This is a genomic window from Nonomuraea sp. NPDC049684 (assembly GCF_044465345.1).
Classification (GTDB): domain Bacteria; phylum Actinomycetota; class Actinomycetes; order Streptosporangiales; family Streptosporangiaceae; genus Nonomuraea.
On sequence record NZ_JBITLO010000002.1, the window covers coordinates 560,498 to 1,010,687 of the forward strand.

Genomic DNA, 450,190 nt, shown 5'->3' on the forward strand with positions numbered 1-450,190 from the left:
AGCACCGCCCGGTTCCAGTAGCCGGCGTCGCCGAGCTTCATGTCGGCGGCCACCACGGCCTGGGCGCCGAGCAGGCCGACGGCCGTCTCGGAGACGTGCTGGGCGTGCGAGGTGGACAGCAGCTTCCGTACGGACGCGTCGGCGCCCGGCTCGTTCCCGGCGAGCTGCTTGAGCGTGACCCGCAGCGACAGCGCGTTGATCGAGTGCCCCTCGCACACGACCCCGGCCACCTCCTGCTCCTCGGCCGGCGTGAGCTCGCGCCCGAGCCGGCCGATCAGCCCGAGCAGGTCGGGCACGGACGCGCCGGTGCCGCCCGATCCGGACGACAGCGAGACGCGCTCGTTGGACAGCGTGTTGCGGGCGACCTTCCAGCCGTCGCCGACCTCGCCCACGACCAGGTCGTCCGGGACGAAGACGTCGTCGAGGAAGACCTCGTTGAACAGGTTCTCGCCGGTCATCTCGGTGAGCGGCCGGACCGTGACGCCGGGCGCCTTCATGTCCACCAGGAAGTACGTGATGCCCTCGTGCTTGGTGCCCTCGGAGCTGTTACGGGCGATGCAGATGCCCCATTCGGCCACGTGGGCGACCGACGTCCAGATCTTCTGGCCGTTGAGCCGCCAGCCGCCCTCGACCTTCTCCGCCTTCATCTGCAGCGAGGCCAGGTCGGACCCGGCGCCGGGCTCGGAGAAGAGCTGGCACCAGATCATCTCGCCGCTGAGCGTCTTGGGCAGGAAGCGTTCCTGCTGCTCGGGCGTGCCGTACACGGCGATGGACGGCACCACCCAGGCGCCGATGATCATCGCGGGCAGCCTGACCTTGGCGGCCTTGAGCTCCTGGGCGATGAGCACCTGCTCCAGCGGCTTGGCCGCGCGGCCCCACGGCCGGGGCAGGTGGGGCATGACGAACCCGCGGTCGGCGAGCGCCCGCTTCTGCTCCTGGCCCTCAAGGGCGGCGATCTCGGCGATCTCCGCACGAATGCCCTCGCGCAGCTCCTCGGCGCCCTCGGGCAGGTCGATCTCCATCTCCCGGCCGACGCCCTGCAGGGCGAGCGCGGTCACCGAGGCGGCCCACTCGGCCGACGAGCCGAGCAGGGCGCGCAGGGTGAGGGCGCGCCGGTAGTACAGGTGCACGTCGTGCTCGAAGGTGTAGCCGATGCCGCCGAACGTCTGGATCGCGTCCTTGGCGCACTGGACGGCCGCGTCGGGGGCCATCACCCCGGCGACGGCGGCGGCGTACTCCAGCTCGCGGCCCTCGGCCCTGGTGGCGTCCCAGACGGTGGCGCGGGCCTGCTCAAGGGCGACGAGCATCCGGGAGATCTTGTGCTTGATGCCCTGGAACTGGCCGATCGGGCGGCCGAACTGCTCACGCACCTTGGCGTAGGCGGCGGCGGACGTGACGCACCACGACGCCAGCCCGGCGGCCTCGGCGCCGAGCAGGATCGCGGCCAGGTTGAGCACGTCGGGGCTCTCCACGCCGTCGAGCACGCGCTCGGCGGGCACCCGCGCCTCCGCCAGCTCCACCTTGGCCACCGGCCGGGTCAGGTCCAGCGACCGGACCGGCGTGACGGTGGCGGCCGAGGCGTCGACGGCGATCCACTCCTCGCCCTCGGACGTGGTCACCGGCAGCACCAGCACGTCGGCCAGCGAGCCGGCCAGCACCGGGTCGGCCGTGCCGGAGACGACCAGCGAGCCGTCGTCGGCGCGGGAGCCGGTGAGCGAGCCGGACAGCGCGACGGCGCCCGTCAGCGTGCCGTCGGCGAGGGCTTCGAGCAGGTCGTGCCGCTTGGAGGCGTGGATGACCGCACTGGCCAGCACGGTCGGCACGTACGGGCCGGGGGCGAGCTTCTCGGCCAGCGCCTCGACGGCGACGGCGGCCTCCAGCAGCCCGTAGCCCGAGCCGCCGGACTCCTCGGGCAGGTGCAGGCCGAGCAGCCCCTGCTCGGCCAGGCCCGGCCAGAAGGGCGGACGTTCGTCCGACCCGGATCGCAGCAGCTCCGAGGGGATGTTCCGCTCGGCCCAGCCGCTCACCGAGTCGCGGAGCGCCTCGTGCTCCTCGCTCAATCCGATCGCCATTGCTCATCCTCCAGCCAGGTCAAAGACAGTGCCCGATGCCCAGAACCATATTCTAGAGCATGCTTCTGGCCTAGAGGGGCCGCACCTGCTGGACGAGTGTCTTCAAATCAGCCCATCGCGCCTTGTTCTTCTCCGGAATGGAGGCCAGCAGCATCGCCGGCTTGGTCTTGCCCACCTCGACGACCGTCACCACGGCCTGGGCGGTCTCGGTCTTGCCGCCCGAGACGTAGGTGACCTGGTAACCCAGCGACCAGCCCTTGCCGACCGGCACCTTCCCGGACCCCGTCCAGGCGGTCAGCTGGGCGCCCGCCGGATACTGCGTCCGCAGCGCCCAGCGGGCCGCGCGGACGGCCATCTCGCGGTAGTCGGCGTCCTTGGCGGGCTTCTTCTCCGGGGCGTCGCCGGGGAACATGGCCGAGGCGATCACGGTGTGCGGCACCGCCACCTTTCCGATGCGCTGGGCGATCGTGAACGGCGCGAACGACTTGGCGTCCCAGGGCGCGGCCAGGCGCGGGTAGCTGATGCCGCTCGCCTTGTCGGAGATGATCCCGCTCACCACGGACGCCTTGCCCGGCAGCGTGGGGAACGCCTTGCTCGCCGGCACCGAGGGGAGCGCGACCGGCGTCTCGCTGGGGGTCGGGGAGGCGGTCGGGGTGGCGGTCGCGGCCGGCACGGGGGCGACGGAGACGGTCGTCCCGGCGGGGTCGCCGGTCGTGGGCACGTCGCCGGAGAACACGACGAAGATCAGCAGGACCGCCGTGACGGTGACGAGAATGGCGCCCGCCAGGTAGATCGTGCGGATGGGGATGTCCCCGACGCCGCGCTTGTGCGGCTTGGTGACAACCGGCGTCACAGAACCGGCCGCACCCGGCTGCGGCTGGGGGTGGGCCTGAGCCTGAGGCGACCTGGCCGTCCCCGGCGGCCACACCTGCACAGGCTGATGCTGCGCCCCCCTCCCCGGCCCCGCCCCTTGCGCGTGGCCTTGCCCCGGCCCTGGCACGAGCCCCGGCCCCGCGCCTTGCGCAGGACCTTGCCCCGCTCCGGGTGCGAGCCCTTGCGCGACACCCTGGCCCACCCCTTGTGCAGGCCCTGCCCCCGCGCCTTGCGCGAGCCCTTGCCTCGCTCCTTGCGCGTGGCCGTGGCCGGCCCCCTGCGCCTGTCCCGGGCCCTGCCGGCCGCCGCCTTGGAGCTGCCGGTTCCCGCCCGGAGGCTGCGGCGGGTGCGGCGGCCGTCCCTGCGGGCCGGACGGCGGCTGGGGGCGCACCTGCGGACCCGACGGCGGCCCGGCGTACGGACGCGGCTGCGGACCGGACGACGGCTGCGGACCGGACGACGACTGCGGACCCGACGGCAACCGAGGGCCGGACGAGGGCTGAGGGCCCGAGGGCGGCTGCGGGGAGGGGCGCACCGGCTGGGACGCGCCCGGCCGCGGCGGACGCGGGATCTTGACCGTCTGCTCGGCGGGCGGCACGACCGGCTCGGCAGGCGGCACGACGACCTTGCGAAAAGGTTGGGTGTCCTGTGCTGATCTCTCGTCGCCGACGTCCGCCATGGCCTTGAGGTTACGTCACCGAAGAGCGGGATAATTCCTCTATTCCCCCAGCAGAATCTAATTCTGTATGGTCTGCGGACATGAGGGGTTTCTACGAGATCGCAGCCGCCGACCCGGACCGTCCCGCCCTGCTCGGCGACGACGGCGCGACCTACGGCGAGCTGCTCGCCCGCGCCAACAGGACCTCCCACGGCCTGGTCGCGCGCGGCGTCCGGCCGGGCGGCGCCGTGGTGACCGTGCTGAAGAACGGGCTCGACGCCCTCACCATGATGCTGGCCACCTACCAGATCGGCGCCTACCTGGTGCCGGTCAACTGGCACTACACGGCCGATGAGATCGACTACATCGTCGCCGACTGCGGCGCAGACGTCGTCGTCCGCCCCGGCGCGCTCACGGTCGCCGACCTGGCCGACGGCCGGCCGGACACCGCGCCCGAGCACCGCCGGGCCGGCTCGATGATGCTCTACACCTCCGGCACCACGGGACGCCCCAAGGGCGTGCGCCGCCGGCTGCTCGACCTCACGCCCGAGGACCTCTACCCCATCCTGATGCGCAAGAGCTGGCGGCACTTCGGCCTGCCGTCCGACGGGGTGCACCTGGTGTGCTCGCAGCTCTACCACTCGGCCCCCTACGGCCAGGCGATGATGGCGCTGCAGTTCGGCCACTCGATCGTGGCTCCGGAACGCTTCGACGCCGCCGAGGCGCTGGCGCTGATCGAGCGGCACCGGGTGACGAACGCGTTCATGGTGCCCACGATGTTCCACCGGCTGCTCGCCGTGCCGGATCGGAAGAGCTACGACCTGTCCTCCCTCACCCACCTCTACCACGGCGCCGCCCCCTGCCCGCCCGCCACCAAGCAGGCGATGATCGACTGGCTCGGTCCCGTCCTGTGGGAGTACTACGGCTCGACGGAGGCGGCGGTGGCGACGATGGTGTCGTCCCAGGAGTGGCTGGAGCGGCCGGGGACGGTCGGCAGGGCCCTCGACGGCATGGCCTTCACGATCATCGGCGACGACGGCCACGAGGCGGCCCCCGGCGAGCCCGGGACGGTCTACATCGGCGGCATCAACCGCTTCGAGTACCACCGCGACCCCGGCAAGACCGCCTCGGCCATGCGCGGCGCCGCCTACACCCCCGGCGACATCGGCTACCTCGACGCCGACGGCTACCTGTTCCTGCTGGACCGCAGAACCGACCTGATCATCTCGGGCGGCGTCAACATCTACCCCGCCGAGATCGAGGCCGCGCTGCTCGAACATCCGTCGGTGGCCGACGTCGCGGTGATCGGCGTGCCCGACCCCGAGTGGGGGCACCGGGTCGTGGCGCTGGTCCAGCCGGTGGCGGGCGTGACGGGCGGCGCGGAGCTGACCGCGGAGCTGCTGCGGCACTGCGAGCCCCGGCTGGCCCGGATGAAACACCCCCGGGTGATCGAGTACCGCGAGTCGCTGCCGCGCACCCCCACCGGCAAACTCAGCAGACGGGACGTCCGGGAGGCGTATCTTTCCCGCTGAGCTGGGCAGAGACCTCCCCATGAGGGAGATCGTCGCCGGACTGGCAGCCGTCGTACTGCTCACCGCGTGTGGGCGGTCGCCGTCCGCCCCGACGTACACCTCGACTGCCACCGCGAGCCCGGCCACGACCACGCCGGGCTCGCCGACCGCCGGCGAACAGGCGCCCGGGAGCGCGCCGCAGTCGCTGGAGAGCGCGTACGAGCGGGTCATCACGGACGTCCTGCCGTCGATCGTGCAGATCAACACCAAGGTGGGCCTCGGCTCCGGCATCGTCTACGACACGGCGGGTCACATCGTCACCAACGCGCACGTGGTCGGCGAGGCGACCGAGATGAACGTCACGATCGCCACCGGCGGCGCGCCGCGCCCGGCCAAGCTGGTCAAGGCCTTCGGCGCCGGCGACCTGGCAGTGATCAAGGTCGACCGGCCCGACGGGCTGCGTCCGGCCAGGTTCGGCGACTCGGGCAAGCTACGGGTGGGCCAGATCGTCCTGGCGATGGGCAACCCGCTGGGCCTGTCGGGCAGCGTCACGAACGGGATCGTCTCGGCGCTCGGCCGTACCGTCAGCGAGCCCCAGAGCCCCGAGTCGCCGGGGGCCACCATCAGCGGCGCGATCCAGACCTCAGCCGCGATCAACCCCGGCAACAGCGGCGGCGCGCTGGTGAACCTGGCCGGCGAGGTCATCGGCATCCCGACCCTCGCCGCCACCGACCCGCAGCTCGGCGGCGGGGCCGCGCCCGGCATCGGGTTCGCGATCCCGAGCAACACGGCCACCGACATCGCGGCCCAGATCGTGAAGAACGGCAAGGTCACCAACAGCCACCGGGCCGCGCTCGGCATCCGCGGCAGCACGGTCATCGGCGCCACCGGGCAGCCGAGCGGCGTGGGCGTGGCGAGCGTGGAGAAGGGCGGGGGCGCGGAGAAGGCCGGGATCCGGGCCGGTGACGTCATCCTCTCGATCAACGGCAAGAAGACCACGACCATGGCCGCGCTGTCGGAGGAGATCACCGCCTTCAAGCCCGGCGACCAGGTCAAGGTGGAGATCCTGCGCCCCGACGGCGGCACCCAGACCGTCACCGTCACCCTGGGCGAGCTCAAGGCCGAGTGACGACCCGGCCGGGCCGCTGCCCGGCCGATCCCCTCACTGCCCGGCCCATCCCCCGTTACCGGGGCCGACCGCTCACTGCCGGGCCGTGAAGACGACCTCCACGCGCCGGTTCTTCGCCCGGTTCCGCTCCACCGGCTTGCCCTCGACCAGGTTGGGCAGCTTGGGCCGCGTCTCGCCGTGTCCGGCGGCCCGGAGGGTCACGTTCCCGCCGCCGAGCAGGCCCTCCAGGGCCGCGCGCACGGCCTGCGCCCGCCGCCGCGACAGCCCCAGGTTGTACGCGTCGCTCCCCTGGTCGTCGGTGTGCCCCTCGATCCTGACGACGCCGCCCGCGCCCTCCGCCTCGACCTTCGCGGCCACGCCCGCCAGCCGTTTGCGGGCCTTGGGCGTGAGCCGCCACTTGTCCAGCGCGAACAGCACGTCGCTGGTCAGCGCGACCGTCACCGTGCGGCCCTGCCTGGTCTCGCTCTGCGCGCCGTCCATGGACTCGACCTCGCCGACGATGTCCTCGACCGGCAGCACCAGGTCCTCCACCGGGCCTGTGGCGCCCGGCGGCACCGGGGCGGGCGTGGGCGCCAGGACGAGGGCCAGCGCCAGGCTAAGCGAGCGGAACATCGGTGAGCACGCCCAGCATCGGCATCTCGACGTTGACCTTCGCGACCTCCGGCGGCGGGGCGGCGAAGACCGCGTACAGCGTGCTGGCCTGCCCCGCCTCCAGGAACTGGCCCTGCGTGCCGGAGCACACGCACGTGGCGTCGGCGGCGGTGCCGTTGCGGGCGACGCGGTAGCGCTTGGCGTTCACCGGGTCGATCAGGGAGACGTTGGAGACCGTGTAGTCCAAGCTGCCGCCGCCCAGGCCGTTGTGCACGTTGACCTTGCCCTCGACGGCGGTGATCGTCCAGTTGAGGGTGACGGTCCTGCCCTGGCGGGTCAGGGCGGTGATCTCGACGCGGGCCCTGCCGTACTGGCCGCCGGAGCCGACCTTGGCCTCACGGGTGGCGATGACCGCGTCCGCCTGCGGGGCGGGCGTCTGCTGAGGCGCGGTCCGCGGCGGCGCGGGAGCGGTGGTGGCCGCCTCCTCGGCGGCGGTCTGCGGCTGCCCGCCGGGCGACAGGCCACACCCTGACAGGACGACGGCCGCCCCGATGAGAACGATCGTCTTACGCATCTGCTGATCACCTTAATGCTCAGAAAAGTCTCAAGTCAGACACCCTAGCCCGGATCCTCCATTTCGGGCGGGACAAATGACGATCAGCCGGACGCGGACGACTGGGTCAGCCGGTAACGGGAGGGCGGGATGCCGTACCGGTCCACGAACGCCTGGCGCAGCGTCTCGGCCGTCCCGAACCCGCAGCGCACGGCGATCGCGGACATGGGCAACGAGGTCGAGGCCAGCAGCTGAGCCGCCCCCTCGGTACGGGCCCGCCGCACGAACCGGCCCGGCGTCTGCCCCAGATGCCTGAGGAACAGCCGGGTGAGATGGCGTTCGCTGACGCCCGCCGCGGCGGCCAGCGTGGCCGCGCTGAGGTCGGCGGCCAGGTTCGCGCCGATGTGCTCGACGATCCGCCTGACCAGGCCGTCGGCGGGCGCCGGAGGGCTGACGAACATGCTCATCTGGGCCTGGTTGCCCGGCCGTTGCAGGTAGGTGACCATGCCGCGGGCCACCGTCCTGGCCAGTTCGGCGTCGTTGTCCTCCTCGACCAGGGCGAGCGTCAGGTCGAGCGCGGCGGTCACCCCCGCGGACGTGGCCACCTCGCCGTCGCGGACGAAGATCGGGGCCGGGTCCACGGTGACGCGCGGGTAGCGGGCGGCCATGTCGGCCGCCTCCCGCCAGTGGGTGGTGGCGCGCCTGCCGTCGAGCAGCCCCGCGGCGGCCAGCACGTACGCGCCGGTGCACACGGACGCCACCCGCCTGCTCTCCCGCGCCAGCCTGCGGACATGGCCGACGACCAGCGGGTTCGCCGCGGCGTCCACGTGGCCGGTGCCGCCGGAGACGATGATCGTGTCGAGCGGCCCGGTGATCCGCTCCAGCGCGAGCTGGCCGTGCAGCACCAGCGCGCCGGCGGTGGTCACGGGGTGACCGCCGGGGGTGGCCAGCCGTACCTGGTAGTACGGTGAGGCGCCGTGCCAGTTCGCGTTCTCCAGCGTCGAGGTGACGCACGCGATGTCGAGCAGCTCGGCCGCCTCGTAGGCGACGACCACGACCCGCCGGTACTCCATGGCACGACTGTAGGTCCGGCAGACAAAGAACCCAAGTTTCCGGACATATGCGGCTTCGCCCCCTCCTCCCGTCCCCCCTGCCCGGCCACAGTCGGAGCCATGACACCGACGCCTCCCGCACCCGCGGCCCCCTCTGCGGCCGGCCGCCGCTGGTCGAAGTTCGCCCTCCACTACGTGGAGATGATCGTCGCCATGTTCGTCGGCATGTTCGCGCTCGGCGCCCTGCTGTCGGCCGTCGGCCTCTCCGTCTCCCACGACGAGTCGCCCGAGCTCGCGTACCTGATCATGGCCGTCGACATGTCGGTGGGCATGGCCGTGTGGATGCGCTTCCGCGGCCACCGCTGGGCGCCGACGCTGGAGATGTGCGCGGCGATGTTCGTCCCGATCGTGCCGCTCTATCCGCTGCTCTGGCTCGGCGTCATCGACGGCGGCGTCCTGATGGTCGTCGCGCACGTCGCGATGTTCCCGCTCATGCTGGCCGCCATGTTCCGGCGTCTCGACGAGTACGCCGGCTGCGCCCACTAGCCCGGCCCCCTCGGCCGCGCGCCCGCAAGGGTCCCTAAGATGCCGCTATGGCGCGTTTCGAGACCGTGACCCTGGTCTTCGCTCCCCCGGACGTGCTCTTCGACACGTCGCTGTCGGTCGAGACCCACACCGCGTCCATGGCCGGCTCGTCGGAACGCGCCGTCGCGGGCGTCACCACGGGCCTGCTCGGCCCCGGCGACCAGGTCACCTGGCAGGCCAGGCACTTCGGCCTCACCTGGCGGATGACCTCCACGATCAGCGCCTGGGACCGGCCCGGGTACTTCGTGGACGAGCAGGTGTCCGGGCCGTTCCGCCACTGGCGGCACGAACACCGCTTCGAGGCGGCTCCGCACGCGGGCGCCACCCTCATGACCGACGTCGTCGACTTCTCCGCCCCCGCCGGTCCGCTGGGCCGCCTGGCCGAGCTGCTGGTCCTGCGCCGCCACATGACCCACCTCATCACCATGCGCAACCGGCACATCAAGACGATCCTCGAACCGTCCCGTTGACCGAACCCGAGCCTCCCGGCGGTCGTCCGAGCGAGCGGCGAAGGCCGCCGCGCGGTACGCGGACCGGGATGCCCACGTCGGAACCGCTGCTGGTCCTGGCCCAGCTCACCGCCGCCTGGGCGGCCGGGTCGGTCTTCCTGCCGACGGCGTGGCTGGTCCTGCTGGCCGTGCTGTTCGCCGGCGACGAGGCGGTGGCCCTCGCCGCCGCCGCACTGGTCGTGGCGGCCCTGCTCGGCTACCTGGTGATCGTGATCAGGGCCACCCGCGGCGCGTCCGTGCTCGGCGCGACCCGCGGCGGCCGGCTCCTGTGGGCGCTGCTGGTGCTGGGCCTGGGAACCGCCGGCTGGGCCCTCGGCTGGGCGGTGACCGACGTCGCCGGCCTCGGGGTGAGCCGCGACATGCTCCTGGCGGCCGTGCTCGGCGGGGTTCCGTACGCCCTCGTGGCCGGGACGCTGCTGCGCGGGTGGCGTCACAGGGGCGTCGCGCTCGGGCTGGGCGTGGCGCTCCTGGGGGCGGGCGTGGCGGTGCTGCGCCAGGAGCCGCCGGACGACCTGGAGGCGCGCCTGACGGCCGGCGACCTCCACCGGGAGACCGCGTACGTGGTCGCCGTCCCCGGCTACCGGCCCGACGACCGGGACTACGGCGGCGGGCTGGGCGGCTCCGGCTTCACCCCGGCGGACCCGGCCGCCATCCCGCCCGACCGGTACGTCCGGATCGTCGCCCACGACCGGCTCCTGCCGGGCGCCGCCGTGTGCGGCCAGCCCACCGCGCAGGACGCCGATCTGCCGACCGGCTCCTGCACGGCCGAGCCCGGCGGCCTGGTCCACCGGCAGGGCCCGGTCGAGCACGGCTACCAGGTGCGGGTGGGCCGCAGGTACGTCACGGTGGTCGGGAGCGCCGCCGTCCCCCGCGACCTGCTCCGGTCGGCCGCCCGGACCCTGCGCCCGGCCACCGCCCGCGAACTGGGCGACCAGGAACAGACCGGCGACTACTACGCGGCCCGCATCCCGGGCTACACCCCACAGCTCATGGGCATCCCGGCGGGCCTGGTCTACACGCCCTCCGACCACACGGGCAACGGCGCCCAGAGCGTCCGCATCACGTTGTCCGTCAGCCAGGCCGGCGACGTCTGCCACCTCGCCGAGAAGTGCACCCCGGCCGGCTCCGGCCTCACCTACGTCCGCCGCGAGGACACGCACGGTTACGCGGTGCGCCGCGGCGCGGTTACCGTCCAGGTGCTCGGCGGCCTGCGGGTGGACGCGGAACCGCTGCGCCGGGCCGCGCTCGACGTCCGCCCGGCCACCGACGACGAGCTGCGCCGCCTGCTGCCCCCGCGGGAGCCGCGCACCCCCCTGGACCGCCTCCGCCGCTGGCTGCGCACGTTCTGAGCTCGGACGCGCACGCCTTCCGGACAGCGAAAAGCCTCCGACCCGCCGAGTAATCGGCAGGTCGGAGGCTTTTTGATCACGTGGAGGTGGCGGGAATCGAACCCGCGTCCTTCAACCCCAAGTCAGGGCTTCTCCGGGCGCAGCCTGCTGTGCTTTTCTCAGCCCCGGCGATCACGCAGGCGAGTCGCCGACGGGCTCAGCCACTGTTTGATTTCCCGATCTCCCCCGTGGCCGGGTCGATCGGTTGAGCCTTCTAACGATGCCAGACACCGGGCCGAAGGCACTCCCGGGCTGACAGAGGTTTCGCTACTTAGGCAGCGAGGGCCAGGGAACCCTGGCCGACCTCAGTGCGCTTGGAATTGGCACTTATTGTTTTGCGGTCACAGGATTAACGAGGTTATGTCCGCAGTCCTCGGCCCGCTTCACCTGGCTTGCAAGATCGAAGTCGAAGCCAGTCACCCCCTGTGCAGTTGTCAACACGCCTTCACGCTGATCACGCAGAGGCGAGCAACACTGAATCTACAGGGGACAACGCCCCCAACGCCAACTTAATTCCAGCATGGCGAAACCCCCGGGAGCGTGGCACAGCAGCACGCGCTCCCGGGGGCCGACCGGCAGGGTCGAGCCGGTCCGGACGGCAGGACTTCCCCCGAGATGAAGTCCTGATCTCATCACGGCGACTGAGTCCGCAACCCCCCGAGCGGGCCCAGTCATTCAGTAAGACGCAGCCACGACCCGCAACGGTTGCTCGCCGTCACAAGATTTTCACGCAGAGTCATGAAGGCCCGAGAAGAAGCTGCCCGCGACGGCCGCCGCATCGTAGTTCTTGGCCAGGACGGCGATCGCCACGTCCCCCTGCCAGCCGACGAACCAGGTCATGGGCTTGTCCTGGGTGCCCGCCGTCGCGCGCACGCCGTAGACCCTGCCCCGGCCCGCCTGCGCGGGGCTGCCGATCGCCCCGGCCCGCATCATCGCGGTCAGCGCGGTGCGCACCTTCGGATCCACCGGGATGGCGTCCGGCTGCTTGGCCGGGACGACCTCCGCCGCCGGATCGGGCGACGCGGGCGAGGTCACGAGCACCGGCGGCCGCCAGGTGCCCGACCCCACGGCCGCCGCGACCAGCGCCATCGACAGCGGGCTGACCTCGACGGTCTGGCCCGCGATGGCCCTGGCCTTGTCGGCGTCGCTGGACAGTTCGGGCATCGCCCCGCTGAACGACTTCAGCGGCAGCCGCCACGGCTGGCCGATGCCGAACGCCTTGGCGCTCGCGGCCAGGCCGCCGGCGCTGGCCCGGCGGGCCAGCGAGGCCAGCGCGGTCACGCAGCCCTTGGCGAAGTTGTCCTGGAACGTGGCCGACGACGTGACCCCGGCGGTCTGGCTGGTGTGCACGAACTTGGCGCCGCCCACCGTGCGCTCGGCCGGGCAGGCCAGCCGCTGCTTGGTGCTGACGCCGCTCTTGATCAGCGCGTCGGCCGCCACGATCGAGAAGGCCGTGCCCGCGGGGAACCTGCCCGCCAGCGCGTCCTTCTCCTGGTTGAGCCCGCTGGTGCCGACCGCGAGGATCTCGCCGGTGTCACGCTGGACGGCCACCAGCGCGCTGGTGGCCGTCTCGGCCACCGCCCGCTCGGCCGCCGCCTGGGCGCGGCTGTCGATCGTGGTCTTGACCGAGACGTTCTGGCGGCCCAGCCACTCCTTCAGTTTGGCCACCTGCCGGCCGGTCTTGAGATCGAGGGTGATCACCTTGGTCTCGGTGGAGCCGGTCAGATAGTCCTGGTACGCCTGCTGCAGGCCGCTCTGGCCGATCGAGTCGCCGGCCCGCTGGGGGCCGCCGAGCTTCTGCTCGTCCTCGGGGGTGAGCGCGCTGACCTTGCCGACGATCTGCTTGGGGGCGGCCGGGTCGATGGGCTGCGGCTGCGGGTCGGTCTGGATGCCGGAGATGCCGGCCAGCTTCGACTTCATCGACAGGTAACGCGAGCGCCCGAACGTGACCAGCGGCACGAACTTGTCGGGCGGCGAGGACCTGATCCGGCTCAGCAGCCGGTCCTGGGCGTAGCCGGTGATCGCCGACAGCTTGGCCACGACGTCCTCGGCCCGGTCGCCCAGCGCGGACGGCACCACGCCCACGACGTAGACGTAGAGCTCGTTCTGCAGGGGGTCGTCGGCCCGGTCGACCACCGGCTGGCGCGGCTTGGGGTTGGTCTCGACCGCGAACCGCTGGCCCTCCTTGAGCTGCGGATGCAGCACCGACGGCGACCAGCGCACCTTCCACCTGCCGTCGACCAGGTGCAGCGGCAGCGAGCCGTCGTACGCCCAGAGCGGGGTGTTCTCCCCCAGGTCGACCTCGGCGCGGAAGTCGGCCTTGGACTCCTCGCCGGTCACGCTCACGCTTTTGATCTTGAAGCGGAACGAGGCCGCGTCGAGCTCCAGCTTGGCGTTGGCCAGGGCCTTGCCCACCTTGGCGGGGTCGCCGTCGGTGCGGCCCGCGGCCAGGGCGTAGTCCTCGGACTGCCAGCCCACGAGGAAGTCGCGCACCGCGTCGTGCGGCGAGGACTCCTCGAAGCAGCCGGTCAGCGTCATGCTCGCGACCGCCAGGGTGACGGTCGCGGCAAGGGTGCGGCGCGCGCGTGTCATCGGTTAGAGTGCCGCCGCTCTCATCGGTTGCGGTGCCGCAGGGCCCGCGCCATCTCCCGCTTGGCCTGCTGCTCGGCCAGCGACTGCCGCTTGTCCCAGTCCTTCTTGCCCCGGGCGACGGCGATCTCGACCTTGGCCCGGCCGTCCTGGAAGTACAGGACCGTGGGGACGATCGTGAGGCCGCCCTCCTTGGTCATGGCGGCCAGCTTGTCGATCTCCTTGCGGTGCAGCAGCAACTTGCGCTTGCGCTTGGCGGCGTGGTTGGTCCACGTGCCCTGCATGTATTCGGGGATGTGCACGTTGAGCAGCCACGCTTCGCCGTCGTCGATGCTGGCGTAGCCGTCGACGAGCGAGGCGCGGCCCTCGCGGAGCGACTTCACCTCCGTGCCCTGGAGCACGAGCCCCGCCTCGAAGGTGTCCTCAAGGTGGTAGTCGTGCCGGGCCCGCTTGTTCTGGGCGATGACCTTCCGCCCGGTCTCACGTGGCATGCTTCGACCTTACCGGCGATTCCTCACACCCTGAGGTATCGGCGAAGCGTCACGAACGAGGCCAGCACACAGATCACGACGCCGATGGCCATGGTGAGCGTGATGGTCTGGGCCACCGCGTCCCAGCCGAGCTGGGCCATGCCGCTGCCGAAGTAGCCGGCGATCTCCTCGAACAGCAGGACCTTCGTCACGATCAGGATGATGGCCGCGAAGACGCCGCCGATCAGACCGGCGATCACGCCTTCCATGACGAACGGCAGCTGGATGTAGAGGTTCGAGGCGCCCACCAGGCGCATGATCCCCGTCTCCCGGCGCCGGTTGAAGGCCGACAATCGCACCGTGTTGCCGATCAGCAACGCCGCGGCCAGCACCAGCACGATGGCGACGGCCAGCGCGTAGAAGGACAGCTTGTCGAGCAGGTCGAAGAACTTGCCGATGAGCTGCTTGTGGTCCATCACCTGGGACACGCCCGGCTGGCCCTTCACGGCGTCGATCACCGGCTGGTAGTTGTCGGGGTCGACCAGCTTCACGCGGAACGACTGCGGCATGTCCTCGACCCTGGTGGCCTGGACGAGCGTCGGGCTGGCCTGGTAGGCCGTCTTGAAGTTCTCGTACGCCGTGCTCTGGTCCTCGTAGAAGACCTCCTTGACGCCCTGGAGGCTCTCCAGGCGGGTCTTCAACGCCTTGGTCTGGGCCGGCGTGACGGCCTTGCCGTTGCACTCGGGGATCGCGGTGCCCTTGGTGCACAGGAAGACCGAGATCTCGACCTTGTCGAACCAGAAGGTCTTGAGCATGGAGACCTGGGCGTTGATCATCAGGCCGACGCCCAGCATCGCCATGCCGACTGCCACGGTGATGACGACCGCGATCGTCATGGTCAGGTTGCGACGGAGGCCGATCCAGACCTCGGAGAAGATGAAGTTCGCCCGCATGTTCTGTCTGCCGCTCCCTGTCAGTACGCCTGGCCGTACACGCCACGCGACTGGTCACGGACGATCTTCCCGTCCTCCAGCTCGACGACGCGTTTGCGCATGGAGTCCACGATGGCCGCGTCGTGCGTGGCCATGACGACCGTGGTGCCAGTTCGGTTGATGCGGTCGAGCACCTTCATGATGCCGATGCTCGTCGCGGGGTCGATGTTGCCCGTGGGCTCGTCGGCCAGCAGGATCATCGGCCGGTTGACGAACGCGCGCGCCATGGCGACACGCTGCTGCTCGCCGCCGGACAGCTCGTCGGGCATGCGATGGGCCTTGCCCTCCAGGCCGACCAGCTCGATGACCTCGGGCACGACCTTGCGGATGAACCGCCGGGGCTTGCCGATCACCTCTAGGGCGAACGCCACGTTCTCGTAGACGTTCTTGTTCGGGAGCAACCTGAAGTCCTGGAAGACGCAGCCGATGCGGCGGCGCAGGTGGGGCACCTTGAAGTTGGAGAGGCGGGCCAGATCCTTGCCGGCGACGTGGATCGCCCCGGAGTTGGGCCGCTCCTCCTTCAGGACCAGACGCAGGAACGTGGACTTGCCTGACCCCGAAGGGCCGACGAGGAACACGAACTCGCCCTTGTCCACGTCGACGGAGACGTGGTCGAGAGCGGGCCGGTTCTGGTTCGCGTAGACCTTGGTGACATTATCGAAATGGATCACGAGAGCATCACGGCATGCCAGTCTAGGGGTCAGGACGGAAGCGAGGGTGGCACATGCCCATTTCCCGCCGCCGGCCGATCGGGGGCGCCGTCTTTACTGATGATCGACGTTCCGATTGGCCAGACGACAGTCTAGGGGGAAGACTGGCATGGAACGTCCATAACGGAAACAAAACGATTGTGCGGCTAGACTTGGGGCTGTCATGAGTTGTGAACACCTCGTATGCGCGCAGTGCGCCCACCCCGTGATCGAGGGCCGCTGCCCCCTCTGCCGAGCCAACAGGGAGCGGATGCACAATCACGGCTTCGCCGGACTGTCACCCGCCCTCGTCGTCGTCCTGCTCCTGGTGCTGCTCTTCGCGACGCTGGTGCTCAGGCACCTAGTCGGTGCCTGACTCCGCCCTGCGCATCCAGCGGATCTCCGACTCGATGAACCCGTCGAGGTCGCCGTCGAGCACCGCCGACGGGTTGCCCGCCTCGGTGCCCGTGCGCAGGTCCTTCACGATCTGGTACGGGTGCAGCACGTAGTTGCGGATCTGCGTGCCCCATGACGTGGTGGTCGCGCCACGCAGCTCCGACATCTTCTCCGCCTCCTCCTGCCGCTTGCGCTCCAGCAGCTTGGCCTGGAGCACGTTCATGGCCGAGGCGCGGTTCTGGAGCTGGGAGCGCTCGTTCTGGCAGGAGACCACGATGCCGGTGGGCAGGTGGGTGATGCGCACCGCCGAGTCGGTGGTGTTGACGCCCTGGCCGCCGGGGCCCGAGGACCGGTAGACGTCGACCCGCAGGTCGTCTTCGTTGATGTCGATGTGGTCGGTCTGCTCGACGACCGGCACGATGTCGACGCCCGCGAACGAGGTCTGGCGGCGGCCCTGGTTGTCGAACGGGCTGATGCGGACCAGCCGGTGGGTGCCGTGCTCGCCGCGCAGCGTGCCGTAGGCGTAGGGGGCCTTGATGGTGAACGTGGCCGACTTGATGCCGGCCTCCTCCGCGTAGGAGGTGTCGTAGACCTCGGTGGAGTAGCCCTTGCGCTCGGCCCACCGCAGGTACATGCGCAGCAGCATCTCGGCCCAGTCGGCGGCGTCGACGCCACCGGCCTGGGAGTTGATGGTGACGAGCGCCTCGCGGGCGTCGTACTCGCCCGACAGGAGCGTGCGCACCTCAAGGGCGCCGATGTCGGTCTTGAGCGACTCCAGCTCCTTGTCGGCCTCAAGGCGCGTGTCGTCGTCGCCTTCCTCGGCCGCGAGCTCGTAGAGCACCTTCAGGTCGTCGAGACGGCGTGCGACGCCCTCGACGCGGTTGAGCTCGCCCTGAAGGTGGGAGAGCTTGCTGGTGACCTTCTGCGCCTGATCAGGGTCGTCCCACAGGTCTGGGGCGGCAACCTGCTGCTCCAGCTCCTCGATCTGCTTGCGCATCGCGTCGAGGTCGAGCACGTCCTGGATGCTGCGGAGCGTGTTCGCGAGCTCGTTGATCTCTTCTGCCGGATCGATGCCTGCCACGTCTCCCTAGGGTACGCGACCCTCGCGTGCACGAATAACATGGCGAGGTGCGTGCATACGGTCGGGGGAAGTTGCTGGCGCTCGCCGTCGGCGTGCTGGCCGCGGCTACCGCGTGCACAGGCCCTGCTCAGACGTCCCCGGCGGTGACCCAGGGAAAGGCGGGCGCCACGGGCGCGGCGAGCCCCTCGCCCAGCGCGCCGCCGCCCGCCGTCACGCGTCAGGAGGCGGCCGAGGCGGTCGCCGAGATCCTGCCCACCGACGACGTGCTGCGCGTGGAGAGCCCCGTGACGGGCCGGCTGCTCCTCGGCACCGACCTGGTCCGCGACGGGCAGCTTGCGCTCACGCAGGCCGCCTTCGAGTCCACCGGCGACCGCCCGCCGCGCTACGCCTGGGGCTCGCCCACCCTCTACGTGCCCAGGTTCGCCCAGGGCGAGCGGGCGCCCTGGTTCAGCGCGCTGGCGACGCGCAACGGGCAGCCGACGCTGCTGACGTTCGCCAAGAGCGGCGACGACTGGCTGCTCAGCTCGGCCGCGCAGCTGCTGCCGGGCCAGGAGCTGCCGCGGGTGCGGCTCGACGCCGACGGCTACGCCACGGCCCTGACGCCCGACGACAAGACCGTCACGATCAGCCCCCAGTACATGGGCCCGGTGCACGCCAGCGTGGCCGAGACCGGGTCGGCCGGGGTGACGGCGGGCCTGCTCGCCGACGGGCCGTACACGACGGACGTGGCCAGGCAGATCGCCACCGACCGCGAGACGGCCAAGAAGGACGGGTTCAGCTACGACTCGATCTTCAGCGCCGACAACTGGCCGGTCTACGCGCTGCGCACGGCCGACGGCGGCGCGCTGATCCAGTACTCGCTGTCGCGCAACACCTCGACCCGCACCGTCGCCAACAACACCTACATCATCCCGGTGCCGCCGGAGGCGAGCTGGGCCATCTCGACCTCGTCGGTGCGCCGCAGCCTCAAGCTGACCGAGGTCCACCAGTACGCCACGGCGGTGCCCCCGCTGTCGGCCCCGGCCGCCGCCCGGGTCGCCGCCCACGACGGAGCCCTCACCCGCGCCAGCGGCGAGTGAGGGCCCCTTCGGGCGGCTGCTACGCCTCCGTGTGAGGCAGGTTGCTGGCGGCCACCAGCGTGCGGATCGCGCGCAGGGCCACCGAGAGCGTCGCCAGGTCGAAGTGGTCGCTCTCCCAGATCTCCGACAGCGTCTGGCGGGCGCGTCCCACGGCGGCGGCGTTGCCGTCGGTCCACCGGGCCAGCCGCTCCTCGGGCGGCAGGCCGGACGTGCTGTGGGCCAGCACGTCACGGGTCAGCGACGCGTGCGCGGCGTACAGGTCGTCGCGCAGCGCCGAGCGGGCGATGGAATTCCACCGGTTGTCCCTGGGCAGGGCGATGACGCGCTCGCGCAGGCGGGCCAGTTGCAGGCGGTCGGCCAGGTCGAAGTAGACCTCCGCCACCTCGTTCACCGGACGGCCCGTCAGGGACGCCACCTCGACCAGGTCCAGCGTCGAGTAGGCCGGCACCATCGCCGCCACCCGCTCGGCCAGCTCCTGCGGGACCCCGCGGGCCACGAAGGAGTCGCGGCGCTCCTCGTACGCGGCCAGGTCGGGCCCGGTGAGCAGCTTGGGGATGTGCGCGGACAGCCCGTTGACGCCCTTGAGGAAGAAGGCGACCGACCCGGCCAGGTCGAGCGGCGGACGCCGGTTGACCAGCAGCCAGCGGGTGCCGCGCTCGACCAGCTTGCGGCCCTCCAGCAGCATGGCGATCTGGGTGGCGGTGTCGACCTCGTTGTCCAGCGCCTCCACGGCCCGGTAGAAGCTCGGCAGGTCGAAGACCTCCCGCGCCACCAGGTACGCCCGCACGATGTCGGACGTGGAGGCGCCGGTCTCCTCCGCGAAGCGGAACATGAACGTGGTGCCCATGGCGTTGACCAGCTCGTTCACCACGCAGGTCGTGATGATCTCGCGCCGCAGCGGATGGGCGTCCATGTACGTCCGGAACCGCTCGCGCAGGTCCGACGGGAAGTACGACACCAGGCACGAGGCCAGGTACGGGTCGTCGGGCAGCTCGGAGCCCAGCACCTCGGCGTCGGCCACCAGCTTGGTGTAGGCCAGCAGGACCGAGAACTCCGGCGCGGTCAGCCCGAGCCTGGCCTGCCGCCGCTCGGCCAGCGTCTTGTCCGAGGGCAGGAACTCCAGCTCCCGGTTGACCAGGCCGTCGCGTTCGAGCTTGCGCAGGTAGCGGGCGTGGATGTGGAGCATCTCGACCGCCTGGGCGCGGGCCGCGTCGAGCACCACGTTCTGGGCGTGGTTGTCGCGCAGCACCAGGTCGGCGACCTCGGCGGTCATCGACGTGAAGACCTGGTTGCGCTGCTTGTCGGTCAGCTCGCCGTCGCGCACGACCTGGTCGAGCAGGATCTTGATGTTCACCTCGTGGTCGGAGGTGTCCACGCCGGCCGAGTTGTCGATGAAGTCGGTGTTGACCAGGCCGCCGTTCAGGGCGAACTCGATGCGGGCGAGCTGGGTGAAGCCCAGGTTGCCGCCCTCGCCGATGACCTTGCAGCGCAGGTCGCCGGCGTCCACCCGGAGCATGTCGTTGGCCTTGTCGCCGACGTCGGCGTGGGACTCCGAGCCGGCCTTGACGTAGGTGCCGATGCCGCCGTTCCACAGCAGGTCGACGGGGGCCCGCAGGATGGCGCTGATCAGGTCGTTGGGGGCCAGCGAGTTGACGCCCGCCTCGATGCCCAGCGCCTCGCGCATCTGCGGGGTGATCTGGATCGACTTGGCGGTACGTGGGAACACGCCGCCGCCCGCGGAGATCAGCGAGGGGTCGTAGTCGTCCCAGGAACTGCGCGGCAGGTCGAACAGGCGTTGCCGCTCGGCGAACGACCGGGCCGCGTCGGGCGTCGGGTCGATGAAGACGTGCCGGTGGTCGAAGGCGGCCACCAGCCGGATGTGCTGGGACAGCAGCATGCCGTTGCCGAACACGTCGCCGGACATGTCGCCGATGCCGGCCACGGTGAAGTCGGTGGTCTGCACGTCCACGCCCATGGTGCGGAAGTGGTACTTGACCGACTCCCAGGCGCCGCGGGCGGTGATGCCCATGGCCTTGTGGTCGTAGCCGACCGAGCCGCCGGAGGCGAAGGCGTCGCCGAGCCAGAAGCCGTACTCCTTGGCCACGCTGTTGGCGATGTCGGAGAAGGTGGCGGTGCCCTTGTCGGCGGCGACGACGAGGTAGGTGTCGTCGCCGTCGTGCCTGACCACGTCGGCCGGCGGCACGACCTTGCCGTCGACCAGGTTGTCGGTGATGTCGAGCAGGCCGGAGATGAACATCCGGTAGCAGGCCACGCCCTCGGCCAGCACGTCCTCGCGGGCGCCGGAGGCGGGCGGCTGCTTGACCACGAACCCGCCCTTGGACCCGGTGGGCACGATGACGGTGTTCTTCACCATCTGCGCCTTGACCAGGCCGAGGATCTCCGTCCGGAAGTCCTCCATGCGGTCGGACCAGCGCAGGCCGCCGCGGGCGACCTTGCCGAAGCGCAGGTGCACGCCCTCGACGCGGGGCGAGTAGACGAAGATCTCGTACTTCGGCCGCGGCAGCGGCAGCACGCTGATCGCCTGCGGGTCGACCTTGAGCGAGATGTACGGCTTGCGCTGCCCGTCGACCGTCTGGAAGTAGTTGGTGCGCAGGGTCGCCTGGATCATCTCCAGGTAGGCCCGCAGGATGCGGTCCTCGTCGAGGGAGGCCACCTCGTCGAGGGCGCCCAGGATCTCCTCGTTGAGCGCCTCCACGAGGTCGACCCGCACGTCGTCGCCGCGCCTCGGGTCGAGCTTGGCCTCGAACAGGCGGACCAGCAGCCGGGCCAGCCGCACGTTGCCCAGCAGCACGCGTTCCATGTAGAGCTGCGAGAACGTGCTGCCGGCCTGCCGCAGGTACTTGGCGTAGACCCGCAGAATCTCGACCTGCTCCCAGGTCAGGCCCGCCCGCAGGATGAGGGCGTTGAAGTTGTCGGCCTGGACGCGGCCCTGCCACAGGGCGCTCAGGCCGTCCTGGAAGAGCCGCTTGAAGTCGTTCCTGTCCACCTCGACGGAGGGGGTGTAGCGCAGGCCGAAGTCGTAGATCCAGGCGTTCTTGGTGCTCGCGTCGCCGTCCCGGTCGACCTCGTACGGCCGCTCGTCCACGACCTCGACGCCGAGCCGCTGGATCAGGGGCAGCGCCTCCGACAGGGAGATCGGCGAGCCGACCTTGTAGATCTTCAGTCGCCGCTCGCCCTCGGCGGCGTCGTACGGCTCGTAGAGATTGATCGCCACCTCTTCGCCGTCGGCGACGAGCTGCTCCAGGCGGCGCAGGTCGACCACGGCGACCTTGGGCGGGAAGTCGGCCTTGTACCCCTCGGGGAAGGCGGAGACGTACCTCCTGGCCAGCGCGGGGGCCTCCTCCTCGGAGGTCATCTCGTCGAGGGCGGTGGCCAGGTCGTCCTCCCAGGAGCGGGTGAGCGCGGCCAGGCGCGCCTCCAGCTCCTCCACGTCGACGGAGGGCGCGGGGAGCTGCTTGCCGCGCTCGCCGCGCACGACCACGTGCAGCCGGGCCAGCACGGACTCGCCGATCATCGCGCTGTAGTCGAGCGACCTGCCGCCGAGCGCCTTGAGCAGCACCTCCTGCATCTTCAGCCGCACCTTGGTGGTGTAGCGGTCGCGGGGCAGGTAGATCAGGCAGGAGATGTAGCGGCCGTAGTCGTCGCGCCGCAGGAACAGCTTGACCTGCTTGCGCTCGCGCAGCCGCAGCACGCCGAGCGCGATCGGCAGGAGCTGGGCGACCGAGGTCTGGAACAGCTCGTCGCGCGGGAACGTCTCCAGGATCTCGATCAGGTCCTTGCCGTCGTGGCTGTCGGGCGCGTGGCCGGCGGCGTTGAGCACCTCGGCCAGCTTGCGCCGCAGCACGGGGATCCTGGAGATCGACTCGTTGTAGGCCACGTGCGTGAACAGGCCGAGGAAGCGGCGCTCCCCGATCACCTCGCCCTCGGGCGAGAACAGCTTGACCCCGATGTAGTCGAGGTAGGTGGCGCGGTGGACGGTGGCCCGGCTGTTGGCCTTGGTGATGATCAGGAGCTGCTTCTCGCGGGCCTTGGCGCGCACCTCCGCCGGCAGCGCGGAGAAGCTGTCGGAGCCGACCTTGTCGTCGCGCAGGATGCCGAGCGCGGCCCCGGGCAGGGCCTTCAGCATCTCGCCCTGGTCGGTGTGCTCCAGCCGGTACTCGCGGTAGCCGAGGAAGGTGAAGTGCCCGTCGGCGAGCCAGCGCAGCAGGTCGAGGCTGTCCTCGACCTCGGCGGGCTCCAGCGGCGGCGGGTTCATGCTCAGGTCTTCCGCCGTCTGGACGGCCAGGGCCCGCATCTTCCTGAAGTCCTCGACCGCGTACCGCACGTCGGCGAGCACCCGCTGCAGGTCGGCCTCGACGCGCCGGAGCACCGCGGGGTCGGCCTGGCGGTCGATCTCGATGTGGATCCACGACTCGACCAGCATCTGGCCGGTGACGTCCTCCTGGCCGCGGCCGAGCATCCGGCCCGTCATGTCGCGGCGCACCCGCATCTGGGGGTGGACCACGAGGTGGATGCCGATGTCCTGCCGGTCGAGCTCCATGGTGACCGAGTCGACCAGGAACGGCATGTCGTCGGTGACCACCTCGACCACCGAGTGTCCCGGGTCCCAGCCGTTCTCCTCCAGCGTGGGGGTGTAGGCGCGGACCACCGCCCGGCCCTGGGGGCGTACCTCGGCGAGCTGTCGCTGGGACATCGCCGGGCCGTACACGTCGACGGGGTTGCGGTCGAGCAGGTCCTCGGGTGCGACATGGCGGTAGTAGAACCGCAGGAAGGAGAGGGCCTCCTCCGCGCTCATGTGCTCGCTGCCGACCGCGCAACTTTCCGCGGCTCTTTGCAGCAGCTCATCCTTGGCCTCGTCGAGCGGCATTTCGCTCTCACTCCTTTGTGAGGGTTTGCCATGACTGTTCATAGCCAGGCTCTTAGTTCCCATAGCGAGGGGAAGTAGTGCAGACGTGTACGTCCGCGGAGTCGGGCGACAGTCGGTCGCCCTCCTCGCCGGACCGCCGACGCGGGGAGAACGGGCGCATCACCGTCGATGCCCACCGAACACCTCCCCCTGAACGCCCGGCCCTGATTCCGGGCGTGTGCCTCGCCGTACCGATATCACCCGAAAAGGGCATAGACGTCAACGTGACATCGACATGGGGGGATCGTCACCGGAGGCCGAGGGGGCAGTCCTGAGGTCGTCGAGCCGGTCGGGAAGCTCGGCCAGCTCGATGAGCTCGGCCTGGCACCGCTCGCACGCGTCGAGGTGGCGTTCGAACGCCTCGTGCTCCTCATCGTCGAGGACGCCGAGGACGTAGGCGGCCACCCCGTCGTGCATCAGCCGGCTACCCCCTTGTCCCGCAGCTGTTCGCGGAGAGCCCGGATCCCGTAGTAGAGCCGGGACTTCACCGTGCCCGGCGGAATCCCCAGAATCTCCGCCGCTTCACTTATCGTACGGTCTCGGAGGTAGGTCTGCTCAATGACTTCGCGGTGTTCGGCGGACAGGCTGCGCAGCGCGTCCGCGACGACGATCGCCGACAGCGCGCGCTCGGAGCCGTCCGGCACCGACATCTGGTCGACTTCGGGCGGCTCGACCTCGTGAGGCCGGGCGCTCTTCCGTCGGCGTCCGTCGATGACGATGCGGCGGGCCACTGTCAGCAGCCACGCCCATAAAAGGCTCGGTTCCCATTGCAGTCTTGCCGAGTTTCGCCAGGCCCTGACCAGCGTCTCCTGTACGACGTCCTCGGCCCATTGCAGATCGTTACCGGTCGATTTGCGTACGTGGCGCAGCAGAGGGCCGCCGAACTCCTGGTAGAGCACCGCGATGCGATGTTCCGCCTCGGCATCCGCACTCTCGAACCTGCCGTCGAGGTGACCTAGCACGGGGCACATCTTTACACCTTCGTTATTGGTCCGGCAGCCACTCCGATAACTCCAGTTATTTCTAACTATCTCCGGTCATGGGTGAACCTGATGGTGTAAGCCCGCGTACCTCCCACCATGCAACGGCTGACAACCATGAGAACCGGGCGCATGGCCGCGGCCATGACCGCTCTTGCCGTGGCGGCGGGCGGCCTGGTGTCCGCCGCCGTCATCGGCGTGGCGCCGGCGCGGGCCGACCACTGCGACCCCGCCCAGGCGAGCCAGGACGACGCCCGCCGCCAGGGCGACCGCGCCCCCGACCAACAGGCACCGGACCAACAGGCACCCGACCAGCAGGCTCCTGACCAGCAAGCGCCGGACCAGCAGGTCCCGGATCAGCAAGTTCCGGATCAGCAGGTCCCGGACCAGCAGGCCCCGGACCAGCAGGTGCAGGGCGGCGGGATCGTGCTGCGCGACCCGGCGCAGTCGCCGGAGCCGGAGAACGCCGGCGACGGCTTCTTCCGCCGCGACCGCTCCCGCCGCACCCCCACGGCCGCGCCGCAGGACCCCCAGGACCCCCAGAACCCGCAGGATCCCCAGAACCCGCAGGATCCCCAGAACCCGCAGGATCCCCAGAACCCGCAGGATCCCCAGAACCCCCAGAACCCGCAGGACCCCGGTGACCAGTCGCAGGACCGGCGTGGCCGGCCGACCCGGACCGCCTCCCCCTCCCCCACGGCCTCCCAGGACGACGACTGCAAGGACCTCGGCCCGTTCGTCACCGACTTCGTGGACATCCGCCAGGTCCAACCCCTGAGGCTCGACGCGGGCATAGGCAGGAACGGCTCACGCGGCACTTTCGTCGCTCAATGCGGCACCAACCGCAATGGTCACAACAACCCCGACAATTTCATCGTGGCACCCGGAGTCAGCAACGGCGCCCACCATCTCCACGACTATGTCGGCAACCTGTCCACGGACGGCTTCTCCACCGACGAGAGCCTGGCCGCCGCCGGAACCACCTGCCGCCTAGGGGATAAATCCACTTACTTCTGGCCAGTTCTACGCGACCGCAAAGTGGACGCGAACGTCCAGGACCCCGACGGCAACGTGGGCCGGGTGATCCGCGCCGGCACGGTCAGCCTGCAGTTCCGGGGCAACGCGACCTCCAGGGTCGTCGCGATGCCGAGGTTCCTGCGGCTGATCACCGGCGACGCCAAGGCCGGGACGAACGGCGCCGCGAACGCCCGCGCCCGCTGGAGCTGCACAGGATTCACAAATCGCATAAGTCCCGATAAATATCCGCTTTGCCCGCGCGGAAGTCAGGTTCTTCGTATTCTGGATTTCCCCAGCTGCTGGGACGGTCAGAACACCGACAGCGCCAATCACCGCACGCACGTGGTCTTCCCCGGGCAGAACGGCGCTTGTCCGCAAGGCACCAAGGCGATTCCGCAACTGCGCATGCTCCTCGCCTACACGGTTCCACAGGGTCCGTCGTTCGCCGTGGACGCGTTCCCTGAACAGAAGCACAACCCGGTCACCGACCACGCGGACTTCGCCAACGTCATGCCCGAACGGCTGATGCAGTTCGTCGTCTCGTGCATCAACCGGGGTCGCCGCTGCTGACACGTCCCCATCAGCCTTCCGAGTCGTACCCTCACCCGACCTTGGAGGGAAATAGATGCTCCACAGACGACACCCCCGGCACGCCCCCACCAAGCTGGACACAAGGAATGTCCGGCTGGGGGCGAGCGCCTCGTTGACGGCCGTCCTGTTGTCGGTGTTCGCGCTGGCCAGGACAGAACGCGGCGTCGCGCTGCTCGGCCGAGGAGTGAGTTTCCTAGAGTTCTACGCGGGCGTGTTCGCCCTGGTGCTGCTGACCGCGACGGTCGCGCTCGGCCTGCTCACCACCGAACGCGTGTTCCTGTCCCCGCCCAACCGGGTCAGGGCCCAGCTCGCGCACCGCGCCACCGCCCTCATCGGGCTCGCCTACCTGGTCACGCACATCGTCCTCATGGTCAGCCTGGGACACGCGCCGCCGGGCGCCGCGATCGTGCCGGTCGCCGGGATCTACGTGGGGTTCGGCGCGCTCGCCTTCGACCTGATGGTCGTGGCGGTGGCCACGGGGATGCTCAGGGGCCGCTTCGCCGTCCGGGGCACGCCGTGGCTGTGGCGGCTGCTGCACTCGGCCGCCTACCTGGCCTGGCCCATCGCCATCATGCACGGGCTGACGGCGGGCCGGTCGCCGGCCGGCTGGGTGGCCTGGTCGTACGTGGCGTGCCTGGCCGCGGTCGGGTCCGCGCTGATCGTGCGGGTGCTGGCCACGCTGCGCAGGCCGCCCGTCGTACCGGAGAGGGTCGAGGCGCCCGCCGTGACGGCCGGGGTGGCGGCGGACGTGCCCGTCGAGCGGCCACGGGCGACGGCCGCGGCGACAGCGGCGGCGACAGCGGCGGCGACGGCCGACGCGCCGGTGAGCCTGGCCGACGCGCGGCGCAGGTACCGGGAGGCCGGATGAGCCCGCGCCGCGCGACCCCGGGGAGCCGGTCGTGATCCCGCACCGGGTGCCGCGCGTGCTGCGGATGGGCCCGGCCCGGCTGACCGCCGGGCTCGACCACTGCCGGCGGCTCGACCTGCCCGCGCACCGGACGCTGCACGGCGAGCCGCGGCCGCGCGAGCTGGCCGAGCTCATCTCCATGGTGAACGAGGTCGACATGCGCGGACGGGGCGGCGCCGCCTTCCCGTTCGCCCGCAAGCTGCGGGCCGTGGCCGACGCGGCGGGCGCCGGCGAGAGCGTGGTGCTGGTCAACGGCGCCGAGGGCGAGCCGGCCAGCTCCAAGGACGCCATGCTGCTCACCCGCAACCCCCACCTCGTGCTGGACGGCGCCATCCTGGCGGCGGAGGCGCTGGGCGCCCGCGAGGTGGTCGTGGCCACGGTCGAGGGCGAGGTGGCCGAGTCGTCCGTGGCGGCGGCCGTGGCCGAACGCCGGGCCGCGAACGTGTCGGGCGGTTCGGAGAGCCGCATCCCGATCCGGGTGGTCGGGCTGGCGGAGAGGTTCATCAGCGGGGAGGGCGGTGCGCTCGTCCGCGGCGTGAACGGCGAGGAGGCCATCCCGCCGGGAAGGAAGCGGCGGGCCGCGACGAGCGGCGTGGACGGGCTGCCGACCCTGCTGTCCAACACCGAGACCTACGCCCAGTTCGCGCTGCTGGCCGAGTACGGCCCGCAGAAGTACGCCGAGGTGGGCACCAGCAAGGAGCCCGGCACGATCCTGCTCACGGTGAGCGGCGGCGCGGCCAACGGCGCGGTGATCGAGGCGCCGACCGGCGTCCTGCTGGCCGACGTGCTCGCGCTGTGCGAGGCCGAGGCCGGGGACGGCGTGCTGGTCGGCGGCTACCACGGCGCGTGGCTGTCGGCCGAGGTGGCCGGGTCGGCGGTGATCTCGCGGGAGGGCATGAAGCTGGCCGGCGCCACGCTGGGCGCGGGGATCATCGTGCCGCTCGGTGACGGCACCTGCCCGCTGGGCGAGGCGGCCAGGGTGGCCTCGTACCTGGCCGCCGAGTCGGCCGGGCAGTGCGGGCCCTGCCGTCTGGGGCTGCCCGACGTGGCGCGGGCCCTGTGCGCGATCGCCGAGGGCACGGGCTCCGTGGACGCCGTGCGCCGGTGCGTGCGGGCCGTCGAGCGGCGCGGCGCGTGTTTCCATCCCGACGGCACGGCCAAGTTCGTGCTCTCGGCGCTGGACGCGTTCGAGAGCGAGATCGCGCTGCACCTGGAGCACGGCTCGTGCGGCCGGCCGGTGCGCGGCGTGCTGCCGATGCCCGAGCCGGAGGTGGAGCCCGAGTACCGGCTGGAGGTGGACTGGACCCGCTGCCAGGGGCACGGCCTGTGCGCGCACCTGCTGCCGGAGTTCGTGGACCTGGACGACTACGGGTTCCCGTCGTTCCGGAACGTGCCGGGGTGGATGGTCAAGGACGCGCGGCGGGCGGTCGAGATGTGCCCGGCGCTGGCCCTGCGGATCGTCCAGACGAGCGGTGAGGCGCCGAAGCCGCCCGCGTCGCCGCTGCGGCTGGTCAAGGACGGCGTGCTGCGGAAGGCTCCCGGGCTGACGCGGGTGGGGGTCAATGGCAACATCTTCGGCTTTGGCGGGACAGCGGGGTGATGTCGGTAGTGATGTAGTTGTGACGAACTTGTCCGGAGGGCCAGGCGTCTCATCGATCGGTTCGACACGACCGACGGGGGACGCCCATGGACCGCCGCGACTTTCTCCACCTCACCGCGCTCGCGCCGCTGGCCCTGGCCGCCGACGCGAGGCCGCCCGCCGCGCCGGCTCCCGGCGCCCGGCCGTACGGCCCGGGTCCCCATAGCCCGGGTCTTCACGGCACAGGTCTTCACGGGCAGGGTCCGCGCGGCGCGGAGCTGGTCGGCGCGCGCGGCGCCGGGCGGTCGGCGCCGCCGCCGGACTGGGCGCGGCTGCGCGGACGGCTCGCCGGCACGCTGGTGCTGCCCGGCGACTCCGGGTACGACGCCGCCCGCCGCCTGGTCAACCCGGCCTACGACCGGATCAGGCCGGGCGGGGTGGCCTACTGCGCGAGCCCGGCGGACGTCTCGGCGTGCCTGGCCTTCGCGCGCGCGAGCGGCGTCGCGGTCACCCCCCGCTCCGGCGGCCACTCCTACGCGGGCTGGTCCACCGGCACCGGCCTGGTCATCGACGTGTCCCGGATGAACACGGTCTCCTACGCCGCCGGACGGGCCACGATCGGGGCGGGCGCCAAGCTGGTCGACGTCTACGACGGGCTGGCCCGGCACGGCGTGAGCATCCCCGCGGGCTCGTGCCCCACGGTCGGGATCGCCGGGCTGGCGCTGGGCGGCGGCATCGGGGTGGTGTCCAGGAAGTACGGCCTGACCTGCGACACCCTGGAGTCCGTCCGCGTGGTCACGGCCGACGGCCGGCTGCTGACGGCGGACGCCACCCACCACTCCGGCCTCTACTGGGCCTGCCGCGGCGGTGGCGGCGGCAACGTCGGCGTCGCGGTCTCCTTCACCTTCCGCACCCACGCCACGCGCGACCTGACCGTGTTCTTCCTGCACTGGCCGTGGTCGAAGGCCGGGGCCGCGGTGCGCGCCTGGCAGTCGTGGGCGCCGTCCGCGCCGGACGAGCTGTGGTCCTCGCTGCACCTGGCGCGCGAGGAACGCGACCTGGACGTACTCCTCGTCGGCACGTACGTGGGCCCGAAGGCGTCGCTCGACCGGCTGCTCGCCCCGCTGGTCGCCCGGGTCGGCGCGCCGTCGTCGAGGTCGGTGCGGACGACGTCGTACCGGGAGGCCATGATGATCATGGCGGGATGCGCGTCACAGCCGGTGGCGCAGTGCCGCCGGCCGCGGCGGGAGACGTTCGCCGCCAAGTCGCACCTGGCCTACGCCGAGCTCCCCGCGGGCGGCGTGCGCCGCCTGGTGGACGGGGTGGCGCGCGGCGGACGGCACGCCGTGCTGCTGGACGCGCTCGGCGGCGCGGTGGGCCGGGTCAAGCCGGCGGCCACGGCGTTCCCGCACCGGGCCGCGCTCTACAGCGTGCAGTACTACGCGAAGGGCACGGACCGGACGTGGCTGCGCCGGCTGCACGGCGAGATGACCCCCCACTTCGGCGAGCACGCCTACGTGAACTACGTCGACCCCGACCTGACCGGCTGGCGCGGCGCCTACTACGGCCCCAACGCCGCCCGCCTGGCCGAGGTGAAGTCCACCTACGACCCCGACCGGCTGTTCCGCCTGCCGCAAGGCGTCTGACCTACTTCTCCCGCACATAGACCGGCTCGCCGATCTTCACCATGTCGAACAGCCGCTTCGAGGTGGGCAGCGGCAGGCGGACGCAGCCGTGCGAGGCGGGCCGCAGCGGCACCTTCGACGAGCCGTGCATGGCGATGCCCCCGACGAAGTAGAGCGAGTCGTACATCGTGCCGAGCGGGCCTTCGGTCCAGCCGGGCGCGCGGCTGGTGACGTGGAAGTCGCCGGTCGGGGTGATCGCGTTGCCGCAGTGGCCGTTCTCGCAGTAGTTCACCCGCGCGCCCGTCGAGACGTGCGAGATGAGCGCCGGGCGGCGGTGGCGGTAGACGATGAGGAGCTGGTAGCGCAGGTTGATCTCGACCCGGTCCGCCTCGCCGCGCGGGACCAGCGGTTTCATCCGCACCGGACGGTCGAAGGCCCGCCACACCTCCGGCCCGACCGCGCCCTGGGGACGCAGGTGCCGGTGCTTCTGGAAGGCCCACACGCCGAACTTGGTCTGCTCGTCGTAGACGCCGTTGAGCCTGCCGTAGTAGTAGCCGTTGCGGTGCAGCCGCTCCTGGAGGCGTCTGACGGTCTCGCCGCGGTCGCCCGGCCGCAGCACGATCTCCGCGCCGGGCACCGCCTTGCCCGTCTTGCCCGCCCGGTCCACCCGGTCCGTCCTGTCCGTCCGGACCACCCGGTCCGTCCGGTCAGTCCTGTCTGCCTGGTAGGCCCTGTCTTCTACGTCGACCGCGTCCGCCGCGTCCGCCGTGTGCGCCCTGTCCGCCTTGTCCGGCGTGTCCGCCACGGCGGGCGTACCGGCCAGGAAGGGAAGCCCGCCACACCCTAGAGCGGCGAAAACAACCGCTCTCCGAACCTTTGTGATCATAGGTCAACGCCTACCCAGATCGCCGACAATTCACGACACTGGCAAATACCACTAAAAGCAGGCATATCGCTTTTATGCGACGGCACAGTCAAAGCTTTAGCAAGTGTGGACCCAGGCGAGACACGCGCGAACTCGGCGGAACGAAGAAAAGGCGGATGCGCCATGGACGCATCCGCCTTTTCTCCAGAGGCCGGGGAGCGAGCTGCGCGTTCACCCGCCCGGGCCTCTGTCCACCCCTCCGAACAGCCCCAACCTTAACCAAGGCACGACCCGCAACGCACACCGTTCCGCAAAACCTTTCCAGGAATCCTCGGGCGCGGGCAAAAAACGAGTCGCACCCGCGGGGGTACGCCTGGAAGTATGCCGGAATATGCGTAACTGGCCGCTCTTTGAGCTCTCCATCACCACGCCACGGCTGGAACTACGGCACCCCACCCTCGACGACCTCGACGAACTGGCCGACCGGGCGGCCGAGGGCGTCCACGAGGCCGATTTCATGCCGTTCTTCGTCCCGTGGACCGAGGCGCCCCCGGCCGAGCGGGCCCGCCGTACGGTCCAGTACCACTTCCGCAGCTGGGCCGGGTTCACCGCCGACGACTGGTCGCTGGAGCTGGTCGTGGTGCACGAGGGCCAGGTCGTCGGCACCCAGGGCCTCGCCGCGACCAGCTTCCCCGTCGCCCGCGAGGTCAGGACGGGCTCCTGGCTGGGCCGGCGGTTCCAGGGCCGCGGCATCGGCACGGAGATGCGCGGGGCCGTCCTGCACCTCGCCTTCGCCGGCCTCGGCGCGCGGCACGCCGTGACGGAGGCGTTCGAGGACAACCACGCCTCGCTGGCGGTGACCAGGAAGCTCGGCTACCGCGAGGACGGCGTCACCGTCCACGCGCGCCAGGGCGAGCCGGTCGTCACCCGGCGCTTCCGCATGGCCCGCGAGGACTGGTCGCCGTCCCCCGACGTCGAGATCCGCAACCTCGACGCCTGCCTGCCGCTGTTCGGCCTGGAGTCCTGAAGCGCGGCCGTCACGACGGCCTGAAGTGCCGCAGCACCTCCGGGTTGGCCATGGCGTCGGGGTTGGCCGCCTCCTCGACTGGCGTGCCGAGCAGGATCTTGCGCACCGGCACCTCCAGCTTCTTGCCGGACAGCGTCCGAGGGATGCCGGGCACGACGCGGATCTCGTTCGGCACGTGCCGGGGCGACAGCTCCTGGCGCAGGGCCGCGCACAGGGCGCGTTCGAGCCGCTCGCCGAACTCGGCGCCCTCGGCGAGGGTGACGTAGAGCAGCAGGCTGCCCTCCTGGCCGAGCTGCCCGGTGTCGATCACGAGGCTGTCGGCGATCTCGTCGAACCGCTCCACGACCCGGTAGAACTCGCTGGTGCCCATGCGCACGCCGCCGCGGTTGAGCGTCGAGTCGGAGCGGCCGTAGATGACGCAGCTGCCGTCCTCGTTGATCTTGATCCAGTCGCCGTGCCGCCACACGCCCGGATAGACGTCGAAGTAGCTGTCGAAGTAGCGCCGCCCGTCGGGGTCGTTCCAGAACATCACCGGCATCGAGGGCATCGGCCGGGTCAGCACCAGCTCGCCCACCTCGCCGATCACCGGCTCGCCCTTGGGGTCGTACGACTCCACCTTGGCCCCCAGCGACCGGCACGGGATGATGCCCGCCCTGATCGGGTGGAGCATCGTGGCCCCGACGAACCCCGTGCACACGTCGGTGCCGCCGGAGAACGACCCGATCGGCGTGCCGGGCAGCTCGGCGGCGACCCAGGCGAAGCCCTCGGGCGGCAGCGGCGAGCCGGTCGAGCCGATGCCGCGCAGCCGCTCCAGCCCGTCCGGACGCAGCCCGGCCTTCAGCGAGGCCATGATGTACGGCGCCCCCACCCCGAAGTACGTCACCTTCTCCGAGGCGGCGATGCGCCACAGCGCGGCGGGCGAGGGATGCGTGGCCGAGCCGTCGTAGAGCACCGGCGTGGCCCCCACCAGCAGGGCGCCGACGAGGTAGTTCCACATCATCCAGCCCGTGGTGGTGTACCAGAAGAACACATCGCCCTCACCCAGGTCCTGGTGGAAGGCGAGCGACTTGAGGTGTTCCAGCAGCACGCCGCCGTGCCCGTGGACGATCGGCTTGGGCAGCCCGGTCGTGCCGCTGGAGTAGAGGATCCACAGCGGATGGCCGAACGGCACCCGCTCGAACTCCAGCGGCCCCGCCTCGGCCCGCAGCCCCTCCCAGCCGATGACCTCGCCGTGCGGCGCCGAACGGGCGTGCGCGGCGGCCGGCTCGGCCTCCTGGGGGGCGCGGCCCTCGCCGGCCGCCGACAGGTAGGGGATCCAGACCGTGGCGCGCAGCGTGGGCAGCTCGGCGGCGATCTCGTTCACGGCCTCGGAACGGTCGTAGGTCTTGCCGTTGTAGTGGTAGCCGTCGACCGCGATGAGCACCTTGGGCTCGATCTGCCGGAACCGGTCGACGATGCTCGGCACCCCGAAGTCCGGCGACCCGGCCGACCAGACGGCCCCGAGCGAGGCCGTGGCGAGGAAGGCGATCAGGGCCTGCGGGATGTTCGGCAGGTAGCCGGCCACGCGGTCGCCCCTGGTGACGCCGAGCCTGGCCAGGCCGGCGCGGACGCGGGCCACCTCGTCGCGCAGCTCGGCGTGGGTCAGCTCCTGGCGGGCGCCGTCCTCGGAGACGAAGACCAGGGCGGTGCCCTCGGTGCGCCGCAACGCGTTCTCGGCGTAGTTGACCTCGGCGCCCGCGAACCAGGTCGCGCCCGGCATCTCCCCCGACAACACCGGCCCGTCGCCGCGCTCCCCGATGACGTCGAAGTAGTCCCAGACCGACGTCCAGAACTCCTCAGGACGGTCGACGGACCACTGCCACACCTCCTCGTAGCTCGCGCCGGACCGTCCCAGCCACTCCAGGTAGCGGGTCAGCTTGGCGGCGGACACGACCTCGCCGGTCGGTTCCCAGAGAAGCGCACCTTCAGCAACCATGTGCCCCATCCTGTCGCCCGTCAGGTGGAAAGTCATACCTGACCTCCCCCATAACTTGCTACCTCCGTAGGTGGTCCACCGCCATACGGGCGGCGGTGCCGATCACCGCGTCCGCGCGCGGCTGGATGACCGCCGTGCTGAACGAGCGGGTGAACACCGCCACCGCGTACCGGCCGCCGTCGGGGTACTCGACCACGCCGACCTCGGTGCGCAGCGTCGGCAGCGACCCGGTCTTGCCGCCGACCTCGACGTCGTCGTACGGGAAGCCCGAGGCCAGCCGGTGCGGCCACACCTGCATGTTGAGCACGCCGCGCATCCAGGAGCACGACTGCGGCGAGGCGGCCTCGTCCCGCCAGATCATGGACAGCAGGCGGGTCAGCTCGCGCGGGGTGCTGCGGTTGGTGTGCGCGGGGTCGAGCGCCCGCATGCGGGAGATGTCGTCGGGATCCAGGTACGGCCACCCGTGGCCGGTGTCCAGCTCCATGGTCTCGTACAGGTCGCGGCCGCTCTGCCGCAGCCGGGTGCCGTCGAGGCCGAAGGCGTCCAGCATGGCGTTGACGTTGTCCATGCCCACCCGGTCGAGCAGCACGTCGGCGGAGGTGTTGTCGCTCACCGCCATCATCAGGTACGCCAGGTCGCGCAGCGACATCGTCACGTCGTCGAGCATGGCCGACAGCCCCGTGGGCCCGGAGACCCGCTGGCCGGACGTCACGGTCGTCGGAGCGGTCGCGTCCAGCCGACCGGCGTCGGCCTGCCGGCAGAACTCGACCAGCAGCGGCAGCTTGTACACCGACGCCAGGGGCATCGGCTCGTCGGCGCCGTGGCCGGACTCCCGTCCTGAGTCGATGTCGCAGGCGTGCAGCCAGCCCGTCACCCCGGCCATCCGGAACAGCGCCGCGTAGTCGGGACCGCTCATGCCAGCATCCCCGGCCTCCGGCTGATCCGCCGCGCGGGCGCGGCGCCCTCGTCGGTCATCCCGGCGCTCTCCTTCAACGTGCGTACGGCGACGTCCGAGAACTCGGCGACCCAGTGCTGTTTCGGGCCCGTCGCCGCGCGCCAGGCCGTGGAGACCCGGCACGCGATCGGCGAGCCTAGCAGCGGCCGCCAGGCCAGCCCAGGGACGTCCGCCCTGGGCCCGAACGCCACCGCCTGACCGGCCAGCACCAGGCCGAGCCCGGCGCCCTGGTGCACCTGGCCGGGCGCGTACCCGTGCCGGCGGCACTCGGCCAGCGTCTCGGCGTGCCAGCCCGGCTCGCCCTCCTTGGGCGGCATCAGCAGCTCGCGCCCGGCCAGGTCGGTCAGGTGCACCTCGCCGGTCCCGGCCAGCGGGTCGTCCACGGCCAGCAGCACGCCGAGGGGCTGCACGAGCACCTGGCCGAAGTCCAGGCCGGGGGCGGCGACCGGATGGCGGACGAGCCCGACGTCGATCGCGCCCCCGGCCAGGGCGGACACCTGGTCGGACGTCCAGGTCTCGACGGGGACGAGCCGTACGTCCGGATTGACCGCCCGGAAGCCCGCGACCAGGGCGGCGATCACCGAGGCGGCCAGGTCGGGCGGCACCCCGATCTTGAGCACGCCGCCGTCGCCGCGGCGGGCCAGCTCGCGCAGCCGCTCGACCCGGGAGACGATCTCGCGGGACTCGGCGAGCAGCAGCCGTCCGGCCTCGGTCAGGCGTACCTGCCGGGCGGAGCGGTCGAAGAGCTGCACGCCGAGCTCCTCCTCCAGACGTTTGATGCGCTGGCTGAGCGGCGGCTGCGCCATGCCGAGGCGGATCGCGGCGTTCCCGAAGTGCAGTTCCTCCGCCACGACGACGAAGTAGCGGAGATGCCGGACCAAGTCCATGACCAGCCACTATATCCAGATTTATATCCATATTGCCGTCATATCAATATTGGACGGGACTCCTCCGTCTCTGGTGTCCTCGGGCCATGGCATCACAAACGGGGACACTGTACGGGCGCGCTCGGCCGGGGGGACCGCGTCGCGGACGGCGGCGCAGGTGGCCGCTGGTCCTGACCGTCCTGGTCGTGCTGGTCGTGGCGGCGGGGGCAGCGGTGTGGCTGTTGCGCACGAAGGGCTCACCCGAGCAGACGACCGACGAATACCTCTCGGCCTGGTCCGTCCAGGATTATGCGAAGATGCGCGGGCTCGTCGCCGACCCGCCCACCGACTTCGAGGTCTGGCACCGGCGTTTCCGCACCGACCTCAAGGTCGACCAGGCCACCTTCGCCCGCCCCCGCTCGACCGGCCCCTTCGCCGACGACGGCCCGGACGACGACGGCTACCTGGGCTTCTCCGCCAGCCTGCAAGGCCGGCGGGACTGGACGTACAGCGGCCGGCTCAAGCTGGTCGAGCGGGACGGCGCCTGGAAGGTCGCCTGGACCCCCGCGGCCATCCACCCCAAGCTCAGGAAGGGCCTCTCGCTGCGCCTGGTCGCCCAGAAGCGCGACTCCACCCGCGTCCTGGCCGCCGACGGCACCGAGATCGGCGGGGCGGACGCCCCCGGCTCGGTGCAGCAGCTCGTCGAGGGCATCAAGCAGACCTACCCTGACTGGTTCAATCTGGGGGGCGACTCGATCATCGGCCTCTACAAGGGCGACGAGCTGGTCGAGACGCTGGCCGAGCCGGGCGGCACCGAGCCGGTCAGCACCACGATCGACCTGAAGGTGCACGCGGCGGGGGCCGCGGCGCTGGACGGCGTCACCAAGCCGGCCTCGCTGGTGGCGCTGCGCGCCTCGACCGCCGAGATCCTGGCCGTGGTCAACAAGCCCGGCGGCTTCAACCGGGCGCTGCTCGGCAAGTACCCGCCCGGCTCGACGTTCAAGGTCGTGACGGCCTCGGCGCTGGTCGCGGACGGGGTCGAGCCCGGCAGGACGGTCACCTGCCCGGCCGAGAAGAACATCGGCGGCTTCCCCTTCCACAACGCCGGCTTCAAGGACTACGGCACGCTCTCCTTCCAGGACGCCTTCGCGCACTCGTGCAACACGACGTTCGGCGAGATGAGCGTGGCCGAGCTGAACGGCGGCAGGCTGGCCGAGGTGGCCAGGAGCTTCGGCTTCGGCGTCCCGATCAAGCCGGGCGTGCCCGCCGTGCGGGCCGAGTTCCCCGACCCCAAGGACGACACCGACCTCGCCTCGGCCTCCATCGGCCAGGGCCGGGTGCTGGCCAGCCCGCTCAACATGGCCTCGGTCGCCGCCGCCATCGCCTCGGGCGCCTGGATCCCGCCGCGGATCGTGTCCAAGGAGGTGGCCGCCGACGACCGTCCGCGCCCGCTGGAGCGGGGCGTGGTGTCGGCCCTGCGCAAGCTCATGCCCGCCGTCGTCACGGACGGCACCGCCAAGGGCGCGCACTTCCCGGCGGGCACCGCGGGCAAGACCGGGACGGCCGAGTACGGCTCGGGCGAGGAGCCGCCCGCGCACTCGTGGTTCATCGGCTACAAGGGTGACGTGGCGTTCGCGGTGATCGTGGAGGGCGGCGGCGCCGGCTCTGCCGTGGCGGCCCCCGTCGCGGCCCGCTTCCTCAACGCCCTGCCCTGACGCAGGGAGGGGGCGGCGCCGGGCGAGGTCAGCCGGCCTTGCGGTCCAGCGGGGAGGTCAGGCCGGCCACCGCGGCCACCACCTCCGAGGCGTCCGACAGGTCGGGCAGCACCAGGTCGGCGCCCGCCTCGCGCAGTTCGGCGGCCGTCGACCGCCCCGAGGCGACCCCGATCACGGCGGCCCCGCCGATCCTGGCGGCCTGCACGTCGCGCGTGGAGTCGCCGATCACCACCGTGTTGGCCGCCGTGAACGGCGTGCCCAGCCGCTGCTTGGCCCTGCCCTGCGCGACCTGCAGCAGCGTCGCCTTGGGGTAGACCTCCTCGCCGTAGCCGCCGAGCTCGAAGTCGACGTACCTGTCCAGCCCGAACGCCTTGAGCTTGTGCACGGCGTTGCCCTTGATCGTGCCGGTCAGCACCGACTGCACGACGCCGTCGAGCCGGGCCACCGACTTCAGCGCGTCCTTGGCTCCCGGCATCATCCGGCCCTCCTTGGCCAGCCGGCCGCGCCGGTCGGCGAAGGCGAGGGCCAGGGCGGCCAGGAATCTGGGCAGGTGGTCGTCCTGCGCCGGGATGCCGTTGACGGCCAGCGTCTCGAAGACGATCTCGGAGTCGGGACGGCCGAGCGGCGGCACGAGCTTGACCAGCGGCCGGCCGGTCACGGCGCGGAACGCCTCGGCGTAGGCGTCCCGGGTCACGATGGCGACGTCGACCAGGGTGAGATCGACGTTCCAGAGCACAAGGCGGTTGATGGCGACCTCCTGAGGGGTTCCCGGCAAGGGTACGGCCCCGGCCCGGCCGGGGGCTGCCCCCGGCGGATCCGGCATATCCCCCTCAGGCGTACTGAAGCGCCTGGGCGAGCGTGTCCACCACGGGCAGGCCGGTGCCCTCCAGCTCGGCCCGCGTGGTCATGCCGCCGGTGTAGAGCACCGCCCGCGCCCCCACGTGCCGCGCGGCGAGCCCGTCGTCGACGCTGTCGCCGATCACCAGGACCTCGCCTGGGTCGAGGTCGAGGGCCTGGATGTGGGCGGTCATGTGCACGGCCTTCTCGCCGCCCGTGACGCCGACCAGCCCGTCGATCCGGGTGAAGTGCCGGGTGATGCCGAAGGACTCGACGATCGGCACGAGATGGGCGTGGGGGGCCATCGAGCACAGCGACTGGGTGCCGGCCCAGCCGCCGAGCACCACCTCGGCGTCGGGGGCCAGCCCGCAGGCGGCGCTGAGCCTGAAGTAGTGCTCGTGGAACCCGTCGTCCAGCAGCTCCCACTCCCCCTCGGCCAGCGGCCTGCCGAGCAGCCGCTCGTAGGCGACCCAGATGGGGCGGGTGTAGACCGCGCGGAACCCGTCGGCGGTCAGCTCAGGCAGCGCGTACGGCTTGAACAGGGCGTTGGTGGCGCCGACGACGGCCTCGACGTCGTGGAAGAGCGTCCCGTTCCAATCCCAGATGATGTGTTTTGTCATGTCCCATCAAGCTTATTCGACAGGTGTGACGATCCTATGACCCGAGCAGGTCCGGGATCTCCTGGGTGGCGTACCACATGAGCTCGTGGGCCTCGGCGCCGTCGACCGTGAAGCGGGCGTCGTCGTCGCCGTCGTCGGCGGCGGGCAGCGCCTCGACGGCGGCCTCGATGTCGCCGACGGCGTCGTGGTCGTCGACGTGCACCGCGGCCACCTTCGCCATCGGGACGGCCGCGGCCAGGCGCACGCGGGCCCGCTCCTCCAGGTCGACGCCGGCCGAGACCGACCCGTCGGGCACCTCGGCGGCCACCACCACCCGCCGGTGCGCGGCGGCCACGCCGTCGGCGCGGTCGGCGGCCAGCATGCGCAGCGAGGCGCGGGCCGCCTCGGTCAGCGCGACGTACTCCAGTTCCTCGGTGTCGCCCGAGGCGTACCACTCGGTCAGCGCGGGGGTCACCGCGTAACCGGTCAGGGGGGCCGGACCCAGCTCCCCCGCCTCGACCGCGCGGGCGAGGGCGGGGAGGGTGCACGGCAGATAGACGCGCATCACGAACCTTTCCGAAATCGCAAGGGCACCATCATGCCCGGCGCAGCGTGAGCCGGAGTACGGTCTCCAGCTCTGTGAGGGTCGTGTCGGCGTCGCGGTGGTGGATGCCGGTGATGCCGAGCGCGCGGGCGGCCACGATGTTGGCCTCGATGTCGTCGATGAAGACGCACTGCTCGCCGGGCAGCCCGACCTGGTCGAGGGCGTGGCGGAAGATGCGCTCCTCGGGCTTGCGCATGCCGACCTCGCCGGAGATCACGACCGCGTCGAAGAGGCCGTCCCATTCGTGGCGGGGGTAGGTGTTAGACCAGGAGTTAGACAACAAACACGTCTTAACACCATTTTTCCGTACGTCGCGGAGCATGTCGTACATGGCGTCAACCCGTTCGAAGCCCGCGAACATGCGCTCCAGCAGCCCCTCGGCCACCGGCGGCACGCCGTCCAGGGTGAGCAGCCGCGCGGCCAGGTCGCGCTCGAAGGCCGGGCCGTCGAGCTCGCCGCGTTCGAGCGCGTGCACGACGTTCTGTCCCTCGCCGCCCCGGTAGGCGTGGTCGACCAGCTCGCGCATCACCGAACGGTAGTGCTCGGCGTCGATCCGGTCGGCCGCGAGCCACCGGGCGATGGAGTCGGTCAGGCTGGTCGTGAGCACGCCACCCCAGTCGATGAGCACCCCTGCGACCACGACCGCCTCCTCGCTCGAATCCGGTTCTAGGATAGAACCCCGCGAATCGGCTTTCGCGCCTACCCCGCGGCCCGCACCTTGGCGGCCAGCCTGCGGTGCTCGGGCGAGCGCAGCACGCCGGCCGCCTGCTGCGCGGACGCGACGGGCGCCGCCGGCAGCAGGCCCCTCTTCTGCTTGAGCCTGAGCAGCCGGACGACCGACTGGTCGAGGCGGTCCTCGGAGATGCGTCCCGATTTCACCGCCGCCAGCACCGCCTGGTACGCCTTGCCCAGGTCGTACGGCATGAGCAGCAGGTCGGCCCCGGCCAGCACGGCGCGCACCGCCACCTCGCCGTCGCCGTACTTCTTGCGCACGCCCTCCATGTTGAGCGCGTCGGTGGAGATCACGCCCTTGAAGCCGAGCTTCTGCCGCAGCAGGCCGGTCAGGATGGGCTTGGACAGCGTCGCCGGGTCGCCCGACGGGTCGAGCTTGGGGAAGACGATGTGGGCGCTCATCACGGCATCGACCCCGGCGCCGACGGCGGCCCTGAACGGCGGCGCGTCGATCCTCTCCCACTGGGCCATGGTGTGCTTGATCACCGGCAGGCCGGTGTGGCTGTCGACGGAGGTGTCGCCGTGGCCCGGGAAGTGTTTGGCCGTGGCCGCCACCTTGGCGTCGCCGAAGCCCTTGACCGCCGCCGCGACCATCTTCGCCACCGCGGACGGGTCGTCGCCGTAGGCCCGCCTGCCGATGACCGGGTTCCGCGGGTTGACGTTGACGTCGGCGACGGGCGCGAAGTCGAGGTTGACCCCGAGCGCCCGCAGCTCCTCGCCGGTCGCCCTGGCCACGGCCCTGGAGTTCGCCGGGTCCTTCGTGGCGCCGATCTCGGCCGCGCCGGGGAAGTCGGTCATCAGCGCGGACATGCGGGAGACCAGGCCGTTCTCCTGGTCGGTGCCGACCAGCAGCGGGACCTTCTTCGACGCCTCCTGCAGGCCGTTGGTGAGCCGGACCACCTGGGCCGTCGACTTGACGTTCGCCGGGAAGAGGATCACGCCGCCCAGGTGGTAGCGGGCGATCACCTTGGCCGGGGTCTGGGCGCCGTAGCGGGCCTGGTTCTCGCCGGAGACGGTGTCGGCCGCGGTGCCGTACAGGACGGGCATGAAGAGCTGGCCGACCTTCTCCTCCACCGTCAGCCGCCGCAGCGCCCGCAGCACCGGGTCGGACTCGGCCTGGGGCGGGCTCTGGGGCGTCGTGCCGGCCGTGGCGGTGGCGGGGGTGGCGGGGGTGGCCCCGTCGCCCGCCGGGGCCGCGCTCGCCGGGGCGCCGGCGCCGCCGCCGCACGCGGTGAGCGCCAACACCAGGAGCCCTGCCGGGCCGATCCGTCTGAACATGCCTTCCAAGGTATCCATGCCGCGGCCCGGACGAGTCCCGCGACCCGGAAAAGGCCCGCTCACACCCCCAGCGCCGCGAGCCCCGGCAGGTGGGTGCGCGCGACCGCGCGCGCGTTCGCCGCCGTGACCTGGGCCCGCGCGTTGCGCGCCGCCAGGGTGCACTGCTCCAGCGTGTGCGCGGCCAGCGCCGCCCGTACGGCCGCCAGCGCCCCCGCCCCCATCGACAGGGTCGTCGCCCCCAGCCCGACCAGCACGCACGCCAGAGCCGGGTCGGCGGCGGCCTCACCGCAGATGCCCACCGGCTTGCCGTGTCCGCAGGACATGGCGATCAGGTCGAGCAGCGCCGGCTGCCACGGGTCCTGGAGCCCGCTCACCGTGCCGAGCTGGCGGTCGGCGGCGAAGGCGTACTGGGCCAGATCGTTCGTGCCGAGCGAGACGAAGTCCACCACCCCGGCGAGCTGCCCGGCCCGCAGCGCCGCCGACGGGATCTCGATCATGACGCCCACCTTGGACAGCCCGCGCGCCCGGCAGGCGTCGGCGAACCACCTGGCCTCCTCGGCCGTGGCCACCATGGGCGCCATCACCAGCAGCTCGGCCGGCGCGCCCTCGGCCGCCGCCGCCAGCGCGCGCAACTGCGCGTCCATCACCTCGGGGAAGCGCCTGAACAGGCGCAGCCCGCGCTCCCCCAGCGCCGGGTTCGGCTCGGCGGGTGCGGGCAGGAACCGCAGCGGCTTGTCGGCGCCCGCGTCGAGCGTGCGCACGACCACGGTGGCGCCGGGCACGGCCTCCAGCGCCGCCCGGTAGGCGCGCTGCTGCTCCTCGACGGCGGGGGCCTCGGCCCGGTCGAGGAAGAGGAACTCGGTGCGGTAGAGCCCGACGCCCTCCGCCCCGGCGGCCAGCGCCTCCTCCAGCTCGGCGGGCCCGGCGACGTTGGCCAGCAGCGGCACCGCGTGGCCGTCGGCGGTCCGGCCCGGCCCCTTGGCCGCGCCGATCGCCGCCTGCTTCGCCGCCGCCGCGTCCCGCGCCCCGGCCACGTGGTCGTCGGACGGCTCCACGCTCACCTCGCCCGTCGTGCCGTCCACCAGGACGGGGACGCCGGCGGGGATGCCGGTCGCCCCCGGGCAGGCGACCACGGCGGGCACGCCCATCGCCCGCGCCATGATCGCGGTGTGGCTCGTGGGCCCGCCCTGCTCGGTGACGAACCCGGCCACGTCCCGCTTGGACAGCAGGGCCGTGTCGGCGGGCGCCAGGTCGGTCGCGACCAGCACGTACGGCACCTCCGGCGCGGCCGGCAGGCCCGGCAGGGAGTGCCCGGTCAGCAGGGCGATCACCCGGTCCCTGATGTCGTCGAGGTCGGCGGCCCGCTCGCCCAGGTAGCCGCCGGCCCCGCTGAGCACGTCCCGGTACTTCGTGAACGCCTCGAAGACCGCACGGGGAGCGGCGAGGCCCCGGTCGATGAGGGTCCTGACCTTCACCACCAGACCGGGGTCCTCGGCCATCAGCGCCTGGGCCTTGAGGATCTCGCCGGCCTCGCCGCCCGCCTGGTTGCCGCGGGACTCGAGCTCGCCCGCGACCTGTGAGAGCGCGGCCGAGGCCCGCTCCTTCTCCTGCTCCGCCTCACCGGTGTAGGTGCTGCCCTCGGGGGGTTCGGGCACAGAGGCGGTCAGAACGTACGCGGGGCCGTGCCCGATTCCCGGGCTGACCCCAACCCCCCGCAGGTTCATGGCGCTCCGGCGATCGTGGCCAGTTCGTCCAGGATCTCCTCGGAGCCGTCGCCCTCCGCCGTGATCACGACGGTCTCGCCCTGCCGGACGTCGAGCGCCATGATGGCGAGGATGCTCTTGCCGTTGACCGGGGCCCCGCCGCCGCTGGCCTTGGCGACGCTGATGTCCATCGGGGCCAGCTGGGCCCGTTTCACGAACGTCGCCGCGGGACGGGCGTGCAGACCCACCTCCGCCGCGACCGTGACCTTGCGCTCACCCATGAGCCTCTCCTTCTGTACCCGGTCCAGACCAGCTGGACCCTTGCGTGAACGGCGGCCGGCCGCTCGCGGTCGGGCCGGGCGCCGACATGGCTGGGGGCATGCCTATTGTGACGTCTTCTGCCGGTACGACCGTGCCGCTGAGGCGTCGCACGCCGGTCTCGGGGACCGCGCCGACGCTGTCTACCTCCATGTGAACAGCTCGTCCCCCACGCGCACCGCCCCCTGGACGATGCCGGTCACCGACTCCGAGAGGGCGTCCAGGGCCACGACGGGGCAGACCGGGGACCGTCCGCCGGCCTCGACGACGGACGGGTCCCACGCCACCACGGGCTGCCCCGCGCTGACCCTGTCGCCCTCGGCCGCCAGCAGCTGGAACCCCTTCCCCTTGAGCTGGACCGTGTCGATGCCCAGGTGCACCAGCACGCCCCTGCCGTCGTCCCCCACGATGACGTAGGCATGCGGATGCAGTTTCATAATTTTTCCCGCTATGGGGGCTACGGCCTTGCCGGGCCCCCGCAGCGGGTCGATCGCCGTTCCCGGTCCCACCATGCCCGCGGAGAAAACCGGATCGGGCACGGCGGCCAACCCCACAGCCGCCCCCTCGACCGGGGCGAGAACAGTCGTCATGGTCTCGCCCTTAGCCGATGATGTCCTCGATGTCGCTGGCGATCGTGTCCGCCTCGGGCCCCACGACGACCTGGACCACGTTCCCCGCGGCCATCACGCCGTGCGCCCCCGCCGCCTTGAGCGCGGCCTGGTCGACCTTGGACGCGTCGTGCACTTCGGTGCGCAACCGGGTGATGCAGGGCTCGATCTCGATGATGTTGTCGGCACCGCCGAGACCGGCGATGATCGCATTCACATCCGCCGCCATCCGGTCCTCCCTCGTTCCAACTCCGTGACCAGGCTAAACGAGGCGCCTCGCTCAGTCCGTCTGCGTGACCTTGTTGAGGCCGCGCGGCGAGTCGGGGTCGATGCCGAGGCGCCGGGCCAGCGCCTCGGTGAGAAGCTGGCCGGGGATGATCAGGCCCATCGGCGCCACCCATTCGGGCAGGTCGGGGCCGTTCAGCGCGGCCGTGCCGGCCTGCGCGAGCGCGTCGCCGCCGCCGATCGTGTACGCCGCCGCGCCCGCCGCCACGACCCGCTCGGCCAGGGCCACCGTGCCGGACAGCGTGGGGCTGTTCTCGGCGGCCACCAGCAGCGCCGGCGTGTCGGCGTCGACCACGGCGATCGGGCCGTGCAGCAGGTCGGCGTAGGACAGGCCCATGGCGTGCAGGTAGCAGGCCTCCTTGAGCTTGAGCGCGGTCTCCAGGGCCGTGGAGAAGGCGAGCCCGCGTCCGGACACGACCACGCCCGGCTTGTCCAGCAGCCCCTCGACGACCGCGTCCAGGTCGCCCGGCTCGGCGATCAGCTTCTCGACCGCGTCGGGCACCCGGCGCAGGTCCTCGGCGTCCACGTCGGCGCCCAGGCCCAGCGCGAGCACGGCCAGCGCGGCGAGCTGCGTGGTGTAGGTCTTGGTCGCCGGGACGGCCTTCTCCTCGCCGGCCAGCGTGCACAGCGCGACGTCGGCCGCCTGGGCGAGCGGGCTGTCCTCGCCGCCGTTGGTGATGCCGACCGTCTTCGCGCCGCAGTCCTTGGCCCAGGCCAGGGTCTCGACGATCTCCTCCGTACGGCCCGACTGGGAGATCGCGACGGCCAGCACGCCGTCGAGGTCGAGCTTGCGCCGGTAGGTCGTCGCGATGGACGGCGCCGCCAGCGCGCCCATCCGGCCCGCGTGGGACTCGACCAGGTAGCGGCCGTAGACTGCGGCGTTGTCGGAGGTTCCACGCGCGATGAACAGCAGCTGGCGAGTCTGCTCGCCCACCGCCTTCACCTCGCCCACCCTGGGGAGCAGGGCGTCGAGCGTGGCCCGCAGCGCTTCCGGCTGCTCGGCGATCTCACTGCGCATCTTGGTGGTCATCCTGAGCTCATCCCTCGATTCATACGGTGTCGGACTTGACCGTCTTTCGCGACATGTGGTCTAGTCCGGACTAGACCAGTACGAACCATAGCCCATGGCCACCAAACAAGAAATCTGCCCATAGACTGCCGCACCACCAGATCCAGATTTCTTCTTTGCCGATCGAGGGGAGGATCCGTGGCGCACATCGATCCGGATAGCCCGGTGCCCAAGTACTTCCAGCTTCGCGAGATCCTGCTGGACCTCATTGACAGCAACGAGCTCAGCATCGGCGCGGCCATCCCGTCCGAGCGCGAGCTCTGCCAGCGCTTCGGCCTGTCCAGGATGACCGTACGGCAGGCCGTCGACCACCTGGTCTCCGAGGGCCGCCTGCACCGCGTGCCGGGCAAGGGCACGTTCGTGGCCAGGCCCAAGATCGAGCTGGCGTTGCAGCTCACGTCGTTCACCGACGACATGAGGGCGCGCGGGATGATCCCGGGCTCGCGCGACCTCGACCGCCGCATCGTGCGGGCCAGCGCTCACCTGGCCAAGGAGCTGGGGATCCAGCCGGGTGAGGAAGTGCACTTCATCGAACGCCTGCGCACGGCCGACGGCGAGCCGCTGTCCATCGAACGGGCACACATCCCGGTCAAGCTCGCCCCCGACCTGGCCGACTATGACCTGTCGGACAAATCGCTGTACGAGCTGCTGGAGAGCCGCTACGGGCTGGTCATGGACGCCGGCGAGCTCACCATTGACGGCGGCATCGCCGACCCGAGCGACGCCGACCTGCTGAAGCTGCCGCGCGGCGGCGCCGTGCTGCTGCTCCAGCGCAGGTCCTTCTCCGGCGGCGTCTGCGCGGAGCTCGGCGTGTCCACCTACCGCGCTGACCGCTATCAGCTGCGGACCATCCTCGAAATGCCCGTTAGACGGGGCTAGGGCCACTCCGCCGGGCCCGGACGGCCTGCCCGGCGGACGCCTGACTCCCACCCCCCGGAGGAACGCCCGGTGAACGAGACCACCGCCGCCGCCCGGCCTTCGCCGTTCGCACGCGTGATGAACGTGCTCCAGCGGCTGGGCCGCTCGCTGATGCTGCCCATCGCGGCCCTGCCCGCGGCCGCGCTGCTCTTCCGGTTCGGGCAGCCCGACATGCTGGGCTCCAACGGCCCGGCCCCCGGCGGCCTGGCCGACGTGCCCGGGTTCGCGTGGATGAGCCAGGTCGCCGAGGTGCTGGCCGCCGCCGGGGACGCGCTGTTCCAGAACCTGCCGCTGCTGTTCGCGGTGGGCGTGGCCATCGGCTTCGCCCGCAAGGCCGACGGCACCACGGCGCTGGCGGCCGTCGTCGGCTACCTGGTGTTCGACCGGGTGACCAAGGTGATGTTCTTCGGCTCCGACATCCGCGACACCGTGGCCATCCGCCAGGTCCAGGACCAGGGCATCAAAGAGGTCATCAACTACGGCATGCAGAACCCCACCAAGGTGCTCGGCGGCATCGTGATGGGCCTGGTCACCGCCCTGCTGTGGCAGCGCTTCCACCGCATCAAGCTGCCGCCGTGGCTGGCCTTCTTCGGCGGACGCCGGTTCGTCCCGATCATCACCTCCATCGTCGCGCTGCTCCTCGGCGTGCTGTTCGGCTGGCTCTGGCCGGTGCTCGGCGAGTGGATCCGGCACGCCGGCGAGGCCCTGGCCGCCATCGGCCCGATCGGCACCGGCATCTACGGCCTGATCAACCGGCTGCTCATCCCGCTCGGCCTGCACCACTTCGTGAACTCGGTCGTCTGGTACGTCGTGCCGCAGTGCGAGGTGGGCGGTCACGTGCTGGGCGGCGACTGGAACTGCTACTTCGGCGGCGCCCCGCACTCCGGCCAGTTCATGGCCGGCTTCTTCCCCGTCATGATGTTCGCCCTGCCCGCCGCCGCCTTGGCCATGTGGCGGGCCGCGCCGCCGCACCGCCGGGCCACGGTGGGCGGCATCATGCTCTCGGCCGGGCTGGCCTCGTTCGTCACCGGCATCACCGAGCCGATCGAGTTCGCGTTCATCTTCGTCGCGCCCGCGCTGCTGGTCGCGCACGCCGTCCTGACCGGCCTGGCGATGGCGCTCACCACGCTCATCGGCGGGCAGCTCGGCTTCGGCTTCTCCGCGGGCCTGCTCGACATGCTGCTGAACGCCAGCAAGTCCAACACCCAGAACCTGCCCGGCATCCTGCTGCTCGGCCTGATCTACGGCGTGGTGTACTACGTCGTCTTCACCTTCCTCATCCGCAGGTTCGACATCATGACGCCGGGCCGGGAACCCGAGCCCGACCTCGACTCCGGCGAGACCTAGCGGCCGTTTTCCGCCACGCCCGCCGTGGTAGGAACCTGGCATTCCCCCGCTGACGGACCACCGAGCGGGGGTGAGGACCATGGGCGCGTCGCCCTGGTCGGCGACGTTCGCGGTGCTGCAGCGTATCGGCCGCTCGCTCATGATGCCCATCGCCGTGCTGCCCGCCGCCGGCCTGCTCTTCCGCTTCGGCCAGGACGACCTGCTCGGCAAGGACGGCCTCGGCGGCCTCCTGCCCTGGATGCTGCCCGTCGCCAACGTCCTGGCGGCGGCCGGCGGCGCCCTGTTCGACAACCTGCCCGTCCTGTTCGCGATCGGCGTCGCGATCGGGTTCGCGCGCAAGTCCGACGGCTCCACCGCCCTCGCCGCCCTGGTCGGCTACCTGGTGTTCGACCGCGTCAGCCGCACGCTCTTCTACGACGCGGGCCACGGCGCGGTCTACGACAAGGTCGTCGTCACCACGCCGCAGGGGCCGATGCTCAACCTGGGGGCCCAGAACCCCACCGGCGTGCTCGGCGGCATCGTGATCGGCATCACCGCGGCCCTGCTCTGGCAGCGTTTCTACCGGCTGAAGCCGCCGCCGTGGCTGGCCTTCTTCGGCGGGCGCCGCTCGGTCCCGATCATCACCGCCGTCGCCGCCCTGCTGCTCGGCGTCGTGTTCGGGCTGGCCTGGCGGCCGGTGGGCGACTGGCTGTCCGGCGTCGGCGACTGGCTCTCGGCCCACGGCACCGCGGGCACCGGCATCTACGGCGTGGCCAACCGGCTGCTGATCCCCGTCGGCCTGCACCACTTCCTCAACACCATCGTCTGGTTCACCCTGCCCGAATGCCACGCCGGCGTGAACGGCGCCACCCGGAACGCCGCCGGCGACCTGAACTGCTACTTCGCCGGCGAGCAGGGCGCCGGCATCTTCATGACCGGCTTCTTCCCCGTCATGATGTTCGGGCTGCTCGGGGCCGCCATCGCCATGTGGCGGGCGGCTCCGCCGGAACGCCGCAAGTCCGTGGGCGGCATCATGCTGTCGGCCGGGCTGACGGCATTCATCACCGGCATAACCGAGCCGCTGGAATTCGCCTTCATTTTCGTCGCGCCGGTGCTTTTCGTGGTGCACGCCCTGCTGACCGGGCTGTCGATGGCCCTCATGGCGGAATCGGGCGCGCGGCTCGGCTTCACCTTCTCCGGCGGGGCCATAGACATGCTGCTGAACGCCAGCAAATCGAACACCCACCGGCTCGGGCTGATCATCGGCTTCGGGCTGCTGTATTTCGTTCTCTATTATCTGATCTTCGCGTTCCTGATCCGCCGCCTGAACATCCCCACCCCCGGCCACGAACCCCCCGCCCCGCCGCCGCCCTAGCCGCCCCCACGCGCACGACGAAACCCCCGCGTGAACGACGAAGCCCCCGTCCTCCCTGCTCGCGCAGGGGGGACGGGGGCCCGCTCAGACCCGCCTCAGCGGGTCAGACGGCGTTCTTCGGGTCGCCGTGGCAGCGCTTGTACTTCTTGCCCGACCCGCAGGGGCAGGGCGCGTTGCGCTCGACGTTCCCGTACGCGGCCCGCTCGGCCGACGTGGTGCGCACCCGCGTGTGCTCGACGTCGCCCTGCTCGCCGGGGGCGGAGTATTCGAGCTCGGCCGGGCGCTGCGGCGCGCGCAGGGCGGTGGAGATGATCGACCGCGTTTCGGTGACCGCGGCGTCCTCCTCCTCGACGATCGGGTTCTCCTGCACCTCGACCTCGAGGTTGAACAGGAAGCCGACGGAGTCCTCCTTGATGCCCTCCAGCATCGCGGAGAACATCTCGAAGCCCTCGCGCTGGTACTCGATCTGCGGGTCCTTCTGCGCGTAGGCCCGCATGCCGATGCCCTCGCGCAGGTAGTCCATCTCGTAGAGGTGCTCGCGCCACTTGCGGTCGAGCACCGACAGGATGACCTGACGCTCGAAGTTGCGCGTGGCCTCGGCCCCGAGCTGCTCCTCGCGCCTGGCGTACGCCTCCAGGGCGTCGGCCTTGATCTTCTCGGAGATGAACTCGGCGGTCAGCTCCTCGCGGCTGCCGGCCTCCTCGACGAGGTTGTCGATGGTGACCGTGACCGGGTAGAGCTCGCCGAACGCCTTCCACAGCCGGTCGAGGTCCCACTCCTCGGCGAAGCCCTCGGAGGTGGCGCCCGCGACGTAGCCGTTGATCACGTCGCCGATGAAGCCGCGCACCTGCTCGTGCAGGTCGGCGCCCTCCAGCACGCGGCGGCGCTCGGAGTAGATCACCTTGCGCTGCCGGTTCATGACCTCGTCGTACTTCAGAACTTCCTTGCGGATCTCGAAGTTCTGCTGCTCGACCTGGTGCTGGGCGGAGGCGATGGCCTTGGAGACGATGCCCGACTCGATCGGCTGGTCGTCGGGGATGCTCAGCCTGTTCATGATCAGCTCGACCCTGGCCGCGTTGAACAGGCGCATGAGGTCGTCGCCGAGCGAGAGGTAGAAGCGCGACTCGCCGGGGTCGCCCTGACGGCCGGAACGGCCGCGGAGCTGGTTGTCGATGCGGCGCGACTCGTGCCGCTCGGTGCCCAGCACGTAGAGGCCGCCGAGCTGGGTGACCTCGTCGTGCTCGGCCTTGACGGCCGCCCTGGCCTTCTCCAGCGCCTCGGGGTAGGCCTTCTCGTACTCCTCCGGCGTCTCGACCGGGTCGAGGCCGCGCTGGCGCAGCTCCAGGTCGGCGCGGAACTCGGAGTTGCCGCCGAGCATGATGTCGGTGCCTCGACCGGCCATGTTCGTGGCGACGGTGACGGCGCCCTTGCGGCCCGCCTCGGCGATGATCGACGCCTCACGCGCGTGGTTCTTCGCGTTGAGCACCTCGTGCGGCACGCCGCGCCGCTTGAGCGCCTTGGACAGCCGCTCGGACTTCTCCACCGACGTGGTGCCCACGAGGACCGGCTGGCCGGCCTCGTAACGCTCCTTGATGTCCTCGACGACCGCGTTGAACTTGGCGTCCTCGGTCTTGTAGACGACGTCCGGCTGGTCCTTGCGGACCATCGGCCGGTTGGTCGGGATCGGGACGACGCCCAGCTTGTACGTCTGGTGGAACTCGTTGGCCTCGGTGGCGGCCGTGCCGGTCATGCCGGACAGCTTGGCGTAGAGGCGGAAGTAGTTCTGGAGGGTGACCGTGGCGAGAGTCTGGTTCTCGTCCTTGATCTTCACGCCTTCCTTGGCCTCGATGGCCTGGTGCATGCCCTCGTTGTAGCGCCGGCCGTGCAGCACGCGGCCGGTGAACTCGTCGACGATGAGCACCTCGCCGTCGGCGACGATGTAGTCCTTGTCCTTCTTGAACAGCTCTTTCGCCTTGAGCGCGTTGTTCAGGAAGCCGACCAGGTGGGTGTGCTCGGGCTTGTAGAGGTTGTCGATGCCGAGCCAGTCCTCGACCTTCTCGACGCCGGCCTCCAGGATGCCGACCGTGCGCTTCTTCTCGTCGACGATGTAGTCGCCGGTGCTCTCCTCGCCCGGGTTCTTCGCCTCGACGCCCTTGCGCAGCCGCGGAACGATCTTGGCGAACTCGCTGTACCACTTGCCCGACTGCTCGCCGGGGCCGGAGATGATCAGCGGGGTGCGGGCCTCGTCGATGAGGATCGAGTCGACCTCGTCGACGACGGCGAAGTTGTGGCCGCGCTGGACGCACTCCTCCAGCGACCACGCCATGTTGTCGCGGAGGTAGTCGAAGCCGAACTCGTTGTTGGTGCCGTATGTGATGTCGGCCTCGTACTGCTTGCGACGCTCGTCGGGCGCCTGCCCGGAGACGATGCAGCCGACCTCCAGCCCGAGGAAGCGGTGCACGCGGCCCATGGTCTCGGCGTCGCGCTTGGCCAGGTAGTCGTTGACCGTGACCACGTGGACGCCCTTGCCGGACAGGGCGTTGAGATAGGCGGGCAACGTACAGGTCAGGGTCTTGCCCTCACCGGTGCGCATCTCGGAGATGTTGCCGAGGTGGAGGTTGGCGCCGCCCATGATCTGCACGTCGAAGTGCCGCTGGCCGAGCACGCGGCGGGCCGCCTCGCGGACGGTCGCGAACGCCTCGGGAAGCAGGTCGTCGAGGCTCTCGCCGTCGGCGTAACGCTGCTTGAACTCGTCGGTCAGCGCGCGCAACTCCGCGTCGGACAGGCTCGTGAAGTCGTCCTCGATGGAGTTGACCTGATCGGCGATCCGCTTGAGCTTGCGCAGAGTCTTGCCTTCGCCGGCACGTAGGATCTTGTCGAGAATGGCTGCCACTTTATGTAAAGCTCCTCGCAGGTCTACCCCGGCGGCGCCGCCAGGAGGAGAGGCCGAGACAAACTTCCCCGGTTGCCATCGTAGGCGGTTCCGCAACCAGACACAGCCACCGTGACGACGAGGGCGCCGGACACGTCTGGGAGAATGGGGCCAAGGCAGAGGGTATGCCGGTTGAGCGCCGGTTCGCACCAATAGCGGGATATCCGGCAAAGGAAGGATTAGTCATGGTTGAGGGGAAGAAGTCCGAGCACACGGAGAATCTCGGCAGCCACGGCGGGCGCGCCTCCTCGTGGCTGGCCGTGACTGTCATGGTGGTGGGCACCATCGTGGCCGGCTTCGGGCTGACGGCCGACAACTGGACGCTGGTCTGGGTCGGCGCCGGTGTGTTCGTCGTCGGCGGCATCCTCGCCCTCGTCTTCGACATCTTCACGGACGTGGTGATCGACGCGCCGCGCGTCGGCATGCGCGCCGAAGACCACCGCTGACCCACCCGGCGCACGGCGGGCCCCGACGGATCGGGCGCCCGCCGTTCCCATGCCCGGCCCCCTCCGGGACTCTTTGTTCTCGGCATCCAATTCCCCAACCCCGGTACATCGGCGTGTCGCCCCCGGCCCGCTCACCCCGGCCCCGGACCTCCTGTCCGTAGCCCCGGCCCGGACGTCCTGTCCGTAGCCCCGGCCCGGACGTCCTGTCCGTAGCCCCGGCCCAGACGTCCTGTCCGTAGCCCCGGCCCGGCCTGCGCGCGTGCCCGCCTGCCCGTGCCCCTCGCTCCGCCCGGCCTGCCCCTCGCTGCCGCCGCCTGCACCGCCGCGCCGCGTGCCCCGCTCCGCCGCGTGCCCCGCTCCGCCTGCGGACGTACCGGGCGGGCCGATTCTGTCGGTGGGCGCCGCTAAATTCCTCGCATGGATAGCTCTACCGTCCCCCAACGCCGCCCGGGGTTCGCCGCATGACGAACGTGACCGACCTGACCGCCGACGAGGCGCGCCGGGTCATCCTGCGCGCCCAGGGGCTCATCGGCGCCGACGCGCGCAAGGGCGGGGTGCGCGGCATGCTTCGCCGGCTCGGCGCCGTACAGCTCGACACGATCTCCGTCCTGGCCCGCTCCCACGAGCTGGTCGCCTACGCGCGCCTGGGCGCGGTGGGCAGGCCCACGGTCGAGCGCGCCTACTGGCACGATCCCGCCCAGAGCTTCGAATACTGGTGTCACGCCGCCTGCATCCTGCCCATCGAGCACTGGCCGCTCTACGCCTTCCGGCGCCGCGCCTACCGCGACCGCCGCTACCGCTGGCACGAGGTGCCCGACAGCGTCGACAAGCTGCTGCAGCAGGTGCGCGACTCGGGCCCGCTCACCACGTCCGACGTCGGCGGCGCCAAGAACGGCGGCCCGTGGTGGGACTGGTCCGACTCCAAGATCGGGCTGGAGTGGCTGCTCGACATCGGCGAGATCACCTGCGTGCGCCGCGTCGGCTGGCGCCGCGTCTACGACCTGACCGAGCGCGTCGTGCCCGCCGACCTGCTGGCCGACGACCTGCCTGACGAGGAGTGCGTCGTCCTGCTGGCCGCCATCGCGGGCCGGTCGCTCGGGGTGGCCAACCGTACCGACCTGCTCGACTTCCTGCGGCTCAAGGGCAAGTACGCGGCGATGCTCGACCAGGCCCTGCTCAGCGGCGCCGCCGGGCTGGTGCCGGTCCAGGTGGCGGGCTGGCCGGCGAAGAGGGGCCAGGCCAACGCGTGGGCCGATCCGCAGGCGCTGGAGTCCGAGCCGCGCGGCCGCCACCGCACGACGCTGCTGTCGCCGTTCGACTCCCTGATCTGGCACCGCGGCCGCACCGAGCGCGTCTTCGGCTTCAAGTACCAGCTTGAGCTCTACGTGCCCAAGGAGAAGCGCGTCCACGGCTACTTCACGATGCCGGTGCTGGCCGGGGGCCGTCTGATCGGCCGGGTCGACCCGGCCCGTGAGGGCACCACCCTGGTCGCCCGTCAGGTCCATCTGGAGCCCGGCCTGTCCCCGGCCAAGTGGGCCGACGCCCTGCGCGACGCCCTGTGGTCGGCCGCCGACTGGGTGGGCTGCGACGCCGTCCGCGTCGAACGCACCGACCCTCCGGAGCTCGCCCACCTCCTGACCGGGCCCCGGCCGTAGCCCCAGGCGGGCCGGCACCACGGCCGCGCCCGCCACCGCCAGATATGGGGAACAGGGGACGAGGGACGGCGATCACGCCGAGCCACCGTTCCTGAAAGCCCCGAGGAACCCGAGGAACCTGAAGGGCGGGTTCAGGCGCGCGACCGGCAAGCTCTGCACGAGCCCGCGCCACAGTCACGTGATCGCGCGACCGGCGGCGCCGTCACGCGGTCAGGAGGCGCGGCCGGCGGCGCCGTCACGGGATCAGGGGGCGCGACCGGCGGCGGCGTCACGGGACCAGGAGGCGCGGCCGGCGGTCTCCGCACGGGACCGCGCCAGGGTCATGTGATCTCCAGCATGCGTTCGCGTACCGCGTAGACCACCGCTTCCATCCGCGAGTGGAGCTGAAGCTTGTCGAGGATGTTGCGGACGTGGTTCTTCACCGTGTTCTCGGAGATGAACAGCTGCTTGGCGATCTCGCGGTTGTTCATGCCCTTGGCGACCAGGCGCAGGACCTCCATCTCGCGGTCGGTCAGCCGGGGCACGGGGAGCTGCGGCGGGCGTTCGGCCTCCTTGCGGCTCATGTTCGCGAACTCGCTGATGAGCTTGGCGGCCATCGCCGGGTTGATTAAGGACTGGCCCTCGTGCACGCCCCGCACCGCGGCGGGCACGTCGTTGATCTGCACGTCCTTCAGCAGGTAACCGGTGGCGCCGGCCTTGATGGCCTCGAAGAGGTCCTCCTCCTCGTCGCTCACCGTCAGCATGATGATGCGGGTGCTCGGGACGGAGGCCCTGATGCTCTTGGTCGCCTCGATCCCGTCCTGCCGGGGCATGCGCACGTCCATCAGCGCGACGTCGGGCATGAGGCGATCGGCCAGTTCGACCGCCTCCTGCCCGTCGCTCGCCTCACCGACCACCTCGATGTCGGGCTCCGCGGCCAGCGTCAACGCCAGGCTTCGCCGGATCAGCTCGTGATCGTCAACGATCAGCACGCGGATCGGCTCGCTGTCTGCCGTGCGGACCTCGCCGGACTCGGTCACGAGCCCTCCTCGGTCCGACTTGCGCCTGCCTTGCTCACGGGGAACCTGCTCATCGGACGGCCGCTCCGCTGTCACGCCCGGTCGGGGCCGTAGCGGCGGTCCGCGTGGCGGTTGTCCCGTCAGTACCCTCGCTTCGCTCGCTCATCTGAACCTGACTGAGCTCGCTCACGTCTCCTCCTCGTCGGGGGGCCAGAGCCGTCGGACCGCCATGATGGCACGTATGGCACGGTCCTCGGGTGGTCGAGAAGATCTTCCGGTGTGCGATCAGGGCTCTACGAGCCGCAACACGCCGTAGTTGTACCCGCGCCGGTTGTAGACCACGCTCGGCAGGCCGCTCTCCTTGTCGCGGAACAGGTAGAAGTCGTGCCCGACCAGTTCCATCTCGAGCATGGCCTGGTCGATGGTCATGGGTTCCGCTCTGTGGAACTTCTCCCGCACGACGAGCGGACCGTCGCCTTCCATCTCGATCGGGACGATGTCGTCGTCGAGCTTCTCCTCCTGCACCGGCAGGTCCTCGTAGGACTCGGCCGGCTCGGGGACGGGCTTGGTTCCCGGGGACGGCGGGCCGGCGATGTCAGGGAGCGTCGCGGTGAACTCCGCCACCGAGGGCGGGCAGTGGTTGCCGTGATGGACCTTGCGCCGGTCGGCCAGCCTGCGCAGGCGGCCTTCCAGCTTGTCAAGGGCTAGGTCGAGGGCTACGAACCGGTCGTCGGCCGAGGCTTCGGCGCGGATGGCCGGGCCTTTCGAATGGATGGTGAGTTCGACGCGCTCGCGCTGGTCGGCGAGGCGAGGGTTGCGTTCTTTGGACACCTCCACATCGACTCGGATGAGTTTGTTGTCCAGACGTTCGATCCTGGCCAGCTTGGTCGTCACCTGGTCTCGGAACCGGTCACTCACTCCTGTGTGCCGACCCTTGACGATGATGTCCATGCAACAGCCCCCCTTCGTCTAACGACTGAGCAAGAGCGCCCGACGATGTGCGTACCGGACGGGGTTTCCTGTCCGCCTCTCTGTCACCGCTACCCTCTTCCGCCACGACGTCACCGGGTTCTCGGGTGGCACCCGTCCGGCCGACCTGGTCTTCGACCCCACATTCGCCTGCTGAGGATTTCGCAGCTCTGTTGCCACTACTGCCCTTCTCTTCTGACGAGGGACATCTGGACCCTCGGGAAGGCAGGACTTACCCCTAAGCCGCACCGTGATCGGTCGACAAAGAGTCGCCTTACGTGGACCGTTTTGCCTGCGGCTGGCCTCGGCTAGCAGAGCCGGGGACACCGGCTCTGCGCAACCACGGACCCGGACGGGTGCCATGTCAGAACGCTATCCGCATCCTGGGCGAATGTCAGCCGGAGCCTCGGCCAAAGGATCACTTTCCGTGATTTTCCCGGGGTTCCGGACGCCCGAATGACCCCGGCGCCGGCGCTCGCCAAGCCCTGCGGCCACGCGCCTTCCGGCCGTCTGAGCTGTGCCACCTCTTGTTCCCCCCAAGAGACATCCCCCCTTCAAGACGCCCCCAAGAATTGGATCTTTCTTTACCGACAGTGATGCCAGGCGTTTCAAGATCTTCGGCGTGTCGCGGCGACGGTGGCCGCCAACGGCACCCGCAGCCCGGCGGCGCGCAGTGCCCGCGCGGCTTCGGTGAGCGAGGCGCCGGTGGTCACGACGTCGTCCAGCAGCACCGCAGACGGCCCTGGAGGGCCTTTCGGACGCCCGGCCACACAGAGGGACCCGGCGAGGTTGGCGGCGCGCTGTGTGGAGCTCAGGCCCGCCTGGTCGGACACCCGGCGAGTCTGCCGCAGCGCCGCCCACGGCTCGGCCGGCACGCCGGACGCGACCAGATGACGGGCGACGAGCACCGCCACCCGGCCCATGGGATCGTGCCCGCGGACCCGCAGCGCCCTCCTCGCGCTCGGCACCGGCACGACGGCGAGCGGCCCCCGAGCCCATCCGGCTCCGGCCCCCGCCGCCGCGCCCAGCGCCGTGAGCACGGTGAAGGCCAGCACCTGCGCCAGCACGCCGGCCAGCCCCACCGCCCCCCGCTCCTTGTAGGCCAGGATCGCCGCGCGGGCCGCGCCCTCGTACGGCGTGGCCGACCAGCACTCGGGCAGGCCGGGCGGGCCCGGCTCAGGCCCGCGCCTGGCGGGCGCGACCGCCATCCCGGCCGCGCACCCGGCGCAACACCGCGCCCCGGCACGCCCGCAGCCCACGCAGGACTGCGGCAGAAACACATCGAGCACCCCCGCCAACACGCCGCCCAGCATGCCCGCCCCCACCGACAGTTCCAGGACACACGCCTCCCAGCCCGGCCGGGAACCCCGGTCAGCGAGACGAGGTGGAAGGCGGCGCCGAGGGCGGCCTCAGCCCGGGCGAAGAAGGGAACGCCCCACGCGGAAAGCGGCGCCAAAGACGAGCCTCACCCCGGGTGAAAGACGGAACGCCCCTGCGGATGCGGTCCCGGGGACGGGTTCAGCCCAGGGGGAAGAACGGGTTCTTGGCGTTGGGTTCGATCTTGCTGGTCCAGCCCTGACGGTCCTGGTTGAGCTCGATGATCTTGGGGCCCTTCTCGGTGCTGGCCTCCGCGAGCACCCGCCCGTTCAGCGCCGTCACCCTCGCCAGCCGGTCCTTCAGCGGGATCCCGATGGTCTCGCCGTCGCCGATGTCGATCTCGTTCAGGATCTGCCCGGCCTTGCTCTGGATGAGGACGAGCAGGTGCTCGTCGTCCTCCCAGGCGATGTCCTCGATCTTGTACTCGACCTCCGTCGAGGTCAGCGTCTGGAGGTTGCCGAGCATGGGCCCGTTGAGCCCCTCGCTCAGCGCCCCGAGCTGCACGGTGTTCTTGCCGGTGCGCAGGGCCACCCGCACGCCGTCCCTGGCGATCCGGAACGCGGTGACGTCGAGGCCGTCGAGCCCGGGGGCGGAGACGCGCTCGGGGCCGCGCCCGCCGTTGGGGTCGTACCGCAGGACCACCTTGTTGTGCTGGTCGAACGTCCACAGGGAGCCGTCGCGGCGCCAGGTGGGGTCGGTGAGGTCGGCGCCCTCGATGACCTGCTGCCAGCGGCCCTCGGGGGTGAGCCCGGCGATCGAGATGCCCGTGGAGGTGCGCGCCGCGACGATCGCGCCGGTCTGCTGGGTGGACAGCGCGAACGCCTTGAAGTCGGTGTTCCCCTCCCCCGCCGGCCCGGACACCGCGACGCCCGAGCTCTCGTTGCTCATGACGTGCACGGACCCCTTGCTGGTGTAGTACGGCGTGCTGCCGCCGTTCTCCAGCCAGTGGGCCTCCAGGTTGGGCGGCTCGGTCCAGTACTGCTCGCCGTCGACCTGCACCTCGATGGTGCGGCTGTTGGCGACCTTGTTGCTGGTCAGGCTGTACTTGAGCTGCGCCACCAGGGCGGCCTTCTCGCCCAGGTCGAGCGGCAGCAGCGGGCCCGAGAAGTTGATCAGGACGCGGTCGTCGCCGGTGCCGACCGACTCGACCTGCGTGCCCTCGGGGAACACGGTGCCCACGGCGCCGCGCAGCGCGCTGCTCGGCCCCTTGAGCAGCCGCTTGACGATGGTCTGGGCGAAGGTCTCGGTCGGCTTGAGCCGCAGGCACACCCGGTCGACGACCAGGCGCTCGCGGGCGCTGTTGAGGTAGTACAGGTTGGTCAGCCGGTACGCCCGCGCCACGTCGGACTTGGTGAGCAGCAGCCCGTCCGGCAGGTCGTCGACCCGGTAGACGCCGCGGGCGTCCTTCTTCAGCACGAACAGCCGCTCGGGCGCGTTCCCCGACAGCGGCACGTACGCGTCGTCGGGGTCGATGCGGGCGACCTGCTTGCCCTTGAGCCCGTACGTCTCCGCCTCGTCGCCCTCGCCCGGATCCACCTCGTAGACGTCCTCGATCACCGTCACCGGGCCGGACGCCTTCCACTTGGCCTGGGCCTTGGGCGTCAGGTACCTGGCCAGCACGGTGGGGTCGTCGGGGTAGGCCGCCATGGCCGCCTGGAGGCCCTTGATGAGCAGCTCGGGGTCCCAGTCGTCGCGCGGCGGGACGGCGATCATGCGCTGGAACGGCTTGTTCAGCGGATCGCCGCCCCCGGTGTCGCTCACCGTGTACGGCCCGCTCACCGGGATCACGGTGCATCCCGAGCCCGCGCACGCCACGGCCGCGGCGAGGGCGACCGCCGCGCCCACCCGTCTAGTCCTCCTCATGGCCGCCTCCGTCCCCCGAGGCCGGGAGCAGCACCGGCGTCATGTGGCTGCGCCAGGTGCGCCGCATCTCGATCTCGGGCGGCACCAGCGACAGCGGCGAGCCCTTCAGGTCGGCCCCGGCCAGCCTGGGCAGCGTGAGGCGGAACTGCGAGCCCTCGCCCGGCTGCCCCCACGCCTGGAGCCAGCCGCCGTGCAGCGTGGCGTCCTCGCGGGAGATGGCCAGGCCGAGCCCGGTGCCGCCGATCGTCCTGGCCCTGGACGGGTCGGCCCGCCAGAACCGGTCGAACACCATGGTCTCCTCGCCCGGCTTGAGCCCGATCCCGTGGTCGCGCACGGCGACGGCGACGGCGTCCCGATCGGCCCCCACGGTCACCACGATCTCCCTGCCCTCGCCGTGCTCGATGGCGTTGAACAGCAGGTTGCGCAGGATGCGCTCGACGCGGCGGTTGTCGACCTCGACCATGCACGGCTCGTGCGGCAGGCGGATGTCGAAGCGGGTGGAGTGGCGCTCGGCCAGCGCCTCAGAGTCGGCGATGGCCCGGTGGACGACGTCGCGCATGTCCACGGAGTCGACGTCGAGCGTGGCGGCGCCGGCGTCGTAGCGGCTGATCTCCAGCAGGTCGGCCAGCATCGACTCGAACCGTTCGAGCTGGGCCTGCATCAGCTCGGCCGAGCGGGCGGCCATGGGGTCGAAGTCCTCGCGGGCGTCGTACAGCAGGTCGGCGGCCATGCGGACGGTGGTCAGCGGCGTGCGCAGCTCGTGGGAGACGTCGGAGACGAACTGGCGCTGGACCTGCGACAGCTCCTCAAGCTGGTGGATCTTGAGCGCCAGGTTGGCGGCCATCTCGTTGAACGAGTTCGCCAGGCGGGCCAGGTCGTCCTCGCCGCGCACCTTGAGGCGTTCGTCCAGCTTGCCGGCGGCCAGGCGCTCGGCGGCCTGGCGGGCCAGCCGCACGGGCGTGACGACCTGCCGCGCGACCAGGTACGCGATGGCGGCCAGCAGCAGCACGAGCCCGAGCCCCACCACGACGATGGCCAGCCGCACGTTGGACAGCAGCTCCTCTTCCTCGCTGAACGGGAAGAAGTGGTAGACCTGGTAGTCCTCGCCGGTCTGGGGCTCGTGCACGACGCCGCCGACCACGTACGTCAACGTGGCCTGGCTCTGCCCGGAAAACCTGATCGACTCGATCTGGGCCTCGGTCTTGCCGTACTCGGCCCGGTTCATGTTCTTCTGCAGGCGCTGCCGGAGCGAGGGGGGCACGTCGGCCTGCACCACCCGGCCCGAGGCCCGCGACAAGCCTGGCTTGGCCTCGTTGAGTATGAGGACGTCGTAGCGCTTCTTGGAGCCGTCCTCGCCCGACCCGGTGACGGTGTCCATGACCTCGTCGAGCGGGTTGACCTTCTGGTCGGTGTCGGGGGCCTTGGCGCCGTCGTCGGAGGGCGGGATCAGCGCGTCGGCGATCTGCAGCCGGTCGGCGTACGCCTCGTTGAGCGACGACTGCTGGCTGCTCGCGACCACGGACCTGTTGATCTCGTCGGACAGGAACGTGCCGAGGACGACCACGACGGTCACGGAGATCACCAGCGTGCTGGTGACCACCTGGAGCTGGAGCGAGCGCCGCCACACGCTGCGCACCCGGCCCGCCGCACGGCGCACCCTCCGGCGGACGCCGCCGAGAATCTGGCGGATCGTCCGTCGGCGAGCTTTTCTGGTCGGGGGCATGGCGGGGCGGGGCGAAGGCTAGGCGGGGCCGGCTTTGTAGCCCACGCCGCGGACCGTCACGACGATCTCGGGGTGCTCGGGGTCCTTCTCGATCTTGGCGCGGAGTCGCTGCACGTGCACGTTCACCAGCCGGGTGTCGGCGGCGTGCCGGTAGCCCCAGACCTGCTCGAGCAGGACCTCGCGGGTGAAGACCTGGCGCGGCTTGCGGGCCAGGGCGACGAGCAGGTCGAACTCCAGCGGCGTGAGGTTGATCGTCTCCTCGCCGCGCTTGACCGAGTGGCCGGCCACGTCGATGGTGATGTCGCCGATCTGCAGGATCTCGGGCGTCGGCTCGTCGGTGCGGCGCAGCCGCGCCCGCACCCGCGCCACGAGCTCCTTGGGCTTGAACGGCTTGACGATGTAGTCGTCGGCGCCGGACTCCAGCCCGAGCACCACGTCGATCGTGTCGCTCTTGGCGGTGAGCATCACGATCGGCACCCCCGACTCCGCCCTGATCCTGCGCGCCACGTCGATGCCGTCGGCGCCCGGCAGCATCAGATCGAGCAGGACAAGGTCCGGGCGTGTATCCCGGAACGCGTCGAGGGCCTTGTCGCCGTCGGAGACGAAGGACGGCTCGAAGCCTTCTCCGCGCAACACGATGCCGAGCATCTCGGCGAGAGCGGCGTCGTCGTCGACGACCAGCACGCGACCTTTCATGGCCCCTCATTCGTTCTACGCATTGTGGGACATACCCGCACGATCGCTGAAGGTTACCCTTGGTCGGCCCATGTGTGGGACATGAGCCCTACGAAAGGCGAATTTCAGGTTCCCCCCGCAACCACAAACCCAGTCTGCGGTAACGGAGCGACTTTCGGCCATCCCCGGCTGCCTTCCTTGCCCCGTTTCGCCGATAAATGCGGGCAAGATGAGCCGGCGAATCACCTCGGTGACACCAGCCACCCGCCCAGCGTGCCAGGATTGGGATATGTCAGACGGTCACGGACGCACGCCCGAGACGCCCCCAGGCTGGTCTGCCGAACAGCCCCCGCCCTACAGCGCCCCGCAGGCTTCACCGTGGACCGCGCCGGGATCGCCCACGCAGACGCCGTACGGCCAACCGTACGAGCCGCAGGGCGAAGCCCCCCAGCCGCCGCCCTACGGCCCGCCGGGGCCTCAGCCACCCTACCCCCAGCCGGGCCACCCGCAGTCCGGTCCTCAGCAACCGGGCCACCCTCAGCCCGGATACCAGCACCCCGGACATCAGCAAGCCGGATACCAGCAGCCCGGCTACGGCTACATGCCGCCGCCCGCGCTGCGGCCCGGCATCATCCCGCTGCGGCCGCTGGGGCTCGGCGACATCCTCGACGGCACGATCAAGCTGATCAGGTCCAACCCCAAGGCCGTGCTCGGCCTGTCCGCCGTCGCCGCCCTGCTCGGCGCGGTGCCGCTGGCCGTGGGGCAGGCGGTCATGTTCGGCTCTATGGGCGACGTCTTCGCCGACCCGGAGGCCGCCTCCGCCGGTCTCGACAGCTTCTACGGCCTCGTCGCCCAGTACGGCGGCATGCTGGTCTCGTACGCGATCCAGTTCGTCGTGGTCACGGTGCTGACCGGCGTGCTGACGCGCATCCTCGGCCGGGCCGTCTTCGGCGGCAACATCACCGCCGCCGAGGCCTGGCACCTGAGCAAGGGCCGGCTCCCGGCGCTGTTCGGGGTCGTCGGGCTGATGGCCCTCATGATGATCGTGCCCCTGATCGTCCTCACGCTGGTCGTGGTGGCGCTGGCGATGAACGTCTCCTCCTCCGACGGCGTCGGGCTGATCCTCGGCGTGATGCTGCTGTTCGTCCTGCTGTTCATCCCGTACTACCTGTTCATCACCACGCGCTTCGCGTTCGCCGCGCCCGCCGTGGTGCTGGAGGGCAGGGGGCCGATCGACGCGATGCGGCGCTCGTGGCACCTGGTGACCGGTGACTTCTGGCGGGTGCTCGGCATCCTGCTGCTGACGTCGCTGCTGGTCGGGCTGGTGTCGGGGGTGCTGTCGGTGCCGTTCTCGTTCGGCGGGACGCTGATCGGCATGCTCGGCGCCGGATCGCCGGGCTCTGCCGTGGTCGCGGCGGTGTTCATCGCCATGGGCGCGACGCTGAGCGCGATGTTCTCCTACCCGTTCCAGGCCGGCGTCTCCGGCCTGCTCTACGCCGACCGGCGCATGCGCGGCGAGGCGTTCGACCTCGTGCTTCAGACGGCGGCGATCGAGCAGCAGCGCCAGGGATGGGTGCACGCCTCGGCCGACGACCTCTGGCACCCGTCCAACTCAGCCAGGTCGTGAGCCCGGTCGGCCGGGAGGAGGCGGCGCGCAAGGCGGCCGAGGAGCTCCTCAAGCCCGGATACGAGAAGGAATCCCTGTTCGACCAGCTCTACCGGCGTCTCGTCCAGTTCATCGGCGACCTGACCGACGCCGCGACGGGCGGCGGCCCGGCCGGCGGGATCATCGCGGCCGTCCTGATCACGCTCATCATCCTGGGCGTGATCCTGCTGGTCGCCTGGCGGCTGCGCAGAACCGCCCGCAGGAACGCCATGGCCGTCGGCGGGCTCTACGGCGAGCGCGTGCTCAACGCCGCCGAGCACCGCAGGGCCGCCGAACGCCTGGCCGCCGAGGGCGACTGGACGCAGGCCATCCGCGAACGCCTCCGCGCCATCGCCCGCGACCTGGAGGAACGCGCGCTGGTGGACGGCATGCCGGGCCGCACGGCCGACGAGCTGGCCGCCGAGGCGGGCAGGGCGCTGCCCGGCTTCGCCGCCGAGCTGGCCGCCGCCGCGCGCTCGTTCGACGACGTCAGCTACGGCGGCGTGCCCGGCACGCAGGCCGCGTACCAGGCGATGAGCGACCTGGACGAGCGGCTGCGCCAGGCGCGGCCCGTCCCGCTCGCCGTGGGAGGCGGGCCGTCGTGAGCGTCACCGCCTCCGCGCCGGGGCCCGCCGGGTCCTCGGCCTCCGCCGCCGCGCCGGGGGCCGCCGGGCCCTCCGCCTCCACCTCCCCCACCGCCCGCTCCACCTGGCGGGCGAGCCGCATGATCGTCGTGCTGGGCCTGGTCGTCGTCCTGGTCGCGGTGGCCGCGGTGCTGCTCGGCCCTGAGCGGGGCCCCTCCCGTTTCCTCGACCCCGCCGACACCTCGCTCGACGGGTCGAAGGCGCTGGCGGAGCTGCTGCGGGCGCGGGGCGTCCAGGTGGACCGGGTCGACTCGGTCGAGGCGGCCGCCGCCAAGGCCGCGGGCGGCGGCCGGCTGCTGCTGGTCACCGACCTGACCTACCTCGACGAGCACCGGCTCGCCGAGATCCCCGGCGACCGGCTGATCGTCGGCGACCTGCGCGGCCTCGACGTGCTGGCCCCCGGCACGAGCACCGAGCGCGAGCCGTCACGGGTGCGTTCCCGCGAGCCCGGCTGCGCGCTGCCCGCCGCCACGCGGGCCGGCAGCGCGTACGTCGGCGGCCTGGTGCTGAACGGCCCGCCCGGCGCCGCCGCCTGCTACCCGGCGGGCGAGGGCCACTCCCTGGTCAGCTACCGCACCCCCGACGGCGCCGTCATCACGGTCGTCGGCGACGGCGCGTTCATGACCAACCTGCGCCTGCCCGAGGACGGCAACGCGGCCCTCGCGCTCAACCTCGTCGGCACCGGCAGGCCGGTCACCTGGCTGGTCCGTCCGGACAATCCGCCCCCGCTCGACCTGCCCGGCTCCGAAGGCAGGTCGATGTACGAGCTGATGCCCCCGAGCGTGCCGTGGGCGATCCTGATGACCTGCCTGACCGTGGCGCTCGTCGCGTTCTGGCGGGGACGCCGCCTCGGGCCGGTGGTGACCGAGAGGCTGCCCGTCGTCGTGCGGGCCGCCGAGACGGTCGAGGGCCGCGGCCGGCTCTACCGCGCCAGGAGGGCCAGGCAGCGGGCCGCCGACTCGCTGCGCGCCGGCACCGTCGACCGGCTCACGCCCCGCCTGGGCCTGGCCCCGGGCGCCGGGCCGCACGAGCTGGTCGCGGCCCTGGCGGCGCGGATCGCCGACGACCCGCAGGTGGTCGGCGCCGCACTGTACGGCCCGCCGCCGGCCGACGACGCCGGGCTCGTCGCGCTGGCCGGGTACTTGGACTCCATCGAAAGGCAGGTCAGTGAACTCTGAGGAGACTTTCCGCGTGGCCCCCTCGGGCGAGGCGGCCAGGGAGGCGCTCGGCGCGCTGCGGGCCGAGGTGTCCAAGGCCGTGGTCGGCCAGGACGCCGTGGTCACCGGGCTCGTCATCGCCCTGCTGTGCCGGGGGCACGTGCTGCTCGAAGGCGTGCCCGGCGTGGCCAAGACGTTGATGGTGCGCACTCTCTCAGCGGCCCTGTCGCTCGACTTCAAGCGCGTGCAGTTCACGCCCGACCTGATGCCGGGCGACGTGACCGGCTCGCTGATCTACGACGCGAAGACCAGCGAGTTCGAGTTCAGGGAGGGGCCGGTCTTCACGAACCTGCTGCTCGCCGACGAGATCAACCGCACCCCGCCCAAGACGCAGGCGGCGCTGCTGGAGGCCATGGAGGAGCGGCAGGTGAGCGTGGAGGGCGCGGCCCGTCCGCTGCCCGACCCGTTCGTGGTCTGCGCGACCCAGAACCCGGTCGAGTACGAGGGCACCTACCAGCTCCCCGAGGCCCAGCTCGACCGGTTCCTGCTCAAGCTGACCGTGCCGCTGCCGCCGCGCGACCACGAGATCTCGGTGCTCGAACGGCACGCGCGCGGCTTCGACCCGCGCGACCTGTCCGACGTCAAGGCCGTGGCCACGGCCGAGGACCTGGCGGCCGGCCGCGAGGCGGTCTCCCAGGTGCACGTGGCCCCCGAGGTGCTCGGCTACATCGTCGACGTGGCCCGCGCGACCAGGAGCTCGGCGTCGCTGCAGCTCGGCGTCTCGCCGCGCGGCGCGACCGCGCTGCTGGCCGCCTCCAGGGCGTGGGCGTGGCTGTCCGGGCGCCCCTACGTGACGCCCGACGACGTGAAGGCGCTGGCCAGGCCGGCGCTGCGGCACCGCGTCCAGCTCCGGCCCGAGGCCGAGCTGGAGGGCGCGACCGCCGACGGCCTGCTCGACGGCATCCTGGCCTCGGTCCCGGTCCCGCGCTGATGGCCCGCTCCGAGGCACGCGAGAGGTCCGCGGCGGGCTCGGCCGGGAGACGCCGATGGCTCTGACGGGACGCACCGGGCTGCTCGCCGCGGCCGGGATCGTGGTCGTGCTGCTCGCGCCGCAGCCCGGCGCCGCGCTGGCCGGGGTCTGCCTGCTGCTGGCCGCCGCGATCATCGTGGACCTGGTGTTCGCGGGCGCCGTGCGGCCCCTGCGGTTCCACCGTTCGGGCGACACGCTCGTCCGGCTGGGGCAGACGGCCACGGTCGAGCTGATCGTGGAGAACCCGGGCCGCCGGCGGGTGCGCGGGCGGATCAGGGACGCCTGGCCGCCCTCGGCCGGGGCCGTCCCCCGGGTGGCCGGGCTCGACGTGCCGGGCGGCGAGCGGCGCAGGATCGTGGTCACGCTCAACCCGACCAGGCGCGGCGACCGGTCGTCGGTGGCGGTGACCGTGCGCTCGGTCGGGCCGCTCGGCCTGGCCGCCCGCCAGGGGAGCCACCGTTCGCCCTGGTCGGTGCGGGTGCTGCCGCCGTTCCTGTCGCGCAAGCACCTGCCGTCCAGGCTGGCCCGGCTGCGCGAGCTCGACGGCCGGCACCCGGCGCTGGTGCGCGGGCAGGGCACCGAGTTCGACTCGCTGCGCGAGTACGTGGTGGGCGACGACGTGCGGTCCATCGACTGGCGGGCCACGGCGCGCCGCAACGACGTGGTCGTGCGCACGTGGCGGCCGGAGCGCGACCGGCGCGTGCTGATCGTGCTCGACACCGGCCGCACGTCGGCGGGCCGGGTGGGCGACGCGCCGCTGCCCCTGGCCGGGGCCGCCGCGCAGGGGTCTGGGCTGCTGGTACGTCCCGACCCGCGGCCCGCCCCCGGCTGGCCGCGGCTCGACTGGTCGATGGACGCGGCCCTGCTGCTGGCCGCGCTCGCCGCCAGGGCCGGCGACCAGGTCGACTTCCTGGCCTACGACCGGGCGGTGCGCGCGTGGGTGAGCGGCGCGTCCCGTACCGAGCTGCTGTCGTCGCTGGTCAACGTGATGGCGCCGATCGAGGCCGAGCTGGTCGAGGCCGACGGGCAGGGCATGGTGGCCGCCGTCCTGTCCCGGGCCAAGCGGCGCTGCCTGGTCGTGCTGCTCACCGACCTCAACGCGGCGGCGCTCGACGAGGGCCTGATGCCGGTGTTGCCGCAGCTGTCCTCGCGGCACCTGGTGCTGGTCGCGGGCGTGTCCGACCCGCGGGTGGCGGCCATGGCGGCCAGGCGCGGCAGCACCGAGGAGGTCTACGACGCGGCGGCGGCCGAGCAGGCCCAGCTCGCGCGCAGGCGCATCACGGCCAGGCTGCGCCGGCACGGCGTCGAGGTCGTGGACGCGCCGCCCGAGGACATCGCGCCCGCGCTGGCGGACGCCTACCTGGCGCTGAAGGCCGCGGGCCGGCTCTGAGACGTGGGCTCCTAGGCCGTGGGGGCGACGTCGGGGGCGCGTTCGACGTCGCCGGTCTCGTTCTCGCGCAGGGCTCTGCGGCCGAAGACGATCACGTACGCCAGGAAGGCCGCCTCGGCGAGCACGCCGATGCCCACGCGCACGGCCGTGGGCAGCCCGGACGGCGTCACGAACGCCTCGATCAGGCCCGACACGAACAGCACCACGACCAGCCCGAGCGCCACGCTCATCACCGCCCGGCCCTGCTCGGCCAGCGCCTCCAGCCGCCTGCGCGGCCCGGGATCGATCACCGTCCAGCCCAGGCGCAGGCCGACGGCGGCGGCCAGGAAGACGCCGGTCAGCTCCAGCAGGCCGTGCGGCGTGATCAGGCCGAAGAAGATGTCCAGCTTGCCCCTGGAGGCCATCAGCCCGGCCGAGACGCCGACGTTCTCGGCGTTGCTGTAGAGGATGAACGGGATGGGGATGCCGAGCAGGATGGCGTAGATGATGACCTGGGCCGACACCCAGGCGTTGTTGACCCACACGTGGCTGGCGAAGGAGGCGGCGGGGTGCTCGGAGTAGTAGTCGGCGAAGTCGTGGTCGACGAGCTGGGCGATCTCGTCCGGCGAGGCGATCGACGCCTGCACGTCGGGGTTGGCGGCCACCCACGCCCCCAGCACCCACGCGACCGCGATGCTGGCCAGCGCCGCGGCCAGCCACCACCACCGCGCCCGGTAGGCCACCACGGGGAAGGTGACGGTGAAGAAGCGGGCCAGCTCCCGCCAGGCGGGCGTGTGCGCGCCGGTCACCGCCGACCTGGCCCTGGCGACCAGCGCCGACAGCCGTCCGGCCAGCACCGCGTCGCGGGAGGAGGAGCGCACGATGGACAGGTGCGTGGACACCCGCTGATAGAGGTCGACCAGTTCGTCCACTTCCGCGCCGGTCAGCGAGGAGCGGTTCTTGACCAGGTGGTCGAGCCGGTCCCAGACGGGGCGGTGTGCTGTGACGAACGCGTCGATGTCCACCCGACCATTGTGGCCGCTCGTTCAGTGCGGCATTGCCGTTAGGCTCCACATATGTCAGAGGTTGTGACCGGGGACGCCGTCGTCGTCGAGGTGCGGGTGGCCCAGATGCCCTCGCGCGCGCTGGCGTTCGTCATCGACATGACGGTGCAGCTCGTCGTGCTGATCGGCGCGTACATGCTTCTGGGCGCGTTCGCGGTCGTCACGGACGACGCCATGCTCGGCGCGGCCATGATCGTACTGCTGGTGCTGGTCATGATCGGCTACCCGGTGCTCTTCGAGACGCTCAGCAGGGGGCGCAGCCTCGGCAAGCTGGCCCTCGGCCTGCGGGTGGTCGCCGACGACGGCAGCCCGGAACGCTTCCGGCAGGCGCTGTTCCGCGGGCTGGCCGGGCTGGTGGAGTTCTGGATGTTCTCCGGCGCGCCCGCGCTGATCTCCTCGCTGGTCTCCCAGCGCGGCAAGCGGCTCGGCGACATCTTCGCCGGGACCATCGTGATCTCCGACCGGGGGCCGCGCGAGAGCGGGCAGGCCATCCTCATGCCGCCGCCGCTGGCCGCGTGGGCCGCCACGCTGGAGCTCTCCCAGCTTCCCGAGGAGGTGGCGCAGGCCGCCCGCCAGTACCTGATGCGCTGGCACGACCTCACGCCGCAGGTCCAGCACGACATGGGGGTGCGCATCGCGACGCAGACCGCGGCCTTCGTGTCGCCGGCCGCGCCCGCGGGGGTGCCGCCGCACGCGTACCTGAGCGCGGTGCTGGCCGAGCGCCGGCGGCGGGAGGAGGCCCGCTTCGCCCGCCAGGCCGCCCTGGCAGCCGGCGGCGCGCCGCGGCCCACGCCGTACGCGCCGTACCCGCAGCCGGGACCGTACGCGCAGTCTGGACCGTATGCGCCGCAGGGGCCGTACCAGCAGCAGGGGCCGCAGCCGCAGATGCCCGCTCCGGGGCAGATGCCTCACCGGCCTCAGCCGGGGCCCGCGCCGGAGCCGCCGAAGGCGACTCCGGGCGGGTTCGCGCCGCCGCAGTGAGCCGGCGGCGCGGATCGTTCGGCGGGGTCAGTTGCCGCCGGGGACGCCGCGCCCGTGCTCGGGGTACGAGCCCTGGGTCTGCGCGTTCAGCAGGCCCATCTTGACGCTGTTGGCCTGGTTCGTCCGCGGGTCGTTGAGCTTGAGCACGTCCAGGCCCAGGTTGAAGTCCGAGCCGTAGATGTAGCCGTTGTAGTAGTACGCCGACCAGAAGCCGCCGTCGAGCGGCGGAGCGGTCTCGTCCGGCCCGCGCTCGAAGTAGGCGATCTCCTGCGGGTGGGCGGAGTCGGTGAAGTCCACCACCGAGATGCCGCCCTGGTACCACGCCTGGACCATGACGTCGCGGCCCTTGACCGGGATCAGCGAGCCGTTGTGCGCGACGCAGTTCTCGGTGTCGGCCTGGTGACGGGCGATCTTGAAGTAGCCCTTGAACACGAGCTGCCCGCCGACGATGTCGTAGTAGGCGTTGGCGCCCTTGTTCGGGCCGATGGCCGCGTTGCAGGTGGCCCGGCTGCCGCCGCCCAGCTCGTCGGTGAAGACGACCTTCGTGCCCTCGTTGTTGAACGTGGCCGAGTGCCAGAACGCGAAGTTCACGTCATCGCGCACCTTCGCGGTGACCTTGGGCTGCTCGGGGTCGGAGATGTCGAGCAGGATGCCCTCGCCCATGCAGGCGCCCGCCGCGATGCCCTTCTCGGGGTAGGCGGTGATGTCGTGGCAGCCGGTGGTGGCCGACTTGCCGTTCGGGTACGGCAGCGGCAGGCCGGGGTTGCCGCCGTCGGGGAACAGGTTCGGCGTCGCGACGACGGCCGCGGCGGCCGGGTTGTCCAGCGGGACCTTGATGATCGAGATCAGGTCGTGCGGGGGCTTGCAGTCCGGGTAGTTCGCGTTGGGGCCGTAGGAGGAGACGTAGATGTAGACGTTCTTGCCGTCGCGGCCGGGCACCAGCGTGTTGGTGTGCGAGCCGCAGTTGGTCTCGACCGACTTGACGTACTTGGGGTTGGACTTGTCGCTCACGTCGAAGATGCGCATGCCCTCCCACGACTCCTTGACGGAGGCGCTCTGGGAGGTGCTGCTGCACGAGTCGTCGTTGCGCGAGGAGTCGACGGACCCGAACAGCAGGTTGCCGTAGACGGACATGTCCATCTGGCCGCCGGGGCACACGACCGAGCTCACCAGCGACGTCTTCTTCGGCTGCTTGATGTCGTAGATCGAGAAGCCGTAGTAGTTGCCGACGAAGGCGTAGTCGCCCTGGAAGGCCATGTCGGTGTGGATGTCGGACAGCGCCTGTGGCTTGGGCACGTTCGTGACGTGCGTGATGTTCGAGCTCATGACGATCTCGCCGGGAGCCGGGATGTCCGCAGCCTGGGCGGGCAGTGTGGCGCCCGTTGCCGCCACGAGGGCGGCGACCAGGATGAGGGCCCTGCGGGGGGTGAACACTCCGTGGTCCTCCTATAAAGGGGGCATAAATCTCCGTCATCGTCGCTCACGCCGCCACGACCTGGCCAGTGTCCAATGTGTCAAATCTTGTTCCGTTTCAACCTCTTTCGCTTGAGCGATACATGGCCTAGAGTCCGCATTCTCGTCCCGAGCCAGTCAGGAGGCCGAGTGCGCGGCGCGCTCATCGTCATCGCGGGCACGCTGATTGCCCTGTCCGGCTGCTCCTCCGGCGCGTCCTCCGCGCCGCGGGCCGACTCCACCGCGCCGGTGCTCGCCCCCGGCCGGCCGGGCGAGCAGGCCCGCACGCTGGCCCCGGGCGAGGCGGCCACCGCCGTCCCCGGGCCCACGGCCAACGCCGCCGACATCACGTACGTGCAGGACATGATCGTCCATCACCGACAGGCCCTCGACATGGCGATCCTGGCTCCCACCAGGGCGGACTCCGTCAAGCTCAAGGGCCTGGCCGACCGGATCAAGACGGCCCAGGGCCCGGAGATCCAGTACATGACCACCTGGCTCAAGGAGCAGGACCAGAAGGTGCCCGACCACCACGCCGCGCACGGCGACATGCCCGGCATGGCCACGCCCGAGCAGATGGCGGCGCTGAAGGCGGCCACGGGCAAGGACTTCGACCGGCTGTTCCTGGAGCTGATGATCAAACACCATTTGGGCGCCCTGGAGATGTCCGAGCGGGTCCTGACCGCGGGCTCGCACATCAAGATCGAGGAGCTGGCCACGGACGTCAGCGTCACCCAGACGGCCGAGATCGGCCGCATGCAGGAGATGCAGGCGGCGCCCTAGCCTCCTAGGAGCCGACCCGCCAGGAGTGGAGGTAGTCCTCCTGCTCCGGGGTCAGCGTGTCGATCCCGATGCCGGCGGCGGCCAGCTTGAGCTTGGCCACCTCGTGGTCGATCTCCTCCGGCACGTCGTACACGCCGGGCGCCAGGCCCGCCCGCTGCCCCGCCAGCCAGGCCACGGCCAGCGCCTGCGCGGAGAACGACATGTCCATGACGGCCGCCGGATGGCCCTCGGCGGCGGTCAGGTTGACCAGGCGGCCCTCGGCCAGCAGCAGCAGGCGGTTGCCGTCGGGCATGACGTACTCGTCGGTGTTCGGGCGCACCCCGCGGTGCACCTCGCGGGCCATCTCGTCGAGGGCCCGCACGTCGATCTCGACGTCGAAGTGCCCGGCGTTGGCCAGGATCGCGCCGTCCCTCATCACGGACAGGTGCTCGGCCCTGATGACGTCCCGGTTGCCCGTCACGGTGATGAACAGGTCGCCGACCATCGCCGCCTGGGCCATGGGACGCACCTCGTAGCCCTGAAGGGTGGCGTCGAGGGCCTTGACGGCGTCGATCTCGGTGACGACGACCCGCGCGCCGAGCCCCTTGGCCCGCTCGGCCACGCCGCGCCCGCAGAACCCGAACCCGGCCACCACGACCGTGCGGCCCGCCAGCATGGTGTTGGTGGCGCGCATGATCCCGTCGAGGGTGGACTGGCCGGTGCCGTACCGGTTGTCGAACATGCGCTTCGTACGGGTGTCGTTGACCGCCACGACCGGGAAGCGCAACGCCTGCTCGGCCGCCATCTGCCGCAGCCGGATGATGCCGGTCGTGGTCTCCTCGCACCCTCCGCTCACGCCTTCGAGCAGGTCGGTGCGCTCGGTGTGCAGGATGTTCACCAGGTCGCAGCCGTCGTCGAGCACGAGGTCGGGGCCGAGGTCGAGGGCCTGGTGGATGTGCAGGTAGTAGGTGGCGCGATCGACCCCGGCGCGGGCGTGCACGGCGATCCCGTACGCGCGCAGGGCCTCGGCCACGTCGTCCTGGGTGGACAGCGGGTTGGAGGCGGCCAGCGCGATCTCGGCGCCGCCCGCCTTCAACGCGCCCATGAGCACGGCCGTCTCGGCGGTGACGTGCAGGCAGGCCGCGATCTTGAGCCCGTCGAGCGGGCGTTCGAGCGCGAACCGCTCGCCGATGGCGGTCAGCACCGGCATCGAGCGCGCGGCCCAGGAGATCTGCCGCTCGCCGCTTTCCCAGAGATCCATGCCCAGCCCCTCGCGAAAAGGAACGGCTCCGGGAGGGACTTCCCTCCCGGAGCCGCCCGGCCGATCAGTAGCGGTAGTGGTCGGACTTGTACGGGCCCTCGACGTGCACGCCGATGTAGGACGCCTGCTCCTTGGTCAGCTCGGTGAGCTTGACGCCGAGCGCGTCGAGGTGGAGGCGGGCGACCTTCTCGTCGAGGTGCTTGGGCAGCGTGTAGACGCCGATCGGGTATTCGGCCGTCTTGGTGAACAGCTCGATCTGCGCGATCACCTGGTTGGTGAAGGAGTTGGACATGACGAAGCTGGGGTGGCCGGTGGCGCAGCCCAGGTTCATCAGGCGGCCCTCGGCCAGCACGATGATGGAGTGGCCGTCGGCGAAGACCCACTCGTCGACCTGCGGCTTGATGGTGATGCGCTCGATGCCGGGCAGCTTGGCCAGGCCGGCCATGTCGATCTCGTTGTCGAAGTGGCCGATGTTGGAGACGATCGCCTGGTGCTTCATCTTCGCCATGTGCTCGGCGGTGATGATGTTGAAGTTGCCGGTGGCGGTCACGAAGATGTCGGCGATGCCGACGACGTCCTCCAGCGTGGTGACCTGGAAGCCGTCCATGGCCGCCTGGAGGGCGCAGATCGGGTCGATCTCGGTGACGATGACCCGGGCGCCCTGGCCGCGCAGCGCGTCGGCGCAGCCCTTGCCGACGTCGCCGTAGCCGCAGACCACGGCCACCTTGCCGCCGATGAGCACGTCGGTGGCGCGGTTGAGGCCGTCGATGACGGAGTGGCGGCAGCCGTACTTGTTGTCGAACTTGGACTTGGTGACCGAGTCGTTGACGTTGATCGCCGGGAAGAGGAGCTGGCCGTTCTTGTGCATCTCGTAGAGACGGTGCACGCCGGTGGTGGTCTCCTCGGTCACGCCCTTGATGCTCTCGGCGATGCGCGTCCAGCGCTTGTCCTCGCCGACCGTGCGGGTGAGCAGGTCGATGATGACGTGCCACTCCTCCGGGTCGTCGGCGCCGGCGGGGGGCACGGCCCCGGCCTTCTCGTACTCGGCGCCCTTGTGCACGAGGAGCGTGGCGTCGCCGCCGTCGTCGAGGATCATGTTGGGGGCGTCACCGCCGGGCCAGGTGAGTGCCTGCTCGGTGCACCACCAGTACTCCTCCAGCGTCTCGCCCTTCCAGGCGAACACGGGGACGCCCTTCGGCTCTTCGACGGTGCCCTCGGGGCCGACGACGACCGCGGCGGCGGCGTGGTCCTGGGTGGAGAAGATGTTGCAGCTGACCCAGCGGACCTCGGCGCCGAGCGCGACCAGCGTCTCGATGAGCACGGCCGTCTGGATCGTCATGTGCAGCGAGCCCATGATCTTCGCGCCGCGGAGGGGCTGGGAGGCCGCGTATTCCTTGCGGATCGCCATGAGGCCGGGCATCTCGTGCTCGGCGAGCCGGATCTCCTTACGGCCGAAGTCGGCAAGTGAAAGGTCGGCGACCTTGAAGTCCATCGGGATTCCCCTCGCGTCACGATTGCTGTCGCGGACGAGTTTAGGCGGCGCTCGGGCGGCCCCGCATCTCCGAGACAGCGAAACTGACGTAAGAATGTAAGGATGCGCATCACGGAAGCGGCCAAGCGGCTCGGCATGTCCCCACGAATGCTCCGATACCGGGAGGCGCTGGGCCTGCTGCCGCCGGTCCGGGAGCGGGGTGCGCACCGCAGGTTCGGGCCGGAGGAGCTGGCCGCCGTGGCGCAGGGCGTGGAGCTGGAGAAACGGTTCGACGTCTCGCCCGCCGAGCTGGCCTTCGCGTTGCGCGTGCTGAGCGAGCCGCAGGTCGCCGCGGCCGTGCGCGACCTGGGCGTGCGCATCGGCCGCATCCAGGTGCCGCGCCGCGCCCTGGACTTCGAGAAGGAGAAGGCCCTGAGGCTCCTACGCCCCCAGGGCTGAGCGTCAGCCGGCCGTCGTGCGCGGCCGGCTCCAGGATTGGGCGTGAGCCGGCCGTCGTGCGGGCCGGCTCCAGGATCGAGCGTCGGCCGGCCGTCGTGCGCGGCCGGCCTTCGGGACGGGCGTCAGCTCGTCGTCGTGCGCAGGCGGTCGAGGTCGGGTTCGAGGTAGATCACCCGCGCGATCGGCACGGCGTCGCGGATGCGCCGCTCGGCCTCGTCGATGCCGCGGGCCACCTCGCCGGCCGTGTCGTCGTGCTCGACCGCGATCTTGGCGGCCACCAGCAGCTCCTCGGGGCCGAGGTGCAGCGTGCGCATGTGGATGATCCTGGCCACCTCGGGCGAACCCTCCAGCGCGACCCGGATCTGCTCCTCGACCTCGGGCGAGGCGCCCTCACCGAGCAGCAACGACTTGGTCTCGACGGCCAGCACGACCGCGATGACCGCCAGCAGCACGCCGATCATGAGGGTGCCGATGCCGTCCCAGACGCCGTCGCCGGTGATGACGGCCATCGTCACGCCGAACAGCGCGAAGATCAGGCCGAGCAGCGCGCCCAGGTCCTCCAGCAGGATGACGGGCAGCTCGGGCGACTTCGACCGGCGGATGAAGGCGAACCACGACTGCTTGCCGCGCAGCGGGTTGGACTCCTTGATCGCCGTACGGAAGGAGAAGCCCTCGGCGATGATCGCGAAGATCAGCACCGCGAACGCCCAGATGGGCGACTCGACCTTGGCCGGCTCGACGATCTTGTGCCAGCCCTCGTAGAGGGAGAAGACCGCGCCGATCGTGAACAGCACGACGGCGACCACGAACGCGTAGAAGTACCGCTCGCGCCCGTAGCCGAAGGGGTGTGTCTTGTCGCTGGCCCGCTGGGCCCGTTTCCCGCCGATCAGCAGCAGGAGCTGGTTGCCCGAGTCGGCGACCGAGTGGATGCCCTCGGCCAGCATCGAGGACGACCCGGTGAAGAACGCCGCCACGAACTTCGACACCGCGATCGCCAGGTTGGCGCTCAGCGCCGCAATGATTGCCTTCGTGCCACCACTCGCGCTCACCGGACGTCTCCGCTCATAAAGATCACCTAAAAAAGACCCTGACATGGGATCCTATTGCGAAATCCTGGCCCGAAGCTCAGTGATCGTGGCCACAGGCGTCGGATCGACCCCGTGGCCGATGGCCAGGTAGGTGGCGGCGTAGTCGGCCGGGCCGACGAGCGTGGCCAGCCGTTCGAGCGGATGCACGCCCTCCGCGGTCAGCTCGGTGACCGGCACGTCACGGTCGTGCGCGAGCCGCAGCGACGCCTCGCGCTGCCGCGTGACCTGCGGATGTTCCTCGACGTCGCGCAGCATGACGAGCCTGACCGTCGGCCCGGCCTCGTCGGCGAAGATGTCCCGCTCGGCCAGCGGCCCCTCCAGGGCCGCCACCTGGTTGTATCCGGCCTCCGGCAGCTGGCCGAAGACCGCGGGGTACTTGCCGGTCTCGTTGAGCTGGCAGGCCAGCCGGTACGCCGCCGCGCAGGCCACCGGCGAGGAACCCCAGATCATCGGGATGCCCTCGGCCAGGTCAGCGGCGAGGGACTTGCCCGGATTGACGAAGGACTCGCTGGAGGGACGGCAGCGGTTGGCGATGTCCTCCAGGATCGCGGCCACCCGCTCGAACACCTCGGGCTCGGCCGTGACCAGCCCGAGCGCGGACGCGGCCACGATCACCGGGACCGTCATCAGCCACAGCCCGGACCTCGGCTGCCCCTCGACCCGCACCGGGACGTGGATCGCCGACGCCTGCACGGCCACGGCCTCCAGCGGCGAGCCCGGCGGGCACACGGCCAGCAGCCCGCACCCCCGCCGGACGGCCTGGACGGCGACGGAGACCGTCTCGTCGTCGTCGCCGGTGGCGGAGACGGCGATGACCAGGTCGGTCGCGCCGACCCAGCCCGGAAGCTGGTAGGACCGCAACGTCACGATCGGCAGCGGCACGCCGTTGCCGCACACCGCCGCGAGGATGTCGCCGGTCAGGCCCGCCGTGCCCATGCCCGCGACCACGACGGCCCGCGGGCGGCCCTGGACGGACAGCCGGTCGACGCCGGCCTCCACCGCGGCACGGTGACCCGTGCGCACCTGGGCGGCCGAGGCCGCGACCGCGAGCAGCATGCCGCCCGGATCGGCCGCGGTGAGGTGTTGCTGGTCATCGAGCCGCCCGGGCTCCCAGGTCACGGCTTCCTTGCCTCATCGACCAGCAGGACGGGGATGTCGTCGCGCACGGGGTAGATCAGACCGCAGTCCGTGCAGACCAGCTCCTCGGTCTCGGCCTCGGCGCGCAGGGGCGCCTTGCAGGCCGGGCAGGCCAGGATCTCCAGCAGCCAGTCGTCGATCTTCACAGTGACACCCTTCCCACGATGGCGAGGACCTCGTCCTTGATCGCCTTCATCTTGCTCTCGTCGGCCGCCTCGGCGTTCAGCCTGAGGAGCGGCTCGGTGTTGGACGCGCGCAGGTTGAACCACCAGTCGGGGCCGGTGATCGTCAGGCCGTCGAGCTCGTCGACCTCGCCGCGGCCCGCGAAGGCCGCGCGGACGAGCGCCAGCGCCTCATCCTGGTCGGCGACCGCGCTGTTGAGCTCGCCGGAGGCGTGGTAGCGCGAGTAGGCCGCCACCACCTGGGACAACGGGCGGTCCTGCTCGCCGAGCGCGGCCAGCACGTGCATCGCGGCGAGCAGGCCCGAGTCGGCGAACCAGAAGTCGCGGAAGTAGTAGTGGGCGGAGTGCTCGCCGCCGAAGATCGCGCCGGTGCGGGCCATCTCCGCCTTGATGAAGGAGTGGCCGACACGCGTGCGCACAGGCGTGCCGCCGTGCTCGCGGACGATCTCCGGCACGCCGAGCGAGGTGATCACGTTGTGGATGATCGTGCCGCCGGGGTCTTTGGCCAGCTCGCGGGTGGCGACCAGGGCGGTGACCGCCGACGGCGAGACGGACGCGCCCCGCTCGTCGACCACCCAGCAGCGGTCGGCGTCGCCGTCGAAGGCGAGGCCCAGGTCGGCGCCGTTCTCGACGACGGCCCGCTGCACGTCGAGGAGGTTCTGCGGCTCCAGCGGGTTGGCCTCGTGGTTGGGGAAGCTGCCGTCGAGCTCGAAGTAGAGCGGGACCAGCTCCAGCGGCAGGCCCTCGAACACGGCCGGGACGGTGTGGCCGGCCATGCCGTTGCCGGCGTCGGCGACGACCTTGAGCGGCCGGATCGCCGACAGGTCGACCAGCCCGCGCAGGTGGGCGGCATAGCCGGACAGCAGGTCCTTCTCGATCAGCGACCCGGTCGGGGCGGCGGGGGCGCCCAGCAGCTCGGCCGCGCGGTCGCGGATCTCGGTCAGGCCGGTCTCGCCGCCGATCGGCACCGCGCCGCCGCGGCACATCTTCATCCCGTTGTAGCGGGCCGGGTTGTGGCTGGCGGTGAACATTACGCCGGGCAGGCCCAGGCTGCCGCTGGCGTAGTAGAGCAGGTCGGTGGAGCCGAGCCCGGCGAACACGACGTCGGCCCCGCGCGAGCGGGCGCCCGCGACGAACGCCTCGGCCAGCGGCACGGAGGACTCTCGCATGTCATGGGCGACCACGACGGACGCGGCTCCGGTCACCTCGACGAACGCCGCACCCACGGCCTCGGCGATCGGCTCGTCGAGCTCGTCGGGAACCACCCCGCGAACGTCGTACGCTTTGAAGATCTTGGCGAGGTCGCCCACTCTCCAGCTCCGCCCCTAGGTCGTCTGTCGTGTGAAACGAGCCTACCGGTCGCGGTGCTGCTGGGCCGACCGAAGAACGCGCAGGTGGCCCCTGCGCCCGACCTCGACCCCTTGGCCGACCGGCTCGCCGCTGCCGGACGGGGTGGGCCTGGCGGCTTCCCTGACCGCGTTGGCCAGCGCCTCCAGGTCGTCTGAGCTGGGGGAGTTGCCGTCGGTGGGGAGCCGGACGACCTCCCAGCCGCGGGGAGCGGTCAGCCGCTCGGCGTGTTCGGCGCACAGGTCGTAACAGTGTGGCTCGGCGTACGTCGCCAGAGGGCCGAGAACTGCGGTCGAGTCGGCGTATACGTACGTGAGCGTGAAGACGGCAGGCTGGCTGCAAGCGGTGCGGGAACAGCGGCGGACGGGGCTCACGGAGGGACCGTATCTGGTAAGAGTGCGAGGCGCCACTATCTGAGCGCTCTTAACGAGCGTGTCGCCACAATTCGGACACCTGTCGCAGGCTTTCCACCCACATGCGCCGTTGCGCGCGCCTGAGGGACAACCTTGCCCTCTCACCGTCGACGCCACACCGGCCGCGCCGTACTTTCCGAGCCGTTCGGCCTCACGCTGCCGGCGGCGCTCCTTCCCGCTCTCGCTCCCTGACGGCGGCGACGCGGGCGGGGGTTCCGGGGGTTCGCCGGCACGTGCCCTTACACTTGGTCGGTGACTCCAAAGCGCGGTCCCAGACGGCGCGATCGCCACGGTCGTGGCCTGCGCGGCCCCCTCGCCCCCTCCCACGTCCCCATGGCCCGTTCCCGCAGCGAGCGCTTCGACGACCTCGTCCTCGACGCCGTCGACCGGCTGCGGCCGCGGTGGGACAAGCAGCTGTCCGCCGTGGAGTTCGCGGTCGAGGAGGTGCCGCCGCTCAACGAGCTGGGCGACGGCCCGAGCATGGGCACCGAGCCGATCCCGTTCGGCCGGGCCGACGCGGCCAGCGGCCAGTCACCGGCCGCGGTGGTGATCTACCGCCGTCCGCTGGAGGCGCGCGCCCGCGACCGCGACACGCTGGGCGCGATGGTGCACGACACGGTGGTCGAGCAGGTCGCCACGCTGCTCGGCCTCGCCCCCGAGACCGTCGACCCGGGCTACGACGACCGCCGCTGACCCCGCCGCCGACCCCGCCGCCGACCTAGCGGCTCAGCCGGGGCTCAGCCGGGCAGCACCACGCGGGCGCTGTCGGTCAGCGCGGGCAGCACGGTCCACACGCGCGCGGGCGCGAGCGGCTGGGCGGTGAGGAGCAGGCCGTCCTTCTCCCGCTCCTCGATGACCCGGCCGCCGTAGACCCGGCCCGAGACGGGTGTGACGACCACGGCGAACTCGCCCTTGCCGCGCAGCCGCACCTCCTTGGTCCGCCCGGCCGGCACCGCCACGTCGTACGGCCTGCCCGCCGCGCCCTTGGCCGGCACCTCCTGCACCCTGACCTCGCCGGGCCCGTCCGGCGCGGTGAACAGCAGCCGCGCGCCCGGCCCGTTGCCCGCGACCGCGCTGCCCAGGTCGAGCGGGGGCGTGCCCGCGGTGAACGCCACGTCCAGCCGCTGCCCGGTGCCGGTGGCGACCAGCCCGGCCACGATCGGCGCGGGCGCGGTGAGCACGAGCGCGGCCGGCTCGCCGCCGATCCCGGTGGTCACGTCCAGCGCGACCACGCTGCCGGCGGGCACGTCGACGCTCTCGCGGCCCCTCATCGCGTACGCGGCGTCCTCGCTGACCGCCTTGACCTGCACGGACACGTCGTTCTCGCCGGGGGCGGCGACCAGCAGCTCGCGCCGCCCGCCGCCGCCGGGGATGCCGGGCACCACCACGCGGGTGGCCGGGGGCGCGGCGAGCGGCAGCCAGTCCACGCCGCCGCCGCGCATCGACGCCCTGGCCGCGACCGCGAGCCGGCCGAAGACGGTGGTCACGCCGACCGCCATGACGTCGGCCGAGGGCGCGAGCGTCCTGAGGTCGATCTCCTTGTGCTCGCCGGGCGCGATCTCCAGGCCGCGGCCCGCGTCGCCGGAGACCAGGCCCTCGGCCGCGTACACCTCGACGTCGGCCTGGGCCGGGGCCTTGTCGGCGTTGGTCAGGTGCAGGATCACGTCGGCCGCCGCGGGGCCGGGGCCGGTCAGCCAGGCCGACTGCGCCGGCTCGGTGCAGCGCACCCCGGACAGCCCGCGGCCCGCGCCCGAGGTCACCCGGGTGGTGTATCCGGCTTCCAGGGCTCCCGGGCCGTTCGTCACGTACGGCTCGGCGTTCTTCATGACCTCGTGGGACAGGCGTCCGGGCAGGTAGACGTTCATGCGCGCGCCCCTGGCGCCGGGGCAGACGGCGGTCACCGACTCGACGGCGACCTTCCGCGCCCCCTCGGCCCTGGCCGGTACGGGCGCCGGGCGGGTGACGAGGGCGACGCCGTACAGGGCGGACAGGGCCACCACGACCAGCGCCAGCAGGCCGAACCTGTTCTCCACGAACGCCTTCATCGTGCCCCCACCGGTACGGGGACGGCCGCCTCGACGCCCTCGACCGCGCCGCTTCCCCGGCGTCCCGGCGTGGCCAGGACCAGCACGACCAGGGCCAACGCGCCCTGGGTCCACAACCAGGGCGCGTGCAGGACGTCCGCCGGCTCGGCGGGCACGCGGGTGAACGGCTCGGTCAGCCGCCACAGGCCGCCCGCCTCCGACAGGCTCATGCGTTCCAGCGACGGCTGGGAGTCCAGCGACCTGGCGAGCTGCGGCGGCACCGGCGCGGCCACGGCCAGCATGGCGATCCCGTGCCGGGCCAGCGTGGCGGCGTCGGTTCCGCCACGCCCGCCGACCAGGCCGCGCGCCGCGTCCGCCACCTTCGCCCGTCCCTCGGACGCGACCGGCAGCTCCGCCTCGCCGATCAGCGGGGTACGGCCGTGCAGCACGGTGAAGGCGTCCCCCTTGACGACCAGCGTGCGCTCGCCGTGCCGGGTGCTCCAGGCGGCCAGCGCGGGCAGCACGTCGGGCGCGTGGCCGGTCAGCGGGCCGCGCACCCCGTACGCCACCCAGTGGACGGCGGCCAGGATCGGCGTGCTCACGGCCGCGGCCACCACCAGGGACGCGCCGATCCTGCGCAGCCCGCCGCCGGCCCGCAGCTCGGCCAGCCGGTGCGCGGTCAGGCCGACGAGCACCAGCAGCCCGGTCCCCGCGAACGCCAGCGGCACGCCGGGCCAGGCCCGCGCCCCTTCGACGCTGATCCGGCTGACCAGGACGGCCGCCAGCACGCCGTACAGCGTGACGCCCCAGCCGATCGCGACGATCAGCCGCTGGCGGCGCATGAGCAGCGCGGCCAGCGCGGTCACCATCAGCCCGGCCGTCACCCAGAACGGCGGCAGCCCCGGCCCTCCCGGGCTGAGCGCGAGCAGCGACTCCGGCGCGAGTCCCGCCGCCACCAGGGCCGGATCGTGCAGGCCCGCCTCCAGAAGGATCCGGCCCGGGTCGGCGACCAGCCCGGCCAGCCACGGGAGCAGCAGCGCGACGGGCACCGCGAGCGCGATCACCATGGAGGTCGCCACGCCGCGCCGCACGCCGCCGTACGCGACCGCGGCCAGCACGCCGAGCACCGCGAAGAGCGGGTACACCAGCGGGACGAACGCCGTCCCCACGGCCAGCAGCAGCCCGAGCGCCCAGGCCGCGCGCCGCGCGCGGCGGCGTTCGGCGGACAGCAGCGTGGTGCCGAGCGCGGCGTACATCGGGACCAGCACGAACACCACCGCCGTGCCGAGCCGTCCGGACGCGATCGCGCCGGTCGCGACGGGCAGCAGCGCGTACGTGCCCGCCGCCCACGCCCGCGCGGGCACCGCCGGGATGACGTGCCTGGTCGCCAGGTACGCCGACGCCCCGGCCAGCGGCACCGAGCCGAGCAGCAGCACGGACACCGCGAGCCACGTCTTGCCGAGCGCGAGCGTCGAGGCCAGCGCCAGCAGCGCCACGTACGGCGGCGCCCAGGCGGTGGTGCCGAGCCCGATGTCGTGGAAGCCCTCGGTGTAGAACCGCCACAGGTCCCCCGCGCCGCCCGTGACCGGCACCAGCGCGCCGCCGCCCAGCCGGTCGCCGCCGAGCAGCGACCGTTCGGCGGCCAGCGAGATCACTGCCAAGGCGATCATGAGGACGACGCCGGGCCGCCGGAGGAAGCCCTTGACCGCGCCGGTGTCGGCGGGCGCGGTGACCTCGTCGTCCTCCTCGGGGGTGGAGTGGTGGTGGCGGCCGGCGGATTCGACGGGGCCCGCGCCGGCGAGGAAGCTCTGCACCATGTCGGTCAGCCGCCGGTAGGCCGCCCCCGGCGGCGTCAACAACCGCTTTATACGGATAAATCCCTTTTTACGGCCTTCGCGGCGGGCCTTGCGGGCCTTCAGCAGCCGGGCCGGATGCGCCAGGATCGACCCCAGCGCCACCATCTCGTCCAGCGCGTTCGCCGGCTGCTTGCCCACCAGGAACAGCAGCGTGCGCAGGGCCGACCCGGCCAGGTTCCGCAGCAGCGCCCACACCATCACGCCGAACGGCAGGTTCGCCATGACGACGAACATCGCGTTGCGCCGGTCGAGCCTGCGCGGATGGTCGCCGCTGACCGTGATCCGCCGCCGCCTGCGGGCCGCCGCCTCGGCGTGCCAGGCCACCGCCGAGGTGACGGCCAGCACCCTGTGACCGGCGTTGCGCACCCGCCAGCACAGGTCGAGGTCGTCGCGGAAGAGCGGGAACAGCGGGTCGAGGCCGCCGAGCCGCTCCCAGACGTCGCGGCGGACCAGCATGCCCGCCGTGGAGACCGAGAGCACCTCCCGGGTGCCGTCGTGCTGCCCCTGGTCGAACTCGCGCGGCTCCAGCCCGGTGTCCCTGCGCCCGGTCAGGCCGACGGTCACGCCCAGTTCGAGCAGGCGCCTGCGGTCGAGCCAGTCGCGCAGCTTCGGGCCGAGCACCGCCGCCTTGGGATCCTGCTCGGCCGCCATGAGCAGGGCCTCCAGCGCCCGCCGGTCGGGGGCGCAGTCGTCGTGCAGCAGCCAGAGCCACTCGTCCTGGCCGCACGGCGGCAGCCGGTCCAGCACCTCCGCCACCGCGTCGCCGAAGGAGGCCGAGCGCGGGAGCGTGAGCACGTTGGACGCGCCGAGCGTCGGCGCGAGCAGGTCGGCCGAGCCGTCCCTGCTGCCGTTGTCGACCCCGGCGACGCGCTCCGGCCTGCGGCTCTGACCCGCCAGCGCGCGCAGGGTCTCCCCCAGCCAGCGACCGCCGTCATGGGCGACGACGATCGCGGTGACGAGGGGGCGTGACATGGGCGGGCGACTCCAGCATTGATCAGGCGCGCCCACCCTACAGGTGACATCACACGCGAAAAAGGGCCACGCGGGCTACCGCGTGACCCTTTCGCTCATATCCCCTAAACGGCCTGGCGCTTGATCCGTCTGCGCTCCCGCTCCGACAACCCACCCCAGATGCCGAAGCGCTCATCGTGTTCGAGCGCGTACTCCAAGCACTCGGCACGGACCTCGCACGATCGACAAACCTTCTTGGCTTCTCGGGTGGAGCCGCCTTTTTCCGGGAAGAACGCCTCCGGATCGGTCTGCGCGCACAACGCACGCTCCTGCCATCCGAGTTCTTCAGCGTCAAGCTGATCCTGTGCGATGACCGGATCGGTCACTGCACACCTCCCTGCCGCCCGCCCGCAATGGAGCCCCCCATGGACGCCTTCCTCCTACCCACCCACGGGAAGGCGTAACAACATGGTTGTAATTACACGCGCGTGCCGTACGTGACGTCAAGCGGCATGACGGTATCCGGGGAAAGACCGACTCTCGCCCCGGTGTGCTCGGCATGTGGTGTTCGCACCGGGCCGAGACCCCCTGCACAGCAAGGCTTCGACCCGGTTCGTTCAACGCTGTCAGCGGTCGGAACCGTACCAGGGCGGGGTAGACGCCCGCCCTTTGGGCCACCTTCTCTCTAGCCGTCGTTTGCCGGTCCGTTACCTGCGTGGCTCGTTGGGCGTGTATATGGCCGTTGGGTCGATTGGGTCGTCACCCGGGCGGTTCTGGGCGCCCAGGGCGTCCCCGAACTGCGAGGGGTCGAGCCGCATCGTCGACTCGCCCTGCGCCTCGCTCCACCCGGCCGCCGGGGCCTGGTGGGTGGGGCGGTAGGTCTGGGGCTGCTCGTACTGGCCCTGCTGGGGTTCGTACGCGTTCTGCTGCTGCTGGTACGGCTGGGCCTGCTGCGGGTGGCCGAACGGGTCGTCGTACGGCCTGGGCGGCTGGCCGGCGTAGTCGGGCACCCGCAGGTCGGGCTGGGTGCCGGAGGCGGCCGTCGAGCTCTGGTAGGTCTCGGCCTGCTGGTAGGCGTCCAGGAGCTGCTGGGAGCGCGGGTCCACGGGCGGGTCCGGCTCCTGGAAGGCGGGGGTGGCGTACTCGTGGCCGGAGTAGCCGGTGAACGGCTGGCCGCCCTGCTGGTCGAACGCGCTCTGCCGGTCCTGGTACGGCTGCTGCTGCTCCGTCTGCGGGTACGGGACGCTCGGGCTGGTCTCGCCGCTCGGGTACGCCTGCTCGGCGAAGGCGTTCGGGGAGCTGTTGCTCGGGGCGTACGGGTTCTCGGGGGTGGGGTAGCCGGACTGGCCGTACGCGCTGGGCTGGCTGTCGGCCGGGACGTACGGCGCGGGGGTGTACTCGCCGGCCGGCGGCTGGTAGCCGGAGTCGGGAAGCGTCTCGGACGGGGTGTAGGCGGGCGGGGCGTACCCCTGGTCCTGGCCGAAGCCCTGCGGCGGGAAGCCCGGGTCCGGCTGCGCGAACGGCTGACCGGCCGGTCCCTGGGGGTGACCGAAGGGCTGGTCGCCGGACGCGGCGGGAAGCGCGGCCCTGGCCGGCTGGTGGGGCTGCTGCTGGTACGGCTCCGACTGCTGCCCGTGGGGGGGCTGCCCGAAGGGAGCCTGGTCCGGCTGCTGACCGAACGGCGACTGGTCGGGCTGCTGGCCGTGCGAGGGCTGGCCGAAGGGGGCCTGATCGGGCTGCTGACCGAACGGCGACTGGTCAGGCTGCTGGCCCGGGGCGGGCTGGCCGAACGGGGGCTGCTCGGGCTGGCCGTAGGCGGGCTGCTGGCCGTGTCCCTGTCCCTGTCCCTGTCCCTGTCCCTGGCCGTAGGCGGGCTGGGCGTCGGGGGTCTGGGGGGCGTAGGGGGACTGCGTGTCTGCCGCGTGTGGGACGGGGGTCTCCTGCTGGTGGCCGTAGCCGGGGGCGTCGGACTGGCCGAAGCCGGGTGCGGAGGGCGCGGGCTGGCCGTAACCGGCGGGGTCGGGCTGGCCGAAGGCGGGGGCGGGCTGGCCGTAGCCGGGGGTGGACGGCTCGGGCTGGCCGTAACCGGAGGTGGAGGGGTCGGGGTGGCCGCCGTGGCTCGGGGGCTGCTGGCCGTAGCCTGGCTGCGCGCCGGGGCTCGGCGCCTGTCCGCCGCCGTAACCCGGCTGCTGCCCGAAGGCGGCCTGCTGGTCCTGCTGGCCATACGGGGCCTGCTGGTCCTGCTGGCCGAAGGAAGCCTGGGAGTCCTGCTGGCCGTACGGAGCCTGCGGGTTCTGCTGGCCGAAGGCGACGGTGGCGTGCTGGCCGGACGGGGGCTGGGGGGCGTACCCGGCGGAGGCCGGCTGAGGCTCGTAGCCGGAGGACGGCGGCTGGGGCGCGTAGGCCGGGGACTGCTGGCCCGACGGCGGCTGAGGGGTGTAGCCCGGCGACTGCTGACCCGACGGGGGCTGGGGGGTGTAGCCCGAGGCTGGGGGGATCTGGCCCGACGGCGGTTGCGGGGCGTAGCCGGAGGAGGCGGGCCGGCCGTCGGAGGCCGGGGGCTGCGCGTCCTGACCAGGGGGGAGCTGGGCGAGCGCGGCCTGCTGGCCGTAGGGGGTCGGCGCCGCGTGCGGCTGCGCGTACGCGGGCTGGGGCGCGGCGTCGGGCCGGCCCTGGGAAGCGCCCTGGGACGGGCCCTGGGCAGGCTGGTCTGACTGGCCGTAGGCGGGCTGGTCCTGCTGGCCGAACTGCTGGGGGCGGCCGTACGGGGGCTGGTCCTGCTGGCCGAACTGCTGGGGCTGGCCGTAGTGGGTGGTCGGGCGGCCGTATCCGTCGAGGGTGGGGATGGGGGCCCGGCCGGGCATGACCTCGGGGAGCAGGTAGGCCAGCCCGACGGCGGTCAGCGCGAGCAAGGGCACGCCCGTGAGCACGTACTCCACCACGCCGCGGAAGCCGCCACCGGCGAACAGCCCGACGATCAGCGCCAGCGCGCCGAACACCGCGGCGAGCAGCAGGCCGGCGGCCGAGCCGTAGGCGATGAGCCGGGCCTTGGACGAGCGCTCGCCCGTCCTGGTGACGAGCAGCACGGCGCCCACGAGCAGCGCGGTCACGACCGGGCTGGTCAGGCCGGTCAGGTTCGCGGCGGCCCGGGTCGCGAACCCGCCGCCGAGCGGGCTGCCCGAGCCGATCAGGATGTGGCCGATCGTCAGGACGACGTCCACCAGCCCGGTGACGAGCATGATCCAGGCAGCCGGCTCCCGTAGTCGGGCGGCATTGAGTTTGCTCATGAGTAACCCCCATCGGACCCTTTGGCCCGAAGGGAGTTTGCCACATTGCCGACTTTCGCGGCGGGTGTCCCAAGAACCTCTTCCATCCCATTTACCCCTATACCTGGAGCTTCATTGCTCTGAAGTGGGGCAGAACCACTCCCCCCACGGGGATGTCGGACGCCGATGGAAGACTGGGACGCATGCACATCGTGTCACTCGCCGGCGGCATCGGCGGCGCCCGTTTCCTGCGCGGCCTGCGCGCCACCGCACCCGACGCCTCGATCACCGTCATCGGCAACACGGGCGACGACATCACCCTGTTCGGCCTGCGTGTCTGCCCCGACCTCGACACCGTCATGTACACCCTGGGCGGCGGCATCGACGAGGAGCAGGGCTGGGGCCGGGCCAAGGAGTCCCACGTCGTCAAGGAGGAGCTGGCCGCCTACGGGGTCGAGCCGCAGTGGTTCGGGCTCGGCGACCGCGACTTCGCCACCCACATCGTCCGCTCGCAGATGCTGGAGGCCGGCTATCCGCTCTCGCAGATCACCGAGGCCCTGTGCGTGCGCTGGCAGCCGGGCGTGCGGCTGCTGCCGATGACCGACGACCGCTGCGAGACGCACGTCGTGATCTCCGACGAGCGCGGCAGGCGGGCCGTGCACTTCCAGGAGTGGTGGGTGCGCCTGCGCGCCTCGGTCCCGGCCGAGTCGTTCGCGCTGGTGGGGGTCGAGACCGCCAAGCCCGCGCCGGGCGTGCTGGAGGCGATCGAGCAGGCCGACGTGGTCATCCTGCCGCCGTCCAACCCGGTGGTGAGCATCGGCACGATCCTGCAGGTCCCCGGCATCCGCGAGGCGGTCGCGGCCAAGACCGTGGTCGGCGTCTCCCCCATCATCGGCGGCGCGCCCGTGCGCGGCATGGCCGACGCCTGCCTGACGGCCATCGGGGTGGAGACCACGGCACAGGCCGTGCTCGACCTCTACGGCGCCGGCCTGGTCGACGGCTGGCTGGTGGCCGAGGAGGACTCCGGGGTGGCGCTCGACGGCGTGCGCGTGGTGTCCCGTCCGATCCTCATGCACGACGCCGAGGCGGCCGCCGACATCGCCCGCACGGCGCTCGACCTGGCGCTGGAGCTGGCCCGATGAGCTCGCGACGGGTCGAGGTGATCGCCGTCACCGGCATCGGCGAGGTCCGGCCGGGCGACGACGTGGCCGCCCTGCTCAAGGACGCCGACCTGCGCGACGGCGACATCGTGGTGGTCACCTCCAAGATCGTCAGTAAGGCCGAGGGGCGCCTGCGCCGGGCGCCTGACCGTGCGAGCGCGATCGAGGAGGAGACCGAGCGGGTCGTCGCCAGGCGCGGCGACACGGTGATCGTCCAGACCCGCCACGGATTCGTCATGGCCGCGGCCGGGGTCGACGCCTCCAACACCGAGCCGGGCACCGTCCTGCTGCTGCCCGAGGACCCCGACGCCTCGGCGGCGCGGATCAGGGCCGGGCTGGGCGCGCGGGTGGGGGTGATCGTCTCCGACACGTTCGGGCGTCCGTGGCGCAACGGGCTGACCGACGTGGCGATCGGCGCCGCCGGGGTGCGCCCGCTCGACGACTTCCGCGGTTCCTCCGACCCCTACGGCAACGCGCTCGGCGCCACCGTCACCGCGCTGGCCGACGAGATCGCGAGCGCGGCCGAGCTGGTCAAGGGCAAGCTCGACGGCGTGCCCGCGGCGATCGTGCGCGGCCTGGCCCACCTGGTGACCGACGACGACGGGCCGGGGGTCAGGCCGCTCGTCCGGCCGGCCGACGAGGACATGTTCCGCTTCGGCGCCCGCGACGTCGTGTTCGCCCGCCGTACGATCAGGGAGTTCTCCGACCGGCCGGTCGACGGCGAGGCGGTGCGCAGGGCGGTGGCCGCGGGCATCGCGGCGCCGGCGCCGCACCACACGACCCCGTGGCGGTTCGTGCTGGTCGAGTCGGCGCAGGCGCGCACCGAGCTGCTCGACGCCATGCGCGCGGCGTGGATCGACGACCTGCGCGGCGACGGGTTCACCGAGGAGTCGATCGCCAAGCGGGTCAGACGCGGCGACGTCCTGCGCAACGCCCCCTACCTGGTCGTGCCGTGCCTGGTGATGGAGGGCTCGCACACCTACCGCGACGACCGGCGCAACGCCTCCGAGCGGGAGATGTTCGTCGTGGCGACGGGCGCCGGCGTGGAGAACTTCCTGATCCAGCTCGCGGTCGAGGGGCTTGGCTCGGCGTGGGTGTCCTCCACGATGTTCTGCCGGCCGGTGGTCCGGCGGGTGCTCGACCTGCCGGAGTCATGGGACCCGATGGGCTGCGTGGCGATCGGGCACGCCGCCGCGCCGCCGCGCGACCGCGCCCCCCGTGACCCGCGCGATTTCATCGTGACGCGCTGAGCCTCTGACGAGAGTCTGGAAATCTGGTAAGCCAACCGTTTACCGTTAGGAAACTTTCCTTTACATTTGGACTATCCCCCCATGTAAAGGAGCCACTTCAATGCGAAGGACTCTCACGTTAGTCGCCGTGGCGGTGATCACCATCGCCACGGCGGTGTTCAACACCTCTCCCGCGTTCGCCCACGGTTATGTGAACTCGCCGCCCAGCAGGCAGGCGTTCTGCGCCCAGGGCAAGGTGCCCGACTGCGGCCAGATCGTCTACGAGCCACAGAGCGTGGAGGGCCCGAAGGGCCTGCGGAGCTGCAACGCCGGTCTTGGACAGTTCGCCCAGCTCGCCGACGAGAGCAAGCCCTGGCCGGCCACCTCGGTGGGCAACTCGGTGACCTTCACCTGGACGTTCACCGCCAGGCACGCCACGCTCAACTACGAGTACTACATCGGCGGCACCCGGGTCGCGGTCTTCAACGGCAACGGCCAGCAGCCGCCGTCGACGATCTCCCACACCGTCAACCTCTCCGGTTACTCCGGCCGCCAGAAGGTCCTGGCGATCTGGAACATCTCCGACACCTCCAACGCCTTCTACTCCTGCATCGACCTGCAGATCGGCGGCGGCGGCCAGCCGACCCCCACCGCCACCCCCACTGTGACCCCGACCCAGACCGCGACCCCGACGCCGACCACGACGGCCTCGGGCACCTGGAAGGCCGGCACGGCCTACACCACGGGCAGCACGGTCACCTACAACGGCGTCTCCTACCGGTGCCTGCAGCCCCACACGGCCATCGCGGGCTGGGAGCCGCCGAACGTCCCGGCGCTCTGGCAGCGGATCTGACGGTCTGGACAGACCGATGACCAAGCTTCGTGACGCCGCGCTGTCGCTGTTCCGCATCGTGGTGGGCCTGCTGTTCGCCTGCCACGGGGCCGCCACTCTGTTCGGCGTACTCGGCGGCCCGTACGGCGGAACGACCCCGTCCGTAGGCCAATGGCCCGACTGGTGGGCGGGGGTGATCGAGCTCGGCGCGGGCGGCCTCGTCCTCATAGGGCTCGCCACCCGCGTCGCCGCACTGATCTGCTCGGGCACGATGGCCTACGCCTACTTCACCGTCCACCTGCCCAAGGGCCTGTTCCCGTTGCAGAACGGGGGCGAGGCCGCGGCCATGTTCTCGTGGTCGTTCCTGATGCTGGCGCTGCTCGGCAGCGGCGCGTGGTCGCTGGACAAGCTGGTGTCCCGCCTCCACCACCGCGGCGAGAACGCCACCGTGCACCAGATGTAGCAACCCGTCGCAGGGCGAGGGGGTGCCGGGCGACCGGCATCCCCTCAGGCGGCCGGCTTGCAGGTGGGATGGCAGAGCCGGCGGGCCAGCGCGCCGAGGAAGACGTCGATGATCTCCCCGGGCTCGTGCGCCTCGTGCAGCGAGCCGTTCGTGGCCGCCGCGATCTGCGACAGGCTGCCGCGGTCCACGTCCTTGCCGAACGCGATGATGACGATCTGGACGGGCTTGTCCGGGTCCCATTCCTTGTGCAGGGCGTCGAGAAGCCGCGGGAGCTTGACGCCCTTGCCGTCGTCCTTGCCGGCGGTGATCACCAGCAGCGTGTTGTTCATGTCGTCGCGGTAGTCGCCGCTCATCCTGCGGAACCCGGCCAGTATCGCGTCGTAGAGCGAGCTGTCCAGGTCGGGGTGGGGGGCGATCGTGCTGGTCAGCTCGTCGAGAACGCTGCGCCGCAGCACCTGGCCCGACTCCGGCTCGCTGATCGGGCCGAGGCTGACCCGCTGCCGGTAGCTGCGGATGTCGCCCACCTTGTCGGCGAACTCCCACATGCCCATGTGCGTGGAGTTCGGGAAGAGCTGCAACCCGATCTTGGCCGCGGCCAGCGCGATGCGCACCTTGGTGCTGCCGTTCAGCGGCTCGGCCATGTGCTTGGAGGTGTCGGCCAGCACGAGGATGTTGGTCGGCGGCGCCAGCCTGCTCCAGGCGCGCAGCGCCTCGTCGATGTCCTGCTGCGACACCGACGGCCTGGTCTTCGGCGCCTGCGACGGGAGCTGCGGCCCCGGCGAGAGCGGCCCCAGCCGGCCGTCGCCCGACCTGAACCCGGCCCGCCGGACGATCTCCTGGGCCTGGCCGCCCTTCAGCCAGTCGGCGAAGGCGGTGGACGCCTCCGCGACGTCGGGATCGGCCGCCGTGACGACGTAGGGATAGTCGAGGTCGATCGTGCCCTCGCGCGGGTGCAGCGCGACGACCGGGTCGGGCGAGGGCACCCGGTTGTGGTTCCACACCGACTGCTCGGGGACGATGACCACCGGCCGCTGCCAGAACCCGCGGTCGTCCACGGCGTCGAGCATGCTGCGGTAGTCGGGCGCCGACCCGGCCTGCGCCCAGCGGACGAACGCGGTCAGCGCCTTGTCGGCGGCCGGCCCGGTGCCCACGACGTCCCTGGCCGCGGCGACGGTCGCGATCCCCGCGCCCACCAGCGACGGGTCGGGCACCCGTACGACGTCGGGCTCGCCCGAACTGGGCGTCAGCCGCCCGCGCACGGTCGGCGGGAAGACCATCCGCCAGTTCATCTCGGTCCCGCCGACCGAGAAGCGCCGGGCCAGCGACGACCGCGTGGCGAACACCAGCGGCGAGGTGGCCACCACGGTCTCCCCCGCGGGCAGCGAGCTCGCGCCCTGGCTGCGGGCCAGCCTGATCCAGGCCGAGGAGTCGGCGATCCAGCCGTCGGGACGTTCGCGCAGCACGCCGGCCCGGTCGCCGATCAGCGTGCGCAGCACGGTGGCCGACGGCTGCTCGGTCACCTGGACCAGCACGCACCGCCCGCCGACCGACGCCCTGGTCTCGTTGAAGCGCCCGGCGGCCTCCATGACCGCCGGCGCCACGTCCACGGCGGCGGCCACGCTGACCAGAACAGGATCTCGTGACACGCACAGGGCGGGACCGCCGCCGAGCACCACGTACAGGCTGCCGGCGGCGACGGCCACGGCGGCGAGGCCGGCCAGCATGCCCCGTTGGAGCGCCTTCCTGCGTCGCTGCACGGGAGGCAGCGCGGCACGGTGTCGACCCAACCGCACGATGAACCTCTCTCCAGTGGAGTGATGATTCTTCCAGTGCCTCCCATACCGGGCGCAACCCTTGTTAGAACTTGTTACAACTATGCCATCGGCAAGATTCTTCTCACGCTCTGGCACACCCCGTCGCTCGCCTGCGCGGCGGCCAGCCGTTCGGCCGTGGGGCTGCCGTACTCGGTGGTGCGCTGGCGTACCGGCCGGCCGGTGACCTCGACCATCTCGCGCAGCTCGCTGATCGTCTTGTACGAGCCGTTCTCCGAGCCCGCCATCCGGCTGATCGTCTCCTCCATGAGGGTGCCGCCGAGGTCGTTCACGCCGCCCCGGAGCACCTGGCGGCACAGGTCGTCCTGGAGCTTGACCCACGAGCACTGGATGTTGGGGATCGCGCCGTGCAGCAGGATCCTGGCCAGGGCGTGCACCGCGCGGTTCTCCTGGGCCGTGGGGCCGGGACGGGCGATGCCGGCCAGGTAGATCGGGGCGCTGGTGTGCACGAACGGCAACAGCACGAACTCCGAGAACCCGCCGGTCTGCTCCTGCAGCCGCCTGATCAGCTTGATGTGCCTGACCCAGTGCAGGTGGTGGTCCACGTGGCCGTACATCATCGTGGACGTCGTCGGGATGCCGACCTCGTGGGCCGTGGTGATGACCTCGATCCACTCCTTGGCCGGCAGCTTGCCCTTGGTCAGCACCCAGCGCACGTCGTCGTCGAGGATCTCGGCCGCCGTGCCGGGCAGCGAGTCCACCCCGGCCTCCTTGGCGGCCTCCAGCCAGTCGCGTATCGACAGGTTCGTCCGGGAGGCTCCGTTGATGACCTCCATCGGGGAGAACGCGTGCACGTGCATGCCGGGCGTCCTGGCCTTGACCGCCCTGGCGATGTCGAAGTACGCGGTTCCCGGCAGGTCGGGATGGATGCCGCCCTGCATGCACACCTCGGTCGCGCCCGCCGCCCATGCCTCCTCGGCCCGGTCGGCCACCTGGTCCAGGCTCAGCGTGTACGCGTCGGCGTCGGTCCTGCGCTGGGCGAAGGCGCAGAAGCGGCAGCCGGTGTAGCAGACGTTGGTGAAGTTGATGTTCCGGTTGACGACGTAGGTGACCTCGTCGCCGACGGCCTGCGCGCGCAGCGCGTCGGCGATGGCCGCCAGCTCCTCCAGCGCCTCGCCCTCCGCGCCCAGCAGCGCGACGGCCTCGGCGTCGGTCAGCCCGGCGGGGTCGGCCTCGGCCCGCCGCAGCGCCTGCCGCACGTCGCTCGGCGTCGAGGCGGCGATCGGGCCGAGGCGTTCGCGCAGCGCCGTCCAGTCGCCGTAGACGTGGTCGAAGTCGTCGCGCCGGTCGCTCGCCCGGCCGGTGGTGTCCACCTCGACGTGCAGGTCCACCCGGCCGGCCGCGGTGAACCCGCCGTCCGGCTCCTGCCAGGGACGGCCCTGCGGCACGGCGTCCGCGCGGGCGAGCCCGGTGCCGGGGTCGGCCAGGGCCTCGACGTGCGCGAACAGCCGCGGGTCCAGCCAGGGCTCGCCGGCCCGCACGTACTCGGGGTAGATGGTCAGGCGTTCGCGCAGGTCGAAGCCGGATTCGGCGGTACGCGCCGCCAGGTCGTCGATCTGCGGCCAGGGGCGTTCGGGGTTCACGTGGTCGGGGGTCAGGGGCGAGACGCCGCCCCAGTCGTCGATGCCGGCGCGGATCATGAGCGCGTACTCGGAGTCGACCAGGTTGGGCGGGGCCTGGAGGCGGACGCGGGGGCCGAGGACCAGGCGCGCGACGGCGATCGTGGCGGCGAGCTCGTGCAGGTCGGCGTCCGGCAGGCCGCGCATGGCCGTGTCCGGCTTGGCGCGGAAGTTCTGGACGATGACCTCCTGGATGCCGCCGTACTCGCGGGCGACCTTCCGGACGGCGAAGATCGACTCGGCCCGGTCCTCGACGGTCTCGCCGATGCCGATGAGGATCCCGGTCGTGAACGGCACGTTGCTGCGGCCGGCGTCCTCCAGCACGCGCAGCCGTACCGCCGGGTCCTTGTCGGGCGAGCCGTAGTGCGGCTGCCCCTTCTCCTCGAACAGCCGCCGCGAGGTGGTCTCCAGCATCATGCCCATCGACGGCGCGACCGGCTTGAGCCGCTGGAGGTCACGCCAGCTCAGCACACCGGGGTTGAGGTGCGGCAGCAGCCCGGTCTCCTCCAGCACCAGGATGGCCATGGCCCGCACGTAGGACAACGTGTCGTCATAGCCGTGCGCGTCCAGCCACTCGCGGGCCTGGTGCCAGCGGTCCTCCGGCCGGTCCCCCAGCGTGAACAGCGCCTCCTTGCAGCCCATCGCCGCGCCCTGCCGGGCGATCTCCAGCACCTCGTCCGGGCTCAGGAAGGCCGACTCCAGCTTGTGCGGCGCGGTCGCGAACGTGCAGTAGCCGCAACGGTCCCGGCACAACCTGGTCAGCGGGATGAACACCTTCCTGCTGTAGGTGATCACCCCTTCCCGGCCGGCGGCCTTCAACCCGGCGTCGCGCACGCGGGAGGCGTGGTCGAGCAGCGCGTCGAGCTGCTCGCCGCGCGCGTGCAGCAGCACGACGGCCTCGGTGAGGTCGAGCGCCTTGCCGTCACGGGCACGGGCGAGGGCACGGCGAAGCGCGGAATCACTGACAAGACTCATAGAGGCACAGTACGCACCCCTGAGTTCGTGACGCGCACTCAGGGCGGGATGTCAGAAGGACCGGTAGTCGCGCGCGGCCATCCGCGGCCCCCGCGCGGGCGGACGCAGACCGCTGAGCCAGACGAGCACCGTCGCCCGGTGCCGATGCCCCCGATACGGCTCCAGCAGCCGCATCATCCCCTCATCGTCGGTCTTCTCCCCGGTCAGCGCGTAGCCGACCAGCTTGGCCAGGTGGAAGTCGCCCACGCTGACCGCGTCGGCGTCGCCAAAGACCCGCTGGCGCACCTCGGCCGACGTCCACACGCCGATGCCGGGCAGGGCCCGCAGCAGCCGGTCGAGCTCCTCCGTGGTGGCCGCGGCCTCCAGCTTGGCGGCGTGCCAGGCGGCGTTGGCGATCGTCCGGGCCCGGACGGCCTCCGCGCCCGCCCGGTGCCAGTGCCAGCTCGGGATCTGCCGCCACACGACCGGCTCGGGCGGCACCCGCATGCCGTCGGGGGCGGGGCCGGGGGCGGGCTCGCCGTAGTGGCGCAGCAGGTGGCGCCAGGCCCGCCACGCCTCCCGGCCGACGACCTTCTGCTCCAGCACCGCGGGCACCAGCGCCTCCATGACCCGCCCGGTACGCCCGATGCGCAGCCCCGCGTGCTTGCGCGCCACGTCCGCCAGCACGTCGTGCCGGACGCGGAAGCCGGAGACGTCGTCGAGCGCGCCGAGCAGGGCGGGCAGGGTCTCCAGCGACCACTCGGCGCCGGGCCCCCACGCCTGGGCCCGCACGGCCGTGGCCGTCACGGTCACCCGCAGCGTGCTCGGGCCGTCGGGGGTGCGGCAGGCGCGCCAGATCGAGCCGTCGGGGGTGCGCCGCCAGGCGGGATCGCCGGTGCCGCGCCGGTGGGGGCCGAGGGCCAGCTCCACGTCGAGCGGCCCGTCGGGCTCCCACCTGCGTTCCATCACCTGTCCAGTCTGCCGCGCGGCGGCGGGTGGTCGCTCACCCGCGCGGCCCCGGCGGGGTCACACGTCGCTGGAGTAGCGGACCGCGCGCTCGGGCAGCTCGACGCCCGGCCAGACGCGGACCCCGCCCTGCAGCTCGTTGCCCGGCCCGACCACCGCGCCGTCACCGATCACCGCGTCGCGCACGACCGTGCCGGCGCAGATTCGGGCGCCCTTGCCCACGACCGAGTCGCTCACCGTGGCGCCTGCCTCGATGACGCTGTCGTCGCACAACACCGAGCCCACCACGGACGCGCCCGCCTCGACGACGGCCCGCGCGCCGACGGCCGTGCCGCCCTGGACCTTGGCCTCGGCCGAGATCTTCGCCCCTTCGAGGGCGAGGTGCTCGCCCTGCGGGCCGGGCAGCGCCGGCGAGTCGAGCCGGCCGAGCACCAGGTCGCGCGAGCCCTTCACGAACGCGGCCGGCGTGCCCACGTCGAGCCAGTACGTGCGGTCGGCGTAGCCCAGCACCAGCTCGCCGGAGTCGATCAGCCCGGGGAACGTCTCGCGCTCCACGGAGACGACCTCGCCGCGCGGGATCGAGTCGATCACCGAGCGGGTGAAGACGTAGCAGCCGGCGTTGATGCGGTTGGTGACCGGGTTGGGGGTCTTCTCCAGGAACGCGGTCACCCGTCCGGACTCGTCGGTCGGCACGCAGCCGAACCGCGTCGGGTCGTCGACCTCCGTCAGGTGCAGCGTCACGGCGGCCTCGCGCTCGCAGTGGGTGCGCACCTGGTCGCCGATGTCGTGGCCGGACAGGATGTCGCCGTTGAGAATGAGCACCGGGTCGGAGGGCCCGCAGGTGAGCGCCTCGGCGGCGTTGCGGATGGCCCCGCCGGTGCCGAGCGGCGTCTCCTCGGTGATGTATTCGAGCGAGAGCCCGAGCGCCGACCCGTCACCGAAGGCCGGCTCGAACATCGCCGCCTTGTACGAGGTCGCGAACACGATCCGGCGTACGCCGAAGGACCGGGCACGGGCGAGTTGGTGGGCCAGGAACGGCACTCCGGCGGTCGGCAGCAGCGGCTTGGGCGTGCCCAGTGTCAGCGGACGCAGGCGTGTGCCCTGCCCCCCGACCAGGAGGATCGCCTCGAGGTCTGGCAAAGAGCTCTCCATCACTCCGTGAGAGTAGCGAACTATTCGATTGCGCGTTGATAAGAGTTGAGATGCGCCTCCGCCGAGGCCTCCCAGGTGAATTCGCGGGCCCGCGCCCGCCCGGCCTCCTGCAACTGCCTCCGCCGGTCGGCGGAGGCGAGCAGCTCGCCCAGGGCGTCGGCGATGCTGTCGGCGTCCGGCTCAGTGTAGGCGACGGCGTCGCCGCCCACCTCGGGCAGCGAGGTGCGATGGCTGGTGAGGACGGCCGCGCCGCAGGCCATGGCCTCCAGCACCGGCATGCCGAAGCCCTCGCCCCGGGAGGGGAACGCCACGACGAGCGCCCCGCCCAGGAACCCCGGCAGGTCGGGCGCGCGCAGGTATCCCGGCCTGATCACCCGGACGGTGGCCTCGACCTCGCGGCAGGCTGCGTCGACGTCATCCTCGTGCACGCCGCCGCCGAGCACCAGCGCGGGCGGCGTCTCCAGCCGCTTGACGGCGGCGGCGAAGCCGCGGATGAGGTTGGGTACGTTCTTGCGGGGGTCGAGGTTGCCGAGGAAGGCCACGTACGGCTGGCCGTGCAGCCCGCACCTGATGGCCGCCCGGCGGATCTCGTCCTCGCTCGGCGGGTGGAACTGGGCGAGGTCGACGCCGTGGTAGGCGACGTCGATGCGGGTGGGGTCGGCCGACAGCACGCGGACCAGCTCGTCCCTGGTCGCCTTGGACGGCACGATGACGCGCCGGGCGTGCCGGACGGCGGTGCGCGTGGCCGAGCGGAAGAACGCGGCCCTGGCCGGGCTGTGCTGCTCGGGCTCGGTGAACCAGGTCACGTCGTGCACCGTCACGACGGTCGGCAGGCCGGAGCGCAGCGGCATGGAGTAGTAGGGGGCGTGGATGACCTCGGCCCCCGTCTGGCGGGCGAGCAGCGGCACGCCGGTCTGCTCCCAGGCGAGCCGGGCGGCCCGGTTGGTGATGGCGACGGGGCCGGGGACGACACGGGCCGAAGGCGCCAGCCGCTGGTACCTTTCCGCATCCGCACGCTGGCAGACCACGACCAGATCGGTCCCTGCCTGGTGGAGCGCGGCCACGAGCCCGTCCACGTACCGGATCAACGCACCACGGTCGGCGGGGACCGCGGCGGCATCGACGAGCACTCGAGGCATTACGTGGATCTTCTCCCCTCAAGATCGACGTGGGACCTGGCAAGTCCCCCCTCTGTGATTCAGCTTATGACCACCCTCCCCCAAATCGTGGGCCAAATCACACCGAGTCGCGCCGCGCCGCAAGTCCCGCCAAACCCGCGCAGATCAGGTCACCGACAATGATGACGATGCGGGAGCAAAGGGCCACCGCGATGGCCGCGCCGCTGTCGAGAACGGGGGCGAGCACCGCCACCATCGCCAGCTCGCGCACCCCGGCCCCGGCCGGCACGACGAAGGTCACGATGCCCAGGCACCACGACAGCGCGAACGCCCCGACAGCGAACAGCAGGCCGCCCTGCGGCGCGACGAAGTAGAAGTGCACGCCGTAGGCCGTCCAGCCGGCCAGCGCCCAGCCGAGCGCGGTGAGCATGCCGCGACGGGTGAGCGGGCGTTCCAGGGGCTCGCGCTTCAGCTTGCGCAGGCCGAAGCCGATCACGCCGTTGACGACCCTGGGCTCCAGCAGCACCAGCAAAAGCGGGATGAACAGCAGCACCCAGCCGAACCGGTGCCAGCCGAGGGTGACCAGCGTGACGAGCAGGCCGCTGGCGATCTGGACCGGCATCATCAGGAAGAACGCCGCGGCGCTGCGCGGACGCGGCACGCCGAGGTCGCGGCCCATCTCCATCTGGGCCAGCACCGGCCAGACCGCGCCGGGGATGTACTTGCCGAGCTGGCCGACGAAGAACACCTTGGCGGCCGGCCGCAGCGGCAGCGGCGAGCCCAGGTCGGCCAGCAGCGTGCGCCAGGTGAGCATGGCCCCGAGCAGCGCGGCGACCACGGCGACGAGCGACCCGGCCAGCGCCGGCCACGACAGCCGGGCGAACCCGGCCACCACGGCGTCCCACTGCCTGGCCACCGCCCACGCGCCGAAGGCGAGCGCGACGGCGAGGAAGCCGAAGCGCAGCAGCCGGCGCGGCAGCGACCGCTTGGGGATCGCGCTCGCGCCGGTCTCGTCCACGAGGCTCACAGCGGCCGGACCCGCTCGGGCGGCTGCGGCAGCGCGGGCCCGGCGGGCCTGCGCGGGGTCTTGGTCGCCACCCACAGGTACGTCGGCACGACGGGCAGCAGCAGCCGCAGCACCTCGCGCGGCGCGCGGGCCAGCACCGCCTTGACCAGCCGGCCCGGCAGGCCGGGGAACAGCTCCGACCCGGCGAACCTGGTCGGCGTGGCCAGCACCGGGAAGGTGTAGTCCCACACGTGGAAGGCGCGCAGCATCCGGCGCAGCCCCCGCCGGGTCCTGAACCGCTCGTAGTAGTGGTCGGCCCGGCCGAACGCGCGCACGTAACGGTCGGCCAGCGCGGGCGGCAGGTACGACAGGAACGGCAGCTTGTAGTGGGGCTCGACGACCCCGAGCCGGTTGCCGAGCCCCAGGTAGAGCACCCCGGTGTCGGACAGCACGCGGTGCATCTCGGCCACCACGGCGTCGGGGTCGACCACGTGCTCGTAGATGTGGTTGAAGACCAGCACGTCGATCGACCCGTCGGGGAAGGGCAGCGCCGTGCCGTCGCCGCAGACGAACGCCACCCGCTCGCCGAACCGGTCGGCGGCCTTGCGCAGCCCCGGCACGTCGATGTCGATGCCCAGCGTGTGCTTGGCCCCGGCCTGGGCCAGCTCGTCGGCGATGAACCCGGCCGAGCAGCCGACGTCGCCCACGGTCAGCCCGCCGAGCGGCCCCTGGAAGTGCTCCAGCACGGCGATGATCTTCGCGGCCTTGCGGCGGCGTTTGTCCTCGTCGAGCATGGCCGACTGGAATTCGGAGTACTCGAGCTGCGCGACCCGTTGCTTGCCCACGTCGCCCAACAGTACCCGCGCCGCGGGCCTCGGCAGGCTGACCTGCCCCACATGCTGGCTCTCCGCCCGGGCTCCCGCGTAGCCTGGGCTGATGTTGCGCCGCCTGCTGCGCGTCCTGCTCGCGCTGGTCGCCCTCGCCTTCCTCGGTTACGGCCTGGCGCGGAACTGGCACGACACCACGCAGGCCCTGGCCAGGCTGTCGCCGTGGGCGGTGCTCGGGGCGTTCGGCGCGGTGCTGGCCGGGCAGGTCTGCATGCTGGCGGCCTGGCGGCAGATCATGGCGGGGCTCGGCACGCGGCTGCCGCTGCGGGTGGCCGGACGGATCATGTTCGTGGGCCAGCTCGGCAAGTACATCCCGGGCGCGGTGTGGGCGTACGCGGCCATGATCGACCTCGGGCGCGACCACGGGAGCCCGCCGCGGCGCACGTTCGCCACGATCTCGCTCGGGCTGGTGGTCAACCTGGGCGTCGGCATCTCGATCGCCGCCGCCACGCTGAGCTCGCACGAGGCCGTCCGCCGGGCCTGGTACGTGGTGCTGCTGGTGCCGGTGATCATCGTGTGCCTGCATCCCAGGGTGCTCACCTGGGGGCTCAACCTGGCGCTGCGCATCGCCCGCAAGGAGCCGCTGGAGAGCGTGCTGCCCGGCCGCACGGTCGTCGTCGCGGTGGCCTGGACGGCGCTCGGCTGGTTCGTCTACGGCCTGCACACCTGGCTGCTGTCCGGCCGTCCGGATCTCTACCTGGTGGCGACCGGCGCGTACGCGTTCGCCTGGTGCACCGGCATCCTGACCTTCGTGGTGCCGGCCGGGGTGGGCGTACGGGAGGGCGCGCTCGTGCTGGTGCTCGGGCCGGTCATCGGCACCGCTCCGGCCATCGCGGTGGCGATCGTGTCGCGGCTGGCGTTCACGCTGGCCGACGCGGTCGCCGCGGGGGCGGCGTTCCTGCTGGGCCGTCAGAGGCCGAGCAGCGCGCCCGCGTACGCGGCCCAGAACGGCTCGGGATCGACCGCCTTGACCCCCGACCGCAACCTCTCCGGCTCGCCCGAGGCGTAGAAGCGCTCGATCGCCGCGCGCAGCGCCCCCGCGTCGCCCGGCTCGACCAGCAGGCCGTCGACGCCGTCGGTCACGTGGTCGGCCAGCGCGCCCACCCGGGTGGCGATCACCGGCACGCCGTGCTCGTGGCCGAGCCAGACGTTCTGGCTGGCGGTGGCGCTGCGGTACGGCAGCACCAGCGCGTCGGCCGCGGCGAACAGCTTCGGCACGTCGGCGGCGGGGACGTACCCGGGCCGCAGCTCCACCCGGCCGGCCAGGCCCAGCTCGTCGATCAGCGCCTTGGTCTCGTCGAGGCCGCCCCAGAACTCGCCCGCCACGGTCAGCGAGATGCCCTCGGGCAACGCCCGCAGCAGCAGGTCGAGCCCCTTGTACGGGCGCACCATCCCGAAGAACAGCAACCGCCGGCGCACCCCGCCGGACTGCTCGGCCGACGTGGACGGCAGGTGCGGCGGCAGCCCCGCCACCCCGACCGGCTTGCCCGGCGCGAGCCCCCTGGCCAGCTCGGCCTGCTGCTCGGAGTGGGCCAGCACGCCGTCTACCCGCCGCAGCAGCGCCCTCATCAGCGGCTGGTCGTACGGCTTGCGCTCGTGCGGCAGCACGTTGTGGCAGAGCGCGACCGTCCGGGCCTTACCCCCGATCCCGGACAGGATCCCCAGGTACGGAGGAACCTGGACGGAGCTCAGCACCGCCAGCACCACCAGGTCGGCCGTGCGCAGCCGGCGTCCCGCCGCGTACCAGCCGTCGGGCCGCCGCCAGTCGAGCCGCCGCGCGGTCCGCGGGTACGGCGTGCCCTCGGGCTCGGAGATCGTCTGCTGCCCGGGGTAGAGGAACGACGGGTACTGGGCCCGCCACGACTCGATCACCACGTCGTGGCCCTGGGCCGCCAGCCGGTGCGCCAGCTCGGTGGTGTGCTGCGCCCCGCCCCCCTTGTACGGATGGGTCGGGCCGACGATCGCGATCCGCACGCGCTATTCCCCCCGCGACCGCACGATCAGGTCGGCCAGCAGCGCCACCGAGCCGATCAGCAGGCCCGACAGGAAGATCATGACGGTGTTGGCCGGGAAGTAGAACGGCTGCCGGATCATGTCCCAGACGCCCTTCACGAACCCGATCGCCACCAGCCAGAGCGCGGGCGGCATGAGCACCTTGAGCGGGTTGAAGTACATGATCATCCGCAGCACCTGCAGGATGTAGCGGTAGGCGTCGGAGACGAAGCTGAACTTCGACTTGCCGGCCCGCTTGGCGTACTCGATGGGCAGGTAGTAGACGTCGTGCTGGTTGGACAGGAACGACAGCGTGATCGTCGTGACGCAGGAGAACCCGGGCGGCAGCAGCCGCAGGTAGGGGCGGGCCACCGACTTGCGGAAGGCGCGCAGCCCCGAGTTGAGGTCGGGGATCTTCTGCCCGGCGAGCTTCTCGGCCACCTTGCGGATCACCCACTTGGCCGGCACCCGCAGGATCTTGTGCGACCCCTCCTCCGTGGTGCGCGCGCCGACGACCTGGTCGATCGTCTGGTCCTTCTCCAGGATCTGGACCAGCTCGGGGATGCGCTCGTTGGGGTAGGTCATGTCGGCGTCGGTCCAGACGACGATCTCGCCCCTGGCCTCCTGCGTGCCGATGCGGCGCACGGTGCCCGAGCCGCCGTTGCGGTGGAAGGCGCGGATGCGCAGGTGGGGGTAGTCGGGCGCGGCCTCTTCGAGCCGGGCCAGGGTCTGGTCGGTCGAGCAGTCGTCGACGGCGACCAGCTCGTAGGTGTAGCCGCTGGAGTCCATCGCCCGCGTGATGCGCTCGACCTCGTCGATGACGTGGTCCTGCTCGTTGTAGCAGGGCAGGACGATCGTGACGTACGGCGCTTCTTCCACGGCAGGTCCACTCTTGGGGGTCTCAAGCGTGCTCACGGGGGTCGAGGGTACTCTGCCCCGCTGGAAGCCGAGTCCACATCGACGGGCTTTACACTCACTTGATCAGCTGTGACCATCCTACGCCGGGCATCCTGAGCATCTCCTGACCCACCGCCCTGACCCTGGCGGGGTCGTCGAAGCGCACGTACAGCACCTCGGAGATGTCGTCGAGCTTCTTGGGCCATTCCTCGCCCTGGTAGAGCCGGGCCAGCCGCAGGCCGAACGGCTTGTCCTGGAGGAACACCTCGGTGACGCCGTCCAGCTCGCGCAGCCGGGCCACGACGGCGTCGCGCTGCGCCTCGGTCGCCGGGATCCGGCAGGTGCCGGCATTCCCCCACTGCGCGCACATCGCGACGCTCAGGTCCGCCTTGCCCCGCCAGAAGTCCGGAATCCGGGGCAGGAGCAGGACGCCCTTCTCCTCGGCCAGCCCCCGCCGGACGGCGTCGTAATCGGCCGGGCCGCGCACCCCGCCCTCGATCTGGGGGACCCAGCTCCCGGCGCGGAGCCCCGTCAGCCCCTCGGTGATAATCACCTGCTGGGCCCAGCGCCGCTCGACCTCGTCGGCGGGCACCAGCGTGGGCGCGACCGCCTCGGGGATCCGCCGGACCAGCGCCAGCACCCGCTCGGCGGTGCCCTCCGGGCAGCCCTGGGTGCCCTCGGTGCACAGCGTGACGGTGAAGCCGTCCACGACGGGCAGCGCGCCGACGGGCGGCGGCGCGGGCCGGAGCGAGCGCAGGTGCAGGTACCAGCCGCCCCCGCCGAGCGCGGCCACCAGCAGGACGACGGCCACGATCATCGCGGCCATCCGCTGGTGGGCTCTGATCCAGGGCCGTAACCAGGGCTCCCGGTCGTCGCCGAACGACAGCTCGTCGGTGTCAGACATGTCCAGAACTATCGCGATACGTCTGGAGTGGGGTCAACCCACCGCCATCCACACGTTCACCCGCAACGTCCAGGTGCCGTTGGGCGGGTCGACGAGCGAGCGCTCGTCCTGGCGCGTCACCAGGCCCATGATCTGGCGCGGCGTCCCGTAGGGGGCCACCTGGGCGGGGTCGGCGGCCAGCACGACCGGCACCCGGCCGGCCGCCCTGACCCTCTCGACGGCGGCCCGGACCTGCGGCTCCGCCGCCAGGTCGGAATCCGGGGGCCGCTTCACCTGCGCCGCCGGACGTCCGCACATCCCGCGGACGAGCTGGGTGAAGCGGTCGCCGGTCACCCGCTCGACGAACAGCACCGACGCCTCGGCCGGCAGCGCCGCGCACATCGACCGGACCGCCGCCGCCTCCCCCCGCTCGACCGGCGTGAACGCGGTGCCGATCGAGGTGACCACCGGCGGCGCGAGCACCAGCAGCACCCCCGCGACCGTCGCCCACCGCCGGACCTGCTCGCGCGGCCACGACCGCTCGCGCAGCCAGCCGAGGCCCCACACCGCCAGCACGATCAGCCCCGGGATCACGACCGGGACCAGCCGCCGGGAGGCCCACGGCTGGTCGGGGGTGATCTCGGGGCGCAGCAGCGTGGTGACCGTCGTCCAGCCGATCATCGCCAGCGGCAGCAGCCAGACGAACGGCCTGCCGTCGCGCAGCAGCCTGCGCAGCAGCACGGCCGCCGCGACCGTGGCCAGCACGACGGCCGGGATGCCGATGTACCAGGTCACCCAGTGGAGCGAGAGCTCGAAGTAGAGCCGGTCCGCCTGCACGGGCAGGCCGTTGGCCTGCTGGATCTGGGCGATGAACTCGGCCGTGCGGGCGTCCTCGACGTTCGCGGCCTTCCTGGTCACGGTCTGGAACCAGGGGCGGGCGTACAGACCGGCCATCACCAGCACGACCAGCGCCGCCCCCGCCGTCGGCAACCACCGCGGCGGCCGGAACCCGGCCAGCGCGGGCGCGGCGGCCACGCCGACCGGCGTGAGCACGAGCACGACCGCGCAGATGAGCAGCAACGGCCGCACGGACCCGGACAGATACTCCAGATACGGCCGGGCCAGCACGTACGCCGCCAGCAGCCCGAGCCCCGCCCCCGCCACCAGCCCCGCCAGCAGCGGCGCCCCCACCGCGCCCTGCGGCCGGCCGGAGCGCCGCATCGCGATCAGCAGCCCCGCGTAGGCCAGCACCGGCAGCACGTCGCGCAGCCCGTCGACCCTGACCAGCACCGCCAGCCCCAGGACCAGCCCGGCGGGCAGCCCCTGCCGCCAGCCGGGCCGCTCGGCCTCGATCGCGTCCTGGGCCAGCGCCAGCCCGCCGAACAGCAGGATCAGCGAGGGGATCTCGCTGAACGTCGTGCGCGAGGTGTACAGGATCGGCAGGCTCACCGCGAACGCCGCCGCCGCGAGCACCGCCCACCGCCCACCAGCCAGCCGCGCCGCCACCCCCGCCACCGTCAGCACGGCCAGCGCCCCCAGCACGGCCGGCACCGCGAACGGCGCCCCCAGCCAGTCGCCGATCGCGAACACCAGCGGCGGCCCCGGCATGAACTGCGGCACCACCCCGCCGTCCACCGGGTACGTGCCGACGCTGTCGAAGTACAGGGAGGGATGGTGGCCGCCGAACGCCGCCGCCTGGTCGGGGATCGGCAGCGAGCCGTGCCCGGCGATCCAGGCGGCGTACTGGGCGTAGGTGGCCGGGTCGCGCCGGACCAGGAGCTGCTCGGCATGCATGACGACGTTGAACACGCCCGACCCGGCGGCCACCGCCACGACCCCGGCCACCTGCCAGGGCGTGGCCTGGACGCCCTGGCCCGCGCCCCGCCTGCCGCGCAGGACGCCGCGCGTGCCCGCCCAGCACAGCAGCGCCGCCGCGGGCACCCCGAGCAGCAGCGCGGGCAGCGGCGCGAACCGGCCGGCCAGCAGCAGCGGCAGGCCCGCGAGCAGCCAGCCCGCCAGGGCGAGCGCGGGCGACACCGACAACGCGGCCAGTACGCGGCCCGATCGATCAGGTTCCATCGGTGAGCGAGCGTATCCAACGCCGCGGTCACGGCGTCCCCGGAAACGCGGGTAGCGTACGCGAGGTGCAGGAGGAGCGGGATGACCAGCGGGTGAAGCCTGAGCCGCGCGCGGGGAGCCCCGCCCGCGTCCAGGAGCCCGGCCGGTGGCGGCGTGGCCGGTTCGCCCGCCTCCGGGAGCCCGGGTGGTGGCGGCGGCACGGCTGGTTCGCCGGGGTCCTGGCGGTCGGCGCGGCCCTGCGCGCGCTCGCCATGCTCGGCTACCGCCCGGCCCTGTGGTTCCCCGACTCCTACACCTACATCGTCACCGTCTTCCGGCCGCGCCCCGACCTGGTGCGCCCGGCGGGCTACTCGATGTTCATCAAGCTCCTGGAGCCCTTCCACGGCTTCTGGGCGGTCACCGCCGCGCAGCACCTGCTCGGCCTGGCCACCGGCGTCCTCGTCTACGTGGCCGCGCGCCGGGCCCCGCGCTGGGCGCGCACGCTGGCGGCCGTGCCCGTGCTGCTCGACGCGTACCAGGTCGAGCTGGAGCACCTGCTGGTCTCCGACACGCTGTTCCTGTTCCTGGTCGTAGCCGCCGTGGCGCTGAGCCTTACCGAGAGGCGCGCCACCGTCGTCGCCGTCGGCCTGCTGCTGGCCGCCGCCACCCTGACCAGGACCGTCGGGCAGCCGCTCATCGTCGTCCTGGCCGCGTGGTTCGTGCTGCGCAGGCGCGCGGGCCTGGCCGGGGTGCTGGTGGCCGCCGCGCTGGTCCCGGTCGTCGCCTACGGCGGCTGGTTCTACGCCACCTACCACCGCGTCGGCCTGGTGGGCGCGAACGGCGTCTTCCTCTACGCCCGCACGATGTCCTTCGCCGACTGCGCCGAGATGGACCCCCCGGCCGACCTGCGGGTGTTGTGCGACCCCCGTCCGCCGGAGCAGCGCCCGCCGTCGCAGGAGTACATCTGGAGCAAGGACTCCCCGCTGGTGAAGCTGCCGGGGATCACGTTCTCCAAGGAGAACGACGACCTGGCCTCCAGGTTCGCGACGCTCGCCGTCACCAGCCAGCCGCTCGACTACGCCGGCTCGGTGCTGGCCGAGCTGGCCCGCACGTTCGCGTGGGGACGGCCGGTCTACCCCGACGCGGAGGTCTACGCCTACTACGAGTTCCCGGTGACCCCGCCCGGACCGCCTGGCCGCTATCCCGCGCAGGTCGGCGCCGACTATGCCAAGCTCTATGAGCAGGGTGCGATCGGTACGGAGATCGTCGAGCCCTACGCAGGATGGCTGCGGGGCTACCAGAGCGTGGTGCGCCTGCCCGGCCCGGTGCTGCTGGCGCTCCTGCTCGCGCCGCCCGTCGCGGCCGCCGTGCGCCGGGCGCGCGGCCTGCGGCACGCCGGTCCGCCGGCGTGGGCGGTGCCCTGGGCGGCAGCCGTTGTGCTGCTCGTCACACCGCCCGCCGTGGCCGAGTTCGACTACCGGTACGTGCTCCCGGCCGTGCCTCTGGCCTGCCTCGCGGCGGCCCTGAGCGTCCGGCCTGACCTGCGGGGACGGTCAGAAAGCGGGAAAGACTTTGGCAATGATATTCCACGAAATGTCCGGCTCTGAGTATGCTGTGCCGCGGAAACATCACGCCCGGGTCACGGTCGTTTCCGGCGGTCATGGCACCGGGCACGCCGTACGTGACCTAATCTCGTGGCGCGGAGCGACCAAGCCGGCGCGTTGGCGCAGGGAACGAGGCTAGGGGGCGTATGAGTGACTACAGGAGCGCGTCCGTCCAGGACGCCAGGGTCGCCCCCAGCGCTCCGGGCAGCCGGATGGCGCGAAGGGCCGCCGGCTCCCCGCCTCCCCCGCCCGACGACCGGCCCACGCGCGGCCACCGCGGCGGCGACGGCGGCGGCGGTCAGGGCAAGATGCGGGTGCTGGCCTGGGTCAGCATCGCCGCCACCACGGTCATGGTCGCCGGCGCGCTGACCGGTTACACCGTCTACCGGGACGCCTTCGGCAACATCACCCAGAAGAGCGTCAAAGAGGACATCATCAACCCGCGTCCGCGCGACACGGGCGCGCTCAACGTGCTGCTCGTCGGCTCCGACACCCGCGCGGGCAAGGGCAACGCCAAATACGGCCAGCAGCTCGCCAGGACGGCCGACGCCGGCGGCAAGCGCACCGACACGATCATCGTCATGCACATCTCCCCCAACCGGGACAAGGCGCGCCTGATCAGCTTCCCGCGCGACTCGATGGTGCAGATCCCCAAGTGCAAGAACGAGACCACCAAGGCCGAGATGCCGCCCCGCCGGGACATGATCAACTCGGCGTACAACTCCGGCGGCATCGCCTGCACGATCTCCACGATCGAGACGCTCACCCAGATCCGCATCAACCACTTCGTCGAGGTCGACTTCAGCGGCTTCAAGAACATCGTCGACGCCCTCGGCGGCATCGAGATCTGCCTCAAGTCCGGCGTCAACGACAAGGCGTCCCATCTCGTCCTGCCGCCGGGCAAGAGCCTGCTCAACGGCGAGAAGGCGCTCGGTTACGTACGTCTGCGCCACTACGGCGACGGCAGCGACATCCAGCGCATCAAGCGCCAGCAGATCTTCCTGAGCAAGGTCATCGCCAAGGCCACGAGCAGCGAGCTGCTCACCGACATCGGCAAGCTGACCGGCTTCATCAAGGCGGCGGCGGGCTCGGTCACCATGGACCCCGAGCTGGCCAACGACACCCAGCAGCTCATCGACATCGCCACCAGCGCCAAGGAGCTGACCGCGGGCGGCGTGCAGCTCACCACGATCCCGTGGCTGCCCGACCCGCAGGACCCCAACCGGGTGATCTGGAAGGAGCCCGACGCCTCAGCGCTGTGGGCCTCGATCATCAGCGACACCGAGCTCCCCGACCCCGCCCCGAGCGCCAGCGCGAGCACCAAGCCCAAGGTCACACCGAAGCCCGAGCAGGTGAAGGTCCAGGTGCTCAACGGCACCACCACGCCGGGCAAGGCCCGCCTGGTGGCCGACGAGCTGGCCAAGCAGGGCTTCAACGTCGTCGGCGTGGGCAACTACCAGGCCGCCGACGGCGCGAGCCTGCCCTCCAGCGAGATCCACTACGCCAAGGGCGCCGCCACCGGCGCCGACTACGCGGCCGTGCTGTCCGGCGCGGTGCTGCCCAAGCCGGCTCCCTCGGCGGGCAAGGTCGCCGCGACCAACCCGCAGCCCTACACCTCCGGCACCACCGGCACGGCCGCCGGGGCCGGCGGCAAGGGCGCCCCGGTGATCCAGCTCGTGGTCGGCTCCGACTTCAAGTCGGTCAAGGTGACCAAGCTTCCTGACAGCGTGAACAACAGCACCATCACGGCCTCCGACCAGAAGAACGTGTGCACCTGAGGCTCCAAGTTCCCTGTGGAACCGGACTTCTCGTGAGACAGGGAGCACTAGATCGGGATAATGTTTGCGGGTCGGCGACGCAGCGCGGCACGACCGCTGTAAGGCGGTTGTAAGTGTGAAATGTCAGAGTTGCGTCGTGCACCCCGGCCCCTAGCGAAGCTGAGCTCCCCAGTGTCTGACACAAAGTTCTCCCCACCGGTCACGCCCCCGCGGAGCCCTGGCGGCCCCGTCGAGGAAGGCGGGCCGGCGAACACTGGAGCTCGCTGGCCCCTGCCTCAGGAGTCCGTCTGGGGCAACCAGACCGACCCCCACGGCCTCCCCACGGCCGAGCGCCCCGAGGAGCGGCAGGAGCCCGCCGAGGAGCCCGAGCCGCCCAAGCGCAGGCGCGATCCCTACCTCGACAACGTCAAGTTCATCCTGATCGCGCTCGTGCCGCTGGGCCACTCGCTGGTGCCCACGCTCTCGGCCCATTCCTCCAGGGCCCTCTACATCTATATCTACATGTTCCACATGCCGCTGTTCGTGCTGATCAGTGGCTACCTGTCCAGGAACTTCTGGAACTCCAACGCGAAGACGAACAAGCTCGTCGACACGTTCGTCGTGCCGTACGTGATCGTGGAGATCGGCTACGCCGCCGTCCGCTACGGGCTCGGCCAGAAGTGGAGCCTCACGATCATCGATCCGGCGTGGCTCAACTGGTACCTGCTGGCGCTGCTGTTCTGGCGGTTGTCCACACCGGTGTGGAAGCGGATGAAGCACCCGGTCCCGGTGGCCATCGTGATCTACATGTTCGCCGGCTTCTCGCAGATCACCGGCGACTTCAGCATGGACCGCTTCTTCGGCCTGCTGCCGTTCTTCGTGATCGGCCTGGTGATGCAGCCCGAGCACTTCGAGATGCTCAACAAGCTGTGGGTCAAGATCGCCTCAGGGGTCACGCTGCTCTGCGCGGCGGCCGTGGCCATCGTCATCGCGCCCAAGGCGCCGCTCGACCCGTTCTACTTCAAGCACAGCTTCCAGGACATGGACCTGTCCTGGTGGATGGGCCTGCTGCTCAAGGCCGGGCTGCTGGTCTGCGCCCTGGCGATGTCCTTCGCGGTGCTGGCGCTGGTGCCGCGCGGCGAGACCTGGTACTCCGACCTCGGCACCCGCACGCTCTACTGCTACCTGCTCCACGGCATCCCCGTCCTGATCGCCAAAGACCAGGGCTGGCTGGCGCTGCCGTGGCTGCACGGGCCGCTCGGCGTGCTCGCCATCGCGTGCAGCTCGTTCGCGCTGGCGATCGTGCTGTGCCTGCCGGAGACGCGCACGGTCTTCAAGTGGGTGCTCGAACCACGCCTGACCTGGCTCTATCGCCGCCCCTCTGGAAGTTAAGCGGCCCTTCCACCTGAGTTAACGCCTTTGACCTGGTAGGCGCGGAGCATCGACACATGCGCGCATGTGTCGCCACCACCGTCCATCATCCCGAGGACGCCCGGATCATGCACCGGCAGATCAGGGCGCTGCTCGACGCGGGCCACGAGGTGACCTACGTCGCGCCGTTCACCTATTACAACGTCACCCCGGCCGTCGGGCTCACCGCCGTCGACGTCGCCCGGCAGGCGCCGTACGGGAAGGCCCGCGCGGCGCTCAGGCGCGGCATGCGGGACGCCGACCTGTTGATCGTGCACGACCAACGGCTGCTGCGCGCGCTGCCCCACCGGCGCCCTCCGGTCGTCTGGGACGTCCGCGAGGAGGTCTCGCCCAGGCGGCGGGACCGCGCGGAGAGACGGCACCACGTGATCACCTCCGCGGTGGTGCCCGAAGCGACCCTGGTGTCGTCCAGCCCGCCCCCTCCCGGCGACACCAGGGTCGTGCACATCGGCCGCCTGTCGGCCGAGCGCGGCGTGGCCGAGCTGATCGCGCTGGCCGAGCGCCTGGCGCCGCACGGCATCCGGATGGACCTCATCGGCGCCGCCGACCGCGACGTGCGCCCGCTGCTGCGCGACGCCCAGCGCGTCGGCCTGCTCGACTGGTTCGGGTACGTGCCCAACCGGCACGCCCTGCGCATGTCCGAGGGCGCGCTGGCCGGGCTGTCCCTGGCCCCCGACACCGTGACCGAGCCGCCCACGAAGATCCTCGACTACATGGGCCGCGGCCTGCCGGTGATCGCCACCCCGCAGGCCGCCCCGCTGGTACGGGCCGTCGGCTGCGGCCTGGTGGTGCCCCGGGACGTGGACGCGCTGCTGGACGCCGTCCTGGACCTCAAGGAGGACCCCGTGCGGCGGGCCGACCTGGGAGCGGTCGGGCACGCCGAGGCCCGGCTGCGCCACCACTGGCCCGATCAGGCGGCGGACTTCGTCAAGCTGGCCGAGTCGTGGGCGGCCCTGCCGGAACACGCGCTGGCGGTGTAGGAATGGCCAGCGGGCTCCCGGGTTGATGTACTGGACCCATGGCATCGCATCTGATCCAGGGCCGGACGGTGGGCATGCCTGTGCGAGTGGAGGACGCGGAGATCAGCAGCGCCTTCTACGCGGTGCGGGCCGACGCGGCGCGGGCGGTGATCGCCTATTCCGGCCTCGACGTGGCCGAGGTGTTCCCCGGCAAGGCCGTGTGCGTGCTGCTGTTCGTCGACTACCGCGACGGCGACCTCGACACCTACCACGAGTTCGGGATGGCCTTCCTGATCAGGCGGCCGGGGGCGGCGGGCTCGGTCGGGCTCGGCGACCTGCGCGGCGCGGGCGTCTTCGTCCACTGGCTGCCGGTCGACCAGCGGTTCACGCTGGAGGCGGGGCGGACGATCTGGGGCTTCCCCAAGGAGCTGGCCGACATCGAGCTGCGGCTCGGGTCGCCGTACAAGCGGTGTGTGCTGCGCAAGGACGGCAGGCTCGTGCTCGACCTGCTGATCAGGCCCGGCGTGCCGGCCCCGGCCGCCATGGCGCCGCTGGACGCCTTCACCCATCTGGAGGGCGTCACGCGGCGCATCCCCTGGTCCGTACGGGCCAGGGGCACGCGCGTGCGGCCGGGCGGCGCGCTGATCCGCCTGGGCAACCACCCCATCGCCAAGGAGCTCAGCGAGCTGGGGCTGCCCAAGCGGGCGCTGTTCGCCTCGACCGTCTCCCATGCCTCGATGACCTTCGGCGAGGCGGAGGCGGTCTAGACGATCGGCGGACGGCCGAGCTTGACCATGCGCCAGGCGGTGCGCCAGGCCATGGGACGACGCTCGCCTGCCGGCGTGCGCAGCCCCTCGAAGAAGCCGGCGAACCACGCCTTGATCGCGACCCCGGAACGGCGCTCGCGGATCAGGGTGAGCACCACCCAGTTGGTCAGGTAGAGGAACGCCAGCGGCCACGGCAGGTTGCGCCGCGCCAGCCAGACCCGGTTACGGGCGTTGAGCTGGTAGAACTGCGCGTGCCGGGTCGGCGGGACCTGCGGGTGGTACATGACGGTCTCGGCGTCGTACTCGATCCGGTAGCCCTCGCCCAGCAGGCGCCAGGCCAGGTCGGTCTCCTCGTGCGCGTAGAAGAACTTCTCCGGCAGGCCGCCGACCTGGAGGAAGGCCGAACGCCGCACCGCCGAGGCGCCGCCGAGGAACGTGGTGACCGGCGAGGAGCGCTGCGGGTCGCCCGCGCGCAGCCGGGGCACGTGCCGCCGCTGGCCGACGCCGCCCTCGGGGTCCATCACCCGGAAGGAGATCACCGCGAGGTCGGGCTCGGTGGCGAACCGGTCGCGCACGTGGGCGACGACCTTCTGGTTGGCGTACCAGCCGTCGTCGTCGAGGAACAGCACGACGTCGCCGGAGCACTCCTCGACGCCGCGGTTACGGCCGGCGGGAATGCCGGTGTTGTGGTCGAGCCGGATCGTCTTCACGACCGCGGCCGAGCCCTCGGGTGGCGTGGCCGACACCTGGGGCACGTCGGCGCCGTTGCCCACGATCACCACTTCGACGTCGCCGTCGACCTGGTTGAGCGCGGACTCGACGGCCCGGTTCAGCTCCGCGACCCGGTTGCCCATGGTGAGGATGACGCACGAGATCTTCAACGGGTCATCGTCCTGACGCGTTGAGGACACGAGCGGAGCATTCTTTCATGATCACCGAGTCTGCTGGTCTGCATCTTGTTGACAATGGTGGAGCTAAGCGTATCGGAACCGATGGTGAACCCCCACCGAACGGCGGACGTCCGATCAATACGACGGACGGGAAGCTCCTCCGGTTCCGACATGAGATCACCCAAGCCGCCTCGACGCCATAATGCTGATCAGATGGAGCACGGTCTGCAGCGCGGCGGCGATCGCGCAGGCCACGATGAGCACGCGGGAGGCCCCGAGCGTGCCGGTCGCCAGGTCGATCACCGCGGCCGCCACCGCGAGCAGCGACAGCTCGATCGGCTGCATGATCCGATGGAACTTGGTCGCCGCCAGCACCCTCCTGCCCAGACCGAGCAGCCCCGAACGGAACTGCACCGCCGACGCCTCGGAGGACGCGCCCAGCCCGCCCTTGGCCCGCGCCACCTCCACCAGGTCGGTCTCGGCCTTGATGAGGATGGCGCCGAGCGCGGCGGCGAAGCCGAGCACGGTGTACCAGTCGGGCAGGACGGCCGAGGCCCGCCAGCCGAGCCCGGCCAGCACGGCGGCCTCGGTGAAGTAGGCCCCGACGCGGTCGAGGTAGACCCCGGCCAGCGACGTCTTGCCCGTCCAGCGGGCCAGCTCGCCGTCGGAGCAGTCGAGCAGCAGGTAGACCTGGACGAGCAGGGCGGCCAGCACGGCCGCCCACAGCCCCGGCAGGGCCAGCGCGAAGCCCGCCGCGACCCCGGCGACCGTCATCACCCAGGTGAGCTGGTTGGGCGTGATCGACGTCTTGCTCGTCAGCCACGTGACGTAGATGGACAGCCGGCGCATGTAGAGCACGCCCGCCCAGTGCTCGCCGTTCCTGCGGTCGAGATGGCCCTCGGGCTGGGCGACCCGCCGCAGCTCAGCTACCGAAGGCCCGGACATAGTCCCCCACCCGATCGCGGATCTCGGAGTCCTGCATGCGCAGGTGCTCCAGGATCGTGTAACGGCCGGGACGGGTCGACGGCGCCAGCGCGACCACGTCGGCGAACTGCTCGCCGGTCAGCCCGATGTCGGCGGGCACGACCGGCAGCTCGTGCCGGCGCAGGCAGTCGACGACCTGCGCCACCCTGGCGGCGTCGTCCCGCAGGAAGAAGCAGAAGGCGGCGCCTATGCCGGCGAGCTCGCCGTGGTTGGAGGTGCCGGGGAAGAGCTGATCCACGGCATGAAGGATCTCATGATCTCCACCGCTCGCGGGCCGCGACGACCCGGCGACGACCATCGACATGCCGGACAGGATGAGCGACTCGGCCAGGACGGTCAGGAACGCGTCGGACTCGATGCCGTCGCTCCGGCCGACCAGCGCCTCGGCCGCGGTGCGGGACATCGAGCAGGCCAGGCCGTCGATGGGCTCGCCGCGCTCGACGCTGCCGAGCTGCCAGTCCTCGATCGCCGACAGGTTGCTGACGACGTCGCCGATGCCGGCCCGCACCAGCGACTTCGGCGCGTTGTGCACGAAGTCGAGGTCGACCAGGATCGCCAGCGGCATCGGCACGCCGAAGGTGCCCTTGCCGCCCTCGTAGGTGAGGGAGGCGGTGGGCGAGCAGATGCCGTCGTGGGAGAGGTTGGTGGCCACGGCCACCATGGGGATGCCGGCGAGGGAGGCGGCGTACTTCGTGGCGTCGATCGTCTTGCCGCCGCCGACCCCGACGACGACCTCGTAGGCGCCCTTGCGCAGGTCGGCGCCGAGTGAGACGGCCGCCTCGACCGACCCGTCGCTCACCCTGAACACCTCGGCCTGGTCGAGGGTGGGGGCGATCAGGCGCTCGATGTGGTCGCCCTGGCCTGGCCCGACGGCCACGGCCACGCGGCCGGAGGTGGCCACGCGGCTGTCGGCCAGCAGGGCGCCGAGCTCGGCGACGGCGCCGCGCCTGACCTCCATGGTCAGGGGCGCCGGCAGCATCCTCGCTAGAAGCGGCATGCGCGCTCCCTCTAGTAGCGAACGGCTATGGTGCGAGCCTTGGCCAGGTCGTCGTGGTTGTCCACCTCGACCCAGTCGACCTCGCCGATGGGCGCGACGTGGATCGCCTCGCCGCGCTCGACCATCTCCTGGTAACCGTCCTCGTAGTAGAGCTGGGGGTCGCGCTCGAACGTCGCCTTGAGCGCGTCGGCCAGCCGCTCGGCCGCGCCGGGCCTGATGAGCGTGGCGCCGATGTACTCGCCGTACGCCTCGGCCGGGTCCATCAGCTTGGTGATGCGGCGCAGCGAGCCCTCCGGGGAGAGGGTCACCTTCATCTCCTCGTCGGCCAGCTTCTTGACGTCGTCGACCGCGAGCAGGACGTCGCTCGTCTCGGGGGCGGCCAGCAGCGTCTTCTCGACCGAGACGGGGTGGACGGTGTCGCCGTTGACCAACAGCACGCCCTGGGCGAAGTAGTCGCGGGCGCACCACAGGGAGTAGGCGTTGTTCCACTCCTCGGCCTTGTCGTTGTGCACGAGGGTGAGCTTGACGCCGTGGCGCCTCTCCAGCTCCTCCTTGCGGTCGTGCACGGCCTGCGCCGCGTAACCGACGACGACCACGACCTCCCGCAAGTCCACCTCGGCGAGGTTGCGCAGCGAGATGTCCATGATCGTGGTTTCGCCGTCAACCGGCACGAGCGCCTTGGGCAGCGTGTCGGTGTACGGCCGCAGGCGTCGTCCGGCCCCGGCGGCCAGAACCATTCCCAGCAACGTGCACTCCTCGGTCGAGCATGACTACGTGTGCCCAAAGGTTAGTTGCCTTTGGCCCCTTCGCGGGTAATCCGGCGTTAGTCTTGCGTTCCCATCTCGCTCGCCTCGACGCCCGATCGGGGCGCGGCCAGCCAGCACGTGACACTCTCCCAGCCGAACAGCGCCCACAGGTACAGGGTCAGCAGCACGTAGCCCGCGGTCATCCAACCGGCCAGGGCGGCCAGCGAGACCGCCATCATCCGGCCGTCCCAGCCGAGGCCGAGCGTCGAGAGCCAGGCCGGCGGGTAGACGCGCTGGCGCAGCCGGTAGACCAGGTCGTAGTGGTGGAAGGCGAGCGCGCCGAGCAGCAGGAAGGTCAGCACCGGCGGCAGGCCGTGGGCGAAGCCGCAGGCGGCGACGAAGCTGTACTCGATGAGCCGCAGGATCGGCGGCACCAGCCAGTCGAAGCGGCCGTCGTGCGGGTGGGTGCTGCCCGGCCCGGCCAGCAGCAGCGTCACGGCGGGCGCGAACACCGCGAGCCCGTCGGAGCCGGCCACGCCGATCAGCAGCAGCACGCCGGTGACGAACGTGCCGGCGATCACCGGCGGCAGCGGCGGGAGCTGCCCGGCCACGAGCAGGCCCATCGCGCGCGAGAGCGGCCCGTCGTCGCGGTAGGCGACGACCTTGCTCTCTGGCACGGGGGTCATGTGCACGGAGATCACGCTGCCCACCTCCCGATCCGGCGAACCGCCGCCGCGCCCGCCCCGGCGGCCCTCACCGGGCCGACCTGGCCAGGCGCCCGGCGAGCTGGTAGAGGGCGGCGACCCCGCCCCAGCACAGCAGGGACACGAACGTCACCCTGGCGTCCCACACGGCGGCCGTGACGGCGATCAGCACCGTCCGCTCGCCGATGGGCAGGACGACGATCTTCCTGAGCCAGCGGGCGAGCGAGTCGCGCTCCAGCCGCTGGGCGAGCCCGAGCATCCCGTGGGCGTGCCGGGCGTCGGCCGGCTCCAGCAGCGACCGGGCGGGCCTGGCCCACAGCGCGCCGACGCGGCCGGCGTCGGCCACCGCCTCGGCGTAGGAGTAGTCGACGGAGTGGCGGACGACCTGCGTGATCATCGCGGCGGCGGCCAGGTACCAGATCGTGATCCCGCCATGGCCGAAGGCGAGCCCGGCGTAGACCAGGTACTCCTTCAGCCGGTCGGCCATGCCGTCGGCCCAGGCGCCGAGCGGGGAGAACGTGCGGGTGTAGCGGGCGAGCTGCCCGTCGAGGCAGTCGAGCGCGAACGACATCAGGAACAGCGCGCCCCCGGCCGCCCGCCCCGCCTGGGTGCCGGCCGAGAACCAGACGGCGGCCAGCGCGGCCAGGCCGATCGAGACGCCGGTGACGGCGTTGGGGGTGAGCTTGAGCCGGACGGCCGGCCTGATCAGGTGGCGTGACCAGGTCGAGACGAAGAACGTGGCGAAGAAGCCGTCGTCCACCTTGACCGAGGTGTCGAGCCGGACCCTGGCCTCGTCGACCTCGGCGAGCCTGGTCAGGGCGCTGTCGGCGGCGTGCTGGCCGGTCACGCGGTCGGCGTGCAGCGGGCCGATCGAGGCGGCGCGCACCCGTACGCCGGCCCTGACCAGGCCCACCAGCAGCAGGTCGACCGCCTCGACGGGGGTGACGGGGCCGAGCTTGCCCAGGTCGGCCAGCTCGGCCAGCTCCTCGGCGATGTCGGCCAGGGACGCCAGGTCGGCCTCGCCGGTCTGGAGCACGCCCCTGAAGGTGGCGTTGGCCTCCGGGACGGTGTGGAACGAGCTGCCGGCGGCCACCACCCGGCCGGACTCGACGCGTACGGGCGGCCGCATCGGCGCGGCGGCGGCGTCGTGGGAGACCAGCGCCCCGGTGTCGCGCGCAGGATGTTCGAGCAGCAGCGCCAGCGCCTCGGTGTGGGCGACGAGGTCGGCGGGCAGCACCACGACCGTGCCCGAGGAGACCCGGGCGATCTTGGCCACCCCGCGCAGGTCGGCCCCGAGCCCGCCGCCGGGGGTCACCACCTGGACGTCACGGACGGGAAGCGCGGCGAACTGGTCGCTCAGCCGGTCGAGGAGCGTGCCGTCGGCGCAGGAGAGCCGGCACGCCGGGGTCGTGGCGAGCAGCACCACCGAGGTGGTCGTGCCCTCGCGGGTGAGTGAGTCGGGCAAAGCGCAGGTCTCCTCCCGGTAGGGAGTGCGTGGACACAGCGTAGCGACAGGGGCGCGCAATATCACGGAACAGGACCGTTACGCTGCCGACATGGATGCAGCGCTGCGGTCGGTCGGAGTGCTCCTCGCGGGAGGCGTGGGGCAGCGGGTCGGACATGAGATACCCAAACAGCTCATCGAAGTAGCCGGGCGGACGATTCTGGAGCACTCGATCGCGGTGTTCGAGCAGGCGCCGGAGATCGACGAGATCGTGGTGCTGATGACGCCCGGCTTCACCGACCGGGTGAAGGAGATCGTGGCGAACGGCGGCCACCGCAAGGTCACCCGGATCGTGGAGGGCGGCCGGAGCCGTACGGAGAGCACGTGGCGGGCGTTGCGGGCACTGGGCACGCAGGAGTGCGACGTGCTGCTGCACGACGCCGTACGGCCCCTTCTGGAGCCGCGGATCATCACCGAGTGCGTGGCGGCGCTGCGTACCCACCGGGCCGTCAACGTGGCGATCCCGAGCTCCGACACGGTCCTGGTGGCCGTGCCCGGCCCGGACGGCGAGGTGATCGGCGAGGTACTCGACCGCTCGCGGCTGCGCCGCAGCCAGACGCCGCAGTGCTTCCGGCTCTCGGTGATCCGCGAGGCGTACGAGCGGGCCATGGCCGACCCGGGCTTCGCCGAGCGCCCGGCCACCGACGACTGCGGCGTGGTGCTGCGCTACCTGCCCGAGGTGCCCATCCACCTGGTCCCCGGCAGCGAGCGCAACATCAAGGTCACCCACCCCGACGACCTGCGGATCGCCGAGCAGCTCTTCGCGCTCAGGGGGTCCATCTCCTGACGTGTCCGGGCATGTCGTAGACGTTCGCGTGGAAGGCCCTTGACCTGCGGGTTGTTACCGTGCGGTCGCATGAGAAGACTGCTGGCGATCGGCGCGCTGCTCGGCTGCTACCCCGTCCTGCTGGCGTCGGCGCTGTGGCCGGCGCCGCTGCTGTTCGGGCTGGTCGCCGTGGTCTCCTACGCCGTCGAGTTCGCCGCGGGACGCCTGGCCGGCGGGCTGACCGAGCTGCTCGGCCGGATGCACCTCGGCACCACCCTGCGGTTCGCGGCCAGGGAGACGGCCGCGCTGCTGCTGGTGGCGCGGGTGTCGGGGGCCGGCTCGGCGTGGTTCGTGGCGCTGGCCGCCGGGCTGTTCGCGCTGCACGGCACCCGGGCCGCGCACTCGGGGCTGGCCATCCGCCTGCGGCAGACGCTCAGCAGCATGCCGGTGACCACCCGCAACCTCGACGTGTCCGCGCTGCGCATCCCTAAGATGCCGCCCCCGTTCCTGGGCGGCCACCGCGGCGTGCGCTTCCTCGGGCTCGACGCCCTGCCGGTGCTCGGCGCGACGTTCGGCGCGGCGGCCGGGGCGGCCGGCGCGGGCGTGGCGCTGCTGCTCGGCCTGGCCGGCGTGCTGGCGCTGCTGCCGTACGTGCGCCGCACCCGGCCGCTCGGCGACCGGGCGAGGGTGCTGGAGGTCGTGGGCGAGCAGGTCAGGGCCTACGACCCGGAGGTCATCCTGTACTTCTCCGGCGCGACGGCCGCCGCCTACCAGGCCAGGATGTGGCTGCCCACCCTCGAACGCATCAACCGGCGCGCCATCGTCGTGCTGCGCGAGCGCGGCATGGCCAGGCACCTGGAGTCGACCACGCTGCCGATGGTCTGCATCCCGTCCTCGGCCGACCTGATGAGCTTCCGCGCCCTGTTCAGCGCCAAGCTCTGCCTGTACGTCTCCAACGTCGGCCGCAACGTCCACATGCTGCGCATCCCGACGCTGCGCAGCGTGTTCCTCAACCACGGCGACAGCGACAAGGAGGCGTCGTTCAACCCGTTCTCGCGGGTGTACGACGAGGTGTGGGTGGCCGGGCCGGCCGGCCGCGACCGCTACCGGCGCGCCCGCGTGGGCGTCCGGGACGAGAGCATCCACGAGGTCGGCCGGCCGCAGCTCGAAGGCATCTCGACCGAGGGCCCCGGGCTGCCGTACCGGACCGTCCTGTACGCCCCCACCTGGGAGGGCTGGAACGACGACCTGTTCCACACGTCGCTGATCACCATGGGCCCGCGCATCGTGCGCGCCCTGCTGGACCACGACCCGCAGCTGCGGATCATCTACAAGCCGCACCCGCTGACCGGCCACCGCGACAAGAGCGCCGCGCGGGCGCACCGCAGGATCGTGTCGATGATCGAGGCGGCCGAGCTGGCCAAATCGAAGGCCAGGCATCCGTCGAGCCCCGGCGGGGCGCCGGAGATCAGGCACCTGATCGTCACCGGCGACAGCCCGCACCTGTACGACTGCTTCAACGCGTGCGACCTGCTGATCAGCGACATCTCCAGCGTCGTGGCCGACTTCCTGGCCAGCGAGAAGCCGTACGCCGTGACGAACGTCGCGGGGCTGCCCGAGCGCGCCTTCCACGAGCGCTACCCGAGCACCGAGGCGGGGGTGCTCCTCGGCGAGGACCTGGCGGCCCTCGCCGGTTTCCTGGACGGTGAGGACACCCTGGCCCGAGCCAGGATCAAGCTCAGGAGCTACCTGCTCGGACCGGAGTACCCGGATGCGCTGACCCGCTTCGACGCGGCCGTCGAGCGGGTCTTCTCGGGGTCGTGATCAGCGTGGCGGCCTGGACAACCTCCGCGGGCTGGTGAGGAAGCCCCATCCCCACGAGACGTGCATGGCTGCGTAGACGAGGGGCAGGCGCAGCTTGGCCGCGCCCGGCAGCCCGCTGCCGGTGACCGCCGAGCCGGCCACGATGGCCAGCGCGTAGCCCCCGGGGACGACGAGCGCGAGCGGGAAGAACGGCGACAGCACCAGCCCCAGCGCCATGGCCAGCACCGCGGCGGGCGGCGCCAGGTAACGCAGGTTGATCGTGCCCTCGTGGGTGCGCGCGACCACGCGCCGCCAGCGGCCGTAGTGGAAGTACTGCTTGGCCAGCGCCCTGACGTTGGGCCGCGGACGGTAGGAGACCCGCATGCGCGGCTGGAACCAGACCAGCCCGCCGGTCTGGCGGATGCGGTGGTTCATCTCCCAGTCCTGGGCCCGCTGGAAGTGCTCGTCGTAGCCGCCGACCCGGTCGAGCGCCGAGCGGCGGAACACGCCGAGGTAGACGGTGTCGGCCGGGCCCGCGGTGCCGCCCACGTGGAAGGCCGCGGCGCCGACGCCGATCTTGGAGGTCATGGCGCAGGCCACGGCCTGCTCGAACGGTGTGACGCCCTCGGCCGCCATGACGCCGCCCACGTTGTCGGCGCCGGTCTCGGCCAGCGTCTCGACGGCGACGCGCAGGTAGTCGGAGGGCAGCATGGCGTGCCCGTCGACCCTGGCGATGATGCCGTTGCGTGAGGCGGCGATGGCGGCGTTGAGCGCGTTGGGCGTGCGACCGGTCGGGTTGGGCACCACGGTCACCCGGCGGTCGGCCGCCGCGATGGCGTCGGCGACCTCCTGGGTGCGGTCTTGGGACGGACCCACGGCGAGGACGACCTCGATCTCACCGGGGTAGCTCTGGGCGAGGACCTGGTCGACGGCCTCGCGAAGGTGCCGCTCCTCGTTGAGGACCGGCATGACGACGGAGATGGGGGGCCAGCCGCGCGTCTCCGCGGGCGCGTGCGGCGAGTCGGGGAACTGCTTCATGGCGGGGCTCACGCTACTGTACGACCAGGGGAGAAGGGCAATCGAAAGCCCCGGTGTCCCCGGCGGATCCGAGGAGGAGGGCATGCGCGAAGCGGGCGAGGAGGACGGCGGCGTGCTGGTGGGCGGCGACGCCTACGGCGGCGTCAGGCTCACTCCTGCCAGCCGTCCACGCAGGCCCGTGCGGAGCGCCAAGGCCCGCCGCCGCAACGTGATCGTCGCCGGCCTGCTGTCCACGGGCATCCTGGTCACCACCGGCGTGGTGTGGGCGACCCCGCGCCAGATCGGCACGGTCGACGCGGGCGTGACCGCCCCCAAGTCCCAGGGGGCCGAGAACATCCTGCTGGTCGGCGTCGACAAGCGCGACGACCTGACCCGGCAGCAGCAGAACCAGCTCAAGCTGGGCCGCGAGTCCGGCCAGCGCACCGACACGATGATGGTCATCCACCTGTCGGAGGACCACCAGCGCGTCACCGTGGTGAGCCTGCCCCGCGACACCTGGACGACGATCCCGGGCAAGGGCGACCACAAGATCAACTCGGCCTACCAGTTCGGCGGGCCGAAGCTCACCATGCAGACCGTCAAGGCCGCCACCGGGCTGGAGATCAACCGCTACATCGAGGTGAACATCCTCGGGTTCATCGACGTGGTCGACTCGCTCGGCGGCGTCACCGTCTGCACGCCGATCCCGATCAACGACCCCAAGACGGGCCTCAACCTGCTCGCCGGCACCCACCAGCTCCAGGGCGCCCAGGCGCTCGGCTACGCCCGCACCCGCGCCACCGCCCGTTCCGACCTCGACCGCATCGACCGGCAGCAGCAGGTCATCTCCGCGCTGCTCAACCGGGCGCTGAGCGCCGACACGCTGGCCAACCCGGCCAAGCTCGCCGCGTTCGTCAACTCCACGCTGAGCACGGTGAAGGTCGACCCCGACGACGGGCTGATCGGGCTGGCCACCCAGTTGCGCGACGTGTCGCTGGAGGACGTCCGCTTCGCCGACGTGCCGCTCGCGAACGTCGACTTCAAGGCCCCGACCGGCGAGTCGGCGGTGCTGTGGGACCGTCCGGCGGCCCGCGACATGTTCCGCCGCATCGACGCCGACCAGGACCTCGCCAAGCCCGTCCCCACCAAGACGGCCACGCCGTCGCCGGTCAAGACCGTGGTCCCGCCGGAGAGCGTCACGGTCAAGGTCATGAACGGCACGCTCATCACGGGGCTGGGGGCGCGTACCAAGTCGGCGCTGGTGGCCTCCGGGTTCAAGGTGCCCGGCGAGCCGGGCAACACCGGCAAGAAGGACCACAAGCAGACCCTCGTGCGTTACGCCGCGGGCCAGGAGGCGGCCGCGCGCCTGGTGGCGTCCGTCATCCCGGGCGCGGAGCTGAAGCAGGCCGCCGACGTCGAGGGCGTCGAGGTGATCGCCGGCAGCGACCAGCCGAAGATCAAGAAGCTCAAGCAGCCGGACACCCCGGCGAGCAAGCCGAGCTCAACGCCGACGACCAAGACCGCCATGGAGAACATATGCAAGAAATAGGCATAACCAGGTAAAGCCAGGGCACGTGATTGCCATGGTGGTCAATTCATGGCAGGAGGACCCCTGTACCGTCCTGCACGTCGTGGGGGATCTCGACGTGGCGGGCGCGCCTCGGCTTCGCGCCGAGCTCGATCAGGCGCTGGCGGCGGCCGATCCGCTCAACCTGGTGATGGACCTGACCGAGGTGCCCTTCTGCGACTCGGTGGGCCTCGGCGTCCTGGTGGCGACGCTCAGCCACGTCCAGGACATGAGAGGACGCATGATCCTCGTCCTCGGGCCCGGCATGATCCGTCACCTGCTGACGATCACCAACCTCGACCGGCACTTCGAGACCAGCGCCTCGCTCGGCGAGGCCCGTGCCGCCCTCGATCCGGCCGCCTGACCGCCTCCGGCCGGGATCATGGACGTGATGTCATCGAGGGCACATCTCCCCGGAGCCGCCGGCTCGTAGGCTCGCGGGAAGATCCCTCTCACGTCCGGAGGCCCGTGCGTTGTTCGATGAGTTCCCCGAGCCTGCCCGCTCCCAGCTCGCCGCGGCCTTCGCCGAGGGCAGCACCCGGCCGGAGTGGTGTCTCGCGGAAGGACGCGCGCGCCTGGCGTTCCGGGCCCCCTTCGCGGGCGCCGACCTGCCGCCGGATCCGGGCCGGCTGACGTACCGGCCGGCCCGCGACCTGCACCCCGACGAGGTGCTCGCCCTGCCCATGCGCGTCTCCGAAGGCTCGCTCGACCACGACACGCAGGTCGAGCCGGCCACCGCGGGCGCCGCGCAGGAGGCCCGCTGGATGTACGACGACCTGCTCAACCGCAAGGCCAAGCCCGGCGTCCGGCGCATCGTCGCCGGGACCGACGTGGGCGACACGCCTACCGCGAACGCCTTCCTGCATGCCGGATACTCGGAGGTCGGCCGGCTGTGCCGCTACTACTGGAGGGCTTCGTGAGACTTGGCGTGATGTTCGACCGGGATCTGCCGCCCGAGGAGCTGATCCCGTTCGCCCGGGCGCTCGACGAGACCGCCGCCGACGACCTGTGGGTGGTGGAGGACCTGGGCTGGACCGGCGGCGTCTCCGCGGCGGCCACCGCGCTGGCCGTCACGTCCCGGCTGCGCGTCGGGATCGGCATCACCCCCGCGCCGCTGCGCAACCCGATGCTGCTGGCGATGGAGATCGGCAACCTGGCCCGGATGCATCCCGGCCGGCTGGCCGCGGGCATCGGGCACGGCGTGCAGGAATGGATGCGCCAGGCGGGCGCCGCCGTGCCGTCGCCGCTCGCGCTGCTGGAGGAGACGATCACGGCCGTACGCGCCCTGCTGCGCGGCGAGACCGTCACCCTGCACGGCAAGGCGGTGCACCTCGACGGCGTGTCGCTGGTGCATCCGCCGGCCGTGCCGCCGCCCGTCCTGGCGGGTGTGAAGGGGCCGCGCTCGCTGGCGCTGTCAGGACGCCTCGCGCAGGGCACGATCGTGCCAGAGGGCGTCGGCCCGGCGCAGCTTCCCGGCGTCGTCGAGCGGATCGCCGGGGGCGACGACCACGAGCTGGCCGTGTTCACCTTCCTGCACATCGGCGAGGAGGCGGACCGGCTCGCCCATCCGGTGGTCCGGGACCAGGCGGCCTACCTGGGCGTGCCGCCGCACGAGGTCGTCATGGCGGCCGGGACCCCCGAGCAGGCGGCGGAGCAGGTCAGAAGCATGTGGGCGGCGGGTGCGCGGACGGTGGTCGTCCGGCCGCTGGGGCGCGACCCACTGCCGCACGTGCACGCCCTGCTGTCGGCGCTGTAGCCCCACCGTCTCTTCCCCGGCGCCCTGGCGTCGGGGGTGTGGTTCCTATGGCCGAATGGCGGAGGGCCATCGGTCGAACGGCCGATGGGCCTCCGCCGCCGGTTCGCCACGATCGTTTTCATGAGGCTTTTGCTGGTAATCGTGGCAATTGTGGCGGTCACCGGGTGCAGCGTGCGCTTCGACAGCGACGAGGTTCCCGCCGTCCGGACGTTCCCGTTCACGGGGGCCGAACTGAAGATCTCGTCGTCGCTGGGCGGGGTGCGGGTGCTGCCCGCCACCAGCCCGGCCGTCGAGGTGCGGCGCTGGACCCGCGGCAAGGCGTCCACCAGCCCCTCCTGGTCGCTGCGCGACGGCGTGCTGCGGCTCAGCGCCGACTGCACGCTCATCGTCGGCGACTGCGGCGCGCGCTACCACGTGAAGGTCCCGGCCGGGGTGCGGCTGACGATCGACTCCCCCGACGGCGTCATCCTGAACGGCCTCACCCAGGACGTCGACGTCTCCAGCGGTGACCGCATCGAGGTCAAGGACACCTCGGGCATGCTGCGTCTGCTGACCGACTCCGGCACCATCGAGGGGGACGGGCTGCGGTCGTCCAGCGTGCGCGGACGCACCCTGGACGGCTCGATCTCCCTGGCCTTCGCCGCGCCGCCCGCCGACCTGGACCTGAAGTCGCGGGAGGGCGGCGTGACCGTCCGCGTGCCGAAGGACTCCTACCAGGTGAAGGTCGAGAGCCAGGACGGCTCCGAGCACTCCGACATCAAGAGCACGAAGTCCAGCTCCAGGACCATCCTCGCCCGCAGCACGTACGGCAACGTACGCGTCCTGACCCGCTGACCCCGTCCGGCCGCGCCGGTGTTTCGGAGGCGCGCCGGTGTTTCGGAGGCGCGCCTCCAACCTGTAGGGGCGCGCCGGTGTTTCGGAGGCGTACCTCCAACCTGTAGGGGCGCGCCGGTGTTTCGGAGGCGTCAGCCGACCTCCGCCTCCTGCCGCGCCTCCACCGTCCGCACGGACGTCTCCGCCTGCCGCACGGCCTTCCAGAAGTACGTCGAGCTGGGCTTGCCCGCCTCGGCGTACTTCTCGGCCAGCGCCCTGGCCATCACCACCAGCCGGCGGCCGCGGAGCTGGAAGCCCGCCGCCTCCGGCACCGCGCCGAGGGCCCGGTGGTTCCAGTACGTGGCCAGCCGCCGCCAATGCTCGGCCTCCTTCCCACCCGCGCCACACGCCTCGCAGGCCAGCAGGACGGCCAGCTCGTGGGCGGCCCTGGCGTCACCTCTCTCCGCCGACCGCAGCCGGAACATGCCCAGACGTCCCCAATGCAGCGGAACCCGCAGATCCGTGGGCGAAGGCCGCCAGGACGACTGCTCGCCGGGCGCGGGCTCCAGGACGTCCCCGCCGGTCAGGGCGGCGGCCGGCGATCCGTTGCGGCGTCGCGCGGCCTCCCCCGCCTCGGCCTTGGCGGCCTGCCACAGGGCGCTGAACTCGGCGGTCAGCTCCTCCACGGACTCGATGGGCATGCCGGACTTCACCGCGATCACCTGGCACACCTCGACGATGGTCCGCATCAGCATGAAATCCGGCACTTTCTGCGACCTGCCGTTCAGCAGGTCGGAGACGGTCGACTTCGGCAACGGCCGGCGCCATCTGTTTCGTTCGGGGTCTTCGGCCAAAAGGGCGAGCGCGACTTTTTCGATCCGTTTCAGCGAGGGGTTTCCGCATTCGATTTCACGCAATCTGTTCAGACGTGTCACGAGCAGAGCAAGGTGATCTTCGCCTTGATCGACATCCTTCATGAGCCGCCCCGGTTCGGACACCGTTGTCCGGTTTAAGAGTGGAAGTGGCATTTCGAGAAGGCGGGCAGGCGCCACCCTCTCGTTGCGTTGAGATAAGCAGCCATAGTGCCATAAGTCGGTCTTGTGGGGGTGCCATGCTCATCACACACATCCGCCCCTCTAGACCTTCTCGGCCGAATCCATCCGATGTCGTCCGAATACGTCCGAGGCAAGCGCGATCATGGCCGGAATGATCAATTGCGCGGACGCGCCCCCGAGTCCCGCTGGTACTCCTACGTCAACGAACAAGCCCGTACGGCAAGGGGACACGAATGAGCAAGGCAACCCTCATCTGGTCGGCGGTCAGCGGCGCCCTGCTCGCGCTGCTCGTGGGTGTCGTCGCCGGCCTGCTCGCCACCGGGAACGGCAGCACGGTCGCGGGCGCCATCATGGCGGGCGCGACGGCCTCCGGCGGCTTCGCGGCACTCTGGATCACCGGCACCTCGGCCGTCCACACCTGGCTGAACTCCCAGAAGCCCGAGACCCCTTCACAAGACACCAGCAACTGACCGCCCCCGCCCCCCGGCACGTCCAGCACCCGCACACCCCCGCACCCGCACCCGCACGGACGGCGAACGCATCGAGGACCGGTCGGAGACCCCGCACCGGTCCCACACCTCCGCCTGACCGCACCTCCCCTGACCGCACCTGCCCGGACGGGCCCCGCCTGACCGCGCCTTTCCCGGACCGCACCTCCCCCGAGCCCGTCCCACACCTGCCGTTCCGCTCCTGCCTGTAGACGGCGGCGGGTTACGCTGGCGACCGTCCTGCACCCATTTGTCACGAAGGCAGCACCCGGAGGCGCCCATGGCGATGCCCAGGAAGGGCTCGCGGCTCATCACGGTCGACGGCACCGCCTTCCGCTGGCAGGTCAGCCACAGACCCTCCTTCGACGACGGCGGATCCGCGGCCCCGCTCACCTTCGTCGTCGAACGCGACGAGGCCCCCGGCCGCGTCCTGCTCGTGTCACTCCCCTGCGCCCGGCCGGACAACTGGCGAGGAGCCCGGACGATCGCGGTCCGCCCGCCGCTCGTCGCCGCATGCGTCCGCCGCGCACTCGAACACGGCTGGACCCCCGCCCGACCAGGCCCCCGCTTCACCCTCGCCGTCACCGAGGACGAACTGACCGAACTCCTGGGCGGCCCGCCCGCCTACCTGGTCCCCTTCCTCTGGGGCATGATCCCGGAAGGCGGCACCATCAGGGACCTCCCCCGCGCCAGGCAGATCTGGAGCCGCGAAAGCACCGACACCGACCACACGCCATAACACGCCCCCACCGTCGACGGGCAAGGTCGAACCACGCATCCTGGATCGTCACCTTCCTCGACGGACGCCCTAGACGGCGGACAGCTTCGACCCGGTGTCCATGTCAGTGATCCCGCCCGCCCGCGGCCGGGACGGCGAGGGGCCGGAATCCTGCGACTTTCCGTCAAACCCGGCAACGCCCCCGGCCATCACGCCATGCACGCATCACGATTCGCGGGCCTCCGACTCCCGGACCCGCGCGAATTCCGAGCGATGACGAAATCCCTCTCGCCCTTCACAACCCCCGATGACGCGCAATTCGCGGCAACCTCCGCCGAAATTCCCGCGGGTCTTCGAGATCCCATTGCTCACCATCCGGGACGCCGCCGAGCGCCGGAATCAAAGGGAAACCGCTGAAAACCCCGCGCCTATGAACGGCCTCGTACAACGCCGCGGACTCCGAACCGGTGACCCTCTCAAAGGCTTCGTGCGCGACGTAGGCCAGCAGCTCGAAATCCGGCCCCTCCTCCTCAAGGCGACGCACCATGTCCCGCGAGCGGGCCTTCTTCGAGGCGGAATATGCCCTCTTGAGATCCAGGTAAGGTAACACCTGAGGCAGTTCGATGAGCAGGTCCGGGCAGTCGGCGACCCTCTCGAACGATTCTCGCCCGAGGCTGATGAGCCAGCTCACGAAGTATTCGAACCCGTCCAGCGAACCACTGCTGAACACCCACCAATGGGCGGCGTACAAATCCATGGTGCAACCGCGCGCCTGAAGACCCGTCCACAGGCATTGGTAGTCGATCAGCTCTTCCGGAGAACGACCGGAAAGCTCCTCCAGCATCCACGCGAGCCGCGCGTCCTTGGTCTCAGCCGCACGGCCGGAGCGCTCGATCAGTTCCCAGAAGCCGTCGACGTCCATGGCCGGACATGCTGACATCGCGAACGAAGCAGCGTAAAGAAACCCCTGAGCCCCTGAAACCATCAGGGCCGCCACCTAGGAAGCCGCCGCCCCGCCCTGCTCCCGGCGTACCATCTCCGCGATCCACACCGGCGCGAACGGCGAGGTGCACCCCGGGGACGTCGGATAGTCCTTGAGCACCTCCAGGCGCTCACCGATGTCGATCGCACGGGCGCGGTGCTCGGCGTGCTCGATCCCGATGTGAGCCAGGCAGTTGTTCATCTCCCACTGCAGGCGGTCGGGGGCGTCCTTCATCTCCGCCTCGATGACGTCGAGCAGCTCCACCAGGTCGAGCCCCTCGGGCTTCTTCGCCACGCGCTCGACGGTCAACGCCCACCCGGCGCTCGCGACCAGCGGATCGGGATCGGCCGACCAGGCCACGCGCAGCTCTTCGGAGTGCGGGCTCTTCTTCACCACGTAGTTCACGAGCCAGTCGCGCACCTTCGGCGTACGCGCCTGGCGCACCATGGTGTCCAGTTCGTCCCGCTCGAACGCCTTCGGACGGCAGACCAGCGTCGCCAGCAACCTCGCCGCGGTGTCCCCCGTCGCCCAGAGCTCGCGTGCGAGTTCCTGCTGCGTCTTCAGCCGCTTGGCGAGGGCGCGCAGCTTGCCGAGGTTCACGCCGTGATCGTCGCCGTGCCTCTCGTTCACCTCGCGCGCCTTGGGATCCTCCAGCTCGGCCAGCTCGGCCATCACCTCGGTCAACGTCACCCCGGCCACCTCCTCAGAAGCACCTCCAGCCTAAACGCGTCGTAACGTACTTTGGTGTGTCTCCGTGACCGACCGGACGGGGACTGCATGGAACAGGGCAAGGCTTCGAGGTGGGACGGCGTCACTCTGCGGTCCAGCTACAAGGACCACCTGATCGAAGGACGCGACAAACTGGCCGACGCCGCACGTGACGGCGCCTGGCCCACAGTCTTCGAGCTGCTCGAAGAGCATCCCGAATGGGTCAACGGCGGCAGAGTCGGCGGCACCAGCGGATACGCCCCGCTCCACCAGGCCGCCTGGCACGGCGCCGACGTCAGCGTCGTGCACCGGCTGGCCGCCCGCGGCGCTTGGCGCACGCTCCGTACGGCTCAAGGAGAGCGGCCGATCGACATCGCCACGCGCCGCGGACACCACCACCTCCTGGCACCGCTCGCCCCGGTCATCCACCACCACCTGCCGGCCGCAACCCTGAGCTCGATCCTGCGCCACTTCCACGCACTGATCCACGAACGCGCCGACGACCTGGTCACCGAGCACCAGCTACGCCTCCCCGAACTGGAACCTCTGACCGAGCAACGGCACCCGGCCTGCTGGTTCGCCGTCCCCGGCATGTACGGCGGCTTCAGCTACCGGCTGGAGCGAACCCAGCTGACCGTGGAAAGCTGGTGCCGCGTCGTCGGCGGTTCGGGCCAACGCCACCTCATCGACGAACACGGCACCCGCCTGACCGCCGAAGGCTTCGTCTGACCGACTGCCCCCACAGGCCCTCCAGCTGAGCTCTCGCCTCCTACAGCACACCGATCACTCACCCCCGATCGCCCGACGAGCCCCACTCCACCATGCATGACGAGCGGACGAGACTCCGTCTGGCAACCCGCTTCTTGAGGATTTAGCGGCTCTTCACCATGTGCCGGGTACTGGTGGGTCCCCGCATGAAGCCAGACGACCTCCTACCTCCAGACCAGCCGCCTGAGGAAGTCCAGCGCCCGGAAGGCCGAGCACGAGTCCCGGCTGTAGTTGGCGCTCATCCCTTAGTCGTCTGACATCCCTTGCATTCACCCATCGGGCGCGCTACAAAGCCTGAATTGCCGCACTTCTTCACACAGCCCCGGTCAAGCTTCAAAGGCGAGCGACGATAGGCCGGCATGGATATGCACACCCGTTCACACATGCATCTTACGGGGGATCAGACTCCTTTTAGAGTTAACCTTTCTCCAGGCGCCATACAGTGTGGGCCGTATATAGGAGATCATGTATCATCTCATACTTATCACCCGAAACATCTCGATATATAATATGCATCTCGAGACTTTCCAGAGTGCGAAGCGCCCGCTCGGCCCATGCCGCAATCTCCGAATGAGGGACCGAGTTTCCCGGGATCGTCATCCCTGCACCTAGACACTGAAGGTAGTAGTCACGACTCCTGACCAGACCGTTCCGATTTAAGTCCGAGCAAACCTGCTCCCAGGTGAGCCAGGTTTCGGGTTGAGACCCCTCGACGTGAGCGGCTCGCATCCTGTATCGAAACTCGACCAGATCAACCACGCAACGACCCGGCCCACTGTTCTTTATATGCACGGTCCAGCGAGAGCGAATATGGCTACTCGCCACTCTCTCGTCGCCTCTGGTGCCCAGCGTGGCCGAGATGGACTTCGAGAACTGATCGCGGGCGATGAGTAAGCCGCCTAGTATCACGACAAGATTGGCAGCAGTTTGGACATCGAATACAGTCAGTCGCCATGGCCACACCGCAAGCATGGATGGAGCGACGTTACGTCGAACTATTTCCCACACCAGGTCGATCAGCAGAAATATTACGATAACGCCCGGAAGGACCGTCTGCATCCGCCGCCGCCGTATACAAACAGGCGCGCCATTTATTTTTACTCTCTTGTGGACACCAGAAGCCCTCACAGCATGCCAACGAACCGACATGCCGCTCAGTTCCACGGACATTCGGATGAGCCATAAATGGCGTTTGGTGCTCTCGTCAGGAATTGGTGTTGGTCTGATCACCTCCTCGCGAGGGAACTGGCCCAGACCCGCCTGGACGAACTGCTGTGCCCTTTGCACGCTTCTCGATGGCCTTCCGCGCTTATCGGTGATTCCTGCCGGCACGTAGGTTTGTCCTGCCATGGCCGGTCCGGTGCCCCTCGCGGCAGCCAAGGAGAAAACCACCGCCCAAGCGCGCCTCGCACAACATCTACTGAGCTCTCTTCCGCCGGCAAGGGATATCTCGGGCGCGCAGCACGGTTCGGACACCGTCCAAGCGGCAGCGCTCTCGCCCCTGGCCATCCCGAGGACAGCGAGACATTGGCCGCGTCCACGCCATGGGCAAACGCGCCGTCGGGACAATGGACAGTTGGAAGGTGACGGCATAGCCGCGCATCGAGCAGCCGGACTCCTGGAGACCATCGTCCTGCAGCTCAACACAGAAAGCCACCGCTCATGGTTGAAGGGGACTCGCTGATCTTCTGCCACTCTGACCTGAGGCGGAGCTTGAGGCAGGGCCAAACCCTGTAACGCCACGAGTAGGCGCATCATGCGGCTGAGGTCTGCCACGGCTCTCATTGAGGTGCTGCGGCGTGGGCAAGGTCTGAGAAGAGCGAGCATCAGGCGCGGCCAGGTCCATCATGCTCGGATGTGCCGCTTGCCGGTACGTACCAGGGCGTCGGGACGATCGGTGTGCCGCAGCCCATCGCGGGCAAGTGCGCAAGGGCCGAGGTTTGCGTGCTGGTGTCCTCGGCGCCGCGGTGTCAGCAACGAAGGGAACTGCGGCCTCGGCCGGCCTCGACCGTTCATCCTCAAGAAGTTGCCAGTTGCGTGACCTGCACGTCCACTGGATGCCTGGCTCCTACAACTGAGCCCGCTCGGGGATCGACGACCGTCTGTTCCGTCCGCGCCGCGTCTCTCACGGAACAGGCACGGAACAGTGATCGTTAGCCCGGCAACCACAAGACAGCGAGCCCCGCCTCAGCCGACCGGCAGGCGGGGTTCTCGCACGTCAGGGGCTACTTGAGGAGCTGGCGGGCCATCACCATGCGCTGGATCTGGTTGGTGCCCTCGTAGATCTGGGTGATCTTGGCGTCGCGCATCATGCGTTCCACCGGGAAGTCCTTCGTGTACCCGTACCCGCCCAAAAGCTGCACCGCATCAGTGGTGATCTCCATGGCGGCGTCCGAGGCGGCGCACTTGGCGGCGCTCGACAGGAACGTCAGGTCCTTCTGCGGCTGTCCGTGCATCGCCAGCTCGCTCTTGGCGGCGGCGCGGTACGTCAGCTGCCTGGCCGCCTCCAGCTTCATCGCCATGTCGGCGATCATGAACTGCAGGCCCTGGAAGTCGCCGATCGGACGGCCGAACTGCTTGCGCTCCTTGACGTAGCCGATCGCGTAGTCGAGGGCGCCCTGGGCGATGCCCAGCGCCTGGGCGGCGATCGTGACGCGGGTGTGGTCGAGGGTGGCGAGGGCCGTCTTGAAGCCGGTGCCTGGCTCGCCGATCATGCGGGACGCCGGGATGCGCACGTTCTCCAGGATCACCTGGCGGGTGGGCGAAGCCTTGATGCCGAGCTTCTTCTCCTTCGGCCCGAAGGAGACGCCTTCGTCGGACTTCTCCACCACGAAGGCGGAGATGCCCCGGGCGCCGGCGGACGGGTCGGTCACGGCCATCAGCGTGTAGTACTCGGAGACGCCGGCGTTGGTGATCCACATCTTGGTGCCGTTGAGCACGTAGTGGTCGCCGTCGAGGACGGCGCGGGTCTTCATGGCGGCGGCGTCGGAGCCCGCCTCCGGCTCGGACAGCGCGTACGAGAACATGGCCTCGCCCCTCGCCACCGGCGCGAGGTAACGCTGCTTGAGCTCCTCGGACGCCGAGAGCAGGAGCGGCACGGTGCCCAGCTTGTTCACGGCCGGGATGAGCGAGGACGACGCGCAGGCCCGCGCGACCTCCTCGATGACGATCACCGCGGCCAGCGCGTCCGCCCCGGCGCCCCCGTACTCCTCGGGAACGTGGACGGCGTGCAGGTCGGCGGCGACGAGGGCCTTGTAGACGTCCCAGGGGAACTCTTCGGACTCGTCGGCCGCCGCGGCCTGCGGCGCGATCTTCTCGTCGGCCAGGGCGCGGACCGTCTCCCTGAGCATGTCGTGCTCTTCGGCGGGCGCATAGAGAGGGAAGCTCATGCCTAGATACTAGGACGTCCGAGCACTTTGTTACCAGCTAGTACGGTTTGCGAACAGACGCAGGTGGCACGAAGGAGGTAGCGAAGGCCGGTAGCATGCCTGGCGATCGAAAGGAGCTCGCTCGTGCCATATCGCCTCACGGTGATCGGGACCGGATACCTGGGCATCACGCATGCGGCCTGCATGGCGGATCTCGGATTCGAAGTCCTTGGCCTCGACATTGACGCGGACAAGATCCGCCGGCTGAACGACGGTGAGCTCCCCATCCACGAGCCCGGGCTGGAACCCGTGCTCCGCCGTGGGCTCGACTCCGGGCGTCTTCGCTTCACCAGCTCCTACGAAGAGGTCGCCGCCTTCGGCGACGTGCACTTCGTCTGCGTCGGCACACCGCAGAAGAAGGGCGAGTACGCCGCGGACGTGTCGTACATGGACAGCGCCATCGAGTCGCTCGCGCCGCTTCTCGACCGCGAGTGCCTGGTCGTCGGCAAGTCCACCGTGCCGGTCGGCACCGCCGAGCGCATGGCCGACAAGCTCGCCCGCCTGTCGCCGGCGGGCGTGGGCGTCGAGCTGGCCTGGAACCCCGAGTTCCTGCGCGAGGGCTTCGCGGTGGAGGACACCCTGCACCCCGACCGCATCGTGCTCGGCGTGCGCTCGGAGCGGGCCGAGAAGGTGCTGCGCGACGTGTACGCGCCGCTCGGGGACGTCCCGTTCGTGGTGACCGACTTCGCGACGTCGGAGCTGGTCAAGACGGCGGCCAACGCCTTCCTGGCCACCAAGATCTCCTTCATCAACGCCATGGCCGAGGTCTGCGAGGCCGCGCACGCCGACGTCAAGCAGCTGTCCGAGGCGCTGTCGTACGACGACCGCATCGGCGGGCGCTTCCTCAACGCCGGGCTCGGCTTCGGCGGCGGCTGCCTGCCCAAGGACATCAGGGCCTTCATGGCACGGGCCGGCGAGCTGGGCGCCGACCAGGCGCTGACGTTCCTGCGCGAGGTCGACGCGATCAACATGCGCCGCCGCGCCCGCATGGTCGACCTGGCCAGGGAGCTGGCGGGCGGCTCGTTCCACGGGTGCACGGTCGGCGTGCTGGGCGCGGCCTTCAAGCCGAACTCGGACGACATTCGCGACTCCCCCGCCCTGGACGTCGCCGTGACGATCGGCCACCAGGGCGGACAGGTCACCGTCTACGACCCGATCGCGCTCGACAACGCTCGCAAGGCTCACCCGGAGCTGAACTACGGCGAGTCGGCCGTCGAGGCGGTCCGCGGGGCGCACGTGGTGCTGCTGCTGACGGAGTGGAAAGAGTTCCTGGAGCTCGATCCGGAGGAGCTGGGCGCGGTGGTCGCGACCCGGCGCATCGTCGACGGCCGCAACGCGCTCAACTCCGAGGTGTGGCGCTCGGCCGGCTGGCACTACCGGGCGCTCGGCCGCCCGTGACCTCCGCGCGGCGCCTTCCCGAACGCCCGGGACCCCTCAGCACGGGGAACCGGGCGCCCGGGTAAGTCCGTTCTGCCCCTGGACGGCCCTGAGTTGCCTGCTCAGAGCTCCGCGGCCTCCGCGCGCAGCTTCTCACCCTTGGCGTACGCCTGCTCCTTGAGACGCCCCTGGAACTCCTCCATGCGCTCGCGCAGCCCGGCGTCTGAGGCCCCGAGGATGCGGACGGCCAGCAGCCCCGCGTTGCGCGCGCCCCCGACCGCCACCGTGGCCACCGGCACCCCGGCCGGCATCTGGACGATCGACAGCAGGGAGTCCATCCCGTCGAGGTACTTCAGCGGCACCGGCACCCCGATCACCGGCAGCGGCGTCACCGAGGCCAGCATGCCGGGCAGGTGCGCCGCCCCGCCGGCCCCCGCGATGATCACCCGGATGCCGCGGGAGGCCGCCTGCCGGCCGTACTCGATCATCTCGACCGGCATGCGGTGGGCCGAGACGACGTCGGCCTCGAACGGCACCCCGAACTCCGCCACGGCCTCGGCCGCGGCCTTCATCACGGGCCAGTCGGAATCCGACCCCATGACGATCCCGATTCGAGCTGTCACGTGTACTCCCCGGTCATGAGGTAGACGGCGGCGTGGCGGGCGCGGGCGCGGACCTTGTCGAGATCGGCGCCCAGGGCCGTGACGTGCCCGATCTTGCGGCCCGGACGCACTTCCTTGCCGTAGAAGTGCAGCTTGATGCCGGGGTCGTGGGCCAGCACGTGCTCGTAGCGCTTGAACAGGTCGGGGTCGTCGCCGCCCAGCAGGTTGGCCATGACGACGACCGGGGCGGTCATCGCGGGCGAGCCGAGCGGCAGGTCGAGCACGGCCCGCAGGTGCTGCTCGAACTGGGACGTGGTGGAGCCTTCGATCGTCCAGTGGCCGCTGTTGTGGGGGCGCATGGCCAGCTCGTTCACCACGAGCCCGCCGGCGGTCTGGAACAGCTCCACCGCCAGCAGCCCGGTCACGCCCAGCTCGTGGGCGATCTTCAGGCCGATGCGCTGGGCGACGGCGGCGTCCTCGGGGTCCATGCCGGGGGCGGGGGCGAGCACCTCGACGCAGATGCCGTCCTGCTGCACGGTCTCCACGACCGGGTAGCTGACGCCCTGCCCGTGGGGCGAGCGGGCCACCAGCACCGCGAGCTCCCGCTCGAACGGCACGAAAGCCTCGGCCATCAGCTCGACGCCGGTGGCGAACGCCTCGGCCACGTCGTCGGGGGTGCGGCAGACCCACACGCCGCGCCCGTCGTAGCCGCCGCGGACCGACTTCAGCACGACCGGCCAGCCGTGCTCGTCGGCGAACGCCGCGGCGTCCGCCGCCGAGGCGACCCTGGCCCAGGCCGGGCAGGGCACGCCGATCGCGGTCAGCCGTTCGCGCATGACGGCTTTGTCCTGTGCGTGCACGAGCGCGTCGGCGCCCGGGTGGACGGCGTGGCCGTCGGCGATCAGGGCCCTGATGTGCTCGGTCGGCACGTGCTCGTGGTCGAACGTGATCGCGTCGCAGCCCTGGGCGAAGGCCCGCAGGTCGGCCAGGTCGCGGTAGTCTCCGACCTGGGTGTCGACGATCACTCGTGCGGCGCTCTCCCCGGGGGCGGCGGCCAGCACCCGCAGCTCGACCCCGAGCGCGATGGCCGGCGGCTGCGTCATCCGGGCGAGCTGACCGGCGCCGACGATGCCGACGACCGGCCCGATGGGACTGTAGGAACTCACGTGAGGTGAGCTTACCGGGACGGAACGACTACCTCGCCGTTGTCAACTCGCCCGCCCCCGGCGCAGCCCGAGCGTCCTGATCCGGTTGCCCGTGCCGACGAGGCCGGCCATCACCACCAGATCCGTGCGCCCGCCCTTGTACGTGAGCCGCACCGCGTCGAACACCAGGACGGACCCGGCGGCCACCGGGATCGCGAGGGTACGCGTGCCGAACAGCTCGACGTCGGCCCGGTTCGCGGTGACGTCCTTGAGCAGCCCGCGCAGCGGGTCCCCCGGCGGGAAGCGCACGCCCGCCACCCCGGCCGGGTCGGTGAGGTACGTCAGGTGCCGCTGCGGCACCAGCCGGGCCTGCCTGACCAGCGACGACGGCGCCTCGGCGGCCTCCCGCGCCGGCTCGCCGGGCACCGGGACCGGCCCCGCGCCCAGCCGCCAGCGGCCGTCCTCCAGGAAGAACAGGTAGTACGCGGGCGAGGGCTCGCGGGCCAGCGCGGCGAACCAGTCGCCCGCGTCCGGCAGCAGGTAGACGGGGTCGGCTGGACGGGCTGGACGGCCGTTCCGGGTCGCCTCGCAGGCACGGCCGTCCAGCGTCCGCTCCGCCCACGTGGTCAGCTCCCGTACGGCGGCGCAGTCCCGCCGCTGCCAGGCCTCGTCGAGCTGCCTGAGCAGCGAGAACGCCTGCTCGGCGGTCGCCGGGTCGACCCGTGGCGCGGCTGCCGGGGCAGGCGTGCGGTCCTCCTGGAGCACCGGGGCGCCGCCGGTCGCGCCACAGCCCGCGGTGAGCAGGGCCAGGACCAACGCGAGCAGTCGAAGCGGCACAGGTGGCTCCCGGGAGGGCGGCCGTCTGGAGCGGCAGGTCCGACATCGCGGGCGGGCCCGCGATCTGAACGGCAGCGTAATGCCGATCTTTCAGAAATGCCGCCCATAAGGCGATATTTCTAGAAGTGGTCTTTGCGGGGCATGTTCGGCCCCCTGACACCGGCCGTACGACATCGCCGGTACGCTGAGGTGGTCAGTCTCGCCGAGGGGAAGGACCGAGCGCGGACGTGGAGTTTGCCAAGCGCCTCTACCAGCGGTTCGAGTCCCTGGTTCACGAACTGGCGAAATTCGGGAGCATCGGGGCCGTCGCCTTTCTGCTCGACACGGGTGTCTACAACCTCTTCCTGCTCGGCTTCGAGTGGGGCCCCCTCACCTCCAAGGTGCTCGCCACCACGATCTCGGCGACCTTCGCGTACCTGGGCAACCGCTTCTGGACCTTCCGCCACCGCGAGCAGAGCGGCCTCGGCCGCGAATACTTCCTGTTCTTCCTGCTCAACGGCGTCGCCCTGCTGTTCGGCCTGCTGGTGATCGGCTTCACCAAGTACACCCTCCACCTGCACGACGGCCTGAGCCTGAACATCGCCAACTTCGCCGGCGTCGGCCTCGGCACGCTGTTCCGCTACTGGTCGTACAAGAAGTGGGTGTTCCTGGAGGCCACCGAGCCGATCCCGGTGGAGCTGCCGGAGCTCAGGCAGGACCGCTGACCACGCGGTTCCTGCTGTCCTCCTCGGCCGGGCGCAGGAAGATGGCGAACGTCGCCGGCCGGCGGCGCACCAGTTCCAGCCGTCCGCCGTCGGCGGCGGCCAGCGCGCGGGCGAGGGTGAGCCCGAGGCCGGTGCCTCCGCCGCCGCTGACGTTGCGTTCGAAGATCTTGGGTGCGATCTCGTCGGCGATGCCGGGGCCCTCGTCGGCGACCTCGATCACGATGTAGTTGTCGCCGCAGGTGCTGGTGACGGTGACCGTGCCGCCGCCGTGGCGCAGGGAGTTCTCCAGCAGCGAGGCGATGACCTGGCCGAAGCCGCCGGTGGTGGCCATCGCCTTCAGGCCGCGGGTGCCGTCGAGGTGCAGCGTGCGGCCCGCCTCGCGGAAGACCGGCTCCCACTCGGTGATCTGCTGGATGAGCACCTCGTCGATGGCGACGGGCTCGGCCTGGGCGTGGCGCTGGCGACGGGCCGCCGCGAGCAGCTCGTCGATCACCGCGGTCAGGCGCTCGGCCTGCACGATGGCCGCCTCGCCCTCCTCGCGGACGACCTCCGGCTCGTTCGAGGCGGCGACGATCTCCTCCAGGCGCATGGTCAGGCCGGTCAGGGGCGTGCGGAGCTGATGGGAGGCGTCGGTGGCGAACTCGCGTTCGCGGGTGAGCAGGTCGGAGATGCGGGTGGCGCTGCGGTCGAGCACCTGGGCCACGCGGTCCAGCTCGGGGATGCCGTAGCGGTGCTTGCTCGGCCGCGCGTCGCCCGACCCCAGCCGCTCGGCGATCTTCGCCAGGTCCTGCAGGGGCAGCGTCAGTCTGCGTGACTGTACGACGGCCAGGCTCACGGCCACCGCGAGCGCCGCGACGGCCAGCGCCACGATCAGCAGCAGCCTGGCCCGGACGTCGCGCTCGACCTGATCCCGGTCACGACTTATCCGGACGTAGACACCGGTGTTGGTCTGGGCGTCCTCGGTCATCAGGTGACCCGACGCCGGCGCCGTGCCGACGACGGTCACCCGCAGAGGGGTTCCGCGTTCCCAGATCTGGATGTACCTGCCCGGGTACTTCTGTTCCAGTTGTTGCGGGTCGAGCGGGGTCTCCTGGACCCGGGCGTACTCGACCTCGCCCACGAGACGCTTGGCTTCCGCCCCGAGCTCCTGAGCCGCCTCGTCGACGATCAGACGGCTGACCACGACGCCCAGGGGGACCCCCAGCAACAGGACCGCGATGACCGCGACGACCAGTGTGGAGGAGAGCAGTCGACGGCGCATGCGCCTACTCGCGTTCGAACCGGAAGCCGACTCCCCGGACCGTCGTGATGTATCGGGGCTTGGCGGCATCGTCGCCGAGTTTGCGGCGCAGCCAGGAGATGTGCATGTCGAGGGTCTTGGTCGAACCCCACCAGTTGGTGTCCCACACCTCGCGCATGATCTGCTCCCGGGTGACGACCTTGCCGGCGTCGCGGACCAGGACCCGCAGCAGGTCGAACTCCTTGGTCGTCAGGTGCAGCTCCTTCTCCCCCATCCAGGCGCGGCGGGAGTCGGCGTCGATGCGGACCCCCTGCACGACCGGGGTCTCGGAGGTGCCGCGCCGCAGCAGCGCGCGCACCCGGGCCAGCAGCTCGGCCAGCCGGAACGGCTTGGTCACGTAGTCGTCGGCGCCGGCGTCGAGGCCGACGACGGTGTCCACCTCGTCCACGCGGGCCGTGAGTATCAGAACCGGGGTGCCGTGCCCCTCGGCACGGATCCGGCGCGCGACCTCAAGACCGTCCATCTCTGGCAGCCCGAGGTCGAGAACGATGAGGTCGATGCCGCCCGACAGGGCCCTCTCCAGGGCCTGCGGGCCGTCGGGGCTCACCTCTACCTGATAGCCCTCGCGGCGTAGCGCACGCGCGAGTGGCTCGGAGATCGAGGTGTCATCCTCGGCGAGAAGTACGCAGGTCATGAAGCGATCGTAGGACCTTAGGCGATCGTTTCCCGGGCACAGCGCGCGGTTTGACTTGTCGTTGACCTATCCATTGACCTGGGCAAACGAAGCTAAATAAGGGTTAGTCGTGATTAAATTACCGCGATTATCGAGGGGAAAACACAAAGCGCTCCAGGCTTTCCCATCACACCACGTACGCCCGCATCCGCGGGACGCGTCGCGCCCGGCGCGGCGCCCGGAGCGTGATACCCCGATCCGGGCGCCGGAATGCCTGGAACGTGCCGTTCAGAGCCAGCTCGACCGGACGGACGCCGCCGGACCGCCGGCCGGGGCGGTGCCGAGCTCGCCGGCGCGCACCCGGTCGAGCAGGCGGCGGACCGTGTCGACGATCTCGGGGGCGGTCTCCCGCAGGCTCGCCGCGTCGCCCGCGCCGACCTCGGCGGGATCGACGCCCGACTGCCGCAGCACGCCGTCGAGGTCGGCCAGCCGCTCCCCCAGCCACTTCAGCGGCTCGGCCGACAGCTCCTCGTCGAACACCCGCCGGTCGGGCTCCCAGCCGCTGGAGCCCGGGTGGTGGTGCGTACGGTCGAAGCTGCCCGGCGTGCCGTCGACCGACTCCAGCAGGTCGACCCGCCAGATGAGCTGATCGACGACGATCGGACGGGCCGAGTAGATCGACCCCTTGAGCTCGCCCGGCGCGAGCCTGCGGATCTCCAGGCGCACGCCGTGCTCGGCGCCCTCCTGGTGCTCACCCGGGTCGGGGTCGACGAAGTACAGGTCGCCGACGGCCACGCCGATGCGCTCGAAGCCGAAGAGATAGAGCATGGAGACCACTCCCTCACAGGTGTCCTGGGCTCGCCTCCCCCAGTATCCGTCAGTGGGCGGCGAGCGGCCCGAAGACGACGGCCCCGCCGCCCGGGCGGGCGGCGGGGCCGGAGAGATCAGGGGGGCTCTAGTCGTCGACGGAGTGGGGCTCGGCGTAGCGGGCGAGGTAGAGCTGCTCGCCCAGGCTGCGCATCAGGCCCAGCTCGGTCTCCAGGTAGTCGATGTGCTCCTCCTCGTCCTCAAGGATGTCCTCGAAGATGCGGGCGGAGGTGATGTCGCCCTTCTCCCTCATGAGCTGGATCGCCGGGCGCAGCCGTTCGACCACTGCCAGCTCGACCTCAAGGTCGGCCTTGAGCTGCTCCTCGACGGTCTGGCCGATGTGCAGCGTGCCCAGGCGCTGGTAGTTGGGCAGCCCTTCGAGGAACAGGATGCGGTCGGTCAGCCGTTCGGCGTGGCGCATCTCCTCGAAGGACTCGTCGCGCGTGTGCTTGGCCAGCTTGGTGTATCCCCAGTTCTCCTGCATCTTCGCGTGCAGGAAGTACTGGTTGATCGCCGTGAGCTCGGCGGTCAGCTGTTCGTTGAGGAGTTCGATGATCTGCTTGTCGCCCTGCATGAACGGGCCCCTCGTCACGGTGCGGCTATGCGGTCGTCAGTTCTTCAGACTGCTTCAGGATCGCACAGATCTTCCGTACACAACGGGCACAGTCCCCACCGGCCCCAGTGGTGTCGCGAATCTGCTTCGCGCTCTTCGCCCCGGAGGCGATGCAGTCGTGGACCTCGTTCTCGGTCACAGCACGACAAATGCATACATACATCCGGGGACAGGCCTCTCAAGCGAGCAGGAAGGGGACGCCTTTAGGTTAGGCACACCTAAGATAGCTCACTTCGGTAAGGCTTGCCTATGTTAGAGGCGTCACATTCACCTGACCCCGCAGGTCAGTGGCCTCTCGCCCGCCACTCCTCCAGGTGCGGCGCCTCCGCCCCGATGGACGTGGAGTCGCCGTGACCCGTGTGCACGACCGTCTCCGGCGGCAGGGACAGCAGCCGCCCGGCGATCGACTCGATGATCGTGTCGAACGACGAGTACGACCGCCCGGTCGCCCCCGGCCCGCCCTTGAAGAGCGTGTCGCCGCTGAACAGCACGCCCGCGTCGGGCGCGTGCAGGCAGACCGCGCCCGGCGAGTGGCCCGGCGTGTGCAGCACCTCCAGGGCCACCCCGCCCACCGAGATCTTCTCGCCGTCGGCCAGCGGCGTGTACGCCACCTCCGGCCCGTACACCTGCTCCCAGAGCACCTGGTCGGCCGGGTGCAGCAGGATCGGCGCGCCGGTCAGCTCGGCCAGCCGGGCGGCGGCGTTGACGTGGTCGTTGTGGGCGTGGGTGCACACGATGGCCTTGACCCGGCGGCCGCCGGCCCGCGCGGCGATGGCGTCGGCGTCGTGCGCGGCGTCGATGATCACGACCTCGCGCGCGTCGCCGACCAGCCAGACGTTGTTGTCGACCTCCCAGGTGCCGCCGTCGAGCGAGAACGTGCCGGAGGTGATGACGCGGTCGATCATCAGAGCACCACCACCGAGCGCAGCACCTCGCCGCGGTGCATCTTCGCGAACGCCTCCTCGACCTGGTGGAGCCCGATCGTCTCGGTGACGAACCGGTCGAGCGGCAGCCGGTTCTGCAGGAACAGGTCGATCAGCATCGGGAAGTCCCGCGAGGGCAGGCAGTCGCCGTACCAGGACGACTTCAGCGCGCCGCCGCGGCCGAACACGTCGAGCAGCGGCAGCTCCAGCCGCATCTCCGGCGTCGGCACGCCCACCAGGACCACCGTGCCGGCCAGGTCGCGGGCGTGGAACGCCTGCTCGAACGTCTCCGGCCGGCCGACCGCATCGATCACCACGTCCGCGCCGAACCCGCCGGTCAGGTCGCGGATCGCCTCGACCGGGTCGCTCTCCCGCGAGTTGACCGTGTGCGTCGCGCCGAACCCGCGGGCCCACTCCAGCTTGCGGTCGTCGACGTCGACGGCGATGATCCGGGACGCCCCGGCCAGCGACGCCCCGAGGACAGCCGCGTCGCCGACGCCGCCGCAGCCGATCACGGCCACGCTGTCGCCGCGCGTCACGCCGCCGGTGTTGATCGCCGCGCCGATGCCGGCCATCACGCCGCAGCCCAGCAGGCCCGCGACCTGGGCCGGCGCCTCGGCCGACACCTTGGTGCACTGGCCGGCGGCCACCAGCGTCTTCTCCAGGAACGCGCCGATGCCGAGCGCGGGCGACAGCTCGGTGCCGTCCTTGAGCGTCATCTTCTGGGTGGCGTTGTGGGTGGCGAAGCAGTACCACGGCCGGCCGCGCAGGCAGGCGCGGCACTGGCCGCACACCGCGCGCCAGTTGAGGATCACGAAGTCGCCGGGCGCCAGCCCGGTGACGCCCTCGCCGATGGCCTCGACCGTGCCCGCGGCCTCGTGGCCCAGCAGGAAGGGGAAGTCGTCGTTGATCCCGCCCTCGCGATAGTGCAGGTCGGTGTGGCAGACCCCGCAGGCCTGCACGTTCACCACCGCCTCGCCCGGCCCGGGGTCGGGGACGACCACCGTCTCCAGCGAAACTTCCTGGCCCTTACCGCGGGCGATCACGCCCTGCACTTCGTACGGCATGGCAGCCATCTTGTGTCAGGAGGATGATCTCCGCAAGACATAGGGCTGGACCACGCCGAGGCCTCTTGCCGGCCGTCTCCTGATCTTGTGGACCTCGATCCCGTCCGGCGCCGCGGCCAGGCCCTCGGCCAGCTCGGAGTCGACCAGGATCGTGCCCGGCCGGGCGATGGCCGTGAGCCGGGCGGCCAGGTTGACGGTGGTGCCGAACACGTCGCCCATCATGGGCACGACCGGCCCGTACGCCATGCCGATGCGCAGCTCCAGGCTGTCGGCGAGGTCGAGGGCGATCGCGGCGGCCTGGGCCGGCGCGGGCGCGGTGAACAGCACCTCGTCGCCGAGCGTCTTGACCAGCCGCGCGCCGTGCGCGGCCACCACGTCGGCGGCGCGCGACTCGAAGCCCTCGACCAGCGAGGCCAGCGCCCGCTCGTCCAGCTCGCGCGAGCGGCGGGTGAAGGAGACCAGGTCGGCGAAGCCCACGGCGATCGACACGCGGGCCGGCCCCCGCTCGTCCTGGTCGTCGGCGACGGCCAGCAGGCGGGTTCCGGCGGCGGCGAGCTGGGCCCGCCAGACGTGCACCAGCAGGTGCTCGAAGTCGGGCAGCAGCGCCTTGGCGGTGTCGAGGACGCCGTTGAGGTCGGCGTCGGTGCGCGCGTCCTGGATCACCGTGCCGATCACGATCTCGGCCTGCCACTGCGCCAGCCTGGCGGTGGTCTGGCCGAGCGCGCGGGCCATGCGGATGACGGCCTGCTCGTCGAGCAGGCCGCCGTCGAGCAGGCTGCGCACCCGGCGCAGCGCGGCCACGTCGGCGTCGCTGAACGCCACGGCGTCGTCGGGGAACTGGGCGAAGCCGAGCGCCCGCCAGATGCGCTGGGCGAGCTCCTGCGACACCCCGGCCCCGGCCGCGACCTGCGCGCGGGTGTGGCGGGCCGGCATGCCGACGAGCGTGCGCTCGATCTGCTCGGCGGTCGGCCTGCCGGGCGGTTGGGTGGCGTTCACGATCAGCAGGCTACGCCAACCTCAGCGGCCGTCGATCTCTCCGTCGGACGCGTCCTCGACCAGCTTGAACAGGTCCATGCGGACGTCCTGGATGCGCGGGATGTCGCGCAGGACGATCTGGCCGCGCTCGCCCGCGGACTCGACGGTCAGCGTGCCGCAGCCGAGCATGCGCTCCATGAACGTCTGGTCGGAGCTGACGGTGTTGACCTTGGCCATCGGGATCTCGTCGGTGGACTTGTTGAGCACGCCCACGCTGATCGTGAACCGGTGGGTCGTCAGGACGTACCCGGTGTTCTTCCACTGCAGGTAGGGCACGAACGAGAAGATCGTCAGCAGGATCACGGCGATGACGACGACGGCGATCCTGCCGTAGGAGGTGACGCTCTCCCCCCACGTGGTGGGGAAGAAGTAGAGGGCCGCACCCGCTGCCGCGGCGATGAGGATCAGCGCGAAGAACGGGCCGACGAGGCGCTTCCAGTGGGGATGGAAGGATCGGACGCGCTGCTCACCCTGCGTCAGATGGTGGTCGGGAAGGGTCATGCCGCACATGCTGCCACCAACCCGGCCGAGCGGCTACGCCCCGGCTCAACGGGCGGCCCGCACGTGCACGACGTCTCCGGCGCCCAGCGTGTAGCGCTCGCCGCCGGACTCGACCTGGAGGTGGCCGGAGCCGTCGATGCCGGTCGCCCGCCCGGTCAGCACCTGCTCGCCCGGCAGCTCCACCCGGACGTCGCGGCCGACCGTGGCGCTGGCGGCGAGGTAGGCGGCGCGCAGCCCGGCGGCCTCGGCGTCGCCGCCGGCCGCCTCCCACTCGCGGTAGTGGCCCTCGACCTCGCGCAGCACGGCCCGCAGCAGCGGGTCGCGGTCGACGCAGGCCGCCTCCTCGATGGCCAGGGACGTGGCCGTCTCGACCGGGGCCTCCTCCGCGCGCAGGGAGACGTTGAGCCCCATGCCGATGACGACGGCGTCGTCGACCCGCTCGGCCAGCACCCCGGCCAGCTTGCGCTCGCCCACCAGCAGGTCGTTGGGCCACTTCAGGCGCACGTCGACCTCGGCCAGCCGGCGCACGGCCGAGGCGGCGGCCACGCCGTACAGCAGCGGCAGCCACCCCTGGGCCGGCACCGGCGCCGTGGGCCTGAGCAGGACGGAGAACGTCAGCCCGGACCGCGGCGGCGCCGACCAGGCGCGGTCGAGCCGGCCCCGGCCGGCGACCTGCGACTCGGCCACCAGCACCCGGCCCTGCTCGGCCCCGGCCTGGGCGGCCAGGGCGAGGTCGGCGTTGGTCGAGCCGGTGGTCTCGACGACGGTGACGCCCGTCCACAGGGCGCCGGGACGCACGAGCGCGCGGTTGAGCGCGGCCTCCGAGAGCGGCGGACGGTCGAGGTCGGAGTAGCGCGAGGAGGCCATCCCCCTATCTTGGCCGAACTCGCGCCGAGGTCGTCGCACCGCACCGGCTGGTCTCGAAGTCCGCATGAGGGGTAAAGATGGGGGGATGAGCAGACGTCCTGACCCTCGCAACTGGGCTTCGTGGCGGCCCTTCGGCCTCGGGTTGCGCAAGCCGAACAACTACCTGGAGCTGTGGAAGGCGTTCAGGTCGGTCAAGGGGAACAGGCGTTACGCCTGGCGCATACTCAACCAGGGCACCTGCGACGGCTGCGCGCTCGGCACGCACGGCATGCGCGACTGGACGATGGACGAGATCCACCTGTGCAACATCAGGTTGCGCCTGCTGCCGCTCAACACCATGCCCGCGCTCGACGTGTCGCTGCTGCGCGACGTCTCCGGGCTGGCCGGGCGGAAGAGCGCGGAGCTGCGGGAGCTGGGGCGGCTGCCGTACCCGATGCTGCGGCGGGCCGGCGAGCCCGGCTTCACCCGCCTCACGTGGGACGAGGCGCTGCGGGTGGCGGCCGAGCGGCTGCGCGGCGCGCGCTTCGGCACGTACCTGACCAGCCGCGGGGTGCCCAACGAGAACTACTACGCGGCGCAGAAGGCGGTGCGGGCGCTCGGCACGAACAACGTCGACAACGCCGCCCGCATCTGCCACTCGCCCTCGACGGTCGCGCTCAAGCAGACCATCGGCGCGGCGGCCACGACCTGCTCCTACACCGACTGGATCGGCTCGGACCTGATCGTCTTCATCGGCTCGAACCCGTCGAACAACCAGCCGGTCGCGATGAAGTACCTCTACCACGCCAAGAAGGCCGGCACCCGGATCGCCATGGTCAACGCCTACCGCGAGCCGGGCATGGACAAGTACTGGGTGCCCTCCAACGCCGAGTCCGCGCTGTTCGGCACGAAGATCACCGACGAGTTCTTCGGCGTGAACGTCGGCGGCGACATCGGCTTCCTCAACGGCGTGCTCAAGCACCTCATCGAGAACGACTGGGTGGACAAGGCGTTCGTGACCGGGCGCACGTCCGGGTTCGAGGAGGCGCGCAAGGCCGTCGAGGGCCAGTCGTGGGCCGAGCTCGAAGCGCTCTCGGGGGCGACCAAGGAGCAGATGTTCCGGCTGGCCGAGCTGCTCGGCCGGGCGCGGTCGGCGGTGCTGGTCTGGTCGATGGGCATCACCCAGCACGCCTACGGGGAGGACAACGTCCGGGCGATCGTCAACCTGGCGCTCGCGCGCGGCTTCCTCGGGCGCGACAAGTGCGGGCTGATGCCGATCCGGGGGCACAGCGGGGTGCAGGGCGGGGCCGAGATGGGCGCGTACGCGACCGGCTTCCCCGGCGGCCTGCCGATCACCTCCGCCAACGCCGCCAAGTTCACCGACCTGTGGGGCTTCCAGGTGCCCGACACGGCCGGGCTGACCGCGACCGACATGATCGACGCGGCCCACCGGGGCGAGCTCGACGCGCTCGTCTCCTCCGGCGGCAACTTCCTGGAGGTGCTGCCCGACCCGGCCTACTGCCGCGAGGCGCTGTCCAGGCTGGGGCTGCGGGTGCACATCGACATCGTGCTGTCCTCGCAGATGCTCGTTCCGGGCGAGGGCGACGTGCTGCTGCTGCCCGCCCAGACGCGCTACGAGATGGTCGGCGGCGTGACCGAGACCTCCACCGAGCGGCGGATCATCTTCTCGCCCGAGGTCGAGGGGCCGCGCGTGGGCGAGGCGTGGCCGGAGTGGAAGATCTTCTCCGAGCTGGCCGCCCGTACCCGTCCGGAGATCGCCGACCATGTGCGGTTCACCGGCACTCCGCAGATCCGTGCGGAGATCGAGCAGGTCGTGCCGTTCTACCAGGGCATCTCCGGGTTGCGGAAGTTCGGGGACAACGTCCAGTACGGCGGCCGCCACCTCTTCGCCGACGGCCGCTTCCAGACGCCCGACGGGCTGGCCGTCTTCTCCGTGGTCGAGCCGCCCGCCCTTGAGCGCCCCGACGGCACGTTCAAGGTCGCGACCAGGCGCGGCAAGCAGTTCAACAGCATGGTCCACGAGCGGCTCGACGGCTTCAACGGCGCGGCGCGCGAGGCCGTGCTGATGAGCCCGTACGACGCCGACCGGCTCGGGCTGGCCGACGGCGCCCCGGTCGAGCTGCGCGCGGGCGAGCGCTCCTACCAGGGCAAGGTGCTGCGCGCCCCGCTGATGCCGGGCAACCTGCAGATCCACTGGCCGGAGGGGAACGTCCTGCTCGACGAGGCCCGGCGCTCGCCGCAGGCGCGCATCCCCGACTACAACGCGGTCGTCACCGTGCGGCCGCTGTGAAGGCGCGTCCCGGGCCCACCACCCGCGTCCGCATCCGGGAGCTGGCCGGGTCCGGCGCCCGCGACCGGCGCGACGACCTGGCCACGGAGGAGCCGCTGGAGATCCGCCTCATCGGCGGCGACGGCGCCCGCAGGACGGTCGCCATCACCATGCGCACCCCCGGGCACGACTTCGAGCTGGCCGCCGGGTTCCTGAGCGGCGAGGGCCTGGCCGGGCCGGACGACATCGCGGCCATCGCGTACTGCACCGACGACGACCTGCCGCCCGAGGCCCGCTACAACACCGTCACCGTCCGCCTGCACGGGCCGGTGCCCGACCTGCCCGCGCTCGACCGGCACTTCCTCACCTCCAGCGCGTGCGGCGTCTGCGGCTCGGCCGGCCTCGACGCGCTGCACGGCCGGTGCAAGCCGATCCCCAGGGGCTCGCTCGAACTCACCCCCGAGGTCCTCTACGGCCTTCCCGGCGCGCTGCGCGCGGCCCAGGGCGTGTTCGGCAAGACCGGCGGGCTGCACGCGGCGGGCCTGTTCTCGGCGACGGGCACGCTGCTGGCCTTGCGCGAGGACGTCGGCCGGCACAACGCCGTGGACAAGCTGGTCGGCTGGGCGGCGCTGGCGGACCGGCTGCCGCTGGCCGAGCACGTGCTCATGGTCAGCGGCAGGGCCAGCTACGAGATCATGCAGAAGGCGCTGGCGGCCGGCGTCCCGGCGGTCTGCGCGGTGTCGGCGCCCTCGTCCCTGGCCGTCGATCTGGCCAGGGAGTTCGGGCTGACGCTGGTGGGGTTCCTGCGCGGCGAGCGCTGCAACGTCTACGCCGGGCAGGAGCGGGTCGTCACGTCCTAGTCGGCGGCAGGGCCGTCCATCTCATCCTGGGGTTCCTACGCGATGACGGAACCCCAGGATGATCACGGCGGCTCGTGTCCCGGTTGGATGTGCCTTGTGAGGGCTATTCGCAGGTGACGGGGTACACGCCTTCGGCGGATGGCTTGTTGTGGTTCAGCACCTCAAGCCGGACCACGCCGGAGGTCTTCGTGTCCCGGTGCCAGTGGGAGGCCTGCACCTGAAGGTAGCCGCCGCTGTTGGTCTTGTACGTGGCCGGCTCCATCGGCTTGCCGTCGACGACCCAGCGCCAGGTGATCTCGGTGTCCGGCGCGGCGCGGAAGGCGCCGTGAGCGGTCACGTACGGGGCCTCGGCGCAGTCGCCGAAGTAGTGGACCGGCTGGAACTCGCTGATCCGCACCGTCCCCGGCGACGAGTCCACCGGCACGCAGGTCACCGTGTACGGCTTCTCCTTGACCGGCTTGTTGTGGTTCAGCACCTCAAGACGGATGACGCCGGTTCCGGAGGCCTTGGGGTTGATGTAGAAGAAGTCGCCGATCGACTGGGCCCTGCCGGGCTTGGCGTCCTGCGTCCTGACCGGGCCGGGCTTGCCGTCCACGACGACGCGGTACCGGACGTCGGCGTCGCGGTCGGTGGTGATCCGGGCGTCCACCCGCAGGCCGATGGAGCCGGTGCAGTCGCCCCGGTAGACGGGCGTCAGGACGTAGGGGATGGCCAGCTTGGCCGGGTCGGGGTCGGCCGTGCAGGACAGGGCGAACGTGCGCTCGGCGGCCTGGGCCGCGCCGGGCTGGGTGGTCAGGGCCAGCTTGTGGGAGCCGGTCTTCGACTGGTCGAGGCTCCAGGCGGCGGTGACGTCCTGCGACCTGGGCTGGGTGCCGGCCGGGAAGCTGACGGTCTGGTGCTGCCACTCGGCGCCGTCGAGGGTCCACCAGTAGCCGACGCTGGCGGCCGGGCCCGCCGGGAGGGTGATGCGGCCGGTGGCCTGGTAGGCGATCGGCTCGTCGCAGTAACCCGCGTAGTCGCCGGGCGTCAGGGCGCTGATCGCCGCCTGCGGCTGCTGCGCCGGGGGCTGCGTGGTCGTGGTCGGCGTGGGCGTCGAGGAGATCGTCGGCGTCGGGGTGGGCGTGTTGGTCGGGGTGGTGGTCGGCTTGGGGTCCGGCGTGACGCGGCAGGTCACCTCGTACGACGCCCGCGCGGAGTCGTGGCCGCCGGCGTTGAGGATGCGTACCGACCGCCAGCCCGAGGTGGAGGTGCCCACGGACAGCGGCAGCGTGACCTGCCTGCTGCGCGGGGCGCCGGCGGCGAAGTACAGCGACTCCACCCTGCCCTCGCCCGTGGCGCTGTCGATCCACTGGTAGCCGACCTTGGCGGGGGTGCGCGAGACCTGGATGGTCGCGGTGAAGGTCACGGTGGCCGGGCAGCGGCCGTCCTGGCGGGCCGGGCTCGCCTGCACGCTCGCGGCGGCCTCCAGCGGCCTGTCCGGCTGCGCGGGCAGCGGGTTGACCACGTCGTACCGCTGCGGGGCTCCGGCGCAGGCGACGCGGAAGCGGGCCTTGGCCGACAGTCCGCGCCGGCCGAGCACCTCGACGGCCTGCCAGCCGGTCGTGTCGCGGTCGAAGGTCTGGCGGTCCCTCACGACGACCTTGCGCGCGCCGTCGACGCGGAAGCTCCTGATGGCGCTCTTGCTGCGGTCACCGCGTACCCAGCGGTACCGCACGATGCCCTTGCCCTTGGCGGCCACCGTGGCGGAGAAGGCCACGGTCGTGGGGCACTCGCCCGCCTGACCGGCGGGGACGGCCCTGACCCTGGTCACCGAGGTCGCCGGGGCGGTGGCGGCCAGGGCCGGAGGAGCGGCCAGCAGGCTGCCGAGCATCACCGTGCCCAGCAGCAAGGCTGTCCTTTTCATGAGGGGGTCCCTTTCTGCGCTGTCAAAGCCCCCATGCTGCTCAGTGATCCTTGGAAGTCACTTGGAGCCCTCTTGTGACGCTCGTGGAATGAAGCGTTCCGTTCTGCTATAGTTGGAACAGAACAAGCCGTTCCGCTTCTTCGGTCGAGAGGACCCCTCATGAGCATCCGCCCGTTCCGCATCGAGATCTCCCAGGCCGACCTCGACGACCTGCGCGCCCGGCTCGCGCTGACCCGCTTCGCCGACGAGATCCCCGGCGCCGACCAGGGCGTGGGCGTCGAGCGGGTCAAGCGCCTGGTGGCCCACTGGCAGACCGGCTTCGACTGGCGCGCCCAGGAGGCCAGGCTCAACGCCCACCCGCAGTTCACCACGGAGATCGACGGGCAGAACATCCACTTCATCCACGTACGCTCCGACAACCCCGACGCCCTGCCGCTGATCCTCACCCACGGCTGGCCCGGCACCGTCGCCGAGTACCTCGCCGCGATCGAGCCGCTGTCGCGCCGCTTCCACGTGGTCGTCCCGTCGCTGCCCGGCTTCGGCTTCTCCGGCCCGACCAAGGAGCTCGGCTGGAACAACCGGCGCATCGCCGGGGCCTGGGCCGAGCTGATGGCCCGCCTCGGCTACGAGCGCTACGGCGCCGTCGGCAACGACGGCGGCTCGATGATCTCCCCCGAGCTGGGCCGGATCGACGCCGAGCACGTCGTCGGCGTGCACGTCACCCAGCTGTTCTCCTTCCCCTCCGGCGACCCGGCCGAGTTCGCCGGGTTGAGCGAGGAGGACCAGGCGGGGCTGGCCGTGCTCGACTGGTTCTGGAAGGAGAAGGGCGCGTTCAACGTCCTGCAGTCGCAGCAGCCGCAGACGCTCGCGCACGCCCTCGCCGACTCCCCCGCCGGGCTCGTCGGCTGGCTCGCCCAGCTCTTCGACGAGGACCTGGACGACGACTTCGTGCTGACCAACGCCTCGATCCACTGGTTCACCGGCACCGCCGGCTCGGCGCTGCGGCTCTACTGGGAGAACGCCCGCATGGAGCAGCCGCAGGAGCCGACGACCACCCCGACCGCGCTGGCCATGGCCGAGGGCGACTTCGCGTCGATCCGCCGCTTCGCCGAGCGCGACCACCACGGCATCGTCTCGTGGAAGACCCTGCCCGCCCCCGCCCACGGCCACTACACGGCCCACACCGCCACGGAGGCGCTCACCTCCGACATCACGGCCTTCTTCGACAGCCTGCGCTGATTCCCCGCGCTTTCGGACGGCCCGGCCCCCCCGCCGGGCCGTCCGCGCGTGTGCTCAGCCGGTGTTCTGCAGGCCGGCGGCCACGCCGTTGACCGACAGCAGCAGCAGCGTGGACAGCCGCTCGCGCTCCTGCTCCGACAGGTCCTCGGTGCGCATCGCGCGCAGCGCCCGCAGCTGCAGGTGCGACAGCGCGTCGACGTACGGGTCGCGCAGCTGCACGGCCCGCGAGAGCACCTTGCGGTTCTCCAGCAGCCGCGTGTGGCCGGTCACCCGGAGCACCAGCTCGCGGGTGCGGTCGTACTCCTCCAGCACCTGGCGGGCGAAGTCGTCCCGGCCGCCGAGTGCGAGGTAGCGCTTGGCGATCGACCGGTCGGTCTTGGCCAGCGACATCTCGGCGTTGTCCAGCATCGCGTTGAACAGCGGCCACTCGGCGTAGGCCGCGCGCAGCTCGTCGAGGGAGCCGACGGCGGCCAGGCCGGTGCCCAGGCCGTACCAGCCGGGCAGGTTGACGCGGGTCTGGGCCCAGGCGAACACCCACGGGATGGCCCGCAGGTCGTCCAGCGAGCGCGGCGCGCCCAGGCCGCGGCGGGCCGGACGTGAGCCGAGCCGCAGCGAGCCGATCTCCTCCAGCGGGCTGACCAGCGCGAACCACTCGGGGAACCCGGGGGCCTCGGTGAGCGCCCGGTAGGCCTTCTCCGAGGCCGTGGCCACCTGCCGGGCCAGGCCGCGGAACCGCTCGGCGGCGGCCGCCGTACGGGCGCCGACCGTGGGCGAGGAGGCCAGCAGCACGGCGTTGGTGACCTGCTCCAGATGGCGGCGGGCGATGGCGATGTGCCCGTAACGAGCGAAGATGACCTCGCCCTGCTCGGTGACCTTGAAGCGGCCCGCGACCGAGCCGGGCGCCTGCGCCAGCACCGCCCGGTTGGCCGGGCCGCCGCCGCGGCCGAGCGCGCCGCCGCGGCCGTGGAACATGCGCAGCTTGACGTCGTGCTCGTGGGCCCACACGGTCAGCTCCTCCTGCGCCTCGTACAGGCGGAGGGTGGCGGCCGCCGGGCCCAGCTCCTTGGCCGAGTCGGAGTAGCCGAGCATGATCTCCATGCGGCGGCCGGTCGCGGCCAGGCGGTCCTGGATCTGCGGGATCTCCAGCATGCCGCTCAGCACGGCCGGCGAGTTCGCCAGGTCCTGGCCGGACTCGAACAGCGGCACCACGTCGAGCACCGGCGCCCGGTCGCCCAGGGCGTGCCCGGCCAGCTCGTAGACGGCCGCGATGTCGTCGGCCGAACGGGTGAAGGAGACCACGTAGCGGGAGCAGGCCGTGACGCCGAACCGCTCCTGGATCCAGGCGATCACCCGGATCGTGGCCAGCACCTCCTCGGTGCGCTCCGACAGCTCGCCGCCGGCCCTGATCTCCTCCAGGGCGGCCGCGTGCACCTGCGAGTGCTGGCGCACCTCCAGCTCGGCCAGGTGGAAGCCGAACGTCTCGACCTGCCAGAGGAGGTGCTGCAGCTCCCCGTACGCCTGCCGCGGCGCGCTGCGCGCCAGCGACTCCTGCACCAGGCGCAGGTCGGCCAGCAGCTCGGCGGGCGCGCGGTAGGCGAGGTCGAGGTCGCGGCGGCGGGTGGCGGCGATGCGGGCGGCCACGTACAGCAGCCACTGGCGGTGCGGCTCGCGCGGCGAGCGGGTGGCCAGCTCGGAGACCAGCTCGGGATGCGCGTCGATGGCCGCGGCCAGCGCGCCCTTCAGCTCGGCCGAGCTGGGCGAGAACTGGGCGGAGGCGGTCAGCGTGCGGGCGATGCGCGTGCAGGCCGTCTCCAGGGCGGTCAGCACGTGCTCGGACTGGATCTGGATCGTGTCGCGGGTGACCTTGGCGGTGACGTTGGGGTTGCCGTCGCGGTCGCCGCCGATCCAGCTCCCGTAGCGGATGAAGGGCCTGGCCAGCGGCGGACGGGTGCCGGTGCCCGCGTCGAGCGCCGCGTCGAGCGAGCGGTAGACCTGGGGCACCATGCGGAACAGCGTCTCGTCGAAGGCGGCCATGGCGGTGCGCACCTCGTCGAGCGGGTCGAGCTTGGTGGAGCGCAGCTGGGCCGTCCGCCACAGCAGGTCGATCTCCTCCAGCAGGCGGCGCCTGCTCTCGGCGCGCTCCGACGCGCCGCGGCCGGGCGCGTTGTACTCGGTGAGCTGGCCGCTGATGCGCTGGATGGCGGTGACGACCGCGCGCCTGCGCGCCTCGGTGGGGTGCGCGGTCAGCACCGGGTGCAGCTCCAGCCCCTGCAACAGCTCGCTCACGCGCTCCTCGCCGAGCTCGTGGACGGCCTGCGCCAGCGACTCCCGCTGCACCCTCCCCTCGGCGTCGCGCTCGCGCAGCGTGCGGATCCGGTAGTGCTCCTCGGCCAGGTTCGCCAGGTGGAAGTAGCAGGTGAACGCGCGGGCGACCGCGACCGCCCGCTCGATCTCCCATCCGGCGACCATTTCGGTGATCTCGTCGGCGGAAATCTCGCCTCTGCGCGCCGCGATGACGGCTTTGCGCAACCGTTCGACGTCGGCCAGCAGGTCTTCGCCACCTTGTTCGGCGATCACCTGGCCGAGCAGCTTGCCGAGCATGCGCACGTCGTGGCGCAGCTCGTCCGGCATCTCGGTCACGGCGGCACTACGACGCTCGAGCCCCTGGTCAATCATGCTTCGAAGGGTATCGACTCGCTTTCTGCGACCGCATGGCGGTCTCGCCCATTGGACTAGACCACTCCCTAGCTGGGCTTGGACACCGCCGCCAGCAACTCCGGAAGACGGGGGAAGCCGATCTTGCCGGCCAGGCGTCTGCCGAGGATCTCGATCAGCAGGCCGTAGAAGGGCGCGAGCACCGACACCCACGTCAGCCCGAACGCCAGCGGCAGCACGATCGGCAGCGACATCAGCGCGATCCCCAGCATCGCCCCGATCGACGAGGCGAACGCCTGGCCGCCCTGGCCGGGCGCGGCGCCGCTGAAGGCGTTCATCCGCTCGGGCAGCGTGTACGGGATCGTCACGCTGGTCACCGAGCCGACCCCGAGCCCGACGCCGAGCGCCCCCAGCCCGGTCAGGAACGCCGGCACGACGGCCCCCTGGCTGCCGGTGAGAAACGCCGTCGCGACCGCCACGAGCAGCAGCAGCGGCGCGGCGACCAGGCAGTTGGCCAGGTGGCGGCCCGCCAGGTCGCGGCGCAGGTCCTCCTCCGAGCCGAAGGCCACGGCGTTCATCCACAGGGAACGCCCGTCGATGCCGAACGCGTTGCCCGACTGCAACGAGATCATCAGCGCGCCCATGCCGGTGATCAGCACCGGCAGCACCGGCCCCGCCTGCCCTTCGGTGCTGTTGTTCAGCGAGAACGCCAGGACGACGGTCACCACGACCGAGGAGAACCAGCCCACGCGGAACCTCGGCTCGCGCCTGATGTACTTCAGCTCCTTGGTCACCACGGCCGCCAGCGGCCCGTCGGGCAGCAGCCGGTCGGCCAGGCCGCGCTCCCGGCGGACGGAGGCCGCCTGCGTCGAGGCGTCCGGCGAGACCAGGGCACGGCCGAGCGCCTTGATCCACAGCCAGGCGACCACCACGACCAGCACCGCGACGACGGCCAGCTCCGCCACGCCGACCAGGCCGCCATCGGCCATGGCGTGCGCGGCCATGCCCGGCGGCGTCCAGCGCAGGACGCCGGCCAGCCGGTGGAGGATCGCGGCGGGGTCGCCGAGCCCGCGGTTCATCAGCAGGTTGGGCAGCTGCGCCAGCAGCACCACGAACAGGGCGGCCACGGCCAGCACGTCCCGCCCGCGCCGGCTGCGCAGCGCCCCGGACAGCGAGGTGGTGATCAGCCGCGAGGTGACCACGCAGAGCGCGAACTGCAGCAGCACCGCGGGCACGCCGAGCAGCACGCCCCCGATGCCCGTGGGCAGCCCGACCAGCGCGCCGGCCGTGATGATCAGCATCGCCAGCGGCCACGCGCCCGTCGCGGACGCGGTGAACAGCCCGACGGCCAGCTCGCGCGTACGCAGCGGGAACAGCGACAGCCGCGCCGGGTCGAGCGTGTCGTCGAGCCCGAACGCCAGCAGCGGCACGATCATCCAGCTCACCAGGAAGAACGCGAACGCGACGATCACCAGCTCGGCGGCGGCGTCGGAGGGCGCCAGCCTGAGCAGGCTCATCAGCAGGAACCCGAGCACGGCCAGGCCGGCCGCGGCGAGCAGGGTGAAGACGAATCCGAGCTTGCGCTGCACGTCGCCGCGCAGGTTGCCGGCCATCAGGCGCAGCTTGAGCCGCGCGAACAGCGCGGCCGTCGCCATGGGCGACCCCGTGACGGCGGACGCCCCGGCGGCTCTTTCCGAAGCGGCCCCGGCGACGCTCCCCGGCGCCTTCCCGGCCGTGCTCACGGCGTGTCCTGGGGCGCGGCAGACGTTGCGGTCGGGGGCTGGTCGCCGTGGCGGGCGCCGAGCCAGCTCAGCCCGGCCTGGCCGTGGGCGCGGGAGCCGCCGCCGACCAGCCGCATGAACGCCTCGTTGAGGCTGGAGCCGCCGCGCACCTGCTCCAGCGGCCCCTGGGCGACGATGTGGCCGCCGCTCATCACCGACACCCAGTCGCACAGCCGCTCGACGAGGTCCATGACGTGGCTGGAGAAGATGACCGTCGAGCCGGAGGCGGTGAAGCGCCGCAGCACCTCGGTCAGGGTGTTGGAGCTGACCGGGTCGACCCCTTCGAACGGCTCGTCGAGGAAGAGCACGGACGGGTTGTGCAGCAGCGCCGCGGCCAGCCCGATCTTCTTGCGCATGCCGGTGGAGTAGTCGACGACGAGCTTGTCGGCGGCCCCGGTGAGGTCCATCACGTCGAGCAGCTCGCCCGCGCGCTGCTCGACGTCGGCCTTGGGGATGCCGCGCAGCCGGCCGTTGTAGAGCAGCAGCTCGCGGCCCGACAGCCGCTCGAACAGCCGCAGCCCCTCCGGCAGCACGCCGATGCGCGCCTTGACGGCGACCGGGTCGCGCCAGACGTCGAACCCGTCGATCGCGGCCTGGCCGCCGTCGGGCCGCAGCAGGCCCGTGATCATGCTCAGCGTGGTCGTCTTGCCGGCCCCGTTGGGACCGACCAGACCCGCGAAGCTGCCCGCCGGGACCATGAGGTCGACCCCGGCCACCGCGACCTGGGCGCCGTAGCGCTTGTACAGGCCGTGGGAGCGAACCGCATCCGTCATGGATCCACTCTAGGAGGACGGGTTAGCCTAACGCGCATGAGCGCAGCCGCCGATCCCATGCCGGAGATGCCGGACATCCACACCACCGCGGGCAAGATCGCCGACCTGGAGCGAAGGCTCGACGAGGCCGTGCACGCCGGATCGTCGTCGGCGGTGGACAAACAGCACGCCAAGGGCAAGATGACCGCGCGCGAGCGGGTGCTCGCGCTGCTCGACGAGGGCTCGTTCGTGGAGTTCGACGAGTTCGCCCGCCACCGGTCCACGATGTTCGGGCTGGAGAAGCGGCGGCCGTACGGCGACGGCGTCATCACCGGCCACGGCACGATCGACGGCCGCCAGGTCTGCGTGTTCTCCCAGGACGTCACGGTCTTCGGCGGCTCGCTCGGCGAGGTGTACGGCGAGAAGATCGTCAAGGTGATCGACCTGGCGCTGAAGACCGGCTGCCCGATCATCGGCATCAACGAGGGCGGCGGCGCGCGCATCCAGGAGGGCGTGGTCGCGCTCGGCCTGTACGCGGAGATCTTCAAGCGCAACGTGCACGCCTCCGGCGTGATCCCGCAGATCTCGCTCATCATGGGCGCCGCGGCCGGCGGCCACGTCTACTCGCCCGCCCTGACCGACTTCGTGGTGATGGTGGACCAGACGTCCCACATGTTCATCACGGGGCCCGACGTGATCAAGACGGTGACCGGCGAGGAGGTCACGTTCGAGGAGCTGGGCGGGGCCCGCGCGCACAACACCAAGTCGGGCGTGGCCCACTACCAGGCCGCCGACGAAGAGGACGCCCTCGACTACGTCAAGGCGCTGCTGTCCTACCTGCCCTCCAACAACCTGGACGAGCCCCCGGCCTTCGCCGCCGCCGCCGACCTGGAGCCCGACCCCGAGCTCGACCTGGTGATCCCTGACTCCCCCAACCAGCCGTACGACATGCACCAGGTGATCGAGCACGTGCTCGACGACGGGGAGTTCCTGGAGGTCCACGCGCTGTTCGCGCCGAACATCGTGGTCGGCTACGGCCGCGTGGACGGCCAGCCGGTCGGGGTCGTCGCCAACCAACCCATGCATTTCGCCGGATGTCTGGATATCGACGCCTCCGAGAAGGCCGCCAGATTTATTCGAACTTGTGATGCCTTTAATATTCCGATCCTGACTTTTGTTGATGTACCGGGATTCCTCCCCGGCACCGATCAGGAATGGAACGGAATCATCCGCCGCGGCGCCAAGCTCCTGTACGCCTACGCCGAGGCCACGGTCCCGCTGGTCACGGTCATCACCCGCAAGGCGTACGGCGGCGCGTACGACGTCATGGGCTCCAAGCACCTCGGCGCGGACGTCAACCTCGCCTGGCCCACCGCCCAGATCGCGGTCATGGGCGCCCAGGGCGCGGTCAACATCCTCTACCGGCGCGAACTGGCGGCCTCCGACGACCCCGACGCCGAGCGCGCCCGGCTCGTCACCGAGTACGAGGACACTTTGGCCAATCCGTACATCGCGGCCGAACGCGGCTATGTGGACTCGGTGATTCGGCCGTCCGAAACCCGGCCCCAAGTTGTCCGGGCACTTCGCGCGCTGCGTAACAAGAGAGCCTCGCTGCCGCCGAAGAAGCATGGGAACATTCCTCTATGAGCGACCACCTGCGCATAGTCCGCGGCGACGCCACGCCCGAGGAGATCGCGGCCGTGGTGGCCGTGCTCGCCACGCGGCGGAGCTCGTACGCCGAACCCGAGAGACCCCGTAGACAAACATGGCGAAACCCCGCCAGAGGTATGCGTAACCCTGGCGCGCCGGGGAAGGCGGCTTGGCGGATGAGCGCACTACCGTAGATAGATCCCGGGAATCGGGTGTCAAGTTCCCCGGGAGTTGGGACTATCTAGAGAAAGTAGGCGTATATAGTCAGCCGATCAACTAACACCGCGGCCTGGAGGACGACATGGCCATCCCAGACCTCATGCCGCATCCTGTGGCAGCCAAGTACGCCGTCCTAGTGGATGTCGGTTATCTCTACGCTGCGGCAGGTGAGGTGCTGCTCGGCGCGAAGGAACGCAAGGAATATCGGGTGGCCGCCGATGAGCTCATCCAGAGTCTACAGAAACATGCAGAGGAACGTATTTCCGGCGAACTTCTGCGGATCTATTGGTATGACGCCGCCCGCGACCGTGTGCCGACCGTCGACCAGCGAGTCATCGCCCAGCTTCCGTGGGTCAAGGTGCGCCTCGGCAACCTCAACGCCCGCGGCCAGCAGAAGGGCGTCGACGCGCAGATCAGGAGCGACCTGGAGGCTCTCGCCCGGCATCACGCGGTGACCGACACGATCCTGCTGGCGGGCGATGAGGACATGGTTCCGGCGGTCGAGGCGGCGCAGGCGTACGGCGTGCGCATCCACCTGTGGGGCGTCGAGCCGCCCTACGGCACCAACCAGGCCGAGCGCCTGGTGTGGGAGTCCGACACGGTGGAGGTGATCTCCGCCGATTTCCTGAGACCCTTTTTCAGTCGCGCTCCGCAGCCGGTTCCGGTCACCCCGCCCGCCGCGGCTCCCTCGCCCGCCCAGGTGTTCGCCGGGCGCGCGCCGGTCAAGCCGCACGCCAAGCCCGGCCAGGTCGCCAAGCTGGGGCCCAGCCGTCCGCGCGTGGAGGACGTCGGCGAGCACGTCGCCCAGAAGTGGATACTCACCCGCGGCCGCGACAACATCCGCGACCTGCTGCCCGGCCCGATACTGCCGACGGTGATCGACACCGAGCTGCTGATCGAGGCGGAGAAGGAGCTCGGGCACTCGCTGCGGCCCTACCCGGAGGCCCGGGTCTGGCTGCGTGACGGGTTCTGGGCGCGCGTCTACCGGGAGTTCGACCTGGGGGTGGGGGTCTCCTCCAAGTAGAGCAGCGTCTCGGCGACCGCCGTACGGGCGTAGAGCACGTACCGGCCGGTTCGGTGCGCGGTGCACAGGCCGGCCTTGCGCAGCGCGGTCAGGTGCTGGTTGACGCCGGGCTCGGAGAGCCCGGCGCGCTGGGCGAGGTCGCGCGTCGAGGCGGGCTGGTCCAGCTCGGCCAGCAGCCGGGCGCGCGTCCTGCCGAGCACGGCGGCCAGCGCCTCTGGCGGGTCCAGCTCGCGGCGCTCCCAGAGCGTCGCGATGCCGCGCGGCGCGTAGCGCACGGTCGGCTGGTACGGCGGCGTCGTGACCGACAGCACCCGCGGCCAGGCGAACACGCACGGCACCAGCAGCAGCCCGAGCCCTCTCAGTGACCGGCGGCCGGACACGTACAGATGCTCCAGCCGCAGCGTGCCGTCGTCCCAGGTGACGGCGTCGTCGAGGTCGGCCAGCATGCGCTGGGCGCCGCCCTCGGCCAGCAGCCGGGCGCGGTGCAGGATCTCGCCCTCCAGCAGCGACCTGATCCGCGGCCAGTACGGCGCCATCGCCGCCTCCCAGTAGCCGGCCACCTCCGCGGCCAGGCGTTCGAGGCCCTGTTCCGGGTCGTCGTAGAGGGCCTGCACCCGTTTCGTCCGGGGACCGCCGATGTGGTCCAGATCTGTGCGGACCCGGGCCGCCGCGCCCCGCATCGTGGCGAGCTCCAGCTCCAGGTCCGGCATGGACGTCGAGGGCGGGGTGCAGGTGAAGCCCGCGATCGAGACGGTGGGCACCGGGACCAGGTCCGACAGCAGCCGCCAGTCCACGTCCTGGAGGCGGCGGCGAACCTGGTCGGCCCAGGGGCGCAGGAGCGGGTGCGCGGCCGGGTTCTTCACCACGCGCGCGCTGGCCACGACCTCGCCGAGTGGGGAGACGGCGAAGCGGATGTTGGCGAGGTCGTGGGCGGTGAACGTCAGGTCGAGGGTCATTGAATTTGCTTGTCACTTAATCGATAGCGGCCTTGCCCGACATTTCAGCATCCTGCCGACATGTCAGCAACCTTGGTGGAAGCTCCGCTCCTGCGGCTTCGCGCGTTCCGCAATCTGTTCGTCGCCGGCGCGATCAGCCAGCTCGGCAGCCAGATCACCTACGTCGCCCTCCCCCTGCTCGCCGTGACCGCCCTCGGGGCGGGCGCGGGCGAGCTCGGGCTGCTCTCGGCGCTCGCCACGCTCACGGCCCTGGTGATCGGGCTGCCCGCAGGGGCCTGGGTGGACCGCGTCCGGCGGCGCCGCCTGATGATCGCGATGGACGCCGCCCGTGCCGTGGCGCTGCTGTCGGTGCCGGTGACCTGGTGGGCCGGGACGTTGTCCATGGCGCAGCTCTACGTGGTGACGGTGCTCGTGGGCGCCGGGTCGCTGCTGTTCGACGTGGCGTCCATGAGCATCGTGCCGGGGCTGGTCGGGCGCGAGCGGCTGACGTCGGCGAACTCGCTGCTCGTGGGCACGGCCGCGGGCATGGACGTCGCCGGGCGCAGCCTCGCCGGGGTGCTGGCCCAGGTCGCGGGCGCGCCACTGGCCGTGCTGCTGGACGCGCTCAGCTACCTGTGGTCGGCGGCCTGGCTGCGCGGCGTCCCGGAACCGGCCCTCGCGCGGGACGGCTCGGCGGAGTCCGCGGAGTCCCTGCGGGCCCGGATCGCCGAGGGCGTGCGGTTCATCCTCGGCAACCGGGTGCTGGTCGCGGCCCTGGTCCAGGGCACGATGGCGAACCTGGCGTTCCCGCTCTGCTCGGTCCTGCTGCCGGTGCTCGTCGTCGGGCGGCTCGGGTATCCGGAGTGGGTGCTCGGGGCGTACCTGGCGGTGGGCGGGCTCGGCGTGCTCGCCGGGTCCTCGTCGGCCCATCTGCTCGGCCGGCGCTTCGGCACGGGCCGCGCGGTGTGGCTGGTCAGCCTGGCCACCGCCCCGGCCGCGCTGGTGATCCCGCTCCTCGACGCCGGGCCGTGGCTGTGGGCCGCGGCGGCGGCCTGGTTCGTGCTGACGTTCCGTACCGGGGTGAACAACGTGCTGCTGGTGAGCATGCGGCAGCGCGTCACGCCGGACCACCTGCTCGGCCGGATGACGGCCACCATGCGGCTGCTGCTGATGGGCGCGGTCGGCCTCGGCGGGCTGCTGGCCGGGCTGCTGGGCGAGGTGTGGGGGGTGCGCGCGCCGCTCTGGGCAGGTGCGGTGATCATGGCCGTGAGCTGGCTTCCGATCCACTTCTCAGCCCTTCGCCGCTCAGGTCCGAATACCGCCGATCGGCCGTACTGACCTGCTGACCTGCGTTTTCATGGTGAGGTCCGATTTCCGCCGGTCGGCACCCGCGGCCCGCGCATAGTCTCGGGGGCATGTCACCCCTAGAGCTCGACTTCGACTCCTGTTACCGGGCGGTCTCCGCCAGGGACTCCCGGTTCGACGGGCGCTTCTACACCGCGGTGACGACCACGCGCATCTACTGCCGGCCGATCTGCCCGGCGCGTACCCCGTCCTCCAGGAACGTGCGCTTCTACCGGCACGCGGCCTCGGCCGAGGCGGCCGGGTTCCGGCCGTGCAAGCGCTGCCGTCCCGAGCTGTCGCCCGGCGATCCCGGCTGGGACCTGCGCGGCGACCTCATCGGCCGGGCCCTGCGGCTGATCGACGACGGAGCCGCCGACGAGCGCGGCGTGGCCGGGCTGGCCCGGCGGCTGCACATCACCGAACGCCACCTGCACCGGCTGTTCGTGGCCGAGCTGGGCGTCGGGCCGCTGGCCGTGGCCCGGACGAAGCGGCTGCTGCTGGCCAAGCAGCTCCTGACGGAGACCGGGCTGCCGGTCACCGAGGTGGCGTTCGCGGCCGGGTTCGGCAGCGTGCGGCAGTTCAACGCCACGATGCGGGAGACGTACGGCTTCACGCCGAGCGAGCTGCGCGCCACGGCCGGACGTCCGGCGGCGCCGCCCGAGCCCGAGGCCGCCGGGCCGGTCACGCTGCGGCTGCGGCTGCACCGCCGCGAGCCGTACGACGTGGCGGGCGTGTTCGGATTCCTGACCTCGCGCGCCATCCCCGGCCTTGAGGTCGCGGGCCCGGAGTCGTACTCCAGGGTCGTGCCGGGCGGGACGATCACGCTCACCCCCCGGCCGGACCACATCGCGCTCGACGTGGCCCTGGCCGACACCCGGCAGCTCGCCCGCATCGTCGCCCGCTGCCGCCGCCTGCTCGACCTGGACGCCGACCCCGACGCCATCGCCGAGGCGCTCGGCCAGACCTCGCTGGCCCCGCTCGTCGCGGCGCGGCCCGGACTGCGCGTGCCGGGCACGTTCGACGGCTTCGAGCTGGCCGTACGCGCGGTGGTCGGCCAGCAGATCTCGGTGGCCGGAGCCCGTACGCTACTCGGCCGCATCGTCGCCAGGACCGGCGGCCCCCTCTTCCCCACCGCGGCCGAGCTGCGGGAGGCCGACCTGACGGGCCTCGGCCTGACCAACCGCAGGATCGCCACCCTCGCCGACCTGGCGGGCCGGGTCGCCGACGGCGACATCGACCTCGACGGCGGCCAGGACCCGGCCGAGGCCGTGTCCGAGCTGCTGAAGGTGCCCGGCATCGGCCCCTGGACCGCCAGCTACATCGCGCTGCGGGCGCTGCGCGACCCCGACGCCTGGCCCACGGGCGACCTCGTGCTTAACAAGCGCATGGCCGCCCTGGGCATCCCCGACGACCACATCGAACGGTGGCGGCCCTGGCGGGCCTACGCCGCCCTGCACCTCTGGAGCTCTTCATGATCACCGCCCAGGTCCTGCCGACGCCGATCGGCCCGCTCTCGCTGCTCACCCGCGAGGGCGTCCTCGTCGCGGGCGGCTTCACGGCCGACCCGGCGGAGATGTTCGTCCGCCTCACCCCGGCCCTTCAGTCGGAGGGCCTCGATGTGGTGGACGACCTCGGCGCCCCCGCCGAAGCCGTCCGTGCCTACTTCGACGGCGACCTCGACGCCCTGGACGCCGTCCCGGTCTCGCAGCCCGGCTCCCCCACCCGCAAGCGCCTGCACGAAGCGCTGCGCGAGGTCCGCGCGGGGACGACGGTCTCGTACGCCGAGCTGGCCCAGGCCGCCGGGCTGCCCCGTACTGCCGCCCGCGCCGCCGGCTCCGCCTGCGCCCAGAACCTCATCGCCCCCTTCGTCCCCTGCCACCGCGTCCTGCCCAGCACGGGCGGCTACGGCGGTTACTACTACGGCGTCCCGGTCAAGGAATGGCTCCTCGCCCACGAAAGCGGACAAAACCTCAACTCAAAGTAATGTAACGACTGCGTTCGGTAATGTGTTCGCATGTCGCCGACATTGGAACATGAGTTCCTCCTGGAACTCGTCCGGCAACGCCCCTCCCTCGTCGCCACCTTGCTGACCGAGGCGGGCGTGCCGGTCCCCCGATTCAACGAGGCCCGGCTGGAGAGTCCGGACTTCACCGCCTGCCAGCCGACCGAGTTCCGGGCCGACGCGGTCGTCGTCCTCAATGACGGAAAGCCGCTGGCAGGGGTCGTCGTGGAAGTGCAGCGGCGGTACCGGGAGGAGAAGACCTGGTCCTGGCCCGTCTACCTGGCCACGCTACGTGCCCGCATCAAGGGCCCATGCCTGCTGCTGGTCTTCTGCCCCGACCGCAAGGAGGCGCGCAAGTGCGCGCGGGCCATCGACATGGGGCACCCCGGCTGGACACTCCACCCGATCGTGATCGGGCCTGACCAGATCCCGAAGGTCACCGACCTCCTCCAGGCCATCGCCGAACCGGAGCTCGCCACTCTCTCGGCCATCGTGCACGGCAACGACGGCGAGGAGGGCTTCAAGGTCCTGCAAACCTTCGTCGACTCTCTGCAGCATCTGCCCAGAGAGCATGAAATCTACGTTGACCTCGTTCTCGCAATGCTGCCCGAGGTCGCCATCAACAAATTCCTGGAGTTCACTATGGCCATGGGAACACGCGAGCCTAAGAGCAAGTGGGTCCGCCAGTGGGTCGCCGAGAGCAAGGCCGAAGGCGAGGCCCTCGGTGAGGCCAGAGGCGAGGCCCGAGGCGAGGCCCGAGGCGAAGCCAAGGCGATCCTGCGGATCCTGGGGGCACGCGGCATCACGGTGCCGGAGGAGACGGCCGAGCGGATCGGTGAGTGCACCGACCTCGACCTTCTCGGGAGATGGATCGACAGGGCCATCACCGTCGAGACCGCAGAAGAGCTCTTCGACGTGAGCTGAGCACATCACAGGGCCGACGCGACGATCTCGCGTCGGCCCTGTGCGCGTCCGCGGGGCGATGAGGGCCCGCCGGCGGACGGCTGGCGGCATAGAATGGGGTTCATGCGACGTTAGACGGCGTAGGCATCATTTGCATACGCCTACTAATCGTCGACACGAGCACGAGGAGGGGGTCCCATGCCTCTGGCCGACGACGCCGTGGAAGCGCGTGCCCAGGGGTGGCGCACCCTCGCCGCCCTGCACGCCAAGATCGAGGACAGGCTGGAGAAGGCGCTGCAGAAGGCGCACGGCCTGAGCGTGAGCGAGTACACGGTGCTCGACGTCCTGGCCCGCCAGGACGGCTGGCACATGCGCATGCAGCAGCTCGCCCGCGCGGTCGTGCTCAGCCAGAGCGCCACGACCCGGCTGGTCACCCGGCTGGAGAAGCGCGGCCTGCTCAAGCGCTACCTGTGCGAGGACGACCGGCGCGGCATCTACTCCGAGGTCACCCCCGGCGGCCGCGACCTGCTGACCGCCGCGGGCCCGACGCACGACAGCGTGCTGAAGGAGGTGCTGGCGGAGGCGGCCGGGCAGCCCGAGCTGGCACCGCTGGCCGCGGTGATCGCCTAGCCCGGCACCGGCTCGCCCCCCCGTCAGGGCTTCACGTTGCTCTGGATCTCGCCGACCGGCACGTCCCGGGTCGCCCCCGCCTCGACCGGCGCGAACTGGAACGGCACCGCGTCACCCGTCGTCTCCACCGGCCACGACGTGGTGACGGTGAGCCGGTACGCCTCGCGCGGCTGGTCGATCGAGGCCCGCAGGTAACGCACGCCGCAGGTGAACGAGGCCCCCTTGGCGTACGGGCGTCCGGCCGCCCCGCAGCCCTCCTCGTGCACCTCCGCCCGGTCCTTCGTGGTGCCCGGGTCGATCTTGATGCTCTTCAGCGTGGCCACCACGGTCACGCTCATGACGCCCGGGATCTCCGCGGTCACCGATCTGCGCCGCTCGCCCAGGCCCTCCAGCCAGACCCAGGTGGGCAGGTTGACGAAGCTCTTGGCGTCGGGGCTCAGTCTGATCGTGGGCTCGGGCACGGTCAGGGACGCCCTGGCGATCTCGGCGAGCTCCCGGATCGTGATCCCGGCGGGCGGCGTCGTGCCCGGCGGCACGAACACGAACGGGTCGAGCGCCGCGAAGCAGACCTGGCCCTTCGGGTCGGAGGCGTCGTACGCCGGGCCCCACCAGCGTCCGTCCTTGCCGACCTTGTCCTTGAACTGCTTGAGGAACTCCTGGAACCCCTCCTCGGAGGCGTCCTTGGTGTACCTGAACCAGTAGTCGCGCAGGCCCTCCTGCGACTTCAGCATCTCGGCGCCCGTCATGCCGGGCTCGTACCAGCAGGGGCGTTTGAGGACGTATCCGTCCGTGTTGCCGCCCTTGGCGCCGTTGCCGGAGATGACGATCCTGGAGTTGCGCAGCTCGATCCCTCTGGTCCGGCCGTGCTCGATGGGGCTGCCGGCCGTCTCGCCGGGGTCGTCGAGCTGGCCCAGCAGCATCAGGGCTGCGGTGGCCAGCGAGATCACGCGGTTCATCGCGCGCACCCTTCCTTGTCATAGAGGAATTCCCGGATCCGCCACACGCCGTCGTCGCCGCGGTGCGCGAGGGCCCTCTGGAGGTAGGGGGCGCGCATGATGGAGGGCTGGGGCGAGACGGCCTCGCCGCTGCTCGCGCTGATCACGCGGGCCTTCGACTCGTCCACGCAGGTGTCGATCTGCGCGCCCTTGTCCAGCACCTTCGTGACCCGCAGGCCGTACAGTCTGGCGACGCCCTGCACCCTTCTGTCCTCCTCGGTGTACCGGCGTACTCCGTCATACGCCTGGCGCACCGCCTGGAGTTCGAGATCCAGATCCTTCAGGTATCGATCGCTTCCGGAGACCATCACCTTGCGGGAGGCGAGGTACCAGTCGGTGATCACCCGCATGAGCGGGTCACGCCGGGCGGGCCAGTCGATGTCGACCCGCAGCTTCCCGCCGCCGACCTCGACCGTCTCGACGCCGGGCGCGTCCGCGGAGGGCCGCGCCGTCGTGGTCGCCGGCGCCGTCGCGGTCGCGGTCGCGGTCGCCGCGCTGGTCCCGGACGGACCCGGCTGCGGCGTGTACGGCCGCTCGGCCTGCCCGCACCCCGCCGCCAGCAGGACGAGCGCGATCACCGTCATACGTCTCATGCGGACGACTCCCTCACCACGTGGATGCGCCACGAGGGCAGCAGTTCCTCGATCAACGCCTCGGTCTCCGGGGCCATCCCGCCGCCGTACGGGTGGGAGGCGGCCCTGCGGGTCAGCACCTCGACCACGGCCCGCATGCGGACGGCGTCGCCGGTGGCGGAGGTGGCCCGCAGCAGGTCGCGCCAGAGCCCCTCGTCGTCGGTCGCCAGCAGCAACGCCGCGCGGACGGCCGCCACCGCCGCGTCCGGCTCGTCCTGGGCCAGCCGCAGCTCGCACAGCCGGTGGGCCGCGTCGGCCACGCCGGCCGCGACGTCGTACTCCAGGTCGTCGGCCGCCAGCCAGGCGTACCGGCCGGACGGGCGGTTGGCCAGGAGCGGGCCGCGTACCAGGCCGAGCGCCTTCTCCAGCAGGACGGTGCGGGCCGTCGGGTCGTGCTGGGATCGGCGGACCAGCTCGCGGAACAGGGCCCAGTCCGTACGGACCTCGGGGCCGAGCCTGAGCCGCCCGGCCTCGTCGACGTGCAGGTGCTCGGGGCCGAGCCAGTCGGCGACGCGGGCGATGGTGGCGTCCCTGACCATGGTCTGGACGCCGCGCGGCCACAACACGCCCCCGAGCACGACGGGGTGCACGCCGCCGGGGTGCGTGGCCAGGTAGATCAGCAGCTCGGTGGCCAGCGCCATGCGGCCCTCTTCGAGGGGCGCGAGCCCGGCGATCTCGATCGGGCCGAGCATGCTGATCTCGACGGCGGGCGGGTGTAGGCCCTCCAGCGGCTCGGCCTCGGGGTAGGTCTCGCCGTCGAGCCGTCCGGCGGTGCGGAAGAGGTCGATCAGCGCCTTGTAGTGGCGGCGCGGCAGGAGCTGGGCCTCGACCTCGAAGCCCAGCTCGGCGATGCGCGCCTTGCCGTCGTCGCCGATCTCCAGCGTCCAGGTGGCGTGCGGGACGTCGCCGGCCAGGACGTACCCGGCGGTGTCCCGGCGGGCCAGCAGCGCCAGGCGGCGGGCCTCCTCGTGCGTGGGCGCCACGGCCGACAGCAGGTAGTGGGCGTCGCGCGGGCTGCCGGAGACGCGTCCGGTCAGCACCTCCCGGCGCGGCGCGGCGGTCGCCTCCAGCTCGGGCAGCACCTCGGCCAGGCTGCCGACGGCCCTGATCCGGTCGGGGGCGATGGCGGTCAGCTCCTCGCCGAACCCGACGAGCGTGATGCGCATGCGGTCGGACCAGCGGTTGGTGGCCAGCTCGACGGCGAGCGCGGCCAGCGCCGCGGTGGTCTGCGGGCCGCGGATGTTGATCAGGCCCTGCGCGGCCTCCAGGTCGATCAGCACCCGGCCGCTCGCGTCCGTGCCGATCGAGACCAGCCCCGGGTACGGCGCGCCGCCCGCCTGCTCCTCCAGCAGCCGGCCTTCGTGGGCGGGCAGGCGCCACACCTGGCCGCCGTCCTGGGCCGTCCACGGCTCGGGCGGGTCGTCGTCCGGCGGGTGGATCCACAGGTCGAGCGTGCGCGGGGACAGGTGGGCGCCGTAGACGGTGGGCGGGGTGCGGTGCTGGGCGGCCAGCTCGGCGCCGAGCAGCCGCAGCCCGATGTCGAGGATGCGCGCGCCCGGCGCGTCGCCGCCCAGCCTGAGCGCGACCTCGGCCTGGGCGGCGTCGTCGCGCGGCCGGACGATCCGGCGTCCGAACGCCCTGCGCCACAACTGCTCCCGCCGCCTCCTGGCCAGCAGGGCCAGCAGCCCGGCGGCGGCCAGCGAGGCCCCGGCCAGGTAGTCGATCAGGTCGAGGCTCTGGGCCTGCCTGATGGTGATCTCGGGCTGGTCCTGCCGGACGTCGGGCTTGCGGTGCCTGGCCTGGTCCTTCTCGCTCTTCTCGGCGGTCTTGCCCTCCGTGGCCTTCTTGGCGGCGTGGTGGCGGGCGTCGGGCTGGGCGCGGGTGTGGGCCACGCCGGGGTGCTCGCGCAGCGTCTGCTCGCGGGACTGGCCGGCCGGGACGATGTGCACGTTCCTGGCGTCGTCCGGCATGTCGAGCACCCAGCCGGGCCTGATCAGGTCGGCCATGCGCAGACGGGTGCCGTCCGGCTGCTCCTTGGCCTGGTTGAGTCGGTAAATTTCGGGATATCGGCGGCCGTCTCCCAGGCACTTCTCCGCGATCTCCCACAGGCTCTCGTGGTGCCTCCCGTGCGGGGGCTGCACGACGTACACCTTCTTGGTCTTGTGGGTCTCCAGCGTCTGCTCGACGATCGGCGCGGAGTAGGCGACCGCGGTCACCGGCGGCGCGGCGGGCGGCGCGGCCATCCGCGCGATGGGCGCGATCATGGCCCCGGCGGTGAACAGCAGCAGCACGGCGCCGACGAGCTTGTTGGCCAGCGCCTGCGTGCCGCCCGACAGCGGTACGCGGGCGGGCATCCCGACCCTTCGGACACCGGCGTACACCTCGACCAGCACGCACACGAAGAGCTGGAACCAGGCCAGCCACACCAGCAGCACCAGGACGGCCTGGATCGTGCTCGGCCCGGCCTCGGCGGTGAAGAACCGCAGGTCGAGCATCTCGGACGTGACCGGCGGCCCGGCGAACCTGAGCAGCGCGTACGGCACCCCGCCCACCAGCGCCACCAGCGCCACCAGCGCCGCGAGCCCGGCGAGCACGTCGCCGAAGGTCCGCCTGGCCGGGATGCGCGCAGGCGGCCGCCTGGGCTGGTGCCGCCCCGGGGGGCGCGCCGGCTCCCGCGTCGGCTCTCGCGTCGGCTCTCGCGTCGGCATCGCCGCTCCCTTCTTCCGTCCAGCGTCCTGCCTCGTGCGTTGCCCCGGCCACCGAGTGGCGGGAATCGGTCTACCTGGCTTCCGGGGCGGCCGTGGCCTCGCCGTTCATCTCCGAGCCCGGGAACCCGAGCGCCCCGAGGAAGAACGCCTCCCACCGCACCGAGACGCTGACCGTCACCCGGTCCTGCTGGACCGAGCAGGAGCCGCGGGCCACGCCGTCGCCGCCCTGGGCCGCGACGATCTCGTCGGCCCTGGCGCAGACCTGGCCCTCGTCCAGCAGGGCGACCTCGCCGCCGGTGCGCAGGCGGTCGACGTCGATCTTGTCCGCGCCCGCCCGCGCGGCCTGCTCGGCGACGTCGGCGGCGCGCAGCCGGGCGTTGATCGCCGCGCCGCCGTCGACCAGCAGCCCGGCCAGGAGGAACACCACGACCGAGAAGAGCACGGTGAAGACCGACATGGACCCCCGCTCCCCCGCCTTCACGGCTCCCTCCTGACGAGCTGCTCAAGGGGCACCACGGCGGTACCCGTCAGCCGCTTGGTGCCGCCGAACCCGAGGAAGCCGAGGTCGAGCTCGCAGGTCACCTCCGCCTGGACCTGGCCGCCCGCCTCCCAGGTGGATCCGTCCAGGTTCACGGCGGTGGCGCCGCACTTGTCGTCCAGTGAGCTCTTGGCGGTGCTCTCCGCCGCGGCGCCGGCGTCGTCGAAGCTCCGCTGCACGGACGCGGCCCGCGCGGCGTCCCTGGCCGCGCCGTTGACCCGCCCCTGCGTCTCCACCAGCACCCCCGCCCCGACCAGGAACATGAGGAACAGCAGGAAGACGGGGGCGAGCATCACCGTCTCCACGGCCATCGAGCCGCGCTCGCCCGGCTTCATCGGCAGTCATCACCGCCGTTGTCGGGACGGAAGCACTCGATCGGCCCGCCCGCGGTCGCCGTGATCGTGAACGTGAGCGGCGGCAGCAGCGGCACGACCTGCACGGCGCTGCCCGTGACCGTGACGAAGCGCTGGTCGGGGTCGCGCTCGGAGGTGGTGGCCGCGGCGTTCTCCAGCAGCCGCGGGCCGACCGCCTTGACGATGTCGGTGGCCTTCGCCGTGGCCGCGCCCTGCCAGTCGCCCGAGTCGAACGGCGCCGACCTGGCCACCCGCGCGCCTTCCCTGGCCGCCGCCTCGGCGATCTGGCGTCCGTGGAACCAGAGCGCGACCTGCACGACGAGGAGCGCGACCGCGAGGATGACCGGCATCAGCAACGCCAGCTCGATCACGGTCGCGCCCCGCTCACGAGTCTCCGCCACCACCGCCGCCGCCACCGCCGAACGTGCCCTGGATCTCGCTGGACTTCTGCTCGACCAGGGTCTTGATCAGCGTGGCCAGCCCGAGCGCGACGCCCGCGATGATGGCCGTGATGATCACCCATTCGACGGCGGAGGCGCCCCTGCTGGGCGCGGTGCGGGCGCGCTGGATCCGCACCCCCAGGTAGGCGGTGAGATAGACGATCCATGGATGGTTCATCAGGCCCCCAACATCTTCATCGCGGCGGGAAAACTGAGAAAGATCACGAAACCGGCGCACAGGAGGAGCTGGGCCACGAGCATCGACTGCGAACGCTCGCCCGCGCGTCCCTCGATCTCGGCCAGTTCGCGCCGGCGCAGGGTGGCGGCTCTGGCGGTGAGCGAGGCGCGCACCTTGGCGCCGTCGTCGGCCACCAGGCCGAGCGCGGCCGACAGGTCGCGCAGCTCGTCGACGTTGATCTCCTCGCCGAGCTGGCCGAGCGCCTGCCACGGGGTGATGCCGACGATCCGGGCGCCGCCGAGCGCGTCGCGGATGCGGCCCATCGCCCAGTTGGGCTGCTCGCCGCTGACCGACACGGCCATCATCAGCGCCTCGGGGACGCCGCGCCCGCCCGCCAGGTTCATCGAGACCAGGTCGAGGAAGGCGCCCACGACGTGCCGGAAGTCGCGCCGCATGGCCGCGGCCTCCTTGCGGATCTGCAGGTCGGGCAGGAAGAAGAAGAGCAGCGCCACGAGCACGGCCGACCAGAACGGCACCGTGAACGACACGCCCCACCCCATGAGCGCCAGCCAGCCGAGCAGGATCGGGAAGGCCAGCAGGCCGCTCGCGGCGAGCAGCACCTTGGTGGCCAGGAACGCCTCGAACGAGCGTCCGAGCAGGGCCAGGTCGGACTTGACCGAGCGGGCCTCCCAGCCGCGGGCGCCGTAGAGGCGGGCCAGGCGGGCGCCGAGACCGCGGCGGAAGGCGCTGACCTCCTCCTCGGGCAGCAGGAGCTGGATGCGCGGGGCGTCGGCGTCCTCGCGCACGGCGTCGAGCGCCAGCAGCCGCGCCACCAGCCCGGGACGGGCCGGGAACAAGGCGCGTACCAGCACGAACAGGCCGAGGCCGAGCACCGCCCCGGCCAGCACGCCCTCAACCATGACCGCCTCCCATCAGCAGCCGGGTCGGCTTGTCGAACCTGGCCAGCCGCCGCATCCACGCGAACCCGGCGCCGAACAGGCCGCCGACGACCACGAGCACGGCCTGGCCGAGGGCGGAGCCGTACTCACTGACGTAGGAGGGGTTGAACAGGATGAGCAGCCCGGCGAAGACCAGCGCCGTGATCACCACGATCTGCACGCTGCGCCTGGTCGCACGGCGTTCGGCCTCGACGCGGCGGCGCATGTCGAGCTCCTCGCGGGCCGAGACGGCCAGCGCGCCGAGCACGTCGCGCAGGCCGGGGCCGCGCAGCCGGGAGTTGAGGATGAGCGCGGCGATCACCAGGTCGGCCGAGGGGTCGTCGAGCTCGTCGGCGAAGCGGGACAGCGCCTCCGGCAGCGCCATCCGGGTGTGCAGCCGGTCGACCATGGCCCGCAGGTGGGGCCGGAGCGTGGGCGCGGCGGCCCTGATCGAGGACGGGATGGCCTGCTCCAGCCCGGCCGCCCCGGCGATGGTGTCGCGCAGCGACTCGGTCCAGGCGGCCAGCCCTTCCAGGCGGCGCATGGCGGCGCGCTCCTCGGCCGCGCCGCCGGACAGTCCGCGCCAGGCGAACACCAGCAGCACCGCGCCCACCGCCATGACCGGCCAGCCCGTGACCACCAGGACCAGGCCGGCGGACACCGCGGCGACGGCGGTGCGGGTGGTCAGCATCTTGACGAGCGGGCGTCTGGGCTGGGACGGGCGGCGGCGCAGGCCGTACAGGGCCAGGAAGAACAGGAAGAGGCCGCCGCCGGCGGCCGCGCCCGCCACCATCGCGAGCGGGTCGAGGTCGAACGCCATCCTCACCAGCCTCCCGGGTTGTAGCCGTGGGCGACGAGCTCCTCCAGGCACGAGACCGGCGCGTGCGGGACGCCCGCGCCGTCGGGACCGGGCGCGAACACCTCGCTCGACAGCACGCGGCCGTCGCAGCCGTTGACCTCGCGGATGCTGGACACGTAGCGGCGCAGGGTGCCGCCGACGTGGTAGTCGTTGCGCTTCTCGATGAAGACGACGAAGTCGATCGCGCCCGCGATGAGCATGTGGGTGGCGTCGATGGGCAGCCGCTCGGCGGCCTGGAGGGCGTAGGTGGCGATGCGGTTGAAGACCTCCATGCTGGAGTTGGCGTGGATCGTCGACAGCGAGCCGTCGTTGCCCTGGGTCATCGCGTTGAGCATGGTGACGATCTCGTCGCCCAGCACCTCGCCGACGATGACGCGGCTGGGGTTCATCCGCAGCGAGCGCCTGACCAGCTCGGCCATGGAGATCTCGCCCTGGCCCTCGGAGTTGGGCAGGCGCTGCTCGAAGGCGACCACGTTGGGGTGGAGCTCGGGGAACTGGTCGAGGCCCAGCTCAAGAGCGCGTTCGACGGTGATCAGCCGCTCGCTGGGCGGGATCTCGTTGGCCAGCGCCCGCAGCAGGGTGGTCTTGCCGGCGTTGGTGGACCCGGCGATCATGAGGTTCTTGCGGGCCGCGACGGCGGCCGTCAGGAACCTCCCGATCTCCGGGCTGATCGTGCCGTTGCCGGTCAGGTCGGACAGGAAGACCTTGCCGAGGCGGGAGCGGCGGATCGACACGGCCGGGCGCACGGTGACGTCCATGACCGCGCTCAGCCGGGAGCCGTCGGGCAGCCGCAGGTCGAGCTGGGGGTTGGCGGTGTCGAACGGCCTGCTGGACAGCCCGGAGTAGGCCGCCAGGATCTGGATCAGCTCGACCAGCTCGTCGTCGGACTCGGCGACCGGGTCGTGCATGAGCTCCTGGCCGTCGGCGTAGCTGACGAACACGCGGTCGCAGCCGTTGATGTCGATGTTCTCGACCTCGGGGTCGTCGAGCAGCGGCTGGAGGCGGCCGACGCCGAACAGGGCGGCGTGGATGCCGGCCGCGAGGGCCTCCTCCTCCTCGATGGTGGGCGGCGTGCGGCCGAGGCCGATCTCGTTGCGCGCGTGCTCCTCCAGCACCTGCGAGATCAGCGCCCTGGCGAACTGGCGCTCGTCCTCGCCGGACATCGGCGGGACGCCGCTCGCCTGGTCGATGCGGCGCTGCTGGGCCAGCCGGTCGCCGACCTCCTGGCGGAACCGCTTGACGAGCGAGTGGTCGATCATCGGTTGCTCACCAGCCTCGCGGCGAGGTCGCGGGCCGTGCGGATGAGCAGGGACCGGTCGAGCCGGCCGCCCCACTGCCCGCGCAGCAGCTCGGCGCCCTTCGGGTCGTGGGCCAGCCCGTGGACGAACTGGACGATGGGTCCGACGATCCTGCGCACGTCCTCGATCGAGGCCCGGTAGTTGCGCGGGTCGGCGATCACGACGACGCCGTGCGCCTTGGTGATCTGGAGGCGTTCGCGCAGGTGGGCGACGTGGTCGAGGGTCGCCCTGGTGAGCAGGAGCACCTGCTCGGCCTCGGCGAGGAGGTCGGCGAGCTGCGGGTGGGAGCCCAGGCGGCCGCAGTCGGCGATCACGTCGGCGTCGGGGATGGCGGCCAGCGACCTGCCCAGCGGGCCCCAGAGCCAGGTGAGCCCGGCCGCCTGCTCGCCGTGGGTGAGCCCGGCCAGCACGTCGAGCCCGCCGATGATCTTCTGCGTGTGCTGGTGGATCTGGGCGGGTTCGAGGCCCCTGCGGGCGGTCGCGCCGAGCGTGAGCAGGCCCTTGCCCGGGTTGAGCACGCCGCCGTCGGCGGCGGGCAGCCGGTAGGCGAGGTCGCCGCCGGCCGGGTCGCACTCGGCCAGCAGCACGGGCCGCGGCCACACCGCCGCGAGGGCGGTGGCCGCGGTGGTCACGCCGGGCGCGCCCTTGTCGGCGGCCAGAACGATCAGCGCCACGTCAGCGCGCTCCCGGGAGCTCGGCCACCGCGATCTCTCCGCTGGAGGCATAGGCGAGTATTTGCGGCGAGTCCGACGAATCGACGATCACGGTGATCTGCCCGGAATTACCGCCGGTCCGGTTCTTGTCGCCGGTACTGAACACGAGCGCGCTCTCGGCGAGTACGCGACTTTGCCCCTGAGCCGTCCGGTTCGGCACGTACACGACCTGGACGCGGTCGCCCTGTTCAATGCCGGCGGGCATTTGGCCGGGTTTGAGGGCGAGACCGACGGTGGCCTTTCCCGGGCCCAGTTCGTCGCTGGCCTTGCTGCCCATCCGGTTGGTCAGCAGGGTGCCCGGCAGGATCGTGACCGCGGCGAAGCTGCTGGTCACCTCCGAGCGCCGGGACCAGGGGACGTAGTCGACGCCCGTGTCCGAGGCGATCTTGACCTCTTCGAGCATTCCGTCGTCGAACTTCTGGCCCGCTCCGACCTGCTGGGTGATCCTGATGGCGGAGACGCGGTCGCCGCTGCGCAGCACGAGCAGCGTGGTGGCCAGCGCTCCGCCGAGTATGAGCAGGACCGCCAGCGCGGCGAGGGCCGGCTTGCGTTCGCGTGGGGGCACGGGGAGCTTGCGCGAGGCCGGGCCGGACAACCCCGCCGCCGCGTTGTCGGCGGCAGGTTTTTCACTGGTCCTCATGGGTGGGGGGCTCCCATTGTGAAATGCGGAATTCACGCCCATTATGTGGGGCGCCCGGGTGAGGCGTGGGCGGAATGCGAGGACCCATGCTTGTTTCGCAGGTGGCACGATGTCAACCCGGAATAATCGATGCCTATTGTCTCTACCAAGTTGACTAATACCGATTTATCGGCATGCTCGTCACAGTTTTATCTTGAGTCGCAGTAATCACAGCTTTTTCACGCTTGATCGTGACGGTCGGCGCGCGGGTTATCCACAGAACCGCGTTCTCATGCCGGTGGCGTCAACCGGGACGCCTACTCTCGCTTCTGGCGCTACCTTGGCGCCCGAGGTCGAGCGAGGAGACGGCACATGCGGATCATGCTCACCGTGCTCGGCGAGCAGGGCGACCGTGACGTCGTGATCGACGGCGACGGCGGCGCCACGGTGGCCGGGGTGACCGAGGCGCTGAGCGGGCGCACGTCCATGGCGAAGGTCGTCCACCTGCCGCGGACGCGTGCGCCCTACGGCCTGGCGCCCGAGGCCGGTGGGCGGGGCGGGGCCGAGGCGCGCATCCCCCGTCCGCGCGTCCCCGACCGGCTCGACGTCCCCGCCGCCGTCCCCGGCGACGTCCCCGGCGACTCCGGGGCGCTGCTCTGGCGTGACGGGCGTCCGCTCGATCCGCGGGCGCCGGCGGCGGCCGTGCTGCGCGACGGCGACAAGGTCACGCTCGACCCGCGCCTGGCCCGCGCCACCGTGGTCGAGGAGCCCGGCGGGGTGGCCGAGATCCGCGTGATCGGCGGCCCGGCGGCGGGGGCTGTCCACCGGCTGGGGCTGGGCGTGCACGTCATCGGGTCCGACCCGACCTGCGCGATGGCCGTCGCCGATCCGCTCCTGGCCGCCGAGGCCGTCGCCGTGCGCGTGACGCCTGACGCGATCACCGTCGAGCGGGCGCACCGGCAGAGCTCGGGGCAGACCTCCAGGCTGAAGCTGAAGGGGCGGTGGGCCGAGGAGGTCGCCGAGCTGACCGCGCGGGTCGCCGAGCGGGAGGCGGCCGAGCTCGCCGCCGAGCAGGGCGACATGCCCGAGCTCGACGGCAGGGCGCTCACCGGGCCCGCCGAGTGGCCCGACCAGGCGGTGCTGACCTGCGGGTCCTCCGTGTTCGTGCTGACCTCCATCGAGCCGAAGGACGCCCACCTCGCTCCCAGGGGGGAGGGCGGCCTCGCCTACAACCGGCCGCCCAGGCTGCGCCGCCCCGAGCCGGAGCGCAGGTTCGTCAAGCCCAAGGAGCCGACCAGGTCCGAGGGCATGCGGCTGCAGTTGCTGGCCGCGCTCCTGCCCGCCGTGCTCGGCGTGACGCTGGCGTTCGCCCTGCACGCCCCCTACTACCTGCTCGTCGCCCTGATGACGCCGATCATCATGATCGGTCAGTGGTTCAGCGACCGCCGCCACGGCAGGAAGAAGCACAAGCAGGCGCTCAAGGAGTTCGGCGAACGCGTGCGGGCCTACGACGAGGAGGTGGAGCGGGCCAGGGCCGCCGACGAGGCCGCGCGCAGGTCCGACGCGCCCGACCCGGCCCAGGTCCTGCTCACGGCGACCGGGCCGCGCCGGCGTCTGTGGGAGCGCCGCAGCCACGACGCCGACTCGCTGCGGCTGCGCGTCGGCCTCGCCGACCTGCCCGCCAACCTCGACCTGTCGGAGGAGCAGGGCGGCCCGATCGAGCCGCCGCTCTGCCGCGCCGTGCCGGTGGCGCTGGCCATGCGCCGGCTCGGCGTCGCCGGCGTCACCGGCCCGCGCGGGGCCGCGACCAGCCTGGCCGGCTGGCTGATCGCCCAGGCCGCCACCCTGCACAGCCCGCGCGACCTGGCCATCGTGGTGGTGTCCGCGCGCGCCGACGGCGAACGCCGCTGGGGCTGGACCCGCTGGCTGCCGCACTGCGCCCCGCGATCGGGCGAAGACTGCGTGGCCCTGGTCGGCACCGACCCCGAGTCGGCCGCCCGCCGCGTCGCCGAGCTGGCCGCGCTCATCGACGAGCGCCAGAACACCGCCATCCCCGAGTTCGGCAAGATCCCCACAGGCTGGGACGATCTGGGCGGCCCCGAGAAGCCCAGCTTCTCCTCCTACGACGTCCGTCCCCACGACGTCCTGGTGATCCTCGACGGCGCCCAGATCCTGCGCGGCCTGCCCAACATGCCCCAGGTCCTGCGGCAGGGCCCCCGGTCCGGGGTGTTCACCCTCGCCATCGACGACGACCAGCGGCTGCTGCCCGAGGAGTGCCAGACGGTGGCGGCGTGCGGCTCCGACGGCCTCGTCCGCCTGCTCGGCGGGGGGCTCGACGTGATCGGGCCGGTGCTGGGCGACCTCGTCTCGTCCGCCTGGTGCGACCGGCTGGCCAGGGCCCTGTCCCCCATCCGCGACGTGAGCCGGGACGATCCGTCGGGCAACCTGCCCGGAGCCGTCCGCCTGCTCGACCTGATGGGCATGCCCGACCCGTCCGGCAAGGAACTGGCCGCCCGCTGGCGGGCCCGCGGCACGACCGAGGCGCTGATCGGCGTCGGCCCCGACGGCCCGTTCTCGGTCGACCTCAAGCTCGACGGCCCCCACGGGCTGATCGCCGGCACCACCGGGGCGGGCAAGTCCGAGCTGCTCCAGACGCTGATCTGCTCGCTGGCGGTGGCCAACCGGCCCGACCAGCTCACGTTCATGCTGATCGACTACAAGGGCGGCGCGGCCTTCAAGGAGTGCGTACGCCTGCCGCACACCGTCGGCATGGTCAGCGACCTCGACGGGCACCTGACCCAGCGGGCCCTCGACTCGCTGGCGGCCGAGATCCGGCGCAGGGAACGCCTGCTGCTGGCGGCGGGCGCCAAGGACATCGACGACTACGCCGGCCAGGCCCCCATGCCGCGCCTGGTGCTGATCATCGACGAGTTCGCCGCGCTGGTGGCCGAGCTGCCCGACTTCGTGGCCGGCCTGGTGGACATCGCGCGGCGGGGCCGTTCGCTGGGCATCCACCTGATCCTGGCCACCCAGCGGCCGGCCGGCGTGGTCACGCCCGACATCCAGGCCAACACCTCGCTGCGGATCGCGCTGCGGGTGACCGAGCCCGCCGAGTCCACCGACGTCATCGACCTGCCCGACGCGGCCGCGATCTCCAAGTCCACCCCTGGCCGGTGTTACGTGCGGTCGGGGGTGGGGGCGGCGATCGCCGTCCAGACAGCCAGGGTGGGCGGGCGCAGCCCCGCGCGGGTTCCCTCCGCCGGGAGGCCGGCCGGGCGGGTGCGGGTGCTCGACGTGGACTGGCGCTCGCTCGGCAGGCCGCTGCCGCCGCCTCCGGAGCCGGCCGAGGAGTCGGCGGACACCGATCTCGGCCTGGTCGCCGACGCGCTCGTCGAGGCGGGGCGGTTGGCGGGCGTCCCGGCCCAGCCGAGCCCGTGGCTCGACCCCCTGCCCACCCACCTGGTGCTCGACCTGCCCGACAACCCGCCCTCGCCCGCCTCGCCGGAGGGGGCCGGCGGCGGGTTCGAGGAGGTGGCGCCGCTGGCGTTCGGGGTGACCGACCGTCCGTGGCGGCAGGATCGGTGCCCGCTGGCGCTCGACCTGGCCGACGGCGGCCACCTGCTGATCGCGGGCTCCCCGCGGAGCGGCCGCTCGACGGCGTTGCGGACCATCGCGGGCGCCATCGCGGCCCGTACGTCGCCCGCCGACGTGCACGTCCATGCGGTGGACTGCGGCTCGGGCGCGCTCCTGCCCGTCATGGCGATGCCCCACTGCGGCGCCGTCGTCACCCGCGACCAGATCGAACGCGTGGAGCGGCTGCTCGGCCGCCTGCGCGCGGAGGTGGGCCGCCGCCAGCAACTGCTGGCCGAGGCGGGCCACGCCTCGCTGGCCGAATACCGCCAGGCCGGTCACCGCCTGCCGTGGCTGGTGTTCATGCTCGACCGCTGGGAGGGCTTCGTCGCCGCGTTCGAGAGCTACGACTACGGCCGCCTGATCGAAGCCCTGCTCCAGCTCCTGCGCGAGGGCCCGGCGGTGGGGTTGCGCGCGGTGGTCACCAGCGACCGGTCCGGCCTGCTCGGCCAGGTCTCGACGGTCTTCGACGACCGCCTGCTGCTGCGCCTGTCCGACACGTCCGACTACGGGCTGGCCGGGTTCCCGATGAAGGGCCTGCCCGCGTCCATGCCTCCGGGGCGCGCCCTGTCGCTGGGCGAGCACGGCATCACCGAACACCACATCGCCCTCCTCTCCGCCGACCCCGCGGGCCCCGCCCAGGTCGCCGCCCTGCAGGCCCTGGCCCGCAGCGCGAGCCCGCAGGCCGCGGGGCACGGGGGGCGCGGGGAGCGCGGCGGGCGGCGCGGGGAGGGCGAACAGCCGCTGCGCGTCGACGCGCTGCCGATGCGGGTCACCGCGACCCAGACGATGGACCTCGATCCGGCGTTCACTCCTCCGTCACCGCTGTGGGCGCTGGTCGGCGCGGGTGGGGACGCGCTCACCCCGCTCGGCGTCGACCTGCTGGCCCACGGGCCGGGCGCGGTGATCGCGGGGCCGTCGCGGTCGGGACGGTCGTCCGTCCTGGTGACGGCGGCGCGGTCGCTCATCGCCGCCGGCACGCCGGTCGTCGCCGTGGCTCCCCGACGGAGCCCGCTGCGCGACCTGGCGGACGCCGTGGCCGTCCTCGACGGGAACGCCGCCAACCTCCCCGAACTGGTCGCCGACCTGGGCCAGTACGTCGTGGTCGTGGACGACGCCGAACTGGTCGACCCGGACTCACCGCTGGGCACGTCCTTGGAGGAGGTCCTCCGCTCGGGCAGGGACGGCGATCACGGCCTGCTGATCGCCGGCTCCACCGGTGACCTGGCGGTCGCCTATCGCGGCTTCGTGGCCGAGACCCGCAAGTCCCGTACGGGCGTGCTGCTGTCGGTCCAGGGCCCGACCGACGGCGACCTGTTCAGCATCCGACTGCCCCGCGGGGCGGGCGGCGGCCCTCCCGGACGCGGCCTCCTGGTCACCACCGGCAACATCACCCCCATCCAAGCAGCCCTCCCAGACACCCCCTGACCCACCCACCGAACCATCCACCCGTGTGAGCCGCCCTGGCGACGGCGGCCATCCCGGTGCCTGGGATCAAGCTCATCGGACAGGAAGGCGTGCCTGCCTGAGATTCCCGCCCCTCCAACCCGGGCCCGACCGGCGGTGCATGACGTTCGGAATCAGGTCCATCGGAGAGGGCGTGTACTCGCGTACCCGTTTCGGGCCAGCCTTGCCGAGACCAACCGCGGGTGAGTCACACAGGTCTGGCGGCCCTTGTCTGACCTCCAGGATGGGCGCGTTCGTCGGACGGGAGGTGGTACAGGCCCGTGCCGCTCTGCGCCGGTCTTCCTGGTTCCCGACGCGTACGGGCCGTGGGCGGGGGATGAGGTCAGGAGTCGTCGGCGGGGAGGGTGTACATGCGGACGAACAGGGGGCGGGCGTCGGGTGGGGCCTCGTCTGCGGGGTGGCTGTATTTCAGGAGGAGGGCCACGTAGGCGTCGTGGAACTCCCTGAGCTCGTCCTTGGTCATGCGGGCGAGGCCCCGGGAGCCCTTCACCCAGTCGGGGTCGGTCTGGAAAGCGGCGGGGACGCGGTCCAGCAGGGCGCGGTCCTCCTCCAGCCCGATCCGGTGGAACTCGGTCAGGACCGCCTGGTCCTCCGGGCCGAGGTCGCCGGGGTCGGGGAGGCGGATGTCCCTGGGGAGTTCGGCGCGGCGCCACCAGCGTTCGCGGCCGGAGGAGCGTTCGGGGATCTCCTCGATGAAGCCGTACTTCTCCAGTTGGCGCAGGTGGTAGCTGGTGGTGCCGGTCTTGGCGCCGAGCAGCTCGCCGAGGGTGGTGGAGGTGGCCGGGCCGTGGATGTTCAGGTGGGTCAGCATGCGGCGGCGCATGGGGTGGGCCAGGGCCTTGAGCCGGTCGGGATCGTGGAGCACCAGGGGCTCGTCGTCCTTCATGAGGAGCAGGCTAGTCCTTGAGGACGATATCTGCAGACATGTCTTTGCCGAGACCTCTCTGCAGACTACTGTCGGCAGTATGCGAAACGTCTTCACGGCCTCTGCCGCCGTCTCCCTCAGCGCCGTCGCCGGCGTCCTGTTATGGCTCAGTACGCCCGGACTGGGTCGTGCCACCCCCGCGGCCGACCTCACGTCGAGCACCGCAACGACAGCCGATCTCGTTTGGAAGGCCGCAACGGTGGGTGAGGGACGGCGCGCCACTGGGGCTGGGTCGGGCCTACCCGATAGCGCAGGCCCGGTGGCTCCGAGCGGCCTCGCGGCTCTTGCTGGCCAGCCGGTTCCAGGCAGCCTTGCGGCTCCCCGTGGCCTGGTGGCTCCCGGTGGTCTCGCGGTTCCGGGTGACCTGACGGTCCATGAGGTGACGTTCCGCGGCAGCGGCGGGCTGGAGTTGCACGGCAGCGTGATCAGCCCGGCCGTCAGCGCGATCAGCCCCTCAGGCGCCGGCAGCGCGGCCCAGTCCGGCAGTACGCCCCAGGTCGGAGGTACAGCCCAGATCGGAGATGCAGCCCAGGTCGACCTTAAGGGCCAGTCTGGAAACACGGTCCAGGTCGAAGGCCCGGCCGGGGAGGGGCGGAGTGGCGCGGTAAGGGAGGGCTCGAAGGGGGCGGGCGGGCAGGGTCGGAACCTCGCAACCGGAGAGAGCCGGGACAACCCGTCTGGGGAGGGCTGGAACGGCCCAGGCGGGTGGAGCTCGAACGTTGCCCGTGGGCGGGTTGGGGTTGTGTTGGTGCATGGGGCGGGGACGGGGACGTCTCGGGAGAAGCTGCTGGGTGAGGCCGTCGCCTTCGCCCGGCAGGGCCTGACGGTGCTGATCTACGACAAGCGCTCGGTCGGCTATTCGCTGTTCCATCGGTCGTACGCGCAACTCGCTGACGACGCGCTCGGCGCGGTCGCGGCGCTGCGCAAGGAGCCTGGGGTCGATCCTGGCAAGGTCGGCATCTGGGGACTCAGCGAGGGCGGGTGGGTGGCGCCGCTCGCCGCCTCGAAGTCCAAGGACATCGCGTTCGTGGTGGTGGTCGGGGCCAACGCGTTGCAGCCCCTGCGGCAGCAGACGTGGGCCGTGGCGGCCGGGTTGCGCAAGGCGGGGGTCAGCGGGTCGCTGGTCGATCACGCCGAGCCGAAGCTGTACCGGGTGATCGCGGACGGGGACATGTTCCCCGAGCCCTACTACGATCCCGAGCCGGTCCTGGCCGCGGTGCGGCAGCCGGTGCTGGCGATCTGGGGCGTCCACGACCTGCTGACCCCGCCCCGCGAGACGCCGCCGCTGTTCCGCGCGGCGTTGGAGAAGGGCGGCAACAGGCGGTACACGTTCCGGTTCTTCGAGAAGGCCGATCATGCTGCTCATCTGACTCCGGACGGCGGCGTCACGCGTCTGCCCGAGCTTGCTCCCGGGTACGCCGAGCTGGTGGGCGGCTGGGTGGCGAAGGCGACCTCGGGTCAGGCTCCGGTCGCGGAGGTGTCGGGACCCGCGCCCGTCCAGGCGGACGACTCCGTCGGGACGCCGCCTCCCGCGTGGTGGGAGTCGGCCTTCGCGCAGACGGCGGTCCTGGTGCTGTTCGTGGTCGGGTTCGCCGGATACCCGACGGTCGCCGTGATCCGCCGGATCCGCCGGCGCGGCGCGGCCCGGGGCACGCCGGGCAAGGGGACGGCAGGCAAGGGGACGGCAGGCAAGGGCACACCAGGCACGGAGATCACGGGCACGCAGATGGCGGGCAAGGGGGCTGTGGCGGCTCGGGTGGTCAGTGTTGGGGGGCTTGCGGTGGCGGTCGGTGGGTTCGTCTACCTGTTCTATCTGATGTCCACCGGCGGGAAGCTGGCCGCGCCCGGGCCGATGCTCCTCGGCAGGCCGCTCGTCTGGCTGGCGCTGCAGGCCGTGGCGGTGGCCACCGTCGTGGCGACGGTGCCGGCGGCGCGCAGGTGGCGGCGGGAACGCGCGACCGGCGAGCGGGTACGGCTGGGCCTGCTCGTCGCGGCGGGTGTGGCCTTCGTTCCGTGGGCGTTCTATTGGGGTTTGCTACTTCCGTAGAGGTTCATGACACAAGAGCGTTCTATGCTGATCCCTGCGATACGGGGAGAGGTGAGATGCAGACCCGGAAGGACCTCTACCAGGCTCATCGGCTGATGCAGCAGCGCCTGGGCATGGCGTTGCTGCAGGCTGAGCCCGATGTGCCGGAGACGCCCATGCGGCGGCTCAACGTGGCGATGTTCTGCGGCGTGCTCGTGGGCGTGCTCATCGCGGCGGTGTTCGGGATCTGGGGGCTGCTCAAGCCCGGCGGGGCGACGAACCTGACCGAGGCCGGCCAGCTCCTGGTCGAGGAGGAGACCGGCGCCACCTACGTCTACAGCCAGGAGCAGGCGCGGCTGCTGCCGACGGCGAACTACGTCTCGGCGCTGCTGCTGCTCGACGCGACCGACTTCAAGGTGCGCAACGTCTCCGCCGCGTCGCTGGCGACGCTGCCGCGCGGGCCGCTGGTGGGCATCGCGGGCGCGCCGGACAGCCTTCCGGCCCGCGAGAAGCTGGTGAAGGGCCCGTGGTCGGCCTGCGTGACCGAGCCGGCGCAGGCCGCCGGGGCGCGGGGGCCGTACGTCACGCTGGTGGGCGGGCAGGACGTCGGCGGGACGCCCGTGGGCGGCGACGCGCTGGTCGTCACGGACGGCCAGCAGGGCTGGGTGGTCTGGAACGACCGGCGCATGAAGGTGACCGAAACGGGGGTGCGCGCGCTCAACGCGCATCCCAGAAGAGTGCCCTCCACCTGGATCAACGCGATCCCGCCCGGCCCCGACTTCATGCCACCGGCCTTCACCGGCCTGGGCCGGCGCGCCGTCGCCCCCGGGGGCGGCAGGGGGGCGATCGGTCAGGTCTACACCGTGAAGGGCATGGGCGGGGCTCCCGACCGCTGGTACGTGCTGCTCGCCGACGGGCTCGCCCCCGTCAACCTCACCCAGGCGACGCTGCTGCTCGCCGACCCGAGGACCAAGGCCGCGTACGGCAGGCGCGCCGCCGTCCCGCTGGAGATCGACGCCGCCACGGCGAACGGCAGGACCTCCCGCCAGAGCCTCACGGTCGGCGGCCTGCCGACGAGCCTGCCCAGAACGATCACGTCCTCGGCGGCGCTGTGCGCGGTGTACGCCGACACGCAGAACGGCTCCGCGCAGGCGAAGATCACGGTCGGCGCCACGATGACCATCCCCGTGCCCGCGGCCCGGAGCGACCAGGAGCACTTCGACCAGGTGCTGCTGCCCGCCGGCGGCGCGGCGCTGGGCGGCCTGCTGCCCGGTGACGGCCAGAAGGCGTTCATGCAGACCTACTTCCTGCTCACCGACCAGGGCAGGAAGTTCCCGCTGCAGACCGGGGACCAGATCAACAAGCTGGGGTACGGCGCCGAGGACGTCACGCCGGTGCCCTACAACCTCGTCCACCTGATCCCGGAGGGGCCGGCGCTCGACCCGGCGGCGGCGCGCTCACCGGTGCAGGTCACGGCCCAGTGAGCCACGCCCCGGCCCGCCATCGGGCCGGGGCGGCCTGACCCGGGACAGCGAATCAGAGCAGCGGACCGGGACAGCGGGCCGGGACAGCGGGCCGGAGCAGCCGGACGAGGTGCGGGTCAGGGTCAGGGTCAGATGAGGCCGCCGGCCGACATGCCGGGCATGCTCGGCATGCCGCCGTTCTTGCGCTGCAGCGAACCGGGCCTCTCCTCCCCGTTGCTGACGTACTCAAGGTCGCTGGGCCCGAAGTCGGCATGCGGGCGGCCCTTGTCGATGACCTGGGTCATCGTGGCGCACAGGCCGTTCACGGCGACCAGGATGCCCGCGAGCATGGCGGCGGACTTGACGTTCTTGCCGACGATGCCCCTGAGGATCTGGGCGAGCGCGATCAGGATGCCGTTGATCTGCCCCCGCATCACCACGGCGACGAAGATCGGGACGATGAAGGTCAGCCATTTCGCGGCGGCGAGGGCCGTCGTGATCGCGGCCACCAGACAGGCGACGTAGACGGCGTAGTGGTAGAGCGTGGCGATCGTGTCCATGCCGCTGGAGACGTTCTCGAAGTAGGTCGACGCCGCCGTCACCTGCTTGGCGAAGGCGTCCGCGGACGACTTGAACGTCTCCCAGGCCGGCCCCGTCCAGTACTCCTTGGTGGCGACCTCCTCGGAGAGCTTGACGACCGCTTCGCCGATGGCCTGGAAGTTCATCCCGTCCTTGCCGTCGACGGGCGCGAGCCAGTCCAGGGCCGCCTTCGCCACGGCGCCGGGGTTGGACACGAGGGTGCCGACCATGATCGCGACATTCCTGGCCAGCGGATAGTCGAACAGCACCACGGCGTTCGCGGCCACCACACCGGCCGCGGCGAGGATCAGCCAGCGGTCTTCTTCGTATGCCATGTCGTCTTCCTTCTCACTCGCCGAGGACCGGCGGCGCGATGTCCATGTCGTCGAGCCAGTCGTTCTCGTCGCCGCGCACGTACTCCGGCTTGTCCCGCTCGCGGTTCTGCTCGTTGCCGGCCGCGCCGCCCGACATGGGCATGAACGGCATGCCCGACATGCCGGCCGCGCCGGCGCCGCGCAGGCCGCCGGCGGCCGCTCCCGCGCCCGTGGTGGTCCCGCCGGGGCTCGACGAGCCGCCGTAGCCGCCCGCCGTGGGGTAATCGATGGGACGGCCGTTCAGGTTGCCGGTGCTGGGAATGGCGGAGTTCAGGGCGTTGGGGTCCAGACCGGACAGCTTGGTCTGGGACGGGTCCGGGAGCGCGTTCTTGAGGTCCGGGACGCCGGTGTTGTGGTTGAGCTGGTCCTCGATGGACGGCGTCTTGGGCAGGTTCGCGTTGATGGCGTTGGGGTCGGGCAGGTTGTGGTCGGGGAGCTTGTTGTCCGGCAGCTTGTTGTCCGGGAGCTTGTCGTCCGGCAGCTTGTCGTCGGGGAGCTTGTCCTCGGGGAACTTCTTGTCCGGCAGCTTGTCGTCAGGGAGCTTGTAGTCCTGCAGCTTGTCGTCGGGGAACTTCTTGTCCGACAGCTTGTCGTCGGGCAGGTTCATCGGCGGCAGGCCGCCGCCGGGGCCGCCGCCCAGCTTGCTCGGATCGATGCCGCCGCCGGGGGGCGTGCCGTCGCCGTACTCCTTGATCAGGCCGTCGTTGTCCTTGTCGACCTTCTCGTAGTTCTTCTCCAGCTTCTCCAGCGCCGTCTTGTAGTCCTTCAGGACGGTCCTGGCCATGGCGACCGTGTCGCTCGCGCCGTTCTTGATCTGCTCGTGGGCGTAGGAGAGGCCGAGGCCGACGATGCCGAACCCGGGGGATTCGACGTGGATCCCCTTCGTGTTCGTCTCGATCTTGCCCATGCCCGGTTCCTGGTCGGCGATGTCGCTGCCCAGTTTGCTGATCTTCTTGTCGGTGAACCGGATCGTGGCCCCGCCGAGGCCCGCCGGGGATAGTCCCAGGCTGGCGGCGGAGTTATCCCCTGCGCCCATCTGACCCTCCCTGTCCGAAAACTGCGTTTTGCACAGTCCTGGCTACGATATCGACAAATATCAACTTTTAGCGTGAACACTTTGCGAATGATCTAGACTGGCCGTTGATCAGGATGGCAGCCTTTCCCACATGCGGATCAAGACCCTGATTGTGGGCGTGTGCGGCATCGCCGCGCTCCCCCTCACCGGTACGAGCGCGGCCGCCGCCAGCGCCGCCGTCGTCCACCAGCTTCCGTTCCCGTGCGGCGAGACCTGGACCGGCGACAGCAACGACAGCAGCGCGCACACCGGCGGCTACGAGATCGACTTCAACGGCTCGTACAACGACGGCAACGCCGACATGGGCCGTACCGTGGTGGCCTCGGCGGCCGGCAAGGTGATCATGTCGGAGTACCGGACCGCCGACGGCTTCGGCAACGTGGTCAAGATCCGGCACGCCGACGGCAGCGTCTCGCTGTACGCCCACATGAAGAAGCGCACGGTCTCCGCGGGCGCGAACGTCGCGCAGGGCCAGCAGATCGGCCAGGTGGGCAACACCTCGGCCAAGTACAAGGGCATCATCGCCCACCTGCACTACGAGCAGCGCACGTCGTCGGGCACGATCGTGGCGGCCAGGTTCAACGGCACCACCTTCGGCTACAGCCACCAGACGCTGAAGTCCAACAACTGCCAGGGCGGCGGCGGCACGCCCGCGCCCGCGAACCCGGGCAAGCCCAGCACCGGCGGCGGCGGCAACCCGTACTCGGCCGAGCAGGTCTGCGGCGCGGGCTACAAGCAGATCGACTCCGCGCCGCTCGGCAACCAGGGCCGGGTCGTCCTGCTGTACTCGGCCTCCACCGGCCAGAACTGCGTCACCACGCTGCGCAACAGCGGCTCGGGCAAGGCGGCCGTGCGGGCCTACCTGGAGGTCAAGGGCAAGGCCAGGAGCACCGACGCGGGCAGCTACCAGTACTACGCCGGTCCGGTCCGGGCCAAGGCCCTGCGTACCTGCGTGAAGTGGGGCGGCGCGATCGGCGCGAACGCCTACGACAGCCCCTTCGAGCACTGCGACTGACGCGACCGCGCGTCCATGAGCGGGGCGGCGCCTCCGGGCGCCCCCCGCACCCGCCTTCCCCGCGCGGGGAAGGGCCTGCGGGCAGGCAGGGGGCCGCGCGCCAAGAGCGGGCCGGTCGCGAGGATCGGCCCGCGGGCGCGGTGCGGCGGCTCCGGGCGCCGGGCGAGCGCGCAGCGCGGCCTCAGGCGAGCGTGCTCGGCGTGGTGCCCTCCGGGCCGCCCCACACGTCGTCGTCCTCGGCGAGCCAGGTCGAGTTCTCGCTGTCGTGCTTCTCGCCGCTCTCGCCGCCACGAGCGGGCATTCCGCCCATCATGCCGGGAGAGACGAACCCCGCGCCGCCGCCGGCGCCGCGCATGGCGGCGCCCGCCGCCCCGCCCTCGCCCGCTCCGAGGCCGCCTCCGGCTCCCGATCCCACGCCGCCGCCGTAGGGCGAGCCGCCCGTGGTCGTCGAGGGGTAGGCGCCGTTGGGCATGCCCGACATGGACGGGTCGTACCCGGCCAGCTTCGTGGTGCCGTCGCCGGTGCCCGACGGCAGGCCGGCGGTCGAAGTCGTCGGCGCGGCGCCCAGCGAGGCGCCGTTCAGGGCCGAGGTGTCGGCCCCGCCGTACGGGTTGTCCCCCGCGTCGTAGCCCTGGATGCCGCCGACGTTCACGCCGGAGCCGTTCGTGCCGGAGCCGTCGGGATAGTGGACCGCCGGGTAGGCGCCCGCTCCCCCGTCACCCGGCATCTTGCCGTCGATGTACCCGGGGCCGCCCGGCACCGCGTCAGGACCGAACGAGGAGACGGGGATGTTGCCCGCCCCGCCCTTGCCGTTCAGGTCCGGCGCGCCCGGCACGCCTCCGCCGCCGGTGTTGAAGTCCGGCAGCTCGGGGACGCTCGGGTCCGGCAGCGCGGTCTGGACCTCGACGGGCAACTGCTTGTAGTGCTCGACGATGCGCTCGTTGACCTTCTTGAGGTGCTCGACGGCCCGCTTGTCGCCCCGGTAGAACCGGTAGAACGGCACCCGCCCGGCCCAGTCGACGTCGCGGTCCGTGCGCGAGTCGTGGTCCATCGACTCGACCACGTTGGCCTGCGCCCATTGCAGCGTCTCGCCGTACCCGTGGACCGGGCGGCCCATCTCGCCGAGCTTCCTGGCCAGCTCGCGCACGCTGGCGTGCAGCGTCTGGAGCTGCTTCTGCGTCTCGACGGCGGCCGGGCCCGTGTAGTTCTCGGCCAGTTCGGCCGCCTTGGTCTTCAGGTCGCCGGCGAAGCCGTTCAGCAGCGTCTCGGCCCGCGTGTAGTAGAGGCCGGCGAGCTTCACCGACTCCGGGTCGGTGGCGTCGATCCAGTCCTTGACCTTGTCGAGCGTGTCGCTGAACAGGCTGCCCATGAACGACACGTCCGGGGTGGAGGTGTCGACCGGGCCGGTGTTGTAGACGAGCTTGAACGTCTGCTTCTTGGGTTCGGCCATGGGTGTCAGGCCTCCCGCCGCGCGGCGGCTTCCTCGGTCGCCTGCTCGGCGCCGCCGGACGCCTTCGAGATGTCGAGCAGCGCCTCCACCGTGCTGTCGCCCTGCCCGACCATGGCGGCGTACAGGCCGCTGGTGGAGCCGGGCTCGCCGATCAGCTGGGAGTAGGCCGAGTTGACCGCCAGCGCGAAGTGCATGGCGGCCGGCCACTCGCCCATCTGGTTCTGGCTGAGCGCGCAGTAGCGCTGGAGGTCGGGCAGCGAGCCGGCGCCCTCGGGCAGCTTCGGCCCGGGGGTCGGCTGCCCCGGCGCGGTCAGGTACTGCGTCACCGGCGGGAGCGTGGGTGTCTTCAGCTTCTTGAGCAACTCGCCCAGCTCGCCGGCGATGCGCTTGATCTCCGTGCGGTTGGTGTAGTTGTCCTTGTCCCCGTCGAGGCCGGGCCAGTTGGGGTCCAGTTCGAGCGCCATGGCCGCCTCCTTAGCCGATCACCGGTGAGATGGAGCCCTCGTGGTGGCTCCACACGTCGTTGTCCTCCTTCAGGAGGGTCGAGGTCTCGACCTGTCCCTCCTCAGGCGCCGCTCCGGCACCGCCGCCGAACGGCATGAACGGCATGCCGGCGCCGCCCATCGCGCCCGTCCTGGCCGCCGCCGCGGGCGCGCTGCCCTGGACGTACGAGCCGGGGCCGCCGATCACCGCGGGCGTCCCCGCCGACGGCGAGGGGTAGGCGGGCTGGTTCACGAGCGGCTGGTTCGGGGTGCCGGGGTACCCGGGGGTGGTGGTCGGGTGGTACCCGGCGGTCTCGGTGGCGCGCGGGTCGCGGACGTCCACGTCCTGCGACTGGGTGGCGCGGTCGCCGGTGGTGTTGTTGTCGAGCACGGGCGGCGTGGTGCCGTCGCCGGTGGTGGCCGAGCCGCCGGTCCCCGATCCGGTGTCCTGGCCGCCCGGCCGGTCGGAGCCGGGGGTGTCCGTCCCGGGGGTGTCCGGCCGGTCGGTGCCCGGGTTGTCGCCGCCGGGGCTCTGGTCCCCTGGGCGGGGGTCGGTGCCGTTGCCGCCGTCGTGGCCGCCGGTGCCGCCGGTCCCGTCGCCGCCCGAGCCGCCTGACCCGCCCGACCCTCCGGAGCCGCCGTGCGTGCCGGAGCCGGTCGAGCCGCCCGTGCCGCCGCTGTCATGGCCGCCGCCGGTCCAGTACGCGCCCTTCCGGTACGGCGAGAGGTCGGTGAGCGGCATGTCCCGTTCGGGAGCCGGCGCCTCGGCGGGCTTCACCTCGGGCAGCTCGACGACGACGCTCTCCGGGATCTGGAAGTCGTACAGGTCGACGATGTGGTTGTTGAGCTTCTCCAGCGCCCGCCGGGCCACGTCGGCCTGCATCTCGGCGGGCGACTTGGTGGGGCCCGGCGCGGGCTCCGGCACGTGGTGCGAGGTCAGGGGCCCGAGCACCGGCGGCGTGTACGACGGCGACGGCGTCGCGGACGGCGGCTTCGGCGCCGCGCCCGGCGAGGGCGCGGGGACCGCCGTCTTCTGGTTCTTGGCGGCCTCGACCTCTTCGATCGCCTTGGGCAGGTAGTCGCGCCCGTAGAGGATCAGCGCCTCGGACATCTTGTCCATGGCCTCGGCGATCTCGTGCCCGGAGGCGTTGAGCAGCTGGAGCGCCCGCTGCGCCTGGGCGGAGGTGTCCGACCGCCAGGCGCCGGACAGATCCTTGCCGATCTGGGGCAGCGCGTCGGCCACCCCGCGGATGACCTTGGCCACCTGCTTGTAGGACAGGCCCCGGTCGTGCACCTCCATGGCGGAGGTGGCCTTGAGCCATCCCTCGATCTGCTCCCGCGACGCGGTGACCGGCTCGCTCTTCGGCCGCCGGGAATTGTCACGGATGTCGACCTTGCGCTCAGCCAACGCTGCTCACTCTCGGACCGGGTTCGTCTTGGCGTAACTGTCGGCGCTGTCCCTGATCGCCTTGACCAGTTTCTGGCAGCACTCGACGTAGTCCTGGTACAGGGCGGTCAGCAGCGCTCCGCGGCCCTCCATCGACACCTGGCCACCGGGGTCCGCGCCGGTGCTGCCGACGCTGTGCGCGAGGGCGCTGGCCGCCGGCCACCGCCCGATGTGCTCCTCGCCCAGCGCGAAGTACCTCGTGAGGGTCTCCACCGAGCCGGTGACGCCGTCCCTGTTGCCGCCGGCGCCCTGCGTGAGCGCCAGGGCGATCTCCAGGTCGTCGGCGATGGCCCGCATCTTGCCCACGTTGTAGTAGAGCTCGGCGTCGGTGTCGTCGAGCCCAGGCCACGGTTCGGGTTCGAGCCCGGCCATGATCCTCCCCCTAACCCGGCTCGGCCACCGTGCGGGTGGCCGAGCAACAAACGTCAGCCGTCGTACCAGATGGACTTGTTGCGGTTCTCGGCCGCGCGGTAGTTCTCGTTCGCGATCTGGACGGCCTTCTGCAGCTCGTCCAGCTGCCCGCGCATCTGGGCGGCCGCGGCCTGCCACTTCTGCTCGTGCTGCCGGAAGAACTGCTCGGCGCCCTCCGGGCCCTCCCAATGGCCGGCCAGGTCGTTCTTCAGCCGGGTCATCAGGTCTTCGGTGGCCTTCTCGAAGGAACCGACGATCTTGACGAAGTCGCCCTGGGCGAGCTCCATGTGCCCAAAGTTGACTTTGGTGAAGTCGAGCTCAGCGGACACCGCGGTCCCCCTCCTACTTGATGTCGACGTTGATCAGGGACTCGACGCGGCCCATACCGGCCTGGACGTCCTGGTCGGCCGCGGAGTAGACGACCGCGTTGACGCCCATCTTGTCGGCGATCCCCTCCAGGTCGGTCCGTACGTTCCGCATGGAGTTGTCCCAGTTGATCATGGCGTTCTTGAACCGGGCCGCCGCCGGGCCGAGCCATCCGGTGTTGAGGAGACCGTTGGCGGTCGTCTCAACCGACACCCTCAGACCCTCGATGTACTGGGCGGTGTCCACCACGTGGCCAGAGGCCACCTTGATCTGGCTCGGGCTTGCCCCAAAGAATTCGGACACTCGTCACCTCCGTAACGATCATTTCGGTCGCTTACCCATATAAGCACCAAAGCCCCCAGGAGTAACAGCGGGCTCAATGGCCAAGATGTAACAACTTCTCGACATGTCAGCAAACGCCCTGGTCAATCACAGGTCCAGTTCGCGGCGGATTCTGTCGAGTTCTCCCATAACGTCATCGAAGGCCCGTTCGTAGCTGGCCTCGGCCTTCCGGACCTCGCGCAGCGCCCGGTCGGGGTTCTCCAGCATGCGCATCGGGTTGCCGTGCACGCCGAACAGCTCGGTCAACAGCGCGTCGGCCTGCCGTTGCAGGTCGGCGGTCGCCGCCGCGACGGCGTCCTTGATCCGCTCCGACAGCTCGGCCGCGCTCAGCCGCATCGCCTTCGGATGGATGTCCAGGGTGCGCAGGCCCTCCTGGGCGTACTCGACGACGATCAGGTGCCCTTCGTCCTCTCCCCTGCCCACCAGGTCGGACATGGCCTTCTGCAGCTCCTCGGACTTGCTGAGCTGCTCGTCCATGGTGTTCAGGAGCCGGTCCATGTCGATGTTGCCGAAGTCCCCGAAATCCGTCACCGACACCATCCCTCCCATAGGGCACATCCGTGCGAGTTAACCACAATCAGGGCTTCCTCATGGTCACTTCGGGCGGAGCCGGCTAACCGGCCAGGCCGCGTACCCAGGCGTAGACCTCCAGCACCCCGAGCGCGAGCGGCACCAGCGCGACGATCAGCGCCCATTCGGTGATGTCGGCGGCCCTGCCCCAGAACGGCGAGGGCCTGCCGCCGGGCAGCCACACGCCCATGCCGACGACCACCATGGCCGCCCACAGCAGCCCGAGCACCACGGCCACCGAGGCCACGCCGCCCACGCCGATCCCGACGGACACGGCCACCGCGCCGAGCGCGGCCAGCCCGACCAGCAGCAGCCACAGCCGCTGCCCGACGCCCTGGAACACCCGGGCCCGCATGATCTGCGTGAACGCCAGCACCAGGGACATCGCCACCGAGATCCACCGGCCGTCCGCGACGAACAGCGCGTGCGCCCCGGCCCCGACCAGCGCGACGCCGACGACCATGCCGGTCGCGTACCGCCGCGCCGCGCCGGTGCGCTCCAGCACCGAGGCGCTGTCGAGCCGCTGGTTGTCGCCGCGCAGCTCCTCGGCGTTGGTGGGCATGACCGGCAGCGGCACGCGGGCCAGCCGGAACGACAACACGGGCACCAGCGGACTGAGCGCCATCACGACGGCCGCGCCCACGGCCGCCACGCCCGCGGGCGACGCCCCGGTCACCATGACGACGGCCGCGCAGACCGCGCCGGTCATCGAGGCGATGGCCGTGCCGAGGAAGCCCGGCACGCCGTCCGCGATCGCGGTGCCGCCGAGCGTGGCCACCAGCGCGGTGCAGGCCAGGGCCCCGAGGAGTTGCGGCGCGCCGACGGTCATCAGCCCGCCGCCGGCCGCCGGGGCCAGCAGCCCGGCCAGGAACGCGTACGGGAGGGCGGCGTAGCCGATCAGCGCGCCGGAGGCCGAGTCGCCGACCGCCCGCGAGATGGCCATCCCCACGCCGACGACCAGCAGCGCGAGCGACCCGGCCACGATCGCGGTCACCATCGGGGTCAGGCCGCCGAAGGCCAGCGCCACGGCGCCGGCGACGAGCAGCCCGCAGGCCGCCCCGCCGCCGAGCCCGCGGGTCAGGTCGGGCGACCACTTGCCCTTGCCCTCGCGCACGCCGGTGGCGACCACGTCGGCGACGTCGTCGAACCTGGTCGGCGGCAGCGACACCGCGCGCGGGCGCAGGTAGAGGATCTCGCCGTCCAGCACGCCCAGCGCGCCGAGGCTCTGTCCCAGGTCGAAGGGCGGGCCGCCGAGCCGCTGAAGCGTCCAGCCGGGCGCGGTGGCGATGTCGCCGCCCAGCTCGCCCATGGCTCTGAGCAGCCCCGGAAGGACGTGCGGCAGCGGGATGTCGGCGGGCAGTGCCAGGTCGGCCTTCCTGCGCGGCCCTACCACCGTCACGTGGCACAGCGGCGGGAGCGGAGCGGGCACCTGGTGCAACGCGCCCTGCTGTGGAGGGGGGATTTCGGCCAGCGATGTCACAAACACAACATAGCGAGACAGAGTTAACTCAGACCTCAACTCGGACGTTCGGCACATCTGGTAAGAAGGTTCTTCCGAGCACCAGAAGGGCCTGTCACAAGGGTGAGCATCGTCGTAGTACGGCGCCCGGAGCGCCGCCCCAGCCCGAAGCCGCCGCGCGGTGAGATCCTGCTGGAGTCCCCACCGGAGATCCCCGAGGTCCAGTCGCAAGGCATGATGGCGGTGCTGACGTACCTGCCGATGGTGGCGGGCGCGGCGGCGATGGGCCTGATGTTCACCGCCGGGGGCACCAACGCCAACCCCATCATGTACGTCGCCAGCGGCCTGTTCGCGTTCTCGATGGTCGGCATGACGGTCGGCCAGATGGGCCGCCAGGCCGGCGAGCGCAAGGCCCGGCTCAACGGCGCCCGCCGCGACTACTTCCGCTACCTGGCGCAGATCCGCAAGAAGGTGCGCAAGGCCGCCATCCAGCAGCGCGAGGCCCTGGAGTGGAGCGGCCCGGCCCCCGACACCCTGTGGTGGACCGCGATGGGCCCGCGCCTGTGGGAGCGCCGCCCCCGCGACGAGGACTTCAGCACCGTACGCCTCGGCACCGGCATCCAGAAGCTGGCCGTCCAGCTCATCCCCCCGGACTCCAAGCCGGTCGAGGACCTGGACGCCCTGTCGGCCGGCGCGCTGCGCCGCTTCATCCGCACCCACTCGACCGTCGAACGCCTCCCGGTCGCCGTCGCACTGCACTCCTTCGCCCGCATCAAGCTGGACGGCGACCCCGCCCTGGTCCGCGACCTGGTCCGGGCCATGATCGCGCAGATGGCCGTCTTCCACTCCCCCGACGACATGCGGATCATGGTGTGCGCGAGCAAGGAGTGGATGAGCCACTGGGAATGGGTCAAGTGGCTGCCGCACGCGCTGCACCCCGAGGAGACCGACGGCGCCGGCCAGGTCAGGCTCATGGCCGAGAACCTGGCCCAGCTCGACCGCCTGGTGGGCGCGGAGCTGAAGGAGCGGGCCCGCTTCAAGCCGGGCGCCTCGCCGGACGCGCTGCCGTACCACGTGCTCATCCTGGACGGCGGGCACGTGCCGCAGGACTCCCAGCTCGGCGCGGACGCCATCGACGGCGTCACCGTGATCGACCTGTCGAACTCGGCCGGGACCGTCGAGGAGCGCAGCACGCTGCGGCTGCGCATCGACGCGGCCGGCTTCCACATGGTCAAGCTGGACCACGCCGGCCGCGAGAACACCAACCGGCTCGGCGACCCCGACGCGCTGGACTACCTGCGCGCCGAGGGGCTGGCCCGCCAGCTCGCGCCGCTGCGCGCCTCCACGGCCAAGGGCGGCGACGCCCAGGACGTGCTGGCGGTGAACACGACGCTGACCGAGCTGCTCGGCGTCGGCGACCCGACCCGGCTGGAGCCGTCGGTGACCTGGCGGCCCCGCGCGGGCCGGAACCGGCTGCGGGTGCCGATCGGCCTCGGCGCCGACGGCCGGCTGGTCGAGCTGGACATCAAGGAGTCCGCCCAGGGCGGCATGGGCCCGCACGGCCTGGTGATCGGCGCGACCGGCTCGGGCAAGAGCGAGCTGCTGCGCACGCTGGTGCTCGGCCTGGCGGTCACGCACTCCTCGGAGATCCTCAACTTCGTGCTCGTGGACTTCAAGGGCGGCGCGACCTTCCTCGGCCTGGACGGCCTCTCGCACGTCTCCGCGGTCATCACGAACCTGGAGGACGAGCTGCCGCTCGTGGACCGCATGCACGACGCCCTGCACGGCGAGATGGTCCGCCGCCAGGAGCTGCTGCGCGCGGCCGGCAACTACGCCTCCCTGCGCGACTACGAGAAGGCCCGCGAGCAGGGCGCCAACCTGCGCCCGCTGCCCACGCTGTTCGTCATCCTGGACGAGTTCAGCGAGCTGCTGACGGCCAAGCCCGAGTTCATCGACCTGTTCGTGATGATCGGCCGGCTCGGGCGCTCGCTCGGCGTGCACCTGCTGCTGGCCTCGCAGCGGCTGGAGGAGGGACGGCTGCGCGGGCTCGACACGCACCTCTCGTACCGGATCGGTCTGCGGACGTTCTCGGCCATGGAGAGCCGGGTCGTGCTGGGGGTGGCCGACGCCTACGAGCTGCCGTCCGCGCCGGGCAACGGGTACCTGAAGTTCGACACCACCGGCATGACCCGCTTCAAGGCCGCGTACGTGTCCGGCCCCCACCAGGTCGACCCGCGGCACGTCGCCACCACCGACGGCTCGGTGACGGTCCGGGAGATCGTCGAGTACGGCCCGGACTTCGTGCCCGTCCCGATGGTGGAGGAGCAGCCCGAGGACCCCGCGGCGCAGGAGGAGAGCAACAAGGCGCAGCAGAGCCTCCTGGACATCGTCGTCGGCCGCCTGGTGGGCCAGGGGCCGCCCGCGCACCGCATCTGGCTGCCGCCGCTGGCCGAGCCGCCCACGCTGGCGCACCTGCTGCCCCCGCTGTCGGTCACGCCCGAGCTGGGGCTGTCCACGGCCGGATGGACCGGCCGCGGGCGGTTGCAGGCCGTGGTGGGGATCATCGACCGGCCGTTCGAGCAGCGGCGGGACCCGTACTGGCTGGACCTGTCCGGCGCGGCCGGGCACGTGGGCGTGGCCGGCGGCCCGCAGAGCGGCAAGAGCACGGTGCTGCGCACGCTGATCACCAGCATGGCGCTCACGCACACCCCCCGCGAGGTGCAGTTCTACTGCCTGGACTTCGGCGGCGGCGCGCTGGCCTCCCTGGAGGGGCTGCCGCACGTCGGCGGCGTGGCCTCCAGGCTGGACGCCGACCGGGTGCGCCGCACGGTGGCCGAGATCGCCTCCATCCTGCGCGACCGGGAGCGGGAGTTCACCGAGAACGGCGTCGACTCCATGAGCACCTACCGCAGGCGGGTCGCCGACGGCTCGCTCCAGGGCGACGGCTGGGGCGACATCTTCCTCGTCGTGGACGGCTGGCTGACGATCCGCCAGGACTTCGAGGCCCTGGAGCCGGTCATCACCGACCTGGCGGCGCGCGGCCTCGGCTACGGCATCCACGTGGTGGCGGCCACCGGCAAGTGGTCGGAGTTCCGGCCCGGCATCCGGGACCTGTTCGGCACGCGGGTGGAGCTCAAGCTCGGCGACGCGTACGAGTCGGAGATCAACAGGAAGAAGTCGCTGGCCGTGCCGGAAGGCGTGCCAGGACGCGGCCTGACCAAGGACGGCCTGCACTTCCTCGGCGCGCTGCCCAGGATCGACGGCGTGCAGGACTCCGACGACCTGGCCGCCGGCCTCCAGGGCCTGGTCCAGGCCATCGGGGACTCCTGGCAGGGCCCGCCCGCCAAGCAGGTCAGGCTGCTGCCGTCGGTGCTGCCCGCCGCGTCGCTGCCGGGCGTGGAGGAGACCGGCAAGTCGCGGATCGCGATCGGCGTGGACGAGGCCGCCCTCGCGCCCGTCCTGATCGACTTCGACGCCGACCCGCACTTCGTCGTCGTCGGCGACACCGAGAGCGGCAAGTCCAACATGCTCAAGGTGATCGCCGAGAACGTCGTCGCCCGGCACACGCCGCGCGAGGCCATGATGATCGTGATCGACTACCGCCGGTCGCTGCTGGACACGGCGGTCAGCGAGAACCGCATCGGCTACGCCGCCTCCAGCGCCGCCGCGCTCGAACTGGTCAACGACGCCCGCAACGCCCTGCTCAAGCGCCTGCCGCCGGCCAACCTCACGCCCGAGCAGTTGCGCGCCCGCGACTGGTGGAAGGGCTCAGACCTGTACATCGTGGTCGACGACTACGACCTGGTGGCCACGTCCAACAACCCGCTGCTGCCGCTGGTCGAGCTGCTGCCGCAGGCCCGTGACATCGGACTGCACCTGATCATGTCGCGGGCCATGGGCGGCCTGGGCCGGGCCATGTTCGACCCGGTGATCCAGCGCATCAAGGACATGGCCAGCCCCGCGGTGATCCTGTCCGGCAGCAGGGACGAGGGCTTCCTGTTCGGCAACGTACGCGCCCAGCCGCAGCCTCCGGGACGCGGCTTCGTGGTGGACAGAAGGTTCGGCTCGCGGCTGGCGCAGACGGCGTTCTGGCCACCGGCGGAGGAGGAGTGATGGCAGGACTGGACATCCACTTCGAGGCCCTGGACGACTGCCGCATCGCGGCCAAGACCGTCGCGGGCAAGTTCGGCGACCTGGCGGAGAGCTACCCCGCCGGCGCCGCCGACTCCTCGATCTTCGGCAAGCTGGCCGACTCCGCGGCCCTCGCCACCGCCGTGGACCAGGTGGAGAGCGTCGCCGACCGCGAGTTCGGCAAGGCCAAGAGCCTCGTCCAGAGCGTCGAACGGGCCCTGGACCTGGTGGAGAGCAACGTGCGGAAGGCGAACTCCCCGGCATGAGCGCACCGGAGGCGATCAACGCCCTGCCCGGCGGTCCCACGCTGGCCGCGCTGGCCGCGCAGGTGAGCGGCGACCCGGGCGCGATCCGCGGCATCGCCAAGCGCTGGCGTACGGCCGCGGGCAAGGTGCTCGCCGACTCCGGCGAGCTCGGCAGCGCCGTCACCACCGTGGACCTGGCCTGGGAGGGCGACTCGGCGGACGCGTTCGTCCGCTACATGGGGGACTACGGCAGGGCCGGGCAGGGCCTGCACGACGCGCTCAACTCCTGCGCCGACGCGCTCGACGCCGCCGCCGGCGTGCTGGAGAGCTCCCAGCGCCAGGTGGACGGCATCTGCGACCGCCTGCTCACCCGTGTCCAGAACTACCGGACGGCCAACCCCGACGCCAAGCAGGAGGACCTGGACGCCGAGATCGGCCGCCTGGTGCGCGAGGAGACCGAGAACGCCAGGAAACCGGTCAAGGACGCCAAGGACGCCGTCACCGACGCCAAGAACGCCATCGGCACGGCGCTGGGCGAGCGCGCGACGACCTTCGCCAAGATCAAGGCGGCGGGCGACCAGGAGTTCGTGCCGGACGCCGGGCACCGGTTCGACTGGCGGCGTACCCAGAGCTACACCTCGCCCTATTCGGGCACCGGCGGCAGCCCCGTCATCGGCGGCTACGGCCCGAGCGGCCCGCCCCCTCCCGCGGGCGGCGGCCCGGCGCCCACGGGCAGGGTGAAGCAGTGGATCGAGGAGGCCGTCGGCATCCTCAAGGAGCAGGGCTACCCGGTCGAGAAGATGAACGTCGACGACATCTGGATGATCATCCAGCACGAGTCCGGCGGGAACCCGCACGCGATCAACCTGTGGGACTCCAACGCCGCCGCCGGCCACCCCTCCAAGGGCCTCATGCAGACGATCGACCCGACCTTCAACGCCCACGCCCTGGACGGCCACCGGGACATCTACAACCCGGTGGACAACATCATCGCGGGCGTGCGCTACTCGATCGAGCGCTACGGCAGTGTGTCCGCGGTGCCGGGGGTCGTCGGCATGAAGACCGGCTCCGGCTACCGCGGATACTGAACCCTGGAGCCGTTCGGATCTCGGGCCGTCGCGCCGCAGGGTCCGGGATCGGCCCCCGTCCGCCCAGCGGTGAGCGAGGCCCGGTCGAGGACCGTTCTTCGCCGGCGAGGTCTTCACACGCCATGCCCGACGGCCCTGGTAGGGCCGTCGGGCATGGCGCGGGTGATCCTGCCGATCTCCACTCCGTACGGGGCCTAGCCGCAGTTCGCCCAGTCGGCGCTGGTGCTGCCCGAGCCCGCGCTACCGGCGTAACGCACGCACTTGCCCTTGGCGGCGAGCTTCACCGGGCCGGCGTAGTACTCGTAGTTGCCGCGGTCGGTGCTGCTCGTGCCGCCCTGCACCTCCAGGGTCGCGCTGACCGGGGTCGCCTTGCCGACGTCGGGGCCGGACTTCAGGGTGACCACGCAGTTCTGACCGGTGCTGCTGTTGTAGAGCTGGTACGTCGTGCCGCCGGCGAACGGGGCCGACCGCTGCACCACGAAACCGGATCCGCAGACCTGGACCGGCGTGTAGGGGTTCGGCTTCGACGTGGCCGGAGGCGTGGACGTCTTCGTGGGCTCCGGCTCCTGGGTGGGCTTCTGCGTGGGCGGCTCCGGCGCCTGCGTGGGCTTCTGCGTCGGCGTCGGGGTCTGGGTCGGCTGCTGCGTGACCGTCGGGGTGGGCGTCGCAGTGGGCGTGGCGGTGGGCGTGCCGGTGGCCGTCGGGCTGGGCGACGGCGTCGGCTCCTCGGTCGGCCTGTCCGTGGGCTTCCCGGTCGGCTTGTCCGTGGGCTTGCCGGTCGGCTTCTGGGTGGGCGTCTCGGTCGGCTGCTGCGTCTGCGTCGCGGACGGGGTCGGCGTGACCGTCTTGGTGACCGTGGCCGTCGGCTCGGGCTCCTTGGTGGTCTTCCGCTCCTGCGCGGTCGGCTGGATCGTCGGGACCGTCAGCTGCTGGGCCGCCGTCGGGGTCGGCACCGTGGTCAGCACCGGCACCTGCGGGGTGTCGGCGGAGGTGTCGTCGTCCGGCAGCACCAGCGGGCCCACGCCGTCGTCGTCGGGGGACGGCGTGGTCGCCCAGGGGGCGGTGACCTCGGGCTGGGGCTGCGTGGGCACGGCGGTGACCGCCTTCTGGGCCGCCGCCGCCTCGCCCGAGGAGGGCGAGGCCGAGCCCGCCGCGGCGGCGGGCTCGAAGGTGACGTTGGAGGAGTAGCGGCTCGCGCCCCACAGGCCGATCGCCGACAGCAGCATGACCGCGACCACACCGGCGACCAGGCCGAGGGGGAACGGCTTGCGCGCCGGTCCGGTGCTGCCCGCACCGGCCATCGCGGGCTGGGCCGGCTCCACGGACGGGCTCTGCGGTCCGGACGGCGGCCCCCAGGCGGCCTGCACGGGCACCGGCGGGTACTGCACCGGGACGCCCTGCACCGGCTCGTCGTTCACGGGAAGGTGCTGCATCGGGCCGGGCTGCATGGGGCCGGGCTGCATGGGGCCGGGCTGCATGGGCTCATGCCCCATCGGGCCCTGCGGCGGCACGCCGGGCACGAACGGGCCGGGCTGCATCGGGTCGTTCGGGATCGGACCGTTCGGGACCGGCCCGTTCGGGACCGGACCGTTCGGGACCGGACCGTTGAAGATCGGGCCGTTCAGGACAGGACCGTTCGCCATCGGGCCGTTCGGGATCGGGCCGTTCGGGATCGGCGCGCCTTCGATGGCCAGGGGCAGCACCGGGGGCTGGCCCGGCATCGGGGGCTGGCCCGGCACGGGCGGCTGGCCGTCGATCAGGGTGACGAGGTCCGCCGGGTCGGACGGCGGCATCTGGGACGGCGGCATCTGCGACAGCGGCCCCTGCACGGGCACACCCTCGATCGGCGCCTCCGGCATGGGAGCCTTGTCGTCCCCCAGCAGGCGCAGCAGCGCCGTGTACGTCGTGGGCCGGCCGGACACGTCCTTGGACAGCGCCGCGAGGACGGTCTGGCGCAGCGGCTCGGGCAGCCCGCCCACCTCGGGCTCGTCCGTGAGCACGGCGTGCGCGTCCTGGCCGAACGGCGCGGAGCCGGTGGCGGCGAACACCACGGTCGCCGCCCAGGCGAAGACGTCGGCGTAGGGCCCGTACTGCAGGCCGTTGAGCTGCTCGGGGGCGCGGTAGCCGATCTCGCCGGCCGGGTCGCCGATCTCGATGTCGGTGACGCGCAGACCCTCGCCGGTGAGGATCACGTTGTTCGGGGTGAGCCCGCGGTGCGCGAATCCGGCCAGGTGCACCGCGGTCAGCGCGGTGAGCATGCCGACCGCCACGCGTTCGAGCGCGTCGCCGGTCAGGGGGCCGTCGGCGGCGACGGTCTCGGCCAGCGAGCGTCCCTCGACGTGCTCACGTACGACGTAGAGCAGGCCGTCCTGGACGCCTGCGTCGAGCGTGCGGGCCACGTACGAGCTGGACACCCGGCTGACGTCCTTGAGCCGGGTCACGAAGTCCGGGTCGGCCGCGGGGTCCACGGTCAGCGTCTTGATGGCGACCGGATCGGCGTCCTCGGACTCCTTGCCCAGATGAACGGCGCCACGCGGGCCCTGTCCCAACAGGCTCACGATCTCGTGATCGCCGATCCGCTCCGGTACTGCTGCCTGGGGGGAGTCCTTCTCCACCATGACCGTCCTTTCAGGAGTCCGTCATGATCAGAGACATTTAACCAAATAAGCCCCATAAGCATCAGCAGTTTCGGGCGCCCACTCTTACAGTTAACCGTCAATTCTCCCGATATCCGGCGGCGAGCCGGGACGCCAGCGCCGCCTGCGTCCCATGGGCACGAACACCCAGGCCGCCAGCACCAGCCCGACCAGCGAGAACCCGCCCGCCGCGACCACCGTCGCGACCTCCATCGACCGCTCGTCCGGCGGCACGGCCTTGCGCACGACGGTCGCGGGCAGCGGCGGCGGCACCGGCGGCGCCACGGCCACCTGCTCCGACGGCAGCACCGCGGTCACCGCGAGCAGCGGGTTCACCATCCCGGCACCGGTGCCCGTCCCGGACGCGCCGTCGGCGGTCAGCGTGATGCGCCTGCGCACCTGGAGCTGCGTCAGCCCGGGATGCCGCGCGCGGACGAGCGCCACCACGCCCGTCACGTACGGGGCGGCGTAACTGGTGCCCTTCAGCGCGGACTGGTACCCCTTGAGCGGCCAGGTCGAGCTGACGCCCTCCCCCGGGCCGAGCACGGCGACCGCGTTGGGGTTGGAGAACGTCGAGCGCCCGCCGTCCGGGGTCGCCGAGCCCACAGACAGCACCCCGTCGTAGGCGGCGGGGTAGGACGGGGTCGACGTGCCGTCGTCCTTGGTGAGGTTGCCGGCGGCGGCGACGATCACCACGTCCCGCTCCAGCGCGTAGTCGACGGCCGCCTTCAGGTCGGGGGTGTCGGGGGCGTCGATGGAGAGGTTGATGACGTCGGCGTGCTCGTCCACGGCCGTCTTGATGGCCTTGGCCAGCAGGCCCACGTCACCCCTGTCACCGGCGACCTGCTTGATCGACAGCAGGTCGACGCCGGGGGCGACGCCGTGGAAGGGGATGTCCTTGCGCGGCAGGGCGGCGATGATCCCGGCGACCGCCGTGCCGTGGCCGACGCAGTCGCGGAAGCCGGTGTTGGTGAGATCGGCCTTGCCGCTCAGCCGGATCTGCGGGTGGGTCTCGTCCACGCCGCTGTCGATGACGGCGACCGTGACGCCCCGGCCCGTGGTCAGCGGCCACACCTTCTCCGCGTTGACCCGCCGCTGCGCCCAGGTCTCGGCGATCGCCATGGTGGCCTTCTTGGGCGTGCACCTCACGGGCGCGGCCTGCGCCGGCGCCGCCGCGAACTGCAGGGCGAGCACGCTCGCCGCCAAGGCGCGACCAATCATGGAGAAAGAGCGTAGCCTGCCCGATCCGGGAGGAAAGCTCCCCTCAGGACGGAAGAAGCCCCGGCGGCGGGCCAGGGCCCCTGTCCGTGCTCACTGCGTGGCGGACTCGATGTTCGTCCTGTACGTGTTGATGACCCGCGACGCCTCGCCCAGTTCCTGGTTCATCCGCACGAAGGCCGCGCGGTAGCTCTGCCAGGCGTCTTTGAACTTATTGGCCCCGGGGCCCGTCCAGGCGGTGCCGACCTTGGCCGCCTCACGATCGAGCGCGGTCATGATGTTGTTGAGCGCCTCGGACTGCTGGGTGAACTGGCTGGCCATCTGCTGCATTTCCGCGGGGTTGCCGCCGAGCATACTCTGGCTCATGCATACCTCCTGGGACTGGTGAAAGCGCCCTCACCATAAAGCGGCCCACCACCCGTCGCCCCCGTTATGCCGAGCGGCTATGGTCGTCCAGAGGATTATTCGGATCTAAGGAGTGATCCGCTCATGCGCGAGGTCGTGGTGACGGGTGGCGGCACCGGGATCGGTTACGCCGTCGCGGAGGCGTTCGCCGCCCTCGGCGACCGCGTCACGATCACCGGCCGGCGCGAGCACGTGCTGAAGGAGGCCGCCGCGCGGCTGGGGGCGGCGTACGTGCCGTTCGACGCCGCGAGCCCGGCCGCCGTCCAGGGCGCGCTCGGCAGCCTGCCCTCCCACGTGGACGTCCTGGTCAACAACGCCGGGGGCAACACGAACCTGGAACGCGAGCAGTCCGGCGACCTGGCGGACGTCGCCGAGGCGTGGTGGGCCAACCTCAACGCCAACCTGCTGTCCGCCGTTCTGGTCACGACCGCGCTCGCGCCCCGTATGGGCGAGGGCGGCCGGATCGTCTCCATCGGCTCGATCGCCGCGCGCGGCACCGGGTCCGGCTCGTACGGCGCCGCCAAGGCCGCCGTCGAGTCCTGGACCGCCGACCTGGCCGCCGAGCTGGGCCCCCGGGGCATCACCGCCAACGTCGTGGCGCCCGGCCTGGTGATGGAGACCGAGTTCTTCCGCGGCAGGCTCACGGAGGAGAGCGTCAGGGCCCGCGTGCGGAACACGCGTAACGGCCGCCCTGGCACCCCCTCCGACGTGGCCGATACCGTTCTCTTTCTGGCGTCCGCGGGAGCCGGGCACATGACGGGGCAGGTGCTGCATCTGAACGGCGGCGCGTACCTCGGCCGCTGAGCACTCACGAGGACCACGAGGAAGGGACGAAGGTCGGTGCGGAAGGTTCTGATCGCCAATCGCGGCGAGATCGCCGTACGGGTGGCCCGCGCGTGCACGGACGCGGGGATCGGCAGCGTGGCCGTCTACGCCGACCAAGACATCGACGCCCTGCACGTCAGGGTGGCCGACGAGGCGTACGCGCTGGGCGGGCAGTCCCCCGCCGAGACCTACCTCGACATCGCCAAGCTGCTCGACGTCGCCGCGCGCTCCGGCGCCGACGCCGTCCATCCCGGCTACGGCTTCCTGGCCGAGAACGCCTCGTTCGCGCAGGCCGTCATCGACGCCGGTCTCACCTGGATCGGGCCGCCCCCGGCCGCCATCGCGGCGCTGGGCGACAAGGTGCAGGCCAGGCACATCGCGCAGAAGGTCGGCGCGCCGCTGGTGGCCGGCACCAAGGACCCGGTCTCCGGCGCCGAGGAGGTCGTGGCGTTCGCCGAGCAGCACGGGCTGCCGATCGCGATCAAGGCCGCGTACGGCGGCGGCGGCCGCGGCATCAAGGTCGCGCGCAGGCTGGAGGAGGTCGCCGAGCTGTACGAGTCCGCCGTGCGCGAGGCCGTGGCCGCCTTCGGCAGGGGCGAGTGCTTCGTGGAGCGCTACCTCGACCGTCCCCGGCACGTCGAGACCCAGTGCCTGGCCGACCGCGCGGGCAACGTGGTCGTGGTCAGCACCCGCGACTGCTCCCTCCAGCGCCGCCACCAGAAGCTGGTGGAGGAGGCGCCCGCGCCGTTCCTGTCGCCGGAGCAGATCGACATCCTCTACACCAGCTCCAAGGCCATCCTGAAGGAGGCCGGCTACGTCGGCGCCGGCACCTGCGAGTTCCTCGTCGGCCAGGACGGCACGATCTCCTTCCTGGAGGTCAACACCCGCCTGCAGGTCGAGCACCCGGTGAGCGAGGAGGTCGCGGGCGTCGACCTGGTGCGCGAGATGTTCCGGATCGCCGACGGCGAGCTCCTGGGCTACGACGACCCGGCCCTGCGCGGCCACTCGATCGAGTTCCGGATCAACGCCGAGGACGCCGGCCGCAACTTCCTGCCCGCCCCCGGCACGCTGACCGCCATGCGCACCCCGGCCGGGCCCGGCGTCCGCCTCGACGCGGGTTACGAGGCCGGGATGACGGTGCCGCAGACGTTCGACTCGCTGGTGGCCAAGCTGATCGTCACCGGGCGCACCCGTCACGAGGCCCTCGACCGGGCCCGGCGGGCGCTGGCCGAGTTCGAGATCGACGGCATGCCGACCGTGCTGCCCTTCCACCGGGCGGTCGTGACCGACCCGGCGTTCACGTCCGAGCCGTTCGCCGTGCACACGCGGTGGATCGAGACCGAGTGGGACAACCCGGTCGAGCCGTACGCGGGCGAGGTGGCCGCGACTCCGGCCGCCCCGGCGGCGCGGGAGACGGTGACGGTCGAGGTCGGCGGCAAGCGCCTTGAGGTGGTGCTCCCGGCCGGGCTCGGCATGGCCGGGCCCGCGCCCGCCGCGGCCAAGGCGCCGCGGCGCTCCGGCGGCGCGCGGAAGCACGCGACGGCCGGCGGCGACGCGCTGGTCAGCCCGATGCAGGGCACGATCGTCAAGGTCGTCGCGACCGACGGCGACGTGGTGAGCGAGGGCGACACGGTGGTCGTGCTGGAGGCCATGAAGATGGAGCAGCCGCTGACGGCCCACAAGTCGGGCACCGTCACGGGCCTGTCGGCCGCCGTCGGCCAGACCGTCACGTCGGGCGCCACGATCTGCGAGATCAAGGACGCCTGAGCCCGCTCCCCTGTGCCGGTGCGCCGTCGCGGGCAGGTAACGTGCCCAGTGAGGAACTTTGCCGACCGCCCGTTCGTCCTCATGGGCGAAGGAGGCTTGCTGCCAATGACCCATTCGCTGCGCCGAGCAGGGGCCGCGATCGCGGCTCTGATCGCCGGGCTGTTCGTCGTTCTTGCGCTGTCCCCTGCCGCCAACGCGGCGGCGCCACCTGACGCACAAACCGTGGTGCAAAACTGGAAGAAGGCCCCGCTCTACGTGGTGTCGGGCTCCCCCTTGAGCTCCAGCCAGCAGAGTGACATCAACGACGCGCTGAAGGACGCCGACAGCAAGATCTACGCTGTCGCGCTGCCCGACGGCACCTTTGACAACTCGACCGTGGGGCCGTACCTCTCGTCCCTGGGCAAGGCGCTGGTCGAGGCCGGTCGTCCCAAGGTGACGGTGGTGGTGTTCGACGGCGAGACGATGTTCGCCGGGTCCAACGCCCTGCGGAACAACCTCGCCGGCCAGCTGGTCAAGCTCTCGGTGAACGCCAACTCGGGCGACATCGTCGCGGGCGTGAAGGACTTCGCCAACCGGGTCGACGCGGCGGGCAAGAACGACCGCAGCGGCGCCCTCAGCCCCAGCAGCCAGGCCAACCCCGGCGCCGGCGGCCAGTTCGCGCTGGTGGCCCTGCTCGGCCTGCTGGTGGTCGGCGGCGGCGGCTACTTCCTCTACTCCAAGAACAAGAAGAAGAAGCGCGCCATCCAGGAGGCCAAGGACCTCGCCGCGGTCAAGCAGACCGTGGAGGAGGACGTCACCAAGCTGGGTGAGGAGATCACCGAGCTCGACACCGACGTCACCCTGGCCGGCCAGGGCGGCGGGCACATCACCGAGTGGCAGCAGGCGCTCGACTCCTACGAGAAGGCCAAGGTCCAGCTCAACGCGGTCCAGCGGCCCGACCAGGTCCGCGAGGTCACCCAGACCCTTGAGGACGGCCGTTACGCGCTGGCCGTGGTGAAGGCCAAGGTCAACAACCAGCCGATCCCCGAGCGGCGCGCCCCCTGCTTCTTCAACCCGCAGCACGGCCCGTCGGCCCGTGACGTGCGCTGGGCCCCGCCCGGCGGCGCGGTGCGCGACGTCCCGGCCTGCAAGATGGACGCCGAGGCCGTCGAGCGCGGCTTCGACCCGCAGATGCGCGAGGTCATGGTCGACGGTCACCGCCGCCCCTACTACGACGCGGGCCCGGCCTACCAGCCGTACGCCTACGGCTACTACGGCGGCTTCGGCGACATCATGACCGGCATGTTCATCGGCACGATGATGGGCAGCATGTTCCACGGCGGCTGGGGCGGCGGCGGCTACGGCGCCGGCTACGCCGAGGGCTACCAGGACGGCGGCGGAGGCGACCTCGGCGGCGGTGACTTCGGCGGGGGAGGCGACTTCGGCGGCGGAGGCGGCGGCTGGGGCGACTTCGGTGGCGGAGGCGACTTCGGCGGTGGCGACTTCGGCGGCGGCGACTGGTAAACCCTGCGCCGACCCTGACGGGCGCGCCCTCCCTTTCCGGGGGGCGCGCCCTTTTCGCGTTCCGGCCCGCCGGCTCGCGGGCCGCGCCGAGTCCGGTCAGGGGATCCGGCCTGGTTCGTCCACCACGCCTGCCGCCAGGTCGGCGCTGGCGTAGAACGTGCCCTTGCGGGCCAGCACCTCGCCGTGGAGGACCTCGTCCTCAAGGGTGTCCACGCGCCTGCCGAGGAAGCGGTAGGTCGCGGAGTCCAGCACCAGGTACGACCGCGAGACGATCCGGCCCTGCGCGTCCCGCGTCGATCCCCCGGGGACGGAGCCGGCGGGCTCGTAGGCGATGCCGATCCCCGCCCGGCCCGCCGCGTCCCGCACGCCGAAGTCCACCCGCACCCCGGGCAGCTCGGCCAGCGCGCGGAAGATGGCGGCCTCGACCTTCGGCGGCATGGGGACGCCCGCGTCGAGGTAGACCGACAGCACGCGGAACGCCCGCGCGTCCGGATGTTCGGGCTCCGCGCCCTTCGGCAGGGTCGACCAGTGCCGGTCGCCCCTGACGTGATCCAGCAGCGCGGCGGGGTCGGTGGGGAGGTCGGCGAGCTTGGCCGCGTACTGGCGGGGGGTCAGGTCGTCGTCGTCCGGTTCGGGGGTGATGTCCTGGAAGCCCAGGGCGCCACCGTTCTGGCGGACCGCCTGGCGGGTGCCGTCGTACCGGGTCCAGTACTCCTGGACCGTGCCCTGCTCCTCGCCGGGCTGCTTGACCAGTTCCTTCCGGTACAACCACTGGTCGGGGCGCGGCTCCTGGTGCTTGCGGCGTCCCTCGGCCACCAGGGCGGCTTGGCGCAGCACCGTCTCGGCGCGTACCGGCATGGTGGTCACGGCGTTCGGCGGGGGCGGGGCCGGGGTGCGGGAACCGTTCACCGCCACGAGCACGGCGGCGGCGACCGTCGCGGCGGCCAGCAACGACGGCACCGCCCAGAACCGGCGCCTCTTCCGGGCCGGGACCGGAGCCGGGGTTGACGCCGGGGCGAGGGCTCGGGCGCGCACGGCGCGCAGGCGGTCGGCGTCGGGTTCGGGGGCGTCCGCACGCAGCTCGCGCAGGAGCGTGAGGTCATCGTCCACGGCCGGGGTCCTCCTCGTCGGTGTCGTGGCTGGCTGAGGGCGCGGCGTCGCGGACGGCCGGTGGGGCGGCGTCGCGGACGGCTGAGGGCGCGGCGTCGCGGACGGCCGGTGGGGCGGCGTCCTCGGCCGGTGGGGCGGCGTCGCGGACGGCTGAGGGCGCGGCGTCGCGGACGGCCGGTGGGGCGGCGTCGCGGAGGGCAGACGGGTCGATGCCGCCCAGGGCCGCGCGGGTCTTCCTCCTGGCGCGGTGCAGGCGCGAACGCACGGTCCCGATCGGGACGCCGAGCGCGCGGGCGACCTCCTCGTAGCTGAGGTCCGCCCAGGCGATCATCAGCAGCACCTCGCGGTCCTGCTGCGACAGCGTCGCGAGCGCCCCCGCCAGCTCGCGGTGCGCCGCCCCGGCCGACACGCGGGCCGCCACCCTGTCGGCGTAGCTCTCGGCCACCGCGTCGAGGCCCGTCCTGGCCAGGGCCCGGTAGGCCCTGATCTCGGTACGGCGGTGCTTGCCGATCAGGTTGGCGGCGATGCCGTACAGCCAGGGACGGGCGTCGCGGTGGGCGGTGTCGTAGCGGGCGAGACGGCGGAAGGCGTCCAGGAACGTCTCGGCCACGATGTCGTCGGCCAGCGAATCGCCCAGGCGGCGGGTGACGTATCTGTGGAGCGCGGGGGCGTGCCGGTCGTACAACGCCGAGAAGGCGGCGGGGTCGTTGCGGGCACGTCTGATCACCTCCGCGTCGTCCACCTCGGTGTCCTGCGTCAAACTCTCGGCTCCGTTCTTCGGGCTGAACACCCCCTTTCACCCGACAGGACGGATCCGGTTCTCGCGTGAGCCCTCCAAGGGCTTCGCCAATGGGCGGCGCTTCGCGCGACATGGGCTCAGACTGCGTCCATGCGGGGCAGGCCCCCACACCCCCGCGGGGCCCTACCTGTCCCCGCACCCCTCGGACGAACCCGGCTGCGAAGCGGCAGACGCCTGCTCTCAGAGGTTGAACTCGCCCTGGCTGGCGCCGTGCAGGAACGCCTTCCACTCCGCGGGAGTGAAGATCAGCGCCGGGCCATGCGGTTTCTTGCTGTCACGGACGGCGATGATCCCGGGGAGGTTGGTCGCGACCTCGACACACTGTCCTGTGTCGGCGCTGGCGCTGGACTTGCGCCATTGCGCATCATCAAGGTTCAGCTGGCCCATTTGGCTATCGCACCCTCTATCGCCTGTCGAGTGACGTTCTTCGGCTGTGCGTGCGCTCTGATGTTGTCATACCTCCGTTTCAAACGCGCGACTGCGTCATGGTCGCCTGACACCTGTCCGGACAGCAGCGAGTCCGCCGAGACCACCTCGGAGCCGTCGCGCAAGCGCGCCAGCGCGAACGCGCTCACCATGCCGGCTGTGCAGCCAGCCGTGTGCGAGAGCATCTGAACAGTGATCTGAGCACGCTCGGTGAGCTCCAGCAGATGACGCAGTTACCCGACCAGGACACCGGCCCCGCCGAAGGGCCGATGGAGCACTCCTTCCTCGATGACTGCGAGAAGGGATGGCGGGTTGGCTGCCTGGAAGATGCCGATGCGCTGTATTCGCGCCTGGACCTGCTCTTCCACCTGCTCCGGTGGCCCTGTACCCGCGAAGACAGCGCGAGCGTAGTCCACCGTCTGGAGCATGCCGGGGATCACGAGCGGATCCCGCGAGTACATGATGACGGCCTGCGGTTCGATCTCCTCGACCCAGCGTGCGAACCAGCCCAGCGCGGGCGAGTGGGAGATGCGTTCGTGGAGGCCGGTGAAATGGCCGTCGGCGCCGAACGCCTTGTCCACCTCGCGAGCGAATTCCAGCGTGGGATCCCGTCGGCCTTTCTCGACATGACTGACGAGTGATTCGTGGCAGAGAATGCGTAGCGCAAGTGCGGATTGCGTCATTCCAGCCGCTTTTACGGCGGTCCGCGAGGTCGCGGGCGAAACGCGCTCTGGGTGACAGATGGTCGCCGACGTCGAGGGGCATGGCGTCTCCGCAGGTCAAGAGCAAAGGTAATTGCCTTTCGGCAGGCTACTGCGACCCCCTTCCGGCAATCCGATGAATGACAGGCGTCGCTGCTTGTCGGGCAGGTTTCGCGGGGTGTGGGCGCCGCACGATCGCGTGCTCGTGCTGGGTCCGGGCGACAACGTTTTCATCGCGCCACCAACGGTTCCGGGCCTCCGGTGCATTCAGGGTGAATGCATGACGCTGGGCCACGATGAGCGCGGACGGTTCGGCGTTTGGCTGGACGACGTCGATCCGCTGGTTCGGGACGACGCGCTCACGGTCGTCTCGGAACTGGCGCCCAACGCGGTCAGGCATGTGCTGCCCGGCCCCGGACGTGACCGGGTCACGGTGCTGCTCGGAGTCGTGGTCGGAGCCGGGTTCGTACGGCTCGAAGTGGTCGCCCCAGGGGACGGCAGAGCGAGAACCGCGCTCTGGCCCTCTGGACGCAGGGTCCTTGCGCGAGTCAGGAGCGGCCCGCACGGCCACCGTGTCGTATGGGCCGACCTGGAAAGGATCGCGCCTAGCGGACCACCCGGTACGTCAGATGGGTGACCAGGGCGGTGCCCGTGGGCGGGGCGGCGGGGGTGAGGGTGATGTCGCCGGCGTCGGCCAGGAGGCGTTCGCCGCGGCCGAGGATCACCGGCGCGACGTGCAGCCGGAGCTCGTCGATGAGGCCGGCGGCCAGGTACTGGTTGACGGTGGCGGCGCCGCCGGCGATGGCGATGTCACGGTCCCCCGCGGCCTCCTGCGCCATGGCGAAGGCGGCCTCGATGCCGTCCGTGACGAAGAAGAACGTCGTGCCGCCCTTCATGGGCAGCGGCTCGCGCGGGTGGTGGGTGAGGACGAACACCGGCGCGTGGTACGGCGGCTCCTCCCCCCACCAGCCGGTCCAGTTCGGGTCGAAGGCGCCGCGGCCGGGGTCGAACATGTTGCGGCCCATGATGAACGCCCCGGCCGCCGTGATGGCCTCGATGACCTCGGCGTGCTTCTCGGGCTCCTCGAACATCCACTCGTGCAGCCGGTCGCCCACGCCGTCGCCGAACGGCTGCTCCAGGCTCTGGTTCGGCCCCGCCACGTAGCCGTCGACGGACATCCCCATGTCGCACGTGACCTTGCTCATCCTGGTTCGTCTCCTGTTGTCCGTGGCGCCCGTCCGGCGCCTTCACCAGGGAGTCGGAGCCGACACCGGGCTCTCTACACGGTGAGCGGAAATTTCCTGGAACGGGGTGGGAGGAGTCGAATCGGAGGAGGTCGGGTAGGTTCGGCGGTTAGGAAAGTTTCCTAATTGAGGAGTTGCCCATGAGACTCGCCGTGATCGGGGGCGGTTCGACCTACACCCCCGAGCTCATCGACGGCTTCGCCAGGCTGCGCGACGAGCTGCCGCTCACCGAGATCGCCCTGATCGACCCGGACGCCACGCGGCTCGACCTGGTGGCGGGCGTGTCCCGCAGAATGTTGCGCAGGGCCGGGCACCCGGCGAAGGTGATCGCCACCGCCGACGTGGCCGAGGGCGTGGCGGGCGCGGACGCCGTGCTCTTCCAGCTCAGGGTGGGCGGCCAGGCCGCCCGGAACGTGGACGAGACGCTGCCGCTGGAGTGCGGCTGCGTCGGCCAGGAGACGACGGGCGCGGGCGGGCTCGCCAAGGCCCTGCGCACGGTCCCGGTCGTGCTGGAACTGGCCGAGCAGGTACGCGCCCACGCCCCCGGCGCCTGGATCGTCGACTTCACCAACCCGGTCGGCATCGTCACCAGGGCGCTGCTGGACGCCGGGCACCGCGCGATCGGCCTGTGCAACGTGGCCATCGGGTTCCAGCGCCGCTTCGCCCGGCACCTCGGCGTGCCGCCGGAGCGGGTCGCGCTCGGCCACGTCGGGCTCAACCACCTGACGTGGGAGCGGTCGGTCGTGGTGGACGGCGTGGACGTGCTGCCGCGGCTGCTCGCCGAGCACGGACAGGAACTGGCCGACGACATCGGCCTGCCGGTCGGGCTGCTGCGCAGGCTCCAGGTGGTCCCGTCCTACTACCTGCGCTACTTCTACGCCCACGACCTGGTGGTGGGCGAGCAGCGGGCCAAGCCGTCGCGCGCGGCCGAGGTCGCGGCGATGGAGCAGCAACTGCTGGAGCTGTACGCGGACCCGGCCGTGGACACCAAGCCGGACCTGCTGGACAAGCGCGGCGGCGCCTACTACTCCGAGGCCGCCGTCGCGCTGATCGCCTCGCTGCTCGGCGACCGGGGCGACGTCCAGGTGGTCAACGCCCGCAACGACGGGACGCTGCCGTTCCTGCGCGACGAGGCGGTCATCGAGGTCCCGGCCAGGGTCTCGGCGTCCGGGGCTGCGCCGCTGCCGGTCGATCCGGTGGAGCCGCTGTACGCGGGCCTGATCGCCAACGTCTCGGCGTACGAGGAGCTGGCGCTCGACGCGGCGCTGCACGGCGGCGCGGACCGGGTGCGCAACGCGCTGCTGGCCCATCCGCTGATCGGCCAGGAGGCCGTCGCCGACGAGCTGACCGGCCTGCTGCTGGCGGCGAACGAGCGGTACCTGCCATGGTGATCATCGCCGTGGACGCGGGCAACAGCAAGACGCACGTCGTCGTGCTCTCGGGCGACGGCACGATCCTGGCCCAGGGCGACGGCGGGCCGTTCGAGCCGCAGACGGTCGGCGTCCCGGCGGCCGTGGACGTCGTGGAGGAGGCCGTGCGGCGGGCGCTCGGACCGACGGCCGCTCCCCCGTACGCCGACCAGCTCTACGCCTACCTGGCCGGGGCCGACCTGCCGGTGGAGGAGGAGGCGCTCGCGGCCGAGTTCCGCGCCCGCGGGATGGCGGCCGACGTCGTCGTGGGCAACGACAGCTTCGCGCTGCTGCGTTCGGGGGCGTCCGGGCCCAGCGGCGTCGCGGTGGTGTGCGGCGCGGGCATCAACGCGGTCGGCGTCTCGCCCACGGGCGGGGTGGCCCGCTTCCCCGCGCTCGGCCGGATCAGCGGCGACTGGGGCGGTGGCGGCGGCCTGGCCGAGGAGGCGTTGTGGCACGCCATCCGGGCCGAGGACGGCCGGGGCGCCCCGACCGCGCTCGCCGGCCTGATCAAGGAGCACTTCGGCACGCGGACGGTCGAGGAGGTGGTGCTCGGGGTGCATTTCGGGCGGATCCAGCGGCATCACCTGACCGCGCTCGCGCCGAAGGTGTTCGAGGCCGCCGCGTCGGCTGACGCCATCGCGTTCGAGCTGGTCAGCCGGCTGGCCGACGAGATCGTGGTGATGGCCGAGGTGTGCCTGCGCCGCCTGGACCTGCTGGAGACGCCGACGGAGGTCGTGCTGGGCGGCGGCGTGCTGCACGCGCGCATCCCGCTGCTGGTCGCGATGCTGGAGGAGCGGTTCGCCGTAAGGGCCCCGCTGGCCAAGCAGGTGATCCCGGACCAGCCGCCGATCGTCGGGGCCGCGCTGAACGGCCTGGACCGCATCGGGGCCTCCGAGGAGGCCAAGGCCCGTCTCCGAGCGCAGTTTCAGAAGGTCCGGGCAGCGCTCTGAGAGTCCGAGCGCCGTTCTAGAGAGGTATTGACGCACGTAGGGCGGTAAGTCTAGAGTCAGCCGCCAACCGTCTGGAAGGTATCCGGACGGTTGGCGGTCAAGGAGGCCACCCATGTCCACCACCCCCAGCCGACGTGAGGTTCTTCGACGTATCGGACTCACCGCCCTGACGGCGGGCCCTGGCGCGGGGCTGCTCGCCGCGTGCGCCACCGGACGCTCCGCCGCTCCGGCCGCCTCCACCTCGGCCGCGCCCACCTCGGCCGCCAACCCCCTCGGCGTGGACGCCGCCAGGCAGCTGGAAGTCGTGATCTTCAGCGGCGGCAACGGCGACGGCTACGCGACCGGCCTGCACGAGGCCCTCTACAGCAAGGCGTACAAGACCGCCAAGATCAAGCATGTGCCCACCCAGAAGGTCGGCACGCAACTGCGCCCCCGCTTCATCAGCGGCGACGCGCCCGACGTGGTCAACAATTCCGGCCCCGACGCCCTCGACCTGCAGTCGCTCGTCGCCGAAGGGCACCTCGCCGACCTGACGCCGCTGTTCGAGGCCCCCTCCCTGGCGGACCCGGCCAAGAAGGTGCGCGACACCCTGGTCGGCGGCGTCTACGAGAACTCGCTGATCGACGGCGTGCCCCGGGTGCTGCAGTACACGGTCGCCCACCGCGCCCTGTGGTACAACGCCAAGCTGTTCGACCAGCGCGGCTGGCAGGCGCCGAAGACGTGGGCGGAGTTCAACGCCCTCGGCGAGGAGGCCAAGAAGGCGGGCATCGCGCTGTTCGCCTACCCGGGCCAGGTCGGCCCCTTCTACCAGCTCTGGAACCTGGTCTACAGCGCCGCCAAGGTCGGCGGCAACAAGGTGATCGTCGACATCGACAACCTCGCCGACGGCGCCTGGCAGGCCGAGCCCGTACGGCAGGCCGTCGCGGCGTGGGCGCAGGTGCAGCGCGACTTCGGCGACAAGGCGTACTTCGGGCTCGACCACACCCAGACGCAGGTCAAGCACCTGCAGGACAAGGTGCTGTTCTACCCCTGCGGCTCCTGGCTGGAGAACGAGATGGCCAAGGACCGCCCGGCCTCCTTCGAGTACGCGATCGCCCCGGTGCCCAGCATCACCGCGGCCGACGCGATGCCGTACGAGGCGATCATGATCGGGGTGAGCGAGGCGTTCTTCGTAGCGGCCAAGGGCAGGAACCCGCAGGGCGGGCTGGAGTACCTGCGCCTGATGCTGTCGCGGGAGGGCGCGCGCGGCTACACCGAGCTGACCAGGAACCTCACCGTCGTCAACGGCGTCGTGGACGGCCTCGACCTGACCTCGGCCGTGCGCAGCGCGGCCAGGGCCCAGGAGGCGGCCGGGACGAACATCATCACCGACGCCCGCTTCGAGGGCTGGTACAAGGAGCTGTTCGACCACGGGCAGGTCCAGACCAACTCGGTGATGTCCGGACGCATCACCCCCGAGCAGTTCTGCGCGAACATGCAGAAGAAGGCCGACGAGCTCAAGGCCGACTCCGCGATCGCCAAGCAGACCAGGAGCGTCTGAGCGATGAGGCGGCACGGCTTCGTCGCGGGCTTCCTCGCCCTGCCCGTGGTCCTCTACGCGGTCTTCGTGATCAGCCCGTACGTCCAGGCGTTCCAGATCGCGCTGACCGACTGGCGCGGGGTGTCGGCGAACCTGAACTTCGTCGGCCTGGACAACTTCCGGCGGATGCTCGGCAACGACACGTTCTGGCAGGCGGTCCGCAACCACGCGGTCCTGCTGGTCACGCTGCCGCTGGTGACCGTCGCGCTCGCGCTGGTCTTCGCGTACCTGCTCGGCGACTCGGCGGGCACGCCGGGGGCCCGGGTCTACCGGGTGATCTTCTTCCTGCCGCAGGTGCTGGCGGTCGCGGTGGTCGGGGTGCTGTTCAAGGCCGTCTACCGGCCGGACGCGAGCGGCGTGCTGAACGGCGCGCTGGCGAAGCTGGGCGTCGAGCCGGTCGGCTGGCTGACCGACCAGAACCTGGCGCTGTGGTCGATCATCGCGGTGATGGTGTGGCAGGCGGTCGGCTTCTACGTCGTGCTGTTCTCGGCCGGGATGGCGGCCATCCCGAAGGACGTGTTCGAGGCGGCCGCCCTCGACGGCGCCGGGCGGCTGCGCACGTTCTTCTCCATCACGCTGCCCCTGGTGTGGGACACCGTCCAGGTGGCCTGGGTCTATCTGGGGATCGCCGCGTTCGACGGGTTCGCGCTGGTCAACGTCCTGTCGGTGGAGCAGGGCGGGCCGGACGGCGCGACCACCGTGCTGGCCACGGAGATCTACAAGAACGCCTTCTCCTACTCCCGGTTCGGCTACGCCTCGGCCATGGGCGTGGCGCTGTTCTTCCTGACCCTCACCTTCGCCGCGCTGACGTTGCGCGTGACCCGCCGCCAGAAGGTCGTCTACTGAAATGTTCCGAAAAATCAGCATCCAGGCTGTTCTTGGCCTCTGGGCGCTGCTCATCGTCGCCCCGCTGCTGTGGACCCTGCTGGCCTCCTTCAAGAGCAACGCCGAGATCTTCGGCGACGCCCTGCAACTGCCCGGCGAGCTGCGCTGGGACAACTGGGCGCGGGCCTGGGAGCGGGCCAGCATCGGCCGCTACCTGCTCAACACGGTCATCGTGGTCTTCTTCGGCGTGGCCGGGACGATGCTGCTCAGCTCGATGGCCGCGTACGTGCTGGCCCGCTACCGCTTCCCGGGCAACCGGCTGGTCTACTTCCTGTTCGTCTCCGGCATGGCCTTCCCGGTCTTCCTGGCGCTCGTGCCGCTGTTCTTCGTGGTGGACGGGCTCGGGCTGCTCAACAGCCACGTCGGCCTGGTCCTGGTCTACATCGCCTACTCGCTGCCGTTCACGGTGTTCTTCCTGACGTCCTTCTTCAGGGCGCTGCCGGACGCGGTGGCCGAGGCGGCGATGATCGACGGAGCCTCGCACACCCGCACGTTCTTCCAGGTCATGCTGCCCATGGCCCGCCCGGCGCTGGTCAGCCTGACCATCTTCAACGTGCTCGGCCAGTGGAACCAGTACCTCATCCCGCTGGTCCTGCTGCCCGGCGACAAGAGCCTGTGGGTCATCACCCAGGGCGTGGCCGACATCTCCACCATCGCCGGGTACGAGGCCGACTGGCCCGGACTGTTCGCCGCGCTCAGCATGACGGTGCTTCCGGTCGTGCTGATCTATATCGTCTTCCAGCGACATATCCAGTCCGGGCTGACCTCAGGAGCGCTGAAGTAGGAATGTCTTCAGGAAACCCCACCGTCTTCCGCACGCTCAACGAGCGCGCCGCGCTCACCCTGCTCCTTGAGCACGGCGGCCTCACCCGCGCCGAGCTGGAACTGCACACGGGCCTGTCCAAGGCGTCGGCCGCCGAGGTGCTGCGCAGGCTGGAGAACAGCGGGCTGGCCAGGAAGGCCGGCCTCAAGCCGGGCAACGCCGGGCCGGCCGCGCAGATGTGGCAGCTCGACGGCTCCGCCGCGCGCGTCGCGGGGGTCGATCTCACCACGAGCTCGATGGAGGTGTCGGTCGCCGACCTGACCGGCCGGGTGCTCGGCACCCATCGCACCGAGGCGACCGGCGACGCCCGGCGGCTGCTGGCCGAGACGGTCCGCGCGGCCGGCTTCGAGCTGGACGAGCTCGACCAGGTCGTGGTGGGCGTGCCGGGCGTGGTGGAGGCCGACGGGCGGCGGCTGCGGCAGGCCGTGCAGCTGGCGGGCTGGTCCGGCCTGGACGACCTGCCGGCCAACGTGCGCCTGGAGAACGACGTCAACCTGGTCGCCATCCGCGAGCTCCAGGAGCACGACGACAGCAGTTTCGTGCTGTTCTGGGTGGGCGGCGGGGTCGGCGCGGGGGTCGTGCTCGACGGCGCGCTCTGGCGGGGCGTCACCGGGCGCGGCGGCGAGGTCGGCTCGGTCATCGTGCCCGACCCGGTCACCACCGGCCGCCGCTACGGGCCGGACGGCGGTCCGCTCGGCGCGCTGCTCGGCGCCGAGCCGCTGGCCGCGCTGGCGCAGGCGCACGGCCTGTCCGGCGACCCCGCGCTCACCGCCGTGAGCCGGACGCTGGCCGAGGCCCCGCAGGGCTTCCTCGACGACGCCGCCGCGCGGGTGGCGCTCGGCGTGACGGCCGCGATCGGGGTGCTGGACCCGGGCCTGGTCGTGCTGGCCGGGCCCCTGTGCGTCGCGGGAGGCGAGCCGCTCAGGGCGCGGGTCGCCGACCGTCTGGCCTCGACGCCGCTGGTGCCGGCGACCGTCGCCCTCAGCGCCGTCCGCGGCAACGCCGTGCTCGGCGGCGCTCTCTGCTACGCCCTGGACCTGACCCGCGATCGGGTCTTCCAAGCCGGTACGGCCGGTCGTACCGGTGAAGCCAACCCCTAAGGACGCACATGTTGAGAACCCTCGTGATCGCCGCTCATCCCGACGAGCCCGAGATCTACGCGGGCGGCACGGCCGCGCTGCTGGCCCGGTCCGGCCACGCGGTGAAGTTTCTGACGCTCACCAACGGCGACGCCGGGCACCACGAGCTGGAGCGCGGCCCGCTGGCGCGCCGCCGCGCCGAGGAGGCGTGGCGCGCGGCCGACGCGCTGGGCGTGGTGGACTACGAGATCTTCGACGTGCACGACGGCATGCTGGAACCCACCGTCGAGCTGCGGTTGCGGGTGCTGGCGCAGATCCGCGCCTGGCGGCCCGACCTGGTGATCGCCCTGCACGCCGACGGCGGCGGCCACCCCGACAACCGGGCCGCCGGGCAACTGGCCGCGCACGCGGTCGAGTTCGCGATGACGCGCAACCTGGAGGTGGGCAAGCCGGCCCTGAAGCGCATGCCGGTGTGCCTGCTGATGACGGACTACGCCTCCGCCCCCGTGCACCGGCCCGACGTGGTGGTGGACGTGTCCTCGGCGCTGACGGCCAAGCTCGACGCGTGCCTGGCCCACGCCTCCCAGTTCCTGGAGTTCGCGCCGTGGCAGCGGGGCTTCCTGGACCAGGCTCCCCCGCCCGGTGACGTGGCCGCCGGACGGGCGTTCGTGCTCGAACACTGGGCGGAGTTCCTGAAGGAGGAGACCTTCCAGTTCGCCGGTTACGGCAGGAAGGCCGACCGGGAGGAGATCGGCCGCCTGCTCGCCGGGGCCGCCGTCCCGGCCGCGTAGCCGCCCGGCGTCAGCCGGTGTAGTTCTTGCCGGGGGGCCTGCCGGGGATCGGCTTGGCTATGGCGGCGACGGGGATGAAGAAGCAGATCTGGCTGATCGCCAGGACGAGCGTCCACAGGGCCTTGTCGTCGTAGTGGGCGGCCGCCCTGGCGTACAGCTCGTCGGGGACGCGTTCCCCTGCCGGGTTCGCGGCGAGGACGGCCTCCACCAGCTCCAGCGCCACCCGTTCGGCGCCGGAGAAGTAGGGGGCGTCCCGCCACGACGCCACGGCGGCCAGGCGCTCGTCCGGCTCCCCCGCCCGGCGCAGCAGGTCGGCCTGCCGGACCGTGTGGTACGTGCTGCCGGCGATCTGCCCGGCGCGCAGCTGCACCAGGCCGACGGTGCTCCCCGGGAGCGCGCCGTTGCGGGTGGCCCTGGTCATGGCCATGGCGATCTCCCCCAGCTCGGGGAAGAACCTGGAGGGATCGGGCAGACGCGACTGGAGGTTCTCCTGCTCGGTCGTCGTGGACATCGGCTCCCCTTCTTCTGCGGTCGGGTCTCGGCGGTCCGACGACGCAGCGTCCGGGAATGTGAGGGTCAGGCCGCCGTCCAGGGGTGGAGTTTGTCGGGGTTGCGCACCGCCCACAGCCGGTTGATCCGGCCCTGCGCCACGTCGAACGCCACGACCATCACGGTGACGCCGTCGCGCTGGGCCACCAGGCCGGGGCGGCCGTTGACGGTGCGCTCCAGCAGCGTCATGGCCGGCGCCCTGGTGGCGATCTCGACGGCGTAGCGGGCCACCCGTGCGGCGCCCTCGATCGGCCGCGGCACGGCGCTGACCACGCCGCCGCCGTCGGCGACGCCGACCACGCCGGGGTCGAGCAGGGCGATGAGGGCGTCGATGTCCTTGGCCTCCCACGCCTGCTTGAACTCGCGGACGATGCCGGCCTGCCGGGCCGCCGGCGTCGCCGAGGTCCGCGCGGCGTCGATGCGGTGCCGGGCGGAGGAGGCCAGCTTGCGGCAGGCGGCCGGGGTGCGGCCGACGATCTCGGCCACCTCGGCGAAGGGGTAGCGGAAGACGTCGTGCAGGACGAACGCCACCCGCTCGGCCGGCGTCATCGACTCCAGCACGACGAGGAAGGCCATGTTGACCGACTCGTCCAGGGTCACCCGGTCGGCCGGGTCGTCGCCGGCCCATTCCGTACGGTCGGGCAGCGGCTCGGGGATCCACTCGCCCACGTAGCGCTCGCGGCGGGCGCGGGCCGAGCCGAGCACGTCCAGGCAGATGCGGCCGGCGACCCTGGTCAGCCACGCGCCCGGCGACTCGATGGCCTCCCGCTGGCCGGGGGACATGGCGTACCAGCGGGTGTAGGTCTCCTGGACGACGTCCTCGGCGTCGGCCAGCGAGCCGAGGAGGCGGTAGGCGAGGTTGACGAGCTGCCGGCGCTCGCTCATGATCGCGTCCAGGCCGGGGTCGGGTGCGGTGGTCATGATGTGGACGACTCCCTTAGTCGCTTTTGCCCTAGTGTGTCCGACGAGACGGCGCCCCCGGATGTGAGGTCACCGCGCCACCTCACATTTCCGGCGGTCACGTCGTCGGACTTCTCGAAGGCAAGCCCCGCAAGCGGACCGCCGTCCCGGCGGTCGAGGAGTACCCCATGTTGCTACGTGTCGCGATCATCCTGCAGACCCTGGCTCTGTTCGCCGCGCCGGTCACCGCCGGGCTGCTGTTGTCGGTGCCCAACGGGCAGCCGATGCACAGCGCCGCCGCGTACACGGTGTTCGTCGTGGCGGTGCTGCACCTGGTGGCCGCGATCCTGGCGTGGCGGCCGGGCGGCGGCCCGCCGAAGCCGATCATGCACGCGGCCGGGTTCCTGGTGCTGGTCAGCGCCCAGGTCGCGCTGGGCATCGCGCAGGTGACGGCCCTGCACGTGCCGCTGGGCGTGCTGCTGTTCGCCGGCAGCGTGCTTCAGCTCAGCCGGGCCTGGACGGCGCGGTCCAGCGACCGGGACAGCCGCACGCTCTCCTCCGTGTAGCCGAGAGCGGCGTAGAACCGGCGGGCGGTGACGTTGGCGGCGCCCGTCTCCAGGGTGAGGTGGCGCAGCCCCTGCTCGCGGGCCCAGTCCTCGGCCGCCGCCATGAGCCGGCGGCCCAGCCCCGCGCGGACGGCGTCCGGGGCGACGGCCAGCTCGCCGACGTAGGCGTCCTCGTCGCCGGTGAAGTGCCGCTGCCGGTCCACCGAGACGACGCCGACGACCCGGGAGCCGCGCACGGCGACGAAGACCGCTCCCCGTCGTTCCTCCGCCGCGGCGACGGACCCGGCGAGCCACCGCTCCGCCGCCCGTACGGCCGCGCCGGGGTCCCGCCAGGCCGCGACCCCCTCCGCCAGCCGCGGAGCCAGCGCCAGCACCCCCGGCCGGTCCTCCTCGCGGAAGGGCCGGATGCGGACGTGCGCCTGAGCCATGTCCTCCATGCCGAGCAGCATGACAGGCCGGACCGGCGGGAAAAAAGGGCTCACCGCGCCGCCCGTCGCCTCAGCGCGGGTCGCCGGTGAGGATCCAGAGGTGGCCGAACGGGTCGCGGACGCGGCCGGAGCGCAGGCCGTAGGGCCGGTTCTCGATCGGCACGACCGTCCGCGCGCCCTGGGCGGTCATGCGCTCGCCGACGGCGTCCGGGTCGCCGACGACGATCTCCAGGAGCACCGGGGAGCCGCCCAGGTCGTCCGGCGAGAGCCAGCCCCAGTCGGCGACGGCGGGCGAGACCCGGAACGCGGCGCCGCCGAGGCGGTGCTCGATGACGGTGGGCCGCCCGTCGTCGCCCGGTGCGGCGCGGAACACCTCCTCGGCATCCAGGGTGTCCCGGTAGAAGGCGGAGGCCCGGTCGGGGTCGGGCACGATGAGGCGGGGAACGAAGTGCAGGTCCATGCGGCCATCGTGGCGGCGCGCGGCGACCGGGGTCTTGAACATATGGGCACGGACCACGACGGACGCCGGGCTCGGGCATCAGTGGGGGGCCGGGCGGGCGGGCCTGGGCGTCAGTGCGGGGCCGGGGAAGGCCGGGCGGGCGGGCCTTCGGCGCGTAGCCATTCGGTGGGCGTGCAACCGGCCATGGCGCGCCACTCCCTGGTCAGGTGCGCCTGGTCGGCGAAGCCCGAGGCGGCGGCCACCTCGGCGAGCGCCGTCCGTCCGGAGCGCGCGGCGGCCACGAGCCGGCGCCGGGCGGCCTCGAAGCGGACGAGCCGCTGGTACTCCTTCGGCGTCACCCCGAACTCGTCGCGCACCGCCCCGCTCAGGTGGCGCCGCGAGCACCCGAGGAGCCGGGCGGCCTCCTCGACCCGGGCCGTCCCGGACAGGGCCGCGAGCGTGGCCCGCGAGGTGCGCCGGGCGGCGCGGTCGCCGTGGCGGGCCAGCCCCGCGAGCAGGCGGTGTTCGACCAGGGCGCGGCGCTGGGCCCAGGACCGGCAGCCCGCCAGCCGCTCCGGCAGGTCGGCCAGCGCCGGGACGACGTCGGCGAGGTCGGCCACCTCCCCGGCCAGCGCCGCGGCGGGGACCCCGAGCAGGGCGGCGGCCCCCGGCGGGGTGAGCGTCAGCCACACCCCGCGCGTGCCTCCCCGCTGCCGCAGCTCGGCCGCGTCGAGGTGCAGCCCGGCCACGGCGGCCCGCAGCCGCCGCCCCGGCCCCGGCCGGCCCAGCCAGGCGATGTCGACCGGGCCGTCCTCGGGGATCGTGACCGACAGCGTGGACGACGGCAGCCCGCGATGCACCCCGCCCGAACCGGGCCCGAGGTCGTAGGCGGCCAGCGTCGTCACGTACGGCGACAGCGCGGCGGGCATTCCATCGGCGCTCACCCCGCCACGGTACGTCCCGCCGGCCGCGCGCCGGTCCCCAGGGCCGGCGCGCGGGTGACGGGCGGGCCGGTCGGGGTAGCGGCCAGGGCATGCACACACTCGTCAAGGGACTGATCGCGGGAGCGGCGGGCACCACGGCGCTCAACACCGTCTCCTACCTGGACATGCTCGTCCGGGCACGGGCCGCGAGCAGCACGCCGCGGCAGGCCGTGGCGAAGCTGTCCGACCTGGCGCACGCCGACCTCGGCGACGGCGACAGGGCCGCCAACCGCACGGAGGCGCTGGGCTCGCTCATGGGGTACGCGACCGGCGTCGCCTCGGCCATCGCCTACGGCTTCCTGTCGGGACGGCGCAGGTCGTGGCCGGTCGGGGTGCTGGCGCTCACCGCCCTGGCCATGTCCGGCTCGAACGTGCCGCTGACGTTGCTCGACGTCACCCATCCGAGCGAGTGGCCGGCGGGCGCGTGGGTGTCCGACGTCGTCCCGCACCTGGCGTACGGGATCACGGCGTACGCGGCGTACGAGCTGATGCGCTGACCTGGGCGCATCCGGCGGATTCTGTCGGTGGCGCCGGGCATGATCGAGCCGTCCGACCGCGTCCGCACGGAAATGGAGATCAGGTTGTCCCCCACGCATCCGCAGGTGATCGGCCACGCCTTCCTCAAGGCCCTCTACGACGACGGCTACTACCCCGACCACGTCGTCGACAAGGGCAGGGCCGTCCTGCTGCGCCTGTGCGAACGCGTCGAGACCGAGCGGCCCGGCGACCTGGCCTCCCTCTACGCGCTGACGCACGCCGCCACGGAGGAGTTCAACGCGCTCGACGAGGAGTTCCACGAGGCCGGCAGCGAGATCGAGACCGTCGCGCGCGAGGCGATCGCCGAGGAGTTCTGGTTCGTGGCCACCACCTACGGCTTCCCGGAGGCCGACGTCGAGGAGCTGATCGCCACCCGCGAGTGGTGAGGCGTCAAACCCGGGTGGTGAGCCGGGCGTAGGCGGCGGGCGGCATGCCGACGGCGGCCGTGAAGTCGCGGGTCAGGTGGGCCTGGTCGGTGTAGCCCAGCTCGGCGGCGAGGGTGGCGAGCGTGGCGAAGTCGAGGCCCTGCTGCACGCGTTCGGCGGCCTCGTGCAGCCGGAAGCGGCGGATCACCCATTTGGGGCCGATGCCGACATAGTCCCGGAACAGCCGTTGCAGCGAGCGCACCGACCGGCCGGCTCGGGCGGCCAGTTCGTCGACCCTGGTCACGGTCACGTCGTGCTCGGCCAGCCCCACCAGGGCCGCGGCCTCCTCGGCCAGCGGGTCCGGCGCCGGCCCGAGCGCCAGCAGGAACGCCTCCACCAGCGCGATGGCGGCGTCCGGGCCGGGCTCGGCCAGCACGCCCTCGACCAGCGCAGGGCCGGCGGCCGGGAACATCTCGCCGATCTCCACGAACCGGCCGGTGAGCTCGGACACCGGGCCGCCGAGGAGCGTCCGGAAGCCGCCGGGGCGGAAGCGGGTGCCGAGCGCGCGGCCGGTGCCCCGCATCGTGTACGAGAACCCGCCGTCGATCACCCCCGCGATCCGGTGGAAGTCCTCGACGATCGTCATGTTCACGGTCGGGTGCGACAGGATGCGCTGCTCGTACGGATCGGCGAGGCCGGTCCAGGTGACGACCCAGAAATGGTCGACGTACGCCGCCAGCTCCGGCGACGGCGCCCGGCGCGCGAAGTCGAAGGCGGCCAGCCCCGCGTAGGGATCGACCCAGCCGCGCTGTCGCGTTTCTACAAGCCGCGCCCGAGGCAGGCGGGACATCATGTCTGCCATGGAAGACATGATGCCGCTGATGACGCGTGCCACCCACCGGACCGCCGGACTGGTGGCCGCGGTGCGGCCCGAGCAGTTCGGGTCCCCGACGCCGTGCGCGGAGTTCGACGTCAAGGCGCTGGTCGGCCACCTGGAGTGGGTGGCGGAGATGTTCGCGTCGCTGGCGCACGGCGGGGAGCGCACCGAGCAGGGCCCGTACGCGGGCGACTTCCCCGAGCGCGCCGAGCGCATGCTGGCCGCCTGGTCGCGGCCGCAGGCGTGGGAGGGCGCCTGCGCCGCGCTGGGCGGGCTGCCGATGACCATGGTGGCCCACATGTGGCTGGTCGACATGGTCGTGCACGGCTGGGACCTGGCCAGGGCCACCGGCCAGGCGTACGAGCCGGACGCCGAGGCCGTCGCCCGCGCGCTGGGGTTCACGGAGCAGTCGGTGGAGATGGGCCGGCAGAAGGGGGCGTTCGGGCCGCCGGTGGCGGTGCCGGACGACGCCCCGCCGTTCGACCGGCTGCTCGGCCTGATCGGCCGCGACCCGGCCTGGAAGCCCTGACCGGCGTACCCGATCAGGAAACGCCGGGTCAGCGGGCGGCGGGAACGGGCCGCACGCCCTCCCCGACGGGCACGGCCCGCCGCCGGGCGGCGAAGAGCGCCGCGGCGATGTACAGAACCTGCTCCGGGACGCGCTCCCACAGCGGCGTGGCCTCCCCGCCCGCGAAGGGCACCTCGGAGACCGCCGCGTAGACGTTCGCCGGGAGCAGGCCGACGAACAGCAGGGCCAGGCAGATCCCGGCCGCCCGGCGGGTGGCGGGCAGCACCAGCCCGATGGCCCCGGCCAGCTCCAGCACGCCGGTCAGGTAGACCATGGCGGCGGGGAACGGCACGAAGGGCGGCACCATGCGCACCAGGTCGCCGTGGTTCGGCATGAAGGTCACCCCTTCGGGGACGAAGTGCGCGCTTCCCGTCATGACCAACATGACGGCCAGCCCGTGCGCCGCGGACGCCTGCCACGTGCCGAACCGCCGCACGCCGAGCGCGCCCAGCAGCCGGAAGCCCAGCGTGGCCGCCAAGAGAACGATCACCGTCACCGGAGCACCCCATTAGATAGTACCGTTATCCGAACTTGGATAACGGTACTATCCAACACAGGCGAAGGCAAGCGCGGACGCCAAGAAGCCGTGCGGGTCAGGACGACCCGCACGGCTTCGCGCGCGTTGGGAAGGGGACGGCTAGATGCCGATGGCGGCCTCGGGCTGCATGAGGCGGCGGGCCGCCTCGGTGATCGAGCCCGACAGCGACGGGTAGACCGCGAACGAGTGGGCGACCTGGTCGACCGTCAGCCGCTGCTGGACGGCCAGCGACACGGCGAGGATCAGCTCCGAGGCGCGCGGGGCAACGACCACGCCGCCGAGCACGATGCCGGTGTGGGGGCGGCAGAACAGCTTGACGAAGCCGTCGTTGAAGCCCTGCATCTTGGCCCGCGCGTTGGTGGCCAGCGGCAGCTTGACCACGTTCGCGTCGATCTCGCCCGCCTCGATCGAGCGCTGCGCCACGCCGACGGCCGCGATCTCGGGGTCGGTGAAGATGTTGGAGGCCACCGTGGCCAGCCGCAGCGGCTGGACGGCCTCGCCCAGCGCGTGCCACACGGCGATGCGGCCCTGCATGGCGGCGACCGAGGCCAGCATGAGCACGCCGGTGCAGTCGCCGGCCGCGTAGACGCCGGGCGCGGAGGTGCGCGAGACCTTGTCGACCTTGACGAAGCCGTTGCGGTCGAGCTGCACGCCGGCCTCCTCCAGGCCGATGCCGCCGGTGTTGGGGACCATGCCGACCGTCATCAGCGCATGCGAGCCCTCGGCCGTGCGGCCGTCCTCCAGGGTCACCACCACGCCGTCGGCCGTGCGCTTGACGGAGGAGGCGCGCGAGCGGCCCATGACGTTCATGCCGCGCCGCCGGTAGACCTCTTCCAGGACCTCGGCGCCGTCGGCGTCCTCGTTGGGCATCATCCGGTCGCGGCTGGAGACCAGCGTGACCTCCGCGCCGAGCGAGCGGTAGGCGCCGGCGAACTCCGCGCCGGTCACGCCGGAGCCGACCACGATCAGGTGCTCGGGCAGCTCCTCCAGGTCGTAGAGCTGCCGCCAGGTGAGGATGCGCTCGCCGTCGGGCTCGGCCCCCGGCAGCACGCGCGGCGTCGCGCCGGTGGCCACGAGCACCACGTCGGCCCTGATCGTACGGTCGCCCGCGCGCACGACCTGCGGATCGACCAGCCGCCCCCGGGCCTTGATGATCTCGACGCCCTCGGCCTCGACCCGGGTCGCGATGTCGGCCGACTGGGCCTGGGCCAGCTCCTTGACCCGCTTGTTGACCAGCGGCAGGTCGACGCCCACCACGCCGGCGTCGCCGTCGGGGCCGCCCGAGAACGACACGCCGAGCGAGGGCGCGTCGAGAAGGGCCTGCTTGCGGACGGAGGTGGCGATCAGCGTCTTGGACGGCACGCAGTCGGTGAGCACGCAGGCCCCGCCCGGCCCGTCCTGCTCGACCATCGTGACCTGTGCGCCTAGTTGGGCGGCCACCAGCGCCGCTTCGTAGCCGCCCGGCCCGCCACCAATGATCACGATCCTCGTCACGTGTCCCATTCTCCCGCACGTGCCCCCGGAAGCCGCAACCGGCCCATGACGGGACCACGTTCCGGCGGACATGGGGGACACATGGGCCTTCCGTGCCCGGCTTGATGGACCGACACGCCGGGTCAGCGTGGCAGGATGGCGCGGTAGCTGGATGACGAGCGGCACCCGGCGAGAGGGGTGGATCGTGGCGTGGCTTTCGGATCAATCAGGGAAGCCGAATGATCTACGGCTTTACGGCTCCTACGGGATGAACATGGACCCCGAGCAGATGGCCATGCGCGCCCCGCACTCCCCGATCTGGGGTGTCGGCTGGCTGACGGGGTGGCGGCTGACCTTCGGGCGCACCGACAGCAAGTGGGAGAGCTCGCTCGCCACCATCGTGGAGGATCCCGACGAGCACGTCTTCGTCGTGCTCTACGACGTGCCCGAGTGGGAGGAGACCTCGCTCGACCAGTGGGAGGGCGCGGTCCGCGGGGCCTACCACAAGGTGCGGCTGCGGGTGCAGACCCTCGACGGCGAGGTCGTCGCCTGGTTCTACGTGCTCGACGGCTACGAGGGCGGCCTGCCCTCGGCCCGCTACCTGTGCAACCTGGCCGACGCGGCCGAGCGCGCGGGCGCCCCCGACGACTACGTCAAGGAGCTTCGGGAGCGCCCCTGCACCTCGGCGCCCTAGCGGAGCGGCTCGTCCTTGGTCTCGCGCAGCACGAAGACGTACACGAGCGTGGAGATCAGCGCCAGGGCGGACATGTACCACGGGAACATCCCCGGGTTGCCGGCCTTCTGCAGCGCGGTGCCGATCAGCGGCGCGGTGCCGCCGAAGATCGCCACGGTCAGCGAGTACGGGAACCCGGCCCCCGCCGCCCGCACCCGGGTCGGGAACAGCTCCGAGTTCACCGCGGCCGAGACCGAGGTGAAGCAGCCCAGGAACACCATGCCGATCATCTGCACGACGAGCAGGCTGGCGAAGGAGTCGGTGAGCAGGCCGAGCAGCGGCACCGGCAGGATCAGGAACCCGAGCCCGAACGCGATCAGCATCGGCTTGCGCCCGATCTTGTCCGACAGCAGGCCGAGCAGCGGCTGCAGCAGCATGAAGAACACCAGCGAGATCGTGCCGACCTGGAGCGACTCGGCCTTGTCGAACGAGACCGTGATCTGCGCGTAGGTGGGCAGGAAGCTGGTCCAGGTGTAGTAGGCGACGGTGCCCGCGATCGTGATGCCGACGATGGTGAGCGCGGACTTCGGGTGGTGCTTGAGGAACTCGAACATGCCCGGCCGCTTGACCTCGCCCCGCTGGATCTCCTCGGCGACCGCCGAGGTCTCGTCGGCGCCCTTGCGGATCCACAGGCCGACCAGGCTGAGCAGCGCGCCCACCAGGAACGGGATGCGCCAGCCGTAGGAGCTCATGTCCTCCTTGACCAGCGTCGAGGTGAGCACCGCGGCCAGGCCGGAGGCGATGAGCTGGCCGATGGTGGTGCTGACGTACTGGAAGGAGGAGAACAGGCCGCGGCGGCGCGGCGGGGCCGACTCGACGAGGAACGTGGTGGCGGCGGCGAACTCACCGCCCACCGACAGGCCCTGGATCAGCCGGGCCAGCGTCAGGATGACCGGCGACAGCAGGCCCACGGCCTCGTAGGTGGGGGTCAGGCCGAGCAGCAGCGAGCCGCCGCCCATCAGGATGATGGTGAAGGTCATCGCGGACTTGCGGCCGTACCGGTCGGCGAACGCGCCCACCAGCAGGCCGCCGAGGGGCCGCATGAAGAAGCCCACCGCGAACACCGCGAACGAGCTCAGCAGCGGCACCAGGCTGTTGCCGGAGCTGTCGGGGAAGATCTGCGCCGAGAAGACCGTGGCCAGGAACGTGTAGGCGTACCAGTCGTACCACTCGACCACGTTGCCGATGCTGGCCGCCATGAGCTGACGGACCCTGCTCTTCGGTATGCCGAGCGGCGATTGCGCGACGGGGGAGGTCGACACGGCATGTGCTCCTTTTGCTGACACCTGGAGTGATGGCTTACTGTGCATTCGGAAGACCGAAACAGTCAAATGTCTGGGCAATTATTTACAAACCCGACACGGAAGCGGTTGCAGGTGGACGTTCTCGACCGGCGGCTCGTGGCCGCGCTGCAGGTGAGCCCGCGCGCCTCGTGGGGCGAGATCGGCAGGGTGATCGGCGAGCACGAACGCACGGTCGCCCGCCGCCTCCAGCGGCTCATCTCCGACGGCGTCGTCCGCGTCACGGCGATCTACGACGACCTGCGCACCGGCCACGGCCGCCCGGCGCACCTGCACGTCCAGGTGCGGCCCGGCACGGCGGCCCAGGTGGCCAGATCGCTCACCGACCGGCGCGACACGCGGTCGGTCTACGCGCTGACCGGGGCCGCCGACCTGGCCTGCGAGCTGGTGCCGCCGTCCCGGCAGGACCTGCACACCATCCTGGCCCACGACATCAGCGAGATCGACGGCGTGCTCCAGACGCAGACCCAGGTCGTGCTGCACACGTTCACCACCGTGGCCGAGTGGCACGCGCCCTTCCTCACCGAGCGGGAGGTGGCCGAGCTGCGCCCCGCGCCGCCGCCCCCCGACCTGCCCGACGAGGACGGCCTGTCGCCGCTGGAGCAGGAGATCGCCGAGCTGCTGGCGGCCGACGGCCGGGCCGCCTTCACCACGATCGCCGAACGGCTCGACCTGTCCGTGCCGACCGCGCGCCGGCGGGTCGGCTCGCTCATCGACCGGCGGTTACTGCTGCCGCGCGCCGAGGTCGAGCCCGCGCTGCTCGGGCTGGAGGTCGAGGCCATGCTCTGGCTCAAGGTGCGGCCGTACGGGCTGGGCGAGACCGGCCGGCGCCTGGCCGAGCACCCCAACGTGCGTTACTGCGCCGCCACCTCGGGCACCCACTCCCTCATCGTGCAGGTGGCGGTGGCCCACGAGGCGGACCTCTATCGTTTCATGACCGACGTGCTCGGCCGGCTCGACGAGATCACCGACAGCGACCTCACCCTCATCACCCGCGCCTTCAAGCGCGGCCACCTGCACAAGTCCGGACTGCTCACCCTGGAGAAGACGCCATGACACCTGCCGAGAACGAAGTCGCCGACCTGTGCGTGGAGCTGATCCGCGTCGACAGCAGCAACTACGGGGACGGCAGCGGCCCCGGCGAGCGGGCCGCGGCCGAGGTCGTCATGGCCAGGCTGGACGAGGTCGGCATCGAGGCGACGTACGTCGAGAGCGAGCCGGGCCGCGGCAACGTGGTCACCCGCGTCGAGGGCACAGACCCGTCGCTGCCCGCGCTGCTCGTCCACGGCCACCTCGACGTGGTGCCCGCCAACGCCGCCGACTGGTCGGTCGACCCCTTCGCCGGCGAGGTCAAGGACGGCTACATCTGGGGCCGCGGCGCCGTGGACATGAAGGACATGGACGCGATGATGCTGGCCGTGCTGCGCCAGATGAAGCGCGAGGGACGCCGTCCACGCCGCGACATCGTCTTCGCCTGGGTCGCCGACGAGGAGGCCGGCGGCGTGTACGGCGCCAAGTACCTCACGGCCAACAACCGCGAGCTGTTCGAGGGCGTCACCGAGTCCATCAGCGAGGTCGGCGGCTACTCGCTGGAGGTCGACCCGTCGCTGCGGCTGTACCTGATCGAGACCGCCCAGAAGGGCCTGGCCTGGATGAAGCTGGTCGCCGACGGCACCGCAGGTCACGGCTCGATGCTCAACTCCGACAACGCGGTCACCGAGGTCGCCAAGGCCGTGGCCCGGCTCGGCGGGCACGAGTGGCCGCTCACCTACACGCCGACCGTGCGCCAGTTCCTCACCGAGGTCGCCGACGCCTTCGGCCTGCCGTTCGACGAGGACGACCCGGCCCCGCTGCTGGACAGGCTCGGCCCGCTGGTGCGGTTCGTCGGCGCGACGCTGCGCCACACCACCAACCCGACCCAGCTCGACGCCGGCTACAAGTCGAACGTCATCCCCGGCCAGGCCACCGCCGTCGTGGACGGGCGCTTCCTGCCCGGCTTCGAGGAGGAGTTCTTCAAGACCGTCGACTCGCTGATCGGGCCGAACGTGCGCCGCGAGTTCGTGCACCACGACATCGCGCTGGAGACGACGTTCGACGGCGCGCTGGTCGAGTCGATGATCGCGGCGCTGAAGGCCGAGGACCCGACCGCGCGGGCGGTGCCGTACTGCATGTCGGGCGGCACCGACAACAAGACCTTCTTCGCCGACCTCGGCGTGCGCGGGTTCGGGTTCGTGCCGCTGCGGCTGCCCGGCGACATGGACTTCGCCTCGATGTTCCACGGCGTGGACGAGCGGGTGCCGGTGGACGCGCTGCAGTTCGGGGTGCGGGTTCTGGACAGGCTGCTCCTAAACTACTGAGATGTGAGCAACGACGCATACACCCTGGCCGTAGAGGCCGCCGCCGCCCTGACCGGCGCGGCCGGCCTCGACACCTTCGACGTGGCCCTCGTCATGGGGTCGGGGTGGGTCCCCGCCGCCGACGCGATCGGGCAGACCGTGGCCGAGATCCCGTTCACCGATCTGCCCGGCTTCCGCGCCCCCGCCGTGGCCGGGCACGGCGGCAAGATCCGCGTCGTGCGCACACCGTCCGGGCGGCACGCGCTGGTCTTCCTCGGCCGCACGCACCTGTACGAGGGCCTCGGCGTCGACGCGGTCGTCCACGGCGTGCGCACGGCGGCCGCGGCGGGCGTGCGCACGGTCGTGCTGACCAACGCGGCGGGCGGCCTGCGGCCGGAGACCCAGAACGTCGGCGACCCGGTGCTGATCAGCGACCACATCAACCTGACCGGCGCCAACCCGATCACCGGCACCACCTTCATCGACCTCACCGAGGTCTACTCGCGCCGCCTGCGCGCCCTGGTCCGCGAGATCGACCCGACCCTGGCCGACGGCGTCTACGTGGCCTTCCGCGGCCCGACGTACGAGACGCCGGCGGAGATCCGGATGCTGCGCACGCTCGGCGGCGACCTGGTGGGCATGTCCACCGTGCTGGAGGCCATCGCCGCCCGCGAGGCGAACCTGGAGGTGCTCGGCGTCTCCCTGGTCACCAACCCGGGGGCGGGCCTGTCCGGCGAGCCGCTCAACCATGAGGAGGTCCTGGAGGTGGGCCGCGCCACGGCCGCCCGCATGGGCGTGCTGCTGTCCAAGGTGGTGGACCGCCTGTGACCGCCGGCGACGACCGGGTCCCGCCGGAGGCCGAGGGGGACGTGCCGCTCCCGCCCGTGGACGCCGACCTGCTGCGCCGCGCCCGCCAGTGGCTGGCCCAGGACCCCGACCCCGACACCCGGGCCGAGCTGTCCGACCTCCTGGAGGACGACGACCTGCCCGCCCTTCGCGAGCGCTTCCAGGCCAAGCTGGAGTTCGGCACCGCCGGCCTGCGCGGCGAGCTGGGCGCGGGCCCCAACCGGATGAACCGGGTCACCGTCATGCGCGCAGCCGCCGGTCTGGCCGGCGTGCTCGGCGCCGGCAAGCACGTCGTGATCGGCTACGACGCCCGGCACAAGTCCGACGTGTTCGCCAGGGACACCGCCGCCGTCCTGACCGGCGCGGGGCTGCACGTGTCGTTGCTGCCGCGCCCGCTGCCCACGCCGGTGCTGGCCTTCGCCGTACGCCATCTCGGGGCCGACGCGGGCGTGACGGTCACCGCCAGCCACAACCCGCCCAGGGACAACGGCTACAAGGTCTACTGGGGTGACGGCTCGCAGATCGTGCCGCCGGTCGACCGGGAGATCTCGGCCGCCATCGACGCGGTGGGTCGGGTCGACCAGCTCCCCCTCGACGGTCCCGGCACCCTCACCGAGCTGGGCGAGGACATCGTCGACGACTACATCGACGCGGTGACCGCCCTGCCGCTGGGCGAGGCGCGCGAGCTGCGGGTGGCGTACACGCCGCTGCACGGGGTGGGCTCGGGGACGCTGACGGGGGCCTTCCTCGCGGCGGGCTTCGAGACGCCGATGGCCGTGGAGGAGCAGCGCAACCCCGACCCCGACTTCCCGACGGTGGCCTTCCCCAACCCGGAGGAGCCGGGGGCGATGGACCTGGCGGTCGCGCTGGCCGCCAAGCTCGGCTCCGACCTGGTGCTCGCCAACGACCCCGACGCCGACCGGTGCGCGGTCGGCGTGCCGCTGCCCGACGGCACGTGCCGCATGCTGACCGGCGACGAGGTCGGCGGCCTGCTGGCCGAGCACGTGATCACGCACACCACCGGCGACCGGCTGGTGGCCACCACGATCGTCTCCTCGACCCTGCTGAGCAAGATCGCGCAGGCCCACGGCGTGCGCTACGGCGAGACGCTGACCGGGTTCAAGTGGATCGTCAAGGCGGGCGAGGGCCTGGTCTTCGGCTACGAGGAGGCCATCGGCTACTGCGTCGGCTCCGACGCCGGCCTGCCGGTCCACGACAAGGACGGCATCGGCGCGGCCCTGACCGTGGCCGCCGTCGCCGCCGCCGCCAAGCGCGCCGGCCGCACGCTGCTGGACCTGCTCGACGACCAGGCCGTCCGGTACGGCCTGCACGCGACGTCCCAGCTCAGCTTCCGGGTCGCCGACCTGTCGCTGATCTCCGGCGCGATGGACCGCCTGCGCGCCGCCCCGCCCGCCTCGCTGGGCGACCACACGGTCGAGGCCGTGGACGACCTGAGCCGCGGCGACGGCGGCCTGCCCCCGACCGAGGGCCTGCGCTTCCACCTGTCGGACGGCGGCCGCGTCGTGGTCCGCCCGTCGGGCACCGAGCCCAAGCTGAAGTGCTATCTGGAGGTCGTGGTGCCGGTGACCGGCGAGGTGGCGCAGGCCCGCGCGTCCGCCGCCCGCGACCTCGACGCCCTCAAGGCCGACCTGACCGCCTGCCTGGGCCTGTAAGACCGGTGGGCCCGCGCCGCGGGCCCACCGCCCGGTCACATGTCGGCGCCCGCCGAGAACATGATCGGCCGGACCTCGATCGCCAGGCCCTCGATCTGGCTGTCGGGGATCATCCCGGCCAGCTCGATCGCGCGCTCGCGGCTCTCGCAGTCGACGATGTAGTAGCCGCCCATGTACTCCTTGGCCTCCAGGAAGGGGCCGTCGGTCACGGCCGGCAGGCCGTTGCGGGTGCGGACGACGGCGCTGGTGGACGGGTCGCCGAGCGCCTGCGTGCCGATCATCTCGCCCGACTCCTGGATCGTCTTCATGAACGCGCCGTGGCCGCTCATGATCAGCTCGCGCTGCTCCTCGGTCAGGGTGTCCATGACCTGCTGGTTCACCTGCATGATCAACAGAAACTTCATCGTCTCTCCTCGTGGTCGGGCGAGTCCCGTCGTGCTGGGGTCGGAGCCGGCGCGTCCTTCTCGACATGCCCCGCGAAACTTTTCCGGAAAGCACGTCGAGCGCGCGAGCCGGGCTCCGACCTCCTGGTGAAACCGACGACACCAGGAGGCTGCCGACATGCCGCATCTCACCGAGACCGCCGCCGAGCCCAGGGCCGGGCGGCGCGAATGGGCCGGGCTGGCGGTGCTCGCCCTGCCCACCCTGCTCGTCGCGGTCGACATCAACGCGCTGTTCCTGGCGCTGCCCCGGCTGAGCGTGGAGCTGGGGGCGAGCGCCGTCCAGCAGTTGTGGATCATCGACATCTACGGGTTCATGGTCGCCGGGCTGGTGATCACGATGGGCGGCCTCGGCGACCGCATCGGCCGCCGCCGGCTCCTGCTGATCGGCGCGGCGGCCTTCGGCGTCGCCTCCCTCGTGGCGGCGTACGCGGTCAGCCCCGCCATGCTGATCGCCGCCCGTACAGTGCTGGGCGTCGCCGGCGCCACGCTCATGCCCTCCACGCTCGCGCTCATCACCAACATGTTCCGCGACGCCCGGCAGCGCGGCACGGCCATCGCCGCCTGGGCCACCTGCCAGTTCGCCGGGGCCGCGCTCGGGCCGGTCGTCGGCGGGCTGCTGCTGGAGCACTTCTGGTGGGGGTCGGTGTTCCTGATGGCCGTCCCCGTGATCGCGGTGCTGCTCGTGGGCGGCGTGCTGCTGCTGCCGGAGTTCCGCGACCCGGACGGCGGCCGCATGGACCTGGCCAGCGTCGCGCTGTCGATGCTGGCGATCCTGCCGGTGGTCTGGGGCGTCAAGGAGCTGGCCGCCTCGTCGGCGTCGGCCGGGCCCGGCGCGCCGCTGGCGGCCGTCGTGGTCGGTCTCGCGTTCGGGGCGGCGTTCGTACGGCGGCAGCTCACGCTCGACGCTCCCCTGCTCAACCTGCGCCTGTTCGCCCAGCGTCCGCTCACCCTGATCCTGACCGCGCTCGTGCTGGCGGGCATCGCCATGGCGGGCACCGGGCTCCTGGTCACCCAGTACCTGCAGTCGGTGCTGGGATACACCCCGGCGCAGTCGGCGCTGTGGTTCGCGCCCATGGGGCTCGGCGTCGCGCTGGGGACCACGCTGACCCCGGCCCTCACCCGCCGCGTCGCTCCGCGCGCCGCCGTCATGGGCGGCCTGGCGCTGTCGGCCGCCGGGGCGGCGCTGCTCACGCAGGCCGAGGCCGGGCTGCCGGTGGTGATCACCGCGATCACCGTGCTGGCGCTGGGCACCGGCCCGCTGTTCGCCCTGGGCACGGGGATCGTGGTCGGCTCGGTGCCGCCGGAGAAGGCCGGGTCGGCGGCCTCGCTGGCCGAGTCGGGCAACTTCCTCGGCGGGACGCTCGGCCTGGCCCTGCTCGGCACGGTCGCCGCGGCCGTCTACCACCACGCCCTGCCCGCGCACGTGCCGGACGCGGCCAGGGAGACCCTGGCGGGCGCGGCGGCGGTGGCCGGGACGCTCGCCCCGGCCCAGGCCGCCGAACTGCTGGCGGCCAGTCACGCCGCGTTCTTCAGCGGGATCGTGGCGATCGGCCTGGCGGGCGCGGCCCTGTTCGTGCTGGCCGCGCTGCTGACCTCGCTGCTGCCCCGCGCGAACGCGGCGTGACGGCCGGCTCAGGCCAGGCGGAACTGCAGGTCGATGTCCCAGTTGTTCAGGTCGGGCTCGATCCGCGGGTCCGTCTGGTAGAGCTCCAGGCGGCAGCCCCAGTGCTCGGTGCCGTCCTTCTCGGTCATGTCCCAGGTCAGGCCCTGCTCGGCGGCCCACGTCAGCACCGACTCGATGACGCCGGAGAGCTGGTCGGGGTGGCCGTGGTGGGACTCGGTGACGAAGCGGCACGCGGGCAGCGTGCCCGCGTGGAACTCGCCCCCGCCCTCCGCCGGGTCGGTGACGGGCGCCGTGACGGGCACGCCCGCCTCCACCACCAGCCGGTCCGCCGGCAGGTCGATGCTGTGGTACCGGAAGAACGGGGCTCCGGCCATCGTGTGCCCGCGCTCGGCGAGCCAGCCGATCATCTCGGCGATCCGGTCTCCGACGAGGCCGAAGCTGGTCATCGTGATGGTCTTGGTGATCCCGAGGTAAGGACGCTCGGGAAGTTCGACGATCTGTGGCATGTGTCTGTCCTCCTTCACCTGTCAGTACGGAGCGGCTGCCCGAAACTCATCGGCAGGCCGGAGAACGGCACGAGCCGGGGATCGAGAAAGGTGGTCATGCCGGTGACGACCCCGCCGCCGATCTCCAGGACTACCAGGGCGAACGCCTGCCCGTCCCGGTACTGGGCGAAGGCGGGCGCGCCGTTCGCCCAGGCCGGCAGCAGGCGGGTGCCCTCGCAGGGCGCTCCGGCGGCCAGCAGGACCGTCCTGGCCGCCTCCCGGCCGCGCAGCCACCACGCGAACGGCGGCATCGACATCGTCGCGTCCTCGTGCAGCAAGGAGACCAGGGCGTCCACGTCGTACCGCTCGAAGGCGGAGACGTAGCGGTCGAGCAGCCTGCCGTCGACCTCGGCGTCCTCCGGGGCGACCGCGGGGAGCCGGGCGCGGGCCCGCTGCAACGCGCTGTTCACCGACGCGACGCTCACCCCCAGCAGCCCCGCCACCTCGGCGGCCTGCCACTTCAGCACGTCGCGCAGGATGAGCACGGCCCGCTGCCGCGGCGGCAGCCGTTGCAGCGCGGCCACGAACGCCAGCCGCACGCTCTCCCTGGCCACCGCCAGCTCCGCCGGGTCGGCCGGCAGCACGCGCCCGTCGGGCACCGGCCACACCCAGGCGTCGCCGGGCAGCGGATCGCCGAGCGGGTCGCCGGGACGCGCCGCCGGCCCGAGGTCCATCGCCCGCGCCCGCCGCTGCGGCCCGCGCAGCATGTCCAGGCAGACGGACGTGGCGAGCCGGAACAACCACGGGCGCAACGGCCCCCGCCCGGGCTCGTACGTGCGCCACGCCCTGACGAACGTCTCCTGCACCGCGTCCTCGGCCTCGAAGCCGGAGCCGAGCATCCGGTAGCAGTAGCCGGTCAGCTCGACCCGATGGTGTTCCAGCTCGGTCGCCTCCACTAGACCGGGGCCACCTCGATCTGCAGCTCGTGCACCCATTCCGCGCGGTCCTCCGGGCAGTGCAGCGACACCTCTCTCGCCAGGGCGAGCGAGCGGTAGCCGTTCTCCTCGATCCAGTGGGCCAGGGCCTGGAAGGTCGGCCCGACGGCCTCCATCGGGCCGTGGTGGATGATCGTGGCCGCCGTGCCGATCGCGGGCAGGTCCCTGATCTCGAAGTCGTGGCGGGGGTCGGGGTCCACGTTGACCGGCACGCAGGCGTGGACCATGACCGAGCCGTCGTCCTCCTGGCGGTAGTAGGCCAGGCCGGGGCCGACCACCCGGACGTCGGCCCGCTCCACGCGGGCGCAGATCTCCTCGAACAGCGGCCCGATCACCGGGCCGACGTCCTCGCCCTCGTAGCTGGCCGCCCTGGCGCCGAGCTGCGCGACCCGGACCGGGCCGACCTTCTTCAGCACGACTTCCGCGGTTCTCATGTGCCCCTCCGTCTCGATGCTGCGGAGTCTCGCCTCGACGCCGCGCAGCCTGGCCAGGTCGTCGCTGATCCGGGCCTCCAGCTGGGCGCGGCGCAGCCGTACCATGCCGTGCAGCTCCTCGGTGCTGACCTTCTCGTCCAGGATCGTGCGGACCTGTTCCAGCGTGAAGCCGAGGTCCTTGATGGCGACGATCCGGTTGAGCCTGGCCAGTTGGGCGGCCTGGTAGGACCGGTAACCGGTGACCGGGTCCACGTGCGCGGGGCGCAGCAGGCCGATGGCGTCGTAGTGGCGGAGCATGCGTACGGACACGAGCCCCAGCCGAGCGAAATCTCCGATGCTGAACATGTCGGGTCCAGAAGTAGGGGCTCACACGGTGTCAGAGTCAACCTATGGCGATTTCTAGGGACATGGGGTATTTTCCGACGTACAAGCAACCGAACGTTCGTTAGGTCACCATGGACGTGGACGCACTGCTCCGGATCAGGACGGCCGCGGTGCGGCTCTTCGCCCAGCAGGGTTACGCCGCCACCGGCATCAGAGACCTGGCCAGGGCGGTGAACCTGACCAACGCCGGCGTCTACCACCACGTCCACAGCAAGGAAGCCCTGCTGGCCGACCTCATGCGGACCGGCCTGCAAGGGCTGATCGACTCCACCGCCCGCGTCCTGGACGGGGCCACGCGTCCCGCCGACCGCCTCGCCCTGCTGATCACCTCGCTCACCGCCCTGCACGCGCTCACCCCCCTGACCAGCCGCGTCATGGACGGCGAGCTCCGCTCCCTGACCCCGGGCTCGCCCGCGCACACCGAGGTCATCGCCCTGCGCGACGCCTACGAGAGCCATTGGAAGAGCGCCCTGGCCGACGGCGTCGCCGAAGGCGTCTTCCACGTCGCCGACCAGAGGCTGACCCGCCTCGCCCTCATGTCCATGTGCACCGGCACCAGCGAGTGGTACCGCCCCGACGGGGACTCGACGCTGGAGCAGGTGTGCGCGGAGTTCGTCACGATCGGCCTGGCCGCCGTACGCGCCGCCGGCCCGGTCGTGGCGCCCCTCGATCGACGCCTGCTGCCCGTCTTCCCGTGGGAGCCGCCGGATGCACACCACGATCCCCGACCTGCTGAGGCACGCCGCTAGCACGTACGGCGAGCGCGAGTTCCTCCGTTTCCCCGCTTCCTCACCCGCCCTCCCGGCGGCCTCGCTGAGCTTCGCCGAGGCCGACGCCGTCTCCGACCGCCTGGCCCGCGCGCTGGCCGGCCAGGGGGTGCGCCCCGGCGACCGGGTGGCCGTCATGCTGGACAACGAGCCGTGGTGGCCGTTGAGCTGGTTCGCCGTGCTGAAGGCGGGGGCGGTCACCGTCCCCGTGAACGTGCGGTACCAGGCCGCCGACCTGGAGCACGTCCTGCGCGACTCCGGCGCGGTCGCCACCCTGACCGGCGCGGAACACGCCGCGCGCGTGCCGGGCGTGGTACACCTCGTGGACGAGCTGACGGACGGCCCACCTCTCGACATATCCCTCAGCGCGGACAATGTCGCCAATTTTCAGTACACGTCGGGGACGACGGGGTTCCCCAAAGCCTGCCTGCTCACCCACGACTACTGGCTCAGGACCGCCCGCGTCGTCGCCGACCTCGTACGCCTGCGCGACGACGACGTCCTGCTGATCGCCCAGGCGTACTCGTACATGGACCCGCAGTGGACCACCCTGGTCTGCCTGCTCGGCGGCATCCCGCAGGTGGTGCTCCCCCGCTTCTCCGCCTCGGGCTTCTGGCCCGCCGTCCGGGAGCACGGCGCGACCCTCACGTACGTGCTGGGCACCATGCCCCTGCTCATGCACAAGCAGCCGCCGAGCCCCCTCGACCGCGACAACCGGATGCGGCTCGTGCTCTGCTCGGGCATCGCTCCCGGCCTGCACCGCGCGTTCGAGGAGCGCTGGGGCGCGCCCTGGCGCGAGCTGTACGGCTCCACCGAGAGCGGCTGCGACCTGATGGCCGCCCCGGACGCCCACGACACCGTCGGCACCGGCGCGCTCGGCACGCCGCCGCCCGGCAAGGAGGTCCGGCTCGACGAGGAGACGGGCGAGATCCTGGTCCGCGGCACGCCCATGATGACCGGCTACTGGAACCACCCCGAGGCCACCGCGCACGCCTTCCGCGGCGGCTGGTACCACACCGGCGACCTCGGCGTCCGCGACGCGCGAGGCCGCATCCGGCACGCCGGGCGGCTGAAGGACATGGTCCGCAGGGGCGGTGAGAACATCTCGTGCGCCGAGGTCGAGAGCGTGCTCGCCGGGCATCCCGCGGTCCTGTCCGCGGCCCTGGTGCCCATCCCCGACGACCTCTTCGGCGAGCTGCCCAAGGCGTTCCTCCAGCTCCGCCCCGGGCACGCCGCCGACGCCCGCACGGCCGCCGCCGTCATCGCCCACGCCAGGGAACGCCTGGCCCGCTTCAAGGTGCCGGCGTACGTGGAGTTCGTGGAGTCGTTCACGCTCACCCCGTCGGCCCGCATCGAGAAGCGCCACCTGCTCCGCCCCGGCCGCGACCAGCGCGCCGCCCCCGCCATCCCCACGGAGGACCCGGCATGATCGACGTGACCGTACGCGACGAGGTGGCCCTGATCACCCTCGCCCGCCCCGAGAAGCTGAACGCCCTGACCGCCGGCATGCGCAAGGAGCTGGCCGCGGCCGTCCGCGCGCACGGCCGCACCGCCAGGGGCATCGTGGTGACCGGCGCCGGCCGGGCGTTCTCGGCGGGCGAGGACATCGCCGAGGCGGCGGGCAAGCCGCTGGAGGCGGAGGTCGAGTCGTTCCACGACATGACCAGGGCCGTGCTGGAGACCCGGGTGCCGGTGGTCGCCGCGGTCAACGGCCTGGCCGTCGGCGGCGCCGCCGAGTGGACCCTCTGCTTCGACGCCCGCGTCGGCGCCCCGGCCGCCGAGTACTTCTTCCCCGAGAACCACCTCGGCCTGTCGATCTCGAACGCCGCCAGCCATCTGCTGCTCCGGCTGGCCGGCGGCCGGGCGCTGCGGCTGGTGCTGGACTCGGCCCGGCTGAGCGCCGCCGACGCGCTGGCGGCCGGTCTGCTGGACGAGCTCGTGCCCGCCGGGGAACTGGTGGAGACGGCGATCGCGCGGGTGCGCCACTGGACCCGTCCGGGCGCCGCCACCGCCGTGCACCTGGGGCTGCTGCGCCCGTCGCCGGCCGAGGTCGAACGCGCCTTCGAGGCCGAGACCGTGGCCGCCCGTCAGGTGGAGCAGTCCGGCTTGGCCCAGGCAGGCATGACCCGCTTCCTGACCCGCCGAACCCCCTGACCTGCCGCCCCCGCTGCCCCGCCGAACCCCTGACCAGCCGCACCCGCTGAGTCCCCGAGCCCCAGATCCGCCGCCCCCGCCCCGCCGGGCCCTCTGCGTCCGGCCGGGGGGCGGTCAGGCGATGACGATGGCGGCCACGATCAGGGCGACCGCGACCACGAGGACGGCGATCGAGTCGTAGGACCAGGTGACCTTGACCGGGCCCGCCGGTTCCGAGCGGCGGTGGGCTGCCTCGGCGCGGTCGCGGATCTGGTCGCCCACGAAGTCGGCGTGGGTCTTGCCGGTGAACGCCTCGGCGGCGGCCTGCTCGGCCTTGCTGACCGTGGCCTCGACCCGGAACCGGCCGCCCCGCTGGGGCTTGGGCACGCCGCGCCGCTGCGCCCTGGACCGCTCTCTGGCGCTGCTCATGGGCGTCCACAACCGCAGCACCTGCTCGTCGGCGCCCTCGCCGCCGTAACGGACGGCGATGGAGTGGGTGACCGTCACCTCGCCCACGGACGCCCACGGCAGGAACGTCGTGCGCAGCGGGTTGCGGGCCAGCAGCCCCTCCTCGCCGACCACGGTGGCGGGCCGGACGGCGATCGCGTAGACGAGCGCCGTCATCGCCCCGAGCACGGCCAGCGCCACCATGGACGGCTTGCCGTTGTAGTGGGCCGTCAGGTCCCAGACGTTGAACGCCACGAAGACCAGCCAGGCGCAGCCCAGCACGAACCCGGTCTTGGACCGGTAGGTGTGCTTCACGGCTGCCACTTGATCTGCGCGAACCCCGGCTTGATCACGCCGTTGATCAGCGCCAGCCGCTCGTCGAACGGGAGGAAGGCCGACTTCATCGCGTTGACCGTGAACCACTGGAGGTCGTCCCAGCCGTAGCCGAACGCCTCGGCCAGCTTGGCGAACTCCAGGGACACGCTCGTCGAGCTCATCAGCCGGTTGTCGGTGTTGACGGTGACCCGGAAGTGCAGCCTGCGCAGCAGCCCGATGGGGTGCTCGGCGATCGAGTCGGCGGCCCCGGTCTGGAGGTTGGACGTGGGGCACATCTCCAGCGGGATGCGCTTGTCGCGCACGTACGCCGCCAGCCGCCCCAGCTTGGCCGACCCGTCGCCGGCCACGGTGATGTCGTCGATGATCCGGACGCCGTGGCCCAGCCGGTCGGCGCCGCACCACTGGATGGCCTGCCAGATCGACGGCAGCCCGAACGCCTCGCCGGCGTGGATCGTGAAGTGCGCGTTCTCCCGCTGGAGGTATTCGAAGGCGTCGAGGTGCCGGGTGGGCGGGTAGCCCGCCTCGGCCCCGGCGATGTCGAACCCCACGACGCCGACGTCGCGGTAGCGCACGGCCAGCTCGGCGATCTCCATCGAGCGGGCCATGTGGCGCATCGCGGTCAGCAGCGTGCCGACCCGGATGCCGCGCCCCTGCGAGCCCAGCGTGAACCCTTCGAGCACCGCCTCCACCACCTGGTCGAGGCTCAGCCCCATGGTGGTGTGCTGCTCGGGCGCGAAGCGCACCTCGGCGTAGACCACGCCGTCGTCGGCGAGGTCGCGGGCGCACTCGGCGGCCACCCGGACCAGGGATTCGCGGGTCTGCATGACCGCGACCGTGTGGTCGAAGGTCTCCAGGTAGCGCTCCAGCGACCCGGAGTCGGCGGCCTCCTCGAACCACAGGCGCAGATTGTCGGGGTCGGTGGAGGGCAGCCGCCCGTAGTCGATCTCCCGTGCCAGCTCGACGATCGTCTCGGCGCGCAGCCCGCCGTCGAGGTGATCGTGCAGCAACACCTTGGGAGCCTGCCGGATCTTGTCAAGCGTGGGGCTCATCTGGCCATGATATGAGCACACTCCTCCGCCGCCGCACACGTCGCGCCCGCCTGTGGACAACCCTTCCGGCGCACCCGCGAGCGGCGCCCCGTCAGTCGCGGCCGGCGCTCTCCGGCGTGAAGGCGGGCAGGCACACGGCGACGTACTCGGCGCCGTCGGGGCCCACGCTGTAGCGCACCTTCTCCCCCGGCGAGGTGACCACCGACTGGCCCGCGCCGACCTCGACCGTGCCGCCGTCGTGCTCGACCAGCAGGCTGCCGCGCAGGACCACGGTGTACTCGGTGAACGACGGGGTCTGGGCGGGCTCGGCCCAGCCGGGCGGGGCGGTCATGTGGGCGATCGAGACCTGCTCGTCGCCGCTGTTGACGCGCCCCACGTGCTCGTCGATGATCTTGCCGCCGGGGACGGGGATGCGGGTCGGGCCCTCGATCTTTCTCACCACGGGCTTCAGTGTGCCACGTCGAGCACCAGCCGGCTCGGCGCGGACTGCTCCTTCACCCGGAAGCCGGCCCGGCGGGCGAGCGCCAGGCCGACGCCCACGCGCCCCTCGAAGTCGCCGGTCCTGACGACGTGGGAGACGTTCCTGAGGCCGGCCCGGTAGACGGGCCCGCCCTTCCAGGTGGGGTAGCCGTCGTCGTCGTGCGCGTTGGCGGGGAAGAGGGTGAGCTGCAGGTACGCGCCGCCGTGGACGCCCATGGGCTCGCCGGAGCCGTCCTGGAGGAACTCGTCCACCCATTTCACCTTGTATCCGGGGATGTCGCCCTTGAGGTCGATCACCACCCGGTCGTAGCCGTCGTGGGTCGCGTACCGGACGCCGGTCACCACGGCCGGGTCGAGGCCGTCGCGCTCGACGTCCACCTCGGCGGTGCTGGTGGGGACGTCCGAGGGGGCGCTGCGGGGCGTGGAAGTGCCGGGACCGGTGTCCGCCGGGGTGTCCAGCCGGGCGGACTGCGAGGAGGTGCCGCACGCGGTCAGCACGGCGAGGCAGGCGAGCGGGACGGCGAGGCGAAGACGCGACGACCGGTCGCCGGCCGGGGATGACGGGCGCATGCCCGGTAGATGCCCAGCCCACGGGCCTGCAAGCGGCCTGGCGGCGGATCGGCCCGGGTTTCCCGGGCACTTCCGCGCAGCCGGGACTGCCTCTACGCTGATCAACCTCCAAGGAGTCATACAAGTGAGCAAATCCCACGACTTATCGGCTTTTCTGGCGTCTTATGGGCCCTCTTTCGCTCGGACGGCCTACCTGCTGACGGGCGACGCGGACCAGGCCCGCGAGCTGGCCACCGCTGCCCTCGTCGCGTCCTGCCGCCGGTGGTCCGCGATCCGCTACCACCGCCCGTCCGACGCGGTGCTGCGCGAGCTGTACGGACGGTTCCTGGGCGCGACGGGCGCGCCCTGGCCGATCCCGGAGGGCCATGTGCTCGCCGGGCTCGCCCCGCGGACCCGCGCGGCCGTCGTCGTCACCTTCCACGACGGACTGAGCCTGCCGCACGCGGCCCAGGTCACGGGCCTGTGGGTCGGCACGCTGGACGACGAGCTGCGACGGGCCCGCACCCAGCTCCGAGCCACCCACCCGACCCTGTTCGACAACCCCCTGGACCTGCCGGAGGACCCCGCGACCCCGTCCGAGGACGGCGACCGGCCGGGAAACGGCGCGACGTCCGCCTCCCCCTGGACGCTCGGCCCCGCTCCCGGGCCCGCCGCCCCGGCGGCGGGCGCCCAGGACGCCGCCCCCGGGGATCCGGCCCTGCGGGCCGCCCTGCTCGGCCTGGCCGCCGGGATGCCGCCCGCCGACCTCGCCGAGACCGTCCTGCGCCGGGTCACGGCGCGGCGCAGGATCCGGGCGTCGGCGTGGACGGTCGCCTCCCTCGGCCTGGTCGCCGCCGTGGTCGCCACGATCGCCGCGGGACTGTCCGCGCTGGCCGACCGCATGGACGAGGCGACGGCCCGCTCCCCCTTCGACCCCGGGACGCGGGCCCCCGGCCAGGAGATCCGCGCCCCGCTGCCCGCCGCGCTCCCCGACCCGGTCCGCTTCGCCTTCCCGGGCTACTGCCGCGACGCCGACGCCGACGTACGCGACCCGCAGCCGTGCGGCCAGTGGGTGCTCACGACCCGCTCGGGCGCGGAATGGCGGCTGCCGAAGGCGCGGGCCGGCTACGACCCGGCCACCGGCGCGTCCATGCCGCTGGCACTCAGCCAGGACGGTCACCGGCTCGCCTACCAGAACCCGCAGGGCCGTTACCTGGTCCACGACCTGCCCACGGGCGTGGTCAAGCGCATCGACGCCACGGCCGGGGACGGCGAGGCGCACATCAGCTCCTCCCCGGACGGCCGCTACTTCGCGCTGTCCTTCGGCGACGCCGACGACAGCGCGGTGCTCGACTTCCGCACGGGCACGACCCGCACGGTACGCGGCGCGGACGTCGAGATCCTGGCCGTCCACGACGACGGCACGCGGGTGGTCGCCGAGCGCCGGGACACCACCGCCGTCCCGGGCCACGCCTCCGTCAGCACGCTCAGGCTGGACGGCGCGGGCGCCCGCGCGAAGGGCTTCCGGATCGACCCCGCCCTCATCGAGCACGGCGCCGCGCTCGCCCCCGACGGCCGCTCCCTGGCCCTGGTGACGGCCGACGACCGGCTGGTCACCATGGACGCCCGCACCGGCCGCGTCAGCGGCCCCCGCCCCCGCCTGGACGTCGACGGCCTCGAAGTGATCAGGGTGGAGCGCTGGCTGAGCCGCGACAAGGTCCTCGTGCGCCTGTGGGACGAGGAGGACGTCTACCTGGTCCAGGTGGACGTGCGCACCGGCGAGAGCGCCGACCTCGGCGACTCGGCGACGGAGTGGATCGACTACTCCGACCCGATCGGCGCCCTGGAGAACTGAGGAAGAGGGCCCCGCCCCCGGCGGAACCCTCTTCCCGGCGGAACGAGGATCAGACGGCCTCGAAGACCTTCACGTCCTCCGCCTCGACCGCGGCGGCCTTGCGCGAGCGCAGCCCGGTGGCCGAGATCACCAGCCCGACCAGGGCCAGCACCAGCGCGACCACGATCGCCGAGCGCAGCGCGCCGATCGACAGCGTCTCGCCGCCCGAGGTCAGCACGGCGGTCACCACGGCCAGCACGATCGCGCCGCCGACCTGGCCGGAGGTGTTGAGCAGGCCGGAGGCCAGGCCCTGCTCGTCGTCGTCCACGCCGTTGGTGGCCTGGATGTTCAGCGAGGGGAAGGACAGGGCGAACGCGATGCCCAGCAGGACCATGCCGGGGAGCACCAGGCCGCCCAGGCTCGGCGTCTCGTCGATGCCGAGGAAGATCGCGTAACCGCCGGCCAGGGCCGCGGCGCCGATGACGATCAGCTTGCCGGTGCCGAACCTGTCGGCGAAGTCGCCCATCTTGGTCGAGCTGACCGCGACGAGCAGGCCCGCGGGCAGGAACGCCAGGGCCGTGCCGAGCGCCGACCAGTGCAGCAGGTTCTGGAAGTACTGCATGGCCACGAACTGGAAGGCCACGTACGAACCCATGAGGATGAGCAGCCCCAGGTTGGCCCGGACGATGTGGCCGGAGCGCAGGATGCCGAGCCGCACCAGCGGGTGCTTCATCCGCAGCTCGGTGAGGACGAACAGGCCGAGCAGCACCGCGACGGCCACCAGCGAGCCGATCGTCTGGAAGGAGGCCCAACCGGCCTCGGGAGCCTGCACGACGGTGAAGACCAGCAGCAGCATCGAGGCGGTGATCAGCACGGCGCCGACGAGGTCGTGGCCGCCCTCGGCCCGCTCCTCCCGGCCCTTCGGCAGCACCTTCAACGCGGCGATCAGCGCGATGATCGCGACCGGCACCGGCATGAGGAGCGTCCACCGCCAGCCGATCTCGGTCAGCAGGCCGGAGAGCACGAGGCCGAGCGAGTAGCCGCTCGCGCCGCAGGCGGTGAAGATGCTCAACGCCTTGTTGCGCTCCGGGCCCTCGGGAAACGTGGTGGTGATGATCGACAAGGCGGCGGGCGCGGTGAACGCGGCGGCCACACCCTTGACGAACCGGGCGGCGATCAGCAGGCCCCCGTCGTCCACGACACCACCCAGCAACGACGCGACGGCGAAGACGCCCAGAGCGACCAGGAACACCCTGCGCCGCCCGAGCAGGTCGGCGGTCCTGCCCCCGAGCAACAGAAGACCGCCATAGCCGAGCACGTAGCCGCTGACCACCCACTGCAGGGAAGACGTGCTGAGGCCCAGATCGTGCTGGATGGCCGGCAGGGCGACACCGACCATGGAGACGTCAAGGGCGTCAAGGAAGATCACTGCACAGAGCACGGCGAGCGCGCCCCAACGGGATGAGGAAGAGGACATGAGTAAGAACAATACATGCGTCAGCATCTAATGCAAGTGCATTTAATGCCGTTGCATGAATCTTCGCGAGATGGTAACCTCCGCGACATGGACGAGGAGTTCGTGGTCGAGACCTGGCATTACGTCCTGGCCAAACACGCGAAGGCCATGTGCGCGCTGGAGCGGGAGCTGGGCGAGCGGCACGGCCTCGGGCCCAGCGAGTTCGAGGTGCTCGACCGGATCGTCCACCACGACAGGAAGCTGCGCATCCAGGAGCTCTGCGAAGAGGTCCACCTGAGCCAGAGCGCCCTGTCCAGGGTCGTGGCCAGGCTGGAGAAGAGCGGGTTCGTCACCCGCGGCACGTGCGACTCCGACCGCCGGGGCGTGTTCGTCTGCATCACCGACGAGGGGCGCGCCCGCTACACCGAGGCGCTGCCCACGCAGCGCGCCGTCCTCGCGGGCGTCTTCACCGACGTGCCCGAGGTCCCCGCCGTCACCACCTAGCCGGTACGAGGCCGGGAAAGGCGGCGGCGGCCGTCCCCGGGCAGGGTCCGGCCGCCGCGCATGAGTGCTTCCGGCGGTCAGCCGATGCGGTCGATGACCAGGGGCAGCAGCTCGCGCCCCGACTCGGCGACCTCGTAGCCGCCCGACAGCGCGTCCAGCGCCCGCTCGAACCTGGCGGTCTCGTCGGCGTGCAGCGTCATCAGCGGCTGGCCCTCGCGCACCAGGTCGCCGGGCTTGGCGTGCAGCACGATCCCGGCCCCGAACGACACCGGGTCCTCCTTGCGCGCCCGTCCGGCGCCGAGCCGCCAGGCGGCCAGCCCCACGGCGTACGCGTCGAGGTGGGCCAGCACGCCGGACGACGGCGCCGCGACCGTCATGGTCTCGGCCGCCCGCGGCAGGACCGCGTCGGGGTTGCCGCCCTGGGCGGAGATCATCCGCCGCCACGCGTCCATGGCCGAGCCGTCGCGCAGCGCGTCGGCCGGGTCCTTGCCGGAGACCCCGGCCGCCGCCAGCATCTCGCGCGCCAGCCGTACGGTCAGCTCGACCACGTCGGACGGCCCGCCGCCGGCCAGCACCTCGATCGACTCCTCGACCTCCAGCGCGTTGCCCACCGCGCGGCCGAGCGGCCGGTCCATGGCCGTCAGCAGGGCGACCGTGCGCACGCCCGCGTCGCTCCCGAGCGCGACCATGGTCTCGGCCAGCTCGCGGGCGCTCTCGGTCGTCTTCATGAACGCCCCGGAGCCCACCTTCACGTCGAGCACCAGCGAGCCGGTGCCCTCGGCGATCTTCTTCGACATGATCGACGAGGCGATCAGCGGGATCGACTCGACGGTGCCGGTGACGTCGCGCAGCGCGTAGAGCTTCTTGTCGGCCGGGGCCAGCCCGGAGCCCGCCGCGCAGACCACCGCGCCGGCCGTGCGCAGGACGTGCAGCATCTGCTCGTTGGAGAGCGAGGCCAGCCAGCCCGGCACGGACTCCAGCTTGTCCAGGGTGCCGCCGGTGTGCCCGAGCCCGCGCCCGGACAGCTGCGGCACGTACGCCCCGCACGCCGCCACCAGGGGCGCCAGCGGCAGCGTGATCTTGTCGCCGACGCCGCCCGTGGAGTGCTTGTCGGCCGTGGGCCGGTCGAGCATCGACCAGTCCATGCGTTCGCCCGACCGGATCATGGCCTGCGTCCAGTCGGCGATCTCGCGCCGGTTCATGCCGTTGAGCAGGATGGCCATGGCCAGGGCGGACATCTGCTCGTCGGCCACGTCACCGCGGGTGTAGGCGGCGATCACCCAGTCGATCTGGCCGGTGGTGAGCTCGCCGCCGTCGCGCTTGGCGCGGATGACCTCGATGGCGTCCATGGTCACGAGCTCCTGCTGAGGTCGTCGGGGCCGAACGCGTACGGCAGGATCTGCGCCATGCGCTTGGGGCCGTCGACGGTCTCGACCAGCAGGTTCTCACCGCCGAACTCGTACAGGAGCTGACGGCAGCGCCCGCACGGCATGAGCAGCTCGCCGTGGCCGTCGACGCAGGTGAAGGCCACCAGCCGGCCGCCGCCCGACATCTGCAGCGCCGAGACCAGCCCGCACTCGGCGCACAGGCCGAGCCCGTAGGAGGCGTTCTCGACGTTGCAGCCGGTGACGATCCGGCCGTCGTCGACGACCGCCGCCGCCCCCACCGGGAACTTGGAGTACGGCGCGTAGGCGTTGCGCATGGCCGTGGCGGCCTCGGCGCGCAGGCCGTCCCAATCGATGTTCAATGTTGATCCCCCCGACGGAAGCGTACGCCGTCGGCCTTGGGCATCCGCAGACGCTGCGAGGCGACCAGGAGCACGAGCAGCGTGAGCACGTGTGGCGTGATGAAGACGAACTCGCCCGGCAGCGTCTCCACGGTCCGCCAGAGCCAGAACAGCAGGAGCGCGCCGACCGCCGCGGCGGCGATCACGGTGTAGTCCTTGACGCCCCTGGCCACGATCTCGGCCGGCTGGCTCGGCGCGACCAGCCTGCGGATCTGCAGCGCGATGTAGACCACCAGCAGCAGCGCGCCGAACAGGAAGAACGTGGTGACCGCGTTGGCCTCGCCGGAGCTGCGCAGTTGCAGGCCGCTGGCGTAGCCGAACAGGGACGAGCCGGCCGCGAGCCCGCCGGGCCGCCAGTTGCCGAAGATCATGGCCGCCAGGCCGATGAAGCCGCGTCCCTGCGTCTGGCCCTCGACGTACTTGTTGGAGACGAAGACCAGGAACACGCCGCCGAGCCCGGCGAAGGCGCCGGAGACGACGACCGCGAGGTACTTGATCCGGTAGACGTTCACGCCCAGCGACTCGGCCGCCCACGGGTTCTCCCCCGCCGACCGCAGCCGCAGCCCGAACGACGTGCGCCACAGCACCAGGTACGTCACCGGCAGCAGCAGCACGGCCAGGATGATCAGCGCGTTCACGTCGTGGGTGAGCCCGCGCAGGATGCCGGCCAGGTCGGAGAGCAGGAACCAGTGGGTGCTCTCCAGCTTGCCGAGCAGGTCGGGGCCGTCCGACAGCACGGGCAGGCTCACCTCGGGCGCACCCGAGCTGATCGCCGGCGAGGTGGTGATGCCGGCGCCCTTCGCGCTGGCCGAGGTGCCCTCGCCGTAGAGGACCTCGGACAGGAAGCGGGTGATGCCGGGGCCGAGCAGGTTGATGGCGACGCCGCTGATGATGTGGTCGACGCCGAACGTGACGGTCGCGATGGCGTGGATCAGCCCGCCGAGCGCGCCGCCGAGCAGCCCGGCTACCAGCGCGGCCACGGCGCCCCACTGGTATCCGGCCCAGCCGGCGAACCAGGTGCCGAGCACCATCATGCCTTCGAGGCCGATGTTGACCACGCCGGCCCGCTCGGCCCACAGGCCGCCGAGACCGGCCAGGCCGATCGGCACCGCGAGCAGCAGCGCCGCGTTGAACGTGCCGGAGGAGGTCAGGTCGTCCTGGCCGGAGATGATCCGCACCAGCGACAGCAGCAGGATGAGCGCGGCGACGCCGAGCAGCGCCACATGGTATTTGCCGACCCTGCTCATGCTGCCACCTCAACCGGTCTGTTCGTGTCGAGCTGCCGGGCGGCCCGCTGCTCCTCAAGCCGCATGGCGATGCGGTTGGTCACCTCGTTCGCGATGACCACCAGCAGGACGATGACGCCCTGGATGATCGTGATGACCGACGACGGCACGTCCGCGATCTGCAGCGCGCCCTGCGCCCGGTCGAGGAAGGCGAACAGCAGCGCGGCGATCGCGATGCCGACGGGCTTGTTCCTGCCCAGCAGCGCCACCGCGATGCCGAGGAAGCCGAGGCCGGCGGTGAAGTTGGAGTTGAAGGCGCCCTTGTCGCCGAGGATCTCGGGCAGGCCGATGAGCCCCGCGATCGCGCCGGACAGCACCATGGCCGCGATGACCATCTTCTTCGGGTTGACGCCCGAGGCGAAGGCGGCCGGCCCGTTGAGCCCGCTGGCCTTGACGTTGAAGCCGAAGCGGGTGCGCTCCAGCACGACCCAGACCACCAGGCCGAGCACGACGGCCACGAGCAGGAAGCCCCACACGCCGCCGCCGCGGGTCGGCGCCAGCAGCCCGAACCAGTCGAAGACGAAGTTCAGGTTGGGGAACATGGCCGACTCGGGGAGCTGCGGCGTGGTCGTGGTGAGCTGGCCGGCGGCCCGCTCGCCCGTGAACGGCCCGCGGACCAGGTAGGAGGAGAGGGCGATCGCGACGTAGTTGAGCATGATCGTGGAGATCACCTCGTTCACGCCGCGGGTCACCTTCATCACCGCGGGGATCAGCGCGTACGCGCCGCCGACGACGGCCGCGACGACGATGATCACCAGGATCTGGATCGGCTTCGGCGCGGTGAACGTCGAGCCGACGAAGGCCGCGCAGATGGCCGCGATGCGGTACTGGCCCTCGACGCCGATGTTGAACAGGTTCATGCGGAAGCCGACGGCCACCGCCAGACCCGCGATGAACAGCGGCACCGCCCGGTTGAGGAACGCCGCGATGCCGTTGGACACCGACCGCTCGGTCTCGCCGAAGTTGAAGAAGGCGGCGAACGCGTCGATCGGGCTGGCGCCCGCCGCGGTGATCGCCACGCTGGAGATCGCGATCGCCAGGACGATGGCGACGACGGCGCCTGCGACGGTGAGCAGCGCCCGGTTGAGCCCGGCGGGCATCACGTCTCCTCAGTGCCGGCGATGGCGCCGGTCATGTAGCCGCCAAGCCGCTCGGGCGTGACGTCGGAAGGATCGAGTTCGGCCACGAGCCGGCCGCGCAGGATGACCCTGATCGTGTCGGACAGGCCGATCAGCTCGTCGAGGTCGGCCGAGATCAGCAGCACGGCCAGGCCGGCGGCCCGCGCGTTGCGCAGGTGGTCCCAGATGGCGGCCTGGGCGCCGACGTCCACGCCGCGGGTGGGGTGGGCGGCGATGAGGAACGAGGGCTCGCCGCTCATCTCGCGTCCGACGATCAGCTTCTGCTGGTTGCCGCCGGACAGGGCCAGGGCCAGGGTGTCCACACTGGGGGTGCGCACGTCGTACTCCTTGACGATGCGCTCGGTGTCGGCCTTGGAGGCGCGGCGGTCGATCCAGATGCCGCTGCGCGCCGGTGGCCTGGTCTGGTGGCCGAGCACCCGGTTCTCCCACAGGGACGCCTCCAGCAGCAGGCCCTGCCGGTGGCGGTCCTCCGGGATGTAGCCGATGCCGGCCTCCCTGCGCTTCAGCGTGGACCAGGCGCTGATGTCCACGCCGCCGAGGGTGATCGTGCCGTGGGCGGGACGCATGCCCATGATCGCCTCGATCAGCTCGGACTGCCCGTTGCCCTCGACGCCGGCGATGCCCAGGATCTGGCCCGCGTGGATGTCGAAGGAGACGTCGTCGAGGATCAGGCGCTTGCCCTCTTCGCGCAGCTTGTCGACGTACAGGTCGACGGAGGTGCCCCGGGGGACGGGACGGAAGCCGTCGGCCTCCATCGTCAGCCGCGACACGCTCAGCGTGACGCTCTCGCGCACGGTGGACTCGCGGGTCTCCGGCGTGGGCAGCTCGCTGCCGACCATCAGCTCGGCGAGCCGGCGGGCGGTCACCTCGGCGGGGTTGACGCTGGCGACGGTGGTGCCGCGGCGGATCACGGTGATCGCGTCGGCGATGTTGAGCACCTCGTCGAGCTTGTGCGAGATGAAGATGACGGTCAGGCCCTCGGCCTTGAGCTCGCGCAGGTTCTCGAACAGCTCCTCGACCTCCTGCGGCACGAGGACCGCCGTCGGCTCGTCGAGGATGAGGATGCGGGCGCCGCGGTAGAGGACCTTGAGGATCTCCACCCGCTGGCGGTCGCCGACGCCGAGGTCCTCCACCAGCGCGTCGGGGTCGACGCGCAGGCCGTGGCTGCTGGCCAGCTCGGCGATGCGGGCCCGCGCCCTGCCGGTGTCGAGCACGCCGGCCCTGGTGGGCTCGGCGCCGAGGACGATGTTCTCCAGCACGGTGAAGTTGTCGGCCAGCATGAAGTGCTGGTGGACCATGCCGATGCCGACGTCGATGGCGTCGCTGGGGGTGCGGAAGCTGACCTCCCGGCCGTTGACCCTGATCGTGCCTTCGTCCGGCTTCTGCATGCCGTAGAGGATCTTCATCAGGGTCGACTTGCCCGCGCCGTTCTCCCCGACGATCGCGTGGACCGTGCCGGGTTCGACGGTGATGCGGATGTCGTGGTTGGCGACGACGCCGGGGAAACGCTTGGTGATGCCCTCCAGCTCTACGGCGGGCTGCACCGCGGCGAGGGTGTCCGAGCTCATTTCGCCTCTCCTAGAGCATGGGGGGCGGACGGGGCGGATAGCCAGAAGGCCCGAAGTGGGGACTCCGGGCCCTCGGTCGTCCGTTCCTACCCAGATTACGGCTTGGACGGAACCGTGATTTTGCCGTCGACGATGTCCTTCTTGGCAGCGTCGAGCTTGTCCTTGATGTCGTCGATCTCGCCACCGGTGGTGGACAGGCCCACACCGTCGACCTTGAGGTCGTAGACGGTGTTGCTGCCGCCCTTGGCGCCGCCCTGGAAGGCCTTGACGAACTCGAAGACGCCGACGTCCACGCGCTTGAGCATCGAGGTCATGATGACCGACTGGAGGTCGGTCTCCTTGACCGTCTGGCGCTGGTCGGAGTCGACGCCGATGGCCTTCTTCTTGGCCGCGGCCGCCGCCTGGAACACGCCGAGGCCGGAGTCGCCGGCGGCGTGGTAGACGATGTCCGCGCCGTCCTGGTACATCTTCTCGGCCGCGACCTTGCCCTTGTCGGGGGCCTTGAAGCCGGAGAAGTCACCGTCGGGGGTGAGGTACTTGATGTCGATCTTGATGTCCGACTTGACGGACTTGGCGCCCATCACGAAGCCCGCCTGGAACTTCTTGATCAGGTCGTTCTCGACGCCGCCCACGAAGCCGACGTGGCCGGCCTTCGACTTGGTCGCGGCCGCGACGCCCGCCAGGTAGGAGCCCTGCTCCTCGGCGAACAGCAGGCCGGTCACGTTCGGCCCGTTGGAGGCCGAGTCGACGACGGCGAACTGCACGTCGGGGTACTCGGCGGCGGTCTTCTTGATGTCGTCGCCGTAGGCGAAGCCGACACCGATGATGGGGTTGTAGCCCGCGTCCGCGAGCTGGCGCAGCAGGTCGCCGCGGTTGGAGCCGTCAGCGGCCGGGCTGAGCTCCTTGATGTCGGCGTTCAGCTCCGTCTTGGCCTTCTCCAGGCCGGCGTAGGCGGCGTCGTTGAACGACTTGTCGCCACGGCCGCCGACGTCGAACGCCAGGCCGACCTTCAGGCCGCCCTTGGGGGCCTCGCTGCTCGCGCCGGAGCTCGGCTGCGTGCTCGCCGAAGTGCCGCCACCATCGCCGCCGCCGCAGGCCGCGGCCGACATGAGCATGACGCCGGCTACCGAGCCGACGGCAATCCTGCTGAATCGCTTGCCGAGCAAGGCGACTCCTTCCATTTCCTCGCCGTCGAACTTCATCGCAGGCGCGAAGAAACGTACGGCACCTGCACGGAAGATAGTTGCTTGACCAGGGCAGACCAAACCGGCACACAGGGTCGCAACCGCTCCGTTATCGACATCAAGCGCGTCCGTGACCTGAATCTGGGTTCAGGCACTTGGGACGGCACCCGGAAAGTTTTGCCCAAGTTTGGTATGGAAGGGCCCCTTGCCGAGCGGTCGATCATGGCAGAGATTCCGATCAACGGTGGAAATTTCGTATCGGAGCCCCGTATGCAGCCCTGGAAGACACTGGCCGTACCGCTGGTCGCGATCCTCGCCGTGACCTTGGGCGGACCCGCCCCGGCGACGGCCGCCACCCCTGCCCTCAAGATCGAGAACAACGCCACCCAGCCCGTCTTCTCCCGCGCCGACGCCGTCAAGCAGACGGTCTTCGTCGAGGTGGCCGGGACCGACAGCGACGACGACGGGCAGCCCGACCGCGTCGCCATGGACATCCTGCGCCCCAAGGAGACCGACCAGGGCCTCAAGGTCCCGGTGATCATGGAGGCCAGCCCCTACTACGCCCCCGGCAACGACGTGCCCAACCACCCGGTGGACGTCGACGCGAACGGCAACCCGCTGCCCACCCTGAAGTCCCCATCGAACAAGCTCGCCCCCGAGCCCTTCGACGGCTACTACGACAACTACTTCGTGCCCCGCGGCTACGCCATCGCCCTGGTGGAGAACGTCGGCAGCGCCCGCGCCACCGGCTGCCCGTCCTCCGGCGACCGGAACGAGACCGCCGGCCCGAAGGCCGCCATCGACTGGCTGAACGGCCGCGCCCGCGGCTTCGACGCCGACGGCAACGAGGTCAGCGCCACCTGGTCCACCGGCAAGGTCGGCATGATCGGCGTCTCCTACAACGGCACGCTGCCCAACGCCGTCGCCTCGACCGGCGTCGAGGGCCTGAAGACGATCGTGCCGATCGCCGCCATCTCCAGCTGGTACGACTACTACCGGGCCAACGGCGGCGTCCTGGCCCCCGGCGGCTACCAGGGCGAGGACCTCGACGTCCTGGCCAAGTTCGTGCTGACCAGGGACAGGGGCTTCGAGGTCTGCGGCGCCAGGATGGACGCGCTGACCGCGGGCCAGGACCGGATCACCGGCGACTACGGCCCCCTCTGGGACGCCCGCAACTACCTCAACGACGTGGACAAGGTGAAGGCCAGCGTCTTCCTCGTGCACGGGCTCAACGACTGGAACGTCAAGACCAAGCAGTTCGCCCAATGGTGGTACGCCCTGGCCGAGCGGCACGTGCCGCGCAAGATCTGGCTGCACCAGGGCACCCACATGAACCCCTTCAACCTGCGCACCGCCGAGTGGCTGCGCCAGTTGCACGGCTGGTTCGACTACTGGCTCCAGGGCATCGACTCGGGCATCATGCGCGAGCCGCAGGCCGACGTGGAGATCGGCGTCGGCGAGTGGCAGCAGCACGCCTCCTGGCCGCTGCCCGGGGCCACCACGGTCGCGCTGCACCCGGCCGCCGGCGAACGTCTCGGCCTGCTGCCCCGGCCGCTGTCGCGCGCGGAGTCCTTCGTGGACCAGAGCGCGCGGACGGCCGAGCAACTGGTGGAGGCGACCGGGCCGGACCCGAACCGGCTGGCGTACCGGACCGGCGAGCTGCCCGCCGACGTGCGCATCTCCGGCACCCCGACGGTCTCGGTACGGGCCTCGTTCAAGGACGGCGCCTCGCCGTACCTGACGGCGTTGCTGGTGGACTACGGCACCGACGTGCGCCCGGACGGCACCCTGCTGTCGACCGGCCAGAGCTACTGCTACGGCGAGGGCGTCCCGGGTGACACGGGCTGCACGACGCTGCGGCGGCTGGGCACGGCGACGACCGCGTACAAGATCGTCTCCAGGGGGTGGCTGGACGTGCGCAACCGCCACCGCGCCGACCGCACCGAACCGCTGCGCCCCGGCAAGGAGTACACCTTCACCTGGGACTTCCAGCCCAAGGACTACCTGTTCAAGAAGGGCCACCGGCTGGGCCTGGTGATCATCTCGACCGACCGCGACTACACCCTGCGCTATCCGGCGGGCACCCGGGTCACCGTGTCGCCGGGGCACTCGTCCCTGCGGCTGCCGGTGGTGTTCGGCCGGCTCGCCTGAACCGCCGACGGCCCGCCGCGCGACGCGGCGGGCCGTTCGCTGCGGCGCTCAGGCCATGGCGTTGCTGATGGAGTCGATCGGGCCGACGTCCCACAGCGCGGTCAGCGCGGTGGCGGCCATCACCCGCACGCCCATCGCGATCGCCTTCTCGTCGACGTCGAAGGTGCCCTGGTGGATGTCGTACGTGACGCCGTCGGGCGAGCGCGTGCCCAGCCGGGCGAAGGCGCCGGGGATCGACTCCAGGTACCAGGCGAAGTCCTCGCCGCCGAGCGACTGCTGGGTGGGCACCACCGCGCCGGCGCCGAGCGCCCGCTCGGCCGCCTCGGCCAGCATCTCGACGCTGACCTCGTCGTTGACGACCGGCGGCACGCCGCGCGTGTAGTCCATCACGGCCTCGACGCCGTACGCGCCGGCGACGGACTCCAGCAGGGCCTTGATCAGGTCGGGGGCGGCGTGCCAGGCGTTCTCGTCGAGGCAGCGGATCGTGCCCTCGGCGATGCCGTCGTCGGGGATCGCGTTGGCCGCCGAGCCCGCCTCGACCCGGCCCCAGACGAGGCTGAGCGAGGAGCGCGGGTCGATCCGGCGGGACAGCGCGGCGGGCAGCTCGGTGAGGATCTTGGCCAGGGCGAAGACCAGGTCGGCCGTCAGGTGGGGACGGGCGGTGTGGCCGCCGGGGCCGGAGACCCTGACGACGATCTTGTCGCAGGCCGACGTGATCGGGCCGCTCCGCAGGCCGAGCTGGCCGACGTCGACGCGCGGGTCGCAGTGGAGGCCGAAGATGCGGTCGACGCCGCTGATGCCGCCGTGGGCCATGACCTCAAGGGCGCCGCCGGGCAGCTCCTCGGCGGGCTGGAAGATCAGCCGGACCCGGCCGGGCAGCAGCCCCGCCGCGGCCTGCTGGGCCAGGAAGAGCGCGGTGCCGAGCAGGACGGTGGTGTGCACGTCGTGACCGCAGGCGTGGCACGCGCCGGGGACGGTGGAGCGGTAGGGCACGTCCTTCTCGTCCTGGAGCGGCAGCGCGTCGATGTCGGCCCGCAGCGCGACCGTGGGCCCGTCGCCGCTGCCCACGTCGCAGATGAGGCCGGTGCCGCGCGGCAGCACCGACGGCGTCAGCCCCGCGGCGGTCAGCCGGTCGGCGATGCGCTGGGTCGTGCGGTATTCGGCGAAGGCGAGCTCAGGATGCATGTGAAGGTCGCGACGGAACGCCACCAGCTCCTGCTCGATCTCCGCCAGGAACGCGTCCAGCTCTCCCCGCAGCTCACGTCCCCGCATATGTCACCATCCATCCCGTCGAGGCCGCGCGTCCCACGCACGGACGGCGGCTCATAACGCTCTCGAAAAATTCCATCCTGCGGCAGCCACCTGGTTGAGGCGGCCGCTCGGCGAAAGAAAGCCACACCCGTAGGTTTCGGTGCGAGATCGTCAGCACGGGCTTCGCGTTCATCGGTCGCAGCAGCCCGGGTGCACGGCGGTAAGCCGTGAGCCCGGTGGCGATGCTTCTGACTTTATCGCTCCCGTGCGCCTTCGCGCCGACAGATACACCAAAAGTTGGCCGACGGCATGCCCGTAACCGCAGGTGGTCACGTTCCGCACATGCCTGCCTGATCCGGAAAATAGTCACAAGGGATCATTAGATGGTGACCCGATGTCGCCACTTCCAAACGTGCTCACCGATTTCGAATCCTGTCACCTTCTGTCATGGTCATGACACTTTGGCGCTTGCTGCATTTGTGAAGAATGCGTGTTTCACTCGCTATATGATCACTAATATCCCGTTCGGGGAGAAGTATGCCGGGTTGAGCATCTTCGAGCCGAGCGAGGGGACCCTGGTGGTCGTACCCTCGCTCTCCCTGCCGCAGGACGAGCTGCGCCGCATCACGGCAGCCCGGTCGTACGAGGAGCGCCTGCTCTTCCTCCTCCTGACGCTCCGGGAACCCGGGGTCAAGGTGATCTACCTCTCCTCCGCGCCGATCGATCCCGACATCATCGACTACTACCTCGGCTTCCTCCCCGACCCGGACGACGCCGCCAAGCGCCTGGAGCTCATCAGTCTCGACGAGCCCTGGTCGCAACCCCTCACCCGGACGCTGCTGCGCCGACCCGACGTCCTCGAACGGTTACGGTCGGCGATCGACGCCGACGCCTGGCTGGTGCCGTTCGTCCTCAGCGAGACCGAGGAGGAGCTGGCCGCGTCACTCAACGTCCCCATCTACGGCCCCGCCACCGCGCTGGCCTACTACGGCTCCAAGAGCGGCGCCCGCGAGGTCGGGCACGAGGCCGGCGTGCCCATGGCGCGCGGTTTCGGCGACGTGCACAGCATCATCGCGATCGACGAGGCCATCGACTCGCTGCCGGGCGAGCGGGTGATCGTCAAGCTCAACGACGGCTACTCCGGCCTCGGCAACGCCATCGTCGACAAGGCCGACCGCTCGCTGACCCGATTTTCGGCGGCCGGGGAGACCTGGACGAGCTTCACGACGAAGATCAGGGAGCGCGGCGCGGTGGTGGAGGAGTTCATCGAACATCGCCCGCTCTACTACCCGAGCGCCCTGGCCCGAATCACGCCAGGCGGGCACGCGGCCGTCCTGGCCACCCACGACCAGGTGCTCGGCGGCCCCAACAACGACGTCTACCAGGGCTGCACGTTCCCCGCCGCCCCCGAGTACCGGCACGAGGTGGGCGAGTCGGCCGGGCGCATCGCCGCCATCCTGGCCGAGCGGGGCGTGGTCGGCCTGTTCGGCATGGACTTCTTCGCCCTCAAGGCCGACGCCGGGTACGCCGCGCTGCTGTGCGAGATCAACCTGCGCATCGGCGGCACGACGCACCCGTACGGCGCGGTGGTGCTGACGACCGGCGCCAGGTACGACCCGGCCACCGGCCTGCTCATGGCCGGGGACCAGCCGAAGTACTACACCGCGACCGACAACTGCTCCTCCTCCTGCCTGCGTGGCCGCACGCCGGGCGAGGTCATGCGCACCGCCCGGCGGCTCGGGATCGGCTTCGACGCCGACCGGCGCACGGGCAACGTCTTCCACCTGCTCGGCGCCATCCCCGAGTACGGCAAGCTGGGCTTCACCTCCATCGGCGACTCGCGCGAGGAGGCCGACGAGCTGCACGCGCTCACCCGCCGCCTTCTCTGCGACGCCTGATCCCCGCCTCCCGCAGCCCGCGCCACCCGATCACCGCCAGCACCGCACCGAGGATCACGTTGACCCCGATCAGGATCCCGTGCACGACGTAGAAGCCGGTGGGATGCCCGTCGGCCAAGTTAAACCCGAGGTTGATCCACTCGACGATCATGAACACGCCGAGGATGACGAGGAAACCGGCGATCTTTGGTGACATGGTCATCTCTCCAGTATCGAAGGCGGATCATCCGGGGAATGTGTCGCCACATGGGCATTCACACGGAGCTACGCTGAGACCGCCATGTGGACGAAATTTGTGCCGGTTACGGCACTTCTCGCCGCGGTCACGCTCACGAGCGGGACCGCATCCGCCGCCCCGGCGACACCCGTCGGCGGTGACGCGCTGGGAAGCCGTGGGCTGGTGCAACCCCAAGGCGTCAAGGCGCCTCCCAAGAGCAAGGCTACTTCCTACGTCATCGCGGACGTGGAGACGGGTCAGGTGCTCGCCGCGAAGGACGCGCACGGCCGCTACCTGCCGGCGAGCACGCTCAAGACGCTCACGGCGCTGACGCTGCTGCCGAAGCTGGACAAGAACCGCAGGGTCCGGCCGAGCCAGAACGCCTGCAACCAGGAGGGCACGGCGGTCGGGCTGACGCCCAAGATGACGTACAAGGTCGACGACCTGTTCCGGGCGCTGATGATGTCGTCCGGCAACGACGCGGCCATGGCCCTGGCCGAGACGAACGGCGGCGTGGCCCAGACCATGCGCGACATGAACGCCGAGGCCAGGCGGCTCCAGGCGTACGACACGGTGGCCAAGACGCCGAGCGGCCTCGACAAACCCGGGCAGAGCAGCTCGGCGTACGACTTGGCGCTCATCGCCCGCGCCGGCCTCGCAAACCCCGATTTCCGGCGATATATCAGTACAAAGACGGCCAAGTTTCCGGCGCCCAAGGACTACTACGAGATCAGCAACCACAACAAGCTGCTCTGGCGCTACCAGGGCATGATCGGCGTCAAGAACGGCTGGACGTCCAAGGCGCAGGGCAGCTTCGTCGGCGCGGCCACCCGCGGCGGCCACACGATCCTCGTCACGATCATGCGGCACGAGGGCTACTTCTGGGACGAGGTGGCCAAGCTGCTCGACTGGGGCTTCACGGTCAGGGGCAAGGCGACCCCCGTCGGCCAGCTCGTCGAGCCGGTGCCCGACCAGGTGCGGGCCGCGCCGCAGGCGTCGGCGCCGGGGTCGAGGGTGACGCCGGCCGCCCAGCCGCCGCTGCTGGACACGGCGGCCTCCAAGCAGACCGACTCCACCCGGACGGTCGGCTCGGCCGTCATCGGCGGCGGCCTGCTGTTCGGGCTGGTCTGGCTCGGCTTCGGCATCCGCCGCAAGCGCAACAGGTCCCGCCTCTGACCCCAGGCGTCGCGTCGGGGCCCGGTCAGGGCTCCGAGGTCGGGTGCGGGGTCGTGCCCCTGCACTCGGGGCCGGCCGCCTGGTCCGGGTCGGCCGCCGGCACCTCCAGCGGATCGCCGAGCGACGGGATCGGCGACGGGGACGGCGGCGGGCACAACCCCGTGGTGGACGTCCACGCGGCGGCCAGCAGCACGAGCCTGGCCGAGAAGTTCATCCACACCAGCAACCCCACGATGGCGGCGAACGCGCCGTAGACGGGGTTGCTGAGCGTGGTGCTGAGCAGCAGGCTCGCCACCTGCTTGAGCAGCCCGAACCCGATCGCGCCGAGCAGCGCGCCCCTGACGATGACCTTGAACGGCTCGGCCGGCTTGGCGACCCAGCCGAGCAGGATCACGAACAGCACCCAGTCGGCCACGACGCTCGCCAGCACCACGAAGATCCGGAACCCCTCGGTGCTGAGCAGCGAGTTGTCGCCGAAGACGTGGTCGAGCACCTTGTCCGTGACCGTGGTCGCGGCCCCGGACACCAGCGTGGAGACGACCAGCGTCGCCCCGAGCAGGATGACCGAGATCAGGTCGCGCAGCTTGCCCAGGAAGAAGTTCGGGGGCGGCACCGTGGTCATCGACATCTCGCGCAGCGCCGCGCGCAGCGCGTCCATCGCGCCGAGCCCGGCGTACAGGAGGCCGAGGAGGCCGATGATGCCCGCCGTCGTCCTGGCGCCGGCGATCTGCTCCAGGTTGAGGTCGGTCGCCATGCCGGGGAGCCGTTCGGTGATGGCGGTCTCCAGCGCCTCCCTGGTCGCGCTGCTGGCGTCGAGGGTGAAGCCGAGCACCGCGTACCCGAGCGCGAGCAGCGGGAAGAAGGACAGGAACGAGAAGTAGGTGACCGAGCCGGCGAGCCGGTCGCCGCCCTGGAGCTGGTAGCGGCGCACGGCCCTGACCAGGTGGTCGATCCACAGCCTGCGGACCCGCCAGTGGTCGAGCGTCGTCCGGCCCCAGGCGCGCAGCGACGCGATCCGCTCGTTCAGACTCGTCATCACGCCCTCACCCCCCGCCGGAGGCGGACGATCACCTCGTCACGGCGTCGGCCGATTCTGCCAGTGACGCGAGGACCGCCGCCAGATCCTGATGGAGCATCTGCCCATCTCGCTTGACGACACGCCCGCCGACCAGCACGGTTTCCACGACGGAGGGGTCGGCGTTGAGCACGACGGCGGCGATCGGGTCGTGCGCCGCCGCCATGCCGAGGGTGTCGGTGCGCAGCAGTTGCAGGTCGGCCTGCTTGCCCGGCCGCAGCGAGCCGACGACGTCGCCCAGGCCCACCACCTCGGCCCCCTCGACGGTGGCCATGCGCAGCACGTCGCGGGTGGTGAAGCCGGTGCCGCCGCCGTCCGGCCGGCCGCGCTCCAGCAGGTACGCCGCCCGCATCAGGCTGAACATGTCGCCCGGCGCGCAGCTCACCGTGTCGATGCCGAGCCCGGTCGGGGCGCCCGCCGCCCTGGCCCGCCCGCTGACCGGGTAGCCGAGGCCGAGCGTCATCTCGTCGACCGGCGAGACCGACACGTTGCCGCCGCCGGCCGCGACGCGCTTGAGGTCGTCGTCGGTGTAGCTGTTGGCGTGCACGAACGTGGTCCGCGGCCCGAGCAGGCCGTTCGCCTCCAGGAACGCCAGGCCGCGGGCGGCCTGGTCCGGGCCGCCGACGCCCATGTGCACGGTGACCGGCAGGTCGAGCTCGCGGGCCAGCCGCCATTCGGCCAGCGCGTGCTCCTCCGCCACGATCTCCGGCCCGAGCGCGGCGACGACCATGGTGACCAGGCCGCCGCCCGCGCCGAAGTGCTCCTCGTACACCCTCAGGCCCTCGCGGACGAGCCCGCCCGGCTCGCCCCCGTGGCACCAGCCGAGCACGGCCCTGATCCCCGACTCGCGCAGCGCCCGCACGGTGGCCTCGGTGTGGGCGGGCGAGAGCTGGATGTGGGACCAGTCGAGCAAGGTGGTGATGCCGGTGTCGAGGCACTCCAGCGCGCCGGCGAGGTTGCCCGCGTAGACGTCGGCCGGGCGGTGGGCGGGGGCCAGCTCGCCGAGCACGCGGCTCAGGTAGCCGTCGAAGGCGACGTCGGGGGCGACCGCCCTGATGCCGGCCTGCCAGGTGTGCCGGTGGGTGTCGACGAACCCGGGCAGCACGATCCGCCCGGTCGCGTCGATCACCTCGGCGCCCGGGACGTCGGGCAGGCCGGGGCCCACCTCGGCGAGCACGCCGTCCTCGACGCGCACGTCGACCTGGCCGAGCACCACGGGCTCGGGCTCGGTGTCGATCACGGTGCCGTTCTTGATCAGTAGCGTCGTTGTCATGGCGAAAAGCTTAATGAGAAGCTTTTCAGAAAGCAATCTGCCGATGGGTATTCTCGATGGCGTGAAACCGGATGAGATCGACGCGATGGTGCCGCGCTGGGTGGAGTCCGGGCTGTCGTCGTCGCTGATCGCCGGTCTGGAGCTGAGCAAGCGCCTGTCCAGGCTGCACCTGGTCTTCGAGCAGGCGATCAAGGCGGAGCTGGCAGAGCTGGGGCTGACCTACGCCGAGTTCGACGTGCTGGCCGCGCTCGCCCGTACGCCGGCGCCGCACCGGATGAAGCCGAGCGAGCTGTCCAAGGCGCTGCTGCTCACCTCGGGGGGCACCAGCAACGTGCTCCAGCGGCTGACCGCGGCGGGCTACGTCGAGCGGGAGGCCAACGCGGGCGACGCGCGCAGCCGGTGGGTGCAGCTCACGGCCGAGGGGCATCGGGTGGCCCTGGCGGCCCTCGACGCCTCCTCGCGGGCGCACGAGGAGGTGCTGGCCGGGGTGCCGGAGCAGGACGTCAGAGCCGCCGCCGACGCCCTGCGCGAGGTGCTCGCCCCCGTCGGCCGCCGCCGCTTCCGCTGACCCGCCGACCCGCTCTCGCCGGCCACTGCCGCTTCCGCCGGCCCGCAGACCCGCCCAGCGCGCCCGCCGGACGCGGCCGTCAGGTCGCGCGCAGGGCGTCAGGTCGCGCGCAGGGCGTGGCGGTCGGCCCAGGAGCGGATCGCCGCCGCGATGGCCTCCGGCCGGTCCTCCGGGGCGTGGTGACCGGCCGGGCCCAGGTGCTCGATCTCCAGGGCCGAGATCGTGCGGGCGCACCAGTCGAGCACCTCGCCCTGGATCAGCAGGGTCGGCGAGGAGTCGAAGGTGAGCAGCAGCTTGGGCACCTCGTCGCTGTTCGCCAGCCACTTGTCGTAGCGCTCGACGGCCTCGGCCACGTCGGCCGGGTCGCCGTCGAGCGGGATCGAGCGCGCCCACTGCAGCAGCGGCCGGCGGCTCTCCCTGGTCGCGTACGCCTCCAGGTACGGCCGCAGCTCCTCCTCGCCCAGCGGGTTCAGCACCCCGCCCGTGTACGCCGTCCGCACCAGGAAGTCGTCGTCGAGCACCAGCCGCTCCCCCGCCTCGCTCCTGATCAGCTCGCTGCGGGCACGCGGCCCCTCGCCCAGCTCGCTCCAGCTCATCGGCCGCACGATGGTCTCGAAGAAGGCCACCCCGCGGACCCGGTCCGGATGCCGCGCCGCCCAGTCGAAGGCCAGCGCGCCGCCCCAGTCGTGGCCGACCAGCACGACGTCCTCCAGGCCGAGCCGGTCGAACCAGGCGTCGAGGTAGCGGGCGTGGTCGGTGAAGCGGTAGGCGAGGTCGGGCCGTCCCGAGCGGCCCATGCCGATCAGGTCGGGCGCGAGCAACCGGCCGGGCCCCACCCCGGGCAGCACGTTGCGCCACAGGTGGGAGGAGTTGGGGTTGCCGTGCAGGAAGACGATCGGCACGCCCTCCCCCCGGTCCTCGTAGTACATGGTCGAGTCCAGCACCTCGGCGACAGGCATGACACGTCTCTTTCGTTCGTGGTACTAACGTTTATGACACTAACGAACTTACATCGTTAGTGTGACTAACGCAACGGGATAGGATCACCGGCATGAGCCACGACATGTCCGACGCCTCCGACCGGGCCGCCCCCGCCCGCCTGCGCGGCCTGCCGAGCCGGCTGCTGGCCCACGTCGCGATGCAGGCCGACCGGCTGGTCAGCGACCGGCTCGCGGGCGCCGACGCGCGCAAGTGGCACTACGCGGTGCTGGTCGCGCTGCGCGAGTCCGGCCCGGCCAGCCAGGCCGAGCTGAGCCGGCTCACCGGCATCTACCGCAGCGACATGGTCGCGCTGCTCAACGAGCTGGCCGAGCGCGGCCTCGTCGAGCGCGCGCCCGACCCCGCCGACCGCCGGCGCAACGTCATCTCCATGACCGAGCTCGGCCGCGACCGGCTCACCCGGCTCGACGGGCTGGTGGACGACGTCCAGGACGAGCTGCTCGCGCCCCTGACCGGCCCCGAGCGCGACCAGCTCGTCGGGCTGCTCGGACGGCTGCGCGACCACCACTCCCGATCGCCTCAATAGTGGGCAAAGACTGGTAAAAGCCGAGGCGTGGGAGCTTGCCGACATACCTCCTGACCAGGGGGAACGCATGGCAGGGCCGCTCCGGTGACCCTAGCCTGTGCTGTGTCGGGACCGAGCCAGGAGGCGTCACCCCCATGACCGAAATCAGCACCGGGCAGATGGTGCGGCTCCAGCGCGAACGAAGGGGCATGAGCACGACCGCGCTGGCGACCCAGTCCGGCTGCACCACCCGGCACATCGAGCTGATCGAACACGGCAAGCGCACCCCGTCGCTGCCCCTTCTCCGCGAGATCGCCAAGGTCCTCGGCGTACGGACCGCCGTGCTCCTGGGCGAGACCCCCCGCGACTCCCACGAGCCCAGCAGGCCGCAGATCCGCGACATCGAGCGCGCCCTGTTCGCCTGTCGCGCCGGCGAGCCCGACCTCGAACCGCCCGACGCCGAGCAGCTGACCGAACGCGTGGCGGCGGCGCGCAACGCCTGGTTCACCTCGGCCCGCCGGTACTCGATCCTGATGGCCGCGCTGCCCTCGCTGGTCTCCGACGCCGAGAGCCTGGCGGCCGAGCGCACCCCCGCGGCCTACCGGACGGCGACGGACGCGTACATGCTGGCCAGGGGGGTGCTCAAGCACCTGCAGCGGGTGGATCTCGCGCACCTGGCCGCCGACCGGGCCATGCGTTACGCCGAGGAGTCGGCCGACCCGCTGATGCTCGCCTGGGCCCACTGGAACCTCGGCCAGTCGATGCTCTCCGACGACATGCACCAGATCGCCCACGACGTGGCCCGGCGCGGCATCGAGATCCTCGACCCCCATGTGGCCGGCGGCGACGTACGGCACATCAAGGCCCTCGGCGCGCTGCACCTGCTGGCCGCCATCAGCGCGGCCAGGGGCGGCGACGACGAGCAGGCCAGGGAGACCGTGCGCGGCGTCGCCACCCGGCTCGCCGAGCGCGCCGACGACCACTCCGACGCCTACGACCTGGCCTTCTTCGGCCCCACCAACGTCGCCATCCACATGGCCAGCATCGAGAACGACACCGGCCGCCCGGAGGCCGTGCTGCGGCTGGCCGACGACATCGACATCCGCAGGACACCGTCCATCGAGCGGCGCACCACGCATCTGTGCCACGTCGCCCGCGCCTGCGAAGACCTGGGCGACGACGCCGCGAGCCTGGTCTACCTGCTGCGGATCGAGCGCGAAAGCCCCGAGGAGCTCGACCACAAGCTGCTGCTGCGGGAGATGGTGCGCTCGCTGGTGCGCCGGGCGCGGCCGTCGTGGGCGCCGGAGGTGCGCTTCCTCGCCGAACGCCACAACATCGACGTGTGAGGCCGCCCACCGAACTCTGAGTTCGCTGCGGCCGAACGGGGAGATCTGTCGCCGCGGTTCGTCACCGAGCGGGTCCGGGGTGGCACTGTGCGTCCATGACCACAACGCCGAGTGCTGACGTCGTCATGGAACGCCTGCTGGAGGAGGCCATGCGCGAGTTCCCCGGCTGGGCGTTCAGCCGGGGGCGGTCGGGATGGACCGCCGTGTCGGGCGGTGTGCGGCTGACCGGCCGGAGCCTGGCCGCGCTCCGCGCCCGCCTGCGCGTACGGCCACTCGACCGGCGCCTGTGACGACCGGAGGAAGGGCGGCCGGCCCGCCGCCCTTCCCGCGTCACAGCTTGGGCAGGAAGCCCACCCGGTCGCGGACCTCGGCCATCGTCCGGCGGGCGACGGCGGCGGCGCGCTCGGCGCCGACGGCCAGCAGGCGGTCGAGCTCGGCCTCGTCGGCCAGCAGCTTCTCCGTGCGCTCCCGGATCGGCGTGAACGTCTCCACGACCGCCTCGGCGACGTCCTTCTTGAACGTGCCGTAGCCCTGGCCCTCGTAGCGGGCGACCAGGTCGGGGATGGGCGTGCCGGTCAGCGCCGACTGGATGCGCAGCAGGTTGGAGATGCCCGGCTTGTTCTCCTCGTCGAACAGCACCTCCGAGCCCGTGTCGGTCACCGCGCGCATGACCTTCTTGCGCAGCGGCCCCGGCTGCTCCAGCACGTCGAGGATGCCCGCCGGGCTGGAGGACGACTTCGACATCTTCGCCGTCGGGTCCTGGAGGTCGGTGATCTTCTCGACCTCCTTGAGGATGAACGGGTCGGGCAGCGTGAACGTGTCGCCGAAGCGGTGGTTGAAGCGCTGGCCCAGGTCGCGGGTGAGCTCCAGGTGCTGCTTCTGGTCGGCCCCCACCGGGACGGCGTTGGCCTGGTAGAGCAGGATGTCGGCGGCCTGCAGGATCGGGTAGGTGAACAGCCCGACGCTGGCCGCGCTCTCGCCGAACTTGGCCGACTTGTCCTTGAACTGCGTCATCCGGGCAGCCTCGCCCATGCCGGTGAGGCAGATCAGGATCCAGGCGAGCTCGGTGTGCTCGCGCACGTGCGACTGCACGAAGACGGTCGAGCGCTCGGCGTCGAGGCCGGCGGCGAAGAGCTGCGCGGCGGCCACCCGGCTGCGCCTGCGCAGTGCGGCGGGCTCGGTCGGCACGGTGATCGCGTGCAGATCGACCACGCAGTAGAAGGCGTCGTGGGTCTCCTGCATGGTGACCCACTGACGGACCGCACCCAGGTAGTTGCCCAGGTGGAATGAGTCCGCGGTGGGCTGGATGCCGGAGAGAACACGAGGTCTGGCCATAGCAGGCAATTGTGTCAGGAATCCTGGTCGGGCGGCGACTCGGCGGCGGCCCGGCGTTTCACCCGCACCCGCGCTATCCGGCGGCCGTCCAGCTCGGTGACGGTCAGCTCGAAGCCCTGGATCTCCACCTGCTCGCCGGCCGCGGGCACGTGCCCCAGCATGGCCATCACGAACCCGCCCAGCGTCTCGTACGGGCCGTCGGGCAGCCGTACGCCGGTCTCGCCGGCGAAGTCGTTGAGGTTGGTCAGGCCGTCGATCTCGATCTCGCCGGCGGGCAGGACGACGACGTCCTCCTCGACGTCGTACTCGTCCCTGATGTCGCCGATCAGCTCCTCGACCAGGTCCTCCATGGTGACGATGCCGGCGGTGCCGCCGTACTCGTCGACCACGATGGCCAGGTGCTGGCCCTCGTCGCGCATCTCGTTCAGGGTGCTCAGCAGGCGCTTGGAGGCGGGCACGAACTTGGCGGGCCGGATCGGCACGACCGCGCTGATGGGCTCCGTACGCCCGATCAGCTGGGGGTCGAGCAGGTCGCGCACGTGCACGAAACCGATGACCTCGTCGTATGAGTCCCGGTAGACGGGGAAGCGGGAGTGCGGGAGCGCGGCGGCCAGGTTCGCGGCCTCGGCCAGCGGCGTCTCGGCGTCCATGAACTCGACCTCGGTGCGGGGCAGCATGACCTCGCGGAGCTGGCGCTTGCCGGCGGCGAACACCTCGGCGATGAGCTTGCGCTCGTCGGCGGTGAGCTCGGCGTGCCCGACGACCATGTCGCGCAGCTCCTCGGTGGTGACCTCCTCCCGGTCGGCCTCCGGGTTGCCGCCGAGCAGCCGGACGACCAGGTCGGTCGACTTCGACAACATCCAGATGACCGGGCGCGACAGGGCGGCGATCCGGTCGAGGAAGGGCGCGACGAACAGCGACAGCCCTTCGGTGCGCTGGAGGGCCAGCCGCTTGGGGGCCAGCTCGCCGAGCACCAGGGAGACGTACGAGATGGCCAGCGTCACCAGCACGAGCCCGAGCACGGGCGCGACCGCCTGCGGCACCCCCCAGCGTTCGAGCACCGGGACGAGCTCCATCCCGAGCCGGTCGGCGCCGAAGGCGGCCGAGAGCATCGTGGCGACGGTCACCCCGATCTGCACCGCCGACAGGAAACGGTTGGGGTCGCGGGCGAGCTTGGCCACGCGCTCGCCCCTCCGGCCGCGCTCGGCGAGCTTGCGGACCTGGCTCTCGCGCAGGGAGACCATCGCGATCTCCGCGCCCGCGAAGAACCCGCCGACCAGGATGAAGAGCAGGACCAGGGCGATGTTCGCCGCGAGGGTGTCAAACATGGTGGTTGGCAGCGTACTCGGCGGGTTTCCCGCGTATGCTGAACGGCAAGCCGTACAAAATCAAACATATGTAAACAGGAGTACACATGAGGCTGTTGGTCACCGGAGGCGCCGGGTACGTCGGCAGCGTCGTCGCCGCGCAGCTCGTCGAGGCGGGGCACGAGGTGACCGTGCTCGACGACCTGTCCACGGGCCACGAGGACGCGGTGCCCGAGGGCGCCCGGTTCGTGCGCGAGTCGATCACGAACGCCCACGACGCGCTCGACGGCATGGACGCCGTGCTGCACTTCGCGGCCAAGTCCCTGGTGGGCGAGTCGGTGCAGAAGCCGGGCCTGTACTGGGCCGCCAATCTCGGCGGCACGCTGGCCCTGCTCGACGCGATGCGCGACAAGGGCGTGCGCCGGATCGTCTTCTCCTCCACGGCGGCCACGTACGGCGAGCCCGAGCGCTCCCCCATCGAGGAGGACGACCCGACGCGCCCGACCAACCCCTACGGCGCCTCCAAGCTGGCCGTGGACACCGCCCTGAGCGCCTACGCGGGCGTCCGCGGGCTCGGCGCGGTGAGCCTGCGCTACTTCAACGTGGCCGGCGCCTACGGCCGCTTCCGCGAGCGCCACACGGTCGAGACCCACCTCATCCCGAACGTGCTCAAGGTGGCCACCGGCGAGCGCGACTCGGTGAGCGTCTTCGGCACCGACTACCCCACCGCCGACGGCACCTGCGTGCGCGACTACGTCCACGTCGGCGACCTGGCGCGGGCGCACCTGCTGGCGCTGGAGGCGGTCGCCGAGGGCGAGCACAAGATCTACAACCTGGGCAGCGGCGCCGGGTTCAGCGTGCAGGAGGTGATCTCGGTCTGCCGCGAGGTCACCGGCCACGAGATCCCGGTCGTCGTCGGCGACCGGCGACCCGGCGACCCGGCCGTGCTGGTGGCCTCGTCCGCGCGGATCCAGCGCGACCTGGGGTGGAAGGCGGAGCGGGCGGCGCTGCGCGACATCGTCTCCGACGCGTGGACGGCACTTTCCGGGAACGCCTGATGTGGGCGGCGTTTATATGCTGTGATACCCAAATGTGAGGAGCTTTTCACCAAGGGTCACGAAGCTGCTCTTTGGTGCCCTCATCCTGCTGGGCAGCCTCGCCGCGGCGGCCGGGGTGCTCTACGCGACCGCCCAGCCCGCGCCGGCCGCTCAGCCTCTTCCCTCCTGTCAGGGGGCGGACGAGAAGGACGTCTCCCGCCACCAGTAGCCTGTTCGGCCGTGTCACTCCTCCCCGAGAGCGGGCCCGTGCGCGCGCTCACGTACGCCACACTGCTGCGTTCTCTCGGCCGCGGCCTGTTCGTCACGGTGAGCGTGCTGTTCTTCAAACTGTCGGTCGGCCTGTCCGACGGCGAGATCGGGCTGGGGATGACGATCGCCGCGGCCGTCGGGCTCGCCGCCGGGCTGCCCGCCGGGCGGCTGTCCGACCTGGCCGGGCCGCGCGGGGTGCAGATCGCCTTCTCCGCCGCGGGCGGGCTGCTGGTGCCGGTCTACGCGCTGGTGTCGGGGTTCGCCGGGTTCGTCGTGGTGGCCGCCCTGGTGACGTTCGCCGAGGCCGGGGAGGGCACCGCGCGGGCGGCGCTGGTCGGCGGCGCGGTGCCGGCGGCCGACCGGGTGCGGGTGCGGGCGTACCTGCGGGCCGTGACCAACGTCGGCTGGTCGGTCGGCGGGCTCGGGGCGGGCGCGGCGCTGCACTTCGACAGCCGTCCCGTGTACCTGGGGATGATCTTCGGGTGCGCGCTCTGCTACCTCGGCAGCGCGGCGCTGATGTTCCGCGTGCCGCCCGTCGCGCCGGTCCGGCGCAAGGCGGGCGAGCCGGTCTGGATCGTGCTGCGCGACCGGCCGTACGCGGTGCTGGCGCTGCTCAACGCGGTGCTGTTCATGCAGAACGGGCTGCTCACCATCGCCATCCCGCTCTGGGTGGCCGGCCGGACCTCGGCGCCCACCTGGACCGTCGCGGCCGTCGCCATGGTCAACACCGTCACCGTCACGGTCCTGCAGGTGCGGCTCAGCCGCGGCACCGACGACGCGGCCGGCGCGGCCCGCGCCCAGCGCCGCTCGGGCGTGTTCCTGCTGCTGGCCTGCGTGCTGCTGGCCCTGGCCGCCGGGCAGCCGGCCTGGGTGGCGGTGGTCGCCCTGTTCGGCGGCGCGCTACTGCACGTCTTCGGGGAGCTGCTGCAGGCCGCCGGTTCCTGGGGGTTGTCGTACGAGCTGGCCCCGCCGCACGCCATCGGCCAGTACCAGGGCCTGTACGGGATGGGCCAGCAGGTGTCCAACATCGTCGTGCCCGCCGTCATGACCACGGTCATCGTGGGCTGGGGGCTGCCGGGCTGGCTGCTGTTCGGCGGGGTCTTCCTGGCCGCCGGGCTCGCCGTGCCGCCGGTGACCCGCTGGGCCGGGCGCACCCGCGAGGCCGCGCTCCCCCTCACGACGGCGGACGCGCGCCCCCACTGAGCCGGGGACGCGCGTCCGAGGTGTCGCGCCTGGTTCAGATGAGGCCGAGCTCGCGGACGGCGTCGCGCTCCTCGGTCAGCTCGCGCACGCTGGCGTCGATGCGCTCGCGGGAGAAGGAGTCGATCTCCAGGCCCTGGATGATCTCGTACCGGCCGTCGACCGAACGCACCGGGAAGGACGAGATGAGCCCCTCGGGCACGCCGTACGAGCCGTCGGAGACCACGGCGGCCGAGGTCCACTCGGTGCCGTTGACCCAGTCGTGGACGTGGTCGATCGCGGCGTTGGCGGCCGAGGCGGCCGAGGAGGCGCCACGGGCCTCGATGATGGCGGCGCCGCGCTTGGCGACCGTCGGGATGAACGTCTCGCGCAGCCACTCGCCCTCGACCTGCTCGGCCGCGATCTTGCCGCCGACCTCGGCGTGGAACAGGTCGGGGTACTGGGTGGCGGAGTGGTTGCCCCAGATGGTCATCTTCTTGATCTCGGTGACCGGGACCTGGAGCTTGGCGGCGAGCTGGGACAGCGCGCGGTTGTGGTCGAGGCGGGTCATCGCGGTGAAACGCTCGGCCGGGACGTCGGGCGCGTGCTGCTGGGCGATGAGCGCGTTGGTGTTGGCCGGGTTGCCCACGACCAGGACGCGGATGTCGTCGGCGGCGTGCTCGTTGATCGCCTTGCCCTGGGGGCCGAAGATGCCGCCGTTGGCGCCGAGCAGGTCGCCGCGCTCCATGCCGGCCTTGCGCGGCATGGCGCCGACCAGCAGGGCGACGTTGGCGCCGGCGAAGGCCACGTTGGCGTCGTCGGTGATCTCGATGCCGGACAGCAGCGGGAACGCGCAGTCGTCGAGCTCCATGGCGGTGCCCTCGGCCGCCTTCACCGCCTGCGGGATCTCCAGCAGGCTCAGCTTGACCGGGACGTCAGCGCCGAGCAGCTGTCCCGACGCGATGCGGAACAGCAGTGCGTAGCCGATCTGACCGGCGGCCCCGGTGACGGTTACCTTGACGGGCGTGGCCATGGCCTTCCCCTAACTCACTGGATGAATTCGTTGGACTTTCGGATGTTACCGCTCGTCATCCGCAGGGCTCCATCGCGGGCACCTTCAGCTCGGGCGTGAAGTCGACCTTGCCGAAGTGGCTGTTCAGGAGCTTCTTGATGGTGCCCTTGCGGTAGAGGTCGGCGATGACGCCCTTGACCGCGGTGCAGGTCTTGGCGTCGCCGTCGCGGATGCCGACCGCGTACCGCTCGTTGTTCAGCTTGGCGCCAATGATCTTGTAACGCATGTTCTCCCGGCTGGCGAACCCGGCCAGGATCAGGTCGTCGCCGGGCACCGCGTCGACCTTGCCCTGCCTGAGCAGGTCCATGCAGGCGGCGTAGTCGCCGGCGGTCACGGGCTCGACCTTCACCTGCTCCTGCACCTCGCGGACCGTCGGGCTGTTGGGGGCGCAGATCTTCTTGCCCTTCAGGTCGGCCAGCGACTCGATGCCCGTTCCGTCGCGGACCAGCACGTCGTGGTGGGCCACGTAGTAGGGCCCGGCGAAGCGGGTCTCGCTCTTGTCCACCGAGTACGTGGCCACCACCAGGTCGACCCGGCCCTCGGACAGCGCGTCGGCCCGGTCGTCCCGGCTGACCCGGGTGAACACGGTCTCCTCGGCCCCGAGCGCGGCGGCCAGGAGCTTGGCCACCTCGACGTCGAACCCGGTGAAGTCGTCGCCGTTCTGCAGGCCGACGCCCGGCAGGTCGCCCTTGACGCCGACGATGATCTTTCCGGTCTGGGCGACCTTGTCCACCACCGAGGCGAACGTGGGGGGCCGCGAGTTCTTCTTCCCCGTCGGCACGGGGGTCACGATCTCGCCCTTGAACGCCAGCGGCGACCAGCCGTTCGCCATCGCCGCGACGGCCACCACCGCCAGCATGACGAGCGCGGCGGCCAGCGCTAGCCACACCTTGAGCCGCCGCCGGCCGCCGGACGGCACAGGCTCGCCGAGCGGCCTCACCACCGGCCCCTGACCCTGGCCCTGGCCCTGGGGCTGGCCTTGGCCGGACTGCACGGTCTCCCCCCGCCCGGAGACACCGGTCCCGGTGCCGGTCGTGTGCGGAGCACCGGTCGGGTGCGAAGTGCCGGTGGTGTGGGGAGTGCCGGTCGTAGGCGGGGTGCCGGTGCCGGTCGGGTGTGCGGACCTGGTGCCGGTGGTGTGGGGAGTGCCGGTCGGGTGCGGGGTGCCGGTGCCGGTCGTGGCCGGGTGTGCGGGGGCGGTGCCGGACGCGGTGCCGGATGCGGGGCCGGACGGGGGGCGGGTGGGGTGGCCGGTGGCCTGCGTGGCGGGCCGTTCGGTGATGGACGTGGCCGACACCCGCGTGAACGGCGTCGTGTCGTCACCGGCCACCTGCACGCCCCTGGTGAGCACCGCCGTCGAGGCCCCGGCCGCCGTGCCGGTCTGCCCGAGCAGGCGCAGCAGGAGCTGGTCGGCCGAGGGACGCTCGTCGGGCGACTTGGCCAGCGCCGAACGCACCACGCCCCGCAGCGGCTCGTGCATCATCTCCACGTCGACCTCGTGGTTCAGGATGCGGTTGAGCACCACGGCGATCGACTTGCCCTCGAAGGCCGCCTTCCCGGTAGCGGCGAAGGCCATGGTCGCGCCCCAGGCGAACACGTCCGTGAAGGGCCCGATGTCGTCGCCGGCGATCTGCTCGGGCGCCATGTAGGCGGGCGTGCCGATCGCGCGGCTGGTGATCGTGCCGGTCGAGTCGATGATGCGGGCGATGCCGAAGTCGACCACGCGCGGCCCGTCGGCGGCGATGAGCACGTTGTCGGGCTTGAAGTCCCGGTGGACGATCGAGGCGTGGTGGATGGCGGTGAGGGCGGTGGCCGTGCCGATGGCCAGCCGGTCGAGCACCGTGCCGCTGAGCGGGCCGTCGGTCTCGACGATGTCGCGCAGCGCCCGCCCGTCGATGTACTCGCTGGCGATGTACGGAGTGTCGCCGTCGAGGTCGGCCTCCATCACCCGCGCGGTGCAGAAGGAGGCCACCCGCTGCGCCGCCTTCAGCTCCCTGGCGAAGCGCGACCTGGCGATCGTGTCGCCGCTGAACTTCACGTGCAGCAGCTTGATCGCGGCCCGCTCGCCCTGCTCGTTGACGCCCAGGTAGACGATCCCCTGGCCGCCCTCGCCGATCCGTCCGGACAGCCGGAACGATCCCAGCAGCGCTGGATCGCCGGCCACCAGCGGCGCGATCTGCGGCATTCGTCTTTCCCCACGTTCACTGAACCCCAACCACGCAAACTTTACGACGCTCAGCAACTTCCCAGGGATCCGTTAACCGTTCGTGACTCACCGGTTTTTGCACAAAGCCCGTACACAGCGTCCATTCGGACCCTGTAACAGCGGTCTTGACTGGTTGGTCCCGCACACGGCTGAGCCGCTGACCCGGGCGTCACGCTGCGGGTCAGCGGCTTGCTGCGATTCCGGCGCCGGGCGATGGCGGGCGCGGGCGCGGTGGTCACCGCGCCCGTCAGTAGGGCAGGCTCCAGGTGGTGAAGGACTTGCGCAGGTACGGGTTCTTGAACTTCGGGTACGCGACCGTGCTGACGTCGCCGTCCGAGGTGTAGCGCATGTCCGGGTTGTTCTTGAGCCAGTCGAGCCAGGCCGCCGAGCAGAACTGCGCGCAGTCGCCCTTCTTCTCCATGACGCGGATGCGCGGGATGCCGCCCGGGTCGAACGCCTTGCTGAACGGCGACGGCGCGGGCGTGTATCCGGCCAGGAACGCGCCGGCGTGGTTGTAGAGCTTGCCGTGCAGCGCCCACTCCTTCTTGCGCGGCTGGTTGCCGTACGGCAGGGCGATGGAGTTGGGCTTGACCTTGGTCAGGTCGTCGATCTGCTTGGCGATGCCGCCGATCTGGTCCTCCACCTCCTTCTCCGAGCGTCCGTGCAGGTTGACGTGGTCACGGGTGTGGTTGCCGATGTCGAAGCCGTTGTCCTTGAGCCAGCCCAGCGTCTGGGCCTGCTCCTCGCGCCCGGTCTTGCCGAACATGTCACGGGTGACGTAGAAGGTGGCGGCCGGACGGAAGCCCGGGTGCTTGGCGGCCACCTCGCGCAGGATCGCCACGGCGGTGTCCGGCTGCGGCACGCCCATCTCGTTCAGGGTGAGCTGCGAGGGCGAGGAGTCGTCGAACGTCAGGACCACGGGATGCTTGCCCGCCGGGACGTTGATCTTCCCGGTCACCATCTCCGACGCGCTGATCGGGACGTAGTCCTCCTTGACCAGCCGTTCGAGATCGGAGCGGAACTGCTGCGGCGTCCTGTCGTCGGTGGTGGCCGGGTTCTTGATGACCCGGTGGAACATCAGCACCGGGATCTGGCCCAGCTCGTTCGCCTTCACCTTGCGCGCCAGCGCGATCTTGGCCGCCTTGCTCTGCTTCAGCTTGGCCGCGGCCTCGGCCTTGCTGTCGGTGATCTTGGCAGTGTCGGGCGGCGAGTCGCACCCGGTCAGGACGACGGCGGCCGCAAGGAGCCCCGCTCCTGTCAAAATACCCAGTCGCATCCGAACCCCCCGAGACGCGTACGACTGTTACAGGTTGGGCCTTACCCAGGTGATCAACTGCGCCACGCCGCGACCTCGTCAAGGAAGGGTCAGGGATTGCGAAAAGCGTCATGCCCTGCCGAGACCGAGCCGGCCGGCGACCCGGGCCATGAGCTGCGACATCCTCGACGGGAACGCGTCCGGCTCCGGGACGGTGACCGGCCGGACCCGGCCGTTGTGGATGGCGCCGATGCGCCAGCCCTGGCCCGTCCGCACCACGACGACGGTCTGCCGGGACAGCCGCCGCCGGGGCAGCGTGGACCGCCAGGGCATCAGGACGGAGGCCGTGCCGTGCGCGACCGCCACGTCGGGGGTGAGGAAGCGCACCGACTCCAGGTCGCCGACGAGCGCCGACCCGGCCAGGACGCCGCGGAAGAGCTTGTCGTGGTTGAGCTCGTGCGCGCGGCGGCCGCGGACGATCGTGCCGTCGTAGGAGACGTAGTCGGAGTCGTCGGTGAACAGGGCGCCGAACGCGCGGGCGTCCCCGGCGGTCCAGGCCGCCATGAAGTCGGCGAAGAGCCGCTGGATCTCGGCGGTGTCGACCGAGGCGGGCGAGGGCGAGGCGAGGGCGGGCGAGGCGAGGGTGGCCGAGGGGCGGGCGGTCGAGCGCATGGCGGTGCCTCCGGAAGTGATATCGTCATTTCGACTGACGAAAAGTACGATATCAGAAAGGTTCGAATGTCGAAACGTGCTGTCATCGGAGAGATCGCCATGGAGCTCCGGCAGCTCCAGCAGAGCTTCGACGCCTTCGACGAGGCCGCCGCGGCCCGGCTCCGCCTCAACCGCACCGACCTGCGCTGCCTCGACGTCGTCCTTGCCGAGGGCCCGGTCGCCGCGGGCGCGCTCAGCCTCGCGCTGAAGCTCAGCCCGGCGGCCGTCACCACCGTCATCGACCGGCTGGAACGCGCGGGCATGGTGGCCCGAGCGCCTGATCCGGGCAACCGCCGCCGCGTCCTGGTCGCCGCCACCGACGCCGCCCGCGCCGCCGAGGCCGAGATCTTCGTCCCGGTCGGCCAGGCGGGCGCGCGGGCGCTGGAGGGTTACGGGCCGGACGAGCTGGCGGTGATCCTCGGCTTCCTGCGCACCGCCCGCAGGGTCCAGGAGGAACAGGCGGCCCGCGTCAGAGATTCGTCCTGAGTCCGGAAAACACGACACAAGGTGTCGGGTTTGCGGTCGAGCATGGTCCCACCGGCCGGCGCAGAACGCGGGCCGGTACGCACGTACAGACAAGGACCTCAATGCGCGAAACCCCGCAGGAGCTCGAAGAGCTGCAGGCGCTCCTCGACGCCTCGCTCTCCCGTTCCACCTCGCACCTGCGCTCGATCGTCACCGAGCGCACCCTGACCGCCGAGCAGCTCACCGGGATCCTGACCGGCATGTGCACCCTGGCCCTGTCCACCGTGACGGCGAAGGGCGAGCCGCGGATCAGCGGCGTCGACGGCCACTTCCTGCACGGCAGGTGGCTCTTCGGCACGGCGCGCGGCGCCGCCAAGGCGCGCCACCTCGCCGCCCGCCCGGCGGTCAGCGCCGCCCACATGCGCGGGGAGGACCTGGGCGTGTTCACCCACGGCAGGGTGGAGATCCTCAACCCGCAGGACGGCGAGCCGGCCGCCGACTGGCCGGCCCTGCTCGCCTACTTGAAGGACTTCTACGGCGCGGACGCCTTCGACTGGGACAACGACGTGGTCTACTACCGGCTGCACCCGAGCTGGATGACCGTCTTCGCCCCCGACCCGGCCAAGCTCACGCCCTGACCGGCCGGCACGGCCCCCGGCCGCAGGCGGAGCGGCCGCGTCACAGGCGGAGCGGCCGCGTCACAGGTAGAGCCGCAGCAGGTCCTCCTCGCTCTCCCGGCGGACGATGACCCGCGCCTCCCCGTCGCGCACCGCGACGACCGGCGGCCTGGGCACGTGGTTGTAGTTGCTGGCCATCGACCGCTGGTAGGCGCCCGACACCGGGACGGCGAGCAGGTCGCCGGGCCGCACGTCGCCGGGCAGCGCGATGTCCCTGACCAGCACGTCCCCGCTCTCGCAGTGCTTGCCGACCACGGTGAACACGCTGGTGGGGGCGTCGGAGGCGCGGTTGGCCAGGGTGGCGGTGTAGGCGGCGCCGTACATGCCGGGGCGGGGGTTGTCGCTCATGCCGCCGTTCACGCTCACGTACCGGCCCTTGATCGTGCCGATCTCGTACAGGGCGACCGTGGACGGCCCGGCGATCGACCTGCCGGGCTCGACGGCCAGGTGCAGGCCCGCGGTCTCCTTCCTGAGCACGGCGAGCAGCTCGGCGGGCGTGGGCGGGGTGGGGTCGTCCGGGGTGTAGCCGATGCCGAGGCCGCCGCCCAGGTCGAGCCTGGTGACGCCGGTCTCGGCGGCGAAGGCGGCCATCCTGGCGGCGGCGGTGCCGAAGCCGTCCAACTCGAAGATCTGCGAGCCGATGTGGGAGTGCAGGCCGTACAGCTCCAGGGCGGGCTCGGCGGTCACCTGCGCCACCGCGCGCGCGGCGGCGCCGGCGCTCAGCGAGAAGCCGAACTTGGAGTCCTCCCCGCCGGTGGCGATGAAGGCGTGGGTGTGCGGGTCGACGCCCGGCGTCACCCTGATCATCACCCGCTGCCGGACGCCCAGGGAGGCGGCGATCCCGGCGAGCCTTTCGATCTCGGCGAAGGAGTCGACGACCACGCAGCCGATGCCCCAGGCCACGGCCCGGCGCAGCTCGTCGGCCGACTTGTTGTTGCCGTGGAAGACGACCCGCTCCGGCGGCATCCCGCCGGCCATGGCCACGGCGAGCTCCCCGCCCGTGCAGACGTCGAGGGACAGGCCCAGCTTGTCCAGCCAGCGCACCACCTCGGGGCAGAGGAACGCCTTGCCGCCGTAGTGCACGTCGCCGTCGGGCAGCGCGTCCAGCCAGGCGCGGGCGCGGGCGGTGAAGTCGGCCTCGTCCAGCACGTACGCGGGCGTGCCGTGCACCCGGGCCAGTTCGACCGCGCCGATCCCGCCGAGCCGCAGCTCCCCGTCGTGCCATGTGGCGGTCTGGGGCCAGATGTCCAAACTCATGAGGGGCGAGCGTAAGCAACCGCGAGGGCGCGCAGGGTCCAGCATCGACGGATTCGTTGCTGAGGGTCGCATGCCTTCACGAGGCTTGGTGCCGCCTGACGGCCTGGCCACGATGACATGCCATGCGAACACACCTGGTCATCGCCCTGGTGGCGGCCTGCGCGCTCGGCGCGGGATGCGGGAGGTCCACCTCGGGTGCGGCGACCCCCACGCCGCCCTCCTCGACCGGCAAGAGCGCCAAGGACCTCGTCCCGGATTCCGTACGGAAGTCCGGCGAGCTCCGCATGGCGACCTCGGAAGGCTATCCCCCGATGGAGATGTACAAGCCGGGCACCCAGGAGATGACCGGCGTCGACGCCGACCTGGCCGTGGCGGTCGGCGAGCGGCTCGGGCTGAAGACCCGGATCATCAACGCCTCCTTCGACGGTCTCATCCCCGGCCTGCAGGGCGGCCGGTGGGACATCGCCATGGCCGCGCTCAGCGACCTCGAACAGCGCCGCAAGGCCGTCGACTTCGTCGACTACTTCAACGCCGGCGGCTCGATCATGGTCAAGAAGGGCAACCCCGAGGGCATCAAGACCCTTGAGGACCTGTGCGGCAAGAAGGTCGTCCTGGCCAAGGGCAGCTCCAACCTGGAGATCGGCAAGCGCCAGAACGAGAAGTGCGCCCAGAAGATGGAGATCATGCAGAGCGAGGACGCCCCCACCGGCCTGCTCACCATCGACTCCGGCCGTACCGTCGCCACGATCGTCGACTCCCCCGTGGCCGCCATGTACGCCAAGGAGACCGGCAAGTACGAGGTCCTGGCCGAGCAGTACGACGCCGGCCCCTGGGGCATCGCGATCGACAAGAAGCAGACCGGCCTGCGCGACGCCGTCGCCAAGGCGCTCCAGGAGCTGATCGACAGCGGCGAGTACGGCAAGATCCTGGAGAAGTACGGCACGACGGCCAACGCCGTGCCCAAGGTCACGATCAACACCGGCGCATGATGGAACTCCCGATCGAGGCGGTGAAGCCGCCCAGGCCCGGGCGGCTCGTCGCGGCGGTGGTCGCGGCGCTGGTGATGGCGTGGCTGGCCTACACCGTCATCGTCAACCCCAACCTCCACTGGGACGTCATCGCCGAGTTCCTGCTGGACGGCCGCGTGCTCGGCGGCCTGTGGATCACGATCGCGCTCACCGCGCTGTCCATGGTCATCGGCGTCGCCCTAGGTGTGATCGCCGCCGTCATGCAGCTGTCGGACAGCCCGGTGCTGCGCGGCGCGGCCGGCCTCTACACCTGGTTCTTCCGGGGCACGCCGCTGCTGGTGCAGCTCATCTTCTGGTTCAACATCGGCCTGGTCTTCCCCGAGATCGGGCTCGGTGTGCCGTTCGGCGGCCCGATGTTCCTCCAGTGGCCGGCCAACGAGCTGATCACGCCGTTCACGGCGGCGCTGCTCGGGCTGACCATCAACGAGGGCGCGTACATGGCCGAGATCGTCCGGGCGGGCATCCGTTCGGTGGATCCCGGGCAGCGGGAGGCGGCCGAGTCGCTGGGCATGTCGCACCGGCAGATCCTGCGCAGGGTCGTGCTGCCGCAGGCGATGCGGGTGATCATCCCGCCGACCGGCAACCAGTTCATCTCCATGCTGAAGACCACCTCGATGGTCTCGGTCATCTCCGGCGCGGAGCTGCTGACCGTCTCCCAGCGCATCTACCTGGACAACTTCGAGGTGATCGCGCTGCTGGTGGTCGCCTCCACCTGGTACCTGCTGCTCACCACCGTGGCCACCTTCGGCCAGCGCTCCCTGGAGAGGAGGTTCAGCCGTGGCCACTAGCATGGTGAAGATCGAATCGGTCCGGAAGCGCTTCGGCCAGCTGGAGGTGCTGAAGGGCGTCAGCCTCGACGTGCCGGCCGGCGCGGTGGTCTGCGTGGTGGGCCCGTCCGGGTCCGGCAAGTCGACGCTGTTGCGCTGCGTCAACCGGCTGGAGACGATCGACGCGGGCCGGGTGTGGGTCGACGGCGAGCTCATGGGCTTCAGCGAGCAGGGCGGCAAGCTGCACCTGCTGCGGCCCGGCGAGCTGTGCCGCCAGCGCCAGGAGATCGGCATGGTCTTCCAGCGCTTCCACCTGTTCCCGCACATGACCGCGCTGGAGAACGTCATGGAGGGCCCGTGCACGGTCAAGCGGCTGCCGAAGGCGAAGGCGGCCGAGCGCGCGATGACGCTGCTCGACCGGGTGGGGCTGGCCGACCGGGCCCGCCACTACCCCAGGCAGCTCTCGGGCGGCCAGCAGCAGCGGGTCGCGATCGCGCGCAGCCTGGCCATGGACCCCAAGCTCATGCTGTTCGACGAGCCGACCAGCGCGCTCGACCCCGAGCTGGTGCAGGAGGTGCTGCAGGTCATGCGCGACCTGGCGGCCAGCGGGATGACGATGATCGTGGTGACCCACGAGATGGGCTTCGCCAGAGAGGCGGGCGACCACCTGGTGTTCATCGACGACGGCGTGATCGTGGAGGAGGGGCCGCCCCGCGAGGTGCTGTCCTCGCCGCGGCACGAGCGCACCCGCGCCTTCCTCGGGCAGGTGCTGTGAACGGCTCGCTTCTCAGGGAGGGTTCGGCCACGTGAGCCTCGACATGCTGATCAGCGGTGGCCTCGTGGCCGACGGGACGGGCGCGCCGCTGCGCCGGGCCGACGTCGGCGTCCGGGGTGACCGCCTCGTCCTGCTGACCGGGGACGGCCCGTCCGACGGCGGCGGGGGGCGGGTGATCGACGCCGCCGGGCTGGTGGTCGCGCCGGGGTTCATCGACGTGCACACCCACTCCGACGCGGTCACCCTGCTCGGACAGGCGGGCCGGGAGCTGGCCGCCGCGCCCGTGCTCATGGGCGTCACGGTGGAGATCTGCGGCAACTGCGGGTCGAGCCTGTTCCCGGCGCTGCCCGAGCGGGCGCCGGCGCTGCGCCGGTCGAGCAGGGCCGGCTTCGGCGGCGACATCCCGATCTTTGAGGACTACGACGGGTTCGTCGCGGCGCACGAGCGGGCCCCCCGGTCGAACCACCTGACCTCCCTCGTCGGCCACGGCACCCTGCGGGCCGGCGTGCTCGGCTACGAGGACCGCCCGGCCACCCCCGCCGAGCTCGCCACCATGTGCGCGCTGCTGGACGACGCACTGGCCGCCGGCGCCGCCGGTCTGTCCACCGGCCTCATCTACACCCCCGGCACGTACGGCGACACCGCCGAGGTGGTCGCCCTGGCCCGCGTCGCGGCCCGGCACGGCAAGCCGTACGTCACCCATCTGCGGGACGAGATGTCCCGCGTGGAGGAGGCGCTGGAGGAGGCCGTCGAGATCGCCCGAAGGAGCGGGGCCGCGCTGCACGTCAGCCACCACAAGACGGCCGGCAAGCACGCCTGGGGCAAGACCCTGCGCACGCTCCCCCGCATCGCCGCGCTGCGCGCCCAGGGCATGGACCTCACCTGCGACGTCTACCCCTACACCGAGGGCAGCACGTCGCTGTCGGCGATGTTCCCCCCGTGGGCCAACGACGGCGGCACCGAGGCGCTGCTCGACCGGCTGCGCGACCCCGGCCAGCGCGACCGCATGCGCGCGGCCATCGAGAACGGCGTGCCGGGCTGGGAGAACACGGTCGGCAACGGCGGCTGGGACCGCATCTCGGTCGCCTGCGCCACCCGCCACCCAGAGGCCGAGGGCCGCACGATCGCCGAGCTGGGCGGCGACCCGGTGGACGCGGCGGCCGAGCTGCTGCTCGCCGAGGACGGCGAGGTGACCATCATCAGCCACTCCATGCGCGAGGACGACGTCCAGCGGGTCCTGGCCAGCGAGTTCACCATGATCGGCTCGGACGGCGTGCCCAAGCCGGGCCATCCGCACCCCCGGCTGGCCGGCACCTTCCCCCGGGTGCTCGGCCGCTACTCCCGCGACCAGGGGCTGTTCCCGGTGGAGACCGCCGTCCACAAGATGACCGGCATGGCGGCCGACCGGTTCGGGCTGACGGACCGGGGCGTCGTGCGCGACGGAGCGCACGCCGACCTGGTGCTCTTCGACCCCGCGACGGTGGCCGACGGCGCGACCTACGCCGACCCGCTGCTGCCCCCCGCCGGCCTGCGGGCCGTCGTGGTGGCCGGACGGCTCGCCGTGGAGGACAACAGGCTCACCGAGGACAGACCAGGAAGGATCATCGGGCGGTGAACGACATCACGCTCGCCGTCGCGACGCGGGATCTGGTGACGGGCGAGTTCCACGGCGTCAACGAGGACGCCGAGCTGCCGCTGGCCAGCGTCGGCAAGCTGCTGCTGCTGGCCGAGGTGGCGATGAGCGTCGAGGGCGGCATCCTGGCCCCCGACACGCCCGTGACGCTGCACGACGACGACTACTGCGGCGGCTCCGGGCTGCTCACGTCGCTGTCGGGGCGCGCCTGGACGATCGGCGACCTCGCCCTGCTGACCGCCGCCGTCAGCGACAACACGGCCACGAACGCGCTGCTGCGCACGATCGGCCTGGACCGGGTCAACGCCGCCGCCGCGGCCCTCGGGCTGTCGCGGACCAGGCTGCTCGACCGCATAAGGGAGCCGCGCACCCCGCAGGACCCGCCGACGTTCGCGATCGGCACCGCGGCCGAGCTGTCCGGGCTGGCCGCGCTGCTCGCCGGTCCGGGCGGCTGGCAGGCGCTCATGCGCGGCTGGATGCGTCAGAACACCGACCACGGGCTCGTCCCAGCCCTGGTCAGGCACGATCCCGAGGGCGACTGGCTGGCCAACAAGACCGGCACCGACGAGGGCGTCCGGTCCGACGTCGGCATCATGGACGGCCGCATCGCCTACGCCGTCCTGGCCCACGGCCCGGCGGGCAGCGAGCACGACCTGACCTCCGCCGTACGTCGGGCCGGCCTGGACGTCGCCGCCCGCCTCAGCGCAGCGACGGCTCCAGCGAGTTCCTGAGCTGGGCCGAGGCCGTACGCAGGTAGGCCAGGAACGACCGGGCGGCCGGGTTGGGATTGGTCGGCCGCCTGGCCACGCCGATCCTGCGGAACAGGTTCGGCGTGGCCAGCCGGCAGGTATGCAGCCCGGTCGCGCCCTGCAGGCCGAGGCTCGGCACCAGCGCGACGCCGAGCCCGGCCCGGACCAGGCCGATCGTCACCTCGTAGTGGTCGCTGCGGCAGCGGATCCGCGGCGAGAAGCCCTCCAGCGTGCTGGCCCGTTCCAGGATCGACACCGGGTGCTCGGCGCCGAACGTGGTGATCCACGGCTCCTCGGCCAGGTCCGCCAGCCGCACCTTGGGCCGCTGGGCGGCGGCGTGGCCGGTCGGCAGGACCAGGAGCTGCGGCTCGTCGAACAGGTGGACGACCTCCACCCCCTCCGGGCACTGCCACGGGTCGAGCGCGTGCTCGAAGACCACCAGCACGTCGAGCGCGCCGCGCTCCAGATCGGGCAGCAGCTCGTACGGCTGGCCCTCCACCAGGTCGAGCGCCACCTTGGGATACCGGGAGGCGAAGCGCGACAGCGCCAGCGGCAGCAGCCGGTACCCGGCGGAGGCGAAGAAGCCGATGCGCAGCTCGCCGGCGTCCACCCTGGCCTGGGCGAGCAGATCCTTCTCGGCCGCCTCGATGATGTCGACGACCTCCTGGGCGCGGATGGCCAGGCGGCGTCCCGCCTCGGTCAGCCGCAGGCTCTGGGCGTTGCGCTCGACCAGCCCGACCCCCGCCTCCTGCTCCAGCCGGGACAGCTGGTGGGACACGGCGGACGGCGACAGCTTCAGCACCCTGGCCGCACCGGCGATACTGCCCGTCCTGAACACCTCAAGCAGGACACGCAGCCGGTTACTACTCAACACGGGACCAAGAGTACGAGCTCCCCCACCTCGTTCCGCGCATAAGATGCGACCGGTGATCGACTCCACCCATCTGCCGCCGGTCGAGCTGCGTACCGAGCGCCTGCTGCTGCGGCCCTGGCGCCCCGCCGACCGCGAGCCCTTCGCGGAGCTCAACGCCGATCCCGCCGTCATGGAACACTTCCCCGCCCCGCTCACCCGCGAGCAGAGCGACGCGCTCGCCGCCGCCAGCGACGACCTGATCACCCGTCAGGGCTGGGGACGCTGGGCCCTGGAGCGGCTGGACACCGGCGAGTTCATCGGTTTCACCGGCCTGCACCGGCCCTCGTTCGAGGCGCCCTTCATGCCGGCGGTCGAGATCGCCTGGCGGCTCAACCGCAGGTCGTGGGGGCACGGCTACGCGAGCGAGGCGGCCACCGCCGCGCTCGGCTTCGCCTTCGACCGGCTCGGCCTGGCGGAGGTGGTCTCCTTCACGGCCACGGTCAACACGCGCTCCAGCGCCGTCATGCGCCGCCTCGGCATGGTCCACGACCCCGACGGTGACTTCGACCATCCCGTCCTGCCGCCCGGCCACCGGCTGCGCCGCCACGTCCTGTACCGCCTCACCGCGGACGACTGGCGCCTCAGGGGTGTCAGCGCTTGTTGACGCCGATGGAGTGATCGCGATCTGGTGCCGGCCCATGCCGCCGGCGCAGCGGCTCTCGGCCGTGGAGCCGTTCACGCTGGAGGCGCAGCCGTCGGGGACGGCGCGGGCGGCCCCGGACATGCGAAACGGCCCCTACCGTGCGACGAAGCCGCAGGTAGAGGCCGCTTTTTCTCAAGCAGACATCTTCTTCTTGAGGTTCTCGTCCAGGGCGGCCAGGAAGTCCTGGGTGGTGAGCCACTTGGCGTCGCCGCCGACCAGCATGGCGAGGTCCTTGGTCATCTGACCGCCCTCGACGGTCTCGATGCAGACCTGCTCCAGCTTGTCGGCGAAGTCGGTCACGGCGGGGGTGTTGTCCAGCTTGCCGCGGTGGGCCAGGCCACGCGTCCACGCGAAGATCGAGGCGATCGGGTTCGTGGAGGTGGGGTTGCCCTTCTGGTGCTCGCGGTAGTGGCGGGTCACGGTGCCGTGGGCGGCCTCGGCCTCGACGGTCTGGCCGTCGGGGGTCATGAGGACGGAGGTCATCAGGCCGAGCGAGCCGAAGCCCTGGGCGACGGTGTCGGACTGCACGTCGCCGTCGTAGTTCTTGGCGGCCCAGACGTAGCCGCCCTCCCACTTGAGCGCCGCGGCGACCATGTCGTCGATGAGGCGGTGCTCGTAGGTGAGCCCGGCCTTGTCGAAGTCGGCCTTGAACTCGGTCTCGAAGACCTCGGCGAAGATGTCCTTGAAGCGGCCGTCGTACGCCTTGAGGATGGTGTTCTTCGTCGACAGGTAGACCGGGTAGTTGCGGGCCAGGCCATAGCGCATGGAGGCGCGGGCGAAGTCGCGGATCGACTCGTCGAGGTTGTACATCGCCATGGCGACGCCGCCGCCCGGGAAGTCGTACACGTCGAGCTCGATCGGCTCGGAGCCGTCCTTCGGCGTGTACGTGAGGGTCAGGGTGCCCTCGCCGGGGATGACCAGGTCGGTGGCGCGGTACTGGTCACCGAAGGCGTGACGGCCGACGACGATCGGCTTGGTCCAGCCGGGCACGAGCCGCGGCACGTTCGACATGATGATCGGCTCACGGAAGATCACGCCGCCGAGGATGTTGCGGATGGTCCCGTTGGGGGACTTCCACATCTTCTTGAGCCCGAACTCCTCGACCCGCGCCTCGTCGGGGGTGATGGTGGCGCACTTCACACCGACGCCGTACTTCTTGATGGCGTTGGCGGCGTCGATGGTGACCTGGTCGTCCGTCGAGTCCCGGTACTCGATCCCCAGGTCGTAGTACTTCAGGTCGACGTCGAGGTAGGGAAGGATCAGCTGGTCCTTGATGAACTGCCAGATGATCCGGGTCATCTCGTCGCCGTCGAGCTCGACGACCGGACCCTCCACCTTGATCTTGGGCATGCGAATGGTTCCCCTTCAATGAATGGATGCGTTGAGGCTATCGGACCGTCCCGTCAACCGGCCAAAAGGGACAGGAGCCAGGCCTTGAACGCGTTGTTGTACAGCGCGAGCGAGGTCAGGGACATGAGGAAGCCGAACGCGATCAGCGTGATGACGTCCGTCTTCTTGTCGCGGACGGCCAGTTGCCCGTCGAACCCGGCGAACCGGAGCGCGGCGGCGACCATCAGCACGCCGCCCAGCGCGAACCCGCCCCAGCGCGGGTCCACCAACAGGATCACGAGCACGGCGGCGACCGCTCCCGCCACGATCAGCGGGAACGGTCCCCAGCGTTCACGTTCGTTCTCTCGGCTCAACGCTCTTCTATTGGCTTCCACTTCTGATCGCGCTCGCCAATGTATTCACTGTCGGGCCGGATCAGCCTGTTGTCGGCATGCTGCTCGATCACGTGCGCGGTCCAGCCGGACATGCGGCTGATCGAGAAGACGGGGGTGAACAGGGCCGTCGGAATGCCAAGGTAGTGGTAGACCGACGCCGCGTAGAAATCGACGTTCGGATAGAGGCCCTTCGTCTCGAAGACGACCTCCTCCATCTCCTTCGACATCCGGTAGTAGGTGTCGTCGCCGGCGGCCTCGGCCAGCTCGGCGGACATGCGGCGCAGGTGCGTCGCGCGCGGGTCCTCGGTCTTGTAGACGCGGTGGCCGAAGCCCATGATCTTCTCGCCCGCGGCGAGCTTGTCGCGCACGGCCTGGGCCACCCCGCCCGGCGGGATCGACTCCAGGGTCTTCATGACCTGCTCGTTCGCGCCGCCGTGCAGCGGGCCCTTCAGCGTGCCGATGGCCGCGACGATGGCCGAGTGCATGTCCGACAGGGTCGCGGCGCAGACGCGGGCGGCGAACGTCGAGGCGTTCATCGTGTGGTCGGCGTGCAGCACCAGGCACTCGTCGAAGATCTCGACCGCGCGCCGCTCGGGGGCGCGTCCGGTGACCTGGAGCAGGAAGTTTCCGGCGATGCTGAGCTCGGGGTCGGCCTCGGGGGCCGCGCCGCCGGTGCGCGCGGCGTGGTAGCGGGCGACCAGCACGGGCTGCTGCGCGGTCAGGCGGGCCGCCTTGCGCAGGTTCGCGTCGGGGGCGGTGGAGTCCTTGTCGGGGTCGTCGGCGCCCGAGAGTGAGACGAGGGAGCGGAGCGCCTCCATGGGTTTCTGCTTCTCGGCGATCTCCGCCACGTTGGCGGCGACCAGCGCGCCGAGCTCCCTGCCCTGGGCCAGGTCGGCGCCGTACGCCGCCAGCTGGGCCCGGTCGGGCAGCCTGCCGTGCTGCAGCAGGTACGCGGTCTCCTCGAACGTCGCTCGGCCGGCCAGATCGTGGATGTCGTATCCACGGTAGAAGAGGCGACCGGCCTTGCCGTCGATGTCGCTCAGCGCTGTGGACGCGGCGACGACATCGGCCAGGCCTTTCGTGGGCTTGTCCGCCATGAGTGTTTCCTCCGCTTATCTTCCTCCGAAGTCTACCCGTGAGCAGGTAAAACCGTCCGCAGAGGTCCAGACCAATTTCACGGGGGATTCTCCTTTCGGCAAAGGAGATTCCGCATCCCCTCGGTTGGGTAAGCCGGAGCTGTAGTAATAGTTACGGCGGGCTACCTGGGGAGGAACTGCCGTGGAGGGGCCGTTCATACGCATCGAGGACACCGGCGACGTGGTCCCGTTGCGCCCCGAGATCACGACGGTCGGGAGAGGCCGGGGTGTGGACATCCGGCTCACCGACCCCAGTGTGTCTCGACTCCATGCCGAGTTCGTCAGACGAGGACCCTACCTGTACGTCGTTGATCTGGGCCTGTCCCGCAACGGCACACGGGTGAACGGCAGGCCGATCGCCCGGAGGGTCCTTGACGACGGAGACGTCGTCTCGTTCGGCGCGGCGCGGGGTCGCATCGGTGGAGTCCCCCGTGAGGACTTCACCCCCGAGGTCGAGCTGCGCAGGGCGGCGGCGCCCGAGCTGACCAGGCGCGAGGTCGATGTGCTGACCTCGCTCTGCAGGCCGGCGCTGTCCGACGAGGCGTTCGTCGCTCCGGCGACGGCGCGCGAGATCGCCGACGACCTGGTCGTGACCGAAGCCGCGGTCAAGCAGCACCTGCTGCGGCTGTACCAGAAGTTCAGGATTCCTGAGGGCACCAACCGCCGCACGCGCCTCGCCAACGAGGTCGTCGCGCTCGGGCTGGTGCGCCCGACCCCTGTGGTGCCACCACAGCGGTCGGCGGGCGCCGCGGCTGAGCAGCAGCCGTCGGCGGCCGGTAGGAGGGCTTCCTAGAGGGAGCCAGATCGCGACCGGGGCTTCGGCGAGGGGTTCCGGCAGCGTCGGAACCATCGAGAGATCACCGTGCCCATCCCTGCTGGGCGCGGAACGGGCGACGGCGGGCGACCGCGGGCCGACAGGCCGGTGGCGCGCGCCCCGCTCGTCGCCGGTCAGGGAACGTGCCGGCGACGCGCGCTGGTGAGCCATGCGCTCGTCGCCGGAGGTCAGCGTTCCTTCACCGGTGTCCTTCGGAGCACCGGGGCCTTTCAGATCAGCCGGGTCTTTCGGATCGCCCGGGCCTTTCAGATCAGCCGGGTCTTTCAGATCACCCGGAAACCGTGGCTGGGCTTGCTGGTCCTGTTGGCCCGGTCGACGGCGACCGCGTAGTAGTGGTCGCCGCGCTTGCCGTCGGGGTCCGTCCAGCGGATCTGGCGGTCGGCGGGCACGACGGCGACCAGGTTGCGCGCGTCGGCGAAGGCGTTCTGGCCGGCCTCTCCCGGGAACCGGAAGATGGCGAACTGGAACGGCTCGTCCCGGCCGGTGGCGACCACGCGCACCTCGACGCCGCCGGTGCGGCGCAGCGCGTACGCCACCACCGGGCGGCGCGGCGGCTCGCCGTTCGCCAGGCGGGGCAGCACGGGCGCGAGCGCGGGCCGCTGGTAGTGGTCGTTGACGGCGGTCGTGATGGAGGCGAGCCGGTCCACCTTGACGTCGTTGGCGTTGTACCAGATGTCGCCGCTGATCTCGGGGTGGGCGCGGTTGAGGGTCAGGTGCCTGGACAGCTCGTCCGGCTTCTGCCACTCGGCGGCCTGGGCCGGGTCGCCCGCCTTGTACGCCGCCTGCCCGATCCACAGCAGCGTGTTCGTGCCCGCGGCCACGTCCGACCACCACGGGACGAGCTTGGAGTAGTCGGCCGGCGGCTGCCCGATGTACCAGTAGAGCTGCGGCGCGATGTAGTCCAGCCAGCCCTTCTTGACCCAGCCGCGGGTGTCGGCGTGCAGGTTGTCGTAGGACTGGCCGCCGTTGGTCTCGGAGCCGAGCGGGTCGGTGCCCTTGTTGCGCCAGATGCCCGACGGGCTGATGCCCCAGGCGATCTCCGGCTTGGCCGCGAGGACGCGCTGCTGCATCTCGCTGACCATCAGGTCGACGTTGTTGCGCCGCCAGGAGGCCAGGTCGGGGAAGCCGGCGCCGTACTTGGCGAAGGCGGCGCTGTCGTCGAAAGCAGTGGTGTTGGTCGGGTAGAAGTAGTCGTCGAAGTGCAGGCCGTCGATGTCGTAGCGGGTGATCGCGTCCATCATCGCGTCCTGGCAGAACTTGCGGACCTCGGGCATGCCCGGGTTGTAGTAGAGCTTGCCGCCGAACGGCAGGATCCAGTCGGGGTTCTTGCGGCCGGGGTGATCGGGGTGCAGCTTGCTCGGGTCGGGCTGCATCGACACGCGGTAGGGGTTGAACCAGGCGTGGAAGGCCAGGCCGCGCTTGTGGGTCTCCTCCACGGCGAACCCGAGCGGGTCGTAGCCGGGGTCCTGGCCCTGGGTGCCGGTCAGGTACTGCGACCAGGGCTCGAACGGCGACGGCCAGAACGCGTCGGCGGTGGGCCTGATCTGCACGAACACGGAGTTGAGCTTGCGCTGCACGGCCACGTCGAGCCAGGCGAGGTATTCGGCCTTCTGCTCGTCGGCGCTCAGCCCCGGCTTCGAGGGCCAGTTGATGTTGACGACGGAAGCGATCCACATGCCGCGCATCTGACGCAGCGGGGGGACGTAGTCTGCCTGGGCGAAGGCCGGCAGCGGCACGGCGGACGCGGCGGCGGCGAGAGCGAGACCCTTCAGGAGAGTCCTTCTGCTGGGCATGGGGGGTGGCCTCTCGACAATGGTTGTGTCGAGGGCGACGATGACAGAAAATTACCTTCAGATCAACAACCGTGAAGGAAAATGCCGCATGAGCGCAGAGCTGGTCCGACTTGCGATGACGGTGCTCCAGCCGGGGTTCGAAGGGACGTCGCCTCCCGACTGGCTGCGCCGCGCGCTGGGCGAGGGCCTGGGCGGCGTCATCCTGTTCGCCCGCAACTCCATCGGCGAGCAGCTCGTCCGTTCGGTGCGCGCCGAGAACCCCGGCGCGATCGTCGCGATCGACGAGGAGGGCGGCGCGGTCACCCGGCTCGAAGTGCTCGCCGGCAGCTCCTTCCCCGGCAACCGGGCGCTGGGCGTGGCCGACGACGTCGAGCTGACCGAGCGGGTCGGCCGGCAGATCGGCCGGATGCTCGCCGAGCTCGACATCTCCCTCGACTACGCCCCCTCGGCCGACGTGAACGCCAACCCGGAGAACCCGGTCATCGGCGTGCGCTCGTTCGGGCCCGACCCCGAGCTGGTCGCCCGGCACACCGTCGCGTACGTGGCCGGGGTGCAGGGCGCGGGCGTGGCCGCCTGCGCCAAGCACTTCCCCGGGCACGGCGACACGACCACCGACTCCCACCTGGCGCTGCCCACCGTGCACGCCTCGCGGGCGGTGCTCGACGAGCGCGACCTGCCGCCGTTCCGGGCCGCCATCGCGCACGGGGTGCGCTCGATCATGTCCGGCCACCTGCTCGTGCCCGCGCTCGACCCGTCGATGCCGGCCACGCTCAGCCACAGCGCCCTGACCGACCTGCTCAGAGGGGAGCTCGGCTTCGACGGCGTGGTGGTCACCGACGCGATCGAGATGCAGGCCGTGGCCGCCATGTTCGGCCCCGGCGAGATCGCGGTGCGCGCGCTGGCCGCCGGCGCCGACACCATCTGCGCCGGCCGGGCCGACGAGCGGAGCCTGCACGAGATGCGCGACGCCGTCGTCGAGGCGGTGCGCACGGGCCGGCTGGCCGAGGAGCGGCTGGCCGAGGCGGCCGGCCGGGTGCTCGCCCTGTCCGCCTGGTACGCCGAGCGCTCCGAACTGCGCGACAAGGCCCGCGCCGACATCGACGAGGGCGTCGGCCTGGAGGCCGCCAGGGCCGCGCTGACCACGACCGGAACCGCCGTGCTCGACCGGGGGCCGCTGGTCGTGGAGGTCAACACCCGGCTCAACCAGGCGGTCGATCCCGCCACGCCGACCGGCATCGCGGCGGCGCTGGCCGCCCGGCTGCCGAACACCGCCAGGGTGCGCCTCGACCGCGACGGCGAGCTGCCCGCCTTCGACGACCGTCCCGTGGTGCTCGTGGTGCACGACGCGGCCCGGCACCCGTGGGTGCGCGAGGCGCTGGCGCGGGCGCTGGCCGTCCGGCCCGACGCGATCGTGGTGGACACCGGCATCAGCGACGCGCCCGTCGGGGCCGCCCACCTCGCCACGCACGGCATCTCCCGCGTCTCCGCGCAGGCGGCGGCCGAATGGCTGACCCGTTGAACACCGAGCCCGCGAACCCGGTCGCCACCGTGCGGGCGGTGCTGCCGTCGCTGACCCCGGCGGCGCAGGCCATCGGGCGCATCATCCTGGACGACCCCGGGCTGGTCGTGCGGAGCACGATCACCGAGTTCAGCGCGGTGTCGGGCACCAGCGAGGCCACGATCGTGCGCACCGCGCGGGCGCTCGGCTTCGCCGGTTACTCGCAGATGCGCTTCGCGCTGGCCGCCGCCGTGGCCAAGCAGCCCGAACGCCTGGTGCCCGGCGACCTGGCCCCCGACGACCCGCTGACCGACGTGATCGCCAAGGTGGCGCGGGCGGAGTCCGACGCGCTGGCGGACACGGCGGCGCAGCTCGACCCCGACCAGCTCGGCGAGGTCGTCCAGGCCATCGCGGTGGCCCGGCGGGTGGACGTCTACGGCGTGGCGGCCTCGGGGCTGGTGGCCGCCGACATGTCGCAGAAGCTGCTGCGCATCGGCCTGTCCAGCCATCCGTTCAGCGACGCCCACCTGGCCCTGACCAGCGCGGCGCTGCTGCGGGACGGCGACGTGGCGGTGGCCATCAGCTGCAGCGGCGAGACCCCCGACGTGCTGGTCCCGGCCCGTACGGCGGCCGAGGCGGGGGCGCTGATCGTGGCCATCACCAACAACCCGCGCTCGTCGCTGGCCGACCTGGCCAGCCACACGCTGGTGTCGGCCGGCCGGGAGACCGCCTTCCGGCCCGGCGCGCTGGCCAGCCGGATCAGCCAGTTGCTGATCGTCGACTGCATCTTCGTCGGCCTGGCCCAGCGCACCTACGACCGGGCCGAGGCGGCGATCCGGGCCACCCGCGACGCGACCGACCGCTACCGCAACCGGTGACCGGCGACCGGCGTGACGGCGTCAGGCGCGGGTCACCGAGACCTTCGCCAGGTCGGCCTCGATGCGCGCCGCCGCGGCCAGGAGCTCGGGCAGCAGCCCGGTCCTGACCTGGTGCAGGGTGGTACGTCCAGCGTGCGTGGAGACGTTCACGGCGGCGACCGTACGGCCGGCGTGGTCGCGTACGGGCGCGGCGACGGACCGCAGGCCCTCCTCCAGCTCCTGGTCCACCATCGCCCAGCCGCGCAGGCGCACCTGGTCCAGCTCGTCCCGCAGCGCGCCGGGCAGCACGACGGTCCGGGAGGTCAGCCGGCGTAACGCGGCCCGGCCCAGGTAGGCGTCCAGGTCGCCGGGCGGCAGGGCGGACAGCAGCACCCGGCCCATCGACGTGCAGTAGGCCGGGAAGCGGGTGCCGATGCTGATCGACACGCTCATGATCCGGGCGGTGGCGACGCGGGCGACGTACACGACGTCCTCGCCGTCGAGGACCGCGACCGAGGCGGACTCGTGCACCTCGGCGGCCAGCCGTTCCAGGTGCGGGCCGGCGACCTCGGGCAGCGACAGGCCGGACAGGTAGGCGTACCCCAGCTCCAGGACGCGCGGGGTGAGCGCGAACAGCCGGCCGTCGTTGCGCACGTAGCCGAGGTCGGCGAGCGTGATGAGGAAGCGCCTGGCGGCGGCGCGGCTGAGGCCGGTCGCCCGCGCCACCTGGCTGAGCGTCAGCTCGGGCGCCGCGGCGCTGAACGCGCGGATCACCGCCAGCCCTCTGGCCAGCGACTGCACATGATCGACCATGGTGATCCCTTGACAGAAGCCGACAAGGGCGTAGTTTCCGCCATATGGAGCTGTTCGGACAGAGAATACCTGTGCGCATGGCGAACACCTAGGAGCAGCCGTGCGTCGCGCTCTCATCATCCTCGCCGCCCTGCTCCTGGCCGCCTGCGGCGGCCCGCCGGGCACGACGGCGGGAGGCAGGGACAAGGTCAACGCCGGAGTGATCGCGATCGTCGACACCGCGCCCATCCATCTGGGCAGGGCCAAGGGCTTCTTCGCCGAGCAGGGCATCGACCTGACGATCACCCCCGTGCAGGGCGGCGCGGCCAGCATCTCGGGGGCGGTCGGCGGGCAGTTCCAGTTCGCCTTCGCCAACACCACCTCCCTGCTGACCGCCAAGCAGCAGGGGCTGGACGTGAAAGTGGTGGCCAACGGCGTCTCCTCGACCGGGCGGCCGGGCGCGGACTTCAGCGCGGTGCTGGTCGAGCCGGACAGCCCGATCAGGTCGGCCAAGGACCTGGCGGGCCGCCGCATCTCGGTCAACCAGCTCAGGAACATCGGCGACACGACCATCCGGGCCTCGGTCCGCAAGGCGGGCGGCGACCCCGACGGCATCGAGTTCGTCGAGCTGCCCTTCCCCGACGCGCCCGCCGCCCTGCGCAGCGGCCGGGTGGACGCCATCTGGGTGGTCGAGCCGTTCGTCAGCCAGGCGATCAGCCAGGGGGCGCGGCCGGTGGCCTGGAACTTCGCCGAGGCGACCCCGCGACTCACCGTCGCCATGTACTTCACCACCGGCCGCACCGACTCCGGCCTGACCAGGCGGTTCACCGCGGCGATGCGCAAGTCCCTGGAGTACGCCGACGGCCATCCCGACGAGGTGCGGCAGATCCTCGGGACGTACACGAAGATCGCGCCTGAGGTGATCGCGAAGATCCACCTGCCGAAGTGGCCGGTCGAGGTCGACAAGGCGTCCGTGCAGGCCATCGCCGACCTGGCGCTGGCCGACGGCGTGCTGACGAAGAGGATCGACGTGTCCGCGCTGGTCCCGTGAGGCGCGACCTGCTCCACGGGCTCGCCGGGCTGGGCGGCCTGCTCGCGCTGGTGGAGGCCGTGCCGCGGCTCGGCCTGGTGGACGAGCGGTTCCTGCCCCCGGCCACGCGCATCCTGGGCGCGCTCGCCGCCGAGCTGGCCACCGCCCGGCTCTGGATCGCGCTCGGCGAGACCATGCGCGGCTGGGCGCTCGGGCTGGCGCTGGCGTTCTGCGCGGCGGTCGTGGCCGGCGTGCTGATCGGGACCGTGCCGGGGCTGCGGGCGCTGACCGGCTCGACGGTGGAGTTCCTGCGGCCGATCCCGTCGGTCGCGCTGGTGCCGCTGGCCACGCTGCTGTTCGGCGCCACGCTCGGCTCGACGCTGCTGCTCGTGGTGTACGCCGCCTTCTGGCAGGTGCTCGTCCAGGTCCTGTACGGCGTCGCCGCCGTCGATCCCGTCGCCCACGACACCGCCCGCTCCTACGGGTTGTCGGCCTGGTCGCGGATCAGGCACCTGATGTGGCCGACGGCGCTGCCGTACGTGATGACCGGGCTGCGGCTGGCGGCGGCGGTGGCGTTCATCCTGGCGGTGACGGCCGAGCTGGTGATCGGCAGCCCCGGGCTCGGCGCGGAGATCCAGGTGGCGCAGAGCAGCGGCGCCGTGCCCGACGTGTACGCGCTGATCGTGCTCGCGGGCGGCGTCGGCATCGCGGTCAACGCGGCCGTGCGGCTGCTCGAACGCCGGGTGCTGGCCTGGCATCCGGCCGTGCGCTCGGAGGCGGCGGCGTGAGGGCGCTCAGGCTGGTCGCCCTGCCCGCGGCGCTGGTGCTGCTCTGGTGGGCGGTCGGCGGCAGCACGTTCTACCTGCCGGGCCCGGCCGAGGTGGGCCGGGCCTTCGCCGCGACGTGGTTGTCCCGGCGGCTGCTCGACGACGTGCTGCCGAGCCTCGCTCGGCTGCTGGCGGGCTACGCGGTGGCCGGGCTGCTCGGGGTGGGGCTGGGCGTGCCGATCGGGCTGTCGCGGCGGCTGCGGGCCACGCTGGAACCGGTGCTGGAGTTCTTCAGGGCCATCCCGCCGCCGGTGCTGGTGCCGCTGATCATGCTGCTGGCCGGGATCGACACGGCCATGAAGGTGCTGGTCATCGTGTCGGGCTGTGTGTGGCCCGTCCTGCTCAACACCGTGGAGGGCGTACGGGCGCTGGACGAGGTGCTGTCGGACACCTGCCGCATGTACGGCGTGCGCGGCGCCGCCAGGCTGCGCCGGTTCGTGCTGCGCGGCGCGAGCCCGCAGATCATGACCGGGCTGCGGCAGGCGCTGTCCATCGGGATCATCCTCATGGTCATCAGCGAGATGTTCGGCGGTTCCAGCGGGCTCGGGTTCACGATCGTGCTGTTCCAGCGGCAGTTCCAGATCGCCGAGATGTGGAGCGGCATCCTGCTGCTCGGGCTGCTCGGCCTCGGGCTGTCGCTGCTCTTCCGCCGCCTGGAGCGGTGGGTGCTGGCCTGGTACCACGGCGGCGGTGCCGCCCGTGCTTGAGATCCGCGGGCTGAACAAGGTCTACCGGAGCCCCGGCCGCCGGGTGGAGGCGATCGGCTCGGTCACCTTCGGCGTCGCGGCGGGCGAGCTGGTGTGCGTGGTGGGGCCGTCCGGCTGCGGCAAGACGACGCTGCTGCGGTGCGTGGCCGGGCTGCTGCCGGTCAGCGGGGGCGAGGTGCGGGTGGCCGGCGAGCCGGTGACCGGGCCGCCGCCGCGCATGGCCGTCGTCTTCCAGGAGTACGGCCGCAGCCTGTTCCCCTGGATGACCGTCCGGCAGAACGTCGAGCTGCCGCTGCGGGAGAAGCGGGTGCCGCGCGCGCGGCGGGCGGAGCTGGTGACCGGGTCGCTGGCGGCGGTCGGGCTGGCCGACGTGGCCGGCGCCCATCCGTGGCAGCTCTCGGGCGGCATGCAGCAGCGCGTGGCGATCGCGCGGGCCGTGGCCTACGAGCCGCAGATCCTGCTCATGGACGAGCCGTTCGCCGCCGTGGACGCGCAGACCAGGGCCGACCTGGAAGACCTGATCCTGCGGCTCTGGCGGGACCTGGAGGTGACCACGCTGTTCGTCACCCACGACATCGACGAGGCCGTCTACCTGGGGCAACGGGTGATCGTGCTGTCGTCGTCGCCGACGTCGGTCATGGAGGACCTGCCCATCGACCTGCCGCGCGACCGGGACCAGCTCACCACCCGGTCGCTGCCGCGTTTCGGCGAGCTGCGCGGGCAGGTCTACCGGCGGATCCAGCAGGCGAGAGGGGCACGATGAGCACAGTGAGGGCGGCGGCGTTCGAGGTGCTGCGGCGGCACGGCCTGACGACGATCTTCGGCAACCCCGGCTCGACCGAGGTGTCGCTGCTGACCGGGCTGCCGGACGACCTCCGCTTCGTGCTCGCGCTGCACGAGGGCTCGGTCGTCGGCATGGCCACCGGCTGGGCCATCGGGCACGCCGAGCCCGCGCTGGCCGTGCTGCACACCACGGCCGGGCTGGGCAACGCGGTGGGCGCCCTGGCCACGGCCCGGGTGAACCGGGCGCCCCTGGTCGTCCTGGTGGGGCAGCAGGACCGGCGGCACCTGGCGCTGGAGCCGTTCCTCGCCGGGCGGCTGGCCGGGCTGGCCGGCGACTACCCGGTGTGGACCGACCAGCCGGTGCGGGCCCAGGATGTGCCGGGCGCGCTGGCCAGGGCCTTTCACGAGGCGGTCACGCACCGGGGCCCCGCGCTGGTCGTGGTGCCGATGGACGACTGGGACGCGCCCTTCGCCGGCGAGACCCCGGCGGCCCCGGCCCGGGTGCTGCGGCCGGCCGCCGTGCCCGACGCCGGCCTGACGCCGCTGGTCGAGCTGCTGACCGGGGCGCGGTCCCCGGCAGTCGTGGCGGGGGCGGGGGCGTCCTGGGGGCCGCTGGTGCGGTTGGCCGAGCGGCTGGCGTGCCCGGTGTTCCAGGAGTCGTTCGGGGCGCTGGCGGGGTTCCCGCAGGACCATCCGCAGTACGCGGGGGTGCTGCCGGCCGACCGGGGGCGGCTGCGGGCCGTGCTCGCGCCGCACGACGTCGTGCTGGCCGTGGGCGCGCCGGTGTTCCGGCAGTACCCGTACGCGCCGGGGCCGCTGGTCGAGCCGGGGACGGCGGTCGCCGTGGTCACCGACGACCCGGCCGAGGCGCACCGGAGCCCGGCCGACCTGGCCGTCCTGGCCCCGCCGGGAGTCGTCTGCGAGCGGCTGGCGGCCCTGCTGCCGGCCCGTCCCGCCGCTCCGGCGGCCGTTCCACCGGCCCCGGCCCCGCAGGCGCCCGGCGGGGAGCCGTTGCGGCCCGCGTACGTGCTGCGCGAGCTGGCCCGGCGGCTGCCCCGCGACGTCGTGCTGCTGGAGGAGACGCCGTCGTCCCGTCCCGACCTGCACCGGCTCGTCCCGGCCAGGAACCCGCTGGGCTTCGTCTCGGCGGCCATGGGCGGGCTCGGGTTCGCCGTGCCGGCCGCGGTCGGCCTGCGCATGGCGCTGCCCGCGCGCCCGGTGGTCGCGGTCGTGGGCGACGGCTCGGCGCTGTACGGCGTGCACGCCCTGTGGAGCGCCGCCCACTACCGGGTGGGCGCGCTGTTCGTCGTGCTCGCCAACGGCCGCTACGCGGTCATGGACCGGCTGGCCGACCGGCAGGGCGGCAAGGCCCCCTGGCCCCCGTTCGCGGAGGTGGACATGGCCGCGCTGGCCAGGTCGCTGGGCTGCCCCGCCCGGCGGGTGGACGGCCCGGCCGAGCTGGGGGCCGTGCTCGACGAGGTGATCCCGTCGCTGGCCGCCCGCGAGGAGCCCCTGCTGCTCGACGTCACCGTGGCCGTGGACCGGGACTTCCAGCCGTGAGCCGGCTCACCAGGCCGGAGGGCGGCGACCGCCGTCGGCTGCCGGGTCGAAGCAGAGCTCGGGGGCGGCGTCCGGCTTGAAGACCTCGTCCAAGGCCCACCGCTCGTACGGGCGGGCGCACGGCGGCGCGCCGGCGATGGCCAGCTCGCGGGCGTCGAGGTCCATGACGACGGAGTAGACCGTGAGGCACTGCTCGGCCGGGCCGGCGTCGGGGTCGAGGTGGCGGCAGACGCCGTCGGGGAAGGAATAGTGGTCGCGCAGGGCGGCGACGACGTGTTCGAGGCCGACCGCGCGCTCGGCGGCGGTGTCCTCCAGCAGGTGGCGCACGCGCTCGGCGCGCAGCAGGGTGAGGCCGGACCTGGCCGCCTTCATGTCCTCCAGCGGCAGCTCGGCCTCGAAGTGGTTGGCGTGGGTGAGCAGGCCGTCGCGCGGCAGCAGCGCGCCGAACGTGCCGGGAGCCATCTCCAGGTCGATGGCCTCGCCGCCGGCGTCGGCGACGAGCAGGTTGCCCGAGGAGACGCGCGGCACGTCGAGCACCTTGCGGTGGGCCCGGCTCATGCGGTCGGACTGCAGCACCCCGCGCAGCAGGAAGTGGTACGGGACCCCGGCCCCGGCGTGGTCGCGGTCGGACTGCAGGCGGTTGGCGCACACCCCGAGCCCCGCCGAGTTGAGCCCGGACTTGGCGAGCATGCCCGCCTCGGCCAGCGTGAGCACCGCGAACCCCTCGGTGTCGCGGGTGGCCAGCAGGAAGGTGACCGCGCCCTGCTCGGGATGCCAGTCCCAGTTCTGGGCGAGCAGGGTGTGGCCGTCGCGGGTGTACTTGGGCAGGACGGCCAGCGAGGTGCAGCCGTCGTCGTGGTAGCCGGTGCCGTCGAGCAGCTCGGTACGGGCGTTGAGCGCGGCGATGTGCTCGACCGGCCGGCCCGCGCCCGCCGCCAGGCCCTCCAGCATGGCGGCGATGCTCGGGTCGTACGCCCTGGCCACGTCGAGGAAGGTCTGGCCCCAGCGCAGCACGTCGGCCGAGGACAGGCCGGACTTGTCACGGAAACGCCGCAGGTAGGTCTCGACGCTCCGCGCGACCAGGTCGGCGGTGCGGCGGCCGACCTCGGCCCCCATCTCCTCGTAGGTGCCCTCGACGGCGATGAGCGGGGTTTCCATGAATCGGCCTTCCGTGATGGGGGTGGGGCTCGCTCTTCTTCCCATTCCCCCCATCAGGGCTTCATCCCCCACCAATCAGGAACGCTCGGCGGCCTCCACGACGTTGGACAGCAGCAGCGCGCGGGTCATCGGCCCGACCCCGCCCGGGTTGGGGGTGAGGAAGCCGGCGACCTCCTCGACGTCGGGGGCCACGTCACCGGCGATCTTGCCGTGCACCCTGGAGACGCCCACGTCGAGGACGGCCGCGCCGGGCTTGACCATGTCCCGCGTGATGAGCTCGGGCACGCCGGCCGCGGCCACGACGATGTCGGCGCGGCGGACGTGGGCGGCCAGGTCGCGGGTGCCGGTGTGGCAGAGGGTCACCGTGGCGTTCTCGCTGCGGCGTGTCAGCAGCAGGCCGAGCGAGCGGCCGACGGTGATGCCGCGGCCCACCACGACGACGTCGGCGCCCTTGATCGGCACGTCGTACTCCTGGAGCAGCAGCACGATGCCGTGGGGCGTGCAGGGCAGGGGCGCGTCGACCATGTGGACGAGGCGGCCGAGGTTGACCGGGTGGAGGCCGTCGGCGTCTTTGGCCGGGTCCATGCGCTCCAGCAGCGCCATCGTGTCGATCTGCTTCGGCAGCGGGAGCTGGACGATGTAGCCGGTGCAGGCCGGGGACGCGTTGAGCTCGTCGACGGCCGCCTCGACGTCCTTCTGGGTGGCGGTGGCCGGCAGGTCGACGCGGATGGAGGCGATGCCGACCTCGGCGCAGTCGCGGTGCTTGCCCGCGACGTAGATCTGGCTGCCCGGGTCGTCGCCCACCAGGACGGTGCCCAGGCCGGGCGTGATGCCGCGGTCCTTGAGCGCGGCCACCCGGGTCGCGAGGTCTGCCTTGATCCTGGCGGCTGTCGCCTTGCCGTCGAGTTTCACTGCGCTCATGCCGTCAATCCTTCCATGACTGCCCGGCTTCCCTGCACCGGCCGCGCGTCCGTCCACAGTTTTTCCACAGATGGGAGGCAGGCGGCGTCCGTTGTCCACAGGGAACCGATGACATCGTTGTCATCGATCAAGGAAGGGCATATCGTGTCGGGCGCCGGCACCCTGTCCTACGGAGGTTCCCCTTGCGCGCCCGCTTCCCCCTGTCACGCCTCGGCGGCCTCCGCCGGCCCGGCCCCCAGGCACACGGATGAGCTGCGTACTCGCCGTCGACATCGGCGGCACCAAGCTCGCCGCCGCGCTGGCCGACGAGACCGGCTCCCTGCTGCGCTCCGCCACGCGGCCCACGCCGCGCGCCGACGTCATGTCCGCCCTGGCGGCCCTGGTCGCGGAGGTGACCGGCGAAGGCCCGCCGCCGCACGCCGTCGGCGTCGGCTGCGCGGGCCCGCTCGACCTCACCACGGGCACGGTGAGCCCGGTGAACATGCCGAGCTGGCGCGGTTTCCCGCTGCGCGCGGAGCTGGAGCGGCTGACCGGCCTGCCCGTGGTGCTGGCCGGCGACGCCCAGTGCATGGCGCTCGGCGAGCACTGGCTGGGCGCCGGGCAGGGCAGCGCGTCGCTGCTCGGCGTCGTCGTGTCCACCGGCATCGGCGGCGGCCTGGTGATCGGCGGCGCGCCGCTGCTCGGCCCGGCGGGCAACGCGGGGCACGTCGGCCACATGAGCGTCGATCCCGGCGGCGAGCGCTGCGAGTGCGGCGGCCGGGGCTGCGTCGAGCGCTACTCCAGCGGCCCCAACCTGGCCCGCTGGGCCCTGGAGAACGGCTGGGCGCCCGCCGGCGACCGCGACGCCAGGGCGCTGGCCGCCGACGCCTCCGCCGGGCATCCGGTGGCGCTGGCGGCCTTCGAGCGCGGCGCCAGGGCGCTGGCCGGTCTGATCGCCTCCACGGCGGCGGCGGTCGAGCTCGACACCGTGGTCATCGGCGGCGGCGTGTCGGCGGCCGGCGCGGTGCTGTTCGGCCCGCTGGAGCGGGCGCTCGACGACGTCGCGGGGCTGGCGTTCGTCCGGGCGGTCCGGGTGCGGCCGACCACGCTGGGCGTGCGCGCGGGCCTGGCCGGGGCGGCCCGGCTGGCCTGGCGGCTGTCCGGCTAGTCGCGCTCGGCGAAGCGGGCCTCGCGGCGCTCGATGATCCGGCGGGTGTACGGGATGAGCTCGACGACCCGGCTGCCGAGGTAGGCACCGATGAAGGCGAGGACCAGCAGGACGAACGGGCTGGTCGAGAAGCCGTTCATGGTCACGAAGGCATGCAGGGTCGCGTCGAGCATGGAAACTCCGGGGGAATGAGCACAGCAGGGCGGCAATCAGGGTAACCGGGGAGTGCCGATGCTCGCCGCCAAAACGGATAAAGGGCAACAAGTGGATCTCTTGTTGCCCTTTATCCGATGAATCGGTGATCAGTGGAAGAAGTGGCGGGTCCCGGTGAAGTAGAGGGTGACGCCCGCCTGCTCACAGGCGTCGATCACCTCCTGGTCCCGGATCGAGCCGCCCGGCTCCACGATCGCCTTGACCCCGGCCTCGATCAGCACCTGCGGCCCGTCGGCGAACGGGAAGAACGCGTCGGAGGCGGCGACCGAGCCGGCCGCCCGCTCCCCCGCCCGGCTCACCGCGAGGCGGCAGGAGTCGACCCGGTTGACCTGGCCCATGCCCACTCCCACCGTGGCGCCGCCGGCGGCCAGCAGGATCGCGTTCGACTTCACCGAGCGCGAGGCGCGCCAGGCGAAGGCCAGGTCGGCCAGCAGCTCGGGCGAGGCGGCCGCGCCGGTCTTGAGCTCCCACGCCGCCGGGTCGTCGCCGCCGGCGTCGATCCGGTCGACCGCCTGCAGCAGCAGGCCGCCGTCGACGCGGCGGAACTCCAGCGGCTGGGACGGCCCCTCCGGGCAGCGCAGCAGGCGCAGGCTCTTCTTGGCCCGCAGCACCTCCAGCGCCTCCGCGCTGAAGCCGGGGGCCACGACGACCTCGGTGAACACGTCGGCGATCTGCCGGGCCAGCTCGACGGTGACCTCGCGGTTGACCGCGATCACGCCGCCGTAGGCCGAGACGGGGTCGCAGGCGTGGGCCTTGCGGTGGGCCTCGGCCACATCGGCGCCGACGGCGATGCCGCACGGGTTCTGGTGCTTGATGATCGCCACGCACGGCTCGGCGAAGTCCCAGGCCGCCCGCCAGGCCGCGTCGGAGTCGAGGTAGTTGTTGTAGGACATCTCCTTGCCGTGCAGCTGCTCGGCGTTGGCCAGGCCGCCGGAGCCGGCGGTGTAGAGGGCGGCGCGCTGGTGCGGGTTCTCGCCGTAGCGCAGGGTCGCCTTGCGCTCGTACGCGACGCCGGTGAACTCGGGGAACTCCTCCTCCCCGCCCGCGTACGGCCCGGCGAACCAGTTGGCCACGGCCACGTCGTAGGCGGCGGTGTGGGCGTAGGCGACACCGGCCAGGCGGCGGCGCTCGTGCAGCGTGAACCCGCCCTCGTCGAGCGCGGTGAGCACGTCGCCGTAGGCGGCGGGGTCGACCACGACCGCGCAGGTGGCGTGGTTCTTGGCGGCGCCCCTGATCATCGCGGGCCCGCCGATGTCGATCTGCTCGACGCACTCCTCGTCGGAGGCCCCGGAGGCCACCGTCTGCTGGAACGGGTAGAGGTTGACCACCACGAGCTGGAACGGGTCGATCTCCAGCTCGTCGAGCTGGGCCACGTGGCTGGGCTTGGTGAGGTCGGCCAGCAGGCCGGCGTGCACGCGCGGGTGCAGCGTCTTGACCCGGCCGTCGAGGCACTCGGGGAAGCCGGTGAGCTGCTCCACCTTGGTCACCGGGATCCCGTGGGACGCGATCGCGGCGGCCGTGCCGCCTGTCGACACGATCTCCACGCCGGCGCCGTCGAGTGCCCTGGCCAGCTCTTCGAGCCCGGACTTGTCGTAGACAGCGATCAGCGCGCGCCGGATGGCGATGCGAGTCACGTGCTTTCCCCTCCTGATTGGTTGCCGATGCGGACGGTGCGTCCGCTGACCGTCCAGCCCTCGCGGGCCATCCGGCCGACGATGTCGACGAGCAGGCGGCGCTCGACGGTCTTGATGCGCTCGTGCAGGACCGGCTCGTCGTCATCCGGCAGCACGGGCACCGCCTCCTGGGCGACGATCGGCCCCGTGTCGATCCCGGCGTCGGCCAGCATCACGGTGCAGCCGGTCACCTTCACCCCGTGGGCCAGCGCGTCGCGCACGCCGTGGGCGCCGGGGAAGGACGGCAGCAGCGCCGGATGGGTGTTGAGCACGGGGAACGCGTCGAGCGTGGGCGCACCCAAAATCTTCATGAAGCCCGCCGACACCACCAGGTCGGGCTCGTACGATGCGATCCTGGCGGCAAGAGCGGCATCCCAGTCCGCCCGAGTCGCATGATCGCCCAGCTTTTCAACAAATGTCGGGACATTTGCCCTGGTGGCCCTGGCCAGGCCCTCTATGCCGTCCCGATCCGCGCCCACCGCCACCACGCGCGCACCGTACGACGGGTCGGCGGAAGCGTCCAGCAGGGCCTGTAGGTTGGTTCCAGAGCCGGAGACGAGGACGACGAGCCGCCCAGCCTTTGACACGCACACTCCAAAGAATGGAAACAGGGTGGGGCTGACAGGGTATCTGTTCCTCGCCCGGCGACGCAGAGGAGGTCAGGTGTCGACACCGGTGCAGGCACCGGCGGGTCAGCAGCCCGCCGATTCAGCGGGTCGCCGTGCGATCTGGTTGTCCATCGCGGCGCTGGCCATGACGTTCATGCTGCCGCTCGCCGGCCTGGTCATGGCCCTGTTCGCGCTCATGTCGGGCATCCGCGCGCTGCCGCGGCTGCGCAACGCCCACAAGCCCACGGGCACGGCCGTCGGCGGCATCACGATCTCCTCCATCGCGCTGGCCCTGTCGGCGATGGCCACGGGGATGCAGCTCTACCTGATGGACGAATACTCCGCCTACCAGGAGTGCATGAAGGGCGCGGGCACGGTCTCGGCCCAGGGCGAGTGCTTCACCCAGTTCCGCGACGCCGCGCAGCGCAAGCTGCCGCCCGACGTCCTCCAGCTGCTCGGAGCCATGCAGTCCTAGTCGCGGTCCCAGGCGTAGGGGTCGACGTAGATGACGTGACCGCCGCGGTCGTCGGACTCGTCCACGATGTCCTTGCGCGGCGGGCGGGCCGGGCCGCCTGAGGGCTCGGCCGGGCGCGGGCGGGCCTGGGCCAGGGTCTCGGCCTCGGCGGAGGCGTGCTCGTCCTGCCAGTCGTCCCTGATGACCGGGATCTCCTGGGTGTCGGCCTCGGTGGCGTCCATCCAGTGGCCGGGCAGCGGGCGCGGGTCGGACTCGGCCAGGCCCACCTTGCTGGCCGCCTTGGCGATGGCCGCGCCCGCCTTGCGGACCGGCGCGGCGGCCTTGTCGAGCGGCGCGCGGGCCTTCTTGTTGAGCAGCAGCAGGTTGGCCACGCCCGCCGAGATGCCGGCCGCCACGCCCACCTCCAGGGCCACCGACAGGGCCACCTCCCAGGGGGACGGGCCGATCGCCGACAGCCGGCCGCCGCCGATGGGCCCGCCGGACAGCGCGGCCAGCAGGCCGGCGACCAGGCCGGTGGAGACACCGGTCAGGAAGCCCCACAGGGGGGCGGCCTCGTACGAATGCGAGGGCGAGATCCGGGCCACGAACACGCCCGCCACCGCGCCCGCCGCGAACGGCAGCGCGATCACCGCCATCATCCACGCCGGCACGGGCCCGCTCTCGGGCAGCGCGCCCAGCAGCGGCAGGCTCGGCACCGTGCCGAGCTCGACGCCGGTCGGTGCGACCAGCGTGTCCGCGCCGATGGCGAAGCCAGGGCCGGCGATGTAGGAGGAGGCCCAGATCACGGCGTTGAGCAGGTAGAGGAGCTGGAGCAGCAACAGCAGCACGCCGCCGACGAAGCCCGGCGCGAGCACGTCCGACAGGTCTTTGACCTGGCCGAAGTTGAGCACGACCGCGACCAGCACCAGCCCCAGCCCGGACGCCAGCAGCGCCGTCGTGGCGACGGCCGTGCCGACCGTGACCGCCCGCAGCCGCTCGGGCAGCAGCTTGAGCATGATCCGCCACGGGCCGATCATGCGCGCGGTGGCCAGCGAGCCCGCCAGGAAGGCCAGCACGAAGTGGCTGAGCAGCGCCTCGCCGATGAACGGCTGGGTGATCTCGTTGCTGGCCACCAGCGCGATCAGCCCGGCCAGCAGCGCGTAGGGGGCCGCCAGCGAGACGCCGGCCTGGCCGACCAGCGCGAGCTGCGCGCGGCGGCGGGCGTTGGCCTGCTCGCGCGGGCTGTTCTTGGGCAGCCGGGCGGGCAGGCGCAGCCGCAGGTCGGCGTCGCGGGCCATCCACCGGCCGGCGCGGTAGAGCAGGAACGCGGGCAGCACCATCAGCCCGAGGGGCAGCAGCCCGACCCGGCCGCCGGGCATCGCGAACCCCGCGTGGTGCGCGGCCAGCCAGAGCTGCGCCGCCGCGCGGAACACGCCGGGCAGGCCGGCGCCGAGCGTGCCGCGCGGCGCGGCGATCCAGCCGACGAGGGTGAGCGTGGTGAGCACGGCCAGGCCGACGCCGAGCGTGCAGGCGGCGGCGAGCATGCCCGACACGGGTAGCGGCCGCCTCGTCTCGTCGTCGTCGGTCGAGACCCCGGGGAGCTTGCCGAGCACCGACTTGGGGGCGGTACGCAACTGGTCGAGAATGGCCGTCACAGATGCGATTTTCTCAATCTTTCCCAACCATCGCTTGGTTGACGCGCCGCAGCGGGTCCACTTTGTCGCCGTGAGCCGCCCGCGAACGCGCCTCTTCGCCGCCGTGAGCCCTCCGCGAACCCGCCTCGCCCCCTTTCCGTGCCCTTTACCCGCCGCCCGGCGGGCCCTGGGACGCCCGGCGGCATGGAAAAGCCCCGCATGGCGGCGGCCAGGCGGGGCTTTTCCATGCGTGACTAGCGGGACTGCATGATCTCGCGCATCAGGCGGGCCGTCTCGGAGGGGGTCTTGCCGACGCGGACGCCGACCTTCTCCAGGGCCTCCTTCTTGGCCTGGGCGGTGCCGGCCGAGCCGGAGACGATGGCGCCGGCGTGGCCCATCGTCTTGCCCTCGGGGGCGGTGAAGCCCGCGACGTAGGCCACGACCGGCTTGGTGACGTGCTGCTCGATGTAGGCCGCGGCCCGCTCCTCGGCGTCGCCGCCGATCTCACCGATCATCACGATCGCGTCGGTGTCGGGGTCGTCCTGGAAGGCCTGGAGCGCGTCGATGTGCGTGGTGCCGATGACCGGGTCGCCGCCGATGCCGACCGCGGTGGAGAAACCGAAGTCGCGCAGCTCGTACATGAGCTGGTAGGTCAGCGTGCCGGACTTCGAGACCAGGCCGATGCGGCCGGCGGTGGTGATGTCGGCGGGGATGATGCCGGCGTTGGACGCGCCGGGCGAGGCGATGCCGGGGCAGTTGGGCCCGATGATGCGGGTCTTGTTGCCCTTGGCCACCGCGTACGCCCAGAACTCGGTCGAGTCGTGGACCGGGATGCCCTCGGTGATCACGACGCAGAGCGGGATCTCGGCGTCGACGGCCTCCTTGACGGCGGCCTTGGTGTGGGCCGGCGGCACGAAGACGACCGACACGTCGGCGCCGGTCTGCTCCATGGCCTCCTTCACCGTGCCGAACACGGGCAGGCCCTCGTGCGTGATGCCCGCCTTGCGGGCGTTGACGCCGCCGACGACCTTCGCGCCGGAGGCGAGCATGCGGCGGGTGTGCTTGGTGCCCTCACCGCCGGTCATGCCCTGAACAATGATCTTGCTGTTCTCGGTCAGCCAGATAGCCATGACTCACGCACCTACCGCAGCGAGCTCGGCGGCCCGCTTGGCCGCGTCGTCCATCGTGTCAACCAGCTCGACCCGCGGGAGCGCGGCGTCGGCCAGGATCTGCCGCCCGAGCTGGGCGTTGTTGCCGTCGAGGCGGACCACCAGCGGGTGCGTCACGGCCTCGCCGCGGCTCTCCAGCAGCTTGAACGCCGAGACGATGCCGTTGGCCACGGCGTCGCAGGCGGTGATGCCGCCGAAGACGTTCACGAAGATCGACTTGACGCTCGGGTCGGAGAGGATGATCTCCAGGCCCGCGGCCATGACCTCGGCCGAGGCGCCGCCGCCGATGTCGAGGAAGTTCGCCGGGGACGGCTTGCCGGGGAACGCCTCGCCCGCGTAGGCCACCACGTCGAGGGTGGACATGACCAGGCCCGCGCCGTTGCCGATGATGCCGACGTTGCCGTCGAGCTTGACGTAGTTGAGGTCCTTCTCCTTGGCCTTGGCCTCCAGAGGGTCCTCGGCGGCCTTGTCGGCCAGCGCCTCGTGGTCGGCCTGGCGGAAGCCGGCGTTCTCGTCGAGGGTGACCTTGCCGTCGAGGGCCTTCACCTGGCCGTCGGCCGACAGGATCATCGGGTTGACCTCGACCAGCGTGGCGTCCTCGTCGACGAAGCAGCACCACAGCTTCTCGATGAGCTCGGCGGCGCCGTCGAGCGACTTCTCGGGCAGCCCGCCGGCCACCGCGATCTCGCGGGCCTTGGCGCGGTCGATGCCGTCGAGGGCCGAGACCGGCACCTTGGCGACCTTCTCGGGCGTGCTGTGGGCGACCTCTTCGATGTCCATGCCGCCGGCGGCGGAGCAGATCGCGAGGAAGGTACGGTTGGCGCGGTCGAGCAGGAAGGAGAAGTAGTACTCCTCCGCGATCGCGCTGGCCTCCTCCACGAGCACCTTGTGGACCGTGTGGCCCTTGATGTCCATGCCGAGGATGGCGGTGGCCTTCTCGACGGCGTCGGCGGCGTCGTCGGCCACCTTCACGCCGCCGGCCTTGCCGCGACCGCCGGTCTTGACCTGGGCCTTGACGACAACGCGGCCGGTCAGCTCCTCAGCCGCCGCCCGCACCTCCTCCACGGTGTTGGCGACGATGCCGCGTGGCACCGGGATGCCGTAGTCAGCGAAGAGCTCCTTCGCCTGATGTTCGAACAGGTCCACGAGGGTCCGTCCTTGCTTATCCGACTGATGTTCGACGGCCCGGGCAACTGCGCTTACGGTCGCGTCCGCTCGCCGCTCGTGTCGGCTTCGTGCCTCGCTCTCTCACGGCGAGCTCCTACGCTCAGGGGTGCGTGCCGGGCGTTTCCGCCAGTGAAGCCTAGCCCCAAGCTTGACCTGCACAGGTCATCGGGGCACGGTTCTTCCGCTATGTGACGGTGATCTCACTTCACCATGTCCCTCTCTGCACCGAAAGTGCACCAATTCGCTGCCTTATGCGGTGTCTGTCGATATATGGTCGTGATCTTCAATTGGCAGGATTCCTGCTCCCCTCATTCTTGATCTGAAGGAATCGGATGAAGCGAATTATCGCGGGCCTGGCCCTGGCCTCCGCGGCGGCGCTCGTGACCGCGACCCCGGCCCAGGCCGCGCCCGCGGATCCGGCGAAGGCGCTGAAGAAGCAGTACGTCGCCGGACACGGCGTACGGTTCACCGAGACGTCCCGCACCTCGATGGACGGCAAGAGCACCGGCGCCACGAAGACGTCCGGCGTTCTGGAGTTCGGCCGGTCCGGAATCGTCGCCTCGGACGTACGCAATCACGCCTCCGGCAAGAGCGCCGACCTGTACGCGGCGCTGATGCCGTCCCGGACGATCACCGTGGGCAAGCACGTATATGCGCAGGGCGGCATTTACAGCGAGGGTCTGCCCGAGGGCAAGAAGTGGGTGCGCTACCCCGACACCGGCCTCCAGATGAGCACCTCCAACCAGATGCTGGACATCTTCGAGCCCAAGGTGCTGAAGGCGCTCGTCTCCCACGCCGCGAGCACCAAGGGCGGCATCTACCGCGGCTCGGTCACGGTGAAGGAGCTCGGCAAGATCTACGGCCAGAACGTCGACAAGAAGGTCGCCAAGGTCAAGGTCTCGTACCTGCTCGCCGTGAACTCCAAGGGCCTGGTCACCAGGGTCGTCAGCGACTGGACCCTCGACTTCGGCATCCTCGGCGCCAGCCACAGCACGACCGAGACCCGCTACACCGGCTGGGGCGCCAAGGTCAAGGTCAAGGCCCCGCCGGCCGACCAGGTGGCCGACATCGCCGACCTCTCCGACGACAGCACCGTTCCGAAGGACATCCCGGACGGCTCACTCAACTCCCTGGGCAACATCAGGTAGCCCCCCTTCTAAGGACACTCATGAAGCGATTGCTCGCGGCCGCGGTGACGGCCGCGGCACTCATCCCGGCCGTCCCCGCACAGGCGGCCGTGGACCCCGTCACCGCACTCAAGCGGCAGTTCGTCCCGGGCCACGGGGTGACGATCTCCGAGACCGCACGGACCGAGTCGAAGCGTCCGCGCGACGGCGAGGTCACCCGCATGGCCGGCTCCGTGGAGTTCGGCGCGTCCGGGCCCGTCGCGGCCGACGTCGTGTTCAGGACGGTCGGCAAGGACGACAGCCGGCAGCGCTGGATCAGCGTCGGCGGCAAGGTGTACGTGCAGGCCGCCGACCTGGCCGACGACCTGCCCATGGGCCGGACGTGGGTGCTCATGGAGCACCTCAAGGGCAAGGTGATCACCTCGGCCCAGCCGGTCGACGTGCTGGCGCCCAAGACGGTCAAGGCCCTGGTCTCGCACGCCTCCGGCGTCAAGGACGGCCTCCGGCGTGGCGCGCTGACCCTCGCGCAGGCGCGCGGGGCCGGCGCGTACGAAGGGTTCTACTACCGGCTGGGCCTGAACGCCCAGGCGCTGCCCGACCACGTCGTGACCGGCCAGGACGTCACGCCTGGCGGGCGGAGCGTCGTCGAGACCCGGCTCTCGGGCTGGGGCGGGAAGGTCAGCGTCAAGGCCCCTCCGGCGGACGAGATCATCACCTACAAGGACTGGGTGGCCGAGAAGCGGGCGAGGGCCGAGAAGCTCCGCCAGGCCATCCCCGACGGTTCCACCAGCTCGCTCGGCCTGTTCGACTGAGCCGCCGAGCTGTCGACAACCCCCCTCGAACCAAGGACACAACCGCACATGAAGCGAACCCTCACCGGCGTCGCGCTGGCGACGGCCGCCGCCCTGGTGGCCGCCACCCCCGCGCTGCTGGCGGCGCCGGCCCAGGCGGCCGCGCCCAAGAACCCCGTGACCGCCGTGAAGAAGCAGCTCGTCCCCGGCAAGGGGGTGAAGTTCAGCGAGCGCATCAGCATCACCGACGGCACGCGCAGCGAGGTCTTCATCCGGCGCACGGGAACCTTCCAGTTCAGCAGGTCGGGGGTCGCCGCCTCGGACATCACGGGCAAGTTCGCCCTCAACCTGTCCGACCTGGGCGACGAGGCGCCGGAGGAGCTCAAGGCCCTCGCCACGCCCGAGCGCACGATCCGGATCGGCACGACGTCGTACCTGTCCGGCGGCATGTGGACCACGGTCCTGCCCGAGGGCGAGACCTGGTTCAAGGCCCCGCACGGCCCGACGGGCGGCATCACCGGCACGTTCGGCCAGCCGGTGAACGTCGCCGAGCAGGGCACGCTCAAGACCCTGATCAAGACCGCCAAGCCGGTGAGCGGCGGCTACGCCGGCACGATCACCGTCCGCGACCTGCGGAAGATCTCCCCCTGGTACCGGGCGACCGCCATCGACCCGCGCCCCACGGCCAAGGCGCTGAAGAGCGTCATCAGCTGGAAGCTCACCGTGAACGCGGCCGGCCTGCCGGTGCGCCTGGTGGCCACGTTCCCGCAGGCCGCGATCACCGGCTCGGGCTCCAAGAAGGACGGCGTGCGGGTCGACACCCGCTTCACCGGCTGGGGCGGCGCCGTGTCGATCAAGGCTCCGACGGCTGAGGACGTCTCCAGCGAGTTCGAGAACGGCAAGGACGACATCTCCTCCCTCGACCTGCCGTTCGGCGTCAGCGTCGCCAAGTAGCACCCGCCGGCGCCGCGGCCCGCGCCCGTCCCGTCGCCGCTTGGCGGGACAGGCGCGGGCCCGGCCCGCGTCCGCCGGACGTGGGTCAGGCGAGGCGGGAGTCGCGCAGGGCGGCCCACTCCAGCGAGTGCCTGATGCCCTCCTCGACGGTGAACCGGGTCTCCCAGCCGAGCAGCCGCCGCGCCCGGTCGCTGCGGGTGTACGCGCCCGCCACGTCACCGGGCCGGGCGGGCGCCTCGACCACGTCGATCGGCCGGTCGACGACCCGGTTGAACGCCTCGGCCAGCTCGCGGACCGTCGTTCCCGCGCCGGTGCCGAGGTTGATCACGTCGGCGTCCAGGGAGTCGAACCGGCGCAGCGCGGCCACGTGCGCGGCGGCCAGGTCCCAGACGTGCACGTAGTCGCGGATGCCCGTGCCGTCGCTGGTCGGGTAGCCGGTGCCGGTGATCGCGAACGGCACGCCGTCCTCGTACGCCTCGATCATCTTGCCCAGGGCGTGGCTGGGACGGCGCAGTTGCAGGCCCGTGCGCATGGCCGGGTCGGCGCCGATCGGGTTGAAGTAGCGCAGCGACAGGATGCGGATCGGCCGGGTGGCGGCGATGTCGGCGAACATGGCCTCGCAGACCGCCTTGGTCCGCGCGTACGGGCTCTGCGGGGCGAGCGGCGAGCTCTCGTCCACGGTGTGGTCGGCGCCCGCCTGGTAGATCGACGCGGACGAGCTGAAGATCATCCGCTCGCAGCCGTTGCGCAGCAGATGGTCGGCGAACTCCAGGCTCTTGGCGACGTTCGCGCGGTAGTAGCCGACCGGGTCCGCGACGGAGTCGGGCACGACGATCAGGGCCGCACAGTGGACGACGGCCTCGATGTCGGGGTGCTCGGCGAAGATCTTGTCGACGAGGGCGCCGTCGCCGATGTCGCCCTCGTAGAAGACCCGTCCGTCGGCGAACTCCCTGCGGCCCGTCACGAGGCTGTCGAGGATCACGGGCTCGATGCCGGCGTCGAGGCACGCCGACCCGATCGTGCTGCCGATATAGCCCGCCCCACCGGTAATCAATACGCGCATGCCCGAACCCTACGGGGATGTCACGAGGGTCGCGCGCCGTCCCGATGATCTTCGTGTGGTCCGGGCCGCGGGGACTTCGGGTCGATCTCCGGCTGGTCATGTCGGCCCAGCCGTGCGACATTTCCTGGTATGGGCAGGGACGTGCCAGTCGTCGTGTTCAGCCGGGACGATCGCCGGAAATATCGGGAAAAGGTGCGTCGATGTCTCGACGTCTTCGCCCAGATGTTGCGCGAGTCCCGCTTCGAGTTCGACCGCCCCCGCGCCGGCCTGGAGATCGAGCTCAACATCGTGGACGCCCGCGGCGAGGCCGCCATGCGCAACGCCCAGGTGCTGGCCGCGATCGAGCAGCCGGACTGGGCCACCGAGCTGGGCCAGTTCAACATCGAGATCAACGTCGAGCCCCGGGAGCTGACCGGCGACGGCCCGCTGCACCTGGAGGCGGACGTACGGAGGCGGCTCAACCACGCCGAGGAGCGCGCCCGCTCGCAGGACGGGCACCTGGTGCTGGTCGGCATCCTGCCCACGCTGCGCGAGCAGGACATCAGCGAGGGCACCCTGTCGGCCAACCCCCGCTACCGCCTGCTCAACGAGCAGATCTTCGCCGCCCGCGGCGAGGATCTGCACCTGTGCATCGAGGGCGTGGAACGCCTCGACACCCACGCCGACAGCGTCGCGCCCGAGGCCGCGTGCACCAGCGTCCAGCTCCACCTCCAGGTGAGCCCGGAGGCGTTCGCGCCGCACTGGAACGCCGCCCAGGTCATCGCGGGCCCCCAGGTCGCCGTCGCGGCCAACTCCCCCTACCTGTTCGGCAAGGAGCTGCACCGGGAGACCAGGATCGCGCTGTTCGAGCAGGCCACCGACACGCGTCCGGCCGAGCTGAAGACCCAGGGCGTGCGGCCGCGGGTGTGGTTCGGGGAACGCTGGATCACCAGCGTCTTCGACCTGTTCGAGGAGAACGTCAGCTACTACCCGGCGCTGCTGCCCCTGTGCGAGGAGGAGGACCCGCGGGCCGAGCTGGACCAGGGACGCATCCCCCAGCTCCACGAGCTGACCCTGCACAACGGCACCATCTACCGCTGGAACCGGCCCGTCTACGCCGTCGTGGACGGCGTGCCGCACCTGCGCGTGGAGAACCGCGTCCTGCCCGCCGGGCCCACGGTCGCCGACATCGCCGCGAACGCCGCGTTCTACTACGGCCTGATGCGCGTGCTCCCGTCGGCCGAGCGGCCGATCTGGAGCCAGATGTCCTTCCGCACCGCCGAGGACAACCTCGCCGCCGCGGCCCGGCACGGCCTGGACGCCCGGCTGTACTGGCCGGGGCTGGGCGAGGTGCCGGCGGCCGAGCTGATCCTGCGGCGGCTGCTGCCCATGGCGCGCGAGGGCCTGGCCGCGTGGGGGGTGCACACGCCGGTCGCCGACCGGCTGCTCGGCATCATCGAGGGACGCTGCCTGACCGGCCGCACGGGCGCGACCTGGCAGGTCGAACGGGTGCGCGCGCAGGGCGGCGACCGCCACGAGGCGTTACGCGCCATGACGTTGGACTACATCGACCGCATGCACGGCAACGATCCGGTGCACACTTGGGACGTGTGAACATCGTGCGACCCCGCCTCCTCGTCCTGGCCCTCGTCCTGTTGCTGGCCGGCTGCGGCCTCACCCGGCCCGCGTCGAGGGACGTGCAGGGGGCCGACACGTTCGAGGACGACATCCGGGCCGCGCGCACGCTCACCGAGTCGTTCTGGACGGAGTTCTTCGACCAGCAGGGGATGACATATCGGCCTATCGCCGACTTCATTCCCTACTCCGGGAGTTCGGGGCCTTCCTGCGGGGGCGAGCCGTCCGTGCCGAACAACGCCTTCTACTGCCCCGAGGGCCACTTCATCGCCTATGACCAGGCATGGATGGAGTCCCTGTGGAACGACATGGGCGACGGCTCGGTCTACGTGATCATCCCCCACGAGTTCGGGCACGCCGTCCAGGCCCAGCTCAGGACCGGTTTCGAGCTCAACGTCCAGGCCGAGCTGCAGGCCGACTGCTACGCCGGCGGGACGCTGGCGGCCCTGGTCGGCTCAGGCTCCCTGCGCGCCCAGCCCGGTGACGAGGACGAGCTCATGACCAGCCTGGAGGCCGCCGGCGACCCCACGGACGACTGGCTGAACCCCGCCGCCCACGGCACCGCCGAGCAACGCCAGGCCTCCTTCGCCGGCGGCTACGACGACGGCGTGGGCGCCTGCTGAGGATGTACGCGCGGGTCAACCCAGAGGATGATGTGTCTGATCATGACCTGCCCCTACGGTGGAGGCATGCCACTGGAGGAGATCGGCTGGCTGCGCAGAGGCGCGTGCAGGTCCAGCGACCCTGACCTCTTCTTCCCGCTCGCGCCCTCACCGTTGCAGGAGGCCCGCGCGAAGGCGGTCTGCGCCCGCTGCCCGGTCATCGACGAGTGCCGCTCCTACGCCTTACGGGAGGGCGAGACGGAAGGCATCTGGGGCGGCCTCACCCCCCAGGAACGCCGTCGCACCCGCTTCCCCGCGGGCTGGCGCAACTCCGCCGCCTCCTGACCCACCCCACCGACCACCCCGCCCCCGTCCGCCGTCCGCCGTCCGCACCGGATGGCGTATCCCCCTGTCCCCTGACGCCGTCCCGTCGGACGGTGTGACGCCCCCGCCCTCCTGACTCCGTCCCCGGACGCCGTCCCCGGCTTCATGGTGTGACGCCGTTGTGTTGTGGTGGGACGTAGCCTGCAGGGGTGCTGTTGCGCTCGATCGCCGTCCTCACCGCCGCCAACGTCCTCAACAACAAGATCGCCCCCAGGCTCGCCCCCTTGACGTCCGCCGCCGCCACCGCCGCGCTCGTGGCCATGGCACGCCGGCACGGGGTGTCGTGGCGTGAGCTGGGGTTCGAGAAGGCGTCCCGCGGAGCGGCAGTCGGCGGCGCGCTGGCCGCGGCGGTGGCCGCCGTCTACACGGTGGGCATCGCCGTGCCCCGCACCAGGCCGCTCTTCCACGACGAGCGCGCCCTGTCGCTCTCGCGCGCCCGCGCCCTGGAGGAGGCCCTGCTCCAGGTCCCCCTGGGCACGGTCCTGCTGGAGGAGGTCGGGTTCCGCGGCGCGCTGCACGGCATGCTGGCCCGCCGCCACGGCCCGGCCGCCGCCACGGCGGTCTCCTCGGCCCTGTTCGGCCTCTGGCACATCCTCCCGGCGATCGACATGGCCCGCGCGAACCCGGCGCTCGGCGCGCTGACCGCCGGCGAGCCGGCCGCCCGTCTCGACGTTGCGCGGGTGGTGGCGGGCAGCGTGGTGTCCACGGCGGCGGCGGGGGTGCTCTTCTGTGAGCTCCGGCGGCGCGGCGGGCTGCTGGCGCCGTCCATGCTGCACCTGGCGACCAACTCGCTCGGCTACCTTTTCGCAAGGATCTCGGCGAAACGCTGAAATCATCCCGGATGGGCAACCGGGTTGAGAGTTCTCCTCCGGACCGGGATGAGGTTTCCACCTCGGAAGATGAGGATTCTCCTCCGGGATTTGGAACGGTCCACAATGTGCCCGACTCGATGCTCTAACGTCTCGGCCACGCCCTGCCCGCAAGCACACCACTCGGGGAAGGGCGCTCCCCAAGATCACTATTTCTGATATCTCCGGAGGTACGGAGGTGGTGTTGCATGCGTACGGTGATCGACATCGACACAGGTCTTCTGGAACTGGCCCAGCACGAACTGGGGACCTCGACCGTGAAGGAGACGGTGAACGCGGCCCTGTCGGAGGTCGCAGAAAGGGCCAAACGCCGCGAAGCCTTCGAATACTGGCGCACCCGCGACAATACGCATCTTCTGGGTCCTTGGATCATGAAGCATGCGTGGTGACCACCGGAGTGGTCTACCTCATCGACAAGAGCGCCCTGGCCCGCATGCCGCATCCAGCGGTCCACCGGGCCCTCGAACCGCTCATCCTCGACAGGACGCTCGCCGTCTGCGAGGTCACGCAACTGGAGGTGCTCTACAGCGCCCGTGACCTCAAAGGCCACGAGCGGGACGCCCGCTACCTGCGGGAGGGCTTCCGCCTGCTGTCCATCGCGCACAAGAAGGTCGGGCCGCGGGCCCTGGAGGTGCAGGCGATGCTCGCCGGCAGGTCGCACCACCGGGCGGCCGGGCCGGGCGACCTGCTGATCGCCGCCTGTGCCGAGGTGCACCAGGCGACGATCCTGCACTACGACCGGTACTTCGACGTCATCTCGGAGGTCACCGGGCAGCCCGCGCTCTGGGTGGTGCCGCCCGGCTCGATCCCCTGAGCCGGGGCGGTCAGACCGGGTCAGGCCAGGCCGGGGTCAGCCAGGTCAGGCCGTGGGCACGACCTGGAAGCCCTCCGCGTAGTGGCCCTCGCCGAAGCCGGCCTGCTCCGCCCAGGCGGCGAAGCGGCCACGGACGAAGTCGACGAAGCCCTCGACGTGGGCGACCTGGCTGACGTGCGACTGCAAGGCCGCGAGCTTGCGGTCCATGACCGCGGTGACGTCCACCCAGTGGTTGGGGGTGGGGCCGCCGTTCAGCCAGACCTCCCTGACCGTCCACGCCTCAAGGCCCTCCTCGCGCAGCAGCTCGGGGAAGGCATAGGGGTTGCGGGCGTCGGGGTAGACCGCGTCGAGCGCGGCCCCGCCCACGGCCCGGTGGTCGGGATGGCTGGGCGCCACGAACTGGTAGTTGCGGTCGGGGTGGTGGGTGATGACCAAATCGGGGCGTACCTGGCGGATCACCCGGGCGATGTCGCGCCGGAGGTCGAGCGTGGGCACCACGCGGCCGTCGGCGTGGCCGAGGAAGCGCACGTCCGTCACGCCGACGGCCTTGGCCGCGGCGAGCTGCTCGGTCCTGCGGAGCTCGGCCATGCCGGAGTTGTCCAAGGTGCGCTCGTTGCCGCCGGCGTCACCGTCGGTGACGAGCAGGTACGTGACCTCCACGCCCCGCTCCACGAACAGCGCGACGCTTCCCGCCGCCGCGAAGTCGACGTCGTCGGGATGCGCGGTCACGACAAGTACCCGGTTGATCTCGGCTTCCGGCAGCATGGCTTCCCTTCCTGGACCCTGTACGGAGGACAACCGGCACCCCGTCGGAGGCATTCCGGGCGCCGTTTGTCGGTGGCGCGTCTTAACCTAGGTGGGTGCCGACCCAAGTCTCTGTTGACCACCCCTTGCTCGACGGCCTCAACCCCCAGCAGCGCGAGGCCGTGATCCATCATGGCAGCCCCCTGCTCATCGTGGCGGGGGCGGGGTCGGGGAAGACGCGGGTGCTCACCCACCGCATCGCCTACCTGCTGGCCGAGCGCAACGCCCATCCGGGCGAGATCCTGGCCATCACCTTCACCAACAAGGCCGCCCGCGAGATGAAGGAGCGCATCGACAAGCTCGTCGGGCCGCGTTCCAAGGCCATGTGGGTGATGACGTTCCACAGCGCCTGCATGCGCATCCTGCGGCGCGAGGCCAAGCGGCTGGGCTTCCCGTCGAGCTTCTCGATCTACGACCAGGCCGACTCGCAGCGGCTGATGGCGATGGTCTGCAGGGAGATGGAGCTCGACCCGAAGCGCTACCCGCCGCGTTCGTTCTCGGCGCAGGTCAGCAACTTCAAGAACGAGCTGGTCGACTACGAGACCGCGCTCGACAGGGCGGGCTCACACCTGGAGAAGACGCTCGCGCAGGCGTACAAGGCCTATCAGCTCAAGCTGACCGAGGCCGGCGCGATGGACTTCGACGACATCATCATGAACACGGTGACGTTGTTCCAGCTCTTCCCCGAGGTGGCCGAGCACTACCGGATGCGGTTCAGGCACGTGCTGGTCGACGAGTACCAGGACACCAACCACGCCCAGTACATCCTGATCCGCGAGCTGGTGGGCCATCCCGAGCTGCGCACCGCCGACGGCGACGTCGTGCGTTCGGGCGCCGACATGTCCGAGCTGTGCGTGGTGGGCGACGCCGACCAGTCGATCTACGCCTTCCGCGGCGCGACGATCCGCAACATCCTGGAGTTCGAGCGCGACTACCCCGACGCCCGCACGATCCTGCTGGAGCAGAACTACCGCTCCACCCAGAACATCCTGGCCGCGGCCAACGCGGTGATCGCGCGCAACGAGGGCCGCAAGCCGAAGAACCTCTGGTCCGACCAGGGCGACGGCCCCAAGATCGTGGGCTACGTCGCCGACAACGAGCACGACGAGGCCATGTTCGTGGCCCAGGAGGTCGACCGGCTCAGCGACGAGGAGGGCGTCAAGCCGAGCGAGGTCGCGGTGTTCTACCGGACCAACGCCGCCTCCCGCGTGTTCGAGGAGATCTTCATCCGCACCGGGCTGCCGTACAAGGTGGTCGGGGGCGTGCGCTTCTACGAGCGCAAAGAGGTCAAAGACCTGCTGGCCTACCTGCGGGTGCTGGCCAACCCGGCCGACGTCGTGTCGATGCGGCGCATCCTCAACGTGCCCAAGCGCGGCATCGGCGAGCGGGCCGAGGCGATGATCGAGGCGCTGTCCTCGCGCGAGCGCATCTCGTTCTGGGACGCGCTGCGCCGGGCCGACGAGGCGTACGGCATGGCGACGCGCTCGCTCAACGCGGTGCGCGAGTTCGTGGCGATGCTCGAAGAGCTGATCGCCAAGGCCGAGGGCGTGCCGCCGTCCACGCTGGCCGAGGAGATCCTGGTCGCCACCGGCTACCGCGCCGAGCTGGAGGCCTCCGAAGACCCCCAGGACGAGTCCCGCCTGGAGAACCTCAACGAGCTGGTCTCGGTGGCCTCGGAGTTCGAGGAGGCCAACCCCGAGGGCACGCTGGTGGAGTTCCTGGAGCAGGTGTCGCTGGTCGCCGACGCCGACCAGATCCCCGACGCCGACGGCGGGCAGGGCGTCGTCACGCTGATGACCCTGCACACGGCCAAGGGGCTGGAGTTCCCGGTCGTCTTCCTGACCGCGATGGAGGACGGCGTGTTCCCGCACGTCCGGTCGCTGGGCGAGCCGAAGGAGCTGGAGGAGGAGCGGCGGCTGGCCTACGTCGGCATCACCCGGGCGCAGAAGCGGCTCTACCTCACGCGGGCGGCGGTGCGCAGCTCGTGGGGGTCGCCGTCGTTCAACCCGGCCTCGCGGTTCGTCAACGAGGTGCCGGGGCAGCTCATCGACTGGCGTACCGACCCGGAGAAGTCGGCCTGGAGCGCGGCGACGCGGCGTGAGCCGGCCGCGCGGCCGGCGCCCAGGAGCGGCGGCGGGTCGCGGCAGGTCCTGTCGCTGACGCCCGGCGATCGGGTGACGCACGACAAGTGGGGGCTCGGCACGGTGGTGGCCGTGGACGGGGTGGCGGAGAAGACCAAGGTCAAGATCGACTTCGGCGCCGACGGGGAGAAGACGCTGCTGCTGGCGTACGCCCCCCTGGAGAAGCTCTGACCCTTGGGGGTCACCGGGCGCCCACCCCCGTCGGGGCCGGGCGCCCGACGGCGTGGGGCGGATCGAGGCGATGAGGTGCCGGGCCTCGACGGCGGGTCGAGGGGGTGAGGCATCTGGTTCGCGGCGGTGAAAGCCGAGCGAGGGCCGGGCGAAGGCCGAGCAAGGGCCGAGCAAGGGCCGAGCAAGGGCCGAGCAAGGGCCGAGCAAGGGCAAGGCGAGGATCGGGCGAGGGCCGAGCAAAGGCCGGGCGAGGGCAGGGCGCTTGAGGGCGGCCCTGCCGGTTCGCTGCCGGGTCAGGGCTTGAGGGCGCTGCCCTGCTTCCACTGGGTCCAGTTGAGCTGCCAGTAGCTCCAGCCGTTGCGCCAGTCGAGCTTGCGCTTGGTTCCGGTGATCTTGACGACGTCACCGCGCTGGGCGATGCCGTAGAACCACTTGGCGCCCTGCGGGGTGGCGCGCACGCAGCCGTGGCTCTGGTTGGAGCGGCCGAGGTACTGGTAGTAGCCGGCGCTCTGGTGGACGTACTCGCCGCTGTCGGAGATGCGCACCGCCCAAGGGATCTCCTCCTTGTAGTAGCGCGGGTCCTTGGGGTCGGTCACCCCCATCCAGGACGACGTCATCGTCTCGACGGACTTCTTGCCCATGGTGAGGTGCACGCCGCTGGTGGTGAGGTAGACGTCGACGCCGTTGCGCAGCAGGCCGCCCCGGCCGGCGCTGATCGCGATCTTCTTGGCGATCTTGCCGTCCCGGTAGACCTTCATCTGGTGCCTGCGGGTGTCGACGACCGAGATGTTCGCGGTGCCGACGGCGAAGCGGCGGGTGACGTCCTTGGCCTTGTTGCCGGGGAGCTGGCTGAGGCGCGCGGTGAACAGCACCTTCTGGTGCGGCTTCCAGTACGTCTTCGTCCGGTAGATGACCTTGCGGGCCGACACCCAGCGCCAGGCGCCCTCGACCGGTTTGTCGGCCTGGACCTCCAGCAGCGCCTCCACGGCGGCCTTGTCCTTCACATCCCGGTCGAACGTGACGATGATCGGAAAACCGACGCCGACTTTCTCCGCCGTCTCCGCCATGGGCGTGATGTCGGCGATGTCGAGCTTGACCTTCTTGGCCGGAGCCGCGACGTGGGCAGCCGCGGCGACGCCCACGGAGGCGGTCGTCCGGACCGCCGGGGCCTGCGAGGCTGGCACGCCTTCTGCCGAACAGGCCGCAGCCGAGACCAGTGCGGCCATGGCAAGCAACCGGGGGACGCGATTCAAGGGGGTTACTCCTGGATTATGTGCTTCTCCTTCCATGTGTGACTACTGAGACCCGTGATTCGTCTACGGATCGCCGTAACGACCTTGTAACGGTCCAGGAGGCGGGGTCAGACGAGGCGGCGCGCGGTGGCCCAGCGGGACAGCTCGTGCCGGTTGGAGAGCTGGAGCTTGCGCAGCACGGACGACACGTGCGTCTCCACGGTCTTGACCGAGATGAACAGCTCCTTGGCGATCTCCTTGTACGCGTAGCCGCGGGCGATCAGCCGCAGCACCTCGCGCTCGCGCTGGGTCAGCGAGTCGAGCTCGGGATCGATCGAGGGCGCCTCGGAGGAGGCGAAGGCGTCGAGGACGAACCCGGCCAGCCGCGGCGAGAAGACCGCGTCGCCGTCGGCCACCCGGCGGATGGCGTCGGTGAGCTCCTTGCCGCTGATGTTCTTGGTGACGTAGCCGCGCGCGCCGCCCCTGATGACGCCGATGACGTCCTCGGCGGCGTCGGAGACCGACAGGGCGAGGAAGCGGACCTGCGAGCCGGTGCTGAGGACGCGGCGCAGCACCTCCTGGCCGCCCCCGCCGGGCATGTGCACGTCGAGCAGGACCACGTCGGGCTGGTGCTCGGCGATGGCCTTGACCGCCGTCTCGACGTCCTCCGCCTCGCCCACGACCTCGATCGAGTCGCCCAGCTCCGCGCGTACGCCGGATCTGAACAGCCGGTGGTCGTCGACGATCAACACGCGTGTCATTGCTTGTCCACCTTCATCGTCAGCATCACTTCCGTGCCCTCGCCGGGCTCGGTGCGGACCCTGGCCGTGCCGCCGTGACGTTCCATTCTCCCGATGATGGACTCCCTGATGCCCATTCTGTCGAGGGGCACCGCCTCAAGGTCGAAGCCCTTGCCGCGGTCCTTGACGAAGATGGTCACCTCCAAGCCCTCCACCTCCGCGTAGACGGAGATGGCCGGGCTCTCAGAATATTTGGCCGCGTTGACCATCGCCTGCCTGGACGCCTTGAGCATCGCCGCCAGCTTGCCCTGCGGGTCGAGGTCGATGTCGCCGACGCAGACGACCTCGATGGGCACGCCGTGCGAGTCCTCCTCCTCGGCCGCGATCCGGCGTACGGCGGCGGCCACGGTGGCGTCGGCGTCCTGGGCGGGCTGGTAGAGCCAGTTGCGCAGCTCGCGCTCCTGGGAGCGGGCCAGCCGGGTGACCTCGCGGGGGTCGTGGGAGACGCGCTGGATGAGGGTGAGCGTGTGCAGCACCGAGTCGTGCACCATGGCGGCCACCTCGGCGCGTTCCTCCTGCCGGATGCGCTCGCGCCGTTCGAGCTGCAGTTCCTTCCACAGGCCGGCCAGCCAGGGCGCGGCGATGACCGCGATGCCGCCGACCACGACGACGGTGAACAGCAGGCCGGGCCTGGCCTGGGCCAGCTCGCCCTGGGCGTACAGGAAGCCGGCCGCGCCGATGACGACCAGCGTCACGCCGAGCAGCGTGCGCACCCGGTTGGTCCGGATGCTCTTGGTGGCGCCGCTGACCCAGTTCTTGCGGCGTTCGGGGTCGGCCTGCTGCCACAGGATGAGCGCGCCGATGCCGCCGACGGCGAACGGCAACATGCCGATCCCGCCCTTCGAGGCCCCGGTCAGCCAGCCGAACGCGGCCAGCGCCACGCCGATCGCGCTGAACGCGGCGAGCTGGCTCCAGTCGCGCTGCGGCGGCTGCCCCTCGTACGGCTCACGCGGAGTGATCATCCACAGCACGGCGTAGGCCACCATGCCGACCCCGTCCACGACGCTGAGCAGCACGAACATCAGCCTGATCACGACGGGATCGAGGGAGAGCTGCGCCGCCAGCCCCTGGGCCACGCCGCCGAGCAGGCGGCCCTCCATGGGGCGGAGCATCCGGCGATAGGGTCGATCGCCGGTGGGCTCGGCAAGTGTCTTCTGGTCTGCCATAACATCGCCATCGTCACATGTCGCGGGCACTTCGGGCATCAGGGAACAACCCCCAGGGTCGAGTCAGGGGTCTCCCGGATGCGGCCACCCCGCCCGACGGTCCACGATGGTTCCATGACAGAAGCTCCGCCCAGGCAACCCGCCGCCCCGCCCCGGGAGCTGCGACGCAGCAGCGAAGGGCGCTTCCTCATGGGCGTCTGCGCCGGTCTCGGGCGGCACACCGGCATCGACCCCGTGGTGTTCCGCGTGGCGTTCGCCGTGCTCCTGCTCGGTTCGGGCATCGGGATCTTCCTGTACATCGCGGCGTTCCTGCTGATGAAGGAGCCCAACGGCGGGCCGGGGATCATCGAGCAGTGGACCCGCCGCGACCTCGACGCCGAGGCCGTGATGGCGCTGCTGACGGCGGTGCTCGGGTTCGGCCTCGCGCTCAACCTCGCGACCGTCTGGCTCGACACCGGCACGCTGGTGGTCGGCGTGCTGCTGGCCGTCTCGCTGCTCGCGGCCCATTCCAGAGGCGTCGACCTGCGGGGCCTGGCCCGCTCGATGCCCGAGCGGCTCGGCCGCCGGCGCTCTCCCGACGCGGAGCCGTCCGCGCCGCCCTACGCGCCGCCCGCGGCCACGCCCCGGGTGCGTCCCGCCGAATCCGGCTGGTCCGGCCTCGGCGACACCGTGACGGCTCACCCTGAGTCCCCGGCCCCTGCCCCCAGGCCGACGGCCGCCGCGCACGCCGAGGCCGTGGCCGCGCGGCTGCGGGCGATGTCCGCCGGCCGGCAGGCCGAGACGCCCCGTACGGACCGGCCCGAGACCCCCGAAGCGGGACAGTCGGAGGCCGGCCGGGCCGAGATGTCGAAGATCGAGGCGGCGCAGGCGATGGAGGCCGCCGGCGCCGTGACGGCGGAGCACCGGCTCCCCCAGGACGCGACCCGCCAGGCGCAGGCCCCCGACACGGAGACCCCTGACGCGGAGCCCCCTCACGCGGAGGCCCCTCACGCGGAAATCCCTGACGCGGAGGCCCCGAAGACGCGGATCGAGGCCGCGCAGCCGCAGCCGCGGCCCCACACTCAGGCTCAGGCGGCGTCGCGGCAGGAGCCGCCCGCCTACCGCCCTCAGCCCAGGACCGCGATCGACTACAGCGGCTACGGCGAGCCCTTCGCCCCGAAGGGCCCCTACCGCCCGCTCGACCCGGCCAGGCGGGCCGGCCAGTCGCCCTACGACCCCGCCCTGTACGGCCGCCCGGCCCCCGCCCCGGCCCCGGCCCCCCGGAAACGACGCCCGAAGTCGTTCATCGGCGTCATCACCATCTTGCTCGCGATCATAGTGGGAGGGATCGTCGTGGCGGTCCAGGCCAGGTCGGCCGCGGGCGTGAGCCCGACCATCGTCGGCGGCGCCGTGCTCATCACCATCGGCGCCGGGCTGCTCATCGCCGCCTGGTGGGGCCGCGGCGCCGGTCTCGTCGCGGCGGGCACCACGGTCGCGCTGCTGATCGGCCTGGGGCTGATGCTGGGCGGCCTGCCGCGCAACTTCGGCGACTCCACCTGGTACCTGACCAAGCCCGCGGAGGCGGGCAAGGTCTACGACGTCGGCGTCGGCGACGGCCGGCTGGACCTGACGGAGCTGAAGGCGCTGCCGGGGACGAGCCTGACGTTCGACGCCCGGGTCTCCGTGGGCGAGCTGACGGTGATCGTGCCGCCGACGGCCAGGGTCGAGGTGCACGCGATGAACAAGGTCGGCGACATCAAGGTCGACCAGTCGATCAGGGGCGGCGTGGACGTCAAGTTCGACAAGGTGCTGGAGCCCGAGGTCGGCTCCGGGGACGAGGAGTTCACGATCGTGCTGAACCTGCGGGGCGGCCTCGGCGACATGGAGGTGCGGCGTGGCGCGTGACGTCGAGCGGGTCCGGCGCCTGCACCGGACCGACTGGATGGCCCTGCTGAGCGGCACGTTGTTCGTGGTGCTCGGCATCCTGGTGGTGACCCGCGTGCTCACGGACGCGCTGCTCCTGGTCGGGCTGACCGTGGTGGGGCTGGCCTTCGCGGGGGTGGTGGCGATCATCGCCCGGGTGGTCCGCGGCAAGTAACCCTTGACCGGGAAAAACACCGGCGTAGTTTCGGGTGTGTCCGCCTTTCCCCCTGCTCCTGAGGGAGGACGTATGCCCCGAATCACCGTCACCGTCGACGGGATCAAGTACGAGGAGGACGTCGAGCCGCGGCTCCTCCTCGTCCATCTACTACGTGAGCGGCTCGGCAGGACCGGCACCCCGGTCGGCTGCGACACCAGCAACTGCGGCGCCTGCACGGTGCTGCTCGACGGCAAGAGCGTGAAGAGCTGCTCCGTCCTCGCCGTGCAGGCCGACGGCGGCGACGTCGTCACCGTCGAGGGCCTGGGCGCGAACGGGTCGATGCACCCGATGCAGCGGGCCTTCCACGAAGAGCACGCGCTGCAGTGCGGCTACTGCACCCCCGGCATGGTCATGGCCGCGATCGACCTGGTCCGGGAGGACCCGGAGCCGTCGGAGGAGTCGATCAGGCACGGGCTGGAGGGCAACCTGTGCCGCTGCACGGGCTACTGCAACATCGTGCGCGCGGTGAAGCGCGGCGCGCAGGAGATGGGGCAGGCGGTGAGGACGCAGTGAGCGAGCTGAGCCCCGAGGCCGTCGCCGGGCAGATCGCCGGCAGCGGCCAGCTCAACGAGCCGGCCGGCGTGCACGAGGTGGGCCGGCCGCGCCGGCGCAAGGAGGACGCCAGGCTGCTGACGGGGCGTACGCGCTGGACGGACAACCTCTCCAGGCCCGGCACGCTGCACGTGATGTTCCTGCGCAGCCCGATGGCCCACGCCCGGATCACCCGGGTGGACGTGTCGGCGGCCCGCGGCCTGCCCGGCGTGGTGGCCGCGTTCAGCGGCCAGGACTTCGCCGCCGAGCAGGGCAGCCTGCCGTGCGCGTGGCCGGTGACCGACGACGTCGTCATCCCCGACCACCCGCCGATGGCCACCTCCGAGGTCCGGTACGTCGGCGAGGCCGTGGCCTGCGTGGTCGCGACCGACCGGTACCGGGCGGCCGACGCGCTGGAGGCCATCGAGGTCGACTACGAGCCGCTGCCCGCGGTGCTCGACATGACCGAGGCGTTGTCGCCGGACAGCCCGAAGGTGCACGAGGCGGGCAACCAGGCGTTCTCCATGAAGATCACCTCGGGTGACATCGACGCGGCGTTCGAGGGCGCCGCCGTCGTCGTCGACCGGACGTACGTGCAGCAGCGGCTCATCCCGACGGCCATGGAGCCGCGGGCGGTGCTGGTGGACACCGACGGCGACTCGTTCACGATGTGGACCTCCACCCAGATCCCGCACATCCTGCGCGTCATGCTCGCGGTGGTGACCGGCATCCCCGAGCACGACCTGCGGGTGATCGCCCCCGACGTGGGCGGCGGGTTCGGCTCGAAGTTGCAGGTCACCGCCGAGGAGGTGCTCTGCCTGCTGATGGCGCGCCGGCTGGGCCGGCCGGTCAAGTGGACGGAGTCCCGCTCCGAGGGCAACCTGACCGTGCACCACGGCCGCGACCAGCTCCAGCACATCCGCCTCGCGGCCGACGCCGACGGGCGCATCCGGGGGCTCCAGGTCGACCTGCTGGCCGACATGGGCGCGTACCTGATGCTGGTGACGCCGGGGGTGCCGCTGCTCGGGGCGTCCATGTTCAACGCGATCTACAAGATGGACGCCTACGAGTTCGGCTGCCGGGGCGTGTTCACCACCAAGATGCCGACGGACGCCTACCGGGGCGCGGGCCGTCCCGAGGCGACGTTCGGCATCGAGCGGACGATGGACGAGCTCGCCGCCGAGCTGGGCCTGGACCCGCTGGAGGTGCGCCGGCGCAACTGGATCAGGCACGAGGAGTTCCCGTACACGACGATCTCGGGGCTGACCTACGACTCGGGCAACTACGAGGCGGCCACGGAGAAGGCGCTGTCGCTGTTCGGCTACGACAAGCTGCGGGCCGAGCAGGCCGACCGGCGGGACCGGGGCGATCCGGTGCAGCTCGGCATCGGGGTCAGCACGTACACGGAGATGTGCGGGCTGGCGCCGTCGAGGCTGCTCGGGGCGGCCAGGTTCGGGGCGGGCGGCTGGGAGCACGGCTCGGTGCGCATGCTGCCGACCGGCAAGGTCGAAGTCATCACCGGCACGTCCCCGCACGGCCAGGGGCACGTGACGGCGTGGAGCCAGATCGTGGCCGACGCGCTGGGCGTGCCGTTCGAGGACGTGCGGGTGCTGCACGGCGACACGGCCGTCGCGCACAAGGGCATGGACACCTACGGCTCGCGCTCGCTGGTCGTGGGCGGCATCGCCGTGCTGCAGGCGTGCGAGAAGGTCAGGGAGAAGGCCAGGAAGCTGGCCGCCCACCTGCTGGAGTGCTCCCCCGACGACCTGGAGTTCGACGGCGGCGTGTTCAAGGTGCGCGGCACCGGGTCGGGCCGCACGATCCAGGAGCTGGCCTACGCCGCCTTCCAGGCGCACGACCTGCCCGACGGCGTGGAGGCGCGGCTGGACTCCGAGGCCACCTTCGACCCGGACAACTACTCCTTCCCGCACGGCACGCACCTGTGCGCGATGGAGGTGGACACCGAGACGGGCATGACCCGGATCCGCTCGTACGTGGCCGTGGACGACGTCGGCAAGGTGGTCAACCCGCTGATCGTCGAGGGCCAGGTGCACGGCGGCATCGCGCAGGGCGTGGCGCAGGCGCTGTTCGAGGAGGCCGTCTACGACCCGGAGGGCAACCTGCTGACCGCGACCATGGCCGACTACCTGCTGCCGTCGGCGGCCGACCTGCCGTCGTTCACGACGGACCGCACCGAGACCCCCGCGACCGGCAACCCGCTGGGCGTCAAGGGCGTCGGCGAGGCGGGCACGATCGCCTCCACCCCGGCGGTGGTGAACGCGATCGTGGACGCGCTGCGGCCCTACGGCGTCGGCGACATCCGGATGCCGTGCACGCCCGAGCGTGTCTGGCGAGCGCTGGAAGGAGCGCGGCGATGATCCCCGCACCGTTCGACTACGTGCGTCCCGACTCGCTCTCGGCGGCCTGCGCGGAGCTCGCCGCCGACGAGGACGCCAAGGCGCTGGCCGGCGGGCAGTCGTTGCTGCCGTTGTTGCGGTTGCGGCTGGCGTATCCGTCCAAGCTGGTGGACATCGGGCGGCTGCCCGGCCTGAACGGCGTGCACGACCGGGGCGACCACGTCTTCATCGGCGCGCTGGCCACGCACGACGAGGTCATGCGGTCGCCGGTGGTGAACGCCGGCGCCCCGCTGGTGGCGCTGGCCACGGCCAGGGTGGCCGACCCGGCGATCAGGCACCGGGGCACGTTCGGCGGCTCGCTGGCGCACGCCGACCCGGCGGGTGACCTGCCTGCCGTGGTGCTGGCGCTGGACGGCGTGATCGTGGCCGCGTCGGCGCAGGGCGAACGGGAGATCCCGGCCGCCGAGTTCTTCGTCGACTACCTGGAGACGTCTCTGCGCGCCGGGGAGATCCTGGTCGGGGTGAAGCTGCCGAAGCTGGGCGAGGGCTGGGGCTTCCACTACGAGAAGTTCCACCGGACCGCGCAGTCGTGGGCGATCGTCGGCGTGGCGGCCGCGGTCAGGCGTGCCAACGGCTCGATCGCCGAGGCCAGGGTCGCGCTGACGAACATGGGCCCGACCCCGGTGCGCGCCCGCGCGACCGAGACGGCGTTGCGCGGCGTCGAGCTCGGCGACCGGGTGCGGCAGGCGTGCGAGGAGGCGGCGGAGGGCACCTCGCCGCCCGCCGACCTGCACGCCCAGCCCGACTACCGCCGCCACCTGGCCCGGGTGCTGACCCATCGGGCAGTGCGCACGGCCGCCGGGACCCCCTGAGTGAGGCGGGGGCGCCTCTTCCGGGCGCCCCCGCCTCGACGTAGTGTCGCAACCAACCTCGGAAGGAGCGGATCGATGGCGATGCGGTTCGAGCACGAGTTCACTGTCCCGGTTCCGGTCGAGCAGGCGTGGGCGGTGCTGCTCGACGTCGAACGGGTCGCGCCGTGCCTGCCCGGGGCGACGCTCGACATCTTCGAGGGCGACGAGTTCACCGGCCGGATGAAGGTCAAGGTCGGCCCGATCACCGTCACCTACCGGGGCTCGGCCAGGTTCGAGGACGTGGACAAAGACGCCCACACGCTCGCCATCCAGGCGTCGGGCAAGGAGGCCAGGGGCTCCGGCACGGCCTCGGCCACGGTCAGGGCGCGCATGACACCGGCCGAGGGCGGCACGTCGGTGGCCGTCGAGACGACGTTCAACGTGACCGGACGGCCGGCGCAGTTCGGGCGCGGGGTCATGGCCGAGGTCGGGGCCAAGCTGATCGACAGGTTCGCCGGCAACCTCGCCCAGCTCCTCTCCGAGCCGATGGTGGAGCCGGTCGCCCCCCAGGCGCAGGAGCAGCCCACGGAGCAGGAGCAGGCCCCGGAGCAGGAGCAGGCCCAGGAGCAGGAGCGGCACCTGAGCGCGGTGGCCGTCCCCGAGCCGGACGTGCGGCCCGCGGGGACGCTGCGCACCTCGCGCACGCCCGACGAGGAGGCGCTCGACCTGATGGAGATCGCCGGGCAGCCGCTGCTCAAGCGACTCGCGCCGATCGCGGGCGGCCTTCTGGCGCTGACGATCCTCATCTGGGTGGTTCGTCGCCTTATGCGCTGATTTTCAGCAAAAACAGCATAAAGTCCGGTCACTTCCCACAATCAGCGGGAAGTGCCATTCCCGCAGGTCATTTCTGGGGGGACATGGGCATGCCGGACTGCAGCGTCGTCGTGATCTCGTACAACGACGCGGCCCGCCTGCCCAGGGCCGTGCGCTCGGTGTTGCGGCAGACGTTGCGCGACCTCGAAGTGATCATCTCCGACGACGCCAGCACGGACGGCACCCCCGAGGTGGCCGCGCGGCTCATGGCCGAGGACCCGCGGGTGCGCTACCTGCGCAGGGAGCGCAACAGCGGCGGCTGCGGAGCCCCGCGCAACGACGGCATCGACGCGGCCAGGGCGCCGTACGCCATGTTCCTCGACAGCGACGACGAGCTGCCCAGGCACGCGTGCAAGAGCCTGCTCACCGAGATCGAGCGCACCGGCGCCGACTTCGTGTCGGGCCAGATCTCCCGGCTGTTCGAGCGGGACGGACGGCTGCGCCCGTACTATCCGTCGCTGTTCGCCCGGCGGCGGGTGGTCGAGGGCATCCGCGCCGAGCCCGAGCTCTTCCTCGACTCCTTCAGCACCAACAAGCTCTACAACGTCGCCTGGCTGCGCGACAACGTGCTGCGCTTCCCCGAGGACATCCACTACGAGGACCACGTCTTCGCCACCGAGCTGTACGCGCTGGCCCGCCGGTTCGCGATCGTGCCGTGGGTGGTCTACCACTGGCACCGGGCGAGCTCGAACGAGTCCATCTCCCTGAGCATCGACGAGATGGACAACGTGCGGCAGCGGGTGATCGCGGCCCGGCTGAGCGACGACATCCTGCGCGGCTACGGCGCGCACGACCTGGTGCCGCACCGGCAGTACCGGTTCCTGCGGCAGGACCTGCGGGTCTACCTCAATCCGCTGCCGGCGCGCGACCTGGTGTGGGTCAAGGAGTTCGCCTCGGTCGTGCGGCCGTACCTGGAGGAGATCCCCGGGGCGGTGTTCGACCGGATCGAGCCGATGGACCGGGTCTGCTGCCGGCTCATCCTGGACGACCGGATCGAGGACCTGCGCGTGGCGGCCGGGTCGCTGACCGGCCCCCGGGCCGCGCCGCGGGCGGCCGTGCAGGTGGACGGGCGCACGTACTGGGGCACCACGGCCGCGCCTGGCCTGGACATCACCGCGCTGCGCCTGGCCGAGCTGCCCTACACCGACTCCCGGCTGCGGCACGAGGTGACCGGCCTGGCCACGAACGGCGAGCGGGTGCGGATGACCGTGCGCACCTACGACCCGTTCGGCGTGCTGCCGGCCGAGTGGGACGCCTACCTGGAGGCGGGCCGGGAACGGGTGCCGATCCAGCCGGTACCCTCGGGCGAGGGCGGCTACGTCAGCGAAGTCGTCTTCGCGCCCTGCGGCAGGAGCGACCCGCGCATCGGCTTCCGGCGCCGCTCCGACGGCCACGTCACCACCGACCGGCTGATCGTGGACCCCAACCTGGAGCCGATCGAGCTGCCCGGCTGCACGGTGAAGGCCGAGGGCTACGCCGCCTACCTGTGCGTGCGCACGCATTCGCGCACCCGCGCGGCGCTGCGGCGGGCGCGCCGGCTGCTGCTCAGGAAGCTCAACACGCCGGGCGTCAAGCTGCGCGCGTACAAGCTGCTGATCAGGGTGGTGCCGCGGCGCGACGACCTCGCCCTGTTCGAGTCGGACGTCGGCAAGGGCTACAACGGCAGCCCCCGGGCCATCTACGAGGAGGTGCGGCGGCGCGGCCTGCCGATCGAGGCGGTCTGGTCGGTCGCCAAGGGCCGCAAGAACTTCCCCGCCGACGTGCGGCTGGTCCGCCGGGGAAGCTGGCGCTACCTGTGGACGATGGCCCGCGCCGGGATCTGGGTGGACAGCCACGGCTTCCCGCTGGACTACCCCAAGCCGCCCGGCACCCGCTACCTGCAGACCTGGCACGGGCAGGGCATCAAGTCGATCGGCTTCGACGCCCCCGACCTGCGCGGCGACTTCGACCGGCCGCGCGAGCAGTGGCGGGCCGCCGTCGCCCGGTGGGACGCGCTGGTCTCGCCGAGCGCCGAGTTCTCCCGGGTGTTCCTGCCCTCCAACGGCTACGACGGCAAGGTCTACCGGTGCGGCACCCCGCGCTGCGACGCGCTGGTGCGGGCCGAGGCGGCCGGCGACGTGCGGGCCCGGCTGGAGATCCCGCCGGGACGCAAGGTCCTGCTCTACGCGCCCACCTACCGCGACCGGGACAAAATGAGCGGCCGCTCGGTACGCGCCGACCTGGACCTCATGGCCGAGGAGCTGGCCGGCGAGTGGGTGGTGGTGCTGCGCACGCATCCGGTCGAGAAGTACGACCCGCCCGAGCGGCTCAGGCACTTCGTCCGGCCGGCCGCGTCCTATCCGGAGATCAACGACCTGATGCTGGCCTCCGACGCGCTGCTGACCGACTACTCCTCCGTGATGTGCGACTACGCGGTGACCGGCCGGCCGATGGTGTTCCTCATCGACGACTGGGACGACTACCGGCTCTCCGAGCGCGGCGTCTACCACGATCTGCCCGCCATCGCCCCTGGGCCGTGCGTGACGACCACGGCGGAGCTGGTGGACGTGCTGCGGAACCTGCCCGAGGTGCACGCCGCCTTCGCCGCCAAGTACGCCGCCTTCCGCGCCCTGTGGTGCGCCGACGAGCACGGGGACGCCTCCGCCCGCATCGTGGACGACTTCTTCGAGGGGCGCGCGCGATGACCGTCGTCTTCGCCTGCCTGGACGCCGACACGCTCGGCGGCGTCCAGCAGGTCACCCACACCCTGGCCCAGGGCCTGGCGGAACGCGGCCACGAGGTGCACGTCGTCGGCCTGCACCGCGCCGCCGCGCCCTTCCGCTACGTGGACCGGCCGCTCTACCGGCAGCACGTCGTGGGCGGCCCGCTCGGCGAGCAGGGCCCGCTGGCCAGACGCCTGGCCGACCGCAGGGTGAAGGAGCTGCTGCGCGGCGTCCGCCCCGGGTACGCGGTGCTGACGTCGCCGTCGGTGGTGGCCAGGCTGTCGGGGCTGCTGCCCGCCGGGTTCCGCTCGATCGGCCAGTACCACGGCTCCTACGGCCACGCCCGCGACTGCTGGCACCTGGCCTCGATCAAGAAGCACTACCCCGGCCTCGATCAGGCGCTCTTCCTCAGCGACGACGACGCCTGGGCCTTCTCCGAGCACGCCCTGCTGCCCAACGCCTGGACGCTGCCCAACCCGCTGGGCTCCTGGCCGCGGGAGACGTCGGCGCTGGACGTGCCGCGGGTGCTGGGCGTGGGGCGGCTGGAGGGCGTCAAGCGGTTCGACCGGCTGATCAGCGCGTTCGCCCGCGCCGAGCCGCCGCCGTCCTGGGAGCTGCACCTGATCGGCGACGGCGCCGAACGCGAGCGGCTGCGGGCGCACGCGGCCCGGGAGGGCGTCGCGGACCGGGTGGTCTTCCGCGGCCTGGTGCCCGCTCACCGGATGCGGGAGGAGTACCTGAACGCCTCGCTGGTGGCGTTGACCAGCGAGCACGAGGGCCTGCCGGTGGTGCTGCTGGAGGCGTGCGCCCACGGGGTGCCGTCGGTGGCCTTCGACGTGTCGGGCGGCGTGCGCTCGGCGGGCCCGGTACGGGTGCCGCCGGGGGACGTGGACGCGTTCGCCGCCGAGCTGAGCGCGCTGATGGGGTCGGCGCCGGAGCGGCGGCGGCTGGGGGCCGCCGCCCGCGCACGGGCCGAGGCGTTCCGCCTCGACCACGTGCTGGACCGCTGGGAGCGGCTGTTCGCGCACATCCGGCGCTAGACGGTCACCTCGGGACGCTGCTGCGGGATGCCGGCCAGCGACTTCTGCGTGGAGGTGAGCAGCGCGCCGACCGGGCTCGGCTCGCGCAGCCGGTTGAAGCGGTCGCGCATGGCCTTGCGCGAGCGGCTGGCCTTGCGCTTCTGCATGGTCTTCTGGCAGGCCGTCACGTGCTCCTTGGCCGGCCTGGGCGCGCCGGTCAGCTCGTAGCCGTTGGCCTGGAGCCGCTCGCCGAGCACGTGCTCGCAGAGCGCGATCTCCCAGTCGTCCAGGCGGTTGGCCCAGCTCCCGACCCGGCTGCGGGTGACCTCGCGGTGGGTGTTGCTGTGCCACACCTTGTGCTGCGGGACGGCCTGGACGGCGGCCTCGCGCGGGGAGATCATCGACGGCGCGAAGTCCTCCTCCAGGAAGTGGCAGAGCTTCTTCATCTCGGTCATCGGGTCGTCGGTGAGGTCTTCGTAGCGCAGCTCGTAGTAGGTGTCGTCGGGCAGCGTGCGCCGCAGCCGCTCGCCGGCGTCGATGGCCTCGGCCCAGGTGGAGATCGCGTGGAAGGAGTCCAGCGTGTACCAGGGCATCTCCTTCAGCGAGGCCACGCAGTCGCGGCCGTCCCTGACCAGGTGGATGAACTGGGCGTCGGGGAAGAGGCGCAGCAGCAGGTCGGTCTGCTTGACGTAGCTGGGCCTCTTGTCGCCCCAGCGGGCCTTGTCGAAGCGGTCGGCGTACATGCGGAAGGCGGTGCCGATGACCGAGCCGAGCGAGCCCGGCCCCTCCACGGCCTGCCGGATGAACTCGTCCTTGTCGATCTTGAGCTCGCGGAACTTCGTGCTGCGGTCGGTCGCGATCCACTGCGCCAGTGCCTTGCGCCGCTGGGGGACCCGCAGGTCGCCCCATGTGCGGCGCCGGTAATAAGCGGGAACGAGGAAGCGCGTCTCCGGCGGCACCGCCATGCGCGGGTGCGAGTGGAGCATGAGCTGGAGCATCGTGGTACCGGACCGCGGGCATCCAATGACGAAGACTGGCCGGTCGGACATTTCGTACTAACCCCCGAAAACTTAGACGAGAACGTGCTCTCGGCTCTCCTGGGAGGGCACGCTGTGCCTGCGCGTGAAGAGCCACATCCGGTAGACAAGGAAGATCTCGTTGGCCAGGAGCAGGACGCCGGCGGCCATGGCGAGCGGGATCAGCGCCCACGCCCCCGCGAGCGGCGCCACCACGAAGACCGCGGCGTGGAACTCGATGCCGCTGATCAGGTGCGAACGCACCCGGTGCCTGGCCAGGAACCTGTTGAGGCGCCTGAAGAAGGAAGGCAGCCGCCGCCTGCGGCCGCCGGGGCGCGGACCGCGGTCCGCGAGCAGGTGCAGGTCGAGGTCCGCGGGCGCACAATCCAGCGGGACGGTGTCCTCGCCGGGCAGCTCCGGCTCGCCCCGCTCCTCCCTGACCGCCTCGCGCACCCGCTTCATCTGCGGGGCGTTGACGTACCTGAACAGGTCGAGCACGGCCACCGCCGCGCCGAGCACCACGTAGCGGACATCGTCCGTCAGGACGTACTGCCCGTACGCCAGCCCCCCGGCGCACAGGACGACCCTGACCCGGTCCCCCACGTAGTCCAGCCAGAGGCCGAAGGGCGTCCCCGTGCCCTTGAGCCGGGCTATCTTGCCGTCCACGCAGTCGATGGTGAAGCTCAGGTAGAACATCAGGGCGCCGGCGAAGAGCTGGTCCAGCGCGAAGCAGGCCGCTGACACCATGCCGAGGACCAGCGAGAACACCGTGAGCCCGTTGGGCGTGATCCGGGTGCGGTTGGCGACGGGAAGGGCGACCCGGCAGGCGACCGGATCCACGAAATACACGGTCCACCAGGAGTCTCTCCGCTTGCGTGTCTCGTAGACGTCATCCAGCGAATAGGTCCTCATGGATCCCAGCATGGCTACGGACCGCCGTCTGACGATTACTGTCTGGAACTACTGGGGGATGTCCATGCCGCTTCTTGACCAACCCTGCAGGGAAAACCGCCACGCACCGTGCGCGTCCGCGTCCCGGAACGAGCCCTTGAGCACGAGCCCGCGGGTCTCGGCCTTGACCAGGAGCCGCCAGGTCGGGCCGCCGCCTTCGAGCGTCCTGGGGTCGATGTCGGCCACCACGCCGTACCGGCCGGTGCGCCGGACCTCCAGGGGCACCCGGCGGCGGCCGTCGCTCAGCCACACGTTGACCTTGCCCACCTTGCGCTCGACCCGGTGGATGGCCACCTCGCCGCGCAGGCGGTAGGCGGCGCCCGTCCAGGAGCAGTCGTCCACCCTGGCGATCAGCTTGAGCTCGTCGCGGGCGTCGTAGACGTCGTCGGGGATGCCGAGCCGCCGTCGCCGGCGGAAGTAGGGGTAGTCGCCGTACCAGTTGACGGTACGGAAGCCGCGGGGGCGCACCCGGGTGCCGTCCACGCGGCTGCGGCGGAAGTCGCGGACCGCGCGCAGCTCGTCGATCATGCCGCGCCTGACCAGGTGCAGCTCCAGGCGGCGCAGCGAGGGCGCGCCGGCCAGCGCGCGCGGGCTCAGCTCGTCCAGCCAGGCGTCGGCCAGCCCCAGCAGCGGCACCAGGTCCTCGCCCGCCTCCCGCGCCGACTCCAGCGCCTGGAACAGGAAGACGATGTCCTTCTCCAGCACCAGGGCGTCGAACTCGGGCAGCAGTTCCGGCGCGCCGTCGTCCAGGAAGGCGCGCACCGCGCGGATGGCGGACAGCCGCTCGTGCAGGTTGGGCAGCTGCGAGCGGCGCTGCGTGATCGAGGTCTGCCCCTCGTCGCGCCGTCGCCAGTGGTAGACGACGTCGTCCACCATGTCCACGCTGGTGGCCAGGACGTGGGCCTGCATGGCGACCGGCACGTCCTCGTAGATGCCGGCGGGGAAGCGCAGGCCGTGCCGCCGCCAGAAGTCGGCGCGGTAGACCTTGTTCCACACCGTACGGTCCCTGACCAGCACCTTCTTGTCGGTGATGTGGGTGCAAAGCACGGGCCGCCGGAAGACGCGCTCGTGCAGGATCGACTCCTCCAGCACGCCGTCCACCATGCGCCTGACCGCGCCGCACGCCAGGTCGGAGCCGGTCTCCCCGAGCTTGGCGATCAGCACCTCGTACGCGTGCGGCGGCACGACGTCGTCGCTGTCGGCGAAGGCCAGGTAGGTGCCCCTGGCCCGCCTGACGCCCTCGTTGCGGGCCGGCCCCGGCCCCAGGTTCTGCTGCTCGACCAGTGTGAAGCGGGGATCTCGGGCCACGAAGTCGTCGGCCAGCCGCCGGCTGCCGTCGGTCGAGCCGTCGTCGACCATGACGACCTCGAAGTCCTCCATGGTCTGGGCGGCCAGCGACTTCAGGCACTCCGTCAGGTACGGCTCCACGTTGTGGACCGGTACGACGACACTGAGCAGGGGGATCATGACGCTCCTTGGCTTTCGTGGAAGGCGGTCGAGGGCAGCATGCCGTGGCCGCCTCGCCTGTTCCGCGTTCGATGCCCGTCCCTGATGAGCTCTTTACCCGGCATCGAATCCGCTACGTTGTGCAATGAGTCGAGCACGAATGGTAGGGGGAACGGTGCTGAGACGCGTCCGGGATGATGATCTGCCCGTTATGCGCCGCTGGCGCAACCATCCGAAAGTGCGCGCCGCCAGCTTCACCGGCCACGAGATCTCCGCGGACGAGCACGCCCGCTGGTGGTCGGCCGTCCGCGCCGACCCGGCCAGGCGGGTGCTGATCTACGAGCACGACGGGACCGGCGCGGGGGTCGTGACGTACTCGGGGCTCGGCGGCGAGCGCGCCGGCTGGGGCTTCTACCTCGACCTCGACGGCCTCGACCGGTCCGGGGCGCTGCTGCGGGCGTGGGCGGGCCTGGAGCGGGCCGCCATCGACCACGCGTTCGGCCCGCTCGGCCTGACGATCCTGCGCGGCGAGGTGCTGGCCGACAACGAGCCGGTGCGGCGGCTGCACCGGCGGTTCGGGTTCATCGAGGTCGCGACCTACCGGCGGCCGGTCGACGGGGTGCCGCGCGAGGTCGTCGCCGTGGAGCTCTACAAGGAGGAACAGGGATGATGTCCATCGGAGGGCGGGCGATCGGGGCCGACCGGCCGCCGTTCGTGATCGCCGAGATGTCCGGCAACCACAACGGCAGCCTGGAGCGGGCCCTCGCCATCGTCGACGCGGCGGCGGCCGGCGGGGCGCACGCGCTGAAGCTGCAGACCTACCGGCCCGACACGATCACCGTCGACGCCGACGGCCCCGCCTTCCGGGTGGGCGACGGCCACGAGCTGTGGGGCGGCGAGAACCTCTACCGGCTGTTCGAACGCGCCCACACCCCCTGGGAGTGGCACGAGCCGATCTTCGAGCGGGCCCGCGAGCACGGCCTCCTGGCCTTCTCCGCGCCCTTCGACCCCACGGCCGTGGAGCTGCTGGAGAAGCTGGACACGCCGGCGTACAAGATCGCGTCGTCGGAGATCGTCGACCTGCCGCTGATCAGGCTGGCCGCCTCCACCGGCAAGCCGCTGGTCATCTCCACCGGCATGGCCACGGCGGGCGAGATCGAGGCGGCGGTGACCGCGGCCCGCGAGGCGGGCTGCACGCAGCTCGCCGTGCTGTCCTGCACCGCCTCCTACCCCGCCTCCCCCGCCGAGAGCAACCTGCGCTCGTTGCCGCTGCTGGCCGCGCTCACCGGGGCCGAGGTGGGCGTCTCCGACCACACCCCGGGCATCGGGGCCGCGCTGGCGGCGGTCGCGCTGGGCGCGTGCCTGATCGAGAAGCACGTGACGTTGTCGCGGGCCGACGGCGGCGTCGACGCGGCCTTCTCGCTGGAGCCGCCCGAGCTGGCGGCGCTGGTGGAGGAGAGCGAGCGTGCGTGGCAGTCGCTGGGCCGGCCGGTGCTCGGGCCGCGCGAGTCCGAGCGCGAGGGCCTGCGCTTTCGCCGCTCGCTCTACGTGGTGCGCGACGTACGCGCGGGCGAGGCGGTGACCAGGGAGAACGTACGGTCGATCCGCCCCGCCGGCGGCCTGCCCCCCGACGCCATCGACGAGGTGACCGGCCGCCGCTTCACCCGCGACGCGCCCCTCGGCACGCCGCTGACCTGGGACCTCATCTGATCCACAGGTCGAGGAAGGCGTCGGCGACGCGCTCCCTGCCCTTGCCGTCGACCAGCCCGCCGCCCCGCCTGCCGTGCTCCTCCCGCAGCGCGGGGTCGGCGAGCAGCCGGGCGAGCACGCCGACGGCCTCGGCGTCGGCCGCCCGGCCCAGCCCGGCGGCCACCCCCCGGCCCACCAGCGCCCGGTAGCCGGCGAGCTGGTTGTCGGCCACCCAGCTCAGCGCCGTGGGTACGCCGAGGTGCAGCAGCTCCCAGATGGCCGACCCCGCGGCGGTGATCACGAGGTCGGCGGCCGCCATCAGCTCGGGGAGGCGGTCGGTGGGCGGGATGACGGTGATGCCCTCGGCCGCCTCGAACGGCTCCGGGCTGACCAGCGTCGCCTGGAACGGCACGCCCGTGCAGGCCAGCGCCTCCGCCCATGCCGGAGCCACGCCCGCGCTGTCGGTGCCGCCGAAGAAGCACAGCACCCGCGGCACCGGCCCCGGCTGCCGCACCCTGCGCCGCCCCCGGACGCTGTCGCGCAGCAGCGCGTACCGGGTGCCCGCCAGGCGCCAGGAGTCGCGCGGCAGCGGGAAGGGCCGGTCCTCGGCGCCGAGGTTCTGGTCGAGGTAGAGGTCGGCCTCCTGGCCCAGCGGGTCGCCGTCGACGATCGCCAGCACGGGGAAGCCCACCGCCCGCAGCGCCCCGCCGGTGCCCTCGGGCAGCTCGTACGAGTCCAGCACCACGGCGTCGAGCCGCAGCTCGCACGCCAGCGCGGCGAGCCGGTCGGGCCGCTCCGGGGCGGCCACCAGCGGCAGGCCACGGCTCCTGAGCTGGTCCATGGCCCATTCCGAACCGGAGACCGCGCCGAGGAAGACCACCTCGACGCCCCGCCCGCGCAGCTCCTCGGCCAGCGCCACGCACCGCACCAGATGCCCGGCCCCGCTCCCCGCCGCGGCGTCGCAGCGCACGCCCACCCGCCCGCTCATGCGTCCTGCAGCTCCTTCTGGCGCACGTGGGCGTTGAGCGCGCAGACTTCGGGCCTGGCCCGCAGCCAGCTCACCAGCGTGCGCACCGGGACGCAGGCGTCGCCCAGCTCCTCGACCACGCGGGTGATGAGCCGCCAGTCGTCCTCGGTGTCGAGGGTGACCCGCAGGTCGTCGGCCGCGGGCTGGTGGGCGAGGCCGAGCAGCCGCGACTCGCCCGGGTGCGCGTAGACGTAGGAGGTCACGTGGGTGCGGTGGAAACCGGTGGCCTCGGCGTCGGCGCGCTCCAGGGCGGCCCGGCCGACGATCTCCACGTCGAGCCCGCGCGGCAGCGTCCTGGCCAGGCTCGTGCTGAGGTAGTCGAGCCCCGGGACCGCGCGGAAGACCAGCGCCGCCTCCCTGATCACGACGGGGTCGAGCAGCGGGCAGTCGGCCGTGAAGCGCATCACCGCCCCCGCCTTCGCCCCGGCCTCCCGCACGGCCTCCCGCCCGGCCAGCGCCTCCATGAACCGGGTGAGCACGTCGTCGACGGGCCCGCGATGGCAGGCCACGCCGAGCCGGTCGCACTCGGCCGACACCGCGTCGTCGGCGGCCTGCGTCGTCGTGGCCACCACGAGGTCGTCGAGCGCCCGCGACTCGCGCGCGGCGCGCACGACCCAGCCCAGGACGGAACGCCTCCCGAGGTCGCGCAGCACCTTCCCCGGCAGCCGGGTGGAGCCCATCCGAGCTTGGATGATTCCGACAATACGCATCAAAACCACAATCCCCCGTGTGACCATACGTGGTTGACCGGTCGCGCTATGCTACCGGCCAGCTCTAACGACCACAGTTCGTCAGCGCGATTTTCAGGGGGCCGCGTGAGCATTCTCAGTGGATCGTCCATTCTGATCACCGGAGGCACGGGGTCGTTCGGGAAGGCGTTCATCCGCCACGCGCTCGACTCGCTCGGGGTGCGCCGCCTGGTGGTCTTCTCCCGCGACGAGCTGAAGCAGTACGAGCTCAAGCAGCTCTTCGGCGACGACGACCGGCTGCGCTGGTTCATCGGCGACGTCCGCGACCGCGACCGCCTCACCCGCGCCATGCACGGCGTCGACCACGTCGTCCACGCCGCCGCGCTCAAGCAGGTCGACACGGCCGAGTACAACCCGTTCGAATACGTCCGCACCAACGTCGCCGGGTCCCAGAACGTGGTCGAGGCGGCCATCGACTGCGGCGTGCGCAAGGTCGTCGCCCTGTCCACCGACAAGGCGTCCAGCCCGATCAACCTCTACGGCGCCACCAAGCTGGTCGCCGACAAGCTGTTCGTCTCGGCCAACCACTACGCCGCCGCCCACGAGACCCGCTTCGCCGTCGTCCGCTACGGCAACGTCGTGGGCAGCAGGGGGTCGGTGGTGCCGTTCTTCCTGCGGCTGGCCGAGCAGGGCGGCAGCCTGCCGATCACCGACAAGCGCATGACCCGGTTCTGGATCACCCTCGACCAGGCCGTGCGGTTCGTCGTCGACTCCTTCGACCTCATGCAGGGCGGCGAGCTCTACGTGCCGCGCATCCCCAGCATGCGCATCACCGACCTGGCCGAGGCGCTGGCCCCCGGCAGCCCCGTCTACGAGATCGGCATCAGGCCGGGCGAGAAGCTGCACGAGGAGATGATCGGCCCCGACGACGGCCGCCGCACCCTCCGCCTGGCCGACCGCTACGTCGTCCAGCCCACGATCGCGACCTGGGGCTACCAGGCGCCGCAGACCGGCGAGCTGCTGCCCGAGGGCTTCTCCTACCGTTCCGACACCAACGACCGCTGGCTGTCCGTGCGCGACCTGCGCGACATGGTGGCCGGCTGATGCTGCCCTACGGACGGCAGTCCATCATCGAGTCCGACATCGAGGCGGTGGCACAGGTGCTGCGCGGCGACTGGCTGACCACGGGCCCCGCGGTCCGGCTGTTCGAGGACGAGCTGGCCCGCTGGACCGGCGGCGTGCCCTGCGTGTCGGTCACGTCCGGCACGGCCGCGCTGCACGTCGCCTACGTGGCGGCCGGCGTCGGCCAGGGCGACGAGGTGATCACCTCGCCGCTCACGTTCGTCGCCACGGCGGCCACGGCCGTGCTGCGCGGGGCGCGGGTGGCCTTCGCCGACGTCCAGCCCGACACCGGCAACATCGACCCCGACTCGGTCGCCGCGCTGGTCTCCCACCGCACGAAGGCCGTCACCGGCGTCGACTACGCGGGCCATCCCGCCGACTACGACGAGCTGCGCACGGTCGCCGAGCGGGCCGGCGCGGTGCTGGTGGCCGACGCCGCCCACTCGATCGGCGCGTCGTACAAGGACCGGCCGGTGGGGTCGGTGGCCGACCTGACGACGTTCTCGTTCTTCCCGACCAAGACCGTCACGACCGCCGAGGGCGGCGCGGTGGCGGTGGCCGACCCCGGCCGTCTGGAGCGGGCCGCCCGCTTCCGCAACCACGGCCTGGTCCGCGACCCGGCCGAGCAGCGCGACCCCGGCCACGGCGGCTGGCACCAGGAGGTGCACGAGTTCGGCCTCAACTACCGGCTGCCCGACGTGCTCTGCGCGCTGGGCGTCAGCCAGCTGCGCCGCCTCGAACGGTTCCGCGCCCGCCGCGCCGAGCTGGTCGCCCGCTACGACACGCTGCTGCGCGACGTGCCCGGCCTCACGCTGCCCGGCCGGCGGCCCTACGTCACGCCGAGCTGGCACCTCTACCCGGTCCGGGTGCGCGACGGCCGCCGCCGGGAGGTCTACGACCGCATGCGGGCCGCGGGCATCGGCGTGCAGGTCAACTACATCCCGGCGTACTGGCACCCGGTGTTCGAGGACCTCGGCTACCGGCGTGGGCTGTGCCCGCGCGCGGAGGCGTACTACGCCGAGGAGCTGTCGCTGCCGCTGTTCGCCGACCTGACCGACGGCGAGCAGGACCTCGTCGTCGAGACCCTCACCGCGATCCTCGCCCGATGAGCCCCACCCCGATCAGCCCCACCCCGATGAGCCCGGCCGTCAGCGTTCGGCCAGCAGCAGGCAGCCGTCCTCGCTGCGGTCGATGAGGAAGCGCCGGTCGTCCACGGTGGCGACCTGGCGCTCGGCCCGCCGTACCAGCGGGCGGATGGGCCGGCCCTGGTCGATGACCACCTCCCACCACGACTCGCGGCCGACGCTCTCGTCGATGCCGGCCAGCGGCACCCGCGCCGAGAAGTCCTGGCCGGCCAGCGCGACGGGGAAGTACATCTCCTCGCCGTCGCTCTTGCGGCGCAGCCGCACCACCGGCTCGCCGTCGCCGAGGTCGTTGATCCGGCCCGAGAACACCAGGTCGCCGTCGTCCACGCGGCACTCGCCGATGAGCGCCTGGGCGTTGCGCAGCCGCAGCCCCCACCCGCCCTTGGAACCGCGCGCCGGCACCAGCCACACGCCTGACCTGCGGCGCGGCGCGGGCACCTGCGGCGGCAGCCAGCGCGGCCCGGCCACCCTGGCGTCGAGCCTCAGCCCGTGGCCCCTGAGCTGCACGCGCAGGTCCCAGTGGCCGCGCCGGGCGAGCTGGGCCGGCGTGAACACCGCGGGATCGACCGCGAAGGCGAACGGGAAGGCGTGCTCGGGCGCCTCGACGCCCTCCTCCAGCTCGACGGTCTCCCAGACGGGGGCGCTGTCCTCGTCCGACAGGCGGATGATCTCGCCGGTCGCACGCTCGGCCAGCCAGGCGCGCATGCGCACCCGGCGCAGCGCGCCGGCGTCGAAGCGGCCCAGCGCGGCCCGGCCCGCGCCGGTCAGCACGCCGTCGCGCCACTCCAGCGACACCAGGCGGGCGGTCAGGGCCAGCTCCTCGGAGACCTCCGACAGGTGCGCCGGGATCGCCGGGTGGCGGCCGTACCAGCGCCTGCGCAGCAGGCCCGCCGGTCTGATGCGGGGTTGCAGCCGGCCCTCGCGGGCCTGCTCGTGCACCCCGGCCAGCTCCTGCAGCCGCCGCCGGTGCAGCAGGTGCACCTGGATCCGGTGCTCGAACGGGACGCTCAGCCAGGACTCGCGGGACACGCCGTCGAGGTAGCCGGCCATCAGGTCGAGCAGCTCGGGCCGCATCCCCGTCGTTGCGGCCGCCTCCACCGCCACCGTCATGTCGATGTCGAGCGTGTCGCGGTCGAAGTCGGGCTTGAGCCCCGGCGCGTCGCGGGCCAGCAGGTCGGCGGTCTGCAGCACCGACAACATCCGGTCGCGCAGGTTGCCCGGCTCCAGGCGGCGCTGGGTGATCGAGGAGCCGGGCTCGTCGCGCTGCCGCCAGTGGTAGACGACCTTGGACAGCACGTCCACCGAGCGGGCGCCCACGTGGGCGGCCATGGCGACGGGCTGGTCCTCGTACATGCGCTCGGGGAAGCTCAGGCCCAGCCGGTCCCAGAAGGACCGGCGGTAGACCTTGTTCCACAACATGCGGTCGCGGATCAGCAGCGGGTGGCGGGTGATGTGGGTACGCCTCATCGGCGTCGCGAACGCCTCCCGATGGGCCCAGGAGGGGATGAGCAGGTTGCGGTAGAGCCGCATGACGTTCCCGCAGGCCAGGTCGGAGCCGGTGGACTCCAGCGAGGACACCAGCCGCTTGAACGCCTCCCGCGGCACGGTGTCGTCGCCGTCGACGAAGGCCAGGTAGCGGCCGGTGGCCTGGGTCAGGCCGACGTTGCGGGCCCGTCCGACGCCCTGGTTGGGCTGCCTGATGAGACGGATCCGGGGATCGGCCGCCTGCCTGGACTCGACCTCGGCGCAGCCGTCGTCGCGGCTGCCGTCGTCGACGCAGATGACCTCCAGGTCGGACATCGTCTGGCCGGAGATGGAGTCCAGGCAGGGGCCGATGTACTTCTCGACGTTGTGGAACGGGACGATCACCGAAAGAACCGGCACATGCACTCCTCAGCGTTGTCGTCGGCTCGTCAGCCGGACAGCAGTCGGAAGACCCGGCGGGCGACCTTGCGCGGGCGGGCCAGACGGCGGGAGAGGCGGTACCCGAGCGTGCGCCGGTAGGCGGCGGTCTTGCGCTGGGTCCTTCTCAGCTTGGACCTGGCCCTCACCAGCTCGCGCTCGCGGTAGGAGAGCTTGGTCTCCAGCCGGGAGATCCTGGCCAGGGCGGCGGTGAGCTGGTCGGCCAGACGGTCGCGGGCGCCGAGCAGGTCACGGTAGGTGGGCGGGTCGGCGTGCTCGGCCGGGTGGCCCAGCTCGGCGTCGAACTTGCGGGCCAGGTCGAGGTCGCCCTGGTCGCAGGGGCGTCCGGCCATGCCGCAGAGGGTCAGCGTGAGCTGGTCGGCCTCCAGCGGCCACGGCCACGGGTGGTGGTGACCCGCCGCCAGCAGCCGTACGGCGAACCGCCACAGCACCCTGCACAGCACCACGCGCGGCTCCGGCGGCACGGCCGGCGCGGCGGTCTGGACGATGGCGGTGAACCGCTCGCCGTCGTGGACCAGGCCGTCGGCGGTCACGCAGGGGCCGCCGTCGGCCTCCAGCCAGTCGGCCAGCGCCGACAGCAGCTCGCGCACGGCCCTGGTGTCCTCGCGGGCGCACGCCTCGACCAGGATCTCCTCGACCACCCGCCCGGCCGGGACCGGACGCTCGGGGCCGTCGGGCAGCCGCCGCATGCCGCCCCTGGTCAGCTCGTGGACGACGGCCCCCTCCTCGATCAGGCCGAGCGGCAGCTCGACCGCGCCCTCCGCCCCTTCCGCGGCCTCCGCGGCCTCTGCGCCTTTCGTGCCTCCAGCGCCTTCCGGCACGTGCGGGGGCGACGGCGGGCGGGTGGCGACGGCGAGCCACAGCGGGGCCAGCTCCTCCCCCAGCCGGTGGCGGAACACCAGCCGGGTGAGCCGCAGCGGGTCGGCCACCAGCATGCGGTCGCCGCCCTTGGCGCTCAGCGGGAACGTGATCGCCTCCGGCAGGTCGAAGGCGAGCGCCTCGCGCGCCAGCAACGCCCGTGGGGCCTGCCGCCCCGGATAGGCCGCGTAGCAGCGCTCGACGCTCAGCCCCGCCCCCTCCAGGGCGCCGTCGAGCGCGCCCGGCCCGCTCGGGTGGCTCGGGTCGAACCCGTGCGGGGCCCACTGGTCGTCGCCGCCCTCCCGGTCGGCGGGCCTGGCCTCGATGAACCGGTCGACGCCCAGGTCGTTGCGCACGCCCAGCACCAGCCGCCCGCCGGGCGCGACGAGGGCCGACAGCGCGTGCAGCGACTCGATCCAGGCCGCCGCCGGCGCCTCGGCCGAGTGCGTGCGCAGCAGCCCGTCGAGCGCCAGCACCAGCTCGTACGGCTCGTCCGCGTCGAACAGGTCCAGCCGCCCGCAGTGGACGGCGAGCCGCGGGTGCCGTTCGCCGAGGGCGCAGGCGTCGGGGTAGGACCGCAGCAGCACGGCCGTCTCGCCGGCCCGGTCCACCACGTCGTCGACCAGCACCTGCGGGTGCGGCCCGACCAGCAGCACCCGGCCGCTCGCCGGGATCATGCGGCCGACCAGCTCCAGGGCCGCGCCGCGCCAGTCGGTGACCCCGGCCACGTTGGACAGGTCCGACCACAGCAGCATCTCGCCGCCGATCAGGCGCACGTTCGCGGGCGCCTCGCTCACGCGCTCGCTCATGACGTCACCCCGTGGAGCGTGCCCTGCCGCCCGGCGGCGGTCGCCCTCGCCCAGGGCGCGGGACGTCCGGCTCCCGCCGCGCCTCCCCCTGCCGTCGCTCCCCCGGGCACTCGCTTCCATCCGAACATTCGCCGTAGCTCCTCCGGTGTCGCCTGATATTCGAATCCCAGCTCCTGCCGCGCCACCTCGGCGGCCAGCTCGGGATCGACGTGCATGCCGTGCAGCTCGGGCCAGAGCCGCATGCGGCGCGCCGTGCCGCCGTACTCGGGGCGCTCGTCCTCGTACTGCATCGGGTCTCCGTAGACGGCGACCTCGCAGCCGACGGAGGCGCCGTAGAACAGCGCGCTGCCGAGCCGGTTGGAGGCCACCCTGCGATGGCGCCGCAACTGGACCAGCTGCCGGCGCAGGAAGTCGCGCCCCTTGCTCTCCCACCGGGAACCGCGCTCGCCGTGACAGATGACCTTGAATCCCCTCGATTCATACGCCCGCCGAATGTCCGGATTCGCATATTCCAGCCAGTAAAGACAGACAGTTACCGGTTCGGTCTCGACATTTCGGATTTCGTCGGCGAGGAGGGCATGATCCCCGGTCACGGATGACTTCTCCCAGCCATGAAAGGGATACCAGATCGTGCCCTTGCGTTCGGAGACCACGCCGAGCTCAGGCTCCAGGTGAAGCAGGTAGATCCAGGGCGCGCCGATGAGGTAGTGGCCGCGTCTGCCCATCGACCAGCCTCGACGACGAAGCACGTCAGACCAGATGAAACGGGGATATCCGGGACTGCACCAATGGTCGTTGGGGGGAAATCCGTGGAGATAGTTCCATCCGTGTTGCAGGAAGCCCTGGATTCGCTTCGGCGTCTCGTCCGGCAGCTCGCAGTATCTGCCCAGAATGCGCGAGTGCCCGTACCAGTGATTGGATTCGTCCATCATTCCCCCTGTAGCGGTTGGCGCGCCCCTTGGGACATTCCCAGCCCCGAACGACGGCCACGCGCCGTTATACGCTTCCATTACTCACGTCGGGGGTTTGGTTTCTCCTGCCACCGCAATCCCCGCTACACTGCGTCGTGGCTTGAGGACAGAGAGTGAGACATCATGAGTCATCTCGACCGCCTGCGGGCCGTCTTCCGCACGGCGCTCAACCTGCCGGCCGACGCACCCGTCGACCGCCTCGAATACCGCGGCATCCCCCAGTGGGACTCCCTGGCCCACATGGCGTTGATCGCGGCGATGGAGGACGAGTTCTCCATCATGATCGACACCGACGACATGATCGACATGAGCTCGTTCGCCAAGGCGGGCGAGCTGCTGGAGAAGCATGGAATCGGCGCAGCCGCCGTCTGAGGCCCGCGTCGCCCTGGTCACGGGGTCGACGAGGGGCATCGGCCGCGCCATCGCCACCACCCTGGCCGCCACCGGCCACACCGTCGTCCTGCACGGCCGCGACGCCGAGCGCGCCGAGAAGGCCGCCTCCGAGGTGGCCGCGGCGACCGGCGGCCGGACGTGGTCCGTCCACGGCGACGTGGCCGACCGCGCCGCGGTGGCCGGCCACATGCGCGAGATCACCCGGCGCCACGGGCGGCTCGACGCCCTGGTGGTCAACGCCGGCGTCTACGCCTCCGGCCCGCTGGCCATGACCCCCGCCGAGACCCTCGACGAGCTCTACCGCACCAACGCCCTGGCCCCGGCCCACACGCTGCAACTGGCGTTCCGGCTGCTGCTGCGCGGGCAGGGCCCCGCCGTCGTGCTGGTCTCCTCGCTCATGGGCCGGGCGGGCGGCGCCAACCAGGCGGCCTACTCCGCGACCAAGGCGTCCGTCATCGGCCTGACCCTGGCCGCCGCCAGGGAGATGGGCCCGGCGGGCATCCGGGTCAACGCCGTGGCCCCCGGCTACGTCGAGACCGACATGCTGAAGACGCTGCGGCCCGACGACCGCGAGACGGCGATCTCGGCGACCCCGCTGCGGCGCATCGGCCGGCCCGACGACGTCGCCCAGGCGGTGGCGTTCCTGCTCTCGCCCGGCGCGTCGTACATCACCGGCCAGGTGCTGGGGGTCGACGGCGGGCTGGTGCCGTGATGTTCCCATCCGGGCAGGCCGGGCTCGTCGTCGCCGGCGACCAGGAGGGGCTGGCCGGCGACGAGCTGGCCCGGCGCGTCGCCCGCGTGGCCGAGGCCCTGTCCCGGCTGCGGCCGGGGCCGCTGTTCTGCGGCATGCGCAACAACCTGGCGTCCGTGCTGCGCTATCTCGCCGCCTGGCAGACCGGCAGGCCGATCGCGCTGCTCGACCCCGACCTGTCGGCCGCGGCCCTGGCCGACCTGGTGAGCCGGTTCCGGCCCGCGGCGCTGGTCGGGTTCACCCACGCGCCCGACGGGCCGCCGGGCGCCCGCGGCCAGGCCCCCGACCCGCATCCCGACCTGGCCGTGCTCCTGGCCACCTCGGGCTCGACGGGCAACCCCAAGCTGGTGCGGCTGTCCAGGGAGGCGGTCGCGGCCAACGCCGCCGCCATCGCCTCGGCGCTGTCGATCATGCCCGGCGAGATCGCGCCCACCAGCCTGCCGCTGCACTACAGCTACGGCCTGTCGGTGCTCAACAGCCACCTGCACGCGGGGGCGACGGTCGTCCTGACCGAGGCCGGGCTGCTCGAACGGTCCTTCTGGACGCACCTCGACGAGCACAAGTGCACCTCGCTCGCGGCCGTCCCCTACCAGTACGAGATGCTGCGCAGGCTCCGCTTCGACCGCGCCGAGCATCCCACGATCCGCACGCTCACCCAGGCCGGCGGCCGGCTCAGCCCCGAGCTGGTGTCCCTGTTCGCCGCCCAGGCCGACCGCTTCTTCGTCATGTACGGCCAGACGGAGGCCACGGCCCGCATCGCCGTCCTGCCGCCCGACCGGCTCGCCGACAAGCCGGGCTCGGCCGGGCAGGCCGTCCCCGGCGGGCGGCTGACGATCGACGGCGGCGAGGTCGTCTACCACGGGCCCAACGTGATGATGGGCTACGCCGAGACCGCCGCCGACCTGGCCAGGCCCGACGACCTGGGCGGGGTGCTGCGCACCGGCGACCTCGGCCGGCTCGACGACGAGGGCTTCCTCTACGTCACCGGCCGGCTCAGGCGCATCGCCAAGATCTTCGGCGTCCGGGTCAACCTCGACGACGTCGAGCAGCTGCTGCGCGACACCGTCCCGGTCGCGGCGACCAGCGGCGACGACCGGGTCACGGTGTGGGCCGAAGGGCTCGACGCGGCCGGGTGCCGCAACCTGGCCCGCCGGCTGGGCGCCGAGCTGCGGCTCCACTGGAGCGGCTTCGACGTGCGCGCCGTCGAACGGCTGCCGCTGCTGCCCACCGGCAAGATCGACTACCGGACGCTGGAGTCGGCCGCGGAGGCCGGGCGGTGAGCGTGTTCACGCTCGACGCCGCCGCGCGGGAGGAGGTGCTGGCCGGGGAACTGGCGGCGCTGACCGAGCGGCACCGGCGGGCGTGCCCGCCCTACCGGCGCATCCTCGACGCGATCGGCGCCCATCCGCCCTACGAGCGGGTGGCCGACCTGCCGTGGCTGCCGGTGCGGCTGTTCAAGACCCACGAGCTGCGCAGCGTCCCGGCCGAGGCGGTGTTCCGGGTCCTGACCTCCAGCGGCACCACCGGGCAGCGGCCGAGCCGGGTCTACCTCGACCGGGAGGCGGCGGCCGCGCAGCCGCGCATGCTGGCCGCGACCCTGCGGGCGGTGCTGGGCGAGCGGCGGCTGCCGATGCTGATCGTCGACGGCCGCTCGGTCGTCCGCGGCCCGGCCCTGAGCGCCCGGGGGGCCGGGGTGCTCGGGATGATGAACTTCGGCAGAGACCACACCTTCGTCCTCGACGAGCAGGGCGAGGTCGACGCGGCGGCCGTCGAGGCGTTCCTGGCCCGCCACGGCGGCGAGCCGTTCCTGGTCTTCGGGTTCACCTTCATGGTCTGGCTCTACCTGCTCGGCCTGGGGGCCGACCTGTCCCAGGGCGTGCTGATCCACTCGGGCGGCTGGAAGCGGCTGGCCGAGCAGGCGGTCGACAACGACGCCTTCCGCCGGCGGCTGGCGTCCGAGTGCGGGCTGACCAGGGTCCACAACTTCTACGGCATGGTCGAGCAGATCGGCACGGTCTTCCTGGAGGGCCCGGGCGGCGACGGGCTCTACTGCCCCGACTTCGCCGACGTCGTCATCCGCGACCCCGGCACCTGGCGGGAGGTCCCGCCCGGCGAGCCGGGGCTGATCGAGGTGGTCAGCACCCTGCCCACCTCCTATCCCGGCCACGCGCTGCTGACCGAAGACCTCGGCATGGTCCACGGCGTCGACGACGGCCACTGGCCGGGCAAGCGGTTCACCGTGCTGGGCAGGCTGCCGCGGGCCGAGGCGCGCGGTTGCAGCGACACCTTCGGGCAGGGCGGCTGATGACCGATCGATCGATCACCACCCGGATCCCGCGCGTGGGCGAGGCGGGCGGGGTCGTGGTGCGTTTTCCTCCCGGCGGCTCGCCCGTCCCCGTCGAGGAGCTGGTCGCGCAGGTGCGGCAGGGCGCGCCCCTTGAGGTGGGCGACGAGCGGGTGCGCGGGTTCCTGGCGGCGTTCGGCAAGCGGCTGCTGCGGCCCGCGCTGGCCCGCCGCCATCCCGAGCTGGGCTCGCTGGGGTTCTTCCTGCGGCCGAGCGAGCTGGCCCGCACCCTCGACGAGCTGCGCACCCCGCACGTACGCGTGCCGCGCGGCCTGGTCTTCCATCTCCCGCCGGCCAACGTCGACACCGTCTTCGTCTACTCCTGGGCCCTGTCGGCCCTGATGGGCAACCGCAACGTCGTCCGCCTGTCGCCGCGCGCGGGGGCGGTCGCCGCGGTCGTCCTCGACACGCTCGGGGAGGCGCTGGCCGACGCCGATCCGGTGGTGACGGCCACGCAGCGCATCGTCTCCTACGACCGGCGGGCCGAGGCGGTCACCGCCGCCCTGTCGGCGGCCTGCGACCTGCGGGTCATCTGGGGCGGCGACGACACCGTACGCGAGGTGCGCCGCCACCCGCTCGCGCCGCACGCCCGCGACCTGACCTTCCCCGACCGCTCGTCGTTCGCGGTGGTGAACGCGGCGGCCTGGCTGTGCGCGCCGCGCGCGGCCAGGGTGGCGGCGGCCGAGGGGTTCGTCAACGACAGCTACTGGTTCGACCAGGCCGCCTGCTCCTCGCCCCGCACCGTGTTCTGGGTGGGGGCCGAGGGCGACGGCGAGGCGGCGCGGGGCGACTTCACCGAGCAGGTGTCGCGGGTGCTGGCCGGGCGCGGCTGGGACGTCGACGCGGCGATGGCGGTGGAGAAGCGGGTCTCGGTCTACGGGCTGGCCGCCGACGGGCTGGTGGACCTGATCGAGTTCCGGGGCAACGCGCTGGCCAACGTGACGCTGGCGGCGGCGGCCGCCATGCCGCGGAGGTGGCTGGGCGCGGGCACGTTCGCGCACGCGCGGGTGGCGACGCTGGCGGAGCTGGTCCCGATGGTCGAGCGCAAGGACCAGACGCTGACCCACTTCGGCTTCTCGCTGGGCGAGCTGGAGGGGCTGGCCCGGGAGCTCGCCGGGCGCGGGGTCGATCGCATGGTGCCGGTGGGCAGCGCGTTGAGCTTCCACCGGGTGTGGGACGGCGTCGACCTGCCGGGCGAGTTCACGCGACTGGTGACCGTGGTCAGATGAGCCCTCGTCGGACGAACCGGCCGCGCACGGGGCCGGGGCACCGATGACGTCCGTTCCTCCGCGGGCCATCGCGCCGCCGGGCGGCGACCGGTCCGCCGCCCCGGACGACAGGCCCACGACGGTCGCCCCGGCGCCTGGCGGACCCCTTGGCGGTCGTCGCGCTGGTGCGGGCCGGCAGGGATGGGAGGGCGGGCCGCGGTCCCCGGCCGCGGCTCGGGGGCATGAGGGGGTGGCTTGGGGATGACGGCTGCGGTGGTGGAGGCCCCGGTCAGGGGGCGGCGGGCGCCGGGGTGGGGGCGGCGGCTGCTCGCGGGGTGGCTGCCGGCCGGGACGGTGCTGGGCGGGGCGGCCTGGGTGTTGCTCTGGTGCGGGGTTCCGGCGGGCGATCTGGCGGCCTTCGGCGCGTACGTCCTGCTCGGGGTGGCGCTGCCGGGGACGTTGCTCTGGCGGGCGCTCACCGGCGGCGGCCGGTCGTTCGCCGAGGACGTGGCCGCCGGGCTGGCCCTCGGGTACGCGGTCGAGGTCCTGGTCTACATCCCCGCCCGCGCGGCCGGCCTGCCGCTGCTCGTCCTGGGCTGGCCGGTCACCGCCGTCGCGGCGTTCCTCGTGGTGCCGCGGTTGCGGCGTCACTGGCGGGGCCGGGCCGAGCGCGAACGGATGCCCTGGTGGTGCGCCTGGTCGCTGGCGGGCGTCGCCGGTTACCTGCTGGCCTTCTGCGCCCGGTCGCTCTACCGCGTGCCGATCACCGACGCGTACGTCGACATGCCCTACCACCTGGCCCTGCTCGGCGAGGTCAGGAACCACGTGCCGCCCACGCTGCCGTCGGTGCTGGGCGAGCGGCTGTCCTACCACTGGTTCGTCTACGCCGAGATGGCGGCCACGAGCTGGGTCACCGGGATCGAGCCGGTGACGCTGGTCTACCGGCTGTCCACGTTGCCGATGACGTTCGCGATGGTCGTGCTCGTGGCGGTGCTCGGGCGGCGGCTCGGCGGGCGCTGGGGGGCGGGGCTCGCGGCGGTCGGCGTCACGTACTTCCTGTTCGCCCCCGTCTTGCAGGAGGGCGTGGTGTTCACCTCACGGTCGATGTTCACCGCGTGGGCCAGCCCGACGCAGACGTTCGGCGCGTTGCTGTTCGCGCCCGTGATGCTGGTGCTCACCGCCATGCGGCCGAGGGGGTGGGCGGCGGTGGCCGTGCTGCTGCTGGCGCTGACGGGGGCCAAGGCGACGTTCCTGCCGTTGCTGCTGGCCGGGCTGGTGTTCGTGCTGGTCGTGCGGTTGCCGGTGGAGCGGCGGCTGCGGCGGGAGTGGGTGGTGCCGGCGGCGATCACGTTCGGCTGCCTGCTGATCGCGCAGTTCGTGGTGTTCGGGCGAGGGGCGCAGGGCACGGTGGTGGCGCCGTTCGCCACGATGCGCACGTTGTGGGGGGTGGTGGCCGACGTGCAGCCGCCCGCGCTGGCCGCCGAGCCGTGGGGGCCGGTGCTGGTGTTCGCCGGCATCCACCTGTTCTGCCTGCTCTGCGTGTGGGGCGGCGTGGCGGCGTTGAGGTCCCGGCTGCTGGACCCGGCGGTGCTGCTGCCGGTCGGCGTCGGGCTGGCGGGCATCGGCGCGATCATGGTGCTCGGCCATCCGTCCGACGCGCAGCTCTACTTCCTGGAGGGGGTGCGGCCGTACCTGTCGGTGGCCGCGGTGTGCGGGGCGGTGGCGGCCGTGGAGCGGCGGCGGGTGCCGTGGGCGGTGGTCGCGGGCCTGGCCGGGGCGGGGGCGGCGGTGGCCGTCGCGGCCTCGCGGCTGACGCCGCCGGGCGCGGTGCTGGTGCGGGTGCTGGTCCCGTACCTGGTGCTCGCGGGGGTGGCCGTGGTGGTGCTGGCGTTCCGGCGCAGGGGGTTCTCGCTGGCGGTGGTGGCGCTGCTGGCGGGGTACGCCGTGCCCACCTCGCTGCGGGAGGCGGTCGTGCACGTCGCGCCCGAGCCGTGGGAGCGCGAGCGGCTGATCCCGGCCGGGGCGCTGGAGGCCGGACGGTGGCTGCGTGACCATTCCGCGCCCGGCGACGTGGTGGCCACCGACCTCCACTGCCGCAACCCGGCGCCCCGCCGTACGTGCGACAGCAGGCACTTCTGGGTCTCGGGGTTCACCGAGCGGCGGGTGCTGGTCGAGGGCTGGGCGTACGCCGAGAGCACGCTGTCGCGCGCCGAGATGTTCGTGACCCCCTACCTCCAGGTGCCGTTCGCCGACCAGACCAGGCTGGCCGACAACGACGCGGCCTTCCGCGAGCCGTCGGCCGCGAACGTCGGCAGGCTCCGCCGGAAATACGGCGTCAAATGGCTGTTCACCAGCAATGATCCGGCGTTGGAGACATACGCCGAACTGCGCTTCCGCAACGCCGACGCCTCCGTGTACGAGCTCACGACCGGGTAAAGCTTGCCCCCGTTCATGGAATGGTGCGAAGAAACGGCACGCGCCCCGCTGGACGCCCCCAGCACCATTTCCGTGAACCTACCGCCGCAAGCGATCAGGGAACTCTATGGACACGCGTGCCGCCATGGACCCGAGCCCCAACGTCCTGGACACCTCGGCCGGCCTGGCGACCGTCGACATCGTCATCCCGGTGCTCAATGAGGAGCGGGCGCTGCCGGGCTGCGTGCGCACGCTGACCGGGTTCCTGGAGGACGGCTTCCCGCTGCCGTGGCGCATCACGGTCGTGGACAACGGCAGCACCGACGACACCTGGCCCATCGCCACCCGGCTGGCCGCCGAGCACGACCGGGTGCACGCCCGCCGCCTGGACATCCGGGGCCGCGGAGCCGCGCTCAAGGCGGCCTGGCGGGAGAGCCCGGCCGACATCGTCGCGTACATGGACGTCGATCTGTCCACCGACCTCGGCGCGCTGTTCCCGCTGGTCGCGGCGGTGGCGAGCGGGCATTCGGAGATCGCCATCGGCACCCGGCTGGCGCACAGCGCCCGTACCCTGCGCTCGATCCGCCGCGAGGTGGTCTCGCGCAGCTACAACGCGCTGCTGCGGTACGGGTTCGGGGTCCGGTTCAGCGACGCCCAGTGCGGGTTCAAGGCGGCCAGGACCGACGTGGTCCGGCCGCTCATGGACAAGATCGAGGACGACGCCTGGTTCTTCGACACCGAGCTGCTGCTGCTGGCCGAGCACAACGGCCTGCGCGTGCACGAGGTGCCGGTCGACTGGATCGAGGACACCGACTCGCGCGTCCGCGTGGTCAGGACGGCGATCGACGACCTGAAGGGCCTGGCCAGGGTCGCCTGGTCGATGTCCATGGGCCGGGCCGACGTCGAGGTGGCGCGTTCGGAGCTCACGCCCACGCATCCCGACGCGGTGGTCGCCCGGCCGAGGGCGGTGACGCTGGCGAAGTTCGCCTCGTTCGCCGCGATCGGCGTGTTCTCCGTCCTGCTGTACGCGCTCATCTACCTGCCGTTGCGCGGCGTCTGGGCGCCCGCGCCGGCCAACCTGGGCGCGCTGGTGCTCACCGGGTTCGTCAACACCGAGGCGAACCGGCGCTGGACGTTCAACCGCCTGGGCGGACGGCGTACCGCGATGCACTTCCGGGCGGCGCTGCTCTTCCTGGCGAACTACCTCCTGACCACCTCCGCCGTGCTCGGCCTGCGCAGCGTGTCGCCGGGGGCCGGGCGGCTGATGGAGATGAGCGCGGTGGTCGCCACGTACGGTCTGCTCACCCTGATCCGCTTCACCGCTCTGGACCGCTGGGTCTTCTCCCGCACAAGGAACCAACCACATGGAAACCACTGAGATCCGCCGGCTGCTCGACCTTGAGGACACCCACTGGTGGTACCGGGAGCGCCGGGCGATCCTGCGCAGGGAACTGCGCGAGCTGGGCCGTCCAGGGCGGGCGCTCGACGTCGGCGCGGCCGGCGGCGGGAACACCCGGGTGCTGGTCGAGGCCGGCTGGGACGCCACCGCGACGGACTACTGCGAGACGGCGGTCGAGGTCGCCAGGGAACGCGGGCTCAAGGCCGTGCACGCCGACGCGCGGGCGCTGCCGTTCGAGTCGTCGAGCATGGACCTGGTGACCGCGTTCGACGTGCTCGAACACATCCACGAGGACCATCTCGTCACCGAGGAGATCGCCCGGGTGCTGGCGCCCGGCGGGCACGCCCTGATCGCCGTCCCGTGCGACATGGCGCTGTGGTCGGCGCACGACGACGCCGTGGGCCACGTACGCCGCTACGGCCGGGACACGCTGACCGTCGTGGTGGAGAAGGCCGGGCTGAAGGTGGACCGGCTGTGGAGCTGGAACGTGCTGCTGCGCCCGCTGGTGGCCCGGCACCGGCGGCGGTCGAGGGGCAGCGACCTGCAGCCGACGCCCGCGGTGGTGAACGCGGGCCTGTCGATGGTGGTGCGCGCCGAGCGCTACCTGCCGGTCAGGTCGCTGAAGGGCGTGACGCTGTTCCTGCGGGCCAGGCTGGGCAGGTGACGGGTTCCGAGCCACAGGAGGGGGAAGGCCGGGGGCAGGTCTCAAGTCGATGTCCGGTGACGCGGCCGGGCCCGGATGGTTCTAGGCTGTCGCGTGTGGTGATTCACGCCCTCCTCGCGGCCACCCTGGCCCTGACCGCCACGCCCGCGGCCGCCGCCCCGAAGATCGACTGCGCCCGGCTCAAGTGCCTGGCGCTGACCTTCGACGACGGCCCGAGCGAGCACACGGCGACGCTGCTCAAGGTGCTTCGGAAGGAGGGGGCCAAGGCCACCTTCTTCCTCGTCGGCAAGCAGGTCGAGCGGCGTCCGGCGCTGGCCCGGCAGCAGGCCGCGGAGGGGCACGCGATCGGCGACCACACCTACTCCCACCCCTCGCTGCCGACCCTGCGCGACGACGACATCATCGAGGAGCTGCGCACCACCCAGGCGCTCATCGAAGACGCCACGGGCCGCCGCCCGACGATGTACCGCCCGCCCTACGGGCACACCGACGAACGCGTGCTGCGCATGGCCGACCAGCAGGACCTGGCCGAGATCCTGTGGACGGGCACCACCCTCGACTGGAAGCTGCGCGACGCCAAGAAGATCAAGGCGACCGTGCTCAAGCTGGCCAAGCGCGACGGCGTCATCCTCATGCACGACACGGTCCCGCAGACCGTCAAGGCGATGCCCGAGATCGTCAAGGAGCTCAAGAAGCAGGGCTACACCCTGGTCACCGTCCCGACGCTGCTGCGCGGCAAGGGGCCCGACTCCGGAGTGAGCTACTTCTGAGCACGTCTCCCTCCCGAGTGCTGGAACCATGGAGAGCGTCAGCCCCGCCGCGGCACGTCCCAGGCCGTGGGTCGCCCTTGTCACCTTCCTGATCATTCAGGCGGTGCTCGCCTGCTGGTGGGCGGCCTTCTACCCCGGGCTGTTCAGCCGCGACTCGGTGCTCTATCTCAGCCACACCGTCGTCGGGCCGTGGGTGAGCGACCATTCGGTGGCCTACGACGCGTTGTTGTGGCTGAGCTTCACCAGGACGGGTGACCTCGGGGCGGTCACGTTCGCGCAGACCACGGCGATGGCGGGGGCGCTGACGTACCTGGCGCGGTCGCTCGTGTCGCTGGGGGCGCCGCGGTGGGCCACGACGCTGGTGGCGGTGCTGGCGCCGGTGACGCCGACGGTGGGGGCGTTCACGGTCACGCTGTGGAAGGACGTGCCGTTCACGATCTGCGCGATCATGATCGCGGGGGTCTGCGCGCGCATGGCCGCGCGCCGGCGGGTCTCCCTGGCCGGGCTCGGCGTGCTCATGACGCTGCTCGGGCTGTTCCGCGCGAACGGCTTCCTGGTGGTGGGCATCGCCGTCGCCGTCCTGCTGGTGGTCGTCGCCACGCGGCGGGTACGGCTCGCGCTCGTCGGCACGGTGGCGGCCGCAGTGCCGCTGCTGCTGACGAACCTGCTGTTCCCGCGGTTCGGCATCACGCCGCCGTCCAGCACGTACGTCTACCACACGGCCTTCGCCGACGTCGCCGTGGCGTTCAGGGAGCGTCCTGAGCTGTTCACCGAGCAGGACAAGGCGCTGATGACCTCGGTCGCGCCGCTCAGCAGGTGGTGGGAGGGCGGCACCTGCGCCACGGTCAACCTGCTGATCTGGCGCCGCGACTTCAGCTGGCCGGCCGCCGACGCGCACGCGGGCGAGCTGCTCGGCCTGTGGGAACGGCTGCTGACGAGCGATCCCGGGATGATCGTCGGCACCCGCCTGTGCCGGGGGGCGATCGCGTGGAGCCCGGTCCAGGACCCGTACGTGGTGGGCGGGATGACGTACCGGTTCTCGCGGCGGCCCAGCGCCGACACGTACGTGGGGCCCGGCAAGGTGCCGGACTTCGCCGGCCGCGGGGTGTTCTCGCTCCGGCCGCTGTCGGCCGAGCTGAACCAGGTGGCCGAGCCGTGGCTGACGGGGGCGCTGCTCCCGCAGTGGGACTGGGTGTTGTGGCGGGGGGCCTCGTGGGCCTACCTGTCGTACGCGGCGGTGGCGCTGGGGGCGCTGGCCCTGCGCAACCGCTTTGTGGTCGGGGTGGCGGCGGTCGTGGCCGGGCAGCAGCTCGCCGTGCTGGCCAACATCTCGGCCCAGGACTTCCGGTACATGGCCGCGCCGATCTTCGTCGGGCTGCTGCTGGCGCCGCTGCTCCTGGCGAGCGCCGGGCGGCTGGTGATCGCCGCGGCCCGGCCGGCGTGGCGGGCGCTGCGCCGGCCGGCCCCGCCCGCCGCCGAGACGACCGGCCCTGACGACTAGGCCAGGCGACCAGGCCAGGCGACTAGGCCAGGCCCTGGCCGTCGGGCAGCCGGGTACGGCCGGGAAGCCGCACCACGGTGACGAAGAACTCGTCGATCTGCCGGATGACGGCCATGAACTGCTCAAGGTCGACGGGCTTGGTCACGTACGCGTTGGCGAACAGCTTGTAGCTGCGCAGGATGTCCTCCTCGGCCGAGGAGGTGGTCAGGACGACGACCGGGATCGCCCGCAGCTCCGGATCGCCCTTGATCTGCTCCAGCACCTGCCGCCCGTCGTACTTGGGCAGGTTGAGGTCGAGCAGGACGAGGTCGGGCCGCGGCGCGCCCACGTGCGCCCCGCGCTGGTAGATGAAGTCGAGCGCCTCCAGGCCGTCGCGCACGACGTGGAGGTTGTTGCGGATCTTGTTGTCCTCGAACGCCTCGCGGGTGATGAGCTCGTCACCGGGATCGTCCTCGACCAGGAGCACTTCGATGGGCTGGACGGTCATGCGGTCGCTCCTTCGTCGGTGACGGCGGGCAGGGTGAAGCTGATCCGGGCTCCCTCGGTGTGGCCGGTGTCGAGCCAGATCGTACCGCCGTGGTTCTCCACGATCTTCTTGCACATCGCCAGGCCGATGCCGGTGCCGCTGTAGGCCTCGCGGCTGTGCAGGCGCTGGAAGATGATGAAGATCTTATCGGCGAACTCGGCCTCCACGCCGATGCCGTTGTCGGTGACCGAGAACAGCCACTCGTTCTCCCGCTGCTCGCAGGCGATCCGGATGCGCGGGGCGCGGTCGGGGGCGCGGAACTTCAGCGCGTTGCCGACGAGGTTCTGCCAGAGCATGCCGAGCATGGTGGGGTCGCCGATCACGCTGGGCAGCGGGTCGGGCCGCTCGATCTCGGCGCCGGTCTCCTCGATCACCGCCGACAGGTCCACCAGGGCCTTGTCGAGCGACTCCTCCAGCTCGACCGGCTTGCGGTCGTCGTACAGGCGGCCGACGCGGGAGAAGGTGAGCAGGTCGTTGATCAGGACCTGCATGCGGGTGGCGCCGTCCACGGCGAAGTGGATGTACTGGACGCCGCGCTCGTCGAGCACATCGCCGTAGCGCTTCTGGAGGAGCTGGCAGAACGTGGCGATCTTGCGCAGCGGCTCCTGGAGGTCGTGGGAGGCGACGTAGGCGAACTGCTCCAGCTCGGCGTTCGACCGCCGCAGCTCCTCGGCCTGGGCGTCGAGGCCGGCCGCCTGCTCGCGCAGCAGGACGTGCTGCTTGCGGAACTCGTCGAGGGCGAAGACGATCTTCGTCCGCATCGACTCCACGTCGCGGGCGACCTCGCGGATGTCGGCCGGCCCGCTGGCGGGGATCGCCCGGTCGAAGTCGCCGGCGGCGATGTCGCGGGCGGCCTCGCGCAGCTCGTCGAGCGGACGCCCGATCGCCCGCCGCAGCAGCACCGCCATCGCGACGCCGGCCACCAGGAACAGGACCAGCATGATGACGAAGGCCAGGTTGCGCACCTGCTCGACCTGCCGCAGCTCCTCCTGGGCGAGCTGCCGGGCCTTGGCCAGCCGCTCGTCCTGCCGGTCGAGCAGCGCCCTGATCTGGTCGAAGGCCTGCTTGCCGCTCTCGATGCGGCTCGCCGAGATGACCCCGTCGGCCCGCTTGTCGGCGGTGAGCGGCTCGGCGTAGTCGCGTCGCCAGGTGGCCGCCGCGTCCCTGACCGCGTTCAGCTCGCCGACCAGCTCCGGACGGTCGCCGATGAGCGTGGCGATGCGCTCGCGGCTGCGCCGCTCGTCCGCCACGCCCGCCGTGTACGGCTGGAGGAAGTCCTCGTTGCCGGTCAGCAGGAACCCGCGTACGCCGGTCTCCTGGTCGATCAGGGTGCTGCGCAACTGGGCGGCCTCGATCCTGGCCGGCGAGATGCGCAGGATGACCTGGTCGGACAGCCGCGCGGTGCGGTCGAGCATCACGGTGGCGACCACCACGCAGGTGACCACCAGGACCGACACGGCCGCGATCATCAGCACGAACCAGCCGTGGACGGTCAGCCGCCGCCAGCCCTGCTCGCCGCCACGCGTACGGGAAACCTTCTGCACGGCCTGCCTCTCCAGCACGGACGCCTGTTCGCTCACGATTCGTCTTTCCAGCGCAGGTGCACGACGGCCACGTCGTCCGCCGCCGCGTCGTGGACGGAGGCCGCCTCGACGTCGGCCAGGATCGCGTCGAGCAGTTCCTCGCTGCCCAGGCCCGTCCACCGGGAGGACAGCTCCAGCAGGCCCTCCTCGCCCAGCCACCGGGGCGTGTCGCCCGGCAGCCGGCGCTCGAAGAGGCCGTCGGTGTAGAGCGTCACGCCGCCGCCCTCGGGCAGTTCCAGGAGGTCCTCCTCCCAGTCGGGCTCGATGGGCAGGCCGAGCGCGGGCCCCTGCCGCGGGTCGGCGAGCAGCACCGAGTCGGCCGTGTGCACCAGCAGGCCGGGATGCCCGGCGCGCCACACCCGCATCGTGTGCCGGTCGGGCTCCAGGACGACCGTGGACATCGTGACGAAGACCTCAGAACCCGCCCGCTCGGCCCGCAGGATCCGTTCGAGCTGGCGCAGCAGCGGGACGCCGGTCATGCCGTTGAGCACCAGCGCCCGCCAGGCGATGCGCAGGCAGACGCCGAGCGCCGCCTCGTCGGGCCCGTGGCCGCAGACGTCGCCGATCACCGCGTGCACGACCTTGTCGTCGGTCTCGACGACGTCGAAGAAGTCGCCGCCGAGCGTGGCCGAGCCGCGGCTGGCCCGGTAGCGGGAGGCGACCTCCAGGGGCATCTCCTGCAGCAGCGGCGTCGGCAGCAGGCCGCGCTCCAGGCGGGCGTTCTCCTTGGCGCGCATGCGTTCGGTGTGCAGCGCCACGGCCGCCTGCTCGGCCTGCTTGCGCTGCATGGCGTAGCGCAGCGTGCGGCCCAGCCATTCGGCCTCGACCCGGCCCTTGACCAGGTAGTCCTGGGCTCCGGCGGTCACCGCGGCGAGGCCGGCGCTCTCCTCGGCCAGGCCGGTCAGCACGACGACCGCGGCGTCCCCGGCCTCCTCCAGCACCGACGACAGGGCGGAGAACTCGTAGGCGTCAGGCAGGCCGAGGTCGAGCAGCACGCACTGGGGGCGCAGGCGGGCCAGCGCCCTGCGGGCCTCGTCCACCGAACGCGCCCACTCCAGCCGGACGGCAAGGCCGCTGTCCTCCAGCAGCTCCTGGACGATCAGCGCATCCTGCGGATCGTCCTCCACGAGCAACACCAACGGCTGCCGGACATCCTCACTCGCATGGGCCATGTTGGCAATTGCACCCTTCGTCCACCGGCACCGAGCTCTAACGAATCGACGCCTCAGGTGCCCCACTGCCCACTACGGCCAAGAAGTGGCCCAAACTCACGCACTTTTCCCAAGAAACTTTCCGGTATGCGTCCACAAGCCGAGCAATCGTAACGGGCCGGGGTCCAGTGGGTCTGGCGAATCGACCTCCTTCCACCATAACCAACCCCCTGACCTGCATTAACCGCTCATGGCCGGACATGCGAACGGCCCGGAACCGTCAGCCGGTCCGGGCCGTCCGCACACGGCGCTATTCCCACTCGATGGTGCCCGGGGGCTTGCTCGTGACGTCGACCACGACCCGGTTGACCTCGCGCACCTCGTTGGTGATGCGGGTGGAGATGCGCGACAGGACGTCGTAGGGCACCCGCGCCCAGTCGGCCGTCATCGCGTCCTCGGACGTCACCGGCCGGAGCACGACCGGGTGGCCGTAGGTGCGGCCGTCGCCCTGCACGCCCACCGAGCGCACGTCGGCCAGCAGCACCACCGGGCACTGCCAGATCTGCCGGTCGAGGCCGGCCCGGGAGAGCTCTTCGCGGGCGATGGCGTCGGCCTCGCGCAGCAGCGCCAGACGGTCGCGGGTGACCTCGCCGACGATGCGGATGCCGAGCCCGGGACCGGGGAACGGCTGCCGCCAGACCATGGCGGGCGGCAGGCCCAGCTCTTCGCCGGCCCTGCGGACCTCGTCCTTGAACAGCGCGCGCAGCGGCTCGACCAGCTTGAACTGGAGGTCTTCCGGCAGGCCGCCGACGTTGTGGTGGGACTTGATGTTGGCGGTGCCCGTGCCGCCGCCGGACTCGACGACGTCGGGGTAGAGGGTGCCCTGGACCAGGAAGTCGACCGGGCCGTCGGCCATGATGGCGCGCTGCTCGTCCTCGAAGACGCGGATGAACTCGCGGCCGATGATCTTCCGCTTCTCCTCCGGGTCGGTGACGCCCTCCAGCGCCTTCAGGAAGCGGTCGGCGGCGTCGACGACGCGCAGCTTGACGCCCGTGACGGCCACGAAGTCGCGCTCGACCTGCTCGGCCTCACCCTTGCGCAGCAGCCCGTGGTCGACGAAGACGCAGGTCAGCCGGTCGCCGATGGCCCGCTGGACGATCGCCGCGGCCACCGCCGAGTCGACCCCGCCCGACAGCGCGCAGATGGCGCGGCCCTCGCCGACCTGCCGGCGCACGGACTCGACGGAGTCCTCGACGATGTTGAGCATCGTCCACGCCGGACGGCAGCCGGCCGCGTCGAGGAAGTGCTTGAGCACGGCCTGACCGTGCTCGGAGTGGAGCACCTCGGGATGGAACTGCACGCCGTACAGGCCGCGCTCGGGGTGCTCGAAGGCGGCGACCGGCGTCTCGCTCGTGGAGGCGGTGACCGCGAAGCCCTCGGGGGCCGCGGCCACGCTGTCGCCATGGGACATCCAGACGGTCTGCGCGGCGGGCAGCCCCTGGAAGATGACGCCCTCGTCGAGCACCTTCAGCGCGGTGCCGCCGTACTCGGCGACGCCCGTGCGGGCGACCTCACCGCCCAGCGCCTGGGCCATGGCCTGGAAGCCGTAGCAGATGCCGAACGTGGGCACGCCGGTCGAGAACAGGCCGTGCGGCACGGGCGGCGCGCCCTCGGCGTAGACCGACGACGGGCCGCCGGACAGGATGATGGCCTTCGGCTTCTTGGCCATCATCTCCTCGACCGACATCGTCGACGGCACGATCTCGGAGTAGACGTGGCACTCGCGCACCCGCCTGGCGATGAGCTGCGCGTACTGTGCGCCGAAGTCGACCACGAGCACTGTGTCGAATTCAGACACCGTGAGAACCCCCCAAAGGCGAAATGCGGTGCCTTCATTGTATCGGCCTCGGGTATTACGCCTGGCCTCACACCGTCACTCGTGCTAACACAGAACGGTGGATCTTGTCTGGCCGGCCTCGGCGTGGGCCCTGTGGTTCGCCGCGCTGGCCGCCGCGTTCGGGTTGACGACGCGCCGGGCCGCCGCGCCCCCGGCGGCCCCTGCTCCCGCGGCGCCGCCCGCCGTCGTCGAGCTCTTACGCGGGCTGCGGGCCGGTGAGGTCTTCCACGCCACGGTCTTCGAGCTGGCCAGGCGCGGGTTCCTGACGATCCGTGACGACCGGCTCACGCTCTCCGCGACGGGCGAGGGGCAGGTGTGGCCGTACGAGCGATGGGTGCTCGACCGGGTGGCCGCGCGGATGGGCGGCGCGACGCAGGCGCCGGTCGTCGCCCTGATACCGGACAGCGGCGACCTCGACGCCGCGTTCGTGCCCCTGGTCCGGCAGAGCGCCATCGACCTCGGGCTGGCGCGGCGGCGCTGGGGAAGCATGCTCGTGCCGCTGCTGCTGGCCGCCGGGCTCGCCGGGCCCTGGTACGTCACCATCTCGCAGGCGGGCGTGTCGTGGCCCGGCTGGATCGCCACGGCGGGGGCGTTCGTGGCCGGGGCCGCGCTGCTGCTGGGCGGGCGCGGGTTCGTGCTGACGCCGCTCGGCCGCGAGGTCGCCGGGCCCGAGCCGGCTCCGGTGGACCCGCGGCAGGAGTGGGTCTTCACCGGCGACGGGTGGCGCGGCGTCCTGGTCGAGCCGGCTCCGCGCGACGGCGGCGCGCCCAAGCGGCAGGAGGTCGAGGGGCGGGTGGTCAAGCGCTGGATCGTGACCGAGCACGGCGACGACCTGTCCTCCTCGCGCACCTGCTACCTGGCGGTGCACGACGGCATCTCGGAGCGGGCGCCGGCGTACCGGGCCAAGGAGCGCGTCTACCAGGACGTGCTGCCGGGCGACTTCGTCCGGCTGCTGGTCAATCCGCGGCGCGGGAGCGTGGTGAGCGTGCTGGTCCACGAGCGCCGCTGGTAGCGCCGGGCAGCTCGCCGGCCAGCAGCAGCTCGGTCTGCCTGCGCAGCCGGTCGGCGAACTCGGGGTGGGTCAGCACGAGGAAGCGTTCCTCGCGGATGGCCCGTACGACCAGGGCGGCGACCTCGGCGGGCTCGACGCCGCGCGCCATGGCCGCCCCGACGGCCTCGCGGGCGGCCGTCTCGTCGTCCGTCGGGGTGGTGACCAGGCCGGCCGGGCGGGACCTGGCCGAGTCGTCGATCCGCGTCCTGACCGCGCCGGGGCACAGCGCGGTCACGCGGAGCTTGGAGCCCACGGCGGCGAGGTCCTGGGCCAGCGACTGCGAGGCGGCCAGCGCGGCGTACTTGGTGAGCGCGTAACCGCCCGCGCCCGGCGCGGCGAGCAGCCCGGCCACGGACACGGTGTTGACGACGTGCCCCTCGGTGTCCTGCCGCATCATGCGCGGCACGAACGCGCGCACGCCGTGCAGCACGCCCCACAGGTTCACGCCGAGCAGCCAGGCGAAGTCCTCGGCGGTCCTGGTCCACAGGCGGCCGCCCTGGTGGACGCCGGCGTTGTTGCACAGCACGTGCACCGCGCCCAGCTCGCCGAAGCTCCGGTCGGCCAGGTGCTCCACGGCCGCCGCGTCGGAGACGTCGGTGACCTGCGTGAGCACCTCGCCAGGCCCGGCGGACGCCTTCCGCGCGAGCGCGGCCGTCTCGGCCAGCCCGCCGGGATCGACGTCGGCCAGCATCAACGCCATGCCCTCGGCGGCGAACCGGACGGCCAGGCCCCTGCCGATGCCGCTGGCCGCGCCCGTCACCACCGCGACCCTGCCGGACAGTTCACGCACGGCCTGAACCTCCCTAGCGCTCGCTCGGCTACCCCGACGCTACAGGATCGCGCCGATCAGGCCCAGGGGCGGCGAGCCGAGGTCGAACAGCGCCTTGTGGAAGCGCTGGAGCGTGAAACCCGCCCCCCATCGCGTGCGCGCCTGCTCGCGCAGGTCGAGGATGAGCAGCTTGCCCCAGGTGTAGCGGCCGTACGTCGGGTCGAAGGAGGCGCGGCGGGCCTCCGACAGCGCGGCGGGACCGGCCAGGTGGGTGTCGGACTCGAAGCGCCGAGCGCCCTCCTCGACCGTCATCTGCCCGGTGTGCACGCCGATCGCGCAGGCCAGCCGGGTGACCCGGATCAGGGCCTCCACCCAGACACCGATCTCGAACCGCGGGTCGTCGGGCGCGTAGCCCTCCTCGACGCACAGCTCCTCGGCGTAGTGGGCCCAGCCCTCGACGAAGGCCATCGACTGCAGCAGCCGCCGCACGTCGGAGGGGGCCCGGCGGAGCGCGCGGCCGTGCGAGAAGTGGCCGGGGGCCACCTCGTGCACGTTGATGGCGGGCAGCGTGGTGGCGCTGAAGACCTCCAGCCACTCCTCCTGGTCCTGCTCGCTCCAGGACGCGTCCGGCGGGGTGATGTGGTACCAGGACGGCCCCTCGGGCTCGCCCGGCGAGTTCCACGCCATCATGGCCATGGCCCAGCGGCGCGACTCCGGCGCCAGCCCGACCAGGCACTCGCCGTCGTGGTAGGGCACGAGGTCCTTCTCGCGGGTGAAGGCGATGGCCCGTTCGGTGCCGATCCTGGCCGCCTCGATCACGCCGTCGGCGTCGGGGTGGTCCTTGACCAGCTCGCGGACGACGTCGAGGGGAGGCTCGGAGCGTCCGAGCTTGGCGCAGGACTCGGCCAGCAGGCCCATGAGCCGGTCGCGTTCGGCGTCGGCGCGCTCGGCCAGCCTGCCCAGGTCGACCGGCAGGCCCTCGGCGCTGCTCATGAGCTTGACCAGGGCGGCGCCGCCGAGCGCGGCGTCGGGGTCGCCCTCGGCGGCGGCGCGGGCCACGTGGGCCACGAGCCTGCCGTGGGCCTCGATCGCGGCCTGGTCGGTGATGCCCGCGGCCAGGCCCTTGACCGCGCCCAGCAGGGACGTGGCGACCGGGGCCCCGACCTGGTCGAGCGAGGCGACCGCGGCGTCCACGGCGGCCGGCCACTGCGCGAGGTGGGCGGCCCTGGCGGCGGCGCGCTCGGCCTCGGGGGCGTAGTCGCGGTCGTAGCAGGCCAGGTCGAGGTTGGCCAGGTGGATGAGAGGGTTCTTGCGGTGCAGCTCCAGCTCTCCGAACTGGGTGCGCATGGCCTCCTCGAAGATCTGCAGATGCTCGGCGTCGTGCGGGTCGCCGGGCGCGTCGCCCTTGCCGAGGCGCGCCAGGCCGTCCCGTACGCCCTCGGGCGACAGGTCCTGGATCCGGCCGTCGTACTCGTGCCTGCCGCCCCCTTCGCGCGCCTCGGACACCATCAGGTCGGTGATCGCGCGCAGTCTGGGGTCAAGTTCCGTCATGCCGCCGACGCTAGCGCACCCCCCTGATCTTGAGGACCCCTACGGCCCCGACCAGCGAGATCACGATGCCCACGACGAACAGCGCCGGGTAGCCGCCCGTCCCCACCACGACGGCGGCGAGGGCGGGCGCCAGGATCTGCGGCCCGGCGTTGGCGATGTTGATGACGCCCATGTCCTTGCCCGCGTCGCCGGGGTCCGGCAGCACCTTGGTCACCAGGGCCATGTCCACGGCCAGGTAGACGCCGAACGCGATGCCGTGCGCGACGTTGTAGACGATCATGCCCTCGAACGTCGGCATCGCCAGCGGGATGCCCAGGAACGCCGCCGAGGACAGCCCGGCGACCAGCGCGAACAGCCGGAAGCGGCCGAGACGGTCGGAGATCGGGCCGATCACCAGCACCGCGAGCAGCGTGGCGGCCTGGCCGACGAGCATCAGCAGGCCCATCGTGGCGACCGCCTCGCCCTTGGGGATCTTGATGAAGTCCTCAAGGAGGAAGAGGTTGAAGGTGAAGATGACGAAATATCCGAGCATGACGCCGAAGCGCGACACGAAGGCCCACGTGAAGTCCGGGGTCTTCAGCGGCCGTACGAACCCGGCCAGGAACGCCCCCAGCCGGAACGGCTCGCGCGCCATCCCCGCCGAGGACGTGTCCGGCGTCACGACCACGACCAGCACCGCCGCGACCAGCAGCAGCGCCATCGCCACGTAGTACGCCCCGCCGGCGGCCAGCTGCGGGAACACGATGAACATGACGGCCGTCGCGATCGTGGCCAGCGGCGTGCCGAGCCCGAACAGGCCGGAGTAGGTGCCGTACCGGCTCGGCGGCACCCGGTCGGGCAGGATCGCGGTCATGGCGGCCTGGTAGCCGTTCATGATGGTCTGCACGCCCGCCCAGCTGATGCCGAGCATGAGCACGCTGCCCGCGCCGGCCTGCGCGAACAGGGCGAGCACGCCGAGCAGCACGCAGCCGAGTATCCACGGCGAACGGCGGCCGAAGCGCGATCGGGTGCGATCGGAGATCTGGCCGAAGACGGGGTTGGCGAGGGTGGCCATGAGCGGGCCGATCGAGTTGGCCAGGCCCAGCGCGGCCACGTCGTTGACGCCGGTGATGCGCTGCACGTGCACCGGCAGGACGAACGCGCCCACGCTCATCCACAGGAACATGACGGCCACGTTGGCCAGCGGAAGCGTCAGGTAGAGCGGCCCGGGGCGCCGGGTGTCCGTGAGCGCGCCGCTCAGAGCCTCAGCCATGGGGGGACCTTTCCGGAGCGTTGATGATACGTATCACCGACGATTGCTCTGGACTGTAGGTCGCCCGGGAAGGGCTGACAAGACGCGCGTCCGACTCGTTACGCGCTCGACGGCGGCCTCAGGCGCTGGACCGGGCCACCAGCCGGGGCTCGAACCGGGCGAGGACCTCGCCGGCCGCGGACGGCCGCACGCCGCGGACGATCCCGTCGATCTCGCCCGCCAGGTCGGCCGGGCTCGCGGTGGCGTCGAAGTGCACGCTGGTCAGGCGGGGCCGCATGAGCGTGCAGATCGGCAGGTCGTCGGCGCCGACCACGGCGACGTCGCCGGGGACCCGCAGACCGGCGTCCTGCAACGCGCTGATCAGCAGCATCGCGTACTCGTCGTTGTAGGCGAAGACGCCGTCGGGCAGGTCGCCCGCGCGGACGACCCGCCCCGCCTCCTCCTCGGAGAAGGCCAGGTCGATGCGCGCGGCCCCGGGGACGACCTCCCGCACCCCCGCCAGCCGGGCCAGCCCCATGGCGTCGATGCCCTCTTCCCGTGGCACGACAGCCGCCACCCGCCGGCTTCCCCGTTCGACCAGGTGGCGGGCGGCCACGGCGCCGAGGGCCCGGTGGTCGAACACCACGGCCGGCACCAGGGGCGAGGGCTGGTCGGACAGGCCGATGACGGCCCGGACGCCCGAGGCGTGCAGCAGCTCCACGGCGGGCCTGGTCAGCCGCGCGGCCTCGACGAGGACGACCGAGGGCCGCAGGGCGAGCCAGCTCCTGGCCGCCGCCACGCCCTTGAGGGTGCGTTCGCCGTACTGGACCAGGGTGTGGCCGCGGGCCCTGAGCCCCTCCTCCAGCTCGTCGAACACCTGCTGCGCCAGCCGGCCCACCCTGGCCCGGGACAGCGGCATGAGCACGATGCCGCTGTGGCCCGTGCGCAGCGCGCGGGCGGCGGCGTCGGGCACGTAGCCCAGGCGGGCGGCGGCGTCGCGGACCCGCCTGCGGGTCTCCTCGCTCACCCGGGCGCGGGGGTTGTCGGTGAGCACGTAGGAGACCGTGGCCTGGGAGACTCCCGCGGCCCTGGCCACGTCGACACTGGTCGGCGGGCGCTCCCCCCTTGTCGTGTTCACGGGGTGGATGGTATCAACTGCTTATACGTATAAGCAGGGGAGGCTGCCGCATGAAGCTGCACACTCGTGAATGGGGTTCGGGCGACCGCGTGGCCGTCCTCGTCCACGGCATCATGGCCGACTCGCGATGCTGGTGGCGGGTGGGCCCCGAGCTGGCCGCGCGCGGCTACCGGGTCATCGCCGTCGATCTCCCCGGCCACGGCCGGAGCCCCCGCGCCGACGCCTATCCGCCCGAGCTGTTCGCCTCGTCGCTGGCGGAGTCGGTGCCCGCGCGCCCCGAGCTGGCCATCGGGCACTCCCTCGGCGGCCTCACGCTCGGCCTCGCCGTCGAACGGCTCATGCCCGGACGGGCGATCTACTCCGATCCGGCCTTCCGCCTGCCGACGCCGGAAAGCGGCGCCCTGGAGTCGATGGCGGACTTCACCGACGAGACCGGCGAGCTGATCGCCGCCCTGCACCCCGGCTTCTCGGCCGAGGAGGTGGCGGTCGAGGTCGAGATGCTCGCGCGCTGGGACCGCGGGTCGGCGCTGTCGCTCGCCGGGGCGTCGGGCATGGACTTCACGCCCGCGCCCGTCGTGCCGTCGCTGGTGCAGGTGGCCGACCCGAGTTTCCTGGTGCCGCCGGCGTTCCAGGAGGAGCTGCGGGGCAAGGGATTCGAGGTGCGCGTGGTCACGGGGGCCGAGCACACGATCCACCGCCACCTGTTCGAGGACTTCCTGGCGGGGCTGGAAGGCTGGATCAGACCCGCTGCCGCAGCTCGGTGAGGCGGCCGGCGACGTCGAGGCCCTTGCCGGCGGCCCAGGCGTCGTCGTGGTAGGTGGCCAGGTGCCGCTCGGCCGCGTCGCCCAGCAGCGAGACGATCGTGCCGCTCTCGCCCCTGGCCCGCATGCGCCCGGCCAGTTCGAGCGCGGCCCACAGCGCGGTGCCGGACGAGCCGCCCACCGGCAGCCCGGTGACCTGCCTGATGTGCCTGGCCGCCGCCACGCTCGCCGCGTCGGGCACCGGCACCACCAGATCGACCAGGTCGGGCCGGAACCCCGGCTCCACGCGCGGACGGCCGACGCCCTCGATGCGCGACGGCATGCCGGTGGCGTAGTCGGGCGCGTCGAGGGTCCAGCCCGGGAAGTAGGCGGAGTTGTCGGGATCGGCGACCGCCACCCGGCAGCCGTGCTCCCCGGCCACCGCGCCGAGCGTGGCCGAGGTCGCGCCGGTGGCGGCGCCGGTCACCACCCAGTCGGGACGGACCTGGGCGAACAGCTCTTCGGCCAGGTCGTGCGGCGCGGCCCGGCCGAACTGGTCGAGGTAGTGGCCCCCGACCTGCCCGGCCGCCTCCCCGGCCGCGTCGTAGATGGCCAGGGGCGGCGTGACGAACCTGCACTCGCCGCCCAGCGCCTCGACCGCCCGGGCCCGCGCCGGGTCGCGCGCGCCCGGCATGACCACGACGTAGGGCAGGCCGAGCCGCCGGGCGAACCACGCCTGCGCGACCGCCGCGTTGCCGCCGGCGGCCTCGACCACGGTGGCGCCCTCGGTGATCGAGCCGTCGAGCACGGCCCGCCGGAACAGCGCCCTGGCGTGCCGGTGCCGCAGGCTGCCCGTGGGGTGACCGGACTCGTCCTTCAGCAGCAGGCGCACGCCGGGCACCCGGACGGGGAGGTCGATCAGCCTGGTCGGCGGCCCGGCGGCCAGGACGTCGAGCGCGCGCGTGCTCCAGCTCACCGGACCACCCTGTCAGGACGAGCTCAGGAAAGCTCCACCTGTTCGCCGGGAGCGAGCAGCACGAACCGCTCGCCGAGCCCCGCGAACGCCTTCTCCAGCGTGTCCCTGCCCTGCGTGAAGTGCGCCCAGTGCTCGAAGTGCAGCGGGACGACGTGCCGCGCGCCCAGGACGTCGGCGGCGGTGACGGCGTCCTCGCTGGTCAGCGTCAGGAAGCCGTCCACCAGCGGGGTGCGCGCGCCGCCCGCGAACAGCAGCGCCACGTCGATCCGCGGGAACCTGGCGGCCACGGCCCGTACGACGTCCAGCGAGGCGTTGTCGCCGCTCACGTAGACGGTGGGCAGGCCCTCGCCGCCGAGCACGAAGCCGGTGACCTCGCCCGTCAGGTGCTCGGTCCCGTCGGGGCCGTGCTGGGCGGGCACGCCGGTCACCCGCAGCGGGCCGACCTCGGTCTCGCTCCAGTTGGGCAGGGCGCGCACCGGCTCGCCCAGGCGCTCGGCCGCCGAGGCGGTGGACAGCGCCAGCGGGGCCGTGGCGAGGAACGCGCGGCCCGCGTCGTCGAGGTTGTCGGGGTGCTGGTCGTGCGAGAGCAGCACGGCGTCCACCGGGCCCACCTCGTCGGGGCCGAAGGCGGGGCCGGCCGTCTTCTTGAGCACCCTGGCGCCGACCGGGTGGTCGCCCGGCGCGTCGAAGGTGGGATCGACCAGCAGCCGGACGCCGCCCAGCTCGATGACGGCGGTCGGGCCACCGGCGTAACGAATCTTCATGTCCGTCAAGGACACGGAGGTACAGAAGGTTTATTCCGGACGCCGTTGAGCACCCGGGTCACCGTGCGGTGGCACAGGGCGCGGAAGTCGGGCTCGGCCATGCTCATCCGGCCGCTCAGGTACTGCTGGACCAGGCCCTGGGTGCTCGCCGTGACCGCGAGCGCGGTCTCCAGCGGGTCGTCCTCGCGCAGCACGCCCGTGCGCATGCCCTCCTCGGCCAGCGCCACCACCACGCTGAACGGCGGGCCCTGGCCGTCGCGGAAGTCGTCGGGGAAGCGGCGGGCCCGCGCCCAGGCGTCGGAGGTCAGGAAGGTGTACAGGTGGGGGCTGCCGAGCGCGAAGTCGAGGAAGTCGTCGAGCGCCGCCATCATGCGCTCCTCCACGTCGCCCGTGCCGGGCCTGCGGGTCCACGCCTCGGCCAGCTCGCGGGCGGCGGCGTCGGCGACGGCGCGCAGCAGGGCCTCCCGGTTGGGGAAGTGCCGGTAGATGGCCATGGCGGTGACGCCCACGGCCTCGCCGACCCGCCGCATGCTGACGGCGTCGGCGCCCTCCTCCAGCAGGATGCGCCGGGCCACGGCCTCGATGCGCGCGGCCGTCCCTGGTTCACTCACGTTTACAGTGTATACAGACGGAGCGCGCCCGGAGCCCGTTCCGGCACGGCGGGCCGGCGGGGCTCCACCGGGGGCAGCCGGACGTACGGCGAGCCCGCGGCGGGCCGGGGATCGGGGTCGCCGGCGTTGGGCCACAGGGACATGGCCCGCTCGGCCTGCGCGGTGATGGTGAGCGACGGGTTGACCCCGAGGTTGGCCGACACCGCCGAGCCGTCCACGACGTGCAGCCCCTCGTGGCCGTAGACGCGGTGGTAGGCGTCGATCACGCCGGTCTCGGGCGAGTCGCCGATCACGCAGCCGCCGAGGAAGTGGGCCGTCGTCGGGATGTCGAACAGGTCGAGCCAGGTGCCGCCGGGCACCCCGCCGATCTCGGCCGCCGCGTGCCGGACGGCCTCGTGCCCGGCCGGGATCCAGGTCGGGTTGGGCTCGCCGTGGCCGCGGGCCGACCGCAGACCCCAGCGGGTGCGCCGGACGGTGATCGAGTTGTCCTTGGCCTGCATCACCAGCGCGATGACGGTCCGCTCCGACCAGCGGCGCAGGTCGAGCAGGCGCAGCGCCTCCAGAGGCCGCGCGGCGATCTCCCGGAACAGCGCCGGCCACCTCGGCTGGCCGCCGTCCACGAGCAGGGTGCGCAGCAGGCCCATGGCGTTGGAGCCGTCGCCGTACCGCACGGGCTCGATGTGGGTCTCGGCGTCGGGGTGGATGGAGGAGGTGATGGCCACGCCCTTGTTGAGCTTCTCGCCGCCCGCCGACGTGCGCTCGAAGCCGAGCAGGGCCTCGGAGTTCGTCCTGGTCAGCGTGCCGAGCCTGGGCGACAGGCGGGGCAGGTCGCCGGTGGCGCGCAGCTTGTGCAGCAGGCGCTGGGTGCCGTACGTGCCGGCCGCGAAGATCACCTGCTTGGCCGTGAACGAACGGCGGCGCAGCGCCGACCCCGTCCGGCGGGCGACGACCCGGTAGCCGCCGGCGGGCAGCGGGCGCACCGAGGTGACCGTGCACTCGGCGTAGACCCGCGCGCCCGCCCGCTCGGCCAGGTGCAGGTAGTTCTTGACCAGCGTGTTCTTGGCGCCGTGGCGGCAGCCGGTCATGCACTGCCCGCACTCGATGCAGCCGCGCCGCCGCGGGCCCGCGCCGCCGAAGTACGGGTCGACGCCGTCCTCGCCGAAGTAGACGCCGACCGGGGCCAGGTGGAAGGTGTCGCCCACGCCCATCTTCTCGGCGACCCGGCGCATGACGTCGTCGGCGCGGGTGACGGTGGGGTTGGTGACCGCGCCGAGCATGCGTCTGGCCTGGTCGTAGTGCGGGGCCAGCTCCGCCTTCCAGTCGGTGATGCCGGCCCACTGCGGGTCGCGGAAGAACGGGTCGAGCGGCTCGTAGAGGGTGTTGGCGTAGACCAGCGACCCGCCGCCCACCCCGGCTCCGGCCAGCACCATCACGCCGGTGCCGCGCTCGCCGCGCAGCACGTGGATGCGCTGGATGCCCTTCATGCCGAGCCAGGGCGCCCACAGGAAGTCGCGCAGCTTCCACGAGGTGGCCGGCAGCGCGGCGTCGTCGAATCGACGGCCCGCCTCCAGCACGCCGACCTTGTAGCCCTTCTCGCTCAGCCGCAGCGCCGAGACGCTGCCGCCGAACCCCGACCCGATGACCAGAACGTCGAACGTCACTTGATCCGCAGCTTCCGCATCGCCTTGAGGGTGCCGGCCAGGACGTCGGCCCACGTCTCGTACGTCAGGTCGAAGGGCGGCTCGAAGCCCAGCCAGGACGCCTGCGAGGCCACGGTCTTGGACTCGGTGTAGCGCAGCAGGCCCTCCGCGCCGTGCCGGCGGCCGAGGCCCGACGCCTTCATGCCGCCCATGGGCGCGTCGTAGGAGGCGTAGGCCGAGCCGTACCCCTCGTTGATGTTGACCGTGCCGGCCTTGACGCGGGCGGCCAGGGCGCGGCCGCGGGCCGGGTCGGTGGTCCAGATGGAGGCGTTCAGGCCGTAGATGGTGTCGTTGGCCAGCTCGATCGCCTCCTCCTCCGACTCGAAGGGGTAGAGGGCGACCACCGGGCCGAACGTCTCGTTGCGGCACAGGTCCATGTCGTCGCGGACGCCGGTGAGCACGGTCGGCTCGTAGAACAGCGGGCCGAGGTCGGGCCTGGCCCGGCCGCCGGTCAGCACGGTCGCGCCCTTGGCCACGGCGTCGTCCACGTGGGCGCTGACCGCGTCGAGCTGGCGTTGCGAGGTGAGCGAGCCCATCTGGACCGACCAGTCGTGGCCCGCGCCGAGCTTGAGGTTGCCGACCTGCCGGACCAGGCGCGCGGCGAAGTCGTCGAACACCGACGCGTGCACGTACAGCCGCTCGATGGACAGGCAGAGCTGGCCGGCGTTGGTGAAGCAGGCCCGGATCGCCCCCTGGACGGCGAGCGGCACGTCGGCGTCGTCGAGCACCACCATCGGGTTCTTGCCGCCGAGCTCCAGCGAGCAGCCGATGAGCCGCTTGGCCGCCTCCTCGGCGATCTTCCTGCCGCCCCTGGTCGAACCCGTGAACGCGACATAGTCGGCGTCGTCGAGCAGCGCGTCGCCGATCTCGGCGGGCTCGCCCAGCACGACCTGCCAGATCTCGCGCGGCATGCCCAGCTCGGCCAGCAGGTCGATGGTCCACAACGTGGACATGGCGGTCTGGGTGTCCGGCTTGTGCACCAGCGCGTTCCCGGCCAGCAGCGCGGGCACGGCGTCGGTGACGCCGAGCGAGAGCGGGTAGTTCCACGGGGAGATCAGCGCGACCACGCCCTTGGGCTGGCGCAGCTCGGTCACCCGGGTGGCGCCGGGGAAGATGCCCTTGCGGGTGCGCGGCGCGAGCAGGCCGGAGGCCCGCCGGGCGTAGTAGAGGCTGCATCCGGCGACGTCGAGCACCTCCTCGAAGGCGTGCTTGCGGGCCTTGCCGGTCTCGTTCTGGACGATGTCGAGGATCTCGTCCCTGCGGTCGAGGATGGCGTCGTGCAGCAGCAGGAACGGCCTGGCCCGCGCCGCGGCGGGCCTGGCCGCCCACTCGGCCTGGGCGGCCCTGGCTCGCTCGTAGGCCAGCCGTACGTCGTCGGCCGTGGAAATGGGCAGCTCGGCGAGCGGCTCGCCGGTGAAGGGGGCGGTGATCTCCCGGGTCTTGCCGCTGGACGTGACGTGCATGCCCGAAGGATATTCCGCTTGGCTACCGGCGGGTAGTTTTTGCGGATTCGCGGGGTGGGGTCAGAATCCTCTTATGCCATCGTTCGCTCCGCTACGCCCGGGAGATCCGGCGAGTCTGGCCGGCATGGATCTCCTCGGCAGGCTTGGCGAGGGCGGCCAGGGCGTCGTCTACCTCGCGAAAGATCATTCCGGTGGGCACGTCGCCGTCAAGTGGCTGCGCCCCGACCTGTCCGGCGACGACGTGAGCGTCGAGCGGTTCCTGCGCGAGGTCCAGGTGGCCCAGCAGGTGGCGCCGTTCTGCACCGCGGCCGTCCTCGGCACCGGCGTCGAGCTGGACCGGCCGTTCATCGTCAGCGAGTTCATCGAGGGGCCCTCGTTGCAGCGGGTGGTGCAGGAGGAGGGGCCGCGCACCGGGTCCACGCTGCACCGGCTGGCCATCGGCACGGCGACCGCGCTGGCCGCCATCCACCAGGCCGGCATCGTCCACCGCGACTTCAAGCCCGCCAACGTCATCCTGGGCGCGGACGGCCCGCGGGTGATCGACTTCGGCATCGCGCGGGCGCTCAACGCGACCTCGACGATCAGCAGCATGGTCGTGGGCACGCCGTCGTACATGCCGCCCGAGCAGATCATGGGCCACACCGTCGGGCCGGCGGCCGACATGTTCTCGTGGGCCAGCGCGATGGTCTACGCGGCGTCGGGGCGGGCGCCGTTCGGCAGCGACACCATGCCCGCGGTGATCAACCGGGTCCTCAACCAGCAGCCCGACCTGGGCGTGCTCGACGGCGCGCTGCGTGACGTCGTGGCCGCGTGCCTGGCCAAGGACCCGGCGCAGCGGCCGACGGCCGAGCAGGTGATCATGCGGCTGCTCCAGCACCCGATGCCGGCGAACTCGCCCATCCTCGCCGCGGCCGCCGCGGAGGCCGTCCCCGCCGGGCCGCCCGTGACCGGGCCGGCGGCGGGGTCGGCGGCGGGGCCGATGACCGCGCCGCCGCAGCAGCACCCGCAGGGACCGCCGGGAGCGCCGCACGGGCCGCCACAGGGGCAGCCACAGGGACCGCCGCAGGGGCATCCGCAGGGGCCGATGACCGGACCGATGACCGGGCCGGTACCGGGGGCGCCGGGGGGCCCGGGGGGCCCGGGGGGCCCGGGGGGCCCGCAGCCGTACCCGCAGCAGCAGTGGCACCCGCCCGGCCCGTACGCGCAGCCCACCCACCCCGGAGTCCACCCCCGGCGACCGGCCGGGAAGAGCAGGGCGCCGCTGATCATCGGGGCCACGCTGGGCGTCGCCTTACTCGTGCTGGCCGGGCTCGTCGTGCTCATCGCCAACAACAGGACGACCCTGGCCGCCGACGGCGGCGTCACGACGCCCGCCTCCGCCCAGCCGTCCGGGCGCAGCGTGCCGCCCGCCACGCCGTCGGTCACGGCTTCGGTCGCGCCGGTCTCCGTCCCCGAGGAGGGGCCGCGCAAGGCGCTGCCCGGCGCCGCGATCGGCCTCTACGAGAACACCTCCGACGCCATCGTCCTGACCTCCTACGAGATCTACGACAAGAAGAAGGACGACTGGGTCGACCACGCCAGGGACTCGCTGCGCGGCCCGTTCCGCAAGTACGCCGGCAACTGGGAGTCGAACGTCTCCCCCGGCGGCCGCTACCTGGCCACCCGCGGCCGCAAGTACACCGACGACAACTACGACTACATCATCGTCAGCGACCGCCAGACGGGCGAGCGCACCACGATCAAGACCGTCCGCGGCCCGCTGATCGCCAGCATCCGCGCCTGGTCCGAGGACGGCTCCAGGATCCTGCTCAACATCGAGCGCAAGAGCGGCAGCACCTGGACCTACCCCGGCTTCGTCATCGTGGACGTCGCCGCGAAGAAGGCGAAGACCGTCATGGTGGACGACTCCGCCGTCCGCAAGACCGCCTTCGGCTGGGACGGCGAGGGCACGGGCGTGATCAACGTCTTCGGCCCGGAGAAGAACCGCAGCCTGCGCTTCTTCGACGCCGACGGCAAGGCCACCCGCGACCTGCGCTCGATCGGCACGCTGCCCGCCGGCACCCAGGACGTCTTCTCCCCCTCGGGCGAGTCGTTCCTGTCCGCCTGCCCGAACGGCAGCGACGGCGACACCTGCGTGTGGGACGTCAAGTCGGGCGACCGCACGCACAAGTTCACCTCCGACTGCGACAAGGTGCTCGGCTGGTACGACGACACCCACCTCTACTGCTGGGAGCAGGACAACAACACCAAGGACGAGATCCAGGTCGTCGACCTCAAGGGCACCCTGCTCCGCAAGATCCTCGACGTGCCGGGCGACGTCGACTTCAGCCCGGTCTTCACCGCCAACCCGGCCAAGGGCTCCTGAACCATCCGGCCCGCGCAGCCGTCATGGAGGTCATGAAGACGCTGTTCCGTACGGCCGTGACCGCCGCGGCCCTCGCCGCGGTCACGACGGCCTGCACGTCGGCGGCCACGGGCCAGGCGCCCGTGCCGAAGGTCACGCTCGACGCCGTCCGCCTGGTCGCCTACGACAGTTGCGACGACATGCTGTCGGGCCTGCGGGAGCACGCCGCGGAGAACGTCGGCCCGTGGGGGTTCGGCGGCCCGCAGATCATGTACATGGAGGACACCGCCGCCACCGCGAGGGCGAAGACCACCTCCGACACCCCAGAACACTCCACCACGAACGTGCACGAAGCGGGCGTGGACGAGCCCGACCTGGTCAAGACCGACGGCAACCGGATCGTCACGGTCGTGGACGGCACCCTGCGGGTCATCGACACCGCGACCAGGAAGGTCACCGCCTCGGTCAAGCTCACCAAGAAGGACGAGCCGACCTTCACCCCCGCCGACCTGCTGCTGTCCGGCGACCGCGCGCTCGTGCTGTTCCGCGGCGGCGACATCATGGTGAAGTCCTTCGCGCCGCCCGGCGAGACCCGGTACGTCGTGGTCGACCTGGCCGGGCAGCCGAAGGTGCTCAGCACGATCCGGGCGCAGGGCTCGTACGTGGACGCCAGGATGATCGGCTCCACGGTCCGGCTCGTCACCCGCAGCCAGCCCGACATCACCTTCCCCGAGCCCAAGAGCCCGGACGCCTCCGAGGCCGACCGCAAGAAGGCCAACCAGGACGTCGTACGGCGGGCGCCGCTGTCCGCCTGGCTGCCCACGGTCGAGATCACCGGCGGGTCCGGCGCGGTCAGGAAGGACACGGTCAAGTGCGAGCGGGTCAGCCACCCCGCCGACTACACCGGCACCTCGCTGCTCACCGTCCACACCATCGACCTGACCCAGGACGTCGCCGCGACCGGCACCGAGCCCATCAGCCTGGCCGCCGACGGCGACACCGTCTACGGAAGCGGCACGAGCCTGTACGTCGCCAGCAACCCCCGCTGGTGGTTCCCGGTGGTCACCGAGCCGATGCCGGTCGAGCCCGTGCCGACGGCCACCGACGGGGCGGCCCCGGCCGTCGAGCCCACCCCGAGCGACCCGCCCGTGACGACTGACCCCACGGTGACCAGCGACCCCGCCGTGACCAGCAGCGCCCCGGCCACGTCCGCCCCGAGCGACCCCGCCGTGACCAGCAGCGCCCCGGCCACGCCCGCCACCACTGAGCCCACCCCCGAGCCCACCCCCACGGCGCCGCCCGAGGAGACCGAGGTCCACCGGTTCGACATCAGCGCCGCCGGCGCCCCCTCGTACGTGGCCTCCGGCAAGGTCCCCGGCCGCCTGCTGAACCAGTACTCGCTGTCGGAGTACGAGCGCCACCTCCGCGTCGCCACCACCCTCACCTCCACCGACGGCCGCAACAGCGCCAGCAGCGTGTACGTGCTCGACGCCGCCACCATGGCCAAGGCCGGCGAGGTCGGCGGCCTCGGGAAGGGCGAGCGCATCTACTCGGTCCGGTTCATCGGCCCGTTGGGCTACGTCGTGACGTTCAAGCAGGTGGACCCGCTCTACACGCTCGACCTGCGCGACCCGGCCGCCCCCAAGGTGACCGGCGAGCTGAAGATCACCGGCTACTCGGCCTACCTGCACCCCGGCGCGGACGGCCGGCTGATCGGCATCGGCCAGGAGGCCAGCGACAAGGGCAGGACGCTCGGCACGCAGGTCTCGCTGTTCGACGTCAGCGACCCGGCCGCCCCGCGCAGGCTGTCGCAGCTCTTCCAGAAGGAGTCGGGCTCCGAGGCCGAGTGGGACCCGCACGCGTTCCTGTACTGGCCGAAGACCGGCCTGTCGGTGCTCCCGCTGATGACCCAGAAGGAGTCGGGCGCGCTCGTGCTGAAGATCGACGACTCGGCCGTCAAGAAGCTCGGCATGATCACGCACCCCACCCACCAGGACAAGGACTACGCCTACCAGCCCGGCATCCAGCGCTCGATCGTCATCGGCGACGCCGTCTGGACGCTGTCCTGGGACGGCCTCCAGGTCAACGACGCCACGACGCTGGCCCGTCAGGCGTGGATCCCGCTGCGCTGACCCCCCGTCAGGGCGGGTGACCGGTCCGCCGTACCGGTCACCCGCGCTCCGGCGCGACCACGGGCACGATCTCGGGGGCGCCCAGCCGGATGGCGTCGGCCTCCTGGTCGGAGTCCTGCTCCTGGGAGCGCCGCTCGGCCTCGACCCGCTTGGTGTAGTACTCCACCTCGCGTTTCACCTGCTCGGCGTCCCAGCCGAGCGGCCCGGCCAGCAGTTCGGCGGCCTCCTGCGCCACGGCCAGGCCGCGGTGGAAGGTCTCGATGGAGATGTGCGTGCGCCTGGTCAGCACGTCGTTGAGGTGCCTGGCGCCCTCGTGGGTGGCGGCGTAGACGATCTCGGCCCGCAGGTAGTCGTCGGCCCCGGCCAGCGGCCGGCCCAGCGACGGATCCTGCTCGATCAGCTGGAGCACCTCGTCGATGAGCGAGCCGTAGCGCTGGAGCAGGTGCTCGATCCGGGCGACGTGCAGGCCCGAGGTGTGGGCCAGGCGGTAGCGGGAGTTCCACAGCGCCTGGTAGCCCTCGGCCCCGGCCAGCGGGATGCGGTCGGTGCACGAGCGCGGCACCCGCTGGTCAAGCCCGTGCGCCACCGCGTCCACCGCGTCGCGGGCCATGACCCGGTACGTCGTGTACTTGCCGCCGGCGACCATCACCAGCCCCGGCACCGGATGCGCCACGACGTGCTCGCGCGACAACTGCGACGTCTCGTCGGACTCCCCCGACAGCAGCGGGCGCAGCCCGGCGTAGACGCCCTCGACGTCGTCGCGGGTCAGCGGCACCGACAACACGGCGTTGACGTGGTCGAGCAGGTAGTCGATGTCGGCGCGGGAGGCCGCCGGATGGCCCTTGTCGAGCGTCCACTCGGTGTCGGTGGTGCCGATGATCCAGTGGCGGCCCCACGGGATCACGAACAGCACCGACTTCTCCGTGCGCAGGATGATGCCGGTGCGGGAGTGGATGCGGTCGCGCGGCACCAGCAGGTGGATGCCCTTGGAGGCCCGTACGTGGATCTGGCCGCGCCCGCCGACCAGCTCCTGGATGTCGTCGGTCCACACGCCCGTGGCGTTGACGACCTGCTGGGCGCGTACGTCGAAATCGGCGCCGGTCTCCAGGTCGCGTGCCCGCACGCCGGTGACCCGCTCGCCCTCCCGCAGGAAGCCGACCACCTGGGCGCGCGGCGCGATCCGGGCGCCGTACGTGGCGGCGGTGCGCAGCATGGTCATCACGTAGCGGGCGTCGTCGACCTGGGCGTCCCAGTACTGGACGGCGCCGGTGAGTGCGCTCTTCTTCAGCGCCGGGGCCAGCCGCAACGCCCGCGACCTGGACAGATGCCGGTGGCCCGGCACCCCGCGGGTGAGCCCGGAGGCGAAGCCGAGCGTGTCGTAGAGCGCCACGCCGGCTCCCACATAGCCGCGCTCCCACCCGAAATGGGTCATCGGGAACAGGAACGGCACCGGCCGGACGAGGTGCGGCGCCAGGCGCTGGAGCAGCAGCGCCCGCTCCTGCAGCGCCTCGCGCACCAGGTCGAAGTTGAGCTGCTCCAGGTAGCGCAGGCCGCCGTGGATGAGCTTGGACGAGCGCGACGAGGTGCCGGAGGCGAAGTCGCGGGCCTCCAGCAGGGCCACGTCGAGGCCACGGGTGGCGGCGTCGAGCGCGGTGCCCGCCCCCACCACGCCGCCGCCGACCACGACCACGTCGAACTCCTGGGCGGACATCTCCGCCAGCGCCGCCGCGCGCTCGGTGGGCCCGAGCCGGGCCACGCTCCTACCGGCCGTCATCATCTCCCCTTGCGTCGACTGCGGTCAGTACCTACCCGTACGCCCGGTTCCATGTAACGCAAGGACGGCTCAGGCGCGGACGACCTTGACCCCCGCGTCGGTGAGCCGGCCGGTGAGCTCGTCGGAGAGCCGCTCGTCGGTGACCAGCGTGTCGATCTGCTCGATCGGGCAGATGCGGGAGAAGGCCCGCCGGCCCACCTTGGAGGAGTCGGCCACCACCACGACCTGGGCGGCCCGGCTGATCAGCAGGTTGTTCACGCTGGCCTCGCCCTCGTGGTGGGCCGAGGCGCCCAGCTCGACGTCGATCGCGTCGACGCCGAGGAAGGCCACGTCGAGGGTGACCTGTTCGAGCACGCCCGAGGCCAGCGGCCCGATCAGCTCGTACGACTGCTGCCTGGCCACCCCGCCGGTGACCACGATCTTGACGTGCTGCCGCACGGTCAGCTCGGCGGCGATGTTCAGGGCGTTGGTGACGATCGTGAACCCGCTCTCCAGCGTGGACAGCGTGGCGAGGGTGCGGGCCAGCTCGGAGGTGGTGGTGCCGCCGTTGAGCCCGACCACGGCGCCCGGGCTCACCAGGTCGGCCGCCGCGGCCGCTATGCGGTGCTTCTCGTCGGCGTGCCTGGCCGTCTTGTAGCGCAGCGGCAGGTCGTAGCTGACGCTCTGGGCGACGGCTCCGCCGCGCGTGCGCATGAGCATCTGCTGCTGGGCGAGCTGGTCGAAGTCACGCCGGATCGTGGCGGTGGAGACGTCGAGCGCCTGGGCGGCCTCCTCCACCGACAGCCTGCCCTCCTGCGCGAGCAGCTCCAGGATGGCGTTCCAGCGGTCGTAGCGGGACACGAAGCCTCCAATGAGATCCGTACGGGATCAAGCGTGGCACAGGCGGGCAGGCAGGAGCGACCACTGCACAAATCTGCTCTTTTACTGTATAAAAAAGGCAGAAACAAACAGCAACGGGGAGGAACACGGTGACCACCCATACCGAAGCCGAGATCGAGTCCCAGCCGTCCTGCTGGCGCCGCGCCGTGGCCGCCGTGCCCTCAAGCGCGCTGCCCGAGCCCGGCGAGCGGGTGGCCGTCGTCGGCTGCGGCACGTCGTGGTTCATCGCGATGGTCTACGCCACGCTGCGCGAGCAGCTCGGGATGGGCGAGACCGACGCGTTCGCCGCCTCCGAGGCGCCGATCGGCCGCTCCTACGACCGGGTGCTCGCCCTGACCCGGTCCGGCACCACGACCGAGGTGCTGGAACTGCTGTCCAGGACGAACGCCCGCACGACGGCCATCACCGCCGACCCGAACACGCCGGTCATGACGGCCGCCGACGAGGTCATCGTGCTCGACTACGCCGACGAGACCTCCGTCGTGCAGACCCGCTTCGCCACCACCCAGCTCGCCATGCTCCGCGCCAGCCTGGACGAGGACCTGACCTCCGCGATCGCCGACGCCGAGCGGGCCCTGGCCGAGCCGCTGCCCGCCGAGCTGGTCGAGGCCGAGCAGTTCAGCTTCCTCGGCAGCGGCTGGTCGGTCGGCCTGGCCCAGGAGGCCGCGCTCAAGATGCGCGAGGCGTCCCGGTCGTGGACGGAGGCGTACCCGGCGATGGAGTACCGGCACGGCCCGATCAGCATCGCCGGCCCCGGCCGCGTCACGTGGATGCTCGGCACCGCCCCCGAGGGCCTGCGCGAGCAGGTCGAGGCGACCGGCGGCACGTTCTTCGAGAGCGGCCTCGACCCCATGGCCGAGCTGGTGCGCGCCCAGCGGGTGGCGGTCGCGCGGGCCTTCGCCCGTGGACTGAACCCCGACGAGCCCATGCACCTCACGCGATCTGTGATCCTTTCTTCATGAGCCTTACTCTCGCCGACGCCCGGATCGTGACCCCCGAAGGGGTGCACGAAGGGTGGCTGACCATCGAAGACGGCCGCATCACGCATGTCGGCCACGGATCGGCCCCCAGCCCCGGCCTGAGCCTCGGGGGGCGGCACGTCGTCCCCGGGTTCGTCGACATCCACAACCACGGCGGCGCGGGCGGGTCGTTCCCGACCGGCGACCAGGACAAGGCCCGCGACGCCGTGGCCCTGCACCGGCGGCACGGCACCACCACGATGATGGCCAGCCTGGTCACCGACGCGGTCGACGAGCTGTCCAGGGCCGCCTCCTCGCTGGCCGAGCTGTGCGAGGAGGGGCTGCTGGCGGGCATCCACTTCGAGGGGCCGTACATCGCCAAGGCCCGCTGCGGCGCGCACGACCCCGCCCTGCTGCGCGAGCCGTCGCCGCAGGAGCTGTCGGCGCTGGTCAAGGCCGCGCGCGGGCACGCGCGCATGGTCACCCTCGCCGCCGAGCTGCCCGGCGGCCTCGACACGATCCGCACGGCCGTCGGCGAGGGCCTGATCGCGGCGCTCGGCCACAGCGACGCCGACTACGACCAGGCCATCGCCGCCATCGAGGCGGGCGCCACCGTCGCCACTCACCTCTACAACGCGATGCCGCAGCTCGGCCACCGCGCGCCCGGCCCGGTCGCCGCCCTGCTGGAGGACGAGCGCGTCACGGTCGAGCTGGTCAACGACGGCGTCCACGTGCACGCGGCGATGCTGCGCCTGGCCTACGAGGTGGCCGGCCCCGGCCGGACGGTGCTGATCACCGACGCGATGGCGGCCACGGGGCTCGGCGACGGCGACTACGTGCTCGGCCCCATGCGGGTGCGCGTGACCGACGGCGTGGCCAGGCTGGTCGAGGGCGGCTCGATCGCGGGCTCCACCCTCACCATGGACGCCGCCTTCCGCCGCGGCGTGCGCGAGCTCGGCATGTCGCTGCCCGACGCGGTCCAGGTGGCCTCGCTGACCCCCGCCAGGGTGCTCGGCCTGGCCGAGGAGATCGGCTCGATCGCCGTCGGCAAGGCGGCCGACCTGGTCGTGCTCTCCGGCGAGCTGGAGGTCGACGGCGTGATGAAGAACGGCGACTGGATCACGGAGCCCTGATGATCATCACCGTGACGCTCAACGCCGCGCTCGACGTGACCTACGAGGTCCCGTCCGTCGCCTGGGACGGCGTCAACCGGGTCGGCGCCGTCCACCGGCGCGCCGGCGGCAAGGGCGTCAACGTGGCCCGCGTGCTGGCCGCCCTCGGCCAGGAGGTCCTGGTCACGGGGCTGGCGGGCGGGCCCACGGGTCGCGCGATCGAGCACGACCTGAAAGCCGCCGGGCTGCCCGCCGCGCTGACCGGCATCGCCGCCGAGTCCCGCACCACGCTGGTGGTCTCCGAGCCGGGCGGGGCCACGCTGTTCAACGAGCCGGGCCCCGAGGTGAGCGCGGCCGAGCTGGCCGCGTTCGTGGAGCGGTACACCTCGCTGCTGGCCGGCGCCGACGCGGTGGTGGTCTCCGGCAGCCTGCCGCGCGGCGTCCCCGCCGACTTCTACGCGACGCTGGCCGCCGTCGCCGCCCGCGCGGGCGTGCCGGCCATCGTCGACGCCGACGGCGACCCGCTGCGGCACGCGCCCGAGGGCCGTCCGGCCGTCGTCAAGCCCAACGCCGAGGAGCTGGCCAGGGCGGTGCCCGGCGGCACCCCCGAGGAGGGCGCCCAGGCGCTGCGCGAGCGCGGGGCCGGGGCCGTGGTCGTCTCCATGGGCGCCGACGGGCTGCTCGCCGTGACGGGCGAGGGCACCTTCCGGGCCCGGATGCCCTACACCGTGCGGGGAAACCCGACCGGGGCCGGCGACTCGCTGGTCGCGGGGCTGGCGCTGGGCCTGGTCGAGGGCTCCCCGTGGCCCGACCGGCTGCGGCGGGCCGCGGCGCTGGGCGCGGCCGCCGTGGCCGCGCCGGTCGCCGGCGACTTCGACGGCGAGGTCTACGCCGACATACACCCCCAGATCATCATCACGTAAGGAGCTCGTCATGGCCCTCGCCGGAATCGGCGACATCGTCCGGCAGTCCCCCGCAGGGGTGGGCGCGTTCAACGTGATCCAGTTGGAGCACGCCACCGCGATCGTGGCCGGCGCCGAGGCGCTCGGCCTGCCGGTCGTGCTGCAGATCAGCGAGAACTGCGTGCGCTACCACGGCGCGCTCGAACCCGTCGCGCTGGCCGCGCTGGCCGTCGCGCGCCGCGCGGAGGTGCCGGTCGCGGTCCATCTCGACCACGCCACCGACCGCGCGCTGGTGGAGGAGGCGGTGGCGCTGGGCCTCGGCTCGGTGATGTACGACGCCTCCGCCCTGCCCGACGAGGAGAACGTCGCGGCCACGGCCGAGGTGGCGGCCTGGTGCCACGAGCGCGGCGTCTGGGTGGAGGCCGAGCTCGGCGAGGTCGGCGGCAAGGACGGCGTGCACGCGCCCGGCGCCCGCACCAAGCCCCACGAGGCGGTCGACTACGTCGCCAGGACCGGCGTCGACGCGCTCGCCGTGGCCGTCGGCACCTCGCACGCCATGACCACCAAGGACGCCGTGCTCGACCTGGAGCTCATCGCCGAGCTGCGGGCGGCGGTGCCGGTGCCGCTGGTGCTGCACGGCTCGTCCGGCGTGCCCGACGACGTGCTGCGCGAGGCGGTGGCCAGCGGCATGAAGAAGATCAACATCGCCACCCACCTGAACAAGGCGTTCACCCGGGCCGTACGCGACTACCTGGCCCACGACGAGCGGGTGGTCGACTCCCGCAAATACCTCAACGCCGGCCGTGACGCCGTGGCCCGCGAGGTGAGTCACCTGCTGGGCGTGCTCACCGGCTGAGCTCCTTGCGCATCACCACGGCCGAGCGGCCGTCGAGGTCGGCCCGGCCGATCTCGGCGTAGCCGAGCGAGGTGTACAGCGCGATGTTCGAGGCCATCTTGACGTTGGTGTAGAGGCGCAGGGCGGGCAGGCCGAGCCGGGCGGCCTCCCGCTCGGCGTAGGCCAGCAGGCCCCGGCCGATGCCCCTGCCGTGCAGGTCGGGCCGCACCGCCACGTTGTCCACCAGCAGCGTGCCCTCCTCGGGGATGAGCACGACCAGCCCTTCGAGGCCGTCGGTGACGTGCACTCTGCCCGCGTCGATGAGGGCAGCGTAGTCGGCCTCCATGGGCAGCGGCCGGGTGCCGATGATCTCGGCCCATGGCTGGTAGGCGTCATGGACGAGTTGCTCGACGGCGGCCCGGTCGGCCTCCTGCGCCAGTCTCATGCCCCCAATGATCGCAGCACCCTGTCGACCTGGCGATCGAAGGTGCCGGGCGGATTGCGCGGGCTGTCGTGCGAGAGCAGGAACAGCCAGACCAGGCTCTGGAGCCTGCGGCAGTCGCGCAGCCGGCGCGCCTGCGGCCCGCTCAGCTCGAACCGGTCGGCGATCTCCACCTCGCCGTCCACCCACATCGAGACGTGTTCGGACAGCTCGGCCAGCTCGTAGGCCAGGTCGCTGCGCCCGGAGTCCTCGAAGTCGACGATGCACACGCGGGCGCCGTCCCACAGGAAGTTGGCCAGGTTGCCGTCGCCCGCCCCGAACGCCGGCCGTACGCCCGACTCCCCCGGACGCCAGCCCGCCAGCCAGCGCAGGCCCTCCTTGACCGCGCGGTCGGCCTCCGGGCCGCGGGGCCGCCAGGCGTCCAGCCATTCCCTGACCTGGCCGGCGACCGCCTCGGCCTGCCACGGGCGTACCGGGACGTCCGCCAGCACGCCGGGCGGGACGGCCTCGTACAGCCGTGTGAGCGCCTCGGCCATGGCGGTCAGCGGCGCCTCCCCGGCCGCCAGGCCGCGCAGGGGCACGCCGTCGATCCTGGACATGCGGACGACGCCGTCCTCGAAGGCGATCGGCCGTGGGGACAGGCCAGGGGCGTGCTCGGCCAGCAGGGTGAGCGCCCGCCACTCGCGCTCGGCCGCGCCCTCCTTGCCGTCGACGTAGCGCTTGGTGACGACGTCGCCGTCGATGTCGAGGACGTGGGTGTGCGCGAGATCGGCCATGCTTCGGCAGGATACGCCCGCCTGCCCTACGAGCCCGTCACCACGGGATGGATCGGCCGTCGCGGAAGAAGCCGCCGGTCGGCCCGTCGTCGGGCAGGTCCGCCGCCCACAACACGCTCCGCGCGCCCTCGGCGACCGGCCGCCCTCCCGGGCCGCCCATGTCGGTCGCCACCCACCCCGGGCAGACGGCGTTGACCAGGATGCCGTCCCCGCGCAGTTCGGCCGCGAGCATCCTGGTCAGCGCGTTCAGCGCCGTCTTCGACACCGTGTACGCGGGCGTGCCGCCGCCCATCGAGGCCAGCGAGCCGATCTCGCTGGAGACGTTGACGATCCGGCCGTGGCCGCTGCCGCGCAACAGCGGCAGCAGTGCCAGCGTGACCCGCCAGGCGCCCAGCAGGTTGGTCTCCAGCGCCTGCGACACCACGCCCAGGTCCGCCTCGCTGGCCCGCTGCCAGGTGTCGTAGTGGATGGCGGCGTTGTTGACCAGCACGTCGATCCGCCCGTGGGTCTTCTCCAGGTCGCGTGCCAGATCGGCCGCCGACCGCTCGTCGGCGACGTCGAGCCGCCGCGCCAGCACCTCGCCGCTGATCCCGGCCGCCGCCTCGGCGGCCTTGCGCTCGTCCCTGGCGGTCAGCACCACCGTGTCGCCCGCCGCCGCGAGCTGCCTGGCCACCTCCAGCCCGATCCCCCGGTTGGCCCCCGTGACCACGCACACCCGGTCCATCTCACGTCCCCCTCAACGTCGCGCGCCTGCGGCGCAGGAACTCCCGCTCGACCTCGTTGCCCGCGCGGGCGATGGCCTCGCCGTACGCCCGCGCCGCCTCCTCGTCGCGTCCCAGCCGTCGCAGCAGGTCGGCCCGTACGGCGTGGAACAGGTAATAGCCTGTCACCTCCAGGCCCTCCACCAGGGTCAGCCCCGCCTCGGCGCCCTCCGCCTCGGCCACCGCCACCGCGCGGTGCAGCGCCACGACCGGCCCCGGCGTGAAGGTCAGCAGCAGGTCGTAGAGCTGGACGATCTGCCGCCAGTCGGTCTCCCCCGCGCCGGCCGCGTCGCCGTGCACGGCGTTGATCGCGGCCTGCACCTGGTAGGGCCCCGGCCGCCCCCACCGCAGGCAGCGCCGGACGATCGCCTGCCCCTCCTCGACCAGCGCGCGGTCCCACAGGGCGCGGTCCTGCTCGGGCAGCGGCACCAGCTCGCCGCCGCCCGCGGTGCGCGCCGCCCGGCGCGAATGGACCAGCAGCATCAGCGCCAGCAGGCCCCACACCTCGGGCTCGTCCGGCATCAGCTCGGCGAGCAGGCGGCCGAGCCGGACGGCCTCCGCGCACAGGTCCTCGCGCACCAGCCGCTCGCCCGAACTGGCCGTGTACCCCTCGTTGAAGATCAGGTAGATCACCGCCAGCACCGCGCGCAGCCGGTCCGGCAGGTCCGCCGCCGCCGGCACCCGGTACGGGATCCCCGCCTGCCGGATCCTGCCCTTTGCCCTGACCAGCCGCTGGGCCATGGTCGCCTCCGGCACCAGGAACGCGTGCGCGATCTCGGCCGTGGTCAGGCCGCCGAGCAGCCGCAGCGTGAGCGCCACCCGCGCGTGCGGGGCGAGCGCCGGATGGCAGCAGGTGAAGATCAGGCGCAGCCGCTCGTCCCGTACGGGCCCCTCCGCGACTGGCTCGTCCGCGGCGTGCAGCAGCGCCGCCTGCACGTACTTGTCGTGGCGGCCCGACTCCCTGCGCAACCGGTCGACGGCCCGGTTCCTGGCGGTCGTGATGATCCAGCCGGCCGGGCTGGGCGGCGGGCCGGCCTGCGGCCACTGCCGCAGCGCGATCGCGAACGCCTCCTGCACGGCCTCCTCGGCGACGTCGATGTCACCGAACGCGCGGACGAGCACCGCCACCGCCCGGCCGTACTCCTCCCGGAAGGCCCGTTCGACCTGGTCGGACATCCTGCAATCACCTCGCCGGCACGTGCGTCACCTTGCGCGTCCTACACGAACGGCGGCCCCCGGATTCGACACGACCGCGATTCGACACCGCATTGATTCGACACCGCCTTGATCGACACAGCGGGCCGGCCGGGCCCCCGGAAAGCACTCGGCTCCCGAGGGCCGCAACCCCCGGGAGCCGTCGCAGACGTCGGTCAGCCGCCGGTCAGCGCTGGATCGGCGCGACCACGACCTCGACCCGCTGGAACTCCTTGATGTCGGAGTAGCCGGTGGAGGCCATCGTGCGCTTGAGCGCGCCCATCAGGTTCATCGAGCCGTCGGCCACGCTGGAGGGGCCGTGCAGGATCTGCTCCAGCGTCCCGACCGTGCCGAACTCCACGCGGCGGCCGCGCGGCAGGTCGGGGTGGTGGGCCTCGGAGCCCCAGTGGAAGCCGTGGCCGGGGGCCTCGGACGCCCTGGCCAGCGGCGAGCCCACCATGACGGCGTCGGCCCCGCACGCGATGGCCTTGGCGATGTCGCCCGAGGTGCCCATGCCGCCGTCGGCGATCACGTGCACGTACCGGCCGCCGGACTCGTCCATGTAGTCGCGGCGCGCCGCGGCCACGTCGGAGATCGCGGTGGCCATCGGCACGGCCACGCCCAGCACGTTGCGGGTGGTGTGCGAGGCGCCGCCGCCGAAGCCGACCAGCACGCCCGCCGCGCCCGTGCGCATCAGGTGCAGCGCCGCGGTGTAGGTGGCGCAGCCGCCGACGATGACCGGCACGTCGAGCTCGTAGATGAACTGCTTGAGGTTGAGCGGCTCGGCGCGGCCCGAGACGTGCTCGGCCGAGACGGTGGTGCCGCGGATGACGAAGATGTCCACGCCGGCGTCGATCACGGCCTTGTGGTACTGGACCGTGCGCTGCGGCGACAGCCGGACGGCCGTCGTCACCCCGGACGCCCGGATCTCCTCGATCCGGCGCCCGATCAGCTCCTCCTTGATCGGCGCGTCGTAGATCTCCTGGAGCCGCCGGGTCGCGGCCGCGGCGTCGAGGGCGGCGCACTCCTCCAGCAGCGGGGACGGGTCTTCGTAGCGCGTCCAGAGCCCTTCGAGGTCGAGGGGGGCCAGGCCGCCGAGCCGGCCGATCTCGATCGCGGTGGCGGGCGAGACCACGCTGTCCATGGGGGCGACGACGACGGGCAGCTCGAACCGGTAGGCGTCGATCTGCCAGGCGATCGACACCTCTTCCGGGTCACGGGTGCGTCGCGAGGGCACGAGCCCGATCTCGTCGAGCGCGTACGCCCTCCGCCCGGTCTTGCCCCGGCCGATCTCCACCTGCTGAGTCATGAACTTACCTTCTGTGATAGTTCGGAGCTTCCACGGTCATCTGGATGTCGTGGGGGTGGCTCTCCTTGAGGCCCGCTGCCGTGATCGGCATGAGCTCGCAGTCGGTGTGCATCTGCTCGATCGTGCGGCACCCGGCGTACCACATGCCCTGGCGCAGCCCGCCGATGAGCTGGTGGGCGACGGCCGCGACCGGCCCGCGGTAGGGCACCTGCCCCTCGATGCCCTCGGGGATGTACTTGTCCTCGCCGCCGACGTCGGCCTGCGCGTAGCGGTCCTTGCTGAAGGAGGTGCCGCCGCGCTCGCGGTTGCGCACCGCGCCGAGCGACCCCATGCCCCGGTACGACTTGAACTGCTTGCCGTTGATGAAGATCAGCTCGCCCGGCGACTCCTCGCAGCCGGCCAGCAGCGAGCCCAGCATGACCGCGTCGGCGCCGGCCGCGATGGCCTTGACGATGTCGCCGGAGTACTGGAGGCCGCCGTCGCCGATCACCGGCACCCCGGCGGGGGCGCACGCCTTGGACGCCTCGTGGATGGCCGTGACCTGCGGCGCGCCCACGCCGGCCACCACGCGGGTGGTGCAGATGGAGCCGGGGCCGACGCCGACCTTGACCGCGTCGGCGCCCGCGTCGACCAGCATCTGGGCGCCCGCCCTGGTCGCGATGTTGCCGCCGATGACCTGGACCTTGCTGTTGGCCTTGAGCTTGGCGATCATGTCGGCCAGGCCCTTGGAGTGACCGTGGGCCACGTCGACGACGACGACGTCGACCCCGGCCTCGATCAGCGCCTTGGCCCGCAGCTCGGCGTCGCCGCCGACGCCCACGGCCGCGCCGACCAGCAGGCGGCCGTCGGCGTCCTTGGTGGACAGCGGGTACTGCTCGCTCTTGGTGAAGTCCTTGACCGTGATCAGGCCGCGCAGCCTGCCGTCGGGGTCGACGAGGGGCAGCTTCTCGATCTTGTTCTGCCGCAGCAGCGCGAACGCGTCGTCGCGCGAGACCCCCACCGGCGCGGTGACCAGCGGCATCTTGGTCATGACCTCGCGCACCGGACGACTCTGGTCGGTCTCGAAGCGCATGTCGCGGTTGGTCACGATGCCGACCAGGGTGCCCGCCACGTCCGTCACCGGCACGCCGGAGATCCGGTAGGTCGCGCACAGCCGCTCGACGTCGGCCAGCGTGTCGTCGGGGCTGCAGGTCACCGGGTTGGTCACCATGCCGGCCTCGGACCGCTTGACCAGGTCGACCTGCTGGGCCTGCTCCTCGACCGACAGGTTGCGGTGCAGGATGCCGATGCCTCCCTGGCGCGCCATGGCGACCGCCATGCGGGCCTCGGTGACGGTGTCCATGGCCGCGGAGATGAGCGGGATGGACAGCGTGATGTCCCGTGACAGACGGGATCTGGTGTCGGCCTCACCTGGTTGGAGATCGGAGTAGCCGGGCACCAGCAGCACGTCGTCGAAGGTCAAACCCATCTCGGTGAACTTGGACATGCCTCGGCCCCCTCCTGACCTCTGCGCTGATTGACCTAAGTCTAGGGCCTGCCTCCAAAACGCAACGAAGCCGGGAGCACGACGGCCCCACGCCCCGTCGTGCGCCCGGCCTCGCCGTCCGGAACGCGCAAAGTGCAGGGGGATGGGACGGTCGGTGATCCGTCCCATCCCCCGGCCACCGGCACCCAGGCCTGGCGGCGCGTTCACGCCACCGAACCCCCCTCCGCGTCCTGATGGCGGCTGCCGCAAGGCCCCGCTTCAGGGTGCCGACGCTAGGTAAAGCCTGCGTCACTCAACGGCACGACGCAATGTGAAAACGTGCAATTGCACGAAGTTGCACGTTCCGCCGACGATTCCGCGGCAAGCCCCGGACACGCAGGCGGTACGGGGTTATCCTCGCGGCACGCCCGTGTCCCCCCGACGGAGCCGCCCATAATGCGTAACCAGCCCAGGCGCGTTGCAGAGCCCTTCGAGACGCTGGGCCTCGACCCGGCGCAGACCGCCCTTTACACGGCGCTGCTACGCCTGCACAGGGCCACGCGCACCGACCTCGCCCAGGCCATGGACGGCCCCGTCGAGAAGGTCGGCCGCCAGCTCGACGACCTGGTCAGGCTGGGGGTGGTCGACGAGCAGTCCGGCGAGTACCTGGCCAGGCACCCGGCGGCGGCGCTCGGCCGGGTGATCGCCGAGCGGCTCGACCGGCTGGCCGAGGAGAGCCGCAGGATCGACTCCGCGCTCGGCTCCATCCGCGGCCTGATCCACGACTACGACGCCGGCCGCGATTATCAGAGCGGGACATTCCCGGTGGAGATGGTGAACGGCGCGGACGTCCTCTACGAGAGCGTCGTCGGCATAGCCGTGCAATCCCCGCCCATGGAGTTGTTGACCGCAATCCCGGACGAGCGCACAATGGCAGATTTTGTTCGTAAATTTGCGGACCCATGGATTGATGCGCAAAAACGGCAACTTCTTACCGTTCAGGCGATCATTCCGGTCTCCACGCTGAGCCTGCCGGGCGTACGCGAGCAGCTCACCCGGCTCCTCGACACCGGCGGCAAGGTGCGCACGCTCGACCGGGTGCCGAGCTGGTTCATGACGGCCGGGCCCGAGGTCGCCGGCCTGCCCGCCCTGTGGGGCGGCAACCTGCCTGACCACGCCTACAACTTCTACCTGGTGCGCACGCCGATCGTCGTCGGCATGCTGCGCTCGCTGTTCCAGGAGCTCTGGGGCCGGGCCGTGCCGCTGCCCTGGGGGCGCAGGGGCGACGGGATGGTCCAGGTGCTCCGCCTGGCCGCGCAGGGCGTGTGCGACGACTCCATCGCCCGCCAGCTCGGCGTCTCGGTCCGTACGGTGCGCGCGAGGTTCGCCGACGCCATGGCCGAGCTGGGCGCGCAGTCGCGGTTCCACGCCGGCGTTGAGGCCGCCAGACGGGGATGGCTCAGCTAATACTCTCCGCCGGGGCCGCTTCGGTCATATGGTGGGAAGGTGCTGGAAGACGTCCCCCGCGACCCGTTCGCGGACGACCCGAACGACCCGTCCTCGGCGATGGGCGCTCTCGACGACGCCGAGCCACTCACCGCGGCCGAGCGCGACGAGGCCATCACCGACCTGGCAGACGTCGAGGTCTTTCGCTCCCTGCTCGAACCGCAGGGGGTGCTGGGCCTCGTGCTCGACTGCCCCGAGTGCGGCGAGCAGCACTTCTTCGACTGGGAGCTGCTGCGCGGCAACCTTCGCCAGATGATCGAGAAAGGCCAGCCCCAGGTGCACGAGCCGGCCTTCCACCCCGACCCGGCCGACTACGTCAGCTGGGAGTACGCCCGAGGCTATGTCGACGGCGTCATCGACACGGAGGAGCGCCGCTGATCGACTTCCTCCGAGACATCGTCCAGTAGCGCGCCCAGCAACCGCACCGCAGGGTCGGACGAGTCCCGCGCCCGGCCCCGCGCGACCGCGTCGAGCAGCTCGTCGGTCTGGAGCAGGTCGTCGGCCTCGAGAAGCGCATGGAGCTCGTCCTCCGGCGTCAAGCCGACTCCAGCTCGGCCATCTGCCGCAACCTGGCCAGCGCCCGATGCTGGGCTACGCGGACCGCACCTGGTGACATACCGAGTACATTACCGGTCTCCTCGGCGGACAGCCCCGACACCACCCGCAACAGCAGCAACTCCCGCTGGTTGTCGGGCAGCCTGGCCAGCAGCCTGCGCGCGTGCTCGACCTCGATGTAGCGGACCACCGTCTCCTCGGGCCCGGGACCGTCGTCGGGCCCGTCGGGCAGATCCTGGGTGGGCACGGCCGAGCGCACCGAACTGCGCAGCGCGTCGGCCACCTTGTGCGAGGCGATCCCGAACACGAAGGACGCGAAAGGCCGCCCCATGTCCCGGTATCGCGGCAGCGCGGACAACACCGCGATGCACACCTCCTGGGCTACGTCATCGGCAATGTGATATTGCCCTGAAACCCTGCCCAGCCTGGCGCGGCAATACCGCACCACCATGGGACGCAACTCCCCGAGCAGGGATTCGATCGCACTGCGATCTCCCTGCACGGCGAGGCTCGTCAGTTCCCTAAGGTCGGAGTCATCCGTCCGTGCCGGAAGTCTCGACGCGAGCCTTACCCCAATTTTGGCGTCGGCGACGCTTCCCTCGCTCACGATAGGCATGATGCCCGCACTGATCGGGCCTGTCCCCCTGGCGAACGGCTACGGATTGGTCACATTGAAGCGACGATAACTAGCAGTAATCAGATGACCACACTAAGCCTGATAAGCTGACATAATATTTCACTCCATAAGCCAAAATGCGCGACAATTGCCAGACCCCGACGCTTAACCGGCACTGCCGGTTTACTCCAATAATCGACCTCTTCCCCCATTTTTCCCCGCCCGCGCCCCCTTGCGCCCCGCCAGCCCCAGGCACATTTCCAGGCCACCCGTAACCCCCCAGCCCCCGCCCGCCTCCGTCGGGGGCCCGCCCCTGGAGAGCCAACCGCCGACACCGGCAAGGCTGGGAGTAGACCACGACAGCAAGGACCCGCACCGGTCGGCCCCGAACGGACCGTGGGAAGCCCCGCCCCCGGAAGGAATGCCGTGGGAAGCCCCCGAAGGAACGTGGTCGAGGGGGCGTCACAACACAGTGATCACTTACCGGCGGCGGTCGGCACAGCGAGCCGAGCGGGTTTCCGTGGTCCGAGTCGGCGCCACCGGATCGCCAACGTGGTTGACACGAAACCGGCCGAGGCCGGGACGGTCCGGTAGCCTCGTCCGATGGCGAAGATCCTGGTCACGGGGATGTCGGGAACCGGTAAGTCCACGGCGTTGGAGATGCTGGCGGCCCGGGGCCATCGCGCCGTCGACACCGATACCGACCAGTGGAGCCACTGGGTGACCTTGCCCGACGGATCCACCGACTGGGTGTGGCGCGAGCCGGCCATCAGCGACCTGCTCGCCGACCATGGCGAGGGCGCCCTCTTCGTGGCCGGCTGCAAGTCCAATCAGGGCCGGTTCTACCCGCGATTCGACCACGTCGTCCTGCTCAGCGCGCCCGCTGAGGTCATGCTCGCTCCCATCGCGACACGCACCAACAACCCCTTCGGCAAGCGCCCCGAGGAACGCGAAGCCGTCCTGCGCGACCTGGCCGACGTGGAACCGCTTCTCAGAGCCACCTCAACACTCGAGATCGACGCGTCCGCCCCGATCGACCGCGTCGTCCAGCAGCTTGAGAACCTCGCACAAACAAAGCCGTAACCGAGGCTCGCAGCCGGGACGGACCGCAAGAAGCCGACGGCCCCCACCGGAGAGAACCCGGGCGGGCCGTGGACGGCCGTGGAAGGCCGACGGCCCACACCCGCGAAGCCAGGAACGGGTCTTGAAAGCCAACGGCCCGCCCCCAGGGAACCGGGACGGGCTGTGGAAAACCGACGGCCCGCGCCGGTGGAACCGGGCGGGCCGTACGGGCGCGGGGGAAACAGCCGGTCAGTGGCCGTGACCGTGGCCGTGGCCCTGGCCGGCGGCCGGAGCCTCCTCCTCGGGCTTGTCCACCACGAGCGCCTCGGTCGTCAGGAGCATGCCCGCGATCGAAGCCGCGTTCTGCACCGCGGACCGGGTCACCTTGACGGGGTCGATGACACCCTGGGCGATCAGGTCGACGTACTCGCCGGTGGCGGCGTTGAGGCCCTGGCCGGCGGGCAGCTCGGCGACCTTGTGGGTCACCACGTAGCCCTCCAGGCCGGCGTTCTCGGCGATCCAGCGGGCCGGCTCGACCAGCGCGCGGCGCACGACGCCGACACCGGTGGCCTCGTCGCCGGTCAGGCCGAGGTCGTCGAGCTCCTTGCCCACGTGGATGAGGGCCGAGCCACCGCCGGAGACGATGCCCTCCTCGATCGCGGCGCGGGTCGCGGAGATCGCGTCCTCAAGGCGGTGCTTCTTCTCCTTCAGCTCCACCTCGGTGGCGGCGCCGACGCGCAGCACGCACACACCGCCGGCGAGCTTGGCCAGGCGCTCCTGCAGCTTCTCGCGGTCCCAGTCGGAGTCGGACTGCTCGATGGCAATCTTGATCTCCTTGACGCGGTCCTCGATCGCCTGCTGGTCGCCGGCGCCGTCGACGATGGTCGTGGCGTCCTTGGTGACGACGACGCGGCGGGCCGTGCCGAGCACCTCGAGGCCGACGTGCTCCAGCTTGAGGCCGACCTCTTCGCTGACGACCTGGCCGCCGGTGAGGATGGCCATGTCCTGGAGCATCGCCTTGCGGCGGTCACCGAAGCCCGGGGCCTTGACGGCCACGGAGGTGAAGGTGCCGCGGATCTTGTTGGTGACCAGGACGGCCAGGGCCTCGCCCTCGACGTCCTCGGCGACCACGAGCAGCGGCTTCTTGGTCTGGGCGACCTTCTCCAGCAGCGGCAGGAAGTCGGCGATGGAGGAGATCTTGCCCTGGGTGAGCAGGATGTACGCGTCCTCCAGGACGGACTCCATGCGCTCGGGGTCGGTCACCATGTAGGCCGACAGGTAGCCCTTGTCGAACTGCATGCCCTCGGTGAACTCGAGCTCCATGCCCATGGCGTTGGACTCTTCGACGGTGAGGACACCGTCCTTGCCCACCTTGTCGAACGCCTCGGCGATCAGCTCGCCGATCTTGGCGTCCTGGGCGGAGATGGTGGCGACGTTGGCGATCTCCTTCTTGTCGCCCACCTCGCGCGCGCTGGCCAGCAGCCGGTCGCTGATCTCCTTGGCGGCCTTGTCGATGCCACGCTTGAGCGACAGCGGCGAGGCGCCGGCGGCCACGTTGCGCAGGCCCTCGCGGACCATGGCCTGGGCCAGCACGGTGGCGGTGGTGGTGCCGTCGCCCGCGATGTCGTTGGTCTTGGTGGCAACTTCCTTGGCGAGCTGGGCGCCGAGGTTCTCGTAGCGCTCCTCCAGCTCGATCTCACGAGCGATGGTGACACCGTCGTTCGTGATCGTCGGCGCACCGAACTTCTTGTCGATGACGACGTTGCGGCCACGCGGGCCGAGGGTTACCTTCACGGCGTCCGCGAGGGCGTTGACACCGCGCTCAAGCGCGCGACGGGCGTCCTCGTCGAACTGCAGGATCTTCGCCATGCTGAAAGTCCTCTCCTGGCGTCGAAAGCCCCGGGCCCTCAAGAGCGCCCGGGGCTCGACACAACCGGCTTACTTCTCGATGATCGCGAGAACGTCGCGGGCGGAGAGCACGAGGTACTCCTCGCCGCCGTACTTGACCTCGGTGCCGCCGTACTTGCTGTAGAGGACGACGTCGCCCTCGGAGACGTCGAGCGGAATACGCTTGTCGCCGTCCTCATCCCAGTTGCCGGGGCCCACCGCGAGGACCTTGCCCTCCTGCGGCTTCTCCTTGGCGGTGTCCGGGATGACCAGACCGGAAGCGGTGGTCTGCTCTGCCTCAAGCGGCTGAACCACGATGCGGTCGCCGAGCGGCTTAACGGGAACCTTGGTGGCGGTCGTCACGATCGGACCTCCCCTTCAGATTTGAATGATCTAGAAGAGGCGACCAGCGGGGCCTGCCGTCGCGGGTGTCAGACCTGCCTCGTCGCACGTTGGCACTCTCAAGGTGAGAGTGCCAACAGGAAACATATGCAAGAGGGCCTTGACAGTCAACACGAACGCGTCTGCTCAGAGCGATCAGACGTAGGAACCCTCGGTCAGATCGGCGACGACGCCGGGCCGGGAGGGGTTCCAGCCGAGTTCGGCGCGCGTGCGTGTCGCGCTGATGCGCTGGCCGAGCGCCAGGGCCTCGGCGAAGCCCGCCCCCAGCACCTGGGCCGCCTCGGCCAGCGGCCAGGGCTCGGCCTGCGGCTTGACGCCCGCGGACCGGGCCGCCGCCTCGGCCACCTCGGCGACCGGCACGGCCTCCTCGCTGATGCCGTGGTAGACGCGGGCGCCGCCCCTCTCCAGGACGGCCACGACGAGCTCGGCCAGGTCGTCGACGTGCACGAACGTCCAGGTGTGCGGCTCGCCGCCGTCGGTGACGTAGACCCCGGCGCCGCGCTCGGCGGCCTGCGCGCGCATCACGGCGGGGATGCCGCCGCCGCGCCCGTGGACGACGCCGGGCCGGATCACCGAGCCGCCGCCGTCGATGACCAGCTGCTCGATCTCGTGCCGGTACGCCACGAGCGGAATCGGGTCGGCCGGGCTGCCCTCGTGCCCGTCGGCGGTGGCGCCCAGCACCCACACGCCGCTGGTGAAGACCACCTTCCGGCCCGACGCGGCGAGCACGCCGATCGCGGCGAGGTCGGCCTCCTTGTCGCCGCCGAGCTGCGCGGCGACCACGATCGCGTCGATGTCCGGGGTGATCGCGGCGGCCAGCCCCGCGACGTCGGCCAGGTCTCCGTGACGCTCGTCCGCCACGCCCGGCACGCGCCGGGACCCGTCGGCGGCGGGCCGCACCAGGACGGCCACCTCGTGCCCCTGCTCGGCCAGCCGCTCGACCACCGCGCCGCCGATGTACCCCGTCGCGCCCAGCACCAGCACCTTCATGATGATCCTACCTCGAAAATTTCTACGTTGAACATTTCGACGTCGTGGACAGTACCGCACGATGCCGAACATTTCAACATCGAAGCTTTGGTAGGGTGAGCCACGTGGATGACGCGGTGGACGTGATTCTCGGACAGTGGGCGCGGACACGGCCCGACGTCGACGTGTCCCCGATGGGCGTGATCGGCCGGGTCTCGCGCGCCTCGCGCCTGCTTGAGCGCGGCGTGAAGGACTTCTTCGCCGAGCACGGGCTGGAGGCGTGGGAGTTCGACATGCTGGCCACGCTGCTGCGCAGCGGCGCCGAGGCGACCATGTGCATGAAGGACCTGTCCACCTCGGCCATGGTCAGCCCCGGCGCGCTGACCAACCGGATGGACCACCTGGTCCGGCGCGGCCTGGTCCACCGCTGGCCGGCGCCGCACAACCGGCGCATGACGCTGGTCGCCCTCACCGACGAGGGCAGGAGGGTCGCCGACGAGATGCTCGTCCTGCACGCCGCCAACGAGGAGCGGCTGCTCGCCGGCCTGTCCGAGGACGAGCGGGACGCCCTGGCCGGGCTGCTGCGCAGCCTGCTGGTCTCCCTGGGCGACACCTCCCTGTGAGCGACCCCGGACCAGGAGCGGCGCCCAGTCACGAGCGGTCCGAGCCGCGAGCGGCCCCGATTCCGGGCGTTCCGAGCCACGAATGGCCCCGAGCCGCAAGTGATCCCGAGTTGTGAGCGGAGTGCGTACATGGATCTCGACGCCTTCGGCGAGCTGCTGACCCCGCGCGGGCAGCGGGCGCTCGCCGAGGCCGCGGAGCTGGCCGGGACCGATCCGGTCGCGGCGGCGACCAGGCTGCGCCGCACCTACGACGCGGCGCTCACCTCCGCCGCGCTGACGCAGGCGGCGCTGCGCGAGCGCGCCGCGGCGAAGTTCGGCGCGGAGGCCGCGGTCATGTACTTCACCCCGCATGGTCTGGAGCAGTCCACCCGCCGGGAGGTCGCCGACCACCGCGCCCGGCGCATGGGCGCCGGACGGGTGATCGACGCCTGCTGCGGAGTCGGCGGCGACCTGCTGGCGCTCGCCCGCGCCGGCTGCGAGGTCGACGCCGTCGACCTCGACCCGCTGACCGTCGCCGTGGCGAGCGCCAACGCCGACGCGCTCGGGCTGTCCGCACGGGTGCGGGTGCGCGTGGGCGACGCGGCGCTGGTCCGGCCCGAGGAGTACGACGCGCTGTTCGCCGACCCGGCCCGGCGCAGCGGCAAGGGCCGCACGTTCGACCCCATGGCCTACTCGCCGCCCTGGCCGGTCGTGCTCGACCTGGTCGCGCGGGCGCGGCGGGCCTGCCTCAAGGTCGCGCCCGGCATCCCGTACGAGTTCATCCCCGAGGGCGCGGAGGCCGAATGGGTCTCCTACAAGGGCGAGGTCAAGGAGGCCACCCTCTGGACCGGCCCCCGCGAAGGCGCCGGCCCCGCCCGGCGCGCCACCCTGCTGCCCGGCGGGCACACCCTGACCGCCACCGGGGTCCAGGCACCCGTCGGCCCGATGGGCCGCTACGTCTACGAGCCCGACGGCGCCGCGATCCGGGCCCACCTCGTGGGCGAGGTGGCCGAGCTGATCGGCGGACGCCTGCCCGACCCCATGATCGCCTACATCACCGCCGACGAGCCCAGCCACACCCCCTGGGCCTCCGGGTACGAAGTGGACGAGGTCATGCCGTTCTCGCTGAAAAAGCTCCGCGCGGCTCTCCGCGAACGGCGGATCGGAAATGTCACCATCAAGAAACGCGCGTCCGCGATCGACATCGAACGCCTGCGCGCCGATCTCCGGCTTTCCGGCGAGAACTCGGTCGTCATTATCCTGACCCGCATTCTCGATAAGCCTTCAGTTATCATCTGCAACCCCCTCTCACCTGCCTGAACGCTCCAAAGCGGTCATTCTTCCGCTAAATACGATCTTTCACTTCGACGCCGCCTGACCTTGATCGAAAGGCTAAGGTGGGCGGGCGGGAGTTCTCCCCCTTATGCGGTAACCCGCGTACTCGCCCTTTCATCTGCAAACCGGACCTATCCCACCGCTGCGCGGCAGACCGTCGGCGAGCGAAGGAGCCTTTCGGTGGACCATTCCAACCACACCACCCTTCTTCAGGCAGGCGGCCAGTCCGCCATCTCCGAGAGGATGCGAGACCTCCTCGCGCGCGCCGCCCAGGACCATGTCTACGAGCAGCGCACCCAGGGAGCCGTGCTCGACGAGATCCGCCAGCGTCTTGAAGGCATGGAGTGGCTGCTGCGCGAGGTGCGCGAACGCGAGCTCGGGGGCCTGAGCGGCACGCTGGAGGCGGTGAGCGGGCGGCTCGACGACATCACCGCCAAGCCGCCGATGTGGGCGGAGGGCCTGGCCCAGCACGTCGAGGCCGTGCGCGACCACGTCGACGCCGTCGGGGAGAAGATCGGCCACGTCGACGCCCGGGTCGCGCCGGTGGCCGAGCTGCCGAGCCTGTGGGCCGACCTGGGCACCGTGGGCGAGGCGGTCGACGAGGCGCTCAAACGCCTGCAGTCGGTGCTCGACACCACCGACGGCATCACCCAGAACATGTCCGACTTCGCCACCAAGCTGACGCAGCTCAACTCGAGCATGGAGGCCGCGGCCAGCCGCTTCACCCGGCTCGACAAGTCGGTGGCCGACCTGTCGGGCCGCGCCGAACGGGTCGAGAGCGTGGTCGGCGAGCTGGCCGAGAGCGTCGCGGCCACGTCGCAGCAGGTCGCCGTCAAGATCGACGCGGCCGAGCAGCGCCTGACCGGCCGCCTCGACGACACCGACCTGCACATCGCCGCCCGTCTCGACGAGGCCGACAAACGCCTGGCCGGCCGCCTCGACGAGACCGACGAGCGGCTGACCCAGCGCCTGAACGAGCGCCTCGACCGCGCCGACGAGCGCCTGGCCGCCAAGCTCGACGAGGGCGACCAGCGGCTCACGGTCCGGCTGGCCGACGTCGAGCAGCGGCTCACCGCCCGCCTCGACGAGGCCGACCAGCACCTGGCCGTCCAGCTCGGGGAGAGCGAGCTGCGGCTCAGCGGGCGGCTCGACGGCGTCGACTCCCGGCTCGACCGGGTCGAGGGCCGGCTCATGGGGCTCGACACCCGGCTCACCGGCTTCGACGGCAGGCTGGAGTCGGCCGACGAGTGTCTGGCCGACATCGACACCAGGCTCGACGGCGTCGACGGCCGCATCAGCGGCGTCGACAAGCGCCTCACCTCGGTCGACGGCCAGCTCGGCGGCCTCGGCAAGCGTATGGGCGCCATCGACGGCCACCTCGTCCGCCACGACGACCGCTTCGACGCCCTCGACGGCCGCCTCAGCTCGCTCGACGACCGCGCCTCGGCCACCGACCAGCGCCTGGCCGAGACCGCCGTCCGCAGCGAGGGCCGCTTCAACAAGCTCGACAACCAGATGGAGTCGATCGACGAGCGGCTGGTCGAGGCGGAGGAGCACCTGATCACCCGGTTCGACACCCTCGACGGCCAGTTCAGCGGGCTCGACAGCCGCTTCAACGGCCTCGACACGCACCTCAACGGCCTGGCCGCGCGCGCCGATCAGGCCGGCGAGCACCTGGAGTCGGTCGACGACCGCATCGAGGCCATGAACCAGCACGTCAGCCAGCTCCCGGCCGCCCTGGCCATCCCCGAGCGGGTCGGCGAGCTCATCCAGTCGCAGGCCGGCGCGCAGGCCGACCGCCTGTCGGCCGCCGCCGACGCGCTGACCGAGCTGGTGCGCTCCCGCCCCGACCGCGACGAGCTGAGCGAGACGGTCAGCGGCATCGTGCAGCCGGCCACCGACGACCTCACCAAGCGGCTGGCCGCGCTGGAGGAGACCATGCTGGCGCTGGCCGAGGCCCTGCTCCGGCCCACCAGGACCAAAGACTGACCCGCCCGGCGGTGGGGCACGTCCCGCGCCTCACCGCCGGCCTCAGGCCCCGCCAGGGCTCAGACGTGAACCGTCGTGATGGGCAGCGACGAGTCCGCCGGGATCTCCAGGGTCGAGGGCGTGATGCCCGCCGCCACCAGGTCGGAGCCCAGGGCGGCGACCATGGCCCCGTTGTCGGTGCACAACCCCGGCCGGGGCACCCGCAGCCGCACGCCCGCCGCGTCGCAGCGCTCCTGGGCCAGCGCCCGCAGCCGCGAGTTGGCCGCCACGCCGCCGCCGATCAGCAGGTCGTGCACGTCGTACTTCTTGCACGCCTGCAACGCCTTGCGGGTCAGCACGTCGACCACGGCCTCCTGGAAGGAGGCGGCCACGTCGGGCACGTGGATCGACTGCCCGGACGCCTCGCGCGCCTCGACCCAGCGGGCGACGGCGGTCTTGAGCCCGGAGAAGGAGAAGTCGAGCGTGCCGTCGTCGATCTTGCCCCGGGGGAAGGTGACGGCCGTGCCGGAGCCCTCGCGGGCGGCCCGGTCGATGTGCGGGCCGCCGGGGAAGGGCAGCCCGAGCACCCGGGCCACCTTGTCGAACGCCTCGCCGGCCGCGTCGTCGACGGTCGAGCCGAGCGAGATGACGTCTTGAGCCACGTCGGGCACCAGCAGCAGCGAGGAGTGGCCGCCGGAGACCAGCATGGCGATGCACGGCTTGGGCAGCGGCCCGTGTTCGAGCTGGTCGACGGCCACGTGGGCGGCCAGGTGGTTGACGCCGTAGAGCGGCACGCCGAGGCCCAGCGCGTACGACTTGGCGGCGGCCACGCCCACCAGCAGCGCCCCGGCCAGGCCGGGCCCGGCGGTGACGGCGATGGCGTCGATGTCGGAGAACTTGAGCCCCGCCTCGGCCAGCGCCGCCTCTACCGTGGGCGTCATGGCCTCCAGGTGGGCGCGGGAGGCGACCTCGGGCACCACGCCGCCGTATCTGGCGTGCTCGTCCATGCTGGAGGCGATGGTGTTGGCGAGGAGCGTGTGGCCTCTGACGATGCCGATGCCGGTCTCGTCGCACGACGTCTCGATGCCCAGGACCAGGGGTGCGTCAGCCATCCAGCTTCCTTCTCATCATGATCGCGTCGGTGCCGTCGTCGTAGTAGCGGCGGCGGGTGCCGATCTCCTCGAACTCGAAATGCCGGTAGACCGCCTGGGCGCGCGGATTGTCGGCGCGTACCTCCAGGAAGATCTCGCGCGCGCCCCTGCGCCGCGCCTCGGCCAGCAGCTCGGTCAGCATCGCGCTGGCGAAGCCGGTGCCCTGGTGCTGCTCCAGCACGGCGATGGTCTGCACGTCGGCCTGGTCGGAGGCGACCGCGATGCCGGCGTAGGCGACGATCTCGTCGTCGGCCAGGGCCACCACGTAGTGGCGCGAACGCGGCATGTCGGCCAGCTCGCCGCGCATCATGCCCTCGCTCCACGCGTCGAGCGGGAACGTGGCCCGCTCGATCGCCATGACCGCGGGCAGGTCGGCCTCGGTCATCGGCCGCAGTCTCACGCCGTCACCTTCTTGGGCGCGCCCGGCACCACGGCGTCGGGCCTGCGCAGGTAGATCGGCCGCGGCGGGTCGAGCGGGACGCCCGCGGCCAGCCGCTCGGCGGCCAGCGCGGCCAGCGCGCCCGCGTAGGGGTAGGGCGGGGCGTCGTGGCCGCCCAGCACGTCGGGGTAGAGCCCCGCGCCGGCGCCCACGACCGGCAGGCCATCGACGGGCACGTCGGCGGGCCGGTCGACGAACGGGCCGTCGGCGCGGGTGCGCATGTCCTGGTAGCGCGCCCAGAACACCTCCTTGCGCCGGGCGTCGGTGGCGACCAGGAACGGCTCGCCGAGCCCGCTGCCGTAGGCGACCGCGTCGAGGGTGCAGATGCCGTACGCGGGCACGGCGAGCGTCGTCGCGAGCCCCTGGGCGGTCATCAGCCCGACGCGCAGGCCCGTGTAGGGCCCGGGGCCGCTGCCCGCGACGACGGCCGTCACGTCGCGCAGCGCGGCGCCCGACTCGGTCAGCACGCGTTCGATGGTGGGGACGAGCAGCTCGCCGTGGCGGCGGGCGTCGATCGTCGTGGACTCGGCGAGCACCCGCTCGCCGTCGTGGAGCGCGGCGGTGACGGCGGGCGTCGCGGTATCAAAGGCCAGGACCAGCACGACTGTTTAGCCTACCCGCCGGACGGGTCACACCCAGCCGGTACGCCGTTTCAGCCACTCCAGCGCGACCACTCCCTGCGCCCGCTGGAACGCCCTGAGCGTGGGCAGGCCGGGCGGATCCGGCAGCCGGCCGTGCCGGACGAAGTAGCCGGTCAGGGCCGCGACGACCGCGGTGACCGCCGGGTCAGGATCGTCGAACAGCTCGTGCGGCGCCGGACCGCCCTGCATGCCGACCGACGGCAGCATGGCCACCTGGTCGTACCAGGGCGCGGCCAGGCAGGCCCAGGGCCAGTCGACCACGTAGACGCGGTCGTGCGTGAGCAGGACGTTGTCGGCCCTCAGGTCGGCGTGGACGAGGGTGTCGCCGGCAGCCGCCGCCGCCCAGCCGGACTCCAGCTCGGCCAGCTCGGGCAGGTGGCGCAGCGCCCACGGGTCGAGCCCTGCGGTGTCCTCGTCGAGCAGTCTGCGCCAGCCCTGGAAGGAGTCGCCCATGACCTCGCCGACCGTGCGAGCCTCGATCGGCGACGGGGTGAGCGCGGCGGACATCTCCTTCAGTGCCGTGATCACCCGGTCGAGCTCGTCGCGCCGCCACGGCATCGCGGGGTGGACGGCCTCGACGTCCTCGAAGACCAGGGCGACCCAGCCCTCCAGCTCGAAGGCCGTCAGCAGCTTCGGCGCGGGGACCGACTCGGGGAGCGCGGCGGCGTTCCTGACCTCGGAGCGGTAGATGCGCACGCTGTCGGGGTTGGGCTCGGGGCCGACGGCCTTGACGAACGCGCGCCGGCCGCCGTCGGTCCGCAGGCGCACCGCGGCCGCCGGGGAGAAGCCGCCCTCCTGGGTGACGGCCTCCACGACGCGGCCGCCGAGGAAGCCCTCGACCGCCTCGCGCACCAGCGGGTGGACCTCCTGCCAGGGCACGCGGGCCCCGGACGCCGGCGGGTTGTGGTCAGTGCTCATCGTTCCATGATCAGGCTCGGGACGCGTAGACGATGATGTTGTCGACATATTCGCCTCTGGCGTAGTCGAACTTGCCGCCGCAGGTGACGAGTTTGAGTCCGTCGTCGACGTACACCCGCCGGGCGGGGAAGTGGTCCTTGGAGACCTGTTCGATGGCGTCCACCTTGAAGCTGACGACCTTGCCGTCGCTGCGTTCCACCTTGACGGTCTCGCCCTTGCGCAACTGCCTGAGCTTGTAGAACACGGCGGGGGCGGTCTTGGTGTCGACGTGGCCGATGATCACCGAGGCGCCCTTCTCGCCGGGCACCGCGCTGCCGCTGTACCAGCCGGCCATCTTGGGCTTCTCGTACGGCGGCAGCTCGACCTCGCCGTCCTTGCTCAGCCCGAGCTTCATCAGCGGGGCCTCAAGGTCGAGCGAGGGGATGTCGATGCTCTTGGGCACCACGCCCGCCGCCGGGGTGGAGGAGTTCTGCATGCTCTTGCCGAAGGCGACCAGCAGCAGGCCCGTGACGGCGCCCGCGAGCACCACCCGTCCTGGACGTGCCATCGGTCAAGCCCGGCTGCGCCGCTTGACCATCACGACCGCGCCGCCGACGAGGACCAGGGCCACCAGCGCGCCGGCCGGGCCCAGCGGGATCGAGGACTCGTCGTCGACGTCACGGCCGAAGGTGCCGCCGCCGCCCGCCTTGGGCGCCTTGGTGGGCACGCCGGTCGGGTCGGCCTCGGCCCTGGCCACCTTGAGCGTGGCCTTGCCGACGTCGTTGGTGCCGTCGCACTTGACGTCGACGGTGTACGAGCCGCGCTTGACCGTGCCGGAGACCGTCGCCTCGCCCCGGACCCAGGGCGAGCCGTTCGCCGGGCTGCTGGTCGCGGTCGGCGAGGCCGACCCGGCCGGCACGGGGTTGAGCGGGACGCCGTTGAGGAACGCCCGCGAGGTCGCGGTGCCGGTGTGGGCCGGCCCGCCGGACGGCAGCGGGCAGTTGGCCAGGATCCAGACCTTGGACGTCTCCCCCGCGGTGACCCGGTCGGGGTTGACCTGGACCGCGATGCTCGGCCTCTTGGTGGGCGGCGGGGCGGTCGCGGTGGTCGTGGCCGTGGCCGTCGTGGTGGCGGTGGTGGACGTCGTGGCTGTGGCCGTCGGTGTGCCTGTCGGTGTGGTCTCGGCCGAGGCCGCACACCCGGTCAGCCCGACCACCATGATGGCACCCGCGTACGCGACTCGCCTGACCCTGAGCACCGCCGCACCCCACTTTGCCGTCTTGCACCCAGCATCCACCAAAAAAGCGGATGTCGCCCCTCCTGATACCCAGAAATTCTGGGCAAATCCCTGACCAACGATCATGATTTATGTCTTCGGTCAGGTACGTCAAGGGTGACAGCTTTGCCGGATATTGACGGAGGTTTTAGCCTTAGGCCGGATCAGACGGCGTGTCGGCCCACCGGTCGCCCACCCCGCGCAGGGTCACCAGGCGGGCGTCGTCGCCGGTCTCCCTGTCGATGTGGATCTCCAGCCGGTCTTCGGCCAGCCCCTCGACCAAGCCCTCGCCCCACTCGACCACGGTGACCGACTCCTCCAGCGAGGCGTCGAGGTCGAGGTCGTCGACCTCCAGGTCGCCGCCGAGCCGGTAGGCGTCGACGTGCACCAGCGGCGGGCCCTGCCGCAGCGACGGGTGCACCCGGGCGATCACGAAGGTCGGCGAGGTGATCGGCCCGCGTACCTTGAGACCTTCGGCGATCCCCTGGACGAGCGTGGTCTTGCCCGCGCCGAGCGGGCCCGACAGCACGATCAGGTCGCCGGGCCGCAGGTGGGCCGCCAGGCGGGCGCCGTAGGCCCGCATGTCCTCCGCTGTCGCCAGTCGCACTACAACTCCACTCGCTTGATCAGGTCGCGCAGCGCGTCGTTGACGATCCCCGGGCGCTCCAGCTGGATCAGGTGGGAGGTGTCGGGGATCTCGGTGACCTGCGCCTTGGGCAGCGCCGCCGCGATGGCCCTGCTGTGGTCGGGCGGGGTCAGCCAGTCGCGCTCGCCGTAGACGATGGCGGTCGGGACCGGGTCGAGGACGTGCAGCGCGGACAGCTTGTCGTGGTTCATCAGGGCCGGGTAGAAGGCGGCGAACACCTCGGTGGGGGTCTGCCTGATCATCGACTCGGCGAAGTCGACCACGGTCGGGCTCACGTTCGCCGAGTCGCCGAAGCCCATGTAGCGGGTGATCAGGAACGCGATGTCGCTGCCCGCGTGCCGGGTCTTGTCGATCAGCGCGCCCTTCCTGCCCAGCAGCGACACCGTGGACGGCGCGACCTTGTGCACGGCCTTGGACACCATCGCGGGCAGCCCCAGCGTCAGCTCGGCCAGCTTGCCCGCCGAGGTCGCGATGAGGGCGACCGCCCGGATCTTCTTGCCGAACAGCTCAGGGTGGCTGTCGGCGAGCGCCATGATCGTCATGCCGCCCATCGAGTGGCCGACCACCACGCACGGGCCGGGCACGAACTCCTCGATCACCTCGGCGAGGTCCTGGCCCAGCCGGTCGATGGTGCTGTCGTCGGCCGTCACGCGCTGCGAGCGGCCGTGGGAGCGGATGTCCCACAGCACCAGGCGGTAGTTCTCGCGCAGGTCCTTGCGCTGGTAGTGCCACGATTCGAGGTTGAGGCAGTAGCCGTGGCACATCACGATCGTCAGCGGCGCGTCCTCGGGGCCGTCGATCTCGACGTGGAGCGCCACCCCGTCGGAGGTGACGAGCGTGCGCTCCCTGCCGCGCAGCTCGCCGAACGGCTCGCTGGCCTCCTCGTCGTGCCGCAGCCTGATCCGGCCGACCGCGTAGCGCTTGGCCAGAGCCGCCGCCGCGACACCGGCCGACGCCGCTCCGACGATCGCGCCGGCGATTCCGACCCTGCGCCGCCGTGTTGTCGTCGTCATGTCCCCGATCCTTCTCCGCTCATGGCCGCTCCGGAGTGCCCGCCGTCACATGCTGGTGGACCCGTGGCACCCGGGAACCGATCCTGGTCACGATCTCATGCGTGATCGTGCCGAGGGTATCCGCCCATTCCTGGGCAGTCGGCTCGCCCCCGTCGCCGGGACCGAACAGCACCACCTCGTCGCCCGGCGACAAGGGGTCGTCGCCGACGTCGATCACGAACTGGTCCATGCACACCCGGCCCGCCACTTTCCGGCGGCGCCCGCCCGCCAGCACCTCGGCTCTTCCCGACGCGTGCCGGAGTATGCCGTCGGCGTAGCCGAGCGGCACGAGCCCGAGGGTGGTCTCGTGGTCGGTGACGTAGAGGTGGCCGTAGGAGACCCCTGACTCCTGCGGGACCCGCTTGACGAGCGCGATCCTGGCCGTCAGGGTCATGGCCGGACGCAGCCCGAAGTCGCCCAGCTCGGGCACGGGGCTCAGGCCGTACATGGCGATGCCCGGCCTGACCAGGTCGAAGCGGGCGGCCGGCAGCGTCATGACGGCGGCCGAGTTGGCCAGGTGCCTGATCACCGACGACCCGGCGGCGCCCGCCTGCTCGGCCTGCTTCAGCGCGCTCTCGAACGCCTCCAGCTGCTGCTCGACCGAGGGATGGCCGGGCAGGTCGGCGCAGGCGAAGTGGGACCACAGGCCGACGATCTCGACGACGCCCTCCGCCCGCAGCGCGAGCGCCCTGCTCAGCAGCCCCGGCCAGGCGGCCGGCGGCGCGCCGCCCCTGCTCATGCCGGTGTCAGCCTCCAGGTGCAGCTTGGCCGGACGCCCCACGCGGCGCGCGGCGGCCGCGATCTCGTCGAGCAGGCCCTCGTGGGCGGCCGACAGCTCGATGTCGTGTGCCACGGCCCGGTCGAGGGGCTCGCCGGGGGTGATCAGCCAGGCCAGGACGGGTGCGGTGACGCCGCCCTCGCGCAGCGCCAGCGCCTCGGCGACGAAGGCCGTGCCCAGCCTGGACGCGCCGCCCTCAAGGACGGCCCTGGCCGAGGGCACCAGCCCGTGGCCGTAGGCGTCGGCCTTGACGGCCCCCATCAGCTCGGCGCCGCCCGCCCGCTCCTTCAGCAGGGCCACGTTGTGCCGGATCGCGGACAGATCGACCCGCGCCTCGGCGGGGGTGGCCATCGAGGAGTACATCTCTCCAGTGTGGCAGCTCAGACGGGTGGTCGAGCGCGGTTCGCGCCGCTCAGGGACAGGGTTCGCCGTGGACGGAGCGGATGGCCTCCGGGACGGCCGCCGCCACCCCGGCCGAGGTGAGCGGCGCCCCGCGGGCGGCCAGCCGGCCGGCCAGCCCGTGGACGTACGCGCCGACCGAGCCCGCGTCGTAACAGCACAGCCCCTGGGCCAGCAGCGCGCCCGCCACGCCCGACAGCACGTCGCCGGTGCCCCCGGTGGCCAGCCACGACGTGCCGGTCTCGTTGACCCGGACCGGCCTGGCCTCCTCGGCCACCACCGTGGTCGAGCCCTTGAGCAGCACGGTCACGCCCAGCTCGGCCGCGGCCCGGCGGGCGTGCTCCAGCCGGGCGGCCTCGATGTCGTCGCGGCTCACGCCGATCAGCCGCGACAGCTCGCCCGCGTGCGGCGTGATCAGCACGGGCGCCCGCCTGCGCAGCAACGACCGGTCGCGGGCCACCAGCGTGAGCCCGTCGGCGTCGATCAGCACCGGGACGTCCGAGGCCAGCACGCGGGCGGCCAGCTCGTGCGCCCAGTCGCCGGTGCCGAGCCCCGGGCCGAGCAGCCACGCCTGGACGCGGCCCACGTCCTCGACGGACGGCCGGTCGAGCGGCGTGATCACCGCTTCCGGCCAGTGGGCGCGCACCTGCTGGACCGGCTCGTGGGTGCCCGCGTAGCGGACCAGGCCCGCGCCCGCCCGCAGCGCGCCGCCCACGGCCAGCACGGCCGCGCCGGTGTACAGGTCGCTGCCCGCGGCCACCCCGAGCACGCCCCTGCGGTATTTGTCGGACTCGTTGCCGGGCCTGGGCAGCAGGTCCTCCACGTCCGCCCGGGTCAGCGCCGCGACGTCGGGGTCGGGCAGGAAGGGGCCGAGCCCGATGTCGACCAGCTCGACCCGGCCCGTGTGCGCGGCGCCCGGATCGACCAGCAGCCCCGTCTTGTACGCCCCCATCGTCACGGTCACCCGCGCCCGCACCGCCACGCCCGCGACCCGCCCGGTGCTCGCCTCGACGCCGCTCGGCACGTCGACCGCGACGATCGTGCCGTGGGCCTGGTTCGCCTCCCGCGCCAGCCGGGCGTACGGCTCGCGCAGCGCGCCCGCGGCCCCGATGCCCACCAGCCCGTCCACGATCAGGTCGGCGTCCCGCACGGCTGACGGGCCGGCAACGCGGCCTCCGGCGTCGCGGAAGGCGCGCAGGCCGCCCTCGTGCGTCTTCGCGCCGGCCAGGACCGCCTCGACCCTGGCTCCCCGGCGGGCCAGGCGCTCGCCGGCGTAGAGGGCGTCGCCGCCGTTGTCGCCGCTGCCGACCAGCAGCACGACGCGGGCGCCGTACACCCGGCCGAGCAGGTCGGCGCAGGCGGCGGCGAGACCGTGGGCGGCCCGCTGCATGAGGGCGCCCTCGGGCAGGCGGGCCATCAGCGTGCGCTCGGCGTCCCGGATCTGGTCGGCGGTGTAGGCGGTCTTCATGGCCTCACTCCGTTCGGCTGCTCGGTCGCCATATGCCGCCGCCTTCCCCCGCTCCGGTCGTTGCGCTCGCGCCGCTCCCGCACGCGACGGAACCCCCTCGCGCGCATGATCCGAAACTATCCCTCCGCGATCACATAGGCCACGGCGACGCCCCCGTCATGGCTGAGCGACAGGTGCCAGCGCTTGACCCCGAGGCCGTAGGCCACCTCGGCGACCTTGCCCGACACGTGCAGCTCGGGCTTGCCCAGCTCGTCGCAGCGCACCTCGGCCTCCAGGTGCCCGAGCCCTCTCGGCGCGCCGAGCGCCTTGGCCACGGCCTCCTTGGCGGCGAACCTGGCGGCCAGCGAGTGCGCCGGCAGCGGCCGTTCGACGTCGGTGAACAGCCGCTCGCGCAGTTGCGGCGTACGTTCGAGAGCCGCCTCGAAGCGGGCGATGTCGACGATGTCCACTCCGATACCCAGGATCATCGTCCCAGGCTACTCAGAACAGGCCGCGCTCCCACGGCCCCCAGATGGCGAACGAGCGCCCCCGGACGGCCTGGACGTTGACATAGAGCGTCTGGCCGCCCGGCCCGAACGTCGAGCCGGCGAACTCGGCGCCCGGATCGCCCGGGATCGGCTGGAGGCGGCAGAAGTCGAAGATCTCGCCCGTCCTGGTGAGGCCGCGCAGGAAGTTGTCGCCGTCGCCGTCCTCGCAGAGCACCAGCGTGCCGCGCCGGCTGACGGTCACGTTGTCGGGCAGGTCGAGCGCCGACGAGCGCGGCGACTCGTAGACCAGCCGCAGCCGCCCGCTCCACGTCTCGTACGCCCACACCTGCCCCCGCCCGTCGCCGAACCCGGGAGGCGGCCGGTCGCCCGGCGCGGTGGCCCCGCCCTGGGTGGAGACGAAGTACACCACGCCCTGGTGGAAGACCGCGCCCTCCAGCCTGGCGAAGATCGCCGCGCCGCCCGCGCGCCCCTGCCGGCCCACCGCCTGGACGGCCTCCTCGTACGGCGGCCTGCCGGTGAAGCGGGGGTCGGGCTCGTCGATGTCCACCCAGCGCGTGGCGTAGGAGACCCCCGCCCGCTGCCCGCGCGACAGGTCGGCGCGCTGCTCGCCGTCGACGGCGAGCATCTGCAGCCGGCCGCCGTCGAGCAGCCGGCCCTCCCGCATCGGGTGCCTGGGCGGCAGGTAGCGGTAGAAGCCGGAGGGGAAGGAGAAGTTGTCCTCGGTGAGGTAGACGGCTCCGGTGGCGGGGTCGAAGGCGGCCGACTCGTGCGGGAAGCGGCCGGCCGACCTGATCGGGCGCGCGCTCGCGACCCCGCCGACCGGCACCTCGAACAGGTAGCCGTGCCTGCGCCTGAGCTTGCTGTTGTCGCTCCCGGATGGGTCGTCGCCCACGTCGGGGCCGTTGACCGTCTCCTCGCAGCTCACCCAGGCCCGCCAGGGCATGGGGCCGCCGGAGCAGTTGGTCATGGTGCCGTTGAGCGAGGGGGCGCTGCTGATCACCTCGCCGTGGCGGGTGACATGCAGGGTCGAGGTGCCGCCGCCGGCCGCCGGGTCGTAGGCGGCGCCCTTGTCGCCGAACGCGCCGACCGGGCCGGTGACCTCGTGGTTGCGTACGAGGATCGTGCTGCCCTTGGGGCCGCTGAAGGCCGCCATGCCGTCGTGCCTGCCGGGGACGGTGGAGCCGTCGGTGAACCTCTCGCCCGCGGCGCTGAACGAGCGGTAGCGGAAACCGTCGGGGAGGTGCAGGCGCACCTTGCCGTCGCGCAGGTCGGCGACCGGTCGCAGCGGTCCGTAGCCGACGGCGGGCCGCGCGCCGCCCCTGGCCCCGGCGCAGGCGACCCCGGCGAAGGGCCCGGCCACGGCCAGCACGTTGGCGAGGAAGCGACGGCGATCCACAGGACCTCCCGGGAGGCTACGTCCGGAACAGTAGCCGCCCGCCGGTTCCGGCACGCCCGGATCGTCAGGACCGGTCTTTCTTCCCGGAATCATGCTTTGGTAATCCCACGTTTTTATCCACAGGCTGTGGATGTCCGCCGCGCCGCACCCGCCCATGATCGCATTTGTCCCCCATCGCTACGCTGCCTAGGTGAACAACGGCTACGTGGAACTGAGCAGGGAGCAGTGGAGCGAGCTCCGCAAGAACACGCCCTTGACTCTCACCGCAGACGAGCTGGAAGACCTGCGCGGCGTCGATGACCCCATCGACCTCACCGAGGTCACCGACATCTACCTCCCCCTGACCCGGCTGCTCAACCTGCACTTCACCGGGTCCAAGCAGCGCAGCAGCGTGCTGAGCGCCTTCCTCGGCGACGCGGGGACGCGCGTGCCGTACATCCTGGGCATCGCCGGCAGCGTCGCGGTCGGCAAGTCGACCACGGCGCGGTTGCTGCACACCCTGCTGGCCCGCTGGCCCGAGCACCCGCACGTGGAGCTGATCACCACCGACAGCTTCCTCTACCCCAACGCGGTGCTGGAGGCCAAGGGCATCATGCAGCGCAAGGGCTTCCCGGAGAGCTACGACCGGCGCGCGCTGGTCAGGTTCGTGGCGGAGGTCAAGGCGGGCGCTCCCGAGGTGTACGCGCCCGTCTACAGCCATCTGGAGTACGACATCGTCCCCGGCGCCCGCCAGGTCGTAAGAAATCCGGACATCTTGATCATCGAGGGGCTGAACGTGCTCCAGCCCGCCCCGCCCACGTCCCTGGCCGTCAACGACTACTTCGACTTCTCCATCTACGTGGACGCCAAGGTCGAGGACATCCGCACCTGGTACGTCGAACGCTTCCACAAGCTGCGCCGCACGGCCTTCGAGGACCCGAAGTCCTACTTCAAGTACATCGCCGAGCTCACCTACGAGCAGGCCACGGACTTCGCGGTCAACGTCTGGCGCGACATCAACGAGCGCAACCTGGTCGAGAACATCGCCCCCACCCGGGGACGCGCCGACCTCGTCCTGCAGAAGGGCGCCGACCACGCGGTCAGGCGGGTACGGCTTCGCCGGACCTGAACACCTCGTCGAAGACGTAGGCGGCGAACCGGCCCGCGCACTCCTGGTCGTCGATGTCGGCGAACCAGCAGTCCTCACCGTGATCGTGGCATCTGAAGCGTGTCATGTGAGGCAGCCTCGCGTACGACGGTCAACGCGACGTCAATGTCCGATGGACAACAATGGCGGGGTGCTGCATCTCCGACTGATCATCCCCGCCGAGCGCACCGACGAGGCCGTCGCGCTGCTGCAGGAGTGCACGGGCGTCACCAACGTCATCGTGCTGCCCGGGGCGGCCCGCGAGCCGGCGGGCGACGTCGTCCTCTGCGACGCCGCCCGCGAGGCGGCCAACGAGGTGATCAGCCGGCTCAAGTGGGTGGAGGACGTCGGCTCGATCGCCATCGAGCAGGTGGACCTGTCGCTGTCCAGGGCCGCCACGGCGGCGGTCGAGGAGGCGCCCGGCGACCCCGACGACGCGGTGGTGTGGGAGGAGCTGGCACACAAGGTCTCCAGCGAGTCCCGCATCACCTGGGCCTACCTGGCCTTCCTGGCCATCGCGACGCAGCTCGCGGGCATCGGCGTGCTGCAGAACTCGCCCATCCTGATCGTCGGCGCGATGGTGCTCGGCCCGGAGTTCGGCGCGATCGCCGCGATCTGCTTCGGCCTGCTGGGCCGGCGCGGACGCCTGATCACCACCGCTCTGCGGACCCTGGTCATCGGCTTCACCGTCGCCATCGCCATCACCTTCGCCTGCGCGCTGGTCTCCAACTGGCTGGGCTGGATCGACATCGGCAACCTGAAGGTGAACGCGGAGGTGCAGTTCATCGTCAAGCCGGACAAGTGGTCGTTCATCGTGGCACTGCTGGCGGGGGCGGCGGGCGTCCTGTCGGTGACGGCGGGCAAGTCCTCGGCCCTGATCGGCGTGTTCATCTCGGTCACCACGGTCCCGGCGGCCGGCTACCTCGCCGTGGCGCTCGGGCTCGGCGACTGGGCGGAGGTCGCCGGGTCGATCTCGCAGCTAGCGGTGAACATCCTCGGCATGGTCATCTCGGGCACCGCCACGCTGGTGGTCCAGCGGAAATTCTGGCCTCAAGTAGGACAGCGTTCATCCGTGTGAACGAGGCCAGGCCCACCCCGCGCCGGGTAGGGTCCGCCACATGCACATCCTCGCCACCGAGGGGCTGACCAAACGCTTCCCCACCGTCACCGCGGTCGACGGGCTCACGGTGACCGTGGGATCCGGCGTCACCGGGCTGGTGGGGGCGAACGGCGCGGGCAAGTCGACACTGATCAAGATGCTGCTCGGCCTGCTGCCGCCCAGCCAGGGCGCCGCGCGGGTGCTCGACCTCGACGTCACCGCGCAGGGCGCCGAGATCCGCCGGCTCGTCGGCTACATGCCCGAGCACGAATGCCTCCCTCCCGACGTCTCCGCGACCGAGCTGGTCGTCCACCTCGCCAGGATCTCCGGGCTGCCGCGCACGGCCGCCCGCGAGCGCGCCGCCGACGTGCTGCGCCACGTGGGCCTGGCCGAAGAGCGTTACCGCCCGATCGGCGGCTACTCCACCGGCATGAAGCAGCGGGTCAAGCTGGCCCAGGCTCTCGTGCACGACCCCAAGCTCGTCTTCCTCGACGAGCCGACCAACGGGCTCGACCCGCGCGGCCGCGACGAGATGCTGACGCTGATCAGGCGCATCGGCACCGAGTTCGGCATCAGCGTGCTGGTCACCTCCCACCTGCTGGGCGAGCTGGAACGCATCTGCGACCACGTGATCGTCATCGACGGCGGCCGCCTGCTGCGCTCGTCGGCGATCTCGGAGTTCACCCAGGCCACCCAGACGGTCACGGTCGAGGTCGAGGACGGCCTTGAGCCGCTGGCCCGGCGCCTGACCGAGACCGGCCAGACCGTCTCCCAGCAGGGCCGCCTGCTGGTGGTCAAGGTGCTCGGGCCCGAGACCTACGACGCCGTCCGCGACGCCGCCGTCGACCTCGACCTGTGCCTGATCCGCCTCGAACAGGGACGCCACCGCATCGAGGACGTCTTCAGGGAGGAGGCGGCCCATGTCTGAGATCTACGACATCGGCTACCGGCACTACGACGGCCCCCGCATGGGCGGCGCGTACGCCACCCGCGCGCTCACCGTCCACAGCCTGCGCGGCGTCTTCGGGCTCGGCCGTCCGGCGCGCAGCAAGATCGTGCCGTTCGCGCTGGTCGTCATCATGCTGATGCCCATGGTGGTGTCGATCGCGTCCATGGCGCTGGCCAAGCAGCGGCTCATCCCCTACAGCGGGTTCGCGGTGATCATGCAGGCCGTGGTGGCCATCTTCCTGGCCTCGCAGGCCCCCACGGTCGTCGCCCCCGACCTGCGCCACCGCGTGCTGCCCCTGTACCTGTCGCGGCCGATCTCGGTCTTCCAGTACGTGGCCGCCAAGGTGATCGCGATGACCGCCGCGCTGTTCCTGCTGATCGGCGGGCCGCTGACGCTGCTGTGGGTCGGCGAGCTGGTCGTGGACCTGCCGGGGCCGCCGGCCACCGGCGAGTTCCTCGGCGCGCTGCTCATGGCGCTGGTGCTGGCGCTGCTGCTGTCGGCGTTCGGGCTGGCCCTCGCCTCCTTCACGCCGCGGCGCGGGCTCGGGGTGGCCTCGGTGATGACGGTCTACCTGCTGTCCTCGGCGTCGGTGCCGCTGCTCTACGGCACGATGCTCAGCACCGGGAACGAGTCGTCGGCTCCCTGGGCGTGGTTGATGAACCCGTTCTGGCTGGTCGACTCCGTGCAGTCGTGGCTGTTCGGCACCCCGTCCCACGCCGACAGCGCGTACCCGAGCGGTCCCGCCTCGGCGGCGATCCTGGTGGTGCTGATCGGCGTCGGCCTGGCCGCTCTCGCGCTGCGCTACAGGAAGGCGGCCTCGCGATGAAGATCGAGCTCTCCCAGGTGTCCCGCTGGTACGGCAACGTGGTGGCGGTCAACGACGTGACCATGACGATCGGCCCCGGCGTCACCGGCCTGCTCGGCCCCAACGGCGCGGGCAAGTCGACGTTGCTGCACATGATGGCCGGGTTCCTGGCGCCGTCCGGCGGCTCGGTCACGCTGGACGGCACCCAGGTCTGGAAAAACCACCACATCTATCGAAATATCGGTCTGGTCCCGGAACGTGAGGGCGTGTACGGCTTCCTCACCGGCTGGCAGTTCGTCCTGTCCGCCGCCCGCCTCCACGGCCTCCCCGACCCCGTCGAGGCCGCCCGCAAGGCCCTGGCCACGGTCGAGATGGAGGAGCCGAAGGACCGCCGGGTGGAGACGTACTCCAAGGGCATGCGCCAGCGGGTCAAGGTGGCCGCCGCCCTCGTCCACGACCCGGCCGTGCTGCTGCTCGACGAGCCGTTCAACGGCATGGACCCGCGCCAGCGCCTCCACCTGATGGACCTCATCCGCGCCATGGGCACGGCGGGCAAGACGATCCTGTTCAGCTCGCACATCCTGGAGGAGGTCGAGCGGGTCGCCCAGCACATCGAGGTCCTGGTGTCGGGCCGGCACGCCGCCTCGGGCAACTTCCGCGAGATCAGGCGCCTGATGACCGACAGGCCCCACCTGTTCGTCATCCGCTCCAGCGACGACCGCAAGCTCGCCGCGGCCCTGATCCGCGACGAGTCGGCCGGCGGCATCACGCTCCGCCCGGACGGCCTGGAGGTGCAGGCGACCGAGTTGCGGCGCTTCGCCCGGCTGCTCCCCCGCGTCGCCCGCGACGAGGGCGTGCGCCTGCACCAGGTCTCCCCCGCCGACGAGGACCTGGAGAGCGTCTTCTCCTACCTGATCAACAGGAGCACCTGAATGAACACCGTGGTCGCCGGCATCACGTACCGCTCACTGCTCGGGCGTCGCCGCATCATCCTGCTCCTGCTGCTTCCGCTGGCCCTGATCGCCCTGGCCGTGCTGCTGCGCGTGGCGACCGGCGCCGACCAGAAGCTGGCCGTGGACCTGATGCAGAAGTTCGCGATCGCGGCGATGCTGCCGCTGCTGGGGGTCATCGCGGGCACCGGCGTCATCGCGCCGGAGATCGACGACGGCACCGTCATCCACCTGATGTCCAAGCCCATCTCCAGGCCCGTGATCGCCCTGACCAAGTTCGTGGTGGCGGCCTCGCTCATGGCCCTGTTCGGGGCTCTGCCGACGTACGTGGCGGCCTGGATCCTGGTGGGCGGCGAGGACGGCATCGCGACCGGCTTCGCCCTCGGCGCCCTGGTCGCCGGCGTCGCCTACGCCGCGCTGTTCCTGCTCCTCGGGGTCGTGACCAAGCACGCGGTCACGATCGGCGTCATCTACGCCCTCGTCTGGGAGGTCACGGTGGCGGGCATCATGGCCGGGGCCCGCAAGTTCTCGATCCAGGCGTGGGCCAACACCATCGCCGACCAGCTCTCCGACTCGCCGTTCCTGAGGTCGGACGTCACGATGGGCTTCGCCGTGCCGGCGCTGGTGATCGTGACCGTGGGCGCGGTCTTCTGGGCCGGTCGCAGGCTGCGGGTGTTCGCCCTCACCGGCGACGAGTAGCGGCACGGCGGGTACGGCACGCGGCCGTACCCGCTCAGGCGCGTCAGGAGGCGCAGGCCGTACGGACCACGTCGGCCAGGCGGCCCGCCACCTGGTTGGCGTGCTCCTCGGAGGCGGCCTCCACCATCACCCGGATCATGGGCTCGGTGCCGCTCGGCCGGATCAGCACCCGGCCGGTCTCGCCCAGCTCCGCCTCGGCCTCGGCCACGGCGGCGATGAGCTCGGGCACCGACGCCTTGCCCTTGTCGACGTCCTTGACGTTGATCAGGATCTGCGGCAGCGGGGTCATCACCGAGGCCAGCTCCTTCAGCGGGACGCCCGACTTGGCCACAACGCCCAGCAGGTGGAGCGAGGTGAGCAGGCCGTCGCCCGTGGTGGCGTGGTCGAGCAGGATGACGTGACCGGACTGCTCGCCGCCCAGGTTGAACCCGTCGGACTTCATGCGTTCGAGCACGTAACGGTCGCCGACCGCCGTCTCGATCACGGTGATGCCGGTCTCGCGCATCGCCAGCTTGAAGCCCAGGTTGGACATGACGGTCGCGACCACGGTGTCCTTGGACAGCAGGCCGTCGCCGTGCATGGCGGCGGCGAGCACCGCCATGATCTGGTCGCCGTCGACGACCGTGCCGGTGTGGTCGACCGCCAGGCAGCGGTCGGCGTCGCCGTCGTAGGCCACGCCCAGATCGGCGCCCCTGGACACGACCACCTGCTGGAGCTTGTCCAGGTGGGTGGAGCCGTGCCCGGCGTTGATGTTGAGCCCGTCGGGCCTGGCGCCGATGGCCTCGACCCGGGCGCCCGCACGCACCAGCGCCTCGGGCGCGACCATGTGGGCGGCGCCGTGCGCGCAGTCGACCACGACGTGCAGGCCGTCGAGCGCGGCGGTCATCGTGGTCAGGACGTGCGAGATGTAGCGGTCGGCCTCGCCGTACGCGTCGCGCACGCGGCCGACCCCCGAACCGACGGGGAAGGACCAGCTCTCACCGAGCCGGCGCTCGATCTCGTCCTCGACCGCGTCGGACAGCTTGAAGCCGCCCCTGGCCAGGAACTTGATGCCGTTGTCCGGCGCCGCGTTGTGCGAGGCGGACAGCATGACGCCGAGGTCGGCGCCGAGCGCGGCGGTGAGATGGGCGACGGCCGGGGTGGGCAGCACGCCGAGGCGCAGCACATCCACTCCGGACGCCGCGAGGCCGGCGACCACTGCGGCCTCCAGGAACTCCCCGGAGGCTCGCGGGTCCCGGCCCACGACGGCCACGGGACGACGTCCCGTGGCCGCGAACGCGCCCGCATCACCGAGTACATGGGCGGCCGCCACGGACAGGTCCATGGCGAGCTCGGCCGTGAGGTCGCGACCAGCGACCCCACGTACCCCGTCGGTGCCGAAAAGGCGCGCCAATTTAGCGCTTGCTGTACTGCGGAGCCTTGCGGGCCTTCTTGAGGCCGTACTTCTTCCGCTCCGTGGCGCGGGCGTCACGGGTGAGGAAGCCGGCCTTCTTCAGCGGCGGGCGGTTGACGTCGACGTCCAGGATCGCCAGGGCGCGGGACAGGCCCATGCGCAGCGCGCCGGCCTGGCCGGTGACGCCGCCGCCGTCGATGCGCGCGATGACGTCGAACGCCTCTTCGGCGCCGAGGACCACGAAGGGCTCGTTGACGATCTGCTGGTGGACCTTGTTCGGGAAGTAGACGTCCAGCGAACGACCGTTGATCGTCCACTTGCCGGTGCCGGGGACGATGCGCACGCGGGCGATCGCCTCCTTGCGGCGGCCGGTGCCGTACGAGTTACCCGTGGTGACGGGCTTGCGCACGGGCGCGTCAGCGCTGGCAGCGGACTCGGTGGTGTACTCGGACGGGAAGTCCTCGCCGGAGAATTCCTCCAGCTCGGTCTCGACGACCGTCTCGACACCGGTGGGCTCAGCCACGGTTCTCCTCTAACTCTTTCGAACTACTACTGGGCGATCTGGGTGATCTGGAACTGCACCGGCTGCTGAGCCTGGTGCGGGTGGTCGGAACCCGCGTAGACCTTCAGCTTCTTGGCCATCTTCCGGCCGAGGGAGTTCTTCGGCAGCATGCCCTTGACGGCCTTCTCGACGGCCTTCTCCGGCCGCTTGTCCATGAGCTCGCCATAGGTGACGGAACGCAGACCGCCCGGGTAGCCCGAGTGACGGTAGGCCTTCTTCTGCTCACGCTTGTTACCGCTCAGCGCAATCTTGTCGGCGTTGATGACGATGACGAAGTCACCGGTGTCGACGTGGTTGGCGAAGATCGGCTTGTGCTTGCCGCGGAGCAGGTTCGCGACGTGGCTGGCCAGCCGGCCCAGCACGACATCGGTCGCGTCGATGACGTACCACTGACGCTGGACGTCGGCGGGCTTCGGTGAGTACGTGCGCACGGTCGTAGCCTTCTTTTGCTCGCGTCTTCGGCGCTGTCGGATGCGACAGCTACATGGGTCGGTCGGTGCGGGCACACGGCAGCCCGGACCTTCCGTCTCCCGAGCCCGATGGGCTTGATGATGGGAGATGACGCCGGACGCGCCGCGCATCGGTCACGCTGGACCTATGCACACAACGAACGATTAGGTTACCCGCCTATCGGCGCGCAGGTCAAAAGACCGGTAACCCTGCACGAGTCTACCCGACAGCAGAACGGTTCCATTTCGTTTCCCTGGGATCCCTTCTTTCCCAGTACCCGACATCTCTATCGTTAGCTGCGGTATGTGGCGGAACTCTCACACCCGGCAAACCCAGCGGGGCGCGCGGCGCCGGAACAGCCTGGGCGTGCTGGCCTGCCTGATGGCCGCGCTGTTCACCGGCGTGCTGCTCGGCCGGCTGTCCGACGACGTCGAGCCCACCGCCCACATCTACCTCAACGAGACCGCTCCGCCGGCCGCGGCCACCGCGCGTCCCGCGCCCACCGCCGGGCAGAAGGCCCAGCCCGAGCTGGACCGCATCCCGCGGCAGGCCAGCACGGTCAGGACGCCGCGCGGCAGGTCCACCCCCAGGCCCGCCAAGACCCCCGAAGGGCAGATCGCCGGCTTCGACGCCCCGGACGACCCGACCCAGGTGTTCACCGGCGGCGGCGACCAGGCCAAGGTGATCCCCGGCATGGCCGCCCAGGTCGTCACGCTCACCAACGCCGCCCGCGCCGAGCACGGCTGCGGGCCGCTGCGGGTGGACGGCAGGCTGGGACGCTCGGCGCGCGAGCACTCGCTGGAGATGGCCCGAACCGGGCAGCTCGCCCACAACTCCCCCGACGGCGCCTCCCCCTGGGACCGCATGGACCGCGCCGGCTACCACTGGGGCGCCGCCGAGAACATCGGCAACGGCTACAGCACGCCCGAGCAGGCCGTCCGCGGCTGGCTGGACAGCCGCGACCACCGCAGGAACATCCTGGACTGCACCCTCAAGGCCATCGGCGTCGGCGTCGCCGCCGGACCGGACGGCCCATGGTGGACCCAGGACTTCGGAACTCAATGACGCACATCACGGTAATGTCTCCGCATGGTTTCCAACGGCAATGAGGAACGTGGCATGGACAGCGGTCCCCGCCGTTCGCGCAGGGAGCGCGCCGCCGAGAGCGAGACCACTCAGCAGTCTCCGTTCCCGCAGCCACCGTCTTCGCAGTCTCCGTTCCCCGGGCCTTCGCAGCCGCCGCCGTCCGCCCGCACCGGCCAGTTCCTGCCGCCGGAGCAGCCCGGCCAGTCCGGATCATTCGGCCAGTCCGGATCGTTCGGCCAGTCGGGGGCGTTCGGTCAGCCGCCCTATTCGTCGCAGTCCGAGCAGTCGGCGCAGTCGGGACAGCCAGGACAACCGGGGCAGTCAGGGCAGGCGGGTCAGTCCGAGCAGTCGCCGCAGCCGCAGCAGAGCCGGGTCGGCTGGAGCCCCTACGACGAGGGCAAGCGCTCGCGCGCCCCGCTGTGGTTCGCGATCGGCGGCGTCCTGCTGCTGGGCCTGCTCGGCGGCGGCCTGGCGCTGATGTGGAACGCGGACGGTCCCAGCACCGCCGCGGCCGGCGCCCCCACCAGGACCTCCGCGCCGCTCCCCTCGGCCCCGCCCGGCAAGTACGGCTTCGCGGCCGAGCGCAAGACCGACCCCGACCCGATCACGGTCAAGGAGATCTTCGGCTCGACCAAGAAGATCAACGTCTCGGGACGCGCGTACGAGATGACGGTCACCAGCAAGGACAAGAAGTGCACCGACGGCGCGCTGGGCGACAAGCTCCAGAAGGCGCTCAAGTCGGGCAAGTGCACCCAGCTCCTCCGGGCCAGCTTCCGCGACAAGTCCGGCAAGGTGATCGGCACGATCGGCGTGGCCAACCTCAAGACGAGCGGCACCGCCAGCAAGGTGGCCAAGGTCGGCGACGCGAGCAACTACGTCAAGCCGCTGGCCGGCAAGGACAGCGTCACCAAGATGCTCGGCTCGGGCAGCGGCGGCGCCAAGATCTCGACGCACGGCCACTACGCGATCATGGTGTGGTTCCAGAACAAGGACGGCAGCAAGCCGGACAAGAAGGAATCCAAGCGCATCCTCGAAGCCATCAAGGACCTCAGCGACGCGACCGTCTTCAAGGCTCTGGACAACCGTTCGATGACGGGCAGCGCGCTCAGCTGAACCGGCATCCCACCCGATAACCCCCCAAAGAGGGCGGCGGATCCCGCGAGGAACCCCCATACCGACATAACGATCTCGCTACTCTCGCTAGGCTCGCCCTATGCGTGGCCAGGAACCCGGGTCCGAGCACGATCGCAGGGAAGCCGACCGTACGACCGCATCACCGATGCCACCGCCGAGCTTCGGCCGCATCGGCAGCGGCGTCCCGTCGGCGTTCTCTCCGTCAGGTGAGCCGACCGGCGACGAGACGCGGGTTCCAGGTGGCACTCCACCGGAGCCGGCTGAGGCGTCCGCCGGCGTACAGCCGTGGGAGGTGGCCGGCGACGACTCGGCCCCCTACGACTGGTTCGCCGACGACTCCCCCGACCCCACCGCTCCCCCACCCCCACCCTCCTCCACGCCCACCATCAGCACCCCCTTCGCCACCCCAGCCACGTCCTCCGGACCGGGCACCCCAAGCGCCTCCTCTGGGCTCAGTGCCCCAGGCGATTCCTCTGGGCCCCGGCCTGCAGGCGTGTCCTCCGGACCCGGCGCGCCAGGCGCGTCTTCTGGGCTCGGTGGCCTTCCCGGGACCTCCGGCCCCCGTGCGGGCGGCTCCTCCGAAGCCTCCGGTCCCTTCGCCGTCCCTGGGCCTCCCACCGCCTTCGGGGCGCCCGTACCCGCCACCGGCGCCCCCTTCGCGCCTCCCGGGGGCGACGCCTCCCAGGGCCCGAGAGTCGGCGAAGACACCGTCGCGACCTCCCGGGCCCCCCGCGGAAACACCGGCCCTTGGCCGACCCGCGCGCCGAACACCCCCGCCGGCGCTCCCTCCACCCCGACCTCGGCCGCCACCCCTCCGGCCTTCGGATCCGGCGCCCCCGGCACCCCCGGTACCCCTGACACCTCCGCTTTCGGGACCTCCGCCCCCGGCCCTGGCCCCTCCGGAGCACCCGCCTCTGCGTCCCGTATGCCCGGAACGCCCGTCTCGGCTTCCGACCCCGCAGGGGTTCCGGATGCCCCCGAGTGGGCTGTCGACGCCCCGACGAGGCCCGCGTGGGCCCCCCAGATTTCCGACGCAGCCGGCGAGCCGTCCGGATCGTCCGCGGCCGCCCAGCCCGCCTGGGCCCCCCAGGCTCCCGATCAAGCCGCCTCGCCGCCCAGGGCCGTCCCCGACCCCGGACGCCCCCTCGGCACCCCCACGGAAGCCGGATGGGGCCCCAGGCCGATCAGCGAGACCGGGCCCGGCACAGGCGCCGCCGACACCCCCGCCTGGGCCCCCCAACCCCCCGACCAAGCAGCCTGGACCCCCAGAAACGCCGCCGAAGCCACCTGGGGCCCACAACCCCAGAACGACGGCGACTGGGGCCCGCGGCCAGGGGGCAACCCCGCCATGGGCCCACGGCCAGAGAACGACGCCTCCTGGAATCGGCACCCCCACAACGACGCCCCCCAGGGCCCGCAACCGGAGGGTGGCGCCCCCTGGAGTCGGCACCCCCAGAACGACGCCAGTCGGGGTCCGCAGTCCGGGGAGACCCCCACGCGGGACGCGCAGCCGGAGGACGACGCCTCCTGGACCCCTGCCCCCGGCCAGTGGGCCGCCGTCCCGGAGGAAGACCCTCCCGCCTGGCCGGGCCAGTCAGCCGTACCGGGCACGCCGCCGTGGGAGCAGCCAGGGCCGGTCGTGCCGGGCGCGCCGCCGTGGGAGCCGCCGCCGGCGTTCACGGCCGCCGCCGCGGGCCTTCAGGTGTGGCCCGCCCCGGTCGCCGACCCGCACGCCATGCCCCCGTGGCCAGCCGCCACGGGGGAACTCGTAGCCGAGCCGGACACCGACGACCCGGCCCTCGGCGACCGGGCCTCTGGTGACCGGGCTCTTGGCGACCGGGCCTTTGGCGACCGGGCGCTCGGCGACCCCACCGCCCGGTTCCCCACCACTCAGGCCGGTCACCCCGCGCCCCCGGCAGCCGCCGACCGCCGGCCCACCCCGTTCCCCACCCAGCCGACCGACACCCCGATCGGCCGCTCCACCACGCCCACCGGCGCACCGGCCACCCACCCGACAGCACCGCCCGGCACGCCGACCGGCCACCCCGCAGAGCCACCGCCCGGCACGCCCACCGGCCACTCCGCGAATCCACCGACCAGCCCGAAGGCCGGTCGGCCCGCAGAGCCGCCGACGGGCCCGTCGACCGGCCGCCCCACAGAGCCACCGACCGGCCCGACGACCGGTCGGCCTACAGCGTCGCCGGGAACCCCGTCCACCGCCGCGGCCGGCACCGCCTCAGCCGGTACCGCCGCCACCGGCGTGCCCGCCGACCCGAACGCCACAGCACCGGCGTTCCCTCACGACCCCGCCGCGCCGTACAACCCCGCCGCGCCGTACGACCAAGACGCGCCGTACGACCCCGCCGCGCCGTACGACCAGAACGCCCCGTACGACCAAGAGGCCCCGTACGACCCCGGCCACCCGCCGTACCCCGGTGACGCCCTCGACACCCCGGACGCCGCGCCGCACGACGCCCCCGCCCCCGTACGGTTCGGTTCCGAGCCCGGGCGGTTCAGCCCCGAGGCCGCAAGCTTCACCCCCGAGGCCGTTTCGTACGACCCCGATGCCACCCGCCCGGGCGGCATCCCCAAGGCGGCCCACTACTTCGACCCCGAGGCCGCCAAGCGCGACGCCGCCGCCACCGTCCAGCAGCATGCCACCCCGGCCCCTCCCCGCGACGAGCACGAGGAGCACGAGGAGCACGACCCGGCAGCCCTGGACACCCCGCCTCAGGGCATGCGCGCGTCCGACCCCCGTGAGGAGCCCACCGGCCCCATGCGGACGGCCCACCACGTCGAGCCCCACCCCACCAACCCGACGGGCCGCCCCCCGGAGCCGGGCGACGTCCCCGTATGGCCCCCAATGCCCCCGGCCGAGGACAAGCGCCCAGAGGAGAAGCGCCCGGAGGACAGGCACCCGGACGCCAGGCCCGACGAGGCGACGCAACGCGCGACCGGCCACTCTCCCGACGCGCCTGCCCAGAACGCCCGCCCAACGGAACGGGACCCGGACGACAAGCAGGCCGAACCCCGGCCTTCACCAGAGCCGCATCAGGACCCGTCCCCCACCCAGGAGAAACTCCCCGACCTGCCCTTCAACCAGGACCTGTGGACGAAGCGGCCCGGCACCGCCCTGGACCTCCCCACCCCGCCCCACGGCACGCCCACCTTCCCACCCGGCGCCTTCAGGCAGCCCCCGTTCCAGATCCCACCCCCGCCACCCCCGGCCCGCGGCAAGAGCAAGCGAGCCCTGCTCGTGACCCTCGGCGCACTGGCCCTGGCAGGGGTCGCGACCGGCGGCTTCTTCGCCTACCGCGCGCTGAGCACCGCCCCGCCGGCCGCCACGACCGCGGGCGCCACCCCCGCCCCGCCCACGCTGCTGCCCACCTCGGAGCTGACCACCAGCCCGCCCGCCGACGTCCCGGGCGCGTCGATGCTCAATTCGGAGGAGACCGACCCGAAGAAGATGTCCCTGACGGAGGCGTTCCCGAAGAAGAAGGTCTCCGCCGCCGGCACGACGTTCACCAGGGTCAAGACCGACACCGAGACGAGCTGCGACAAGGCGGCGACCGGCGCGTTCGCCGACGCGCTGCGCGAGCGGAAGTGCAGCCGGATCATCCGGGCCACCTTCGTCGACAGCAAGCGCCGCTACGCCGTGACCACCGGCATCGCGGTGCTGCCGACCAAGGAGGACGCCGTCCAGACCGACCAGGCCAAGAACCTGCCGCGCAACGTCTGGTTCCGCGCGCTGCCGGGTGCGAAGGGAAGCGGGGGCGAGCGGGTGTCCATCGCCGGCGGCTACGCGGCCGGCCTGGTGTGGGGCAGGTACATCGTGTTCAGCTACGCCACCCACGCCGACGGCCACACCCCGGACGCCGGCGACAAGACGCTGGCCAAGGTCAGCGGGGCGTTCAGGGACCAGACCTCACTCGTCCTGGAGCGCCGCGTCACCAAGGGCTGAGAGCGTGCGGACCCGCCGGGTGGCGGCCGCCCGCGCGGCGAGTTCGTCCGCCGCCGGGTAGCCGACCTCCTCCAGGCACAGCCCGTGCGCGGGCGCGACGTGCACCCCGGAGTCCCGTACGGCCCGCGTCAGCACCTGGCCGGGCCACTCCACCGGCCGTCGCCCGTCGCCCGCGGCCAGCAGCGAGCCCACCAGCGCCCGGACCATCGAGTGGCAGAACGCGTCGGCCACGACGGCGGCCACCAGCACGCCGTCCGCCTCGCGCGTCCACTCCAGGCGCTGCAGCTCCCTGATCGTCGTGGCGCCCTCGCGCTTCTTGCAGAACGCCGCGAAGTCGTGCTCGCCCACCAGCCGCCGGGCCGCCTCGTTCATGGCGTCGAGGTCCAGCGGACGGCTGTGCCAGACCACCTCGTGCCGCCGCAGCGGATCGACCCCGCCCGCTATGTCGCACACCCGGTACGCGTACCGCCGGAACATCGCGGAGAATCGAGCGTCAAAGCCCTCAGAAGCCACCGAGACCCGATGAACGCGTACATCCAGGGGCAGGAGCCCGCCCAGCCGCCGGACGAGCGCAGAGAGCCGCTCATCGACGTCCAGGGGCCCGCGGTTGCCGTCGAGCTCGGCGAGGGACCCGGCCGGCACATCCACGTGCGCCACCTGGCCGCGCGCGTGCACGCCCGCGTCCGTACGCCCGGCCACGGTCAGCGCGGCCGGCTCGCCCAGGCGCAGGATCCTGGTGAGCGCCAGCTCGATCTCACCCTGGACCGTACGGCGACCGGGCTGCCTGGCCCATCCGGAGAAGTCGGTCCCGTCGTATGCCAGATCCAGGCGGAGCCGTAGCACGATCGTCCCTTTCGCGTTCACGGAAAAGGGCCCGGACCCCCGCGAAGGGGATCCGGGCCCGATTCAACCAGCCTGAGAGATCAGGCCTCGTCCTTCTTCGCCTCGGCCTCGGCGGCCGGAGCCTCCTCGGCGGCAGCCGGGGTCTCCTCGGCGGCGGCCTCGGGGGCCTCGGGCGCCTCGGTCTCGGCGGCCTCGGTCTCCTCGGCAGCCGGAGCCGGAGCGGCAGCGGCGGCCGGAGCCTCGGTACGGCGGGTGGTGACACCGTTCAGCGGCTCGGACACCAACTCGATGACGGCCATCGGAGCGTTGTCGCCCTTACGCGCGCCGACCTTGGTGATCCGGGTGTAACCACCCGGACGCTCGGCGAACGTCACCGCGATCTCGGTGAACAGGTGGTGAACCACGCCCTTGTCCTTGACCACGGTCAGGACCTGGCGACGGTTGTGGATGTCGCCCTTCTTCGCCTTGGTGATCAGGCGCTCCGCCAGCGGGCGAAGGCGCTTGGCCTTGGCAACCGTCGTACGGATCTTGCCGTGGCGGAACAGGTCCGTGGCGAGGTTCGCCAGGATCAGCCGCTCGTGCGCCGGGCTGCCGCCAAGACGTGCACCCTTGGTGGGCTTGGGCATTGCTTTCTCCTCTTGGGTTAACCCGCCCCGGCCGTACCAGGTACCGGAGTCGGGCCGGCCGCAGTCACCACGACTGGGCCGTTACGTTCGTCACGCGCCGAGCGGCTGGGCCACTCGGCGCGTGCGGGGCACGTGCGGAGACGGGTCTCCGCACGAGGCTCAGTACTGCTCGGTCTCGACGTACGCGCTGTCGTCGTCGTCGTAGCCGCCGCCGGCCACCGCGCTCGGGTCGAACCCGGGCGGGGAGTCCTTGAGCGCCAGCGACATCTCGTGCAGCTTCTGCTTGACCTCTTCGATCGACTTGGCCCCGAAGTTCCTTATGTCGAGAAGGTCCTGCTCGCTGCGGGCGACGAGCTCACCCACGGTGTGGATGCCCTCGCGCTTGAGGCAGTTGTAGGAGCGAACGGTCAGGTTCAGCTCCTCGATCGGCAGCGCCAGGTCGGCGGCCAGGGCGGCGTCGGTCGGCGACGGGCCGATGTCGATGCCCTCGGCCTCGACGTTGAGCTCACGGGCCAGGCCGAAGAGCTCGACGAGGGTCTTGCCGGCCGAGGCCACCGCGTCGCGGGGCTTCATGGCGGGCTTGGTCTCGACGTCGAGGATGAGACGGTCGAAGTCGGTGCGCTGCTCGACTCGGGTCGCCTCGACCTTGTAGGTGACCTTGAGCACCGGGGAGTAGATCGAGTCGATCGGGATGCGACCGATCTCCTGGCCCGGCTGCTTGTTCTGGGCGGCGGAGACGTAGCCGCGACCGCGCTCGACGGTCAGCTCCATCTCCAGCTTCGCCTTGCCGTTGAGCGTGGCGATGCGCAGCTCGGGGTTGTGCACCTCGACACCGGCCGGAGGCGCGATGTCGGCGGCGGTGACCTCACCCGGGCCCTGCTTGCGCAGGTACATCACGACCGGCTCGTCGTGCTCGGAGGAGACGACCAGCTCCTTGAGGTTCAGGATGATGTCGGTGACGTCTTCCTTGACCCCGGGAACGGTCGAGAACTCGTGCAGCACGCCCTCGATGCGGATGCTCGTCACGGCCGCGCCCGGAATGGACGACAGCAGCGTGCGACGCAGCGAGTTGCCGATGGTGTAGCCGAAGCCCGGCTCCAGCGGCTCGATGACGAACCGCGACCGGGTCTCGTCGATCGACTCTTCGAGAAGAGTCGGGCGCTGAGCGATCAGCATGGTGTGGGTTCTCCCCTTGTCGTGTGACGCCCGCTATATGACGCCACTCCGATAAACAGTCTAGTTCGGGCACGGAAGACCGCGTATAGCGGTCTTCCGTGCCCGAACTAGGACGTCAGTGACTACTTGGAGTAGTACTCGACGATGAGCTGCTCTTGGACCTGGGTGTCGATCTGCTGGCGAACCGGCAGCTGGTGGACCAGGACGCGGAGCTTCTCCGGCACGACGCCGAGCCACGCGGGAACGGTGCGCTCGCCCGCGGTCGCCCGAGCGACCTCGTAGGGCAGCAGGTTGCGCTTGTTCTCGCGGACCTCGATGATGTCGTGCTCGCGAACGCGGTACGACGGGATGTCGACCTTCTTGCCGTTCACCAGGATGTGGCCGTGGCGCACCTGCTGGCGGGCGGCGTCACGCGACTGGGCGAAGCCGGCGCGGTAGACGACGTTGTCGAGACGGCTCTCCAGGATCTGGAGCAGCACCTCACCCGACTTGCCGCTCTTGCCCGCGGCCTCTTCGTAGTAGTTGCGGAACTGCTTCTCGAGGACGCCGTAGATGCGACGGGTCTTCTGCTTCTCGCGAAGCTGAAGCTGGTACTCGGACTCCTTGGGGCGTCCGCGGCCGTGCTCACCCGGCGGGTAAGGACGGATCTCGATGGGGCACTTGGCGGACTCGCACTTGCTGCCCTTGAGGAAGAGCTTGGTCTTCTCGCGACGGCAGAGCTTGCAGTCCGCGCCCGTGTAACGAGCCATTTCTCAATATCTCCTGGGGAAATTCAGACGCGGCGGCGCTTCGGCGGACGGCAGCCGTTGTGCGGAACCGGCGTGACGTCCTGGATCGAACCCACCTCGAGGCCGGTGGCCTGGAGGGAGCGGATCGCGGTCTCACGGCCGGAGCCGGGACCCTTGACGAACACGTCGACCTTGCGCATGCCGTGCTCCATGGCGCGGCGGGCGGCGTTCTCGGCGGCCATCTGAGCGGCGAACGGGGTGGACTTACGGGAGCCCTTGAAACCCACGTGGCCGGCGCTGGCCCAGGAGATCACGTTCCCGTTGGGGTCGGTGATCGAGACGATCGTGTTGTTGAACGTGCTCTTGATGTGGGCGTGCCCGTGAGCGACGTTCTTCTTTTCCTTGCGGCGCACCTTCTTCGGGGCACCCTGACGGCTCTTAGGAGGCATTGTTTGCCATTACTCCTGAGATCTTCGGTCCGCGGCTGTGGACTACTTCTTACCGGGCTTCTTCTTACCGGCGACGGTCTTCTTCTTGCCCTTACGGGTACGCGCGTTGGTCTGCGTGCGCTGACCGTGGACCGGAAGGCCCTTGCGGTGCCGGATGCCCTGGTAGCAACCGATTTCGATCTTGCGACGGATGTCGGCCTGGACCTCGCGGCGCAGGTCACCCTCGATCTTGAAGTTCGCCTCGATGTAGTCACGCATCGGGACGAGCTCGGTGTCGGAGAGCTGGTGCACGCGGAGGTCGCCGCTGACACCGGTCGCCTGGAGGATCTCCTGGGCGCGGGTGCGGCCGATTCCGTAGATGTAGGTGAGAGCGATCTCCAGCCGCTTCTCGCGGGGGAGGTCGACGCCAACCAGGCGAGCCATGGTCGGGCATTCTCCTTCTTTTGGGCGGAGGTCTTGCGCCGCACTACCCCTCCCCATGCCCGGGGTGAGGGCCCCGGCCTCCGACCGGGGGTCTCCTGAGTGGTCCGGATTGCTCCGCCTGCCCAGGTGTGAGACGCGATTACTGTCGCGGGCTCCTCATGCGTCGAGCCCGCTCCCTAATTCGGGGCGGACTCGGAGAAACCTTGCGTACGACTAACCCTGACGCTGCTTGTGGCGCAGGTTGTCGCAGATCACCATGACGCGACCGTGCCGGCGAATCACCTTGCACTTGTCGCAGATCTTCTTGACGCTCGGCTTTACCTTCATTGTCCTTCGTGTTCCTCAGACGTCTTACTTGTATCGGTAGACGATCCGCCCGCGACTCAGGTCGTAGGGGCTCAGTTCAACGACTACCCTGTCGTCCGGCAGAATTCGGATGTAGTGCATCCGCATCCGTCCGCTGATGTGGGCCAGGACCTTATGGCCGTTGTCGAGCTGCACCCGGAACATGGCGTTCGGGAGCGACTCAACCACAGTGCCCTCGATCTCGATGGCGCCGTCTTTCTTGGCCAAAATCCCTCGCGTTTCACTGATCGGTCGTCTGAGGCTCCGGTTCACTAAGCAGCCGCGACCTCACGCTTCGAAGAGAGCGGCGATCGGCAAAGACCGCCGACGCGTGTAAGTCATAGTGAGCCGACTAAGGAGTGTACGACACCTGAGCCCAAAACGCGAAACGCGTGCCAGGTGTCCTGACACAACCATGTAAGAGTCTACCCCACGGCCCGCACTCCTTCGTCCACACGCCGAAGGGCCCGCCGGGCGGACCGGCGAGCCCTTCGCGAGGTGCCGCTAGTAGACGCGGTGCCGGTCACCGCAGTACGTAGCCGGGCCGCCCCAGCACGTCCAGGTGTAGATCTTCTTGATCCCCCGGCCGGACCAGGTCTCGTCGTGGCTCCCGTCCCACTTCGTGGAGAACTGGTGCCAGCTTCCGTTCGCGTGGTACCGGAACCACACGTACCCCAACCTCGGCGTGGACTCCTTGCCGTACCAGTGGGTGTAGACCTTGCCGTGCGACCGGTACGTGCTCCCGTGCGTGGACGCCTTGTGGTTGCCCGAGTAGAACGTGCCCCACCCTCCGGACGAGGCCGCCTGGGCGGCCGGGGCGACGGCGAGACCGGTGACGGCGATCGAGCCGGCGAGGGCGGCGGCTGCGAGGACCTTGCGCATCTGATTCCTCCGTGAGTCGTGTTCCCGACACGGCACACGCTAGGAACCAGCGCCGTCACGCACTGCGGAGGAATACACACAGTGCATTACGCCACATAAGGCTCCGGGCTAACTGCGCTTCGGCCCGTTCCCGAAGATGGTGCTCATCAGCAGGATCGCGCCCCAGGGCCCCATGACCCACAGCGGCCACGGATAGATCATGTGGCCGGACGAGACGCTCACGATCAGCCAGATCACCCAGTTGACGGCGCTGGCCGCGGCCCAGGCGCCCCAGGCCGCCCGCATGCCCGGATGCAGGTTGCCGCGCGTCGCGGGCACCGCCTCGGGCTTGGCCGGCCGGTGACGCAGGTCGACGTCGGGCAGGTCGGCCGTCAGCTTGGCCAGGTCACCGTAGGTCTTGCTCTTGTAGAGCTCCTCGAGCCGCTCGTTGAACTCGTCCATCGTGATGCGGCCCTGCGCGGTGTGCTCCCGGAGGATGGCGGCGACCCGGTCGCGGTCGACGTCCGAGGCACGCATCTCGGGGCTGTTCGCCATTCCACCACTCCCGGGGGTCAGGGCTGAAGGTGACTCAGGCGCTCTTCGCCACCGTCCAGGGCGGTAAGCACCCAAGGTCCATTATGTGTCACCGCGACGCTGTGTTCGAAGTGCGCAGAGGCCTTCCCGTCGATCGTCACGACCGTCCAGTCGTCGGACAGCACGCGGGTGCGCTCGGTGCCGAGGTTCACCATGGGCTCGATGGCCAGGCACATGCCCTCCTCCAGCAGCGGGCCCCGGCCCGGCTTGCCGTGGTTGGCGATCCACGGGTCCATGTGCATCTCGGTGCCGATGCCGTGGCCGCCGTACTCCTGGGGGATGCCGAAGCGGCCCTGGGATTTCACGTAGCGCTCGATCTCGTAGCCGATGTCGGACAGGTGGCGGCCGACCTTCAGCGCGGCGATGCCGCGCCACATGGCCTCCTCGGTGACCCGCATCAGCTCGGTCAGCTTCGGGTCGACCTCGCCGACCGGCACCGTGACGGCGGAGTCGCCGTGCCAGCCCTCCAGGATCGCGCCGCAGTCGATGGAGATGACGTCGCCCTCGCGCAGCTTGCGGGCGTCCGTGGGGATGCCATGGACCACCTCGTCGTTGACGGACGCGCAGATCGTCGCGGGGAAGCCCTGGTAGCCCTTGAACGACGGGATCGCGCCCTCGTCCCTGATCGCCTTCTCGGCGATGGAGTCGAGGTCGAGCGGGGTCATGCCGGGCTCGACGGAGCGCCTCAGCAGATCGAGCGTGCGCCCGACCACCAGGCCGGCGGCCCGCATCTTCTCCAGCTGCTCGGGCGACTTGATCTGGATTCCGTGTCGGTTTCTCTTGAACATTGTTCGGCACCCCCCGGGGTTTCTGACGGGCCTCGTGGGAGCCCTAATTCCCCCACAATAGCCGCACACAAAAAAGCAAGGTGGCACGGATATCCGTGCCACCTTCGCAGGAGATCGTGTCCGGCGTCATCCCAGGTACGGGCGGATCGCCTCCATGGCCCGCTGCGTCACCTCTTCGACCGGCCCGGTCGCGTCGACGCCCACGAGGATGCCCTCGTCGACGTAGTACGAGACCAGCGGCGCGGTCTGCTCCTGGTAGACCTCCAGGCGGTGCCTGACGGTCTCTTCCTTGTCGTCGTCCCGCTGGAACAGCGCGCCGCCGCAGGCGTCGCACTTGTCGTCCTTCTTGTCGTCGAACTCCACGTGCCAGATACGGCCGCACTGACTGCACGTGCGCCGCCCCGCCAGCCGCCGGACGACCTCGTCGTCGTCCACGACCAGCTCCAGCACCAGGTCGAGCTCCAGACCCCAGTCCTTGAGCATGTCGCGCAGGATCTCCGCCTGCGCGACGTTCCTCGGGAAGCCGTCGAGCAGGAAGCCGTCCTGCGCGTCGTCCTCGGACAGTCGGTCGCGGACCATGGCGATGGTGACCTCGTCGGGCACGAGATCGCCACGGTCCATGAAGGTTTTGGCCAGCTTGCCGAGGTCCGTGCCGCCCGAGACGTTGGCACGGAAGATGTCACCTGTCGAGATCTTCGGGATGGACAGGTTCGATGCGATGTACTGGGCCTGTGTCCCCTTACCCGCTCCGGGGGGCCCGACGAGAACGAGACGCACTACCGCAGGAAACCTTCGTAGTTACGCTGCTGGAGCTGGCTCTCGATCTGCTTCACCGTGTCCAGGCCGACACCAACCATGATCAGAATGCTCGTCCCTCCGAACGGGAAGTTCTGGCTAGCCCCGGCCACCGCCAGCGCGACGATCGGGATCATGGAGATCAGACCCAGATAGAGCGCGCCGGGCGCGGTCAGACGGGTGAGCACGAAGTTCAGGTATTCAGCCGTCGGACGGCCGGGACGGATGCCCGGAATGAACCCACCGTACTTCTTCATGTTGTCGGCGACTTCAGCGGGGTTGAACGTAATCGACACGTAGAAGTACGTGAAGAAGACGATCAGCACGAAGAACGTGATCATGTAGACCGGGTGGTCGCCCCTGACCAGGTACTGGGAGATCCACTGCACGACCGCGTTGTTCGACGTCGGGAAGAGCGAGGTCAGCAGCTGCGGCAGGTAGAGCAGCGACGAGGCGAAGATGACCGGGATGATGCCGGCCTGGTTGACCTTCAGCGGGATGTACGTCGAGGTGCCGCCGTACATCCTGCGGCCCACCATGCGCTTGGCGTACTGGACCGGGATGCGGCGCTGCGCCTGCTCGACGAAGACCACGGCCGCGATCATGAAGACACCGACGACCATGACGACCGCGAAGGTGAACTTGTTCGCCTGGAAGATGTTGGTCAGCTCGGACGGGAAGACCGCGACGACCTGGGTGAAGATCAGGATGGACATGCCGTTGCCGACGCCGCGGTCGGTGATGAGCTCACCGAGCCACATGATCACCGACGTGCCGGCCGTCATGATGATGACCATCGTGACGATGCCGAAGATGTTGTCGGGGTCGAGCAGGACGTCCTGCTGGCAGTTGGGGAACAGCTGGCCGGACCGCGCGAGCGCGATGAAGGCGGTCGACTGGAGGACGCCGAGGCCGATGGTCAGATAACGCGTATACTGCGTGATCTTGGCCTGACCCGCCTGGCCCTCCTTCTTGAGAGCCTCAAGACGTGGAATCACCACGACGAGCAGCTGGAGAATGATGCTCGCGGTGATATACGGCATAATGCCCAGCGCGAACACCGACAGCTTCAGGAGCGCACCACCACTGAACAGCTGCACCATCCCGTAGATGTTGCCGGTGGCTCCGTTACGGGCCTGGTCGAAACAGGCCGCGAGGTTCTGGACGTGAACTCCCGGAGTCGGAAGAACCGAGCCGAGACGGAACAGCGCGATGATGCCCAGGGTGAAGAGCAACTTCTTGCGCAGGTCCGGTGTCCGGAACGCCCGGGTAAACGCGGTCAGCACGGTCCCTCCTGCGCGCCTTTATGGCGATGTGAGTATGCGGTGGTGCGGGGATCTGCCATGTCAAGTCTCAAGTCAAACGAGCCGGACAGAATCCTGCCGTCTCGCCGAACTCTAACGCACTAAGGGCGTGGGGGCCCATTGTCGGAACCCCCACGCCTCGTCATAGCGGAGCTACAGCTCGGTAACGGAACCACCGGCGGCGGCGATCTTCTCCTTCGCGGCGGACGAGAAGGCGTGAGCCGTAACGTTCACAGCGACGGAGATCTCGCCGGTGCCGAGCACCTTCACGAGCTGGTTCTTGCGAACGGCGCCCTTGGCCACCAGGGCCTCGACGGTGACGTCGCCACCCTCGGGGAACAGCTCGCCGAGCCTGTCCAGGTTGACGACCTGGTAGGTCGTCTTGAACAGGGCGTTGGAGAAGCCCTTGAGCTTCGGCAGACGCCTCTGCAGCGGCACCTGGCCACCCTCGAAGCCGAGGGGAACCGTGGTACGGGCGTGGCTGCCCTTGGTGCCGCGACCGGCCGTCTTGCCCTTGGACGCCTCGCCGCGACCCTTGCGGATCTTGGACTTGTTGGCACCCGGGGCAGGACGCAGGTCGTGAATCTTGAGCGGAGCCTTGTCAGTCATGACTAGTCGACCTCTTCCACCTCGACGAGGTGCGTCACCACGGACACCATCCCGCGAATCTCGGGACGGTCCTCCTTGACGACGACATCGCCGATTCGCTTCAGGCCAAGCGAACGCAGCGAGTCACGCTGGTTCTGCTTGCCACCGATCTTCGAGCGAACCTGAGTGATCTTCAGGCGTGCCATGACTAGCTCACCGCCTTCGCGGCCGCGGCCTCGGCGATGCCCTCGCGCTGAGCCTTGAGCATGCGGGCCGGAGCCACGTCCTCGATCGGCAGGCCACGGCGGGCGGCGATCTCCTCGGGGCGGGAAAGGCCCTTCAGAGCCGCCACGGTGGCGTGCACGATGTTGATCGGGTTGTCCGAGCCGAGCGACTTGGACAGCACGTCATGGATGCCGGCGCACTCCAGGACCGCGCGCACCGGGCCACCGGCGATGACGCCGGTACCGGCCGACGCCGGACGCAGGAAGACGACACCGGCCGCCTCCTCGCCCTGCACGGTGTGCGGGATGGTGCCCTGGATGCGGGGCACCTTGAAGAAGTGCTTCTTGGCCTCTTCGACGCCCTTGGCGATGGCCGCGGGGACTTCCTTGGCCTTGCCGTAACCGACGCCGACCAGACCGTTGCCGTCACCGACGACGACGAGGGCGGTGAAGCTGAAGCGACGACCACCCTTCACGACCTTGGCCACTCGGTTGATCTTCACTACGCGCTCGATGTACGAGACGCCCTTGTCGGCGGCGCCACCGCGGCGATCGTCACGACGGTCCCGCCGCTCGCCACCGGTGCCGCCACCGCGACGCGGAGCTGCAGCCATCAGTGGTTCCTCTTCTCAGTTGCCATCAGAATTCCAGCCCGCCTTCGCGGGCGCTGTCCGCCAGGGCCGCGATGCGACCGGCGTAGCGGTTGCCACCGCGGTCGAAGACGACCTTGGTGATCCCGGCTTCCTTGGCCCGCTGAGCGAGGAGCTCGCCGACCTTCTTGGCCTTCTCCGTCTTGTCGGCCTCGAGCGTGCGCAGCGAGGCGTCCATGGTGGAGGCGCTCACCAGCGTGTGGCCGACGGAGTCGTCCACGATCTGGACGAACATGTGACGGGTCGAGCGGTTGACGACCAGGCGCGGACGCTCGGCCGTACCGACGACGAACTTGCGGACGCGGCGGTGACGGCGAGCCCGCGAGACGGTGCGGGCAGCCGTGTGCTTGCTGAACGCAGTCTTCGGAGCCATGCCTACTTACCAGCCTTTCCGACCTTGCGGCGGATCTGTTCGCCCTGGTAACGCACGCCCTTGCCCTTGTACGGGTCAGGCTTGCGCAACTTGCGGATGTTGGCCGCGACCTCGCCGACCTTCTGCTTGTCGATGCCGTCCACGTGGAACAGGGTCGGCTTCTCGACGCGGAAGGAGACACCCTCGGGGGCGTCGACGATGACCGGGTGGCTGAAGCCCAGCGAGAACTCCAGCTGCGTCGGGCCCTTGGCCTGGACGCGGTAACCGACGCCGACGATCTCCAGGGACTTGGTGTACCCCTGGGTGACGCCCTGCACCATGTTGGCGATCAGCGTCCGGGACAGGCCGTGCAGCGCACGGACCTTGTTCTCGTCGTTGGGCCGGGAGACGGCGATGGCGCCGTCGTCGTCACGACCGACCGTAATCGGGTCCGCGACCGTGTGAGAAAGCGTGCCCTTCGGGCCCTTGACCTGGACATCCTGGCCGGTGATCGTGATGTCTACGCCACTGGGCACAGGGATGGGCAGCCGTCCGATTCTCGACATGCTGTGTTCCTCCCCTCTACCAGACGTAGGCGAGGACTTCGCCGCCCACGCCACGCTTGCCGGCCTGCTTGTCGGTCATGAGTCCGGCGGACGTCGAGATGATCGCGACGCCCAGCCCGCCCAGAACTCGAGGCAGGTTGTCCTTCTTCGCATAAACCCGCAGACCGGGCTTGGAAACCCGGCGCAGGCCCGCGAGCGAACGCTCACGGGTAGGCCCGAACTTGAGCTCCACCACGAGGTTCTTTCCGACCTTGGCGTCTTCGACGGCCCAGGACTGGATGTAACCCTCCTGCTGGAGGATCTCGGCGATGTGCGCCTTGATCTTCGAATACGGCATCGACACGCTCTCGTGGTACGCCGAGTTCGCGTTGCGCAGACGCGTCAGCATGTCTGCGATCGGGTCGGTCATCGTCATGGCCAGTGGCCTTCCTCGCCGCGGTTTCCAGTCGGCCAAGCAGCGCTCTGCCGGTGGACCTTCGGCGCGGTCATGGACGCAAAGCGTCCTGTCTTCTTCTGAACATGGACCCCGGGGGACGACGCGGAGCCGCCCCCCAGAGTATCTACCAGCTCGACTTGGTGATGCCGGGCAGCTCGCCCCGGTGCGCCATCTCGCGGAAGCACACGCGGCACAGGCCGAACTTGCGGTACACCGCGCGCGGACGACCGCAACGCGAGCACCGGGTGTAGGCCCGGACCTCGAACTTCTGCTTGCGCCCCGCCTTGGCGATCAGCGACTTCTTCGCCATTGGATCAGGCCTCCTTGAACGGGAAGCCGAGGAGCTTCAGCAGCGCCCGGCCCTGGTCGTCGTTCGTCGCGGTGGTCACGACCGTGATGTCCATGCCCCGCGGGCGGTCGACCTTGTCCTGGTCGACCTCGTGGAACATGACCTGCTCGGTCAGACCGAACGTGTAGTTGCCGTTGCCGTCGAACTGCTTCGGCGACAGGCCGCGGAAGTCCCGGATACGGGGCAGCGCCAGCGCCAGCAGGCGGTCGAGGAACTCCCACATGCGGTCGCCGCGCAGCGTGACGTGCGCGCCGATCGGCATGCCCTCACGCAGCTTGAACTGCGCGATGGACTTGCGCGCCCGGACGACGGCCGGCTTCTGGCCGGTGATCGCGGTGAGGTCGCGTACGGCGCCTTCGATGAGCTTGGAGTCGCGAGCCGCCTCACCGACACCCATGTTGACCTTGATCTTGGTCAGGGCCGGGATCTGCATGACGTTCTCGATGCCGAACTGCTCGCGAAGCTGGGCCGCGATCTCCTCGCGGTACTTCGTCTTGAGTCGCGGCGTCGGGCGCTCGGTCTCAGTGGTCGTGGCGGTCATCAGCTGTCCTCACCCGTCTCCTCGGCCTTGTCGGCCTTCTTGTCGGCGGGCTTCTCGTCCTTGAGCTTCTTCACGTTGGACACGTGGATGGGGCCCTCCATCGTCTGCACGCCGCCGGTCTTGGCGCCACGCGGACCCTGGAGAGACTCCTTGGTGTGCTTCTTGATCATGTTGACGCCCTCGATCACCACGCGGTCCTCGCGCGGGTACGTGGCGATGACGTGACCCTTGGCACCCTTGTCCTTGCCGGCGATGACCTGAACCAGGTCACCCTTCTTCACATGCAGCTTCGGCATTACAGCACCTCCGGGGCGAGCGAGATGATGCGCATGAACTTCTTGTCGCGCAGCTCGCGGCCGACCGGGCCGAAGATACGAGTGCCACGAGGGTCACCGCTGTCCTTGATGATGACGGCAGCGTTCTCGTCGAAGCGGATGTAGGAGCCGTCGGGCCGGCGGCGCTCCTTGACCGTGCGGACGACGACGGCCTTGACCACGTCGCCCTTCTTGACGCCCGTGCTGCCCGGCAGCGCGTCCTTGACAGTGGCGACGATGATGTCGCCGATACCGGCGTAGCGTCGGCCCGAGCCACCGAGAACACGGATGCAAAGGATCTCCTTCGCACCAGTGTTGTCGGCGACCTTGAGCCGCGACTCCTGCTGGATCACTTGAACTCCTGTTAGTCGCGCCGGTTCTCATCGCTGAGCCTGGCGGAACCTGTCGTTGTCTTGTTCCCACGGCCACAGTCCGCGAAGGGGCCGCACCGCAGGCGACGCGAGGTCCGGGAGGACCTCGCGTCCTTGGACGCCGTCATGGGGGCCCTGAGGCCCCCACGAGGCGCGGTATATCCGAGAGGGCCTTACTTGGCCTTCTCGAGGATCTCCACGACCCTCCACCGCTTGGTGGCGGAGAGGGGGCGGGTCTCCATGAGCAGCACGCGGTCGCCGACGCCGCAGGCGTTGGCCTCGTCGTGTGCCTTGTACTTGGTCGTACGGCGGATGACCTTGCCGTACAGACGGTGCTTGACGCGGTCCTCGACGGCGACGACGACGGTCTTGTCCATCTTGTCGCTGACGACCAGGCCCTCACGGACCTTGCGGAAGTTCCGCGCGTCGTTCGCCTCGGTGGTTTCGGTGGTCTCGGTCTCAGCCATCGCTCGACTCCTTCTCGACCGTGACGATGCCGAGCTCACGCTCGCGCATCACGGTGTAGATGCGGGCGATCTCGCGGCGGACGGCGCGCAGCCGCCCGTGGCTCTCCAACTGACCGGTCGCTGCCTGGAAGCGGAGGTTGAACAGCTCCTCCTTGGCTTCCTTGAGCTTCTGCACCAGGGTGTCCTGGTCCTCCACTCGCAGCTCGCCGGCGGTCAGGCCCTTAGCCATCACGCCTCACCCACTTCACGCTTAACGATCTTGCACTTCATCGGCAGCTTGTGGATCGCCCTGGTGAGGGCCTCACGCGCGACCGACTCCGCCACGCCGGACAGCTCGAACATCACGCGTCCGGGCTTGACGTTGGCGATCCACCACTCCGGCGAACCCTTACCGGAACCCATGCGGGTCTCGGCCGGCTTCTTGGTGAGCGGACGGTCGGGGTAGATGTTGATCCACACCTTGCCGCCACGGCGGATGTGACGGGTCATGGCGATACGAGCGGACTCGATCTGGCGGTTGGTCACGTAGGAGTGCTCAACAGCCTGAATGCCGAACTCGCCGAACACGACCCTGGTGCCGCCCTTGGCGGCTCCGCTGCGGTCAGGCCGGTGCTGCTTGCGGTGCTTGACCCTGCGCGGGATCAGCATGGTCAGCTCCCTTCAGCACCCGGCTGCGCAGCCGGGCCGGTCTCGGGGGCAGCGCCCGCGGGCGCGGCCGATTCGGTACGGGGGGCGCGGTCGCCACGGCCGCCGCCACGACGCGGACGGTCACCGCCGCCACGACGCGGACGGTCGCCGCCGCCACCACGACGGTCGTCACGCTCGCGACGCTGACCGGCACGAGCGCCGGCGGCAGCCGCCTCACGCTCGGCGCGGCTGGTCGGAGCCTCGCCCTTGTAGATCCAGACCTTCACGCCGATGCGGCCGAAGGTGGTACGGGCCTCGTAGAAGCCGTAGTCGATGTCCGCGCGAAGGGTGTGCAGCGGCACGCGACCCTCACGGTAGAACTCCGACCGCGACATCTCGGCGCCGCCCAGACGACCCGCGCACTGGACACGGATGCCCTTGGCGCCGGACTTCATGGCCGACTGCATCGCCTTGCGCATGGCGCGGCGGAACGAGACACGGCTGGACAGCTGCTCGGCGACGCCCTGAGCGACGAGCTGAGCGTCGATCTCCGGGTTCTTGACCTCGAGGATGTTCAGCTGGACCTGCTTCTTGGTCAGCTTCTCGAGGTCGCCGCGGATACGGTCCGCCTCGGCGCCGCGGCGGCCGATCACGATGCCCGGACGCGCGGTGTGGATGTCCACCTGCACACGGTCCGTGGTGCGCTCGATCTCGACCTTGGAGATGCCGGCCCGCTCCATGCCCTTCTGCAGCATGCGGCGGATCGCCACGTCCTCGGCGACGTACGACTTGTACAGCTTGTCGGCGTACCACCGGCTCTTGAAGTCGGTCGTGATGCCGAGGCGGAACCCGTGCGGGTTAACCTTCTGGCCCACTATCGGGTCCTTCCCTTCGGCTCGCGGGATTCCACGATCACGGTGATGTGGCTCGTCCGCTTGTTGATCCGATAGGCGCGACCCTGTGCACGCGGGCGGAACCGCTTCAGCGTCGGGCCCTCGTCGACCCAGGCGCGGCTCACGACGAGCGTGCTGGGGTCGAGGTTGAAGTTGTGCTCGGCGTTCGCCATGGCGCTGCTGAGCACCTTGTAGATCGGCTCGCTCGCCGACTGGGGAGCGAACTGCAGCACGGCCTGCGCCTCCGAAGCGGGCAGCCCGCGAATAAGGTCCACCACGCGGCGGGCCTTGAGGGGCGTGACACGGACGAACCGCGCCTGAGCCCTGGCTTCCATCGCTTACTCCTCTAAATGCTTCTGAAGGCGTCTATCGCCGGCTGCGCCGGTCTTCCTTGACGTGGCTGCGGAACGTCCGCGTGGGGGCGAACTCTCCGAGCTTGTGGCCGATCATCGACTCGGTGACGAACACCGGGACGTGCTTGCGGCCGTCGTGCACGGCGATCGTGTGCCCGAGCATGTCGGGAACGATCATGGAGCGCCGCGACCACGTCTTGATGACGTTCTTGGTGCCCTTCTCGTTCTGGGCGTCCACCTTCTTCTGAAGGTGGTCGTCCACGAAGGGACCCTTCTTAAGGCTACGTGGCATTTCGGCTGCTCCTACCGCTTCTTCCTCTTGCTCCGACGACGGATGATCAGCCGGTCGCTGGACTTGTTGGCCTGGCGGGTGCGGCCCTCGGGCTTGCCCTTGGGGTTCACCGGGTGGCGACCGCCGGACGTCTTGCCCTCACCACCACCGTGCGGGTGGTCAACGGGGTTCATGGCGACACCGCGGACGGTCGGGCGCTTGCCCTTCCACCGCATACGGCCGGCCTTGCCCCAGTTGATGTTGGCCTGCTCGGCGTTGCCGACCTGGCCGACCGACGCCCGGCAGCGCACGTCGACCATGCGCATTTCACCGGACGGCATACGCAGGGTGGCGTACTGGCCTTCCTTGGCGAGCAGCTGGATCTGGGCGCCCGCGGAACGACCGAGCTTCGCGCCGCCGCCCGGACGGAGCTCCACCGCGTGGATGAAGGTACCGGTCGGGATGTTGCGCAGCGGCAGGCAGTTGCCCGGCTTGATGTCGGCAGCGGGGCCGTTCTCGATTCGGTCGCCCTGCTTGAGGCCGGTCGGCGCGATGATGTAGCGCTTCTCACCGTCGGCGTAGTGGAGCAGAGCGATGTTGGCGGTGCGGTTGGGGTCGTACTCGATGTGAGCGACCTTCGCCGGGATGCCGTCCTTGTCATGCCTACGGAAGTCGATGATCCGGTAGGCGCGCTTGTGTCCGCCGCCCTGGTGGCGCGCGGTCACCCGGCCGTGTACGTTCCGGCCGCCCTTGCTGTGAAGGGGCGCAAGCAGCGACTTCTCGGGAGTGCTGCGGGTGATCTCGGAGAAGTCCGAGACACTCGACCCGCGGCGACCCGGAGTCGTCGGCTTGTACTTACGGATGCCCATCTTTTTCGTTCATCCTTCGTCGGTTACATGGGCGAGCCCGCCGCACCGAAGCGCGACGGTCTCGTCCCTCGCAGACCTTTCGGCCCGCTTCCTATCTATGGCGCTGCTAGCCGATCTGACCGAAGATGTCGATCCGATCGCCCTCGACCAGGCTCACGATCGCGCGCTTG

General features: G+C 71.6%; 426 protein-coding genes, 1 other RNA gene and 1 pseudogene (2 of these 428 cut by a window edge). 173 read left to right on the forward strand and 255 right to left on the reverse strand.

Annotation, left to right across the window (positions count from 1 at the left end):
- Both ACIBST_RS08365 and ACIBST_RS08370 read right to left on the reverse strand, forming a co-directional pair.
- Positions 1-2,072: the 5' portion of an acyl-CoA dehydrogenase gene (locus ACIBST_RS08365; protein WP_397170167.1), read on the reverse strand. 106 nt of this gene lie to the left of the window's left edge; 2,072 of the gene's 2,178 nt are visible here — the first part of the coding sequence; its start codon is at positions 2,070-2,072; its stop codon lies off the left edge, out of view.
- Positions 2,073-2,142: 70 nt separating this feature from the next.
- Positions 2,143-2,925, reverse strand: a complete 783-nt coding sequence (locus ACIBST_RS08370; RefSeq protein ID WP_397170169.1) for a hypothetical protein — start codon at positions 2,923-2,925, stop codon at positions 2,143-2,145.
- Positions 2,926-3,704: 779 nt separating this feature from the next.
- On the opposite strand from ACIBST_RS08370, the gene ACIBST_RS08375 reads away from it, so the two are divergent.
- Together ACIBST_RS08375 and ACIBST_RS08380 are read left to right on the forward strand one after the other, a co-directional pair.
- Positions 3,705-5,135 carry an AMP-binding protein gene (locus ACIBST_RS08375; protein WP_397170171.1) on the forward strand — a complete coding sequence of 477 codons (1,431 nt, stop codon included), beginning with the start codon at positions 3,705-3,707 and terminating at the stop codon, positions 5,133-5,135.
- Positions 5,136-5,154: 19 nt separating this feature from the next.
- Positions 5,155-6,243, forward strand: coding sequence for a S1C family serine protease (locus ACIBST_RS08380; protein ID WP_397170172.1), 1,089 nt, complete (start codon positions 5,155-5,157; stop codon positions 6,241-6,243).
- Between the two features lie 72 nt (positions 6,244-6,315).
- Here ACIBST_RS08380 and ACIBST_RS08385 read toward each other — a convergent pair whose 3' ends face one another.
- The 3 genes from ACIBST_RS08385 to ACIBST_RS08395 all read right to left on the reverse strand — a co-directional run bounded on the left by ACIBST_RS08385 (position 6,316) and on the right by ACIBST_RS08395 (position 8,460).
- Positions 6,316-6,855, reverse strand: coding sequence for an OmpA family protein (locus tag ACIBST_RS08385; protein ID WP_397170174.1), 540 nt, complete (start codon positions 6,853-6,855; stop codon positions 6,316-6,318).
- Positions 6,839-7,408: a lipoprotein gene (locus ACIBST_RS08390; protein WP_397170176.1), complete on the reverse strand. Its 570-nt coding sequence runs from the start codon at positions 7,406-7,408 to the stop codon at positions 6,839-6,841. The genes ACIBST_RS08385 and ACIBST_RS08390 overlap by 17 nt, the downstream gene beginning before the upstream one ends.
- Before the next feature lie 83 nt (positions 7,409-7,491).
- The gene (locus ACIBST_RS08395) at positions 7,492-8,460 is read right to left on the reverse strand and encodes a GlxA family transcriptional regulator (RefSeq protein WP_397170177.1); all 969 of its coding nucleotides are present in this window, start codon (positions 8,458-8,460) and stop codon (positions 7,492-7,494) included.
- A gap of 99 nt (positions 8,461-8,559) precedes the next feature.
- On the opposite strand from ACIBST_RS08395, the gene ACIBST_RS08400 reads away from it, so the two are divergent.
- The 3 genes from ACIBST_RS08400 to ACIBST_RS08410 all read left to right on the forward strand — a co-directional run bounded on the left by ACIBST_RS08400 (position 8,560) and on the right by ACIBST_RS08410 (position 10,882).
- Positions 8,560-8,985 carry a hypothetical protein gene (locus tag ACIBST_RS08400; RefSeq protein WP_397170179.1) on the forward strand — a complete coding sequence of 142 codons (426 nt, stop codon included), beginning with the start codon at positions 8,560-8,562 and terminating at the stop codon, positions 8,983-8,985.
- Between the two features lie 47 nt (positions 8,986-9,032).
- Positions 9,033-9,494: an SRPBCC family protein gene (locus ACIBST_RS08405; protein ID WP_397170181.1), complete on the forward strand. Its 462-nt coding sequence runs from the start codon at positions 9,033-9,035 to the stop codon at positions 9,492-9,494.
- 68 nt (positions 9,495-9,562) lie between these two features.
- Entirely contained in the window at positions 9,563-10,882 is a 1,320-nt protein-coding gene (locus ACIBST_RS08410; protein WP_397170182.1) for a hypothetical protein, read from the forward strand.
- 78 nt (positions 10,883-10,960) lie between these two features.
- On the opposite strand, the gene ssrA is transcribed toward ACIBST_RS08410, so the two are convergent.
- The 6 genes from ssrA to prfB form a co-directional block, all read right to left on the reverse strand.
- Positions 10,961-11,345: a transfer-messenger RNA gene (gene ssrA / locus ACIBST_RS08415) on the reverse strand.
- Between the two features lie 302 nt (positions 11,346-11,647).
- Positions 11,648-13,513: a penicillin-binding transpeptidase domain-containing protein gene (locus ACIBST_RS08420; RefSeq protein WP_397170183.1), complete on the reverse strand. Its 1,866-nt coding sequence runs from the start codon at positions 13,511-13,513 to the stop codon at positions 11,648-11,650.
- A 20-nt stretch (positions 13,514-13,533) separates the two neighbouring features.
- Positions 13,534-14,001 carry an SsrA-binding protein SmpB gene (smpB, locus tag ACIBST_RS08425; RefSeq protein ID WP_397170184.1) on the reverse strand — a complete coding sequence of 156 codons (468 nt, stop codon included), beginning with the start codon at positions 13,999-14,001 and terminating at the stop codon, positions 13,534-13,536.
- 23 nt (positions 14,002-14,024) lie between these two features.
- The gene (gene ftsX, locus ACIBST_RS08430) at positions 14,025-14,933 is read right to left on the reverse strand and encodes a permease-like cell division protein FtsX (RefSeq protein WP_397170185.1); all 909 of its coding nucleotides are present in this window, start codon (positions 14,931-14,933) and stop codon (positions 14,025-14,027) included.
- Positions 14,934-14,953: 20 nt separating this feature from the next.
- Positions 14,954-15,643 (reverse strand): cell division ATP-binding protein FtsE, encoded by a 690-nt coding sequence (gene ftsE / locus ACIBST_RS08435; RefSeq protein WP_020541427.1) that lies wholly within the window; start codon positions 15,641-15,643, stop codon positions 14,954-14,956.
- A 379-nt stretch (positions 15,644-16,022) separates the two neighbouring features.
- On the reverse strand, positions 16,023-17,138 hold the full coding sequence (gene prfB, locus ACIBST_RS08440) for a peptide chain release factor 2 (RefSeq protein WP_397170186.1): 1,116 nt from the start codon (positions 17,136-17,138) through the stop codon (positions 16,023-16,025).
- 47 nt (positions 17,139-17,185) lie between these two features.
- Here prfB and ACIBST_RS08445 point away from each other — a divergent pair, with 47 nt between their 5' ends.
- Positions 17,186-18,217, forward strand: a complete 1,032-nt coding sequence (locus tag ACIBST_RS08445) for a hypothetical protein (RefSeq protein ID WP_397170187.1) — start codon at positions 17,186-17,188, stop codon at positions 18,215-18,217.
- Between the two features lie 19 nt (positions 18,218-18,236).
- Here the strand turns inward: ACIBST_RS08445 and ACIBST_RS08450 are convergent, their stop codons facing one another.
- From ACIBST_RS08450 to ACIBST_RS08460, 3 genes are all read right to left on the reverse strand, one after another.
- Positions 18,237-23,105: an NAD-glutamate dehydrogenase gene (locus ACIBST_RS08450; protein ID WP_397170188.1), complete on the reverse strand. Its 4,869-nt coding sequence runs from the start codon at positions 23,103-23,105 to the stop codon at positions 18,237-18,239.
- Positions 23,106-23,363: 258 nt separating this feature from the next.
- The gene (locus ACIBST_RS08455; RefSeq protein ID WP_397170189.1) at positions 23,364-23,561 is read right to left on the reverse strand and encodes a zf-HC2 domain-containing protein; all 198 of its coding nucleotides are present in this window, start codon (positions 23,559-23,561) and stop codon (positions 23,364-23,366) included.
- Positions 23,561-24,106 carry a sigma-70 family RNA polymerase sigma factor gene (locus ACIBST_RS08460; protein WP_364325670.1) on the reverse strand — a complete coding sequence of 182 codons (546 nt, stop codon included), beginning with the start codon at positions 24,104-24,106 and terminating at the stop codon, positions 23,561-23,563. Before ACIBST_RS08460 ends, ACIBST_RS08455 begins: the two co-directional genes overlap by 1 nt.
- Positions 24,107-24,256: 150 nt before the next feature.
- Here ACIBST_RS08460 and ACIBST_RS08465 point away from each other — a divergent pair, with 150 nt between their 5' ends.
- The 4 genes from ACIBST_RS08465 (at position 24,257) to ACIBST_RS08480 (ending at position 29,864) form a co-directional block, all read left to right on the forward strand.
- Positions 24,257-25,711, forward strand: a complete 1,455-nt coding sequence (locus ACIBST_RS08465; RefSeq protein WP_397170190.1) for a DUF1996 domain-containing protein — start codon at positions 24,257-24,259, stop codon at positions 25,709-25,711.
- Between the two features lie 55 nt (positions 25,712-25,766).
- Positions 25,767-26,600 carry a ferric reductase-like transmembrane domain-containing protein gene (locus ACIBST_RS08470; RefSeq protein WP_397170191.1) on the forward strand — a complete coding sequence of 278 codons (834 nt, stop codon included), beginning with the start codon at positions 25,767-25,769 and terminating at the stop codon, positions 26,598-26,600.
- A gap of 31 nt (positions 26,601-26,631) precedes the next feature.
- Positions 26,632-28,239 (forward strand): NADH-ubiquinone oxidoreductase-F iron-sulfur binding region domain-containing protein, encoded by a 1,608-nt coding sequence (locus ACIBST_RS08475; RefSeq protein ID WP_397170192.1) that lies wholly within the window; start codon positions 26,632-26,634, stop codon positions 28,237-28,239.
- Positions 28,240-28,325: 86 nt separating this feature from the next.
- Positions 28,326-29,864: an FAD-binding oxidoreductase gene (locus tag ACIBST_RS08480; RefSeq protein WP_397170193.1), complete on the forward strand. Its 1,539-nt coding sequence runs from the start codon at positions 28,326-28,328 to the stop codon at positions 29,862-29,864.
- A 1-nt stretch (position 29,865) separates the two neighbouring features.
- On the opposite strand, the gene ACIBST_RS08485 is transcribed toward ACIBST_RS08480, so the two are convergent.
- Positions 29,866-30,537 (reverse strand): L,D-transpeptidase family protein, encoded by a 672-nt coding sequence (locus ACIBST_RS08485; RefSeq protein WP_397170195.1) that lies wholly within the window; start codon positions 30,535-30,537, stop codon positions 29,866-29,868.
- A gap of 562 nt (positions 30,538-31,099) precedes the next feature.
- Between ACIBST_RS08485 and ACIBST_RS08490 the strand changes: the two genes are divergently transcribed.
- Positions 31,100-31,735 (forward strand): GNAT family N-acetyltransferase, encoded by a 636-nt coding sequence (locus ACIBST_RS08490; RefSeq protein ID WP_397170197.1) that lies wholly within the window; start codon positions 31,100-31,102, stop codon positions 31,733-31,735.
- Positions 31,736-31,745: 10 nt separating this feature from the next.
- Here the strand turns inward: ACIBST_RS08490 and ACIBST_RS08495 are convergent, their stop codons facing one another.
- The 3 genes from ACIBST_RS08495 to ACIBST_RS08505 are packed head-to-tail and all read right to left on the reverse strand — an operon-like array spanning position 31,746 to position 35,552.
- The gene (locus ACIBST_RS08495; RefSeq protein ID WP_397170199.1) at positions 31,746-33,710 is read right to left on the reverse strand and encodes an acetoacetate--CoA ligase; all 1,965 of its coding nucleotides are present in this window, start codon (positions 33,708-33,710) and stop codon (positions 31,746-31,748) included.
- 58 nt (positions 33,711-33,768) lie between these two features.
- A complete protein-coding gene (locus tag ACIBST_RS08500) occupies positions 33,769-34,626 on the reverse strand; it encodes a serine hydrolase (RefSeq protein ID WP_397170201.1) in 858 nt (285 codons plus the stop codon).
- On the reverse strand, positions 34,623-35,552 hold the full coding sequence (locus ACIBST_RS08505) for a LysR family transcriptional regulator (RefSeq protein WP_397170202.1): 930 nt from the start codon (positions 35,550-35,552) through the stop codon (positions 34,623-34,625). Before ACIBST_RS08505 ends, ACIBST_RS08500 begins: the two co-directional genes overlap by 4 nt.
- A gap of 86 nt (positions 35,553-35,638) precedes the next feature.
- Here ACIBST_RS08505 and ACIBST_RS08510 point away from each other — a divergent pair, with 86 nt between their 5' ends.
- Positions 35,639-37,246 carry a penicillin-binding transpeptidase domain-containing protein gene (locus tag ACIBST_RS08510; protein ID WP_397170204.1) on the forward strand — a complete coding sequence of 536 codons (1,608 nt, stop codon included), beginning with the start codon at positions 35,639-35,641 and terminating at the stop codon, positions 37,244-37,246.
- A 28-nt stretch (positions 37,247-37,274) separates the two neighbouring features.
- Here the strand turns inward: ACIBST_RS08510 and ACIBST_RS08515 are convergent, their stop codons facing one another.
- The 10 genes from ACIBST_RS08515 to ACIBST_RS08560 all read right to left on the reverse strand — a co-directional run bounded on the left by ACIBST_RS08515 (position 37,275) and on the right by ACIBST_RS08560 (position 45,240).
- Positions 37,275-37,982 carry an HAD family hydrolase gene (locus ACIBST_RS08515; protein ID WP_397170206.1) on the reverse strand — a complete coding sequence of 236 codons (708 nt, stop codon included), beginning with the start codon at positions 37,980-37,982 and terminating at the stop codon, positions 37,275-37,277.
- A gap of 94 nt (positions 37,983-38,076) precedes the next feature.
- The gene (locus ACIBST_RS08520; RefSeq protein WP_397170208.1) at positions 38,077-38,703 is read right to left on the reverse strand and encodes an HAD family hydrolase; all 627 of its coding nucleotides are present in this window, start codon (positions 38,701-38,703) and stop codon (positions 38,077-38,079) included.
- A 34-nt stretch (positions 38,704-38,737) separates the two neighbouring features.
- Positions 38,738-39,247 carry a DUF6912 family protein gene (locus ACIBST_RS08525; protein ID WP_357990569.1) on the reverse strand — a complete coding sequence of 170 codons (510 nt, stop codon included), beginning with the start codon at positions 39,245-39,247 and terminating at the stop codon, positions 38,738-38,740.
- Between the two features lie 31 nt (positions 39,248-39,278).
- Positions 39,279-39,926, reverse strand: a complete 648-nt coding sequence (locus ACIBST_RS08530; RefSeq protein ID WP_397170209.1) for an HAD family hydrolase — start codon at positions 39,924-39,926, stop codon at positions 39,279-39,281.
- 59 nt (positions 39,927-39,985) lie between these two features.
- The gene (locus ACIBST_RS08535; protein WP_397170210.1) at positions 39,986-41,296 is read right to left on the reverse strand and encodes a glycoside hydrolase family 3 protein; all 1,311 of its coding nucleotides are present in this window, start codon (positions 41,294-41,296) and stop codon (positions 39,986-39,988) included.
- A 59-nt stretch (positions 41,297-41,355) separates the two neighbouring features.
- Positions 41,356-43,020 (reverse strand): phosphoenolpyruvate--protein phosphotransferase, encoded by a 1,665-nt coding sequence (ptsP, locus tag ACIBST_RS08540; RefSeq protein WP_397170212.1) that lies wholly within the window; start codon positions 43,018-43,020, stop codon positions 41,356-41,358.
- A complete protein-coding gene (locus ACIBST_RS08545) occupies positions 43,017-43,280 on the reverse strand; it encodes an HPr family phosphocarrier protein (protein ID WP_352321677.1) in 264 nt (87 codons plus the stop codon). Before ACIBST_RS08545 ends, ptsP begins: the two co-directional genes overlap by 4 nt.
- 180 nt (positions 43,281-43,460) lie before the next feature.
- Complete coding sequence (locus tag ACIBST_RS08550; protein ID WP_397170214.1) at positions 43,461-43,907, reverse strand: PTS glucose transporter subunit IIA; 447 nt, start codon at positions 43,905-43,907, stop codon at positions 43,461-43,463.
- Between the two features lie 10 nt (positions 43,908-43,917).
- Positions 43,918-44,154, reverse strand: a complete 237-nt coding sequence (locus ACIBST_RS08555) for a PTS glucose/sucrose transporter subunit IIB (RefSeq protein WP_352349299.1) — start codon at positions 44,152-44,154, stop codon at positions 43,918-43,920.
- Positions 44,155-44,205: 51 nt separating this feature from the next.
- Entirely contained in the window at positions 44,206-45,240 is a 1,035-nt protein-coding gene (locus ACIBST_RS08560) for an SIS domain-containing protein (protein ID WP_352321673.1), read from the reverse strand.
- A 177-nt stretch (positions 45,241-45,417) separates the two neighbouring features.
- On the opposite strand from ACIBST_RS08560, the gene ACIBST_RS08565 reads away from it, so the two are divergent.
- The 3 genes from ACIBST_RS08565 to ACIBST_RS08575 all read left to right on the forward strand — a co-directional run bounded on the left by ACIBST_RS08565 (position 45,418) and on the right by ACIBST_RS08575 (position 48,898).
- Positions 45,418-46,158 (forward strand): GntR family transcriptional regulator, encoded by a 741-nt coding sequence (locus ACIBST_RS08565; RefSeq protein WP_357703032.1) that lies wholly within the window; start codon positions 45,418-45,420, stop codon positions 46,156-46,158.
- Between the two features lie 69 nt (positions 46,159-46,227).
- On the forward strand, positions 46,228-47,544 hold the full coding sequence (locus tag ACIBST_RS08570; RefSeq protein WP_358282778.1) for a PTS transporter subunit EIIC: 1,317 nt from the start codon (positions 46,228-46,230) through the stop codon (positions 47,542-47,544).
- Between the two features lie 79 nt (positions 47,545-47,623).
- Positions 47,624-48,898 carry a PTS transporter subunit EIIC gene (locus tag ACIBST_RS08575; RefSeq protein WP_397170215.1) on the forward strand — a complete coding sequence of 425 codons (1,275 nt, stop codon included), beginning with the start codon at positions 47,624-47,626 and terminating at the stop codon, positions 48,896-48,898.
- A 103-nt stretch (positions 48,899-49,001) separates the two neighbouring features.
- Here ACIBST_RS08575 and secA read toward each other — a convergent pair whose 3' ends face one another.
- The gene (gene secA, locus ACIBST_RS08580) at positions 49,002-51,791 is read right to left on the reverse strand and encodes a preprotein translocase subunit SecA (protein WP_397170217.1); all 2,790 of its coding nucleotides are present in this window, start codon (positions 51,789-51,791) and stop codon (positions 49,002-49,004) included.
- Positions 51,792-52,015: 224 nt separating this feature from the next.
- Between secA and ACIBST_RS08585 the strand changes: the two genes are divergently transcribed.
- Positions 52,016-52,276 carry an HGxxPAAW family protein gene (locus tag ACIBST_RS08585; RefSeq protein WP_397170219.1) on the forward strand — a complete coding sequence of 87 codons (261 nt, stop codon included), beginning with the start codon at positions 52,016-52,018 and terminating at the stop codon, positions 52,274-52,276.
- 461 nt (positions 52,277-52,737) lie between these two features.
- The gene (locus tag ACIBST_RS08590; protein WP_397170221.1) at positions 52,738-53,931 is read left to right on the forward strand and encodes a winged helix-turn-helix domain-containing protein; all 1,194 of its coding nucleotides are present in this window, start codon (positions 52,738-52,740) and stop codon (positions 53,929-53,931) included.
- Between the two features lie 320 nt (positions 53,932-54,251).
- On the opposite strand, the gene ACIBST_RS08595 is transcribed toward ACIBST_RS08590, so the two are convergent.
- From ACIBST_RS08595 to mtrA, 6 genes are all read right to left on the reverse strand, one after another.
- Positions 54,252-54,950: a response regulator transcription factor gene (locus tag ACIBST_RS08595; protein WP_352326269.1), complete on the reverse strand. Its 699-nt coding sequence runs from the start codon at positions 54,948-54,950 to the stop codon at positions 54,252-54,254.
- 264 nt (positions 54,951-55,214) lie between these two features.
- Positions 55,215-55,880, reverse strand: coding sequence for a ribosome hibernation-promoting factor, HPF/YfiA family (gene hpf, locus ACIBST_RS08600; protein WP_397170222.1), 666 nt, complete (start codon positions 55,878-55,880; stop codon positions 55,215-55,217).
- Positions 55,881-56,506: 626 nt separating this feature from the next.
- Positions 56,507-57,106 (reverse strand): ComF family protein, encoded by a 600-nt coding sequence (locus ACIBST_RS08605; RefSeq protein WP_397170224.1) that lies wholly within the window; start codon positions 57,104-57,106, stop codon positions 56,507-56,509.
- 310 nt (positions 57,107-57,416) lie between these two features.
- On the reverse strand, positions 57,417-59,138 hold the full coding sequence (locus tag ACIBST_RS08610; RefSeq protein WP_397170226.1) for an LpqB family beta-propeller domain-containing protein: 1,722 nt from the start codon (positions 59,136-59,138) through the stop codon (positions 57,417-57,419).
- Entirely contained in the window at positions 59,125-60,861 is a 1,737-nt protein-coding gene (gene mtrB / locus ACIBST_RS08615) for an MtrAB system histidine kinase MtrB (RefSeq protein WP_397170228.1), read from the reverse strand. Before mtrB ends, ACIBST_RS08610 begins: the two co-directional genes overlap by 14 nt.
- Positions 60,862-60,879: 18 nt before the next feature.
- On the reverse strand, positions 60,880-61,557 hold the full coding sequence (gene mtrA, locus ACIBST_RS08620) for an MtrAB system response regulator MtrA (RefSeq protein WP_043620615.1): 678 nt from the start codon (positions 61,555-61,557) through the stop codon (positions 60,880-60,882).
- A 580-nt stretch (positions 61,558-62,137) separates the two neighbouring features.
- On the opposite strand from mtrA, the gene ACIBST_RS08625 reads away from it, so the two are divergent.
- Genes ACIBST_RS08625 through ACIBST_RS08645 form a run of 5 tightly spaced genes read left to right on the forward strand, consistent with a single transcriptional unit; the run spans position 62,138 to position 67,402 of the window.
- Positions 62,138-63,163 (forward strand): glycerophosphoryl diester phosphodiesterase membrane domain-containing protein, encoded by a 1,026-nt coding sequence (locus ACIBST_RS08625; protein WP_397170230.1) that lies wholly within the window; start codon positions 62,138-62,140, stop codon positions 63,161-63,163.
- Entirely contained in the window at positions 63,160-63,786 is a 627-nt protein-coding gene (locus ACIBST_RS08630) for a DUF4129 domain-containing protein (RefSeq protein WP_397170232.1), read from the forward strand. Before ACIBST_RS08625 ends, ACIBST_RS08630 begins: the two co-directional genes overlap by 4 nt.
- The gene (locus tag ACIBST_RS08635) at positions 63,783-65,003 is read left to right on the forward strand and encodes a DUF4350 domain-containing protein (protein WP_397170234.1); all 1,221 of its coding nucleotides are present in this window, start codon (positions 63,783-63,785) and stop codon (positions 65,001-65,003) included. The genes ACIBST_RS08630 and ACIBST_RS08635 overlap by 4 nt, the downstream gene beginning before the upstream one ends.
- A gap of 13 nt (positions 65,004-65,016) precedes the next feature.
- Positions 65,017-65,973, forward strand: a complete 957-nt coding sequence (locus tag ACIBST_RS08640) for an AAA family ATPase (protein WP_397170236.1) — start codon at positions 65,017-65,019, stop codon at positions 65,971-65,973.
- A gap of 55 nt (positions 65,974-66,028) precedes the next feature.
- Positions 66,029-67,402 (forward strand): DUF58 domain-containing protein, encoded by a 1,374-nt coding sequence (locus ACIBST_RS08645; protein WP_397170237.1) that lies wholly within the window; start codon positions 66,029-66,031, stop codon positions 67,400-67,402.
- 11 nt (positions 67,403-67,413) lie between these two features.
- Here ACIBST_RS08645 and ACIBST_RS08650 read toward each other — a convergent pair whose 3' ends face one another.
- Positions 67,414-68,406 (reverse strand): stage II sporulation protein M, encoded by a 993-nt coding sequence (locus ACIBST_RS08650; protein ID WP_397170239.1) that lies wholly within the window; start codon positions 68,404-68,406, stop codon positions 67,414-67,416.
- A gap of 51 nt (positions 68,407-68,457) precedes the next feature.
- Here ACIBST_RS08650 and ACIBST_RS08655 point away from each other — a divergent pair, with 51 nt between their 5' ends.
- Positions 68,458-69,426 (forward strand): RDD family protein, encoded by a 969-nt coding sequence (locus ACIBST_RS08655; RefSeq protein WP_397170241.1) that lies wholly within the window; start codon positions 68,458-68,460, stop codon positions 69,424-69,426.
- A gap of 27 nt (positions 69,427-69,453) precedes the next feature.
- On the opposite strand, the gene ACIBST_RS08660 is transcribed toward ACIBST_RS08655, so the two are convergent.
- The gene (locus ACIBST_RS08660) at positions 69,454-70,860 is read right to left on the reverse strand and encodes an LVIVD repeat-containing protein (protein WP_397170242.1); all 1,407 of its coding nucleotides are present in this window, start codon (positions 70,858-70,860) and stop codon (positions 69,454-69,456) included.
- 168 nt (positions 70,861-71,028) lie between these two features.
- On the opposite strand from ACIBST_RS08660, the gene ACIBST_RS08665 reads away from it, so the two are divergent.
- Positions 71,029-71,661, forward strand: a complete 633-nt coding sequence (locus ACIBST_RS08665) for a DUF305 domain-containing protein (RefSeq protein WP_397170244.1) — start codon at positions 71,029-71,031, stop codon at positions 71,659-71,661.
- A 4-nt stretch (positions 71,662-71,665) separates the two neighbouring features.
- Here the strand turns inward: ACIBST_RS08665 and ACIBST_RS08670 are convergent, their stop codons facing one another.
- Together ACIBST_RS08670 and ahcY are read right to left on the reverse strand one after the other, a co-directional pair.
- Positions 71,666-72,901: an adenosylhomocysteinase gene (locus ACIBST_RS08670; RefSeq protein ID WP_397170246.1), complete on the reverse strand. Its 1,236-nt coding sequence runs from the start codon at positions 72,899-72,901 to the stop codon at positions 71,666-71,668.
- A gap of 64 nt (positions 72,902-72,965) precedes the next feature.
- Positions 72,966-74,393, reverse strand: coding sequence for an adenosylhomocysteinase (gene ahcY, locus ACIBST_RS08675; RefSeq protein WP_397170248.1), 1,428 nt, complete (start codon positions 74,391-74,393; stop codon positions 72,966-72,968).
- A 102-nt stretch (positions 74,394-74,495) separates the two neighbouring features.
- Between ahcY and ACIBST_RS08680 the strand changes: the two genes are divergently transcribed.
- Entirely contained in the window at positions 74,496-74,831 is a 336-nt protein-coding gene (locus ACIBST_RS08680; RefSeq protein ID WP_352323391.1) for a MerR family DNA-binding transcriptional regulator, read from the forward strand.
- 122 nt (positions 74,832-74,953) lie between these two features.
- Here ACIBST_RS08680 and ACIBST_RS08685 read toward each other — a convergent pair whose 3' ends face one another.
- The 5 genes from ACIBST_RS08685 to ACIBST_RS08705 are packed head-to-tail and all read right to left on the reverse strand — an operon-like array spanning position 74,954 to position 78,959.
- The gene (locus ACIBST_RS08685) at positions 74,954-75,880 is read right to left on the reverse strand and encodes a cation diffusion facilitator family transporter (RefSeq protein ID WP_397170250.1); all 927 of its coding nucleotides are present in this window, start codon (positions 75,878-75,880) and stop codon (positions 74,954-74,956) included.
- Between the two features lie 51 nt (positions 75,881-75,931).
- On the reverse strand, positions 75,932-77,038 hold the full coding sequence (locus ACIBST_RS08690) for an SIS domain-containing protein (protein WP_397170251.1): 1,107 nt from the start codon (positions 77,036-77,038) through the stop codon (positions 75,932-75,934).
- Positions 77,035-77,202: a Trm112 family protein gene (locus ACIBST_RS08695; protein ID WP_352323388.1), complete on the reverse strand. Its 168-nt coding sequence runs from the start codon at positions 77,200-77,202 to the stop codon at positions 77,035-77,037. Before ACIBST_RS08695 ends, ACIBST_RS08690 begins: the two co-directional genes overlap by 4 nt.
- Positions 77,199-78,548 (reverse strand): phosphomannomutase/phosphoglucomutase, encoded by a 1,350-nt coding sequence (locus tag ACIBST_RS08700; protein WP_397170253.1) that lies wholly within the window; start codon positions 78,546-78,548, stop codon positions 77,199-77,201. The genes ACIBST_RS08695 and ACIBST_RS08700 overlap by 4 nt, the downstream gene beginning before the upstream one ends.
- 42 nt (positions 78,549-78,590) lie before the next feature.
- A complete protein-coding gene (locus ACIBST_RS08705; protein ID WP_352323386.1) occupies positions 78,591-78,959 on the reverse strand; it encodes a DUF3499 domain-containing protein in 369 nt (122 codons plus the stop codon).
- A 372-nt stretch (positions 78,960-79,331) separates the two neighbouring features.
- Here ACIBST_RS08705 and ACIBST_RS08710 point away from each other — a divergent pair, with 372 nt between their 5' ends.
- Positions 79,332-79,691 carry a metallopeptidase family protein gene (locus tag ACIBST_RS08710; protein ID WP_221762053.1) on the forward strand — a complete coding sequence of 120 codons (360 nt, stop codon included), beginning with the start codon at positions 79,332-79,334 and terminating at the stop codon, positions 79,689-79,691.
- 44 nt (positions 79,692-79,735) lie between these two features.
- On the opposite strand, the gene ACIBST_RS08715 is transcribed toward ACIBST_RS08710, so the two are convergent.
- The 4 genes from ACIBST_RS08715 to ACIBST_RS08730 all read right to left on the reverse strand — a co-directional run bounded on the left by ACIBST_RS08715 (position 79,736) and on the right by ACIBST_RS08730 (position 87,116).
- The gene (locus ACIBST_RS08715; protein ID WP_397170254.1) at positions 79,736-81,043 is read right to left on the reverse strand and encodes a DUF5719 family protein; all 1,308 of its coding nucleotides are present in this window, start codon (positions 81,041-81,043) and stop codon (positions 79,736-79,738) included.
- Complete coding sequence (locus tag ACIBST_RS08720; protein ID WP_397170255.1) at positions 81,040-83,850, reverse strand: glycosyltransferase family 2 protein; 2,811 nt, start codon at positions 83,848-83,850, stop codon at positions 81,040-81,042. The genes ACIBST_RS08715 and ACIBST_RS08720 overlap by 4 nt, the downstream gene beginning before the upstream one ends.
- Before the next feature lie 104 nt (positions 83,851-83,954).
- A complete protein-coding gene (locus ACIBST_RS08725) occupies positions 83,955-84,215 on the reverse strand; it encodes a WhiB family transcriptional regulator (protein ID WP_020546325.1) in 261 nt (86 codons plus the stop codon).
- A gap of 321 nt (positions 84,216-84,536) precedes the next feature.
- Positions 84,537-87,116: a hypothetical protein gene (locus ACIBST_RS08730; RefSeq protein WP_397170257.1), complete on the reverse strand. Its 2,580-nt coding sequence runs from the start codon at positions 87,114-87,116 to the stop codon at positions 84,537-84,539.
- Between the two features lie 182 nt (positions 87,117-87,298).
- On the opposite strand from ACIBST_RS08730, the gene cofD reads away from it, so the two are divergent.
- From cofD to ACIBST_RS08750, 4 genes are all read left to right on the forward strand, one after another.
- Entirely contained in the window at positions 87,299-88,237 is a 939-nt protein-coding gene (cofD, locus tag ACIBST_RS08735) for a 2-phospho-L-lactate transferase (protein ID WP_397170259.1), read from the forward strand.
- On the forward strand, positions 88,234-89,505 hold the full coding sequence (locus tag ACIBST_RS08740; RefSeq protein ID WP_397170261.1) for a coenzyme F420-0:L-glutamate ligase: 1,272 nt from the start codon (positions 88,234-88,236) through the stop codon (positions 89,503-89,505). The genes cofD and ACIBST_RS08740 overlap by 4 nt, the downstream gene beginning before the upstream one ends.
- A 100-nt stretch (positions 89,506-89,605) precedes the next feature.
- Complete coding sequence (locus ACIBST_RS08745) at positions 89,606-90,337, forward strand: lytic polysaccharide monooxygenase (protein ID WP_397170263.1); 732 nt, start codon at positions 89,606-89,608, stop codon at positions 90,335-90,337.
- A gap of 16 nt (positions 90,338-90,353) precedes the next feature.
- Positions 90,354-90,779 carry a DoxX family protein gene (locus ACIBST_RS08750; RefSeq protein ID WP_397170264.1) on the forward strand — a complete coding sequence of 142 codons (426 nt, stop codon included), beginning with the start codon at positions 90,354-90,356 and terminating at the stop codon, positions 90,777-90,779.
- 44 nt (positions 90,780-90,823) lie between these two features.
- Here ACIBST_RS08750 and ACIBST_RS08755 read toward each other — a convergent pair whose 3' ends face one another.
- The 7 genes from ACIBST_RS08755 to ACIBST_RS08785 form a co-directional block, all read right to left on the reverse strand.
- Positions 90,824-92,536 (reverse strand): substrate-binding and VWA domain-containing protein, encoded by a 1,713-nt coding sequence (locus ACIBST_RS08755; RefSeq protein WP_397170266.1) that lies wholly within the window; start codon positions 92,534-92,536, stop codon positions 90,824-90,826.
- A gap of 116 nt (positions 92,537-92,652) precedes the next feature.
- Positions 92,653-95,205 (reverse strand): bifunctional FO biosynthesis protein CofGH, encoded by a 2,553-nt coding sequence (locus ACIBST_RS08760; RefSeq protein ID WP_397170268.1) that lies wholly within the window; start codon positions 95,203-95,205, stop codon positions 92,653-92,655.
- 51 nt (positions 95,206-95,256) lie between these two features.
- Entirely contained in the window at positions 95,257-96,150 is an 894-nt protein-coding gene (locus tag ACIBST_RS08765) for a DNA-3-methyladenine glycosylase family protein (protein ID WP_397170717.1), read from the reverse strand.
- A 60-nt stretch (positions 96,151-96,210) separates the two neighbouring features.
- Positions 96,211-97,302 carry a sugar phosphate nucleotidyltransferase gene (locus tag ACIBST_RS08770; protein ID WP_397170270.1) on the reverse strand — a complete coding sequence of 364 codons (1,092 nt, stop codon included), beginning with the start codon at positions 97,300-97,302 and terminating at the stop codon, positions 96,211-96,213.
- 20 nt (positions 97,303-97,322) lie between these two features.
- The gene (locus ACIBST_RS08775) at positions 97,323-98,441 is read right to left on the reverse strand and encodes a glycosyltransferase family 4 protein (RefSeq protein ID WP_397170272.1); all 1,119 of its coding nucleotides are present in this window, start codon (positions 98,439-98,441) and stop codon (positions 97,323-97,325) included.
- 97 nt (positions 98,442-98,538) lie between these two features.
- Positions 98,539-99,447, reverse strand: coding sequence for a lysylphosphatidylglycerol synthase domain-containing protein (locus tag ACIBST_RS08780; protein ID WP_397170274.1), 909 nt, complete (start codon positions 99,445-99,447; stop codon positions 98,539-98,541).
- On the reverse strand, positions 99,444-100,271 hold the full coding sequence (locus ACIBST_RS08785) for a class I SAM-dependent methyltransferase (protein WP_352323373.1): 828 nt from the start codon (positions 100,269-100,271) through the stop codon (positions 99,444-99,446). The genes ACIBST_RS08780 and ACIBST_RS08785 overlap by 4 nt, the downstream gene beginning before the upstream one ends.
- A 91-nt stretch (positions 100,272-100,362) precedes the next feature.
- On the opposite strand from ACIBST_RS08785, the gene ACIBST_RS08790 reads away from it, so the two are divergent.
- Positions 100,363-101,322, forward strand: coding sequence for a YbhN family protein (locus ACIBST_RS08790; protein ID WP_397170276.1), 960 nt, complete (start codon positions 100,363-100,365; stop codon positions 101,320-101,322).
- On the opposite strand, the gene ACIBST_RS08795 is transcribed toward ACIBST_RS08790, so the two are convergent.
- From ACIBST_RS08795 to ACIBST_RS08810, 4 genes are read right to left on the reverse strand one after another with little or no spacing between them, the layout of a single operon-like run.
- The gene (locus tag ACIBST_RS08795) at positions 101,223-102,287 is read right to left on the reverse strand and encodes a glycosyltransferase family 4 protein (RefSeq protein ID WP_397170278.1); all 1,065 of its coding nucleotides are present in this window, start codon (positions 102,285-102,287) and stop codon (positions 101,223-101,225) included. The genes ACIBST_RS08790 and ACIBST_RS08795 overlap by 100 nt on opposite strands.
- A gap of 3 nt (positions 102,288-102,290) precedes the next feature.
- Positions 102,291-103,220 (reverse strand): glycosyltransferase family 2 protein, encoded by a 930-nt coding sequence (locus ACIBST_RS08800; RefSeq protein WP_352323370.1) that lies wholly within the window; start codon positions 103,218-103,220, stop codon positions 102,291-102,293.
- A gap of 58 nt (positions 103,221-103,278) precedes the next feature.
- Positions 103,279-104,106: a hypothetical protein gene (locus ACIBST_RS08805; protein ID WP_397170280.1), complete on the reverse strand. Its 828-nt coding sequence runs from the start codon at positions 104,104-104,106 to the stop codon at positions 103,279-103,281.
- A 33-nt stretch (positions 104,107-104,139) separates the two neighbouring features.
- Positions 104,140-106,164 (reverse strand): glycosyltransferase family 39 protein, encoded by a 2,025-nt coding sequence (locus ACIBST_RS08810; RefSeq protein WP_397170281.1) that lies wholly within the window; start codon positions 106,162-106,164, stop codon positions 104,140-104,142.
- Between the two features lie 65 nt (positions 106,165-106,229).
- Between ACIBST_RS08810 and ACIBST_RS08815 the strand changes: the two genes are divergently transcribed.
- The 5 genes from ACIBST_RS08815 to ACIBST_RS08835 all read left to right on the forward strand — a co-directional run bounded on the left by ACIBST_RS08815 (position 106,230) and on the right by ACIBST_RS08835 (position 112,661).
- On the forward strand, positions 106,230-107,750 hold the full coding sequence (locus tag ACIBST_RS08815) for a hypothetical protein (protein ID WP_397170283.1): 1,521 nt from the start codon (positions 106,230-106,232) through the stop codon (positions 107,748-107,750).
- A gap of 143 nt (positions 107,751-107,893) precedes the next feature.
- Positions 107,894-109,525 (forward strand): LCP family protein, encoded by a 1,632-nt coding sequence (locus ACIBST_RS08820; protein WP_397170284.1) that lies wholly within the window; start codon positions 107,894-107,896, stop codon positions 109,523-109,525.
- A gap of 171 nt (positions 109,526-109,696) precedes the next feature.
- Positions 109,697-110,896, forward strand: a complete 1,200-nt coding sequence (locus ACIBST_RS08825) for an acyltransferase family protein (protein ID WP_397170286.1) — start codon at positions 109,697-109,699, stop codon at positions 110,894-110,896.
- A gap of 56 nt (positions 110,897-110,952) precedes the next feature.
- The gene (locus ACIBST_RS08830; protein ID WP_397170288.1) at positions 110,953-111,915 is read left to right on the forward strand and encodes a glycosyltransferase; all 963 of its coding nucleotides are present in this window, start codon (positions 110,953-110,955) and stop codon (positions 111,913-111,915) included.
- Between the two features lie 38 nt (positions 111,916-111,953).
- On the forward strand, positions 111,954-112,661 hold the full coding sequence (locus ACIBST_RS08835; RefSeq protein ID WP_397170290.1) for an acetoacetate decarboxylase family protein: 708 nt from the start codon (positions 111,954-111,956) through the stop codon (positions 112,659-112,661).
- Here ACIBST_RS08835 and ACIBST_RS08840 read toward each other — a convergent pair.
- From ACIBST_RS08840 to ACIBST_RS08865, 6 genes are all read right to left on the reverse strand, one after another.
- Complete coding sequence (locus ACIBST_RS08840) at positions 112,658-113,542, reverse strand: glycosyltransferase family 2 protein (protein ID WP_397170292.1); 885 nt, start codon at positions 113,540-113,542, stop codon at positions 112,658-112,660. The two genes, ACIBST_RS08835 and ACIBST_RS08840, sit on opposite strands and share 4 nt — an antisense overlap.
- Before the next feature lie 186 nt (positions 113,543-113,728).
- Complete coding sequence (locus tag ACIBST_RS08845) at positions 113,729-114,496, reverse strand: CDP-alcohol phosphatidyltransferase family protein (RefSeq protein ID WP_397170294.1); 768 nt, start codon at positions 114,494-114,496, stop codon at positions 113,729-113,731.
- Entirely contained in the window at positions 114,474-115,514 is a 1,041-nt protein-coding gene (locus tag ACIBST_RS08850) for an iron-containing alcohol dehydrogenase family protein (protein ID WP_397170719.1), read from the reverse strand. The genes ACIBST_RS08845 and ACIBST_RS08850 overlap by 23 nt, the downstream gene beginning before the upstream one ends.
- Positions 115,515-115,543: 29 nt before the next feature.
- The gene (locus tag ACIBST_RS08855) at positions 115,544-116,278 is read right to left on the reverse strand and encodes a phosphocholine cytidylyltransferase family protein (RefSeq protein ID WP_352321581.1); all 735 of its coding nucleotides are present in this window, start codon (positions 116,276-116,278) and stop codon (positions 115,544-115,546) included.
- A gap of 77 nt (positions 116,279-116,355) precedes the next feature.
- Positions 116,356-116,979, reverse strand: a complete 624-nt coding sequence (locus ACIBST_RS08860) for a DUF5941 domain-containing protein (protein WP_364325840.1) — start codon at positions 116,977-116,979, stop codon at positions 116,356-116,358.
- 52 nt (positions 116,980-117,031) lie between these two features.
- Positions 117,032-118,447, reverse strand: a complete 1,416-nt coding sequence (locus tag ACIBST_RS08865; protein WP_397170296.1) for a CDP-alcohol phosphatidyltransferase family protein — start codon at positions 118,445-118,447, stop codon at positions 117,032-117,034.
- 91 nt (positions 118,448-118,538) lie between these two features.
- Between ACIBST_RS08865 and ACIBST_RS08870 the strand changes: the two genes are divergently transcribed.
- On the forward strand, positions 118,539-119,273 hold the full coding sequence (locus tag ACIBST_RS08870; RefSeq protein ID WP_397170298.1) for a 2-C-methyl-D-erythritol 4-phosphate cytidylyltransferase: 735 nt from the start codon (positions 118,539-118,541) through the stop codon (positions 119,271-119,273).
- Positions 119,274-119,342: 69 nt separating this feature from the next.
- Positions 119,343-121,076, forward strand: a complete 1,734-nt coding sequence (locus ACIBST_RS08875) for a CDP-glycerol glycerophosphotransferase family protein (RefSeq protein WP_397170300.1) — start codon at positions 119,343-119,345, stop codon at positions 121,074-121,076.
- Here the strand turns inward: ACIBST_RS08875 and ACIBST_RS08880 are convergent, their stop codons facing one another.
- The gene (locus ACIBST_RS08880) at positions 121,077-122,093 is read right to left on the reverse strand and encodes a glycosyltransferase family 2 protein (protein ID WP_397170302.1); all 1,017 of its coding nucleotides are present in this window, start codon (positions 122,091-122,093) and stop codon (positions 121,077-121,079) included. It lies immediately after the preceding gene.
- Between the two features lie 82 nt (positions 122,094-122,175).
- Between ACIBST_RS08880 and ACIBST_RS08885 the strand changes: the two genes are divergently transcribed.
- From ACIBST_RS08885 to ACIBST_RS08905, 5 genes are all read left to right on the forward strand, one after another.
- Positions 122,176-123,621 carry an LCP family protein gene (locus ACIBST_RS08885; protein WP_397170304.1) on the forward strand — a complete coding sequence of 482 codons (1,446 nt, stop codon included), beginning with the start codon at positions 122,176-122,178 and terminating at the stop codon, positions 123,619-123,621.
- A gap of 34 nt (positions 123,622-123,655) precedes the next feature.
- The gene (locus tag ACIBST_RS08890; protein ID WP_397170306.1) at positions 123,656-124,003 is read left to right on the forward strand and encodes an STAS domain-containing protein; all 348 of its coding nucleotides are present in this window, start codon (positions 123,656-123,658) and stop codon (positions 124,001-124,003) included.
- Between the two features lie 109 nt (positions 124,004-124,112).
- Positions 124,113-124,559 carry a hypothetical protein gene (locus ACIBST_RS08895; protein WP_397170308.1) on the forward strand — a complete coding sequence of 149 codons (447 nt, stop codon included), beginning with the start codon at positions 124,113-124,115 and terminating at the stop codon, positions 124,557-124,559.
- Positions 124,556-125,395 carry an LLM class flavin-dependent oxidoreductase gene (locus tag ACIBST_RS08900; protein WP_397170310.1) on the forward strand — a complete coding sequence of 280 codons (840 nt, stop codon included), beginning with the start codon at positions 124,556-124,558 and terminating at the stop codon, positions 125,393-125,395. The genes ACIBST_RS08895 and ACIBST_RS08900 overlap by 4 nt, the downstream gene beginning before the upstream one ends.
- 141 nt (positions 125,396-125,536) lie before the next feature.
- The gene (locus ACIBST_RS08905; protein WP_397170312.1) at positions 125,537-126,229 is read left to right on the forward strand and encodes a DUF4097 family beta strand repeat-containing protein; all 693 of its coding nucleotides are present in this window, start codon (positions 125,537-125,539) and stop codon (positions 126,227-126,229) included.
- A gap of 131 nt (positions 126,230-126,360) precedes the next feature.
- Here the strand turns inward: ACIBST_RS08905 and ACIBST_RS08910 are convergent, their stop codons facing one another.
- Positions 126,361-127,023, reverse strand: coding sequence for a hypothetical protein (locus tag ACIBST_RS08910; protein ID WP_397170314.1), 663 nt, complete (start codon positions 127,021-127,023; stop codon positions 126,361-126,363).
- 473 nt (positions 127,024-127,496) lie between these two features.
- On the opposite strand from ACIBST_RS08910, the gene ACIBST_RS08915 reads away from it, so the two are divergent.
- Both ACIBST_RS08915 and ACIBST_RS08920 read left to right on the forward strand, forming a co-directional pair.
- Entirely contained in the window at positions 127,497-127,733 is a 237-nt protein-coding gene (locus ACIBST_RS08915; RefSeq protein WP_397170316.1) for a hypothetical protein, read from the forward strand.
- A 298-nt stretch (positions 127,734-128,031) separates the two neighbouring features.
- Entirely contained in the window at positions 128,032-128,490 is a 459-nt protein-coding gene (locus tag ACIBST_RS08920; RefSeq protein WP_397170318.1) for a hypothetical protein, read from the forward strand.
- A gap of 274 nt (positions 128,491-128,764) precedes the next feature.
- Here the strand turns inward: ACIBST_RS08920 and ACIBST_RS08925 are convergent, their stop codons facing one another.
- The gene (locus tag ACIBST_RS08925; RefSeq protein WP_397170320.1) at positions 128,765-129,391 is read right to left on the reverse strand and encodes a DUF4240 domain-containing protein; all 627 of its coding nucleotides are present in this window, start codon (positions 129,389-129,391) and stop codon (positions 128,765-128,767) included.
- 75 nt (positions 129,392-129,466) lie between these two features.
- Positions 129,467-130,123 (reverse strand): DNA alkylation repair protein, encoded by a 657-nt coding sequence (locus tag ACIBST_RS08930; RefSeq protein WP_397170721.1) that lies wholly within the window; start codon positions 130,121-130,123, stop codon positions 129,467-129,469.
- 105 nt (positions 130,124-130,228) lie between these two features.
- Between ACIBST_RS08930 and ACIBST_RS08935 the strand changes: the two genes are divergently transcribed.
- Entirely contained in the window at positions 130,229-130,888 is a 660-nt protein-coding gene (locus tag ACIBST_RS08935) for a hypothetical protein (protein ID WP_397170322.1), read from the forward strand.
- A gap of 2,264 nt (positions 130,889-133,152) precedes the next feature.
- Here the strand turns inward: ACIBST_RS08935 and ACIBST_RS08940 are convergent.
- Complete coding sequence (locus ACIBST_RS08940; RefSeq protein ID WP_352321609.1) at positions 133,153-134,316, reverse strand: acyl-CoA dehydrogenase family protein; 1,164 nt, start codon at positions 134,314-134,316, stop codon at positions 133,153-133,155.
- Between the two features lie 123 nt (positions 134,317-134,439).
- Between ACIBST_RS08940 and ACIBST_RS08945 the strand changes: the two genes are divergently transcribed.
- Positions 134,440-135,753: a UDP-glucose dehydrogenase family protein gene (locus ACIBST_RS08945; protein WP_397170324.1), complete on the forward strand. Its 1,314-nt coding sequence runs from the start codon at positions 134,440-134,442 to the stop codon at positions 135,751-135,753.
- Positions 135,754-135,854: 101 nt separating this feature from the next.
- Here ACIBST_RS08945 and purE read toward each other — a convergent pair whose 3' ends face one another.
- From purE to ACIBST_RS08960, 3 genes are read right to left on the reverse strand one after another with little or no spacing between them, the layout of a single operon-like run.
- Entirely contained in the window at positions 135,855-136,331 is a 477-nt protein-coding gene (gene purE, locus ACIBST_RS08950) for a 5-(carboxyamino)imidazole ribonucleotide mutase (RefSeq protein ID WP_357702729.1), read from the reverse strand.
- A 20-nt stretch (positions 136,332-136,351) separates the two neighbouring features.
- The gene (locus tag ACIBST_RS08955; RefSeq protein WP_397170326.1) at positions 136,352-137,500 is read right to left on the reverse strand and encodes a 5-(carboxyamino)imidazole ribonucleotide synthase; all 1,149 of its coding nucleotides are present in this window, start codon (positions 137,498-137,500) and stop codon (positions 136,352-136,354) included.
- Between the two features lie 42 nt (positions 137,501-137,542).
- Complete coding sequence (locus ACIBST_RS08960; protein ID WP_397170328.1) at positions 137,543-138,316, reverse strand: hypothetical protein; 774 nt, start codon at positions 138,314-138,316, stop codon at positions 137,543-137,545.
- 227 nt (positions 138,317-138,543) lie between these two features.
- Here ACIBST_RS08960 and ACIBST_RS08965 point away from each other — a divergent pair, with 227 nt between their 5' ends.
- Positions 138,544-139,020 carry a GtrA family protein gene (locus tag ACIBST_RS08965; protein WP_397170330.1) on the forward strand — a complete coding sequence of 159 codons (477 nt, stop codon included), beginning with the start codon at positions 138,544-138,546 and terminating at the stop codon, positions 139,018-139,020.
- On the opposite strand, the gene ACIBST_RS08970 is transcribed toward ACIBST_RS08965, so the two are convergent.
- The 10 genes from ACIBST_RS08970 to ACIBST_RS09015 all read right to left on the reverse strand — a co-directional run bounded on the left by ACIBST_RS08970 (position 139,004) and on the right by ACIBST_RS09015 (position 146,806).
- Positions 139,004-140,281 (reverse strand): ATP-binding protein, encoded by a 1,278-nt coding sequence (locus tag ACIBST_RS08970; RefSeq protein WP_352361812.1) that lies wholly within the window; start codon positions 140,279-140,281, stop codon positions 139,004-139,006. The genes ACIBST_RS08965 and ACIBST_RS08970 overlap by 17 nt on opposite strands.
- A gap of 4 nt (positions 140,282-140,285) precedes the next feature.
- Positions 140,286-140,954: a response regulator transcription factor gene (locus ACIBST_RS08975; protein WP_043620820.1), complete on the reverse strand. Its 669-nt coding sequence runs from the start codon at positions 140,952-140,954 to the stop codon at positions 140,286-140,288.
- 267 nt (positions 140,955-141,221) lie between these two features.
- Positions 141,222-141,761, reverse strand: a complete 540-nt coding sequence (locus tag ACIBST_RS08980; RefSeq protein WP_397170332.1) for a hypothetical protein — start codon at positions 141,759-141,761, stop codon at positions 141,222-141,224.
- Positions 141,762-141,888: 127 nt separating this feature from the next.
- Positions 141,889-142,374 carry a bacterioferritin gene (gene bfr / locus ACIBST_RS08985; RefSeq protein ID WP_357970057.1) on the reverse strand — a complete coding sequence of 162 codons (486 nt, stop codon included), beginning with the start codon at positions 142,372-142,374 and terminating at the stop codon, positions 141,889-141,891.
- Between the two features lie 25 nt (positions 142,375-142,399).
- Complete coding sequence (locus ACIBST_RS08990) at positions 142,400-142,576, reverse strand: bacterioferritin-associated ferredoxin (RefSeq protein WP_125632481.1); 177 nt, start codon at positions 142,574-142,576, stop codon at positions 142,400-142,402.
- A 121-nt stretch (positions 142,577-142,697) separates the two neighbouring features.
- Positions 142,698-143,318, reverse strand: coding sequence for an MBL fold metallo-hydrolase (locus tag ACIBST_RS08995; protein WP_397170334.1), 621 nt, complete (start codon positions 143,316-143,318; stop codon positions 142,698-142,700).
- On the reverse strand, positions 143,318-144,403 hold the full coding sequence (locus ACIBST_RS09000; RefSeq protein ID WP_397170336.1) for an S-(hydroxymethyl)mycothiol dehydrogenase: 1,086 nt from the start codon (positions 144,401-144,403) through the stop codon (positions 143,318-143,320). The genes ACIBST_RS08995 and ACIBST_RS09000 overlap by 1 nt, the downstream gene beginning before the upstream one ends.
- A 15-nt stretch (positions 144,404-144,418) precedes the next feature.
- Positions 144,419-145,399: an adenylate/guanylate cyclase domain-containing protein gene (locus tag ACIBST_RS09005; protein ID WP_397170338.1), complete on the reverse strand. Its 981-nt coding sequence runs from the start codon at positions 145,397-145,399 to the stop codon at positions 144,419-144,421.
- Positions 145,400-145,420: 21 nt separating this feature from the next.
- Positions 145,421-145,939 (reverse strand): PH domain-containing protein, encoded by a 519-nt coding sequence (locus ACIBST_RS09010; protein WP_397170340.1) that lies wholly within the window; start codon positions 145,937-145,939, stop codon positions 145,421-145,423.
- Between the two features lie 45 nt (positions 145,940-145,984).
- Positions 145,985-146,806, reverse strand: a complete 822-nt coding sequence (locus ACIBST_RS09015) for a biotin--[acetyl-CoA-carboxylase] ligase (protein ID WP_397170341.1) — start codon at positions 146,804-146,806, stop codon at positions 145,985-145,987.
- Between the two features lie 85 nt (positions 146,807-146,891).
- Between ACIBST_RS09015 and ACIBST_RS09020 the strand changes: the two genes are divergently transcribed.
- The gene (locus ACIBST_RS09020) at positions 146,892-149,096 is read left to right on the forward strand and encodes an FdhF/YdeP family oxidoreductase (RefSeq protein ID WP_397170343.1); all 2,205 of its coding nucleotides are present in this window, start codon (positions 146,892-146,894) and stop codon (positions 149,094-149,096) included.
- Positions 149,093-149,935 (forward strand): formate dehydrogenase accessory sulfurtransferase FdhD, encoded by an 843-nt coding sequence (gene fdhD / locus ACIBST_RS09025; RefSeq protein WP_397170345.1) that lies wholly within the window; start codon positions 149,093-149,095, stop codon positions 149,933-149,935. Before ACIBST_RS09020 ends, fdhD begins: the two co-directional genes overlap by 4 nt.
- 103 nt (positions 149,936-150,038) lie before the next feature.
- Here fdhD and ACIBST_RS09030 read toward each other — a convergent pair whose 3' ends face one another.
- Entirely contained in the window at positions 150,039-151,838 is a 1,800-nt protein-coding gene (locus ACIBST_RS09030) for a hypothetical protein (protein ID WP_397170346.1), read from the reverse strand.
- A gap of 159 nt (positions 151,839-151,997) precedes the next feature.
- Between ACIBST_RS09030 and ACIBST_RS09035 the strand changes: the two genes are divergently transcribed.
- Complete coding sequence (locus tag ACIBST_RS09035) at positions 151,998-153,077, forward strand: epoxide hydrolase family protein (protein ID WP_397170348.1); 1,080 nt, start codon at positions 151,998-152,000, stop codon at positions 153,075-153,077.
- 54 nt (positions 153,078-153,131) lie between these two features.
- On the opposite strand, the gene ACIBST_RS09040 is transcribed toward ACIBST_RS09035, so the two are convergent.
- The 3 genes from ACIBST_RS09040 to ACIBST_RS09050 all read right to left on the reverse strand — a co-directional run bounded on the left by ACIBST_RS09040 (position 153,132) and on the right by ACIBST_RS09050 (position 158,286).
- A complete protein-coding gene (locus ACIBST_RS09040) occupies positions 153,132-155,753 on the reverse strand; it encodes a phosphoenolpyruvate carboxylase (protein WP_397170350.1) in 2,622 nt (873 codons plus the stop codon).
- Between the two features lie 68 nt (positions 155,754-155,821).
- Positions 155,822-157,474, reverse strand: coding sequence for a hypothetical protein (locus ACIBST_RS09045; RefSeq protein WP_397170352.1), 1,653 nt, complete (start codon positions 157,472-157,474; stop codon positions 155,822-155,824).
- Positions 157,471-158,286, reverse strand: coding sequence for an ABC transporter ATP-binding protein (locus tag ACIBST_RS09050; protein WP_397170354.1), 816 nt, complete (start codon positions 158,284-158,286; stop codon positions 157,471-157,473). Before ACIBST_RS09050 ends, ACIBST_RS09045 begins: the two co-directional genes overlap by 4 nt.
- A 36-nt stretch (positions 158,287-158,322) precedes the next feature.
- Here ACIBST_RS09050 and ACIBST_RS09055 point away from each other — a divergent pair, with 36 nt between their 5' ends.
- From ACIBST_RS09055 to ACIBST_RS09065, 3 genes are all read left to right on the forward strand, one after another.
- Positions 158,323-159,912, forward strand: a complete 1,590-nt coding sequence (locus ACIBST_RS09055; RefSeq protein WP_364325929.1) for an acyl-CoA carboxylase subunit beta — start codon at positions 158,323-158,325, stop codon at positions 159,910-159,912.
- Positions 159,909-160,109: an acyl-CoA carboxylase subunit epsilon gene (locus tag ACIBST_RS09060; RefSeq protein WP_397170356.1), complete on the forward strand. Its 201-nt coding sequence runs from the start codon at positions 159,909-159,911 to the stop codon at positions 160,107-160,109. Before ACIBST_RS09055 ends, ACIBST_RS09060 begins: the two co-directional genes overlap by 4 nt.
- Before the next feature lie 107 nt (positions 160,110-160,216).
- Positions 160,217-161,158 (forward strand): NYN domain-containing protein, encoded by a 942-nt coding sequence (locus ACIBST_RS09065; RefSeq protein WP_125632505.1) that lies wholly within the window; start codon positions 160,217-160,219, stop codon positions 161,156-161,158.
- Here ACIBST_RS09065 and ACIBST_RS09070 read toward each other — a convergent pair.
- Positions 161,116-162,114, reverse strand: coding sequence for a DUF5937 family protein (locus tag ACIBST_RS09070; RefSeq protein WP_397170358.1), 999 nt, complete (start codon positions 162,112-162,114; stop codon positions 161,116-161,118). The two genes, ACIBST_RS09065 and ACIBST_RS09070, sit on opposite strands and share 43 nt — an antisense overlap.
- 60 nt (positions 162,115-162,174) lie before the next feature.
- On the opposite strand from ACIBST_RS09070, the gene ACIBST_RS09075 reads away from it, so the two are divergent.
- The 5 genes from ACIBST_RS09075 (at position 162,175) to ACIBST_RS09095 (ending at position 166,972) form a co-directional block, all read left to right on the forward strand.
- A complete protein-coding gene (locus tag ACIBST_RS09075; RefSeq protein ID WP_397170359.1) occupies positions 162,175-163,431 on the forward strand; it encodes an MFS transporter in 1,257 nt (418 codons plus the stop codon).
- A 77-nt stretch (positions 163,432-163,508) separates the two neighbouring features.
- Positions 163,509-164,912, forward strand: coding sequence for an AlkA N-terminal domain-containing protein (locus ACIBST_RS09080; RefSeq protein WP_397170360.1), 1,404 nt, complete (start codon positions 163,509-163,511; stop codon positions 164,910-164,912).
- Complete coding sequence (locus ACIBST_RS09085; RefSeq protein WP_397170361.1) at positions 164,909-165,421, forward strand: methylated-DNA--[protein]-cysteine S-methyltransferase; 513 nt, start codon at positions 164,909-164,911, stop codon at positions 165,419-165,421. The genes ACIBST_RS09080 and ACIBST_RS09085 overlap by 4 nt, the downstream gene beginning before the upstream one ends.
- Before the next feature lie 30 nt (positions 165,422-165,451).
- A complete protein-coding gene (locus ACIBST_RS09090) occupies positions 165,452-166,363 on the forward strand; it encodes a hypothetical protein (protein WP_397170363.1) in 912 nt (303 codons plus the stop codon).
- A gap of 177 nt (positions 166,364-166,540) precedes the next feature.
- The gene (locus ACIBST_RS09095; RefSeq protein ID WP_397170364.1) at positions 166,541-166,972 is read left to right on the forward strand and encodes a MarR family winged helix-turn-helix transcriptional regulator; all 432 of its coding nucleotides are present in this window, start codon (positions 166,541-166,543) and stop codon (positions 166,970-166,972) included.
- 23 nt (positions 166,973-166,995) lie between these two features.
- On the opposite strand, the gene ACIBST_RS09100 is transcribed toward ACIBST_RS09095, so the two are convergent.
- The 12 genes from ACIBST_RS09100 to ACIBST_RS09155 all read right to left on the reverse strand — a co-directional run bounded on the left by ACIBST_RS09100 (position 166,996) and on the right by ACIBST_RS09155 (position 177,264).
- Positions 166,996-167,928, reverse strand: a complete 933-nt coding sequence (locus ACIBST_RS09100) for a hypothetical protein (protein ID WP_397170366.1) — start codon at positions 167,926-167,928, stop codon at positions 166,996-166,998.
- Complete coding sequence (locus ACIBST_RS09105) at positions 167,925-168,560, reverse strand: hypothetical protein (RefSeq protein WP_397170368.1); 636 nt, start codon at positions 168,558-168,560, stop codon at positions 167,925-167,927. The genes ACIBST_RS09100 and ACIBST_RS09105 overlap by 4 nt, the downstream gene beginning before the upstream one ends.
- On the reverse strand, positions 168,557-171,307 hold the full coding sequence (locus ACIBST_RS09110; RefSeq protein ID WP_397170370.1) for a BTAD domain-containing putative transcriptional regulator: 2,751 nt from the start codon (positions 171,305-171,307) through the stop codon (positions 168,557-168,559). The genes ACIBST_RS09105 and ACIBST_RS09110 overlap by 4 nt, the downstream gene beginning before the upstream one ends.
- Positions 171,308-171,377: 70 nt before the next feature.
- Entirely contained in the window at positions 171,378-171,764 is a 387-nt protein-coding gene (locus tag ACIBST_RS09115) for a pilus assembly protein TadG-related protein (protein ID WP_397170372.1), read from the reverse strand.
- 20 nt (positions 171,765-171,784) lie between these two features.
- On the reverse strand, positions 171,785-172,180 hold the full coding sequence (locus ACIBST_RS09120; RefSeq protein WP_397170373.1) for a TadE/TadG family type IV pilus assembly protein: 396 nt from the start codon (positions 172,178-172,180) through the stop codon (positions 171,785-171,787).
- Positions 172,177-172,599 (reverse strand): TadE/TadG family type IV pilus assembly protein, encoded by a 423-nt coding sequence (locus ACIBST_RS09125; RefSeq protein ID WP_357969999.1) that lies wholly within the window; start codon positions 172,597-172,599, stop codon positions 172,177-172,179. The genes ACIBST_RS09120 and ACIBST_RS09125 overlap by 4 nt, the downstream gene beginning before the upstream one ends.
- Positions 172,583-172,816, reverse strand: coding sequence for a hypothetical protein (locus ACIBST_RS09130; protein WP_357969997.1), 234 nt, complete (start codon positions 172,814-172,816; stop codon positions 172,583-172,585). The genes ACIBST_RS09125 and ACIBST_RS09130 overlap by 17 nt, the downstream gene beginning before the upstream one ends.
- Positions 172,816-173,736: a type II secretion system protein gene (locus tag ACIBST_RS09135; RefSeq protein WP_357994571.1), complete on the reverse strand. Its 921-nt coding sequence runs from the start codon at positions 173,734-173,736 to the stop codon at positions 172,816-172,818. The genes ACIBST_RS09130 and ACIBST_RS09135 overlap by 1 nt, the downstream gene beginning before the upstream one ends.
- Entirely contained in the window at positions 173,729-174,574 is an 846-nt protein-coding gene (locus ACIBST_RS09140; protein ID WP_397170375.1) for a type II secretion system F family protein, read from the reverse strand. The genes ACIBST_RS09135 and ACIBST_RS09140 overlap by 8 nt, the downstream gene beginning before the upstream one ends.
- A gap of 2 nt (positions 174,575-174,576) precedes the next feature.
- The gene (locus ACIBST_RS09145) at positions 174,577-175,872 is read right to left on the reverse strand and encodes a CpaF family protein (RefSeq protein ID WP_397170377.1); all 1,296 of its coding nucleotides are present in this window, start codon (positions 175,870-175,872) and stop codon (positions 174,577-174,579) included.
- Entirely contained in the window at positions 175,869-176,585 is a 717-nt protein-coding gene (locus ACIBST_RS09150; RefSeq protein WP_397170379.1) for a hypothetical protein, read from the reverse strand. Before ACIBST_RS09150 ends, ACIBST_RS09145 begins: the two co-directional genes overlap by 4 nt.
- A gap of 1 nt (position 176,586) precedes the next feature.
- Entirely contained in the window at positions 176,587-177,264 is a 678-nt protein-coding gene (locus ACIBST_RS09155) for a hypothetical protein (RefSeq protein ID WP_397170381.1), read from the reverse strand.
- 351 nt (positions 177,265-177,615) lie between these two features.
- On the opposite strand from ACIBST_RS09155, the gene ACIBST_RS09160 reads away from it, so the two are divergent.
- On the forward strand, positions 177,616-182,301 hold the full coding sequence (locus tag ACIBST_RS09160; RefSeq protein WP_397170382.1) for an FtsK/SpoIIIE domain-containing protein: 4,686 nt from the start codon (positions 177,616-177,618) through the stop codon (positions 182,299-182,301).
- Positions 182,302-182,662: 361 nt separating this feature from the next.
- Here the strand turns inward: ACIBST_RS09160 and ACIBST_RS09165 are convergent, their stop codons facing one another.
- The gene (locus ACIBST_RS09165; protein WP_397170383.1) at positions 182,663-183,226 is read right to left on the reverse strand and encodes an ArsR/SmtB family transcription factor; all 564 of its coding nucleotides are present in this window, start codon (positions 183,224-183,226) and stop codon (positions 182,663-182,665) included.
- A 781-nt stretch (positions 183,227-184,007) separates the two neighbouring features.
- Between ACIBST_RS09165 and ACIBST_RS09170 the strand changes: the two genes are divergently transcribed.
- Positions 184,008-185,312 (forward strand): alpha/beta hydrolase family protein, encoded by a 1,305-nt coding sequence (locus ACIBST_RS09170; protein ID WP_397170385.1) that lies wholly within the window; start codon positions 184,008-184,010, stop codon positions 185,310-185,312.
- A gap of 56 nt (positions 185,313-185,368) precedes the next feature.
- Positions 185,369-186,775 carry a type VII secretion protein EccB gene (eccB, locus tag ACIBST_RS09175; RefSeq protein ID WP_397170387.1) on the forward strand — a complete coding sequence of 469 codons (1,407 nt, stop codon included), beginning with the start codon at positions 185,369-185,371 and terminating at the stop codon, positions 186,773-186,775.
- 128 nt (positions 186,776-186,903) lie between these two features.
- Here eccB and ACIBST_RS09180 read toward each other — a convergent pair whose 3' ends face one another.
- Together ACIBST_RS09180 and ACIBST_RS09185 are read right to left on the reverse strand one after the other, a co-directional pair.
- On the reverse strand, positions 186,904-187,668 hold the full coding sequence (locus tag ACIBST_RS09180; RefSeq protein ID WP_397170389.1) for a hypothetical protein: 765 nt from the start codon (positions 187,666-187,668) through the stop codon (positions 186,904-186,906).
- Between the two features lie 13 nt (positions 187,669-187,681).
- Positions 187,682-188,743 carry a hypothetical protein gene (locus ACIBST_RS09185; RefSeq protein WP_397170391.1) on the reverse strand — a complete coding sequence of 354 codons (1,062 nt, stop codon included), beginning with the start codon at positions 188,741-188,743 and terminating at the stop codon, positions 187,682-187,684.
- Between the two features lie 130 nt (positions 188,744-188,873).
- On the opposite strand from ACIBST_RS09185, the gene ACIBST_RS09190 reads away from it, so the two are divergent.
- Positions 188,874-189,797 (forward strand): M23 family metallopeptidase, encoded by a 924-nt coding sequence (locus ACIBST_RS09190; protein WP_397170393.1) that lies wholly within the window; start codon positions 188,874-188,876, stop codon positions 189,795-189,797.
- Between the two features lie 181 nt (positions 189,798-189,978).
- Here the strand turns inward: ACIBST_RS09190 and ACIBST_RS09195 are convergent, their stop codons facing one another.
- The 8 genes from ACIBST_RS09195 to eccD form a co-directional block, all read right to left on the reverse strand.
- Entirely contained in the window at positions 189,979-191,247 is a 1,269-nt protein-coding gene (locus tag ACIBST_RS09195) for a hypothetical protein (RefSeq protein WP_397170394.1), read from the reverse strand.
- 5 nt (positions 191,248-191,252) lie between these two features.
- Positions 191,253-191,711 carry a hypothetical protein gene (locus tag ACIBST_RS09200; protein ID WP_397170395.1) on the reverse strand — a complete coding sequence of 153 codons (459 nt, stop codon included), beginning with the start codon at positions 191,709-191,711 and terminating at the stop codon, positions 191,253-191,255.
- Positions 191,712-191,721: 10 nt separating this feature from the next.
- Positions 191,722-193,137: a hypothetical protein gene (locus ACIBST_RS09205; protein WP_397170397.1), complete on the reverse strand. Its 1,416-nt coding sequence runs from the start codon at positions 193,135-193,137 to the stop codon at positions 191,722-191,724.
- 6 nt (positions 193,138-193,143) lie between these two features.
- Positions 193,144-193,548, reverse strand: a complete 405-nt coding sequence (locus ACIBST_RS09210; protein WP_397170399.1) for a hypothetical protein — start codon at positions 193,546-193,548, stop codon at positions 193,144-193,146.
- Positions 193,549-193,601: 53 nt separating this feature from the next.
- A complete protein-coding gene (locus ACIBST_RS09215; protein ID WP_397170400.1) occupies positions 193,602-193,916 on the reverse strand; it encodes a WXG100 family type VII secretion target in 315 nt (104 codons plus the stop codon).
- A gap of 13 nt (positions 193,917-193,929) precedes the next feature.
- Positions 193,930-194,256: a WXG100 family type VII secretion target gene (locus ACIBST_RS09220; RefSeq protein ID WP_397170402.1), complete on the reverse strand. Its 327-nt coding sequence runs from the start codon at positions 194,254-194,256 to the stop codon at positions 193,930-193,932.
- A 126-nt stretch (positions 194,257-194,382) separates the two neighbouring features.
- Positions 194,383-194,826: a YbaB/EbfC family DNA-binding protein gene (locus ACIBST_RS09225; protein WP_397170403.1), complete on the reverse strand. Its 444-nt coding sequence runs from the start codon at positions 194,824-194,826 to the stop codon at positions 194,383-194,385.
- A gap of 82 nt (positions 194,827-194,908) precedes the next feature.
- Positions 194,909-196,345, reverse strand: coding sequence for a type VII secretion integral membrane protein EccD (gene eccD / locus ACIBST_RS09230; RefSeq protein ID WP_397170404.1), 1,437 nt, complete (start codon positions 196,343-196,345; stop codon positions 194,909-194,911).
- 102 nt (positions 196,346-196,447) lie between these two features.
- On the opposite strand from eccD, the gene eccCa reads away from it, so the two are divergent.
- Genes eccCa through ACIBST_RS09245 form a run of 3 tightly spaced genes read left to right on the forward strand, consistent with a single transcriptional unit; the run spans position 196,448 to position 201,788 of the window.
- Complete coding sequence (gene eccCa / locus ACIBST_RS09235) at positions 196,448-200,437, forward strand: type VII secretion protein EccCa (protein ID WP_397170406.1); 3,990 nt, start codon at positions 196,448-196,450, stop codon at positions 200,435-200,437.
- Positions 200,437-200,721 (forward strand): hypothetical protein, encoded by a 285-nt coding sequence (locus ACIBST_RS09240; RefSeq protein WP_397170407.1) that lies wholly within the window; start codon positions 200,437-200,439, stop codon positions 200,719-200,721. Before eccCa ends, ACIBST_RS09240 begins: the two co-directional genes overlap by 1 nt.
- Positions 200,718-201,788 carry a transglycosylase SLT domain-containing protein gene (locus ACIBST_RS09245; protein ID WP_397170409.1) on the forward strand — a complete coding sequence of 357 codons (1,071 nt, stop codon included), beginning with the start codon at positions 200,718-200,720 and terminating at the stop codon, positions 201,786-201,788. Before ACIBST_RS09240 ends, ACIBST_RS09245 begins: the two co-directional genes overlap by 4 nt.
- 194 nt (positions 201,789-201,982) lie before the next feature.
- Here the strand turns inward: ACIBST_RS09245 and ACIBST_RS09250 are convergent, their stop codons facing one another.
- The 3 genes from ACIBST_RS09250 to ACIBST_RS09260 form a co-directional block, all read right to left on the reverse strand.
- On the reverse strand, positions 201,983-204,406 hold the full coding sequence (locus ACIBST_RS09250) for a protein kinase (RefSeq protein ID WP_397170411.1): 2,424 nt from the start codon (positions 204,404-204,406) through the stop codon (positions 201,983-201,985).
- A gap of 90 nt (positions 204,407-204,496) precedes the next feature.
- Positions 204,497-205,645, reverse strand: coding sequence for a S8 family serine peptidase (locus ACIBST_RS09255; protein WP_397170413.1), 1,149 nt, complete (start codon positions 205,643-205,645; stop codon positions 204,497-204,499).
- Between the two features lie 90 nt (positions 205,646-205,735).
- Positions 205,736-206,008, reverse strand: a complete 273-nt coding sequence (locus ACIBST_RS09260; RefSeq protein WP_397170414.1) for a WXG100 family type VII secretion target — start codon at positions 206,006-206,008, stop codon at positions 205,736-205,738.
- 123 nt (positions 206,009-206,131) lie between these two features.
- Here ACIBST_RS09260 and ACIBST_RS09265 point away from each other — a divergent pair, with 123 nt between their 5' ends.
- The 3 genes from ACIBST_RS09265 (at position 206,132) to ACIBST_RS09275 (ending at position 210,142) form a co-directional block, all read left to right on the forward strand.
- Positions 206,132-206,851 carry an SDR family NAD(P)-dependent oxidoreductase gene (locus ACIBST_RS09265; RefSeq protein ID WP_397170416.1) on the forward strand — a complete coding sequence of 240 codons (720 nt, stop codon included), beginning with the start codon at positions 206,132-206,134 and terminating at the stop codon, positions 206,849-206,851.
- 36 nt (positions 206,852-206,887) lie between these two features.
- Positions 206,888-208,639 carry an acetyl/propionyl/methylcrotonyl-CoA carboxylase subunit alpha gene (locus ACIBST_RS09270; RefSeq protein WP_397170417.1) on the forward strand — a complete coding sequence of 584 codons (1,752 nt, stop codon included), beginning with the start codon at positions 206,888-206,890 and terminating at the stop codon, positions 208,637-208,639.
- Between the two features lie 105 nt (positions 208,640-208,744).
- Positions 208,745-210,142: a hypothetical protein gene (locus ACIBST_RS09275; protein WP_397170419.1), complete on the forward strand. Its 1,398-nt coding sequence runs from the start codon at positions 208,745-208,747 to the stop codon at positions 210,140-210,142.
- Positions 210,143-210,238: 96 nt separating this feature from the next.
- Here the strand turns inward: ACIBST_RS09275 and ACIBST_RS09280 are convergent, their stop codons facing one another.
- The 5 genes and pseudogenes from ACIBST_RS09280 to ACIBST_RS09300 form a co-directional block, all read right to left on the reverse strand.
- The gene (locus ACIBST_RS09280) at positions 210,239-211,252 is read right to left on the reverse strand and encodes a CU044_5270 family protein (RefSeq protein ID WP_397170421.1); all 1,014 of its coding nucleotides are present in this window, start codon (positions 211,250-211,252) and stop codon (positions 210,239-210,241) included.
- Positions 211,242-212,012, reverse strand: coding sequence for an RNA polymerase sigma factor (locus ACIBST_RS09285; RefSeq protein WP_397170422.1), 771 nt, complete (start codon positions 212,010-212,012; stop codon positions 211,242-211,244). Before ACIBST_RS09285 ends, ACIBST_RS09280 begins: the two co-directional genes overlap by 11 nt.
- A gap of 219 nt (positions 212,013-212,231) precedes the next feature.
- Positions 212,232-212,438, reverse strand: a complete 207-nt coding sequence (locus ACIBST_RS09290) for a DUF397 domain-containing protein (RefSeq protein ID WP_397170424.1) — start codon at positions 212,436-212,438, stop codon at positions 212,232-212,234.
- Positions 212,426-213,220 (reverse strand): annotated as a pseudogene (locus tag ACIBST_RS09295) (Scr1 family TA system antitoxin-like transcriptional regulator). Before ACIBST_RS09295 ends, ACIBST_RS09290 begins: the two are co-directional and overlap by 13 nt.
- A 563-nt stretch (positions 213,221-213,783) precedes the next feature.
- Positions 213,784-214,383: a dihydrofolate reductase family protein gene (locus ACIBST_RS09300; protein ID WP_397170425.1), complete on the reverse strand. Its 600-nt coding sequence runs from the start codon at positions 214,381-214,383 to the stop codon at positions 213,784-213,786.
- 179 nt (positions 214,384-214,562) lie between these two features.
- On the opposite strand from ACIBST_RS09300, the gene ACIBST_RS09305 reads away from it, so the two are divergent.
- From ACIBST_RS09305 to ACIBST_RS09335, 7 genes are all read left to right on the forward strand, one after another.
- Entirely contained in the window at positions 214,563-215,813 is a 1,251-nt protein-coding gene (locus ACIBST_RS09305) for a 6-phospho-beta-glucosidase (protein WP_397170427.1), read from the forward strand.
- Complete coding sequence (locus ACIBST_RS09310; protein WP_397170429.1) at positions 215,807-216,784, forward strand: N-acetylglucosamine kinase; 978 nt, start codon at positions 215,807-215,809, stop codon at positions 216,782-216,784. The genes ACIBST_RS09305 and ACIBST_RS09310 overlap by 7 nt, the downstream gene beginning before the upstream one ends.
- A gap of 112 nt (positions 216,785-216,896) precedes the next feature.
- Positions 216,897-218,324, forward strand: a complete 1,428-nt coding sequence (ngcE, locus tag ACIBST_RS09315; protein WP_397170431.1) for an N-acetylglucosamine/diacetylchitobiose ABC transporter substrate-binding protein — start codon at positions 216,897-216,899, stop codon at positions 218,322-218,324.
- A gap of 3 nt (positions 218,325-218,327) precedes the next feature.
- Positions 218,328-219,209, forward strand: coding sequence for a carbohydrate ABC transporter permease (locus ACIBST_RS09320; protein ID WP_397170433.1), 882 nt, complete (start codon positions 218,328-218,330; stop codon positions 219,207-219,209).
- A 1-nt stretch (position 219,210) separates the two neighbouring features.
- The gene (locus ACIBST_RS09325; protein WP_397170435.1) at positions 219,211-220,032 is read left to right on the forward strand and encodes a carbohydrate ABC transporter permease; all 822 of its coding nucleotides are present in this window, start codon (positions 219,211-219,213) and stop codon (positions 220,030-220,032) included.
- A gap of 2 nt (positions 220,033-220,034) precedes the next feature.
- Positions 220,035-221,171: an ROK family protein gene (locus ACIBST_RS09330; protein ID WP_397170437.1), complete on the forward strand. Its 1,137-nt coding sequence runs from the start codon at positions 220,035-220,037 to the stop codon at positions 221,169-221,171.
- A gap of 8 nt (positions 221,172-221,179) precedes the next feature.
- On the forward strand, positions 221,180-221,941 hold the full coding sequence (locus ACIBST_RS09335) for a PIG-L deacetylase family protein (RefSeq protein WP_397170439.1): 762 nt from the start codon (positions 221,180-221,182) through the stop codon (positions 221,939-221,941).
- 10 nt (positions 221,942-221,951) lie between these two features.
- On the opposite strand, the gene ACIBST_RS09340 is transcribed toward ACIBST_RS09335, so the two are convergent.
- Together ACIBST_RS09340 and sigJ are read right to left on the reverse strand one after the other, a co-directional pair.
- Complete coding sequence (locus tag ACIBST_RS09340; protein WP_397170441.1) at positions 221,952-222,452, reverse strand: carboxymuconolactone decarboxylase family protein; 501 nt, start codon at positions 222,450-222,452, stop codon at positions 221,952-221,954.
- 65 nt (positions 222,453-222,517) lie between these two features.
- A complete protein-coding gene (gene sigJ, locus ACIBST_RS09345) occupies positions 222,518-223,411 on the reverse strand; it encodes an RNA polymerase sigma factor SigJ (RefSeq protein WP_397170442.1) in 894 nt (297 codons plus the stop codon).
- A 167-nt stretch (positions 223,412-223,578) separates the two neighbouring features.
- Between sigJ and ACIBST_RS09350 the strand changes: the two genes are divergently transcribed.
- Positions 223,579-223,956, forward strand: coding sequence for a hypothetical protein (locus ACIBST_RS09350; RefSeq protein WP_397170443.1), 378 nt, complete (start codon positions 223,579-223,581; stop codon positions 223,954-223,956).
- Here the strand turns inward: ACIBST_RS09350 and ACIBST_RS09355 are convergent.
- The 3 genes from ACIBST_RS09355 to ACIBST_RS09365 all read right to left on the reverse strand — a co-directional run bounded on the left by ACIBST_RS09355 (position 223,890) and on the right by ACIBST_RS09365 (position 225,767).
- A complete protein-coding gene (locus ACIBST_RS09355) occupies positions 223,890-224,393 on the reverse strand; it encodes a GNAT family N-acetyltransferase (RefSeq protein ID WP_397170445.1) in 504 nt (167 codons plus the stop codon). The genes ACIBST_RS09350 and ACIBST_RS09355 overlap by 67 nt on opposite strands.
- Positions 224,394-224,454: 61 nt before the next feature.
- Positions 224,455-224,844 carry a VOC family protein gene (locus tag ACIBST_RS09360; protein ID WP_397170447.1) on the reverse strand — a complete coding sequence of 130 codons (390 nt, stop codon included), beginning with the start codon at positions 224,842-224,844 and terminating at the stop codon, positions 224,455-224,457.
- A gap of 110 nt (positions 224,845-224,954) precedes the next feature.
- Positions 224,955-225,767: a helix-turn-helix domain-containing protein gene (locus ACIBST_RS09365; protein ID WP_397170448.1), complete on the reverse strand. Its 813-nt coding sequence runs from the start codon at positions 225,765-225,767 to the stop codon at positions 224,955-224,957.
- 89 nt (positions 225,768-225,856) lie between these two features.
- Here ACIBST_RS09365 and ACIBST_RS09370 point away from each other — a divergent pair, with 89 nt between their 5' ends.
- Together ACIBST_RS09370 and ACIBST_RS09375 are read left to right on the forward strand one after the other, a co-directional pair.
- Positions 225,857-226,303, forward strand: coding sequence for a hypothetical protein (locus tag ACIBST_RS09370; RefSeq protein ID WP_397170449.1), 447 nt, complete (start codon positions 225,857-225,859; stop codon positions 226,301-226,303).
- A 39-nt stretch (positions 226,304-226,342) separates the two neighbouring features.
- The gene (locus tag ACIBST_RS09375) at positions 226,343-226,729 is read left to right on the forward strand and encodes a DUF5713 family protein (RefSeq protein ID WP_397170450.1); all 387 of its coding nucleotides are present in this window, start codon (positions 226,343-226,345) and stop codon (positions 226,727-226,729) included.
- Positions 226,730-226,733: 4 nt separating this feature from the next.
- On the opposite strand, the gene ACIBST_RS09380 is transcribed toward ACIBST_RS09375, so the two are convergent.
- Positions 226,734-227,570 (reverse strand): DUF6597 domain-containing transcriptional factor, encoded by an 837-nt coding sequence (locus ACIBST_RS09380; RefSeq protein WP_397170451.1) that lies wholly within the window; start codon positions 227,568-227,570, stop codon positions 226,734-226,736.
- Here ACIBST_RS09380 and ACIBST_RS09385 point away from each other — a divergent pair.
- A complete protein-coding gene (locus ACIBST_RS09385) occupies positions 227,569-228,114 on the forward strand; it encodes a TIGR03086 family metal-binding protein (protein WP_397170453.1) in 546 nt (181 codons plus the stop codon). The genes ACIBST_RS09380 and ACIBST_RS09385 overlap by 2 nt on opposite strands.
- A gap of 28 nt (positions 228,115-228,142) precedes the next feature.
- Here the strand turns inward: ACIBST_RS09385 and ACIBST_RS09390 are convergent, their stop codons facing one another.
- Positions 228,143-228,643 carry a hypothetical protein gene (locus tag ACIBST_RS09390; protein WP_397170454.1) on the reverse strand — a complete coding sequence of 167 codons (501 nt, stop codon included), beginning with the start codon at positions 228,641-228,643 and terminating at the stop codon, positions 228,143-228,145.
- A gap of 147 nt (positions 228,644-228,790) precedes the next feature.
- Positions 228,791-230,185 carry an NAD(P)H-quinone dehydrogenase gene (locus tag ACIBST_RS09395; RefSeq protein ID WP_352325471.1) on the reverse strand — a complete coding sequence of 465 codons (1,395 nt, stop codon included), beginning with the start codon at positions 230,183-230,185 and terminating at the stop codon, positions 228,791-228,793.
- Between the two features lie 253 nt (positions 230,186-230,438).
- Here ACIBST_RS09395 and ACIBST_RS09400 point away from each other — a divergent pair, with 253 nt between their 5' ends.
- The gene (locus ACIBST_RS09400) at positions 230,439-230,858 is read left to right on the forward strand and encodes a gamma-glutamylcyclotransferase (protein ID WP_352325470.1); all 420 of its coding nucleotides are present in this window, start codon (positions 230,439-230,441) and stop codon (positions 230,856-230,858) included.
- Here the strand turns inward: ACIBST_RS09400 and ACIBST_RS09405 are convergent.
- Positions 230,855-232,159 carry an MFS transporter gene (locus ACIBST_RS09405; RefSeq protein ID WP_397170455.1) on the reverse strand — a complete coding sequence of 435 codons (1,305 nt, stop codon included), beginning with the start codon at positions 232,157-232,159 and terminating at the stop codon, positions 230,855-230,857. The two genes, ACIBST_RS09400 and ACIBST_RS09405, sit on opposite strands and share 4 nt — an antisense overlap.
- A 114-nt stretch (positions 232,160-232,273) precedes the next feature.
- Between ACIBST_RS09405 and ACIBST_RS09410 the strand changes: the two genes are divergently transcribed.
- The 4 genes from ACIBST_RS09410 to ACIBST_RS09425 are packed head-to-tail and all read left to right on the forward strand — an operon-like array spanning position 232,274 to position 237,053.
- Positions 232,274-233,254, forward strand: coding sequence for an Lrp/AsnC family transcriptional regulator (locus tag ACIBST_RS09410; protein ID WP_397170457.1), 981 nt, complete (start codon positions 232,274-232,276; stop codon positions 233,252-233,254).
- A complete protein-coding gene (locus tag ACIBST_RS09415; protein WP_397170458.1) occupies positions 233,251-234,555 on the forward strand; it encodes a M20/M25/M40 family metallo-hydrolase in 1,305 nt (434 codons plus the stop codon). Before ACIBST_RS09410 ends, ACIBST_RS09415 begins: the two co-directional genes overlap by 4 nt.
- Before the next feature lie 3 nt (positions 234,556-234,558).
- Positions 234,559-235,362: a purine-nucleoside phosphorylase gene (locus ACIBST_RS09420; RefSeq protein WP_397170460.1), complete on the forward strand. Its 804-nt coding sequence runs from the start codon at positions 234,559-234,561 to the stop codon at positions 235,360-235,362.
- Between the two features lie 56 nt (positions 235,363-235,418).
- Positions 235,419-237,053, forward strand: a complete 1,635-nt coding sequence (locus tag ACIBST_RS09425; protein WP_397170723.1) for a phospho-sugar mutase — start codon at positions 235,419-235,421, stop codon at positions 237,051-237,053.
- 35 nt (positions 237,054-237,088) lie between these two features.
- Here ACIBST_RS09425 and ACIBST_RS09430 read toward each other — a convergent pair whose 3' ends face one another.
- Positions 237,089-237,457, reverse strand: a complete 369-nt coding sequence (locus tag ACIBST_RS09430) for a YciI family protein (protein WP_397170461.1) — start codon at positions 237,455-237,457, stop codon at positions 237,089-237,091.
- Positions 237,458-237,614: 157 nt separating this feature from the next.
- Here ACIBST_RS09430 and ACIBST_RS09435 point away from each other — a divergent pair, with 157 nt between their 5' ends.
- Positions 237,615-239,120, forward strand: a complete 1,506-nt coding sequence (locus ACIBST_RS09435; protein ID WP_397170463.1) for an MFS transporter — start codon at positions 237,615-237,617, stop codon at positions 239,118-239,120.
- Positions 239,121-239,128: 8 nt separating this feature from the next.
- On the opposite strand, the gene ACIBST_RS09440 is transcribed toward ACIBST_RS09435, so the two are convergent.
- The 3 genes from ACIBST_RS09440 to ACIBST_RS09450 are packed head-to-tail and all read right to left on the reverse strand — an operon-like array spanning position 239,129 to position 241,379.
- Entirely contained in the window at positions 239,129-239,626 is a 498-nt protein-coding gene (locus ACIBST_RS09440) for a GyrI-like domain-containing protein (RefSeq protein ID WP_397170464.1), read from the reverse strand.
- Between the two features lie 14 nt (positions 239,627-239,640).
- A complete protein-coding gene (locus tag ACIBST_RS09445) occupies positions 239,641-240,600 on the reverse strand; it encodes a sigma-70 family RNA polymerase sigma factor (protein WP_397170465.1) in 960 nt (319 codons plus the stop codon).
- On the reverse strand, positions 240,561-241,379 hold the full coding sequence (locus ACIBST_RS09450) for a MerR family transcriptional regulator (protein ID WP_397170467.1): 819 nt from the start codon (positions 241,377-241,379) through the stop codon (positions 240,561-240,563). The genes ACIBST_RS09445 and ACIBST_RS09450 overlap by 40 nt, the downstream gene beginning before the upstream one ends.
- Positions 241,380-241,495: 116 nt before the next feature.
- Between ACIBST_RS09450 and ACIBST_RS09455 the strand changes: the two genes are divergently transcribed.
- From ACIBST_RS09455 to ACIBST_RS09465, 3 genes are read left to right on the forward strand one after another with little or no spacing between them, the layout of a single operon-like run.
- Positions 241,496-242,167 carry a TetR/AcrR family transcriptional regulator gene (locus tag ACIBST_RS09455; protein WP_397170468.1) on the forward strand — a complete coding sequence of 224 codons (672 nt, stop codon included), beginning with the start codon at positions 241,496-241,498 and terminating at the stop codon, positions 242,165-242,167.
- Positions 242,127-243,614: an AMP-binding protein gene (locus ACIBST_RS09460; RefSeq protein ID WP_397170470.1), complete on the forward strand. Its 1,488-nt coding sequence runs from the start codon at positions 242,127-242,129 to the stop codon at positions 243,612-243,614. The genes ACIBST_RS09455 and ACIBST_RS09460 overlap by 41 nt, the downstream gene beginning before the upstream one ends.
- Entirely contained in the window at positions 243,611-244,339 is a 729-nt protein-coding gene (locus tag ACIBST_RS09465) for an enoyl-CoA hydratase/isomerase family protein (RefSeq protein ID WP_397170471.1), read from the forward strand. The genes ACIBST_RS09460 and ACIBST_RS09465 overlap by 4 nt, the downstream gene beginning before the upstream one ends.
- 114 nt (positions 244,340-244,453) lie before the next feature.
- Here ACIBST_RS09465 and ACIBST_RS09470 read toward each other — a convergent pair whose 3' ends face one another.
- From ACIBST_RS09470 to ACIBST_RS09485, 4 genes are all read right to left on the reverse strand, one after another.
- Positions 244,454-245,080 carry a PH domain-containing protein gene (locus tag ACIBST_RS09470; RefSeq protein WP_397170473.1) on the reverse strand — a complete coding sequence of 209 codons (627 nt, stop codon included), beginning with the start codon at positions 245,078-245,080 and terminating at the stop codon, positions 244,454-244,456.
- Positions 245,077-246,150 carry an adenosine deaminase gene (locus ACIBST_RS09475; RefSeq protein WP_397170474.1) on the reverse strand — a complete coding sequence of 358 codons (1,074 nt, stop codon included), beginning with the start codon at positions 246,148-246,150 and terminating at the stop codon, positions 245,077-245,079. Before ACIBST_RS09475 ends, ACIBST_RS09470 begins: the two co-directional genes overlap by 4 nt.
- A 91-nt stretch (positions 246,151-246,241) precedes the next feature.
- Positions 246,242-246,592 (reverse strand): cupin domain-containing protein, encoded by a 351-nt coding sequence (locus ACIBST_RS09480; protein ID WP_352324870.1) that lies wholly within the window; start codon positions 246,590-246,592, stop codon positions 246,242-246,244.
- A gap of 5 nt (positions 246,593-246,597) precedes the next feature.
- On the reverse strand, positions 246,598-247,200 hold the full coding sequence (locus ACIBST_RS09485; RefSeq protein ID WP_397170476.1) for a hypothetical protein: 603 nt from the start codon (positions 247,198-247,200) through the stop codon (positions 246,598-246,600).
- A gap of 124 nt (positions 247,201-247,324) precedes the next feature.
- Here ACIBST_RS09485 and ACIBST_RS09490 point away from each other — a divergent pair, with 124 nt between their 5' ends.
- Entirely contained in the window at positions 247,325-249,034 is a 1,710-nt protein-coding gene (locus tag ACIBST_RS09490) for a hypothetical protein (protein WP_397170478.1), read from the forward strand.
- Positions 249,035-249,083: 49 nt separating this feature from the next.
- Here the strand turns inward: ACIBST_RS09490 and ACIBST_RS09495 are convergent, their stop codons facing one another.
- Positions 249,084-250,442, reverse strand: a complete 1,359-nt coding sequence (locus ACIBST_RS09495; protein WP_397170479.1) for an MFS transporter — start codon at positions 250,440-250,442, stop codon at positions 249,084-249,086.
- A gap of 135 nt (positions 250,443-250,577) precedes the next feature.
- Between ACIBST_RS09495 and ACIBST_RS09500 the strand changes: the two genes are divergently transcribed.
- Complete coding sequence (locus ACIBST_RS09500) at positions 250,578-250,973, forward strand: MarR family transcriptional regulator (protein WP_358282389.1); 396 nt, start codon at positions 250,578-250,580, stop codon at positions 250,971-250,973.
- A 77-nt stretch (positions 250,974-251,050) separates the two neighbouring features.
- Here the strand turns inward: ACIBST_RS09500 and ACIBST_RS09505 are convergent, their stop codons facing one another.
- From ACIBST_RS09505 to ACIBST_RS09530, 6 genes are all read right to left on the reverse strand, one after another.
- The gene (locus ACIBST_RS09505; protein WP_397170480.1) at positions 251,051-252,322 is read right to left on the reverse strand and encodes a thymidine phosphorylase; all 1,272 of its coding nucleotides are present in this window, start codon (positions 252,320-252,322) and stop codon (positions 251,051-251,053) included.
- Between the two features lie 2 nt (positions 252,323-252,324).
- A complete protein-coding gene (locus tag ACIBST_RS09510) occupies positions 252,325-252,720 on the reverse strand; it encodes a cytidine deaminase (protein WP_352324863.1) in 396 nt (131 codons plus the stop codon).
- On the reverse strand, positions 252,717-254,006 hold the full coding sequence (locus ACIBST_RS09515) for an ABC transporter permease (RefSeq protein ID WP_397170482.1): 1,290 nt from the start codon (positions 254,004-254,006) through the stop codon (positions 252,717-252,719). Before ACIBST_RS09515 ends, ACIBST_RS09510 begins: the two co-directional genes overlap by 4 nt.
- Entirely contained in the window at positions 254,003-255,145 is a 1,143-nt protein-coding gene (locus tag ACIBST_RS09520; RefSeq protein WP_364338261.1) for an ABC transporter permease, read from the reverse strand. The genes ACIBST_RS09515 and ACIBST_RS09520 overlap by 4 nt, the downstream gene beginning before the upstream one ends.
- Positions 255,145-256,752, reverse strand: a complete 1,608-nt coding sequence (locus ACIBST_RS09525) for an ABC transporter ATP-binding protein (RefSeq protein ID WP_397170484.1) — start codon at positions 256,750-256,752, stop codon at positions 255,145-255,147. The genes ACIBST_RS09520 and ACIBST_RS09525 overlap by 1 nt, the downstream gene beginning before the upstream one ends.
- Before the next feature lie 95 nt (positions 256,753-256,847).
- Positions 256,848-257,918 (reverse strand): BMP family protein, encoded by a 1,071-nt coding sequence (locus tag ACIBST_RS09530; RefSeq protein WP_397170486.1) that lies wholly within the window; start codon positions 257,916-257,918, stop codon positions 256,848-256,850.
- Positions 257,919-258,206: 288 nt separating this feature from the next.
- Between ACIBST_RS09530 and ACIBST_RS09535 the strand changes: the two genes are divergently transcribed.
- Complete coding sequence (locus tag ACIBST_RS09535; RefSeq protein WP_397170487.1) at positions 258,207-260,087, forward strand: Xaa-Pro dipeptidyl-peptidase; 1,881 nt, start codon at positions 258,207-258,209, stop codon at positions 260,085-260,087.
- A gap of 48 nt (positions 260,088-260,135) precedes the next feature.
- Here ACIBST_RS09535 and ACIBST_RS09540 read toward each other — a convergent pair whose 3' ends face one another.
- Positions 260,136-261,359 (reverse strand): M20 family metallopeptidase, encoded by a 1,224-nt coding sequence (locus tag ACIBST_RS09540; RefSeq protein WP_397170489.1) that lies wholly within the window; start codon positions 261,357-261,359, stop codon positions 260,136-260,138.
- 485 nt (positions 261,360-261,844) lie between these two features.
- On the opposite strand from ACIBST_RS09540, the gene ACIBST_RS09545 reads away from it, so the two are divergent.
- Entirely contained in the window at positions 261,845-263,236 is a 1,392-nt protein-coding gene (locus ACIBST_RS09545) for a peptide ligase PGM1-related protein (RefSeq protein ID WP_397170490.1), read from the forward strand.
- Here ACIBST_RS09545 and ACIBST_RS09550 read toward each other — a convergent pair.
- Positions 263,208-263,438, reverse strand: coding sequence for an SCO4848 family membrane protein (locus ACIBST_RS09550; protein ID WP_352326812.1), 231 nt, complete (start codon positions 263,436-263,438; stop codon positions 263,208-263,210). The two genes, ACIBST_RS09545 and ACIBST_RS09550, sit on opposite strands and share 29 nt — an antisense overlap.
- A gap of 198 nt (positions 263,439-263,636) precedes the next feature.
- On the opposite strand from ACIBST_RS09550, the gene ACIBST_RS09555 reads away from it, so the two are divergent.
- Positions 263,637-264,629, forward strand: coding sequence for a D-alanyl-D-alanine carboxypeptidase family protein (locus ACIBST_RS09555; protein WP_397170492.1), 993 nt, complete (start codon positions 263,637-263,639; stop codon positions 264,627-264,629).
- A 25-nt stretch (positions 264,630-264,654) separates the two neighbouring features.
- Here ACIBST_RS09555 and ACIBST_RS09560 read toward each other — a convergent pair whose 3' ends face one another.
- Together ACIBST_RS09560 and ACIBST_RS09565 are read right to left on the reverse strand one after the other, a co-directional pair.
- Positions 264,655-265,665: a YihY/virulence factor BrkB family protein gene (locus ACIBST_RS09560; protein ID WP_397170494.1), complete on the reverse strand. Its 1,011-nt coding sequence runs from the start codon at positions 265,663-265,665 to the stop codon at positions 264,655-264,657.
- Between the two features lie 31 nt (positions 265,666-265,696).
- Positions 265,697-266,977, reverse strand: a complete 1,281-nt coding sequence (locus ACIBST_RS09565) for an amidohydrolase family protein (RefSeq protein ID WP_397170496.1) — start codon at positions 266,975-266,977, stop codon at positions 265,697-265,699.
- Positions 266,978-267,038: 61 nt separating this feature from the next.
- Between ACIBST_RS09565 and ACIBST_RS09570 the strand changes: the two genes are divergently transcribed.
- Entirely contained in the window at positions 267,039-267,545 is a 507-nt protein-coding gene (locus tag ACIBST_RS09570; protein ID WP_397170497.1) for a MarR family winged helix-turn-helix transcriptional regulator, read from the forward strand.
- A 98-nt stretch (positions 267,546-267,643) separates the two neighbouring features.
- Here ACIBST_RS09570 and ACIBST_RS09575 read toward each other — a convergent pair whose 3' ends face one another.
- Complete coding sequence (locus ACIBST_RS09575; protein WP_397170499.1) at positions 267,644-268,504, reverse strand: haloalkane dehalogenase; 861 nt, start codon at positions 268,502-268,504, stop codon at positions 267,644-267,646.
- Positions 268,505-268,596: 92 nt separating this feature from the next.
- Here ACIBST_RS09575 and ACIBST_RS09580 point away from each other — a divergent pair, with 92 nt between their 5' ends.
- The 3 genes from ACIBST_RS09580 (at position 268,597) to ACIBST_RS09590 (ending at position 270,685) form a co-directional block, all read left to right on the forward strand.
- Entirely contained in the window at positions 268,597-269,070 is a 474-nt protein-coding gene (locus ACIBST_RS09580; RefSeq protein WP_397170500.1) for a MarR family winged helix-turn-helix transcriptional regulator, read from the forward strand.
- 134 nt (positions 269,071-269,204) lie between these two features.
- Positions 269,205-270,395 carry a helix-turn-helix domain-containing protein gene (locus ACIBST_RS09585; RefSeq protein WP_397170502.1) on the forward strand — a complete coding sequence of 397 codons (1,191 nt, stop codon included), beginning with the start codon at positions 269,205-269,207 and terminating at the stop codon, positions 270,393-270,395.
- Between the two features lie 95 nt (positions 270,396-270,490).
- Positions 270,491-270,685: a hypothetical protein gene (locus ACIBST_RS09590; RefSeq protein WP_352362042.1), complete on the forward strand. Its 195-nt coding sequence runs from the start codon at positions 270,491-270,493 to the stop codon at positions 270,683-270,685.
- A 40-nt stretch (positions 270,686-270,725) separates the two neighbouring features.
- Here the strand turns inward: ACIBST_RS09590 and trpS are convergent, their stop codons facing one another.
- A complete protein-coding gene (trpS, locus tag ACIBST_RS09595; RefSeq protein ID WP_397170504.1) occupies positions 270,726-271,730 on the reverse strand; it encodes a tryptophan--tRNA ligase in 1,005 nt (334 codons plus the stop codon).
- Between the two features lie 14 nt (positions 271,731-271,744).
- Complete coding sequence (locus ACIBST_RS09600) at positions 271,745-273,058, reverse strand: hemolysin family protein (RefSeq protein ID WP_397170506.1); 1,314 nt, start codon at positions 273,056-273,058, stop codon at positions 271,745-271,747.
- A gap of 86 nt (positions 273,059-273,144) precedes the next feature.
- Between ACIBST_RS09600 and galE (ACIBST_RS09605) the strand changes: the two genes are divergently transcribed.
- Both galE (ACIBST_RS09605) and ACIBST_RS09610 read left to right on the forward strand, forming a co-directional pair.
- Positions 273,145-274,095, forward strand: coding sequence for a UDP-glucose 4-epimerase GalE (gene galE / locus ACIBST_RS09605; protein WP_397170508.1), 951 nt, complete (start codon positions 273,145-273,147; stop codon positions 274,093-274,095).
- 219 nt (positions 274,096-274,314) lie between these two features.
- Positions 274,315-275,547, forward strand: a complete 1,233-nt coding sequence (locus tag ACIBST_RS09610) for an MFS transporter (protein ID WP_397170510.1) — start codon at positions 274,315-274,317, stop codon at positions 275,545-275,547.
- Between the two features lie 34 nt (positions 275,548-275,581).
- Here ACIBST_RS09610 and ACIBST_RS09615 read toward each other — a convergent pair whose 3' ends face one another.
- From ACIBST_RS09615 to ACIBST_RS09630, 4 genes are all read right to left on the reverse strand, one after another.
- On the reverse strand, positions 275,582-276,556 hold the full coding sequence (locus tag ACIBST_RS09615; protein WP_352362052.1) for a malate dehydrogenase: 975 nt from the start codon (positions 276,554-276,556) through the stop codon (positions 275,582-275,584).
- Between the two features lie 55 nt (positions 276,557-276,611).
- Positions 276,612-278,780 (reverse strand): serine/threonine-protein kinase, encoded by a 2,169-nt coding sequence (locus ACIBST_RS09620; RefSeq protein WP_397170511.1) that lies wholly within the window; start codon positions 278,778-278,780, stop codon positions 276,612-276,614.
- A gap of 268 nt (positions 278,781-279,048) precedes the next feature.
- A complete protein-coding gene (locus ACIBST_RS09625; protein ID WP_397170513.1) occupies positions 279,049-280,077 on the reverse strand; it encodes a polysaccharide deacetylase family protein in 1,029 nt (342 codons plus the stop codon).
- A gap of 108 nt (positions 280,078-280,185) precedes the next feature.
- The gene (locus ACIBST_RS09630) at positions 280,186-280,728 is read right to left on the reverse strand and encodes an SgcJ/EcaC family oxidoreductase (RefSeq protein WP_397170515.1); all 543 of its coding nucleotides are present in this window, start codon (positions 280,726-280,728) and stop codon (positions 280,186-280,188) included.
- Between the two features lie 66 nt (positions 280,729-280,794).
- Here ACIBST_RS09630 and ACIBST_RS09635 point away from each other — a divergent pair, with 66 nt between their 5' ends.
- Complete coding sequence (locus ACIBST_RS09635) at positions 280,795-281,253, forward strand: MarR family winged helix-turn-helix transcriptional regulator (RefSeq protein WP_397170516.1); 459 nt, start codon at positions 280,795-280,797, stop codon at positions 281,251-281,253.
- A gap of 101 nt (positions 281,254-281,354) precedes the next feature.
- Positions 281,355-281,870: a pyridoxamine 5'-phosphate oxidase family protein gene (locus ACIBST_RS09640; RefSeq protein ID WP_397170517.1), complete on the forward strand. Its 516-nt coding sequence runs from the start codon at positions 281,355-281,357 to the stop codon at positions 281,868-281,870.
- A gap of 60 nt (positions 281,871-281,930) precedes the next feature.
- Here the strand turns inward: ACIBST_RS09640 and lysA are convergent, their stop codons facing one another.
- Positions 281,931-283,166, reverse strand: coding sequence for a diaminopimelate decarboxylase (lysA, locus tag ACIBST_RS09645; protein ID WP_397170518.1), 1,236 nt, complete (start codon positions 283,164-283,166; stop codon positions 281,931-281,933).
- A gap of 122 nt (positions 283,167-283,288) precedes the next feature.
- Here lysA and ACIBST_RS09650 point away from each other — a divergent pair, with 122 nt between their 5' ends.
- From ACIBST_RS09650 to ACIBST_RS09670, 5 genes are read left to right on the forward strand one after another with little or no spacing between them, the layout of a single operon-like run.
- A complete protein-coding gene (locus ACIBST_RS09650; RefSeq protein ID WP_397170519.1) occupies positions 283,289-284,155 on the forward strand; it encodes an ABC transporter substrate-binding protein in 867 nt (288 codons plus the stop codon).
- Positions 284,152-284,982, forward strand: a complete 831-nt coding sequence (locus ACIBST_RS09655; RefSeq protein WP_397170521.1) for an amino acid ABC transporter permease — start codon at positions 284,152-284,154, stop codon at positions 284,980-284,982. The genes ACIBST_RS09650 and ACIBST_RS09655 overlap by 4 nt, the downstream gene beginning before the upstream one ends.
- Position 284,983: 1 nt before the next feature.
- Entirely contained in the window at positions 284,984-285,736 is a 753-nt protein-coding gene (locus ACIBST_RS09660; RefSeq protein WP_397170725.1) for an amino acid ABC transporter ATP-binding protein, read from the forward strand.
- 31 nt (positions 285,737-285,767) lie between these two features.
- Entirely contained in the window at positions 285,768-287,351 is a 1,584-nt protein-coding gene (locus ACIBST_RS09665; protein ID WP_397170523.1) for an amidohydrolase family protein, read from the forward strand.
- Positions 287,348-288,100, forward strand: a complete 753-nt coding sequence (locus ACIBST_RS09670; RefSeq protein WP_397170525.1) for a serine hydrolase — start codon at positions 287,348-287,350, stop codon at positions 288,098-288,100. Before ACIBST_RS09665 ends, ACIBST_RS09670 begins: the two co-directional genes overlap by 4 nt.
- Here ACIBST_RS09670 and ACIBST_RS09675 read toward each other — a convergent pair.
- A complete protein-coding gene (locus ACIBST_RS09675; protein WP_387669121.1) occupies positions 288,069-288,992 on the reverse strand; it encodes a LysR family transcriptional regulator in 924 nt (307 codons plus the stop codon). The two genes, ACIBST_RS09670 and ACIBST_RS09675, sit on opposite strands and share 32 nt — an antisense overlap.
- A 52-nt stretch (positions 288,993-289,044) precedes the next feature.
- Between ACIBST_RS09675 and ACIBST_RS09680 the strand changes: the two genes are divergently transcribed.
- Complete coding sequence (locus tag ACIBST_RS09680; protein WP_397170527.1) at positions 289,045-289,635, forward strand: GNAT family N-acetyltransferase; 591 nt, start codon at positions 289,045-289,047, stop codon at positions 289,633-289,635.
- 171 nt (positions 289,636-289,806) lie between these two features.
- On the opposite strand, the gene ACIBST_RS09685 is transcribed toward ACIBST_RS09680, so the two are convergent.
- Genes ACIBST_RS09685 through ACIBST_RS09695 form a run of 3 tightly spaced genes read right to left on the reverse strand, consistent with a single transcriptional unit; the run spans position 289,807 to position 292,495 of the window.
- The gene (locus tag ACIBST_RS09685; RefSeq protein WP_397170528.1) at positions 289,807-291,024 is read right to left on the reverse strand and encodes an NADP-dependent isocitrate dehydrogenase; all 1,218 of its coding nucleotides are present in this window, start codon (positions 291,022-291,024) and stop codon (positions 289,807-289,809) included.
- 53 nt (positions 291,025-291,077) lie between these two features.
- The gene (locus ACIBST_RS09690; RefSeq protein WP_397170530.1) at positions 291,078-291,377 is read right to left on the reverse strand and encodes a DUF3017 domain-containing protein; all 300 of its coding nucleotides are present in this window, start codon (positions 291,375-291,377) and stop codon (positions 291,078-291,080) included.
- On the reverse strand, positions 291,374-292,495 hold the full coding sequence (locus ACIBST_RS09695) for a citrate/2-methylcitrate synthase (RefSeq protein WP_397170531.1): 1,122 nt from the start codon (positions 292,493-292,495) through the stop codon (positions 291,374-291,376). The genes ACIBST_RS09690 and ACIBST_RS09695 overlap by 4 nt, the downstream gene beginning before the upstream one ends.
- 181 nt (positions 292,496-292,676) lie before the next feature.
- On the opposite strand from ACIBST_RS09695, the gene ACIBST_RS09700 reads away from it, so the two are divergent.
- Positions 292,677-293,327, forward strand: coding sequence for an FHA domain-containing protein (locus ACIBST_RS09700; protein ID WP_352362084.1), 651 nt, complete (start codon positions 292,677-292,679; stop codon positions 293,325-293,327).
- Positions 293,328-293,632: 305 nt separating this feature from the next.
- On the opposite strand, the gene ACIBST_RS09705 is transcribed toward ACIBST_RS09700, so the two are convergent.
- The gene (locus tag ACIBST_RS09705) at positions 293,633-295,162 is read right to left on the reverse strand and encodes a glycoside hydrolase family 10 protein (protein WP_397170532.1); all 1,530 of its coding nucleotides are present in this window, start codon (positions 295,160-295,162) and stop codon (positions 293,633-293,635) included.
- An 88-nt stretch (positions 295,163-295,250) separates the two neighbouring features.
- Between ACIBST_RS09705 and ACIBST_RS09710 the strand changes: the two genes are divergently transcribed.
- Positions 295,251-296,681, forward strand: a complete 1,431-nt coding sequence (locus tag ACIBST_RS09710) for a glycoside hydrolase family 3 protein (RefSeq protein WP_397170534.1) — start codon at positions 295,251-295,253, stop codon at positions 296,679-296,681.
- Complete coding sequence (locus tag ACIBST_RS09715; protein WP_352328557.1) at positions 296,666-297,538, forward strand: MurR/RpiR family transcriptional regulator; 873 nt, start codon at positions 296,666-296,668, stop codon at positions 297,536-297,538. Before ACIBST_RS09710 ends, ACIBST_RS09715 begins: the two co-directional genes overlap by 16 nt.
- Positions 297,539-297,559: 21 nt before the next feature.
- Here the strand turns inward: ACIBST_RS09715 and ACIBST_RS09720 are convergent, their stop codons facing one another.
- Complete coding sequence (locus tag ACIBST_RS09720) at positions 297,560-298,330, reverse strand: IclR family transcriptional regulator C-terminal domain-containing protein (RefSeq protein ID WP_397170536.1); 771 nt, start codon at positions 298,328-298,330, stop codon at positions 297,560-297,562.
- A gap of 100 nt (positions 298,331-298,430) precedes the next feature.
- Here ACIBST_RS09720 and ACIBST_RS09725 point away from each other — a divergent pair, with 100 nt between their 5' ends.
- Genes ACIBST_RS09725 through ACIBST_RS09745 form a run of 5 tightly spaced genes read left to right on the forward strand, consistent with a single transcriptional unit; the run spans position 298,431 to position 303,216 of the window.
- Complete coding sequence (locus ACIBST_RS09725) at positions 298,431-299,360, forward strand: ABC transporter substrate-binding protein (protein ID WP_397170538.1); 930 nt, start codon at positions 298,431-298,433, stop codon at positions 299,358-299,360.
- Positions 299,357-300,127: an ABC transporter permease gene (locus ACIBST_RS09730; RefSeq protein ID WP_397170540.1), complete on the forward strand. Its 771-nt coding sequence runs from the start codon at positions 299,357-299,359 to the stop codon at positions 300,125-300,127. The genes ACIBST_RS09725 and ACIBST_RS09730 overlap by 4 nt, the downstream gene beginning before the upstream one ends.
- On the forward strand, positions 300,124-300,873 hold the full coding sequence (locus tag ACIBST_RS09735; protein ID WP_397170542.1) for an ABC transporter permease: 750 nt from the start codon (positions 300,124-300,126) through the stop codon (positions 300,871-300,873). Before ACIBST_RS09730 ends, ACIBST_RS09735 begins: the two co-directional genes overlap by 4 nt.
- The gene (locus tag ACIBST_RS09740; RefSeq protein WP_397170727.1) at positions 300,866-301,636 is read left to right on the forward strand and encodes an ABC transporter ATP-binding protein; all 771 of its coding nucleotides are present in this window, start codon (positions 300,866-300,868) and stop codon (positions 301,634-301,636) included. The genes ACIBST_RS09735 and ACIBST_RS09740 overlap by 8 nt, the downstream gene beginning before the upstream one ends.
- Positions 301,633-303,216: a thiamine pyrophosphate-dependent enzyme gene (locus tag ACIBST_RS09745; RefSeq protein ID WP_397170544.1), complete on the forward strand. Its 1,584-nt coding sequence runs from the start codon at positions 301,633-301,635 to the stop codon at positions 303,214-303,216. Before ACIBST_RS09740 ends, ACIBST_RS09745 begins: the two co-directional genes overlap by 4 nt.
- A gap of 6 nt (positions 303,217-303,222) precedes the next feature.
- Here the strand turns inward: ACIBST_RS09745 and ACIBST_RS09750 are convergent, their stop codons facing one another.
- Positions 303,223-304,374: a C45 family autoproteolytic acyltransferase/hydolase gene (locus ACIBST_RS09750; RefSeq protein WP_397170546.1), complete on the reverse strand. Its 1,152-nt coding sequence runs from the start codon at positions 304,372-304,374 to the stop codon at positions 303,223-303,225.
- A 75-nt stretch (positions 304,375-304,449) separates the two neighbouring features.
- Positions 304,450-305,295 (reverse strand): bifunctional methylenetetrahydrofolate dehydrogenase/methenyltetrahydrofolate cyclohydrolase, encoded by an 846-nt coding sequence (locus ACIBST_RS09755; protein WP_397170547.1) that lies wholly within the window; start codon positions 305,293-305,295, stop codon positions 304,450-304,452.
- Between the two features lie 247 nt (positions 305,296-305,542).
- Between ACIBST_RS09755 and ACIBST_RS09760 the strand changes: the two genes are divergently transcribed.
- On the forward strand, positions 305,543-306,442 hold the full coding sequence (locus ACIBST_RS09760) for an ROK family protein (RefSeq protein ID WP_397170549.1): 900 nt from the start codon (positions 305,543-305,545) through the stop codon (positions 306,440-306,442).
- Here the strand turns inward: ACIBST_RS09760 and ACIBST_RS09765 are convergent.
- From ACIBST_RS09765 to purN, 3 genes are all read right to left on the reverse strand, one after another.
- Positions 306,439-306,615: a hypothetical protein gene (locus ACIBST_RS09765; RefSeq protein WP_352323910.1), complete on the reverse strand. Its 177-nt coding sequence runs from the start codon at positions 306,613-306,615 to the stop codon at positions 306,439-306,441. The genes ACIBST_RS09760 and ACIBST_RS09765 overlap by 4 nt on opposite strands.
- 129 nt (positions 306,616-306,744) lie before the next feature.
- Positions 306,745-308,289 carry a bifunctional phosphoribosylaminoimidazolecarboxamide formyltransferase/IMP cyclohydrolase gene (purH, locus tag ACIBST_RS09770; RefSeq protein ID WP_397170551.1) on the reverse strand — a complete coding sequence of 515 codons (1,545 nt, stop codon included), beginning with the start codon at positions 308,287-308,289 and terminating at the stop codon, positions 306,745-306,747.
- Complete coding sequence (purN, locus tag ACIBST_RS09775) at positions 308,286-308,915, reverse strand: phosphoribosylglycinamide formyltransferase (protein WP_352366616.1); 630 nt, start codon at positions 308,913-308,915, stop codon at positions 308,286-308,288. The genes purH and purN overlap by 4 nt, the downstream gene beginning before the upstream one ends.
- Positions 308,916-308,991: 76 nt before the next feature.
- On the opposite strand from purN, the gene ACIBST_RS09780 reads away from it, so the two are divergent.
- Positions 308,992-309,411, forward strand: coding sequence for a hypothetical protein (locus tag ACIBST_RS09780; RefSeq protein WP_397170552.1), 420 nt, complete (start codon positions 308,992-308,994; stop codon positions 309,409-309,411).
- Here the strand turns inward: ACIBST_RS09780 and ACIBST_RS09785 are convergent.
- From ACIBST_RS09785 to sucC, 3 genes are all read right to left on the reverse strand, one after another.
- Positions 309,408-311,045: a DUF6350 family protein gene (locus ACIBST_RS09785; RefSeq protein WP_397170553.1), complete on the reverse strand. Its 1,638-nt coding sequence runs from the start codon at positions 311,043-311,045 to the stop codon at positions 309,408-309,410. The two genes, ACIBST_RS09780 and ACIBST_RS09785, sit on opposite strands and share 4 nt — an antisense overlap.
- Before the next feature lie 233 nt (positions 311,046-311,278).
- A complete protein-coding gene (sucD, locus tag ACIBST_RS09790) occupies positions 311,279-312,154 on the reverse strand; it encodes a succinate--CoA ligase subunit alpha (RefSeq protein WP_125644468.1) in 876 nt (291 codons plus the stop codon).
- A gap of 3 nt (positions 312,155-312,157) precedes the next feature.
- Positions 312,158-313,339 carry an ADP-forming succinate--CoA ligase subunit beta gene (sucC, locus tag ACIBST_RS09795; protein WP_364338219.1) on the reverse strand — a complete coding sequence of 394 codons (1,182 nt, stop codon included), beginning with the start codon at positions 313,337-313,339 and terminating at the stop codon, positions 312,158-312,160.
- 353 nt (positions 313,340-313,692) lie between these two features.
- Here sucC and ACIBST_RS09800 point away from each other — a divergent pair, with 353 nt between their 5' ends.
- From ACIBST_RS09800 to ACIBST_RS09810, 3 genes are read left to right on the forward strand one after another with little or no spacing between them, the layout of a single operon-like run.
- Positions 313,693-314,508, forward strand: coding sequence for a hypothetical protein (locus ACIBST_RS09800; protein WP_397170555.1), 816 nt, complete (start codon positions 313,693-313,695; stop codon positions 314,506-314,508).
- Between the two features lie 20 nt (positions 314,509-314,528).
- Complete coding sequence (locus ACIBST_RS09805) at positions 314,529-315,299, forward strand: hypothetical protein (RefSeq protein WP_397170556.1); 771 nt, start codon at positions 314,529-314,531, stop codon at positions 315,297-315,299.
- A 48-nt stretch (positions 315,300-315,347) separates the two neighbouring features.
- Positions 315,348-316,232, forward strand: coding sequence for a hypothetical protein (locus ACIBST_RS09810; protein WP_397170557.1), 885 nt, complete (start codon positions 315,348-315,350; stop codon positions 316,230-316,232).
- An 85-nt stretch (positions 316,233-316,317) separates the two neighbouring features.
- Here ACIBST_RS09810 and galE (ACIBST_RS09815) read toward each other — a convergent pair whose 3' ends face one another.
- Positions 316,318-317,295 carry a UDP-glucose 4-epimerase GalE gene (gene galE / locus ACIBST_RS09815; protein WP_352362707.1) on the reverse strand — a complete coding sequence of 326 codons (978 nt, stop codon included), beginning with the start codon at positions 317,293-317,295 and terminating at the stop codon, positions 316,318-316,320.
- Between the two features lie 192 nt (positions 317,296-317,487).
- Here galE (ACIBST_RS09815) and ACIBST_RS09820 point away from each other — a divergent pair, with 192 nt between their 5' ends.
- From ACIBST_RS09820 to ACIBST_RS09845, 6 genes are all read left to right on the forward strand, one after another.
- Positions 317,488-318,888, forward strand: coding sequence for a glutamate--cysteine ligase (locus tag ACIBST_RS09820; protein WP_397170558.1), 1,401 nt, complete (start codon positions 317,488-317,490; stop codon positions 318,886-318,888).
- Positions 318,885-319,532 (forward strand): neutral zinc metallopeptidase, encoded by a 648-nt coding sequence (locus tag ACIBST_RS09825; protein WP_397170560.1) that lies wholly within the window; start codon positions 318,885-318,887, stop codon positions 319,530-319,532. Before ACIBST_RS09820 ends, ACIBST_RS09825 begins: the two co-directional genes overlap by 4 nt.
- Positions 319,533-319,598: 66 nt before the next feature.
- Positions 319,599-319,856 carry a WhiB family transcriptional regulator gene (locus tag ACIBST_RS09830; RefSeq protein WP_352323895.1) on the forward strand — a complete coding sequence of 86 codons (258 nt, stop codon included), beginning with the start codon at positions 319,599-319,601 and terminating at the stop codon, positions 319,854-319,856.
- A gap of 188 nt (positions 319,857-320,044) precedes the next feature.
- Positions 320,045-320,725 carry a lysostaphin resistance A-like protein gene (locus ACIBST_RS09835; protein ID WP_397170561.1) on the forward strand — a complete coding sequence of 227 codons (681 nt, stop codon included), beginning with the start codon at positions 320,045-320,047 and terminating at the stop codon, positions 320,723-320,725.
- Positions 320,726-320,952: 227 nt separating this feature from the next.
- Positions 320,953-321,153 carry a type II toxin-antitoxin system VapB family antitoxin gene (locus ACIBST_RS09840; RefSeq protein WP_397170562.1) on the forward strand — a complete coding sequence of 67 codons (201 nt, stop codon included), beginning with the start codon at positions 320,953-320,955 and terminating at the stop codon, positions 321,151-321,153.
- Positions 321,147-321,578, forward strand: a complete 432-nt coding sequence (locus ACIBST_RS09845) for a PIN domain nuclease (protein WP_397170564.1) — start codon at positions 321,147-321,149, stop codon at positions 321,576-321,578. The genes ACIBST_RS09840 and ACIBST_RS09845 overlap by 7 nt, the downstream gene beginning before the upstream one ends.
- Positions 321,579-321,623: 45 nt before the next feature.
- Here ACIBST_RS09845 and ACIBST_RS09850 read toward each other — a convergent pair whose 3' ends face one another.
- Complete coding sequence (locus tag ACIBST_RS09850) at positions 321,624-322,343, reverse strand: PIG-L deacetylase family protein (protein WP_397170565.1); 720 nt, start codon at positions 322,341-322,343, stop codon at positions 321,624-321,626.
- A gap of 125 nt (positions 322,344-322,468) precedes the next feature.
- On the opposite strand from ACIBST_RS09850, the gene pcrA reads away from it, so the two are divergent.
- The gene (pcrA, locus tag ACIBST_RS09855) at positions 322,469-324,694 is read left to right on the forward strand and encodes a DNA helicase PcrA (protein ID WP_397170729.1); all 2,226 of its coding nucleotides are present in this window, start codon (positions 322,469-322,471) and stop codon (positions 324,692-324,694) included.
- 293 nt (positions 324,695-324,987) lie between these two features.
- Here pcrA and ACIBST_RS09860 read toward each other — a convergent pair whose 3' ends face one another.
- From ACIBST_RS09860 to ACIBST_RS09870, 3 genes are all read right to left on the reverse strand, one after another.
- Positions 324,988-325,878 carry a L,D-transpeptidase gene (locus ACIBST_RS09860; RefSeq protein WP_397170567.1) on the reverse strand — a complete coding sequence of 297 codons (891 nt, stop codon included), beginning with the start codon at positions 325,876-325,878 and terminating at the stop codon, positions 324,988-324,990.
- 176 nt (positions 325,879-326,054) lie between these two features.
- Entirely contained in the window at positions 326,055-326,687 is a 633-nt protein-coding gene (locus ACIBST_RS09865; RefSeq protein ID WP_352323887.1) for a response regulator transcription factor, read from the reverse strand.
- A complete protein-coding gene (locus ACIBST_RS09870; RefSeq protein ID WP_358282268.1) occupies positions 326,684-327,892 on the reverse strand; it encodes a PspC domain-containing protein in 1,209 nt (402 codons plus the stop codon). Before ACIBST_RS09870 ends, ACIBST_RS09865 begins: the two co-directional genes overlap by 4 nt.
- A 114-nt stretch (positions 327,893-328,006) precedes the next feature.
- On the opposite strand from ACIBST_RS09870, the gene ACIBST_RS09875 reads away from it, so the two are divergent.
- The 8 genes from ACIBST_RS09875 (at position 328,007) to ACIBST_RS09910 (ending at position 338,365) form a co-directional block, all read left to right on the forward strand.
- Positions 328,007-329,776 (forward strand): PspC domain-containing protein, encoded by a 1,770-nt coding sequence (locus ACIBST_RS09875; RefSeq protein ID WP_397170569.1) that lies wholly within the window; start codon positions 328,007-328,009, stop codon positions 329,774-329,776.
- On the forward strand, positions 329,766-329,969 hold the full coding sequence (locus tag ACIBST_RS09880) for a hypothetical protein (protein ID WP_358282264.1): 204 nt from the start codon (positions 329,766-329,768) through the stop codon (positions 329,967-329,969). The genes ACIBST_RS09875 and ACIBST_RS09880 overlap by 11 nt, the downstream gene beginning before the upstream one ends.
- Positions 329,970-330,041: 72 nt before the next feature.
- Positions 330,042-330,524, forward strand: coding sequence for a (2Fe-2S)-binding protein (locus tag ACIBST_RS09885; RefSeq protein WP_352362730.1), 483 nt, complete (start codon positions 330,042-330,044; stop codon positions 330,522-330,524).
- A 32-nt stretch (positions 330,525-330,556) separates the two neighbouring features.
- The gene (locus ACIBST_RS09890; RefSeq protein ID WP_397170731.1) at positions 330,557-332,920 is read left to right on the forward strand and encodes a xanthine dehydrogenase family protein molybdopterin-binding subunit; all 2,364 of its coding nucleotides are present in this window, start codon (positions 330,557-330,559) and stop codon (positions 332,918-332,920) included.
- Complete coding sequence (locus ACIBST_RS09895; RefSeq protein ID WP_397170571.1) at positions 332,917-333,771, forward strand: FAD binding domain-containing protein; 855 nt, start codon at positions 332,917-332,919, stop codon at positions 333,769-333,771. Before ACIBST_RS09890 ends, ACIBST_RS09895 begins: the two co-directional genes overlap by 4 nt.
- A gap of 75 nt (positions 333,772-333,846) precedes the next feature.
- Positions 333,847-334,584, forward strand: a complete 738-nt coding sequence (locus ACIBST_RS09900; RefSeq protein ID WP_397170573.1) for an SRPBCC family protein — start codon at positions 333,847-333,849, stop codon at positions 334,582-334,584.
- An 89-nt stretch (positions 334,585-334,673) separates the two neighbouring features.
- Positions 334,674-337,307, forward strand: coding sequence for a CDP-glycerol glycerophosphotransferase family protein (locus ACIBST_RS09905; RefSeq protein WP_397170574.1), 2,634 nt, complete (start codon positions 334,674-334,676; stop codon positions 337,305-337,307).
- Entirely contained in the window at positions 337,304-338,365 is a 1,062-nt protein-coding gene (locus ACIBST_RS09910; RefSeq protein WP_397170576.1) for a glycosyltransferase, read from the forward strand. The genes ACIBST_RS09905 and ACIBST_RS09910 overlap by 4 nt, the downstream gene beginning before the upstream one ends.
- On the opposite strand, the gene ACIBST_RS09915 is transcribed toward ACIBST_RS09910, so the two are convergent.
- The 3 genes from ACIBST_RS09915 to ACIBST_RS09925 are packed head-to-tail and all read right to left on the reverse strand — an operon-like array spanning position 338,362 to position 341,778.
- Positions 338,362-339,393 carry a sulfotransferase family protein gene (locus ACIBST_RS09915; protein WP_397170578.1) on the reverse strand — a complete coding sequence of 344 codons (1,032 nt, stop codon included), beginning with the start codon at positions 339,391-339,393 and terminating at the stop codon, positions 338,362-338,364. The two genes, ACIBST_RS09910 and ACIBST_RS09915, sit on opposite strands and share 4 nt — an antisense overlap.
- Positions 339,394-339,414: 21 nt before the next feature.
- On the reverse strand, positions 339,415-340,272 hold the full coding sequence (locus ACIBST_RS09920; protein WP_397170580.1) for a CDP-alcohol phosphatidyltransferase family protein: 858 nt from the start codon (positions 340,270-340,272) through the stop codon (positions 339,415-339,417).
- A 48-nt stretch (positions 340,273-340,320) separates the two neighbouring features.
- Positions 340,321-341,778 carry a glycosyltransferase family 2 protein gene (locus tag ACIBST_RS09925; RefSeq protein ID WP_397170582.1) on the reverse strand — a complete coding sequence of 486 codons (1,458 nt, stop codon included), beginning with the start codon at positions 341,776-341,778 and terminating at the stop codon, positions 340,321-340,323.
- Between the two features lie 139 nt (positions 341,779-341,917).
- Here ACIBST_RS09925 and ACIBST_RS09930 point away from each other — a divergent pair, with 139 nt between their 5' ends.
- Positions 341,918-342,427: a GNAT family N-acetyltransferase gene (locus ACIBST_RS09930; protein ID WP_397170583.1), complete on the forward strand. Its 510-nt coding sequence runs from the start codon at positions 341,918-341,920 to the stop codon at positions 342,425-342,427.
- Positions 342,424-343,467 (forward strand): pseudaminic acid synthase, encoded by a 1,044-nt coding sequence (pseI, locus tag ACIBST_RS09935; protein WP_397170585.1) that lies wholly within the window; start codon positions 342,424-342,426, stop codon positions 343,465-343,467. The genes ACIBST_RS09930 and pseI overlap by 4 nt, the downstream gene beginning before the upstream one ends.
- Here pseI and ACIBST_RS09940 read toward each other — a convergent pair.
- Both ACIBST_RS09940 and ACIBST_RS09945 read right to left on the reverse strand, forming a co-directional pair.
- A complete protein-coding gene (locus ACIBST_RS09940) occupies positions 343,460-344,434 on the reverse strand; it encodes a PseG/SpsG family protein (protein ID WP_397170587.1) in 975 nt (324 codons plus the stop codon). The genes pseI and ACIBST_RS09940 overlap by 8 nt on opposite strands.
- Positions 344,431-345,183: a cytidylyltransferase domain-containing protein gene (locus tag ACIBST_RS09945; protein WP_397170589.1), complete on the reverse strand. Its 753-nt coding sequence runs from the start codon at positions 345,181-345,183 to the stop codon at positions 344,431-344,433. The genes ACIBST_RS09940 and ACIBST_RS09945 overlap by 4 nt, the downstream gene beginning before the upstream one ends.
- Before the next feature lie 105 nt (positions 345,184-345,288).
- Between ACIBST_RS09945 and pseB the strand changes: the two genes are divergently transcribed.
- Together pseB and ACIBST_RS09955 are read left to right on the forward strand one after the other, a co-directional pair.
- Positions 345,289-346,266: a UDP-N-acetylglucosamine 4,6-dehydratase (inverting) gene (gene pseB, locus ACIBST_RS09950; protein ID WP_397170590.1), complete on the forward strand. Its 978-nt coding sequence runs from the start codon at positions 345,289-345,291 to the stop codon at positions 346,264-346,266.
- Positions 346,266-347,393: a DegT/DnrJ/EryC1/StrS family aminotransferase gene (locus ACIBST_RS09955; RefSeq protein ID WP_397170592.1), complete on the forward strand. Its 1,128-nt coding sequence runs from the start codon at positions 346,266-346,268 to the stop codon at positions 347,391-347,393. Before pseB ends, ACIBST_RS09955 begins: the two co-directional genes overlap by 1 nt.
- A 39-nt stretch (positions 347,394-347,432) precedes the next feature.
- On the opposite strand, the gene ACIBST_RS09960 is transcribed toward ACIBST_RS09955, so the two are convergent.
- The 3 genes from ACIBST_RS09960 to ACIBST_RS09970 are packed head-to-tail and all read right to left on the reverse strand — an operon-like array spanning position 347,433 to position 351,951.
- Positions 347,433-349,313, reverse strand: coding sequence for a glycosyltransferase (locus ACIBST_RS09960; protein ID WP_397170593.1), 1,881 nt, complete (start codon positions 349,311-349,313; stop codon positions 347,433-347,435).
- 29 nt (positions 349,314-349,342) lie between these two features.
- Entirely contained in the window at positions 349,343-351,019 is a 1,677-nt protein-coding gene (locus ACIBST_RS09965) for a hypothetical protein (RefSeq protein WP_397170595.1), read from the reverse strand.
- Positions 351,016-351,951 (reverse strand): hypothetical protein, encoded by a 936-nt coding sequence (locus ACIBST_RS09970; protein ID WP_397170597.1) that lies wholly within the window; start codon positions 351,949-351,951, stop codon positions 351,016-351,018. Before ACIBST_RS09970 ends, ACIBST_RS09965 begins: the two co-directional genes overlap by 4 nt.
- Before the next feature lie 162 nt (positions 351,952-352,113).
- Between ACIBST_RS09970 and ACIBST_RS09975 the strand changes: the two genes are divergently transcribed.
- The 10 genes from ACIBST_RS09975 (at position 352,114) to ACIBST_RS10020 (ending at position 363,435) form a co-directional block, all read left to right on the forward strand.
- Positions 352,114-352,362 carry an acyl carrier protein gene (locus ACIBST_RS09975; protein ID WP_397170598.1) on the forward strand — a complete coding sequence of 83 codons (249 nt, stop codon included), beginning with the start codon at positions 352,114-352,116 and terminating at the stop codon, positions 352,360-352,362.
- On the forward strand, positions 352,337-353,095 hold the full coding sequence (locus ACIBST_RS09980; protein WP_397170600.1) for an SDR family NAD(P)-dependent oxidoreductase: 759 nt from the start codon (positions 352,337-352,339) through the stop codon (positions 353,093-353,095). The genes ACIBST_RS09975 and ACIBST_RS09980 overlap by 26 nt, the downstream gene beginning before the upstream one ends.
- On the forward strand, positions 353,095-354,414 hold the full coding sequence (locus ACIBST_RS09985) for an AMP-binding protein (RefSeq protein WP_397170602.1): 1,320 nt from the start codon (positions 353,095-353,097) through the stop codon (positions 354,412-354,414). Before ACIBST_RS09980 ends, ACIBST_RS09985 begins: the two co-directional genes overlap by 1 nt.
- Positions 354,411-355,439 carry an acyl-protein synthetase gene (locus ACIBST_RS09990; RefSeq protein ID WP_397170604.1) on the forward strand — a complete coding sequence of 343 codons (1,029 nt, stop codon included), beginning with the start codon at positions 354,411-354,413 and terminating at the stop codon, positions 355,437-355,439. The genes ACIBST_RS09985 and ACIBST_RS09990 overlap by 4 nt, the downstream gene beginning before the upstream one ends.
- Positions 355,439-356,707 carry an acyl-CoA reductase gene (locus ACIBST_RS09995; RefSeq protein ID WP_397170605.1) on the forward strand — a complete coding sequence of 423 codons (1,269 nt, stop codon included), beginning with the start codon at positions 355,439-355,441 and terminating at the stop codon, positions 356,705-356,707. Before ACIBST_RS09990 ends, ACIBST_RS09995 begins: the two co-directional genes overlap by 1 nt.
- Positions 356,708-356,947: 240 nt before the next feature.
- Positions 356,948-359,122 carry a hypothetical protein gene (locus tag ACIBST_RS10000; RefSeq protein WP_397170607.1) on the forward strand — a complete coding sequence of 725 codons (2,175 nt, stop codon included), beginning with the start codon at positions 356,948-356,950 and terminating at the stop codon, positions 359,120-359,122.
- A 106-nt stretch (positions 359,123-359,228) separates the two neighbouring features.
- Positions 359,229-360,479, forward strand: a complete 1,251-nt coding sequence (locus ACIBST_RS10005; protein WP_397170609.1) for a glycosyltransferase — start codon at positions 359,229-359,231, stop codon at positions 360,477-360,479.
- Positions 360,466-361,164 carry a class I SAM-dependent methyltransferase gene (locus tag ACIBST_RS10010; RefSeq protein WP_397170610.1) on the forward strand — a complete coding sequence of 233 codons (699 nt, stop codon included), beginning with the start codon at positions 360,466-360,468 and terminating at the stop codon, positions 361,162-361,164. Before ACIBST_RS10005 ends, ACIBST_RS10010 begins: the two co-directional genes overlap by 14 nt.
- Positions 361,165-361,259: 95 nt before the next feature.
- Positions 361,260-361,934: a polysaccharide deacetylase family protein gene (locus ACIBST_RS10015; protein ID WP_397170612.1), complete on the forward strand. Its 675-nt coding sequence runs from the start codon at positions 361,260-361,262 to the stop codon at positions 361,932-361,934.
- 28 nt (positions 361,935-361,962) lie between these two features.
- Positions 361,963-363,435, forward strand: coding sequence for a hypothetical protein (locus ACIBST_RS10020; RefSeq protein WP_397170613.1), 1,473 nt, complete (start codon positions 361,963-361,965; stop codon positions 363,433-363,435).
- 22 nt (positions 363,436-363,457) lie between these two features.
- On the opposite strand, the gene ACIBST_RS10025 is transcribed toward ACIBST_RS10020, so the two are convergent.
- The 4 genes from ACIBST_RS10025 to guaA all read right to left on the reverse strand — a co-directional run bounded on the left by ACIBST_RS10025 (position 363,458) and on the right by guaA (position 368,553).
- On the reverse strand, positions 363,458-363,922 hold the full coding sequence (locus ACIBST_RS10025) for a response regulator (RefSeq protein WP_397170615.1): 465 nt from the start codon (positions 363,920-363,922) through the stop codon (positions 363,458-363,460).
- On the reverse strand, positions 363,919-365,541 hold the full coding sequence (locus ACIBST_RS10030; RefSeq protein WP_397170616.1) for a CHASE3 domain-containing protein: 1,623 nt from the start codon (positions 365,539-365,541) through the stop codon (positions 363,919-363,921). The genes ACIBST_RS10025 and ACIBST_RS10030 overlap by 4 nt, the downstream gene beginning before the upstream one ends.
- On the reverse strand, positions 365,538-366,716 hold the full coding sequence (locus ACIBST_RS10035; RefSeq protein ID WP_397170618.1) for a PP2C family protein-serine/threonine phosphatase: 1,179 nt from the start codon (positions 366,714-366,716) through the stop codon (positions 365,538-365,540). Before ACIBST_RS10035 ends, ACIBST_RS10030 begins: the two co-directional genes overlap by 4 nt.
- Before the next feature lie 289 nt (positions 366,717-367,005).
- Complete coding sequence (gene guaA / locus ACIBST_RS10040; RefSeq protein ID WP_397170620.1) at positions 367,006-368,553, reverse strand: glutamine-hydrolyzing GMP synthase; 1,548 nt, start codon at positions 368,551-368,553, stop codon at positions 367,006-367,008.
- A gap of 97 nt (positions 368,554-368,650) precedes the next feature.
- Here guaA and ACIBST_RS10045 point away from each other — a divergent pair, with 97 nt between their 5' ends.
- On the forward strand, positions 368,651-369,604 hold the full coding sequence (locus ACIBST_RS10045) for a hypothetical protein (protein WP_397170621.1): 954 nt from the start codon (positions 368,651-368,653) through the stop codon (positions 369,602-369,604).
- On the opposite strand, the gene ACIBST_RS10050 is transcribed toward ACIBST_RS10045, so the two are convergent.
- The 4 genes from ACIBST_RS10050 to ACIBST_RS10065 form a co-directional block, all read right to left on the reverse strand.
- Positions 369,549-370,433, reverse strand: a complete 885-nt coding sequence (locus ACIBST_RS10050; protein ID WP_397170622.1) for an SDR family NAD(P)-dependent oxidoreductase — start codon at positions 370,431-370,433, stop codon at positions 369,549-369,551. The genes ACIBST_RS10045 and ACIBST_RS10050 overlap by 56 nt on opposite strands.
- A gap of 39 nt (positions 370,434-370,472) precedes the next feature.
- Positions 370,473-371,963, reverse strand: coding sequence for a DUF885 family protein (locus ACIBST_RS10055; RefSeq protein ID WP_397170624.1), 1,491 nt, complete (start codon positions 371,961-371,963; stop codon positions 370,473-370,475).
- Between the two features lie 10 nt (positions 371,964-371,973).
- Entirely contained in the window at positions 371,974-373,215 is a 1,242-nt protein-coding gene (locus ACIBST_RS10060; protein ID WP_397170625.1) for an MFS transporter, read from the reverse strand.
- Between the two features lie 118 nt (positions 373,216-373,333).
- Positions 373,334-374,332 (reverse strand): LacI family DNA-binding transcriptional regulator, encoded by a 999-nt coding sequence (locus ACIBST_RS10065; RefSeq protein WP_397170627.1) that lies wholly within the window; start codon positions 374,330-374,332, stop codon positions 373,334-373,336.
- 50 nt (positions 374,333-374,382) lie between these two features.
- On the opposite strand from ACIBST_RS10065, the gene ACIBST_RS10070 reads away from it, so the two are divergent.
- Entirely contained in the window at positions 374,383-375,096 is a 714-nt protein-coding gene (locus ACIBST_RS10070) for an alpha/beta fold hydrolase (protein WP_397170628.1), read from the forward strand.
- On the opposite strand, the gene ACIBST_RS10075 is transcribed toward ACIBST_RS10070, so the two are convergent.
- Genes ACIBST_RS10075 through ACIBST_RS10095 form a run of 5 tightly spaced genes read right to left on the reverse strand, consistent with a single transcriptional unit; the run spans position 375,071 to position 380,586 of the window.
- Positions 375,071-376,048 (reverse strand): PLP-dependent cysteine synthase family protein, encoded by a 978-nt coding sequence (locus ACIBST_RS10075; protein WP_397170630.1) that lies wholly within the window; start codon positions 376,046-376,048, stop codon positions 375,071-375,073. The two genes, ACIBST_RS10070 and ACIBST_RS10075, sit on opposite strands and share 26 nt — an antisense overlap.
- Before the next feature lie 23 nt (positions 376,049-376,071).
- Positions 376,072-376,812 (reverse strand): MBL fold metallo-hydrolase, encoded by a 741-nt coding sequence (locus tag ACIBST_RS10080; protein ID WP_397170631.1) that lies wholly within the window; start codon positions 376,810-376,812, stop codon positions 376,072-376,074.
- Positions 376,813-376,817: 5 nt separating this feature from the next.
- Positions 376,818-377,423 carry a TetR/AcrR family transcriptional regulator gene (locus ACIBST_RS10085; protein ID WP_397170632.1) on the reverse strand — a complete coding sequence of 202 codons (606 nt, stop codon included), beginning with the start codon at positions 377,421-377,423 and terminating at the stop codon, positions 376,818-376,820.
- Positions 377,424-377,425: 2 nt separating this feature from the next.
- Complete coding sequence (locus ACIBST_RS10090; protein ID WP_397170634.1) at positions 377,426-379,084, reverse strand: FAD-dependent oxidoreductase; 1,659 nt, start codon at positions 379,082-379,084, stop codon at positions 377,426-377,428.
- A complete protein-coding gene (locus ACIBST_RS10095) occupies positions 379,081-380,586 on the reverse strand; it encodes a succinic semialdehyde dehydrogenase (RefSeq protein ID WP_397170636.1) in 1,506 nt (501 codons plus the stop codon). The genes ACIBST_RS10090 and ACIBST_RS10095 overlap by 4 nt, the downstream gene beginning before the upstream one ends.
- A 124-nt stretch (positions 380,587-380,710) precedes the next feature.
- Between ACIBST_RS10095 and ACIBST_RS10100 the strand changes: the two genes are divergently transcribed.
- The gene (locus ACIBST_RS10100) at positions 380,711-382,951 is read left to right on the forward strand and encodes a protein kinase (protein ID WP_397170637.1); all 2,241 of its coding nucleotides are present in this window, start codon (positions 380,711-380,713) and stop codon (positions 382,949-382,951) included.
- 32 nt (positions 382,952-382,983) lie between these two features.
- Positions 382,984-385,062 carry a beta-propeller domain-containing protein gene (locus ACIBST_RS10105; protein ID WP_397170638.1) on the forward strand — a complete coding sequence of 693 codons (2,079 nt, stop codon included), beginning with the start codon at positions 382,984-382,986 and terminating at the stop codon, positions 385,060-385,062.
- A 37-nt stretch (positions 385,063-385,099) separates the two neighbouring features.
- Here the strand turns inward: ACIBST_RS10105 and ACIBST_RS10110 are convergent, their stop codons facing one another.
- The gene (locus tag ACIBST_RS10110) at positions 385,100-386,836 is read right to left on the reverse strand and encodes a glycerol-3-phosphate dehydrogenase/oxidase (protein WP_397170733.1); all 1,737 of its coding nucleotides are present in this window, start codon (positions 386,834-386,836) and stop codon (positions 385,100-385,102) included.
- A 69-nt stretch (positions 386,837-386,905) separates the two neighbouring features.
- The gene (locus tag ACIBST_RS10115) at positions 386,906-387,676 is read right to left on the reverse strand and encodes a DeoR/GlpR family DNA-binding transcription regulator (RefSeq protein ID WP_352318712.1); all 771 of its coding nucleotides are present in this window, start codon (positions 387,674-387,676) and stop codon (positions 386,906-386,908) included.
- Between the two features lie 128 nt (positions 387,677-387,804).
- Here ACIBST_RS10115 and ACIBST_RS10120 point away from each other — a divergent pair, with 128 nt between their 5' ends.
- Genes ACIBST_RS10120 through ACIBST_RS10135 form a run of 4 tightly spaced genes read left to right on the forward strand, consistent with a single transcriptional unit; the run spans position 387,805 to position 391,544 of the window.
- Positions 387,805-388,677, forward strand: coding sequence for an SIS domain-containing protein (locus ACIBST_RS10120; protein WP_397170640.1), 873 nt, complete (start codon positions 387,805-387,807; stop codon positions 388,675-388,677).
- Positions 388,674-389,807: an N-acetylglucosamine-6-phosphate deacetylase gene (nagA, locus tag ACIBST_RS10125; protein ID WP_397170641.1), complete on the forward strand. Its 1,134-nt coding sequence runs from the start codon at positions 388,674-388,676 to the stop codon at positions 389,805-389,807. Before ACIBST_RS10120 ends, nagA begins: the two co-directional genes overlap by 4 nt.
- Positions 389,807-390,709 (forward strand): 1-phosphofructokinase family hexose kinase, encoded by a 903-nt coding sequence (locus ACIBST_RS10130; RefSeq protein WP_397170642.1) that lies wholly within the window; start codon positions 389,807-389,809, stop codon positions 390,707-390,709. The genes nagA and ACIBST_RS10130 overlap by 1 nt, the downstream gene beginning before the upstream one ends.
- A 10-nt stretch (positions 390,710-390,719) precedes the next feature.
- Positions 390,720-391,544, forward strand: coding sequence for a class II fructose-bisphosphate aldolase (locus ACIBST_RS10135; protein ID WP_352318705.1), 825 nt, complete (start codon positions 390,720-390,722; stop codon positions 391,542-391,544).
- Here ACIBST_RS10135 and ACIBST_RS10140 read toward each other — a convergent pair.
- From ACIBST_RS10140 to guaB, 6 genes are all read right to left on the reverse strand, one after another.
- On the reverse strand, positions 391,534-391,968 hold the full coding sequence (locus ACIBST_RS10140; RefSeq protein ID WP_397170644.1) for a GNAT family N-acetyltransferase: 435 nt from the start codon (positions 391,966-391,968) through the stop codon (positions 391,534-391,536). The genes ACIBST_RS10135 and ACIBST_RS10140 overlap by 11 nt on opposite strands.
- A complete protein-coding gene (locus tag ACIBST_RS10145; protein WP_397170646.1) occupies positions 391,965-392,741 on the reverse strand; it encodes a phosphotransferase family protein in 777 nt (258 codons plus the stop codon). Before ACIBST_RS10145 ends, ACIBST_RS10140 begins: the two co-directional genes overlap by 4 nt.
- Before the next feature lie 37 nt (positions 392,742-392,778).
- Positions 392,779-393,465: an SDR family oxidoreductase gene (locus ACIBST_RS10150; protein WP_397170647.1), complete on the reverse strand. Its 687-nt coding sequence runs from the start codon at positions 393,463-393,465 to the stop codon at positions 392,779-392,781.
- A gap of 1 nt (position 393,466) precedes the next feature.
- Entirely contained in the window at positions 393,467-394,678 is a 1,212-nt protein-coding gene (locus ACIBST_RS10155; protein WP_397170649.1) for an RNA polymerase sigma factor, read from the reverse strand.
- Positions 394,679-394,883: 205 nt separating this feature from the next.
- Positions 394,884-396,005, reverse strand: coding sequence for a GuaB3 family IMP dehydrogenase-related protein (locus ACIBST_RS10160; protein WP_352362831.1), 1,122 nt, complete (start codon positions 396,003-396,005; stop codon positions 394,884-394,886).
- 4 nt (positions 396,006-396,009) lie between these two features.
- Positions 396,010-397,491, reverse strand: a complete 1,482-nt coding sequence (gene guaB, locus ACIBST_RS10165; protein WP_397170651.1) for an IMP dehydrogenase — start codon at positions 397,489-397,491, stop codon at positions 396,010-396,012.
- A gap of 435 nt (positions 397,492-397,926) precedes the next feature.
- Here guaB and ACIBST_RS10170 point away from each other — a divergent pair, with 435 nt between their 5' ends.
- Positions 397,927-398,937: a LuxR C-terminal-related transcriptional regulator gene (locus ACIBST_RS10170; RefSeq protein WP_352318691.1), complete on the forward strand. Its 1,011-nt coding sequence runs from the start codon at positions 397,927-397,929 to the stop codon at positions 398,935-398,937.
- Between the two features lie 39 nt (positions 398,938-398,976).
- Positions 398,977-399,354 (forward strand): DUF5319 domain-containing protein, encoded by a 378-nt coding sequence (locus ACIBST_RS10175; protein ID WP_090930411.1) that lies wholly within the window; start codon positions 398,977-398,979, stop codon positions 399,352-399,354.
- On the opposite strand, the gene ACIBST_RS10180 is transcribed toward ACIBST_RS10175, so the two are convergent.
- Together ACIBST_RS10180 and ACIBST_RS10185 are read right to left on the reverse strand one after the other, a co-directional pair.
- Positions 399,315-399,515 carry a hypothetical protein gene (locus ACIBST_RS10180; RefSeq protein WP_357982688.1) on the reverse strand — a complete coding sequence of 67 codons (201 nt, stop codon included), beginning with the start codon at positions 399,513-399,515 and terminating at the stop codon, positions 399,315-399,317. The genes ACIBST_RS10175 and ACIBST_RS10180 overlap by 40 nt on opposite strands.
- Positions 399,512-400,147: a sigma-70 family RNA polymerase sigma factor gene (locus tag ACIBST_RS10185; RefSeq protein ID WP_090930520.1), complete on the reverse strand. Its 636-nt coding sequence runs from the start codon at positions 400,145-400,147 to the stop codon at positions 399,512-399,514. The genes ACIBST_RS10180 and ACIBST_RS10185 overlap by 4 nt, the downstream gene beginning before the upstream one ends.
- Before the next feature lie 603 nt (positions 400,148-400,750).
- Here ACIBST_RS10185 and ACIBST_RS10190 point away from each other — a divergent pair.
- Entirely contained in the window at positions 400,751-401,230 is a 480-nt protein-coding gene (locus tag ACIBST_RS10190) for an AAA family ATPase (protein ID WP_397170653.1), read from the forward strand.
- A gap of 228 nt (positions 401,231-401,458) precedes the next feature.
- On the opposite strand, the gene groL is transcribed toward ACIBST_RS10190, so the two are convergent.
- The 3 genes from groL to ACIBST_RS10205 all read right to left on the reverse strand — a co-directional run bounded on the left by groL (position 401,459) and on the right by ACIBST_RS10205 (position 404,488).
- A complete protein-coding gene (gene groL, locus ACIBST_RS10195) occupies positions 401,459-403,078 on the reverse strand; it encodes a chaperonin GroEL (protein ID WP_352318685.1) in 1,620 nt (539 codons plus the stop codon).
- 69 nt (positions 403,079-403,147) lie between these two features.
- Positions 403,148-403,462: a co-chaperone GroES gene (groES, locus tag ACIBST_RS10200; protein WP_226899011.1), complete on the reverse strand. Its 315-nt coding sequence runs from the start codon at positions 403,460-403,462 to the stop codon at positions 403,148-403,150.
- Between the two features lie 171 nt (positions 403,463-403,633).
- Positions 403,634-404,488, reverse strand: coding sequence for an NAD-dependent epimerase/dehydratase family protein (locus ACIBST_RS10205; protein ID WP_397170655.1), 855 nt, complete (start codon positions 404,486-404,488; stop codon positions 403,634-403,636).
- Positions 404,489-404,592: 104 nt separating this feature from the next.
- Between ACIBST_RS10205 and ACIBST_RS10210 the strand changes: the two genes are divergently transcribed.
- From ACIBST_RS10210 to ACIBST_RS10220, 3 genes are all read left to right on the forward strand, one after another.
- Positions 404,593-405,090 (forward strand): MarR family winged helix-turn-helix transcriptional regulator, encoded by a 498-nt coding sequence (locus tag ACIBST_RS10210; protein WP_397170656.1) that lies wholly within the window; start codon positions 404,593-404,595, stop codon positions 405,088-405,090.
- A 129-nt stretch (positions 405,091-405,219) separates the two neighbouring features.
- Positions 405,220-406,389, forward strand: a complete 1,170-nt coding sequence (locus ACIBST_RS10215) for a methyltransferase domain-containing protein (RefSeq protein ID WP_397170657.1) — start codon at positions 405,220-405,222, stop codon at positions 406,387-406,389.
- Between the two features lie 258 nt (positions 406,390-406,647).
- The gene (locus ACIBST_RS10220; protein ID WP_397170658.1) at positions 406,648-408,393 is read left to right on the forward strand and encodes a hypothetical protein; all 1,746 of its coding nucleotides are present in this window, start codon (positions 406,648-406,650) and stop codon (positions 408,391-408,393) included.
- A gap of 59 nt (positions 408,394-408,452) precedes the next feature.
- Here ACIBST_RS10220 and tsaD read toward each other — a convergent pair whose 3' ends face one another.
- The 12 genes from tsaD to ACIBST_RS10280 all read right to left on the reverse strand — a co-directional run bounded on the left by tsaD (position 408,453) and on the right by ACIBST_RS10280 (position 419,003).
- The gene (gene tsaD / locus ACIBST_RS10225; RefSeq protein WP_357982706.1) at positions 408,453-409,484 is read right to left on the reverse strand and encodes a tRNA (adenosine(37)-N6)-threonylcarbamoyltransferase complex transferase subunit TsaD; all 1,032 of its coding nucleotides are present in this window, start codon (positions 409,482-409,484) and stop codon (positions 408,453-408,455) included.
- Positions 409,477-409,908, reverse strand: coding sequence for a ribosomal protein S18-alanine N-acetyltransferase (rimI, locus tag ACIBST_RS10230; protein ID WP_397170735.1), 432 nt, complete (start codon positions 409,906-409,908; stop codon positions 409,477-409,479). Before rimI ends, tsaD begins: the two co-directional genes overlap by 8 nt.
- Positions 409,909-409,919: 11 nt before the next feature.
- A complete protein-coding gene (gene tsaB / locus ACIBST_RS10235; RefSeq protein WP_397170660.1) occupies positions 409,920-410,564 on the reverse strand; it encodes a tRNA (adenosine(37)-N6)-threonylcarbamoyltransferase complex dimerization subunit type 1 TsaB in 645 nt (214 codons plus the stop codon).
- Between the two features lie 27 nt (positions 410,565-410,591).
- Positions 410,592-411,521, reverse strand: a complete 930-nt coding sequence (locus ACIBST_RS10240; RefSeq protein WP_397170662.1) for a phosphotransferase family protein — start codon at positions 411,519-411,521, stop codon at positions 410,592-410,594.
- A gap of 10 nt (positions 411,522-411,531) precedes the next feature.
- Positions 411,532-412,068, reverse strand: coding sequence for a class F sortase (locus ACIBST_RS10245; protein WP_397170663.1), 537 nt, complete (start codon positions 412,066-412,068; stop codon positions 411,532-411,534).
- Positions 412,069-412,071: 3 nt separating this feature from the next.
- Positions 412,072-412,719, reverse strand: coding sequence for a hypothetical protein (locus tag ACIBST_RS10250; protein WP_397170665.1), 648 nt, complete (start codon positions 412,717-412,719; stop codon positions 412,072-412,074).
- A gap of 211 nt (positions 412,720-412,930) precedes the next feature.
- Positions 412,931-413,383, reverse strand: coding sequence for a tRNA (adenosine(37)-N6)-threonylcarbamoyltransferase complex ATPase subunit type 1 TsaE (tsaE, locus tag ACIBST_RS10255; protein WP_352318666.1), 453 nt, complete (start codon positions 413,381-413,383; stop codon positions 412,931-412,933).
- Positions 413,383-414,435 (reverse strand): alpha/beta fold hydrolase, encoded by a 1,053-nt coding sequence (locus ACIBST_RS10260; RefSeq protein WP_397170667.1) that lies wholly within the window; start codon positions 414,433-414,435, stop codon positions 413,383-413,385. Before ACIBST_RS10260 ends, tsaE begins: the two co-directional genes overlap by 1 nt.
- Before the next feature lie 19 nt (positions 414,436-414,454).
- Positions 414,455-415,603 carry an alanine racemase gene (gene alr, locus ACIBST_RS10265; protein ID WP_397170737.1) on the reverse strand — a complete coding sequence of 383 codons (1,149 nt, stop codon included), beginning with the start codon at positions 415,601-415,603 and terminating at the stop codon, positions 414,455-414,457.
- Between the two features lie 61 nt (positions 415,604-415,664).
- Positions 415,665-417,119, reverse strand: a complete 1,455-nt coding sequence (locus ACIBST_RS10270) for an NAD(P)H-hydrate dehydratase (RefSeq protein ID WP_397170668.1) — start codon at positions 417,117-417,119, stop codon at positions 415,665-415,667.
- Between the two features lie 116 nt (positions 417,120-417,235).
- Entirely contained in the window at positions 417,236-417,586 is a 351-nt protein-coding gene (locus tag ACIBST_RS10275; RefSeq protein ID WP_397170670.1) for a holo-ACP synthase, read from the reverse strand.
- A gap of 13 nt (positions 417,587-417,599) precedes the next feature.
- A complete protein-coding gene (locus tag ACIBST_RS10280; RefSeq protein ID WP_397170672.1) occupies positions 417,600-419,003 on the reverse strand; it encodes a PhoX family protein in 1,404 nt (467 codons plus the stop codon).
- Positions 419,004-419,208: 205 nt separating this feature from the next.
- Between ACIBST_RS10280 and coaA the strand changes: the two genes are divergently transcribed.
- Positions 419,209-420,111, forward strand: a complete 903-nt coding sequence (coaA, locus tag ACIBST_RS10285) for a type I pantothenate kinase (RefSeq protein WP_397170738.1) — start codon at positions 419,209-419,211, stop codon at positions 420,109-420,111.
- On the opposite strand, the gene ACIBST_RS10290 is transcribed toward coaA, so the two are convergent.
- On the reverse strand, positions 420,083-420,217 hold the full coding sequence (locus ACIBST_RS10290; RefSeq protein ID WP_352318657.1) for a hypothetical protein: 135 nt from the start codon (positions 420,215-420,217) through the stop codon (positions 420,083-420,085). The genes coaA and ACIBST_RS10290 overlap by 29 nt on opposite strands.
- A 63-nt stretch (positions 420,218-420,280) precedes the next feature.
- Here ACIBST_RS10290 and ACIBST_RS10295 point away from each other — a divergent pair, with 63 nt between their 5' ends.
- From ACIBST_RS10295 to ACIBST_RS10315, 5 genes are read left to right on the forward strand one after another with little or no spacing between them, the layout of a single operon-like run.
- Positions 420,281-421,207 carry a DUF389 domain-containing protein gene (locus ACIBST_RS10295; protein ID WP_397170673.1) on the forward strand — a complete coding sequence of 309 codons (927 nt, stop codon included), beginning with the start codon at positions 420,281-420,283 and terminating at the stop codon, positions 421,205-421,207.
- A 40-nt stretch (positions 421,208-421,247) separates the two neighbouring features.
- A complete protein-coding gene (locus ACIBST_RS10300) occupies positions 421,248-422,156 on the forward strand; it encodes an ABC transporter ATP-binding protein (RefSeq protein WP_397170674.1) in 909 nt (302 codons plus the stop codon).
- A complete protein-coding gene (locus ACIBST_RS10305; RefSeq protein WP_397170676.1) occupies positions 422,149-423,003 on the forward strand; it encodes an ABC transporter permease in 855 nt (284 codons plus the stop codon). Before ACIBST_RS10300 ends, ACIBST_RS10305 begins: the two co-directional genes overlap by 8 nt.
- Positions 423,000-423,914: an ABC transporter ATP-binding protein gene (locus ACIBST_RS10310; RefSeq protein WP_397170677.1), complete on the forward strand. Its 915-nt coding sequence runs from the start codon at positions 423,000-423,002 to the stop codon at positions 423,912-423,914. Before ACIBST_RS10305 ends, ACIBST_RS10310 begins: the two co-directional genes overlap by 4 nt.
- Positions 423,915-424,631: an ABC transporter permease subunit gene (locus ACIBST_RS10315; RefSeq protein WP_397170678.1), complete on the forward strand. Its 717-nt coding sequence runs from the start codon at positions 423,915-423,917 to the stop codon at positions 424,629-424,631. It begins immediately after the preceding gene.
- A 43-nt stretch (positions 424,632-424,674) separates the two neighbouring features.
- Here ACIBST_RS10315 and glmM read toward each other — a convergent pair whose 3' ends face one another.
- The 3 genes from glmM to rplM are packed head-to-tail and all read right to left on the reverse strand — an operon-like array spanning position 424,675 to position 427,017.
- Complete coding sequence (glmM, locus tag ACIBST_RS10320) at positions 424,675-426,024, reverse strand: phosphoglucosamine mutase (RefSeq protein WP_397170680.1); 1,350 nt, start codon at positions 426,022-426,024, stop codon at positions 424,675-424,677.
- A 1-nt stretch (position 426,025) separates the two neighbouring features.
- A complete protein-coding gene (gene rpsI / locus ACIBST_RS10325) occupies positions 426,026-426,547 on the reverse strand; it encodes a 30S ribosomal protein S9 (protein ID WP_125644639.1) in 522 nt (173 codons plus the stop codon).
- Positions 426,548-426,573: 26 nt separating this feature from the next.
- The gene (gene rplM / locus ACIBST_RS10330; RefSeq protein ID WP_352328322.1) at positions 426,574-427,017 is read right to left on the reverse strand and encodes a 50S ribosomal protein L13; all 444 of its coding nucleotides are present in this window, start codon (positions 427,015-427,017) and stop codon (positions 426,574-426,576) included.
- Positions 427,018-427,339: 322 nt separating this feature from the next.
- On the opposite strand from rplM, the gene ACIBST_RS10335 reads away from it, so the two are divergent.
- The 3 genes from ACIBST_RS10335 (at position 427,340) to ACIBST_RS10345 (ending at position 433,217) form a co-directional block, all read left to right on the forward strand.
- Positions 427,340-428,101: a CAP domain-containing protein gene (locus tag ACIBST_RS10335; protein ID WP_397170681.1), complete on the forward strand. Its 762-nt coding sequence runs from the start codon at positions 427,340-427,342 to the stop codon at positions 428,099-428,101.
- Between the two features lie 54 nt (positions 428,102-428,155).
- A complete protein-coding gene (locus ACIBST_RS10340; RefSeq protein ID WP_397170682.1) occupies positions 428,156-429,235 on the forward strand; it encodes a hypothetical protein in 1,080 nt (359 codons plus the stop codon).
- A gap of 1,369 nt (positions 429,236-430,604) precedes the next feature.
- Positions 430,605-433,217 carry a hypothetical protein gene (locus ACIBST_RS10345; RefSeq protein ID WP_397170684.1) on the forward strand — a complete coding sequence of 871 codons (2,613 nt, stop codon included), beginning with the start codon at positions 430,605-430,607 and terminating at the stop codon, positions 433,215-433,217.
- Here the strand turns inward: ACIBST_RS10345 and truA are convergent.
- The 31 genes from truA to rplW form a co-directional block, all read right to left on the reverse strand.
- Complete coding sequence (gene truA, locus ACIBST_RS10350) at positions 433,182-434,060, reverse strand: tRNA pseudouridine(38-40) synthase TruA (protein WP_397170685.1); 879 nt, start codon at positions 434,058-434,060, stop codon at positions 433,182-433,184. The two genes, ACIBST_RS10345 and truA, sit on opposite strands and share 36 nt — an antisense overlap.
- A gap of 80 nt (positions 434,061-434,140) precedes the next feature.
- Positions 434,141-434,686, reverse strand: coding sequence for a 50S ribosomal protein L17 (gene rplQ, locus ACIBST_RS10355; RefSeq protein ID WP_364389332.1), 546 nt, complete (start codon positions 434,684-434,686; stop codon positions 434,141-434,143).
- A 159-nt stretch (positions 434,687-434,845) separates the two neighbouring features.
- Positions 434,846-435,862, reverse strand: a complete 1,017-nt coding sequence (locus ACIBST_RS10360; RefSeq protein WP_043623495.1) for a DNA-directed RNA polymerase subunit alpha — start codon at positions 435,860-435,862, stop codon at positions 434,846-434,848.
- A gap of 122 nt (positions 435,863-435,984) precedes the next feature.
- Entirely contained in the window at positions 435,985-436,611 is a 627-nt protein-coding gene (gene rpsD / locus ACIBST_RS10365) for a 30S ribosomal protein S4 (RefSeq protein ID WP_189652100.1), read from the reverse strand.
- Positions 436,612-436,634: 23 nt separating this feature from the next.
- Positions 436,635-437,039, reverse strand: a complete 405-nt coding sequence (gene rpsK, locus ACIBST_RS10370; protein WP_020542285.1) for a 30S ribosomal protein S11 — start codon at positions 437,037-437,039, stop codon at positions 436,635-436,637.
- A gap of 42 nt (positions 437,040-437,081) precedes the next feature.
- Positions 437,082-437,462 carry a 30S ribosomal protein S13 gene (rpsM, locus tag ACIBST_RS10375; RefSeq protein WP_125644650.1) on the reverse strand — a complete coding sequence of 127 codons (381 nt, stop codon included), beginning with the start codon at positions 437,460-437,462 and terminating at the stop codon, positions 437,082-437,084.
- A gap of 213 nt (positions 437,463-437,675) precedes the next feature.
- Positions 437,676-437,789 carry a 50S ribosomal protein L36 gene (gene rpmJ / locus ACIBST_RS10380; protein WP_003956441.1) on the reverse strand — a complete coding sequence of 38 codons (114 nt, stop codon included), beginning with the start codon at positions 437,787-437,789 and terminating at the stop codon, positions 437,676-437,678.
- A 24-nt stretch (positions 437,790-437,813) separates the two neighbouring features.
- The gene (gene infA / locus ACIBST_RS10385; RefSeq protein WP_012887858.1) at positions 437,814-438,035 is read right to left on the reverse strand and encodes a translation initiation factor IF-1; all 222 of its coding nucleotides are present in this window, start codon (positions 438,033-438,035) and stop codon (positions 437,814-437,816) included.
- A 276-nt stretch (positions 438,036-438,311) separates the two neighbouring features.
- Positions 438,312-438,689: a hypothetical protein gene (locus ACIBST_RS10390; protein WP_397170687.1), complete on the reverse strand. Its 378-nt coding sequence runs from the start codon at positions 438,687-438,689 to the stop codon at positions 438,312-438,314.
- 108 nt (positions 438,690-438,797) lie between these two features.
- Complete coding sequence (locus ACIBST_RS10395) at positions 438,798-439,223, reverse strand: DUF1707 domain-containing protein (RefSeq protein WP_357982764.1); 426 nt, start codon at positions 439,221-439,223, stop codon at positions 438,798-438,800.
- Between the two features lie 17 nt (positions 439,224-439,240).
- Entirely contained in the window at positions 439,241-440,050 is an 810-nt protein-coding gene (map, locus tag ACIBST_RS10400; RefSeq protein WP_397170689.1) for a type I methionyl aminopeptidase, read from the reverse strand.
- 126 nt (positions 440,051-440,176) lie between these two features.
- A complete protein-coding gene (locus ACIBST_RS10405) occupies positions 440,177-440,827 on the reverse strand; it encodes an adenylate kinase (RefSeq protein WP_397170691.1) in 651 nt (216 codons plus the stop codon).
- Positions 440,827-442,131 (reverse strand): preprotein translocase subunit SecY, encoded by a 1,305-nt coding sequence (secY, locus tag ACIBST_RS10410; RefSeq protein WP_352327493.1) that lies wholly within the window; start codon positions 442,129-442,131, stop codon positions 440,827-440,829. Before secY ends, ACIBST_RS10405 begins: the two co-directional genes overlap by 1 nt.
- 171 nt (positions 442,132-442,302) lie before the next feature.
- The gene (rplO, locus tag ACIBST_RS10415) at positions 442,303-442,758 is read right to left on the reverse strand and encodes a 50S ribosomal protein L15 (protein WP_352327492.1); all 456 of its coding nucleotides are present in this window, start codon (positions 442,756-442,758) and stop codon (positions 442,303-442,305) included.
- Positions 442,759-442,760: 2 nt separating this feature from the next.
- A complete protein-coding gene (rpmD, locus tag ACIBST_RS10420) occupies positions 442,761-442,943 on the reverse strand; it encodes a 50S ribosomal protein L30 (RefSeq protein ID WP_080043226.1) in 183 nt (60 codons plus the stop codon).
- 2 nt (positions 442,944-442,945) lie between these two features.
- Positions 442,946-443,575, reverse strand: a complete 630-nt coding sequence (rpsE, locus tag ACIBST_RS10425; protein ID WP_049572667.1) for a 30S ribosomal protein S5 — start codon at positions 443,573-443,575, stop codon at positions 442,946-442,948.
- A 25-nt stretch (positions 443,576-443,600) separates the two neighbouring features.
- On the reverse strand, positions 443,601-443,984 hold the full coding sequence (gene rplR, locus ACIBST_RS10430; protein WP_125644663.1) for a 50S ribosomal protein L18: 384 nt from the start codon (positions 443,982-443,984) through the stop codon (positions 443,601-443,603).
- Between the two features lie 2 nt (positions 443,985-443,986).
- Positions 443,987-444,529 carry a 50S ribosomal protein L6 gene (rplF, locus tag ACIBST_RS10435; RefSeq protein ID WP_352327491.1) on the reverse strand — a complete coding sequence of 181 codons (543 nt, stop codon included), beginning with the start codon at positions 444,527-444,529 and terminating at the stop codon, positions 443,987-443,989.
- Between the two features lie 16 nt (positions 444,530-444,545).
- Complete coding sequence (gene rpsH / locus ACIBST_RS10440; RefSeq protein WP_125644666.1) at positions 444,546-444,944, reverse strand: 30S ribosomal protein S8; 399 nt, start codon at positions 444,942-444,944, stop codon at positions 444,546-444,548.
- Positions 444,945-445,089: 145 nt separating this feature from the next.
- Entirely contained in the window at positions 445,090-445,275 is a 186-nt protein-coding gene (locus ACIBST_RS10445; protein WP_020542298.1) for a type Z 30S ribosomal protein S14, read from the reverse strand.
- Between the two features lie 4 nt (positions 445,276-445,279).
- On the reverse strand, positions 445,280-445,855 hold the full coding sequence (gene rplE / locus ACIBST_RS10450) for a 50S ribosomal protein L5 (protein ID WP_352327490.1): 576 nt from the start codon (positions 445,853-445,855) through the stop codon (positions 445,280-445,282).
- Positions 445,855-446,142: a 50S ribosomal protein L24 gene (gene rplX, locus ACIBST_RS10455; protein WP_352327499.1), complete on the reverse strand. Its 288-nt coding sequence runs from the start codon at positions 446,140-446,142 to the stop codon at positions 445,855-445,857. Before rplX ends, rplE begins: the two co-directional genes overlap by 1 nt.
- Before the next feature lie 8 nt (positions 446,143-446,150).
- On the reverse strand, positions 446,151-446,522 hold the full coding sequence (gene rplN, locus ACIBST_RS10460; RefSeq protein ID WP_090769698.1) for a 50S ribosomal protein L14: 372 nt from the start codon (positions 446,520-446,522) through the stop codon (positions 446,151-446,153).
- 191 nt (positions 446,523-446,713) lie between these two features.
- The gene (rpsQ, locus tag ACIBST_RS10465) at positions 446,714-447,007 is read right to left on the reverse strand and encodes a 30S ribosomal protein S17 (protein ID WP_352327248.1); all 294 of its coding nucleotides are present in this window, start codon (positions 447,005-447,007) and stop codon (positions 446,714-446,716) included.
- Entirely contained in the window at positions 447,000-447,236 is a 237-nt protein-coding gene (gene rpmC / locus ACIBST_RS10470; RefSeq protein WP_026214152.1) for a 50S ribosomal protein L29, read from the reverse strand. The genes rpsQ and rpmC overlap by 8 nt, the downstream gene beginning before the upstream one ends.
- A complete protein-coding gene (gene rplP / locus ACIBST_RS10475) occupies positions 447,236-447,655 on the reverse strand; it encodes a 50S ribosomal protein L16 (protein ID WP_125644673.1) in 420 nt (139 codons plus the stop codon). The genes rpmC and rplP overlap by 1 nt, the downstream gene beginning before the upstream one ends.
- A gap of 2 nt (positions 447,656-447,657) precedes the next feature.
- Positions 447,658-448,509 (reverse strand): 30S ribosomal protein S3, encoded by an 852-nt coding sequence (rpsC, locus tag ACIBST_RS10480; RefSeq protein WP_352327249.1) that lies wholly within the window; start codon positions 448,507-448,509, stop codon positions 447,658-447,660.
- Entirely contained in the window at positions 448,509-448,862 is a 354-nt protein-coding gene (gene rplV / locus ACIBST_RS10485; RefSeq protein WP_080043235.1) for a 50S ribosomal protein L22, read from the reverse strand. The genes rpsC and rplV overlap by 1 nt, the downstream gene beginning before the upstream one ends.
- A 31-nt stretch (positions 448,863-448,893) precedes the next feature.
- On the reverse strand, positions 448,894-449,172 hold the full coding sequence (gene rpsS / locus ACIBST_RS10490; RefSeq protein ID WP_030451498.1) for a 30S ribosomal protein S19: 279 nt from the start codon (positions 449,170-449,172) through the stop codon (positions 448,894-448,896).
- Between the two features lie 11 nt (positions 449,173-449,183).
- Positions 449,184-450,020 carry a 50S ribosomal protein L2 gene (gene rplB, locus ACIBST_RS10495; protein WP_125644676.1) on the reverse strand — a complete coding sequence of 279 codons (837 nt, stop codon included), beginning with the start codon at positions 450,018-450,020 and terminating at the stop codon, positions 449,184-449,186.
- A 106-nt stretch (positions 450,021-450,126) separates the two neighbouring features.
- Positions 450,127-450,190 carry the final stretch of a 50S ribosomal protein L23 gene (rplW, locus tag ACIBST_RS10500; RefSeq protein WP_352327250.1) on the reverse strand. Its footprint extends 239 nt past the window's final position, so 64 of the gene's 303 nt are visible here — the last part of the coding sequence; its start codon lies off the right edge, out of view; it ends in the stop codon at positions 450,127-450,129.

Coding starts and splice junctions, on each gene's coding strand:
- ACIBST_RS08375 (WP_397170171.1), top strand. CDS start 3,705: ATGAGGGGTTTCTACGAGATCGCAGCCGCCGACCCGGACCGTCCCGCC.
- ACIBST_RS08380 (WP_397170172.1), top strand. CDS start 5,155: ATGAGGGAGATCGTCGCCGGACTGGCAGCCGTCGTACTGCTCACCGCG.
- ACIBST_RS08385 (WP_397170174.1), bottom strand. CDS start 6,855: ATGTTCCGCTCGCTTAGCCTGGCGCTGGCCCTCGTCCTGGCGCCCACG.
- ACIBST_RS08390 (WP_397170176.1), bottom strand. CDS start 7,408: ATGCGTAAGACGATCGTTCTCATCGGGGCGGCCGTCGTCCTGTCAGGG.
- ACIBST_RS08395 (WP_397170177.1), bottom strand. CDS start 8,460: ATGGAGTACCGGCGGGTCGTGGTCGTCGCCTACGAGGCGGCCGAGCTG.
- ACIBST_RS08400 (WP_397170179.1), top strand. CDS start 8,560: ATGACACCGACGCCTCCCGCACCCGCGGCCCCCTCTGCGGCCGGCCGC.
- ACIBST_RS08405 (WP_397170181.1), top strand. CDS start 9,033: ATGGCGCGTTTCGAGACCGTGACCCTGGTCTTCGCTCCCCCGGACGTG.
- ACIBST_RS08410 (WP_397170182.1), top strand. CDS start 9,563: ATGCCCACGTCGGAACCGCTGCTGGTCCTGGCCCAGCTCACCGCCGCC.
- ACIBST_RS08420 (WP_397170183.1), bottom strand. CDS start 13,513: ATGACACGCGCGCGCCGCACCCTTGCCGCGACCGTCACCCTGGCGGTC.
- smpB (WP_397170184.1), bottom strand. CDS start 14,001: ATGCCACGTGAGACCGGGCGGAAGGTCATCGCCCAGAACAAGCGGGCC.
- ftsX (WP_397170185.1), bottom strand. CDS start 14,933: ATGCGGGCGAACTTCATCTTCTCCGAGGTCTGGATCGGCCTCCGTCGC.
- ACIBST_RS08450 (WP_397170188.1), bottom strand. CDS start 23,105: ATGCCGCTCGACGAGGCCAAGGATGAGCTGCTGCAAAGAGCCGCGGAA.
- ACIBST_RS08455 (WP_397170189.1), bottom strand. CDS start 23,561: ATGCACGACGGGGTGGCCGCCTACGTCCTCGGCGTCCTCGACGATGAG.
- ACIBST_RS08465 (WP_397170190.1), top strand. CDS start 24,257: ATGGCCGCGGCCATGACCGCTCTTGCCGTGGCGGCGGGCGGCCTGGTG.
- ACIBST_RS08470 (WP_397170191.1), top strand. CDS start 25,767: ATGCTCCACAGACGACACCCCCGGCACGCCCCCACCAAGCTGGACACA.
- ACIBST_RS08480 (WP_397170193.1), top strand. CDS start 28,326: ATGGACCGCCGCGACTTTCTCCACCTCACCGCGCTCGCGCCGCTGGCC.
- ACIBST_RS08490 (WP_397170197.1), top strand. CDS start 31,100: ATGCGTAACTGGCCGCTCTTTGAGCTCTCCATCACCACGCCACGGCTG.
- ACIBST_RS08495 (WP_397170199.1), bottom strand. CDS start 33,710: ATGGTTGCTGAAGGTGCGCTTCTCTGGGAACCGACCGGCGAGGTCGTG.
- ACIBST_RS08500 (WP_397170201.1), bottom strand. CDS start 34,626: ATGAGCGGTCCCGACTACGCGGCGCTGTTCCGGATGGCCGGGGTGACG.
- ACIBST_RS08505 (WP_397170202.1), bottom strand. CDS start 35,552: ATGGACTTGGTCCGGCATCTCCGCTACTTCGTCGTCGTGGCGGAGGAA.
- ACIBST_RS08510 (WP_397170204.1), top strand. CDS start 35,639: ATGGCATCACAAACGGGGACACTGTACGGGCGCGCTCGGCCGGGGGGA.
- ACIBST_RS08520 (WP_397170208.1), bottom strand. CDS start 38,703: ATGACAAAACACATCATCTGGGATTGGAACGGGACGCTCTTCCACGAC.
- ACIBST_RS08525 (WP_357990569.1), bottom strand. CDS start 39,247: ATGCGCGTCTATCTGCCGTGCACCCTCCCCGCCCTCGCCCGCGCGGTC.
- ACIBST_RS08535 (WP_397170210.1), bottom strand. CDS start 41,296: ATGTTCAGACGGATCGGCCCGGCAGGGCTCCTGGTGTTGGCGCTCACC.
- ptsP (WP_397170212.1), bottom strand. CDS start 43,020: ATGAACCTGCGGGGGGTTGGGGTCAGCCCGGGAATCGGGCACGGCCCC.
- ACIBST_RS08545 (WP_352321677.1), bottom strand. CDS start 43,280: ATGGGTGAGCGCAAGGTCACGGTCGCGGCGGAGGTGGGTCTGCACGCC.
- ACIBST_RS08550 (WP_397170214.1), bottom strand. CDS start 43,907: ATGACGACTGTTCTCGCCCCGGTCGAGGGGGCGGCTGTGGGGTTGGCC.
- ACIBST_RS08555 (WP_352349299.1), bottom strand. CDS start 44,154: ATGGCGGCGGATGTGAATGCGATCATCGCCGGTCTCGGCGGTGCCGAC.
- ACIBST_RS08560 (WP_352321673.1), bottom strand. CDS start 45,240: ATGACCACCAAGATGCGCAGTGAGATCGCCGAGCAGCCGGAAGCGCTG.
- ACIBST_RS08575 (WP_397170215.1), top strand. CDS start 47,624: ATGGGCGCGTCGCCCTGGTCGGCGACGTTCGCGGTGCTGCAGCGTATC.
- ACIBST_RS08585 (WP_397170219.1), top strand. CDS start 52,016: ATGGTTGAGGGGAAGAAGTCCGAGCACACGGAGAATCTCGGCAGCCAC.
- ACIBST_RS08590 (WP_397170221.1), top strand. CDS start 52,738: ATGACGAACGTGACCGACCTGACCGCCGACGAGGCGCGCCGGGTCATC.
- hpf (WP_397170222.1), bottom strand. CDS start 55,880: ATGGACATCATCGTCAAGGGTCGGCACACAGGAGTGAGTGACCGGTTC.
- ACIBST_RS08605 (WP_397170224.1), bottom strand. CDS start 57,106: ATGGCGGTCGCGCCCGCCAGGCGCGGGCCTGAGCCGGGCCCGCCCGGC.
- ACIBST_RS08610 (WP_397170226.1), bottom strand. CDS start 59,138: ATGAGGAGGACTAGACGGGTGGGCGCGGCGGTCGCCCTCGCCGCGGCC.
- mtrB (WP_397170228.1), bottom strand. CDS start 60,861: ATGCCCCCGACCAGAAAAGCTCGCCGACGGACGATCCGCCAGATTCTC.
- mtrA (WP_043620615.1), bottom strand. CDS start 61,557: ATGAAAGGTCGCGTGCTGGTCGTCGACGACGACGCCGCTCTCGCCGAG.
- ACIBST_RS08625 (WP_397170230.1), top strand. CDS start 62,138: ATGCCGCCGCCCGCGCTGCGGCCCGGCATCATCCCGCTGCGGCCGCTG.
- ACIBST_RS08645 (WP_397170237.1), top strand. CDS start 66,029: ATGGCTCTGACGGGACGCACCGGGCTGCTCGCCGCGGCCGGGATCGTG.
- ACIBST_RS08655 (WP_397170241.1), top strand. CDS start 68,458: ATGTCAGAGGTTGTGACCGGGGACGCCGTCGTCGTCGAGGTGCGGGTG.
- ACIBST_RS08670 (WP_397170246.1), bottom strand. CDS start 72,901: ATGGATCTCTGGGAAAGCGGCGAGCGGCAGATCTCCTGGGCCGCGCGC.
- ahcY (WP_397170248.1), bottom strand. CDS start 74,393: ATGGACTTCAAGGTCGCCGACCTTTCACTTGCCGACTTCGGCCGTAAG.
- ACIBST_RS08680 (WP_352323391.1), top strand. CDS start 74,496: ATGCGCATCACGGAAGCGGCCAAGCGGCTCGGCATGTCCCCACGAATG.
- ACIBST_RS08710 (WP_221762053.1), top strand. CDS start 79,332: ATGGCCCGTTCCCGCAGCGAGCGCTTCGACGACCTCGTCCTCGACGCC.
- ACIBST_RS08715 (WP_397170254.1), bottom strand. CDS start 81,043: ATGAAGGCGTTCGTGGAGAACAGGTTCGGCCTGCTGGCGCTGGTCGTG.
- ACIBST_RS08720 (WP_397170255.1), bottom strand. CDS start 83,850: ATGTCACGCCCCCTCGTCACCGCGATCGTCGTCGCCCATGACGGCGGT.
- ACIBST_RS08730 (WP_397170257.1), bottom strand. CDS start 87,116: ATGAGCAAACTCAATGCCGCCCGACTACGGGAGCCGGCTGCCTGGATC.
- cofD (WP_397170259.1), top strand. CDS start 87,299: ATGCACATCGTGTCACTCGCCGGCGGCATCGGCGGCGCCCGTTTCCTG.
- ACIBST_RS08740 (WP_397170261.1), top strand. CDS start 88,234: ATGAGCTCGCGACGGGTCGAGGTGATCGCCGTCACCGGCATCGGCGAG.
- ACIBST_RS08745 (WP_397170263.1), top strand. CDS start 89,606: ATGCGAAGGACTCTCACGTTAGTCGCCGTGGCGGTGATCACCATCGCC.
- ACIBST_RS08750 (WP_397170264.1), top strand. CDS start 90,354: ATGACCAAGCTTCGTGACGCCGCGCTGTCGCTGTTCCGCATCGTGGTG.
- ACIBST_RS08760 (WP_397170268.1), bottom strand. CDS start 95,205: ATGAGTCTTGTCAGTGATTCCGCGCTTCGCCGTGCCCTCGCCCGTGCC.
- ACIBST_RS08765 (WP_397170717.1), bottom strand. CDS start 96,150: ATGGAACGCAGGTGGGAGCCCGACGGGCCGCTCGACGTGGAGCTGGCC.
- ACIBST_RS08770 (WP_397170270.1), bottom strand. CDS start 97,302: ATGGAGAGCTCTTTGCCAGACCTCGAGGCGATCCTCCTGGTCGGGGGG.
- ACIBST_RS08775 (WP_397170272.1), bottom strand. CDS start 98,441: ATGCCTCGAGTGCTCGTCGATGCCGCCGCGGTCCCCGCCGACCGTGGT.
- ACIBST_RS08790 (WP_397170276.1), top strand. CDS start 100,363: ATGTTGCGCCGCCTGCTGCGCGTCCTGCTCGCGCTGGTCGCCCTCGCC.
- ACIBST_RS08805 (WP_397170280.1), bottom strand. CDS start 104,106: ATGTCTGACACCGACGAGCTGTCGTTCGGCGACGACCGGGAGCCCTGG.
- ACIBST_RS08810 (WP_397170281.1), bottom strand. CDS start 106,164: ATGGAACCTGATCGATCGGGCCGCGTACTGGCCGCGTTGTCGGTGTCG.
- ACIBST_RS08820 (WP_397170284.1), top strand. CDS start 107,894: ATGAGTGACTACAGGAGCGCGTCCGTCCAGGACGCCAGGGTCGCCCCC.
- ACIBST_RS08830 (WP_397170288.1), top strand. CDS start 110,953: ATGCGCGCATGTGTCGCCACCACCGTCCATCATCCCGAGGACGCCCGG.
- ACIBST_RS08835 (WP_397170290.1), top strand. CDS start 111,954: ATGGCATCGCATCTGATCCAGGGCCGGACGGTGGGCATGCCTGTGCGA.
- ACIBST_RS08845 (WP_397170294.1), bottom strand. CDS start 114,496: ATGTCCGGGCCTTCGGTAGCTGAGCTGCGGCGGGTCGCCCAGCCCGAG.
- ACIBST_RS08850 (WP_397170719.1), bottom strand. CDS start 115,514: ATGCTGCCGGCGCCCCTGACCATGGAGGTCAGGCGCGGCGCCGTCGCC.
- ACIBST_RS08870 (WP_397170298.1), top strand. CDS start 118,539: ATGGATGCAGCGCTGCGGTCGGTCGGAGTGCTCCTCGCGGGAGGCGTG.
- ACIBST_RS08875 (WP_397170300.1), top strand. CDS start 119,343: ATGAGAAGACTGCTGGCGATCGGCGCGCTGCTCGGCTGCTACCCCGTC.
- ACIBST_RS08880 (WP_397170302.1), bottom strand. CDS start 122,093: ATGAAGCAGTTCCCCGACTCGCCGCACGCGCCCGCGGAGACGCGCGGC.
- ACIBST_RS08885 (WP_397170304.1), top strand. CDS start 122,176: ATGCGCGAAGCGGGCGAGGAGGACGGCGGCGTGCTGGTGGGCGGCGAC.
- ACIBST_RS08890 (WP_397170306.1), top strand. CDS start 123,656: ATGGTGGTCAATTCATGGCAGGAGGACCCCTGTACCGTCCTGCACGTC.
- ACIBST_RS08915 (WP_397170316.1), top strand. CDS start 127,497: ATGAGCAAGGCAACCCTCATCTGGTCGGCGGTCAGCGGCGCCCTGCTC.
- ACIBST_RS08920 (WP_397170318.1), top strand. CDS start 128,032: ATGGCGATGCCCAGGAAGGGCTCGCGGCTCATCACGGTCGACGGCACC.
- ACIBST_RS08925 (WP_397170320.1), bottom strand. CDS start 129,391: ATGGACGTCGACGGCTTCTGGGAACTGATCGAGCGCTCCGGCCGTGCG.
- ACIBST_RS08930 (WP_397170721.1), bottom strand. CDS start 130,123: ATGGCCGAGCTGGCCGAGCTGGAGGATCCCAAGGCGCGCGAGGTGAAC.
- ACIBST_RS08935 (WP_397170322.1), top strand. CDS start 130,229: ATGGAACAGGGCAAGGCTTCGAGGTGGGACGGCGTCACTCTGCGGTCC.
- ACIBST_RS08940 (WP_352321609.1), bottom strand. CDS start 134,316: ATGAGCTTCCCTCTCTATGCGCCCGCCGAAGAGCACGACATGCTCAGG.
- purE (WP_357702729.1), bottom strand. CDS start 136,331: ATGGGGTCGGATTCCGACTGGCCCGTGATGAAGGCCGCGGCCGAGGCC.
- ACIBST_RS08970 (WP_352361812.1), bottom strand. CDS start 140,281: ATGCGCCGTCGACTGCTCTCCTCCACACTGGTCGTCGCGGTCATCGCG.
- ACIBST_RS08975 (WP_043620820.1), bottom strand. CDS start 140,954: ATGACCTGCGTACTTCTCGCCGAGGATGACACCTCGATCTCCGAGCCA.
- ACIBST_RS08980 (WP_397170332.1), bottom strand. CDS start 141,761: ATGCTCTATCTCTTCGGCTTCGAGCGCATCGGCGTGGCCGTCGGCGAC.
- bfr (WP_357970057.1), bottom strand. CDS start 142,374: ATGCAGGGCGACAAGCAGATCATCGAACTCCTCAACGAACAGCTGACC.
- ACIBST_RS08990 (WP_125632481.1), bottom strand. CDS start 142,576: ATGTATGTATGCATTTGTCGTGCTGTGACCGAGAACGAGGTCCACGAC.
- ACIBST_RS08995 (WP_397170334.1), bottom strand. CDS start 143,318: ATGATCGACCGCGTCATCACCTCCGGCACGTTCTCGCTCGACGGCGGC.
- ACIBST_RS09000 (WP_397170336.1), bottom strand. CDS start 144,403: ATGCCGTACGAAGTGCAGGGCGTGATCGCCCGCGGTAAGGGCCAGGAA.
- ACIBST_RS09010 (WP_397170340.1), bottom strand. CDS start 145,939: ATGACCCTTCCCGACCACCATCTGACGCAGGGTGAGCAGCGCGTCCGA.
- ACIBST_RS09015 (WP_397170341.1), bottom strand. CDS start 146,806: ATGGCCTCCTCGCGCTACTCCGACCTCGACCGTCCGCCGCTCTCGGAG.
- ACIBST_RS09020 (WP_397170343.1), top strand. CDS start 146,892: ATGAGCAGACGTCCTGACCCTCGCAACTGGGCTTCGTGGCGGCCCTTC.
- ACIBST_RS09030 (WP_397170346.1), bottom strand. CDS start 151,838: ATGAAAAGGACAGCCTTGCTGCTGGGCACGGTGATGCTCGGCAGCCTG.
- ACIBST_RS09035 (WP_397170348.1), top strand. CDS start 151,998: ATGAGCATCCGCCCGTTCCGCATCGAGATCTCCCAGGCCGACCTCGAC.
- ACIBST_RS09040 (WP_397170350.1), bottom strand. CDS start 155,753: ATGATTGACCAGGGGCTCGAGCGTCGTAGTGCCGCCGTGACCGAGATG.
- ACIBST_RS09050 (WP_397170354.1), bottom strand. CDS start 158,286: ATGACGGATGCGGTTCGCTCCCACGGCCTGTACAAGCGCTACGGCGCC.
- ACIBST_RS09055 (WP_364325929.1), top strand. CDS start 158,323: ATGAGCGCAGCCGCCGATCCCATGCCGGAGATGCCGGACATCCACACC.
- ACIBST_RS09060 (WP_397170356.1), top strand. CDS start 159,909: ATGAGCGACCACCTGCGCATAGTCCGCGGCGACGCCACGCCCGAGGAG.
- ACIBST_RS09065 (WP_125632505.1), top strand. CDS start 160,217: ATGGCCATCCCAGACCTCATGCCGCATCCTGTGGCAGCCAAGTACGCC.
- ACIBST_RS09070 (WP_397170358.1), bottom strand. CDS start 162,114: ATGACCCTCGACCTGACGTTCACCGCCCACGACCTCGCCAACATCCGC.
- ACIBST_RS09075 (WP_397170359.1), top strand. CDS start 162,175: ATGTCAGCAACCTTGGTGGAAGCTCCGCTCCTGCGGCTTCGCGCGTTC.
- ACIBST_RS09080 (WP_397170360.1), top strand. CDS start 163,509: ATGTCACCCCTAGAGCTCGACTTCGACTCCTGTTACCGGGCGGTCTCC.
- ACIBST_RS09085 (WP_397170361.1), top strand. CDS start 164,909: ATGATCACCGCCCAGGTCCTGCCGACGCCGATCGGCCCGCTCTCGCTG.
- ACIBST_RS09090 (WP_397170363.1), top strand. CDS start 165,452: ATGTCGCCGACATTGGAACATGAGTTCCTCCTGGAACTCGTCCGGCAA.
- ACIBST_RS09095 (WP_397170364.1), top strand. CDS start 166,541: ATGCCTCTGGCCGACGACGCCGTGGAAGCGCGTGCCCAGGGGTGGCGC.
- ACIBST_RS09100 (WP_397170366.1), bottom strand. CDS start 167,928: ATGAACCGCGTGATCTCGCTGGCCACCGCAGCCCTGATGCTGCTGGGC.
- ACIBST_RS09105 (WP_397170368.1), bottom strand. CDS start 168,560: ATGAGACGTATGACGGTGATCGCGCTCGTCCTGCTGGCGGCGGGGTGC.
- ACIBST_RS09110 (WP_397170370.1), bottom strand. CDS start 171,307: ATGCCGACGCGAGAGCCGACGCGAGAGCCGACGCGGGAGCCGGCGCGC.
- ACIBST_RS09115 (WP_397170372.1), bottom strand. CDS start 171,764: ATGTCGGTCTTCACCGTGCTCTTCTCGGTCGTGGTGTTCCTCCTGGCC.
- ACIBST_RS09120 (WP_397170373.1), bottom strand. CDS start 172,180: ATGAAGCCGGGCGAGCGCGGCTCGATGGCCGTGGAGACGGTGATGCTC.
- ACIBST_RS09130 (WP_357969997.1), bottom strand. CDS start 172,816: ATGAACCATCCATGGATCGTCTATCTCACCGCCTACCTGGGGGTGCGG.
- ACIBST_RS09135 (WP_357994571.1), bottom strand. CDS start 173,736: ATGGTTGAGGGCGTGCTGGCCGGGGCGGTGCTCGGCCTCGGCCTGTTC.
- ACIBST_RS09140 (WP_397170375.1), bottom strand. CDS start 174,574: ATGGCGTTCGACCTCGACCCGCTCGCGATGGTGGCGGGCGCGGCCGCC.
- ACIBST_RS09145 (WP_397170377.1), bottom strand. CDS start 175,872: ATGATCGACCACTCGCTCGTCAAGCGGTTCCGCCAGGAGGTCGGCGAC.
- ACIBST_RS09155 (WP_397170381.1), bottom strand. CDS start 177,264: ATGAGGACCAGTGAAAAACCTGCCGCCGACAACGCGGCGGCGGGGTTG.
- ACIBST_RS09160 (WP_397170382.1), top strand. CDS start 177,616: ATGCGGATCATGCTCACCGTGCTCGGCGAGCAGGGCGACCGTGACGTC.
- ACIBST_RS09165 (WP_397170383.1), bottom strand. CDS start 183,226: ATGAAGGACGACGAGCCCCTGGTGCTCCACGATCCCGACCGGCTCAAG.
- eccB (WP_397170387.1), top strand. CDS start 185,369: ATGCAGACCCGGAAGGACCTCTACCAGGCTCATCGGCTGATGCAGCAG.
- ACIBST_RS09180 (WP_397170389.1), bottom strand. CDS start 187,668: ATGGCATACGAAGAAGACCGCTGGCTGATCCTCGCCGCGGCCGGTGTG.
- ACIBST_RS09185 (WP_397170391.1), bottom strand. CDS start 188,743: ATGGGCGCAGGGGATAACTCCGCCGCCAGCCTGGGACTATCCCCGGCG.
- ACIBST_RS09190 (WP_397170393.1), top strand. CDS start 188,874: ATGCGGATCAAGACCCTGATTGTGGGCGTGTGCGGCATCGCCGCGCTC.
- ACIBST_RS09195 (WP_397170394.1), bottom strand. CDS start 191,247: ATGGCCGAACCCAAGAAGCAGACGTTCAAGCTCGTCTACAACACCGGC.
- ACIBST_RS09200 (WP_397170395.1), bottom strand. CDS start 191,711: ATGGCGCTCGAACTGGACCCCAACTGGCCCGGCCTCGACGGGGACAAG.
- ACIBST_RS09210 (WP_397170399.1), bottom strand. CDS start 193,548: ATGGCCGGGCTCGAACCCGAACCGTGGCCTGGGCTCGACGACACCGAC.
- ACIBST_RS09240 (WP_397170407.1), top strand. CDS start 200,437: ATGGCAGGACTGGACATCCACTTCGAGGCCCTGGACGACTGCCGCATC.
- ACIBST_RS09245 (WP_397170409.1), top strand. CDS start 200,718: ATGAGCGCACCGGAGGCGATCAACGCCCTGCCCGGCGGTCCCACGCTG.
- ACIBST_RS09250 (WP_397170411.1), bottom strand. CDS start 204,406: ATGGTGGAGAAGGACTCCCCCCAGGCAGCAGTACCGGAGCGGATCGGC.
- ACIBST_RS09255 (WP_397170413.1), bottom strand. CDS start 205,645: ATGATTGGTCGCGCCTTGGCGGCGAGCGTGCTCGCCCTGCAGTTCGCG.
- ACIBST_RS09260 (WP_397170414.1), bottom strand. CDS start 206,008: ATGAGCCAGAGTATGCTCGGCGGCAACCCCGCGGAAATGCAGCAGATG.
- ACIBST_RS09265 (WP_397170416.1), top strand. CDS start 206,132: ATGCGCGAGGTCGTGGTGACGGGTGGCGGCACCGGGATCGGTTACGCC.
- ACIBST_RS09275 (WP_397170419.1), top strand. CDS start 208,745: ATGACCCATTCGCTGCGCCGAGCAGGGGCCGCGATCGCGGCTCTGATC.
- ACIBST_RS09290 (WP_397170424.1), bottom strand. CDS start 212,438: ATGGGCCAGCTGAACCTTGATGATGCGCAATGGCGCAAGTCCAGCGCC.
- ACIBST_RS09300 (WP_397170425.1), bottom strand. CDS start 214,383: ATGAGCAAGGTCACGTGCGACATGGGGATGTCCGTCGACGGCTACGTG.
- ACIBST_RS09305 (WP_397170427.1), top strand. CDS start 214,563: ATGAGACTCGCCGTGATCGGGGGCGGTTCGACCTACACCCCCGAGCTC.
- ACIBST_RS09310 (WP_397170429.1), top strand. CDS start 215,807: ATGGTGATCATCGCCGTGGACGCGGGCAACAGCAAGACGCACGTCGTC.
- ngcE (WP_397170431.1), top strand. CDS start 216,897: ATGTCCACCACCCCCAGCCGACGTGAGGTTCTTCGACGTATCGGACTC.
- ACIBST_RS09320 (WP_397170433.1), top strand. CDS start 218,328: ATGAGGCGGCACGGCTTCGTCGCGGGCTTCCTCGCCCTGCCCGTGGTC.
- ACIBST_RS09325 (WP_397170435.1), top strand. CDS start 219,211: ATGTTCCGAAAAATCAGCATCCAGGCTGTTCTTGGCCTCTGGGCGCTG.
- ACIBST_RS09330 (WP_397170437.1), top strand. CDS start 220,035: ATGTCTTCAGGAAACCCCACCGTCTTCCGCACGCTCAACGAGCGCGCC.
- ACIBST_RS09335 (WP_397170439.1), top strand. CDS start 221,180: ATGTTGAGAACCCTCGTGATCGCCGCTCATCCCGACGAGCCCGAGATC.
- ACIBST_RS09340 (WP_397170441.1), bottom strand. CDS start 222,452: ATGTCCACGACGACCGAGCAGGAGAACCTCCAGTCGCGTCTGCCCGAT.
- sigJ (WP_397170442.1), bottom strand. CDS start 223,411: ATGACCACCGCACCCGACCCCGGCCTGGACGCGATCATGAGCGAGCGC.
- ACIBST_RS09350 (WP_397170443.1), top strand. CDS start 223,579: ATGTTGCTACGTGTCGCGATCATCCTGCAGACCCTGGCTCTGTTCGCC.
- ACIBST_RS09355 (WP_397170445.1), bottom strand. CDS start 224,393: ATGGAGGACATGGCTCAGGCGCACGTCCGCATCCGGCCCTTCCGCGAG.
- ACIBST_RS09360 (WP_397170447.1), bottom strand. CDS start 224,844: ATGGACCTGCACTTCGTTCCCCGCCTCATCGTGCCCGACCCCGACCGG.
- ACIBST_RS09370 (WP_397170449.1), top strand. CDS start 225,857: ATGCACACACTCGTCAAGGGACTGATCGCGGGAGCGGCGGGCACCACG.
- ACIBST_RS09375 (WP_397170450.1), top strand. CDS start 226,343: ATGATCGAGCCGTCCGACCGCGTCCGCACGGAAATGGAGATCAGGTTG.
- ACIBST_RS09385 (WP_397170453.1), top strand. CDS start 227,569: ATGGAAGACATGATGCCGCTGATGACGCGTGCCACCCACCGGACCGCC.
- ACIBST_RS09380 (WP_397170451.1), bottom strand. CDS start 227,570: ATGGCAGACATGATGTCCCGCCTGCCTCGGGCGCGGCTTGTAGAAACG.
- ACIBST_RS09400 (WP_352325470.1), top strand. CDS start 230,439: ATGGACCCCGAGCAGATGGCCATGCGCGCCCCGCACTCCCCGATCTGG.
- ACIBST_RS09415 (WP_397170458.1), top strand. CDS start 233,251: ATGACACCTGCCGAGAACGAAGTCGCCGACCTGTGCGTGGAGCTGATC.
- ACIBST_RS09430 (WP_397170461.1), bottom strand. CDS start 237,457: ATGAAGTTTCTGTTGATCATGCAGGTGAACCAGCAGGTCATGGACACC.
- ACIBST_RS09435 (WP_397170463.1), top strand. CDS start 237,615: ATGCCGCATCTCACCGAGACCGCCGCCGAGCCCAGGGCCGGGCGGCGC.
- ACIBST_RS09440 (WP_397170464.1), bottom strand. CDS start 239,626: ATGCCACAGATCGTCGAACTTCCCGAGCGTCCTTACCTCGGGATCACC.
- ACIBST_RS09445 (WP_397170465.1), bottom strand. CDS start 240,600: ATGGGTGCACGAGCTGCAGATCGAGGTGGCCCCGGTCTAGTGGAGGCG.
- ACIBST_RS09450 (WP_397170467.1), bottom strand. CDS start 241,379: ATGTTCAGCATCGGAGATTTCGCTCGGCTGGGGCTCGTGTCCGTACGC.
- ACIBST_RS09460 (WP_397170470.1), top strand. CDS start 242,127: ATGCACACCACGATCCCCGACCTGCTGAGGCACGCCGCTAGCACGTAC.
- ACIBST_RS09465 (WP_397170471.1), top strand. CDS start 243,611: ATGATCGACGTGACCGTACGCGACGAGGTGGCCCTGATCACCCTCGCC.
- ACIBST_RS09475 (WP_397170474.1), bottom strand. CDS start 246,150: ATGAGCCCCACGCTTGACAAGATCCGGCAGGCTCCCAAGGTGTTGCTG.
- ACIBST_RS09485 (WP_397170476.1), bottom strand. CDS start 247,200: ATGCGCCCGTCATCCCCGGCCGGCGACCGGTCGTCGCGTCTTCGCCTC.
- ACIBST_RS09500 (WP_358282389.1), top strand. CDS start 250,578: ATGGACGAGGAGTTCGTGGTCGAGACCTGGCATTACGTCCTGGCCAAA.
- ACIBST_RS09505 (WP_397170480.1), bottom strand. CDS start 252,322: ATGGACGCCATCGAGGTCATCCGCGCCAAGCGCGACGGCGGCGAGCTC.
- ACIBST_RS09515 (WP_397170482.1), bottom strand. CDS start 254,006: ATGAGCAGGGTCGGCAAATACCATGTGGCGCTGCTCGGCGTCGCCGCG.
- ACIBST_RS09520 (WP_364338261.1), bottom strand. CDS start 255,145: ATGCCCGCCGGGCTCAACCGGGCGCTGCTCACCGTCGCAGGCGCCGTC.
- ACIBST_RS09525 (WP_397170484.1), bottom strand. CDS start 256,752: ATGAGCTCGGACACCCTCGCCGCGGTGCAGCCCGCCGTAGAGCTGGAG.
- ACIBST_RS09535 (WP_397170487.1), top strand. CDS start 258,207: ATGCAGCCCTGGAAGACACTGGCCGTACCGCTGGTCGCGATCCTCGCC.
- ACIBST_RS09540 (WP_397170489.1), bottom strand. CDS start 261,359: ATGCGGGGACGTGAGCTGCGGGGAGAGCTGGACGCGTTCCTGGCGGAG.
- ACIBST_RS09545 (WP_397170490.1), top strand. CDS start 261,845: ATGATCACTAATATCCCGTTCGGGGAGAAGTATGCCGGGTTGAGCATC.
- ACIBST_RS09550 (WP_352326812.1), bottom strand. CDS start 263,438: ATGACCATGTCACCAAAGATCGCCGGTTTCCTCGTCATCCTCGGCGTG.
- ACIBST_RS09560 (WP_397170494.1), bottom strand. CDS start 265,665: ATGACGAGTCTGAACGAGCGGATCGCGTCGCTGCGCGCCTGGGGCCGG.
- ACIBST_RS09565 (WP_397170496.1), bottom strand. CDS start 266,977: ATGACAACGACGCTACTGATCAAGAACGGCACCGTGATCGACACCGAG.
- ACIBST_RS09575 (WP_397170499.1), bottom strand. CDS start 268,504: ATGCCTGTCGCCGAGGTGCTGGACTCGACCATGTACTACGAGGACCGG.
- ACIBST_RS09580 (WP_397170500.1), top strand. CDS start 268,597: ATGAGCCACGACATGTCCGACGCCTCCGACCGGGCCGCCCCCGCCCGC.
- ACIBST_RS09585 (WP_397170502.1), top strand. CDS start 269,205: ATGACCGAAATCAGCACCGGGCAGATGGTGCGGCTCCAGCGCGAACGA.
- ACIBST_RS09590 (WP_352362042.1), top strand. CDS start 270,491: ATGACCACAACGCCGAGTGCTGACGTCGTCATGGAACGCCTGCTGGAG.
- trpS (WP_397170504.1), bottom strand. CDS start 271,730: ATGGCCAGACCTCGTGTTCTCTCCGGCATCCAGCCCACCGCGGACTCA.
- ACIBST_RS09600 (WP_397170506.1), bottom strand. CDS start 273,058: ATGTTTGACACCCTCGCGGCGAACATCGCCCTGGTCCTGCTCTTCATC.
- galE (WP_397170508.1), top strand. CDS start 273,145: ATGAGGCTGTTGGTCACCGGAGGCGCCGGGTACGTCGGCAGCGTCGTC.
- ACIBST_RS09615 (WP_352362052.1), bottom strand. CDS start 276,556: ATGGCCACGCCCGTCAAGGTAACCGTCACCGGGGCCGCCGGTCAGATC.
- ACIBST_RS09620 (WP_397170511.1), bottom strand. CDS start 278,780: ATGCCGCAGATCGCGCCGCTGGTGGCCGGCGATCCAGCGCTGCTGGGA.
- ACIBST_RS09625 (WP_397170513.1), bottom strand. CDS start 280,077: ATGCGACTGGGTATTTTGACAGGAGCGGGGCTCCTTGCGGCCGCCGTC.
- ACIBST_RS09630 (WP_397170515.1), bottom strand. CDS start 280,728: ATGCGCTCGACCGCCCGCCCCTCGGCCACCCTCGCCTCGCCCGCCCTC.
- ACIBST_RS09635 (WP_397170516.1), top strand. CDS start 280,795: ATGTCGAAACGTGCTGTCATCGGAGAGATCGCCATGGAGCTCCGGCAG.
- ACIBST_RS09640 (WP_397170517.1), top strand. CDS start 281,355: ATGCGCGAAACCCCGCAGGAGCTCGAAGAGCTGCAGGCGCTCCTCGAC.
- lysA (WP_397170518.1), bottom strand. CDS start 283,166: ATGAGTTTGGACATCTGGCCCCAGACCGCCACATGGCACGACGGGGAG.
- ACIBST_RS09650 (WP_397170519.1), top strand. CDS start 283,289: ATGCGAACACACCTGGTCATCGCCCTGGTGGCGGCCTGCGCGCTCGGC.
- ACIBST_RS09655 (WP_397170521.1), top strand. CDS start 284,152: ATGATGGAACTCCCGATCGAGGCGGTGAAGCCGCCCAGGCCCGGGCGG.
- ACIBST_RS09660 (WP_397170725.1), top strand. CDS start 284,984: ATGGTGAAGATCGAATCGGTCCGGAAGCGCTTCGGCCAGCTGGAGGTG.
- ACIBST_RS09685 (WP_397170528.1), bottom strand. CDS start 291,024: ATGCCCAAGATCAAGGTGGAGGGTCCGGTCGTCGAGCTCGACGGCGAC.
- ACIBST_RS09695 (WP_397170531.1), bottom strand. CDS start 292,495: ATGGCGGACAAGCCCACGAAAGGCCTGGCCGATGTCGTCGCCGCGTCC.
- ACIBST_RS09705 (WP_397170532.1), bottom strand. CDS start 295,162: ATGCCCAGCAGAAGGACTCTCCTGAAGGGTCTCGCTCTCGCCGCCGCC.
- ACIBST_RS09710 (WP_397170534.1), top strand. CDS start 295,251: ATGAGCGCAGAGCTGGTCCGACTTGCGATGACGGTGCTCCAGCCGGGG.
- ACIBST_RS09715 (WP_352328557.1), top strand. CDS start 296,666: ATGGCTGACCCGTTGAACACCGAGCCCGCGAACCCGGTCGCCACCGTG.
- ACIBST_RS09720 (WP_397170536.1), bottom strand. CDS start 298,330: ATGGTCGATCATGTGCAGTCGCTGGCCAGAGGGCTGGCGGTGATCCGC.
- ACIBST_RS09745 (WP_397170544.1), top strand. CDS start 301,633: ATGAGCACAGTGAGGGCGGCGGCGTTCGAGGTGCTGCGGCGGCACGGC.
- ACIBST_RS09750 (WP_397170546.1), bottom strand. CDS start 304,374: ATGGAAACCCCGCTCATCGCCGTCGAGGGCACCTACGAGGAGATGGGG.
- ACIBST_RS09755 (WP_397170547.1), bottom strand. CDS start 305,295: ATGAGCGCAGTGAAACTCGACGGCAAGGCGACAGCCGCCAGGATCAAG.
- ACIBST_RS09760 (WP_397170549.1), top strand. CDS start 305,543: ATGAGCTGCGTACTCGCCGTCGACATCGGCGGCACCAAGCTCGCCGCC.
- ACIBST_RS09765 (WP_352323910.1), bottom strand. CDS start 306,615: ATGCTCGACGCGACCCTGCATGCCTTCGTGACCATGAACGGCTTCTCG.
- sucD (WP_125644468.1), bottom strand. CDS start 312,154: ATGGCTATCTGGCTGACCGAGAACAGCAAGATCATTGTTCAGGGCATG.
- ACIBST_RS09800 (WP_397170555.1), top strand. CDS start 313,693: ATGAAGCGAATTATCGCGGGCCTGGCCCTGGCCTCCGCGGCGGCGCTC.
- ACIBST_RS09805 (WP_397170556.1), top strand. CDS start 314,529: ATGAAGCGATTGCTCGCGGCCGCGGTGACGGCCGCGGCACTCATCCCG.
- ACIBST_RS09810 (WP_397170557.1), top strand. CDS start 315,348: ATGAAGCGAACCCTCACCGGCGTCGCGCTGGCGACGGCCGCCGCCCTG.
- galE (WP_352362707.1), bottom strand. CDS start 317,295: ATGCGCGTATTGATTACCGGTGGGGCGGGCTATATCGGCAGCACGATC.
- ACIBST_RS09830 (WP_352323895.1), top strand. CDS start 319,599: ATGCCACTGGAGGAGATCGGCTGGCTGCGCAGAGGCGCGTGCAGGTCC.
- ACIBST_RS09840 (WP_397170562.1), top strand. CDS start 320,953: ATGCGTACGGTGATCGACATCGACACAGGTCTTCTGGAACTGGCCCAG.
- ACIBST_RS09850 (WP_397170565.1), bottom strand. CDS start 322,343: ATGCTGCCGGAAGCCGAGATCAACCGGGTACTTGTCGTGACCGCGCAT.
- ACIBST_RS09865 (WP_352323887.1), bottom strand. CDS start 326,687: ATGACACGCGTGTTGATCGTCGACGACCACCGGCTGTTCAGATCCGGC.
- ACIBST_RS09870 (WP_358282268.1), bottom strand. CDS start 327,892: ATGGCAGACCAGAAGACACTTGCCGAGCCCACCGGCGATCGACCCTAT.
- ACIBST_RS09875 (WP_397170569.1), top strand. CDS start 328,007: ATGACAGAAGCTCCGCCCAGGCAACCCGCCGCCCCGCCCCGGGAGCTG.
- ACIBST_RS09885 (WP_352362730.1), top strand. CDS start 330,042: ATGCCCCGAATCACCGTCACCGTCGACGGGATCAAGTACGAGGAGGAC.
- ACIBST_RS09895 (WP_397170571.1), top strand. CDS start 332,917: ATGATCCCCGCACCGTTCGACTACGTGCGTCCCGACTCGCTCTCGGCG.
- ACIBST_RS09900 (WP_397170573.1), top strand. CDS start 333,847: ATGGCGATGCGGTTCGAGCACGAGTTCACTGTCCCGGTTCCGGTCGAG.
- ACIBST_RS09905 (WP_397170574.1), top strand. CDS start 334,674: ATGCCGGACTGCAGCGTCGTCGTGATCTCGTACAACGACGCGGCCCGC.
- ACIBST_RS09910 (WP_397170576.1), top strand. CDS start 337,304: ATGACCGTCGTCTTCGCCTGCCTGGACGCCGACACGCTCGGCGGCGTC.
- ACIBST_RS09915 (WP_397170578.1), bottom strand. CDS start 339,393: ATGTCCGACCGGCCAGTCTTCGTCATTGGATGCCCGCGGTCCGGTACC.
- ACIBST_RS09920 (WP_397170580.1), bottom strand. CDS start 340,272: ATGAGGACCTATTCGCTGGATGACGTCTACGAGACACGCAAGCGGAGA.
- ACIBST_RS09925 (WP_397170582.1), bottom strand. CDS start 341,778: ATGATCCCCCTGCTCAGTGTCGTCGTACCGGTCCACAACGTGGAGCCG.
- ACIBST_RS09930 (WP_397170583.1), top strand. CDS start 341,918: ATGGTAGGGGGAACGGTGCTGAGACGCGTCCGGGATGATGATCTGCCC.
- pseI (WP_397170585.1), top strand. CDS start 342,424: ATGATGTCCATCGGAGGGCGGGCGATCGGGGCCGACCGGCCGCCGTTC.
- ACIBST_RS09940 (WP_397170587.1), bottom strand. CDS start 344,434: ATGAGCGGGCGGGTGGGCGTGCGCTGCGACGCCGCGGCGGGGAGCGGG.
- ACIBST_RS09945 (WP_397170589.1), bottom strand. CDS start 345,183: ATGCGTATTGTCGGAATCATCCAAGCTCGGATGGGCTCCACCCGGCTG.
- ACIBST_RS09955 (WP_397170592.1), top strand. CDS start 346,266: ATGCTGCCCTACGGACGGCAGTCCATCATCGAGTCCGACATCGAGGCG.
- ACIBST_RS09965 (WP_397170595.1), bottom strand. CDS start 351,019: ATGAGCGAGCGCGTGAGCGAGGCGCCCGCGAACGTGCGCCTGATCGGC.
- ACIBST_RS09970 (WP_397170597.1), bottom strand. CDS start 351,951: ATGATGGACGAATCCAATCACTGGTACGGGCACTCGCGCATTCTGGGC.
- ACIBST_RS09975 (WP_397170598.1), top strand. CDS start 352,114: ATGAGTCATCTCGACCGCCTGCGGGCCGTCTTCCGCACGGCGCTCAAC.
- ACIBST_RS09980 (WP_397170600.1), top strand. CDS start 352,337: ATGGAATCGGCGCAGCCGCCGTCTGAGGCCCGCGTCGCCCTGGTCACG.
- ACIBST_RS09985 (WP_397170602.1), top strand. CDS start 353,095: ATGTTCCCATCCGGGCAGGCCGGGCTCGTCGTCGCCGGCGACCAGGAG.
- ACIBST_RS09995 (WP_397170605.1), top strand. CDS start 355,439: ATGACCGATCGATCGATCACCACCCGGATCCCGCGCGTGGGCGAGGCG.
- ACIBST_RS10000 (WP_397170607.1), top strand. CDS start 356,948: ATGACGGCTGCGGTGGTGGAGGCCCCGGTCAGGGGGCGGCGGGCGCCG.
- ACIBST_RS10005 (WP_397170609.1), top strand. CDS start 359,229: ATGGACACGCGTGCCGCCATGGACCCGAGCCCCAACGTCCTGGACACC.
- ACIBST_RS10010 (WP_397170610.1), top strand. CDS start 360,466: ATGGAAACCACTGAGATCCGCCGGCTGCTCGACCTTGAGGACACCCAC.
- ACIBST_RS10020 (WP_397170613.1), top strand. CDS start 361,963: ATGGAGAGCGTCAGCCCCGCCGCGGCACGTCCCAGGCCGTGGGTCGCC.
- ACIBST_RS10025 (WP_397170615.1), bottom strand. CDS start 363,922: ATGACCGTCCAGCCCATCGAAGTGCTCCTGGTCGAGGACGATCCCGGT.
- ACIBST_RS10035 (WP_397170618.1), bottom strand. CDS start 366,716: ATGGCCCATGCGAGTGAGGATGTCCGGCAGCCGTTGGTGTTGCTCGTG.
- ACIBST_RS10055 (WP_397170624.1), bottom strand. CDS start 371,963: ATGACGGAACTTGACCCCAGACTGCGCGCGATCACCGACCTGATGGTG.
- ACIBST_RS10060 (WP_397170625.1), bottom strand. CDS start 373,215: ATGGCTGAGGCTCTGAGCGGCGCGCTCACGGACACCCGGCGCCCCGGG.
- ACIBST_RS10070 (WP_397170628.1), top strand. CDS start 374,383: ATGAAGCTGCACACTCGTGAATGGGGTTCGGGCGACCGCGTGGCCGTC.
- ACIBST_RS10080 (WP_397170631.1), bottom strand. CDS start 376,812: ATGAAGATTCGTTACGCCGGTGGCCCGACCGCCGTCATCGAGCTGGGC.
- ACIBST_RS10095 (WP_397170636.1), bottom strand. CDS start 380,586: ATGCACGTCACGTCCAGCGGCAAGACCCGGGAGATCACCGCCCCCTTC.
- ACIBST_RS10100 (WP_397170637.1), top strand. CDS start 380,711: ATGGATCTCCTCGGCAGGCTTGGCGAGGGCGGCCAGGGCGTCGTCTAC.
- ACIBST_RS10105 (WP_397170638.1), top strand. CDS start 382,984: ATGAAGACGCTGTTCCGTACGGCCGTGACCGCCGCGGCCCTCGCCGCG.
- ACIBST_RS10110 (WP_397170733.1), bottom strand. CDS start 386,836: ATGACGGCCGGTAGGAGCGTGGCCCGGCTCGGGCCCACCGAGCGCGCG.
- nagA (WP_397170641.1), top strand. CDS start 388,674: ATGAGCCTTACTCTCGCCGACGCCCGGATCGTGACCCCCGAAGGGGTG.
- ACIBST_RS10130 (WP_397170642.1), top strand. CDS start 389,807: ATGATCATCACCGTGACGCTCAACGCCGCGCTCGACGTGACCTACGAG.
- ACIBST_RS10135 (WP_352318705.1), top strand. CDS start 390,720: ATGGCCCTCGCCGGAATCGGCGACATCGTCCGGCAGTCCCCCGCAGGG.
- ACIBST_RS10140 (WP_397170644.1), bottom strand. CDS start 391,968: ATGAGACTGGCGCAGGAGGCCGACCGGGCCGCCGTCGAGCAACTCGTC.
- ACIBST_RS10145 (WP_397170646.1), bottom strand. CDS start 392,741: ATGGCCGATCTCGCGCACACCCACGTCCTCGACATCGACGGCGACGTC.
- ACIBST_RS10150 (WP_397170647.1), bottom strand. CDS start 393,465: ATGGACCGGGTGTGCGTGGTCACGGGGGCCAACCGGGGGATCGGGCTG.
- ACIBST_RS10155 (WP_397170649.1), bottom strand. CDS start 394,678: ATGTCCGACCAGGTCGAACGGGCCTTCCGGGAGGAGTACGGCCGGGCG.
- ACIBST_RS10160 (WP_352362831.1), bottom strand. CDS start 396,005: ATGACTCAGCAGGTGGAGATCGGCCGGGGCAAGACCGGGCGGAGGGCG.
- guaB (WP_397170651.1), bottom strand. CDS start 397,491: ATGTCCAAGTTCACCGAGATGGGTTTGACCTTCGACGACGTGCTGCTG.
- ACIBST_RS10170 (WP_352318691.1), top strand. CDS start 397,927: ATGCGTAACCAGCCCAGGCGCGTTGCAGAGCCCTTCGAGACGCTGGGC.
- ACIBST_RS10185 (WP_090930520.1), bottom strand. CDS start 400,147: ATGCCTATCGTGAGCGAGGGAAGCGTCGCCGACGCCAAAATTGGGGTA.
- ACIBST_RS10190 (WP_397170653.1), top strand. CDS start 400,751: ATGGCGAAGATCCTGGTCACGGGGATGTCGGGAACCGGTAAGTCCACG.
- groL (WP_352318685.1), bottom strand. CDS start 403,078: ATGGCGAAGATCCTGCAGTTCGACGAGGACGCCCGTCGCGCGCTTGAG.
- ACIBST_RS10205 (WP_397170655.1), bottom strand. CDS start 404,488: ATGAAGGTGCTGGTGCTGGGCGCGACGGGGTACATCGGCGGCGCGGTG.
- ACIBST_RS10215 (WP_397170657.1), top strand. CDS start 405,220: ATGGATCTCGACGCCTTCGGCGAGCTGCTGACCCCGCGCGGGCAGCGG.
- ACIBST_RS10220 (WP_397170658.1), top strand. CDS start 406,648: ATGCGAGACCTCCTCGCGCGCGCCGCCCAGGACCATGTCTACGAGCAG.
- tsaD (WP_357982706.1), bottom strand. CDS start 409,484: ATGGCTGACGCACCCCTGGTCCTGGGCATCGAGACGTCGTGCGACGAG.
- rimI (WP_397170735.1), bottom strand. CDS start 409,908: ATGACCGAGGCCGACCTGCCCGCGGTCATGGCGATCGAGCGGGCCACG.
- ACIBST_RS10240 (WP_397170662.1), bottom strand. CDS start 411,521: ATGAGCACTGACCACAACCCGCCGGCGTCCGGGGCCCGCGTGCCCTGG.
- ACIBST_RS10245 (WP_397170663.1), bottom strand. CDS start 412,068: ATGGCACGTCCAGGACGGGTGGTGCTCGCGGGCGCCGTCACGGGCCTG.
- ACIBST_RS10250 (WP_397170665.1), bottom strand. CDS start 412,719: ATGGTGGTCGGGCTGACCGGGTGTGCGGCCTCGGCCGAGACCACACCG.
- ACIBST_RS10260 (WP_397170667.1), bottom strand. CDS start 414,435: ATGACGACGACAACACGGCGGCGCAGGGTCGGAATCGCCGGCGCGATC.
- alr (WP_397170737.1), bottom strand. CDS start 415,603: ATGGCCACCCCCGCCGAGGCGCGGGTCGATCTGTCCGCGATCCGGCAC.
- ACIBST_RS10270 (WP_397170668.1), bottom strand. CDS start 417,119: ATGAAGACCGCCTACACCGCCGACCAGATCCGGGACGCCGAGCGCACG.
- ACIBST_RS10275 (WP_397170670.1), bottom strand. CDS start 417,586: ATGATCCTGGGTATCGGAGTGGACATCGTCGACATCGCCCGCTTCGAG.
- ACIBST_RS10290 (WP_352318657.1), bottom strand. CDS start 420,217: ATGACACGCTTCAGATGCCACGATCACGGTGAGGACTGCTGGTTCGCC.
- ACIBST_RS10300 (WP_397170674.1), top strand. CDS start 421,248: ATGCACATCCTCGCCACCGAGGGGCTGACCAAACGCTTCCCCACCGTC.
- ACIBST_RS10305 (WP_397170676.1), top strand. CDS start 422,149: ATGTCTGAGATCTACGACATCGGCTACCGGCACTACGACGGCCCCCGC.
- ACIBST_RS10310 (WP_397170677.1), top strand. CDS start 423,000: ATGAAGATCGAGCTCTCCCAGGTGTCCCGCTGGTACGGCAACGTGGTG.
- ACIBST_RS10315 (WP_397170678.1), top strand. CDS start 423,915: ATGAACACCGTGGTCGCCGGCATCACGTACCGCTCACTGCTCGGGCGT.
- ACIBST_RS10335 (WP_397170681.1), top strand. CDS start 427,340: ATGTGGCGGAACTCTCACACCCGGCAAACCCAGCGGGGCGCGCGGCGC.
- ACIBST_RS10340 (WP_397170682.1), top strand. CDS start 428,156: ATGGACAGCGGTCCCCGCCGTTCGCGCAGGGAGCGCGCCGCCGAGAGC.
- ACIBST_RS10345 (WP_397170684.1), top strand. CDS start 430,605: ATGGGCCCACGGCCAGAGAACGACGCCTCCTGGAATCGGCACCCCCAC.
- rplQ (WP_364389332.1), bottom strand. CDS start 434,686: ATGCCCAAGCCCACCAAGGGTGCACGTCTTGGCGGCAGCCCGGCGCAC.
- ACIBST_RS10360 (WP_043623495.1), bottom strand. CDS start 435,862: ATGCTGATCGCTCAGCGCCCGACTCTTCTCGAAGAGTCGATCGACGAG.
- rpsD (WP_189652100.1), bottom strand. CDS start 436,611: ATGGCTCGTTACACGGGCGCGGACTGCAAGCTCTGCCGTCGCGAGAAG.
- rpsK (WP_020542285.1), bottom strand. CDS start 437,039: ATGCCTCCTAAGAGCCGTCAGGGTGCCCCGAAGAAGGTGCGCCGCAAG.
- rpsM (WP_125644650.1), bottom strand. CDS start 437,462: ATGGCTCGCCTGGTTGGCGTCGACCTCCCCCGCGAGAAGCGGCTGGAG.
- rpmJ (WP_003956441.1), bottom strand. CDS start 437,789: ATGAAGGTAAAGCCGAGCGTCAAGAAGATCTGCGACAAGTGCAAGGTG.
- ACIBST_RS10390 (WP_397170687.1), bottom strand. CDS start 438,689: ATGCGCAAGGTCCTCGCAGCCGCCGCCCTCGCCGGCTCGATCGCCGTC.
- ACIBST_RS10395 (WP_357982764.1), bottom strand. CDS start 439,223: ATGGCGAACAGCCCCGAGATGCGTGCCTCGGACGTCGACCGCGACCGG.
- map (WP_397170689.1), bottom strand. CDS start 440,050: ATGTTCAAGAGAAACCGACACGGAATCCAGATCAAGTCGCCCGAGCAG.
- rplO (WP_352327492.1), bottom strand. CDS start 442,758: ATGACTGACAAGGCTCCGCTCAAGATTCACGACCTGCGTCCTGCCCCG.
- rpmD (WP_080043226.1), bottom strand. CDS start 442,943: ATGGCACGCCTGAAGATCACTCAGGTTCGCTCGAAGATCGGTGGCAAG.
- rpsE (WP_049572667.1), bottom strand. CDS start 443,575: ATGGCTGCAGCTCCGCGTCGCGGTGGCGGCACCGGTGGCGAGCGGCGG.
- rplR (WP_125644663.1), bottom strand. CDS start 443,984: ATGGCTCCGAAGACTGCGTTCAGCAAGCACACGGCTGCCCGCACCGTC.
- rplF (WP_352327491.1), bottom strand. CDS start 444,529: ATGTCGAGAATCGGACGGCTGCCCATCCCTGTGCCCAGTGGCGTAGAC.
- rpsH (WP_125644666.1), bottom strand. CDS start 444,944: ATGACGATGACCGACCCGATCGCAGACATGCTGACGCGTCTGCGCAAC.
- ACIBST_RS10445 (WP_020542298.1), bottom strand. CDS start 445,275: ATGGCGAAGAAGTCGCTGATCGCCAAGGCGGGGCGCAAGCAGAAGTTC.
- rplE (WP_352327490.1), bottom strand. CDS start 445,855: ATGACCGCCACGACCACTGAGACCGAGCGCCCGACGCCGCGACTCAAG.
- rpsQ (WP_352327248.1), bottom strand. CDS start 447,007: ATGGCTGAGACCGAGACCACCGAAACCACCGAGGCGAACGACGCGCGG.
- rpmC (WP_026214152.1), bottom strand. CDS start 447,236: ATGGCTAAGGGCCTGACCGCCGGCGAGCTGCGAGTGGAGGACCAGGAC.
- rplP (WP_125644673.1), bottom strand. CDS start 447,655: ATGCTGATCCCGCGCAGGGTCAAGCACCGCAAGCAGCACCGGCCTGAC.
- rplV (WP_080043235.1), bottom strand. CDS start 448,862: ATGGAAGCCAGGGCTCAGGCGCGGTTCGTCCGTGTCACGCCCCTCAAG.
- rpsS (WP_030451498.1), bottom strand. CDS start 449,172: ATGCCACGTAGCCTTAAGAAGGGTCCCTTCGTGGACGACCACCTTCAG.
- rplB (WP_125644676.1), bottom strand. CDS start 450,020: ATGGGCATCCGTAAGTACAAGCCGACGACTCCGGGTCGCCGCGGGTCG.